Origin of the sequence: Erysipelothrix larvae, assembly GCF_001545095.1 — a bacterium.
Classification (GTDB): Bacteria; Bacillota_I; Bacilli_A; order Erysipelotrichales; family Erysipelotrichaceae; genus Erysipelothrix; species Erysipelothrix larvae.
This window is the reverse complement of sequence record NZ_CP013213.1, coordinates 1,153,431-1,614,803: the sequence shown is the minus strand read 5'-3', so window position 1 is coordinate 1,614,803 and position 461,373 is coordinate 1,153,431. Positions and strand designations below refer to the sequence as shown.

Annotated in this window: 442 protein-coding genes, 1 tRNA gene, 3 pseudogenes, 3 riboswitches and 1 other annotated feature (2 of these 450 running past the window's edge); of the genes and pseudogenes, 362 read left to right on the top strand and 84 right to left on the bottom strand. The window is 37.2% G+C overall.

All coding sequences use genetic code 11. The features are described from left to right. The 7 genes from AOC36_RS07520 to AOC36_RS07490 form a co-directional block, all read left to right on the top strand. Positions 1 to 1,642, top strand: the 3' portion of a protein-coding gene (locus AOC36_RS07520) for an ABC transporter ATP-binding protein (protein ID WP_067632990.1). 224 nt of this gene lie to the left of the window's left edge; 1,642 of the gene's 1,866 nt are visible here — the last part of the coding sequence; its start codon lies off the left edge, out of view; it ends in the stop codon at positions 1,640 to 1,642. Between the two features lie 118 nt (positions 1,643 to 1,760). Beyond that, positions 1,761 to 2,306, top strand: coding sequence for an SOS response-associated peptidase (locus AOC36_RS07515; protein WP_067632989.1), 546 nt, complete (start codon positions 1,761 to 1,763; stop codon positions 2,304 to 2,306). Between the two features lie 12 nt (positions 2,307 to 2,318). Further along, entirely contained in the window at positions 2,319 to 3,338 is a 1,020-nt protein-coding gene (locus tag AOC36_RS07510) for a Gfo/Idh/MocA family oxidoreductase (RefSeq protein ID WP_067632988.1), read from the top strand. Between the two features lie 137 nt (positions 3,339 to 3,475). Next, entirely contained in the window at positions 3,476 to 3,883 is a 408-nt protein-coding gene (locus tag AOC36_RS07505; RefSeq protein ID WP_067632986.1) for an Rrf2 family transcriptional regulator, read from the top strand. 46 nt (positions 3,884 to 3,929) lie between these two features. Beyond that, a complete protein-coding gene (locus AOC36_RS07500; RefSeq protein ID WP_067632984.1) occupies positions 3,930 to 4,487 on the top strand; it encodes an NADPH-dependent FMN reductase in 558 nt (185 codons plus the stop codon). A gap of 285 nt (positions 4,488 to 4,772) precedes the next feature. After that, a complete protein-coding gene (locus AOC36_RS12350; protein ID WP_067632981.1) occupies positions 4,773 to 5,834 on the top strand; it encodes a hypothetical protein in 1,062 nt (353 codons plus the stop codon). 264 nt (positions 5,835 to 6,098) lie between these two features. Next, entirely contained in the window at positions 6,099 to 6,920 is an 822-nt protein-coding gene (locus AOC36_RS07490; RefSeq protein ID WP_067632980.1) for a hypothetical protein, read from the top strand. Positions 6,921 to 7,005: 85 nt separating this feature from the next. On the opposite strand, the gene AOC36_RS07485 is transcribed toward AOC36_RS07490, so the two are convergent. The 5 genes from AOC36_RS07485 to AOC36_RS07465 all read right to left on the bottom strand — a co-directional run bounded on the left by AOC36_RS07485 (position 7,006) and on the right by AOC36_RS07465 (position 10,476). After that, on the bottom strand, positions 7,006 to 7,923 hold the full coding sequence (locus tag AOC36_RS07485) for a hypothetical protein (protein ID WP_067632978.1): 918 nt from the start codon (positions 7,921 to 7,923) through the stop codon (positions 7,006 to 7,008). A gap of 1 nt (position 7,924) precedes the next feature. Then, positions 7,925 to 8,281, bottom strand: a complete 357-nt coding sequence (locus tag AOC36_RS07480) for a DUF2200 domain-containing protein (RefSeq protein WP_067632977.1) — start codon at positions 8,279 to 8,281, stop codon at positions 7,925 to 7,927. 120 nt (positions 8,282 to 8,401) lie between these two features. Further along, entirely contained in the window at positions 8,402 to 9,271 is an 870-nt protein-coding gene (locus tag AOC36_RS07475; RefSeq protein WP_067632975.1) for a DUF4097 family beta strand repeat-containing protein, read from the bottom strand. 1 nt (position 9,272) lies between these two features. Beyond that, positions 9,273 to 10,142 carry a permease prefix domain 1-containing protein gene (locus AOC36_RS07470; RefSeq protein WP_067632973.1) on the bottom strand — a complete coding sequence of 290 codons (870 nt, stop codon included), beginning with the start codon at positions 10,140 to 10,142 and terminating at the stop codon, positions 9,273 to 9,275. Next, the gene (locus AOC36_RS07465; RefSeq protein WP_067632971.1) at positions 10,132 to 10,476 is read right to left on the bottom strand and encodes a PadR family transcriptional regulator; all 345 of its coding nucleotides are present in this window, start codon (positions 10,474 to 10,476) and stop codon (positions 10,132 to 10,134) included. The genes AOC36_RS07470 and AOC36_RS07465 overlap by 11 nt, the downstream gene beginning before the upstream one ends. Before the next feature lie 149 nt (positions 10,477 to 10,625). Next, positions 10,626 to 10,725: riboswitch (purine riboswitch) on the top strand. A gap of 82 nt (positions 10,726 to 10,807) precedes the next feature. On the opposite strand from AOC36_RS07465, the gene ade reads away from it, so the two are divergent. The 6 genes from ade to AOC36_RS07440 all read left to right on the top strand — a co-directional run bounded on the left by ade (position 10,808) and on the right by AOC36_RS07440 (position 15,103). Then, on the top strand, positions 10,808 to 12,544 hold the full coding sequence (gene ade / locus AOC36_RS07460) for an adenine deaminase (protein WP_067632969.1): 1,737 nt from the start codon (positions 10,808 to 10,810) through the stop codon (positions 12,542 to 12,544). 51 nt (positions 12,545 to 12,595) lie between these two features. Beyond that, positions 12,596 to 12,850 (top strand): hypothetical protein, encoded by a 255-nt coding sequence (locus AOC36_RS12345; RefSeq protein WP_198401163.1) that lies wholly within the window; start codon positions 12,596 to 12,598, stop codon positions 12,848 to 12,850. A gap of 22 nt (positions 12,851 to 12,872) precedes the next feature. Beyond that, positions 12,873 to 13,172, top strand: coding sequence for a Type 1 glutamine amidotransferase-like domain-containing protein (locus AOC36_RS07455; protein ID WP_067632967.1), 300 nt, complete (start codon positions 12,873 to 12,875; stop codon positions 13,170 to 13,172). Between the two features lie 182 nt (positions 13,173 to 13,354). Next, positions 13,355 to 14,050 carry a histidine phosphatase family protein gene (locus AOC36_RS07450; protein WP_067632965.1) on the top strand — a complete coding sequence of 232 codons (696 nt, stop codon included), beginning with the start codon at positions 13,355 to 13,357 and terminating at the stop codon, positions 14,048 to 14,050. A 35-nt stretch (positions 14,051 to 14,085) separates the two neighbouring features. Beyond that, positions 14,086 to 14,436 carry a winged helix-turn-helix transcriptional regulator gene (locus AOC36_RS07445; protein WP_067632962.1) on the top strand — a complete coding sequence of 117 codons (351 nt, stop codon included), beginning with the start codon at positions 14,086 to 14,088 and terminating at the stop codon, positions 14,434 to 14,436. A gap of 70 nt (positions 14,437 to 14,506) precedes the next feature. After that, on the top strand, positions 14,507 to 15,103 hold the full coding sequence (locus AOC36_RS07440; RefSeq protein WP_067632960.1) for an NADPH-dependent F420 reductase: 597 nt from the start codon (positions 14,507 to 14,509) through the stop codon (positions 15,101 to 15,103). A 188-nt stretch (positions 15,104 to 15,291) separates the two neighbouring features. Here AOC36_RS07440 and AOC36_RS07435 read toward each other — a convergent pair whose 3' ends face one another. Beyond that, the gene (locus tag AOC36_RS07435; protein ID WP_067632958.1) at positions 15,292 to 15,936 is read right to left on the bottom strand and encodes a TetR/AcrR family transcriptional regulator; all 645 of its coding nucleotides are present in this window, start codon (positions 15,934 to 15,936) and stop codon (positions 15,292 to 15,294) included. 187 nt (positions 15,937 to 16,123) lie between these two features. Further along, positions 16,124 to 16,594 carry an SRPBCC family protein gene (locus AOC36_RS07430; RefSeq protein WP_067632956.1) on the bottom strand — a complete coding sequence of 157 codons (471 nt, stop codon included), beginning with the start codon at positions 16,592 to 16,594 and terminating at the stop codon, positions 16,124 to 16,126. Positions 16,595 to 17,091: 497 nt separating this feature from the next. Between AOC36_RS07430 and AOC36_RS07425 the strand changes: the two genes are divergently transcribed. Next, the gene (locus tag AOC36_RS07425; protein WP_067632954.1) at positions 17,092 to 17,817 is read left to right on the top strand and encodes an EcsC family protein; all 726 of its coding nucleotides are present in this window, start codon (positions 17,092 to 17,094) and stop codon (positions 17,815 to 17,817) included. A gap of 261 nt (positions 17,818 to 18,078) precedes the next feature. Here the strand turns inward: AOC36_RS07425 and AOC36_RS07420 are convergent, their stop codons facing one another. Continuing rightward, the gene (locus tag AOC36_RS07420) at positions 18,079 to 19,671 is read right to left on the bottom strand and encodes a PucR family transcriptional regulator (protein ID WP_067632949.1); all 1,593 of its coding nucleotides are present in this window, start codon (positions 19,669 to 19,671) and stop codon (positions 18,079 to 18,081) included. Positions 19,672 to 20,432: 761 nt separating this feature from the next. On the opposite strand from AOC36_RS07420, the gene AOC36_RS07415 reads away from it, so the two are divergent. From AOC36_RS07415 to AOC36_RS07400, 4 genes are all read left to right on the top strand, one after another. Further along, positions 20,433 to 20,810: a hypothetical protein gene (locus tag AOC36_RS07415; RefSeq protein ID WP_067632948.1), complete on the top strand. Its 378-nt coding sequence runs from the start codon at positions 20,433 to 20,435 to the stop codon at positions 20,808 to 20,810. 68 nt (positions 20,811 to 20,878) lie between these two features. Beyond that, positions 20,879 to 21,283, top strand: a complete 405-nt coding sequence (tnpA, locus tag AOC36_RS07410; protein WP_067632947.1) for an IS200/IS605 family transposase — start codon at positions 20,879 to 20,881, stop codon at positions 21,281 to 21,283. Between the two features lie 3 nt (positions 21,284 to 21,286). Beyond that, a complete protein-coding gene (gene tnpB, locus AOC36_RS07405) occupies positions 21,287 to 22,414 on the top strand; it encodes an IS200/IS605 family element RNA-guided endonuclease TnpB (RefSeq protein ID WP_067632946.1) in 1,128 nt (375 codons plus the stop codon). 210 nt (positions 22,415 to 22,624) lie between these two features. Further along, positions 22,625 to 22,978, top strand: coding sequence for an amino acid kinase family protein (locus AOC36_RS07400; RefSeq protein ID WP_067632944.1), 354 nt, complete (start codon positions 22,625 to 22,627; stop codon positions 22,976 to 22,978). Positions 22,979 to 22,992: 14 nt separating this feature from the next. On the opposite strand, the gene AOC36_RS07395 is transcribed toward AOC36_RS07400, so the two are convergent. Beyond that, positions 22,993 to 23,712, bottom strand: a complete 720-nt coding sequence (locus AOC36_RS07395) for an alpha/beta hydrolase (RefSeq protein WP_067632942.1) — start codon at positions 23,710 to 23,712, stop codon at positions 22,993 to 22,995. Between the two features lie 186 nt (positions 23,713 to 23,898). Here AOC36_RS07395 and AOC36_RS07390 point away from each other — a divergent pair, with 186 nt between their 5' ends. Together AOC36_RS07390 and AOC36_RS07385 are read left to right on the top strand one after the other, a co-directional pair. Continuing rightward, complete coding sequence (locus AOC36_RS07390; RefSeq protein ID WP_067632939.1) at positions 23,899 to 24,369, top strand: VOC family protein; 471 nt, start codon at positions 23,899 to 23,901, stop codon at positions 24,367 to 24,369. A 46-nt stretch (positions 24,370 to 24,415) separates the two neighbouring features. Beyond that, complete coding sequence (locus tag AOC36_RS07385) at positions 24,416 to 25,525, top strand: glycosyltransferase (protein ID WP_067632937.1); 1,110 nt, start codon at positions 24,416 to 24,418, stop codon at positions 25,523 to 25,525. Positions 25,526 to 25,812: 287 nt separating this feature from the next. On the opposite strand, the gene AOC36_RS07380 is transcribed toward AOC36_RS07385, so the two are convergent. Both AOC36_RS07380 and AOC36_RS07375 read right to left on the bottom strand, forming a co-directional pair. Beyond that, a complete protein-coding gene (locus AOC36_RS07380; RefSeq protein WP_067629964.1) occupies positions 25,813 to 27,288 on the bottom strand; it encodes an ISL3 family transposase in 1,476 nt (491 codons plus the stop codon). A 133-nt stretch (positions 27,289 to 27,421) separates the two neighbouring features. Next, complete coding sequence (locus tag AOC36_RS07375; RefSeq protein WP_067629969.1) at positions 27,422 to 27,892, bottom strand: DUF6431 domain-containing protein; 471 nt, start codon at positions 27,890 to 27,892, stop codon at positions 27,422 to 27,424. Between the two features lie 363 nt (positions 27,893 to 28,255). On the opposite strand from AOC36_RS07375, the gene nagE reads away from it, so the two are divergent. Together nagE and AOC36_RS07365 are read left to right on the top strand one after the other, a co-directional pair. After that, on the top strand, positions 28,256 to 29,701 hold the full coding sequence (nagE, locus tag AOC36_RS07370) for an N-acetylglucosamine-specific PTS transporter subunit IIBC (protein ID WP_067632935.1): 1,446 nt from the start codon (positions 28,256 to 28,258) through the stop codon (positions 29,699 to 29,701). A 204-nt stretch (positions 29,702 to 29,905) separates the two neighbouring features. Further along, positions 29,906 to 30,760 (top strand): PRD domain-containing protein, encoded by an 855-nt coding sequence (locus AOC36_RS07365; RefSeq protein ID WP_067632932.1) that lies wholly within the window; start codon positions 29,906 to 29,908, stop codon positions 30,758 to 30,760. A 52-nt stretch (positions 30,761 to 30,812) separates the two neighbouring features. Here AOC36_RS07365 and AOC36_RS07360 read toward each other — a convergent pair whose 3' ends face one another. Further along, complete coding sequence (locus tag AOC36_RS07360) at positions 30,813 to 31,595, bottom strand: SDR family NAD(P)-dependent oxidoreductase (RefSeq protein ID WP_067632931.1); 783 nt, start codon at positions 31,593 to 31,595, stop codon at positions 30,813 to 30,815. A 135-nt stretch (positions 31,596 to 31,730) separates the two neighbouring features. On the opposite strand from AOC36_RS07360, the gene AOC36_RS07355 reads away from it, so the two are divergent. Further along, positions 31,731 to 32,024: a DUF2089 family protein gene (locus AOC36_RS07355; RefSeq protein ID WP_232505356.1), complete on the top strand. Its 294-nt coding sequence runs from the start codon at positions 31,731 to 31,733 to the stop codon at positions 32,022 to 32,024. Beyond that, positions 32,024 to 32,380, top strand: coding sequence for a hypothetical protein (locus tag AOC36_RS07350; RefSeq protein WP_067632928.1), 357 nt, complete (start codon positions 32,024 to 32,026; stop codon positions 32,378 to 32,380). Before AOC36_RS07355 ends, AOC36_RS07350 begins: the two co-directional genes overlap by 1 nt. A gap of 20 nt (positions 32,381 to 32,400) precedes the next feature. On the opposite strand, the gene AOC36_RS07345 is transcribed toward AOC36_RS07350, so the two are convergent. After that, positions 32,401 to 32,853 carry a hypothetical protein gene (locus AOC36_RS07345; protein ID WP_067632926.1) on the bottom strand — a complete coding sequence of 151 codons (453 nt, stop codon included), beginning with the start codon at positions 32,851 to 32,853 and terminating at the stop codon, positions 32,401 to 32,403. 148 nt (positions 32,854 to 33,001) lie between these two features. Here AOC36_RS07345 and AOC36_RS07340 point away from each other — a divergent pair, with 148 nt between their 5' ends. From AOC36_RS07340 to AOC36_RS07330, 3 genes are read left to right on the top strand one after another with little or no spacing between them, the layout of a single operon-like run. Further along, complete coding sequence (locus AOC36_RS07340; RefSeq protein ID WP_067632924.1) at positions 33,002 to 34,180, top strand: SIS domain-containing protein; 1,179 nt, start codon at positions 33,002 to 33,004, stop codon at positions 34,178 to 34,180. Beyond that, entirely contained in the window at positions 34,177 to 34,614 is a 438-nt protein-coding gene (gene agaF, locus AOC36_RS07335) for a PTS galactosamine/N-acetylgalactosamine transporter subunit IIA (RefSeq protein ID WP_067632923.1), read from the top strand. Before AOC36_RS07340 ends, agaF begins: the two co-directional genes overlap by 4 nt. A 9-nt stretch (positions 34,615 to 34,623) precedes the next feature. Then, positions 34,624 to 34,911: a preprotein translocase subunit YajC gene (locus AOC36_RS07330; RefSeq protein ID WP_067632922.1), complete on the top strand. Its 288-nt coding sequence runs from the start codon at positions 34,624 to 34,626 to the stop codon at positions 34,909 to 34,911. 51 nt (positions 34,912 to 34,962) lie between these two features. Here AOC36_RS07330 and AOC36_RS07325 read toward each other — a convergent pair whose 3' ends face one another. Next, on the bottom strand, positions 34,963 to 36,153 hold the full coding sequence (locus AOC36_RS07325) for an AraC family transcriptional regulator (protein WP_067632919.1): 1,191 nt from the start codon (positions 36,151 to 36,153) through the stop codon (positions 34,963 to 34,965). A 192-nt stretch (positions 36,154 to 36,345) separates the two neighbouring features. Here AOC36_RS07325 and agaV point away from each other — a divergent pair, with 192 nt between their 5' ends. From agaV to AOC36_RS07310, 3 genes are read left to right on the top strand one after another with little or no spacing between them, the layout of a single operon-like run. Further along, entirely contained in the window at positions 36,346 to 36,822 is a 477-nt protein-coding gene (agaV, locus tag AOC36_RS07320) for a PTS N-acetylgalactosamine transporter subunit IIB (protein ID WP_067632917.1), read from the top strand. Positions 36,823 to 36,845: 23 nt separating this feature from the next. Further along, positions 36,846 to 37,646 (top strand): PTS mannose/fructose/sorbose/N-acetylgalactosamine transporter subunit IIC, encoded by an 801-nt coding sequence (locus AOC36_RS07315; RefSeq protein ID WP_067632915.1) that lies wholly within the window; start codon positions 36,846 to 36,848, stop codon positions 37,644 to 37,646. After that, on the top strand, positions 37,636 to 38,553 hold the full coding sequence (locus AOC36_RS07310) for a PTS system mannose/fructose/sorbose family transporter subunit IID (RefSeq protein WP_067634594.1): 918 nt from the start codon (positions 37,636 to 37,638) through the stop codon (positions 38,551 to 38,553). The genes AOC36_RS07315 and AOC36_RS07310 overlap by 11 nt, the downstream gene beginning before the upstream one ends. Positions 38,554 to 38,705: 152 nt before the next feature. Here AOC36_RS07310 and AOC36_RS07305 read toward each other — a convergent pair whose 3' ends face one another. Continuing rightward, positions 38,706 to 40,001 carry a class II D-tagatose-bisphosphate aldolase, non-catalytic subunit gene (locus AOC36_RS07305; protein ID WP_067632914.1) on the bottom strand — a complete coding sequence of 432 codons (1,296 nt, stop codon included), beginning with the start codon at positions 39,999 to 40,001 and terminating at the stop codon, positions 38,706 to 38,708. 117 nt (positions 40,002 to 40,118) lie between these two features. Then, a complete protein-coding gene (locus AOC36_RS07300; RefSeq protein WP_067632912.1) occupies positions 40,119 to 40,829 on the bottom strand; it encodes an HAD family hydrolase in 711 nt (236 codons plus the stop codon). 166 nt (positions 40,830 to 40,995) lie between these two features. On the opposite strand from AOC36_RS07300, the gene nagA reads away from it, so the two are divergent. Further along, the gene (gene nagA / locus AOC36_RS07295) at positions 40,996 to 42,153 is read left to right on the top strand and encodes an N-acetylglucosamine-6-phosphate deacetylase (protein ID WP_067632910.1); all 1,158 of its coding nucleotides are present in this window, start codon (positions 40,996 to 40,998) and stop codon (positions 42,151 to 42,153) included. Between the two features lie 114 nt (positions 42,154 to 42,267). Here the strand turns inward: nagA and AOC36_RS07290 are convergent, their stop codons facing one another. The 3 genes from AOC36_RS07290 to AOC36_RS07280 are packed head-to-tail and all read right to left on the bottom strand — an operon-like array spanning position 42,268 to position 44,749. Beyond that, entirely contained in the window at positions 42,268 to 43,179 is a 912-nt protein-coding gene (locus AOC36_RS07290) for a metal ABC transporter substrate-binding protein (protein ID WP_067632908.1), read from the bottom strand. Beyond that, on the bottom strand, positions 43,176 to 44,012 hold the full coding sequence (locus tag AOC36_RS07285) for a metal ABC transporter permease (protein WP_067632907.1): 837 nt from the start codon (positions 44,010 to 44,012) through the stop codon (positions 43,176 to 43,178). The genes AOC36_RS07290 and AOC36_RS07285 overlap by 4 nt, the downstream gene beginning before the upstream one ends. Beyond that, complete coding sequence (locus AOC36_RS07280) at positions 44,009 to 44,749, bottom strand: metal ABC transporter ATP-binding protein (RefSeq protein WP_067632905.1); 741 nt, start codon at positions 44,747 to 44,749, stop codon at positions 44,009 to 44,011. Before AOC36_RS07280 ends, AOC36_RS07285 begins: the two co-directional genes overlap by 4 nt. 132 nt (positions 44,750 to 44,881) lie before the next feature. On the opposite strand from AOC36_RS07280, the gene AOC36_RS07275 reads away from it, so the two are divergent. The 3 genes from AOC36_RS07275 to AOC36_RS07265 all read left to right on the top strand — a co-directional run bounded on the left by AOC36_RS07275 (position 44,882) and on the right by AOC36_RS07265 (position 47,587). Beyond that, entirely contained in the window at positions 44,882 to 45,559 is a 678-nt protein-coding gene (locus AOC36_RS07275; protein WP_067632903.1) for a metal-dependent transcriptional regulator, read from the top strand. Positions 45,560 to 45,739: 180 nt separating this feature from the next. Beyond that, the gene (locus AOC36_RS07270) at positions 45,740 to 46,756 is read left to right on the top strand and encodes an NADH:flavin oxidoreductase/NADH oxidase (protein ID WP_067632902.1); all 1,017 of its coding nucleotides are present in this window, start codon (positions 45,740 to 45,742) and stop codon (positions 46,754 to 46,756) included. A 12-nt stretch (positions 46,757 to 46,768) separates the two neighbouring features. After that, complete coding sequence (locus tag AOC36_RS07265) at positions 46,769 to 47,587, top strand: nucleotidyltransferase domain-containing protein (protein WP_067632900.1); 819 nt, start codon at positions 46,769 to 46,771, stop codon at positions 47,585 to 47,587. A 25-nt stretch (positions 47,588 to 47,612) separates the two neighbouring features. On the opposite strand, the gene AOC36_RS07260 is transcribed toward AOC36_RS07265, so the two are convergent. After that, complete coding sequence (locus AOC36_RS07260; protein WP_067632898.1) at positions 47,613 to 48,605, bottom strand: helix-turn-helix transcriptional regulator; 993 nt, start codon at positions 48,603 to 48,605, stop codon at positions 47,613 to 47,615. 270 nt (positions 48,606 to 48,875) lie between these two features. Between AOC36_RS07260 and AOC36_RS07255 the strand changes: the two genes are divergently transcribed. From AOC36_RS07255 to AOC36_RS07245, 3 genes are all read left to right on the top strand, one after another. Further along, a complete protein-coding gene (locus AOC36_RS07255; RefSeq protein WP_067632894.1) occupies positions 48,876 to 49,997 on the top strand; it encodes a GGDEF domain-containing protein in 1,122 nt (373 codons plus the stop codon). A gap of 85 nt (positions 49,998 to 50,082) precedes the next feature. Next, a complete protein-coding gene (locus AOC36_RS07250) occupies positions 50,083 to 50,907 on the top strand; it encodes a S1C family serine protease (protein ID WP_067632889.1) in 825 nt (274 codons plus the stop codon). A 7-nt stretch (positions 50,908 to 50,914) separates the two neighbouring features. After that, a complete protein-coding gene (locus tag AOC36_RS07245; RefSeq protein ID WP_067632886.1) occupies positions 50,915 to 51,865 on the top strand; it encodes a phosphodiester glycosidase family protein in 951 nt (316 codons plus the stop codon). A 53-nt stretch (positions 51,866 to 51,918) separates the two neighbouring features. On the opposite strand, the gene AOC36_RS07240 is transcribed toward AOC36_RS07245, so the two are convergent. Next, positions 51,919 to 52,743, bottom strand: coding sequence for an undecaprenyl-diphosphate phosphatase (locus AOC36_RS07240; RefSeq protein WP_067632883.1), 825 nt, complete (start codon positions 52,741 to 52,743; stop codon positions 51,919 to 51,921). Between the two features lie 312 nt (positions 52,744 to 53,055). On the opposite strand from AOC36_RS07240, the gene AOC36_RS07235 reads away from it, so the two are divergent. From AOC36_RS07235 to AOC36_RS07205, 7 genes are all read left to right on the top strand, one after another. Beyond that, complete coding sequence (locus AOC36_RS07235; protein ID WP_067632881.1) at positions 53,056 to 53,325, top strand: GNAT family N-acetyltransferase; 270 nt, start codon at positions 53,056 to 53,058, stop codon at positions 53,323 to 53,325. A gap of 137 nt (positions 53,326 to 53,462) precedes the next feature. Further along, entirely contained in the window at positions 53,463 to 54,452 is a 990-nt protein-coding gene (locus AOC36_RS07230; protein ID WP_067632879.1) for a LacI family DNA-binding transcriptional regulator, read from the top strand. 177 nt (positions 54,453 to 54,629) lie between these two features. Next, positions 54,630 to 55,604 carry a galactose ABC transporter substrate-binding protein gene (locus AOC36_RS07225; protein WP_078055111.1) on the top strand — a complete coding sequence of 325 codons (975 nt, stop codon included), beginning with the start codon at positions 54,630 to 54,632 and terminating at the stop codon, positions 55,602 to 55,604. A gap of 64 nt (positions 55,605 to 55,668) precedes the next feature. Then, positions 55,669 to 57,177 carry a sugar ABC transporter ATP-binding protein gene (locus AOC36_RS07220; RefSeq protein WP_067632877.1) on the top strand — a complete coding sequence of 503 codons (1,509 nt, stop codon included), beginning with the start codon at positions 55,669 to 55,671 and terminating at the stop codon, positions 57,175 to 57,177. Between the two features lie 11 nt (positions 57,178 to 57,188). Further along, positions 57,189 to 58,178 (top strand): ABC transporter permease subunit, encoded by a 990-nt coding sequence (locus AOC36_RS07215; RefSeq protein ID WP_067632874.1) that lies wholly within the window; start codon positions 57,189 to 57,191, stop codon positions 58,176 to 58,178. A gap of 30 nt (positions 58,179 to 58,208) precedes the next feature. Then, complete coding sequence (locus AOC36_RS07210; protein ID WP_067632872.1) at positions 58,209 to 59,378, top strand: galactokinase; 1,170 nt, start codon at positions 58,209 to 58,211, stop codon at positions 59,376 to 59,378. Between the two features lie 91 nt (positions 59,379 to 59,469). Continuing rightward, entirely contained in the window at positions 59,470 to 60,894 is a 1,425-nt protein-coding gene (locus tag AOC36_RS07205; protein ID WP_067632870.1) for a sensor domain-containing diguanylate cyclase, read from the top strand. A gap of 183 nt (positions 60,895 to 61,077) precedes the next feature. On the opposite strand, the gene AOC36_RS07200 is transcribed toward AOC36_RS07205, so the two are convergent. After that, positions 61,078 to 62,514, bottom strand: a complete 1,437-nt coding sequence (locus tag AOC36_RS07200) for a glycoside hydrolase family 1 protein (protein WP_067632868.1) — start codon at positions 62,512 to 62,514, stop codon at positions 61,078 to 61,080. Between the two features lie 118 nt (positions 62,515 to 62,632). Between AOC36_RS07200 and AOC36_RS07195 the strand changes: the two genes are divergently transcribed. Next, on the top strand, positions 62,633 to 63,565 hold the full coding sequence (locus AOC36_RS07195; protein WP_067632866.1) for an aminoglycoside phosphotransferase family protein: 933 nt from the start codon (positions 62,633 to 62,635) through the stop codon (positions 63,563 to 63,565). Here the strand turns inward: AOC36_RS07195 and AOC36_RS07190 are convergent. Further along, positions 63,562 to 64,131, bottom strand: coding sequence for a DNA-3-methyladenine glycosylase I (locus tag AOC36_RS07190; RefSeq protein ID WP_067632864.1), 570 nt, complete (start codon positions 64,129 to 64,131; stop codon positions 63,562 to 63,564). The genes AOC36_RS07195 and AOC36_RS07190 overlap by 4 nt on opposite strands. A gap of 146 nt (positions 64,132 to 64,277) precedes the next feature. On the opposite strand from AOC36_RS07190, the gene AOC36_RS07185 reads away from it, so the two are divergent. Continuing rightward, entirely contained in the window at positions 64,278 to 65,024 is a 747-nt protein-coding gene (locus tag AOC36_RS07185; RefSeq protein WP_067634592.1) for a carbohydrate deacetylase, read from the top strand. Positions 65,025 to 65,035: 11 nt separating this feature from the next. Here AOC36_RS07185 and AOC36_RS12210 read toward each other — a convergent pair whose 3' ends face one another. Further along, on the bottom strand, positions 65,036 to 66,229 hold the full coding sequence (locus AOC36_RS12210) for a hypothetical protein (protein ID WP_157777162.1): 1,194 nt from the start codon (positions 66,227 to 66,229) through the stop codon (positions 65,036 to 65,038). A gap of 119 nt (positions 66,230 to 66,348) precedes the next feature. Between AOC36_RS12210 and AOC36_RS07175 the strand changes: the two genes are divergently transcribed. The 4 genes from AOC36_RS07175 (at position 66,349) to AOC36_RS07160 (ending at position 69,998) form a co-directional block, all read left to right on the top strand. Further along, the gene (locus AOC36_RS07175; protein ID WP_067632862.1) at positions 66,349 to 66,684 is read left to right on the top strand and encodes a PadR family transcriptional regulator; all 336 of its coding nucleotides are present in this window, start codon (positions 66,349 to 66,351) and stop codon (positions 66,682 to 66,684) included. Beyond that, positions 66,685 to 67,686, top strand: coding sequence for an HAAS signaling domain-containing protein (locus tag AOC36_RS07170; RefSeq protein WP_067632859.1), 1,002 nt, complete (start codon positions 66,685 to 66,687; stop codon positions 67,684 to 67,686). It abuts the gene before it with no gap. Between the two features lie 253 nt (positions 67,687 to 67,939). Beyond that, positions 67,940 to 68,983 (top strand): AEC family transporter, encoded by a 1,044-nt coding sequence (locus tag AOC36_RS07165; protein ID WP_067632857.1) that lies wholly within the window; start codon positions 67,940 to 67,942, stop codon positions 68,981 to 68,983. Between the two features lie 22 nt (positions 68,984 to 69,005). Then, positions 69,006 to 69,998, top strand: a complete 993-nt coding sequence (locus tag AOC36_RS07160; protein ID WP_067632855.1) for a 2-hydroxyacid dehydrogenase — start codon at positions 69,006 to 69,008, stop codon at positions 69,996 to 69,998. A 181-nt stretch (positions 69,999 to 70,179) separates the two neighbouring features. Here the strand turns inward: AOC36_RS07160 and AOC36_RS07155 are convergent, their stop codons facing one another. Continuing rightward, on the bottom strand, positions 70,180 to 71,655 hold the full coding sequence (locus AOC36_RS07155) for an ISL3 family transposase (protein WP_067629964.1): 1,476 nt from the start codon (positions 71,653 to 71,655) through the stop codon (positions 70,180 to 70,182). Between the two features lie 133 nt (positions 71,656 to 71,788). Further along, entirely contained in the window at positions 71,789 to 72,259 is a 471-nt protein-coding gene (locus tag AOC36_RS07150) for a DUF6431 domain-containing protein (RefSeq protein WP_067629969.1), read from the bottom strand. Between the two features lie 512 nt (positions 72,260 to 72,771). Here AOC36_RS07150 and AOC36_RS07145 point away from each other — a divergent pair. The 3 genes from AOC36_RS07145 (at position 72,772) to AOC36_RS07135 (ending at position 76,375) form a co-directional block, all read left to right on the top strand. Continuing rightward, positions 72,772 to 74,307, top strand: coding sequence for a peptidoglycan DD-metalloendopeptidase family protein (locus AOC36_RS07145; protein WP_157777161.1), 1,536 nt, complete (start codon positions 72,772 to 72,774; stop codon positions 74,305 to 74,307). 146 nt (positions 74,308 to 74,453) lie between these two features. After that, the gene (locus AOC36_RS07140; RefSeq protein WP_067634590.1) at positions 74,454 to 75,485 is read left to right on the top strand and encodes a M42 family metallopeptidase; all 1,032 of its coding nucleotides are present in this window, start codon (positions 74,454 to 74,456) and stop codon (positions 75,483 to 75,485) included. A 101-nt stretch (positions 75,486 to 75,586) separates the two neighbouring features. Further along, a complete protein-coding gene (locus AOC36_RS07135; RefSeq protein WP_157777160.1) occupies positions 75,587 to 76,375 on the top strand; it encodes a CorA family divalent cation transporter in 789 nt (262 codons plus the stop codon). A gap of 18 nt (positions 76,376 to 76,393) precedes the next feature. Here AOC36_RS07135 and AOC36_RS07130 read toward each other — a convergent pair whose 3' ends face one another. Next, positions 76,394 to 77,227, bottom strand: coding sequence for a VOC family protein (locus AOC36_RS07130; protein ID WP_067632850.1), 834 nt, complete (start codon positions 77,225 to 77,227; stop codon positions 76,394 to 76,396). Between the two features lie 269 nt (positions 77,228 to 77,496). Between AOC36_RS07130 and AOC36_RS07125 the strand changes: the two genes are divergently transcribed. The 6 genes from AOC36_RS07125 to AOC36_RS07100 all read left to right on the top strand — a co-directional run bounded on the left by AOC36_RS07125 (position 77,497) and on the right by AOC36_RS07100 (position 86,789). Then, positions 77,497 to 78,837 carry a helix-turn-helix domain-containing protein gene (locus AOC36_RS07125; protein ID WP_067632848.1) on the top strand — a complete coding sequence of 447 codons (1,341 nt, stop codon included), beginning with the start codon at positions 77,497 to 77,499 and terminating at the stop codon, positions 78,835 to 78,837. Between the two features lie 287 nt (positions 78,838 to 79,124). Next, positions 79,125 to 79,628 carry a signal peptidase I gene (locus tag AOC36_RS07120; RefSeq protein WP_067632846.1) on the top strand — a complete coding sequence of 168 codons (504 nt, stop codon included), beginning with the start codon at positions 79,125 to 79,127 and terminating at the stop codon, positions 79,626 to 79,628. 4 nt (positions 79,629 to 79,632) lie between these two features. After that, on the top strand, positions 79,633 to 81,948 hold the full coding sequence (locus AOC36_RS07115; protein WP_067632844.1) for an immunoglobulin-like domain-containing protein: 2,316 nt from the start codon (positions 79,633 to 79,635) through the stop codon (positions 81,946 to 81,948). A gap of 280 nt (positions 81,949 to 82,228) precedes the next feature. Beyond that, positions 82,229 to 83,641, top strand: a complete 1,413-nt coding sequence (locus tag AOC36_RS07110; RefSeq protein ID WP_067632842.1) for a helix-turn-helix domain-containing protein — start codon at positions 82,229 to 82,231, stop codon at positions 83,639 to 83,641. Positions 83,642 to 83,785: 144 nt separating this feature from the next. Continuing rightward, a complete protein-coding gene (locus tag AOC36_RS07105) occupies positions 83,786 to 85,165 on the top strand; it encodes a helix-turn-helix domain-containing protein (protein WP_067632840.1) in 1,380 nt (459 codons plus the stop codon). A 268-nt stretch (positions 85,166 to 85,433) separates the two neighbouring features. Further along, entirely contained in the window at positions 85,434 to 86,789 is a 1,356-nt protein-coding gene (locus AOC36_RS07100) for a helix-turn-helix domain-containing protein (protein WP_067632838.1), read from the top strand. Between the two features lie 11 nt (positions 86,790 to 86,800). Here the strand turns inward: AOC36_RS07100 and AOC36_RS07095 are convergent, their stop codons facing one another. Beyond that, a complete protein-coding gene (locus tag AOC36_RS07095; protein WP_067632836.1) occupies positions 86,801 to 88,579 on the bottom strand; it encodes an ABC transporter ATP-binding protein in 1,779 nt (592 codons plus the stop codon). Further along, positions 88,576 to 90,321: an ABC transporter ATP-binding protein gene (locus AOC36_RS07090; RefSeq protein ID WP_067634588.1), complete on the bottom strand. Its 1,746-nt coding sequence runs from the start codon at positions 90,319 to 90,321 to the stop codon at positions 88,576 to 88,578. The genes AOC36_RS07095 and AOC36_RS07090 overlap by 4 nt, the downstream gene beginning before the upstream one ends. Positions 90,322 to 90,666: 345 nt before the next feature. On the opposite strand from AOC36_RS07090, the gene AOC36_RS07085 reads away from it, so the two are divergent. Genes AOC36_RS07085 through AOC36_RS07060 form a run of 6 tightly spaced genes read left to right on the top strand, consistent with a single transcriptional unit; the run spans position 90,667 to position 95,250 of the window. Then, complete coding sequence (locus AOC36_RS07085; RefSeq protein WP_067632834.1) at positions 90,667 to 91,380, top strand: ABC transporter ATP-binding protein; 714 nt, start codon at positions 90,667 to 90,669, stop codon at positions 91,378 to 91,380. Further along, positions 91,355 to 92,983 (top strand): hypothetical protein, encoded by a 1,629-nt coding sequence (locus AOC36_RS07080; RefSeq protein ID WP_067632831.1) that lies wholly within the window; start codon positions 91,355 to 91,357, stop codon positions 92,981 to 92,983. Before AOC36_RS07085 ends, AOC36_RS07080 begins: the two co-directional genes overlap by 26 nt. 2 nt (positions 92,984 to 92,985) lie before the next feature. Then, positions 92,986 to 93,903: a prolyl aminopeptidase gene (pip, locus tag AOC36_RS07075; protein WP_067632829.1), complete on the top strand. Its 918-nt coding sequence runs from the start codon at positions 92,986 to 92,988 to the stop codon at positions 93,901 to 93,903. A gap of 44 nt (positions 93,904 to 93,947) precedes the next feature. Then, positions 93,948 to 94,529: a DJ-1 family glyoxalase III gene (locus AOC36_RS07070; RefSeq protein ID WP_067632827.1), complete on the top strand. Its 582-nt coding sequence runs from the start codon at positions 93,948 to 93,950 to the stop codon at positions 94,527 to 94,529. Next, positions 94,529 to 94,825 (top strand): MTH1187 family thiamine-binding protein, encoded by a 297-nt coding sequence (locus AOC36_RS07065; RefSeq protein ID WP_067632825.1) that lies wholly within the window; start codon positions 94,529 to 94,531, stop codon positions 94,823 to 94,825. The genes AOC36_RS07070 and AOC36_RS07065 overlap by 1 nt, the downstream gene beginning before the upstream one ends. 17 nt (positions 94,826 to 94,842) lie before the next feature. Continuing rightward, positions 94,843 to 95,250 (top strand): hypothetical protein, encoded by a 408-nt coding sequence (locus AOC36_RS07060; RefSeq protein ID WP_067632824.1) that lies wholly within the window; start codon positions 94,843 to 94,845, stop codon positions 95,248 to 95,250. Positions 95,251 to 95,284: 34 nt separating this feature from the next. Here the strand turns inward: AOC36_RS07060 and AOC36_RS07055 are convergent, their stop codons facing one another. Next, positions 95,285 to 96,655, bottom strand: a complete 1,371-nt coding sequence (locus AOC36_RS07055; RefSeq protein WP_067632821.1) for an MATE family efflux transporter — start codon at positions 96,653 to 96,655, stop codon at positions 95,285 to 95,287. Positions 96,656 to 96,798: 143 nt separating this feature from the next. Further along, on the bottom strand, positions 96,799 to 97,398 hold the full coding sequence (locus tag AOC36_RS07050) for an NAD(P)H-dependent oxidoreductase (RefSeq protein WP_067632819.1): 600 nt from the start codon (positions 97,396 to 97,398) through the stop codon (positions 96,799 to 96,801). A 204-nt stretch (positions 97,399 to 97,602) separates the two neighbouring features. Here AOC36_RS07050 and AOC36_RS07045 point away from each other — a divergent pair, with 204 nt between their 5' ends. The 6 genes from AOC36_RS07045 to AOC36_RS07020 all read left to right on the top strand — a co-directional run bounded on the left by AOC36_RS07045 (position 97,603) and on the right by AOC36_RS07020 (position 103,530). Continuing rightward, positions 97,603 to 98,685 (top strand): DUF871 domain-containing protein, encoded by a 1,083-nt coding sequence (locus tag AOC36_RS07045; protein WP_067632817.1) that lies wholly within the window; start codon positions 97,603 to 97,605, stop codon positions 98,683 to 98,685. Positions 98,686 to 98,779: 94 nt separating this feature from the next. Beyond that, the gene (locus AOC36_RS07040; protein ID WP_067632814.1) at positions 98,780 to 99,511 is read left to right on the top strand and encodes a gamma-glutamyl-gamma-aminobutyrate hydrolase family protein; all 732 of its coding nucleotides are present in this window, start codon (positions 98,780 to 98,782) and stop codon (positions 99,509 to 99,511) included. Beyond that, positions 99,508 to 100,884 carry an APC family permease gene (locus AOC36_RS07035; protein WP_067632812.1) on the top strand — a complete coding sequence of 459 codons (1,377 nt, stop codon included), beginning with the start codon at positions 99,508 to 99,510 and terminating at the stop codon, positions 100,882 to 100,884. The genes AOC36_RS07040 and AOC36_RS07035 overlap by 4 nt, the downstream gene beginning before the upstream one ends. An 80-nt stretch (positions 100,885 to 100,964) precedes the next feature. After that, positions 100,965 to 101,435, top strand: a complete 471-nt coding sequence (locus AOC36_RS07030; protein WP_067632810.1) for a CBS domain-containing protein — start codon at positions 100,965 to 100,967, stop codon at positions 101,433 to 101,435. 312 nt (positions 101,436 to 101,747) lie between these two features. Then, complete coding sequence (locus AOC36_RS07025) at positions 101,748 to 102,119, top strand: YegP family protein (RefSeq protein WP_067632808.1); 372 nt, start codon at positions 101,748 to 101,750, stop codon at positions 102,117 to 102,119. Positions 102,120 to 102,216: 97 nt separating this feature from the next. Further along, on the top strand, positions 102,217 to 103,530 hold the full coding sequence (locus AOC36_RS07020) for a Sapep family Mn(2+)-dependent dipeptidase (RefSeq protein WP_067632805.1): 1,314 nt from the start codon (positions 102,217 to 102,219) through the stop codon (positions 103,528 to 103,530). Positions 103,531 to 103,606: 76 nt separating this feature from the next. On the opposite strand, the gene AOC36_RS07015 is transcribed toward AOC36_RS07020, so the two are convergent. Continuing rightward, on the bottom strand, positions 103,607 to 105,259 hold the full coding sequence (locus AOC36_RS07015; RefSeq protein ID WP_067632803.1) for a MutS-related protein: 1,653 nt from the start codon (positions 105,257 to 105,259) through the stop codon (positions 103,607 to 103,609). A gap of 61 nt (positions 105,260 to 105,320) precedes the next feature. On the opposite strand from AOC36_RS07015, the gene AOC36_RS07010 reads away from it, so the two are divergent. The 14 genes from AOC36_RS07010 (at position 105,321) to atpC (ending at position 117,361) form a co-directional block, all read left to right on the top strand. Continuing rightward, complete coding sequence (locus tag AOC36_RS07010; RefSeq protein WP_067632801.1) at positions 105,321 to 105,830, top strand: GNAT family N-acetyltransferase; 510 nt, start codon at positions 105,321 to 105,323, stop codon at positions 105,828 to 105,830. Next, the gene (locus AOC36_RS07005) at positions 105,827 to 106,636 is read left to right on the top strand and encodes an aldo/keto reductase family protein (protein WP_067632799.1); all 810 of its coding nucleotides are present in this window, start codon (positions 105,827 to 105,829) and stop codon (positions 106,634 to 106,636) included. Before AOC36_RS07010 ends, AOC36_RS07005 begins: the two co-directional genes overlap by 4 nt. Before the next feature lie 16 nt (positions 106,637 to 106,652). Next, a complete protein-coding gene (locus AOC36_RS07000) occupies positions 106,653 to 107,264 on the top strand; it encodes an SIMPL domain-containing protein (RefSeq protein ID WP_067632797.1) in 612 nt (203 codons plus the stop codon). Between the two features lie 226 nt (positions 107,265 to 107,490). Further along, the gene (locus tag AOC36_RS06995) at positions 107,491 to 110,091 is read left to right on the top strand and encodes a calcium-translocating P-type ATPase, PMCA-type (protein ID WP_067632795.1); all 2,601 of its coding nucleotides are present in this window, start codon (positions 107,491 to 107,493) and stop codon (positions 110,089 to 110,091) included. 111 nt (positions 110,092 to 110,202) lie between these two features. Beyond that, complete coding sequence (locus tag AOC36_RS06990) at positions 110,203 to 110,628, top strand: hypothetical protein (protein WP_157777159.1); 426 nt, start codon at positions 110,203 to 110,205, stop codon at positions 110,626 to 110,628. Between the two features lie 411 nt (positions 110,629 to 111,039). After that, on the top strand, positions 111,040 to 111,390 hold the full coding sequence (locus tag AOC36_RS06985; RefSeq protein WP_067632790.1) for a hypothetical protein: 351 nt from the start codon (positions 111,040 to 111,042) through the stop codon (positions 111,388 to 111,390). Then, complete coding sequence (locus AOC36_RS06980) at positions 111,380 to 112,066, top strand: F0F1 ATP synthase subunit A (protein WP_232505355.1); 687 nt, start codon at positions 111,380 to 111,382, stop codon at positions 112,064 to 112,066. Before AOC36_RS06985 ends, AOC36_RS06980 begins: the two co-directional genes overlap by 11 nt. Next, on the top strand, positions 112,059 to 112,298 hold the full coding sequence (atpE, locus tag AOC36_RS06975) for an ATP synthase F0 subunit C (protein ID WP_067632785.1): 240 nt from the start codon (positions 112,059 to 112,061) through the stop codon (positions 112,296 to 112,298). Before AOC36_RS06980 ends, atpE begins: the two co-directional genes overlap by 8 nt. 20 nt (positions 112,299 to 112,318) lie before the next feature. Next, on the top strand, positions 112,319 to 112,828 hold the full coding sequence (locus tag AOC36_RS06970; protein ID WP_067632783.1) for an ATP synthase F0 subunit B: 510 nt from the start codon (positions 112,319 to 112,321) through the stop codon (positions 112,826 to 112,828). Next, positions 112,815 to 113,327, top strand: coding sequence for a F0F1 ATP synthase subunit delta (locus AOC36_RS06965; RefSeq protein WP_067632781.1), 513 nt, complete (start codon positions 112,815 to 112,817; stop codon positions 113,325 to 113,327). The genes AOC36_RS06970 and AOC36_RS06965 overlap by 14 nt, the downstream gene beginning before the upstream one ends. Continuing rightward, positions 113,320 to 114,843, top strand: a complete 1,524-nt coding sequence (atpA, locus tag AOC36_RS06960) for a F0F1 ATP synthase subunit alpha (protein ID WP_067632779.1) — start codon at positions 113,320 to 113,322, stop codon at positions 114,841 to 114,843. Before AOC36_RS06965 ends, atpA begins: the two co-directional genes overlap by 8 nt. Then, the gene (locus tag AOC36_RS06955; RefSeq protein ID WP_067632776.1) at positions 114,833 to 115,585 is read left to right on the top strand and encodes a F0F1 ATP synthase subunit gamma; all 753 of its coding nucleotides are present in this window, start codon (positions 114,833 to 114,835) and stop codon (positions 115,583 to 115,585) included. The genes atpA and AOC36_RS06955 overlap by 11 nt, the downstream gene beginning before the upstream one ends. A gap of 2 nt (positions 115,586 to 115,587) precedes the next feature. Continuing rightward, entirely contained in the window at positions 115,588 to 116,982 is a 1,395-nt protein-coding gene (gene atpD, locus AOC36_RS06950; RefSeq protein ID WP_067632774.1) for a F0F1 ATP synthase subunit beta, read from the top strand. Then, positions 116,975 to 117,361 (top strand): ATP synthase F1 subunit epsilon, encoded by a 387-nt coding sequence (gene atpC, locus AOC36_RS06945; RefSeq protein ID WP_067632772.1) that lies wholly within the window; start codon positions 116,975 to 116,977, stop codon positions 117,359 to 117,361. Before atpD ends, atpC begins: the two co-directional genes overlap by 8 nt. 125 nt (positions 117,362 to 117,486) lie before the next feature. Here atpC and AOC36_RS06940 read toward each other — a convergent pair whose 3' ends face one another. From AOC36_RS06940 to AOC36_RS12670, 3 genes and pseudogenes are all read right to left on the bottom strand, one after another. Next, the gene (locus tag AOC36_RS06940; RefSeq protein ID WP_067632770.1) at positions 117,487 to 117,855 is read right to left on the bottom strand and encodes a hypothetical protein; all 369 of its coding nucleotides are present in this window, start codon (positions 117,853 to 117,855) and stop codon (positions 117,487 to 117,489) included. Continuing rightward, positions 117,836 to 118,051, bottom strand: a complete 216-nt coding sequence (locus AOC36_RS12490; protein WP_067632767.1) for a hypothetical protein — start codon at positions 118,049 to 118,051, stop codon at positions 117,836 to 117,838. The genes AOC36_RS06940 and AOC36_RS12490 overlap by 20 nt, the downstream gene beginning before the upstream one ends. A 57-nt stretch (positions 118,052 to 118,108) precedes the next feature. Next, positions 118,109 to 118,162 (bottom strand): annotated as a pseudogene (locus AOC36_RS12670) (hypothetical protein); the annotation flags it as partial. Between the two features lie 653 nt (positions 118,163 to 118,815). Between AOC36_RS12670 and AOC36_RS06930 the strand changes: the two are divergent. The 9 genes from AOC36_RS06930 (at position 118,816) to AOC36_RS06890 (ending at position 137,331) form a co-directional block, all read left to right on the top strand. Then, positions 118,816 to 121,569, top strand: a complete 2,754-nt coding sequence (locus AOC36_RS06930; RefSeq protein WP_067632766.1) for a hypothetical protein — start codon at positions 118,816 to 118,818, stop codon at positions 121,567 to 121,569. Then, the gene (locus tag AOC36_RS06925; RefSeq protein ID WP_067632763.1) at positions 121,566 to 126,704 is read left to right on the top strand and encodes a DEAD/DEAH box helicase; all 5,139 of its coding nucleotides are present in this window, start codon (positions 121,566 to 121,568) and stop codon (positions 126,702 to 126,704) included. The genes AOC36_RS06930 and AOC36_RS06925 overlap by 4 nt, the downstream gene beginning before the upstream one ends. Further along, entirely contained in the window at positions 126,682 to 128,406 is a 1,725-nt protein-coding gene (locus tag AOC36_RS06920) for a nuclease-related domain-containing DEAD/DEAH box helicase (protein ID WP_067632761.1), read from the top strand. Before AOC36_RS06925 ends, AOC36_RS06920 begins: the two co-directional genes overlap by 23 nt. Positions 128,407 to 129,067: 661 nt before the next feature. Then, on the top strand, positions 129,068 to 130,807 hold the full coding sequence (locus tag AOC36_RS06915; RefSeq protein WP_067632759.1) for a leucine-rich repeat domain-containing protein: 1,740 nt from the start codon (positions 129,068 to 129,070) through the stop codon (positions 130,805 to 130,807). Further along, entirely contained in the window at positions 130,794 to 131,900 is a 1,107-nt protein-coding gene (locus AOC36_RS06910) for an RCC1 domain-containing protein (RefSeq protein WP_067632757.1), read from the top strand. The genes AOC36_RS06915 and AOC36_RS06910 overlap by 14 nt, the downstream gene beginning before the upstream one ends. Next, a complete protein-coding gene (locus tag AOC36_RS06905) occupies positions 131,900 to 133,012 on the top strand; it encodes a hypothetical protein (RefSeq protein WP_067632755.1) in 1,113 nt (370 codons plus the stop codon). Before AOC36_RS06910 ends, AOC36_RS06905 begins: the two co-directional genes overlap by 1 nt. A gap of 21 nt (positions 133,013 to 133,033) precedes the next feature. Next, a complete protein-coding gene (locus AOC36_RS06900; protein ID WP_067632753.1) occupies positions 133,034 to 134,845 on the top strand; it encodes a leucine-rich repeat domain-containing protein in 1,812 nt (603 codons plus the stop codon). Positions 134,846 to 135,163: 318 nt separating this feature from the next. Then, positions 135,164 to 135,472: a hypothetical protein gene (locus AOC36_RS06895; protein ID WP_157777158.1), complete on the top strand. Its 309-nt coding sequence runs from the start codon at positions 135,164 to 135,166 to the stop codon at positions 135,470 to 135,472. A gap of 485 nt (positions 135,473 to 135,957) precedes the next feature. Continuing rightward, positions 135,958 to 137,331, top strand: a complete 1,374-nt coding sequence (locus AOC36_RS06890; protein WP_067632749.1) for an ATP-binding protein — start codon at positions 135,958 to 135,960, stop codon at positions 137,329 to 137,331. A 20-nt stretch (positions 137,332 to 137,351) separates the two neighbouring features. On the opposite strand, the gene AOC36_RS06885 is transcribed toward AOC36_RS06890, so the two are convergent. From AOC36_RS06885 to tpx, 3 genes are all read right to left on the bottom strand, one after another. Then, entirely contained in the window at positions 137,352 to 137,720 is a 369-nt protein-coding gene (locus AOC36_RS06885; RefSeq protein WP_067632748.1) for a hypothetical protein, read from the bottom strand. Then, positions 137,701 to 139,074, bottom strand: a complete 1,374-nt coding sequence (locus AOC36_RS06880; RefSeq protein ID WP_067632746.1) for a Y-family DNA polymerase — start codon at positions 139,072 to 139,074, stop codon at positions 137,701 to 137,703. The genes AOC36_RS06885 and AOC36_RS06880 overlap by 20 nt, the downstream gene beginning before the upstream one ends. Before the next feature lie 257 nt (positions 139,075 to 139,331). After that, positions 139,332 to 139,817: a thiol peroxidase gene (gene tpx, locus AOC36_RS06875; RefSeq protein WP_067632744.1), complete on the bottom strand. Its 486-nt coding sequence runs from the start codon at positions 139,815 to 139,817 to the stop codon at positions 139,332 to 139,334. 122 nt (positions 139,818 to 139,939) lie between these two features. Between tpx and rlmD the strand changes: the two genes are divergently transcribed. The 41 genes from rlmD (at position 139,940) to AOC36_RS06685 (ending at position 181,447) form a co-directional block, all read left to right on the top strand. Continuing rightward, complete coding sequence (rlmD, locus tag AOC36_RS06870; protein WP_067632742.1) at positions 139,940 to 141,313, top strand: 23S rRNA (uracil(1939)-C(5))-methyltransferase RlmD; 1,374 nt, start codon at positions 139,940 to 139,942, stop codon at positions 141,311 to 141,313. 321 nt (positions 141,314 to 141,634) lie between these two features. Further along, positions 141,635 to 141,838, top strand: coding sequence for a helix-turn-helix domain-containing protein (locus tag AOC36_RS06865; protein WP_067632740.1), 204 nt, complete (start codon positions 141,635 to 141,637; stop codon positions 141,836 to 141,838). Between the two features lie 34 nt (positions 141,839 to 141,872). Then, positions 141,873 to 144,248 (top strand): EcoAI/FtnUII family type I restriction enzme subunit R, encoded by a 2,376-nt coding sequence (gene hsdR / locus AOC36_RS06860; protein ID WP_067632738.1) that lies wholly within the window; start codon positions 141,873 to 141,875, stop codon positions 144,246 to 144,248. A 40-nt stretch (positions 144,249 to 144,288) separates the two neighbouring features. Further along, complete coding sequence (locus AOC36_RS06855) at positions 144,289 to 145,740, top strand: class I SAM-dependent DNA methyltransferase (RefSeq protein WP_232505354.1); 1,452 nt, start codon at positions 144,289 to 144,291, stop codon at positions 145,738 to 145,740. Beyond that, on the top strand, positions 145,741 to 147,168 hold the full coding sequence (locus tag AOC36_RS06850; protein WP_067632734.1) for a restriction endonuclease subunit S: 1,428 nt from the start codon (positions 145,741 to 145,743) through the stop codon (positions 147,166 to 147,168). A gap of 25 nt (positions 147,169 to 147,193) precedes the next feature. Next, positions 147,194 to 147,346: a YdbC family protein gene (locus AOC36_RS11965; protein ID WP_078055180.1), complete on the top strand. Its 153-nt coding sequence runs from the start codon at positions 147,194 to 147,196 to the stop codon at positions 147,344 to 147,346. A gap of 211 nt (positions 147,347 to 147,557) precedes the next feature. Further along, complete coding sequence (locus AOC36_RS06845; protein ID WP_067632732.1) at positions 147,558 to 149,015, top strand: HamA C-terminal domain-containing protein; 1,458 nt, start codon at positions 147,558 to 147,560, stop codon at positions 149,013 to 149,015. Positions 149,016 to 149,019: 4 nt separating this feature from the next. Beyond that, positions 149,020 to 151,635, top strand: coding sequence for a DEAD/DEAH box helicase (locus tag AOC36_RS06840; protein WP_067632730.1), 2,616 nt, complete (start codon positions 149,020 to 149,022; stop codon positions 151,633 to 151,635). Between the two features lie 462 nt (positions 151,636 to 152,097). After that, positions 152,098 to 153,462, top strand: coding sequence for a group II intron reverse transcriptase/maturase (gene ltrA / locus AOC36_RS06835; RefSeq protein WP_198401162.1), 1,365 nt, complete (start codon positions 152,098 to 152,100; stop codon positions 153,460 to 153,462). A 208-nt stretch (positions 153,463 to 153,670) separates the two neighbouring features. Then, positions 153,671 to 153,820, top strand: a complete 150-nt coding sequence (locus AOC36_RS12205) for a hypothetical protein (RefSeq protein WP_157777157.1) — start codon at positions 153,671 to 153,673, stop codon at positions 153,818 to 153,820. 302 nt (positions 153,821 to 154,122) lie between these two features. Then, positions 154,123 to 154,671 carry an RNA polymerase sigma factor gene (locus tag AOC36_RS06830; RefSeq protein WP_067632728.1) on the top strand — a complete coding sequence of 183 codons (549 nt, stop codon included), beginning with the start codon at positions 154,123 to 154,125 and terminating at the stop codon, positions 154,669 to 154,671. Between the two features lie 64 nt (positions 154,672 to 154,735). Further along, entirely contained in the window at positions 154,736 to 155,518 is a 783-nt protein-coding gene (locus tag AOC36_RS06825; protein ID WP_067632726.1) for a phage antirepressor KilAC domain-containing protein, read from the top strand. A gap of 1 nt (position 155,519) precedes the next feature. Further along, entirely contained in the window at positions 155,520 to 155,954 is a 435-nt protein-coding gene (locus tag AOC36_RS06820; RefSeq protein ID WP_067632724.1) for a DUF7768 domain-containing protein, read from the top strand. Then, on the top strand, positions 155,951 to 158,308 hold the full coding sequence (locus AOC36_RS06815) for a virulence-associated E family protein (protein ID WP_067632722.1): 2,358 nt from the start codon (positions 155,951 to 155,953) through the stop codon (positions 158,306 to 158,308). Before AOC36_RS06820 ends, AOC36_RS06815 begins: the two co-directional genes overlap by 4 nt. Before the next feature lie 224 nt (positions 158,309 to 158,532). Then, entirely contained in the window at positions 158,533 to 158,814 is a 282-nt protein-coding gene (locus AOC36_RS06810) for a VRR-NUC domain-containing protein (protein ID WP_067632720.1), read from the top strand. Next, complete coding sequence (locus AOC36_RS06805) at positions 158,795 to 160,147, top strand: DEAD/DEAH box helicase (protein WP_067632718.1); 1,353 nt, start codon at positions 158,795 to 158,797, stop codon at positions 160,145 to 160,147. Before AOC36_RS06810 ends, AOC36_RS06805 begins: the two co-directional genes overlap by 20 nt. Then, a complete protein-coding gene (locus tag AOC36_RS06800; RefSeq protein WP_067632716.1) occupies positions 160,144 to 160,368 on the top strand; it encodes a hypothetical protein in 225 nt (74 codons plus the stop codon). The genes AOC36_RS06805 and AOC36_RS06800 overlap by 4 nt, the downstream gene beginning before the upstream one ends. Then, positions 160,365 to 160,817: a DUF1492 domain-containing protein gene (locus tag AOC36_RS06795; protein WP_018659555.1), complete on the top strand. Its 453-nt coding sequence runs from the start codon at positions 160,365 to 160,367 to the stop codon at positions 160,815 to 160,817. Before AOC36_RS06800 ends, AOC36_RS06795 begins: the two co-directional genes overlap by 4 nt. A 94-nt stretch (positions 160,818 to 160,911) precedes the next feature. Beyond that, positions 160,912 to 161,295 (top strand): HNH endonuclease, encoded by a 384-nt coding sequence (locus AOC36_RS12565; RefSeq protein WP_470295747.1) that lies wholly within the window; start codon positions 160,912 to 160,914, stop codon positions 161,293 to 161,295. Positions 161,296 to 161,414: 119 nt separating this feature from the next. Next, positions 161,415 to 161,954 (top strand): P27 family phage terminase small subunit, encoded by a 540-nt coding sequence (locus tag AOC36_RS06790; RefSeq protein ID WP_067632713.1) that lies wholly within the window; start codon positions 161,415 to 161,417, stop codon positions 161,952 to 161,954. Between the two features lies 1 nt (position 161,955). After that, a complete protein-coding gene (gene metK, locus AOC36_RS06785; protein WP_067632711.1) occupies positions 161,956 to 163,119 on the top strand; it encodes a methionine adenosyltransferase in 1,164 nt (387 codons plus the stop codon). Beyond that, positions 163,109 to 164,344 (top strand): site-specific DNA-methyltransferase, encoded by a 1,236-nt coding sequence (locus AOC36_RS06780; RefSeq protein WP_067632710.1) that lies wholly within the window; start codon positions 163,109 to 163,111, stop codon positions 164,342 to 164,344. The genes metK (AOC36_RS06785) and AOC36_RS06780 overlap by 11 nt, the downstream gene beginning before the upstream one ends. Next, positions 164,337 to 166,073, top strand: coding sequence for a DNA cytosine methyltransferase (locus tag AOC36_RS06775; protein WP_067632708.1), 1,737 nt, complete (start codon positions 164,337 to 164,339; stop codon positions 166,071 to 166,073). The genes AOC36_RS06780 and AOC36_RS06775 overlap by 8 nt, the downstream gene beginning before the upstream one ends. A 94-nt stretch (positions 166,074 to 166,167) precedes the next feature. Beyond that, positions 166,168 to 166,860, top strand: coding sequence for a virulence protein (locus tag AOC36_RS06770; protein ID WP_067632706.1), 693 nt, complete (start codon positions 166,168 to 166,170; stop codon positions 166,858 to 166,860). Then, positions 166,844 to 167,074: a DUF4314 domain-containing protein gene (locus AOC36_RS06765; protein WP_067632704.1), complete on the top strand. Its 231-nt coding sequence runs from the start codon at positions 166,844 to 166,846 to the stop codon at positions 167,072 to 167,074. Before AOC36_RS06770 ends, AOC36_RS06765 begins: the two co-directional genes overlap by 17 nt. Then, complete coding sequence (locus AOC36_RS06760; protein ID WP_067632702.1) at positions 167,064 to 167,243, top strand: DUF5049 domain-containing protein; 180 nt, start codon at positions 167,064 to 167,066, stop codon at positions 167,241 to 167,243. Before AOC36_RS06765 ends, AOC36_RS06760 begins: the two co-directional genes overlap by 11 nt. A 100-nt stretch (positions 167,244 to 167,343) precedes the next feature. Then, on the top strand, positions 167,344 to 168,954 hold the full coding sequence (locus AOC36_RS06755) for a terminase TerL endonuclease subunit (RefSeq protein WP_232505353.1): 1,611 nt from the start codon (positions 167,344 to 167,346) through the stop codon (positions 168,952 to 168,954). 120 nt (positions 168,955 to 169,074) lie between these two features. After that, positions 169,075 to 170,292, top strand: a complete 1,218-nt coding sequence (locus AOC36_RS06750; RefSeq protein WP_232505352.1) for a phage portal protein — start codon at positions 169,075 to 169,077, stop codon at positions 170,290 to 170,292. Beyond that, positions 170,228 to 170,959 carry a head maturation protease, ClpP-related gene (locus AOC36_RS06745; protein WP_232505351.1) on the top strand — a complete coding sequence of 244 codons (732 nt, stop codon included), beginning with the start codon at positions 170,228 to 170,230 and terminating at the stop codon, positions 170,957 to 170,959. Before AOC36_RS06750 ends, AOC36_RS06745 begins: the two co-directional genes overlap by 65 nt. Before the next feature lie 16 nt (positions 170,960 to 170,975). Further along, complete coding sequence (locus AOC36_RS06740) at positions 170,976 to 172,172, top strand: phage major capsid protein (protein ID WP_067632697.1); 1,197 nt, start codon at positions 170,976 to 170,978, stop codon at positions 172,170 to 172,172. A 12-nt stretch (positions 172,173 to 172,184) separates the two neighbouring features. Beyond that, positions 172,185 to 172,409: a Head fiber protein gene (locus AOC36_RS06735; protein ID WP_067632694.1), complete on the top strand. Its 225-nt coding sequence runs from the start codon at positions 172,185 to 172,187 to the stop codon at positions 172,407 to 172,409. A gap of 22 nt (positions 172,410 to 172,431) precedes the next feature. Next, positions 172,432 to 172,740, top strand: coding sequence for a head-tail connector protein (locus AOC36_RS06730; RefSeq protein WP_067632692.1), 309 nt, complete (start codon positions 172,432 to 172,434; stop codon positions 172,738 to 172,740). 23 nt (positions 172,741 to 172,763) lie between these two features. Continuing rightward, on the top strand, positions 172,764 to 173,105 hold the full coding sequence (locus AOC36_RS06725; RefSeq protein ID WP_067632690.1) for a head-tail adaptor protein: 342 nt from the start codon (positions 172,764 to 172,766) through the stop codon (positions 173,103 to 173,105). Next, a complete protein-coding gene (locus AOC36_RS06720) occupies positions 173,092 to 173,523 on the top strand; it encodes an HK97-gp10 family putative phage morphogenesis protein (protein WP_067632687.1) in 432 nt (143 codons plus the stop codon). The genes AOC36_RS06725 and AOC36_RS06720 overlap by 14 nt, the downstream gene beginning before the upstream one ends. Continuing rightward, positions 173,520 to 173,864 (top strand): hypothetical protein, encoded by a 345-nt coding sequence (locus tag AOC36_RS06715; protein WP_067632684.1) that lies wholly within the window; start codon positions 173,520 to 173,522, stop codon positions 173,862 to 173,864. Before AOC36_RS06720 ends, AOC36_RS06715 begins: the two co-directional genes overlap by 4 nt. Positions 173,865 to 173,866: 2 nt before the next feature. Beyond that, entirely contained in the window at positions 173,867 to 174,460 is a 594-nt protein-coding gene (locus AOC36_RS06710; protein WP_067632682.1) for a major tail protein, read from the top strand. 3 nt (positions 174,461 to 174,463) lie between these two features. Continuing rightward, positions 174,464 to 174,847, top strand: a complete 384-nt coding sequence (locus tag AOC36_RS12480; RefSeq protein WP_067632680.1) for a hypothetical protein — start codon at positions 174,464 to 174,466, stop codon at positions 174,845 to 174,847. A 205-nt stretch (positions 174,848 to 175,052) separates the two neighbouring features. Next, positions 175,053 to 177,659, top strand: a complete 2,607-nt coding sequence (locus AOC36_RS06700) for a phage tail protein (protein WP_067632677.1) — start codon at positions 175,053 to 175,055, stop codon at positions 177,657 to 177,659. 12 nt (positions 177,660 to 177,671) lie between these two features. Next, positions 177,672 to 178,448: a distal tail protein Dit gene (locus AOC36_RS06695; RefSeq protein WP_067632675.1), complete on the top strand. Its 777-nt coding sequence runs from the start codon at positions 177,672 to 177,674 to the stop codon at positions 178,446 to 178,448. A gap of 4 nt (positions 178,449 to 178,452) precedes the next feature. Beyond that, positions 178,453 to 180,978, top strand: a complete 2,526-nt coding sequence (locus AOC36_RS06690; protein WP_067632673.1) for a phage tail spike protein — start codon at positions 178,453 to 178,455, stop codon at positions 180,976 to 180,978. Positions 180,979 to 181,180: 202 nt separating this feature from the next. Continuing rightward, positions 181,181 to 181,447: a hypothetical protein gene (locus AOC36_RS06685; protein WP_198401161.1), complete on the top strand. Its 267-nt coding sequence runs from the start codon at positions 181,181 to 181,183 to the stop codon at positions 181,445 to 181,447. Positions 181,448 to 181,487: 40 nt separating this feature from the next. On the opposite strand, the gene istB is transcribed toward AOC36_RS06685, so the two are convergent. Beyond that, positions 181,488 to 182,234, bottom strand: coding sequence for an IS21-like element helper ATPase IstB (gene istB / locus AOC36_RS06680; protein WP_067630339.1), 747 nt, complete (start codon positions 182,232 to 182,234; stop codon positions 181,488 to 181,490). An 11-nt stretch (positions 182,235 to 182,245) separates the two neighbouring features. Further along, positions 182,246 to 183,694, bottom strand: a complete 1,449-nt coding sequence (istA, locus tag AOC36_RS06675; protein ID WP_157777120.1) for an IS21 family transposase — start codon at positions 183,692 to 183,694, stop codon at positions 182,246 to 182,248. 192 nt (positions 183,695 to 183,886) lie between these two features. Here istA and AOC36_RS06670 point away from each other — a divergent pair, with 192 nt between their 5' ends. The 27 genes from AOC36_RS06670 (at position 183,887) to AOC36_RS06540 (ending at position 209,199) form a co-directional block, all read left to right on the top strand. Then, the gene (locus AOC36_RS06670) at positions 183,887 to 184,150 is read left to right on the top strand and encodes a hypothetical protein (RefSeq protein ID WP_198401160.1); all 264 of its coding nucleotides are present in this window, start codon (positions 183,887 to 183,889) and stop codon (positions 184,148 to 184,150) included. Further along, complete coding sequence (locus AOC36_RS06665) at positions 184,150 to 186,618, top strand: glycosyl hydrolase family 18 protein (RefSeq protein ID WP_067632671.1); 2,469 nt, start codon at positions 184,150 to 184,152, stop codon at positions 186,616 to 186,618. Before AOC36_RS06670 ends, AOC36_RS06665 begins: the two co-directional genes overlap by 1 nt. A gap of 60 nt (positions 186,619 to 186,678) precedes the next feature. Continuing rightward, positions 186,679 to 187,089 carry a phage holin family protein gene (locus AOC36_RS06660; RefSeq protein ID WP_061106176.1) on the top strand — a complete coding sequence of 137 codons (411 nt, stop codon included), beginning with the start codon at positions 186,679 to 186,681 and terminating at the stop codon, positions 187,087 to 187,089. A gap of 2 nt (positions 187,090 to 187,091) precedes the next feature. Then, positions 187,092 to 188,030, top strand: a complete 939-nt coding sequence (locus AOC36_RS06655; protein WP_067632669.1) for a GH25 family lysozyme — start codon at positions 187,092 to 187,094, stop codon at positions 188,028 to 188,030. Between the two features lie 139 nt (positions 188,031 to 188,169). Beyond that, positions 188,170 to 188,388: a hypothetical protein gene (locus AOC36_RS06650; RefSeq protein ID WP_067632667.1), complete on the top strand. Its 219-nt coding sequence runs from the start codon at positions 188,170 to 188,172 to the stop codon at positions 188,386 to 188,388. A gap of 13 nt (positions 188,389 to 188,401) precedes the next feature. After that, on the top strand, positions 188,402 to 188,680 hold the full coding sequence (locus AOC36_RS06645; RefSeq protein WP_198401159.1) for a hypothetical protein: 279 nt from the start codon (positions 188,402 to 188,404) through the stop codon (positions 188,678 to 188,680). After that, the gene (locus AOC36_RS06640) at positions 188,673 to 189,809 is read left to right on the top strand and encodes a DUF2800 domain-containing protein (RefSeq protein WP_067632663.1); all 1,137 of its coding nucleotides are present in this window, start codon (positions 188,673 to 188,675) and stop codon (positions 189,807 to 189,809) included. The genes AOC36_RS06645 and AOC36_RS06640 overlap by 8 nt, the downstream gene beginning before the upstream one ends. A 5-nt stretch (positions 189,810 to 189,814) precedes the next feature. After that, positions 189,815 to 190,366 (top strand): DUF2815 family protein, encoded by a 552-nt coding sequence (locus AOC36_RS06635; RefSeq protein ID WP_067632661.1) that lies wholly within the window; start codon positions 189,815 to 189,817, stop codon positions 190,364 to 190,366. A 73-nt stretch (positions 190,367 to 190,439) separates the two neighbouring features. Then, on the top strand, positions 190,440 to 192,380 hold the full coding sequence (locus AOC36_RS06630) for a DNA polymerase (protein WP_067632659.1): 1,941 nt from the start codon (positions 190,440 to 190,442) through the stop codon (positions 192,378 to 192,380). A 55-nt stretch (positions 192,381 to 192,435) separates the two neighbouring features. Continuing rightward, entirely contained in the window at positions 192,436 to 192,651 is a 216-nt protein-coding gene (locus tag AOC36_RS06625; RefSeq protein ID WP_067632657.1) for an SHOCT domain-containing protein, read from the top strand. 61 nt (positions 192,652 to 192,712) lie between these two features. Further along, positions 192,713 to 194,275: a recombinase family protein gene (locus AOC36_RS06620; RefSeq protein ID WP_067632655.1), complete on the top strand. Its 1,563-nt coding sequence runs from the start codon at positions 192,713 to 192,715 to the stop codon at positions 194,273 to 194,275. Continuing rightward, a complete protein-coding gene (locus tag AOC36_RS06615) occupies positions 194,276 to 194,692 on the top strand; it encodes a hypothetical protein (protein ID WP_061106162.1) in 417 nt (138 codons plus the stop codon). Between the two features lies 1 nt (position 194,693). After that, a complete protein-coding gene (locus AOC36_RS06610; protein ID WP_470295746.1) occupies positions 194,694 to 196,256 on the top strand; it encodes a recombinase family protein in 1,563 nt (520 codons plus the stop codon). Between the two features lie 142 nt (positions 196,257 to 196,398). Next, entirely contained in the window at positions 196,399 to 196,623 is a 225-nt protein-coding gene (locus AOC36_RS06605) for a helix-turn-helix domain-containing protein (protein ID WP_002303393.1), read from the top strand. A gap of 15 nt (positions 196,624 to 196,638) precedes the next feature. Beyond that, positions 196,639 to 196,878 carry a hypothetical protein gene (locus AOC36_RS06600; RefSeq protein WP_067632653.1) on the top strand — a complete coding sequence of 80 codons (240 nt, stop codon included), beginning with the start codon at positions 196,639 to 196,641 and terminating at the stop codon, positions 196,876 to 196,878. Next, on the top strand, positions 196,879 to 197,628 hold the full coding sequence (locus AOC36_RS06595; protein WP_046388156.1) for a Crp/Fnr family transcriptional regulator: 750 nt from the start codon (positions 196,879 to 196,881) through the stop codon (positions 197,626 to 197,628). A 166-nt stretch (positions 197,629 to 197,794) separates the two neighbouring features. Continuing rightward, positions 197,795 to 198,097, top strand: coding sequence for a hypothetical protein (locus AOC36_RS06590; RefSeq protein ID WP_012658664.1), 303 nt, complete (start codon positions 197,795 to 197,797; stop codon positions 198,095 to 198,097). 51 nt (positions 198,098 to 198,148) lie between these two features. Further along, on the top strand, positions 198,149 to 199,996 hold the full coding sequence (locus AOC36_RS06585) for a heavy metal translocating P-type ATPase (protein ID WP_067632650.1): 1,848 nt from the start codon (positions 198,149 to 198,151) through the stop codon (positions 199,994 to 199,996). A gap of 95 nt (positions 199,997 to 200,091) precedes the next feature. Then, the gene (locus tag AOC36_RS06580; RefSeq protein WP_012658662.1) at positions 200,092 to 200,325 is read left to right on the top strand and encodes a heavy-metal-associated domain-containing protein; all 234 of its coding nucleotides are present in this window, start codon (positions 200,092 to 200,094) and stop codon (positions 200,323 to 200,325) included. Between the two features lie 375 nt (positions 200,326 to 200,700). Then, positions 200,701 to 200,979, top strand: a complete 279-nt coding sequence (locus tag AOC36_RS06575) for a hypothetical protein (RefSeq protein ID WP_067632648.1) — start codon at positions 200,701 to 200,703, stop codon at positions 200,977 to 200,979. Positions 200,980 to 201,381: 402 nt separating this feature from the next. After that, a complete protein-coding gene (locus AOC36_RS06570) occupies positions 201,382 to 201,876 on the top strand; it encodes an AAA family ATPase (RefSeq protein WP_067632647.1) in 495 nt (164 codons plus the stop codon). Positions 201,877 to 202,102: 226 nt separating this feature from the next. Then, positions 202,103 to 203,071: a helix-turn-helix transcriptional regulator gene (locus AOC36_RS06565; RefSeq protein WP_067632645.1), complete on the top strand. Its 969-nt coding sequence runs from the start codon at positions 202,103 to 202,105 to the stop codon at positions 203,069 to 203,071. Positions 203,072 to 204,037: 966 nt separating this feature from the next. Continuing rightward, entirely contained in the window at positions 204,038 to 205,156 is a 1,119-nt protein-coding gene (locus tag AOC36_RS06560) for an NAD(P)-dependent alcohol dehydrogenase (protein WP_067632642.1), read from the top strand. Between the two features lie 30 nt (positions 205,157 to 205,186). Beyond that, positions 205,187 to 206,500: an aldehyde dehydrogenase family protein gene (locus AOC36_RS06555; RefSeq protein WP_067632640.1), complete on the top strand. Its 1,314-nt coding sequence runs from the start codon at positions 205,187 to 205,189 to the stop codon at positions 206,498 to 206,500. Positions 206,501 to 206,525: 25 nt separating this feature from the next. Then, positions 206,526 to 207,431: a phosphate acyltransferase gene (locus AOC36_RS06550; protein ID WP_067632638.1), complete on the top strand. Its 906-nt coding sequence runs from the start codon at positions 206,526 to 206,528 to the stop codon at positions 207,429 to 207,431. After that, entirely contained in the window at positions 207,428 to 208,480 is a 1,053-nt protein-coding gene (buk, locus tag AOC36_RS06545; protein WP_067632636.1) for a butyrate kinase, read from the top strand. The genes AOC36_RS06550 and buk overlap by 4 nt, the downstream gene beginning before the upstream one ends. 17 nt (positions 208,481 to 208,497) lie before the next feature. Further along, positions 208,498 to 209,199 (top strand): DUF554 domain-containing protein, encoded by a 702-nt coding sequence (locus tag AOC36_RS06540; RefSeq protein ID WP_067632634.1) that lies wholly within the window; start codon positions 208,498 to 208,500, stop codon positions 209,197 to 209,199. Here the strand turns inward: AOC36_RS06540 and AOC36_RS06535 are convergent. Continuing rightward, positions 209,152 to 209,979 carry a helix-turn-helix domain-containing protein gene (locus AOC36_RS06535; RefSeq protein ID WP_067632632.1) on the bottom strand — a complete coding sequence of 276 codons (828 nt, stop codon included), beginning with the start codon at positions 209,977 to 209,979 and terminating at the stop codon, positions 209,152 to 209,154. The genes AOC36_RS06540 and AOC36_RS06535 overlap by 48 nt on opposite strands. Before the next feature lie 848 nt (positions 209,980 to 210,827). On the opposite strand from AOC36_RS06535, the gene AOC36_RS06530 reads away from it, so the two are divergent. The 5 genes from AOC36_RS06530 (at position 210,828) to AOC36_RS06510 (ending at position 218,238) form a co-directional block, all read left to right on the top strand. Further along, complete coding sequence (locus tag AOC36_RS06530) at positions 210,828 to 211,406, top strand: restriction endonuclease subunit S (protein ID WP_067632631.1); 579 nt, start codon at positions 210,828 to 210,830, stop codon at positions 211,404 to 211,406. Then, positions 211,399 to 214,470 carry a type I restriction endonuclease subunit R gene (locus AOC36_RS06525; protein ID WP_198401157.1) on the top strand — a complete coding sequence of 1,024 codons (3,072 nt, stop codon included), beginning with the start codon at positions 211,399 to 211,401 and terminating at the stop codon, positions 214,468 to 214,470. The genes AOC36_RS06530 and AOC36_RS06525 overlap by 8 nt, the downstream gene beginning before the upstream one ends. Positions 214,471 to 214,692: 222 nt before the next feature. Then, on the top strand, positions 214,693 to 215,886 hold the full coding sequence (locus AOC36_RS11950; protein WP_078055102.1) for a restriction endonuclease subunit S: 1,194 nt from the start codon (positions 214,693 to 214,695) through the stop codon (positions 215,884 to 215,886). A 21-nt stretch (positions 215,887 to 215,907) separates the two neighbouring features. Continuing rightward, entirely contained in the window at positions 215,908 to 217,530 is a 1,623-nt protein-coding gene (locus AOC36_RS06515) for a type I restriction-modification system subunit M (protein ID WP_067632629.1), read from the top strand. 30 nt (positions 217,531 to 217,560) lie between these two features. Further along, on the top strand, positions 217,561 to 218,238 hold the full coding sequence (locus AOC36_RS06510) for a CBS domain-containing protein (RefSeq protein WP_067632626.1): 678 nt from the start codon (positions 217,561 to 217,563) through the stop codon (positions 218,236 to 218,238). An 895-nt stretch (positions 218,239 to 219,133) separates the two neighbouring features. On the opposite strand, the gene AOC36_RS12665 is transcribed toward AOC36_RS06510, so the two are convergent. Beyond that, positions 219,134 to 219,376, bottom strand: a complete 243-nt coding sequence (locus AOC36_RS12665) for a transposase (protein WP_417935081.1) — start codon at positions 219,374 to 219,376, stop codon at positions 219,134 to 219,136. 547 nt (positions 219,377 to 219,923) lie between these two features. Then, positions 219,924 to 220,160: an IS110 family transposase gene (locus tag AOC36_RS06500; protein ID WP_067632622.1), complete on the bottom strand. Its 237-nt coding sequence runs from the start codon at positions 220,158 to 220,160 to the stop codon at positions 219,924 to 219,926. 348 nt (positions 220,161 to 220,508) lie between these two features. Here AOC36_RS06500 and AOC36_RS06495 point away from each other — a divergent pair, with 348 nt between their 5' ends. Next, positions 220,509 to 221,696 carry a hypothetical protein gene (locus tag AOC36_RS06495; protein ID WP_067632619.1) on the top strand — a complete coding sequence of 396 codons (1,188 nt, stop codon included), beginning with the start codon at positions 220,509 to 220,511 and terminating at the stop codon, positions 221,694 to 221,696. 118 nt (positions 221,697 to 221,814) lie between these two features. On the opposite strand, the gene AOC36_RS06490 is transcribed toward AOC36_RS06495, so the two are convergent. Further along, positions 221,815 to 222,474, bottom strand: coding sequence for an ATP-binding protein (locus tag AOC36_RS06490; RefSeq protein WP_067632617.1), 660 nt, complete (start codon positions 222,472 to 222,474; stop codon positions 221,815 to 221,817). An 11-nt stretch (positions 222,475 to 222,485) separates the two neighbouring features. After that, positions 222,486 to 223,643, bottom strand: a complete 1,158-nt coding sequence (locus tag AOC36_RS06485) for a Mu transposase domain-containing protein (protein WP_067632615.1) — start codon at positions 223,641 to 223,643, stop codon at positions 222,486 to 222,488. A 747-nt stretch (positions 223,644 to 224,390) separates the two neighbouring features. On the opposite strand from AOC36_RS06485, the gene AOC36_RS06480 reads away from it, so the two are divergent. From AOC36_RS06480 to AOC36_RS06440, 9 genes are all read left to right on the top strand, one after another. Continuing rightward, complete coding sequence (locus AOC36_RS06480) at positions 224,391 to 225,836, top strand: hypothetical protein (RefSeq protein WP_067632613.1); 1,446 nt, start codon at positions 224,391 to 224,393, stop codon at positions 225,834 to 225,836. Then, positions 225,833 to 227,422: a hypothetical protein gene (locus tag AOC36_RS06475; RefSeq protein WP_067632611.1), complete on the top strand. Its 1,590-nt coding sequence runs from the start codon at positions 225,833 to 225,835 to the stop codon at positions 227,420 to 227,422. Before AOC36_RS06480 ends, AOC36_RS06475 begins: the two co-directional genes overlap by 4 nt. Further along, positions 227,419 to 228,432 (top strand): hypothetical protein, encoded by a 1,014-nt coding sequence (locus tag AOC36_RS06470; RefSeq protein WP_157777154.1) that lies wholly within the window; start codon positions 227,419 to 227,421, stop codon positions 228,430 to 228,432. The genes AOC36_RS06475 and AOC36_RS06470 overlap by 4 nt, the downstream gene beginning before the upstream one ends. Position 228,433: 1 nt before the next feature. After that, positions 228,434 to 233,653 carry a DEAD/DEAH box helicase gene (locus AOC36_RS06465; protein WP_067632607.1) on the top strand — a complete coding sequence of 1,740 codons (5,220 nt, stop codon included), beginning with the start codon at positions 228,434 to 228,436 and terminating at the stop codon, positions 233,651 to 233,653. 2 nt (positions 233,654 to 233,655) lie between these two features. Beyond that, positions 233,656 to 234,495 (top strand): DNA adenine methylase, encoded by an 840-nt coding sequence (locus AOC36_RS06460; RefSeq protein ID WP_067632605.1) that lies wholly within the window; start codon positions 233,656 to 233,658, stop codon positions 234,493 to 234,495. Positions 234,496 to 235,577: 1,082 nt separating this feature from the next. Next, on the top strand, positions 235,578 to 237,365 hold the full coding sequence (locus AOC36_RS06455) for an SWIM zinc finger family protein (RefSeq protein WP_078055099.1): 1,788 nt from the start codon (positions 235,578 to 235,580) through the stop codon (positions 237,363 to 237,365). Between the two features lie 71 nt (positions 237,366 to 237,436). Then, the gene (locus tag AOC36_RS06450) at positions 237,437 to 237,850 is read left to right on the top strand and encodes a UPF0158 family protein (RefSeq protein ID WP_067632600.1); all 414 of its coding nucleotides are present in this window, start codon (positions 237,437 to 237,439) and stop codon (positions 237,848 to 237,850) included. A 216-nt stretch (positions 237,851 to 238,066) separates the two neighbouring features. After that, positions 238,067 to 238,735, top strand: coding sequence for a DUF5680 domain-containing protein (locus tag AOC36_RS06445; protein WP_067632597.1), 669 nt, complete (start codon positions 238,067 to 238,069; stop codon positions 238,733 to 238,735). Positions 238,736 to 238,907: 172 nt separating this feature from the next. Continuing rightward, complete coding sequence (locus tag AOC36_RS06440) at positions 238,908 to 239,573, top strand: nitroreductase family protein (RefSeq protein WP_067632595.1); 666 nt, start codon at positions 238,908 to 238,910, stop codon at positions 239,571 to 239,573. 80 nt (positions 239,574 to 239,653) lie between these two features. Here AOC36_RS06440 and AOC36_RS06435 read toward each other — a convergent pair whose 3' ends face one another. Next, positions 239,654 to 241,063, bottom strand: a complete 1,410-nt coding sequence (locus tag AOC36_RS06435) for an SEC-C domain-containing protein (protein ID WP_067632593.1) — start codon at positions 241,061 to 241,063, stop codon at positions 239,654 to 239,656. A 427-nt stretch (positions 241,064 to 241,490) separates the two neighbouring features. On the opposite strand from AOC36_RS06435, the gene AOC36_RS06430 reads away from it, so the two are divergent. From AOC36_RS06430 to AOC36_RS06360, 15 genes are all read left to right on the top strand, one after another. Further along, positions 241,491 to 242,756, top strand: a complete 1,266-nt coding sequence (locus AOC36_RS06430; protein ID WP_067632590.1) for a dicarboxylate/amino acid:cation symporter — start codon at positions 241,491 to 241,493, stop codon at positions 242,754 to 242,756. Between the two features lie 391 nt (positions 242,757 to 243,147). Further along, the gene (locus AOC36_RS06425) at positions 243,148 to 244,338 is read left to right on the top strand and encodes an MFS transporter (RefSeq protein ID WP_067632588.1); all 1,191 of its coding nucleotides are present in this window, start codon (positions 243,148 to 243,150) and stop codon (positions 244,336 to 244,338) included. Between the two features lie 26 nt (positions 244,339 to 244,364). Continuing rightward, positions 244,365 to 245,213 carry a DUF3737 family protein gene (locus AOC36_RS06420; protein WP_067632586.1) on the top strand — a complete coding sequence of 283 codons (849 nt, stop codon included), beginning with the start codon at positions 244,365 to 244,367 and terminating at the stop codon, positions 245,211 to 245,213. Beyond that, positions 245,210 to 246,382: a MalY/PatB family protein gene (locus AOC36_RS06415; protein ID WP_067632584.1), complete on the top strand. Its 1,173-nt coding sequence runs from the start codon at positions 245,210 to 245,212 to the stop codon at positions 246,380 to 246,382. The genes AOC36_RS06420 and AOC36_RS06415 overlap by 4 nt, the downstream gene beginning before the upstream one ends. Positions 246,383 to 246,562: 180 nt before the next feature. Next, positions 246,563 to 246,814, top strand: a complete 252-nt coding sequence (locus AOC36_RS12475) for a flavodoxin family protein (RefSeq protein WP_232505350.1) — start codon at positions 246,563 to 246,565, stop codon at positions 246,812 to 246,814. 361 nt (positions 246,815 to 247,175) lie between these two features. Then, positions 247,176 to 248,033: an aldo/keto reductase gene (locus tag AOC36_RS06405; RefSeq protein WP_067632582.1), complete on the top strand. Its 858-nt coding sequence runs from the start codon at positions 247,176 to 247,178 to the stop codon at positions 248,031 to 248,033. 140 nt (positions 248,034 to 248,173) lie between these two features. Next, positions 248,174 to 248,980 (top strand): putative ABC transporter permease, encoded by an 807-nt coding sequence (locus AOC36_RS06400; RefSeq protein ID WP_067632580.1) that lies wholly within the window; start codon positions 248,174 to 248,176, stop codon positions 248,978 to 248,980. A gap of 22 nt (positions 248,981 to 249,002) precedes the next feature. After that, complete coding sequence (locus AOC36_RS06395) at positions 249,003 to 249,962, top strand: macro domain-containing protein (RefSeq protein WP_067632578.1); 960 nt, start codon at positions 249,003 to 249,005, stop codon at positions 249,960 to 249,962. 85 nt (positions 249,963 to 250,047) lie between these two features. Then, positions 250,048 to 250,701 (top strand): vWA domain-containing protein, encoded by a 654-nt coding sequence (locus AOC36_RS06390; RefSeq protein WP_067632576.1) that lies wholly within the window; start codon positions 250,048 to 250,050, stop codon positions 250,699 to 250,701. 283 nt (positions 250,702 to 250,984) lie between these two features. Then, positions 250,985 to 252,448 carry a DEAD/DEAH box helicase gene (locus tag AOC36_RS06385; RefSeq protein ID WP_067632574.1) on the top strand — a complete coding sequence of 488 codons (1,464 nt, stop codon included), beginning with the start codon at positions 250,985 to 250,987 and terminating at the stop codon, positions 252,446 to 252,448. Beyond that, positions 252,426 to 252,617, top strand: a complete 192-nt coding sequence (locus AOC36_RS06380; RefSeq protein WP_067632572.1) for a YwbE family protein — start codon at positions 252,426 to 252,428, stop codon at positions 252,615 to 252,617. The genes AOC36_RS06385 and AOC36_RS06380 overlap by 23 nt, the downstream gene beginning before the upstream one ends. A gap of 175 nt (positions 252,618 to 252,792) precedes the next feature. After that, positions 252,793 to 254,136, top strand: coding sequence for a Sapep family Mn(2+)-dependent dipeptidase (locus AOC36_RS06375; RefSeq protein WP_067632569.1), 1,344 nt, complete (start codon positions 252,793 to 252,795; stop codon positions 254,134 to 254,136). Between the two features lie 15 nt (positions 254,137 to 254,151). After that, on the top strand, positions 254,152 to 255,687 hold the full coding sequence (locus tag AOC36_RS06370) for a YfcC family protein (RefSeq protein WP_067632566.1): 1,536 nt from the start codon (positions 254,152 to 254,154) through the stop codon (positions 255,685 to 255,687). A 343-nt stretch (positions 255,688 to 256,030) separates the two neighbouring features. Next, entirely contained in the window at positions 256,031 to 256,849 is an 819-nt protein-coding gene (locus tag AOC36_RS06365) for a S1 family peptidase (protein ID WP_067632564.1), read from the top strand. A gap of 9 nt (positions 256,850 to 256,858) precedes the next feature. After that, on the top strand, positions 256,859 to 257,374 hold the full coding sequence (locus AOC36_RS06360; RefSeq protein WP_067632562.1) for a GNAT family N-acetyltransferase: 516 nt from the start codon (positions 256,859 to 256,861) through the stop codon (positions 257,372 to 257,374). Between the two features lie 22 nt (positions 257,375 to 257,396). On the opposite strand, the gene AOC36_RS06355 is transcribed toward AOC36_RS06360, so the two are convergent. Continuing rightward, positions 257,397 to 258,266: a Cof-type HAD-IIB family hydrolase gene (locus AOC36_RS06355; RefSeq protein ID WP_067632561.1), complete on the bottom strand. Its 870-nt coding sequence runs from the start codon at positions 258,264 to 258,266 to the stop codon at positions 257,397 to 257,399. Positions 258,267 to 258,380: 114 nt separating this feature from the next. Further along, a complete protein-coding gene (locus AOC36_RS06350) occupies positions 258,381 to 259,241 on the bottom strand; it encodes a MurR/RpiR family transcriptional regulator (RefSeq protein WP_067632560.1) in 861 nt (286 codons plus the stop codon). Between the two features lie 134 nt (positions 259,242 to 259,375). Here AOC36_RS06350 and AOC36_RS06345 point away from each other — a divergent pair, with 134 nt between their 5' ends. The 6 genes from AOC36_RS06345 to AOC36_RS06320 all read left to right on the top strand — a co-directional run bounded on the left by AOC36_RS06345 (position 259,376) and on the right by AOC36_RS06320 (position 264,067). Beyond that, complete coding sequence (locus AOC36_RS06345; RefSeq protein ID WP_067632559.1) at positions 259,376 to 259,879, top strand: NUDIX hydrolase; 504 nt, start codon at positions 259,376 to 259,378, stop codon at positions 259,877 to 259,879. Next, on the top strand, positions 259,876 to 260,301 hold the full coding sequence (locus AOC36_RS06340; protein ID WP_067632558.1) for a GNAT family N-acetyltransferase: 426 nt from the start codon (positions 259,876 to 259,878) through the stop codon (positions 260,299 to 260,301). Before AOC36_RS06345 ends, AOC36_RS06340 begins: the two co-directional genes overlap by 4 nt. 94 nt (positions 260,302 to 260,395) lie before the next feature. Beyond that, the gene (locus AOC36_RS06335) at positions 260,396 to 261,358 is read left to right on the top strand and encodes an NAD(P)/FAD-dependent oxidoreductase (RefSeq protein WP_067632557.1); all 963 of its coding nucleotides are present in this window, start codon (positions 260,396 to 260,398) and stop codon (positions 261,356 to 261,358) included. A gap of 180 nt (positions 261,359 to 261,538) precedes the next feature. Next, positions 261,539 to 262,759 (top strand): MFS transporter, encoded by a 1,221-nt coding sequence (locus AOC36_RS06330; RefSeq protein WP_067632556.1) that lies wholly within the window; start codon positions 261,539 to 261,541, stop codon positions 262,757 to 262,759. A 28-nt stretch (positions 262,760 to 262,787) separates the two neighbouring features. Next, positions 262,788 to 263,711: an aldo/keto reductase gene (locus tag AOC36_RS06325; RefSeq protein ID WP_067632555.1), complete on the top strand. Its 924-nt coding sequence runs from the start codon at positions 262,788 to 262,790 to the stop codon at positions 263,709 to 263,711. Positions 263,712 to 263,719: 8 nt separating this feature from the next. Further along, on the top strand, positions 263,720 to 264,067 hold the full coding sequence (locus AOC36_RS06320) for an iron chaperone (RefSeq protein ID WP_067632554.1): 348 nt from the start codon (positions 263,720 to 263,722) through the stop codon (positions 264,065 to 264,067). Between the two features lie 174 nt (positions 264,068 to 264,241). Here the strand turns inward: AOC36_RS06320 and AOC36_RS06315 are convergent, their stop codons facing one another. Next, positions 264,242 to 264,802, bottom strand: coding sequence for a YdeI/OmpD-associated family protein (locus AOC36_RS06315; RefSeq protein ID WP_067632553.1), 561 nt, complete (start codon positions 264,800 to 264,802; stop codon positions 264,242 to 264,244). A gap of 151 nt (positions 264,803 to 264,953) precedes the next feature. Continuing rightward, positions 264,954 to 267,578, bottom strand: coding sequence for a cation-translocating P-type ATPase (locus AOC36_RS06310; protein ID WP_067632552.1), 2,625 nt, complete (start codon positions 267,576 to 267,578; stop codon positions 264,954 to 264,956). Positions 267,579 to 267,724: 146 nt separating this feature from the next. Here AOC36_RS06310 and AOC36_RS06305 point away from each other — a divergent pair, with 146 nt between their 5' ends. The 12 genes from AOC36_RS06305 (at position 267,725) to AOC36_RS06250 (ending at position 280,295) form a co-directional block, all read left to right on the top strand. Beyond that, entirely contained in the window at positions 267,725 to 268,381 is a 657-nt protein-coding gene (locus tag AOC36_RS06305) for an MBL fold metallo-hydrolase (RefSeq protein WP_067632551.1), read from the top strand. A 114-nt stretch (positions 268,382 to 268,495) separates the two neighbouring features. Continuing rightward, complete coding sequence (locus AOC36_RS06300; RefSeq protein WP_067632550.1) at positions 268,496 to 268,966, top strand: MarR family winged helix-turn-helix transcriptional regulator; 471 nt, start codon at positions 268,496 to 268,498, stop codon at positions 268,964 to 268,966. 2 nt (positions 268,967 to 268,968) lie between these two features. After that, the gene (locus AOC36_RS06295; protein WP_067632548.1) at positions 268,969 to 271,176 is read left to right on the top strand and encodes an ABC transporter ATP-binding protein; all 2,208 of its coding nucleotides are present in this window, start codon (positions 268,969 to 268,971) and stop codon (positions 271,174 to 271,176) included. Further along, on the top strand, positions 271,173 to 273,080 hold the full coding sequence (locus tag AOC36_RS06290) for an ABC transporter ATP-binding protein (RefSeq protein ID WP_067632546.1): 1,908 nt from the start codon (positions 271,173 to 271,175) through the stop codon (positions 273,078 to 273,080). The genes AOC36_RS06295 and AOC36_RS06290 overlap by 4 nt, the downstream gene beginning before the upstream one ends. A gap of 135 nt (positions 273,081 to 273,215) precedes the next feature. After that, on the top strand, positions 273,216 to 274,043 hold the full coding sequence (locus AOC36_RS06285) for an aldo/keto reductase (RefSeq protein ID WP_067632543.1): 828 nt from the start codon (positions 273,216 to 273,218) through the stop codon (positions 274,041 to 274,043). 252 nt (positions 274,044 to 274,295) lie between these two features. Then, entirely contained in the window at positions 274,296 to 274,640 is a 345-nt protein-coding gene (gene arsD / locus AOC36_RS06280) for an arsenite efflux transporter metallochaperone ArsD (RefSeq protein ID WP_067632541.1), read from the top strand. After that, positions 274,640 to 276,409, top strand: coding sequence for an arsenical pump-driving ATPase (gene arsA / locus AOC36_RS06275; RefSeq protein ID WP_067632538.1), 1,770 nt, complete (start codon positions 274,640 to 274,642; stop codon positions 276,407 to 276,409). The genes arsD and arsA overlap by 1 nt, the downstream gene beginning before the upstream one ends. A gap of 1 nt (position 276,410) precedes the next feature. Then, a complete protein-coding gene (locus tag AOC36_RS06270; RefSeq protein WP_067632536.1) occupies positions 276,411 to 276,734 on the top strand; it encodes an ArsR/SmtB family transcription factor in 324 nt (107 codons plus the stop codon). Next, entirely contained in the window at positions 276,734 to 277,159 is a 426-nt protein-coding gene (locus AOC36_RS06265) for an arsenate reductase ArsC (protein ID WP_067632534.1), read from the top strand. Before AOC36_RS06270 ends, AOC36_RS06265 begins: the two co-directional genes overlap by 1 nt. After that, entirely contained in the window at positions 277,159 to 278,217 is a 1,059-nt protein-coding gene (gene arsB / locus AOC36_RS06260) for an ACR3 family arsenite efflux transporter (RefSeq protein WP_067632532.1), read from the top strand. The genes AOC36_RS06265 and arsB overlap by 1 nt, the downstream gene beginning before the upstream one ends. 74 nt (positions 278,218 to 278,291) lie before the next feature. Next, positions 278,292 to 278,534 (top strand) — a binding site (T-box leader). A 35-nt stretch (positions 278,535 to 278,569) separates the two neighbouring features. Then, positions 278,570 to 279,610: a methionine ABC transporter ATP-binding protein gene (locus AOC36_RS06255; protein WP_067632530.1), complete on the top strand. Its 1,041-nt coding sequence runs from the start codon at positions 278,570 to 278,572 to the stop codon at positions 279,608 to 279,610. Next, positions 279,594 to 280,295, top strand: a complete 702-nt coding sequence (locus tag AOC36_RS06250) for a methionine ABC transporter permease (RefSeq protein ID WP_067632528.1) — start codon at positions 279,594 to 279,596, stop codon at positions 280,293 to 280,295. The genes AOC36_RS06255 and AOC36_RS06250 overlap by 17 nt, the downstream gene beginning before the upstream one ends. A gap of 10 nt (positions 280,296 to 280,305) precedes the next feature. On the opposite strand, the gene AOC36_RS06245 is transcribed toward AOC36_RS06250, so the two are convergent. From AOC36_RS06245 to AOC36_RS06225, 5 genes are all read right to left on the bottom strand, one after another. Continuing rightward, positions 280,306 to 280,803, bottom strand: a complete 498-nt coding sequence (locus AOC36_RS06245) for a redoxin domain-containing protein (RefSeq protein WP_067632526.1) — start codon at positions 280,801 to 280,803, stop codon at positions 280,306 to 280,308. After that, entirely contained in the window at positions 280,800 to 281,312 is a 513-nt protein-coding gene (locus tag AOC36_RS06240) for a GNAT family N-acetyltransferase (protein ID WP_067632524.1), read from the bottom strand. Before AOC36_RS06240 ends, AOC36_RS06245 begins: the two co-directional genes overlap by 4 nt. Positions 281,313 to 281,361: 49 nt before the next feature. After that, a complete protein-coding gene (locus AOC36_RS06235; protein WP_067632522.1) occupies positions 281,362 to 281,799 on the bottom strand; it encodes a MarR family winged helix-turn-helix transcriptional regulator in 438 nt (145 codons plus the stop codon). A 5-nt stretch (positions 281,800 to 281,804) separates the two neighbouring features. Further along, positions 281,805 to 282,356, bottom strand: a complete 552-nt coding sequence (locus AOC36_RS06230; RefSeq protein ID WP_067632519.1) for an NADPH-dependent FMN reductase — start codon at positions 282,354 to 282,356, stop codon at positions 281,805 to 281,807. Positions 282,357 to 282,425: 69 nt separating this feature from the next. Continuing rightward, positions 282,426 to 282,875: a GAF domain-containing protein gene (locus AOC36_RS06225; RefSeq protein WP_232505349.1), complete on the bottom strand. Its 450-nt coding sequence runs from the start codon at positions 282,873 to 282,875 to the stop codon at positions 282,426 to 282,428. A gap of 119 nt (positions 282,876 to 282,994) precedes the next feature. On the opposite strand from AOC36_RS06225, the gene AOC36_RS06220 reads away from it, so the two are divergent. The 33 genes from AOC36_RS06220 to AOC36_RS06060 all read left to right on the top strand — a co-directional run bounded on the left by AOC36_RS06220 (position 282,995) and on the right by AOC36_RS06060 (position 301,828). After that, a complete protein-coding gene (locus AOC36_RS06220; protein WP_067632516.1) occupies positions 282,995 to 283,531 on the top strand; it encodes a DUF402 domain-containing protein in 537 nt (178 codons plus the stop codon). A 325-nt stretch (positions 283,532 to 283,856) separates the two neighbouring features. Beyond that, positions 283,857 to 284,168, top strand: coding sequence for a 30S ribosomal protein S10 (gene rpsJ / locus AOC36_RS06215; RefSeq protein ID WP_067632514.1), 312 nt, complete (start codon positions 283,857 to 283,859; stop codon positions 284,166 to 284,168). Positions 284,169 to 284,184: 16 nt separating this feature from the next. After that, on the top strand, positions 284,185 to 284,877 hold the full coding sequence (rplC, locus tag AOC36_RS06210) for a 50S ribosomal protein L3 (RefSeq protein WP_067632512.1): 693 nt from the start codon (positions 284,185 to 284,187) through the stop codon (positions 284,875 to 284,877). Continuing rightward, positions 284,870 to 285,499 carry a 50S ribosomal protein L4 gene (gene rplD / locus AOC36_RS06205; protein WP_067632510.1) on the top strand — a complete coding sequence of 210 codons (630 nt, stop codon included), beginning with the start codon at positions 284,870 to 284,872 and terminating at the stop codon, positions 285,497 to 285,499. The genes rplC and rplD overlap by 8 nt, the downstream gene beginning before the upstream one ends. Beyond that, positions 285,499 to 285,783: a 50S ribosomal protein L23 gene (gene rplW, locus AOC36_RS06200; RefSeq protein ID WP_067632508.1), complete on the top strand. Its 285-nt coding sequence runs from the start codon at positions 285,499 to 285,501 to the stop codon at positions 285,781 to 285,783. The genes rplD and rplW overlap by 1 nt, the downstream gene beginning before the upstream one ends. A gap of 64 nt (positions 285,784 to 285,847) precedes the next feature. Then, positions 285,848 to 286,681: a 50S ribosomal protein L2 gene (gene rplB / locus AOC36_RS06195; protein WP_067632506.1), complete on the top strand. Its 834-nt coding sequence runs from the start codon at positions 285,848 to 285,850 to the stop codon at positions 286,679 to 286,681. A gap of 22 nt (positions 286,682 to 286,703) precedes the next feature. Beyond that, positions 286,704 to 286,982: a 30S ribosomal protein S19 gene (gene rpsS, locus AOC36_RS06190; RefSeq protein WP_067632503.1), complete on the top strand. Its 279-nt coding sequence runs from the start codon at positions 286,704 to 286,706 to the stop codon at positions 286,980 to 286,982. After that, a complete protein-coding gene (gene rplV, locus AOC36_RS06185) occupies positions 286,982 to 287,317 on the top strand; it encodes a 50S ribosomal protein L22 (RefSeq protein ID WP_067632501.1) in 336 nt (111 codons plus the stop codon). The genes rpsS and rplV overlap by 1 nt, the downstream gene beginning before the upstream one ends. A gap of 11 nt (positions 287,318 to 287,328) precedes the next feature. Then, positions 287,329 to 288,111 carry a 30S ribosomal protein S3 gene (gene rpsC, locus AOC36_RS06180; protein ID WP_067632498.1) on the top strand — a complete coding sequence of 261 codons (783 nt, stop codon included), beginning with the start codon at positions 287,329 to 287,331 and terminating at the stop codon, positions 288,109 to 288,111. 2 nt (positions 288,112 to 288,113) lie between these two features. After that, a complete protein-coding gene (gene rplP, locus AOC36_RS06175) occupies positions 288,114 to 288,536 on the top strand; it encodes a 50S ribosomal protein L16 (protein WP_067632496.1) in 423 nt (140 codons plus the stop codon). Continuing rightward, positions 288,533 to 288,733 (top strand): 50S ribosomal protein L29, encoded by a 201-nt coding sequence (rpmC, locus tag AOC36_RS06170; protein ID WP_067632494.1) that lies wholly within the window; start codon positions 288,533 to 288,535, stop codon positions 288,731 to 288,733. Before rplP ends, rpmC begins: the two co-directional genes overlap by 4 nt. 14 nt (positions 288,734 to 288,747) lie before the next feature. Continuing rightward, positions 288,748 to 289,008 (top strand): 30S ribosomal protein S17, encoded by a 261-nt coding sequence (gene rpsQ, locus AOC36_RS06165; protein ID WP_067632491.1) that lies wholly within the window; start codon positions 288,748 to 288,750, stop codon positions 289,006 to 289,008. Between the two features lie 17 nt (positions 289,009 to 289,025). Next, positions 289,026 to 289,397: a 50S ribosomal protein L14 gene (rplN, locus tag AOC36_RS06160; RefSeq protein ID WP_067632489.1), complete on the top strand. Its 372-nt coding sequence runs from the start codon at positions 289,026 to 289,028 to the stop codon at positions 289,395 to 289,397. Between the two features lie 10 nt (positions 289,398 to 289,407). Continuing rightward, positions 289,408 to 289,719 carry a 50S ribosomal protein L24 gene (gene rplX, locus AOC36_RS06155; RefSeq protein WP_067632487.1) on the top strand — a complete coding sequence of 104 codons (312 nt, stop codon included), beginning with the start codon at positions 289,408 to 289,410 and terminating at the stop codon, positions 289,717 to 289,719. A gap of 13 nt (positions 289,720 to 289,732) precedes the next feature. After that, positions 289,733 to 290,287: a 50S ribosomal protein L5 gene (rplE, locus tag AOC36_RS06150; protein ID WP_067632485.1), complete on the top strand. Its 555-nt coding sequence runs from the start codon at positions 289,733 to 289,735 to the stop codon at positions 290,285 to 290,287. Further along, positions 290,280 to 290,549 (top strand): 30S ribosomal protein S14, encoded by a 270-nt coding sequence (gene rpsN / locus AOC36_RS06145; protein WP_067632483.1) that lies wholly within the window; start codon positions 290,280 to 290,282, stop codon positions 290,547 to 290,549. Before rplE ends, rpsN begins: the two co-directional genes overlap by 8 nt. A 23-nt stretch (positions 290,550 to 290,572) precedes the next feature. Further along, positions 290,573 to 290,968 (top strand): 30S ribosomal protein S8, encoded by a 396-nt coding sequence (gene rpsH, locus AOC36_RS06140; protein WP_198401216.1) that lies wholly within the window; start codon positions 290,573 to 290,575, stop codon positions 290,966 to 290,968. 15 nt (positions 290,969 to 290,983) lie between these two features. Continuing rightward, the gene (gene rplF / locus AOC36_RS06135) at positions 290,984 to 291,529 is read left to right on the top strand and encodes a 50S ribosomal protein L6 (RefSeq protein WP_067632479.1); all 546 of its coding nucleotides are present in this window, start codon (positions 290,984 to 290,986) and stop codon (positions 291,527 to 291,529) included. Positions 291,530 to 291,550: 21 nt separating this feature from the next. Then, positions 291,551 to 291,907 (top strand): 50S ribosomal protein L18, encoded by a 357-nt coding sequence (gene rplR, locus AOC36_RS06130; protein WP_067632477.1) that lies wholly within the window; start codon positions 291,551 to 291,553, stop codon positions 291,905 to 291,907. An 11-nt stretch (positions 291,908 to 291,918) separates the two neighbouring features. Beyond that, entirely contained in the window at positions 291,919 to 292,428 is a 510-nt protein-coding gene (rpsE, locus tag AOC36_RS06125; RefSeq protein WP_067632474.1) for a 30S ribosomal protein S5, read from the top strand. Between the two features lie 12 nt (positions 292,429 to 292,440). Next, positions 292,441 to 292,881, top strand: coding sequence for a 50S ribosomal protein L15 (gene rplO, locus AOC36_RS06120; RefSeq protein ID WP_067632472.1), 441 nt, complete (start codon positions 292,441 to 292,443; stop codon positions 292,879 to 292,881). After that, positions 292,881 to 294,173 (top strand): preprotein translocase subunit SecY, encoded by a 1,293-nt coding sequence (gene secY / locus AOC36_RS06115; RefSeq protein WP_067632469.1) that lies wholly within the window; start codon positions 292,881 to 292,883, stop codon positions 294,171 to 294,173. Before rplO ends, secY begins: the two co-directional genes overlap by 1 nt. Positions 294,174 to 294,191: 18 nt before the next feature. Continuing rightward, a complete protein-coding gene (locus AOC36_RS06110; RefSeq protein WP_067632467.1) occupies positions 294,192 to 294,842 on the top strand; it encodes an adenylate kinase in 651 nt (216 codons plus the stop codon). Continuing rightward, on the top strand, positions 294,839 to 295,606 hold the full coding sequence (gene map, locus AOC36_RS06105) for a type I methionyl aminopeptidase (protein WP_067632465.1): 768 nt from the start codon (positions 294,839 to 294,841) through the stop codon (positions 295,604 to 295,606). Before AOC36_RS06110 ends, map begins: the two co-directional genes overlap by 4 nt. After that, positions 295,606 to 295,824, top strand: a complete 219-nt coding sequence (gene infA / locus AOC36_RS06100) for a translation initiation factor IF-1 (RefSeq protein WP_067632462.1) — start codon at positions 295,606 to 295,608, stop codon at positions 295,822 to 295,824. The genes map and infA overlap by 1 nt, the downstream gene beginning before the upstream one ends. A 67-nt stretch (positions 295,825 to 295,891) precedes the next feature. Then, positions 295,892 to 296,257, top strand: coding sequence for a 30S ribosomal protein S13 (gene rpsM / locus AOC36_RS06095; protein WP_067632460.1), 366 nt, complete (start codon positions 295,892 to 295,894; stop codon positions 296,255 to 296,257). An 18-nt stretch (positions 296,258 to 296,275) separates the two neighbouring features. Further along, positions 296,276 to 296,671: a 30S ribosomal protein S11 gene (gene rpsK / locus AOC36_RS06090; RefSeq protein WP_067632458.1), complete on the top strand. Its 396-nt coding sequence runs from the start codon at positions 296,276 to 296,278 to the stop codon at positions 296,669 to 296,671. Positions 296,672 to 296,703: 32 nt separating this feature from the next. Next, a complete protein-coding gene (locus tag AOC36_RS06085) occupies positions 296,704 to 297,663 on the top strand; it encodes a DNA-directed RNA polymerase subunit alpha (protein WP_067632456.1) in 960 nt (319 codons plus the stop codon). 17 nt (positions 297,664 to 297,680) lie between these two features. Continuing rightward, on the top strand, positions 297,681 to 298,043 hold the full coding sequence (gene rplQ / locus AOC36_RS06080) for a 50S ribosomal protein L17 (RefSeq protein WP_067632454.1): 363 nt from the start codon (positions 297,681 to 297,683) through the stop codon (positions 298,041 to 298,043). A 4-nt stretch (positions 298,044 to 298,047) separates the two neighbouring features. Then, complete coding sequence (locus AOC36_RS06075; RefSeq protein WP_067632452.1) at positions 298,048 to 298,626, top strand: O-methyltransferase; 579 nt, start codon at positions 298,048 to 298,050, stop codon at positions 298,624 to 298,626. A gap of 97 nt (positions 298,627 to 298,723) precedes the next feature. Further along, complete coding sequence (locus AOC36_RS06070) at positions 298,724 to 299,899, top strand: PTS transporter subunit EIIC (RefSeq protein WP_067632450.1); 1,176 nt, start codon at positions 298,724 to 298,726, stop codon at positions 299,897 to 299,899. A 129-nt stretch (positions 299,900 to 300,028) separates the two neighbouring features. Next, positions 300,029 to 300,223: a hypothetical protein gene (locus AOC36_RS06065; RefSeq protein ID WP_067632448.1), complete on the top strand. Its 195-nt coding sequence runs from the start codon at positions 300,029 to 300,031 to the stop codon at positions 300,221 to 300,223. Positions 300,224 to 300,484: 261 nt separating this feature from the next. After that, on the top strand, positions 300,485 to 301,828 hold the full coding sequence (locus AOC36_RS06060) for a hemolysin family protein (protein ID WP_067632446.1): 1,344 nt from the start codon (positions 300,485 to 300,487) through the stop codon (positions 301,826 to 301,828). On the opposite strand, the gene AOC36_RS06055 is transcribed toward AOC36_RS06060, so the two are convergent. Continuing rightward, the gene (locus AOC36_RS06055; protein ID WP_067632444.1) at positions 301,825 to 302,247 is read right to left on the bottom strand and encodes an RrF2 family transcriptional regulator; all 423 of its coding nucleotides are present in this window, start codon (positions 302,245 to 302,247) and stop codon (positions 301,825 to 301,827) included. The genes AOC36_RS06060 and AOC36_RS06055 overlap by 4 nt on opposite strands. Positions 302,248 to 302,381: 134 nt before the next feature. On the opposite strand from AOC36_RS06055, the gene cysK reads away from it, so the two are divergent. The 18 genes from cysK (at position 302,382) to AOC36_RS05965 (ending at position 323,697) form a co-directional block, all read left to right on the top strand. Continuing rightward, on the top strand, positions 302,382 to 303,317 hold the full coding sequence (gene cysK, locus AOC36_RS06050) for a cysteine synthase A (protein ID WP_067632442.1): 936 nt from the start codon (positions 302,382 to 302,384) through the stop codon (positions 303,315 to 303,317). A 302-nt stretch (positions 303,318 to 303,619) separates the two neighbouring features. Continuing rightward, a complete protein-coding gene (locus tag AOC36_RS06045; RefSeq protein WP_067632440.1) occupies positions 303,620 to 306,559 on the top strand; it encodes a Cna B-type domain-containing protein in 2,940 nt (979 codons plus the stop codon). A gap of 251 nt (positions 306,560 to 306,810) precedes the next feature. Then, entirely contained in the window at positions 306,811 to 307,434 is a 624-nt protein-coding gene (locus AOC36_RS06040; protein ID WP_067632438.1) for a GntR family transcriptional regulator, read from the top strand. 382 nt (positions 307,435 to 307,816) lie between these two features. After that, positions 307,817 to 310,417 carry an alanine--tRNA ligase gene (gene alaS / locus AOC36_RS06035; RefSeq protein WP_067632437.1) on the top strand — a complete coding sequence of 867 codons (2,601 nt, stop codon included), beginning with the start codon at positions 307,817 to 307,819 and terminating at the stop codon, positions 310,415 to 310,417. A gap of 18 nt (positions 310,418 to 310,435) precedes the next feature. Further along, on the top strand, positions 310,436 to 310,696 hold the full coding sequence (locus AOC36_RS06030) for an IreB family regulatory phosphoprotein (protein ID WP_067632435.1): 261 nt from the start codon (positions 310,436 to 310,438) through the stop codon (positions 310,694 to 310,696). Further along, positions 310,693 to 311,121 carry a Holliday junction resolvase RuvX gene (gene ruvX, locus AOC36_RS06025; RefSeq protein WP_067632432.1) on the top strand — a complete coding sequence of 143 codons (429 nt, stop codon included), beginning with the start codon at positions 310,693 to 310,695 and terminating at the stop codon, positions 311,119 to 311,121. The genes AOC36_RS06030 and ruvX overlap by 4 nt, the downstream gene beginning before the upstream one ends. A gap of 81 nt (positions 311,122 to 311,202) precedes the next feature. After that, positions 311,203 to 311,463: a DUF1292 domain-containing protein gene (locus AOC36_RS06020; RefSeq protein ID WP_067632430.1), complete on the top strand. Its 261-nt coding sequence runs from the start codon at positions 311,203 to 311,205 to the stop codon at positions 311,461 to 311,463. A 95-nt stretch (positions 311,464 to 311,558) separates the two neighbouring features. Beyond that, entirely contained in the window at positions 311,559 to 312,188 is a 630-nt protein-coding gene (gene udk / locus AOC36_RS06015; protein WP_067632428.1) for a uridine kinase, read from the top strand. Between the two features lie 145 nt (positions 312,189 to 312,333). After that, entirely contained in the window at positions 312,334 to 312,804 is a 471-nt protein-coding gene (greA, locus tag AOC36_RS06010) for a transcription elongation factor GreA (protein WP_067632426.1), read from the top strand. A gap of 95 nt (positions 312,805 to 312,899) precedes the next feature. After that, positions 312,900 to 313,370: a ComEA family DNA-binding protein gene (locus AOC36_RS06005; RefSeq protein WP_067632424.1), complete on the top strand. Its 471-nt coding sequence runs from the start codon at positions 312,900 to 312,902 to the stop codon at positions 313,368 to 313,370. Further along, the gene (locus AOC36_RS06000) at positions 313,361 to 315,139 is read left to right on the top strand and encodes a ComEC/Rec2 family competence protein (protein WP_067632422.1); all 1,779 of its coding nucleotides are present in this window, start codon (positions 313,361 to 313,363) and stop codon (positions 315,137 to 315,139) included. The genes AOC36_RS06005 and AOC36_RS06000 overlap by 10 nt, the downstream gene beginning before the upstream one ends. 5 nt (positions 315,140 to 315,144) lie before the next feature. Then, the gene (gene holA / locus AOC36_RS05995; protein WP_067632420.1) at positions 315,145 to 316,092 is read left to right on the top strand and encodes a DNA polymerase III subunit delta; all 948 of its coding nucleotides are present in this window, start codon (positions 315,145 to 315,147) and stop codon (positions 316,090 to 316,092) included. Between the two features lie 142 nt (positions 316,093 to 316,234). After that, the gene (fmt, locus tag AOC36_RS05990) at positions 316,235 to 317,161 is read left to right on the top strand and encodes a methionyl-tRNA formyltransferase (RefSeq protein WP_067632418.1); all 927 of its coding nucleotides are present in this window, start codon (positions 316,235 to 316,237) and stop codon (positions 317,159 to 317,161) included. Then, positions 317,158 to 317,673 carry an ECF transporter S component gene (locus AOC36_RS05985; protein ID WP_067632416.1) on the top strand — a complete coding sequence of 172 codons (516 nt, stop codon included), beginning with the start codon at positions 317,158 to 317,160 and terminating at the stop codon, positions 317,671 to 317,673. The genes fmt and AOC36_RS05985 overlap by 4 nt, the downstream gene beginning before the upstream one ends. Further along, positions 317,670 to 319,472, top strand: a complete 1,803-nt coding sequence (gene lepA / locus AOC36_RS05980) for a translation elongation factor 4 (RefSeq protein ID WP_067632414.1) — start codon at positions 317,670 to 317,672, stop codon at positions 319,470 to 319,472. Before AOC36_RS05985 ends, lepA begins: the two co-directional genes overlap by 4 nt. A gap of 22 nt (positions 319,473 to 319,494) precedes the next feature. After that, positions 319,495 to 319,725 carry a MazG-like family protein gene (locus AOC36_RS05975; protein WP_232505348.1) on the top strand — a complete coding sequence of 77 codons (231 nt, stop codon included), beginning with the start codon at positions 319,495 to 319,497 and terminating at the stop codon, positions 319,723 to 319,725. Next, the gene (hemW, locus tag AOC36_RS05970; protein WP_067632409.1) at positions 319,715 to 320,815 is read left to right on the top strand and encodes a radical SAM family heme chaperone HemW; all 1,101 of its coding nucleotides are present in this window, start codon (positions 319,715 to 319,717) and stop codon (positions 320,813 to 320,815) included. The genes AOC36_RS05975 and hemW overlap by 11 nt, the downstream gene beginning before the upstream one ends. A 272-nt stretch (positions 320,816 to 321,087) precedes the next feature. Next, entirely contained in the window at positions 321,088 to 323,697 is a 2,610-nt protein-coding gene (locus AOC36_RS05965) for a cation-translocating P-type ATPase (RefSeq protein ID WP_067632408.1), read from the top strand. Between the two features lie 92 nt (positions 323,698 to 323,789). Here the strand turns inward: AOC36_RS05965 and AOC36_RS05960 are convergent, their stop codons facing one another. Next, positions 323,790 to 324,635, bottom strand: a complete 846-nt coding sequence (locus AOC36_RS05960) for an NAD(P)-dependent oxidoreductase (protein ID WP_067632406.1) — start codon at positions 324,633 to 324,635, stop codon at positions 323,790 to 323,792. A gap of 184 nt (positions 324,636 to 324,819) precedes the next feature. Here AOC36_RS05960 and AOC36_RS05955 point away from each other — a divergent pair, with 184 nt between their 5' ends. The 3 genes and pseudogenes from AOC36_RS05955 to AOC36_RS12190 all read left to right on the top strand — a co-directional run. Then, positions 324,820 to 325,113, top strand: a complete 294-nt coding sequence (locus tag AOC36_RS05955; RefSeq protein WP_067632404.1) for a hypothetical protein — start codon at positions 324,820 to 324,822, stop codon at positions 325,111 to 325,113. A gap of 92 nt (positions 325,114 to 325,205) precedes the next feature. Next, positions 325,206 to 325,412, top strand: a pseudogene (locus AOC36_RS12195) (helix-turn-helix domain-containing protein); the annotation flags it as partial. A gap of 25 nt (positions 325,413 to 325,437) precedes the next feature. After that, positions 325,438 to 325,530 (top strand): annotated as a pseudogene (locus AOC36_RS12190) (IS3 family transposase); the annotation flags it as partial. Positions 325,531 to 325,793: 263 nt separating this feature from the next. On the opposite strand, the gene AOC36_RS12185 reads toward AOC36_RS12190, so the two are convergent. Beyond that, positions 325,794 to 326,081, bottom strand: a complete 288-nt coding sequence (locus AOC36_RS12185) for a hypothetical protein (RefSeq protein WP_157777153.1) — start codon at positions 326,079 to 326,081, stop codon at positions 325,794 to 325,796. An 860-nt stretch (positions 326,082 to 326,941) separates the two neighbouring features. Here AOC36_RS12185 and rpsO point away from each other — a divergent pair. Both rpsO and pnp read left to right on the top strand, forming a co-directional pair. Further along, complete coding sequence (rpsO, locus tag AOC36_RS05940) at positions 326,942 to 327,208, top strand: 30S ribosomal protein S15 (RefSeq protein WP_067632400.1); 267 nt, start codon at positions 326,942 to 326,944, stop codon at positions 327,206 to 327,208. A gap of 84 nt (positions 327,209 to 327,292) precedes the next feature. Then, positions 327,293 to 329,431: a polyribonucleotide nucleotidyltransferase gene (pnp, locus tag AOC36_RS05935; RefSeq protein ID WP_067632399.1), complete on the top strand. Its 2,139-nt coding sequence runs from the start codon at positions 327,293 to 327,295 to the stop codon at positions 329,429 to 329,431. Positions 329,432 to 329,685: 254 nt separating this feature from the next. Here pnp and AOC36_RS05930 read toward each other — a convergent pair whose 3' ends face one another. From AOC36_RS05930 to AOC36_RS05920, 3 genes are all read right to left on the bottom strand, one after another. Next, a complete protein-coding gene (locus tag AOC36_RS05930) occupies positions 329,686 to 330,087 on the bottom strand; it encodes an HIT family protein (protein ID WP_067632398.1) in 402 nt (133 codons plus the stop codon). Positions 330,088 to 330,170: 83 nt separating this feature from the next. Continuing rightward, positions 330,171 to 331,043 (bottom strand): peptidylprolyl isomerase, encoded by an 873-nt coding sequence (locus tag AOC36_RS05925; protein WP_067632397.1) that lies wholly within the window; start codon positions 331,041 to 331,043, stop codon positions 330,171 to 330,173. Between the two features lies 1 nt (position 331,044). Next, complete coding sequence (locus tag AOC36_RS05920; RefSeq protein WP_067632396.1) at positions 331,045 to 332,019, bottom strand: peptidylprolyl isomerase; 975 nt, start codon at positions 332,017 to 332,019, stop codon at positions 331,045 to 331,047. 187 nt (positions 332,020 to 332,206) lie between these two features. On the opposite strand from AOC36_RS05920, the gene sufC reads away from it, so the two are divergent. From sufC to AOC36_RS12180, 11 genes are all read left to right on the top strand, one after another. Next, a complete protein-coding gene (gene sufC, locus AOC36_RS05915; protein WP_067632395.1) occupies positions 332,207 to 333,025 on the top strand; it encodes a Fe-S cluster assembly ATPase SufC in 819 nt (272 codons plus the stop codon). Then, positions 333,022 to 333,816 (top strand): SufB/SufD family protein, encoded by a 795-nt coding sequence (locus AOC36_RS05910; protein WP_067632394.1) that lies wholly within the window; start codon positions 333,022 to 333,024, stop codon positions 333,814 to 333,816. The genes sufC and AOC36_RS05910 overlap by 4 nt, the downstream gene beginning before the upstream one ends. Further along, complete coding sequence (locus tag AOC36_RS05905; RefSeq protein WP_067632393.1) at positions 333,804 to 335,018, top strand: aminotransferase class V-fold PLP-dependent enzyme; 1,215 nt, start codon at positions 333,804 to 333,806, stop codon at positions 335,016 to 335,018. The genes AOC36_RS05910 and AOC36_RS05905 overlap by 13 nt, the downstream gene beginning before the upstream one ends. A 9-nt stretch (positions 335,019 to 335,027) precedes the next feature. Further along, a complete protein-coding gene (gene sufU, locus AOC36_RS05900; protein ID WP_067632392.1) occupies positions 335,028 to 335,471 on the top strand; it encodes a Fe-S cluster assembly sulfur transfer protein SufU in 444 nt (147 codons plus the stop codon). Continuing rightward, the gene (gene sufB, locus AOC36_RS05895) at positions 335,464 to 336,879 is read left to right on the top strand and encodes a Fe-S cluster assembly protein SufB (protein WP_067632391.1); all 1,416 of its coding nucleotides are present in this window, start codon (positions 335,464 to 335,466) and stop codon (positions 336,877 to 336,879) included. Before sufU ends, sufB begins: the two co-directional genes overlap by 8 nt. Continuing rightward, positions 336,872 to 337,441, top strand: a complete 570-nt coding sequence (locus tag AOC36_RS05890; RefSeq protein ID WP_067632390.1) for a 5-formyltetrahydrofolate cyclo-ligase — start codon at positions 336,872 to 336,874, stop codon at positions 337,439 to 337,441. Before sufB ends, AOC36_RS05890 begins: the two co-directional genes overlap by 8 nt. 242 nt (positions 337,442 to 337,683) lie before the next feature. Then, the gene (locus AOC36_RS05885) at positions 337,684 to 338,931 is read left to right on the top strand and encodes a triphosphoribosyl-dephospho-CoA synthase (protein ID WP_067632389.1); all 1,248 of its coding nucleotides are present in this window, start codon (positions 337,684 to 337,686) and stop codon (positions 338,929 to 338,931) included. 10 nt (positions 338,932 to 338,941) lie between these two features. Next, positions 338,942 to 340,189 (top strand): tyrosine--tRNA ligase, encoded by a 1,248-nt coding sequence (gene tyrS, locus AOC36_RS05880; RefSeq protein ID WP_078055093.1) that lies wholly within the window; start codon positions 338,942 to 338,944, stop codon positions 340,187 to 340,189. A 9-nt stretch (positions 340,190 to 340,198) separates the two neighbouring features. Next, on the top strand, positions 340,199 to 340,774 hold the full coding sequence (locus tag AOC36_RS05875; RefSeq protein WP_067632387.1) for a hypothetical protein: 576 nt from the start codon (positions 340,199 to 340,201) through the stop codon (positions 340,772 to 340,774). A 140-nt stretch (positions 340,775 to 340,914) separates the two neighbouring features. Next, on the top strand, positions 340,915 to 342,666 hold the full coding sequence (locus AOC36_RS05870; RefSeq protein ID WP_157777152.1) for a DUF885 family protein: 1,752 nt from the start codon (positions 340,915 to 340,917) through the stop codon (positions 342,664 to 342,666). Positions 342,667 to 342,673: 7 nt separating this feature from the next. Beyond that, positions 342,674 to 342,838, top strand: coding sequence for a hypothetical protein (locus AOC36_RS12180; RefSeq protein WP_157777151.1), 165 nt, complete (start codon positions 342,674 to 342,676; stop codon positions 342,836 to 342,838). A 104-nt stretch (positions 342,839 to 342,942) separates the two neighbouring features. On the opposite strand, the gene AOC36_RS05865 is transcribed toward AOC36_RS12180, so the two are convergent. The 3 genes from AOC36_RS05865 to AOC36_RS05855 all read right to left on the bottom strand — a co-directional run bounded on the left by AOC36_RS05865 (position 342,943) and on the right by AOC36_RS05855 (position 348,221). Beyond that, the gene (locus AOC36_RS05865) at positions 342,943 to 343,653 is read right to left on the bottom strand and encodes a glucosamine-6-phosphate deaminase (RefSeq protein WP_067632385.1); all 711 of its coding nucleotides are present in this window, start codon (positions 343,651 to 343,653) and stop codon (positions 342,943 to 342,945) included. Positions 343,654 to 344,020: 367 nt separating this feature from the next. After that, the gene (gene pepF / locus AOC36_RS05860; RefSeq protein ID WP_067632384.1) at positions 344,021 to 345,829 is read right to left on the bottom strand and encodes an oligoendopeptidase F; all 1,809 of its coding nucleotides are present in this window, start codon (positions 345,827 to 345,829) and stop codon (positions 344,021 to 344,023) included. 58 nt (positions 345,830 to 345,887) lie between these two features. Beyond that, complete coding sequence (locus AOC36_RS05855; protein ID WP_067632383.1) at positions 345,888 to 348,221, bottom strand: HAD-IC family P-type ATPase; 2,334 nt, start codon at positions 348,219 to 348,221, stop codon at positions 345,888 to 345,890. A gap of 393 nt (positions 348,222 to 348,614) precedes the next feature. Here AOC36_RS05855 and AOC36_RS05850 point away from each other — a divergent pair, with 393 nt between their 5' ends. Further along, the gene (locus tag AOC36_RS05850; RefSeq protein WP_067632382.1) at positions 348,615 to 349,655 is read left to right on the top strand and encodes an NAD(P)/FAD-dependent oxidoreductase; all 1,041 of its coding nucleotides are present in this window, start codon (positions 348,615 to 348,617) and stop codon (positions 349,653 to 349,655) included. Between the two features lie 78 nt (positions 349,656 to 349,733). Then, entirely contained in the window at positions 349,734 to 350,300 is a 567-nt protein-coding gene (locus AOC36_RS05845; RefSeq protein ID WP_067632381.1) for an NAD(P)H-dependent oxidoreductase, read from the top strand. A gap of 84 nt (positions 350,301 to 350,384) precedes the next feature. Here the strand turns inward: AOC36_RS05845 and rpsD are convergent, their stop codons facing one another. Continuing rightward, complete coding sequence (gene rpsD / locus AOC36_RS05840; RefSeq protein WP_067632380.1) at positions 350,385 to 350,987, bottom strand: 30S ribosomal protein S4; 603 nt, start codon at positions 350,985 to 350,987, stop codon at positions 350,385 to 350,387. A 418-nt stretch (positions 350,988 to 351,405) separates the two neighbouring features. Between rpsD and AOC36_RS05835 the strand changes: the two genes are divergently transcribed. The 25 genes from AOC36_RS05835 to AOC36_RS05715 all read left to right on the top strand — a co-directional run bounded on the left by AOC36_RS05835 (position 351,406) and on the right by AOC36_RS05715 (position 382,927). After that, positions 351,406 to 353,148, top strand: a complete 1,743-nt coding sequence (locus AOC36_RS05835; protein ID WP_067632378.1) for a septation ring formation regulator EzrA — start codon at positions 351,406 to 351,408, stop codon at positions 353,146 to 353,148. Beyond that, positions 353,129 to 354,283, top strand: coding sequence for a cysteine desulfurase family protein (locus tag AOC36_RS05830; RefSeq protein ID WP_067632376.1), 1,155 nt, complete (start codon positions 353,129 to 353,131; stop codon positions 354,281 to 354,283). Before AOC36_RS05835 ends, AOC36_RS05830 begins: the two co-directional genes overlap by 20 nt. After that, positions 354,264 to 355,460 carry a tRNA uracil 4-sulfurtransferase ThiI gene (gene thiI, locus AOC36_RS05825; RefSeq protein WP_067632374.1) on the top strand — a complete coding sequence of 399 codons (1,197 nt, stop codon included), beginning with the start codon at positions 354,264 to 354,266 and terminating at the stop codon, positions 355,458 to 355,460. The genes AOC36_RS05830 and thiI overlap by 20 nt, the downstream gene beginning before the upstream one ends. 8 nt (positions 355,461 to 355,468) lie before the next feature. Further along, on the top strand, positions 355,469 to 356,767 hold the full coding sequence (gene ffh, locus AOC36_RS05820) for a signal recognition particle protein (protein ID WP_067632372.1): 1,299 nt from the start codon (positions 355,469 to 355,471) through the stop codon (positions 356,765 to 356,767). 123 nt (positions 356,768 to 356,890) lie between these two features. Further along, positions 356,891 to 357,241, top strand: a complete 351-nt coding sequence (gene rplS, locus AOC36_RS05815) for a 50S ribosomal protein L19 (RefSeq protein ID WP_269465371.1) — start codon at positions 356,891 to 356,893, stop codon at positions 357,239 to 357,241. 42 nt (positions 357,242 to 357,283) lie between these two features. Beyond that, the gene (gene lepB, locus AOC36_RS05810; RefSeq protein ID WP_067632368.1) at positions 357,284 to 357,886 is read left to right on the top strand and encodes a signal peptidase I; all 603 of its coding nucleotides are present in this window, start codon (positions 357,284 to 357,286) and stop codon (positions 357,884 to 357,886) included. A gap of 5 nt (positions 357,887 to 357,891) precedes the next feature. After that, positions 357,892 to 358,719: a ribosome biogenesis GTPase YlqF gene (ylqF, locus tag AOC36_RS05805; protein WP_067632366.1), complete on the top strand. Its 828-nt coding sequence runs from the start codon at positions 357,892 to 357,894 to the stop codon at positions 358,717 to 358,719. Beyond that, positions 358,710 to 359,321, top strand: coding sequence for a ribonuclease HII (locus tag AOC36_RS05800; protein WP_067632364.1), 612 nt, complete (start codon positions 358,710 to 358,712; stop codon positions 359,319 to 359,321). The genes ylqF and AOC36_RS05800 overlap by 10 nt, the downstream gene beginning before the upstream one ends. Positions 359,322 to 359,362: 41 nt before the next feature. Further along, positions 359,363 to 360,082, top strand: coding sequence for a DNA-processing protein DprA (dprA, locus tag AOC36_RS05795; RefSeq protein WP_067632363.1), 720 nt, complete (start codon positions 359,363 to 359,365; stop codon positions 360,080 to 360,082). A 25-nt stretch (positions 360,083 to 360,107) separates the two neighbouring features. Continuing rightward, positions 360,108 to 362,126 carry a type I DNA topoisomerase gene (gene topA, locus AOC36_RS05790; protein ID WP_067632361.1) on the top strand — a complete coding sequence of 673 codons (2,019 nt, stop codon included), beginning with the start codon at positions 360,108 to 360,110 and terminating at the stop codon, positions 362,124 to 362,126. Next, positions 362,110 to 363,396, top strand: coding sequence for a methylenetetrahydrofolate--tRNA-(uracil(54)-C(5))-methyltransferase (FADH(2)-oxidizing) TrmFO (gene trmFO / locus AOC36_RS05785; protein ID WP_067632359.1), 1,287 nt, complete (start codon positions 362,110 to 362,112; stop codon positions 363,394 to 363,396). The genes topA and trmFO overlap by 17 nt, the downstream gene beginning before the upstream one ends. Continuing rightward, positions 363,380 to 364,264: a site-specific tyrosine recombinase/integron integrase gene (xerA, locus tag AOC36_RS05780; protein ID WP_067632357.1), complete on the top strand. Its 885-nt coding sequence runs from the start codon at positions 363,380 to 363,382 to the stop codon at positions 364,262 to 364,264. Before trmFO ends, xerA begins: the two co-directional genes overlap by 17 nt. Before the next feature lie 306 nt (positions 364,265 to 364,570). Then, on the top strand, positions 364,571 to 365,863 hold the full coding sequence (locus tag AOC36_RS05775; RefSeq protein WP_067632355.1) for an ISL3 family transposase: 1,293 nt from the start codon (positions 364,571 to 364,573) through the stop codon (positions 365,861 to 365,863). Between the two features lie 192 nt (positions 365,864 to 366,055). Continuing rightward, positions 366,056 to 366,224: riboswitch (Lysine riboswitch) on the top strand. Positions 366,225 to 366,299: 75 nt separating this feature from the next. Then, the gene (locus AOC36_RS05770) at positions 366,300 to 367,847 is read left to right on the top strand and encodes an ABC transporter substrate-binding protein/permease (RefSeq protein ID WP_067632353.1); all 1,548 of its coding nucleotides are present in this window, start codon (positions 366,300 to 366,302) and stop codon (positions 367,845 to 367,847) included. 17 nt (positions 367,848 to 367,864) lie between these two features. Then, positions 367,865 to 368,605, top strand: a complete 741-nt coding sequence (locus AOC36_RS05765) for an amino acid ABC transporter ATP-binding protein (protein WP_067632351.1) — start codon at positions 367,865 to 367,867, stop codon at positions 368,603 to 368,605. Between the two features lie 3 nt (positions 368,606 to 368,608). Then, on the top strand, positions 368,609 to 369,799 hold the full coding sequence (locus tag AOC36_RS05760) for a M20 metallopeptidase family protein (protein ID WP_067632350.1): 1,191 nt from the start codon (positions 368,609 to 368,611) through the stop codon (positions 369,797 to 369,799). A gap of 170 nt (positions 369,800 to 369,969) precedes the next feature. Beyond that, on the top strand, positions 369,970 to 370,491 hold the full coding sequence (locus tag AOC36_RS05755; RefSeq protein WP_067632348.1) for a YceD family protein: 522 nt from the start codon (positions 369,970 to 369,972) through the stop codon (positions 370,489 to 370,491). Between the two features lie 15 nt (positions 370,492 to 370,506). Then, positions 370,507 to 370,647, top strand: a complete 141-nt coding sequence (rpmF, locus tag AOC36_RS05750) for a 50S ribosomal protein L32 (RefSeq protein WP_067632346.1) — start codon at positions 370,507 to 370,509, stop codon at positions 370,645 to 370,647. 56 nt (positions 370,648 to 370,703) lie between these two features. After that, positions 370,704 to 372,098, top strand: a complete 1,395-nt coding sequence (locus AOC36_RS05745; protein ID WP_067632343.1) for an LCP family protein — start codon at positions 370,704 to 370,706, stop codon at positions 372,096 to 372,098. Position 372,099: 1 nt separating this feature from the next. After that, entirely contained in the window at positions 372,100 to 372,807 is a 708-nt protein-coding gene (locus tag AOC36_RS05740) for a CBS domain-containing protein (protein WP_067632341.1), read from the top strand. A gap of 52 nt (positions 372,808 to 372,859) precedes the next feature. Beyond that, on the top strand, positions 372,860 to 373,741 hold the full coding sequence (gene murB / locus AOC36_RS05735) for a UDP-N-acetylmuramate dehydrogenase (RefSeq protein ID WP_067632339.1): 882 nt from the start codon (positions 372,860 to 372,862) through the stop codon (positions 373,739 to 373,741). Between the two features lie 25 nt (positions 373,742 to 373,766). Next, positions 373,767 to 375,284, top strand: coding sequence for a murein biosynthesis integral membrane protein MurJ (murJ, locus tag AOC36_RS05730; RefSeq protein ID WP_067632337.1), 1,518 nt, complete (start codon positions 373,767 to 373,769; stop codon positions 375,282 to 375,284). 501 nt (positions 375,285 to 375,785) lie between these two features. Beyond that, positions 375,786 to 380,606: an InlB B-repeat-containing protein gene (locus AOC36_RS05725; protein ID WP_067632335.1), complete on the top strand. Its 4,821-nt coding sequence runs from the start codon at positions 375,786 to 375,788 to the stop codon at positions 380,604 to 380,606. 229 nt (positions 380,607 to 380,835) lie between these two features. Further along, entirely contained in the window at positions 380,836 to 382,266 is a 1,431-nt protein-coding gene (locus AOC36_RS05720; RefSeq protein ID WP_067632332.1) for a helix-turn-helix domain-containing protein, read from the top strand. A 94-nt stretch (positions 382,267 to 382,360) separates the two neighbouring features. After that, positions 382,361 to 382,927, top strand: a complete 567-nt coding sequence (locus tag AOC36_RS05715; protein WP_198401210.1) for a DUF4256 domain-containing protein — start codon at positions 382,361 to 382,363, stop codon at positions 382,925 to 382,927. Positions 382,928 to 382,964: 37 nt separating this feature from the next. Here AOC36_RS05715 and AOC36_RS05710 read toward each other — a convergent pair whose 3' ends face one another. Beyond that, on the bottom strand, positions 382,965 to 384,152 hold the full coding sequence (locus AOC36_RS05710) for a CapA family protein (RefSeq protein ID WP_067632328.1): 1,188 nt from the start codon (positions 384,150 to 384,152) through the stop codon (positions 382,965 to 382,967). A gap of 164 nt (positions 384,153 to 384,316) precedes the next feature. On the opposite strand from AOC36_RS05710, the gene rny reads away from it, so the two are divergent. The 5 genes from rny to AOC36_RS05685 all read left to right on the top strand — a co-directional run bounded on the left by rny (position 384,317) and on the right by AOC36_RS05685 (position 391,546). After that, on the top strand, positions 384,317 to 385,873 hold the full coding sequence (rny, locus tag AOC36_RS05705; RefSeq protein WP_067632326.1) for a ribonuclease Y: 1,557 nt from the start codon (positions 384,317 to 384,319) through the stop codon (positions 385,871 to 385,873). After that, on the top strand, positions 385,873 to 386,655 hold the full coding sequence (locus tag AOC36_RS05700) for a TIGR00282 family metallophosphoesterase (protein WP_067632325.1): 783 nt from the start codon (positions 385,873 to 385,875) through the stop codon (positions 386,653 to 386,655). The genes rny and AOC36_RS05700 overlap by 1 nt, the downstream gene beginning before the upstream one ends. 64 nt (positions 386,656 to 386,719) lie before the next feature. After that, entirely contained in the window at positions 386,720 to 388,381 is a 1,662-nt protein-coding gene (locus AOC36_RS05695; RefSeq protein ID WP_067632323.1) for a ribonuclease J, read from the top strand. A gap of 7 nt (positions 388,382 to 388,388) precedes the next feature. Then, positions 388,389 to 390,743, top strand: a complete 2,355-nt coding sequence (locus tag AOC36_RS05690; protein ID WP_067632322.1) for a DNA translocase FtsK — start codon at positions 388,389 to 388,391, stop codon at positions 390,741 to 390,743. 80 nt (positions 390,744 to 390,823) lie between these two features. Next, complete coding sequence (locus AOC36_RS05685; protein ID WP_067632320.1) at positions 390,824 to 391,546, top strand: DUF1361 domain-containing protein; 723 nt, start codon at positions 390,824 to 390,826, stop codon at positions 391,544 to 391,546. A 487-nt stretch (positions 391,547 to 392,033) separates the two neighbouring features. On the opposite strand, the gene AOC36_RS05680 is transcribed toward AOC36_RS05685, so the two are convergent. The 7 genes from AOC36_RS05680 to AOC36_RS05650 all read right to left on the bottom strand — a co-directional run bounded on the left by AOC36_RS05680 (position 392,034) and on the right by AOC36_RS05650 (position 399,427). After that, positions 392,034 to 392,120: transfer RNA gene (locus AOC36_RS05680), tRNA-Leu, on the bottom strand. Positions 392,121 to 392,829: 709 nt separating this feature from the next. Then, positions 392,830 to 394,128 carry an amidohydrolase gene (locus AOC36_RS05675; protein WP_067632318.1) on the bottom strand — a complete coding sequence of 433 codons (1,299 nt, stop codon included), beginning with the start codon at positions 394,126 to 394,128 and terminating at the stop codon, positions 392,830 to 392,832. Beyond that, positions 394,128 to 395,792 carry an adenine deaminase C-terminal domain-containing protein gene (locus AOC36_RS05670; protein ID WP_067632316.1) on the bottom strand — a complete coding sequence of 555 codons (1,665 nt, stop codon included), beginning with the start codon at positions 395,790 to 395,792 and terminating at the stop codon, positions 394,128 to 394,130. Before AOC36_RS05670 ends, AOC36_RS05675 begins: the two co-directional genes overlap by 1 nt. After that, complete coding sequence (locus tag AOC36_RS05665) at positions 395,792 to 396,838, bottom strand: ABC transporter substrate-binding protein (RefSeq protein ID WP_067632314.1); 1,047 nt, start codon at positions 396,836 to 396,838, stop codon at positions 395,792 to 395,794. The genes AOC36_RS05670 and AOC36_RS05665 overlap by 1 nt, the downstream gene beginning before the upstream one ends. Beyond that, positions 396,835 to 397,821: an ABC transporter ATP-binding protein gene (locus AOC36_RS05660; RefSeq protein WP_067632312.1), complete on the bottom strand. Its 987-nt coding sequence runs from the start codon at positions 397,819 to 397,821 to the stop codon at positions 396,835 to 396,837. Before AOC36_RS05660 ends, AOC36_RS05665 begins: the two co-directional genes overlap by 4 nt. After that, positions 397,822 to 398,601: an ABC transporter permease gene (locus tag AOC36_RS05655; RefSeq protein WP_067632310.1), complete on the bottom strand. Its 780-nt coding sequence runs from the start codon at positions 398,599 to 398,601 to the stop codon at positions 397,822 to 397,824. Next, entirely contained in the window at positions 398,594 to 399,427 is an 834-nt protein-coding gene (locus AOC36_RS05650; protein ID WP_067632308.1) for an ABC transporter permease, read from the bottom strand. Before AOC36_RS05650 ends, AOC36_RS05655 begins: the two co-directional genes overlap by 8 nt. A gap of 50 nt (positions 399,428 to 399,477) precedes the next feature. Continuing rightward, positions 399,478 to 399,574: riboswitch (purine riboswitch) on the bottom strand. Positions 399,575 to 399,931: 357 nt separating this feature from the next. Between AOC36_RS05650 and AOC36_RS05645 the strand changes: the two genes are divergently transcribed. The 6 genes from AOC36_RS05645 to AOC36_RS05620 all read left to right on the top strand — a co-directional run bounded on the left by AOC36_RS05645 (position 399,932) and on the right by AOC36_RS05620 (position 405,247). Next, entirely contained in the window at positions 399,932 to 400,645 is a 714-nt protein-coding gene (locus tag AOC36_RS05645) for an MBL fold metallo-hydrolase (protein ID WP_067632306.1), read from the top strand. Between the two features lie 82 nt (positions 400,646 to 400,727). Continuing rightward, positions 400,728 to 401,492, top strand: a complete 765-nt coding sequence (locus AOC36_RS05640; RefSeq protein ID WP_067632304.1) for a MurR/RpiR family transcriptional regulator — start codon at positions 400,728 to 400,730, stop codon at positions 401,490 to 401,492. A gap of 132 nt (positions 401,493 to 401,624) precedes the next feature. Further along, positions 401,625 to 402,494, top strand: a complete 870-nt coding sequence (locus AOC36_RS05635; protein WP_067632302.1) for an alpha/beta hydrolase — start codon at positions 401,625 to 401,627, stop codon at positions 402,492 to 402,494. A gap of 27 nt (positions 402,495 to 402,521) precedes the next feature. After that, positions 402,522 to 403,766, top strand: coding sequence for a PTS sugar transporter subunit IIC (locus AOC36_RS05630; RefSeq protein WP_067632300.1), 1,245 nt, complete (start codon positions 402,522 to 402,524; stop codon positions 403,764 to 403,766). A gap of 29 nt (positions 403,767 to 403,795) precedes the next feature. Further along, entirely contained in the window at positions 403,796 to 404,524 is a 729-nt protein-coding gene (locus tag AOC36_RS05625) for a ChbG/HpnK family deacetylase (protein ID WP_067632299.1), read from the top strand. 42 nt (positions 404,525 to 404,566) lie between these two features. Beyond that, positions 404,567 to 405,247 (top strand): DUF554 domain-containing protein, encoded by a 681-nt coding sequence (locus AOC36_RS05620; RefSeq protein ID WP_067632297.1) that lies wholly within the window; start codon positions 404,567 to 404,569, stop codon positions 405,245 to 405,247. Positions 405,248 to 405,329: 82 nt separating this feature from the next. Here the strand turns inward: AOC36_RS05620 and AOC36_RS05615 are convergent, their stop codons facing one another. Together AOC36_RS05615 and AOC36_RS05610 are read right to left on the bottom strand one after the other, a co-directional pair. Then, the gene (locus AOC36_RS05615; protein ID WP_067632295.1) at positions 405,330 to 406,226 is read right to left on the bottom strand and encodes an RluA family pseudouridine synthase; all 897 of its coding nucleotides are present in this window, start codon (positions 406,224 to 406,226) and stop codon (positions 405,330 to 405,332) included. Continuing rightward, positions 406,223 to 407,047, bottom strand: a complete 825-nt coding sequence (locus tag AOC36_RS05610) for a choline kinase family protein (protein ID WP_067632292.1) — start codon at positions 407,045 to 407,047, stop codon at positions 406,223 to 406,225. The genes AOC36_RS05615 and AOC36_RS05610 overlap by 4 nt, the downstream gene beginning before the upstream one ends. Positions 407,048 to 407,094: 47 nt before the next feature. On the opposite strand from AOC36_RS05610, the gene rdgB reads away from it, so the two are divergent. From rdgB to metK (AOC36_RS05575), 8 genes are all read left to right on the top strand, one after another. Next, positions 407,095 to 407,691: an RdgB/HAM1 family non-canonical purine NTP pyrophosphatase gene (gene rdgB / locus AOC36_RS05605; protein ID WP_067632290.1), complete on the top strand. Its 597-nt coding sequence runs from the start codon at positions 407,095 to 407,097 to the stop codon at positions 407,689 to 407,691. Continuing rightward, the gene (locus tag AOC36_RS05600) at positions 407,681 to 408,373 is read left to right on the top strand and encodes a TIGR01906 family membrane protein (protein ID WP_067632288.1); all 693 of its coding nucleotides are present in this window, start codon (positions 407,681 to 407,683) and stop codon (positions 408,371 to 408,373) included. The genes rdgB and AOC36_RS05600 overlap by 11 nt, the downstream gene beginning before the upstream one ends. Next, positions 408,351 to 408,863 carry a tRNA (cytidine(34)-2'-O)-methyltransferase gene (locus AOC36_RS05595; protein WP_067632286.1) on the top strand — a complete coding sequence of 171 codons (513 nt, stop codon included), beginning with the start codon at positions 408,351 to 408,353 and terminating at the stop codon, positions 408,861 to 408,863. Before AOC36_RS05600 ends, AOC36_RS05595 begins: the two co-directional genes overlap by 23 nt. Further along, the gene (locus AOC36_RS05590) at positions 408,860 to 409,384 is read left to right on the top strand and encodes a hypothetical protein (RefSeq protein WP_067632284.1); all 525 of its coding nucleotides are present in this window, start codon (positions 408,860 to 408,862) and stop codon (positions 409,382 to 409,384) included. The genes AOC36_RS05595 and AOC36_RS05590 overlap by 4 nt, the downstream gene beginning before the upstream one ends. Then, positions 409,381 to 409,518 (top strand): hypothetical protein, encoded by a 138-nt coding sequence (locus AOC36_RS12175; RefSeq protein ID WP_157777150.1) that lies wholly within the window; start codon positions 409,381 to 409,383, stop codon positions 409,516 to 409,518. The genes AOC36_RS05590 and AOC36_RS12175 overlap by 4 nt, the downstream gene beginning before the upstream one ends. A gap of 18 nt (positions 409,519 to 409,536) precedes the next feature. Continuing rightward, the gene (locus AOC36_RS05585; RefSeq protein ID WP_067632282.1) at positions 409,537 to 409,986 is read left to right on the top strand and encodes a Rid family detoxifying hydrolase; all 450 of its coding nucleotides are present in this window, start codon (positions 409,537 to 409,539) and stop codon (positions 409,984 to 409,986) included. Next, complete coding sequence (locus tag AOC36_RS05580) at positions 409,973 to 410,842, top strand: YitT family protein (RefSeq protein WP_067632280.1); 870 nt, start codon at positions 409,973 to 409,975, stop codon at positions 410,840 to 410,842. Before AOC36_RS05585 ends, AOC36_RS05580 begins: the two co-directional genes overlap by 14 nt. A gap of 414 nt (positions 410,843 to 411,256) precedes the next feature. Next, the gene (metK, locus tag AOC36_RS05575; RefSeq protein ID WP_067632278.1) at positions 411,257 to 412,354 is read left to right on the top strand and encodes a methionine adenosyltransferase; all 1,098 of its coding nucleotides are present in this window, start codon (positions 411,257 to 411,259) and stop codon (positions 412,352 to 412,354) included. Here metK (AOC36_RS05575) and AOC36_RS05570 read toward each other — a convergent pair. Next, on the bottom strand, positions 412,341 to 413,405 hold the full coding sequence (locus AOC36_RS05570; RefSeq protein ID WP_067632276.1) for a tRNA(Met) cytidine acetate ligase: 1,065 nt from the start codon (positions 413,403 to 413,405) through the stop codon (positions 412,341 to 412,343). The two genes, metK (AOC36_RS05575) and AOC36_RS05570, sit on opposite strands and share 14 nt — an antisense overlap. A gap of 90 nt (positions 413,406 to 413,495) precedes the next feature. On the opposite strand from AOC36_RS05570, the gene trmB reads away from it, so the two are divergent. From trmB to AOC36_RS05525, 9 genes are all read left to right on the top strand, one after another. Further along, positions 413,496 to 414,134: a tRNA (guanosine(46)-N7)-methyltransferase TrmB gene (trmB, locus tag AOC36_RS05565; RefSeq protein WP_067632274.1), complete on the top strand. Its 639-nt coding sequence runs from the start codon at positions 413,496 to 413,498 to the stop codon at positions 414,132 to 414,134. After that, positions 414,127 to 415,179 carry a M42 family metallopeptidase gene (locus AOC36_RS05560; protein WP_067632272.1) on the top strand — a complete coding sequence of 351 codons (1,053 nt, stop codon included), beginning with the start codon at positions 414,127 to 414,129 and terminating at the stop codon, positions 415,177 to 415,179. The genes trmB and AOC36_RS05560 overlap by 8 nt, the downstream gene beginning before the upstream one ends. Beyond that, entirely contained in the window at positions 415,179 to 415,871 is a 693-nt protein-coding gene (locus AOC36_RS05555) for a hypothetical protein (protein WP_067632270.1), read from the top strand. The genes AOC36_RS05560 and AOC36_RS05555 overlap by 1 nt, the downstream gene beginning before the upstream one ends. 18 nt (positions 415,872 to 415,889) lie before the next feature. After that, the gene (locus AOC36_RS05550; protein WP_067632268.1) at positions 415,890 to 416,543 is read left to right on the top strand and encodes a polyadenylate binding domain-containing protein; all 654 of its coding nucleotides are present in this window, start codon (positions 415,890 to 415,892) and stop codon (positions 416,541 to 416,543) included. Then, on the top strand, positions 416,533 to 417,849 hold the full coding sequence (murC, locus tag AOC36_RS05545) for a UDP-N-acetylmuramate--L-alanine ligase (RefSeq protein WP_232505399.1): 1,317 nt from the start codon (positions 416,533 to 416,535) through the stop codon (positions 417,847 to 417,849). The genes AOC36_RS05550 and murC overlap by 11 nt, the downstream gene beginning before the upstream one ends. A 54-nt stretch (positions 417,850 to 417,903) precedes the next feature. After that, positions 417,904 to 418,329: a DUF948 domain-containing protein gene (locus tag AOC36_RS05540; protein ID WP_067632264.1), complete on the top strand. Its 426-nt coding sequence runs from the start codon at positions 417,904 to 417,906 to the stop codon at positions 418,327 to 418,329. Then, entirely contained in the window at positions 418,322 to 419,026 is a 705-nt protein-coding gene (locus tag AOC36_RS05535) for a hypothetical protein (protein WP_067632262.1), read from the top strand. The genes AOC36_RS05540 and AOC36_RS05535 overlap by 8 nt, the downstream gene beginning before the upstream one ends. Then, the gene (locus tag AOC36_RS05530; protein ID WP_067632260.1) at positions 419,004 to 419,996 is read left to right on the top strand and encodes a LacI family DNA-binding transcriptional regulator; all 993 of its coding nucleotides are present in this window, start codon (positions 419,004 to 419,006) and stop codon (positions 419,994 to 419,996) included. The genes AOC36_RS05535 and AOC36_RS05530 overlap by 23 nt, the downstream gene beginning before the upstream one ends. Before the next feature lie 540 nt (positions 419,997 to 420,536). Further along, complete coding sequence (locus AOC36_RS05525) at positions 420,537 to 421,043, top strand: NUDIX domain-containing protein (protein WP_067632257.1); 507 nt, start codon at positions 420,537 to 420,539, stop codon at positions 421,041 to 421,043. On the opposite strand, the gene mnmM is transcribed toward AOC36_RS05525, so the two are convergent. From mnmM to def, 4 genes are read right to left on the bottom strand one after another with little or no spacing between them, the layout of a single operon-like run. After that, positions 421,012 to 421,545: a tRNA 5-(aminomethyl)-2-thiouridylate-methyltransferase MnmM gene (gene mnmM / locus AOC36_RS05520; protein ID WP_232505398.1), complete on the bottom strand. Its 534-nt coding sequence runs from the start codon at positions 421,543 to 421,545 to the stop codon at positions 421,012 to 421,014. The two genes, AOC36_RS05525 and mnmM, sit on opposite strands and share 32 nt — an antisense overlap. Before the next feature lie 25 nt (positions 421,546 to 421,570). Continuing rightward, positions 421,571 to 422,386: a metallophosphoesterase family protein gene (locus AOC36_RS05515; protein ID WP_067632255.1), complete on the bottom strand. Its 816-nt coding sequence runs from the start codon at positions 422,384 to 422,386 to the stop codon at positions 421,571 to 421,573. Further along, positions 422,364 to 424,121, bottom strand: coding sequence for a ribonuclease J1 (rnjA, locus tag AOC36_RS05510; protein ID WP_078055089.1), 1,758 nt, complete (start codon positions 424,119 to 424,121; stop codon positions 422,364 to 422,366). Before rnjA ends, AOC36_RS05515 begins: the two co-directional genes overlap by 23 nt. A gap of 8 nt (positions 424,122 to 424,129) precedes the next feature. Beyond that, positions 424,130 to 424,684, bottom strand: coding sequence for a peptide deformylase (def, locus tag AOC36_RS05505; protein WP_470295753.1), 555 nt, complete (start codon positions 424,682 to 424,684; stop codon positions 424,130 to 424,132). 163 nt (positions 424,685 to 424,847) lie between these two features. Here def and AOC36_RS05500 point away from each other — a divergent pair, with 163 nt between their 5' ends. The 7 genes from AOC36_RS05500 to AOC36_RS05470 all read left to right on the top strand — a co-directional run bounded on the left by AOC36_RS05500 (position 424,848) and on the right by AOC36_RS05470 (position 433,805). Continuing rightward, positions 424,848 to 426,047: an FtsW/RodA/SpoVE family cell cycle protein gene (locus AOC36_RS05500; RefSeq protein ID WP_067632253.1), complete on the top strand. Its 1,200-nt coding sequence runs from the start codon at positions 424,848 to 424,850 to the stop codon at positions 426,045 to 426,047. Then, positions 426,044 to 426,580 (top strand): 16S rRNA (guanine(966)-N(2))-methyltransferase RsmD, encoded by a 537-nt coding sequence (gene rsmD, locus AOC36_RS05495; protein WP_067632251.1) that lies wholly within the window; start codon positions 426,044 to 426,046, stop codon positions 426,578 to 426,580. The genes AOC36_RS05500 and rsmD overlap by 4 nt, the downstream gene beginning before the upstream one ends. A 96-nt stretch (positions 426,581 to 426,676) precedes the next feature. Continuing rightward, positions 426,677 to 427,705 carry a heat-inducible transcriptional repressor HrcA gene (hrcA, locus tag AOC36_RS05490; RefSeq protein ID WP_067632249.1) on the top strand — a complete coding sequence of 343 codons (1,029 nt, stop codon included), beginning with the start codon at positions 426,677 to 426,679 and terminating at the stop codon, positions 427,703 to 427,705. Further along, the gene (grpE, locus tag AOC36_RS05485; RefSeq protein WP_067632247.1) at positions 427,692 to 428,219 is read left to right on the top strand and encodes a nucleotide exchange factor GrpE; all 528 of its coding nucleotides are present in this window, start codon (positions 427,692 to 427,694) and stop codon (positions 428,217 to 428,219) included. Before hrcA ends, grpE begins: the two co-directional genes overlap by 14 nt. Positions 428,220 to 428,231: 12 nt before the next feature. After that, a complete protein-coding gene (dnaK, locus tag AOC36_RS05480) occupies positions 428,232 to 430,025 on the top strand; it encodes a molecular chaperone DnaK (RefSeq protein WP_067632246.1) in 1,794 nt (597 codons plus the stop codon). Positions 430,026 to 430,050: 25 nt separating this feature from the next. Next, entirely contained in the window at positions 430,051 to 431,166 is a 1,116-nt protein-coding gene (dnaJ, locus tag AOC36_RS05475; protein WP_067632244.1) for a molecular chaperone DnaJ, read from the top strand. Positions 431,167 to 431,249: 83 nt separating this feature from the next. After that, positions 431,250 to 433,805: an ATP-dependent Clp protease ATP-binding subunit gene (locus AOC36_RS05470; RefSeq protein ID WP_067632242.1), complete on the top strand. Its 2,556-nt coding sequence runs from the start codon at positions 431,250 to 431,252 to the stop codon at positions 433,803 to 433,805. A gap of 122 nt (positions 433,806 to 433,927) precedes the next feature. On the opposite strand, the gene AOC36_RS05465 is transcribed toward AOC36_RS05470, so the two are convergent. Both AOC36_RS05465 and AOC36_RS05460 read right to left on the bottom strand, forming a co-directional pair. Next, on the bottom strand, positions 433,928 to 434,506 hold the full coding sequence (locus AOC36_RS05465) for a hypothetical protein (RefSeq protein WP_067632241.1): 579 nt from the start codon (positions 434,504 to 434,506) through the stop codon (positions 433,928 to 433,930). A gap of 10 nt (positions 434,507 to 434,516) precedes the next feature. Next, positions 434,517 to 435,281, bottom strand: coding sequence for a Cof-type HAD-IIB family hydrolase (locus AOC36_RS05460; RefSeq protein ID WP_067632239.1), 765 nt, complete (start codon positions 435,279 to 435,281; stop codon positions 434,517 to 434,519). 45 nt (positions 435,282 to 435,326) lie between these two features. On the opposite strand from AOC36_RS05460, the gene AOC36_RS05455 reads away from it, so the two are divergent. Next, positions 435,327 to 435,986, top strand: coding sequence for a M48 family metallopeptidase (locus AOC36_RS05455; RefSeq protein WP_067632237.1), 660 nt, complete (start codon positions 435,327 to 435,329; stop codon positions 435,984 to 435,986). On the opposite strand, the gene AOC36_RS05450 is transcribed toward AOC36_RS05455, so the two are convergent. Further along, complete coding sequence (locus AOC36_RS05450) at positions 435,940 to 437,562, bottom strand: Rqc2 family fibronectin-binding protein (protein WP_067632235.1); 1,623 nt, start codon at positions 437,560 to 437,562, stop codon at positions 435,940 to 435,942. The genes AOC36_RS05455 and AOC36_RS05450 overlap by 47 nt on opposite strands. 208 nt (positions 437,563 to 437,770) lie before the next feature. Between AOC36_RS05450 and gmk the strand changes: the two genes are divergently transcribed. Genes gmk through AOC36_RS05410 form a run of 8 tightly spaced genes read left to right on the top strand, consistent with a single transcriptional unit; the run spans position 437,771 to position 446,342 of the window. Beyond that, complete coding sequence (gene gmk / locus AOC36_RS05445) at positions 437,771 to 438,343, top strand: guanylate kinase (protein ID WP_067632233.1); 573 nt, start codon at positions 437,771 to 437,773, stop codon at positions 438,341 to 438,343. A 30-nt stretch (positions 438,344 to 438,373) separates the two neighbouring features. Further along, complete coding sequence (gene priA, locus AOC36_RS05440; protein WP_067632231.1) at positions 438,374 to 440,524, top strand: replication restart helicase PriA; 2,151 nt, start codon at positions 438,374 to 438,376, stop codon at positions 440,522 to 440,524. After that, positions 440,521 to 441,738 carry a transcription antitermination factor NusB gene (locus AOC36_RS05435; protein ID WP_067632229.1) on the top strand — a complete coding sequence of 406 codons (1,218 nt, stop codon included), beginning with the start codon at positions 440,521 to 440,523 and terminating at the stop codon, positions 441,736 to 441,738. The genes priA and AOC36_RS05435 overlap by 4 nt, the downstream gene beginning before the upstream one ends. A 24-nt stretch (positions 441,739 to 441,762) precedes the next feature. Continuing rightward, positions 441,763 to 442,494 (top strand): PP2C family protein-serine/threonine phosphatase, encoded by a 732-nt coding sequence (locus tag AOC36_RS05430; RefSeq protein ID WP_067632226.1) that lies wholly within the window; start codon positions 441,763 to 441,765, stop codon positions 442,492 to 442,494. Then, complete coding sequence (gene pknB / locus AOC36_RS05425) at positions 442,487 to 444,223, top strand: Stk1 family PASTA domain-containing Ser/Thr kinase (protein ID WP_067632224.1); 1,737 nt, start codon at positions 442,487 to 442,489, stop codon at positions 444,221 to 444,223. The genes AOC36_RS05430 and pknB overlap by 8 nt, the downstream gene beginning before the upstream one ends. A gap of 21 nt (positions 444,224 to 444,244) precedes the next feature. Further along, positions 444,245 to 445,099 (top strand): ribosome small subunit-dependent GTPase A, encoded by an 855-nt coding sequence (rsgA, locus tag AOC36_RS05420; RefSeq protein ID WP_067632222.1) that lies wholly within the window; start codon positions 444,245 to 444,247, stop codon positions 445,097 to 445,099. After that, a complete protein-coding gene (gene rpe, locus AOC36_RS05415; RefSeq protein ID WP_067632220.1) occupies positions 445,099 to 445,746 on the top strand; it encodes a ribulose-phosphate 3-epimerase in 648 nt (215 codons plus the stop codon). Before rsgA ends, rpe begins: the two co-directional genes overlap by 1 nt. Continuing rightward, entirely contained in the window at positions 445,743 to 446,342 is a 600-nt protein-coding gene (locus AOC36_RS05410; protein ID WP_067632218.1) for a thiamine diphosphokinase, read from the top strand. Before rpe ends, AOC36_RS05410 begins: the two co-directional genes overlap by 4 nt. A 68-nt stretch (positions 446,343 to 446,410) precedes the next feature. Here the strand turns inward: AOC36_RS05410 and rpmB are convergent, their stop codons facing one another. Beyond that, complete coding sequence (gene rpmB, locus AOC36_RS05405) at positions 446,411 to 446,602, bottom strand: 50S ribosomal protein L28 (protein ID WP_067632216.1); 192 nt, start codon at positions 446,600 to 446,602, stop codon at positions 446,411 to 446,413. A 225-nt stretch (positions 446,603 to 446,827) separates the two neighbouring features. Between rpmB and AOC36_RS05400 the strand changes: the two genes are divergently transcribed. The 14 genes from AOC36_RS05400 to AOC36_RS05335 form a co-directional block, all read left to right on the top strand. Then, on the top strand, positions 446,828 to 448,069 hold the full coding sequence (locus AOC36_RS05400; protein ID WP_067632214.1) for a cell division protein FtsA: 1,242 nt from the start codon (positions 446,828 to 446,830) through the stop codon (positions 448,067 to 448,069). Positions 448,070 to 448,083: 14 nt separating this feature from the next. Beyond that, complete coding sequence (gene ftsZ / locus AOC36_RS05395) at positions 448,084 to 449,154, top strand: cell division protein FtsZ (protein WP_067632212.1); 1,071 nt, start codon at positions 448,084 to 448,086, stop codon at positions 449,152 to 449,154. Positions 449,155 to 449,219: 65 nt separating this feature from the next. Continuing rightward, the gene (locus AOC36_RS05390) at positions 449,220 to 450,449 is read left to right on the top strand and encodes an MFS transporter (RefSeq protein WP_067632210.1); all 1,230 of its coding nucleotides are present in this window, start codon (positions 449,220 to 449,222) and stop codon (positions 450,447 to 450,449) included. Between the two features lie 84 nt (positions 450,450 to 450,533). Next, positions 450,534 to 451,502, top strand: coding sequence for a hypothetical protein (locus AOC36_RS05385; RefSeq protein ID WP_067632208.1), 969 nt, complete (start codon positions 450,534 to 450,536; stop codon positions 451,500 to 451,502). A gap of 65 nt (positions 451,503 to 451,567) precedes the next feature. Further along, the gene (locus tag AOC36_RS05380; RefSeq protein ID WP_067632207.1) at positions 451,568 to 452,755 is read left to right on the top strand and encodes a CinA family nicotinamide mononucleotide deamidase-related protein; all 1,188 of its coding nucleotides are present in this window, start codon (positions 451,568 to 451,570) and stop codon (positions 452,753 to 452,755) included. A 32-nt stretch (positions 452,756 to 452,787) separates the two neighbouring features. Beyond that, positions 452,788 to 453,483, top strand: a complete 696-nt coding sequence (radC, locus tag AOC36_RS05375) for a RadC family protein (RefSeq protein WP_067632205.1) — start codon at positions 452,788 to 452,790, stop codon at positions 453,481 to 453,483. 47 nt (positions 453,484 to 453,530) lie between these two features. Continuing rightward, positions 453,531 to 454,370, top strand: a complete 840-nt coding sequence (gene mreC, locus AOC36_RS05370; RefSeq protein ID WP_067632203.1) for a rod shape-determining protein MreC — start codon at positions 453,531 to 453,533, stop codon at positions 454,368 to 454,370. A gap of 14 nt (positions 454,371 to 454,384) precedes the next feature. Next, positions 454,385 to 454,891 carry a hypothetical protein gene (locus tag AOC36_RS05365; protein WP_157777149.1) on the top strand — a complete coding sequence of 169 codons (507 nt, stop codon included), beginning with the start codon at positions 454,385 to 454,387 and terminating at the stop codon, positions 454,889 to 454,891. 30 nt (positions 454,892 to 454,921) lie between these two features. After that, positions 454,922 to 456,004 carry an AI-2E family transporter gene (locus tag AOC36_RS05360; RefSeq protein ID WP_067632199.1) on the top strand — a complete coding sequence of 361 codons (1,083 nt, stop codon included), beginning with the start codon at positions 454,922 to 454,924 and terminating at the stop codon, positions 456,002 to 456,004. 33 nt (positions 456,005 to 456,037) lie between these two features. Further along, positions 456,038 to 457,006: a metal ABC transporter solute-binding protein, Zn/Mn family gene (locus tag AOC36_RS05355; RefSeq protein ID WP_067632197.1), complete on the top strand. Its 969-nt coding sequence runs from the start codon at positions 456,038 to 456,040 to the stop codon at positions 457,004 to 457,006. 57 nt (positions 457,007 to 457,063) lie between these two features. Further along, positions 457,064 to 459,556 (top strand): DNA polymerase I, encoded by a 2,493-nt coding sequence (gene polA, locus AOC36_RS05350; protein ID WP_067632195.1) that lies wholly within the window; start codon positions 457,064 to 457,066, stop codon positions 459,554 to 459,556. A 1-nt stretch (position 459,557) separates the two neighbouring features. After that, positions 459,558 to 460,376: a bifunctional DNA-formamidopyrimidine glycosylase/DNA-(apurinic or apyrimidinic site) lyase gene (mutM, locus tag AOC36_RS05345; RefSeq protein WP_067632193.1), complete on the top strand. Its 819-nt coding sequence runs from the start codon at positions 459,558 to 459,560 to the stop codon at positions 460,374 to 460,376. A 5-nt stretch (positions 460,377 to 460,381) separates the two neighbouring features. Then, complete coding sequence (gene coaE / locus AOC36_RS05340) at positions 460,382 to 460,960, top strand: dephospho-CoA kinase (protein ID WP_157777148.1); 579 nt, start codon at positions 460,382 to 460,384, stop codon at positions 460,958 to 460,960. Further along, positions 460,957 to 461,373: the beginning of a DnaD domain protein gene (locus AOC36_RS05335; RefSeq protein ID WP_067632189.1), read on the top strand. Its footprint extends 756 nt past the window's final position; 417 of the gene's 1,173 nt are visible here — the first part of the coding sequence; it begins with the start codon at positions 460,957 to 460,959; its stop codon lies off the right edge, out of view. The genes coaE and AOC36_RS05335 overlap by 4 nt, the downstream gene beginning before the upstream one ends.

Genomic DNA, 461,373 nt, shown 5'->3' with positions numbered 1-461,373 from the left:
GCAAGTCTTTGCACTGCTATATGTGAGTTTGATTGTCGCAATTACCATTGGTGTATATGGGTTTATTCGTATGGGTGGTAAAATCGAAAACGCCTTTTCTTATGACATTCGTAAACTGGCTTTTGAGAAACTGCAAACCCTGCCATTCTCATACTTTGATAAAACACCATCGGGATGGATTATTGCGCGTATGACCAGTGATATCTCACGCTTGGCAGAAATTGTATCTTGGGGACTTTTGGATATCTTTTATGGCATCATCATGATTACCTTAGTGGGGATTGTGATGTTGAGTATCAACTGGAAATTGGGTCTGATGGCCCTTGCTGTCTTCCCAGTGATGCTTGTAATTGCCCTTTGGTTTCAACGAAAAATCTTAGTGCAATACCGTGATGTTCGAAAGATTAACTCACAAATTACCAGTGGGTTCTCTGAAGGGATATCGGGAGCAAAAACGACCAAAACACTCAGTCTTGAACAAAGTCATGATGAATCTTTTAGAAAACTTACAGGGAACATGCGCACAAAATCTGTGAAAGCTGCCTATTTCAATGCACTCTTTTTCCCAATTATCCTCAGTTTAGGATCCATCAGTACAGCATTACTGCTATGGCAAGGGGGCCAACAAGCCCTTATGAATGCCATTCAATTTGGAACCTTAGTGATGTTCTTACAATACGCACGTCAATTTATGGATCCAGTCTTTATGCTTTCTGGATGGCTTGCGGAAATTCAAATGGCACAAGCCAGTGCAGAACGCGTTATATCCTTATTGAATACTGAAAGCACATTGGTTGATTCAGAAGCAGTCATTGAAAAATATGGAACCCTTCTCAATCCTAAAGAAGAAGCCTATGAACCCATTGTAGGTGATGTTGAGTTTAAAGATGTAACCTTCCACTATAACCCTGATGAGCCGGTCTTAACACACTTTAACCTCAGTGTAAAAGCTGGACAAAGTATTGCCTTAGTAGGTGAAACAGGAAGTGGAAAGAGCACCTTAGTAAACCTTTTATGCCGATTCTATGAACCGGTATCTGGCGAAGTCCTTTTTGATGGTAAAGATTACCGTGAACGTTCCATTGGATGGTTGCATTCAAAGATTGGATATGTGCTTCAAGCACCCCATCTATTCTCTGGAAGTATCTATGAAAACATTCGTTTTGGCCGCCTTGATGCAACGCGTGAAGAAATTATAGACGCTGCGAAAACCGTTCATGCTTATGATTTCATCATGAGTATGGATAAAGGGTTTGACAGTGAAGTTGGTGAAGGTGGCGGCCGCTTATCAACGGGTCAAAAGCAACTCATTTCCTTCGCACGTGCGGTCCTTTCAAATCCATCCATCTTTGTCCTTGATGAAGCAACTTCATCCATTGATACGGAAACAGAAATGATCATTCAAGACGCCATTGAAGGCCTTATGGAAGGGAAGACAAGTTTTATTGTTGCCCATCGATTATCTACGATTGTGAATTGTGATCGCATCTTAGTCATTGATAAAGGACGCATCTTAGAAGATGGATCTCATCAAGAACTGATGAAGCAAAAAGGACGGTATTACTTACTTTACACTAATCAATTCCATGAAAGTGTTGAATTTGCGCAAGACGTAAACGAACCCTTGATTCAAGGAATGTAAAGCACAAACAAACACGTTAGCATCAAATCGCTAAGGTGTTTGTTTTTTATTGGGTGAAGACAAAGAAAAGCGCTGGAATTCATGGTATATTATTAGAGTAGAAACGGTGGTGAATCCTATGTGTGGACGCGTCTTTATCAGTAAAGAAACCGAAGAACGCTTAGAACGATACATGGACCCTTATGAATTTGAAAAAGTGAAGCTGGGAGAAGTCTTCCCAGGGGATACATTAGCAATCCAAACACGAGAAGCACCCCTTGCAATGAAGTGGGGTGTCAAACCCGAATGGTCCAAGTCAATGTTAATCAATGCCCGCATTGAAACAATTGCAGAGAAACCCTTCTTTAAACAAGAGTTTAAAACCAAACGCTGTGTTGTGATGGCTTCTTCGTATTTTGAATGGAAACGCGAAGAATCCATAAATCAAAAGTATCAAATTTCAATAGAAGCACCGCTTATTTATCTTGCAGGAATCCTTAAAGAAGAAAAAGGTGAGCATAAGGTCATTATTCTTACAGAGCCTTGTCAAGATACCCTCGCATGGATGCATGATCGAATGCCCGTTATCTTATCCAATGAGGAAGTGGTTGCTTATCTTAATGGCAAAGATGATATCCTCACCCAACACCGCCATCACACGTTTATCGTAGAAAAAACATCATAAAAGGAGACACGCATGCTAACACTCGCATTTATCGGAAATGGTAAAAGTACCAATCGCTATCATTTACCTTATGTACTGACTCGTAAAGACACGTTGTGTGTAAAGACAATCTATAACCATCAAATTAAGTCTTTTAAGTGGGACAAAATTGAAGGGGTTCATTATACAGATAACCTTGATAATGTACTAAATGATCCTGAAATTGATGCAGTGATTGTCTGCACACGCCATGATTTACACTATGAATATGCGATGAAAGTTTTAGCAAGTAAGAAACACTGCATGGTGGAAAAACCGTTCATGGAAACCCTAGAACAAGCTAAAGAAGCCTTTGAATATGCACATCAACAGGGTGTCATCCTTCAAGCATACCAAAACAGACGCTTTGATAGTGATTTTCTCACCGTACAAAAAGTTATTGAATCAGGTGTCCTTGGCGATGTGTATGAACTGGCGATGCATTTTGACTACTACCGTCCAGAAATCCCAGAAAGTGTCCAGTCATTTGAACCTTCAGGATCAATCTTATACGGTCATGGAAGTCATACTATCGATCAAGTCCTCAGTTATTTTGGTGACCCTCAAACCATTCATTATGATGTGAAGCAACTTCTGGGACCGGGTCGCATGAGTGATTACTTTGACCTTGATCTTAATTATAAAAACCTTAAAGTATCCGTCCGTTCCAGCTACTACCGGGCCAAACAACGCCCAAGCTTCGAAGTTTATGGAACACAAGGTACATTCATCAAAGAAACAAAAGACCGCCAAGAAGAGCACTTAAAACTCTTCTACATGCCTGGTGAAAGCGGATTTGGTGTTGATGATGTCCAACATTATGGAACCTTAACCTATTATGACGAAAACGGCATCTACCATGAAGAAAAGGTGATATCAGAAGTGGGAGATTATGCCTGTGTCTATGATGATTTCAGGGATGCGATTTTATTAAATAAACCACAAACAATTACACCACATCAAACGCTTCTTCAAATGAAAATATTAGAAGAAGGTATGAAAAGGATACAATAACATCAAATGCGTTTAAAAAAGACATACACATGTCTTTTTTATAGCTCGAATCAAACCGTTTATAAAATATTTTATGAGCATTTCATTTGGAAATAAATGCCATTGTAGCTACAATAGTTACATTGAAAGGAATACCTATGAAAAACAATGAACAGTTTGCAGTCGCAATTCATATCTTAACCTACTTATCATTAAGTGATAAAGACTATGTAACATCAGATGAAATTGCGCACAGTGTAAACACAAGCAGTGTTGTTATACGTCGTATTATTGGCCTGCTTAAAAAGAGGGGACTCATTCTAACCAAACAGGGCGTCGGCGGATCAAAACTTGCGAAAGATCCGCAAGACATTTCTTTGTATGATGTTTATTGTGCATTGAATTCGGTTTTAGCCTTTGGATTACACAGCAACATCAATGAAGATTGCGTAATCGCCAATCAAGTGAATGAAGCAATAAAGGGTTCGTTGCAAGATAGTTATGATGCTTTCAATGAAAAATTGGGACAAAAAAGTATCCAAGATATCGTCAATAAAATTAAGTAGATGATACACTGTGATACTTCCATGACATCAGGAGGACGATTGTAGTATGTCAAAAAAATTAAAAGTAGCGGGGATTGCAGGAAGCTTAGGATCAAAAGCGATTTCTAAGAAATTTTTGAAGGAAGTCAAAAAATCATTTGGTGAAGATGTTGAGCTCACAGAAATCTTATACGCAGATATTCCAGTATATAATGCTGACATTGAATATCCAACACCCGCTTCTGTAAAACGTGTTCGTGATGAATTGAAGGAATACGATGCAATTGTAATTGCAATGCCAGAATATAACTTATCAATTCCAGGAAGCCTTAAAAACCTTCTTGATTGGTTATCACGACCAGAACAACCAGGTCAACCAAAACCCGTGCTTGATTATCCAATCTTAGTGTTTAGCTTCAGTGCAGGAATATCAGGGGGTATGGTTCCACAAGAACTTTTACGTTCATTATTAAGTTATTTAGGTGCAAGCGTCATGCCACAACCTCGTGCATCCTTTACCGGTGCATATAATTTACTAGATAAAGACGGAAATCTTGTTTTGGATGACACCAGTAAAGAATTCTTAGATCAAAGCGCAAAAGCATTTGTAGCCTTTGCACAATAACCTTGAAGAGTGAGCAATCACTCTTTTTTTGACTCAATCTAATTTTCAAGCGATGATTGCTTAAAAAGACACCTTGATTAACATAAACAAATCCAACGTCTATGCATTAAACGTATAATTATTTCAAGAACTTAGTGAAATAACATCACTTTAAGTAACTTATATACCAAGTTGCAAAATAGTGTGGAAATAATAGTTATTTTGGTTACCTTAGTGAAGATGATTATCAAATACGCATCACAAATCCCTCTATAATATCATTATAAATTTCTGTGGGAGGAAAATATGGGAAGAAACAAACAAAGATTATGGGGCGTTATTTTTGTGTTCATCTTTATTATGAATTGTATGCCAGTATCCGCAACTTCAGGCAAACTCAAGAGTGCAAGTATTGTATCGTGCAATGGATCAACCTATGGGAACCATGGCGATGGCCATTGGCATTATGCAGTAAAACATGATGCGGGGTGGTATCCAGATGGTGGAAGCTTAGGCTACGATAATCCATGTCAAACACAAAGCCAACCAAGCCAACCAAGTAAACAAGAAAGCACACCACAAAAAAGTACAACAAATACCGTTGACAATCAAGCTGCACAAAAACAAAAAGAAGCAGAACGCCTTGAAGCAGAGCGACTTGAAGCAGAACGCCTTGAAGCAGAGAGACTCGAGGCAGAACGCCTTGAAGCAGAGCGACTCGAAGCAGAACGCCTTGAGGAAGAACGCTTAAAAGCACAACGCATCGAAGAAGAAAAGATTCAAGCACAACTCAATGATGTGTCGTATGACGCAATATATATAGATCAAGTCAGAATCTCAGACGAATCGAACACGCTTTATCTTTTGAATGATCTAAACCTACGTGTTGATACCACTAATAGCAACGCTTCATTTATGTGGGAGTTTGAAAAAGATAAAGCATTGTTTAGTGAGAATGTAATTGTCATCACCATCACCTCGGAGAATAACAAGAAAAAGAAAACAGTGAAAATCCCGTGCTATTTTTTAGGATCACAAGAAGCACTTAATAACACTCCAAACATTGAGTTGAATCAAGAAAAGAATCCATTATCCAAAAATGAAAACAACATATTTGTCGGATATCCTAATGTTAACAGTCTAGAAATTGTCATAAATGGTCATCAAATCAAAACTGAGTCAATTACACTGGTTGATAAAGACAATAAGACATATGTTCGATTTGTTGTGAATGGGAAAGCCTATGATGTACAGTACGAAAAACCAAAAGTTTTAGGCCCTATTATGGGATTCTTAGGTGGAACCGCGGCATTGGGAGCGGGTGGATATTATATGATAAAACGAAAGAAAAAACATACAGCATCATAGATTATAAAAAGATAGGAACCGTGTTTTGATAAAATCACATCCTGTCTTTTTTTGTATTACTCAGTACATCGTTTTGATGTCATAGAACCATCATATAGTTAATGGAGAGTATCACCCTATCTGTTTAGGGCACCAAGACACAAAGGGTTACTTTATTTTTCTTTAGAGGAGAATTAGAGTGATAGTAAAGAAAAAAGTGAGTTGCTATAATGTGTTTGCAATTGAGGAAATGCAATCGCTCAGTTGAAGAAGAGGTGATAAATTATGTTTACAAATGGATTAAAATCAATATTGACAAAAGGAGTAATTGGAGTAGTAGCTGTAGGCGTACTAACATTCTCAGGTATAACATGGGATGGGCAAGAAGGAATCGATGGTGTTCGAGATACCGTAGAAAATCTTGTAAATAAGGTATATGGCTTAAATAATGATCGAAATCAACTCCTAGGACATATTGGACTGCTTAACAGTCAATATGCATCTTTAAATGCACGTTATACAGAGCTCTATGAGTTGAAACTTACTTTACTTGAAGAGAACTCAGAACTCGCAGCACAACTTGAGTTGACAATCGAAGAGTTACGTCGTGATCTTGAGTCTGTTAGGGCAGAACTTGAAATCGCAAACCAACAACTTGAAGCGGCAACTGAAGCAATTGAAGCTGGACAAGTAGAAATTAATCGACTTGAAGGCGAGCTTTCATCCGCAAATCAATCGGTTGACGCGTTGACTCGTGAAGTAGAAGAGCTTCTAAGACGCATTGAAGGCATTACACCAGGTGTTGATATTCCAGGGATTGGAGACTCTGATTCATCCGGTGAGGAGTCAATCTATGAGGCTGCACGTAATGCGCTCTTAGCTGCAAATATCCCAGGAATCACGGACAATGTCCTTGTATATATTGGAAGTGAAACAAGTTATAACATTCGTTTTAGAGTTGTGGATACAACAGGAGACCCCTTGTGGACGGATGACTGGGGAAATATCCAACAAGTCATTGATATCATTCGAACCGTGTATGGTGGGTCCAATGCATGGGCAATGTACCCAGAGAATGGTGCAGCGAGCATCTACGTTCAAAAGTAATTTTGATTATATATGAAGAGGATCACGAAAGGTCCTCTTTTTTAAATGAAAACACCCAATCTAAAGGATCAGATTGGGTGCGTCATTATAGTTTATCAAAGTTTCTTAAAAGACTTATATTTTCAATGCACATGTTCACAGCCCACCAGTTTTTACTGATTGCCCACTGTTCAGGATAGGCATCCCATTGCCAGGGGATATTCCAAGAGCCATCATCCTGTTGTGTATTCAAGATAAACTTACATTCGAAATCGATAATATCTTTGTTTTGAGGATAGAAAATACTATGCGGACACCGAATAAATTGTGATGGTTTTGTGATGTAAGCGACCCCCCATTGCGTTGTATCATGGGTGATGCTTTTTTGAACACTGGATAAAAGAATTGTTTTGAATGCTTCCATATCCACAAGACCAACAGTCTTTGACTCAATTAAGGACTCATAAAGGCGAATATAACACAAAAGGACATGCATTTCAGTTTCTTCATTGTTTTGGAACAGTGATTGTACGACTTCTATTGCGATCTCTTTTGCTTTTTGATAAAGACTGGAGTGTGGGTTAGCATATTTTAGAATAAAACCAACAAGAGCCGCAGTCGGATTTGCTGTATCATTGTTTGATCCATGATGATTATGCCACCATACAGCATGAGGATAGTCGTTATTTGTCTGAACCGTATTTGCCCAATAGTACCCGTCAAAGTCTTGTCCACTATCCAGATACATCAAGATGCCTTGAATGATGGGATGTGACCCATCATCAAAGTTAATTTCTCGAAGAATCTCTGCCGCAAGCCATGTTTGAATCGGTGTCGAATTTGGATTCCGTGAGTCTGGCTCTAAAGCATGCCCAAAACCCCCATCATCGTTTTGATAATGGGATAAGCCTTTGAGTACATGACTCAATGCACCATACTCAAAATGATAACGCCACCGTGCTATATCTAAAGGACGTGCATTACGATATACAAAGTCTTTCGTTTTCTCATAAGGTGTTATCATATTATGAACCTCTAAGGATCTTTTCCATTTTACGCCCTTTCGCAAGTTCATCTACAAGTTTATCCATGTAGCGTAAGTTTTGCATCAGGGGATCACTAATTTCTTCAACCCGAACACCACAGATTACCCCTGTGATCAGGTGCGCATTATCATTGATATGGGGTGCTTCATTAAAGAAGGTTTCAAAATCAACGCCTTCTTCAAGTTGACGATGGAGCGCGTCTTGACTATATCCCGTGAGCCAAGTGATTACTGTATCAAGTTCTTCACGCGTCCTCCCTTTCTTCTCTATTTTGGTAACATAAAGTGGGTAGACTTTATTCACTTCCATTTTATAGACACGTTGGTTGTTTCGCATAATGTGTTCTCCTTTTTGTTGGTTTCATTATAGCATAAGAAAAATTGATGTAGAAGTTTAATACATGGACCAATTTAATAAAAAAAGGTTGATGAAGGGAATCTTCATCAACCTTGAGTCTTAGCGTAATTCAACATCCCCACTGGTTGTCCGAATGCGTAGGTTGAGTGGGTTGTCTTGGGTTTGAGAACCAAAATGGTTTTCAATGTCTCCAGAAAGTGCACTTGCATCAACTCTGATCGGTGTTTGATCACGGTTAAACACAATATCCACATCCCCTGAAAGGGATTCAATGCTTGAGTCTTGTGTCATGGTAAAGCCTTCGATTTCAACATCTCCCGATGTTAATTGAAGATTCACACTTCCAATCAGATTCACAAGGTCAAGATCACCGCTGGTGCTACGAACCTTAAGCGCACCTTCAGTATTATTCATTGAAATATCACCAGATGTCACACTTACATCAATGGCGTTACTTACAAGAGAATTAATGAAGAGGTCTCCAGAAGTTGTATTGAGCGCAGTGTTTGTGGCAGTGAGTGCAGGGATCGTGATGTTACCACTAACGGTTGTAATTGACACCGTATCATACGCTTTGCTTGGAAGGGTAACTTCAAGACGTTGGTTCCAAGATCCCCATGAAAAGCCGATATTTCGTTCGCTGGGTTGTGAAACAGTCAAGATGCCTTGATCGTGTGTAATCGTAACAGGGCTAAAGTCTGTACCCCCATAATGGTTCACGACGATGTCATCGCTTGTTCCTTGAATAAAAGTAATATCAAGAGAATAAGCATTAATCATGATGGATTGAATCTCTGAGGCATCCAGGGATTCGCTGACTAAAAGTGTGGTCTCACGTCTTCCAAAGTTAAAGTTAAAGTTGAAATTAAAGGGGTCAGTATTCTTTACAAACCGAGTTGAAACCAGGCTGAGAATACTTAAGGATAAAAGTGCCATTAGGACGATCAGTAAGGTGTTTATTTTTTTCATATTAGTGTGCCTCCATGTCTAAGACGATTTTAAGAATTTGTACTCCTGCAGCTGCAATTAAGAATACAACCCAAGAAATACTATAGCCCCCTAAATTTGAGAAGAATAAAAGCACAGCAATCGTCCAAATTGTTGACGATGCAAGCTTAAAGACTTCCTTTTGAACTTGTTTTGGTGAAGTTTGTGCTCCTGCTTTTTCAAGGTCACGTACACGGTTGTAATACAGATACAAAGTCAAGAGTTGAGTAACACCGTAAGCTGCGATAAAGATGGTCCACCCAATACCCCATCCTGAAAGGATATTGCTGAAGAATAAGATTGCCGCAATCAGATAAATCAATCCGTTAATGTTTTTGATTTTACGTTTATCACGTGATGTGAAAAGGTGTATGTTATCGAGGTCATCATCCGCTTCGTCGTCTTCAACCTTCGTATCATCCTTTGCACCACCTGCAATAATTAACAGCGCAACACCGATCGCAACCATTCCAAATAAAGCAACAATTCCAAAGACTGCAAGTCGATCACTCATGCTACCCAATACAATGACTGGAATGGGTGAGAGGATAAAAAGAGAAACTGCGATGGCTTGAAACACCTTTGGATACATTTTACGTGTATTGATAATGTTAACTTCAACTTTTTGTTCTACTTTTGGATTATGTGTTTCAACAGCAATCAACTCATCAACATCCCCAATACTTGCGATGACTTTCTTATACGCTTGCTCATTGGACAATCCCTCTTGAATTAAGTCGTTATATTTTTCTGTGAGATTAAGGATGAGTTCTTCTTTTGTTTCTTGTAATGACTCAGTTTGTTTCAATTCCTTAAATAAGTCATTCACATATGCTTTTAGTTTATTTTCCATGATTTCCTCCTAGGTAGATTAATGAATCAATAATCTTTTTTGCTTCTTCCCAATCCTCGTGATTGCGTTCCAATGCTTTTCGTCCCACACTGGTAATCGTATAGTAACGTCGCCGTGCACCTGAATCTTGATCCCCCCAGTAAGACTGTATCAAGCCTTGATCTTCAAGACGTCGAAATGCACTATAGAGCGTTGCTTCTTTCAATTCATAATCTCCAGAAGTCAGTGTTTTCACACTTTTATTAATTTCATACCCATAACTGTCATCTTGCGCAAGATGTGCAAGAATAATTGTTTCGGTATGGCCTCTTAGTAAATCAGATGTTATTGACATAATAGGCTCCTTTTTATTTACCTATACTTTATACCACGGACATACTTCGCCTGTCAAGGTATCTTTAAAATTTAGTTACTTTTAATTTGTAGTTATATATTTCCAAGTATGTTTAGTCTCTTCATTGAAATGATTGATTGGTTTTGTTATAATATGCGAAAGTTTCACGTCGTATAGTCTTGGAAAGACGGTCCAAGCGTTTCTACCCGATTCCAATCTAATCGGACTACGGTGTGAAGTATTAAGGATCCACTTAGTACATCATACTGATGATAACGATGTATAACTTCATAGTAGTGAAAGAACATTCCGGTTCTTATGGAGGAAACCAATGACACACTTGGAGATGATACAAATTAAAGAAGCTGCTGCATTAAGAGCCCCTGTTGATTTATTAATAAAGAATGTAAGGGTCGTCAATACCTTAACCCAAGAAATACATGAAGCAAACCTTGGTATCAAGCATGGTTTAATTGTTAGCTTTGATGCGAAAGAAGGGGACGTGGTTGTTGATGGAAAAGGGCAGTATGTCGCACCACTTTTGATTGATTGTCATATGCATATTGAATCAACCTTGCTAACACCTAAAAAACTCAGCGACTTTTTAAGTGTACGTGGTGTAGGAACTGTTGCAGCAGATCCCCACGAAATTGCGAATGTTGCTGGAACAAAAGGCATCCAATATATCTTGGATTGTGTTGAAGACTTACCCTTAAATATTCGGGTGATGTTACCATCCTGTGTCCCTTCAACACAATTAGAAAACGCAGGTGCACTCTTAAACAGTGGAGACCTTAAACCCTTTTATGATCACCCTCATGTTGGAGGATTGGCAGAGGTCATGGATTACTTCGCAGTTTTAAATGATGATGATATGATTCAAAAGATTAAGGATTGTTTAGACCATGGAAAAGTAGTCGATGGCCATGGATCCATTCTCGATGAGAAAGGCTTTGATGTATTTGCAAGCCTAGGGATTCGAAACGATCACGAAACGGTAGATCAAAAGGGACTCCATGATCGCTTAAGACGGGGAATCTATACCTTTGTTCGTGAAGGAACGGTCACCGAAAACCTCAAAGAACTCCTTCCTGCAATCACCAAAGACAATTATAGACGCGTGTGCTTTTGTACTGATGATAAACACCCCGATCACTTAATGCGAGATGGGGGAATTGATGGGGTTCTTAGAATGGCCATTCGAGAAGGAATGGACCCAGTGATGGCATTAACCATCTGTACCCTTAATGGATATGAAAGCTATGACATTAAAGATGAAGGGGCTGTTGCACCAGGCTTTAAAGCAAACTTCTTCCTTTTTAATGATTTAAACGATATTCAAGCAAACGCCGTATATAAAAATGGAATCCTGATTGCCCTGGATGGTAAACAACTCAGCGAAAGCAAACCCGAAACACCCGTTCCTGATTCAATTCTAAACTCAATCAACATGGCACCATTTACCAAAGAAGACCTACAACTTCACATGGAAGGTCATACACATTTGAACCTTCTCGAAGTCAAAGCAGGGAATGTCATTACAGGACTTGCTGTTGAAGCGGTGGATATTATGGATGATTGTTTTGTTGCAAGTAAACCCAAAGACCATGCAAAACTTGCAGTGATTGAGCGTCACCATGCAACCGGAAATATCGGACTGTGTGGTGTAAAAGGCTTTGGTATGTTAACAGGAGCTATTGCGACCACCGTGGCACATGATAGTCATAACATCCTTGTGATTGGTATGAATGATGACGATATGATGCTTGCTGTTGAAACACTTAAAGACATGAAGGGTGGTTATGTCATTGTGAATCAAGGGGAAGTTATTGCATCCGTAACCCTACCAATTGGTGGATTGATTACCGATGAACCCCTTGAAGCCATTGTTGATAATCTCAACACATTGCATACTAAAGTCCATGCGATCATGAACCATGAAGACTTTAATCCACTGCTCATGCTTTCTTTTGTTGCATTATTGGTAATACCCGATATCAAGCTTTCAGACTTAGGACTGGTAGATGTGTATAAAGGTGAATTCATAAAACAACAAGTCACACTATAGTGGAAATGCTATGATCGTGTTAACATCAAATGGTTTAAGCTCACCCCTACATTGATATGCTGTGTAAAAGACTTTGTAAAAGCTCACAATCTACACTCAGCGCTTATCTGTGTCACCAGTGATCCACACTATAAAAAAGAACATAAACACCTAAATCGACTCATGTCTGAATTGCATGAATGTGGACTCAAAGTTTCATTATTTGACTTTGATACTGACGATTATTCAGTCATTGAAAACGTGGATCTCATCGAATTTATTGGTGGAAATCCATTTTTATCTCTTAGATCGACTTCGAACTTTTAGTGTCAAGCCACTTCTTAGGTCCATGCATCAAAACAATAAAGTAATTATTGGAATCAGTGCTGGAAGCTTTGTACTCCAACAAAACATTGATCTTGTGAATGTTTATACACCACAAATGAACACAGTGGCAATGGATCACTTTGAAGGAATGGGGTTGGTGGATGTTGAAATACTTCCCCATTTTTCAAAATATTGTAATCGCTTTGAAAATTTTGAACAACGCTGTGTTGACTATGAACGGTATAAAAACATTCACGTCATGAGAATTAATGATGGTGAAGGAGTACTGATTCGTGACAATAATATTGGTATCCGTATTTAAGACCCTGGTCACTCAGGGTTTTCTTTTTATGACAAAAGGATTTGTTTTTAAGTATCAAGATGAAATAAAAACCAAAGAAATACTTTAAATAGATAATACTTACTTTTAGTAAGTAACTTTACAAGAAAGTGCGTACTATACAATTTAGTTGGTTATGGTAGGCTTAATAAAGAGGTGAAATAATGAGTGGAAAAATTTATTTAGTGAGACATGGTCAAACAATGTTCAATCAACTTGGAAAGGTACAAGGGTGGGCAGATTCACCACTTACCCAAAGTGGGTTGGACGATGCACAAGCTTGTGGTATTGGACTCAGAGATATCACATTCATGCAGGCTTATTCGAGTGATTTGAAACGTGCTGAAGTGACACGTGATATCATTGTAAAAATGAATGGTAGTAAAAATATTGAGGTTTACGCGGATGAGCGCATCCGAGAAATGTGTTTTGGGGACTTTGAAGGACTCTTGGAGACAACGCGAAAAGAAGGATGTTCAAATGTATTATTGGGACATGTTGATATACCACAAATTCAATCAATGATTCAAAAACGTATCATTGGACCCAAAGATATGTTAAATGCTTCCTGCTCTTTGGATACTTCTGGCTATGCTGAAGACTATGACGCAGTGATGAAACGATCTAAATCTTTCATCGATGAACTAATCGAAATTATAAATACAAAGGGTGGAAATATCCTTGTGGTTACGCACGGTGTTACATTGTCCACCATAATTGATGCATATCCTGGTAAAAAGCTAAACCGTGTAGCGGATCTTAAAAATTGTTGTGTAACTGAAATCGCAGTTGATGAAGGGACTGTAGAAATCACAAACGTTGCATCGATGGAATATGTAAATAATGCGCGTGGTATATAAAGGAAATGTTATACTGTAATAAAGGAGTGAGATCAATGACTATATATGAAAAAGGACCCGTTTGTCCTGTTGCAACAACTGTAAATCTAATTGGAAGTAAGTGGAAGTTACTCATTCTACGTGAATTGTTGACCAAAACAATGCGTTTTAAAGAACTTGAACGTAACATTGAAGGCATCAGTCAAAAGATGTTGACTCAGGATTTAAGAAAACTTGAGCAAGATGGAATCGTGATTCGAACCGTCTATGCAGAAGTGCCACCTCGTGTTGAATATTCATTGAGTGAATTGGGTGAAACACTACGTCCAATTATACATGAATTAAGATCATGGGGACTTGATTATTTGGAGCTTGAGAAGACTCAAAACGTACCAAATAGTAAGTAACATAACAATAAAGTGCCTACTTTACAATCGTTTCTAAGGTATTAAAATGGATGTATAGGAGGACAAAGTTATGAAAAAAATAACAGTGTTAGGTGCTGGTCAAGCAGGCGGCGCATTGATTTTAAACCTAAAAGAAAAAGGTGTTGAAGTCACAGTTGGACTAAGAGAGCCATCAAAGTTTGAAGGAGCAGTTTCAATTAAAGAAGCCATTCAAGCTAATGACGTTGTGGTTCTTGCACTTCCTTATGATGCAGGATATGAAGTCGTTAAGACTTTCAAAGATGCATTAAATGGAAAAACGATTGTAGATATGATGAATCCTTTATTAGCCGATTTAAGCGGGTATAAAACATTTGACCAGAAATCAGGTGCTGAGCATCTTCAAGATATTTCAACCACGTTTAATGTTGTGGAAGCATTCAATCATTGCATCGCACCATCAATCGCACATCCTGATGGAAGTGTTCAATTCATTGTGGGACAAGATAAGGATGCAGTCGATAACATCCGTGATCTTGCAAATAAGCTTGGATTTGAAGCACACAGTATCTACGACTTATCAAAAGCACGTGAAATTGAAGGACTTGCATTCTTCTGGATTTATTTCACAATATTGGTGAAAGAAAATCCATTTATACAATTGAAAATAAAGGAAGACGGGAAATAACCGCCTTCTTTTATTTAAACTGGGTGTGTTCTGTGTATTCCCAAAAATTAACACAGGGAAGCATGACAAGAAAAGCGGCACACTATCAAAGACATAGATATACCGCCCTGTTTCTAAACATAACTAAAGATTCAAGTCACATTTTATACAAATCCAAAAAAAGTTACGATTGAAACATGCGACTAATATTAATTGTGAACCATTCCGCGTATAAATATAATGATGTTCTCACGGTATTCATAAACAAATCCTGGAGAAACAGAAATTATATTTGAATTGTCCTTCACCTCATAATTATGCGAATACGTATTAAAAGTCGTAAACAAAGCAGATCCAAAGTTCAGACAAAAACACAGGATATAGGTACAATCCTTGTCGCTTAGTTTTGGAAAGACACTACAAATCAAAGATTCAAGATCATGAAGGATCTGAAGCATTGCTTCCTTAAATTGCGCAAGCACTTCTTCACTTACTTGATCTTCAAACGCACCAGCAACCAATGTATACCATACTAAAGCATGGTGATGTTTCACAATTGTCTCGCACCACAAGGAGGCGAAAGTTTCAGCGTTTAATATTGTATACTGTTTAAAAATCGCGAACATATCATCATACAGTGATTGAAAGTCCTCAAGAAATATTGTGAGATAGATTTCCTCTTTAGTTTTAAAGTAATTATAAAGATTTATCCGCGAGAAAGAACACTTGTCACTGATCTTCTTAAGGGTGATCGTGCTGAAGTGATTCACTTCTAAAAGCTCGCGTGTCGCACTGGTAATTTCATGGATTCGAATGTCTTTCTGCTTTGCATTTCGTGCTCTTTGAAAATCCATAAATATCACATCCATTCATAATACTATGGTAAATGAAAACGCTTTTGAGTACAAGCAACAAACATTTAACATTTGAGGCTCAAAAGGTTTGATTATGAACAAAGTTGAAAGATAATTAATAAAAATAAGCATCAAAAACAGCTCATAAAGCCGTGAAAACCAGTAATCAAAACTAAATTTCAACAGTTTACGATATGAGTGAATTCAACTGATCTTCCACTTTCACTTTATGGCTATTAAAAAGTTTAGTATCAAAAGAGGCTGATTTCTTTTCCGCAACTGACTTCAACCGAAGCAGTTGTACATGCCATCCCGTAATATCCCGACTCATATTTTCAAAGTCTGTGGGTAAGTTTTCTTCAAATAACACTAAAACACCTTCTGCATCATGTTGAAGTGAAAACGATACCGTTGCACTGTCCCATGTATATGAAATTAAAGACGCGTGTTTGTATTCAATGAGTTGGAAGATATCATCAAATTCTGGTGAAATAAAGTGAACTTCATCGTCATCGTGATGAATCTCAATTTCAGGAAACCAAGTAGCATATCCTTGTGTTGTCGCAACCAAATTCCAAACAGTTTCAATGCTTGCGTTGATACGCAATGTCGCAAGATAAATAATCATATCATCAACTTTTTCTAAATGATAATCCATAATCTTACTCCTCTCATCTTATAGCTCTATCATACCATTTTATGCACTGATTTATGCGCCTTTTACAACATTCATATCGAAATTATTCAAAACTTGAAAAGGGATTTGTTAATCGACACAAATCAAGGATTGAGACCGTTTGATGAGGGTAAAGAAAAAGATCAAATCTCTTGAATAAATCGTATCAGAAAATATGATACAATAAAGCTAAATAAAAAACAGGAGAATGCAAATATGAAGAAACCACTCGGACTCATTATCATGACGATTGCAATCCATATTTCGAACCAATACTTTGGTGAATATGCATTGTATTGAGTGATCGTGGGAATTATCGTTGCATTATTATGTTTTAAAATTGTGATAGACATTAAGAAAGTTAACCGTGAAGGCATCCAATAATTTTTAAAACAGAATCATGTGGATAAAATGTGGTGGACCCTTTCATTAAAAAAGAGGACCACGCAGAAATCAAGGGTACTTAAGGAGTGATAGGTATGAATCAAAACAATGCGTATGAGCGGACAGTGCGTCAAGAAATCTTAGCGTGGCGACAAAAAATCTTAAGAAAACCCAATAGCTTAAGTCAATCCATGGCACATATGCAAGCACGGGTTTATAGTCACATACCAAAAAACGTCCAAGATTTTATGACGAAGTCAATCAAAACCATGACACAGACAATACTGGCTGCTTCAGGGATGATTCAAAAAACTGATAACTACTCAAAGCTATCACTGAGTGAACGTGATTATCTTCTTGAAAAGAAATATCAAACGTATAACAAAGTGGCAATCGCACAAGGCGTAAGTTTTGGACTGGGTGGTATGTTAATGGGGTTGGGAGATTTCCCAGCATTATTAAGCATTAAAGTTAAGTTTCTTTTTGATTGCGCTTCAATCTATGGGTTTGATATCAATGACCCCAAAGAACGACGGTTTATGTTATATGTATTTCAACTTGCATTTTGTAGTGATACGCGAAGACCGGAAGTGTTTTCCATCATCAAGAACTGGGATTTTGATTCGATTCCTGAAATCGATTGGGAGAAATTTCAAGTAGAATACCGCGATACGATCGATATCGCAAAGATGTTGCAATTGCTTCCTGTAGTTGGATCTGTATTTGGGGGAACTGCAAACCATCGGTTATTAAAACACTTAAAGATTACGGCAATGAACAGTTATCGTTTACGTATTATTCGAAGGGATAATTTGAAGTGAGACTTACGCATAGTACTAAAGAATATCAAGCATCAAACAAAAAGGATCAAGTGGTGGTTTTTAAAACCCTACAATTGATCCTTTTTGTTGTTTATGACACGTGTTTAGTGTGACACCTGATTTGGTGACACAGAATAGTGTTGTATGATCAGCATTAACACAGACTGAATCGTAAGCTTCACGAAACAATCTGATGTATATCTTATATTAATCGATTAATCAGTGAAGGGGCGTGTATACAAGAAACAACCCCCCCTTTTTTTAGTTAATGGAATCTTTGAGGTTAAGCACTCTTAATGAATAGGCACATTCAAAGACATCATTCGGGTTATTAAAATCGATTTCAAGGATCTCTTTGACTCTTTCAAGACGATACCGCACAGTTTTTGGGTGTAAGAACAGGTAGTTTGCAGCCTGAACATGGTTTTGATTAAACTGAATAAAAGCATGCAGTGTGTTGTATAGTTCGGGTTTCTCATCACGAAGACGTGTGAATTTTATTGGCACGAAATCATCAATACGATGGAGGGTATTTGTTTCCAAGAAGACCCGTAATATATTCAAATCTTGGTATGCAACAACCTGGTTCGCTTGATCAAACTTTCTCTGAACACTCATCGTATTCAGACATTCTTTGTTGATGCGATACAGTGTTTCTTTTTGATGTGGTTGGCTCACTGCAAGATAAAAGTTAAACGATGACGCGTATTGATCGATAATGTCACGGATGATGTGATCAAGGGTGCTTTTATCAAGCCCATTCTCATTATCATGATTAAATAAGAATGTAATTGCGTAGTTTTTTTCAAAAAAAGCACAATGTGGATACTTTGAGCGGAATCGTTGCGATATTAAGTAAATGATATGGTTTGATAAATCAATTTCTGATTCCTTGGTTTGTTGGAGCGATATCATAAAGCCCTGATAGTATTTCTTGTGATTTAAATTGACCATTGTAAGCATTTCATTTTGTTCAAAAGCATCATAATAGCGCGCATTCAGTAAGTCCATCATAATGTTATTTTTATGAATGAATTGTGTGCGTTGGGATGAATACTTATGAAGCAATGCAGTTTGTAAGAAACTCACAGCACTTTCGATAATCATAAAATCTTCACTGATTAAGGGCTGTTGTGTCTCAAAGATTAAGAGTTTATACGATTTATTTTCCAGATTTGGAATTGATACTGCATACCCTTGGACTTCTGTTTTATCGTTAAGTGTTCCAGTGATTCGATCATAGGTATGGACAACAAATCGATTGTCGATGCCTAAATCTTCTTTTTGTGTTGTGAAATGGACTGTCGGATCTGATGCAACACAGGTATCTTCAGTATCATCCACAAAAGCGACTTTATTGTGAAGCAAAGCTTCAATGCTTTCCAATGCTTCTTCAATAGAAGGTAATTGTAATTCTAAGTTTAAAAAATGTTGGTGTGTTGTATAAAAACGCTGGAGTAGACTCGCATGTTCATCAATAATTGGACCCATGATATCAATCATAAGTTGTTCATAATTCACGGATTCATCTATCGTAATAAGCGGTATGTTTAATTGATTGCAAAAGTATATCATTAAGTCAGGGATCGAAGAGACCATTCGATTCAACTTAAATATTATGGCACTGATTCCAATGCCCATGAGTTTATTGAAGAATTCCTCAAGTTCAACAGAATCCAGTTTACTCAGTGCAAAGTAATTCGTTACAATGACTTCGTATCGCTTTCCCCAGTGTTCAACATCTGGAGATTCTAAGATCATCACAGATCCTACTTTATTAAAAACACCGTTGAATCCAGCAACAAGACGTGCATTAGCCAACGATGGATAATTCAAAATGGTTTTGACATTCATGATATTTATCCCCCCGTGATAAAAATATAGCATAACTTAAGACAATATGCCAACGCTAAATAACCGCATATTTGCTAGACTTTAGGTGTAAGGAGGTATAGATATGATATATATCAAAATTGGAACAACCAAAACCACACATCGATATAGTCATCGATATCGACTTGCACGCATTATTCATTTTCTTAATATCTGAAAGGGTCCCACTGGCTTAACACACCAGTGACACAGGTGATATTAAGAGGGTCTTGATTGAACTAAAAAAGCCTTATTGCGAATCAATCAATCAAACCACACCGATACATGTTAGCTCAACAAATCATAAGTGCTTGATTAACTTGAAACTAACAGTATTCATTTAGATTTGCTTCATGCATATGAAGCACTTAACACTTGTAGGTCAACTCATCCGGCTCTTGTGAAGTAACGCGATATTCCCAAATAATATACACTCGTTTTCACATCAAAGGGAGCTAAAAAAGACAGCAAATATGCTTACTCCTTTGACCTAAATAAAATCGGCTGTAACCTTTGATTGTGGATAAGTTCTGACTTGACGACAGTACAGAGTGGTAAAACTTATACCTCTAGACCTAAATGTTAACAGCATATAAAAAAACCTCGTATAGCGAATAAAGGGCCGGATGTTGACCACATAATCTTATAAAAAATAAGAACACCTATAAATAATCATTCATCATCTATTGGGACGGTTGCCAATAGATTTTATAACGTTTAATGCAGATTCAAAAGGGGGCATCATGAGTATTTTTGTAATTGCTTTAAATCAAAACCTATTCGAAGAAGGTGATAACAAACTTAATCCAAGGATACAAACTTCGGTTTCTAAAATTGTTTCATATATCAACATAGACGATCATGTAATCCTAACCCTGCCACCAACCATCCAGTCAACACAGAACCAACAAGCGATTTCTATTGACAAAAAAGGGCTAAACCTCAAGAAAGCGTTTCAAGAAGCATTTAACAAAAGACAATGTGATTGTACTGTGATTTATGAACCAAATTCATTGGTCATAAATAAGACCGAGACCATTTATCGCGATTTTGATAGTGTACATCGTATTAAATTTAACAGAAATGCCAAGAAGTCTCCGACTTCTATAAGTGGGGGATGAATTGGCTGTCTTTAACCCTTAAATCATGATATAATATAGTCAGTAGAAATGTAAGGGGAGTGCATAATATGCAGGTTTTAGACAATAATGCTCATTCTGTGTTTTTATTGACATATCATATGGTTTTTGTCACAAAATATCGCAGAAAAGTCATCAACGATTCAATTTCGAAACGGGCTCATGAAATCTTTGTTTCTATTGCTCCAAACTACAATATCACCTGTACTGAATGGAATCATGATGTTGACCATGTTCATATTCTATTCAAAGCCCATCCAAATACACCGCTTAGCAAGTTTATCAATGCTTACAAAAGTGCAAGCAGTCGATTGATTAAGAAAGAATTTCCAGAAGTGAAAGCATCCCTTTGGAAAGATGCTTTTTGGTCAAAGAGTTTCTGCTTGATTTCTGTTGGTGGTGCACCTCTAGAAGTGTTGAAACAGTATATTGAGACACAGGGGGAAAAGCGATGAAACGTGCCTACAGGTTTAAAAATTTATCCAAACCAAGAGCAAATCATCTTTTTCGCAAAAACGTTTGGTTGTGTTCGTAAGACGTATAACCTCATGCTTGAAGAGCGGCTTCAAATGAATGAGGATTATCGAAACGGACTTCCAACAAACGGTAAAATTCCAACACCTGCAAAGTATAAGGAAGATTACCCTTATTTGAAGGAAGTAGACAGTCTTGCCTTAGCGAATGCACAATTGAATCTTGACCGAGCATTTAAGAATTGTTATCGAGATCCAAAGGTAGGTGAGCCAAAGTATAAATCAAGAAAAATGGAGCAGTCCTATACCACAAACAATCAAAAAGGAACAATATCCGTTAAAAATCATAAATATCTTAAACTGCCAAAACTTAAGAGTCTTGTGAGAATCAAGATGCATCGTCACCCAAAAGGTGATATTAAATCCGCAACGATATCAAGGAGTACAACAGGAATCTATCACGTTTCACTCTTAGTCGAAGAAACAATCGAGCACCTACCTAAGACGGGGTCTGAGGTTGGGATTGATCTTGGATTGATTGCTTTTGCGGTGCTCTCTGATGGAAGACGTATTCCAAACCCACGGTTTACGAACCAAGAAGCACAAACACTGAAACGAGAACAACGTAAGTTATCAAAACGTAAAAGGGAGGCAAAGAAACGGGGTGTCCCGCTGAGTGAAGCCAAGAATTACCAAAAACAAAAGTTAAAAGTCGCACGAATCCATGAGAAGATCGCAAATCGACGCAATGATTTCTTAAACAAGGTGAGTAAGGAGCTAATCGAGAACCATGATGTGCTCTGTATAGAAACCTTAAAAGTTAAAGAAATGATGAAGACGAAGCGGGTTTCAAAGAGTATTGCAGATGTGTCGTGGTCACAATTTGTGGCAAAGCTCGAATACAAAGCCGATTGGTATGGGAAAAAAGTAATCAAGATTGATTCCTGGTATCCGTCCAGTCAACTGTGTTCTCACTGTGGACATAATGATGGAAAGAAACCACTGGAGATACGTCAATGGGAATGTTCCAACTGCAACATCACACAAGATCGTGATTTGAATGCAAGCATCAATATCCTGAATGAAGGATTAAGACTTTCGCATCAATCCTAAGAATGAAAAACAATAAACCGATGGGACATCGGGGATAGCTTGATAAATAAAAGTGACCGCTGGTCGACAGGAATGTCGATTAAGTTTGCTTTGTTCTCAAGAAGCCCCCACTTCGAGCGTATGCTAAGTGGCGGGTAGTTCACCCAAGAACAGACGCATGAATCGGTAAAACAACATCAATTTTTAAGCCGTGTATATGATGCATGTTGTATGCTTACGTATGAACAACACCATTATTTGCATAATGGGTTATCAACACAAGAAATGTTTCCAAGCCTATTAGCACAAGTGCTTCAAGCAGATGTGCTGCTTATGCTTACTCAAGTGGATGCACTGTTACTCAGTGACCCAAAGGGGAATAGTTATCATGTCAAACATATGCGATCAAATAAAGTGAGAACCCTTTTAGCGAATCATGACATTGAGTCACATGAAATCAGAATCTATTTAAAACAAGCGCTCAGTTTTGTGGAAACCTGTCGACAATCCAGTGCAATTTTGACATCACTGGATGGACTCCATAAACTGCATGAAGGTGCAGGTACCTTAATCACCTTTGGATAAGAAAACCCCAAGGTTTAATTGGGGTGAGTATCTTCTGATATAAATTCAATTATAATATCGGTAGTCATGACTTGTTGTTCAATCGGAGTGATTGTTGGAACGCCATCACCACTTTGAGGGCCATAATTTCCAAACTGAGCATGGTTTCCGCCTTCAATGATGGTTACATTTTCAGACTGTGTGATTTGTGAGGTATCAAGAATCATGTCTTCTGAGCCATAGATAATGAGTGTTCGATCGAGTGGAACATCTCCATAGGTGTATGAACCCAATAGAATAAGTCCATCGATGTTATCGGTATGTGAGGAGAAATAATGACTCGCCATCGCGCCACCCAATGAGTGTCCACCGATATACCAAGTCGTAATTTGTGGATTGCTATCAATGACTTTCGTTGCAGCATTAGAGTTTAAAACTGCTAAGTTAAATGGCATGTTCACAAGGAAGGGTTTAACGCCTTTGTTTCGAACAAGGTTTAATAAGGGTAAATAGGCATCCGACTCAACTTTTCCACCAGGATAAAAGATAAACCCGATCGTACTGGGTGGTGATGTTTCAAGTGATGTAATTGATCCATCACGCGTAATGTATTTACTGTTTGTAACCGATACAATCGCAGAACTATCAACACGATAATAATCTGAAACATACACATAAAACACCGCAATAAAGGTAACGGTGGTCACTGCAAAGATTGATATTAAAATTTTGATTGTTTTATTTTTTGTGCCCATAATAATCCTCTATATAGTATTATACACCAAAACCCATTACTTTTGAATGTGTACTTTTTTTCTTGTAGACTAAGAAATATGGTTTTATTTAAGAAATAATAAGGTCAAAAATACAATTTAAAGCGTTATAACAGCTGTCATGAAGGACGCGTGGTACAATCAAACTAACAATAAAGGAGAATCAAAATGTTAGAAATTGTACCTTGTCTATGGTTTGCGGATAATAACTGTGATGAAGCAATCCATGAGTATGTTAAAATATTTCCAAATTCAAAGATTACACAGATTACCTATTATCCAGATGAAGCGCTAAATGAGCATTTCAAAGGTATGAGCGGTAAGGTTCTTACAGCAGAATTTGAACTCAATAACCAGAAATTTATTGCATTGGATGGAGGACCAACCTTTCGATTCAATGAGGCGATTTCATTTACGATAAATTGTAAAAATCAAGAAGAGATTGATACCTATTGGGACCAATTATCCGATGATCCACAATTTGAACAATGTGGTTGGGTGAAAGATCGATTTGGGCTGTCATGGCAAATTGTGCCAGAAAACTTGAATGCGTTAACGCAAAATGAAGCGCAAATCAAAGCCCTCATGTCAATGACTAAAATTAATATCCATATGCTTGAATCGCTTGCCTCTGATTGAATGAAGCAATTACTTTAAGATACAATATAAAAAAGGGGGAAGAATCATGAGAATTTGCTTGTATACAAATACCATCTATAAAATAGGAGGGGTTGCCCGAGTCACAACTTTTATGGCTAACCATTGGTCGAAAGAACACGATATCACAATCATCTCTACAAATCCTGATTATGAGCCAAAGGATTTAGTTTATACACTCAGTGATCAAATCCATACACTTCACGATCCAGAACTCTTTATCCATGATGAGTCATTTTCATTAGAAAAACATTCAAATAGAAAACTAAAGCAATTTATTGATGCACATGACTTTGATATCATTATTGGAGTAGAAGGGAAGTATGCTATTGCCTTATCTTCAGCACTTACTGAGTTTAAAGGTGTAAAATGTGCATGGATGCATAACTCCTTTGACGCATACTTTAAAACTGAAGGGGAGTATTTGTGGCATTTGGACACTCCATTTATACAGGCAATGGCGATGTATGATTTTGTTGTAGTCTTAACCAACAAAGACAAAGAGAAATTTGATGCGCACTTTAACTTAAACACAACATGCATTGTAAATCCAATTACATTTGATATCATTGAGCCTCAATATAACCCCGATTCAAAACAGTTATTGACTGTGTGTCGCGTTGTTTTTAAACACAAAGGCCTTGATCTTTTCTTGGAAACATTACCCAATGTATTCAACAAGCACCCCGATTGGACCTGGCATCTTGTCGGTGACGGACCTGATTTAGAAGCACTAAAAACACAAGTATCCCTCATGAATCTTGAGAACAATATTGTGATTCATGGTGCGACGGATAATGTCAGACCGTATTATGAAGCCGCATCAATATTTGTCTTACCATCACGTTGGGAAGGGATGCCCATGGTATCATTGGAAGCAATGAGTTTTGCACTTCCCTTAGTGGGTTTTGACATAGACGCACTTAAAGAAGTGCTTGGTGAAGATTTAGAGCAACAGTTACTGGTAAAGAAGTATGATAAACACGCGTTAGCACATCGAATTAATACACTCATAGAAGATAAGGTGTATCGAAGCGAATTGGCAATCCTTGCATCAAAACGTGTTGAACACTTTACATTGGAAACAGTGGCAACCAACTGGGATACACTGTTTTCACGAAACAATTCATCGTCATGAAGTAAAGAAACCCATCGTGAAATATCGTTAGGTATAACATTTTTTCATAGATTGACAGCCCTTTCATGATGTGTTATTCTTCACGTAGATGGGATTGTGACTTATAAAGGCAAGACCTACAAATAGTGGCGGTCTGAAATAACTTGGGGATAATTCAGAAAATGATATAAAATAACTTGGGGAGTAAGTTACCCCAAACAAGTTTGTTAAAGACCAAAGGGAAGCGTAGTCGCACATGACTATAGCTTCCCTCTTTTTGTTATAGTATATCAATAATGAGTCATTTCTTAAGAGAGTCCTTTGTCATAGGTTGTTTTAATTATTGGGTTAATTCGATATGTTGCGTCTTCATTAAGCACATACAACACACGATTCCTAAACCGCTCCCAATTACGATAGCCACTTGCATTGTTTTTTATTTGCTTGATTATGCGATTTCGATTCTCAATCAACGCACTGTTTATGTGTGTTATGGAAACTTCATAATGGGTTTCTCCTGTTTTCTTATTTGTGACCTTTGTGCATTTTTCTACTTTATTGAAAGTTGCGACAATTTCATTTTTCCACTTTCCTAAAGTTCGGCTAAAATCAACGATTGATGCAACTCTACTCTGAGCCATCACTCTGATGAGTGTGTTCAGATTCTCGTGTGCATTCTCAGCTTTTGATTCATTGAAGAATTGATCGAGTAAGAACTTCATGTTATATGCATCTTCAAGGCCATTGCTCGTTTGAAGAATTAGGTCTATTATGTCGTAAAGGTTTAGAAACTTTCCCAATTTCTTATTGCGTTGTTTCGGTACATTTGGATCAAATATATTGTATTTCTTATCTTTAACTGTGGTTGTTGCTTTGGGGTTTTTATAGAGTAACCAGTTGAACTTTTTAAGCAGATAGTATTGCTGGTCACGCTTATAATATTCTTGTCTTTTGACTTTATCTTCTGTTTGCTTCCAGTTCTTAGGAGGTTTTAGTTTCTTCATAGTGTCTACCCTAATAGAGTCGATACGTTTCATTAAATCACTATAAACATGAAAACGATCAACACTGATAAACGCGTTTGGAAGGAATTGTTTTGCGACGACTCTATAGCTATACCACATGTCGATTCCAATACCTAAGACTCCTTTGCGTTCTTCAAGGGGGATTTGGCTAAAATACGCGACTAAGTCTTGTTTCTTACGGGACGGTAATATATCTACGATATTCTTTGTCATTGCATCAATAAGAACGCATACATAATCACTGCGATCACTGTGGTACGCATAACATTCATCAATAAGCAGATAAGCGGGTAGTTTTTGTCTGGAGACAGAAACGTGGGAATCGAAAATAGATGATACTGTAGTGGGAGATAACCGATATCTATTGGCAACTGTGGTAAACGTTTCATGTGGCGATTTAAGATCATTCAGGACATTATATACGGTCAGCTGAGTAATCTTCATATTTCGATACGCAAATGGATTGTGTTCAAAAAAGCATTTATTACACGTTGTGCATTTATAACGTCGTGCACGGTAACGAATGTAACAGGGTATATGTGTTACCAGTGAGTGGAGAAGCTTCTTTTCAGAATAATCTTTGATTGTGGATGTTTTGCTTTCACAAATTGGGCATGTTTGTTCCTCTACCTGAAGCGTAATGTACACATTCAATGCGTCACTTTGACCTTTGATATCAATCTTCTGGACTTGATGGTGTTCTAAGTTAAATAATTCAAGAATTTTTTCGTTACTTAAAAGAGTGGCATTAGCGTTCATAGAAACCCTGCCTCTCTTTGACTATTTTGATAAGGTTTCATTATGTATCTTGCTCCTAAATATAAAAATGATTGTCTGTTATTTAAATAACCATCTTCATTATATTCAATCTGAGGAGTTAAAACTATTTTTCTCATGTTGGTGAAGTAATGGCGGAATGATAGATATTCCGTTTTGTGGATAATATGAAGTAATTCAATCGTTCCAAATAACTTAAATGTCTCACCGATTCATAATCGTTAAAACGTATTTTTATCCGAATATATGTTGATTCATCAATATCAGTTAAAAGCGTGCTATCAAGTTCATGGGTTAATATTATTTCAATTGTGGGTACAGACAGTTGAAAATAGGGAAGTAAGTTACTTGGTATTATTGCATGAGTTCTCTTACATTGATTACAAAAGAAACGTGCGATTTCTACGACAATGGTTAATCGCCCAGTAATTATGGTTTTCGGATAGTATCCATAACGAATCAGTGTATCTGTTTTTGAACAGCACGGACAAGGTATTGTTTTTGGATTAATTGAATTGAGAAATTTGTAATATTCCTTTTGAGAAAACTGTTTATTATTGAATGTGTTTGAGAAAACTGTTATCATATTCTTACTCCTTTATAGGAGGTATTGGATTGGTAGAAACTTAGGTCTGGAAACTTGGGGTTTCTACCATTTTATTAACCTCGTTAAACTAATAATACAAAAAAAATCACTTTAATACAGCACTTAATTGTGCATAAAGTAAAGTGATTTTTTATTCTGCTGGTCTAAGATAATCAGTTTACAACAGAAATCCCCAAACTTCTTTAAAGACAGAGGCTAGAGCAAGATTACCTCACCCCAAGAAATAGTGTTGCGAGTGAAAACCCCAAGTAAAGTTTAATATCCCAAATAGTACAGTGATGCTGTTTTGTTTGTAGAACTTGCCTTTTTTTTCATGCCTATCCAAGAAGAAGGAGGAGACTTATGAAATTTTTACAAAAACTCGGGAAAGCCTTGATGCTTCCCGTATCAGTACTCCCTGCGGCAGCAGTCTTAATGGGAATTGGCTATTGGATTGACCCAGTGGGGTGGGGTGGAGACAGTCAATTGGCTGCATTTCTAATAAAATCAGGAAGTGCAATCATTGACAGTGTTCCCATTATTTTTGCAGTGGGGGTTGCCTATGGATTATCAAAAGATAATGATGGTGCAGCAGCCCTCAGTGGACTGGTTGCCTTTTTGATGGTGACAACCTTGCTCAGCACGGAAGTCGTGTCCATGATTACAGGAACCCCTGTAGATGCAATAAGCGATGGATTTGCGAAAATAAACAATGCATTTATCGGAATTCTATCCGGAGTTATTGGAGCACTTGTTTATAATCGATTCTCACAAACTAAATTACCCGATGCACTTGCTTTTTTCAGTGGTAAACGATCCGCACCAATTGTGACATCCGTTGTGATGATTGTTGTGTCATTTATTCTATTGTATGCGTGGCCAGCAATTTATGATGCATTAGTCGCATTAGGAACATGGATGAGTGGACTGGGTGCTGTAGGGGCAGGACTCTTTGGACTATTCAATCGACTTTTAATTCCAACCGGATTACACCATGCACTCAATGCAGTGTTTTGGCAAGATCTCATTGGTATTAATGATATTGGTAACTTTTGGGGAAATGAAGGCATTAAAGGTGTAACAGGGATGTATCAAGCGGGATTCTTCCCAATTATGATGTTTGGTCTATTAGGTGCTGCGATTGCGATTTACCAATCAGCACGTGAAGAAAACAAGAAACAAATTGGTTCGTTAATGCTTGCAGCCGGCTTTGCTTCATTTTTTACCGGTGTAACAGAACCTCTTGAGTTTTCATTTATGTTTGCTGCACCTTTATTATACCTCTTACATGCACTCTTAACGGGTCTATCATTGTTTGTATCTGCAACGTTTCATTGGACAGCAGGGTTTGGATTCAGTGCCGGATTTATTGACTTTATCTTGAGTCTAAAGGTGCCAATTGCAAATCAACCCTTTATGCTTATGATACAAGGAATTGTGTTCTTTGCACTCTACTATGTCGTGTTTAGATTTGTGATTGTGAAGTTCAATATTATGACTCCAGGTCGTGAAGTGAATGAAGATGATCTGGATGCGATCTTAGATACCCAGTCAAATGGAAAAGACGATTATAAAAAAGTTGCACAAATTATCCTTGATGGATTGGGAGGTCCATCAAACATCACTTCAACAGATTATTGCGCAACACGATTAAGATTGGAAGTAAAAGATCAATCAATTGTGAATGACAAACGGATCAAAGAAGCAGGAATTTCTGGCATCGTGAAGCCAGGAAAAACAAGTGTCCAAGTCATCATCGGACCCTACGTTCAATTTGTTTCAGATGAGTTTATCAAGCTCTTAAAATAAGATAAATGATGGAATAACATGCAAGGGGTCTATCGGATAGATTGCTTGCATGTTGTTTATTTTATACCCATACAAATGCAGTGAATTTGATTATAATAAAAATTTGCATCCTATGAAATCAACGATTTCTACGATATAATAAATTGAATAAGTAAAGCATATAAATCGATTAAAATAGACGTGTATTATTGGGGGAGGGGTTCGATGATAATTCGTAAAATCTTCAACAACAATTGTGTCCAAACTGTGATGGATGGGAAAGAAACCATTGTAACTGGACCTGGTGTTGGCTTTCATATGAAGGCAGGAGAGACAATTGATGCTCAAAAGATTGAGAAGTCATTTGTGATTTTTGATGACAACATGGCTGCATTTGAAAAAATGCTTGAACAGTATCCTGTACTGTATTTTGAAATAACCCGTGATATTGCAGAATACGCCGCAACACAACTTAATGAAACAATCGATGACAAAATTAATATCAGTCTTACCGATCACATTGCCTATGCGATTGAGCGGGTACATCAAGGAATCACAATGCCAAGTATATCAAATGATATGCAGTTATTTTTCCCTGAAGCATATGAAATTGGACTGTGGGCGCTTGATTATATCGAACGAAAAATTGGCATTCGACTTCCAGAAGAAGAGGCAACCTATTTCACAATTCATATCGTAAACGCATCGTCATCCAGCGAGAAATATTATGCGAATAAATCCGTCAAATTTTTAAACGATGTGATGACAATCATCGCTTCAGAGTTAAATGTCACCATTGAAACAAACAGTCTGAGTCATCGACGTTTAATTACCCATTTAAAATATCTTGCCCATAATATTTTTCATAGTAATACACCTCAAACCCTTGAGACAAGCGATAGTTTTATCAAACAAATTCGCGCAAGTATTCTCAAGTTCAATCGATGTGTTGATACAATTGCCAAGTATTGTGAGAAGGAATACAATTATAGTCTCAATGCCGATGAAAAAATGTACCTAACCATTCACCTACATCAAGTCATGAAACTAAAGGGTTCACACGATGAGTCAAAAAAATAAGAATGCTACGATTTCAGATCTAAGAAGTCGTAGCATTCCTTTTTTAAAAATGTTATTTTTGAATGTGAAGAATCACGGTTCTTACAAGTTTTCGCGGTGCAAACTTAGACATACAAATGAGGGTCTTGTTTGCTAATCCAGGTATCTCAATGACCTTACCTTTAAGCATGGATTGATACCCCTTTTTCGCTACAAATTCAGCAGTGGTGTTTTTAAGATTGGTGAAAAGCCCTGAGCGCTGTAAGTTTGCATTTTCCACAAATCCAGTTTTTGTTGGGCCAGGACACAGGGCAGTGACAAAGATTCCTTTTGGTTTCAATTCAACCGATAAACTTTCGCTAAACGATAACACAAAGGCTTTGGTCGCATAATACACAGACATGATGGGTCCTGCTTGAAAGGCCGCTGTTGATGCGACATTCAAGATCCTTCCCGATCCTTTTTGGATCATTGGTTGCACATAATAATGTGTTAAATTCATCAGTGCAAGAATGTTGAGGCGAACCATGTTATTTTGACGCTCTAAACGACTTGCATCAAAAGGGCCAAAATCTCCAAATCCTGCATTATTAATTAAAATATCGATGTGTAACCCTTGGGATGTTGTAAAATCAAAAACACGTTGTGGAGCTGTTTCATCGGACAGGTCAATTTGGAAGGGTGTTACTGTAATATTATAGGTTGATTCAAAGTCTGTTTTGATTTCATTCATTTTATCGATATTACGCGATACAAGCACACAATCAATATGTTTTGATGCACACTGTTTCGCAAGCTCATAGCCAATTCCACTGGTAGCACCTGTAATCAGTGCGCAAGGTCGCTTCGTTGTCATGATTTGATTCCTCCCTGATAATGTATCTCAATTATATCACACATGCAAGCATTCAAGATACCCAGTCTATTTTAACAATATTAAAGATTGACTTTAATAAAGTTAAAGAATATAATGTGAATAGAGGTGATGATTATGGATTATATCCCTGAATGGCTTCAAGAATTAGAATCTGAAGACATTGCATTTATTAAAGTATTTCTGATGGCGTCCGGATCGCTCAAAGATGTCGCAAAGCATTATGATGTTACCTATCCAACAGTACGCTTAAGATTGGATCGTCTCATTGAGAGAATCCAAATTAACGATTCTCAAGAATCAGATGCGTACATTAGACTTGTGAAACGTCTTGCAGTTGAAGACACGCTTGATTATGAGACTGCAAAACAGTTAATTACAGCCTATCGTGGCATAAAAGGAGAAAAATGATGCAAAATGTATGGATATTTGGATTGGTATTTTGGCTTGTAATGTGGCCTTTGACGTTAATTTGTGCCGTGTTGCAATATTTTATTGCAAAAACAGAAGGGAAATACAATGGTATGATCGTACCTGGGTTTATGTTTATCATCCCCATTTTCTTTTCACTCAACATGGTTGCATTTTTAGGAACAGATAGCCCCCCAAACCTTTCGGAAGTTTTTGTCGGACTAATCGTAACGGTTTTGTCGTGTGCAGTAATTCCACTCGCAATGTTTTGGTTTTATCACTTGCTTCATACTCATTATCGAAACAAGAAGTATAAGAAAAGTGATGAAGACCTCATGAAAATTCATGACTTATAAAAATTATCCGTTATTCGATATTATTTGTGCTTTGATGTACTCAACACCTTGATCCCATATACAATACTAATGAATAAAGAACACCCTGCAATTCCAAACAGAATTATAGGGTTTTTTATTGTTGATGTTGAAAGGGTATAAAAGATTAAGGCGCATCCTAAAACTAAATACAGGATCATATTAAAAATCAGAGATGATTGTCCCATTTCTTCTTTTTTTGTTGTTGGCTGTTTAAGTATTTTACATTGCTTTAAAAAATGGGTGCGATAGCGAAACTCACTGATTGCGATAAACAGCACACCGGTACCAATTGATAGTGGGAGTGATACATTAAATTGAAAGAAAAGAATAATCATCGATAATCCAATCACTACCCGTGATCGATACATCTGATACTGTTTCAATTGGTGGTGTTCAATACGGTAGGTTTGCTTCGTGAGGATGTCTGTGAATTCTAAGGTTTCTTTAGGCATGATGCACCTCCATCATTTGTCATTATTAGTATACAACAAAAATAAGGTGTTAATTTGTGATATTCGTTGAATGGTTTATACTTTTAAGTTATACCCTTGTACACACTCACAAGATTCATATAATAAACTTGAAAGAGGTGTTTATACAATGATACTAAATAAATCAAAAGACGATTGGACACACGTTATGGGCATAAATACAGCTCAAGAAATTTCACAACAGCCAGAAACATGGGCAAAGACTGTTGGAATCATAAAGCATCAATATCAAGAAATTCAAGCGTTTATTGAATCAATCACAAAACAAGACCATTACAAAATTATATTTTCAGGTGCTGGGACCAGTGAATTTGTTGGAAATGCACTCGTACCACTATTTCAAAAGGCTGGAAACGATCATTTTGTATCGATAGCCTCTACTGATTTAGTGGCAACTCCAGAATACTATATCCGTGAAAATCAACCAACATTAGTTGTTTCGTTTGGACGTTCAGGCAATTCTCCAGAATCAATTGGTGCAATTGATGTTGCTAATGCAATCAATAAAAACACCAAACATTTGATTATTACGTGTAACAAAGACGGTGCATTAGCGCTGCGTAAAGGGGAACACTATGCATCCATCATATTACCGGATGAAACTAATGATTTATCTTTTGCAATGACAAGTTCATTTACAAATATGTTATTAGCCGCTTATTTGTGTTTTAATTTAGATAAGGGAATTATCAATCAATTTGATATTGCTTCATTACAAGATGCAGCACATCATATATTGAATGATTTCTTTCCAATTGCACAACGTGTTGTCGATACATTTGATTTCAAGCGAATTGTCTACTTAGGCGATGGAAGTCTTAATGGAATAGCCCAAGAGTCTGCACTGAAGATTTTAGAACTCACCGCAGGGGAAGTGGTATCGATGTTTAATTCACCACTTGGATTTAGACATGGGCCAAAAAGTATCTTGAATCAAGAGACACTAACAGTTATTTACCTATCGGATGATCCCTACACTCGTCAATACCAAATTGATATCATCAAAGAAATAAGCAGTCAAAGAGATGGCAATCAATTGATTGCGATTGATTGTAAACAAGACCGTGATATTGAAGTGCTTGTTGATGAATACTTTGCCATTCATGTAGAAGCCACTACTAAAGATTTAATCGGTCTTTGCTACATTATTGTTGCGCAAATGATTGGATTACTCCGTTCTGTTTCTTTAGGGAAATCACCGGATAATCCATGGCCATCCGGAATGGTTAATCGCGTTGTACAAGGGGTAACATTGTATCCATTTGATACAGAAAGGGGAAAAGTATGATTGGAATCATTGTAACAGGACATAATCGATTTGCTGATGGTGTAAGTTCAACGGTAGAAATGATCGCAGGAAAACAAGAACACTATCTGAATGTGAATTTCTTGGATGGATCAAGCCACGAAGCATTGCACACTGCTTTATTTGAGGCAGTAAAGACTGTGAATCAAGGCAAAGGGGTGCTTGTATTCACGGATTTAAAAGGGGGAACACCATTCCAACAAGCAGTGATGATTGCAATGAATGAGCCGAATGTTGAAGTTCTTACTGGAACAAACATCGCCATGCTTCTTGAAGGGACATTGATGCGTGGTGGGTTTGATGACGTAGGTGAACTCGCTAAAAAGCTCGTTGAAACAGGGTTGCAACAAGTGACGCGCTTTGATAAAGAAGACCTCATGAAGCGTGATGTTGAAGAAGATGAGGATGGAATCTAGGAGGATCATATGACACCTTTTCATGTCGTACTATATACAAGTTTAACAGTTATCGCTTTTATCATCATCTTTTTATGTTTTTATTGGTTTCGAACCAAAAGTTTACTTAAAAAATCAAACGAACGTTCAGTATCCTTGAAAAAAGAGTTGAAACCAGGCATGAAGATTTTATGTGCTGGGGGTGTAATTGGCATCTATCAAGGAACCAATAAAGATGGATCAATTGCGAAAGTAAAACTTGCCAATAATCTTGAAATTGAAGTAGCGTTTTACAGTATCGCAAATATTATTGTATAAAACTCGAGTCAACACATACGTGTTGGCTTTTTTATAAAAACAAGTCACGCATTAAGCATCGTGACTTGTTTGATACACAGATTGTGCAAATTCACTGGGTGACAACCCAAATTCTTTTTTAAATTTTCGCGAGAAATAATGGATTGAACTAAATCCAAGGCGCAACGACACTTCCGTAATCGGGACATTTTCTTGTAGGATGATTTGTTGTGCTTTTCGCATTTTCATATCATTGATGTATTGTTTCGGTGGTACGCCCAAATGTTTTTTAAATAATGATTGAAGGGTTGAACGGCTGACTCCAAAATTATCACAAATATCTTCGACCGTAATAGGACTGTAAATTTCTTTTAGAATGTAGTTGGTGATTTCATCCACCATTTCATTTTCAAATTTATTTTGAGCAGGGTTGATATTCGTGATGGTCAATAACTCATGATCAGATTTACTTTGCATCATGAGGATGATTAGTTCTTGAAGGTAGGACATCATTAAATCGCGTGTAAAAGGCAATTCATCCGTCTCAAGTAAATTAGATTGGCGAATGAATTGATTGATGAGTGCGTACATCTGCTGAGTGCATTGAATGACTTGATTTTTAAGCTGATCAAAAAGTCCAATCGGGCCATTCATATCAAACATTATCGTGAAATAGGAACAGGTTTTACTTTCTGCAATGCGTTGCTTATGAAATTGTCCTGGGAGGTAAATCATAAGATCTTGGTTGTTAAGTTTGTACTCAATACCATCAAGTTCAATGATGAGCTCTCCTGTATCAACATAGGTAATCTCCCAATAGTAATGAGACTCCCCATCAAAATGATATTTTTGCCCTTTAACACTGTAATAGTATGAAAATATATCGGAAATATAAAATTGGGGTTGAATGGGTTTATGTTCAATCAAACGCCCCGCTTTTTTGACGATTTCTTGGTATGGAGCATCCGTTTGAACCGACTCTTCAACCAACACACTTTGTGTGAGTGCGATGATTGTGTAAGGGATGTTTGCGTCAAGGATTGCCCTTCGATGGATTACAAATTCATGCAAGGAAGCATCGGGTGTTTCAATTATTAATACAGCAATGCCTTCAATCACTTGAAATGATACTGGATGCGAATTTGACCGTAATGTATCGCTCTGTTTTCCTTCGTAGGCGTTGCGCTTAACACTGAAATCAGATGGTGCATCGGAAACTAAGCCATATTGCAAGAATTGGGGACTTGTCGTTTTTAAGTACATTGTGAATACCTCCAACCAAATTTTAGCATAAAAGCCAAAGTTTTTGTTATTTTCGACAAACGTTTATGCCTCTGTGCTGAAAAGTACAAACGGAAGGTGTATAAGTGCAAATATAAATGCGCTAATAGTTGATAAGATTTATTTGTAAGAGCATTCATTCTCTTATTGGGCTAAGTGAAAGGAGAGATGTTTATGCCAAACATAGTTTTAACACGAATCGATAACCGATTGATTCATGGACAAGTTGCAACGCAATGGTGTTCTGCAATAGGAGCAAACCTCATATTAGTTGCAAATGATGAGGTGTCTACAAACACGATGCGCCAAGGACTTATGGATATGGCCGCACCAAGTTATGCAGGGACGCGTTATTGGTCGCTTCAGAAAACAATCGATACGATTCATAAAGCATCCGACAAGCAAAAAATATTTTTGGTTGTCGAAAATCCACAAGATGTACTGACACTTGTTGAAGGAGGGGTTCCAATCAAGAAATTGAATGTTGGAAACATGCATATGGCAGATGGGAAACGTCAAGTATCTCAAGTTGTCGCAGTTGATGATAATGATGTTGAGGCATTCAAGAAATTACGTGATCTTGGCGTTGAGATTGAAATTCGAAAAGTTCCAACTGAAGGAGCACAAAGTACATCCGGATTATTTGAATAATCAGCAATAAGGAGGAAAGAAACATGAGTTTTAATGTAATGCAATACATCCTGGTGTTTATCGTTACATTTATTGTTGCGATTGACCAATTCAGCTTTCTCCAATCACTTTACCAACCAATCGTAGTTGGTCCAGTTGTTGGAGCAATCTTAGGGGATATGAATACAGGACTTATCGTAGGTGGTACGTATCAATTGATTACAATTGGTAGTATGCCAATCGGTGGAGCACAACCACCAAATGCTGTTATCGGTGGTATTATGGCAACCGTCTTTGCGATTGCACAAAATACTGTACCTGCTGCAGCTGTGGGGATGGCTGTTCCATTTGCGTTATTAGGACAATACGCTGTAACAACAACCTTTACAATTATGTCACCATTAATGTCTAAAGCAGATCAATATGCTGCAAAAGCTGATGTTAAAGGAATTACTAAGATTAACTACATTAGTATGGGAATCTTAGGAACACTCTTTGGTGTTGTTGTTATGGTAGCGATGGCAGCAGGTGTTGCATCGAGTGATGCAATTATTAACTTTGCCGCAAATAATAGCTGGGTAATGGCAGGACTTGCAGTAGCCGGTGTTATGATGCGTTATGTAGGGTTTGCAATTTTAATGAAGATTATGCTTTCTGGAGAACTCTGGGGATTTTACTTCATGGGATTTGCATTTGCTACAATTCTTGGAGCAGTCAAAAGCCTTCAAGGACCAGCATTACTTATTCTTGCAATGATCGGTTTAGCAATCGCTATTTACGATTTCCAAACCAATACACGTATGCGTGATCTAACATCAGGTGGAGGTGACGATGATGGAATCTAATCTATATAAAAATCTAACGCCTGCACAACAGCTGGATAAACGAACACTCAATAAGATGGTGTGGCGTTCATGCTTCTTGCAAGCTTCATTTAACTATGAACGTATGCAAGCAGCTGGATGGTTATACAGCATCTTGCCAGGGCTTGAAAAAATTCATACAGACAAAGATGACTTGGCTGCGTCAATGGGACACAACCTTGAATTCTTTAACACACACCCATTCTTAGTAACTTTTATTATGGGGATCGTATTATCACTTGAACAACAAAAAGCTGATATCCCAACAATCCGTGCGGTACGTGTTGCCGCAATGGGACCACTTGGTGGTATTGGGGATGCATTGTTCTGGTTAACATTAGTACCAATCGCAGCAGGATTTACTGCAAATATGGCGATTAGTGGTAATTGGTTTGCACCGTTCTTATTCTTAATCATCTTTAATGTTGTCCAATTCGTAGTGCGTTATGTACTCATGCATAAATCCTATGAGTTAGGAACACAAGCAATTGATGTCTTCACAAAGAATGCAAAAGAATTCACGCGTGCAGCAAGTATTCTTGGGGTATTCATCGTAGGTGCACTTGTATCAAACTACGGTGGTACAACCTTACGAATTGCGGTTGATTTAGGTGGTGGAGAATATATCATCATTCAAGAAGTATTGGATGGTGTCATTCCTAAATTGATTCCATTAATCTTAACGATGATGATTTATTTCCTTGTTAAGAAACATAACTGGACACCAACTAAGTGTATTGCACTACTTATCGTAATCGGTCTAGTAGGTACCTTCTTTGGTATTTGGGCAGGTGACTCTGGTGTTGTTGACGCTGATGGAAATTCAATTCCTGGCGGATATACTCCAGTTGTTAGATGGTATGAATTACCAACACCACCAGCAGATTAAATATAAATTCCTATAGCTTAGCCAGCAAACAAAGGAGTCAGAGTCTGACTCTTTTGTGCAACTGTCTAGGTAAATAAACATTAAAGTGATCATCAAATCAAACGATTCGTATGATCACTTTTCTTCGTAAAAAAGAACAGGAAATCCTGTTCTTAGAGTTTTGCACTCTGTGTTGCGTATTCATAATCCGCTAAATACAACTTAATGTAATCGGAGATTAAATCATGGGGATGTTTTGTAATAAGCCCATCCTTTACATGACGGTATTGATATGGCAGGTATTGCGATAACAAGGTTTCAGGAATATCAATCGATTCAAGATTGTGAATCAGTGTTTGAATTGCAGTATCCACTTCAGGAACTGGTAAATAGTACCGTGCACGATCTGAATAGCTGTATTTACGTTTGAATGCAAGCTCATGGGTATTTCCATGATAATGCTTTTCCCAATTCTTAGGATTATCAAGCATTGCTTTTTCAAGTACATCTGGGAGGTGTGAAGGGGTACTAAATAGAATCCGTTCAATCTCTGATAATGCAAACAATACTTCACGATAAGCGAAGGTTAAAGCCGGTCCAACTTTCAAGATCGTAATGCCATCTTCAACCATTTCACGTAAAGCAGACGGTGTTTGGTAGTCTGTGGAGTGGCCTTCAAAATTTAATGTTTCAAAGTTTTCTTTAAGTGCTGTAGTGAGTTTCTTAGCATTTTCGCGTTGATAAATAAACAAATCAGAATCGCCAAATTCGACGCCAGGCTGCACAACAATCGCGATCACGTGATTGAAGACTTTCATCATATTTTCTTTCTGATAAACATCTTTGAATACTAAGTAGGTCGTCATAAAATCTTCAACAGTGGTGACTGCAAGCGATTCTTCCGCTTCTTGTGCACCACCTGGAATCGGTACTTCACTGCCAATTATAAATACAGGGAATACTGCGTCTGGGTTGGATTCTTTAAGGGCATTATAGCCACGAAGCGCAGCTTTTGCGAGTTCACAAGAACGCTGTGCAATGATTGTATTTGAGAGGGGTTCTGATGCTGAATCAGATGCAACTTTCATTGATGTATCAAGATGGATTTTTGTATACCCCGCTTTTGCATATTCATAGACAAGTGTCGATGCAAGGGCCATGGCTTCAGCCTCATCTTTATCGGTCCAGGTCAAAGGACCAAGGTGGTCACCCCCTAATACAATCCTCGATGGATCAAAACCAACGTCGTGTGCAATATCGTATACAAATTCACGATAATCTGAAGGTGTCATGTTTGTATAACCCCCAAATTGATTGACTTGATTTGCAGTTGCTTCAACAACAAGAATCGACCCATTTTCTTTCGCGAATTCTAAAGAAGCTTTAATGACAGGACCGCTTGCCGTACATACAGAATAGACACCGACAGGGTGTTTATTCGTTAATTTCAAAAGTATATTTTCACTCATTTATATCACCTCATGTATATTATAGAAAACGCAATCATGAAGGTATTTAGGGAAGGTGGTTACCTGGTTGTACTTTTCGACAAACAGATTAAAAAAAACAGTAATTTGTGCAAGATGCTACTTACTGTTTGCGTTATCTGTAATGATTGGTAGTGTTTTAAGTTCGCTCAGTGACTTGATTTCAATGAATTCAAAATCAACTTCAGGGTGATGTTTGTTAAGTGGATTATACCAAATGGGTGTCCATCCAGCCTGATATGCACCGATGATATCATGTGTAAATGAATCACCAACATAAAGGGAAGGGGATGTATTTTGAATGCGGTCTGTCCATGCATCAAAAATGCGATGGTCGGGTTTGTCAATGCCAAGTTCTCCAGATACAATAATAAGATTGTCATCAGTAAAGTATCGCGTGATATCTAAACATCGCATTGTTTTTCTTTGTTTTTGTGATGTTCCGTTTGTAATAATTCCCGTTTTGAATCCATATTGATCCATCAAGTGGATGATGTCAATTGCTTCATCACTCAAGGCTATGTTTTCTTTGTATGAATCATAGATTGCATGGAAAGTATCGGCTTGTTGGTCATCTAAAACAATCCCATAGCGTTTAAATGCATTTTGAGCACGTAAGCGATGTAAGGTTTCCATGGAGATTTTACCTGTTTGACTATCCGTAAAGAGCTTATTTGCTTCTTCTCTAAATGCGATATAAAAATCATGAACATCTAAAGTATGCTCAGGCATAAACAGGTGCAGTGTTTTCTCAAATACGGGTAAGAGCGAGTACAGTGTGTCATCAAGATCAAAAACAACGTTAATCATACAGTCCTTCTTTCATTAATTCCTCTAGTATTTTTGCATAATTTACCATCAAATGCAAATTGAATTCAAGGATTAAGTTTTGATTGTTGAAAAATGAAATAATTATCTCAATTCATTTTACACAAATGTGTCAGAAAAGCATATAATAGACATAGGAGGAAACGTTATGTTAATTATTAATGGAACAGTTTATTTAGAAAATCGTGTGATTGAAAATGGGTATGTCCGAATTGCCGGCGACAAAATTGTTGGCTTTGGATCCATGGAGTTTTGTGATCTGAATGATGATCAGGTCATTGATGCAAAAGGGAATGCTGTAATTCCTGGATTTATCGATCAACACATTCATGGAGCTTATGGCTCAGATCATATGGATGGAACCCTTGAAGCATTGCATACGATTGTTAATTTTATACCAAAAGAAGGGACAACATCGTATCTACCTACAACGATGACGCAATCTCAAGAAGCCGTTGACATTGCATTAAGTTCAATTGTTGAGTACATGGATCATCACAATAAACCAGGTGAAGCTGAGATGCTAGGAATGCATCTAGAAGGTCCGTTCATCTCCGCAAAACATGTTGGAGCTCAAAATCCAAAATTCATTCAAAAACCAACGCGTGAAAACTTTAATCATTATTGGGAAAAATCGGATGGACGCATTAAATTAATTACCTTTGCACCCGAAGAAGCAGAACCTGGATTTATTGATTATATTACGTCAAAAGGCGTTGTTGCATCTGCAGGACATACAGATTCCTACTATGGACAAATTATGGATGCATGTAAAGAAGGGCTATCAAATCTTACCCATTTCCATAATGCAATGACCCCTCATCATCACCGTAATCCTGGAGCAGTAACTGCTGGATTTGTGAACCCACAATTGAAAGCAGAAATGATTGTGGATGGAATTCACATTCATCCCGATTCAGTGAAAGCTACATTCACCATTAAAGGAGAAGATGGCATCATTGGAATAACCGATGCGATGAGAGCAAAAGGGCTTCCTGATGGAGAATATGATCTTGGTGGACAAATGGTATCGAAGATTGGCAAAGAATGTCGTATCGACACAGGATCACTTGCTGGGTCAGTTGCTGAGATGGACTTTGTGGTTAGAAACCTAAAGAACTTCACAGGTTGTTCAATGCAATCCCTTATTAAAATGTCGTCTACAAACTCTGCGAAACAACTGGGTGTGTTTGGACGCAAGGGAAGCATCGCAGTGGGTAAAGATGCGGATATCGTAATCACTGATGAAGACATCAACATTCAAACAACAATTTGTCGTGGTGTCGTAGCATATACCAAAGACTAAAATGATAAAAGACAAGCAGTTAATTCAAGTGTGCTTGTCTTTTTATGTGCAAATACAAAATGTAAAGGCAGATGGATGTGCGCCATCTGCCTTTTGAGGCAAAACTATTTTAGGCTATTTCGTCAATCCTTCTGCAATATGGTTGATATTCCATTGCATCATTGTAATATATGTATCACCATCATTGCCTTTTGCTGCCAATGAGTCGGTGAAGATCTTCGAATGAATTGGAACACCAGTCTCCGTAGAGATTGTTTCCATTGTTGAAGGATTAATACTTGTTTCCAAGAAAAGTGCTTTCACATCTTTCGTATTGATAATATCAAGGACGCGTTTCATTTGATCCGGTGTTCCTTGGTTATCGGTATTGATTTCCCAAATGTACTGAGCATCAAACCCATATGCTTTTGAGAAGTACTTAAACGCACCTTCACTGGTTACTAAGATACGTTGTTCAACAGGAATTGCATCTACTTTATCCTGAATGTATGTATCAAGGTCTTTCAGTTCCTTGATATAAGCGTCACGATTTGTTTCGTAGAATGCTTTGTTGTCTGGATCTGCAGCGATAATTTTATCTGCAATCAATTCAACATATTTAATCCCGTTTTTAACATTCAACCATGCATGAGGATCAATCTCAGTTTCCTTACCTTTTTCAGCTAAGTGAATTGGTTCAACATTTTCAGTTACCGCAAAGGCAACATCATTTTTATTTGTGGTATCCAAGAGGTTTTGAAACCACCCTTTACCTGTTTCAAGATTGAATCCGTTATAGAAGATTAAATCTGCGTCGGATATATTTTGTGAATCACTTGGAAGTGGTTCATAGGAGTGTGGATCACTCCCAATTGGTACCATACTATTTACAACTGCTTTATCTTTTGTGATGTTCTCAACCATATCCGCAATAATTGAATAGGTTGCCACGATATGAAGTTTTCCATCATCTACTTTGCTTGTTTGGGAATTACACCCGGTCACAAGAAGCAAGGTAGCGATCATAAAAGCGAACATTTTTTTCATGCTGTTTTTCCTCTCTTTATGAAATTGTTCTTGGGTGAAAAAATAAATGAAATCAAAAATACGCCTGAACCGACAAGGACAATCGTGGCACTCGTTGGAAGATTGTATTCAAAGCTTATTAAGGTTCCAACAATGCCTGAGATTGCACCAACAATGGATGCAAGAATCATCATATGATGCAGTTTATTGGTCCAAAGATAAGCACTTGCAGCTGGAATAACCAACATAGCAATAACAAGTACAATTCCGACTTGTGATAAAGACGATACTGTCACAATCGAAAGCATAAGCATCAAGAGGTAGTGGTAAAACGTTGTGTTTAAACCATATGCTTTTGATACAGTAGGATCAAAGGTACTGATTAAGAGTTCCTTGTAGAAAAGGGACACAATCACAATTACCGCAACCATCACCCAAAATGATTGTTTAAGTTGTGGTGCTGAGACCGCTAATATATTTCCAAAGAGGACATGATTTAAATCGATGCCACTTTGTGCACTTGATATCAAGATGATGCCCAGTGCAAAGAATGTACTTAAGATAATACCGATGGAAGTATCGCCTTTTAGTGTACTTTTTTCAGAGATAAACTGAATGAGAACTGCCGCAAGCAATCCAAACAGTGATGCACCAAAGAGCATATTGATTCCAAGCATGTATGAAATTGCCACACCTGGCAATACGGCATGTGATAGGGCGTCACCCATCAACGCCATTTTTCTAAGAATGATAAAGGTTCCAATAATCCCAGAAACAACACCTAAGATAATTGACGCAACGCCTGCATTCAACATAAATGTTGGCATATTCGTCACTTCCGATAACCAACTCATAACACTGCCCCCAATCCCTTAACTTCAATATTTCCCAGTGATTGTCCATAAGCTTTCTTAATGTTTTCTGTAGTGAAGACATCTTGGACATCACCAAAGGCGATTAGTTCTTTATTCAGTATTATCAATTTATCGAAATATGACTCAACTGCATGTAAATCATGATGAACTACAAGAATCGTTTTTCCATCTTTTTCTAAATCCCTGAGTAAATCAATGATGATCTGCTCGCTCACTAAGTCAATCCCTGAAAATGGCTCATCTAGAAAGAATACATCTGGATTTTGTGCTAAAGCACGTGCGATGAAGACTCTTTGAAGTTGGCCCCCAGATAGATTGCTGATTTGCTTATCTCTTAAGTCGGATATTTGCACAAGATCCATTGCTTGTTTCGCAGTGTCTCTTTCTTTTTTACCCGGTCTTTTAAATAAGGGTACATTTGGATAAGTACCTGTGAGTATTGCGTCAAAAACAGTGATAGGGAATGTTAGATCCACATCTGTCTTTTGAGGTACATAAGCAATCTTTCTTAGTTTCTGTTTTATGTCTGTGTTATTGTAGAGGACCGTTCCACTCTTTTTATCAATGACACCCAACATCGATTTCATCAAGGTGCTTTTACCTGCTCCATTCGGACCGATTATACCAATGCTATAACCAAAAGGAATGGAGAGATTGACGCCTTCAATTGCTATTTTGCCGAAGTAATCGACTTCTAAATTCTTAATGTCAATCATAAATATCTCTCCCTTTTCATACATACAATACCACAAATTTATGCGCGTATCAAGAAAAATTTAGACGTGTCTAAAATATTGTTTAAGTCGATGGGATGTGGTAAGATGGAACAAAGAAAGGAGTTGTAATTTATGAAACCGTCTTCAGGAAGAGAAGATTATCTCAAGATAATATTTGAATTTAATGGTTACGATTCCTATGTTTCCAATAAACGCATCGCACAAGAACTCAATGTATCCGCACCGTCTGTTTCAGACATGCTCCACAAACTTGAAAAAGAGGGAATGGTTGATTATGTAGCCTATAAAGGGGCCATGCTGACAAAGAAGGGTCGAGATATTGCAATTGATGTGTTACGTAAACACAGACTTTCAGAAAGTTTCCTTTATAGTGTATTGGGGTATTCTTTGGAGGAAGTAGACCGGGATGCGGAGTTACTTGAACATATTGAAAGTGATAAGTTCTTTGATCGCCTGGAACAATTCCTTGACTATCCTGCAAATTGCCCACATGGTGGTATTATTCCAAATACAACTCACTATCGTGAAACACAAAATAAAACGCTTTTAGATTATGAAGAGCATGCGAGTGTTGTGATTAAACGCATCACAGATAATCAAAATGTCATTCATCATCTTCATGAATCGAATCTAAACATTGGCGATGAAATCACGATTGATAAGTTTGATCAAATCAACGGGATTATATTCTTTCGTAAAGGAAATGAACAAAAGTATATTAACTTTAATCTTGCATTGATGATTTTTGTTGAAGCACATGAAAAAAGCACTATCCAGGGGGGGCAATAGTGCTTTTTTTTCATCGAGTTGGTTTGTACATTTGGGTATGCTCGTTTGACTCATACCATCCTCAACCCTATAATAAGTGATTTTCTAAATAAAAGAAAATCTAATGCTCAAAAAAAGATTTTATACATACAATCTTCACAAATTTCTAGTGTATAATTAGATTATATAAAGGAGCGCTTTATGAAACTATTAGAACCACATACTTTAAAAAATCTAACACTAAAAAATCGTGTTGTAATGGAACCGATGTGCATGTATTCATGCTTCAACCATGATGGATGTGCAACATCCTTTCATCAGGCACATTATACATCACGGGCAATTGGACAAGTTGGACTCATTCTTGTTGAAGCAACGGGTGTTTGCCCTGAAGGAAGAATCACAGATCGCTGCTTAGGCCTGTACAATGATTCGCAAAAAGAAGCCCTTAAAAAGGTAGTGGATGCAGTCCATCAAGAAGGCTCAATGATTGGGATTCAGATTAATCACGCAGGTCGAAAATGCACGGCTGTAGATGGTGTCGATACGATTTATGGTCCCAGTGCGTGTGCGTATGATGCATCAAGTCGCATACCTCATGAACTCACACTCGCTGAAATACAACATGTTTTTCATCAGTTCAAAGAGGCTGCACGACGTGCTGATGAAGCAGGATTTGATGTATTGGAAATACATGGAGCTCACGGCTATCTCATCTCTCAATTTATGAGCCCTTGCTCAAATAAGCGAACGGATGCATACCGTGATGGGAACCTTTTTATCCACGGTGTCATAAAGGCTGTCAAAGAAAGCTGGCCAGAAACAAAACCGTTAATCATACGTGTGAGCGCCACAGATTACGAACCACACGGTTATCAGGTTGAAGATACAATACGGATGCTGAAGCCAAGTCTTGATATGCTTGATGCCATCAATGTCTCTTCAGGAGGGATAACACCGATTCCACCCACTAAAATCTATCCTGGATATCAAATTGGATTTGCGCATCAAATTAAACACGCACTCAATATTCCAGTGATTGGATGTGGATTACTTGGAAGTTCAGAACTTGCATCGTGTTTGATTGAATCCGAAACCGTAGATTTTATTGGACTAGCACGGCCACTACTCAGAAACCCACATTGGGTGATTGAAACTGCAATCAACCGCAACATCAGGGAAAGTGTCCCACCACAATATGAACGCGGATTTAAATAAGGGGGAAAACATATGGATGATATAATGGCGCGTATTGTTGAATCACTGAAGGATATACAAGGAATCGAAGCAATTGTCTTGGGTGGGTCACGTGCCCAAAAGACCCATGATGAGGATTCAGATATTGATATTGGTATTTACTACAATGATACACTCAATATGGATGATCTTAGTCGGATTGTAACTTACCTAGATGATGAACATCGAGATGATTTGCTGGCTAAACCTGGAGTGTGGGGGAAATGGGTGAATGGGGGTGCATGGATGACGATCGACCAGAAACCTGTTGATTTTATTTTGCGTGATATACACCGTGTAAAATACTATCTCAATCAGTGTTCGATGGGACATGTTACCGCTCATTATCAAACCGGACATCCCCATGCCTATTTCAATGTGATGTATGTTGGTGAACTTGCAATTTGTGATGTGCTGTTCTCAAGAGATAATGATTTTTTATCCCTTAAGAAACAAGCAGAAGTTTATCCAGAGGCACTTAAAACAAGCATCATCAATTGGTTTCAATTTGAAGCGCGATTTTCTTTAGATTTAGCGCAAAAAGCGATCATCAAAGAAGATGCTTACTATATAAATGCCCATATTGTTCGTTCAATTTCATCGCTCAATCAAATCGTATTTGCACTCAACAAAACCTATTGCATCAATGAAAAAAATGCAGTGAGTTTGATTGAGACATTACCACTTAAGCCCACAAACTATAAACGAAGCATTCATCTTGCGATTGCAATCAGCGGGGAAAAGCCACAACAAGCATGTGAGCTCCTTGAGAACTTGATTTGTGAGATTGAAGAAACGTATCTTAATCACTAAAAAAAGGAAGCAATTGCTTCCTTTGTTACATAAAGGGGAACAGACCTGATACATCTTCAAGATTTCCGTTACTAATGGATAACTCAATGATTTCTTTGATGACATCACGATCTAGAAACGGCGCAAGCCCAATCAGTTCCTTTGGCTTAAAATCAGGTTCTTTTAGCGCATCCTTAACGATATTGGATAACGTTTCTTCACCGATAAAGGGTGCAAGGGGGACAAGGTCACGCATTGAACTCGATGATGCCTTTTTTAATAACAAATCAAGGTCGTTCTCACTTAAGAAAGGTGCAAGTGCAACACAGTCATTCAAACTAAAGTCTTCTGAATCCACAAGGTCTTCGATAAGTTTAGTTAAGGTTTCTTCGCTTGCAAAAGGTGCTAAGGGAACGATATCTTTAAGCGAGCCTTCAAGCAGTGTGGATTGGATGACTGTATCGAGATCTTCTTCATCCAGAAACGGTGCTAAACCAACCATCGATTTCATCGAAGCAGTGACGGTTTGCTTTTGGTTTTGAATTAATTTAAGAATGGCACTCGAACTGATAAAGGGCGCTAAACCGACGATGCCTTCAAGATCAGTTTCATCATCAAACGCGTCGATCCATGCTTCAATTTGAGATTCTTGAGCAAATGGTGCTAATCCAACCATTGTTTCCAACTTGAAAGCGTGGGTTTTTGCTTTATCAATGATAGAATCAAGCTCTTGAGGTTTTGTCAGGGGAGCAACTACAATAAGCTCCTCTTCTTCCAACGGTTCATTCTGTTCAACCTTCTCAATAATATGTCCTACAGATTTATGTTCAAAGATTGTGTCAATAGAAACTTCAAAGATTCGGGATAGTTCAGAAAGTTTTGAAATATCCGGGCAGGTTAAGCCATTTTCCCAAGAAGAAACTGCTTGATGGCTAACGCCTAATAATTCCGCGAGTTCACCCTGTGTAAGATTTTTTTCTTTCCGACAGCGGGAAATCGATTTTCCAAGTTTAATCGTGCTAAAGTTATATGTTGTCATATGTGACCTCCTATGACACTATTATATGAGCTTCCTATGAATTTATAAAGCAAGTGGTACTTGAATTAGGCCATTCAAGGATGACTTGAATTTAAATTATGACCGATTTATTCAAAATATCTGTGACACTATACCGATAATCACAAGAATATGATGCGATTATTTTGGACATAAATTAAATTTATGCTAGAATATTATAAAACGCGATTTTTCATAAAACATGAGGGGGGTCATGGTGATTTTAATAACAATAAGAGGGAAGAAGAATTAATGGAAAAGCATCATATTGGCAACGTACAGGATCGATACAATGAAATAAACAAAGCAGGATTAAAACTACAATACAACATCGCAGTAATTCTTACTGTTTTTGCATTTATTGCGGAAGTGCTTATCGGTGTCTATGTCATTCAAACACCACTCTTAGAATCTTCATCATTACCGGTATTTTTGATGAAATACATTATTGTCCCAACATTAACAAATTCAGTACTCTTATTTGTAGGACATTATATCATCAATACATCAGAATTGGACGTGTCGAATAAGGCGCTGTCACTCTCACTGATAATTGTTGCAATTAGCTTTGTTTTATTTAGTGCACACAGCGCATTCACCGCAACTTACTATTTCTATATTCATGCAGTGTTTTTGACCGTAATTTATGCAGAACCAAAAATCACAAAAATAACATTCTTTGTTAGCGTAAGCGCGCTTATCTTTTCCGAATTATTCTTGTTTTGGGATGTTGATCGAACCAGTATCTTCCAAGACCCTTCACGGATGGTAAACTTCTTTACTGCTATCGCAATCCTTTTGGCCACAGGAATCATTAGTATTATCGTCGTGAATATTGAAAGACAAAAAAATGACGCCAGTATTGATTTAGAAAACCAACGTTTAATTTTAGAAAGTCGGCTTCAGTTTGATGAAATGACGGGTCTTTACAACAAGCTTGAGCTTCAAAATACATTTGCGAAAATGTCAATTCAAAATGATTTCGACCAAAACATCTTTGTATTTTTAGATATCAACAATTTTAAACATGTGAATGATTATTGCGGTCATCAAGCTGGCGACCAGTGCATTGCAGAACTTTCGACCATTCTTTTAAGTCTGAGTAATGACTTCAAATCCTTCCGATTTGGAGGAGACGAATTTTGCTTATTGTTTCATAACTTTACCATTGACCAAGTGGTATCAAAATGTGAAGCAATCAACGAGACATTTATCAATCTTGTAAAACCCATCGTTGGGAATCTGGATATTAGTATAAGCTTTGGTGTCTCACAATGCAGTCAAAATCAAAGCATTCCAGATTTAATAGATCAAACTGATAAAGCGTTATACGAAGCCAAGAAATATCGTCAAATAGTAAAAGTAGTAACTTAAAGGGAAGATTTCCCTTTTTTTCTTGAGAATTTTAGTTTTATTTTAGGTTGAAGATGTACATTATGGATGTAAGGAGGGTTACTTTATGAAAATAAAAGAAAGTTCCCAAAAAACATTCATTACATTAACAGCACTCGTTGCGGGTTCTTCAGGCTTACTGGGGGGTGTAATCGGCGGTACATTAATATCTAAAAACCAACAAGAAACAACACCAACAACAGCACAAGTATCCCAAACATCCACTACAACATCAGTTGTGAATGAATCACTGGCTGATGTGGTAGCACAGATTTCAAGTTCTGTAGTTGAAATTAATACTGTAATTGAATCTGAGTCACAAGGATCTTTTAGAAGAAGTCAGACGGCTTATGGTGCAGGCAGTGGTGTCATTGTAACAGAGGATGGATACATCGTTACAAATTATCACGTTATTGATAGTGCGACACAAATCAGTGTGCGATTACAAAACGGTGAAGAATATACAGCAAGGTTAATCAATGATGATGAAGAGCAGGATCTTGCACTGTTAAAGATTGACGAAACAAATCTTAACACTGCAACATTCGAAGATTCCGATACATTGCGTGTGGGACAAACAACACTTGCGATTGGGAATCCTCTGGGTACATTGGGCGGTACAGTTACGGAAGGAATTTTAAGTGCAACCGATCGTGAAATTACCATTGATGAAGAAACAATGAACCTTCTTCAAACTTCAGCCGCAATCAACTCAGGAAACTCCGGGGGTGGACTCTTTGATGATGCAGGTCATCTTATCGGGATTGTAAATGCAAAATCATCGGGTTTATCTATTGAAGGATTAGGGTTCGCAATTCCTTCAAATACAGTTCAAGATTTTCTAACACAAAGCATATCAATTAGTACAACTAAATCAAATACAACAGCATAAGGCGGTGATGGATATAAAAAAGCTCATAAAAATTCTATTAACAGGCGTTGGAGTGTTGTCCTTTGCATTTGTAAGTGGTCTGATTGTCTTTTTTAAAACAGATCTATTCGAGAATGAGCGGGCATTATGGGTAGAAACCGCGATGTCCACCTCGAACCATCAATATTTGGCAACATGGTTTTTATCACAAGAAGAAATTGATTCAATCTTAAGCGAACATGAAGTCATAAATGATACAAATTCAAACTCAGAATCAGTTCAAATCAGTGAACCTGTTGAAAACAAAATCACAGAGTATGATATAAGCGGTGATACCTATACAGGAACTGTAGTAACAATATCAGACCCCACATCCGTTTCATTGATGAATACACTTGAAGATGGATCAGGACAAAAACTGTCTGAGGTTGTCAGTAATGAGAATCTTGCGGTGGCCATGAATGCGGGTGGTTTTAGTTTCTCAAGGCGATTAAGTTCCAGTGGTGGCTTAAACTCACTTACCATTATTGATGGTACGGTATTATATGGTGAGTCCGGTGTAACCTACAGCATGATTGGAATGAGTAAAGATGGAAAGCTCATGTTGGGAAACTATACAATTGAGCAAGCACTCGAAGCAGGGATTGATGATGCAATAGAGTTTGGACCGTTCCTTGTTGTGAATGGCGAAAACCAAATTGATAGTGAAGTATCGGGTGGGATTCAGCCTCGAACTGCAATTGGGCAAACAGAAGATGGAACCTTTATCTTTGTGGTTATTGAGGGCCGTACAACCCAAAGTTTGGGTGCAACCTATTATGACTTACAAGAAATTATGAATGACTTTGGAGCAGTCAATGCTGCAAACCTTGATGGTGGTGGGTCAAGCTCGTTGTATTACTATGGAACGCTCATGAACACACTCTCAAACAACTCAGAACGAAGTATTCCTACAGCATTTGTGGTAACAGGTGCGTAAAGCATGCCAAAAGACAAAAAAAATGGGAAATCCCATTTTTTATAATGCAATTATTAGATAACCAACAAGAGAATAACAAGGATCCCTACCACAATACGATACCATCCAAATACTTGGAAGTCGTGTTTCTTAATATAACTCATCAAGAACTTAATCACAACAATGGATACAATAAAGGCAACAAAGGAACCAACAAATAGAAGCATGAGTTCATAACCGGTGAAGTTTAACCCAAAGCTTAAGATTTTTAGGAAACTCAATCCAAACATTACCGGTACTGCTAAGAAGAACGTAAACTCAGCTGCAGCAACCCGTGATACACCAATGATTAAGGCACCAATGATTGTAGCACCAGACCGTGATGTTCCAGGAACAATTGATAATACTTGAAACAATCCAATCATGATTGCGGTTTGATAGGTAATATCACCTAAGGTTGCAATCTTTGGATCGCGTGTTTTATTCCACCGTTCAATCACTATAAATGCAATCCCATAGATAATCAATGCAAGTGCGATAACAAGGGGTGTTTGAAAGTGTGCTTCAATATAATCGTCAAAGAGGATTGTAACAATTGCACCAGGAATACATGCAATCACAACCTTAATCCACATTGTAAAGATGTCCATCTTTAGGGTCGGTTTGCTTTTATCTTTAAACTGAAATGGCCACATCTTATGCCAAAATATAAGAACTACCGCTAAAATTGCACCTAATTGAATCACTACAAAGAACACGTTTTTAAATTCTTGCGACGCATTTAGCTGAAGAAACTCATCGACAAGTAACATGTGTCCGGTACTGCTGATGGGCAACCATTCTGTGATCCCTTCCACAATTCCGAGAAAGATGACCTTTAAAATCTCAATAAAATCCATAAATTACTCCTTTATATTTCATAAAAAAACACTTCCTTTTTGGAAGGTGTCAATGCGATAAGCTTGATAATATGAGACTACAAACACAAAAATACCGTTAAAACCACAAGGGTTTTTACTGATACGCGTGAGGGTATAATGATTCAAAAATATAAAAGGTATCAATCATCACACTGTATCACTCATAATAACCACACCTAAAAGTATACCAAATTTTGAAGGAAATGAACATGCCCACGATTTGATTGCACAAAGATCAACCGATCTTGTGGAGTTTGATATAATAAGTGTAGAGGAAAAAGGAGTATACAAATGAAACTAAAACTAGAAAAAACACGAATTGTACTTTTTGATGATGCACGCGAAATTGGTGAAATCACTTGGATTGAAGGCGAAGGTGTGATTACAATTGATCATACTTTTGTGAATCCAGATTACCGTGGGCAGGGTTTAGCAAAAGATCTTTTAGATGCAAGTGTTGAAATGGCACGTGCAAAAGGACTAAAAATCATACCTCAATGCCCTTATGTCAAAAGAGAATTCGAAAAATCTGATGAATACAAAGATGTGTGGGCGCACTAATAAGGGTTTTTTACCCAGATTTCTTGGATTGAGATATAAGGATTGTGACTTTTTTATCAAATATTAGTAAAAAAGATTTAGTAAAGTTTACTAACTTCTCTTAACATGCTATTATTAGTGTGAAAAGGAGGTAAATTATGGTCAAAATTAAAGATATTGCAAAGCGTGCCAATGTAAGCAGTGCAACCGTTTCTCGAATTTTGCGCAATGATCCTCTTTTAAGTGTACGTGATGAAACTCGCGAAGATGTGAAAAGAATCGCTGATGAGATGGGATACATCAAACGAAACAAGAAACCTGATCAATTATGCGAGATTGGTGTTATGCAATGGATTTCCCGATTTGAAGAAGAAGTAGACCCTTACTATTATGAATTGCGTAAGGCAATTGAATCGGTGTTAACGCGCAAGGGGTATAAAGTTCATTTATACTATAAAGAGGATATGCATTCTGTATTAGAAAATTATAATTTGGGAGGCCTTGCATGTGTGGGTAAGTTCTCAATTAAGCAAGCAGAGATATTAAAGGAACATGTGAAAAGTATTGTGTTTGTTGATTCAAATCCTGATGGCGATCGATTCTGTAGTGTTGTGTTCGATTTTGAGAAAGCAACTGAAAAAGCGCTTGATTATTTACGGTCTTTAGGCCATGCACATATTGGATTTATTGGGGGACGTGAATACATCGGTCCTGATAAGGAAGAATATGTGGATAAGCGTGAAAAAACATTTATTGAATATATGAGTCGTGAACCAGGGGTTAACATGAACCCAGATGATATCTATATCAAAGACTTCACTGCGAAAACAGGGTATCATTCAATGCTTGAAGCACTCCAAAAGGAATCAGTGCCCACTGCTTTTTTCTGCGAAAGTGATACCATTGCGATGGGAGCACTCAGAGCAATCGGAGAACAAAACAAAAACATCTCGATTGTTGGGTTTAATGATATCAAAACAGCCCAATACTTCAACCCACCACTTACAACGATCCGACTTGATATGCGTGCGATGAGTGAAGCTGCAGTAATTTCATTGATGCATTCGATGAATAATCCTGAAACGATCAATTACAAAATAAGTCTTTCAACAAAATTAATTGAAAGAGACAGTGCATTTAAAATATAACGAATAAAGGCTTCTAAAGCCTTTTTTTTCGTTAATAATTCATGTTAAATCGCGACTATATTTAATAATTTTATTAAAGAATGATAAAAAGGTATTGACAGAAGCGCTTACATTTAGTAAATTATGTGTGTAGAATTACTAAATTTTACTAGAACTTAAGAAGTTGGAGGAGAAAAAATGAGAAAGATTTCTAAGATTCTATTTGTTTTTGTTGCTTTAGCAATGCTAACAGCATGTGGCGCTTCAGGAAGCGAATCAAAAACAGTTAAGATTGGGGTTGCAATCTATAAGTATGATGATAACTTCATGACTGTTTATCGTGAACAACTCGCTAAGATCTTCGAAGCAAAAAATACCGATTCAGTAACTTATGAATTAACATTCCAAGATGGTAAAGGGGATCAAGCTGAACAAACTAACCAAATTGATGCATTCATCTCACAAGGTATGGATTTAATCATTGCAAACTTAGTTGACCCAGCATCTGCTGCAACCGTTATTGATAAAGCAAAAGCTGCAGAGATTCCAGTTGTATTTATCAACCGTGAACCAGCTGAAGATGACCTCCTAATTTGGGAAGGCAGAACTGCTTATGTTGGAGCTGACGCACGTCAATCTGGAACATTCCAAGGACAAATCATCTTAGACCTTGAAACAAAAGGCGATATTAATGGTGATGGCGTTGTTTCTTATGTAATGATCGTGGGAGACCCTGCAAACATTGATGCACAATATCGTACAGAATATTCAATCAAAGCATTAACAGACGCTGGTGTTACAGTCGACAAACTACTTGAACAACGTGGTGACTGGGAACAACCTAAAGGGCAAGAAATTGCTGCTGGTGCTTTAGCACAATTTGGTGACAAAGTAGAAGTTATCTTCGCAAATAATGATGCGATGGCACTTGGAGCATTACAAGCAATCGAATCCGCTGGTCGCACAGTTGGTGAAGACATTTACCTAGTAGGTGTTGATGCGCTTGACGAAGTTGTTACTTTAGTTAATGAAGGCCGTATTACTGGTACAGTATTAAATGACGCTGAAGGGCAAGCAACAAAAGCTGTAGATGTAGCATTACGATTACTCGATGGCGAATCTGTAGATACTCACTACTGGGTAGACTATGTGAAAGTTGTTAAAGAACAATAATGAATGAAGTGATCAAGTGTGCTTAAACGCACACTTGATTTATTAAGAATGAGGAGCTTAGTTTATGATTGATATTCAATTAGAAATGATGAACATATCAAAAAGTTTCCCAGGGGTAAAAGCATTAGACAACGTTTCACTCAAAGTTCGTAAAGGAACCGTTCATGCATTAATGGGTGAAAATGGTGCCGGTAAGTCAACATTGATGAAATGCTTATTTGGTATTTATTCAATGGATGCTGGTGAAATAAAGTTTAATGGTGAACCCGTGAGTTTTAAAGATTCAAATGATGCTTTAGAACATGGGATAGCAATGATACATCAAGAATTACAACCGATTACTGAAATGACGATTGCTGAAAATATTTATTTGGGAAATTATCCTTTAAAGAATGTTGGACCGCTAAAGATGGTCGATCATGCAAAAATGAATAAAGATGCGGAAGAAGTCCTTAAAAGCATTGAATTACCACTACCACCAACTACCAAACTTAAGGAACTCTCTGTATCACAAATGCAATCGGTTGAGATTGCCAAAGCAATTTCACATCAAGCCAAAGTTATTATTATGGATGAACCAACTTCATCACTGACGCAATCAGAAGTTGAAGTTCTCTTCACGATTATTAATAAACTGCGTAATGACGGTGTGTCAATCATCTATATTTCTCACAAGATGGATGAAATTTTGAGAATTTCTGATGATATTTCCATCATGCGTGATGGTAAATATGTTGGAACATGGCCTGCAAATGAAATGACAATTGATGCAATTATTGCTCAAATGGTTGGCCGTGAATTAACGGACTTGTTCCCAAGTCGTGATGTCGTACCAAGCGAAGAAGTGAAACTTGAAGTTCAAAATATCACTTCTGTAAACCCCCGTTCCTTTAAGAACATTTCCTTTAATTTAAGAAAAGGAGAAATCTTAGGAATTGGTGGACTGGTAGGGGCACAACGGACTGAAATGGTGGAAGCCTTGTTTGGAATCCGTACAGTAGCCGATGGGTTAATTGTTAAAGATGGTAAAATTCTTAAAATTTCAAGACCACAAGATGCAATTAAAAACAAAATTGCACTCCTTACAGAAGATCGTAGAGCAACCGGAATCTTAGGCGTATTATCAATTACTGATAATGTTGCCATTGCTTCAATTGATCAATATGTCGAAGGATTTAAAATTAATCAAAAGAAAGTCGATAAGATTGTGAATGAAAGCATCGAAAAGCTGAGTATCAAAACACCAAGCAATAGCACAAAGATTATGTCATTGTCAGGGGGAAACCAGCAAAAAGTGTTAATCTCACGATGGCTTGCCAATGATCCAGATGTTCTCATCTTGGATGAGCCAACACGGGGGATTGATGTTGGTGCTAAATATGAAATCTATACGATTATGAACGACCTTGTGGCACAAGGTAAATCAATTATCATGATCAGTTCTGAAATGTCTGAATTATTGGGAATGTCAGATCGTATTATGATTATGTGTGAAGGACGTCAAAGTGGCATTCTTGATAAAGAAGAAGCAACGCAAGAAAAAATCATGACGCTCGCAACTAAATTCATGTAAGGAGAATTGAAATGAATAATTTGAAACAAATGGATTTGAAATCATTCTTATCTAAAAACGCAATAACCATTATTTTATTTGTGATGGTTGCCTTTGTCGCAATCAACGAACCAAACTTTTTATCAATCGCAAACATACGCAGTGTGAGTACAAACGTTGCAGTGCGTTTCATCGTAGCACTTGGTATTAGTGGATGTTTGATTGTTAAAGGGACCGACTTGTCTGCTGGGCGTATTATTGGTTTAGGAGCTGTTGTCGCTGCAAGTTTACTTCAACGCTACGACTATGCTGATAAATTCTTCCCTTGGGCAGGCGATTATAACATCTTCGCAATCCTTCTCTTAATTGTTGTCATTACAACATTACTTGGGATGATCAACGGGATTGTCATTGCTTACTTCAGTGTACCACCATTTATCGCAACCTTAGGGATGCAAGTTATTGTCTATGGGATTAACTTAATCTATTCTAAAGGGCAACCAATTGGTGCTTTAAAACCAGAGTTTTCACGAGTTGCAACAGGAAATCTGTTTGGAATCCCATACCTTGTGATTATCGCAACGGTCATTGGACTCATTGTTTCCTTTGCATACCGTAAAACACGGTATGGTAAATACATGTATGCAATTGGTGGAAACGAAAACGCTGCAGAAGTATCTGGGGTTAATGTTAAACGTTCAAAAATTAAGATTTATGCACTTGCTGGTCTATTCTATGGTATTGCAGGGTTCTTACTTTCTGCGAAATCAGGAGGTGGCTCCATTAGTTATGGTACAGGTTATGAACTTGAAGCGATTGCTGCCGCAACAATCGGTGGTGTTTCCACAACCGGTGGTGTTGGTTCAGTATCGGGTGTCTTAACCGGTGTTCTTGTATTTGAACTTATGAAAACCGCCCTTCAATTTATGGGTATCGATACCGCGATGCAATCTGTAATTCAAGGTGTTATTATTATTGTAGCGGTAGCCGTTGATATTCGTAAGTACATTGCGAAAAAATAAACGCGTAAGAAAGTGAGTTAACAATGATATATGGGATATGAGGGATTAAAACAAGTTTTTCAAGAGATCTATAAATCCCCAGGTGAACGTGTATTCTTTGCGCCTGGACGTATAAACTTAATTGGCGAACATATTGACTATAATGGTGGCAATGTCTTCCCATGTGCAATTGATTTAGGAACATATGCTGTTGTTAAAAAGCGTGAAGACAGAATCGTTCGATTCTATTCAACAAACATGCCTGAGAAAGGGGTCATCGAAATTTCATTGGATGATCTTTCATATAATAAAGAACACGGTTGGACAAATTATCCAAAAGGTGTCTTATATATGCTCGCTCAATCAAACAAAGAAGTACCGTTTGGATTTGACATTGCTTATGAGGGAAACATTCCAAATGGTTCTGGCTTATCCAGCAGTGCATCTATATCAGTGTTAACATGTTGGGTAGTCAATGAACTGTATAATCTTGGTGTACAACCGATTGAATGTGCTCAAATTGTTCAGAAAACTGAAAATGAGTATTTAGGTGTAAGTACAGGGATTATGGATCAATTCGCAATCACGATGGGCAAAGAAAAATATGCTATGCTCTTAGATACTTCAGACTTATCATATCAATATGTGCCGTTTGACTTTGAAGATGCAACTTTGCTTATTATGAATACGTGTAAACGACGCGAATTGATTGAATCAGCGTATAACACACGTCGTGATGAATGTGAACAAGCGCTCAAGATTGTACGTGAAGTCTATGCCGTGGATGCATTGTGTTCGCTTTCATTGGTTCAGCTTGAAGCAATTCAAAATCGATTCGAAGATGAAACGATCTATAAACGAGCACGACATGCAGTATCCGAAAATGAACGTACCCATAAAGCAGTGGATGTTCTCACACTGCACGATGCCAACGCGTTTGGTGAGCTGATGAATCAAAGTCATACCTCACTAAGAGATGACTATGAGGTAACGGGCATTGAGTTGGACACCTTAGTTCAAACTGCACAAAGCATTGAAGGCACTTATGGTGCACGTGTAACGGGTGCAGGCTTTGGGGGATGTTCAATTGCACTTGTGAAGCATGATGCTGTTTCTGAAGTGATTCAAAAGGTACGCAGCGTGTATGTGGATACAATTGGCTATGAACCCGCATTTTATACTGTAACACCATCACGCGGTGTTCACGAAATTATTGAGTAATACAAAGGGATGATAAACAATCCCTTTTTTATAGAATTTTTTTATAGATTTGATATAATACATAAGTAAAACCAGTATGGGGGGTTTTTAAATGATTAACGTGCAGGTTTATGTTGTACTTGTTACCTTATTATTGTTGTTACTGACTTACCAAAGAAATTTACATTTAACACTCAATACGCAAATTGACCGAATCATCTTAGGTTCAATCACGATATGCATCCTTTTTGCAATCTTTAATACCTCGGTTAATTTGTTTTTTTCAGCATATGCATTACTCACCAGTCTCTATATTACAATTCCTTTGTCCAATGTGGTGTTGAATCATGACCATCGAATTCGTCAGAACTATATATATTTGTGGTTCTACATTTTTAGTTTGTACATTCTCATCCCACTTATTGAATTAACACATCTGATCTACTTGAATCTCGCCATTCTTATCGTGTTCTTTGTTTTTGGGGCAATGATGATTTATCGAAAATTCAACCACCACACATCAATCTATTCCATTCTTTTTATAGTACACAGTGTATCCACGCTTCTATTTAACATCAAAGTCCTCTTGTGGGTTATGTTTTGTGAGATGCTTCTTGCGTATGTATTTCATTTCAGTTCATTATTTCGAAAAGAAGGAAAACTCATTTCTTATTTGGAGAAGTACAAAATCAGCATGAATGATCTTGTGTCAGGATTAACCGATAATTCAATTTATTCTTTAATTGTAATGGATAAAGATCTGACAATGGTATATGCGAATCAACTTGTGATGACGATGACAGGATATCATCGCGATGAAATCATTGGCAGTTCTTATAAAATGTTTCGAAGCGAAGATACACCTGGGAAAATCTATGATTCACTGGATGAAGCTTTAAATAAAGGGGTTGAGTGGAAGGGGATTGTAGAAAATCAAAAGAAAGATGGTTCAAAGTATTGGGAAGAATTGTTCATCGCTCCGATTCGTAAAGGAAATAAAACCGTTGGATTTATCTCACTCAAACACGATGAGAGTTATGATTTTACACAACGCGTTCAACTTGAATTCGAAGCGAATTATGATGAATTAACAGGCGTCATGCGCCGTCGAAAATTTATTGAAACAATTTTGGATGATGAAGAATCAGCCAACAAAGATATGAGTCAATATTTAATCATGATTGACCTTGACCGATTCAAAGAAATTAATGATCAATACGGTCATGATGTGGGTGATAAAGTCTTGGTCATCATTGCGCATTTTATCCGTGAAACCTTTGGGCACTTTGGAATTGTTTCGCGATATGGTGGCGACGAGTTTCTCATTTATGTCAAGGGGTTGTCAGAGATGGAAATTCAAGAAAAACTGCAGATGTTGAAGACTGAAATTTCAAATTACACATTTGAAGGGATTTTACCGGCTTTTAATGGTGAAGTCACCTTAAGTTCTGGATATGCTGAAATGATGTATGGGTATGAAGAAACGTTCAAACAAGCAGATCTACGCATGTATCAAAATAAGAATCAAGCGATGTAAAAGGCTATACCAAAAAGCTGTATCTCAAGGTATAGCCTTTAAACCATTTATGATCATCAATCACACATTTTTTAAAACCACCACATCTTACCCTTATCAAGAATAATTGCTGAAGGATGAATCAATCGGGTCTAAAGACATAAAAAAACCTCCAAGTTTTAAATCCTTGGAGGTATCACAATTTTATAGGGATTCACCATTTGTTTTGATGACATTTTTATACCATTCAAAAGAATCTTTACGAAGGCGATCCATCGTTCCATTTCCTTCATCATCAAGGTCAACATAGACAAAACCATAGCGTTTTGACATTTCTCCCGTGGATGCAGATACTAAGTCAATGCATCCCCACGGTGTATAGCCAAAAAGGTCAACACCATCTTCAAGTGCTTCATGCATGGCGATGATATGTTTCTTGAGATAATCAATGCGATAGGTATCATGAATTTTTCCATCTTCAACCTTATCATACGCACCCAAACCATTCTCTACAATAATCAACGGCACTTGATAGCGCTCATACAACTGGTTCAGCGCAAGACGAAGCCCTTGTGGATCAATTTGCCATCCCCAATCACTGGACTCTAAGAATTCATTCTTAACACCACTGATCATATTGCCTTCTGCTTTTTCAGATTCAGGACTGGTTTCATCCACAACGGATGACATGTAGTATGAGAATGAGATAAAATCAACAGGATGTGCTTTGAGAATCGCGAAGTCATCGTGTTCAACGCCTAAATCATCCCAGGTAATGCCATACTTCTTAAAGAACTTGTTGGTAAAGCTTGGATATTCACCCCGAACTTGGACATCTGCACAATAATAGTTGAAGATTTGATTGAATTCATGCAAGGCAATCTGATTGATTGGATTGGCATCGACTGCATAGGATGTCATATAGATAATCATGCATCCCACTTTAATGTCAGGATTGAGCTCATGGGCAATTTTGGTTGCAAGCGCACTAGCAACAAATTGATTATGAAGTCCTTTGAGTGCGACTTTCTTTTCAAATCCCCCATGTTTGTTTGAGATGCCAAGACTGAGTAATGGGAAGAATACACCAACATTGATTTCATTAAATGTCAGCCAATACTTCACTTTATCTTTATAACGTGTGAGCACTGTTTTTGCATATCGTTCAAAATGAGCAATGCAATCACGATTTTGCCATCCACCCATTTTCGCAAGATTTAACGGCATTTCATAGTGTGAAATGGTAATCAGGGGTTCAATACCATAACTTAAACAGGTATCAATGAGTTCATCATAAAACTTCAATCCTTGTTCATTGGGTTGTGTTTCAGTCCCGGTTGGGAAAATGCGTGACCAAGCAATTGAGAATCGATAGACTTTAAATCCCATTTCCGCAAACAATGCAATGTCCTCTTTAAACCGTGTATAGTGATCAATGCCAATGTGATTTGGGTAAACATATCTGTTCTCTAAAATGTCCCAATCAAAATCAGGTTGTGAAGCGATTTGCATCCGTGCTTTGCCACCTGGCATGGCATCCGAAACGGATGGTCCTTTACCATCTGTTAAGTATGCACCTTCCAATTGGTTTGCTGCGGTCGCACCACCCCATAAAAACCCTTCAGGAAAACGTGTATTCATCTAGAAGTACCTCCTCTATTTATATAGTCAAAGTGTATCACACATTCATGAAAACTATTTTCAACTTACGCTTTTATCTGAGATTATTTGATGTATACTATAAATAAAGGAGATTCAAATGTTCTCGTTTCAAATTATCCAAGACATTCCAGTGTGTAAAGACGCTGCGTATCTTGAACTGATTGAGGGTGGCTTTTCACACGATGTCAACGTTTTGGTTTACACCAAACATCATGAATATTTTTTGGTCCGCGTTGGTGATGCTTCCAATCTCAAGGTCTATACTCAAGAATATGAATTTTTAAAGCGCTGTGAAACACTGAACGATGCGTTTCCCAAACCTATAGATTTTGGCGTGCTTGAACAGCATCATCGTGTATACCGTGTTTATACGTGGATGGAAGGTGTTGGCTTAGTGAATGTGCTACCAACTCTGGATAACCATGCACAATATGCGTGTGGTGTAGAAGCTGGACAGTTGCTCAAAGCGATGCATTCAATTAATTGCGATGACACCAATGAGGATTGGGAAACACTGTATAATCACAAAATTGATCAAAAGATACAGGCGTATCATCTGTGTGGCTTGAGATATCCAGATGATGCATCATGTCTTAAAACCATCGAAGCGTACCGCCCTTATCTAAACAAACGGCCAAGTGTTTATCAACACGGTGATTATCATGGTTCAAACATGATCTATAACCCCCACAACAGGGTATCCATTATTGACTTCAACCGGGTGGGAGTAGGTGATCCATGGGAGGAATTCAACCGAATTATTTGGAGTGTTAAGGTCAGTGAACCCTTTGCATGTGGACAAATTCATGGGTATTTCAACCAAGAACCACCCCATGAATTCTTCAAACTTCTCAAGCTCTATTCCTATGTCAATGCGATTGCTTCACTGCCTTGGGCCATTCCATTGGGTCAAGAACAAATTGATATCATGCACGATAATTATCAAATCATGCGCGACTGGTATCGTGATGATTCAGAAATCCCGACGTGGTATCAAACCCATGGATCGATAAAAAAGAAGGATGATTAATCCTTCAAGGTGTATTTAAAGGCACAGGTCTCAACATGGTCATTCACCATTCCCACCGCTTGCATAAACGCGTAGACAATCGTAGAACCAACAAACTTAAACCCAAGTTTTTTTAGCGATTTACTCAGCGCATCCGAAATATCCGTTGTCGCTGGTACATCAGCATGGGTTTTTGGATGATTCATGATGGGAGTACCACCAACAAAACTCCAAAGATAGGTACTGAAAGAGCCATACGCTTCACAGACCTTGAAATAAGCATGGGCATTTGTAATGGCAGCATTAATTTTTAAGCGATTTCGAATAATCCCTTCATTTTGCATGAGCGCTTGTACTTTTTGATCATCGTAAGTAACTAAGATATGCGGATCAAAGTTATCATAGGCTTCACACAAGCTATCCATCCGCTTGATGATGGTTGTCCAACTTAAACCCGCTTGATTGCATTCAAGCATCAACATCTTAAATAATTCCAAATCATCATAAACAGGGACACCCCAATAGGTGTCGTGATAATCTTGTTCCAAAGGGTGTCTATGAGCCCAATCACACCGTACACATTCCATATAAAAACCTCCACAATATCTTTCATTATACACGATTTAGACGAATTCCAATAAAACTGTTGTAAGGGTTTCCTAAATTGATGAGGTATGATAGGATTGAGTGTGTAGAAGGGGCAGTGTTTTACCCAAACACTGTGGTGAAATTGATGAAAAAAGTAATTATTAATTCAGATGATTTTGGATATTCCCGTGGTATTAATTGGGGGATCATGGATGCACATACACAAGGCATCCTTACATCCGCAACATTAATGACCAATATGCCAGGGTTTACCCATGCGGTTGAACTCGCAAAGCAAGCGCCAGAGCTTGGAGTGGGCATTCACATGGTCTTAACCTGTGGAAGACCCTTGCTTAACACTCATAAAACATTGGTTGATGAACACGGTAACTTTAAAAAGCAAGCATGGTTTAAAACAGAACCCTTTGATGAAGAGGAAGTCTATCAAGAATGGGATGCACAGATTCAAAAAGCAATTGATGCAGGCATTACCCCAACTCACCTTGATTCACACCATCACGCACATACGTTTCAAAACAATCCAGAGATTATCGAACGTCTTGGACGTAAGTACAACCTTCCAATTCGGATAAATTATCAGGCATCCCCAGATATGCGTGGGGTTGAACATTTTATTTGGGACTTTGATGAATGCGGTGCGCGTCCTGAATCCGAAGATAAAGCATATCTTGATGCATTGCTACAAGGAATTTTAGACCATGAGACAACTGAAATCATGTGTCATCCAGGATATCTTGATTGTACGATTTATCATGGGTCATCATGGCTTGAAAATCGAATCCATATCCTTGAGTTCATCATTCATTCAGACTTCTCAAAAACACTTAAAAACCATCCAGACATTGAACTGGTAACCTATAAAGAACTTTAGACTGATATTTATCAGTCTTTTAATTTGTTGAGTTTCCATAAGAAAATCGAAGCAACCGACTTATAGGGTTCAAAACGTGCCATATACCGGTCGAATTGCGTTTTAGAAACAGACTCAATCTTTAAAATGCGCGCGACTGACTTACGAAGTGCAATATCATCATAGCTTGTAAGATTCAGTCGATTATAAGTGTGGATGAGAATAATAATTGCACTCCATCGCCCCAGTCCTTTGAGTTTTGTTAATGCTTCAATCGCGTGTTCATCGGATAAAGTGTTTATGTACTCAAAGCTGAATTCCTGTCCTGAAACCTTTTCACATAATGATTTAATGGCACATGCTTTATTATGTGTAAGCCCAAGGTCCATCACCTGTTGTAACGATGCCTGATTCACCGATGCAACATCAGGAAACCGGTGTATAAAACGGGTGAAAATTGCGTGAGCAGAAGCAGCGCTCAACAGTTGGCCAATGATTGTATAGACAAATCCTGTATACGGATCTGGATGTGAAATACGGGTTACATACCCATAAGTATCGTGAATTTCTTTAAACTTCGGTTCACGATTCATGACATCAAGATACACTTTATTGGGTATGCCGACAAGGTCAAATGCATCGATTGGTGTCTTTTGCTTACCATGCTCGACAATACATGCATGAAGTTCTTGATATAATGTGACATCATGTCCAAAAAAATCCATCATCTCCTGTTGAATGACATCATAGTTGTCTGTGTGAAATAGACCCAAAGATTTCAAGATACGTTTTAAATAAGCATCGACCACAAACACAGGGCGGTTAAACGCGTATAACAAAATACAATCGGCTGTTTCTTTTCCAATGCCTTTAATGCTCAGTAACTGGTTACGAATACAAGGTGTATCGATGCCTTCCAGATTCTTAACATCAAAATCATACTGCTGATACCATAAGAGCAAACCGTGTATCGTTGTCGATTTGCGTGTATAAAAGCCAGAAGGACGTATGAATGTTTGAAGCGTCTCAAGGGGAAGATTCAAGATGACTTGACCCTCAAAAGGAACATTAAAGTTCTGGAGGGCTTTTTCTACATTCGTCCAGTTGGTATTTTGGACTAAAACCGCGCCAAGCATCATTTCAATGTCGTTTTCTGCAGGCCACCAATGTAACGGGCCATAATGATGCATGAGATGGTTGAGTGTTGTTTCAAGTGTCGTTTTCATACATCTATCCTATCATATTCAAACCCATAAAAGAACATCTGAATATGTTATAAGATAATCAATGTTATTAAATTGACAATAGTGTATGACATACAGTATACTGTGATTGAGGTGAGAATATGGAATCACAAGAACTTATCCAAAGTATGGTGACGGAATTGCGAAGGGGAACCTTAACCCTTGTGGTACTCAGTCAATGCAACAAACCGCAGTATGGGTATTCACTGCTACAAAGCTTAGAAGAAAAAGGGGTTGTGATTGACGCATCAACTTTGTATCCAATGTTACGCCGCCTTGACAAACAAAACATTTTAAAAAGCGAATGGGACACTCAGGAAACACGACCACGTAAGTATTATGTGTTGAGCGATCTGGGACAGACTGTTTATGAGGGACTAATCAAAGAATGGAAGAAACTAAACAATGAACTAAAGTTTCTAGAAGAGGAAATTTAAATGATGAATCATTATATCGAACGTTATATTGCGGATGTAGTCCGTCGATTACCTGAAAATCAACGCAAGGATGTATCCTTGGAACTTAACTCATTAATTGAAGACATGCTAGAGGAAACGGATGATGTTAAGACGGTATTACAAACACTGGGGAATCCAAAAGATCTGGCATCAAAATATCGTGAAAAACCACGATATTTGATTTCGCCCGATATCTTTGATCAATACATAGATACATTGAAACTTGTTGTGCGAATTGTGTTGATTGTATCCAGTGTCATTGCTGGGATTGTGATTGTGAGTGATGTGATTGGTGCACCCCTTCATACGATGGACACTCAATCACTCATTGTCTTTATAATCACACGCATCTTTGCAAATCTATCCGTGATTATCTCAATGAGTGTAACCGCAATTGTTGGCGTTACGCTTGTATACGCAATCCTTGAAGCGCATGGACCTGACTTAAGCCACAAAGAATGGTCGGTTGATGATTTACCACCATTAGAAAAAGAAAACATGAAGAGGATCTCAAAAGGAGAGGTCATCACAGAGATCGTGATGACACTATTCTTTGTGAGTATCTTGCTTGCGATGGTGTTAAATGATATGAACATTCCACTCATCATCGATGGCACCATTGAAACCTATGTTTTTAACCTCGAGGTACTGCATCAGTATGCATTGCTGATTACCCTTAGTGCATCCTTGGATATCCTGTCTTCAGTGCTAAAGCTTGCTTTTGATCGCTATAATTTTGTTGTTGCCATCTCAACACTGATTTCAAATGCGTTTGCGATGGTTGTTGCAGTGATTGTATTGCTCAATTCGAATTTGATAACCCCTGAGTTTTCACAGTTTTTGAAGACCATCCTTCCAGTTCAAGGCATCTCATTAACCTTCGCGATTATCTTTGCCATCCTATGTGTTATATCAATCTATGATATTGGTTCAACATTTTATTACACCATCAAAAACAATCGATTGACCTCAAAGCGTTAATCAATCTATCAAAAAAACAAGGTTCGCCTTGTTTTTTTATTCCCTAAAGATACCTCAGTATCTTCTTGAAATCACCAAAAATCTTAAACATTATAATATATGTGAAAATTAACACACTAATTTTATTGTTTCACAAAATATGACCGGTTTGTTTTTTGCACTAAAATATTCTTTCTTGAACAGGAAAATATTTTTTAGATTTAATCCTTCATTTTCATTTTGATTTTATAATGAAAGGACACAGGAGGATATTATGGATATTATCAAACAAGTTATCTCAGATAACAATTTTTTAGGCGCGATTTTTTCAACAATCGCCATTATCTTACTCGGGTATTACCTGAGAAAAACGGGGAAGGTTACAGAACAAGGGCCAAAGGCCTTAACCGCAGTATTAATGAATGTTGCCCTACCAGCACTTGCATTCAATGCATTTATGACCAATATTGGTCCTGAAACATTTACGATTGGACTCAACTCATTTATTTTTGGATTTGTAGCATATGTATTGCTGATTGTATTTTCATACATCTATGTGGTGAAATATAAAGGGGATAAACTTGATGCAATGCGTGGTCTCACGATTTTTGGATCCACAACATTCTTTGGGATTCCAATTATTTCAGCGTTCTTAGGGACTGAAGGAACCCTTTATGCAAACCTCTTTAACATTGCATACCGCGTGTTCTTATACTCGTATGGATTCATTCTTTTCTCTGGGTTGAAACTTGAAAAGAAAAACCTCAGTCAAATTATTTTAAATCCAATCATTCTAAGTACTTTCTTAGGATTTATGATTTGGATGTTCCAAGGAAGTTTACCACAAGTTACCATTGGCAGTGGTGATACTGCATGGACTGGTGCAATTTTACGTCTTGATAAGACACTCCCATGGTTTATGAGTGCTGTAAGCTATCTGGGTTCATTATCTTCACCACTAGCATGGCTTGCAATTGGGATGACGTTGGCACAAATCTCACTTGCTGATGCAACAAAAGACATTGATGTTTGGGTTTACTCATTTGTGAAACTTCTCGTCATGCCAGCCTTGATGCTTGTAGTCATGATGGTATTTAAGTCTATGGGATTTTTAGCCCTTGATTATGTTGCGATTACAGGTATTGTTATTATGCTTGCAACACCACCTGCAACCGTAGCGGTTGGGTATGCAATAAATTTTGATAAAGAAGCACTCTTCTCATCAAATGCATCACTCATCTCAACGGTATTATCGATTGTCGCAATTATTTTCTGGTTGTTTGTATTAACCGCACTTCACAGTGCAGGAATTGTATAAAATAAGAAAGGAGAATTTGTTTATGAAACTATTATGTTATGGTGTGAGACGTGTCGAAAGACCGTTCTTTGAAGATTTAAACGCACGCTTCAATTTTGATCTAGTGCTCACAGAATCCATGTTGAATGATGAGACAGTGCATCTTGCGAAAGGATGCGATGCTGTTATGCTTCGTGGTGGATGTCCAGGATCGCGTCAAAACCTTCAGATTTATAAAGATTATGGGGTACAGTATGTGTTGACACGTACTGTGGGTTATAACCATATTGACCTTGATGCTGCAAAAGATTTAGGACTTAAAGTAGCCTATGTACCCTTTTACTCACCCAATGCAATTGCAGAGCTTGCATTAACCTTTGCCATGACCTTATCACGTCATGTTCAATACATGGGGGATAAAGGAAAAGATGGAAACCTTATTATTGACGAGTTTATGTTTAGTAAGGAAGTTCGCAAATCTACCGTTGGAATCATCGGGTTAGGGAAAATTGGCTTCACTGCAGCCCAACTCTTCCATGGAATTGGTGCGAATGTGATTGGCTACGATATTGTAAAGAAGGATTATTTAGGAGATGTATGCACACAAGTTGATTTGGATACACTTCTCAAAGAATCGGATATTATCTCAATGCATATGCCATACTTTAAGGGTTCAAATGATGAATTCTTGAATGCAGAAAAAATTGAGAAAATGAAAGAGGGTGTGATTTTAATTAACACATCCCGCGGTGAGCTTCAAAAAGTTGAAGACATCTTATCTTATGTTGAATCAGGGAAGATTCAAGGCTATGCAACGGATGTTTTAGCAAATGAAACACAGTACTTCAATAAGCTAACACGCCCTGAAGACTTTGATGTGTTGTTGACGCGGATTCAATCGCTCTACCCACGGGTACTTGTTACACCACATATTGGGTCTTATACCGATGAAGCAGTCAGCAATATGGTTGAATACTCATATGAAAACTTACAAGAATTCATCGATACAGGGAAGTCAAAGAACCAACTTGTATAGTGAAATGATGCATAAAATTAAGGCGGTCTGAAATAACTTGGGGATAATTCAGAAAATGATATAAAATAACTTGGGGAGTAAGTTACCCCAAACAAGTTTGTTAAAGACCAAAGGGAAGCGTAGTCGCACATGACTATAGCTTCCCTCTTTTTGTTATAGTATATCAATAATGAGTCATTTCTTAAGAGAGTCCTTTGTCATAGGTTGTTTTAATTATTGGGTTAATTCGATATGTTGCGTCTTCATTAAGCACATACAACACACGATTCCTAAACCGCTCCCAATTACGATAGCCACTTGCATTGTTTTTTATTTGCTTGATTATGCGATTTCGATTCTCAATCAACGCACTGTTTATGTGTGTTATGGAAACTTCATAATGGGTTTCTCCTGTTTTCTTATTTGTGACCTTTGTGCATTTTTCTACTTTATTGAAAGTTGCGACAATTTCATTTTTCCACTTTCCTAAAGTTCGGCTAAAATCAACGATTGATGCAACTCTACTCTGAGCCATCACTCTGATGAGTGTGTTCAGATTCTCGTGTGCATTCTCAGCTTTTGATTCATTGAAGAATTGATCGAGTAAGAACTTCATGTTATATGCATCTTCAAGGCCATTGCTCGTTTGAAGAATTAGGTCTATTATGTCGTAAAGGTTTAGAAACTTTCCCAATTTCTTATTGCGTTGTTTCGGTACATTTGGATCAAATATATTGTATTTCTTATCTTTAACTGTGGTTGTTGCTTTGGGGTTTTTATAGAGTAACCAGTTGAACTTTTTAAGCAGATAGTATTGCTGGTCACGCTTATAATATTCTTGTCTTTTGACTTTATCTTCTGTTTGCTTCCAGTTCTTAGGAGGTTTTAGTTTCTTCATAGTGTCTACCCTAATAGAGTCGATACGTTTCATTAAATCACTATAAACATGAAAACGATCAACACTGATAAACGCGTTTGGAAGGAATTGTTTTGCGACGACTCTATAGCTATACCACATGTCGATTCCAATACCTAAGACTCCTTTGCGTTCTTCAAGGGGGATTTGGCTAAAATACGCGACTAAGTCTTGTTTCTTACGGGACGGTAATATATCTACGATATTCTTTGTCATTGCATCAATAAGAACGCATACATAATCACTGCGATCACTGTGGTACGCATAACATTCATCAATAAGCAGATAAGCGGGTAGTTTTTGTCTGGAGACAGAAACGTGGGAATCGAAAATAGATGATACTGTAGTGGGAGATAACCGATATCTATTGGCAACTGTGGTAAACGTTTCATGTGGCGATTTAAGATCATTCAGGACATTATATACGGTCAGCTGAGTAATCTTCATATTTCGATACGCAAATGGATTGTGTTCAAAAAAGCATTTATTACACGTTGTGCATTTATAACGTCGTGCACGGTAACGAATGTAACAGGGTATATGTGTTACCAGTGAGTGGAGAAGCTTCTTTTCAGAATAATCTTTGATTGTGGATGTTTTGCTTTCACAAATTGGGCATGTTTGTTCCTCTACCTGAAGCGTAATGTACACATTCAATGCGTCACTTTGACCTTTGATATCAATCTTCTGGACTTGATGGTGTTCTAAGTTAAATAATTCAAGAATTTTTTCGTTACTTAAAAGAGTGGCATTAGCGTTCATAGAAACCCTGCCTCTCTTTGACTATTTTGATAAGGTTTCATTATGTATCTTGCTCCTAAATATAAAAATGATTGTCTGTTATTTAAATAACCATCTTCATTATATTCAATCTGAGGAGTTAAAACTATTTTTCTCATGTTGGTGAAGTAATGGCGGAATGATAGATATTCCGTTTTGTGGATAATATGAAGTAATTCAATCGTTCCAAATAACTTAAATGTCTCACCGATTCATAATCGTTAAAACGTATTTTTATCCGAATATATGTTGATTCATCAATATCAGTTAAAAGCGTGCTATCAAGTTCATGGGTTAATATTATTTCAATTGTGGGTACAGACAGTTGAAAATAGGGAAGTAAGTTACTTGGTATTATTGCATGAGTTCTCTTACATTGATTACAAAAGAAACGTGCGATTTCTACGACAATGGTTAATCGCCCAGTAATTATGGTTTTCGGATAGTATCCATAACGAATCAGTGTATCTGTTTTTGAACAGCACGGACAAGGTATTGTTTTTGGATTAATTGAATTGAGAAATTTGTAATATTCCTTTTGAGAAAACTGTTTATTATTGAATGTGTTTGAGAAAACTGTTATCATATTCTTACTCCTTTATAGGAGGTATTGGATTGGTAGAAACTTAGGTCTGGAAACTTGGGGTTTCTACCATTTTATTAACCTCGTTAAACTAATAATACAAAAAAAATCACTTTAATACAGCACTTAATTGTGCATAAAGTAAAGTGATTTTTTATTCTGCTGGTCTAAGATAATCAGTTTACAACAGAAATCCCCAAACTTCTTTAAAGACAGAGGCTAGAGCAAGATTACCTCACCCCAAGAAATAGTGTTGCGAGTGAAAACCCCAAGTAAAGTTTAATATCCAAAATTAAGTCAGCACTGCTGGCTTTTTTTTATCTCACATTTCACATAAAAAACACAATAAAGGTTGAAATACGTAAATTTTCTTCGTGAACACGAAACAAATTTTTCCCTTTACGTTAAATCTGTGTGAAGTTTTGTGGACCTTCACACATAACGTTGACATTCAATATTTAACTATGCGAAACTATACATGCAAAACATTTGCAAAATGATTACCATGAATAGGGGTGATACACATTAAAGAAAAATTAAGCTCAGAAAAAGGCAAACGGATTTTGTTGATGATCGGCATATTAGGGTTTAGTGTAATCCTTGGCGTGATGACTGAGGTCAATAAGCGTGACAAGGACACATTAAATTCAATGTATGGGATTCAACGCAGTTCAGAATCTGTATTTAGTCAAGATGTAATCTCGCAATTATCAAATCCATATGTTGCGACACAGCTTTACCACAAGAATCAACTCGTTGGAATTATTACGGATGAATCTCAAATCAATGCGTATCTAAATGAGATTTATACAGCGGATTTTGAAGCACATTTTCCAAACAGTCAATTGAATTACTCAGATGACATCTATACCGTTGAGCATAAAAGTTATAACGTGTATGAGAACATTGATCAACAAATCGTTGGGTACTTATCTGAAAACAATCTATTATCAATTAAAGCAAACAAGATTGAGTTTTCCAATGGTGCGGTGATTTATTGTAAGAATCTAGAAGATTTTGAAAATGCTCGAAACACCTTTATTTCAGGGTATGTATCGGGTGAGGAATTAAGCATTCTTGCTAGTGGTGAAACGGTTCCAAATCTCAACGACTATGGTACAAAAACCGTCGGATTTGAAGTGTTAGAATCCTTGGTGTTTTCTGAAGGATATGCACCACTTGATGACATCAAAACCAATGAGAAAGAAATTCTTAACTTCTTAAGTTTTGGGTATGATTTTGAATCAAAATCGTATACGGTTGAAGAATTTGATACCATTGAAGGAATCGCATGGCTAAATCAAATGTCATCGCAACAATTACTATCAATTAACTCAGACCAACTAAAGAGCATCAATCAGGTCTTGAAACCAGGAACACAACTCGAAGTTACGCGCATTAATTCGCCACTTACCGTACGTGTTACCCAACAACGTTTAACATCAGAAACACTCTACCCAGAAAGCACACTCTATATTGAAGATCCTTCACTTAGAGAAGGGTTAACCCGTGTTTCTCAAGCGGGTAAATTGGGTTCAGAAGATGTCTTATATGAAGATGTTTATGAAAACGATATTGCGGTAAGTTCAAAACGACTCAGTTCTAAGACGACTGTAGAACCTGTACGTGAAGTCATTTACGTGGGGACTTATGTAGAACCACGCGTCGGAACGGGTAACTTCAGAATGCCAATGATTAACTCAAAAATATCATGTGGTTGGGGATGTTATGCTGGGCATCAAGGGATTGATATTCAATCGCGATCAAACAGAGGGTATGGTCCAATCTATGCTTCAGATCGAGGCGTCGTCGAAACCAATACCTACCAAAGTGGTTATGGATATTATGTGGTCATCAACCACAACAATGGCTATAAGACATTGTATGCCCATCTTGATTCACCGGGATACTTTAGAGTCGGACAAACAGTTCTACAAGGTGAACAAATTGGGTATGTCGGAATGACGGGCATCACAACTGGACCTCACTTGCACTTTGAAATCATTGTGAATGGCGTCAGACGCAATCCATGTGGCTACTTATCATGTTAAAGCATCATTTGATGCTTTTTCTTTACCATTGACATGAAGCCCCTTAAGATTTACTCAAAACCCTAAAAAAAGTGCATTGACATCGTTTGTTTCAAAGTGAGATACTTATAAGGAAGACTTTAGTGGGGAAACAAAAAGGAGCGCGTATGAAAGCATATATCAATGACTTAGTAACACTACTCAATACCAAAAGCCCGACAGGACACTCTGAAGAAGCAATAAGGGCTGTAAAGGCTCGATTTGATGAATTGGGTCTTGTAACCCAACTGACGCATAAAGGAGCACTCATTGCCACACTTGAAGGAGAAAATACCCAAGAAGCGCTGACACTGTCTGCACACATCGATACCCTTGGATGTGTGGTCAAAGAAATCACGTCAGATGGTTATTTAAAACTCTCTCAAATTGGTGGGTATGCATGGACAACCATTGAAGGTGAACATGTTTCTATCGAAACAGTGGATGGTGTCTTTTACAGTGGCCAAATCATTACAAATGTTGCCTCGTCCCATGTGCATGGTTCAAAAACAAACAGCACAGAGCGCAATGAACAATCTTTACGTGTACGTATCGATGAAAAAGTATTTACAAAGCAAGATGTCCTAGACTTAGGGATTGAAGTGGGGGATTTTGTACACCTTGACCCGCGCACCACTGTGACACCTTCAGGATTTATTAAATCCCGCCATTTGGATGATAAAGCCTGCGTGATTGCTTGTTTTGAAATTGCGAAACACTTTACTTCCACTAACACAAAACCAAAACACACAACACATTTCTTTATTTCTAATTATGAAGAAGTGGGTCATGGTGCATCCTCACGAATTCCAAGCGATACCGTTGAACTTTTGGCACTTGACATGTCTGCACCTGGAAGTGGTCAAACAAGTGATGAGTACTCCGTAACAATCTGTGCAAAAGACAGTACAGGTCCTTATGACTACGGCATGAAAAAACGCTTGATTGCTTTATGTAAAGCCCATGATATTCCTTATAAAGTGGATATTTACCCATTCTATGGATCGGATGGATCGGCTGCACAACGGGCTGGACACGATGTTCGCGTTGGACTCATTGGACCAGGTGTTGACGCATCACACAGCTATGAAAGAACCCATACAGAAGCGATTGAAAGTACCATTCGCTTAGGGATCGCTTATTTAGAAACAGGATTCTAATCAAAAAGAACCACAGTGTGGTTCTTTTCATTCAGACGATAAGAACAATTGATGTTTGGGATATAAGTGCTATATAATAGGATAAAGTGATGGTGAAATTTATGAAACAAATTGTATACTCCGATTACAACGATTTAGACTTACCCCTTTATGTTAAGAAATATTTAGGGAATCACAATGCACTCGCAAACATTCGTGATTTGGATGATGAATCCTATATTATTATGAGTTATCCTTTTGATGAAAACAGTGTTCAACCGATATGCATTAAGCAATCTCAAAATGAACTCACGATTTATACCCATGAATCAATCGAGATTGAAAATCTTGAAACACTTAATTTCACAGATCTCGTATTCACGACCTTAGAACACTATGAATCACTGATTCAAAAAATACATCTTGAATCTGAAGCGTTTCAAGAAACAATGGGAAATGGCATTACTAAGATGCAAGTGGACCAATTGATTCTGATGAAACGCCATCTCATTTTGTACCAACAGGCAGTTACTGCGATAAAAGAAGTGGTCGATTATATACAAGACCATAAACCAAAACAACTTTGGTCCCAACCATCACAATGCGATACGGTGAACATCTTAATAGAAATGAAACAGATCGATCAAAACATCTCCATGTTATCAGAGATCATTGACGTAATCCTCGATGTTTCAAACGCATTGTATTCAAATAAGCTAAACATTGTGATGAAACGTTTGGCTGTCATTACCTTGGTCATATCCATTCCAACATTAGTGACGAGTTTTTATGGCATGAATGTTGATTTACCATTTCAAAATCACTCATATGCCCTTATTTTAATTTTTATCATAAGTTTAGGACTCACATCCTTTGCCCTTTATATTATGCAAAAACGCGATTATCTTTAAACCGACAATCGCGTTTTTTTAGTACTGTTTTAGAATCAGTGTGATACCATTTGGATCACGAACTGTGATGCTTTGATCATCAATACGCTTGACACCATCCAGTGTTTCTTCAAGGTGATTGAGGTCATCCACATATAAAGTCATATAATCAAGTCCAGTTACATCATCTGGTAACGTGTCAACAGGGCGTTCCCATGTGTTTGCGCCAATGTGATGGTGATACCCATTCTTTGAGATAAATAAAGCGGTATTTCCCCAAACCGTTTTGATGTCGTAGCCCAAAAGGTTTACATAAAACGCTTCATGTGCTTTTAGGTCCTTGACTTCAAGGTGCATATGTCCCAAGATTGTCCCGTCGGGAAGTCCATCCCATGATTCCACATGAACCATATCAACAAGGCGTTGTAAGTTGACTGGTTGAGTATCCGTTTCAACGGTCCCATCATCGTGGACATTCCAGGTATCCATGGGTCTATCCGCATAAATTTCGATCCCATTCCCATCGGGATCGTGCATGTACAATGCTTGTGAGTATAAGTGATCCCCCGCACCATCAATTTGATAGCCTTCACGGGCAAAATGATACAAAATTTGACCTAAGTCCGCTTCATCAGGAAGCAAAATCGCAATGTGATACAAACCTGTATAGGGTTTGCTGGGGTGATTCCACGAAGCATTTGCACGAAGATGAATGATAGGGGTCTGATTCACACCAAGACTGGCACTGGTTTCTGTTTTTTCAATGAGTGTTAATCCAAGAATTCGCGTATAATAATCAAGTGATCGGTTGAGATCTTGTACTCTTAATCCAACATCGCCTAAGACTGGCATCGTATTCATTAAAGGGTTCATCGTGTGTCCTTCTTTCTTTACACTTACACTTTAGACCATAATAGTTGAATATTCAACTAATATGACTGGGTCAGTGTATTAACTAAATTAAACCCTATAAAAAATGGGCTAAGCATTAGAAGTGTCTAAATTAAAAAAATGAGTGATAATAAAGTTGAAATTCTATATATTATTATGTCAGATTATCTAAAAAAGTATCAAGCAATTTCGACGCTTTTAAGGGATAATAGAATAAGTAAGTTTCTTATTAATGGGGAGAAGGTGATTTTGTGATTATTGAGTATAAAAAGTCTGTGTACCGTCTGATAAAGATCTTAGAGCTATTATTAGACAATGATCGTTCAATTTCAATTCGTGACATTGCAATTATGAATCAATGCACAGAACGTACAGTTTATAACGATATAAATTATTTGGTTGAACACTGGAATCACTTGTTGCATCTTGATATATCACATACGAGTTTGATTTCACAAAACACATCAATTGGAAACATCCAATATGTGACGGAACAAATCTTTGTGAACGAACCCATAACAAGACTTCTAAAGATGGTGATTGAAGTACCTTACAACTCAGTTGAGTTCTATTCATCAGCACTTGAATTAAGCCATCAAGTAACACGTAATCTATTAAACGATTTAAAGCGCAGTCTTGAAAGCCATGGTCTGAGTTTATACATTCGAAGTAAACGTGTCAGCATTACAGGAAATGAGTTTGACATTCGATACTTCTGTGCTGTATTCTATCATCAATTTGAACACAGTTTTAGAATCTATAAACCACATATAGAATATACTGAGGATATTGCGAAGTATACGACGGATTACACGATTATTTCTCGATTTATTGATTATATTGAATACATTTCGGTCCTTCGGTTTAACCAAAATTTCTTTATGGTAAAATCGAAGAAACCACAAACATTACAAGCAGATATTAATGCGATGGTTTCCCAATATATTAAGGTCATTCTTCAGATGGGCAAGCGTTTGGAACCTTACGAAGATATTTTCTTATCGACCTTTTCAATGTTAGGATATCGAATTCCTGTAAATGATACCGATAAGATTATGGCAGTCATTGCTTCAATCTTATATATGGACACTCAGATATTTGAAAAATTTGACACACGAGTTCAAGTTGTTAATCTCTTTGTGAAAAACTACAGTAAAGTTAATCCAGCACGTTATTATGATGCAGAGTACCAGTTTACGCGCATTCTAGAAAACTTCACTGACAACTACTTACAGGTCATTGCTGGGATAATTTACGTATTGGATATGCTGTATCCGATCACCTATGAACCACGTCATTTAAACCTCGTTGTATACAGTGGCACCAGTTTTGAACACGCACAATCACTCAAACGTCAATTGGAAATATACTTTCCACGCCATAGTTTTTATATCTATAATGGTAAAGTGGAATTTAAAATACCCGATAAACAAGAACTTGATGCCTTTTGCAAGACCTTATCATGCAATGGCATTATCACAACCCTCAGTTTTCCCTATCAGCTTGATGTTCCGATGATAACCGTGAGTGATTATTTTGTCGGGACTGATATTGGCCGAATCTTTGACTTTATTAATGCAACTAAACGCTAATTGTGAATCCATCATAATCAGCGTTTTTTTATGCCTTGGTATAAATGAAAACTATGGCCTTCACGATTATGAAAAAAACAAGGTTGTATAAAAAAAGAGTGAAAAATATAATGAAAGTGTAATAGGTGGGGATCTTTATAATACGAAACTTATCCTTCTAAAGCGCGCGATTTGTATGGTAATAATCTCTACTTATCCACAAGTTTTTTAAACTGCGCTTCTTTTATCTTGTGTTTATGTGAGGGGTTTTTATAAAAGTCTTCGATCAAAAAGAAAAAGGTGTAACTATGAACAAGCGAAATGTGATCAGCAATCTACTTTTAATCAGTTCAATCCTCTTTTTAGGATATATTTTGGTTATAACACGAAACAAACCAGATGGCGAGGTGTCTTATCTATTTGGGTATAAACCCTTTATTATCACAACAGGTTCGATGGAACCCACTTACCCTGTAAATACACTGGTAATCGTAAAACAAACATCCCATGAGGAAGTTGCAATCAACGACCCGATTGCATTTTACAGTCCAATCTTTGACAATTTTGTATTTCATCGTGTAATTGACATCACTGACGAAGGATTCATTACAAAAGGGGACTTCAATGAGTTTATAGACAGCGACCTAGTACTTTTTGAACACCTTATTGGAAAGGCTGTCTTTTACACAACGCTGAGTGTTCCAATCATTAACCTGTTATCACAACCCATGGGCTTTCTCTTGGTGGTGTGTGTCCCAATCAGTATCGTATGCATTGGCCTTATTGTTCATAAGCGTAATACAAAGGAGTGATATCATGATGCGAAAAACGCTCTATTCTATCGTTATATTATCAGTCGTTTATTTTCTTGCGTCATTTTTTATAGATGATGTGATGAGCTATTTAAGCGACAAAGAACAAATGCACTTGAACGTTGAAACTTCACACATCGATGTTTCACTTGAGGATTTCCAAATTGGAATTGAAGACAATGGAGTTGTATCGTGGAACTATCAAGAAGGAGATGCATTTGATGTATCACCAATGCAAAATCAAGTTGTTCATATCCGTTTTAATGTAACGAATCAATCGCCTTTTGATGTCAATGTCGATGGGACCTTAACACTTGCACTGGATTCAAAAGAAGCAAAACACGTGTCAAATATCTTCTTTCTATACCCATCAACAATGCCATCATCCGAGATCATCGATCAACTCAATCAAGGCAATGATACCCAGGCACTCCAAGTCGCTGACAATCAACCAACACACTCAGGGGTGCACATTCCGATTGTGAAAGGTGAGACTTTAAGTGCTTCATCGCACCCAGGAAGTTCAAAAACCTACACTTATAAGCTTGTCATGAGCGATGCGTTTCATGATATTCACACGGTTCGAAGTATCGTCTTAAACACTGCCTTAAACGTAGGGATAATTGTCGATGTAAATGGAAAAAATAGTGCGCAAAATTGGAATACTCACCTAACGCAAGGGGGTTCAATTAAACCCAATCCCTATCTCAAACGAAATATTACAATTGAGTTCATTGGAGATAATCCATTATACCTCACCATCGGTGAACCTTATACTGAGTATGGTGCAAAAGTGAGAAACGAATGGTATGAAACAGAAGCTTATCAAGTGTCTGGAATTGTGAATAATCAAAAGATTGGGTGGACTGCTATGAAATATACGCCGACTGACCCAGACTTTCAAACAACCGTAAAACGCATTGTCTATGTGACAGATGGCGAACCTCCAGTCATTCATGCCCCACAAAATCCCGTCGTTCGCTTTGTGAATGAAACCCTTGATTTAAAGGATCTTGTGAGTGTAAGTGATAATAGGGATACTGAAGCGCGTCTGAGACAAAAACTCATGGTTTACACTTCTCTTGGGTATTCACCCAAAAAACCAGGAACGTATAATATATGTTATAACGTAAGCGATGATTCGTTTCTAGATGCACAAGAAGTATGCCTTGATCTAATCTTAGTCGCGTTTAAAGATGTGGCACTCATGGAACATTCATCCCTCGCTTTAACAACTCATGGACAGGTGTATTCATGGGGTAAAAATAACAGTGGTCAGCTGGGACAGGGTTCAAACAGTGAAGATATTCTAAAACCACGTCACATTGAGAGTCTTGGTGATGTTAACATCGTTGACATTGAAGCGGGGAGTAATTATGCCATGGCCCTTTCAGATCAAGGTCAGCTTTATATATGGGGTGCTGATGCCTATGGTGTTCAAGGAAATGACTATTTACACCCAGACAATCTCGCGCCAACACCGATATTAATGGGTGAAACAATTACCCAAATGCATGCAGCACAACACACAGCACTTGCACTTAATGATATGGGAGAGGTTTATGTTTGGGGTCGAGGTGCTTCCTATGCAACGGGAGTTGGGAATACCATGAGCTTATATTCACCAACTAAAATGACATTTCCAAACAATGCAACCATTCAATACATCACTCAAGGATGGGGTTATGGGTTTGCGATTTCTACAGATCAACAACTGTACGCATGGGGAACTGGAGCACAGTGGGCTTTTTTATCCAACCAAACCGTTCAATATTCAAAACCAACCAATATAACATCATCACTTCCTGAAGATATTAATGTACAGGATATCCACATGATTAAAGGAGGAAGCGCACATGTTGCGATCTTGACCAAGCAAGGTGACCTTTATACATGGGGATTGGATGATCAAGGACAATTAGGTAATGGATCGGGTCGAAGTGATATGAATGCACCGTATAAGGTACAAACAACTGTGAATCAAAATGCACAGATTTCATCAATTGTATTAGGGGAATATACCACTGTTGGCTTAACATCCGATAAAACAGCATTTGCATTTGGAAAGAGCACAAACTATCAATTAGGATTTGTATCAAACGTTCATTTCCCTTATTCATTGTGTATACCATCAAATTCAATAGGTGTATGTAGTGCAGATGACATGAGAATCATCGCTGCAGATACCAGTACGAATATAACTGCAATCGTAAGTGAAACTGGAACAATCTATATGACTGGATCAAACATAAATGGTGAACTGGGGCGTGATACAAAAAGTAAGCATGAAACGTGGGGTGAAATCATTATTGTGGAGTAAAAAAAACAACAAAAATTGTCATATTAATAAAATGTTATAAAAAATTGGTGAGTAGACCTAAAAATCATAATAAATGCTAATTTTCAGAACGGTTATAATGGAAATGTAAAGATTTTTTGATAATTTCAATAAGTATTTTCAATGTCCAATAAAAAAATTTATCGATATTGAGGACACTTATAAAATTGAATACACGAATTCAACAATTCACACGCTGCATCTTTTGGTGTAATGATTGTTGAAGATCGATGATACAAAAAATGACTGTGGGTGGAAAAAAATGAAACAATTAATCGAAAGACATATTCAAAGAAAATTGCAATTGATTGATACGGTATACTTTTCAAAAGAAGCACCAAGTATTGGGGAACTTGCGAAATACCTTGATGTATCGGAATCAACGATAAAAAGTGATTTAACACAATTTAACTTATTAGCGGATAATGGTTCCATTATCCGAGTATTTGACCGAGATCGACGGATGGATCTTTATGAATCAATCGTCAATGACTCTTTAATTTCAAAAGTTTTACGCATGCTATTTATGAATCCAGGAAGACAGGCAGAGTATTACAGTGACACACTGTCAATCAGCCGTGCAAACTTCTATAAACAGGTGAACCTTCTAAACAATCGGTTGAAGGTATATGGCGCACGCATTATTGTCAACGATGGGTATCATATTATCGCTGATGACGAACGTGCATTTCGTTTCTTCGTATTTTTTAGCTTTGTTTCTACAAGTACGGAAAACAGTCCAATTATTGTAGAGAATGTTCATTACTTCCAAGATATTTTGAAAAAGAACAATTTGGGAGTCAGTCACTTTAATCGAGTTGACTCATGGGAACGGTCGTATATGGCATCAATTCTCGCAATCTTTATCATCCGACAATCCAATAAGAAGACTGAGATTGAGATTACCCAAGAGCAAATTATGAAAAGTCCAATCAACGTTTCCACACCGGATGTGAATCGAATTCGTACTGTGCTAACCAGTGCCACATACAAAAGCATTCTCGAAGCACTTATTGAATACAAAGAAGTGCTTACTGACGCACCTCAAAGTATCAGTTCTGAACAAATCGTTGAACTTTTAGAACGCTATGAACTTGAAATCCAACAAACCTTTCAAGTTGAAAAACGACAACTCATGATTGATACACTGATCGATATTTTCTCAGTGGTGAAAAACCTCTCGAAATACTATCCATTTGATACAAAGGGAAGTTCGATAACCATGCGTGACTTTATGAATGAGTATCGCATTATCAATGTGGATGTGATCAATCGGTTCAATACATTCTTACAGATTGCAACCGAGGTGATGGGCTTAGATCTGATGCTTTATCAAGAAATGCTCTTTTATTGGATCGTTATAAGCATTGGGGATTATCTATTTGTACCCCGAAAACGAATCTTATTTATCAGCCGATACAATGAGAAACACCTCGATTTTTGCCAACAAGATTTAGAAACCGTGTTGCGTATTATGAAAATTGAACCCGTAATTGATTTAATGCCAATCAAGCGTTTCAATACAGACACTAAAATTGATCGTTATGATTTAATTCTGAGTGATGCAACGCTTAACATTGAAGATGATTCAAATATCATCTATAAACCATTTAGTAATAGTATCCTGATTGTGGAAGGGATTATGAAGTCCATTAACACGAAAGATGATCAATAAGTTTGGGATTGCCACAAAAATATCCCGATCTCGTTTCAAAACCATGAAACAGAGTCGGTTGTTTTAGTGCATTTTAGTCTATATAATTCATTTATTCATTCATAAAATGAATTTATATCATATTTTTTTGATGAGGAACAGACTATGACTTGTTATATTGAGAATCACATTTCTCGAAAACTCAAACTAATTGACACACTTTATTATGCGAAAACAACACCTTCTATTGAAACACTATCGGCGGCAATTAATGTCTCCGAACTTACAGTTCGAAAGTATTTGAAGGATTATAATCTGAACTACCGCCATGAAACATTATCACTTAACCAACGCCAAGCCTGTTATGATACAATTTTATCCGAATCTTTGTTTTACAAGATTCTCTTTTTGTTATTTACAAGTCCTGGCTTATCTGCAAGTGATTACAGTTATCAGCTTGCCATCAGTACCGTAAACTTTTACAAGCAAATTAAGAAACTTAACGAAGAGTTAGGTGTTTATGGCATCAAAACCATCGTTCATGATGGTTATCATCTAGACTGTGAAGATGAAACATTGCTGTATTCAGTGATGTTTTATTATATCGCAAGCTACAACACAGAAAATAAAGCCCTCTTTGAGAAAATCAATCCGCTGTATTCAGTGATAAAGAAAAACGACATTCACGTCGCATTGTTTGAATTTGATAAAGACTGGGAACGTCGCTCGCTTTGTGCTTTCTTATGGATCTGTTTGGTGAGAGAATCACACGGTCTTAATAAGAAGAATACTGCATTAAAAGGTGCTTATGAAACCCATATCTCACTTGAGCTTGAAGATGTTAATGAAATCCTAAAGGTTGTCCCAGATGCACGATTTGAACAGATGCACAGTGCACTCAACCTTATGAAGAAAATGACACAAAAACAACCTGTAAACATCACTTCAATCACAGATACAGTGATTTCATACTATGAACTTAAGACGGGGATTGTAATGCGATCATTCGAATGCGATCCCCTTCAAAGCCTCCAAAACCTGATCCAATATGGACATCAACTGATCGCTATCTTTCCCTTTGATATGAATGGATGTTCATTTGTTCTCAAGGATTTTTACCAAGACTATCAAATGATGAATGCAGAGTTTACTGAACATTTTGAAGCCTTATTGATGATTTGCACGCAAGTCACCTGTATTCCCTTTACCTATTATCGTGAATTACTGTTTTACTGGTTCATAACACAGGGTGGGGAACAAGCACTCCTATCGCACAAGAAAGTGTTGGTTGTGAAGAAATCATCGAGTGATGATGGGAATCTAAACACACAAGAACTCAATCAACTGTTGCGACTCATTAAAATTCAAGGAGTCTTCTCTGAAATTAGTGAGCAAGAGTTTGTAAGTGACACACACTGTGTTGATTATGATCTGATCATTAGCTACGTTGAAATGGAGAAACATCACAAGATTATTCAGAAAACCTCACGCAATGAATCCCATCTTATGAAATCAGTATTTGACTATTTTCAAACCCAATCTTAGGTTCACATGAACGAAATACCCCTTAAATCAAGATAAAAATTAGATGACAAAACCACAGAGAAATGATTTCCGTAGAATTATGAAAAAATTCATACATTTGCATGATATTGTTAAGACCTTAACAAAATTTATGGAATTTGTCCAATATTTCACGATTCATTTCAAATATATGAAACTATTTTAAACATAACAATATAATGTTCACATAGTTTTCAAATATCTTCGTGTGTTGTCATATATAATTTTTTAAGATGAAGGGGTGATTTGTATGCTGTTAAACTACAATAAGAAAGTACAGCGTATTGTACGAATTCTGGAATCAATGATTACAGGGGATGGATGGATTGCGATTAAACAATTATCACACATCAATGATTGCACAGAGCGCACGATTTATAATGATGTGAATTACCTGGTTAAGAACTGGGGTCATATGATTCCACTTGATATTTCACACACACATATAGTTTATCCAAAGTCTGCGATTGGCAACATTCAGTATGTACGTGAACGCATCCTTGCCAATCAAGGGATTACGAAACTGATGAAACTTATTATTGAAAAACCACACAATAGCATTGAGTTTTATGCAGGTCAAATTAATCTTGGCGTTCAATCAACCCGCTATATGCTTTCTGATTTAGAAAAATCATTGAGTCTGTATGATATCGAATTAAATACCAAAACCAAAAAAATATATATTCATGGGGATGAATTAAGAGTACGCTATTTCTGCGCAACTTTTTATTATTTATTCCAACGCTGTTTCAAACTCGAACCCAGTAGTGTTGAACATGGTGTTACGGTAAATTATTATATGAAAAACCACGCTATTTTATCGCGCTATCTTCGGTATATTGAACAAGTTTCGATTTTGCGGTTTAAAAGTGGATTTAAAATGAAATCACAGGTTGTAAAATGGGACCTTGAAAATGATGTCAATGCAACCTTACTCGAGTTTATCGATACTTTAAGTCTTGAAGATGAACGCATTAAGCCCTATGATAAAGAACTTTTCGGTACAATCGAAGCGATGGGTTATGCGATTGAACCTCGAGATACCAATCGAGTCCGTATGATACTTGCAATGATTACGTTTATGTATCACGAAATATACAGTATTAAAGACATCCGAATTAACACCGCTACACTCTTTATCTTGAATTATTCAAAAGTAAACTGTGAACGGTTTAAATCAAATGAAATGCGGCTTCTTAGTGTGCTTTCTAATTTCACAAAAGATGCCCAAGCGGTGATGTCTCCGTTTCTATTTACCTTGGATTCATTGTTTCCATTGGATCATGAGAAATACAGCAGCCGTTATGTGATTTTCAGTGGAACCAGTCATGAACATTCTAAAGCAGTAGCCCGTTACATGGATGACTACTTTCCAAATAATATGTACATTGTCTATGATGGTAAAACGGAACTTCAAATACCCAGAAGTGATGATCTCTACAGTTTCTGTGAGAAACATCGGTGTGTTGGGATCATCTCAACCATTGGATTTCCTTATAAACTGGATATTCCGACCTTAACCGTCAGTGACTATTTTGTAGGCAGTGATATTGGACGCATCTTTGATTTTATCAATGAAACCTGTCATCAAGAAATAACATTTTAAAAAAAGGACTCCTATTGGGAGTCCATGTTTTGTTTTTGGAGCTGATACATATTGTAGTAAATGCCTTTTTGCGAAAGCAAGGATTCATGGGTACCCCGCTCAACAATATGACCTTCTTCTAAAACTAAGATTTGATTGGCATCTTTTATGGTTGACAAACGGTGTGCAATCGCGATGGTTGTACGACCTTTACGAATTCGTTGGAGTCCTTCTTGGATTAAGGATTCGGTTTCAGTATCAATGTTTGCGGTTGCTTCATCAAGAATTAAGATTTTAGGATTGGTGACAATGGTTCGAGCAAAAGCAAGGAGTTGTTTTTGTCCTGTAGAAAAGGATGCACCCCGCTCTGATACTTGATAATCGTAGGTTTCAGGCAATGTTTGAATAAAATCGTCTGCTTGTACAAAACGACACGCATCTTCAACTTGTTGACGCGTAATATTTGGGTTTAGAAGTTTCACATTATCCGCTATCGTACCGTAATAAATAAAAGGGTCTTGTAGAACCAGACTCATTTTTTCACGTAAGTGCGGCATTGGGTAAGAACGAATGGATTGATTGTCGATGAGAACATCCCCTTCAAAGAATTCATAGAAACGCATCATTACGTTGATAATTGAACTCTTTCCACTTCCAGTATGACCCACTAAGGCAACCGTTTCACCTGGGTTGACAGTAAAGGAGATGTTGTTGAGTACATTATGTTTCCCATCATAGGAGAAGGTCACATCACGAAACTCAATCTTAGCATCAGAGATTTCATTGACTGCATTGGCATCTTGTGAAGGTGCCATTTCTTCATGATCTAAGATGGCAAAGACACGCGCTGCAGAGACAATGGCTTGTTGGAAGATGGATAAGCGATCCATGATTTGAAAGAGTGGATCATATAATCGGTATACATAGTCTACGAATACTAAGATAAGCCCTGCAGTTACTGTGTGGGAAAATGATTGAAATCCCATATAAAGTAATACGGTTCCTAAGGTAAGGGCTGTGAGTAAGTGAATGATTGGGTAAAGCAATAATCCATCCAGCTTTAAGGTTTTCATGCGTGCTTGGTAGTACTCATAGTTTGTGTTTGCAAATTCATCGGCAAGTCGTTTTTGTTGGTTGAAGACTTGAATAATTCCCATCCCAGAAATTGACTCTGCTAGTTTTGTATTGAGTGCACTGAGTTTACTGCGTGCTGTTTCATAATTACGGGTACTGTATTTTTGGTATATCATAACCACAATCAGAGCCAGTGGAATAAATGAAACACAGATTAAGGCAAGGGTCACATTCAGATAAAACATCGTAATCACAATTGCGACAATCAAAACTGAACTGCTAAAGGCAACAGAAACAACACTCACAAGCATTTCTTGAATGGCATCTGTATCATTGGTAACACGCGACACAATACTTCCAGCGGGTGTTTTATCAAAATAACGCATGCCTAAGAATTGAAGTTTCTCAAAGAGTTCAAGACGAATCTCTTGAGTCACACGATTCCCTATAGAAAAGAATCGATACGTGTACAGATACCGGAAGATGGATACAACAAGTTGTGATAGAAAGTAGCCACTGATGAGCAAGGCAATTGCTTGGATATCAAGTGGGTTTCTAAGGATTTGAGTATCCACAATCTGTTTAATTAAGATAGGGCCAATTAGATCAGACCCAACTGCGATAAATAAGAAGAAGACTGAAATTATCAGTGTTTTCTTCATGGGTTTTAAATAGGTTAATAAGCGCAACAGTGTTTGCCACTGCTGTTTTCGACTGAGTTTTAAATCTTCTTTCATGATGCATTCTCCTTGCTAAACTCTTGGAGGTTGAATATCTCAGCATACCACCCATGTCGTAACATGAGTTCTTTGTGATTGCCATGTTCAATGACTTGGCCATCTTCAAGAACAATAATATTTTGTGCATGCTGAAGGGCACTGAAACGATGCGCGATAATTACGGTTGTTTTATGTTTGCGCAGTTGTTTTAAGTTTTTAAGAATCCGTTCTTCAGTTTTCGCATCAACTGCAGATAGGGCATCATCCAAGATTAAACACTCTGAATCCATTAAGATGGCACGTGCCATCGCAATGCGTTGTTTTTGACCCCCGGATAAAGAAACACCACGTTCACCAATTAAGGTGTCATAGCCTTTTTCAAAGCCAATGATATCTTTATCAACATCCGCAATCTGTGCTGCCATTCGGACCGCATCAAGATTAGCATCTGGTTTTCCAAATCGAATGTTATCCGCAATTGACATTGAGAATAAGAAAGGATCTTGAGGAACATAACCAAAGGCATTACGATATTGTGTTACATCGTATTGACTGATTTTGATGCCACCAAACTCAATGGTGCCATCAAATTCATCATATTCACGTAATAAGAGTTTGATAATACTGGATTTACCACTGCCTGTCTTCCCAACAATGCCCAATGTTTCGCCTTTATTAAGGGTAAAGGATACGTGTTTGAGGTTTGCGGAATCTTCTTGATCTGGGTATTTGAAGTGATTGACTTCAAAATGAATGTCACCCTGTGGTGCTTGGTTCAGCGCATCTGGATGATTGATGATATCCTCAGGAATATCTAAAAGTTTTGTGATACGCTCATAAGACACCAACCCGCGGTTCATGGTGTTAAACATAAACCCAAGTGCCATCATAGGCCATGTCAGTTGATGAATATAATTCACAAAGGTCACAAAGTTTCCGGTTGTAATATCACCGATATTAATTAAGTAAATCCCCATGATAAAGGATAAGACCAGACATAAGGTGATAATCATGATAATCATGGGGTCAAACATCGCATCATAGCGTGTGACGCGAAGGTTTTTTTCATATACATCTTTAACAATCCCTTTAAAGTTCTCAACTTCATACTCTTCTTGGCCAAAGGTCTTCGTAACTTTCATACCGTTAATGTTTTCTAAGACGCGATTGTTCATATCAGAAAATGCTTCTTGCGCAACATTGAAGGTTTTATGGAGTCGTTTGCTGAGTGCTTGCGAGCACAGAATCAACAAGGGCATGGGTAGAATTGCAACCAAGGTTAATTTCCAATTGATTAAGAAAATCATGGCTAATAATACCGTTACTCCGGATAAGACTGAATCCGCTAATTGAAGCACGCCTTGACCTGCAACCGCTTGAACAGACTTTAAATCATTGGTGGCATGGGCCATTAAATCACCGGTACGGTGTTGTTGGTAAAAGGCTGGGGACATTTTAGTGAAGTGTTTGAATAAGTCGTTTCTTAATTCATTCTCAAGACGAAATGCAGTACCAAAAATAAAAATACGCCACAGATACCGAAGTATATACATCATAACTGCACACAATAAAAAGCCACCAACACCCATCACAAGCGTCTGAGGTGTAAGTGTCTTGTCTTTAATTGAATCAATAATATTTCCCATGATTTTAGCTGGGATTAAATTTAGAATTGAAATTCCTAATAAAGCAAGTATACCGGATATGTATGATTTTTTTTCTTTCTTAAAAAACCAAGATAAATCACTCAAAATCTTCATAAGACATCCTCCATATTCGTTAATTATAAGGATAAATCCTTTGATTATCAATACAGAAACGTGCTTATATGTTTTATTTTTTACTTCTTGATAGATTTCCACACGAAATTCATGATTTATGAATCCATCACCACACAACTTAAGGTTTTATCTCTTATTTAAACTATGGTTTAAGTTTTTTAGTAGAAATATTGTGAAAAATACAAAAAGAATTCATCGGTGTGTTCTGTTTGATTGAGCACGATAAAAAGTGAACTAAATTTTCATGCCAATGAAATTAATGTGTGTGTGAAAAAAATGACACGTATGATACAATGAACTTTATATAGACGAAGAGGGGAAACAATGAAACTAAATGTATATGATTTGCATAAATCATTTGGCACTAAAGTGGTGTTGGATGGCGTAAACGCCAGCTTTGAACAAGGAAAGATTTATGCACTTTTAGGAAGAAATGGCAGTGGAAAGACGACGTTTTTTAACTGTGTCAGTCAAGAAATACCGTTTGATTCTGGAACGATCACTTTAGAACCACATGAAACACTTACACCTCAAGATGTTGGGTATGTTTACGCAACCCCAACTTTACCGGAGTTTTTGACAGGGTATGAGTTTCTTGCGTTTTTTTGTGATATTAATAAAGATAAAGGCTTAGACCGTAAAGACATTAATACATACTTTGACAAGATTCAGTTTGATATTGATGATCGTCATAAGTTAATTAAAGAGTATTCATTGGGTATGCGTAATAAGTTACAGATGATTAGCATCTTAATGTTGAAACCGAAGGTTCTTTTTTTAGATGAACCACTGACATCCTTTGATGTGGTCGCATCAGTTGAAATGAAGAAGCTCCTTGTTTCAATCAAAGAATCATGCATCATGATTCTCGCAACCCATGTCTTGCAAATTGCGAAAGATATCTGTGATGAGGTTGTGATTTTACACCATGGTACAACGAAGATGTTGTCTCATGATGCCATTAGTGATCCTAATTTTGAAGATGAAATTCTTGAAATGTTGAGTGAACCCCATGAAAAGCAAACATCCAATGTCTAAACTCTTAACGTATATTAGCGTCAATGAATTAATTTATTGGGTGGGACGCATTCCAATTCTTAAGAAGTGTGTGAATCAGAATACCTACTCAAATCCAAATGTTAAGTCTTTTTTCATTGTGGTTAACGTTCTATTTATGTGGTTTACAAGGATCTTGTTGAGTGTGATTGGACTGGGTATCTTTTCGTTAATTGGATCCTGGTTTGTAAGTGCTGGCTATTTCTTTCATCCCTTTATTGTGGTGAATTCCTGGACGTCAATCTATACAATCTTGATTTTTACCTATCTTTCACTCACCAGTAGAAAAAGCCTGGTCTTTGAAGACTCAAAGGAGAAATGGCTGCTCATTAAACAATTTCGCGTAAATCCGATGGATGTCTATACCTATACTTTCAAAGAGAATGTGTATTCCTTTGGTGTAGTGGGGCTTGTATTTTGCATTCCAGTGTTTGCGACACATGCGTATCTGTTGGGTGTGTTAGTGTTGATTGCACCGCTTATGAATTTATTGACCTACGAAGGGCTTGCATTGAGAACCTTACGAATCCATCAGAAGAAACGTTCAATTAAACGGGCAATACTCACCTTTTTAGCACTTGTTTTAGTGATTGTATGTTCAATTGCCTTGATTCAAAATACCACACTTCTTATGGTTTTGTGGTCGCTGGTTTTATGTGTGGGTGTTTATAACTTCTATATAGAGTTTATAAAACTGGATGACAACAAACTGAATAAGGCAAATCAGATTGTAAGAGAGTCAATGAATCTAAGCAGCAATGCAGCGCGTGAGCTCGTTGAGCTGAATCTTGAAAGTGCCCGCATTGACGACACCATCGATGTCCAAGGCGATCAAAGCATCGTACAACGGCTTCAAGGGTTTCGCATGATTAATCGCCTGTTTTATAAGCGACACCAACGCATTTGGATGAAATCATTAAAGTTTTCACTCAAGGTTATTGTCATAATTTTAGCGGTAGTGAGTCTGATTATTGCTGCAGGATATATCCTTGATTATGAAGGGATGATGGGCGTTAAACACACAAGTTTCTCAAATCCACTCGCGTTCTTACGGTGGTTTATTATCTTTATGTCATTATCGAATTTTACAGAGTCCATCTGTAAATCATTTTTCTTGAACTGTGATAGTGCTTTATTACACTATGCATTTTATCGACGCAAAGAGATTATCTGGAAGCAATATCTCAGTCGCTTAGGAACCTTGATTGGACTCAACCTGATTCCGGCTTTATTGCTGTGTGCATTACCCTTACTGCTTCTTGCCACAAACCTCATTGATTATTCCTATAGCTTAATGATTCTCATGGTTGGTACACTCCTTTTTAGTGCATTTATCACCGTACTCTATCTCATGCTTTATTATCTGATTCAACCCTATAATCTGGATATGGAAAATAAAAGTCCACTGTATAAAACCATTACTGGTATCTTTGCATTCGGTGTGTTTTATACTTCAGATGCGTTCTTTATAAACATTATGAATTATAGTGGATTGGTGTTTCTTTCTCTAGTTGGGTTTATTATCCTATCGTGTATCACAGTCTACTTATTTGGAGAAAAGACGTTTAAATTAAGGAGGAGCTAATCATGAATGAACCAGTTTATTTAGAAACAGGGGATGGCCATACCCTCGCCGTTTATTGTAGAGGCCAACGCAACAAACCCGCGGTCATTGTATGTCATGGTGGACCAGGTGGGTCCATTAATGACGCAAGTTTTGAGTGTTTTGATTTAGACCAATGGTTTGTGATTGCCTTTGATCAACGCGGATGTGGACGCTCAACGCCCTTTGCATCCTTACACAACAACACAATCTTTCACTCAGTGTCAGACATGGAAATTATTCGTAACCATTTCAACCTGGATTCGTGGGTTGTCTTTGGAGGAAGTTATGGCACAACCTTAGCACTCACCTATGCCATTCATCATAAACACCGTGTGAAAGCACTGGTACTCAGAGGCATCTTCTTAGGGCGTGATGAAGACATTCAGTGGTTGTATCAAGCGGGCTGTTCTTACTTCTTTCCCACTCATTTTGAATCCTTTAAAGCTGTGATTCCCAAAGAAAAGCAGGGGGATTTAGTGAGTGCTTATTATGAGATTTTTAAATCAGCGGATGAGTCGTTAAAACGCCGTGCTGCGAAAGCATGGGCAGATTGGGAAATGTCTGTGGTTCGTTTGATTCCACCCGATGATTTATCAAGCATTGAAATTAAAGATTCCGATATCAGTCTTGCCTTATTAGAATGTCACTATTTTGCGAATCACATGTTTTGGGATGATGACAATTATATATTAAATAATGTTTCAACAATCCAAGACATTGCGACTTATATAGCGCATGGACGCTATGACGTGGATTGTAGACCCAGCGGCGCGTATGAACTCGCTTTACACTTAGACAAGTGCGAACTTGTCTTTACTGAAGCAAGTGGTCATAGTGGGAGTGAACCCAATACACAAGCAGCCTTAACACGGTTTATGAAACACTTAGAAACACAATAAATCGTCTAAATCGTGGTATGATACTATCAAAGGAGGCATGATCTATGCATGAAGTAGTAGTGATGATTGCGCAAGGCTCTGAAGAAATTGAAGCCTTGAGTGTTGTGAATGTGTTACGACGTGGCAATGTTGATGTCGTTTTGATGAGTATCCATGATGATAAACGGATTGTGGGAGCACGTAACATTGTGATTGAAGCAGATGTGACCTTTGATGAAACCCTTATTAGGAATGCAAAAAGCATTGTGTTACCTGGAGGGGTTGAAGGGACTGAACATCTTTTACACTTTGAACCTCTAAGACGTATCTTAAAAGAGATTCAAGAAACACATCTCATTGGTGCCATCTGTGCTGCACCAAGCATTTTAGCGGATGTTGGGATTCTTGACGGGAAACATGCAACCAGTAATCCTGGATACAAAGAGAAGGTCATGGCACATCCTGTCCTTTATTCAGAAGAAACCGTCGTCAAAGATGACAGGATTATCACATCACGTGGTATGGGCACATCCTTACCGTTTGCTTTAGAACTCCTTGAATCACTCATAGGAAAAGACATACGAAAAGAAGTAGAGCAAGGTGTTGTTATGGGGTCCCTTGTTGACTATATCAAGGCGGTTTATTAATGCACCACGTAACCTGTGATTTTACCCTGATACCCATCGGAACAAATTCAACAAGCGTGAGTGAGTATGTGAAAGAAGTGCCCAGAATCTTAAAAACGTTTCCATCATTAACCTATGAGATATCTGGTATGGCAGCATCACTTGAAGGTGACATTGATGAAATATACTCCGCAATTCGAACCATCCAAGAAGCGCTATTTGATAAAGGATTGAGCCGTGTGTATACGGTAATCAAGATTGATGATCGCCGTGATGAAGCACATACGTTAAAATATAAAAAAGAAGCAGTACAGTAACTAAAAAGGGGAGAAGCATGGAAACATATTATCATGAATTGAAACGAATCAGTGGGATTCAACGAATCATCTTAGGATTTATAACAGTAGGCATGATTTATGCCTTGGGAATGGTGGATCTTTATTTCATGACGCAATCTTTATTCCTGGATTGTGTCATGATCGGACTTTTGATTCTCAAAATTGTTCGCAATGAAAAGATCCCTTTGTTAGGATACCTGATGATGTTCAACAAGGAAGTGGATCAAGGGACACGTCTAGACCATGGTTTGTGTTTTTGTTTCATGGGTATCTACGCCATAATTAACGGCTATTATCAATCCTTTGATACACTGTGCACGCTGCCTTTTGCATACCTCTTGGTGTATTATCCAATCTTCTCTGGGATCACAAAATCCGAAGGGAAAACGATGTTTCAAAAATAAAAGAAGTCGTATTCACGACTTCATATCGATTCAATTAGTATGCTGGTGATTCTTCTAAAACTTGAGAGGGCACCAGTTTTTTCTTGCGCACCACTAAGTAACATCCCATATGGGCCAGGGTTGTCAGTACCCAAGATATTGGATATGAGATATACAAGCTTTCCAGTGTTTGTGCTTGTTGGAAGACGGTGAAGATCCAGATGACCCTAAATAAACACGCACCCCCTAAGGATACAAGCATGGGCATAATGGAATAGCCTAATCCACGAATACTTCCGACAAAGACTTCCATAATCCCACAAATAAAGTAGGTGGTTCCAATGATACCCAGTCTCAGTAAGCCATAGCTAATGACTTCGGGGTTTGTGGAATATAACCCGACAAGCGACGATCCAAAGACATAAGCTCCCATTCCAAAGGTGATGCCTGCTAAAGTCACAAGAATTAAACATGATATTAAGATCTTATCAATTCGGTTGTATTTATGCGCTCCCATATTTTGACTGGTAAAGCTCAATGATGCTTGGTAAAAGGAATTCATGACGGTATATACAAATCCTTCAATATTATTTGCGGCAGTGTTTCCAGCCATGACAATCGATCCAAATGAATTAATGGAGGATTGAATGAGGACATTTGAAATGTTGAAAATAATACCTTGAAGCCCTGCTGGAAGGCCAATACGAATCATCATCATAAACTGTTTTTTATGAAATGTTAGTTTTGTGACATCAACGCGCATAAAGTCTACGGAAGTATGGATACTTACAAGAATAAATGCAGCGGATATATATTGTGAGAGCACAGTCGAGATTGCAACTCCCGCAACACTCCATTTAAAGACAATCACAAACAGTAAGTTCACAACAACGTGGACAACACCCGCAACACTTAAGAAGTATAATGGGCGTTTTGTATCTCCCACAGATCGAAATAATGCAGCTCCGAAACTATAAATCATAAACCCAGGCATGCCTAAGAAGTAAAGCTTCATATAAGTAGTGGATAGGTCAATGACATTTGAGGGAGTTCCCATCATTTCAAGTAAGGGCCTTGAGAAAAAGAACCCAATAAAAATCATGATTACCCCACCCCATAGGGCTGTAAATAAGGATGTACTGACTGTTTTATTCGCGTTTTTGTAGTCCTTTGCACCAACATACTGTGCCATCACAACATTGGTTCCTACAGAAACTCCAATAAATAAGTTAACCAGAAGGTTAATTAATGCACTTGTCGATCCAACTGCAGCCAGTGCAGTTTCACCACTGAATCGACCCACAACGATGATATCAACAGCATTGAATAAAAGCTGTAATATCCCAGACAAAGCTAAAGGAATTGCAAATGCAAAAATTCCGCCAAAAAGCGGACCCTTAAGCATGTCTATCTCTCTATTTTTCATAAAACATTGCTCACACTCACTTTCTCACTCACACAGCACAATTTTATCACAAAATGCGTCAATAAATTGCTATAAAAATTTATGATTCGTTAAGAAATTGTAAGGATATTTAGGTGTTAAAGAAAAGAAGTCGACATGACTTCTTAAATTTTTTCGATAACGGTTTGAATTTCATCAAGAACATGGGATAAAGTTTCTCTGTCTTGATAAGGAACACGCCCATACACTAAGTGATCTAATAGTTCAACATTGTTACTATTGAACATCCACCCTGAAGTGACTTCTTTGATGATACGCGTAAGTTCTTTTGACGCTTCTGATTCTTGAGGTTGCCCTGTGCAATGAATAAACAACGCTTTTTTACCAGCAAAGATTTTTTTAGGTTCATCACTTTCAAAACTGTATGCAAAACCATGTTGGAAAACACGTTCAACATATCCTTTGAGAATTGCAGGGAATCCATTCCACCAAACAGGGTAGATATACATCAATATATCACTTTCTTTGATATAATCCATTTCGATTTGAACATCGTGTGGGAACACGTCATTATCACGAACAAACTTTCCATCTACAACATGAATGGCTTCTTCAGCGGATAATACTGGATTGAAATTCATCGCATACAAATCGCGTATGGTTACAGTGTGATTGTTTTTTTCAAGCGTTTCACTGACGCGCTCTAAAATTGCATGACTAAAGCTTTCATTACGTGGGTGTGCATAGACAATTAGTACTTTCATTTTAAGTCCTCCAATGAATTTCATTTTATCACATTGAGTGTAATTATATTGATAAAAATATGTGTGTACTTAAATAAATTTTAGTGGTTTGTCGTGTTTAAAAACAAGATAAAAATTTTTTCAATGGACATCATATTAATCTATTAAACATCCTTTAGGTATGGTAAGATAGAAACGAATACATTACAAAGGAGCGTAAAAGAAATGGGAAAAAAAGGGATTTCAATTTATCCAGATGTTTCAGATTATGAAACAACAAAAGCGTATATTGAGAAGGCAGCACACTATGGATTTACGCGCGTGTTTACCAATCTTCTTGAAACAACCGCTACAAAAGAAGAACTGATGGAAAAGTATGGTCGCTTAAACAGACTTGCTGCATCTTTAGGTATGGATGTTTATTTAGACGTGACACCTGGTGTTATGAAACAATACGGAAAATCGTATACCGATTTATCATTCTTTAAGGAACTAGGTGCAGCTGGTATTCGTTTGGATGAGAGTGGCAGCGCGCATGAAGACGCACTCTTAACAAATAATCCAGATGGTATTAAGATCGAATTCAATGCAAGTACCAATAATCGTCATATGGAAAACGTCTTATCATTTGGTGCTAATGTCAGTAATATGGTAACCTGTCACAACTTCTATCCACAAAAATATACGGGTCTTGGTTTTGATTTGTTTGTGAAAACGTCACAACAAATGAAAGACATGGGGTTAAATGTTGCGGCATTTGTATCCAGTCAAGTGCCAAACTCATTTGGTCCATGGCCTGTGAATGAAGGGCTGTGTACACTGGAAGATCATCGCTTTTTACCACTTGACTTGCAAGCACGTCACCTCTATGCAACAGGCCTTGTAGATGATGTGATCATCGCAAATTGCTACCCAAGCGATGAAGAATTACAAGGATTGGGAACACTTCAAGAAGGCGTTCTTACAATGCGTGTTGATTTTGAAGACGATGTGTTGGATATTGAACGCGAGATTGCATGCGAATTCAACCACTTTGTTCGTGGCGATATGAGTGATTACATGGCACGTAGTACCATGTCACGCATTGTATATAAAGATGCACAGATTCCAGCACATAATACACGTGACCTAAAACGGGGTGATGTGATCATTGTGAATGAGGAATATGGTCGCTATAAAGGTGAGATTCACATTGTACTCAAAGACATGGAAAATGATGGTCGTAAGAATGTCATTGGACGCTTAAATGATGATGAACAAGTTCTCTTACAGTACTTAACATCATGGAAACCATTTAAATTGATTTAGTTAAAGCAAGGGAAACCTTGCTTTTTTATGAAGTAAATGCTGTATTTTTTTTAAGAATGAATGATAGAATAGATATAAACGAAGGGAGAACGTTATGATAAAAGTTGGAATATCTGGAAGCATTACAGTGGAACAAGGGCCAATGTTTGCGGGATATCGACGTGTATACGTCAGTGAAGATTATGTAGGTGCAGTCGTTCAAGCTGGAGGTGTACCATTTGTACTTCCGATTATTGATGACGAAGCTTCGGTTAAAATGCTTGTCGATTCAATTGATGCACTTGTGTTATCAGGGGGGCATGATGTCACACCCCAACTCTATGGTCAACAACCTAAACAAAAATTACAAGAAATTTATCCGCGTCGTGATACCTTTGATCGACGTCTTTTAGAAGCTGCAGAAGCACGCAACATTCCAATCCTTGCAATCTGTCGTGGATTTCAAGTGATGAATGTATATCATGGTGGAACACTCCATCAAGACTTAAGTTATGCAAACGGTGATATCATGAAGCATATGCAAGGGTTTGGACCCGATGTTGTCACCCACGATGTCGATGTTGTGAGTGAGTCCCTTTTGCACAAGATTGTGGATGTCGATTCAATGATGGTTAACTCGTTTCATCATCAAATCGTTGATAAAGTTGCGCCAACACTTAAAGTATCTGCATTGGCACAAGATGGTGTAGTCGAAGCGCTTGAAAATCCAAAGCTTAAGTTTGAACTTGCCGTCCAATTTCATCCTGAGATGTTACATCGCAACAATCACTATGCGAAATGTATTTTTAAAGCATTTATTGATGCTGCGAAAGGAAACGAATCATGAGTCGTAAAAAGTTTGGATTTTGGTCAATTGTCTTATTAACAATCAACTCGATTATCGGAACAGGAATCTTTCTATCACCACAAGGGGTAATTGCTACGGCAGGAACATTAACCCCCTTGATCTATATTGCAGCTGCAATCTTTGCAGGTGTCTTGGCGATGGTGTTTGCCTCTGCAGCAAAATATGTCAATAAAAATGGAGCAGGGTATGCCTATGCGAAAGCAGCATTTGGGAATAATATTGGACTGTATGTCGGTATTACCCGATTTGTTTCCGCAGCCATTGCTTGGGGCGTTATGGGTACAGCGGTTGTGAGAACAACACTGAGCATCTTTGTGGGTGCAAGTAATGTCACAACATCCATGATTACCCTTGGGTTTATTGTTTTAATGAGTGTGTTACTTGTGATTAACTTGTTGGGAAATCATATTGTTCAAATTATGAATAATGTGTCAACAATTGGGAAGATATCCGCCCTTGTGGTAGCCATTAGCGCTGGATTCATCGGTTTCTTATTAACCGGTACCTCACATTTTGGTGAAGTGCGTGATTTAGTACCCGGGAGCACCTCGATGGACTTATCCCTATTTGTTGCTGCAGTGATTGCAGCTTTCTATGCATTTACAGGCTTTGAAAGTGTTGCAAGTGCAACTTCAGAAATGGAAAACCCCGAAGCTAACTTACCCAAAGCAATTCCACTTGCAATGGGCATCATTGCCTTAATTTATATTGGTGTGGTCAGCAGTGCAATGATTGCGAATCCACAAGCAATCTTAAACAGTGAAGAAGTTGTTGTCTTAGCTTCAGCCTTTGATCATCCCTTGATCAAACAAATTATTGTTTATGGGTCACTTGTTTCAATGTTTGGAATTAATATTGCTGCATCGTTTAGTACACCGCGTGTGTTCCAAGCGATGGCACAGGAAAATCAAATACCCCAATCATTAGCGAAGGAAAACAGTAAAGGGATTCCAGTATTGTCCTTTGTTGTTACTGCACTGCTTGCAGTCGTAATTCCGATGGCTTTTCAATATGATATGAAAGGGATTATGGTAATCAGCTCGATTTCACGATTTGTGCAGTTTATTGTCGTACCAATGGGTGTTATTGCCTTTTATTATGGCAAGGCCAAAAATGAGCACGAAGTGTTAAAAACAGCGCGTAAGAACTTTGTGATGGATGTTATTATCCCAATTATTGGGCTTTGCATGGTCGTGTTACTGCTTGTGAAGTTTGATTGGGTAGGCCAATTCTCGATGAAAGATGCGCAAGGGGTTCAAACCCTCAATATGTATGCAATCAGTGCGATGGTTGTCGGATATGTCTTGTTACCATTTGCAGGCATTCTCTATACAAAGACTTTATCGAAATAAAAACTTAATTTATAGTATTTTATGTGATTTGATGTATTATAATTCTAGTGTGATAAACTTGTTATAAGAAGAGGTGGATTATGACAACGTATCAGTTAGACGGTGGAATGAGAAAAGCTTCAAACAAAGCATCAATGAGCATTGTGTTTCTACTAACTCAAAAGAAAATGATTGGGTATCTTGAAGAAGACTTTTCAGTCAGACAATGTCTTGAGAAAATGCGCTATCATGGTTATACAGCGATGCCTGTATTATCTAAAACAGGTGAATATATTGGGACTGTCAACGAAGGTGATTTCCTATGGTGTCTTGTTGATCATGATGATTTCAATCTTCATGATTATGAACAAGTCCAACTTATGGATATCATTCGAACTGATTGGAATCGTCCGATAAAGGTAACAGAGACTGTTGATGATGTGATTATGCGAATGTTTGATCAAAACTTCTTACCTGTCGTCGATGATAGAGACAAGTTTATGGGAATCATAACCCGTAAGTCGGTCTTACAATACATGAGCGAATCATCCCTACATACTGCCAGTGTGTAGATGCATGCAAATTTAAATCTTTATATCTCAATGTTAGAGCGTACCAAAGGGTACGCTTTTTTAAAAAGTACGGACATTAATTCTTTTTGGTTAAAATCGGACCATTTTTTGTGATAGACATTAGAATATACAATCGATACATATTTTAGGTTACTGAATTAATATATTATTGAAATGAAGGCAAAATTAATATTTGTTTTAGTTGAATTGCGATAGATTAAGTTCATTTGAACTGAATAGTTTCTTAGAGTGTGCTATGATTCGAATACAAGGAGTTGTTGGATTATATAACCCACTAAGGAGGCCGATATCATGGGTAAATATATTATAAGAAATACCAACACTGGCGTTAAGTTTGACTTAAAGGCTGTGAATGGTGAAGCAATCGCAACATCTGAAGTATATAGTTCTGAAAGTGCATGTGAACATGGCATTGAGGTGGTAAGAACCATTGCACCTAAAGCTCCGGTTGAGGATCAAACAGCACGAAAAGTGACTACACATACAAATCCAAAATTTGAAGTGTATCTCGATCATGCTGGAGCATTCAGATTCAGATTGAAAGCACGAAATGGTGAAATCATTGTCGCATCAGAAAGCTATACAACCAAAGCATCTGCGTTGAATGGTATTGATAGCATTCGTCGTAACGCAAATTCACCGGTTGTAAAACAAACGGACTAAAAAATTTAGGAAATTATGTGTTTAAGAAAGTCTTGATACAGTTTCGAGACTTTTTTGATACAATAGTAGATATATATATATCAAGGAGGGCTTTCATTTGGAAAACATAAAGATTGAACATGAATTCGATGTTTACTTAGAAAGCTTGGACAGACTTGTTTCATGTCCAAGTGTGATTGACGAAAGTGGCGATAAACCATTTGGCAAGGGGATTAATGATGCACTGGACACAGTCCTAGACATTGCGAAAAGTTGGGGATATCGCACCTTTAAATCTGAAGATGGCATGTATGGTTATGCTGAAGTCGGGGACTCTGACATTATGATGGGGGTTTTAGGACATGTTGATGTCGTCAGTGTTGGTGATGTTTCAAAATGGACTTTCGATCCATTTAAAGTAACCCTGCATGAAGGGATGCTCTATGGACGCGGTGTTCAAGATGATAAGGGACCAGTTCTTGCAAACATGTTTGCATTGAAACTGTTATTGGATGCGGGGAAAACATTAAAGCATACCGTTCGGTTTATCTTTGGAACCGATGAAGAAAGCCAATGGCGTTGTATGGATTCGTATAAGAAACATGAACGATTGCCTGATTATGGGATTACACCGGATGCTGATTTTCCACTGGTTCAAGTAGAAAAAGGCACCGTAAGTTTCCTCATTACAGATCTTTTAAATCGCGGTGAGTTTCTTGAAGGGGGTGTCAGTGGTAATGCAGTACCAAATGCAGCACGCACAAAACATAGCCCAGAACTTATTGATGCACTGAAACAAAAAAATACCCCATTTGAGGTACAAGATGACTATCTAATTGTTCAAGGTGTCGCAGCACATGCATCAACTCCAGAACAAGGGAAGAATGCGATTGTGAAGCTCATTCAAGCAAAAAAAGAAATTGGTGAATTGTCACCACTTGAAGCATTTATTGATGATTTATATTCCTATCCAATCTTTGATCGATTCTATGATAATGTATCAGGATACTTAACACATAATATTGGGATTGTTAGAACAGAAGACACACTCAAATATGCAACGTTGGATATTCGTTATCCCGTGTCATTTGAAAAGTTTGAAATCGTAAGTCTCGTAGAAAAATATGCATCAAAACATAATTTGAAAGTTGAGACAAAAGGTGGATTGCCAAGCATTCAACTGTCAGAAAAATCAGAAGTCTTTAGGAAACTTTATGAAGCATATCAAGAGGTAACCGGGGATCTTAAAACAAAACCACTGAAGATTGGTGGTGCGACCTATGCGCGTGCAATGCCGAATATTGTTGCCTATGGTATGTTACTTCCTGGAGCACCGATGACTATGCACCAAGTGGATGAATCCATTTCAGTAGACGATGTTAAAACAGCCATAAAAATCTATGCTACAGCATTTGATAAACTTGTATTTTAAAAAAACCATACCACCGCATCTTTATGTTTAGATTTGGGGTAGGGTTCAAACGGAGTCATGTACTCCGTTTTTTATTTTATCGCCAAGATTTATGTTGTTTAAACTGATCCACACGTTGGTTGGATGTGTCGACTATTTGAGCATCAAAGTCCATATACGCTAAGAGTTTGATTGCATTGGTTGTTGTTGAAGGGCCTTCATGAAGTTTATAATCAAATGAAATCCCGCCATCGCCAACGGTTTCTCTGAAGTGATAGTTGTCATAAGAACCGTTGAGAATCTGTGTGAGTTCGATATCATGAGTTGCAACACAAACCATAGCATTCGTATCTTTAATCGATTCTAAGATGGAACTTGAAGCAGCGATGCGTTCAATCGTATTGGTACCACGAAGAATTTCATCTACCACCACAATACAGTGATCGTGTGTGTGGATGGCATTCACAATCCGTTTCAAGGATTCAAGCTCAACAATAAAGTAGGATTTACCCGATAGAACATTATCACGAAGCGCCATGGATGTGTAGATATACCCGGGTTTAAAAGCATAGCGTTTGGCACAACAAACGTTCAATGTTTGCCCTAAATGAGCGTTTAAAGCGAGTGCTTTAATAAATGTGGATTTCCCACTTGCATTGGATCCTGTAAAGATCAGCTTATTGTGGGTGGTTGCTGAGTTTGAAACACCGTTTTTATCGCTCAGTAAAGGATTAACCAGCGCATCATACTCAAGGGTATCATTTGATGTAAACGTAGGTTCACAAAAGTAAGGGAGGGTGTGTTTGTAAGATGCTGTAGCAATTGTACCGTCAAATGCACCCAATACTTCAAAAAGATCGAGGATGTTTTGCTTATGTTTTTGAATCAAATTTAATGAAATGCTCATAAATGTAGGCGTAATTAGAAAAGCTGCATCCAGTCCCTTAAACATTATTCCTGACTCGCTGGCCATTGATGTTCCTGTAGAACGTTTGATTGTCTTGGATATTGGGGATAAAACACGAATCAATGCATTAAACTGTTTAAAATAAGGATTGTCATCATTAAATGATGTCGTTTTCTTAAGGTGGGCACAAATCCCAATGGCTGATCCAATAAGTTGAAGGTTTTTTTCATACTTCTGATTTGGATTGAGGGCATAATAGGTATAATTGTTCAATAAAAACGAAAACAGTGCAAGGGGAATTCCAATATCAGGAATAATAAAACATAAGAGGATTGATGTCACAAAGACAATCATCTGTCCCAAGTACAAATAGGATCGTGTAGACCGGATCGAATTGATATGTTCTAAAAACTCATACGTGTTATGACCGGTATGCTTGCCAATATAATTCAATTGCACTTGAACGTTTAATCGATCTTCTTCTGAGGCGTCAAAGTATTTGATGAGTTGGTCAATTTCATGTAAATCATCAGGTATTTGGCGGTGAAGTCGTGCATAAAGCCACTCATCACCCAAAGAGGATTGGGTGCTATTGATGCGCCAGAAGATTTCTTCAAGGTCTAAATCACTCCATGTAATATCGTCGATATCATCCTCACGTTTTAAGTATTGATATGATGCATGAATGCTTTCAATGTCCTCAGCTTTTACATCCATCACTTCCAGTTCACCATACGTGACACGCAAGCGATTTTTAACACGATTCATTTTATACCTACTATAGAGTTTTAAGACATAAAACAAACCGATGATTACGAATAGTCCAAGAATTAAATATTTCATATACCCTCCAAGTCAACATTGACATACAGGAATATGATATAATTTTGAAGAGGTGAATACAATGTTAAAGTATGAGAAATTTACAGAAAAACACATTCCATTGTATTATGAATGGAGAAATGATCCAGAAGTCGCGAAATATGATCAAAGTGGCTTTTTAAGACCGATGTCTTATGAAGAGGTAGAAGTATGGAGCCAGCGGATGATCAGCGGACCAACGTTTATGGTTTATGAAGATGACAAAGCAATTGGAACCTGTGCTTTTATGAATCTTGATGAACGCAATCGTCACGCTGAACTTGCAATCGTGATTGGGGATCGTTCCTATTGGAATAAGGGATATGGAAAACAAATTATGAAACAACTCATGGACTGGGGATTTGAAGGACTAAACCTTGAACGTCTCTATTTGCATGTCTTTGATTTCAACATTCGCGCCATAAAGCTTTATGAATCATTAGGCTTTAGACATGAGGGAACACTGAGAAATATGCTTTATCGAAGCGGAACCTACCATAATGTGTTAGCATATGGGTACTTAAGAAGTGAATATCGGGAGGAACACAAATGAAAAACATAACTTTAAATACTGGAGTTACAATTCCAGTGATTGGTTCAGGAACCAATACATTTGGAAAAGTGGATCGTGATTATATGGGGGCAATTAATGATGATACTTCAGAAATTGAAGCTGCAATCAAAGCAGGATATCGTCATTTTGATACCGCAATCTCATATCGCAACGAATCGGTTGTGGCATTGGGAATTGAACGTAGTGGCTTAAACCGTAGTGAGTTCTTTATTACATCAAAGATTCCGGGTAAAGAAGCATATTATGAAACTCAAGAAGCGGTTCACAAAGGTGTAAAACAGAGTCTAGAAGCATTGAACACTGATTACATTGACCTATACCTGATTCATCATCCATGGGATGATATGGAAGGGATGCTTCAAATGTGGGCTGTTTTAGAAAGTTATGTTGATTTAGGGGTCCTAAAATCAATTGGGGTTTCCAATTTCACGCAAGAACAACTTACAACCCTGATACAACGTGCTCGCATCAAACCGGCCGTAAATCAAATTGAATCCCATCCTGGTAAATGGAATGGTGAACTGACTGCCTTTTGTTTAGAACACGGTATTGGTGTGGAAGCGTGGGGACCTTTATCAAGAACTTCCCAAGAATCAAAAGATGCATTGGAAGCAATCGGACAAAAATACCACAAAACGTGGGCTCAAGTAGCACTAAGGTATCAAATACAACGCGGTGTTATCGTTATTCCAAAGTCACACAACGCGTTGCGGCAAGCACTCAATCTTGAACTCTTCGATTTTGAACTGTCTCCTCAAGAAATGAATGCAATCGCAACATTATAAGTATTGGTGATATTTCATGAATCATAATGTTAATACCTTAACAGTACAAGGGACAGGTACTGTTATGAAGAAACCAAATCGAATTGTTCTGTATACAACGCTAGTCCAACGTGGCATCACATCTTCAGATGCAATGAAAAAATTGGAGCAGAACTATCAAGACTTTGTGAACATCTTTGTACGTCTGGGCTATGATCCAAACGACTTGCTCACATCGTCCATCAATATCAGTCTCATTAATGAAGCGAAGTTTGAACAGAAATCAATTGAGTGTACGCAAGATATTACCTTTGAGACAGACTTACAACTCCACTCAATATCTGAATTACTTGCTGCACTTCATACACACAACAATTTTAATCTTTCAGTTGCATATCGATACAGTGATGAAGATGGTGCACGTCTAGAAGCAATTGAAATGGCAGTAATGGATGCGAAAAGAGTCGCACACGTCATTTCAACCAGTTCTGAAGTAACATTAGGGTCTATTGCACATATTGAATATATCGATGCATCACAAACCCCTTATCACATTAGAGCAATGGGTGTAAACTCAGAGTATTCAACTATTCAAACACGTGATATTACATTCACTCAAACGCTTACAATTACATGGCAGCTGCACTGAATAAGTCGCTGAAATCACATAGGTTTTTCTTTACAAACGTTCATGGATTTGATATGATGTGCTTTGTATAAAGGGAGTAGGAGCCTAGAATGGACGCTGTTTCGTCAACACGACTTAAAATGTCCGGAACACGTATAAATTTCGAGACTTTATTCATGTTTTTTGACTTGGATAGGGTCTCTTTTATTTTACTATCCCATTTGTTTGATAGGAGGAGAATACACAAATGACAGACCAGAAGTGGTATACAAAGTCTTTGGAAGATGTTCGTGATTTTACGAATGTTGAATCAGGACTGACGGATTCTGAAATCAAAGAATCACGCAATAAATATGGTGAGAATAAGCTTGAAGCTGAAGCTGAACGAAGCCAATGGTCACGTTTACTTGACCAATTTAAGGATACAATGATTATTATCCTCTTTATTGCCGCAATTATTAGTTTCTTTTTAGGGGATGAAATTGAATCTATTATTATTTTAGCAATTGTATTTCTTAACGCATACATCGGATTTGTACAAGAAGGTAAAGCAGAACAAGCGCTCAAGGCTTTACAAGAGATGGCAAGTCCTTACTCAAAGGTAATTCGTAATGGTAAGGAAGTATCCATACCATCAAGTGAGGTCGTAGTTGGTGACGTGTTAGTGCTTGAAGCAGGGGATTTAGTATCTGCAGATATTCGACTCATTCAAACCAATAGCTTAAAGATCCAAGAAGCATCCCTTACTGGAGAATCTGTACCCGTTGATAAGGATTCTCATTATGTGGGGAACGATGACGATGTACTGGGTGATCGTAAAAACATGGCATACTCATCTGGTATGGTCACCTATGGCCGTGGTTTAGGTGTAGTAGTGGGTGTTGGAATGGGTACTGAAGTAGGTAAGATTGCGAAGATGCTTCAATCATCAGGCAATGAACAAACACCACTTCAACGTAAACTAGACGAACTTGGAAAACAACTGGGGATTGTTGCTCTGGCTGCCTGTGGACTCATCTTTGTAATGACAATTCTTAAAGATAACTCAGACATTCTTGAAGCATTCATGACTGCAGTTTCCTTGGCAGTTGCGGTAATTCCTGAAGGACTTCCTGCAATCTCAACCATCGTACTTGCGATGGGTGTGAACCGTTTGGTTGAAAAAAATGCAATCATTCGTACACTGCCTTCAGTAGAAACCTTAGGCTCTGCAACGGTAATCTGTTCAGATAAAACCGGAACACTTACACAAAATAAAATGACGGTTGTGGATTTCTGGAATGACAACAATCCAGCAAACAAAGAACAACTTGTTATTGGATCATTATTATGTAATGACTCCCGTTTGATTGATGGCGTTTGGGTTGGAGATCCAACTGAAACAGCACTCTCTGAATGGGCACAAAATGAAGGTCATGACACACAAAAACTGCTTGACGAATATAAACGAATCAATGAAATTCCATTTGACTCGGGTCGTAAACGCATGACAACAGTTCATAACATCGATGGTAAAATCTTTGCCTTCACAAAAGGTGGTGTGGATGAAGTCTTAGCAGTATCCACTCATTATGGTGTGGATGGTACTGCACGTCCACTGACACAAGACGATGTTGCACACATTCAAAAAGCAAATGAAGCAATGGCTGTGAAAGCATTACGTGTCCTTGCATTGTCTGTAAGAGAACTTACCTCAAATCCACATGAAGGGGACATCTCAATTGAGTCAAACCTAACCTTTGTTGGATTAGTGGGTATGATTGACCCACCACGTCCTGAAGTTGTGGATGCGGTTAAAGTCGCAACACGTGCTGGAATCCGTACTGTAATGATTACCGGTGACCACGCAATTACTGCTGAAGCAATTGCACGTGAAATCGGGATGCTTGAAGATCACCGAGTTGTGACAGGTCGTGACCTTGATAACATGAGTGATGATGAACTCTTTGAACAAGTAGAACACATTGGTGTCTATGCACGTGTATCACCTGAAGATAAGATGCGTATTATAAAAGCATGGAAACGTCATGGAGAAATCGTCGCAATGACCGGTGATGGTGTCAATGATGCACCAGCCCTTAAGATGGCAGACATTGGAGCTGCGATGGGTATTGTTGGGACAGAAGTTGCGAAAGGTGCAGCAGATATGATCCTAACTGATGATAACTTCGCAACGGTAGTAACTGCAGTTGAAGAAGGGCGTCGTATTAAAGACAACATCATGAAAGCTGTAAACTACTTACTATCATGTAACGTTGGAGAGCTGATTACACTGCTTGTTGCGGTTGTATTTAATTTGGGTGTTCCTTTGATTCCAATCCATATCTTATGGGTTAACTTAGTAACGGATTCACTTCCTGCACTCGCACTGGGTGTTGACCCTGCAGAAAGTGATATCATGGATCGTAAACCAAATCGTGATGCGGGACTTCTTAATAAGAGTGGCTTGTGGCGAATTGGTTATCAAGGGGTAATGGTTGGATGTCTTACACTGTTTGCATTCCTTTATGGTTCAGGAAAACTATGGAACCCAGAAGGATCTGAACAAATGGGTCAAACCATGGCATTTACAGTTCTTGCATTCTCACAACTTGTGCATGCATATAACATCCACTCACCACGTAAATCTGTATTCAAGACATTCTTCAAGAACAAATGGCTTGTATATGCAACCATCGCAAATGCAATTATGATGCTTGCAGTACTCTTCGTACCATTCTTGAGAGATATCTTCCAATTGATTGAACTTGACCTTCATCACTGGGAAGTTGTAATTGGGCTAGCGCTCTTACCACTACCGATTGTTGAATTGATGAAACTATTTAAGCTTAACGGTAAAGTAGATTAATGATTAATACACTAAAAACATCCTTTATTTGAGGATGTTTTTATGTTAGTTCTGATTAAATCTGATACAATGAATTCAACAGAAAGATAATTTTTAAAGAGGGGAAAAATGATGAATAAATATATACGTGTGGGTTTCTATACGGTTCTCTTTACATGTACTGGTCTTGTGGCACGGTGTGTTATGGGATTTATTTTAAATGAAGCACCTACTTTTCATGTGTGGTTGGAAATCATATTCGGATTGGTTGTTGGGTTAATTATTGTGAAAAATGATAAGGAGAATAAAGGCGGGGAACAAGGGAGTGTGGATTCGAATTCTTCGGAACACCTTCAATCGGTTTACATAAGAAGCACCGTTTTTGCCGTAGGCTTTATGGGGGCTTCGACAGCGATACTCTACTTAACAAACCTACAATCAGTTAAAATTCGAAGCTTATCTACCATTCAAATAGCATTCGTGATTACGTTCATTGTTTTTTGTTGTATTGCCTTTTATCTTGAAAGAAAGACAAAAGAAGAGCAGATCAAACCGTAGAAAGAATATGGAATCAGGATACTTAATTAGTATGGAAATTATTGAGTAGCCTATAATCGTGTATGAGTGAGTGATTGATACATGAGTGATATGTGATGAGATCAATCGAATGTTTGGTGGTTGAATTCATGATTTTCAAAAACTTTTTTTAGTAAATACCTACTTTTTTATGTGATAGTTTAAACCAAGTGTTTACTTGATTTGCGAATAAATGAACCAAAATTTTTGGATGATTTTTTGTTGCTAACTCTAAAATTTATGCCATCTACATTGTAAATCGTACAATTATTTGATATTATTATAGAGTACAAATAGAAAAAAGGTCAGGCATTTATGTTTGAGGTTAGTCTTTTCAGGGCGGAAAAGACACTTCAAGTATAGATGCATTTTTTTTTGCAAAGGTGGTGAATTATGAAAATTAAAAGAACAAATTTAATATTATTACTTGTTGGAATTCCGTTGACTGCATGGCGTTACCAAGTAGCGTTAGGTTGGTTAATTGGACAGTTTGTTATGATACTTATAGAGATGACAAGAACACTGTTTTATGATCAGATTCTAACAAGACCAAACTTCAGAATTAGTCAGTATATTATGTATGTCTTGTTTACGATAATAATTATTGCGGGTCCACTATTGTTTTCATTCTATTTTAGGGGTTTTGTTGAACCATTAGCTATATTTGCTGCCTATTTTTCTAGTAGAATTTTAATGTTCTTAAACAACATATTCTCAAAAGGGAAAGAATATCATGCAAGCTGAAGTTTTCTCGATATTGGTGATTGCAGGTGCAATGATTGTGCTAATTATGCTTTCAAAGAGATCAATAGATATGTATGAAGAAGGCTGTAAACCAAGAGGTCTTGCTTTATACGCGATCATGTATGTTCAAGCTATTATATCAATCACTGAACCTGTGTTAGGAAAAAAAAGAGGTCGTGCATTAGCGGCTTATATCGGATCTGTATTTCTGTTTATCCTATTATCAAATTGGTCAGGACTTGTAGGGTTAAAAAATCCTACTGCTAACTACAGTGTTGCGTTTACATTCGCTTTGTTAACCTGGATAATCATTCAAGTGACAAAGATTCGAGAAAATGGAATTAAGGGATATATTAGTAGTTTCTTTAAACCATTATTCTTCTTTATAATTCCTAACATCTTCTCTACACTTGCACCACTAATTAGTCTGTCATTACGGATGTTTGGTAATATTCTATCCGGAACAATCATTATGACAATGCTCTATTCATTCACTGGTTTATTAAGTGGCATGATACCACTTATTGGTGGCTTTGATTTGATAGGTGTGATTGTTGCCCCATGGCTTCATGTATATTTTGATATATTTTCAGGTTTTTTACAGGCATTTCTATTTGTATCATTAACTACTATTTTTATTGGAATTGAATATAAGGAGGATTTAAACAATGGATAATGTAAGTATTGGAAAAGGATTGGTTGCAATTGCTGCAGCTTTATCAGTTATGACCGGAATATTTTCGACGATAGGTCAAGGGTATGTTGCGGCAAAAGCCGTTGAAGCGGTTGGGAAGAATCCAGAGGCAAATAACGAAATTAGGACCATGTTAATGCTTGGTGCTGGATTGGCAGAGACTGCTGCAATATATGGTATGTTAATCGCATTTCTATTAATTTTTGCTTATTAAAAAAGAAAGGAGTGATTCAGGTGTTTGATATTGCACAGCAACTCTTTCCAAATTTGATGACAATCTTAGTTCAACTTTGTGCAACAGGAGTTATTTATGTTTTATACAAAAAATATTTACATCTGCCTGTCTTAAAAATCATGGATAAAAAAGCTGAATCATTTCAAGCGGAATACCGTGATATCGAGATAATGAAACAAGAACAAGAACAGCTATTTCAACAATTTAACCGTGAAAGAGAACTGCAAAAACAGCAACTTGTCGATCAAAAAGAAAAGCTACTTGAAGAAATTGATGTGTTGCGACAACAAAGGATCCTTGAAATAAAGGAAGAATCGGAACATATTTTAAATCAAGCAGCAATAAGTATCGCTCAAGAACGCAATGAAATGCTAGATGATTTAGAGAAGCATATCATTGAAGTATCAACCATGCTTGTTGAGAAAGTATTAGAAGGATACACATTCAATGAATCGGAAATATTGATTTCTCTAGAAAAGGAACTTGAAAACTACCATGCAAGTTCATGAGATCTACGCACATGCTTTTTACCAGTTAATGGTTGATGACCCGGTTCATTACTATAGGGAGTTTCGAACTATTGCTAGAATTTTACACGCCGTTCCACAAATTACGAGCACCTTGATGTTTAATCCAAATAGAATTGAAGAAATCGCTGATTTGCTCTTCTTTGAAGTTTCTGAAATCGTTAAAAGAATGATATATATTCTTTTAGAGGATGGAATGCTGGATCAAATAGATCAAATCCAACAATCGATGCGAAACCTATTAGTTGATGATGGCTTCTGGATAACATGTATTATTGAAACATCGGAGCCAATGTCTAAGGGATACTACGAGAAAATAAAAACGAAGGTTGATGTTATATATCATGGAGAAATTGAGTATGAAATTCAGGTGAATCCATTCTTGAAGTCTGGGATTAGATTATTTATAAATGACACTGTTCTAGATTTTAGTCTTGGTGGTAGGTTTCAGAAGTTGGTTGAGGAGGTATCTAATGGATAAACGAAGTGAGCAAATTATTGAAACAATTAAAAATCGAGTTGAAGGTTTAAATTGGGAAGTCGAAGATCAAGATATAGGTTTAGTCCATAGCGTAGGGGATGGAATCGCATTTGTTAAAGGACTAAAGGATGTATTATCTGGTGAGTTACTCAAGTTTGATTCAGGTCTCATGGGTTTGGCGATGAACCTAGAAAATGATCAAGTGGGTGTAGTTTTATTAGGAAATGATGCTGAGATACGAGAAAAAGATAAGGTTTACCGAACGAAGCATGTTGTGGACACTCCGGTAGGAGATGCATTAATTGGTCGAGTGGTGAATGCACTGGGTATCGCAATTGATGGTCTAGATGATATTGAAGATAAAGTGTTCAAACCGATAGAAGTACAAGCCCCAAAAGTCATGGCAAGACAAAGTGTCAAAGAACCCTTACTTACGGGCTGGAAGATTATTGATGCAATGATTCCAATCGGAAAAGGTCAACGGGAATTGATTATTGGTGATCGTCAAACTGGCAAGACCAGTATCGCAATGAATGCGATTCTCAATCAAAAAGGGTTGGGGTTGACATGTGTTTATGTAGCAATTGGTCAAAAAGCATCAACGATAGCGCGTGTCGTTGAACAATTTAGAATAAGTGGTGCGCTGGAATACACTACAGTTGTCGCAAGTCCAGCTGATGATATGGCATCATTGCAATATATTGCCCCTTATACAGGATGCACAATCGCAGAACACTGGATGAATCAAGGAAAAGATGTATTAATCGTATATGATGATTTGTCAAAACACGCAGTTGCATATCGCACGATATCTTTACTCTTAAGACGTCCATCGGGGCGTGAAGCATTTCCTGGGGATGTCTTCTACTTACATTCACGATTACTTGAGCGCTCAGCTAAATTGAATGACAAACACGGGGGTGGGTCAATGACCGCGCTGCCAATTATTGAAACACAAGCAGGAGACATTAGTGCATATATACCAACTAATGTAATATCGATTACCGATGGACAATTGTTCCTAAATCTCGATGCGTTCAATTCTGGAATAAGACCAGCCGTAGACAGTGGATTATCAGTTTCTCGTGTTGGATCTGCTGCACAAACACAGGCGATGAAGCATGTTTCATCTTCGTTAAAACTCGAACTTGCAAATTACCAAGACTTATTATCGTTTGCACAGTTTAGTACAGATGTGGATGAAAGTACGCGAAGAGTTCTAGAACATGGTAGTAGACTTACAGAACTTCTTAAACAAGATGTCAATAAACCACTATCACAAGACTTAATAATTTTGAGTTTGTTTATGAATAAGTATGGTTTTCTTGATCGTTTGGAGGTTTTTGAAATATTGCCTTATGAATCTTTCATGCATGATGAAATGAAACGCAAATACGATGACTTGATTCAAGAAATAAAATTGGAGTACCAACTCGGACCATCACTTATTTCGAAAATTACGGATGCAATGGAGGATATTTATACCTTGTATCGAGGGATGTATTATGAAACGTAGTCTTTCAGCAATCTCTAAACGCAAAAAAGCAATAAAGACAACACAAAAAATTACAAATGCTATGAAACTAGTGTCAATTAGCAAACTTCAGCAATACAAGTATACACTTGATCAATTTGAAACGATACACGCAAAATTAACAGCAATCGAGTTTGTAGAAGAAGTCTCTGACAAACCACCGCTTTATATTGCTTTTTATCCCGACTTAGGACTTGTATCGTCTTACAGTCGCAAACTAAATGAAACAATTATTGGTCTTGATGATCCAATGCTGTTAGTTGTTGGGACACAGGAATATAGGTGGTTGACAGAGAATAATTTTAATGTAGTCAACGATATCATTCAAAGTGAAACCCTTGAAATAGAAATTATATTAGAGATGTCCGCATTGTATCAAGAGACTCACAATATTATTGTATTACAACCAAGTTATAGTTTGGATGGTAACGTAATATTTACCAAAATTCACACACACAAAACGATGATTCAACGCTATAATCAAATCTATGAACCAAGTTATGTAGTTGCAAATCATGCATTTCAATCATCATACATTAAGTGTGCTGTGTTAAGAGGATACTATACAAGCAAATCTGTAGAGTATACGATGCGTCGAATTGCAATGGAAAAGGCATGTGATAGCGCTGAAGATATGTTAAGAAATCTTCAACTACAATATAATCGATTACGACAAGAGAAAATTACAGTTGAATTATCTGATTTAATGCCAGAGGAGGGATAACAATGACAAGAGGAAGAATATGTCAAATAATCGGGTCGGTTGTTGATGTCCAATTTAAAGACCGATTTCAATTACCAAAGCTTTATCACGCTCTTTGCGTGGATAATTATGGTGTAATCTTGGAAGTTGCACAACATATAGGTAATGATTGTGTACGGTGCATTGCAATGAACCCGACAGATGGATTAAAGCGTGGTTTGAGTGTTACAGACACAAAGGCACCGATTTCAGTTCCCGTAGGTGATAAAACACTTGGACGTATCTTTAATGTATTAGGAGAAGCAATTGATGATGAACCATGGAATCCAGAAAATGTTGAAAAACACCCGATTCATCGAAGTGCTCCAGAATTCACTGAGCAAAAAGCAACAACATCAATCCTAGAAACAGGTGTTAAAGTTATTGATCTATTATGTCCATATCCTGAAGGCGGTAAAATAGGTTTATTTGGAGGAGCGGGTGTTGGAAAAACTGTGCTGATGCAAGAGTTGATACACAATATTGCAATTGAACATGGTGGTCTTTCAGTAGTAGCAGGTGTTGGTGAGAGAACACGTGAAGGAAATGACCTATATCATGAGATGGCTGCAGCTGATGTTTTAGGTAAAACTGTTTTAGTTTATGGGCAAATGAATGAGCCACCTGGTGCACGAATGCGTGTCGCACTGTCAGCGCTCACCATGGCGGAATACTTCAGAGACCAAAAAAAGCAAGAAGTGCTATTGTTTATTGATAATATTTTTCGATTTACACAAGCAGGATCCGAAGTATCTGCGCTATTAGAAAGAAGACCATCAGCAGTTGGATATCAACCTACCTTAGCAAATGAAATGGGACAACTGCAAGAGCGAATTACTTCAACAAAGTCTGGTTCAATCACATCAGTACAAGCTGTATATGTGCCTGCAGACGATTTAACTGATCCTGCTGCATCCATTGCATTTACCCACCTTGATGCACGGACGGTCCTTGATCGTGGCATTGCAGCGTTAGGAATCTATCCAGCAGTTGACCCACTTGAATCAAGTAGTTCATTACTATCTGCTGATATCGTTGGAAAAGAACATGTGCATGTAGCACAACATGTTAAAAGAATTCTGCAAAAGTACAAAGAGTTGCAAGATATAATCGCGATATTAGGAATGGATGAGCTAAGCGATGAAGACAAGCTTGTTGTAAGTCGCGCACGTAAAATTCGCAATTTCTTATCTCAACCATTCAGTGTTGCTGAAACTTTCTCTGGAATAAAAGGGGTGTATATAAGTAGAGAAGAGACTGTTTATAGTTTCAATGCTATTTTACAAGGGGAAGTCGATCATATTCCTGAAACATACTTTTTATTCAAAGCGGGGATCGATGATGTAATTCGTTCATTTCAAGAGGAATCTAATGTTTAAGCTTGAATTAATCACATTTAGTGGAAAACGAGAAACATTCAGCGCAAAGTCAATTATTTTACCTACTTCTGATGGAAACAGGACAGTGTTAGACAAACATATGGATGTAGTCATTGAGGTTAAATCAGGCAAACTTAAAGTGAGAACAGAAGAAAGTCAGATTGTTTTTTTTGTTTCTGAAGGCATTTTTAACTACAAGGATAGAGCTGGAACACTTCTTGTAGATGCTTTTGAACATGCTGATGATATCGATTTTCAAAGAGCTCATCAAGCGCATATTCGGGCAACAAAACTATTGCAAGAAAGTGAAGATACATTCGAGCTAAAAAAAGCTGAACAGGCACTTAAGCGCGCAGTAGGTAGATTAAATTTGAAATAAAAGTATTTTGTGAGATTCTTGGGGAATGGGCAAATAACTTTCGAAAAAAACACAATTCGTAAAAATGGTTTAGGCTCATACACTACAGTTAATTTGAATAATGGATTGCTGTGTTGTATATTAGGTTACTTGAGAATCTGCACATTTCGAATGAGTTCCCAAGCGAGTTCTTGACCATCAATATACAAGAATTCAGAGTCTGAAAACCCTTCGAATTTTCCAATTACGTTCTCGATAAGATGATCATCATGGTCACGTATGTTCATTTGAATGGATACCTTCTTTGATTTTAAGAAAGCATGTTGAAGCACGTGATCGATTTCTTCACGACTCATCTCAGGAAGTTCATGGACTTCCTTTTTTGCATCTTTCTTGTTTGTGTCAATCACACTCACCAGTTCCGCCAATGCAAATGCAGTACCCCATTTTAAGCCAAAGTGACGATCATGATAGTCATTATAATCCACAAATATTTTAGGGGTTCTTTTTCTCATCTGCGTCTCCTTTCTCATCCAGTCCACTCATACCACCTGCATGACCACCCACCAGTTTACTACGGGCAATGGCACGGCCGCCTCTTAAAAGGCTGCTGGTATACACAAGTTTAGTGAATCCGTATTTACTTCGTATCGTATCCACCACTTCATCAAGGTGATGTTCTTTATCTTTATCCTCAACGAATTCAAACAAGTTCAGCTGCTCTTGAAACGGAGATTCTAACTTTGTACAGGTGATTCCAATATTACGAACGACCTGGACATCATAGTACTTATTGAAAATTGAGAGGCAAGCTTGGTAAATCTTCTTACTGCTGTTTGTTGCCTCAACTTTAACCTGTTTCGCAAACCACCGTTTCCCTTCGTCTTCAACCTCGATTTAATAACTAGTGTTAACAGATATTCTAGACTTGTATTTCATTAGTGATATGTTCACTTCAAAGTAGACACTCGAAATATAAAAACGGGAATTACAAAAAAGATGAGCTTTTCCTATGGGTGGGAAGAATAAATATCTAGGAGAGTTAAAATGAAAGAGCAGTCAAAGAATATTTTTGAAGAAACAAACAGAATTGCTAGATTTTAGTTTGACTTTTTTGTATAGAGTTAAGCATAATATTACAGACTCTAAAGTACTGTATACGCAGTGAATTTTTGTTGGGCAATGAAATAGAAGAACACATTTGTCGTTATTGTCAATAAAACTTTCTCCTCTCGTGTTAGGGAAAACAAAGAATCATCAACTTATCATCCTGGTATAGCCGCAATGCTTACAAGTGATGCGATAGCAACAGGGAGTGGAAAAGTTAAATATAATCTTTGTTTGATCTTTCTATTTAATGTCTTTAAGCTTATAATAATGATAATTAGAAGAATTCATAATTAATCAAATCGGATATTAACAAGACAAAATTGAGAGTTTTATATTGTAAGCGCTTAATACACCTGGGAGGACTTATGTTAAAAATAGAAGAGAGAGATCATTTTGATTCAATAATACAAGATATAAAACGTAAACTTGAGTCAGGTCACAATATTGGTATGGACCTTATTACGTTGATGGATTTCCCAAAAATCGTTCAATATATTCATGAAAGCGCAGAATCTAGCCTTATTTATACATTATCTACTTATGTTGGGGAACATGTTAAAAATGGCGATATTGTACTAATGTCATTGTCGTTAATACAGATGTTAAATTATGATGGTAAATTTTATGATCATGTTCAGGATCAGTATTCAAGACTTTATGATAATTTTTCTGATCAAAAGATTGAGTCATTGATTAGAACGATATTGAAGCAATATAAAACGCAAAAGGAAATAAAAAATACTTCTTTGTATATTGGTGTTGCCCTCTCTCATTCTATTGTTCCCCAAAAATTCTTGATTGATTTTTTTGATTTTATATACGACATTTATGTAACTAACTTTGATTTTGATATACCAAATAATGTGGAAGAAGAATTCAGATTTGTCTATGAAGGAATTCGTGAATCGATGCTATCTGATGGTGATACTGTTTCGATTAGTTTAACCAAGAAAACATATAAGCTAATTGTGTCAACGAAGCGATTAATAAGCAGTGAAAATGGTTTAAATAGTTTAATTGATTTTAGCAAAACTGTCGTTGAGCTCATTGATTCTTATATTTGGAACAAGAGTATTGCAATTTCGATGACCTACTTCAAAGAAGCTTATTTGAATTGGTGTACAAAAATGGATAGAGACAGCATAAGAAGCAATCGGAGAGCACAAAGTTTAGACTTAAGGAATAAGTGGGATTGCAAATTTACTTATGATAATCAAGCGGTATTCTTAGTTCCGCCATTCCATAAAGTGAAAAATACCTATGACTATACACAACTGATGATCAAGGTATATAATGGTGATCATCTTTATTTACAAGATGATCGCTTCGATATTCGTGAGATTATTGGTGGATATCAGTTATATCCTAGTGCAATTCATCTTGATGATCCTTTGGGCGAGATAAGTTATCAACTCGTATGCGGTGAAGAAGTTATTTACGATAGTCTAGACAAATTGAATCGTAAGATTCTCGTGTTTACAGAAGATGGAAAAGAAATTAAGAATCATACTGATTATTCTGGAACTACAATTTTTTGTAGTCGAAAAAATACGAAGCATTCTATGCTAAATTTTAACACTGTAAATCAATATTATAGTTTGGCTGTAAAAACAGTAGAAATTGGTGATTCATTTCTAATTGATGATGAATTTTTTATCTTTCTTTCACACACAGAACCGGGTGTTATCGGAGAATTGTACCAAGATCATTTTTTGGTAAGGCAAGACAATAAAAAGAAAATACCGATTTACAAAAGTATTCGCTATTTTATGTTTGAATCAGAATATGATAAAGATAAATTGATGTTTCAAATTAATAATAAGCATATTCCATTAACAAAGGATATCTGTGAAATTAAGCCGAGTTCTGGGATTAACCGTTATCTCGTTGACCTGAGTAATTTTGGTTCAGATATGTACACTGTGTCACTATTTGAAGTGTTTAACGAAGTGAGAAAAAGAGTAGTTCAAACTCAGTTTGTAATGGATTCTAATCTAGTGGTAGATATTAAGAACGATCATGGAAGTTTAATTCAATTGACCAGCGATATATTGAAGGAACCCCTCATTCAGTATCAAAAGCAACTTGAATTTATTGAAGATATTCTCAGTATCAAATATAAGAATGAGATGTACTATTTCGAAGTCCCACTAGGATTTAATATGTACAGATTGAATGGCAGTGATTGGTGCTCATTTGATGATGAAATCGTGATTGATGAAATTACACAAGGAGGAAAATTAGATATCTTTGGCAATCATTATGATCAATATATGATCCATTCAGATAAAGGGATTGAACTTGATAATCCTAAAGATATGAAGAAAACAACGCCTTATCAAAGTATAGATGTTAGCTTTCTTGTGACATACAGGGCGAATTATGATTTCGTAAAGATACTATTCTTAGTAGATGGAAAAATCGCAAATGTATTGTATTGCTACAACAAGTGTATATTGAAAAGTTCAGATCTTGATCTTGATTTTGACCCAATTAACAATAAACTTAAGGTAACACCAAATTATTATGGTCAAGGACATGTGTTTTTTAATATTAAGAATGAAGAAGGGATCGAGATATTTAGAAGTGAGAAATTATTGAGCGGTGAGTCTCAAACGGTCAGCAATCTCAAGTCTTTTGAAAGCTATACGATTATATTGTTTGAAAGAGAAAAAGGGTTATGGTTTGGAACATCAAGAAATCGAGTGATGTGTGAAATGAAACGCAGATTTTACACTCGTAATGATATAGTTGGTAGGTATTATAAAGTCAAAGAAGTGTATTTTGATCAAGGTACAAGTAACGGATTAGTCAGACGTAAAATGAACATAAATAAGACTTTTATTGAGATAAAGGAGAAAATTAATGATGATTGTTATATCGGGGATTTACTTGTGAAGACAGAATTCAGTGAGTTTAAATTATCGCAAGTAAATCCGGTTAGTATTGAGATATGTAGCGGGATTGAAAACAATTGCGTTGAATTTGCAATCACAAACGAAGGGGATGGTCTTCTATTAGACTTAAAACGTAGAAGGGTCGCAAATACATTGGATGATAACACTTTGAATGACATATTTTCATATATTATTGATTTAGAGAAAGGTGGGAAAATATGAAAGCGCTGAACCCAATAGAAAAATCGTTATATATAGATCATAAATACAAGGAATATCTAAAGTCGTCCTTTAAGTTTGGTAATTCCTCACTGCAGGAATTGTTTAATAGGCAACTTGAGAAGGAAGAACTGTTTAAGGGTCCTTTTGTTAGTTTGGATCTGCCATTTGAGCGAGGAAAGACAATAAATCAACTCATAGCAGAAGGAAAGCTTTGTAAGTCTTTTGGGCAACTTAATAATATTGAAATAGATAGACCACTTTACAAACATCAAGAAGAAGCACTAAACATCATTAGTTCAGGAAATAGTGCTGTTGTAACGACCGGGACTGGATCTGGTAAAACAGAGTGTTTTCTTTATCCAATCTTGAATGAGATTTTGTCGGATTATGAAAATGGAAATAGAGAAATAGGTATCCGATCAATATTCTTATACCCGATGAATGCTTTAGTCAATGATCAAATTGATCGAATTCGGAAAATACTTTCATCATGTCCAAACATAACATATGGCTTTTTTACCGGGGATACACCAGAGGAAACTACCGATCAAGATCGAAAGAAACTTGCAAAAGAAATTGGTGTTGAAATCCCTGTAAATGAGTTGATCTCCAGAACTGAAATTAGGGAAAATCCACCTCATTTGTTGTTTACAAACTACTCAATGCTTGAGTATCTTCTTATACGACCAAATGATTATGCGATTTTTGATCCAAATCGATTAGCAAATTGGAAGTTTGTAGTTCTTGATGAAGCGCATTCTTATAATGGGTCTTTAGGAATTGAGATTTCTTTATTAATGCGAAGGTTGACTGCATACTCTGAAAAGAAACCACGATTCATCTTAACAAGTGCTACACTTGGAACACAAGGAAAAAGTGAAGGAGATATTGTTAACTTTGCGAAGAACTTAACGTCATGTTCTTTTAATACATCAGATATTGTTTTTTCTAAACGAATTAAGTTTGATTCTCATGCGTCCTTATATAAGGTTAAAGGTAGCGACTATTTGGAGTTGAAACAGCGTTTAGCAAGTGATATTCCTCTTGTTGATATTTGTGAGAAATACAAGGAAACACACGCATCAAAAAATGAGGAAATCTTATATGATTTGTTATCAAATGATGAGAATACACATACAATTTATAATTGTCTGAAAGATAAGAGTAAAAATTATGCATCGCTAAAATTCGAGTTAAGAGAGTTGGAAGAGGCTGAGTTGCTCGCCCTCATTGACTTAATAAACGGTGCCAGCAAAAATGGAGTAAATCTCTTTGATCTAAAGTATCATTCCTTTGTTCGTCCTTTATCGGGTGCATTTATAACATTTGGTTCTGACCAGAAACTGAGTCTTACTAAAACAAACGCGATTGATAATAAAAAAACTTTTGAAATTGGTAATTGTCGATACTGTGACTCTACGTACATTGTTGGTAAGATTCAACAAAATCGACTGGATGGCTTAGACTATTTATATCAAAATCAAGAAGTAGATGTTTATGAAAACTATGGTGATAATGAACGTGCAAAAGTAGACTACTTTATGTTAGAAGAGATGGTAAACGAAGATATTGACTCAACCATTGATGAGACTATATTGGAAGAGTATACGCTTTGCAACAAGTGTGGATCAATTCATAGGACGGGCAATCTCAATGCAAAAAAATGTGATTGTGATTCTCTGTGCAAGTTTAGTGTTTATAAAATCAGGAACGATGACAAAAAGGAAGCAAGCAGTTTTAATAATATTAGTCAATGCCTATATTGTGGTCATAAAGGAACTTCGGGAGTCGTAAAGTTACTTAATGTTGGTAAAGATGAAGGTACTGCAATAATTTCACAAATCCTTTATGAGACGCTTGATGGGGATGATGCAAAGCATGAAAAAAGAAGAAAGTTTTCATTAAGAATAAGCACAGAACCCATCAAACAGATACCGGTTGTTAAACCGAAAGTTAAACAGTATTTGGCTTTTTCTGATAGTAGACAACAGGCTAGTTTCTTTGCTGCGTTTGTTGATTCAAATCACACGCGTATGCTGAGAAAACGACTGATTTGGAACATTTTAGAAGAGACGAATTATAAGGAAATGTCGGTAAACCAACTTGTTTCAAAACTGGAAGATAAGATTGAAAGCCAGCGCTTATTCGACAATGACTTATCATCAGAAAAAAATGCATGGGTGAGCTTGTTGATTGATTTGCTAAAAGTCGATGGTGCACATGATGGTGAAGGTCTTGGCTTATACTATTTTGAATTAGACACTTCTAGCATTTTTGACGAGATAGATGATGATATTATTAAAGATGAATTAGGCCAGTACAATATAAATACAAAGAATGAACTTAATACGCTGATACAAGTAGTGGCAACTGTATTTAAGACAACACCAGCGATAAAGTATGTACAGTCAACACTTTCACAAGAAGAAAAGGAAAAATATCTGGAGTATCGACGGTTTAATAATTTTGTGATGCTGAAGGCGCAAAAGAATAAGCTAAATATAAGAAGCTTGCTACCGATCGTAGGCGAAGAGAATAAGATTGTTCGATATGTAAAAAAAGCTTGTAATTGTAATACAGAGGGGGCTGTAAAGATTTTAGATATGGTCTTTAATGTGCTTTCTGTCTCTGATTCGATAGACTCCCAAGATGCCCTTTTTATTAAGCACAATAAAGAAGATGCATATCAGATTGATGCCAGCAAGTTTAAAATAAAAAACTATGTTGAATCACCATTCTACAGGTGCAATAAATGCTCTAAACTAACACCTTTCAATTTAAACAATGCATGTCCTTCTGACAAATGTAAAGGCAAGTTATATAAGATTGACCCAGATGATGCACTTTCAGAAAATTATTACCGAAAAGAGTATAAGAGTAAGAAAATAGAAAGAATGGTAATCCAAGAGCACACCGCACAGCTTGATCGAAAGGTAAGTAAAGAATTTCAAAAGAGATTTGTTGATAAGAAGATAAATATACTTAGCTGTTCAACGACTTTTGAAATGGGAATTGACATTGGTGACTTGGAGACGGTATTTATGCGAAATGTTCCCCCAACGCCTGCCAATTATGTTCAAAGAGCGGGTAGAGCAGGTCGAAGAAGTGATAGTTCTGCATATATTTTAACTTACTGTAGTTCGAGCTCACATGACTATACCTATTTCGCAGCCCCTGAGAAAATGATTTCTGGAGTAATCAACCCACCATATTTTAAGGTAGATAATGAGAAAATAATCAGTCGACATCTCTTAGCATCCTGCCTTGGTTTCTTCTTTAGACAGCATCCTGATTATTTCATATCAACGGATTCCTTTATTTTTAATAATGGATCAGAAGTCTTCATCGATTATTTAAAGAGTGAACCTTCTGATCTCCGAAGATACATTGATGAAAAGGTGGTGCCGGAGACACGATATCGTAATTTCCATAAATTCAAATGGCTGGCTGAAATTGATTATAATGATGAGAAGTTGACTCACTTTATTGATTCAATTAAAGAAATGGCTGTTGAGTTTAAAGACGCAGAGAATGCTTCAAAAGCTGAAAATGATTATGAACAAGCTGATTATTTTAAGGGACAAGAAGAAAAACTACATAATCAGTCCGTGATAGAAATGTTATCGAAGTATTGTGTAATTCCAAAATATGGTTTTCCTGTTGATTTAGTTGATTTACAGATCTTAGAAAATGATGAAAAACGCAAAAATGATATTGACCTTACGCGAGACCTTAAAATCGCAATATCCGAGTATGCACCGGACTCTGAGGTGCTTGTCATGAAAAACAAGTATGTATCGAAATACATTACGTTACCGAAAACAACAGAAATGTTCAAAAACTATTTTGAAACGTGTTCTCAATGTCATAAAATAAATGTTTACACACGAAAGACAGAGAGTATTAAGTGTAAATACTGTGGTGGAGAAATAAGAACAGGAACGCATGAATACTTTATTCAACCCACGCTTGGGTTTAAGGCAAATAAATCAAGTGACAGTCCACATTTGAAACCTAAAAGATCCTATGTGGGCGAAGTTTCTTACCTAGGTGGCGGAATCTTTGACAAAATGAATGAGTACATTGGTACAGCAATAACCGTTCAGACGAGCACAAACGACGAACTGTTAGTTCTGAATCGATCAGGATTTTATATGTGTGATAAATGTGGATATAGTGAGAAAATTACGATAGGTAGTGGCTTACCATTTATCTCAAAGAAACATAAGAATTTCAGAGAATACGATTGTTTTAACGAAAAATTAATACGATTAAGGTTGGGACACAAATTCCAAACCGATGTTGCACGCTTAACAATTCCATCATTACATTCTAATGAGACAGAAAGCAACCATAGAGCGCTTTCGTTCTTATATGCATTTCTAGAAGGAATGAGTTATGCACTTGAAATTGAGCGTAACGATCTTGATGGGGTTCTAGAACTGAATCTAGAACAAAAAAGTTACGATATTATTGTCTTTGATAATGTTCCTGGTGGAGCGGGTCATGTAAAAAGATTGTTAAGCAAAGAGGCAGTGATTAGCTCTTTAAAGGCCGCTTTGGATAAAGTATCGCAACAATGTTGTGATGAAGACACATCGTGTTATAGTTGCTTAAGAAGCTATTATAATCAAACCTACCATTCGAAATTGAAAAGAAAGTTTGCAATTGATTCAATTAATCAATTACTAAATGACGCTGAGTTTAATGTGCAGTTAGTCAATAACGCATTAAGTAAGGAATCTAAAAGAATGACCAACTTAACGTTTGGTTCTGATGGTCGAAATCCAGGTGAAGAGACTGCAGAAGAAATTTGGAATAATATTTATGAAGATTGCTATGATGAGAACGAGTTGAGTATGATCAACCTACTTAAAGAAAATAGCAACATAATTATATCCAGACCGTATTATAGAACAACTTTAATGTGTAGAGAAACGGGTGAAGCCTATTTTTCAAATCTTGCATGGAAAGATGAAAAAGTGCTCTTATTTTTAAATGAAAATGAGGATGAGTATAGAAGAGCATCTGAACAAACGGATTGGAGTTGTTATTGCACAGCAGAAGAATTTGATGTTTTTGAATTCTTAAGTAGAATAGGTGGTTTGACTGATGGCAATCATGTTTCCAAATAAGCCAAAAGAATTTTCGTATTCGAGTAGAGAGGGAATGATGTTTTCTGAGCTTGAGCGCTTATCTGATGATTACTATGTATTTCATTCCTTTTCTATTCTTGAAGTTGTGAATAATACAATACACGAAAGTGAGACAGATTTTGTTATATTTCATCCTAAGAAAGGAATTTTATGCATTGAAGCTAAAGCAGGAAGGGTAGAGTATTCTAAAGGCGAATGGCGGTATGGTAGTGGTAGGCTAATGAGTCACGACGGACCATTTCAACAAGCCAGTAAAAATAAGTGGAAACTACTCGAATTAATGCGAAATAAGAAATACGACCAAATCGTTAATCGATGTAAATTTTTGCATGCAGTTTGGTTTCCAGATGTGCCATTGAGGGCATTTGATACAGTCGCATTACCTTCAGATACTGATAAATCGTTGATGCTGACAAGTGACTCATTTGGTAACATTGAAAAAGATATTAGTAGGATTTATAAAATCAAATTACCGAATGGAAAAGAAACATCCTTAAATGATAAAGAGGCCAAATTAATCATTAATAATATTCTTGCACCAAATTTTAATTTGGTTTCTCTAGCGGGTTTTAAGAAAGAACGGCATCAATTGGTTTTCAAAAGATTGCTCAGGGAACAGGTCGCTCTTTTGAACTATCTCGATGAACAGAGAAGTGCAATAATAAATGGGCTAGCAGGGACTGGAAAGACAATTCTTGCGATTGAAAAGGCGAAAAGACATGCCAGCAAAGGACAACCTGTTTTGTTTTTATGCTACAACCTAAACCTCAAGGAATATTTAAAAGAAATGTACTCAGATCCAAATATTTCATTCTATACTATCGATGGACTAGCGTGTAAGATGTGCAATACAAAGACTCCTGATTATGAGCGATTTAAGACGGTGCTCGAGGATTGTTATTCAAACATGAATTTTCCCTATAGGCATATCGTTATCGATGAAGGCCAAGATTTTGGGAGAGATTCTATTGAGGAAGTCGCAATCATTGATCGTCTGAAAATGAATGTGCTAGAAAGTGATGACGAGGAAGGAACCTTCTATTTATTCTATGATAAAAATCAAATGATTCAGTCTAGTAATGTGCCATCATATATCGAGGATGCTGATTGTAAATTGACTTTGTACAGAAACTGTAGGAACACTGAAAATGTCGCGATTACATCGTTGAGGCTGCTCGGGAGAAAATATAAAATTCAATTGTTTGAAGATTCAATTCAAGGTGATGTTCCGGAAATGTTTTTTTGTAATGCTATAACCGATACGATAGATGCAACCAATGCGGCAATTAAGGACTTATTGGAACAAGACTACACTGATATCGTGATTTTAACGTGTAAAACTGAACAAACGAGTAATTTGAGTGATCATTGTTCAAACGGTGTTTATCATTATAAGAAATTCAAATTTAAGTTCACAACGTGTAGGAAGTTTAAGGGACTTGAAGCGGACGCTATAATACTGGTTGATTTGGACGATTCGATGTTCTCAAATAATAAGGAACAAATTATGTATGTAGGTGCTTCAAGGGCGAGATTTAAGTTAACATGTATCGCAAATATGACTGAAGAATCGTGCAAAGCCTTACTTGAAAGATCCAATGTTAATATTTCTAAAAACATAATGAAATCATTTGCAACCGCTTATAATGCAAAGAATACTATTGTAAGTAAGGTTCAGTAAGCAACTGTTTTCAATTGACAATTGGCCCACTTTTAGATTAACAAATACAACAGTCGGGTGGTAAACGTTTGTGGTACTGTTTCTTTAACAAACATAAATAATGCAATAAATATTCCATATTAGGCTTAGGAAGCAAGAAAACTTTTGTATATACAGAAACCAAATTGATTCTTCAGGATAAAAATTATATGTAATATGACTCATATCGATATTTTGTTGTTTTTAGTATGAGAAGGTTTGTTTACATATTTTTGGATAATACATAAATAATATAAGCAATTAGGTAAATAATGAACGATAAATACATGTGGAATAAATTATATTGACACTATAATCGCTCCATTCGTATATCGTTATTAAGGTGTATATTTTTAGAGTAAAGGACGTGTAAAACCTAGTAAATAATTATTATTTTATGAATCAATGACACCGTTTAGTTATAAAAATAATTAATTGACTTTCGTTAAATTATATGCAAAACTATGATTATGGAATGAACTGTGTTTTGTTTAAAAAGTGTTATTAATTGATGTAATAATTGAATTTGAATGATAATAGAGGGTTTAATAAATACACTGAGTTAAGCGCTTACAAGAGTTGAAAGTTATAGAATTGACACTTTTTTTGCAAGTCATTGCTTCATGAGAAGAGGATGGGAAATATGTCGAAAATTGAGATTACCAGTCATGGGAGTTTTGCGTATAGTTATTATAGAGAGGCCATAAGAATTCAACGTTACGTTGAAGGTAATGATCCAAAAAAAGTAGTAGAAAAAGTTATCGTTCCTGAAGTGATAGATGGATACCCCGTGACACATATATGTAAAAATGCTTTTGAGAATGCTTTAGTTAAGGAGGTTATACTTCCTGATACAGTTACGCACATCGAAAATAAAGCTTTTTATCAGTGTAGTAATTTGGAGCAAATTTATTTATCAGAGAGTCTACTGGAAATTGGTAGTTCTGCATTTGCTGAATCTGGATTAAAGGAGATAGTGGTACCTGGAGGCGTCAGTTCATTATATAGAACTTTTTCGAATTGTCAAAGTCTGGAGTCGGTAATGTTCGAAGATGGCCTCGTACAATTAGGAGTAGAGGTATGTCTTAATTGTGTTAAGTTGCGAGAGGTTATCCTTCCGCAATCACTAGAAACTATTTCGAAACTTGCTTTTTCGAGTTGTGTTTCACTTACTGAAATTATTATACCGGATTCTGTTATTGAAATTGGTAATTCAGTATTTAGAGATTGTAAATCTCTTAAGAATGTCACATTGCCTAACAAACTTGAAGTTATTAGTGATCATTTATTTTATTATTGTGAATCGATCGAGGAAATCAAGATACCAGATAATGTCAAAACAATCAGCGATTATTCATTTGCCCTATGTAGTGCACTGATTCAAATTGAATTAGGGAATCAATTAGAATATATTTGCTTTGCTTCTTTTTATCAATGTTCTTCTCTAAAAGAGATTATAATACCAGATAATGTCCATGAGATTGGATATAGAGCATTTCAAGAATGTAAAAGTCTTCACACTGTAATCCTTCCAACATCACTCTCTCACATTTATCGAAGTGCGTTTATTGGCTGTGAATGTCTCAATTTTATTTCAATTCCAAGTAAGGTAAAAAGCATTGATATTGAAGCATTTGATACCTCGATTCAATTTGGAAATGTTGACCAGATTCTTAACAAGAAAGTAAAGGAGCAGTTGAGTACACCAGTTGAAACCATAGTTGGTAACCAAGTAATAATGACACAGGAAAGGGCACAAGATTTCCGTTCTGAAAAGCATCCCAACGTAACAGCTTTAGTATATAGCGAAAATGTAAAAAAACTAGGTGTGAATTATCAAAACAGCATGGAGGTAAAATGGGTAAAGAAATTAACGCTGGAAAATGAGCAAATTAAGTTTGACATCGAACCATTTGAGCCATATAGAGAATTAGAACTTGTTGTGTTTAAATCCTTCAATGGACTAAAATCTACTTGCTTTGAGAATGCAGTTGATTTCATCGTAGAATGTGATAGCGAAAACATTGATGATCACAAACACAGTTTATCACCGAGAAGTGAGATAAATCTGATTAAAAATCTTTATAATAATGAACAAATAAATATCTTTAGGTCATTATATCAAAAAGAAGGGTTTCGTCAATTTGATGTAAATGAGAAATCGTTTTTCTTGTTAATTGAGGATATAATATTCGGTGATGGAGGTGGCTTCATTGGTTCAATGAGTGAGTTTGGCATGTTGCCCGATGAGCACATAGATTATTTCATTGAATATTCAAAGAATCTCCTGAATCCAAATGCTTTGGTAAGTTTAATGCAACATAAACATAGAAATAAATTGACAGGTATAAATAAAGAGGAGATCAATCATGGAAATGTATAATTCCCTTGAAATGTATTGCTCAGATTATGAAGCGCTTGAGATTGAGCGATTAATTAAACTCGGATTCTTAGGAGAAACGGGAAGGATTGAGAAAATCGGTTTTGACGCATCTAAGTATTCGATTTTCTTACAAAATGCAGGTTACGAAGATTTAAGTTATGTGTTCAGCGATAGCTATATGTATAAACTCTTCCCTTTAGCAGTATTCTTGTTGGAAGTGGATGATTTTTATGCTTCCCCTTACATCTCATCGTATTTATATGGTTTCCCTGCTGAGAAAATAACAGATTCACAGGAAAGTATGCCAAAATATATTCAAAATGCCATTATTGGTGACTTTGACCAAGAATTCGATGAGAAGGACGTAAAGAAAAAATCCTTCGGTGCTGTTCATGAGGTTGTATTACTAAAGAATGGGAAACTTATCGGAAGAGGAAGCAATATTAATGGCCAAATTTACTATTTAGACGAGTTCGAAGACGTAGTAGATATATCGTGTGGACAATTTAATACTGTGGTCCTTCAATCTGATGGGAGTGTCGTTGTCACTGGGAGAGTAGGAACCAACTGGAGAATGCCAGTTTCATTTAATAAACTTTTTGTTCCAAGCCTTTCCAAGAATTTTCTAGCAAGTTATTCTGATAAGAGTCCCTACTTCTACAAAGTAAGGATCGAAATGGATAAGGTTGGTAAAAGGAATAAACCTGCTATATTTACCGAGAATTCAGAGAATATAGGCTATTTTAAGACGACATTCAGAGGATTTAATACACACCTAATGAATATAGTTGATAACTACGATTATTGCATCAATAGACCTAAAAGGCTTAAGAATAAGAAATGGAAGGAAGACTATTTTGCACTTTCTTCTATGTCAAAAGTTTTACCTTTTCTTCTAGACAACAATGTTACAATTATCGAACATGAAACATGGACCGATATAAAGGCAATTTATACAGTAGATGATGGTGTATTGGGGGTAAATTCCAAGGGCGATTTATTTTTTGATGGTACAGCAGTAAATCTTCATAGAGTAAAGGAGATTTTAAAGTCAATTAACACCAATCAATTAGACGTTACAGGAGGGCTATAATGGTAGGGAAGCAATATATATTATCTCTAAAAAATGAATGTGTTTCTGAAAATATAGAGTTTATTAATCATCGAGAGGACCGAGTGTCATCGCGTTTTGCTCCAGGTCCATATCAACTTCAGTTTGACCATGATTTCGTCATTAATATACCAGAGTCAATGTACTATGATAAATCAAAATCTGATGATGGCTCTATAACTTTGGCTTCAACCATTGACGATACTGATAAATCTGCAGATATAATTCATTTTTTGAGTCCAATAGAATATGAAGCGAAGGATAGAGATCAAATTGAGGATGAATTGTATGATCGCCTTGAGTTAGAATCAAAAAGGGGAACAGATGAAGTCATAAAAGTTCGTCAACTCTATGGGGAAATAAAAGTCAGCTTTGTTATCTTAGATGATCATAGTGTTCCATTTGCATTTCATGTCTCTAATAAGCTTTATCAAGGAACTATTGTGCTAAACAGTATCAAGTACAAGGATATCCTTGAAGTAATGGAGCGTTGGATCTCATCCGCATCAATTGTTAAGGAAGAGAATAACGCAATCAACTCATTCACTGCAATCATTAAATCAATGAAGCGTGATAATGATTTTTGCAATCTCGATGATCATTTAAAGATTCCTTTACTAAACGGATTTGATTCTTACAATAACATTGCATTGGAAGATAATCAAAGCAGCAAAACTACGTATCCTTTTGTAATGATTCAATCTGATTTTACTGGCACGCTTTCATCAATCACCCAGCTTAGTAAATTGGTTTGTGTGGTTTTTAATCCCGAATATGTTAGTGACTACATAAGACGAACTCCTTCGTATAAACCTCTTCCATATAAGAACGAGAAATTGATTCGAGATTTCATTATAAGTTTAAGACAATCTTACTATGCCCTTGACGTTATTGTCGTTGAAAACAATGAACTTAAATTTCATATTATGTCTGATTTGAAACGAAAAAGAGGCATAAACATAGTGATTGAATCCAATGACTTTGCATACGTGGTGTTTGTGAATCTTGAGGGAGTGGTTGAAAGAAATGAAATGATATCATTTATAAAAGAATGGTTAATGAGAATTGAAGTAGTTAAGACTCACTACTCATAATTAAAGAAAGGTAAAACTAGAATGTTATTTTGGAAGAAAGATAAGAGCAATGCTAAAGACTTCAATTACGATAATAATGGTAAGATGATTTCTATTCTAGGCTACAAAGGGAGCAAAAAAGATGGGAAATTAGTTATCCCGAGTAAGATTGAAGGATTACCTGTTGAAGAAATTGGAGAAGAAGCTTTCAGAGAAAGTAATTTTAGCGAAATCGTGCTTCCTAGCACACTAAGAATAATACGTCAAAGTGCATTTGAGAGTTGTAGTAAGCTGATTTCAATGATAATTCCAAATTCGGTCAAGCAGATCGACTCTTCCGCATTTTGCTTTTGCAAAAGTTTAGAGTCAATCGTTTTTCCTGATGGATTGCAAGAAATCAGTAGCGATATGTGTAAATTTGACGACGCGTTAAGAAAAGTGATTTTACCTGATAGTATAACTGCAATTCATTGGGGAGCATTTAATTACTGTTTTGATCTTGATGAGGTTAGACTTCCAGTAAATATTCAACATCTTGGAAATGATGCGTTTGACAGTTTTACAGCATTCACGAACTCTAGTGAAATATCGCAGTTGGTTGTTACTAATGGTATTTCGGCATCAATTGTTGGTGCTGAGCATGTGGAAGCTGTTAACAGTATATTTGATAGAATTGATCACTCGTCGTATTCAAGAAATAAAACCATAAAATCAATCGTTATTACTGAGAAGACAAAGTTAGTAGAATATCAAAGTTTTATGCATTGTACTGCATTAGAACGTGTTGAAGTCATGGGTAAACACACAATTCTAAAAGAGAATTGCTTTTCAGAATGTAGAAATCTTGAAACCTTAATACTCGCTTCATTTACTAATATCACTGCAGATACACTAAAAAATTGCAATCCCAATATTATTTTCAAGGACTCTAGACCTCCAAATGAAGTGAGTCGACTTACTGAAAAACAAGAAATAAAATTACTTCGGCACATACTACAACAAAATGCATTGAATGTATTGAGATCCCTTTATCTTGATTATAATTTTAGCAAGCTATCAAAGGATGATCCTGAGCTTGTTAAAGTTATCAAGAAAGCCATCAAAGATAAGAAAATAGAATTCTTAGAGATTATGAATAAAGCAGGATATCTTGACGCACAAGTGATTGATGAGTATTTTGAATATGCAAAATCAGTGAAAGCGACAATCTCAGTCAACTATCTTTCTTCAAATACAGAAGCTGGAAAAGCACATGCTTCAACCAGCAAGAAGCGGTCAGAAAATAAGAGTGACATTGGTAATAATGATCAAAAGGAGACTGAAGCTCCTGAAATTATTGAAGAGGATACACTTGAGGATATTGAAGAGGATACACTTGAGGATATTGAAGAGGATACACTTGAGGATATTGAAGAGGATACACTTGAGGATATTGAAGAGGATACACTTGAGGATATTGAAGAGGATACACTTGAGGATATTGAAGAGGATACACTTGAGGATATTGAAGAGGATACACTTGAGGATATTGAAGAGGATACACTTGAGGATATTGAAGAGGATACACTTGAGGATATTGAAGAGGATACACTTGAGGATATTGAAGAGGATACACTTGAGGATATTGAAGAGGATACACTTGAGGATATTGAAGAGGATACACTTGAAGATATTGAAGAAGATACACTAGAGGATATTGAAGGGGATACACCTAAAGATATTGAAAAGGACTCACTTGAAAGTGGTAGGTCAAAATCAATCGATGAAGTTCAAAATGAAATGATAAACGATTATACGATCGTTAGAAATGTCAAGAAATCACGGGCAGTAAGAAGTTATGGAGTAAAAAAATGAAAGAAAACACCAAATACGTAATTGACCTTTCCCAACAAAAAAGAAGTCTTCAAGCTTACAGATAACTGGAAATATGATGAGTATGATGAATGAATTGATTCTTTTAATGATATTGGTGGAATCATTTCTGAATTGCAGGGAGTTTCAGATGGTGATAAAATACTGTATGTTAACCTTGAGTTTTGTGAAACCGCATACCATGCTATTGTGGCATTTAAAAGATTGGGATGATAATGACGATTTTGATCTTACGATGAATATGCTTGTTTCCTTGATGAACGAGTTTTTGTTGGTAAATCATATCAAGAACTCAAAGATATGGAAAATCATACAGAATATTATCAATATATTCCAGAGTATGCGTCATTTGACGATGATGAGGATCTATGTATGGATTCACAGTTCTCGAGTCTGTATGATGTATACACAGATAAGTTGGATGACTACATCACAATCATCAAAGATTTTGTCGTGAGTTATGCAAAATCGGTAATTGTGAGTGGTCGTGGCACTGAAGTTGAGATTGATGGAGTGAAATACAACGGTATCTTCTATCGTTTGAATAAACACGATGTGAGAACATTGATCGTTAATGAGAATAATGAATTTATAACGCTAGATGAATAAAACAGGTGACATTAGTTTCCTACAGAGAATAGATAATAAAGACTTCGCTCGTTTAGGAAGTCTTTTTTTGGATGATTGGTTTTTATTACACAAAAAAAGAGAAGAAGTCTTTCAAGTATTGGGAAGTTTACTCATTTGATTGGTATACTGACTATGATTTAAAATGTTAATCATTATTTCAATATCAAGAATTAAAGTACTCTGCTTGCATGCTAAGTTCAAAAGTGTTACTCAGTGATACATCATTTACTTGAATGTTCTCGTTTATCGATGAAACGAGTGAACATCCAATTCCTTTATTCCTTGTTAACCTTTGGGGATCATTTTACTTTTGAAACAAGCTATTGTTATTATCTATTATAATCGATGATGTTATTCCATTATAATAAATTGAAAATTGTAAATTATCAATGGTAGTATATGAATTGATATTTATACTACTTTAAAGTATAATAATCTAAAGTAGTATAAATGGAGGTGAGTCCATGTTTTTTGGAAGAGAAAACGAGTTAAAAGCACTCGAAAACATGCATGAACGAAACAATTTTCAAATGGCGGTTGTCTATGGAAGAAGGCGTATTGGGAAAACTGCGCTCATAAGTGAGTTTGTTAGTGATAAAAAATCAATCTATTTTTCTTGTGAAGAAGTAAATGACGCTCTTAATTTAGCTAAATTTTCGCAACAATTAGGTGAATTACTGGGAATAAGTGGGTTTCCACCTGTAGAAAACTGGGAAGTATTGTTTACAATCATTGCGGAGAACTTTGGTCATGAACACTTGGTTGTCGTGATTGATGAATATCCCTACGCTGCAAGCGCAAACCGTTCTTTGAATTCAACACTTCAGCATATCATCGACCATAAATTTAAAAATACAAATCTTTTTTTGATTCTATGTGGCTCTTCAGTAAGCTTTATGGAAAATCAGGTGTTGGGTGAAAAAAGCCCATTATTTGGACGAAGAACAGGACAAATAAAAGTGAATGCTTTGGATTATTATGATGCATCGAAGTTTTATCCAGACGTAAGTTTCGAGGATAAAATTCGCTATTATGCAACAATCGGTGGAACACCTTATTACTTATCAATGATTGATCCAAGCTTAACTTTTGAGGAGAATCTAAAGAATTTGTACTTTGTCATTAATGGTTATCTCTTTAATGAGGGAACACTCTTAATGAAACAGGAATTTAGAGAACCAGCTATATATAATTCTGTGCTACAAGCAATTGCGAGTGGTGCTGTCACATTAAGTGGTATTGCAGGCTTTACGAAACTTGAAACGAGCCTGATTTCAAAGTATCTCCTTACTTTACAAGAATTGAATTACATTGAGCGAATTATTCCATTTGGTTCAAATCCACTCAAAGGAAAGAAAAGCTACTATCACATAACAGAAAACTTTATCGCTTATTGGTATCGCACTATTTTTTCAATAAGAACTGAAATTGAACGTGGTCATGGTGATATTTACTGGCAGCATTCACTGAATAATCTCAGTGAGTTTATTGGGCCGATTTTTGAAGAAATCACGCGTCAATATCTAAGACGTGTTAACGCAAAGAATGGCTTGCCTTTTATTGCGAAAACATTTGGAAAATGGTGGGGGAAAGACAAAAAAGGCGATGTTCAAGAAATTGATATTATTGTTGAGTCCCTCGATGGAAAAAACCTAATAATAGGAGAGTGTAAGTGGACTAATTCATTAAAACTTAGCAAGACTTTACAAACACTGGATAAGCGTGCAACGTTGTTTAGTGATTACACAGTTCAAAAGATGCTCTTTACTAAGAATGCTGTTGAAACAGGAGACATCGATGTCAAGACCATTTCAATTTGTGACTACTTTAACCTTTAAAAATGCTTAAAACATCAATATTAATCCAGTTCTTGAATATGACGAATGAGTTCCCAAGCGAGTTCTTGACCATCAATATACAAGAATTCAGAGTCTGAAAACCCTTCGAATTTTCCAATTACGTTCTCGATAAGATGATCATCATGGTCTCGTATGTTCATTTGAATGGATACCTTTTTTGATTTTAGGAAAGCATGTTGAAGAACGTGATCGATTTCTTCCCGACTCATCTCAGGAAATTCATAGACTTCCTTTTTGGCATCTTTCTTGTTTGTGTCAATCACACTCACCAGTTCTGCTAACGCAAATGCAGTGCCCCATTTTAAGCCAAAGGGACGATCATGATAGTCATTATAATCCACAAAAAATTTAGGGCTTCTTTTTCTCATCTGCGTCTCCTTTCTCATCCAGTCCACTCATACCACCTGCATGACCACCCACCAGTTTACTACGGGCAATGGCACGTCCACCTCTTAATAGGCTACTGGTATACACAAGTTTAGTGAATCCGTATTTACTTCGTATCGTATCCACCACTTCATCAAGGTGATGTTCTTTATCTTTATCCTCAACAGATTCAAACAAGTTCAGCTGCTCTTGAAACGGAGATTCTAACTTTGTACAGTTGATTCCAATATTACGAACGACCTGGACATCATAGTACTTATTGAAAATTGAGAGGCAAGCTTGGTAAATTTTCTTACTGCTGTTTGTTGCCTCAACTTTAACTTGCTTCGCAAACCCCCGTTTCCCTTCGTCATCTAAATAACTCAAGGAATAACCTACCCAAAGGCTGACACTTTTACAGAGCTTATTTTCTTTGCGTAAGCGTGTTGCGACTTGGTCGCTCATTTCACGAATTACAATTTCAATTTCTTCTTTCGTATAATAGTCACGATTGAGGACTTGTGAGTTTCCAATCGATTCTGATTTGGGAGCATAGGGTTCACCTAAGAAGGTACGATCAATGCCCCAAGCATGTGCATAAAGCTGTGCGCCTAAGATTCCCATGCTTTTCTTAATCTTATAATAGTCGGTATGCGCTAATTCATACATCGATGTGATGCCTAAGTTATTGAGGCGTTTTTCAGTACGTCGACCAATCCCCCAACAATCGGTGAGTGATTTAATGTTCCAAATCTTATCGGGCACATCTTCATAACGCCATTCTGCTTTGAAGTCCTTGGTATGTTTGGCTTCATTATCTAAAGCAAGTTTAGCTAAGAGGGGATTATCCCCAATACCCACAGTTGTATAAATACCAGTTTCCTTATAGACCTTAATTTGAATGAGTTTCGCAAGTTCACGTGCATTGTTGCACTTAAAGTATTTTAAGGAACCTGTGACATCTAGGAAGGTCTCATCAACCGAATACACTTCAATGTTTGAGTCATCGACAAAGGTCCGATAGATGTTGTTGATTTGCTTGTTGATTTGCATGTAATAGTTCATGCGAGGCGGTGCAATAATCAAATCTTCAGGATAAGGGAAGGGCAGATCACGGGCTCTACTTACATTAGAGATGTTGTAGGCTTTCTTGGCTGCAGGACTGGATGCAAGGATGAGGCCACTTCCACGTTCGTTTTTATTATCACTGGGATAACTCATCACAACAAGTTTCACAGTCAGTGGATTTAACCCACGAGAAACCGCCTCACACGACGCATAAAAGCTCTTGCAATCGATGCACAAGATATCGCGCGAGGGTTCTTTATCATAATCAAAGACTAACGGTTGTTGCATGCTGTGGTCCTCCCTTCATGTACATCTTATTATAAGTCATTTGGTGTGGAAATTGGATATTATTATTTGGATAATTTTGTGAAAATTGATTGTGATTTCAGGGGGAATACAGTTACGAAAATGAGAAGGTTAATCAAACATCATCAAAACCATTTAACAAAAAAATCTTTGTATACAATGCACCTTGTGTTTTTTAAGGGTAAACCTTCAAGAGAATATAAAAAAGCTTCGATTATGTGTCGAAGCCTTTGTGATACCTATGCTTTACATGCATTAATTGCAGGTTCATAGTTTGGTTCAGTAGCCATTTCAGGAACAATCTCAACATAAGCAAGCTTGCCTTCTTCATCGACGACAAATACCGACCGTGCAAGAACTTCAAACTCAGGAATCCATAAACCATATGCATTGGCAAATGTTTTGTCATCATCATGGAGCATGAGTGCATCAACATTCTTTGTTGCACACCAACTCTTAAGATCATCTTGAGTATTATTTGAAATATTAATGATTTGTGTGTTTTCAAGGGATCCCGCAAGGTTGAAGAAATGAACCGTTTGTAGATCACAAACACGGGTATTAATATCAGGGAATACACTAATCAGTACTTTCTTTCCTAAAAAGTCATCCAATGATACTGTGTTATTGTTTAGGTCTTTTAAAGTAAACTTCGGTGCAACATCACCGACTTTAGGTTGCACACCTTCTACTTGAGTCGGGACACCTTTTCTTGTAATTTCCATTTTAACCATCCTCCTAATCTCATTATAGGTCATTTGGTTCTTTTATTCATTGAATTTGAACTTTAAAATCATAGAGTGTTCGTCATAAAAATGATAAAATGATACCAATGAGGTATTTAACAATGAAACATAAACGTGTGAGTAAAAATGAAATCCATGAAGTAGAGATTCTTGATTTAAGCTATGAAGCGTATGGTGTCGCGAAAATCGATGGTTTTACGGTATTTATCGAAAGTGTTTTACCCGGTGAGGTTGTTAAGGTTCGAATTGAACGTGTAGAGAAACGTTTTGCCTTTGGGAAGGTCTTAGAAGTACTTAAAGCATCCAAAGATAGAGTGGACCTTATTGACCCTTTAGGGACACGTATTGGTACAATGCCCCTTCAACATATGGCTTATGAAGCGCAACTTCAATTTAAACGTAAATTTGTCATCGATTGTTTCTCAAAAGTGATGCAGATTGACCAAGACATTGTGCTTTTTACACTGGGTATGGATCATCCATGGCACTATCGAAATAAAGCACAAATTCCTGTAAGAGAGATACAAGGACACCTTGAAACAGGGTTTTTTAAACGCAATTCACATGACCTTGTACCCATTGAGAACTATCACATCCAGGAACCTGAAATTGATGAAGCAATCCTTTCAATTCGAAACATTTTACGTGACTTAAATATCCGTGCTTATGATGAAGTAAACCACGAAGGCTGCATACGCCATATTATTGTGCGAAGGGGACATATAACAAAAGAGATGATGGTGATTCTTGTAACAAATGGGAAAACACTTCCCTATCGAGAAGCGCTTGTTCAAAGAATCCTAGAAGATTGTCCAAATGTAGTGAGTATTGTACAAAACATCAACGATCAAAAGACAAATGTTATCATGGGCAACACGTCCAATCTTCTATTTGGTGAAGATAAATACTATGATAAATTACTTGATAAAACCTTTGCGATTTCTTCACACTCTTTCTTCCAAGTAAACTCAAAACAAACAGAAGTCTTATATGCTAAAGCGCTTGAGCTTGCGAATATATCACACGATGACATCGTCATTGATGCATATTGTGGTATTGGCACAATTACACTATGTGCCTCTGATTTGGCACACACAGTCTATGGTGTAGAGGTTGTGGAAGATGCTATCACAATGGCGAAATATAATGCATCACTGAATGCAATAACAAACACAGTATTTGAAGCAGGTAAGGCAGAAGTGGTTATGCAGAAATGGGTAAAACAAGGCATCAAACCCGATGTTATTATTGTAGATCCACCACGCAAAGGACTTGCAGAGAGTTTCATTGATGCAAGTATTGCAATGAAGCCAAAACGTCTTATATATGTAAGTTGTAATCCTGTAACCCTTGCAAAAGATGTAAAGAAATATACAGAACAAGGGTATGAATTAATCAGTGTTCAACCTGTGGATATGTTTCCGCATACGACGCACGTTGAGACGGTAGTATTGATGTCAAGGGTGGATAAGTGAGAGTGTTAAAAGATAAGTAAATAAAGGCTTTCCGTGATTTGAGGTCTGGTTCTAAGCCGGAAGGATAATCACGGTTTTTTAATTTGCGGGAACTAATCCAAGAATGGCAGAATGGAAGATTGAGTGGATAGATTGACTTTTGAGCTTGTGAGTTGATAGGATTGCTGGCAAAAACGTGGTGAGTTGATAAAATAGTTATCCTAATCCTAAATGATGCTTATAAAAGGACCTTTCAATAATGTAAGGTTTTCTTTCTATTTCGTTTAGTAATGTGTTATACTATTCTTAACTATATTTTATATCCTTGGAGGTGTGCGATTCATGGTGATTAGCTATGATAATCTTTGGAAACTCTTGATCGACAAGAAGATGAATAAAACTGATTTAAAAGATCAAGCCGGCATTACCTATAATATTATCGCTCGTCTCGGTAAAGGGGAATCGGTAAGCATGGAGAGCCTTTATAAAATCTGTAAAAGCCTCCAGTGTAATATCGGTGACATCATTGAGTTTAAGTTCGATTGACATCGTTTAAATAAAATGAAGGGGGCGAGCGTTCATGGGGAAAAGCCATTTGTCTGAAGAAGATATCAAATTAAGATATATCACACCTGCTATACAGAATGCGGGATGGGATAACAAGCAAATACGGATGGAGTACGCTTTTACAGCAGGGCGTATTATTTTGCGTGGAAATATTACGGCAAGAGGCAGAAAGAAAAGTGCTGACTACCTCCTGTCCTATAAAAACAACTTCCCTCTAGCCATTGTGGAAGCAAAGGACAATACACAGCCTGTAGGTGCTGGACTTCAACAAGCCACTGATTATGCCAAGGCACTGGATGTTCCTTATGTCTATGCTTCAAATGGAGATGGCTTTGTGGAGCAGAACCTCATCACAGGTGAAGTGAAGGAACTGAAATTAGAAGAGTTCCCATCACCAGAAGCGCTGTACCAAAGATACAGAATTGATAAGGGGATTGATGAGGCTGAAGAAAAAGTTATGCTGGAGCCTTATTACTACATACCTAATTATAAAACCCCTCGGTATTATCAACGGGTGGCTATTAATAGAGCGGTAGATGCTGTTGCTAAAGGACAAAATCGTGTCCTTGTAGTTAGTGCCACAGGTACCGGTAAAACTTACATGACCTTCCAGATGATCTATCGTTTATGGAAATCTGGATTAAAGAAGAAGATTCTTTTCTTGGCAGATCGGAATGTGCTGATTGACCAGACCATGACCGGAGACTTTAAACCCTTTAGTGGAAAGATGACCAAGGTGCAGAATAGAAATCTGGATAGTTCCTATGAGATTTATCTGGCACTTTATCAGCAGCTAGTTGGTGATGATGGTGAAGAAGCCTATCGCCAGTTTCAGCCAAATTTCTTTGACCTTATTGTCATTGATGAGTGCCACCGGGGTAGTGCTAAAGAAGAATCAGCATGGCGAAAAGTGTTGGACTACTTTACTGAAGCCACACATATTGGCTGTACAGCTACTCCAATTGAAACAAAGGAAGCCTCTAGCTTCACTTATTTTGGAGAGCCGATATATGAATACTCCTTAAAGCAGGGTATCGATGATGGGTTCCTAGCACCTTATAAAGTGATCCGTATCGGTCTGGATAAAGACCTTGAAGGCTATCGCCCAGAAGCGGGCAAAGTGGATAAGCATGGCTATGAGATAGAAGATCGAGAGTACAACGTCAAAGACTTTGATAGAAATATTGTCATTGACGATAGAACTCGGGTGGTAGCATCTAAAATATCTGAGTTTCTGAAAAAGACTGATCGGTTCAGTAAGACCATTGTTTTTTGTGTGGATATTGAACACGCAGAGAGGATGCGTCAATCACTGATCAATGAAAATAAGGATCTTTATGCCGAAAATGACCGTTATATCATGAGGATTACCGGTGACAATGATATCGGTAAAGCGCAGCTGGAAAATTTCATTGATGAAGAAAGCCCTTATCCGGTGATAGCAGTGACCAGCAAACTCATGACCACAGGTGTGGATGCCAAGATGTGTAAACTCATTGTACTGGAGAACAACATCAACAGCATGACTGAGTTCAAACAGATTATTGGTCGAGGAACACGCCTTCTTGAAGATTACGGCAAGACCTACTTTACCATTATGGACTTTAGAAATGCCAGTAGACTTTTTGCCGATCCTGCCTTTGATGGTAAGCCAGAAGTGGTCATTGACCTTGGGGGTGATGACCCAGTGGATGAGCCTGAAACACCTACAGAGGAAGGTGAAGAAGGTACTGGAGAAGATACAGGTACTGATGGTGTTAAAGAAGATGATGGCGAATATGTAACCGATGATACTCCACCCTTTGATGATGAAGGCGAAGACAAACCAAGAAAATATTATGTCGGCGATGTTCTGGTAAAAGTTCTATCAGAAAGAGTCCAGTATGTAGATAAGGATGGCAAGCTCATTACTGAAAGTCTTATTGACTACACAAAGAAAAACATCCTTGAGCAGTATTCAAGATTGGATGACTTCCTGAGCACCTGGACAGAAGCTGAAAGGAAGCAAGCCATCATTGATGAACTCCAGGATGACGGTGTGCTTCTTGAAGCGGTAAGACAAGAATTGGGAAAAACGGAGCTGGATGACTTTGATCTCATCTGCCACATAGCCTATGATAAGGCACCCCTGACCAAGAAGGAACGGGCAGAGAACGTGAAGAAAAGGCATTACCTTTACAAGTATTCAGATGTAGCCAAAGAGGTTATTGAAGCCCTACTTGACAAGTATGCCAATGATGGCATCAAGGAGATTGAAGATACGAAAGTACTTCAACTGAAAGAGTTCCAGAAAATTGGCAGCCCGATGAAGATTGTCAAAGCCTTTGGTGGTAAGGAAGCTTATTTGAAAGCAGTACAGGAGCTAGAAAACGAAATATATTACGCATAAATAGAGATGGCAGGTAGATAAAATGGCGATTAGTAACTTTGTGAAAAGAATCCAGGATGTCATGCGAAATGACTCGGGCGTTAATGGTGATGCCCAAAGAATTGAGCAGATCGTGTGGATTCTGTTCTTAAAAATATATGATGCAAAAGAAGAAACATGGGAGCTGTTAAATGATAATTACAAGTCTATCCTTCCAGAAGGACTTAAATGGCGTGATTGGGCGGTGGATAGAAAAGATGGAGAAGCACTCACAGGGGATGCCCTCCTGGACTTTGTCAACAATACATTATTTCCAACTTTAAAGAATCTTGAAATTGATGAAAACACACCAATGAGCCAGGTCATTGTTCGCTATGCCTTTGAAGATGCTAACAACTATCAGAAAGATGGTGTGCTTCTAAGGCAAGTGGTCAATATCATTGATGAGATTGACTTTACCGAATACAAGGAGCGCCATGAGTTTGGTGCCATTTATGAGTCTTTCCTAAAAGACCTTCAAAGTGCTGGTAATGCCGGTGAGTTCTACACACCAAGGGCAGTGACAGACTTTATGGTTAAAGTAGTAAAGCCTGTCCTAGGCGATAGAATCGGAGACTTCGCCTGTGGTACCGGTGGCTTCTTGACCTCTGCCCTCAATGAATTAGATAAACAGGTAGGTAACTCATTGGAGAATAGAGAAATCTACAATAAATCCGTTTATGGTATTGAGAAGAAGGCACTTCCTCATATGCTTTGTGTGACCAATATGTTGATTCATGATATCGATGATCCAAATATCCTCCATGGTAATGCACTGGAGATGGACTATAAAGATATGCGGAAGATGGAACCTTTCGATGTGATCTTAATGAATCCTCCTTATGGTGGAAGTGAGAAAGACAGCGTGAAGTCTAACTTCCCAACAGAACTTAGAAGTTCTGAAACAGCAGATTTATTTATGAATGTGATTATGTACAGGCTTAAGAAAAATGGTAGATGTGCTGTAATCATTCCAGACGGGTTCCTTTTTGGTACAGATAACGGAAAGTTTAATATCAAGAAAAAGCTGTTCAGTGAATTTAATCTTCACACAGTTGTAAGAATGCCACACAGCGTTTTTGCGCCTTATACATCTATAAGAACTAATATCCTGTTCTTTGATAATACAGAACCAACCAAGGAAACCTGGTTCTATCGTGTGGATATGCCAGAAGGCTACAAGAATTTCTCCAAAACCAGACCGATGAAGCTGGAACATTTTAACGATGCCCTTAGCTGGTGGGAGAACAGAGAAGAGATCGAAGTGGATGGTTTTCCAAAAGCCAAGAGATACACAATTGATGAAATTGTAGAAAGAAGCTATAATATTGATCTTTGTGGATTCCCTCATGAAGAAGAAGTGATTCTTGAACCTATGGATTTGATTCAAAAATACCAGGAGAAGCGGGCATCTCTTAATGCAGAAATCGATCATGTATTAGAACAGATTACTTCTATGTTTGGAGGTAATTAAATGAATGCACAGGACTTAAAGAACAGTATCCTTCAACTTGCCATACAGGGGAAACTTGTAGAACAGCGGGAAGAAGAAGGTACTGCAGGAGAATTAATTGAGAAGATTCAAGCTGAGAGGAAACAGCTTTTTAAAGAAGGTAAAATTAAAAAGCAGAAAAAACTGCCAGAAATCAAGGAAGATGAGATTCCATTTGATATTCCAGAGAGTTGGGAATGGGTTAGACTAATTGACTTATCACTATTTATAAAAGCTGGCGGGGATAAACCAAAAGATTTTTTGAAAAGCAAAACAGAAACGCATACAGTTCCAGTAATAGCCAATGGTATACAAAATGATGGCATAATAGGATATACGAAAGAAGCTACAATAGAAGAATCGTGTATTACGGTTTCTGGAAGAGGAACAATTGGATTTTCGTGTCTGAGGACTGAACCATTTACACCTGTTGTAAGGTTACTCGTAATAAACATTTCTGATCAATTAGATAATAAGTATGTTCAAAATGTTCTAACAGCATTACTTGAAAAAGGCGTGGGAACAAGTATAAAGCAGTTGACAGTTCCAATGATTGAGCCGAAGCTAATCCCCCTCCCCCCACTAGAAGAACAAAAGCGCATCGTAGCAAAGATCGAAGAGCTAATGCCTTATGTAGAACAATACGATAAAGCCTATACTGAGGTGGAGGAACTGAATAAAAAGTTCCCAGAAGATATGCAAAAATCTATTTTACAATATGCCATCCAAGGCAAGCTGGTAGAGCAGCGAGAAGAAGATGGAACAGCAGAAGACCTTTATAAGCAAATTCAAGAAGAAAAGAAAAAGCTGATTAAGGAAGGGAAGATTAAAAAGACTAAGGTTCTTCCGGAGATCACAGAAGATGAGATTCCATTTGATATTCCGGAGAATTGGAAGTGGGTTAGGTTAGGAGAACTCCTATATAAATTAACTGATGGGACTCATAGTACCCCTAAATACACTGCTACAGGTGTTCCATTTATATCTGTCAAAGACATTAGTAGTGGGAAGATGGATTTTTCTAATACAAAATTTATCTCACAAGAAGAACACGAGTCTCTTTACAAAAGATGTGATCCGGAACGGGATGATATACTTCTAACTAAAGTTGGAACTACTGGAATTCCTGTCATAGTGGATACTGATAAAGAGTTTAGCCTATTCGTTAGCGTTGCACTTCTAAAATTTAATACTGAGTTGATATACAATAAGTATTTCATGTACGTAATTAAAGCACCTGTTGTACAAATTCAAGCCAGAGAAAATACTAGAGGTGTTGGTAATAAGAATTGGGTTATGAGAGATATAGCAAATACTATTCTACCTCTCCCCCCACTTGGAGAACAAAAACGTATTGTGGAGAAGATAGAAGAAATGTTACCACAAACAAAACAGCTTGTGAAGGAGTAAGAATAATTACCTCTAAGACCAATTTATTGAGCTGAATTTAATCAGCTGGAATGACAGGGAACCTAAATATGACATCAGAGATTGGGCACCTGAACAGGAGAAAATGGGCAAAGGTGTAACCTTAAGCGTAGAAGAACTTAAAAAGCTTAAGGAGATACTGAATGAAATGGAACTTTAGAGTTGGAGGAATGGGGAAATAAACTCTTTTAGGGATGTCGTAAAAGCTCTATTTTATAATGAAATATACAAGGAGCTATCATTTTATATAGAAGAGAACCCTTCCAAGCTAGACTGTAGATACTCTGAGTCTAATGATTAAGCATAGTCATGGTGATGGAGTCGATCGATTATATAAAAATTGCTGTAATAGAATAATAGGAGGCATCGCAATGAAACGATTATGTTTTGGTACACTTATGCACATATTGTATCAAGCTCGTAACCAAAAAGTTACGAATGATTTGTTGTGCGATGCCATCTTTTCTTCTTATTCTCAAACAACAAATTCTTTTGATAGTTCCTTGCCTGGACATCTCAAAAGTGGCCGGAATAATGTACCACCAGATGTGATTGCCGCTGCTAGAGATACATCATTTGAAGATGCAGAGAGAGTATTTGAAAATAAAGTAGTAAAATTAATAAAAGATAGTAAGCGTGAATCGGTAGTTCGTGCTATTAAAGAAATTTTGCGTGAGGATTCAAATATTCAAGATCAAACTGTGATTGGATATATTAAGGGCTATGAAAAAAATAACATCATAAATAATTCTACATTTAGCTTATCTGCTCTTTTGGCATCCGTATTTTACTTTGCGATAATTGAAGTTAAAAACCAAGAATGTAAAAAAGCAATAAAAGAAATTGATAAAAGTTATGTAGAGTCTTTTGACCTATCTGATGAGCAGATTTATTTTGAAAGTGCAAAAGCTGAATCTCAAATCCCTTTACATAAGACTTTACATGACCCGACTTTTGAGAGGGTATTTGAAAAAGTGTCCTCTATAAATATATTTGGTTTATCTAATCCATCCAATGTACATATATACGGTGTTGACGCTAATAATTGCAAGTTTAAGTTTAGGGCGCTAAAGGAATATCTTGTGGATAACATAGGAAACTATGTATTTTCTAGAGCGAAAACAAACAGACTTATTACTTCAAAGAAAAGTTATGCTATAGGTTCACAAGCTTTAGTTAAATTTATGCAAGCTTATGGAGCCTCTGCAGAAACGGTCCTAGGAGAAATGCTCCTTTATGTATTTATGGAACAAGAGCTAAATGCACCTAAAATAATGAGCAAAATCGAAATAAATGATCTGGGTAGAAGCATCGAAAGTAAAAGTGATGGGGTTCACCTACTTGCTATAAATGATAATGGCCAGCTATTCCATCAGCTTGTCTTTGGAGCATCAGATGTTCATGGAGATTTAGCCATAGCGATCGACCGTGCATTCGATAAGATTATTGAGATTGAAAGTAACAGTGACACTGAATTAAAGATGGTGGAGAACACCACGCATGGAAGTATCTATGATTCTGATACAACAAATTATATGGTTAATCTTCTGATACCTAATAAAGCTAGTGTAGCAAAACCAGATATGGCCTTTGGTGTTTTCCTTGGTTATACACTTTCGTTAGGCTACACAGAAACTAATAATAACAAGTATCGTATTGCAGTCAAAGAACAGATGAAGAGAGATATTTCTGCTCTAAAGCCGTATATTGAACAGAAAATTTTTGATAACGGTATGAGTGGGTATAATTTTTATTTTTACGTTGTGCCCTTTAATGATGCTCCATTAGAGAAGAGCAGTATCATATCGGAAATGCTTGATGGGAGGTAGGAGGATGCAAACACCAAGAAATCAGACTCTTGCCGAAGCACTGTATAGAGATATTGACAAGAATGATTATTTGAAAGAAATATACGAATCATTGCTTTATGATTATTCAATCAATCTGTTTAAGTTAAGAAAACAGCAAAAAGAAATAAATATAAAAGATGCATTAAGATTTGCAGATTTGTTAGCAAAATCCACCCTTCCAGATAAACGTGATGAACATCGCTTGTGGGGTCAGGAACTCGTGATTTTGTTAAGTATTGTTTATCCAGAGGATTTAGCAGTAAAGTATTACCTCGGTTCTGTTCTTTCGACAGTTGGTAATTATCGTGGCTTGAAATCCACTTATATTGAGGGATTTCAAACTTCTAATGTGTTTGATGGTTTGTATTTTGAGTATGATAAATCTAGGTTACAAATACCAGGTGAAGAGGGCAGTTATTTTTTTCATGATCAGAAAGATGTGTATGATGGATTAAATTACAAGTACTTTAGCTATTCTGGACCTACTTCTATGGGAAAATCATTTGTCGTACAAACATATATTAAACAACAAATAGAAAATGGTTCAACCAAGAATTTCGCTATTCTTGTACCCACTAAAGCTTTGATAAACGAAGTCAGAAGTGAAATAATTGGAAGTCTTCAAGAAAAGCTAAAAGAGACAAATTATCGTGTTGTCAGTGCATCTGGAGATATTGTATTACAACAAGAACACAGCTTCATTTTTGTTATGACTCCTGAACGTCTACTGCATATGATGATAGGCAAGCCACAGATAAAAATAGATTTCCTATTTATAGATGAGGCTCACAAAATATCTGATAGAGGAGGGCGGAGTACATATTACTATAAAGTGATTGCACAGCTATCTAAGATGAAGGAAATGCCAACAGTAATTTTTGCGTCTCCAAATATTCCAAACCCTGAGGTATACCTCAGTTTGATACCAAAAATCAATATAGATGAAGTGAAAAAACTAGCATCAAAATATACACCGGTATGCCAGTTTAAATATTTTCTAGATTTGTGCGAAGGTCAAGCTTATTTTTATAATGATTATTCAAAATCATTATCATCTATAGGAAAAATACCACAAGAAGATGAGCTGAGTGATATTGTTAATCGAGTTGGATCCACACAACAAAACATTATCTATTGTAATTCGAGACAAAAAGTTGTCGATTATGCTGTACAATATGCAAGCAAACTTCCTATTAAAGATGATGAGAAACTTATCTCATTAGCTAATGATATCCGTAATGAAGTCCATAATGATTGTTATCTTGCTGATTTAATACAACGAGGCGTAGCATATCATGTCGGATACCTCCCTACCAACATCCGATTAAGAATAGAGAAGAGTTTTGTTGATGGTATTCTAAGAACAATATTCTGTACTAGCACACTTGTTGAAGGAGTAAATCTACCAGCAGACAATTTATTTATTACAAGCTATAGAAACGGAAATTCTAATATGGATGAGGTGGAATTTAGAAACTTAGTAGGACGTGTTGGGCGCATAAAATATAATTTATATGGAAATGTGTTCTTGATTCGCATGGAGGACAGACTTAAAACTCAGAATTATATTGATTTACTTCAAAACGATGTTCCAAAACAAGAGATTTCCATTAACTTAATAGATAACAAAAAATATTTAAGCTTGGTAGTTGATGATTTAGCTCGTGGTGATATGGAATTGACTAAGGTTCGTGAAGCAGCTACAGAAAAGGACTTTGATGCTCTACGTAAATTTGCAATGATTTTTACCAAAGATATTGCAGAGGATAATATTACACCTATACGAGAAGCTTTTTCATCGCTATTAGATGAAGAAAGTGAATATAAAATAAAAGAAAACTTTCCTGTCGAAAAGACAAGTGACGATATCAATTTTTCATACGACCAAATTATCAATTTAAGAGAGCTTGTTGAAAGTGGACAAGAATATCCAAAATTAACAGGAGAAAATGATGAGGTTGATTTTGAAGAATTAGTCGATTTCCTCATGAAACTTCGAAAGGTTTTCAAATGGGATATTTATGAAAAACGTACGATAGGAAAATCAGGTACCTATAGAGAGGACTCTGTTGTCAGGTGGTATGCAGTTATCCTATTAAGATGGATTAGGGGCAATGGCCTTAGTCAGATTATATACCATGCACTTAAATATAAAGAGAAAAATCCAAATTCAGGTGTATGGGTTGGCAATATGAAAATGGCTGATGTTTATAATAAGAACTCCAAATCCCACAAAAACTATATTATTTCTGAAACACTTGGTGTAATTGAAAATGTCCTTTTATTTAGTATCTCAAATTATTTTAGGAAATTTTCCCTGGAATATAAGGATGTACATCAAGTAGATCATTTCCAAAATGATTGGTATGAATATGTGGAATACGGTACAACAAATCCTTTGACTATTTTTCTTCAACAAAGTGGTTTTTCACGAGAATCTTCAAAATATATAGAAGAACCAACTAATCAGAATAAATATTTAATAGAAGTTGATGGTGAAATACAAATTCACCGTTCGATACTGACATGTGGTAATGTCGGTGTAGAAACTGAAGCACACGATATACAATTTAATATGCCTGAATTATTTATAGATTAGTTCTAAGCATCAATTATGCCTCCTGCAGAAATGCAGGGGGCTATTTTTGTTTGCCCAGCATGGGCAAACTCTTAAGGGTTAAAGTCCCTAACGTGTCCCAGTAACGGAAAACGTATAGCTAAAGACAAGGGTGTCCATCGCGAGGTGGAATCTGAAGGAAGTCTAAGGCAAATCTCTGGTCCGACGAACAGAAATCACATAAAAGGCGACACTTGAGGGTAAGGCTGCAAAAGAAGTTGAAGCCCAATAGTTACTGACATAATCAAGTGGTGTAAATGTGGCGGATAGATAGAGAGGAAGAGTTTGTACCTTAACTGGGGAGGTCTCACGTCTCTGCACCAAACTCTTATAGTGATATAGGACTGGAACGTGAGAAGTCAGCCGAAGCCATAGTAATGAAGACGTCTATCGAAAGGTAGAAGGAGTGAAGGGCTGAACAGTTTTATTGTTAAGAATTCTCAATTGGAAGCAGGCAAAGGACTACTGGCATTGAGCGTAAAAGTAGATACCGACTTCACGAAACAGAAAGGACTAACAGACATGTATACAAAGAACTTGATGAAGGAGGTATTAAGTCACGAAAATATTGAACTGGCAATTGGACAAGTGCGGAGAAATAAAGGAAAACCTGGCGTCGATGGTATGACTGTCGATGAGGTGAAAGCTTATTTTGTACGAAATGGCCTAGAGGTGAGAAAACAAATACTTCAACGACAATACAACCCCCAACCAGTTCTGAGAGTGGAAATACCAAAACCTAATGGCGGTGTACGTTTATTGGGAATACCCACGGTCGTCGACCGTGTAATCCAACAAGCAATATCTCAAGTCATCACGCCTATATTCGACGCTGAGTTTAGCCAATACAGCTATGGTTTTCGCCCTCGTAAACGAGCTGAAATGGCCATTCAGCAGGCGTTAGAATATATGAATGAAGGCTATCAATGGGTAGTGGATATTGATTTGGAGCGATTCTTTGATACCGTTCATCATGACCGCCTTATGAATCTTGTGGCTCGAACAATAGAAGATGGCGACGTCATATCGCTTATCAGAAAATATTTGGTGAGTGGGATTCGTACAGATGAAGGTGATATTGAATCAACGATGGGTACACCTCAAGGTGGGAACTTATCCCCGTTACTCAGTAACATTATGCTCAATGAGCTAGATAAAGAACTCGAGTCACGTCGATTACGTTTTGTAAGATATGCCGATGATTGTATCATACTTGTCAAAAGTGAGATGTCTGCAAGACGAGTCATGCGTAATATTGTGCGATTTATTGAGGATAAGCTAGGGCTAATTGTAAATGCCGAGAAGTCTAAGATTGTAAGACCAAATAATCCCGAGTTTAAGTTTCTAGGCTTCGGATTCTTCTGGGGAAGGAAGGAAAGAAAGTATCTTCCAAAGCCACATGAGATTGCCATCAATAATTTTCGTAAGAAAATCAAGTATCTCACTAAACGTAGTTGGGGAGTGAACACAAAGTACCGTGTTCAGAAAATCAATGAGAATATTCGTGGATGGGTCAATTACTTTAGGATAGCCAGAATGAAAATGGTACTAGATAAAATTGATAGTAATCTACGAGTACGTTTGCGGATGTGCATTTGGAAACTATGGAAAACACCTAAAAACCGACGAAAGCAGTTACGCAAGCTCGGAATGTCGACAAATGAAGCATACAAAAACAGCTATTCTAGCAAATCATATGCCAGAATAGCCTACTCTTGGGTTTTAACCACTACCATAACAAATGAGCGATTAGCAAGATTTGGCTTACTATCCGCAAGTTCATATTATCAGACAAAACATGTCATGTAAAACTGAACCGCCGTATACGGAACCGTACGTACGGTGGTGTGAGAGGTCGGTGAGGGAATTAATCTCTCATCTCCTACTCGATTTGTTCTTTTTTAATTCCCATACTCTTTCCATATTCCATCCCTACTGTATCCATATTTTAAGAATTAATAATCAGTGATAATAGAAGTATCAAAGGATTATCTTTGAAATTCATTAGATGTAGGAGGTGAACATAATACGAAAAAATTCAAAGCAAACATCAAAAAGAGTGGCATCAAAAGCAAGCAAAATTCTTAATGATGGTCGCTACAGCAAGAAAGCAAAGTCGGTTGCTGGCAGTGCTTTAAGTCAAACAAGACCAAGCAAGAAAAAGTAATTTTCAAAACAAATGATATGTAGAGACAGATTTGAATAATCAGCCTACCTATCCTCCCTAAGGGAGAAATCTATCCAGAGCAGTTATCGCTCAACAAAATCAATCTCAAAGTCCTAGTGCGCATACGGACGGCGGGATGCATAAGAGTTCAGAACACAGTGACAAAGACTGTGTTTGGAATGAAGATGCACCCACCGTTATTTCGTGTGCCCTTTTTTAGGACAAGCGGAGTCTGTGGTCATCTTCACTACAGGCTCTTTTTGTATTTCGCCGCCCAATGACTAGGCGGAAAGGAATACTTTATGAAGATTCGAGTTTTATATGAAGACAACATCAAAAATGGTCACAAGAACTACACCACAATTGAAATTCCAGATGGAGATTACAGCGTCATGCTGGATATCGACTATGAGCAACGTCTTGCAGAGGCAAAGCCTGAAAAGAAATCCGAGGTGAAACGCTGCGAGACTCTACAGGAAATGTTCGACCTCATGAACAACAAGGAATACAACCATTGGCGCCGCTATCATAGGCATCTTGGCAAGCCAAAGACTCCTTATCGTAAAGATGATCAGGCTGAAGATGAAACTGATGTCATGGATACTTTCGCTGATAACTCTCAGGAGATAGAACGGAGTCTCCAAGATGAGTACGAATCTGTCTGCCAATGGATACGCACCGCTCTTGGTAAAAAGCAGGACTGGGCAGATATGTTCATTGCAGTACGCATTGACGGTATGTCGATTCGAGAATATGCCAGTTCCATCGGTGTAAGTGAAAACAATATTACTCAGAAATTAAAGCGAGCCACAAAGAAATTACAAGAAGAATATGAAAACCGTCAGATTTGACCTTCTCCCAAGGCTACTAGGTAGGAGGTCAAGACCTCCAAAAAAACACAAGGAGGTAATTCGAATGGAATTACAAGTTTACAAAAATGCAGAGTTCGGCTCTGTACGTACTACAACGATTGGCGGGCAACCATATTTTGTTGGCAAGGATGTAGCAAGCATTCTTGGTTATGCAAATACTCGCAAAGCTTTGATCGACCACATTGATGAAGAGGATAAGGATGACGTAACGATTCGTGACGCCATCGGAAGAAATCAAACGATGATTGCGATAAACGAATCCGGCCTTTATAGCCTCATACTCTCCAGCAAGATGCCAAATGCAAAAAAGTTTAAGCGATGGGTCACCAATGAAGTCCTCCCTGCTATTCGCAAACATGGACTTTATGCAACAGATGATTTAATCGCAAATCCTGACCTTGCCATTGCTGCATTTACTGCACTGAAAGAGGAACGTGAAAAGAACAAGGAATTGATGGCAGCCGTTGCGATTGGTCAGCAGCAAATTGCTGAGATGAAACCCAAGGCTACTTACTATGATGTGGTTCTTAAATGCAGGGATGCAGTCAATATCTCTGTGATTGCCAAAGATTACGGCTGGAGTGCCATGCGCATGAACGAATACCTTCATGAAAAAGGCATTCAGTACAAACAAGGAACTATTTGGCTTCTCTATCAAAAGTATGCTCCAAATGGATATACCAAGACTAACACTCACATTTATGAAGATAGCAAAGGTATCCAACATACGAAAGTGCATACCAAGTGGACACAAAAAGGCAGACTCTTTATCTATGAACAGTTGAAAGCGGATGGTATTTATCCGCAGATTGAGATGGAGGTGTGATATGGGAATCAATATGAAAAATGCAGAAGGGTATCATGACCCAACTCCTCATAAAGCACTTAGTAATATCACCCGTGAGGAAAGGGCAGCAGCAAAAGCTGCCTTTAAGCCTCTTGTCTATATCTGCTCTCCTTTTAGCGGAGATATAGAAATCAATAATAAGCGGACACGGGAGTTCTGCCGTTTTGCTTTCGATAAGGGGAACATCCCGCTTGCTCCTCACCTTATGTTTCCACAGTTCATGGATGATAACAATGAACAGGAACGTGACCTCGCAATTTTTATGGATATTATCCTGATGGGCAAATGCCAAGAGGTCTGGGTTCTAGGTGATGTGATTTCAAGAGGTATGAGTATTGAAATTGAAAAAGCAAAGAAGCGCAGACAGCCGGTTAGATACTTTAATAAAGATTTTGAGGAGGTAGAGTCTCTATGAAGATAGCATACGGCAACAGCCGAATGGATAAGAAATGGAAAAACACAGATATCAGCTGGGAGGACTTTTGCTCCCGGGTTAAGACCACACAGCGTACTACTGAAACCGTGGAAGAATACCGTAAGATGAAAAAGGGCGGACAGGATTCAATCAAAGATGTCGGCGGTTTTGTTGGCGGTCATTTAAAAGACGGCAGACGTAAAAAAGGTAATGTGCTGTCACGCTCCATGCTAACCCTTGATATGGACTATGGTACAAGTAGCATATGGGGTGAAATATGTATATTCTTTCCGTATCAGTGCTGTATCTATTCTACCCATAAGCATACCCCAGAAAATCCAAGGCTTAGACTAATCATTCCTCTCTCGCGTGATGTGGGAGAAGACGAATATGCCGCGGTCAGCCGTATGGTAGCAAAGGAAGTAGGCATCGATCTATTTGATGACACTACCTATGAACCGGAAAGATTGATGTATTGGCCGTCTACTTCAAGAAACGGTGTGTTTGTGTATGAGGAAAAAGATGGTTCTCTCCTTGATCCTGATGAATTTCTAAATAAATACGATGATTGGCGAGACACCAGTACTTGGCCCGTATCCTCTAGGCAGTCAGAAGTACTTGATCGCTCATTAAAAGAACAAGCCGATCCACTTTCAAAAGAGGGAGTTATCGGTACTTTTTGTCGTAGCTACTCAGTAAGCACTGCAATCGATACGTTCTTAAAGGATATATACGAGCCTTCAGTAATGGTTGGTCGCTATGATTATATCCCGGCTGACTCCAGTGCAGGGGTTATCCTCTATGATGATAAGTTTGCCTATTCTCACCACGCAACAGATCCTGCAAGTGGGAGGCTGCTTAATGCTTTTGACCTTGTTCGCATTCACAAGTTTGGTCATTTAGATGATCGAGCGACAGAAAGCACACCTCCAAGTAAACTCCCATCCTTTATCAATATGTGCGAATTTGCCATCCAAGACGATGAAGTAAAAGCACAGTTTATGAAAGAGCGGATGGAACAGGCAACAATCGATTTTACTGAAGATAACTGGCAGACAGCACTTGAGCTGGATAAGCAAGGAAAGATTAAGGACACCTTGGATAATATCGTTCTCATCATCCGTAACGATTCAGAACTAGAATCCATTGCTTTTAATAAGCACCGTGATGGAATCGATGCAAGAGACGGACTGCCTTGGGAACAGATGAAGGGCGGCTGGAATGATTCAGATAATGCAGCCCTTAAAGTTTATCTGTCTAATAAATATGGCATCTACTCCCCAACCAAAACAAAGGACGCAATACTAGCAGTCGCAGCAGAGCGATCCTATCATCCTATAAAAGAATACCTGGATCATCTACCAGAGTGGGATGGAACCGATCGCGTTGAAACCTTGCTGATTGATTATTTTAATGCAACAGATAATTCCTATACTAGAGCCGTTACCAGAAAAATGATGGTGGCAGCAGTCACTAGAATTGTTCATCCTGGTACGAAATTCGACAGCGTTTTAATTCTAAATGGACCACAAGGTATCGGTAAGTCTACCTTCTTTGCAAAACTAGCAGGCGATTGGTTTTCCGATAGTTTAACCCTCACCGATATGAAAGACAAAGCAGGCCCAGAAAAACTCCAAGGCTACTGGATCCTAGAACTGGGTGAACTAGCCGGAATGCGAAAAACTGATGTGGAGGTTGTGAAATCCTTCATCTCAAGGTCAGATGATAAGTATCGTGCAAGCTATGGTGTGAACGTTGAAAGTCACCCTCGTCAATGTATTATTGTCGGTTCTACCAATGCAGAGAGTGGATTTTTGCGAGATATCACTGGTAACCGTAGATTCTGGCCTGTGCGTATTAGTGGTGACGGTAAAAGAAGAGCATGGCAGATGTCCGTATACGATGTAGAGCAGATTTGGGCAGAAACTTTGGTGCTGTATAGCCAAGGTGAAAAGCTCTATTTAGAAGGCAGTGATGTAGAGTTAGCAACGAATGAGCAAGCAGATGCCATGGAAAGTGATGAGCGAGAAGGCCTTGTTCGCACTTACCTCGATACGCTGTTACCCGATGATTGGAATGCCCTGTCCTTATACGAGCGAAGAAATTACCTTAACGGTAGTGAATTTGGTGGGGAATCTCGTGTCGGTACGGTTGAACGTACGCTTGTTTGCAATATGGAAATTTGGTGTGAATGCTTTGGAAGGGATGCCTCCGCCATGAAGCCTGCGGACTCCTATGCCATTGCAGGAATTATGAAAAAGATTAATGGGTGGAACAAGTACCAAGGGAACAAGAATGGAACAAGTAATTTTCCCCTTTACGGTAGGCAACGTTGTTACGAGAAGAATGAGTAAGGTCGTTCCTTGTTCTTTAGTTGTTCCTTATGCTTGTTCTCTTAAAAACCCAGTCATTACCGACATTTTGGCTTTACTGGAATGAGTGGAACAAGAGTTTTACTACTTAGTAATAAATTAATAAATAGTAGTAGTAAAGCATCGTGAGCGTATGTATGCGCGCGTATAGGAAAAAACGTTAAAAGTTGTGCTTGTTGTTCCTGATGAATTGTTGGAGGTCATTTATGCAAGAAAAATATATAGAACAAAAACTGGTAGCGACAGTAAAAAGCATGGGAGGTATTGCCCCGAAATTTGTGAGTCCTGGAATAGATGGAATGCCCGACCGCATCGTGTTACTTCCCATGGGAAGAATCGCCTTTGTCGAATGTAAGGCGACAGGGAAAAAGATGCGTCCTTTACAGAATAAAAGAAAGAAGCAATTAGAGGCATTAGGCTTTTTGGTCTATTGCCTGGATGATATAGAACAGATTGGAGGGATACTTAGTGAAATACAATCCACATGAATACCAAAGCTATGCTACTGAATTCATTTTATCCCATCCCATATCGGCTGTATTTCTTGAAATGGGTTTAGGTAAAAGTGTGATTACCTTATCCGCCATATTTGATCTGTGTTTGGATAGCTTTCTCGTTTGCAAGGTGTTAGTCATTGCTCCTTTAAGAGTAGCAAGAGATACATGGCCTGCTGAAATAAAAAAGTGGGATCACTTAAAAGGACTCTCTTATTCGGTGGCAGTAGGAACAGAAAAAGAAAGAATCGATGCCCTCAAGAAACAATCAACGGTATACATCATCAATCGTGAGAACGTGGATTGGTTGGTTCATAAAAGTGGTATTCCTTTTCATTTTGATATGGTGGTCATTGATGAATTGTCATCCTTTAAGTCCTATGGTGCAAAGCGGTTTAAGAGTCTACTCAAAGTTAGACCCTCTGTAAAAAGAATAGTTGGTCTTACCGGCACTCCCTCCAGTAATGGATTGATGGATTTATGGGCAGAGTTTCGCATTCTTGATTTGGGTCAAAGGCTTGGACGCTACATCAGCCATTATCGAAACACCTATTTTAAGCCAGATAAGAGAAACGCACAGATTATATTTTCTTATAAACCACTGCCAGGTGCAGAAGAGGAAATCTACAAACAAATATCGGACATCACTATTTCTATGAAATCTACCGATTATCTCAAGATGCCTGAATATGTCAGTAATGAAGTGTTTGTCACTTTAAGTGAAAAAGAATGGAAAGTCTATTCAGATTTTAAGGAAGACATGGTTGCTAACTTAGGTGATGAAGAAATTGATGCTGTTAATGCGGCAGTCCTTTCTGGAAAACTGTTACAGATGGCAAATGGTGCAGTATACGATAGCGAAAATAAAGCTCATGTGATTCATGAAAAAAAGCTAGATGCCTTGGAAGATTTAATCGAAGGAGCAAATGGGAAACCGGTCCTTGTTGCTTATTGGTATAAGCATGATTTAGAACGGATTAAAGAGCGATTTCCGGTAAGGCAAATTCAGTCATCAAAGGATATTGAGAATTGGAATGATGGCAAGATACCCATTGCTGTTATTCATCCAGCTAGTGCAGGTCATGGTCTTAATCTTCAAAGCGGAGGTTCAACGCTTATCTGGTTTGGTCTGACCTGGTCACTAGAGCTGTATCAGCAAACCAATGCAAGACTATATAGGCAGGGTCAAAAGAATACAGTTATTGTTCACCACATTATCACCAAAAACACCATCGATGAAGACGTACTGCTTGCACTCACAAAAAAGGAGAAAACTCAAGATGCCTTGATTGATGCGGTAAAGGCGAATTTAGAGGTGATGCGATGACAGAACCTTATCAAGATTTAGCCAATGCCATTATTTTGATGGCTGTTAAGGATTATAGAGATGCCTTAAAGAAACTAAAGAAACGTCCATTTTATGGACCGGCACAAGATATGAAAAACGAGGTGGAGAGGTTCTTCCACTCTGATTGGTATAGAGAACTTACCTCTGTTGATGGGAACGTCCTAATCAAAAAGCTACAAGCGGAGGTGAGCGAACAATGAAAGCAAAAGAATATTTACATCAAGCCTACAGGCTAGATAAACGAATACAATCAAACATTGAGGAAATGGAAAGGCTAAGGGAGTTATCGACCAGTGTTTCCTCCCCTAGCTGGGGCGAGAGAATACAGACACAACGGCATACCGATGCTTTGTTTGTCAGATATCTGGAGCGAATTGAAGAACTTCAAATCAAGATTAATGATGAGGTGGATCACCTTGTAGCACTTAAAGCAGAGATTCGAGATGTGATTAATAAAGTAACGGATATCGATGAACGCATGGTGTTACGTTACCGTTATGTTCACAACTTTACTTGGGAGCAAATTGGTGATGAGCTAAATGCTGATAAGAGTACCATTCGCAGATGGCATGGCAATGCCTTAAATCATGTTGTCGTACCTGAAAATCCAATTGTTATTCAAATGTTGAACAGCAATGAGCACTTTTGAGCAGAGATAAGCACCTCATCTTTATGTTACATTATAATCAGCAAGATAGAATACTTACCAAGCCTTGTGGGATGCGCCCTGCAGGGCTTTTTCTATGCCCAGAAAGCGAGGTGAAACGATGCCAAGAAAACCTAAGCGACCATGTAGCAGTCCAGGATGTCCCAACTTAACCGATGGCCAGTACTGTGAAGACCATCGAGTAGAAGAGCGTAGGCGCTATGACAAATATCAACGGTCAAAGGATGTTAATAAGAAATACGGCAGAGCCTGGAAAAGAATCCGTGACCGCTATGCACGAGAACATCCCCTGTGTGAGATGTGTAAAAAGGACGGACGACTGACTCCCACTGATGAAGTGCATCACATCCTCCCTGTTTCTCAAGGTGGTACACACGATAGAAGTAATCTGATGTCCTTGTGTAAATCCTGTCACAACAAGATTCATTTAGATCTCGGTGATCGACAGATTCGTAGCTGACCCAAGGGGGAGGTCAAATCTCTAGACCTCTTATGGCGGACAACGGCCTGGGGCTTCGCGTGTAAAAATCAGAAATCAAAGGGGGTATTAAAGACTTTTAGGAAAGTGGGGTGAAAAACATGGCGAAAGACGGTACAGCAAGAGGCGGTCAGCGTGTGGGTTCAGGAAGAAAATCAAAGGCTCTAACCGATAAAATTGCTGACGGCAGATTAAATGGTGCCATGATCCTGCCAGAGCCAACGGAAATAGAAGGTGCAGATGTGCCGGCTGTAAAAGATTATTTAAAGGCTACTCAGAAAAATGGCAAAGACCTCTGCGCAGAAGATATTTATATAGAAACCTATAAATGGTTAAAAGATCGTAGCTGCGAAATGTTAGTAAACAACCAGTTAATCGAGCAGTATGCCATGAGCGTTTCTCGTTGGATTCAGTGCGAGGAATGTATTTCAGAATATGGATTTCTTGCAAAGCATCCAACCACTTCCGCTGCCATCGCATCACCTTACGTTGCGATGAGCCGTGAATACATGAAACAGGTCAACCAGTGTTGGTATCAGATTTACCAAATTGTAAAAGAAAACTGCTCTGTGGAGTTCGGTGGCAGAAGTCCACAAGATGATTTGATGGAGCGGTTATTATCTGCTCGGAAAGGAAAATAAAATGAAAAAATATAGAACGTGCGAAAGTGTCTGTAAAGGTCATCCCGATAAATTATGTGACCTTATTTCAGATAGCATTTTAGATGCGTGTTTAAGAAAAGATAAATCCTCTCGTGTTGCTTGCGAGGTGATGGCTACCAAAGGACACATCATTGTTGCCGGTGAGATTACCTGTTCAAAGAGAATTGATATCAGAGGTGTTGTTCGCCGTGTTCTGACGGAGGTGGGCTACAATCCAAGAAAGTTTTTAGTCTTTGTCTACGTACACCAGCAAAGTAAAGATATCGCAGGTGGTGTGGATAGGCCCTTGGAATCTCGTGAGGGTGATACGTCATGGTATTCCATGTTAGGTGCTGGTGACCAAGGCACCGTTTATGGCTATGCCACCAATGAAACTAGTGAGAAACTACCTCTCCCCTTAGTCTTATCCCATGCCATTTGCGAAAAGCTAGATAAGGTGATGAAGAATGGCGTGATTAAAGATATTGGTCCAGATGGTAAGGCTCAAGTCACTGTGGAGTATGAAGATGATAAACCGAAACGAATTAAGACCATCGTTGTTTCTGTTCAACACAGTGCAGATAAAGATTTAGATGTTTTAAGAAATGAAGTCATTGCTCAGGTACTGTGGCCAGTCTTTGAAAAATATCCATTTGACGATGAGACTGAGATCCTTATTAATCCAAGTGGACGATTTGTTGAAGGAGGGCCTGCAGCAGATACTGGTCTTACGGGAAGAAAAATCATGGTTGATACCTATGGCGGACTCGCCGCTCATGGTGGCGGTGCATTTTCGGGTAAAGACCCGACAAAAGTTGACCGCAGTGGTGCCTATATGGCAAGGGCGATTGCGAAGAATATCGTTCGATGTAGCTTTGCTAAGCGATGCCAGGTAGCGATTTCCTATGCCATTGGAAAAGCAGATCCTGTTGCTCTTGAGATTGATACCTTTGGAACAGGTACGGTTGAGGAAAGTATCCTTTGCCGTGCTGTTTTAGATGTATTCAATCTAAGACCTGCAGCCATTATCGAAAAGCTAAAGCTGACGGATGTTATTTATGCAGATACAGCTACTTACGGTCATTTCAGATATGGCTTAAGCACGTGGGAATTTTTAGATTGCTATACAGAACTAAGGGAGGCGGTAAACAAATATGTTGATTGAAAAGAAGAACACAAAAGACCTCATCCCTGCAACATACAATCCTCGTAAAGATTTAAAACCTGGTGATGCAGAATACGATAAATTAAAACGATCCATTGAACAATTTGGTTATGTAGAGCCGGTTATCTGGAATAAGGTGACCGGCCATGTTGTCGGTGGGCATCAAAGACTGAAGGTTCTCATGGATATGGGTATCACAGAAGTCGAGTGTGTCATCATCGAGATGGACGAAGAGAAAGAAAAAGCACTTAACATCGCACTCAATAAAATCAGCGGTGCTTGGGACAAGGATAAACTGGCCCTTTTAATTTCAGATTTACAAGGTGTAGATTTTGATGTTTCCCTAACTGGATTTGACCCTAAAGAACTGGATGACTTATTTAAGGACACATTGAAAGATGGTATCCACGATGATGACTTTGATGTGGAGACAGAACTAAAAAAGCCTGCCATCAGCAAGCTTGGTGACATCTGGACGCTTGGCAGACACAGGCTTATCTGTGGTGACTCCACCAAAGAAGAAACCTATGATGTGCTGATGAATAAAAAGAAGGCAAACTTGTGTGTAACAGATCCTCCCTACAATGTGAATTATGAAGGCACTGCAGGAAAGATTAAAAATGACCATATGGGAAATGATGCCTTCTACCAGTTCCTCTTAGATGCCTTTATCAACATCGAAGAAGTTCTGGCAGACGATGCCTCCATCTATGTATTTCATGCCGACACCGAAGGATTTAATTTTAGAAAAGCTTTCTCGGATGCCGGTTTTTATTTGTCTGGCTGTTGTATCTGGAAAAAGGACTCCCTTGTACTGGGGCGTTCTCCTTATCAATGGCAGCACGAACCTGTGCTGTTTGGCTGGAAAAAGAAAGGCAAGCATCAGTGGTATACGGGCAGGAAAGAAACCACCATCTGGGAATTTGATAAGCCGAAGAGAAATGGAGACCATCCTACGATGAAACCTATCCCTCTGCTCGCCTATCCGGTTTTGAACTCCTCGATGACTAACACCATTGTGCTAGATCCTTTTGGCGGCAGTGGTAGCACCTTAATTGCTTGTGAACAATCAGAGCGTATTTGCTACACTGCAGAATTAGATGAGAAGTTTTGCGATGTCATTATCAAACGCTACATTGAACAGGTCGGAACTTCTACCAATGTCAGCGTCCAAAGGGATGGGCTGAGCTACAACTATGATGAACTGGAGGTTGCTGATGGATAAATTAACCCTTGGCAGTCTTTTTGATGGTTCAGGTGGTTTTCCTTTAGGCGGTTTAATTTCTGGTATTACCCCAGTATGGGCATCGGAGATTGAACCGTTTCCTATTAGGGTGACAACGAAAAGGCTGCCTTTTATAAAACATTACGGCGATATCTCAACCATGGATGGCAGTAAGATAGAACCGGTAGATATTATTACTTTTGGCTCACCTTGTCAGGATTTATCCATAGCAGGTAAGCGTGATGGCTTGGATGGTAAACGTTCAAGTCTTTTTTATGAGGCCATCCGAATTGTAAAAGAAATGAGGTGTGCTACAGATGGCAAAAAACCAAGATATATTGTCTGGGAAAACGTCCCTGGAGCCTTCTCATCAAACAAAGGAGAAGATTTCAGATGTGTCCTTGAAGGCATCTGCCACATCAAGGATGAAACCTTATCAGTTCCTAAGATTGATAAGTGGAAACAGGCAGGAACTATTGTGGGAGACCATTTTTCCCTTGCCTGGCGAGTGCTTGACGCTCAATACTGGGGAGTTCCCCAACGAAGAAAACGAATCTTCCTTGTCGCAGATTTTGCAGGTGGGGGTGCCGGAGAAATACTATTTAAGTCAGAAGGCTTGTCTGGGTATTCTAAGGAGAGCATCCGCTCGTGGCAAGGTGCTACCAGCTATATTGCAGACAGCACTGGAGAGGCAGGCACAATCTGCTTAAATGACCAGGGCGGCAATCGTATGGATGTGACAGAGGATATTACTTGTACCCTACGTGCTAAGTCAAATCATCCACCTTGTGTTATGGATACAGCTGTTTTTGATAATCACGGAAAGGATACTCGTTTTAGTGGGCCGATTGATGTTGCTCCTACGATTTCAGCGACCTATGGAACAGGCGGCAACAACCAACCATTTGTTGTAGAGAATTCTAAGACTTATGATGTGCGATTTACCTCGGAAGGAACTGTAAATGCTCGTTCCAATGTTTACGAGAGTGACACGGCAAGAACGATTGATACGTCAGGTAATGCACCGGACAGCAATCAAGGTGGTATTGCAGTGGTGGAATCTTATGGTTTACAAGGCTCTATGATAGGACGGGTAGATAAGAATGGACCTCAAGGTGCTGGTGTGAATGAAGAGCTTAGCTTTACTCTAAATACCGTAGATAAACACGCTGTGGTCTATGCCATTGATAGAGAGTCATTTAACTGCGGTCAAAACTATGCTAGAAACCTAGGAATTACTGAAGACGGAATTAATTCAACACTGAAGGCACAAGGCCCCAGTGCTGTTGCAACTCCTACCTATTCATCCAGTAAGGCATCGTTTTTTACAGATGCCAAAGAGGAACTGGCCAATACACTAGTTGCTACCGACTACAAAGATCCGCCACTTATCAATGATAATGACGGGATAGATTATACGGTGAGAAGACTAACTCCAACTGAGTGTGCAAGACTGCAAGGTTTTCCAGATTGGTGGTGCAGTGATTTAGGCATAGAGACCCCAACGATGGATGACCTTCGGATTTGGTATGACATTTTTGAAACATTCCGTAAAGCAACGGGAGCTTACACCAAACCTAAGACACTGAAGCAAATCACGAAGTGGCTTAAAAACCCTCATTCAGATTCTGCAGAATATAAGATGTGGGGTAATGGAGTAGCCCTGCCCAATGTATGTTTTGTCCTATCGGGCATTGTTTGGTTTACACAATTAGAGGTGAAATATTAAGTCTCATTTCTACACCTAAAAAGCGAGAAATAGCTTGCTATAGTAGTGTTTTAGAGTGATATATGTACATACCAAAACAAAGGAGGTTTTGTACATGGTCATTAAATATAACGTAACAGGAGCAGACCGAAAAAGGCTAGTTACAACACTGAGCAAAATTACAGGTGTGAAAGCAAAGTATCTAGGAATGCCTAGCATGGCTTATGAGGTGGGGGATTTTATCATCGACAAGAATGGAACACTTGAACAAGGTGGCAAGGCAGATAGCGAAGAAATCGAAAGTGTGGCCGAGCATTTATTAAGTGAGGGCTTTACCCCAATGGAAGAAACTAAGGGCACAGAGGCCGCACAAACGGCGGACAGCGGAATGTTTGGTCTTTGTATCTCCATGCCAAGAAACAGCTTTACTGATACAGCATTAGAAAACGTAAAAGCAATCATTCAGGTAAAAGGCGAACTGATTCGTCATGCTTTGCGGCTAGACGATTTACCGATTAAGATTTCAGAAGAGGAAGTCTCATTTCCTTGGTTTGAAGAAATGCCTTCACCAGAAGAGGTACAAGCGTATACCCACTTTATTTCAGCTCTTTGTGAGATGGCAAGGAATCAAAAACGCATCATGGCAAAAGAAAAGGAAACTCCGAATGAGAAATATGCATTTCGATGCTTTTTACTGCGCCTTGGCTTTATCGGAAAAGAATATAAGGAAGAACGAAAAATACTGCTTAGAAACCTAACAGGTTCATCGGCATTTAAAGGAGGAGCTAAAAATGATGATAATCAGTAAGGAAAGACTACATCATCTTCGTGAAAAGTATCCTGTTGGATGCCGTGTAGAACTTTTAAGGATGGATGACTTTCAAGCACCAGTTATTGGAACAAAAGGAACAGTAATAGGCGTAGATGATATTGGTTCAATCATGGTGTCTTGGGACACGGGGTCTAGTTTATCCGTTGTTTATGGAGAAGACCTTTGCAGGAGGATTGACGATGACAGATAAGATAAAAGAGCAGATTCTTGCCATTCGAGATACAGGCCTTACTAATATGTTTGATGTAAACGCAGTCCAAAGAATCGCAGATGAGATGGAATTTTATGAGCTGGTCATTTTTCTTGAAGAAGAAAAAACCAAGTATGTGAAGTTCATTTTAAACGGTGATGAAGATTAAATCATAAATAATTCAATAGTATAGGGGTTTGAGCGTGCAGACGCTCTTTCTCTCGTCATACAGCTTAAGGCTGTATTTTTTATGCTCATTTTGAAGGGAGGTGACCGCAATTAGAAAGCTCAAGAAATATAAACCGACCCCTTTTATGGCAAAGGACTCTATCTACGATAAAGATGCTGCAGATTATGCGGTCAACTTTATTGAGTGTTTAAGTCATACCAAGGGGAAATGGTCTGGAAAACCATTTGAACTGATTGATTGGCAAGAACAAATTATCAGAGATCTCTTTGGAACACTGAAACCAGATGGTTATCGGCAGTTTAATACAGCCTATATTGAGATTCCTAAGAAAATGGGGAAATCTGAATTAGCGGCAGCTGTCGCATTACTGCTTACTTGTGGTGATGGCGAAGAAAGAGCCGAGGTTTATGGATGCGCTGCAGACAGGCAACAGGCGTCCATTGTTTTTGAGGTGGCTGCTGATATGGTACGTATGAGTCCGGCTCTAAGTAAACGAGTTAAAATCTTATCGGCAACAAAGCGGATCATTTTCCAACCGACTAATAGTTTTTATCAAGTACTTTCAGCAGAGGCTTATTCAAAGCATGGTTTTAATATTCATGGTGTTGTTTTTGATGAGCTGCATACTCAGCCCAATAGAAAACTCTTTGATGTCATGACCAAAGGTTCTGGTGATGCCAGAACGCAGCCTCTATATTTTCTTATCACCACGGCAGGATCTGATACAAAATCAATCTGCTATGAAACCCATCAGAAAGCCAAAGACCTCATGGAGAAAAGAAAGATTGACCCTACTTTTTATCCGGTTATTTATGGAGCAGATGAGTCAGATGATTGGACCGATCCGAAGGTGTGGAAAAAAGCGAATCCAAGCCTTGGCATAACGGTAGGGATTGATAAGGTAAAAGCCGCCTGTGAATCAGCCAAGCAAAACCCTGCAGAAGAGAATGCCTTTAGACAGCTAAGGCTTAATCAGTGGGTCAAACAAGCGGTTCGCTGGATGCCAATGGATAAATGGGATAAATGCGCCTTTGCTGTAAATGAAGAGGATTTACTTGGAAGGGTATGCTATGGCGGACTAGACCTTTCTAGCTCCATTGATATTACTGCCTTTGTATTGGTGTTTCCTCCCCTAGATGAGGATGATAAATACATCATTCTTCCCTACTTTTGGCTGCCAGAAGAAACTCTAAGTGCCAGGGTCAACCGTGACCATGTTCCCTATGATGTCTGGGAAAAGCAGGATCACCTTAAAACAACCGAAGGAAATGTAGTTCATTACGGTTTTATTGAGAAGTTTATTGAAGAACTTGGCGAAAAGTACAATATTCGTGAGATTGCCTTTGACCGTTGGGGAGCCGTACAAATGGTTCAAAACCTAGAAGGCATGGGTTTTACTGTTGTCCCCTTTGGTCAAGGATTTAAGGATATGAGTCCACCGACTAAGGAACTGATGAAACTAACGCTAGAGGAAAAGGTTGCTCATGGTGGGCATCCTGTACTTCGTTGGATGATGGATAACATTTTTGTTCGAACAGACCCGGCAGGCAACATCAAGCCGGACAAGGAAAAATCATCAGAAAAGATTGATGGTGCAGTGGCAACGATTATGGCTCTTGATCGAGCGATTCGTTGTGGCAATGATACGAGTGCTTCGGTTTATGACAACCGAGGCATTCTCTTTATATGAGGGAGGTGATTGGTTTTGGGATTTTTATCATCCATTTTTAAGGCAAGAGATAAGCCTACTGATAGAGCTGTGAGTTCCAACTATACATTTTTAATGGGATCAACCACAGCAGGTAAAACAGTGACCGAACGGTCGGCACTTCAAATGACGGCTGTATACTCTTGTGTTCGAATATTAGCTGAAGCAGTAGCAGGGCTTCCTTTGCACCTTTATCGTTATACAGATGATGGTGGCAAGGAAAAAGCAATTGACCATTCCTTGTATAAACTTTTGCATGATGAACCAAATCCTGAGATGAGTTCCTTTGTGTTTCGAGAAACAATGATGACTCATCTTTTGTTATGGGGGAATTGTTATGCACAGATTATTCGCAATGGAAAAGGTGAAGTTGTAGGACTCTACCCCTTGATGCCAAATCGAATGTCAGTCCATCGAGATGAGAGTGGGCAGCTCTATTACTTATACACCAGAGGTACAGATGATGTGAACAGTACGAAGGGTATGACGGTAAAACTTAGTACCTCAGATGTACTTCATATTCCTGGACTCGGGTTTGATGGGCTTGTTGGCTACTCCCCAATTGCTATGGCTAAAAATGCGATTGGTCTTGCCATTGCAACAGAGGAATATGGAGCTAAGTTCTTTGCTAACGGTGCTGCTCCAAGTGGTGTGCTTGAACATCCAGGAACGATTAAAGAACCTGGGAAAGTCAGAGAGGCTTGGCAGTCACAATTTGGTGGCAGTGCCAATTCCAATAAAATAGCCGTGCTGGAAGAAGGAATGAAATATACACCGATTTCCATTTCACCAGAACAAGCACAATTCCTTGAAACAAGGAAGTTTCAAATCAATGAAATTGCTCGGATTTTTAGAGTCCCTCCTCACATGGTAGGCGACCTTGAGAAGTCGAGCTTTTCTAATATTGAGCAACAATCCCTTGAGTTTGTGAAATACACCTTAGACCCGTGGGTAGTGCGTTGGGAGCAAACCCTAGCCCGCACCCTTTTTACACCGGAAGAAAAGAAAAAATACTTCTTTAGATTCAATGTGGAAGGTCTGCTTAGAGGGGATTATGTTAGTCGCATGAGCGGGTATGCCACAGCAAGGCAGAACGGTTGGATGAGTGCTAATGATATTAGGGAACTTGAAAACCTAGACCGTATCCCTTCAGAGGATGGCGGTGACATGTACCTTGTCAACGGTAATATGCTCCCTCTTACAAAGGCAGGTGCATTCGCAAATACAAACGAGGATGGAAAGGAGGAAGACTTGGATGAAGAACAAGATGTTTTGGCGATGGAAGAACCAAGCAAGCGAACAAGAAGAACGAGTTCTTGAGCTTTATGGAACAATCGCTGAAGAAAGCTGGTTTGATGATGATGTGACCCCGCAGATGTTTAGAAATGAACTCTTTAGCGGAAAAGGACCCATCACTCTATGGATTAACTCACCGGGTGGAGATTGCATTGCTGCAAGTCAGATTTATGCCATGTTGATGGATTACCCAGATGAGGTAACTGTCAAGATTGATGGAATTGCAGCATCAGCCGCTTCTGTCATTGCCATGGCAGGAACAAAGGTGCTGATGGCTCCTACAGCGCTCATGATGATTCATAACCCAGCAACCATCACGATGGGCGATCATGAAGACATGAAACGAGCGATCGAGATGTTAGATGAGGTGAAAGAAAGCATTATTAACGCCTATGAGATTAAGACTGGAGTATCTCGCATCAAACTATCCCATCTCATGGATGCTGAAACCTGGATGAATGCCAACAAAGCGATTGAACTTGGCTTTGCAGACGATGTGCTAAAGGATGAGAAACAATCCGAACACAATTTTTCTGCCTATGCGTTTTCTAGAAAAGCAGTGGCAACTAACCTACTTAACAAAATGGCAGAAAAGAATAAACCAATTCAGGCGGAGGAATCTGCCAAACCCCAAGGGCGCTCAATTGATGAACTCAAGGAGCGACTTTTAATTATCAAAAAATATATGTAAATGGAGGAATTTTACTATGACGATTACAGAAATGCGTAACAAGCGCAAAAAGCTTATTGAAACGATGGACGGGTTCTTGGACACTCATAAAACCAAGAATGGCACATTATCCGCAGAAGATGATGCTACCTATAAAACCATGGAAGATGAAATTTCTGAACTTACCAATGAAATCCATCGCATGGAAAGACGTGAAGCAATCGAGGCTGAACTTGAAAAACCTGTCAGCAAGCCAATCATTGAAAATCCGATGAATGGTCGACTGGATAACAGTGAAAATAAAACTGGCCGAGCAGCTGATTCTTATAAGACTGCTATGCTTTCAGCCCTTCGCTCAAACTTCCGTAATGTATCTAATGTTCTGCAAGAAGGTGTCGATGCAGATGGTGGATACTTGGTTCCAGAAGAGTATGACACGAGGCTGATTGATGGGCTGAAAGACGAAAATATCATCCGTAAGTTAGGCCATACCATTACGACATCTGGTGAGCGAAAAATCAATATAGCGGCCACAAAACCTGCGGCTGCATGGATTGATGAGGGTGAGGCACTGACCTTTAGCGATGCAACCTTCTCTCAAATCAATCTGGATGCCCACAAACTTCATGTAGCCGTAAAGGTTACTGAAGAACTACTTTATGATAATGCCTTCCAACTTGAGAATTACATCATTGAGGAGTTTTATAAGGCTCTGGCTAATGCCGAAGAAGATGCCTTTATTAATGGCAATGGTACAGGAAAACCACTGGGTATTCTAGCTGCAAGTGGTGGAGCTGAAGTCGGTGTGACCACAGCATCTGCAACGGCGATTACTGCTGACGAAGTAATTAACCTAGTGTATTCACTGAAGCGTCCTTACCGTAAAAATGCCGTGTTCATTTTAAATGACCAGACCATTGCAGCCCTTAGAAAACTAAAGGACGGTAACGGTGCCTATATGTGGCAACCGGCCCTTGTTGCAGGTGAACCAGATAAACTACTTGGCTATCCTGTTTATACATCTGCTTATATGCCTACCATTGAGGCAGGTGCTAAGACCATTATCTTTGGCGATTTGTCTTACTACAACATTGGAGATCGTGGTTCTCGTTCCTTTGCAGAACTTCGTGAGCTGTTTGCAGGTAATGGCATGGTCGGTTTTGTTGCTAAAGAACGTGTGGATGGCAAGTTAGTACTACCTGAAGCAATCAAGGTTCTTCAGCAGAAAGCCTAACGGAGGTGCGATATGGATTACAACACAAAAAACTACACCGAACAAGGCGGAGATAAAACCGTCATCGCAGGAACGTTAGAGATTAAGGAGGGAGCAACCGTAACAGGTCTCCCTTCTTCTTTTACTCCTGCAGAAAACCAAGCACCTAGTGTGGCAGAAGATATTACGAGTTTAGTTGCTGATTTTAATGCATTGCTTTCAAAGCTTCAAACAGCAGGACTCATGGAAGCTGATTAAAAAGAGAAAGGATGGTAGCGGTATGACACTGATTCAAAAGGTAAAGGCAAACTTGATTTTAGAGCATGAAGCTGATGACGAACTCTTAGAGATGTTCATCGCCGCTGCTGTCAGTTATGCCGAGAGTTATCAGCATGTACCAGAAAATTTCTATAGCGACAATCCTATGCCACCGACTACAGAGCAAGCCATTATTATGCTTTCCTCTCATTTTTATGAAAGCAGAGATGGTAGTACAGGTGGCTTCTTTGCAGATAATGTGCAGGCGGGTCAGCAGGTTTGGAAAACGGTCAACCTACTATTAAGACTCGATCGGGATTGGAAGGTGTAAACATTGAAAGCGAGGTACTGGTTGTGAGTTTCGGAAAAATGAATGGATTTGCTGATATTAAGGTAGTCACAAAAACAAAAGACAGTGAAGGATTTGCGACAACATCAGAAACCGTGATTGCTTCGATTCGAGTCTACCGGGAAGGGCGTCATGGCAGTGAACGCTGGGCTAACCTAGCTACTTTTTCAGAGGCTACAGATTTATTCAGGTTTCGTGCGATTCCAGGAGTCGAGGTCACGACAGAACATTTTATTGTGTGTGATGGAGAGCGTTTTGATATTACCTCGGTAGAAAACGTAAAAGGTCGAGGTATGTATACAGAAGTTTTGGCAAAGAAGGTGGTGAGCAGTATTGGCAAAAGTTGATATTAAGATGCCCGATGATTTTTTGCTCAAGATTTCAAAGCTTGGATCTGACTTTGACCCTGTTGCCGAAAAGGTGCTAAAAGCAGGTGGCGAAGTCGTTTTCAAACGAACGAAGAGCAATCTTTCTGCTGTAATCGGTAAAGGTACAAAGCATGAATCACGATCAACGGGTGAATTAGAAAAGGCACTCGGTGTCACTTCAGTCAGGCTAGATAGGAACGGAAACCACAATATAAAAATTGGATTTTCTGAACCAAGGCCTGATGGTGAGAGTAACGCAAAAATAGCAAACATCCTTGAGTATGGCAAACACGGTCAACCTGCGAAACCTTTTTTGAAACCAGCTAAAAGTGCATCAAAGTCTGAGTGTATCTCAGTAATGAAAAGCACTTTTGAAGAGGAGGTCAAAAAGATATGAGCATTCTAGCAGACTTACAAGTCGCTTTAGAATCACTGGATGTTCCAATAGAAACAGGCGTGTTCTCGGATACTGCGCCGTCAAAGTACATGGTGATTGTTCCGATGAGCGATAGATTTGACCTTCATTCGGATAATCTACCATGCATCGATGTTCAAGAGGCACGGATTTCAATTTATAGCAAAGGCAGTTATACAGCGTTAAAAAATCAAGTGGTGCAGTTATTGTTGGCTTCCAGTTTCACCATAACCGCACGGAGCTACATCGGCTTTGAAGATGATACGGGCTATTACCACTACAACGTGGATGTAGCCAAACATTATGAAATAGGAGGTAATTAAAAATGGCAACAATTGGTCTGGATAAACTTTATTATGCGACCATCACAGATGATGAAAATGGCGAAGAAATCTATGGCACACCCACTCAGCTGGCAAAAGCAATCTCAGCAGAGTTATCTGTTGAACTGGCAGAGGCAACTCTCTATGCAGATGATGGTGCGGCAGAAATCGTTAAAGAATTTAAAAATGGCACTATCTCTCTTGGAGTGGATGATATTGGCTCGACTACTGCAGCCGCCTTAACCGGAGTCACGGTTGATAAGAACAACGTTGTGGTTTCTAACAGTGAAGATGGCGGGGATCCTGTGGCTGTTGGTTTTAGAGCAAAGAAATCCAATGGCAAGTATAAATACTATTGGCTCTATCGAGTGAAATTCGGTATTCCTGCGACAAACCTAGCAACAAAAGGTGACAGTATTACATTCTCAACACCAACAATTGAAGGTACGGTTCTCCGAAGAAACAAGCCGGATACAAGCGGTAAACATCCGTGGAAAGCGGAAGTGACCGAAGGCGATAAGGATGTACCGGCATCGATTATCAGCAGTTGGTATACAGAAGTCTATGAACCGGATTACACAGTTACGGAGGGCTAAGCGATGGATAACGAACGAACAGCAAGCATTCGTATTGGTGGCGATGAATATGTGCTACTACTTACTACAAAAGCAACAAAGGAAATCGCAGGACGATATGGTGGTCTTGAAAACTTAGGCGATAAGCTAATGAAGTCTGAGAATGTCGAGATGGCACTTTCAGAGATTGTGTGGCTGATTACCTTACTGGCCAATCAAAGTACTCTTGTCTATAACATCAAGCACAAGGATGCTCCGAAGGAATTACTGACAGAAGATGAGGTAGAAATTCTCACAAGCCCGATTGATTTGGCAGAGTACAAAGAGGCAATTATGAATGCCCTTTACAAGGGTGCAAAAAGAAATGTACTCAGTGAGGAAAGCCAAAAAAACGCAGTAGCCCCGTAAGTGACGAAGAGTTATTTACGAGGCTTTTATATTACGGCATCAGCGTATTACATCTGACCATGGATGAATTTTGGCTGATGCCGTTTGGTTTGCTACTAGACTTGTGGGAGTGTCACAAACAGTATCAGGGGCTGGCAAAACCAAAAAGAGAGATATTTATTGATGACATCATCCCTGATGGAATCTGACAAAGGAGGTGGAGAGCATGGCAGATAATTTTGGCTTAAAAATCGGTCTTGAAGGCGAGAAAGAATTTAAAAAGGCATTAACCGATATCAATCGTTCCTTTAAAGTACTTGGCTCTGAAATGAAACTGGTAGCCTCAGAATTTGATAAAAACGATAAGTCTGTCCAGGCACTTTCCGCCAGAAATTCAGTCCTCAATAAAGAGATTGAAACCCAAAAAAGCAAAATTGATACCTTGAGGTCGGCTCTTGAGAATGCAGCTACCTCCTTTGGAGAAACTGATAGAAGAACACAAAACTGGCAGATTCAATTGAACAATGCTGAGGCGGCACTCAACAATATGGAGCGAGAGTTAAGTAGCAATAATGCTGCTCTTGAAGAAGCTAACTCCAATTATGATGATGCTGAAGATGCTCTCGATGACATGAACCGTGAAATGAACGATGTCACCGACAGTGCAGATGATATGGGAAAAGAGATTGATGAGGCGGCTGACTCTGCTGAAAAATCCGAATCTAAGTTTAAAGGTTTAGGTACAACTCTAAAATCTATCGGCATTGCCATGGGAGCAGTTGCTGTTGCAGCAGGTGCGGCGGCTGTCAAACTGGGTAAAGAAGTCATTTCCGCTTATGCAGATTACGAACAATTAGTCGGTGGTGTGGATACGCTTTTTAAAGAAAACTCTCAGCAGTTACAAGACTATGCATCGAATGCCTATAAGACGGCAGGTCTTTCTGCCAATGACTACATGGAAACGGTCACTTCGTTTTCTGCAAGCCTTATTTCTTCTCTTGGAGGAGATACTGAAAAAGCCGTTAAATATGCGGATATGGCAATTACTGATATGTCTGACAATGCCAATAAAATGGGTACAGACATGGAATCCATTCAAAATGCCTATCAGGGTTTTGCTAAACAAAATTACACCATGCTAGACAACCTTAAACTTGGATATGGTGGTACAAAAAGTGAAATGGAGCGACTCCTTGCCGATGCCGAGGCTATCTCTGGCATTGAGTACGATGTTTCTTCTTATGCCGATGTAGTTTCTGCCATCCATGTCATTCAAGAAAGCATGGGCATTGCTGGTACGACTGCTCTTGAGGCAGAGGAGACTATTTCAGGGTCCTTGAATGCTTTTGAATCTGCTTTACAAAATCTTTTAGTTGGTTTTGGAAATGCCGATGCGAATATGGAACAACTCAGTAAAAACATGGTGGATGCCTTTCAGTCGGTGGTAAAAAACATTACTCCAGTGATTGAAAATATCGTAAAGACCCTGCCCATCGCAATTGAAGCATTATTGGATGCGGTTTCTGATTTGTTACCGACACTGCTTGCTACGGTGACAGATTTATTTACTCAGGTACTGAACGCACTGATGAACCTATTACCTACCTTAATACCGGTAGCGGTTGATTCCATCCTTACGATTGTGAATGCCTTGATTGAAAACTTACCACTGCTAGTGGATGCAGCCGTTCAGTTAATAGCAGCTTTAGTGGACGGTCTTGGGCAGGCTCTCCCAGAACTGATTCCTGCGGCAGTTAATGCAATTACTACGATTGTGCAAGGTTTGGTGGATAATTTACCCATGCTTCTCGATGCAGCACTGCAGTTAATACTTGGTTTGGCTCAGGGGCTACTCGAGGCGATCCCGCAACTAATTGAGGCTCTCCCTAAGATTATTTTGGCAATCGTTGATTTTATTATAAGCGCAATTCCTCAGATTATAGATGCAGGTATTCAGCTATTAACATCGTTGGTTACAGCCTTGCCTGAAATTATTACGGCTATTGTAGAGGCGATTCCACAGATAATTGATGGAATATTAAATGGGATTTTAAGTTCGATTCCACAACTCATACAAGCGGGTGTCGACTTACTTGTTGCACTGATTCAAAATCTACCGACCATTATTACCACCATTGTGGTGGCAATCCCTCAAATCATTTCAAGTATCGTAAATGCCTTAATTGGAAACATCGACAAGATCATTATGGCAGGGGTTCAGCTATTTGTAGCACTCATTCAGAATTTACCAACCATTGTGGTAGAGATCGTAAAAGCAGTGCCTCAGATTATTGGCGGCATCGTCAGAGCATTTACAAACTCCATGGGTTCCATCGTGACGGTGGGTGGCAACATTGTAAAAGGGTTATGGCAGGGTATTCAATCCCTTGCTTCTTGGTTATGGAATAAAGTGAGTGGTTGGATTAGTGGCATTTGGACGGGTATCAAGGATTTCTTCGGTATCAAATCACCCTCGAAACAGATGGGGTGGGTTGGTGAAATGCTTGTGAAAGGTCTTGCAGGTTCTATCCAAGATAACGGTGATGAGGCTGTAAAAGCAGCTGAAATGATGAGCGAGGATATCAACGATGTGATGACCAGTCTTGCCAGTGATATGAGTACATCCTTGCCTACAGACTTTTCAGTGGATACTTCTGTAGGCGGCGTGATTTCAAATGCAGCGACCTCTTCCCTAGGTGGTGTCAGTGGGTCGCTAGTTACTATACAGCAGATGATTGTACGAAGTGAAGATGATATCAGAAGGGTATCTCAGGAACTTTATAACTTAATTCAGACAGGCTCTCGTGCTCAGGGTCGGTTTTCTACAACATAAGGAGGTGTGCCGATGGGTTTTTCATATGACGATATTTCTTCAAAAAGCATGGGACTAAAAGCCAGGCTCACTTCCTGGCAGGTCTGTGGAGGAATGCGAAATTTCACCACCAACGTACCTGGAAAGTATGGGGTGACAGACTTTGGAGCTGATTTTGATTACCGAGAAATCAATGTAGCTTGCAATATCTATCCCAAGCATAGCTTTTCTGCTCTGGTGAGTACGCTTGATGAACTTTCAACATGGCTTGATCCCATGCAAGGGTTAAAAGAACTTGTTTTTGATGATGTACCCGACAGGTATTTCATGGCAAGGCTGAATGAAAAAGTGGACTGTGAACGACTCATTCGTTTTGCAGGAAGTTTCAACTTGAAGTTTTTCTGTCCTGACCCTTTTGCTTATGCCATTACGGATGAAAATTATTTAATAGAAAGCGAAGGCGACCACACGGTTACAAGACTGACCGGCAATGTTGATTCCAATCCTATGTATCGCTTGAAGGGAATCATCACATCGGGTGTGAACAATTCTATTTCTGTTACAACCAATGGCTTGGAAATGAAAATAGTGAATGCTGTACTTTTGGCAGAAGAAACCCTTGTCATTGATACAGGTAAGATGACGGCTTATGTGGAAGACGAAAACGGGATAATCTTAAGAAACGCTTTGCCTTACCTAGAGGATATAGATTTTCCAAGTCTTCATGTGGGCACGAATACCCTAGCAATAACAACGAATAATGCTGTGTTTACAGCACTTGAAATAAAGGCTCGCAGTAGATGGAGGTGATCCAGTGGCACTAAAAACAATATTAAATAAGCAGACAGATTTTACGGGAGAGTTCCCAGTCGAATATGCAAAATCTGGACTGTGGCGATTTAATGATGTATCAGTTGATGAATATGGCTATCTTGCAGACTCTTCTGGGTTAGACAGAAAAATAGAGCTTGTCAATTATCTAGGAACAACTGCGAGCCTTCTAAGTGGCCAAAAAGGGAGACAAATCCGAATCAACATCAACAATCCCGCTACAGAAAAAACCTACCTTAAAGTGGCCAATGATGGTACTTTCTTTTCGGAGATGGGAGAGCGAATCCTTGTTGGCGGTTGGATGATACCGACTACTTATTCGGTGGGAAATACCTATTGCCCCGTATTAAATACGCGCTATGGTCCTGGTCAGCCTATCTTTTACCTGTCGCTCTTTGCAGGCAGACCTAGAATCATGCTTTATAACGCTAGTGGTTCTCTCATACTCGACCAAACAACCACACCGCCTTTTTCACTCATCAATGGTGGTGTGTATTTTATTTGCACGGTCATAGAACCAAACAATAAAAATGCATGGATTGTACTGGGAGATAAGACGAGCGGAACAAGCTGGGTGTCACCGACTTATTCCTTTACAGGCACACTAAATCCTTCTTGCACGGCCGACATCATTATGGGCATGCATGCAGATGCCTATTGGTATGCTGGAAGATTTGATGACTGGTTTTTTGATATGGATTCAAGTCTTACAGTGGATGATTTGATTGATTATTTCAATGGGTCTCTTTTGACTAACGGTGGTGATATGGGCGGTGCTGTTGATGCTCTTAGCGTACCGGGAGTGGTGAGCTTAAGGGAAACAGAAGGTGTCTATCCAACGGAAGGAACACTATATACTGCTCCGGCAACGTGCAATCTATCTGGCACAGGTCGGGTCTCCGTTACCAGTGAATATATCTCTGGGGTAACTGCAGTTGGGCCGATAGAAACCTCAACAAGCGATGACCTAGTTCATTGGAGTGATTGGGTAGCCATCGCACTTGATGGAAAACTGGTATCTCCAAATAAGGCATACATTCGTTTTAAGGTCACACTTACTACCACAGATACGAGTAAGACCCCTCGAATTATTGATATCAGGCTATATGACATTCCAAAGTCACCTTATGAGAGGATTGGTTTTTCAAGACCGGTCGTACTGGATTCAAATGGGGCTTGGGAGGCTGTGTTAGAAAATGCTTATAACATTGTGGTAACCAGTGAAATCAATGGCGAGGATACGCTCTCCTTTATGATCCCCTACCGTGATCCCAAGCGGGGATTTATTGATAGCGAAAAGAAAATTCAGATTGTTGATGACATCTATAAAGTAAGGACTTTAACAGATACAAAAGACAGCGAAGGAAATCTAGCGACTGAAGTGTATGCTGAGGCAGAGTTTTATGACCTGACTTTTTCAGTGCGAAAAGAAGAGCATAAATTTGATGCAGAAACTGCTGAAGTCTCTATGGCTTATGCCTTAGAAGGAACGGAATGGAGCGTAGGCACAGTTAATGTACGAACTAAAAGAACCTGGACGAGTACAGAAAAGAATGCACTTTCCATCCTTCGCACGGTTGCTGACTTACACGGTGGAGACCTTGTCTTTGATTGCCCGAATAGACTGGTCCATCTCTTAACGGTCTATGGTACGGATAGTGGTGCATTGTTCGCCTATAAGAAAAATATGAAGAGCATTAAAAGAGTCGTTGATACCAGAAGTCTTGTAACAAGGCTCTATGCCATTGGCAGCGATGGTCTTACCTTTGCAGACATCAATGGAGGAAAGGCGTATGTGGAGGACTATACTTATTCGTCTGATATTCGAATATCAACGCTTGATTGTTCTTCCTTTACCAATCCCTATCAGATGAAAGAATATACCGAGATGAGGCTGGCTCAGTATTCAAAACCCAATATCTCCTATGTTTTAAATGCAATGGATTTATCAGTCTTAACGGGTTATGAGCATGAGGCATGGTCGCTTGGCGATTACGTTCATGTAGAAGATAAGGATTTAGGGCTGTCGGTGACCACTCGTGTCATACGAAGAGAATACAACTTACAAGAACCATGGAATACAGTATTAGAACTATCTACTACCCTTAAAAATCTGGGTAGTTCTGCAAGCCAGTGGGATAACGTGGCAGATTCTCTTGAAGGCACAAGTATGGTGACAAACAATGATATCCGGGAAATGGTGCCTTTTAATCTGTTGCGAAATTCTCGTGCTGATGATGGAATGGCTTACTGGGTTAACTCAGGCTTTGAAGTAGATGGTGATAACGGTGTAAGTGGGTCGACATCCTTTAAGGCAATGGGTATAGCCAATATGACAAAAAGTATGGCTCAGACCATCTATCCAGCTAATCGCTCTAGCTACACGCTCTCGGCACAAATCGCATCTGAAAACCTTGAAAAGCTGAGTAGCAACTCACAGGTTGGCATTGAAGTGGTTATTGAATATGAAGATGGAACGACAGAAGCAAGGTTTATTGATTTGTATTAAGGAGGTGGATTGGTGGCCTATTTTTCAAGAACATCAGAAAAGATACACCCAGAAAGCTACTCTACTAAAGTAAAATCCATTACCGTCCGTGTCTGTGTCACAAATTGCACAGGCACTTTTTATATTACGGATCTCTTTTTACAAGCAGGGTCAGTGGTCACGGGATGGGTAGGTCATCCCTGTGAAATAAGGTGGACGTTAGATGGCTAAGGTTAAATTTATAAGGTTGGCAGAAGTCATAAATAAAAAACAAGATATGCGTGTCATGAGTGTAAGCATAAAACCTACCCTCTATGATTGCACTGGCATGATTTGGTTTACGGACATCCAGTTACAAGAAGGACCTGTTCTAAATGGTTATGCGCCTCATACGGAGAGCAGGTTAGAAAAACTAAAGGAAGATGGCAGTATCAAGAATCCTGTTTGGTTTAACGGTGTGGTCCGTTCAGTGTATTTGTCAACTGAATAATGGTCCAAATCTCAATTGAAAACTGGTCCACTACCGTTTGTCATTCTTTGCTCTTTAGCCAAGCAATTGTTTCTTCAACACGATAACTCTCTCCACTCATATTTAATAGATGTGATTTATAGGTTAAGCGGTCGACTAGAGCAGTTGTTAGAATGGGGTCTTTGAATATTTCTTCCCATCTATCGAACATTAAATTTGTTGTAATAATCATAGAGCCCACTGTTATTCTATTTGAGATTAGATTGAATAGAATTTCACTTCCTTCTTTATCAAATGATACATAGCCGAGTTCATCAAGAATTACTAGATCAAATTTTTCAAACTTCTTTTTGTATTGCGTAATTTGATTTTTTGACATAGCTTCTTTTAACTCTATAATTAGATTAGGAACGCTGATAAATAGCACTTTTTTATTTTCTAGACAAGCTTTGATTCCAAGTGCGGTCGCATAATGTGTTTTTCCCATTCCAGGATTACTCATTAAGATAATGTTTTCTTTATTTTCTATAAAGTTCAATGTTTCCAGTTCTTTAAACTTTCGTTTTAATTCTGAATTAAATTTTACAGTCGTAAAATCCTCCAATGTCTTGTTTTGAGGAAATCGAGCAGCACGAATGCGTTGTTTTATTCCGTTGTCACGACGATTGTTTCGTTCGCAATAAAGCAGTTCGTTAAGAAATTCTTGAAAATCCAATCCTTTGTGTTTCGCTTCCTGTATTGCTGCTTCATAGTGTGTTTTTATGAATGAAAGTTTTAATTCTTTTGACAATTGTTCAATTGTTTCCATTAATTTATCTCCTAGTGCATTAATTGGCTTATTTTCTTAAGTTGTTTACGTGATTGTTCTTGTATGCTGTCATCATACTCAACGGTGTCAATTGTATTTGAAACCAACCGATACTTTAAAGCATCTTTGAGCGTTTTATACGTTTCATTCCTGTTTTCTTGAAGAATTTCTATGAACTCTTTAGTTCTTGTTTTATAATGATTATGGTAGATGTTATAAAGCTCAGGATGTTGTTTTAGGACAAGTGAATTCTTTACAGATCCCGGCTTAGTCATCATTGTATTCAGATAGTGGTCCAACACAAGCTGATATTGATGATGACCATCTATCTTTTTATGTTCGTACACAAATGTGTGATTTGAATAGATGCGTATCGAATTTACGGTGTTTTTGACCGTAACTCTTTTGTGTTGGAGATAGTCTGGGACTGAATAAAAATTATTTTCAACGTGTATACAACCATACTTGTCAACACTATATACTTCGATATCAGCGAATTCATAAGGAATTCTGTAAGGTTGAAGTTCTTTCTTTTCATCTTCGATTGAACTCTTTATATTGATTTCATCAAGAGTCTGTTCAAGATGAACACATGCCTCTTCAAATGTTTCAAACTTATAGTCCTTTGCGAATACACGATTTCGAATTACCTTAACACTGTTTTCTACACTTCCTTTTTCATGACCACTTCGTATATTAGTCAGGTTAATTTCAAAATTATAATAGAGTGCCAGTTTGAGGCAATCATCATTAATTTCTTTTTCATAAGGCGTTATAAAGCGCTTCACGACGTTTCTCATATTGTCATATACAACTTCACCCCAAGAGCCTTTAGAATGCTCAAAGAAGCGAACATGTGCATCTATGAATACTTGTTTGCGTTGGTTTGGATATAAATATGCATACCGATATCCGCTTGCTGGTGATGAGAAAACAGCGAGATAATATGTTCTTGGTTCACCATTAATTAAAAGCTTTACTTCTCCAAAGTCAAACTCTAACCGCTCACCATATCGATAATCTTGTCGAATAAATGTTTCTCGTGAAGCTTGAATTTCATGCACAAAATTTCGTATGGTTGTCTGACCAATATCATGTCCCTCGCTTTTGATAATTTCAAAAATTTGAGTGACTGTTAACTTTTGCTTATGATGTCTTCCTAGTAACATATCTTTATCTTTTTCTGAATCCATAATTTCAATGATGCGTGCTTGAATTTCTTGCGTTAACTTGCGCTTACCTCGTTTGCTTGCATCATAGTGACGGTCCCCAACAATTTGATCAATGACTTCTACTTTTCTTTCGTCTGATAAATCATGATTATCAATCAATTGTATTTGACATTTATTATATTCCTGAAGATACCGTGCGACCGTCTTTCGGTCTATACCCAATTCAAGGGCAATCTTTCTGTTGGACCATCCTTTCTTTTTTAATGTGATAATTGAATATTTGCTCATTTGTGATATCACCTCTTTCACCTCCAAAAGCATTATCACACACTTCTGAAGTTATAAAAATAGTGGACCAGTTTTCAATTGAGAATTGGCCCACTTTTAGATTAACAAATACATTCAGAGGAAACCATTATTTTATTTAATGTTGGTGAAACCTCTGCAGGACTTGATATTCATATCTATCCAAAGCTTTCTATGTCTGCTGGAACAGTGAAACTAAGCCAAGGTATAGGAGGGCAACAGGTCTCCTTCCCTGGAACCATTGGAAAAGATGCTGATTTGGCACTTCTAGCATCTACACGAGAGTGTACCAAAAACGGAGCAAGCGAACCCAAAGAGGGGTTCTATCAATACAGTGCTGCCTGGGACTCAAAGCACAAAGTGACCCTTGAAAAAGGGAAATCTGCAAGGGTGCTGTTTACCATGCAAGAAATGCAAGACGGAGGTGAACCATTCTAATGGAACGACTAAAAGGCAAGAAAATCATGGTGTGGACTTTTATGGGAAATGCACGGATGTATGAAGCTTTAGAGAAATATGGAGACCGGATTGATACCATCGGTCTTTTTTCTTTTAAGGTACGAGCTACGGGTGAAATTGTTGAGAGTGGTGTTACCATCAGTAGTATGCTCCCCTACATCAACCGTTATCGTCACATCAAATGGTTACTTACCATTGCCAATGATGGAGCAAACAGTATTTTCAGAGCATTGAGAGATAACACGAATGGCGCTCAGGAACTGTTTCTATCCGAGCTTATTCGTATTATGAAAAAGTATCCTTGGTGCGATGGTATTGATATTGACCTAGAAAGGGGCGATGACTATTCCACTCATGCTGAGTCAACGACCATGTTTAAAAATATTTACAACACCATCAAAGCCTATGATTCAAGTAAACTGATGAACATTTGCCTTCCAGGTATGACTAGTGTCAATGGCTCTGTAGGTGGTGAGAACTGGTGCGTATATGGTGACCTAGACCCTTATTGCGATACCGCATCAATTATGAGTTATGGTATGGCTTGGTCAGGTTCTGCACCGGGACCTGTATCTCCAAGGAGCTGGCTTGAAGGGATCTATGATTATGCCGTTACAGTGATGAATCCCGATAAGATTTTCTTTGGGATGCCTGCTTACGGCTGGAACTGGCAAATCTATGACACACCAGAAAACCTAGGTAAAGCCTATAGGGGAACGTCTCATACCTACTATGCGGCAAAATACTGGATGACAGGAGTCTATAATTTCACACACGATGCACCTCCTCAACCGTTTATTCCCATCGTGGCTTACTGGGATGATGATAATAAAGTGCCTTGGGCATTGCCGCATGTCTACGATTATATGGAAGGAAGAGATGCCGCTCGCTATAGCTATCCACTCTTATCTGCAAGCTACAATGGCAGACAGTATCTGACGGCCTATGGCAAACAACAAAAGTCAGCCTTTGGAACTGTTTATGTGGATCATGATGCCATGCCGGATAGTTATTCTGGTGTTGTTTCTGTTTCTAATAGCGTCACAACACTGGGGGATGAAGGTGCGGCAACCTATCATTTTACGCTTGCTCAGGCAGGTACTTATGATGTAGCAGTAAAGCTAGGCTTTCCATTTTGGGATAAGAATAATATTCATATCTCCCTTGATGGAAATGAAGTAGATTTTTCTGAAAACAGACTGTGGTGGCCTTATTGGAGAACGACTTTCTGGGCGGTGCTTAAAAAAGGAGTGAGCCTTTCTGCAGGAACACACACCATCACCATTTCGCTTGGGGCAAAGGGTGTACAGTTTTATGGATTTAGAGTCTGTTCTTCATTTTCTGAGGAGCCAACAGTTGGTGAAGCAGAATATACCCTAGCTCCTAGACATTTCAAGGATGTAAATGGTGATATGGTAGGACCTGCAACTGGTTTTAAGTTGACGCTTGAAATGCTTAGAAGAAAAGCAGATTCTGCCCTTGTGTGGTATGAGGATTTTAGAGATGATAACCCTCTCCCCCAAAGCTACTGGACAACATTATCAGGCGAATGGAGTGTTTGGCAAGATACAAGCAGTTCGATGAATAGACCCTATTCCCAACTGGAGGGTAAGGGGCAGTTAGCATGGAACTACAACAGTTTTTCAGATATCCATTTAAGGGCGCAGATTATTTTTCCTGAGACCTTTAGTGGCAAGGCAGGTGTTTTTATTGGAACGATGTATTGTTGCTTTAATTATGATAACCAGCGTATTGAACTGTATGAAGGTTCTACTTTAAAAGGTAGTTATGCCACCAGCTTTTCAAAAACATCGGCCGCAAACATTCGATCGAATCCAAGCTTTTACACTCTAGAAATTCGAAAGCGTGGCAATCAAGTGCGGGTCTATTCCTCTGCATCTAATACACTGCGCTTTACAGCCACTTGCTCGGATGTGACAGGGTATGCAGGTATTCGTTCGGATAATAAAGTCCATTGCCAGTTGCTTCGCTTAGGCGATGCTTGGACCTATGAGCCTTATGAACGCTTTGACGTGCTTATGCCCGATGGAACATTTAAAACTTATGGTCGGCTATCAAGAAGTAACTGTTCTTGGGATGATGAGTTTCAAGTGTTTACTTTAACAGCAGACCTTGAGGAATCAGCCACAAGAAGTGAAAGCATCTCCCTAGATTATGATTTTTTTCATTCAGATATGATGCCGTCCATCCAGTGCGGAAAGGACTACAGTGTCACCATCATTCCAAGGGATATTAACATCTGGATATCTCGTATTTTCTTAGGTGATGGTGACGGATTTTCCATTCTTTATTATCAGGATGTGGATAGCCTGGTGTACTGGGCAAATGAAGCAGCTTATCGGTGGAAACTTCGAGGCATGTGTATGTGGTCACTAGGCCAGGAGGATTTAAGACTCTGGGAGTGGCTACCAAAACAAATAGAGTAATCAAAGGAACATCTGCAAAAGTAGGTGTTCTTTTTATTTCAACAAAAGGAGGAATTTTAAATGAAAGAAATATGGAACTGGATCCAAGTTGTGATAACAGCAATCGGTGGATTCTTCGGATGGTTTTTAGGAGGAGCAGACGGGTTTTTATATGCGCTACTAGTCTTTGTAGTCATCGACTATCTAACAGGTGTCTTATGTGCAATCGCTGATAAGACCCTATCAAGTGAAGTGGGATTTATCGGAATCAGCCGTAAAGTGCTGATTTTTGTTTTAGTGGGTGTAGCTAATATTTTAGATGTTTATGTGATTGGTGATGGGAGCGTACTAAGAACAGCGATTGTTTTCTTCTATCTATCGAATGAGGGGATTTCGCTGTTAGAAAATTCAGCTCACCTTGGACTACCTATCCCAGAAAAACTAAAAGATGTATTAAAACAGCTCCACAACAAGAGCGATAAGGAGGAATAATCATGAAAACTAAAGGAATCGATATCAGCACGTGGCAAAAACCAAGTCAGATAAACTATGACCAACTTGCGAAAGAGGTTGATTTTGTCATTCTACGTGCAGGATACACCGGTCACGGTACAGGAGTGAGTTTACACAAAGATGATGTCTTTGAAAAACACTACAAAGCCTTTCACGAGAGAGGTATTCCTATCGGTGTTTACTGGTACAGCTGTGCCAATACCAAAACCAAAAGCATAGCAGAAGCGAAGAAATGCCTAGAAATTATCAAAGGCAAGACCATCTCTTATCCCGTTTTTATTGATACAGAGGATAATTATCATCAGCGACCAAGTGGCAAGAAAGCCATTACCGATGCGTTGGTAGGATTTTGTGAAACCGTGGAAAAGGCAGGCTATTATGCCGGTATCTATGCATCTAGTTCTTGGTTTCAAGATTTGACAGAACTGGATCGTCTAGCACCTTATGATTTCTGGGTCGCTCAGTGGTCGAGTAAAGAACCGACACTTCGTCATGGTATCTGGCAGTACACAAGCAAAGGTAAATTGAATGGTTATTCAGGCAATTTGGATATGAACTATGCCTACAAGGATTATAAAACGATTATCCAAAGTGCAAGGCTAAATCATCTTGGTAAAGAAGAAAATATACCTGCTCCTACAGAAAAGAAATCGGTCGGGGCACTGGCCAAGGAAGTCATTCAAGGGTTGTGGGGTAATGGCGAAGAACGAAAGAAACGTTTAACGGATGCAGGCTATGATTACGCGGCAGTGCAATCAAAAGTCAATGAAATGCTATCTAGTAAAAAGTCTATTGATGCCATCGCAAAGGAAGTCATTCGTGGCGATTGGGGTAACGGACAAGATCGAAAAAACAAACTTACAAATGCCGGTTATGACTATATTTCAGTACAAAAAAGGGTCAATGAACTCTTGAAATAATAGTAATCCAGAATGCCTATCAAGGAGTATTTCTCTTTGGTAGGCTTTCTTTTTTTCTAAACCGTCAGATTCTATCACCTCCCGAGGCTACTAGGTAGAGGGCAAGAAATAAATCGCCCTTTGGAAAGAGGTGATGGATATGAAACACAATCTCAAAATTAGTGTTTCTAAGAAACCACAGACAGGCGGACTTGTTACCTGCCGTAATTTGTCCGTAAGGGAACGAATTCTTCGCTTTCTTTTAGGGAGTAAACAGCGTGTAACGATTGTGATCCCTGGAGACAGCATCGAGGAACTCTCTATCTGTGAAATGACGAAAGGAGGAACTGACCTTGAGCAAAATAAAGCTACTGCTTGAAGTGGTCAATGATATGCGAAGTCTTGCTGACAGCATACAGGCAGTTTGCGATGCGATGACAGAAGGAGATCCTACTCCAAGTGCAAAAGCTGTAACTGAACAAGAACCAGTAAAAGAGCCAGATATCCCACTGGAAAAAGTGCGTATGGTACTTGCTGAAAAGAGCCAGCTTGGATTTACCACCGAAGTGCGAGGACTCATTCAGAAGTATGGTGCAGACAAGTTAAGTGCTATTGATAAGGCGTATTATGCTGACATCTTGAAAGATGCGGAGGGTCTTGGGAATGGGTAATCATGCAATATTATCTGCATCCTCATCCCACAGGTGGCTTAACTGCCTACCCTCTGCAAGACTTGAACTGGAGTTTGAAGACCAAAGTGGTGAGGCAGCAAAAGAAGGCACAGCGGCTCATGACCTGTGTGAACACAAACTAAAAAAGGCACTTCATATGAGAAGTCAGCGACCTGTCTCTGAGTATAACTCTGATGAGATGGAGGAATGTACAGATGCTTACGTGGACTTTGTTATGGAGCAGGTGGAACTTGCAAGAAAGTCTTGCACAGATCCTATCGTTCTTATTGAACAACGTCTTGACTTCTCTTGTTATGTTCCAGATGGTTTTGGGACAGGAGACTGTGTAATCATTTCAGATGACAGACTTCACATCGTAGACTTTAAATATGGACTGGGTGTGCTAGTTGATGCCGTGGACAATCCACAGATGAAACTGTATGCCCTAGGAGCACTTGGAATCTATGATCACCTGTACGACATCAAAGAAGTGTCCATGACGATCTTTCAGCCTAGAAGAGAGAATGTCAGCACCTGGACAATACCGGTGGAAGAACTAAAAGACTGGGCTGAAGAGGAACTAAAGCCCAGAGCTGTCAAAGCCTTCAACGGTGAGGGTGAATACATCCCCGGTCCATGGTGTACCTTCTGTAAAGCGGCAAACAAATGTAGGGCTAGAGCCGAAGAAAAACTAAAACTTGCTGAGAAAGAATTCAAGATGCCACCTCTTCTGACGGATGCTGAAATAGAAGAAATCTTACTTATTCTTCCCGACCTTACCAAATGGGCAAATGAAATAACTGCCTATGCCACTGATGCAGCAGTCAATCACGGTAAAGAGTGGAATGGTTTTAAAGTTGTGGAAGGTCGCTCGGTTCGTAAGTATAAAGATGAAGAAGCCATCGCAGAAAAAGCTGTAGCAGGTGGATATAAGGATATTTACAGAAAGAGCCTTATTCCGATGACAGAGATGCAAAAACTGATGGGTAAAGCCAAGTTTGAGGAACTCCTCGGTGACTTCATTTACAAACCACCGGGCAAGCCGACTCTTGTTCCCAATTCGGATAAAAGACCGGCGATTAACGTAGTAAATGCTAAAAACGAATTTAACGAAATTATGGAGGATTAAATATTATGGCAAATATGCAAAACAAAACAAAAGTTATCACAGGTGTAAACTCAAGATTTTCTTACTTCCACGGATGGGAGCCTGTATCTATTAATGGTGGTGCAGAAAAGTACAGCGTTTCCGTCCTTATTCCAAAGGATGACAAGGAAACCATTAATGCTATCCATGCAGCAGTTGATGCTGCCATTGAGGAAGGTATCGCAAAGTTTGGTGGTAAGAAACCAAATAAGGCAGCCATTAAACTACCGCTGCGTGATGGTGATGTAGAGCGTGATGATGAGGCTTATAAAGGCCATTACTTCATCAATGCAAATAGCAAGACAGCGCCACAGATTGTAGATAAAAGTGTTAAGCCGATTATGGATCGCAGTGAGGTGTATAGCGGTTGTTATGGCAGGGTTTCTCTTAACTTCTATGCTTTCAACTCAAATGGTAATAAAGGTGTAGCTTGTGGTCTTGGTAACATTCAAAAAATTAGAGACGGAGAACCTCTAGGCGGTAAGACTTCTGCAGTAGATGATTTTACGACTCTTGTCGATGATGACTTCCTTGCCTAATAGAAACAATAAACTTGACGGTGGTGGAGGTCTTCCCTCTGCCACCTTTTTTCATTTAGGAAAGGTGGTAGCTATGAAGAACTTAGAAATTGATATCGAAACCTATTCATCTACCAATCTACAAAAAAGTGGTGTTTATCGTTACGTAGAAGCAGATGATTTTGAGGTGATGCTGTTTGGTTATGCGGTTGACGGTGATGAAGTTAAGGTCATCGATTTGATGAATGGAGAAAAGATTCCAAAAGAAATCCTAGATGCCTTAACCGATGAAACCATTACGAAGTGGGCATTTAATGCTCAGTTTGAGCGAGTATGCCTTTCACGTTATTTGGGCTATCCCACTGGGACTTATCTAAATCCTTCCTCATGGAAATGTTCCATGGTTTGGTCTGCCTATATGGGACTTCCTCTTTCTTTAGAAGGTGTAGGTGCAGTGCTAGGCCTTGAAAAGCAAAAGCTGACGGAGGGTAAAGACCTGATACGATATTTTTGTCTTCCATGTACTCCAACAAAAATAAATGGTGGTAGAACTCGTAATTTGCCAACCGATGAAAGAGATAAATGGCAGCAGTTTAAAGCATATAACAAGCGTGATGTGGAGGCAGAAATCCAGATACAACAAAGATTGATCAAGTTTCCAGTGCCAGAGGACATCTGGGATGAGTATCATCTCGACCAAGAAATTAACGATCGAGGCATAAAGGTGGATATGGATTTTGTTAAGCAGGCCATCGCTATGGATGACATCTCTCATGAAAAACTACTAACCGCCATGCAGCAGATAACACATCTCGAAAACCCAAACTCCGTACAACAGATGAAAGGCTGGCTTTCAGATAACGGTCTAGAGATGGAGACACTCGGGAAAAAGGCTGTCGCTGAGAAACTTGAGGAAACAGATGGTGAACTAAATGAAGTTCTTTCACTTCGTCAGCAACTGGCAAAATCCTCGGTAAAGAAATATACAGCAATGGAAAATGCGGTTTGTGCAGATTCTCGCGCCAGGGGAATGTTTCAGTTTTATGGAGCTAACAGAACCGGTCGCTTTGCCGGTAGGCTTGTGCAATTGCAAAATCTCCCTCAGAACCATATGCCAGATTTAAAAGAGGCGCGAACTATTGTCAGAAATGGTGATGTTGAAACACTAGAACTGCTCTATGAAGATATACCCGATACACTCTCACAACTAATTCGTACAGCCTTTGTACCAAGAGTTGGTCATAAGTTTATTGTGGCTGACTTTTCAGCCATTGAGGCTCGTGTGCTTTCATGGCTTGCAGGTGAGACATGGCGAACGGATGTATTTGCTAGTGGTGGTGATATCTACTGTGCATCTGCCTCACAGATGTTTGGTGTTTCCGTTGAAAAGCATGGTGTGAACGGTCACTTGAGACAGAAGGGTAAAATTGCTGAATTGGCACTTGGCTATGGTGGTTCTGTTGGTGCATTAAAAGCCATGGGCGCATTAGAGATGGGGCTTGAAGAGGAAGAATTAAAACCGCTTGTGAATGCCTGGAGAATGTCTAATCCCAACATCACACAGTTCTGGTGGGATGTAGATCGGGCGGCTAAACAATGCGTAAAGGAAAATAAATCACAAGAAACCCATGGCATCGAGTTTCATTGTCTTAGTGGCATGCTTTTTATCGTTCTTCCCTCCGGCAGAAGGCTTGCCTATGTAAAACCTCGAATTGGTGAGAATCAGTTTGGTGGTGAGTCTGTTACCTATGAAGGAGTAGGTGGAACAAAGAAATGGGAGCGTCTTGAAAGTTACGGTCCTAAGTTTGTAGAGAATATTGTTCAAGCCATCTCCCGTGATATTTTGATGTATTCAATGAAGATGCTTAGTACTTATCCTATTGTGGCTCATGTCCATGATGAAGTAATTATTGAAGCGAATCCTCAAATATCGGTTACTGAAGTATGTAAACAGATGAGTCAAGTGCCACCTTGGGCAAAAGGGCTGCTACTTGATGCCGATGGCTATGAATGTGACTTTTATCAAAAAGATTAATAAAACCATCAGATTTCACCTCCTGCCGTGGCTACTAGGTAGGAGGTGTTTTTCTATGAACATTTATGAAGTAAAAGACGGCTGTCCTTTAAAGGGCAAAACCGAGCAGATGACAGAGGAAGAACTGCAAAAGGAATATGACTTTCACATAGCAGAGAGTATTGTCGCAAACCTATATAAAGAAGGCAAAATCACAGCGGATGAATTACACAAAATATCAGCCTTGAACAGGCAGAAATTTTCTCCCCGTTTAGCCGAGATTATGTTCTAAAAAGCTTGCTATTAATAGCTTTTAGAGTGATGTATGTAATGGGCGAAAGCGAGGTGAGATGATGAAAAAGATAACAAAAATAGATGAACTGCCCCAGGGACAACTACCTAATACGAAACTTAGGGTTGCCGCCTATGCCAGGGTCTCAACCGATAGTGATGAACAGCTTGAAAGCCTTAAAGCACAGCGTGAACACTATGAGCGCTATATTAAGTCTAATCCAGAATGGGTATTTGCTGGTCTTTATTATGACGAAGGGATCTCCGGCACCAAGATGGAGAAACGGACTGAACTGCTCCGTATGATACGAGATTGTAAGCAAGGTCGGATTGATTTTATTATCACCAAATCAATCAGCCGCTTTGCTCGTAATACAGTAGATTGTCTAGAGTTAGTAAGAAAACTGATTGATATCGGTGTTTATATTTATTTTGAAAAAGAGAATCTAAATACGGGTGATATGGAAAGTGAACTGATGCTTTCTATTCTTTCAGGGTTTGCTGCAGAAGAGTCTGCATCTATTTCACAAAACTCAACATGGTCCATTCAAAAGAGATTTCAAAATGGCAGTTATGTTGGTACTCCACCCTACGGCTACACCAATACAGATGGTGAAATGGTAATCGTCCCAGAAGAAGCAGAAATCATCAAACGTATTTTTACTGAGTGCCTTTCAGGGAAAGGTGGAGGTACTATAGCAAGAGGTTTGAACAAAGACAAAATCCCAGCAAGAAGAGGTAATCACTGGAGTGCAGGCACGGTGATAGACATGCTCCGAAACGAAAAATACATGGGAGATGTTTTGTTACAAAAGACCTACACTGATAGTAACTACAACCGCCATTCGAATACAGGTGAAAAAGACCAGTACTATTACAAGGACAATCATGAACCTATTATAAGTAGAGAAGACTTTGCTAAGGCACAAGATCTCATTGATGAAAGAGCCAAGATGAAGTGTAAGGGCGTGAAAAAGAACGTTTATCTTAATCGATATGCTTTAAGTGGCAAGATTGTCTGTGGAGAGTGTGGTCGCAATTTTAGGAGAAAGACAAACTACTCAGCTGGTAGGAGTTACATTGCTTGGAGTTGCATCGGTCATATCGAAGACAAAGAGAGTTGCTCCATGTTGTTCTTGCGAGATGGAGAAATAAAAGCCACATTGACAACCATGATGAATAAGCTTGCTTTCAGTCATAAGCTAATCTTAGAACCGCTATTCAAATCAATTAGCCAAATTGATGAAGAAAGCGACCGTGAAAGAATGGATGCTATTGATAAGCGAATGGAGCAACTCATGGAAGAACGCAACACCCTTATTACACTGATGGCCAAAGGTTTCCTTGAGCCAGCTCTTTTTAATCAGGAACGTAATGTCTTGGATAGTGAGATAAAAAATCTTACAACTGAAAAAACAAACCTGGTAACGAACTCTACGAGTGGGGTTTTACGAGCAAACGATATAAAGGACCTCATTAATTATGTGTCAGCAGATAATTTTAATGGTGACTACACGGAAGAACTATTTGAAGAATTTGTAGAGAACATCATTGTAAATTCCAGGGATGAGCTGACATTCAATTTGAAATGCGGTCTTTCCCTGAAAGAAAAGGTGGTGAGATAAATGGCATATATTCCATATGGATACAAAATTCAAGACGGAGTGGTTACTGTCGATGAAAAGGCAGCAGGTCAAGTAAAGGTATTCTTTGAGAAATACATATCAGGACTATCCCTTACAGTGGCTGGCGAACAGGCAGGTATTGATAAGACACACTCAGTAATGGGACGTATTTTGAAAAACGTCAACTACCTTGGAAATGATACGTATCCAGCAATTATTGATAAAGAGATATTTGATAAAGCTGAAGAAGTTAGAGATAAACGTGCAAAGGATTTAGGACGAGTGGTAGAGCTTGCCGCTTTTACCTCTCCCCCTCCCAAAGAACGATTCAAAATGAAAAAGGCAGATAATAAGATGCCCGTGGATCCTTTTGAACGAGCAGAATACTTATACAGTCTGATAGAAAGCGAGGAATAAAGTGACAGAGAAAAATATAATGGTCATTCCTGCTCGTAAAAGAGTGGGAAGTACAGCCGCAAAAGAAAAGATAAAGAAACTTCGTGTTGCTGCCTATTGCCGTGTTTCTACAGAAACGGAAGAACAAAATTCTAGCTATGAGGTTCAGGTCGCACACTACACGGAGTTTATAAAGAAGAATACTGAATGGGAGTTTGCTGGAATCTTTGCAGATGATGGTATCTCCGGTACGAACACCAAAAAGCGTGACGAATTTAATCGTATGATTGCAGCGTGCATGGACGGAAACATCGACATGGTTATTACAAAATCCATCAGCCGATTTGCACGTAACACCCTAGACTGTCTTCAATACATTAGACAGCTCAAGGATAAGAACATATCCGTCTATTTTGAAAAAGAGAACATTAACACCATGGATGCCAAAGGTGAGGTTTTGCTGACTATTATGGCATCTCTAGCACAACAGGAAAGCCAGAGCCTTTCACAAAACGTTAAACTTGGACTTCAGTACCGATACCAACAAGGAAAGGTACAGGTCAACCATAAACGATTTATGGGCTACACCAAAGATGAAGATGGCAATTTAATCATTGTTCCCGAGGAAGTTGAGATTATCAAACGCATCTACCGAGAGTACCTTGAAGGTCAGAGTCTAGTGCGCATTGGTCGAGGTCTTGAAAAGGATGGTATTTTAACAGCAGCAGGAAAACCAAGATGGCGACCAGAATCCGTTAAGAAGATCCTTCAAAACGAAAAATACATCGGAGACGCCCTTCTGCAAAAGACTGTCACAGTAGATTTTCTTACCAAGAAACGAGTGAAGAACGAAGGTCATCTTCCTCAGTATTATGTTGAAAATAGCCATGAGGCTATCATTCCCAAAGAATTATTCTTACAGGTGCAGGAGGAAATTCATCGAAGAAGCAATATCTACACAGGAGAAGGTAAGAACAAAAGAATTTACAGCAGCAAGTACGCTTTAAGTGCCATTACCTTCTGTGGAGATTGTGGCGATATTTATAGGAGAACCTATTGGAATATTCATGGCAGAAAAGAATTTGTCTGGCGATGTGTGACTAGAATCGAGCAAGGTCCTGAAGTTTGTAAGAACCGAACCGTAAAAGAAGATGAACTCTATGGTGCTGTAATGACCGCAATTAATAAGCTACTTGCTGGTGGCAACAACATGATAAAGACCCTGGAAGAGAACATTCATGCTGTGATTGGTGAAACCACAGAGTATCAAATTTCAGAGATTAACAACTTACTGGAGGAAAAGCAAAAAGAACTTATCAAGCTGGCGAACAAGGGTCAAGACTATGAACACCTAGCAGATGAGATTGATGAGCTGAGAGACAAGCGACAGCTCCTTTTAGTAGAAGATGCCTCCCTCAGTGGCGAGAACGAGCGAATCAATGAGCTGATTGAATTTATCCGCAAGAACAAATTCCGCACCTTAGAATATGATGATAAGCTTGTAAGGAAGATAATCCAGAGCGTTACAGTCTATGAAGACCACTTCGTCATAGCCTTCAAATCTGGCATCGAAATGGAAATATGAAAACCAGAAGTAAATAGCCCATGACTCTACAGTAGAGTTGTGGGTTTTCTTTTGCTTGCTGATTATAATAATATTTTAATAACTATTGTATTTATCAACCAAATGGTTTACAATATTCTTAGCGTAAACTTGGAGGTGCTGTATGACTACGGCAGAAATGATTAAAGAACTGTGTGAGCAAATGAATATAAGCGTTTCTGAACTTGCCAGACGTATCGGCCAGACTCCACAAAATTTCAATAAGAAATTACAACGTGAAACGGTAACCTTGGATGAGTTGAAGGCCATTGCTGATGTGCTAGGTGTCAAGTTTGTGCAGGCATTTATTTTACCAGATGGAGATGAAATAAAAATATCTAACGAATAAAGGAGGCAGTCTAATATGATGATTAGTCCGGAAAGTCACTATGAAGAGTATCTCAAAGGAAAAACAAAAGAAGAAATAATGACCGCCATCCGAGGACTTAAGCAAGAAATAGGTCGTCTAAAAAATTCTATGGAAAGTCTAGGCTATGGCGATAACCCAATTACAATTCCGTATGAATCTACTTGCATTTACTGGATTCATGAATATTTTGAAAAGATAAACAAGTTCACAATAAGGTATGAAAGGGGTATCTAAATGCCAAAAAAGGATTCTATACAAGACAAAAGAAAGAATGGGTGTAATACTTCCTCTCACACTCATCATCGCAGAGATAACTCAGATTCACAGACTTCATGTATCAGTGTTGTTCCAATCTTTAATCATTTAGAAGAAGAACAGATGGATGAAATTATGAAAGTAATGAGGTCAATTTCATATAAAAAGGGTGAAGTGGTTTATCGGGAGGGAGATACATCCAATGCCTTATATGTTGTAAGTAAGGGTAAAATTAGAATCTACCGTTTATCTGAGTCTGGAAAAGAACAATTATTGAGAATTTTAAATCCAGGAGATTTTACTGGAGAACTTGCTTTGTTTCGTGAATCAATCCATGAAGCGTATGCAGAAGCAATGAGTGATACTGATGTGTGTATGATTAGTAAAAATGATTTACAAGAATTTTTATTAAAGTACCCTACGATATCCTTGAAGTTCTTATCAGAGTTTTCTAACCGATTGGAAACATCAGAAAAACAAACAACCAGATTTGCCACAGAGAAGGTGGATTCTAGAATAGCGCTGTTTCTTGCAGAATGCTTGGATGGTGATGAGGGTTCAATGGAAATTGAATTGCCAATGAATAGAAAGGATTTAGCCTCTTACTTAGGAACTACACCTGAAACGATAAGTAGAAAGTTTGCTGATTTTGAAGAGGCAGGTTATATAAAGCAAAAAAGAAACAGAAAGATTGAGATTTTAGATTTAGATGGTTTGTTGCTGATATAGCAGATAATCTTAAAATAAAAAATAGAACAGTTGGCATTAATTTAAAAATACCAACTGTTCTATTTTTCTGCGTAAAAAGAACAAACTTGATGTAGATCAAGTTAATATCTTTTAATCCCTTATATAATGTAATCAACCCAAAGAAAAAAGAAAGAAGGAAAAAAACATGTCAAAAAAATTAGATTTTAATCAAGTTAAGGAAACACATTTAAAAACATTAGCACAGTATGTACCAGTTGTAGCACGAGTTCATGGCGGCAATCATCCAGAATTTCACCAAGTTCGTGAAGTATATGATAAGCTTGCAAAAAAATTAAAAGATACAGGAAGGGGAAAACCTGACTTAGTAGATGAATTTGTAAAGTTACGTAAAATTACAGACAATTATACAGTTCCAGAGGATGTTTGTGAAAGCTATGAAGCAGTATATAACCTGTTGGCAGAATTAGATAAAGCATATGAATCATAAAAGAAACAAGTGATACAATTAATAAAAATCATAATAGGAAGGAGTATGAATATGCAAAAATTAATTTTAGGAAGAAAGAATCATATTACAATAGTAAGTGCAATTTTAATAATAATTGCATATGTTAGTAAATTAGGATTTCAAAACGAACCTATAGCCATATGGTCACTAATAATTGCCTCTGTTTTAGGAGTTATACCGATTGCCATCCAAGCGTATCAAGCACTCAGAGTTAAAGTAGTCAGTATTGATGTGTTAGTGACCATTGCAGTCATTGGCGCGTTTCTAATTAGAAATTATGAGGAGTCAGCAATTGTTACCTTTTTATTTCTATTTGGAGCTTATCTAGAACAAAGAACACTGAATAAAACACGTTCTGCAATAAAAGAATTAACTGAAATGGCGCCTGAAGTTGCTCTAAAGCAACTGAAAAATGGTGAGTTTGAAGAAGTAGAAATAGATGAAGTTGATGTAGGAGATATTTTGCTTGTTAAAACGGGTGCAAAAATCCCAGTTGACGGTACAGTGTTAACAGGAGAAGGGTATATTAATGAAGCAAGTATTACAGGAGAAGCGGTTCCTGTAAGTAAAAAGAAAGATTCGGGGGTATATGCCGGAACAATTTTAGAAAATGGAACTATTCAAATCACTGCTGATCGTGTAGGTGAGGATACTACTTTTGGTAAAATCATTGAGTTGGTTGAAGAAGCACAGGATTCAAAATCAGAAGCAGAACGTTTCATTGATAGATTTTCTAAATACTACACACCAGCTGTTTTAGTTCTCTCTTTTATTGTATGGATATTTTCAAGGGATATTGAACTTGCAATTACAATATTAGTTTTAGGATGTCCAGGAGCATTGGTAATCGGTGTACCAGTTTCAAACGTCGCGGGGATTGGCAATGGAGCACGTCATGGAGTACTTCTAAAAGGTAGCGAGGTTATTAGTGACTTTAGCAGACTAGATACCATGGTATTTGACAAAACAGGTACATTAACAATAGGAAATCCCAAAGTAGCTGATAAAGAAATTTATGCAGATAATGAATATGAAGTATTAGGGTATCTAGCAAGTGTTGAAAAGGAATCAGATCATCCATTAGCAAAAGCAGTTGTAGAATATATTGGAGATATAAAATTATATACAATTGAAAAAACAGATGTTGTAAAAGGTGGAGGAATTGTAGCTCATGTAGAAGGTCATAAAGTTGCAGTCGGTAATGTGGCACTAATGGAGCAAGAAAATATTCTTTTAAGTGAAAAAGCTCGTGCAGATATTGCCAGATTTGAGAAAAATGGAAACTCACTTGTTTTAACATCAGTTGATGGTGAATTAAAAGCATTGATGGGTATTCGTGATCAAATTCGCCCGGGTGTAAAAGATGATCTTAAAAAGTTGAAAAAACTTGGTGTTAAAAATCTAGTAGTTCTTTCTGGTGATAACCAAGGAACAGTTGATTTAGTAGCACGTGAACTAGGACTTACAGAAGCTCATGGACATATGTTGCCAGAAGATAAAGCAACATATATTAAAGAGTTACAAGAAAAAGGTCAAATTGTGGCATTTGTTGGAGATGGAGTAAATGATAGTCCTTCACTAGCTCTAGCACAAATTGGAATTGCTATGGGAAATGGAACAGATGTAGCAATCGAAACTTCAGATGTTGTTTTAATGAATTCAGATTTCAGCCGCTTGCCACATGCATTAGGTTTAACAAAAGCAACCGCTAATAACATGCTTCAAAATATTATTATTGCAGTAGGGGTTGTATTAGTCCTTCTTGCCAGCGTATTCTTTAGTGAATGGATGAACATGTCAATCGGAATGTTAGTACACGAAGCAAGCATATTAGTGGTCATTTTAAATGGCATGAGGTTGCTACGCTACAAACTATGAAAATAAACAACAAATTAAGCTGTTGATGCAAATCAATTTAATGATGATAATAATCGAGTATAATAAAATCGATATAAACTAAAGGAGAGAAGAAAATGCAAAAAGCAACGATTCAATTAGAAACATTAACATGTCCGTCTTGTATGCAAAAAATAGAGAATGGTGTGAAATCTTTGGACGGGGTAAGTAAAGAGAGTTTAAAAGTACTATTTAATTCAAGCAAGGTGAGGGTGGAATTTGACGATGAAAAAGTATCTATAAAAGACATTGAACATGTTATCGACAAATTAGGTTATGAAGTATTAAAATCCCAGGTCAAAAATATTTAAGTAGCGAACCAATTAAGTTTGTATGGGAGATAGTGTTTGGGAAGCAATTTTTCCTAAGAACTGTATTAGAGGAGCTATGTAATAAATCCATACTTTGACTGATATGTTCTCACATACGAAAGCCCTCTGTGGATATGTTTCCACAGAGGGAATTTTCGATAAAAGCATTTGAGCCAATATTTCTTGACAGCTATGAATTCATCTCAAAACATGTGGAGACGGTAGTTTTGTTACAACGAGTGTAAATTTTAAGTAATTCATCATTTTTTAGTATCCATACTGTCACTACATCTAGATAGGTTAAGATGATTTTATAACAAAAAGTAATTATTCAAAGATTCAAATAGAAATAGTACTACGGAAAGTAGACCAACTATGACAAAAAGCAACAGTAAGTATATGTATTCATTCGTTTTGGATTACCTTGTTGGAAATAAAGACCGCATGGACTTTGACTTAGATTTCAACTATTACTTGATTAAACACTTTCCAGCCATGCATAGAAGAAACGAATATGAAGCAGATTGCTTCGCCTATTATCTCGAAGAAGAGGGTTATGATGTCTCAGAAAATCTATCAGACACACAACACAAAGCGCTGATAAAAAAACAATGGAAGCAATTTGTTGAGGAAACAGGCGTAAAAGTAAAGTAACAACCCTTGATCATTAAATAATGTCCATAAAGGATAAGCGTATTTAATACCGATGATATGAGTCGTTATATTTACAAGTATATTTTACGTGAAATGAGAAGCGCAGAAGTTTTAGACGTGAGACCAAAAATTGACGATTAATGTCAAGTTAGCAAGAGATTTCATAGCGCTATAGCATATTGTCTTTGAGCGCCTTTCTTATCAATGTATTGGCTTAAACATAAGTGACAAGAAATCTTCGATTTCTATAAGTGGGGGATGAATTGATTTTTTATGGTTAATATGGCTTCATTTCGTTTAGTTTGCCCATTCAAACCATGATAAGTGTGTTCGTGGCAAGGTTAAACAAGATAGTGAAGACGGTTAGTATCAGAAGTACTGGAACCAAAGGAGATGATGAAGATGAAAACACTTTATATGATTGGTGGCACAATGGGGGTGGGAAAAACAACCATTTGTCAACAACTAAAAAATACATTACCTCAATCTGTTTTTTTAGATGGTGATTGGTGCTGGGATGCGAATCCTTTTTTGATCACTGAAGAAACAAAAGCAATGGTAATCGACAACATTTGTTACTTGCTGAATAATTTTATGAGATGCTCTGCATATGACAATGTTGTTTTCGGTTGGGTGATGCATGAACAGACGATTATTGATTCTGTGATTGAAAGACTTGATCTTCAAGCGTACACTACTAAATGCATATCGCTTGTAGTCAACGAAAGTGAATTAAGAAATAGACTTGCACAAGATATTCAAGCTGGCATTCGTAACGAATCGGTTGTTCAAAGAAGTATTGAAAGACTTCCAATGTATCAAAACCTAAATACAATCAAAATTGACACCAGCAATAAGAGTATCCAAACGATTGTGAAAGAAATCATTGAGTGCTAAACTTATCAATAAATTAACATGATTGAAGAAATAAGTTGCATTTATTTCAAGATAGCAAATGAAGTTTAAATCTATCAGATAAGTAGTAAAATGTTTCATATAAGGACGAATTTGTTAATCAAGACTTAAATCAAAAATATAGAGAGTATAATAACAAGTGAAATCAAGCGCCTTAACATGTGTTCTTTTATAATGGTTCTATAACAGTAGAAAAGAGGTGGATGTGATGTATGAGTGGCACAAGAATATTCAAGTAATCGTTGATGAAATTGACCGTTGCATCAAGCATCAAAATGATGAAGCACTTACTCTAGAACATCTTGCACAAAAGTTATCATATTCAGAATTCTATATTTCAAGAAAGTTTAAAGAAATCTCTGGGATGCAGTTCAGAGATTATCTACGATATAGAAGGCTTGCTTTTGCACTGAAGCAAGTGCGCGATACACAAAGCAGTTTTTTAGAAATTGGGTTGAATCACGGATTTTCTTCACATGAAGCGTTTACGCGTGCATTCAAGGAAACATATGGAATGTCTCCCCGTGAATATCGACAAAACCCAACACCCGTGCACCTTCAATCAATCATAAGACCCTTTGACTGTTATCTTTTAGAAGCAGGAGGAACTGGTATGTTAGGATCAGTTGAGGATATAAAAACTTATTTTGTTAGGATTCCAGCACATAAGTTTTTGCATATTAAGAATTACGAAAGCAGAGGCTATTGGGACTTTTGGCAAAAACAGAGTCTTATTCCCGGTCAGGATTGCGAAACGATTTGCGGAATTCTGGATAGTATTAAGGGGAAATTGGATGATAATGGTGGAAGTGAAATGAATAGCGGTAGTGGACAAATCATGGCTTATATCAATGAACCCACTGGAAGAATTTGTAGTTGGGGTATTCCACTTTCAGAATGTTATGGAGTGCGCTTACCAATTGATTATGATGGTGAAATTCCACCACAGATGCACATGGTTGTTGTACCAGAAGCAGAATATATCGTATTCGAACATGGACCCTTTGATTTTGAAACAGAAAACAGTAGCGTAGAACAATTAATCGAAGAAGCCATGAAAACATTTGATTATTCAGCTACAGGGTACTGCCTTGATACCTCACCCAATCGAATTTTCTATTTCTACCACGATTGTTTACGGTTTTGGAAGTATATAAGACCCGTGCGTAAGGTATAATATAACAACCTAAATAATTTCAATACGACAGTTTGATTTTCATATCACACTGTCGTTTTCTTGTGTGTTATAAATTAATGAGGACGTGAATAAAAATATACGATAATGGTTCTAGTATTAACGATCAAAATGATGTGTTTAACAAGTCTTTGAAACACCTAATAAGGAGTGAGGAATGATGGATTATGAAGGATCGGAAGCGTTATGTGAAAAACAGGTAAAGAGAAATGAAGTGTCTTAAGACTTTTTTATGATTATCCTAAAATCAAAGGAACTTAATTCCAATAACAAACATATATTATATGTTGATTTTATATCAGTGCATTGTTAGATTGAGAAGAGTCTTTGAATATGGAAGTAGGGTGTGGTCACTCATGGATCATGTTTTAGGGCATTTTTTATTCATATATGTCCTGGATCAACCCCAAGGATGATAAAATAAACTGAAATTAGCATTTATAATCGTTATCAATTTCTGATGAAACAAGGGTCAATATCAAACCCTTTATATTCAAAAAACATGTGCGCATACATTGTTTAATAAGTCATGTAATCACATGTTAAGCCTGAAGTTTATTGGGCACTACGACACCATTAAACTATTTAGTTGATACCTTCATGAACAAAGGACTTGATCAAGGTATCTTAATATCCATTGAATAGTAGGAAGCCTTGAGTTAAACGCGGTTAGTCATCACACATGACTGAAACTAAACACGAATGCAAGTATAAAAGCGTGAGTGTTTTTTTATGTCTAGGTGACAAATCAAGAAGAAATATACATGATTTTCGAGCATTTGAAATATACAAAGATTCAATTTGTGATGGGCTATGACATCCATTTTGTCTCTTTTTTTGTGGTTTAAATGCACTAAACATTATTACTAGAGCTAATTTGAGTTCCGTTTTTTACTATCACGCTAAAGGGGCTTGCCGATATACTTAAAGTAAAGGAGGATGCTCAAGATGAAAATAAAAGCAGCCGTTGTTTTAGAAAAGGGAATGGACTATACGATTATGGATGTGAACCTTCAAGAACCTAAAGAAAGTGATGTTCTTGTTAAGGTTGTAGCAGCAGGAATTTGTCGATCTGATTATGGTGAGCGCAATGGGAACTCAATCAGTTTTCCAAATGTTTTAGGGCACGAAGGATCAGGAATTGTTGAACGTGTTGGGCCTTCTGTTAAAAGTGTCAAACCTGGAGATCATGTTATCTTATCCTATGGTTATTGTGAAAAGTGTGAAGGATGTAGTACAGGACATCCATCCTCATGTGATCACTGGATGGGGATAAATAACTCAGGAACCAATGGACGACAAGAGTATGTTCTTACTACACAAGATGATAAACCCATCAATAATTTCTTCAATCAATCATCTTTCGCAACCTATAGTTTAGTCGATGAATCAAACATTGTGAAAGTCGATAAAGATATTGACCTTCGGCTATTGGGACCCCTTGGTTGTGGGTTGGGTACTGGAAGTGGTGCTGTGTTAAGTGTGTTAAAACCGAAAGCAGGCGAGTCAATTGCCGTCTTTGGAACTGGAGCAGTAGGATTTGCGTCACTTATGGCCGCAAAGATTGCAGGGTGTTCAAAGATTATTGCTGTGGACATAAACGATGAACGTCTACTCAAAGCGAAAGAATTAGGTGCAACCTGCACGATAAACAGTAAAGATCCAAATGTGGATGTCGAAGGCTTAATTCGTGAACACACAAATGGAAGTGGTGTGAACTATACCGTTGATACAACAGGGTATCTTCCAATCATGAAAGTAGCGGTTAATGTACTGAAAGCAAGTGGAACCTTTGCACCCCTTGCAGTTACAAAAAACACCTTTGAAATGAATACATTCTTTGATCTTGTATTTGGCAATAAGAAACTTGTGGGATGCCTAATTGGCGATACTATTCCAAAGTTCCACCTCAATAACTTAATTGATTTCTACAAACAAGGGAAATTCCCATTTGATCAATTCATAAAGTTTTATGACTTTGAAGACATATCACAAGCAGAAAAAGACTCTGTTGAGGGTCGTGTTGTGAAATCTGTAGTGGTAATGGATAAAACGTATCAACCATAATAAACCATAAGTGAAAGGAGAACACACAATATGTTTATTGATGACCTCGTTATGAAAGCACGTCGCGCGATGCAAAAAATTGAAAATTACACACAAGAACAAGTTGATGAAATGTTAAAAGCAATGTCTGATATTATTATTGAACATAAAGAATCGTTAGCAATTATGGCAGTAGAAGAAACAGGGCTGGGACGTGTTGATCATAAAATTGGAAAGAATTTCAACATGGCTACAAACATTTATGCTCACCTTAAAGGCAAAAAATCAGTGGGTGTTATTCGAGAACTAAAAGAACAAGGATTAGTTGAGATTGCACAACCCGTCGGAGTCATTGGATCGGTAACACCAACCACCAATCCAGTAATCACCCCAATGGGAAACAGTCTGATGGCACTGAAGGGTCGTAATGCAATCATTGTTTCACCACATCCGCGCTCTTTAAAAACAAGTACCAAGACGATTAATTTATTAAGACAAGCATTAAAAGGGGTTAATGCACCCCAAGACTTGGTTCAAATCATTGACACACCATCTGTTGAAAACTCACAAAAGCTCATGAAAACGGTCGACTTAGTCATCGCAACCGGTGGACCTGGCATGGTTCTTGCAGCATATTCCAGCAGCACACCGGCTTATGGTGTTGGACCGGGTAATGTACAACTTATAATGGATGATGACTTTGACTGTGATGACGCTGCGAATCTGGCAGTGATTGGGCGTGGCTTTGATAATGGTATTGTGTGTGCATGTACACAGGCAATCATTTACCCCAAGGCTAAAGAAACAGCTTTGTTTGAAGCCTTTACAAAACATCATGCACATGTGGTTGAAGATGACAAGACCGTTGAAACCTATCGTCAACTGCTTTTCCCACAAGGAAAAACAAATCCATCCCTGATTGGCGTGAATTCAGATATTATTTCCAATCAAGCAGGTGAACCTATTTCGAATCAAACAGAAATTATTGTTTTGAAATCCAATGCCTATGGTGCCAATGAATTACTTGCGAAAGAAAAGATGTTCCCGGTATTACTTGCAGTGCCTTATGAAACCTTTGATGAAGCGATTGAAATCGCTAAAGCAAATCTATGTGTTGAAGGAAAAGGACACTCAGTAGGGATTCTCACACACAACCCTGATCACGCAGTTGAAGTGGGATTAAAACTTCCTGTATGTCGTGTGGTGGTTAATCAACCAACCATTGATGCAGGTGGAAGTCCTGCAAATGGTCTGAACCCAACTGTATCGTTGGGATGTGGGACATGGGGCAATAACATTATTTCTGAGAACTTAACATATAAACACTTACTCAATATAACACGCGTTTCAACGCCGATTGAGTAATTTAGAAAGGAAGCATATAAAAATCATGCTTACAACATTAAAACAGTTGGAAACACGGTTGGAAAATGCCAAGAAGCGCAATGTTGCAGTTGTGTGCGCGGATGAACAAAGCATCAGCGCAGTCTTAAATCCAGCACTTAAGCCATACATACATCCAGTATTCTTTGGCAATGAAGCACAGATTAAAGATATTCTCACAAAGCAATATGATATACAAGAAGCCTATGACATCGTGCCTTCAAGTGATGATTGTGATAGTGCACAAAAAGCAGTTGCATCCATAAAAAATGGACAATGTGATGTGTTGATGAAAGGCTATCTTCAAACCCGTGATTTCCTTAAAGCAATCATCGATAAAGAACAGGGCATTGTCGGGGATCGATTATTGACCCATATTGCCCTCAATGAAATCCCCACCTATCATAAGGTATTACTGACAACTGATGGGGGGATGGTCGTACACCCTGATTTTAAAATGAAACAAGAAATTGCCCTGAATGTACTTGAAGTCGCCCATCGTCTTGGAATTGAAAAACCAAACATCGCGATATTAAGTGCCGCAGAGCATGTTAATCAAAAGCATAAGGACTCAATTGAAGCACGTCAACTTCAAGAATTCCTGATGACAGACTATACCTTTGCCTGTAATGCAGCTGGACCAATTTCCCTAGATATTGCGCTGAGTTTAGACAGTGCAAAGAAAAAACATTATGAGCATCCAGTTGCGGGTAATGCCGATATTCTCATTGGCTCAGACATCGATATGATGAATGTCTTAGGGAAAAGTATCACTACACTTGCACAAGGATCCATGGCAGGAATTGTATGGGGTGCAAATGTTCCGATTGTCATGACATCACGTGGATCATCATCCCAAGAAAAACTGTATTCCTTAATGCTTGCACTTGCAATTTGTGAGGATGTGCTATGAACATAATCGTCATTAATCCAGGGGCAACCTCGACAAAATTAGCGTATTGGCAAAACGATAAACCGCTTCACACAACGACCATTCAATATACTAATGATGAAGTATGTCAATTTGAAACAATCGCGCAACAATTGGATATGCGATTTCAAGACATAAAACACACCCTTGAATCGTGGGCGATTGACCTTAAGGGTGTGGATGGAATTGCAGCACGGGGTGGGCTATTAAAACCTCTTAAATCAGGAGGATATGAAATCAATGAAACGATGTTGGACGATTTAAAAAATCGTCCTCGCAATCATCACGCTGCAAACCTTGGTGCACCCATGGCGTGGCTTCTTCAAAAAGAAACACACCATGCAAAGGCCTATATCTATGATCCAGTAACAGTTGATGAATTAGAACCCATCAGCCGTATATCAGGACTTTGTGGTATTGAACGTGAAAGTTTAGGACACATGCTTAATACCCGAGCGATAGCGAAACGTGTCGCACAGGATTTAAACCAAGACTTCAACAATTCTACCTATATTGTGGCACATCTTGGGGGTGGTAACACTACCGCTATCTTTGTAAATGGACGCTTAGTTGATTTGCTATCAGATGATGAGGGACCATTCTCAACAGAGCGAACCGGAGCACTTCCTGTAAAGAAAGTGATTCAATGGTGTCAAAATCATTCGTATGAAACGATGATGCGTCTTTATCGCCAACAGGGTGGACTGTATTCATATTTGAAGACGAATGACCTGCGTGAAGTTCAACGTCGTATTGATGAACAAGACAAAGAAGCTCGTCTGATTTTTGAAGCCATGGCTTATCAAATAGCGAAAGGAATTGGACAACTTGCTGTTGTGAATTATGGACAAGTGGACAGAATTGTTTTGACTGGCGGTGTTGCTTATTCAAAACAAATGGTATCACTTATCACAAAACGCGTTGAATTTCTTGCAGAGGTTACAGTTTACCCTGGAGAAATGGAAATGGAAGCATTATACCAAGGGGTTAATCGTATATTAAAAGGCGAAAAAGCACATGAATATATATAATATGAAAGGGGATAAAGATGCCAGTAGGACCACTTATTAACGCAACCGCAACCTTTATTGGTGGATTGGTTGGTGCAAGTTTAGGAAGATTCATTCCTGATATCTTAAAACGAAAACTCCCGTTAACCTTTGGACTTGTGGCATTTAGTTTAGGAATTAAGATGGTTATTGGCATGCATAATAAGACCGGTGTCGTTTTAGCGTTACTCATCGGTGTTATTATCGGTGAAATGCTTCAAATCGAGCGAATCATTAAAAACATCGCTACAAAAGCAAAAAAACCACTTGCACGCATATCAAAAGCAAACTCAAGTGACACAGATGATACGATGAATGAATTAATCACCGTAATTGTCTTATTTTGCGCAAGTGCCTTTGGCATTATTGGCGCGATGAGTGAGAGTATGAGTGGTGATCCTTCAATGTTGGTTCTAAAGTCAATATTAGACGGAGTCACGGCCGCAATCTTTGGCGCAAGTTTGGGAATCATGGTCGCATTTATTGCGATACCACAACTGATTGTCTTGTTATTGATGTTTACAATTGGACGCTTTATCTTGCCACTAACCACGCCCTTACTCATTCAAGATTTTGAGGCATTGGGAGGCATAATTTTAATCGCAACAGGGTTTAACTTGTTACAGATTCGATCGTTTTCAGTATCAAATATGTTACCTGGACTCGTTCTTGTTATGCCGTTGTGTGCGCTTTTGGGATAGAAACAACTGAACATCTGAAGGGGAACGGTTTGCATGTTCCTTAAAGAATTTATTTAAATGGGGATGATCGAAGAATGCAGCATCAAGTGATGTCTCGGTGATCCCTTTTTTATCGTCGATAAGTCCTGATAAGACATTTTGAAAGCGAATGGATTGAATGGTTCGTTTTGGACTGATACCAACCTTCTCACTAAATACTTTTCGAATATATCGGCTACTTATTTCAAGTTCTTGAGCGATGGTATCGATAAATACAGTTTCTTGATTTTCAATGGATCGTGTCACAACATAATCAATAAGAGGATCCACCATCAAATCCAGATGTGAGGCCGTATATGTTTGAAAATACGTAATTTTATCTTGGAAACTTAATGCGTACAGATTATCATAGTTAAATTCATCAAATGCATGCGTGAATTTGGTGAGTCGGGTCACTTTATTTTGATATGTTTTAATAGGATCTATTGTATCGGGTAATATATAATTTGGCGGTATTTTAACCGTGAAGTATGTGTAACCTTTCTGGTAATACACTGTTTTTTGTTTGGGTGTTTTTCCAAAATATATAGCGGTACATCTATGTGGTCCAATCTCAAAGCAAATCGTAGAGAAACCATCCGGAAGGATATCAATAATCACATCCTGTTCATGGTTTGAAAACTCTTCATAATATACCTTCATATTCTCTTGATTATGGTTCCAACAAGACTTAGATAGGTAAAAGTAATGCATCGATGTCACAAGATAGGGTTGCATTGAGAATATGTCGTTTAAAGCCATATGAATTCCCCCTTATATGTTTAGTATAACTTAAGTTATTTAAGAAAATAAGGACAAGAAAATAATTAAATTGTGAAATATTTAATGACAAGAATCATGAAAATTCGTTAAATATCACTGTTTTAATTGATAATCTATGGATTGAATTTTTTAAATTGTATCCGAAAGATGGTAGAGAGTATTTTGCAACATTCTCAATATCTAGTTGATGTTAGTTTAACTTATAACGATAGTCAAAATCTAAAGTTCAATATTTACCGCCGTGAAAATTTCAATATCTACACTTAGATTGAAACATTCTTCTTTAATCTTGCAATTCTTCTATATATCTTTTTCTGTTTGATTTTATAGATAGAGTTTGTGCAATCTTTTGTGATGTTTGGCTAGATATGTTTAATCCAACAATTCTTTTTCAATAAGCACTCCTTGGTTCAGTTTCTAGTTCATTTTTTAAGATATCACTTTTATTTACTTTCTACTAAAGTGTAGATCATCCAAATTTCAATTACATATCTACAGGGATATTGTGCATTCTTAATGGTATATGAGAACTCATGCATACTTCTACAGAAAAGAGCGCCTTATGGAGAAATAGATGTACCTATTCACATTTAGAGGCCAACTAAATTGTATTAAAATCGAAACAAAAATGCGTCATATATGGCTAAATACTTAATTTTAGTACTTGCGTTTTCTGAGAACAAGATCTTATAGGATTAATGACGGCAAATAACGATATTATTAAATATGCGATTATTACAAAAAGTGTTGACAAAATAACTTCGGGACGATATTATTGTAATATCGAAGTATAACAAATAATCGTTTCGCATAGAAGGAGGACGAAGATGATAGAAAATAGAAGGGTGGATGAATATGTTAAATTAACACCAGGAATCAATCAGTCAAGGCGTGAAAAATATGGTTTGAATGAATGCGATGAGTTTTACGATCAAAGCTCTTTTGAATCAGACTTTGAAAATATGACCAAGTCATTATTTAATAATAATGAACAGATCTATGACCCCGCAATATTTGTTAATGAAGGTGATATATTAATTAGCAACTCTATGCAACTTGCCACAGTCGTCTCATCAAACAATGCTGGAAAGGTATTATCACTCAACTTTATAAAAGTGGAATTCGACGATACTTTGCTTGATAAAGGATATTTTATATATATATTTAATGCTTTCAAAGGGTTCCAACGACAAAAAGAGCGGGAATCACAGGGTAGTGGTTCAGTATTAAGGCTAACCCTTACCTCAATTAGCAGGATGATTATTCCTTACCCACCTTTTGATAAGCAAAGGCGAATTGGTGAAAGCTACTTGGAAATGCTTAATATTCAAAAACATTTAAGAAAGTATACAACGCTAATTGAACAATTAACGTTAACAATAATGGAGGACAATCTAAATGATTAACAAAGGGATTAAGAATCAATCAGAGGTTCAATTTGAAAATGAAGTCATTGAGTATTTAACTCAAATTGGCGGTGTAAAGCAATGGGAATATATGCCTTCTATCAAATCAACTGAGCATCTATGGCTTAACTTTAAACACATTCTCGAACAAAACAATCAAGGTCGAATCAATGGTTCCTTATCTGAATCAGAATTCAATCAAGTCAAAAAAATAATTAACGCTATTGATACTCCGTATAAAGCGGGACAATTCTTATATGGAGTGAACGGTGTTTCAGAAATAGAAGTTGATCTAGACGATGGAAGACATGTATTTTTAACTGTTTTTGATCAAGCTCAAGTGGGCGGAGGCTCAACAGTATATCAGGTAGTAAACCAAATCGAAAGAAAACGAATTGTGGATGGAAAAATGAATCGACGTTTTGATGTTACTATGCTGATAAATGGTTTGCCAATAATTCAAATTGAACTCAAGAAAGCGCTTCATTCGGCTACAGAATCCCTAAATCAAATGAAACAATATATTGCTGAAAGACAATTTAGTGATATCTTCTCGACGGTCCAGATTTTGGTTGCGATGACTCCACACGATATCAGATACATGGCAAATACAACACTTGATGGATTTAATCGTGCGTTTGCGTTTAATTGGCAAACAGAAGAAGACGCTAAGCCAGTCCGTTCATGGAGGGAATTCTCAGATAACGTATTGTCCATTCCGATGGCACATGATCTTGCTACACGCTATATGGTGCTAGACGGAACCAAAAATAAAGAGGGGATTAAAGTGATGCGCCCCTATCAAGTTTATGCAACGAGACAAGTTATTGAGAAAGTGAAAGGATTTAACTTTAGCTACGATGAAGGACAATTGGGGTATATATGGCATACGACAGGAAGCGGTAAAACTATAACAAGTTTTAAAACTGCATGGCTTGCAAGCAAAATGCCAAATGTTGATAAGGTTGTATTCCTTGTTGACCGGATTGCACTTACAAACCAAACAGTAGACGCATATCAAGCATATGATCCAATCGCAGGATTTGAAGGTAAAAGTGGTGTGGTAGCGGATACAGCCAATGTATCAGACCTCCACAATAAACTCACAAAAAAGAGCGACAAGAACATCATTGTAACAAGTATTCAAAAAATGTCACGCTACGTCATGCGGGAACACTTTAAGCCACTAAACAAACGCATTCTGTTTATTGTTGATGAGGCACATCGATCAACAGGTGATGGATCAGATAATGAAGGAATGCTAAAGAATATTCGAAGTAAAATACCTAATGCTGCATGGGTAGGATATACAGGGACGCCACGTTTCCCGGAAACAAGAGAAATATTTGGTGATCTTCTTCACGCATATACAATTAAAGAAGCCATTGCAGATCGAAACGTTCTTGGTTTCAATGTTGAATTCAAAGAAACAATTGAAGCCCCGCTCAATCCATCTGCTGATGACATTGATGACACGATAAAAGGAAGCGTTTATGATATTAGTCCTGACCATGTAGACTTGGTGGTCAAAGATATCTTTGACAATTGGAGAAAGCGCTCTAATGATCGGAAGTACAATGCATTATTAACGGTTCACGTGGGTGGTAATCGTCCAAGTACTCCCCGTGCAATGGAATATTTTGATCGAATCGTGGAAGAGAACAAAATACGTCCTGAGAGCGAACGATTGAAGATAGGTATAAGTTTCTCAGTGGATACATCAAACAGTGTTCATCAACTCAAGACAAACACTAACTTACATCGAGCAATAAACTATTATAATAATACTTTTGGAACCGTATTTGATATGACAAGTGTCAAAGCCTACACAGAGGACTTATCCAGACGTCTCAATAAGACATCTGATGACGGTAAGTATCTAGACCTCGCAATTGTAATTGATCAATTGTTGACAGGCTTTGACGCTCCTGAACTCAATACACTATACATTGACCGAACTCTTAAAGGGAGAAATTTGATACAGGCATACTCACGAACAAATCGAGTTCATAATTCAATTGACAAACCATGGGGTAATGTTGTGAATTATCGATGGCCAGTACAAAACGAATACGAAATGAATAAAGCATTTGCAGTATATTCAAATAGAGCCTCAGCTGACGAACAACAATCACTGAGTGAACTAAAATCAAAGAATACAGAAGACAATATTATTTCTAGGCCTTTTAGTGAAGTACAGTCTGAACTTAAGGCAGTGGTGAATAAACTTGCTGAACTTACGAATGATTTTAATAAGCTTCCTCCAAGTGAAAGAGCACAAGATGAAGTATTTGACGCACTCAATGATTATAATCGCTTATTAAGTCAACTTAAGCAGTACTCCGAAGATGACAATAAAGTACCAGTATCTGCATACGACAATCCTGAAGAATTCTACAATAGAATCGGAATTACAGAGGATCAAGAAGTTATACTCACAACAGTATTGGCTAATGAGCTTGTCGAAAGAAGGTCAAAACGTGAGGATATTGATATTTCACAAATAAATCTATCAATGGTACATATTCATGACGTCACAATCAATTATGATTATTTAATAGAGCTAATCGCTAAGATGGCAGATGAAGTAAATGCAAACGATATGTCACAAGCAGCAGAAACACAAAAAGAAATACTTATCGAAATTGCTAAATCAGATAATGACAGTGTCAAATCAAAGTTCAAGCAATTCGTATCAAAGATATTCTCAAAAGAATTTGTGTTTGATAAGTATCCAGCTCCCAGAAGCGTAGATAAAATGGAAAAAGAAATCGATCGCATGTATCGAGATGGAAATATCCTTCTAATCACGAATTTTATCCGACAATGGGGATTGGATAATAGTGTCAAACCTAAAGAGCTTGACAACTTAATAAAAAAACACAGATTTGGGCAAGAAGATATGAATAAACAAGGAGAACTTACAGCAATCATGAATGATGCAAAAGATGTCTATTCATCAATTGCAGAAGCAGACGTTGCATCATTATCATGGGTAAAATATCGCATTGAACTACGAAAAGCATTTTATGAAATGGCAGATGAAATCAAGAAGAACGAGTAACTTATGTTACATATTGTATATTAAGTAAATTATACGCTCAAATCAAACTGTGTAGATGGTATAATTAAAATGTATAGACGATTAATTAACTTAGTTTATCTAGTCAATGAGTTATATATTTATATTCTGTATAGCATTTGGAATTGAATCGAAATAATGAGCAAATATTTCAATTCCTTATTAACTGGTTAATTATTTTAATTTGAAAGGTATGGTGATATCATGGAAAGTTTTGAAAGTAATAATAAAATTCCAAAAGTAAGATTTAAAGGATTTACTGATGATTGGGAACAGGGTAAGTTGGAAGAATTAGCATCATTTACTAAAGGGAATGGTTACTCAAAGGCAGACCTAGTTGATGAAGGATTTCCTATTATTCTTTATGGGCGTTTGTACACGAAGTATGAAACTGTCATTGATACAGTAGATACTTTCATTGCAGATAATAATAACTCAACATTAAGTTTAGGAAACGAGGTAATTGTTCCAGCTTCAGGAGAGTCAGCGGAAGATATAGCAAGAGCTTCATACGTACTAAAGAAGGGGATTACTTTAGGTGGTGATCTAAATGTAATTAGACCAAATTCAATATTAAATCCTATTTTCTTAGCATTAAGTATTTCTAATGGTAGTCAAAAAAAAGAAATGATGAGGCGCGCACAAGGGAAATCAGTTGTACATTTGCACAACTCAGATTTAAAGGAAATTCAGTTAATGTATCCTGGCATAATAGAACAAACCCAAATCGGAAAATTCTTTCACTCTCTCGATTACCTCATCACCCTTCATCAGCGTGAGTTATCAGCAGTTTCTAATTTTAAGAAAACTATGCTTTCGAAAATGTTCCCAAAAGAAGGAATGAAGCAACCTGAAGTTCGATTTGATGGATTTACTGATGATTGGGAACAGTGTAAGCTAAGTGATTTGGCTGAAGTATCAATTGGTGAGTTTGTGATTAAGAGTAAGCAAAACCCAGATAGTCCATATCCGGTATATAACGGTGGTATATCATACACTGGATTCTACGAAGATTACAACAATGAATCAGATAAAATAGTCATTAGCGCTCGTGGAGCTAACGCAGGTTATGTAAATCTTGTTAGAAAAAGATATTGGGCTGGAAATAGTTGTTATTCTGTTGAAATTATGAAGAAATGTGAGATTGATTTAGATTACCTATATCAATTTACTAAACATAAACAGCACTTGTTCACAGATTACCAACAATCAGCAAACATCCCATCAGTTTCTAAAAAAGATGTTGAAGTGTTTAATATCTCTACTACTAGTTTTGCCGAGCAACAACAAATCGGAAGCTTTTTCAAACAACTCGATGACCTTATCACCCTTCATCAGCGTGAGTTAGAACAACTTCAAATAGTGAAAAAAACATTACTTAAATTAATGTTTGTATAAATATAAAGGAGAAAATTGAAAATGAGTAATAATACTACTTCGGTAACAGCTAAATTATGGTCTATGGCAAATAAACTAAGAGGTACCATGGATGCAAGTGAATATAAGAATTATATCTTGCCTTTTATGTTTTATCGATACTTGTCTGAAAATCAGGATAATTATCTGAAACAGAATGCTCTTGAAGATTATTATAGTGTAACAGATGTTGAAGAATTAGAGGATTATCTTGTAGAGGTTAGTAAAGGAATCGGATATGTCATTGAACCTCAATACATTTGGGAGCAAATTGTGTCTAGAATTGATAACCACAAAATCAAAGCAAGTGATTTCCAAGATATGTTTGAATCATTCAGTAAGAATGCAAAGCGAAATGAAATTGCTGAAATTGATTTTGCTAATGTTTTTTCTGATGTGAATCTGGGCGATTCTCGTCTTGGGACTAGCACGAATGAGCGAGCAAAGGCATTAAATGATATCGTTCTTATGATTAATGAGTTTAATTTTAAGGATAGTTCAGGCAAAGACATTCTAGGTGATGTTTACGAATACTTAATTGGACAATTCGCTGCTAATGCAGGGAAAAAAGGTGGGGAGTTTTATACACCTCATGAAGTAAGTCAAGTTTTAGCAAAACTAGTTACCTTGAATGCTACAGAGGATCACGGACAATTTCGCGTTTATGACCCTACTATGGGTTCTGGCTCATTACTGCTAACAGTTCAAAAAGAACTTCCTTATGGTGAACGAGTTGGAAGCGTGGAGTTTTACGGGCAAGAAATCAACACCACAACTTATAACTTAGCACGGATGAACTTAATGATGCATGGTGTTCAATATATGAATATGAAACTCAGAAGGGCTGACACCCTTTCAGAAGATTGGCCATTTGATAAAAATAATGGGATTCAGCTTCCGCTTACATTTGATGCAGTTGTCGCAAATCCACCTTATTCTCAGCAGTGGGATATAAAAGGTACAGATAGAGAAAAAGATGCTCGATTTAAAGAGTTTGGAGTTGCACCAGGTTCAAAGGCGGATTATGCTTTTGTACTACATGGACTCTATCACTTAAGTAGTAAAGGAACGATGGCAATTGTCTTGCCTCATGGTGTATTATTCAGAGGAGCTTCTGAAGGAAGAATACGACAAAATATTATCAGCAATAATCTTCTGGATGCTGTTATTGGTTTACCAGCGAACCTGTTCTATGGAACTAGTATTCCTACATGTGTATTAGTGTTTAAAGGAAGAGGGGCACGGAAAACCACTGATGTTATGTTCATCGATGCATCAAATGAGTTTGAAAAAGGTAAGAATCAAAACAAATTATCATTAGCCAACATTAATAAAATAGTCCAAGCCTATAGTAATAGAGTGGACATTGACAAGTACGCTCACGTTGCTACGTTGGAAGAAATTCAAAGCAATGATTATAATTTAAATATTCCACGATATGTCGATACATTTGAAGAAGAAGAAGTAATCCCGTTGTCGCAAGTTGCTCAAGAGTTAGTTCAAGCAAGAAAAAAGGTTCAAGAGTCATCAATGAATCTATTTAGTATACTACAAGAATTGGAAGGAACCACTGACGAAGCAAAAGAAGAGCTAAACAAGTTAATGAATTTGTTAAGTATTGAATAATTGAAGTTGTCGCGAATAGGAGAGTTTATTATGCAGAACAATACTAATAGGAATGATCAATTTATTATAGGATTTAAAATTCTTGAAGATTATATTAATTCTTTATCGTATAACCATGATAAAAGTCTGAAGGAAAAAATCAATGAAAGTAACGATTTATTTATAAAGAGAAATACTGTAACTTTAAATAAATTAAGGGAGATCAGAAATGCTTTATCACATGGAACGTCTAGTCAATATTTTGAAGTAAGTAAAGAAGCAATTGAAATATTAGAAAATACATTACATATGATACCGGTTGATGTGACAGCATCAAGCATTATGAGCAAACAAATCATTAAGTTTGATATTACTGATGAGATAACAAAACCACTTAGATGTATTAAAGATAAAGGGATAAGTCAGTTTCCTATTTATCGGGATGATGAATTAGTGGGTTTACTAACTGATAACGGAATTAGTAACTGGCTGGCTAATTCTATTGATACAGATATCATTTCAATTCAAGAAACAAGGATAAATGACGTGATAAATAACGATGAAAATAGAAACCACTTTAGATTTGTTAGCAAGCATCAAAATTTTAGCGAAATACATCGTATGTTTAAAGAAATATTAAACTTAAAGGTTTTATTAGTAACAGAGTCCGGATCACAAAATCAGTCGTTGCTTGGAATCATTACGTCTTGGGATATATCAATTTTCTAGATGAATACTAATAGTTTATCGATAATGCAGTAAAAAGTGTTAGAATGTGTAATCGCTAATTGTTTGGATTCAAAAATAAAATAAATCCCAAACGGAATTTTCCAACAGAATTTACTAGATAAACCTTAAAGAAATAAAGGAAAATACTGTCTAGTATTGTAAGAGATTATTGAAGTAGTATTAGCAAGGATAAATGGGAAGTAGGAATGATTTTAATATGTTTTGTTCAAATCTGAGGATCAATAATGAATCTGTATCATCCATCCAGCAAAAAGTTTAAACTGATCGCACAAAGGCTTAATTTGAATTATCTTAATTCTACATCGGACACAATGAACAGATTATATGTTGGTTTTTGTGGACGGGAACAGAGATTCACAAAAGTGATATTGATGTGTTGATATTACTTCCATACGAGACTTATTCTAAGTTTAATAACTACTCAGGAAATGGACAATCTGCATTACTATAAGGGGTAAAACAGTTTTACAGAAAACATATAGCATATCTCATACAAAAGCAGATGGACATGTTATTGGAATCACTTTAATTGATGAAATTCAATTTGAAGTATTACTAGCTTTTATTAATCATGATAATAGTTATGATTATGAAGACATTAATTTGGGAGTTAGTTGGAAAACAAAGTTCCGAAAAAAATGATGCAATTAACTCTTTGACCAATGCGACAAACAAGAACTTAAAGCGTCTTTGTTGAATTACCCTTAGATGGAAAAACAATTGTTAAATTTCAATTAGTGTATGGTAGTTGATACTTATGTTTTCAGATTTTTATCAAATTGAGAGTACAATGCTAAATCAACTTTGTCCGATTATTGAAGCATCAAACATGACTTTTTCTCACGACAATTTATAGAGTACACTAAAAAGTTTATTAGCCACATGATCCAAAGTATTGCGAGAGACTTTCTATGTTCTCACTTCGTTTATAATATGGATTAAAGGCAGATTCAAACTGGCTTACAATAAAAACTGCATTATACAACGCATAGTGAAGATGCTGACTTCCCAGTTCGGATATGCGGCTATTGACCGCTTGATTAGTTTCAGAATGGTAAATGGATGGACCACACCCTACATAAGCTAAGAACTTTGATGCACTGGAGAAACGAGAGATATCCCCTATATCTGATAGAATGGTTAATCACTTTACTGTTACAATGTCTGGGATTGATAAGATAGAAGTTTGTGTTTGAGAGTTCAGGACTTCTATCTTTTTGTTACTTCATCCAACTGTTCCTTGTGAAGTTCAAGTTAATCAATGGATTGTTTGATTTCAAACTTTAGTGACAGTTCATGGATGCCGACTGAAGATGAAGCAGTTTGTATAAGAGACTCCGTTTTCTCTTTCTTAAGTCGGTCACTAGAATCCTGGTGAAGCAGGTTCGTGATCTTTTTCAGGTGAAGTTCAGAGACTTCCTTAGCAGTACAAGCCTGTTGAAAAAAGCTCTTTAGAAGCATTGCTGAAGCATCCGAAAAGAAGTCAATGAATTCAGGTTAGCCAATATCAAAATGACCTCGAACGATAATTTTAAGCTAAGACTGGTTGTGTTTCTGGCGTGTATAGTAGCTGGTCAGATATTTCAGTTCCCGCATGTTTGATAAACATAGAGTTGAAAGAAGTAACCATCACTCACAACAAGATGGTCAGGGAATTGACTTAATCAGGCTTGGTTTTTCGAATTTCCGTTTTTACGGTATGCATCCGTGGTCAAAGGATTGATGAGACCAACAGTATAGTCTTTGCCGACTACGTAACGGATTAGATTGTCACCATAGTGACCAGCTGATTCAAAATCGATGAAATAGTGTTGGATTTTGAAGGGTTTGATGATAACACTTAGTAGGTTGAATCCTTCTCGATTATTCTTGAATTGTGCAGTGTGGAAGTACTTCGCCATAAGAACTCATGAATGAGACGATATGATTACACTAAGGGATATCAATACCAATGAGAATCATAAGAACTACCAACTTTCTGAATGGTTTATGAAATGATTGTTCCAAAAGCAGTCACGTTAGTTACCTAGCTTGCTATAAAGATTCAAAAAATCCATCCTGCTCATTACCATTTGACGTTAAAGATGTGGTTGCAGCGTTTCGTAAGAAGTCATGTCTTAAGGCGATAACTAAATTTACATTTCACATTGTAATCGTGTCTAATTCAGAAAAAAAGTTAATAGAAAGGGATGTGATGATGGGTAAGATTATGAACAACATTATCATACTAGGAAAAATAAGTAATTGTGATGATTGATGATTATGATAAATCCAATTTTAATGGAGATACAATAAGGGAAGATGGGCCAGAAGAGTTGAATATTGAAATATTTTTTGAATTTTTTAAAGAATTATTATCCAATCCAGAGATTATTTATTCAAATACTTTATCTCTTTATTCATGTCTCTTAGATTGTTTAGGTTTAATAACAATTTTGAATTTTTTCAATACAAATGTCAGTAGAAAGAATATAAATGATATTAGGAAATCGAATAATTTGATAATTGAACTATTTTCAATAATTCTTAGTGAATTTAACAAACTAATTTTGCAACCTGGAATAGTGAAAAAAGGAGATTTTTATGGATTAAGTTCAACATACATTTCAATGCTTACCAGATTAAGGAATAATTTGCATCAATTCAGATTCAGCGACTTCAATAAAAAGTTGACAATGATTGATACAGGAATGGGTAGATCCCGAGATATAAAGAATCCTTACATAGATATATGTTTGCACTTTGAAATAATTGACAAGTGTAGATACATGATTGGTACAAACCAATTTGAATATGTACACGAGGAGATTAAAAATGATACTTTCGTAAAATCTATGACTTTACAATTACGATTAATTCAAAATATCTGTTTTGCAAAAACTGATATCTTCAATATAAGGAAAGCTCCTGAGAAACCAAACTATAAGTGGATTCCTTATTCTTATTCGGATATTATAAAATCAAACAAGGATTTGGGAGAGAGAGAAATTGATAGATTAATCATTGCACTCGATGTTACATCTTCAATTTATGAATTCTTTACCTACTTAGTTGATATAGGAGAATACATCAAAGAAGTGCCATATCTAGTATATTTTTATCGAAAAATGATTTCTATCCATCTAGATGAAACTATTGATAACATCCAGGGATTTATCTCTAAGAGTCAGAATAATGAAATGAAGAAAATATTCATTAGTTTAATTTCTGATGTAAAAGAAGAGGACATTCAACAAATAAAAATATTAAGGAATAATTTACACTATCAACATCAGGAACGATTTATTGTTGGAGACATTGATACATCTTATCGTAATCTAAAGCATTTACTCTATATTAATGAATCAATAATGAGAAGAATTGGAGATTGTGTAAATTGTAATCCAACTAAATGGAAAGAGATTGGATATAGATTTTTAAGGTGGGTGCAATCATAATACCAGTGATGAGCAGTATTATTGTTGAAAATAGTGTTGTTTAATTTATTAAGTCTGCTGTATTTGTCAACTGAATAATGGTCCAAATCTCAATTGAAAACTGGTCCACTACCGTTTGTCATTCTTTGCTCTTTAGCCAAGCAATTGTTTCTTCAACACGATAACTCTCTCCACTCATATTTAATAGATGTGATTTATAGGTTAATCGGTCGACTAGAGCAGTTGTTAGAATGGGATCTTTGAATATTTCTTCCCATCTATCGAACATTAAATTTGTTGTAATAATCATAGAACCTACTGCTATTCTATTTGAAATTAGATTGAATAGAATTTCACTTCCTTCTTTATCAAATGACACATAGCCGAGTTCATCAAGAATTACTAGATCAAATTTTTCAAACTTCTTTTTGTATTGCGTAATTTGATTTTTTGACATAGCTTCTTTTAACTCTATAATTAGATTAGGAACGCTGATAAATAGCACTTTTTTATTTTCTATAAAGTTCAATGTTTCCAGTTCTTTAAACTTTCGTTTTAATTCTGAATTAAATTTTACAGTCGTAAAATCCTCCAATGTCTTGTTTTGAGGAAATCGAGCAGCACGAATGCGTTGTTTTATTCCGTTGTCACGACGATTGTTTCGTTCGCAATAAAGCAGTTCGTTAAGAAATTCTTGAAAATCCAATCCTTTGTGTTTCGCTTCCTGTATTGCTGCTTCATAGTGTGTTTTTATGAATGAAAGTTTTAATTCTTTTGACAATTGTTCAACTGTTTCCATTAATTTTTCTCCTAGTGCATTAATTGGCTTATTTTCTTAAGTTGTTTACGTGATTGTTCTTGTATGCTGTCATCATACTCAACGGTGTCAATTGCATTTGAAACCAACCGATACTTTAAAGCATCTTTGAGCGTTTTATACGTTTCATTCCTGTTTTCTTGAAGAATTTCTATGAACTCTTTAGTTCTTGTTTTATAATGATTATGGTAGATGTTATAAAGCTCAGGATGTTGTTTTAGGACAAGTGAATTCTTTACAGATCCCGGCTTAGTCATCATTGTATTCAGATAGTGGTCCAACACAAGCTGATATTGATGGTGACCATCTATCTTTTTATGTTCGTACACAAATGTGTGATTTGAATAGATGCGTATCGAATTTACGGTGTTTTTGACCGTAACTCTTTTGTGTTGGAGATAGTCTGGGACTGAATAAAAATTATTTTCAACGTGTATACAACCATACTTGTCAACACTATATACTTCGATATCAGCGAATTCATAAGGAATTCTGTAAGGTTGAAGTTCTTTCTTTTCATCTTCGATTGAACTCTTTATATTGATTTCATCAAGAGTCTGTTCAAGATGAACACATGCCTCTTCAAATGTTTCAAACTTATAGTCCTTTGCGAATACACGATTTCGAATTACCTTAACACTGTTTTCTACACTTCCTTTTTCATGACCACTTCGTATATTAGTCAGGTTAATTTCAAAATTATAATAGAGTGCCAGTTTGAGGCAATCATCATTAATTTCTTTTTCATAAGGCGTTATAAAGCGCTTCACGACGTTTCTCATATTGTCATATACAACTTCACCCCAAGAGCCTTTAGAATGCTCAAAGAAGCGAACATGTGCATCTATGAATACTTGTTTGCGTTGGTTTGGATATAAATATGCATACCGATATCCACTTGCTGGTGATGAGAAAACAGCGAGATAATATGTTCTTGGTTCACCATTAATTAAAAGCTTTACTTCTCCAAAGTCAAACTCTAACCGCTCACCATATCGATAATCTTGTCGAATAAATGTTTCTCGTGAAGCTTGAATTTCTTGCGTTAACTTGCGCTTACCTCGTTTGCTTGCATCATAGTGACGGTCCCCAACAATTTGATCAATGACTTCTACTTTTCTTTCGTCTGATAAACCATGATTATCAATCAATTGTATTTGACATTTATTATATTCCTGAAGATACCGTGCGACCGTCTTTCGGTCTATACCCAATTCAAGGGCAATCTTTCTGTTAGATCATCCTTTCTTTTTTAATGTGATAATTGAATATTTGCTCATTTGTGATATCACCTCTTTCACCTCCAAAAGCATTATCACACACTTCTGAAGTTATAAAAATAGTGGACCAGTTTTCAATTGAGAATTGGACCACTTTTAGATTATCAAATACAAAAAAAATGTTTCATGGAGATATTGATGGACTTATTCACATCTAGAGGTCACCTCAACTGTATTAAAATCGACACAAAATGCCTCATATATGGCTAATCACTTATTTTCGTTACCAACACTGTCTGAGAGCAAGATTTTAATGCACAATAAATATGATAGAATTGTATATTGGAAGTCGCCTTTAGATTTTGTCTTGAAACTTAATTCTAAAAGAAAAGCTTCCTTTTTTTTTGCCTCATCGTGTTAAACAAAGTATTTTATCCTATGAAATCTACTATAATTTAAGAAATCGCTTTCATAGTGGTGTTGATTTAATCTATGTAATAAAATATAATAGGATTATATTTTATTACAGTGGAAGTTTAAATTATTTATTAATGCCATTTCTTATACTTAGTTTTGATTAAAACTCAAACTATTTATTCTGGCTTGGACAGAATTCAAGTATATATTTCTTTACTTTAACTGAAAAAAATATGTTTATATTAGGAGGTGTTATTCAGAATGCTGAAAGCGTTTGATTCGGTACTTCAGATTTCAGTATTTGCAGATTCTGTGGAAGATAATAGTGATTATGAACCTCTTCGTTATGAGTGCTTACATTGTGGTGAAGAAGTAAAGATTGCGGCTGCGGATAGTAGTAGTATGGTAGCACATTTCCGCCATCGAAATGGTAATAACGACATTGAATGTGAGAAGTATTTAGGCCATTTAGATAATTCTAAATTAGTACATTTATTTCCGAAAAAAAAGAAAATAAAGTGCGATTTTTATTATAATAATTTTAACAAATCTTTTTATTTTGGAGTTACTTTTTCCGATGAAGAAATATCAAAATTTGAGAAAGAACGTTCACACCTTATAATATATAATCACTATAACAAAAGTCAAAAAAAGAAGGTTGCAATTAATCATACATTCTTTTCTCCAAACTCAGTAGCGAAGATAGAAGTTGATTTTTTTTCAAACCAATATGAGCTTTCAAATCCCTACTATAATTACTCGGATGTTAAAAAAATCTTCAATTCAAATAGCAGACCTACGTTTTTTAAGATGTTAGGAGACGAGCCCAAGTATAAGGCGAAACTTGTATTAAGTAAAACTTTGTATACAAATATACCATATTTTATTACTTATCAAGAACTCTACTCTTCACCAATGGACATTAATTATCCACAAGAAATTAAAACACCAATGTTACCAACTTATTTTAGGACGTTGGATAGAAATTTTATAGGTCGGGTTGTTAGGTTTACAAAACGAAGTCAAGAAGTAATGAATCTTATTAGATCTTGGGGATATGAATTAGAAGACTCTGAAACACTAACATTGTTATGGCCTCCTGCAATAAATCAGAATAATAAATACTTAGTTAATACTAATTTTTCATATCTTTACTCATCATTTGACCTAAAGTTTCGACGAAATATAAATATAGATGAAGATAATATTAGAAGGCATGAAAAAGGGATTACTAGAGTATGTTTTGATTCTGATTTGAGAATAAATTCAAAGAATATCGATGTTGTACTAGCTACGCATCAAGATACCTCGACTGATTTTGATCAAATTACATTTTCTAAACACGAAGCATCAATATTTAAGGTTCCTTCTTTTACTGGTTCAGAGTCGTATCATTTATTTAACAGTTCAGGTGTACATAAGTTAAACAGTGGACAGAAAGTTATCTTGACAAAAGGGAGTACGATCAAGTGCTACTCAGGTAATAGATTATGTGGTGTTGTTTACCCAAGACAAAGACTAGTAAATTCAAAAAAACTAATTCTAGCAGATATATTGAAATATTATAAAAGAACAGAATGTATAAGAGATGGTGAGTTTGATGGATTTGAAATTTGTGAAGAAGCAAAAAAATATGTATATGGTTGTTATGAGAAAAAACAGATTAATACCGTTGTAAAGCAATATATATTAGAGGGTAAGTTATGAATTATGTAAGTTTATTGACAGATGAAGAAACAAAATATATTTGGGGTAAAATTCCGAAGCAGGTTCGAATAGACTATTCCAAGAGGAATTCAAAACAATTCTCAAAAATATTTAGAGGGTTTAGACCTGAGTCAATCGATAAGATAAGTCCTGACTTGATTATACGAAACAAGTCAAATTCATTTATAGCTACTTTTATTGACCAAATAATTAGTATATGGATAAATGACATTGAAACTGAATTAACACCTAACACTGAAAAGAGTGAAAAAGAATTTATATCATTTATCCGTGTTTTACCAGAAAGTATCTTTTCGGATAATATTCCCTTGTTTTTCAAATTATATGATAGCAAAACTGAGATAACTAATGATCAAATTGAGTTTATCACTCATGCGATTACAATATCAAAAGGGCATCTTGATGAAATTAAGAAATTACAAAGACTTAATGATTCGAACAGGATTGAGGAAGAAAAACTAAACAAAAAAATTGAAGTGTCATTCAAATCAGAGAAAAATCTTAAAGAAAAGAATAATGAATTATTGATTGAGATTGGGCGAATAGAAAAGGAAAAAAAAGAACTATTAAAACTGGAAGATGAGATAATATTGAAAGAAAAAATTAATGCTGAGCTTAGAGAAAAAACTAATGACCTTGAAAATATAATTTGTCAATATGAGGAAAAGCTAAGACAACTAATTAATGGGACAAGGACACTCAAATATCCAATCGGGTTTGACAAGAATAAAATTCAATTAATAATTAAAAGAAAACAACAAGAATCTAACGTACCATTAGTCCCAGTTGATATGGAAGAGTTTTCTGACTACTTATTGGATAACTTTAGAAATATATTACTATCTGATGATCGAGATCTAGAGCGATTATTGATTCATCATCTTACAAAGATACTGTTTTTGGGAAAACCAATAGTACTGAATCGAGTACCGGGATCATTACTTGTTAAATGTATTTCCAATGCTTTAGTTGGACACCAGGATATTCAGATGTTAAATTATTCGAATGGAATAGGAAGTAATGAAATAGAAACGTTCTTGAATTTGGATGGAAGAATTAAGTGTTTAGTTGATTTCATTGGCAACTATAACGAAACTGAATTATTTTCGATCCTTGAAAACAATAAGAATAAAATAATTTTCTTAATGGTAACATATGATAAGACACTTAATTACGTCCCTTTTGAATTCTTGAATACTGTTGAATATCTAAACGTAAATCGATTTAGTCAATTATCTGCTTGTATTAGTCTAACTGCTAACTCATCTCAGGTTAATGAAGTAGAAAATATATTTAGTCAAGAAAAACAAGAACGTAAAACCACTAAGGTAATCACAGAAATAATCACTGAATTATATAACAATAAAGGATTTGCTATGATTCAATGTAATCATATTAGCAATGAAGAGGATTTATGTGGCAAATTAGCGTTTAGTATATTGCCATATAGTGTGGATGTCGCCAATATTTCTCCTTTTAATGAGTCAGAAAGATTGGTCAAATATGCTGGATTTACCGGAAATTGCTATATAAGGAAACAGCTAATGGAATGGTTTTTATTATGAAAGATATGATTGAGAAAATGGGAATGTCTATGGACATCCCATGCTATAAAAATGAAGGCTATGACTCTTATGTATTTAGAGTAATTTATTCTGCACTAGGTCAATGGTGCTTAACAATTGCAGCTAGTAAAATTAATGAAATGGATGGAGTGACGAAACACCATATTTCGATTGCTTTAAATGAGTTAATAGCAAAGTATATTGATTTGTTCCCAGTATTAGAAAATATTCTTTATTCTGAATCTAGTGTAAAACTATCCTTACACATTCAAACAGTCTATTTAGAAACAGGGTATTTGACGTTAACAAATGCCAATTTGTTACAAGTTTCAAACTTTGGTGATGGATTAATATTTGATAATGATTTTGCAATTATGTTGGGACTTCCAAATATACGGTACGAAATTAGTGGATTAGGTGTGTTAACTACACCAAAATCAATAGTATTACCAGTTGAGACTAAGGACTTTTTAATTAGAGACACACTAAGTCCACAAGAATATTGTTTATGTAATTTCGATTCTAGCGATTTCTCTCTAAAAGAAATTGATATTAACGAGCTTGAGTTCTTCAATCCCCTCTCGAAAAAATCGCCGTCAAGCTCTTGGGAAAAAAGTCCAAACACAGAATTTACTATAGCGCGTAGAATCAAAACACGAACATACTACCGAGTAATTAACCGGAATAATGATTTCTATTTTGCAGAAATGATTGAAGATGAAAGGAATGGATCATTAACAGCGTATGAGTATCGTAGAGACTACTTTGCATTGAAGTCATTATATGATAATCCGTTGAGAGCTAGAGTTAGAAGATTGGATAATAATTATTCTATATTGTCATTTGAGGGTCACTTGCCTAATAGAGAATATTACTTACTTTTACTCCTTGCATGGCCTGCTAGTAACGCATTTGATAAAAGTAGTTTCATCATTATTAATAAAGCATTGCCATTTGTTGGGAGTGTATTAAATGATATAGGAATTGTAATTTATGAAGGAGAAATATAATATGAGTAATTCAGTTGGAGTAAAAGAATATTATGAATCAATTAGGCTTCGTTTGAAAGATTACATTAAATCGGATTATTTGGCAAATAGCGAGACATTATTATTATATGAAGAGGATTTGTTGGGGGAGTTTTGTTCGGAACACACCAGTATATCGCAGGAACCATATATCGAGACATCAGCGTCTTATAAAAAATCATATGATGGAATTCGTTTATCAGCAGCTTTAGATAATAATATTAAGAGTTCACTTGTGAAATTAATTGATGCAAATTTAGGAATTTATGAAAACCCATACGAACACCAAGTTAAGTCTCTGGAATTATTTATGGAAGGAAAAGATTTATTTGTTTCAACAGGAACTGGTTCAGGGAAAACAGAATGTTTTTTATGGCCAATTATTTCAAAAAGCTTTTATGAAGCTAAGAATAAACCACGAAGCTTTGAAAGAAATGCTGTTAGGACTCTAATTATATATCCGATGAATGCTCTAGTTTCTGATCAACTTTCGAGATTTAGAAAAAATATTGGAAGTGAGAAATTTAAAGAAATATTTACCGAGGATACGAAAGCAAAGCGTATTCCTCATTTTGGAATGTACACCGGCAGAACACCATCACCAGGGAAAAAAACACCTCAAAACAGTAAAGAGCTAGCAGAAGTATTTAGGAAAGAGTATTTGTTGGACGATCTTCGTACTTCAGATAGAGAAAAGAAAATCTTGGATATTGAAGGCTTAAAATCTGTTAATAAGTATCCTGCAAGGTATGGTGAAGATGGACTTGAAAAATTCGTCGATAATTTAACTAGAAACATTCATGAGACGGATCCATTTGATGCCGAATTGATTACAAGATTTGAGATGCAAGCTTGTCCGCCAGATATACTCATCACAAACTACTCAATGTTAGAATTTATGCTGATGAGACAGCGCGAGGCAAACATTTGGGATCAAACAAAAGACTGGCTTCATGAATCTACAGATAATAAACTTCTAATTGTATTAGATGAAGCACATATGTACCGAGGATCTTCCGGGGGAGAGATTGCATTGCTACTTGAACGACTCTACTCTCGTTTAGATATTTCATTAAGTCAAGTTCAATATATTTTAACAACTGCAAGTATGCCTAAAGAGGAATTTGAAGCTATCAATGCTTTCTATGAAGGTTTAACTGGTAAACCTGCAAATAATTGTGAATTCTTATATGGCACAAAAAAATCAATTTCAAATAGTTTTGAAATCCAAACAAATGTTGATGCTTTAGTCTCTATTGGATTTAGTCAAGTTCATGGTAATGAAATTAGTGATAGAATTAAATCATTTTCAAAATCAGTTTATAATGAAGAATTGAACGAAGATATGAATCAAGAAGAACTACAAACTTGGCTATATGATAATCTGTATAGATATGAAGCATTTGTGAAACTAAACGAAATATGTCGAGATGGGGCAAAATCCTACAGCACTATTAAACAAGAATTATTTGGGAATCATCCAAATTCAGATAAAGCATTAGACTCTTTACTTGTAGTTGCTTCCTTAGCAACAAAAAATGGAAATGTTCTTTTTCCAGTAAGATTACATATGTTCTTAAGAGGTTTACAAGGTTTGTATGCATGCACTAATCCAAAATGTAAGTATGCAAAGTATTCTTCTGAAGAAAAACTTCCAATAGGAAAAGTAATCGCTATTCCTAAGGAAAAATGTGAATGCAACGGAAAAGTTTATGAAATTCTAAATCATAGAAAATGTGGTGGTTTGTATCTAAGAGTATACATTCAGAAAAATGAAGGGGAGTCATTTTGGTATACATTTCCAAAAAGAGGATTGAGTGGAGATGTACATTCACTAAATGAGATGCTTCTATATATTGTTCCCAAAGGATATCATCGAAGATCAAAAGATAATATTGGAGCACTTGATCCGTATACTGGTAAATTGTATTTATCACCACAGGATGATGATGGGTTACTGACCGTTATTTATACTGATGACTTTGATACGAAATCAAAGTCATATAATTTTAATGTTTGTCCAAAATGCAAGAAACAAATGAGGTTACAAAAACCTTCTGATTTATCTACAAAGGGAAATATCCCGTTCTATAATCTAACTAAAGCGCAGTTTGAATTACAAACTCCAAAATCTAATTTAATTAACCAAGGGAAAAAAGTGCTTCTTTTTTCTGATTCAAGACAAATCGCTGCAAAACTAGCATTAGATTTATCGAAGTCATCAGATGCTGATGCTTTCAGAAAAGCAATATTACTAGCTTCATTAAGAGCAAATACTGCTTCGTACGAATGTTCCCTAGCTGAGTTATATCCAGCTTTCTTAGAAGTGTGCGCAGATAATAAACTTAGTTTTTTTAACGGGTCTAGTAAGTTATTATTTCAAGATCAAAAAAGAAAGTTTTCAAGAAGAAAAGCAAGAATTGAAAACAAAGGTAATGTGTTTAATTTTTTAGATGTTGTATCTGATTTTCAAGAACTTCCTGATCAATACTATGAGCAACTTTTAACGTTCTTTACAGAAAGTCCTCGTTCATTTAAAGATATTGGGCTTGGGTATTTAGCCCCAAAATCAATATTACTAGATGAATGTCTTGAGGAATTGGAAGAGAATGACATTATAATTGATAGTGATTTGTTTTATCAGTTTTTAGTTACTCTATTTTGGGATGTGATGGATGGTGAAGCAGCATTAGGACATACTATTGATGATGATGTGAGACGAGGTCTTCCAGGGAGAAGTATGAATAATGATTTTGGGTTAGATTTTGATTTTATTAAGTCTTTGGACAAAAATCTTGTAGATACATCAAAAAGTCTATTTAATATAAGTGATAACCAAACTCAAGAATTATTGGACATTATTCGGGATTGTTTCTTTGATTCCTCAAAAAAGAGTAAATACTATATTAATTTGCGAAAGGTAAGAATTGAGTTTACTAGTGAAGAATTTCCTTGGTATAAATGTATGCACTGTGGTAAATTATCTCCTTTTAAGTTAGGAGATAAATGTGCTGCTTGTTATCAGTCAGTCGATCTAAAGATTATTGGTAATGATGATTTGACTCGATTTGATTTTTGGCGCAAACCTATTATAAGAGCTCTAGAAACTCAAGAGAAAATTCAGACAATTGAAACAGAGGAACATACTGCACAACTTTCACATAAAGAACCGAGAAGTAATAGTCGAAGCAACACTGAGAAATATGAATTGAAGTTTCAAGATATCACAGCTGGTGAAAATGGGGAAGATTCCATTGATGTATTAAGTTGCACTACAACTATGGAAGTTGGGATCGATATTGGTTCACTTACTGCTGTTGGGTTACGAAATATACCACCGATGAGAGAAAACTATCAACAGAGAGCTGGACGTGCAGGGCGAACTAACTCGGGTATTTCTACGATTGTTACTTTTGCATCTGGTGGAACCCACGATAGTCATTATTTTTCTAATCCTGAGGAAATGATATCTGGTGCCCCACGAAAACCATGGATAGATCGAATGAACCACAAAATTAAACAACGTCATATTAATATGTTAGTGATTAATAGTTTTATGTCGAGTGATGGAATGCGTACAAAGTATGATGGAATAATGGATATAGGAATTATAACTTTTTGTGAGAAATACGGATCATTGTTTATTGAATATGCAAAAGACTTCGAGTTGAAGAATTCTGTGTCTACCGTGAGTACTATTAAGTTATTTAATGAAATCTATGATACAATTATTCTTCATAATCGACGGGAGGAGTTTATGAATAATGATAAAGAAACTAGTGTTTTTGATGTGTTTTATAAAGAAGGATTTATACCATCATATTCGTTCCCAAAGAATGTTGTTAAGTTTTATGTTGAAAAAGATTTGAAGAACTATAAAAGCGCTAACAGAGAAATTCAATATGCTCCTGATCGTGATATTTCTGTTGCTTTAAGCGAATATGCTCCCGGTAGATTTATAACAATTGACAAAAAAATATATAAAAGTGGTGGAATTTATTCCAATCCAAAGCCGAAAGGATATGAAGATAATCAAGCAGAATATTATTTTAACAACAGAGATTACTTCAAAAATATTCTTGTCTGTTCAGAATGCAATTGGTTCGGTTTAGAAAATGAATCATCAAGTCACCCTGTTTGCCCTTATTGTGGATCGGAGTATACAAAAAATAAAATGTTAAGACCATGGGGATTTGCACCCATTAAAGGACAATCTGTAAAGTTTGAAGATGAAGATGAACAATACACGTTTACTGAAGCACCATTTTATTCTTATGTTCCTTCTAATACCAAAATGCAACGGTATAAATCGAGTAACATAAAGTTTTCAAATCTCCCGGATCGTAACGTTTTAACTGTTAATATGGGAAAACAAAAAAATGGATTTAACGTATGTAAGAAATGCGGGGGTGCTGAAGTTTCCAATGATCTTGTTACAAATAAATTCTCTGTAACACAACCTTACCATGGCTATAGCGTTTGTCAACATAACGGTTCAGTGGAAGCGAATATATTTTTAGGGTATGAATTTCTAACTGATATGTTTATGCTCGATATTTCTTATGATACGAAGAAACTTGTTGGAAGTGGTCGTATTGATGAGAAAACAATCCTAAAATCCGCTGCTACTTCATTACATGAGGTTTTAAAAAAATCCATTTCAATAGTTTTAGATATTGACTATAATGAGATTAGTGGTGGTTGGCGTCCTAGAATTGGGAAAGCAGATGATTCATCGCTTGAGTTTTTCTTCTATGACAATTTATCCAGTGGAGCAGGATACTCTACATTGATTGGTTCAATATTAGATCAAGTACTAGATCAGTCAAGGAGAATTTTGACAGAGTGTGAATGTTCTAGAGCATGTAAAAACTGTCTAGATAATTATTGGAACCAAAGAAATCATGACCTGTTTAATAGGGACTTAGCGTTACAGTTACTAGATTATGCTCAGTTTGATGTTTATCCTCAACCATACAGTGAAAGCAAGCAACAAGATTATTTAGAACCGCTACTCAGACTTATCGAAGAAAACTCAAGAATTGCCAAAAAAGAAGTATTGAATAATATCGAAGTTATACCAGCATTATTGAAAAAAAGTGACAATGTTTCCAATATGATATTTTTTAATCCATTAGATTTATCTGATTGGTTGCCAAATTCTTATTTAGAATATTGTAAACTCGTTGAGAAGAGGAAATAATTATGAAACAAACAATTTCTCCACTGAGATATCCAGGAGGTAAATTTAAAATTTACGATAAAGTCAAAAAACTGATTGTCGAAAACGGACTTCAAGACAAAACATATGTAGAGCCTTTCGCTGGTGGATTCGCAATTGGTTTAGCACTACTTGTGGAAGGAGTTGTACAGAATGTAATTCTAAATGATTTTGATTCTCACATCTATAATTTCTGGTATTCCGTAATACATGATACTGAAAACTTTCTAAAACTTTTAGATGAAACGCCAGTGACAATTGAAGAGAGAGAAAGACAGAAATCGATATATATAAGTGAAGATACATCTGTATTAGATGATGGATTTGCTACATTTTATTTAAATAGAGTAAACTATTCGGGTGTTATTTCGGGTGGACCAATGGGGGGGGTTTCCCAAAAAGGTAAGTATAAAGTTGATTGTCGTTATAATAAGGTAAATATAAAAAATAGGATAGAGCTAATTGCTAGCTTTAGTGAAAACATAGAATTGTTTAACAGAGATGCGAGTGATTTGATAATTAATGAACTCCATCAACGAATTGATACTTTGTTTTACAATATTGATCCACCGTATGTTAATAAAGGACATCAATTATATAAAAACTATTTTATGGAAAATGATCATGTGGAATTGAAGGATGTAATTACTCAACATTTAGGAGATGGGCAATGGATAATTACTTATGATGATTGTGAATTAATTAATTTAATTTATAATCGGTTTATAATAATCAAATACAGTATTATGCACACTGCTGGTCGAAGCTCCCTTGGAAAAGAAGTTGTAATTAGTAATAATGCGAACTTCTTGAAGAATTGGTGAATATTTGTCAGCAAAAATTGCTGGGATTGGTCTAAGTTTTTACTTTGCTTGGAAGAAAAAGTTAATGATTGTTTTTGATATAAGCTACAAGCCCTGAAACAAAAATGATTATTGGACATAAAAATATTAAAGAAACAAAAAACAGCCTTTACTTCAACATTACTTATTAGATGATGACATATGAGACTGTTTTTTATTATATATTCAAATAGCTTATCATAACATCACAATCTATTTATGGTTCTAAATCTTTGAACATTATAGAATTAGTTCAGTTAAGTATATCGGAGGTCATGTCGAAGTATAGAATCGTATAATACTTCTGTTCCCTAACTTACATTATAAAAACTGTTCTGTACATTCTAAAGTGAAATATAATGCATATCCAAATATTTTCTCGTATTATGTCTCATTAATTAATTAAAAATCTCAAAGAAATTCCAATATTAAATTTTTCTGAACAATATTATATTTCTTAAGAATAATCTGGAAATCGGTAAAAACATAAGAGCTAATGAATGATCTTCGCAAATCATACATTAGCACTTAATTATTCATGATTAATATTTTAGGTTATTACTAGTATTGTTTTAAAAGTTCTTTGATAATTGTATAGATCGCAAATACAGGCATAAACACAAACCAAAAGAACAACATTACAAGACCATTAGGTTTTTGTCCCTTCATAAATTAGCCCCTTTCATTAAAATACATAATATTAGAAATTCAATACATACTTTAGTGTGTTCATGTATTTGTCAACTGAATAATGGACCAATTCTCAATTGAAAATTGGTCCACTTTTAGATTAACAAATACAGCTCATATGCGTTTGCTTTAAGAAACTGGACACAGTATTGCAAGTATGGTGTTTAATAAGCGGTAAGGGGTAAATTAAAATTCTCAATTTTTAGATTATCCTCCATAAAGAATCTACCCACATAACTAAATTAATTATAAAAAAATTTATAAATATCACAACTAATGGTGACATGGATTGACCACTGTAAACCTTCATCACGTTTTTTTCTGTACTGTAGATAACCATTGAATCATCTTAAACCACGTGTTAAAGTGAGTATATGGAATTAATCATGAGTGATGCGATGCAGATCACAAACCTAATACTTTCAAGCAATCATGATGTTATGAAACAATGCATGCATTATACAATTAAGGCACGATGTGAACTGATACACAAAGGAGGCGGTGTAAGGATGGAATGGAAGAAGTTTTTTAGTAATCGGATCCTCAGTGGAGGGTATGAGTATTACGAAGATGGCATGGTTATGGATTTTGCTGTTCAAGGAAACATCATCACTGCTACAGTTTGTGGGTCCCGTGATTATGATGTTGTGATTGACACATACGATCCACAAAACTATGAAGTATATTGTGACTGTCCCTATGCTACGAATCACGATCTCTGCAAACATATGGCGGCTGTTTTATATCACTATGATGACCATCATAATGCACAAGGTGGTCATCAAAATTCAACACAACACGATCATACACTTAATATCAAGAAAACGCTCGATCATGCAACACACGACGAACTCAGTGCTTTCTTAGAAGAAATTTTTAAAACAAACGAAGGTTTGTATAATCAATTTAAACGCTTTGTTAGGGCTGAAGTGTCTTCTGAGGATGTTTTACGCTACAAAAAAGACATCAAACGAATATTCACAACCTATTCAAGGAATCACGGCTTCATTGATTATAACAATGCATTTTCATTCATCACGGATTTAAGAAACTTCTTGCATGAACAAGTGGAAGTGCTAATCCAACAAGGGCACACCATGGAAGCTTTTGAACTGTCAACCTATCTGTATATCATGCTTGCAAATCAAGACTTTGATGATTCTAATGGTGGTTTTGGTGATATTGAATCAATATGTACATCAATGTGGCTGGAAATTCATAATCAAAGCAGCCTTGAAGACAAACGCATACTGTTTCAATGGTTTATGGAATACAGTCATGGTAAAATGATTGATTATGCAGAAGAATCAATTGAAACCTTCCTCTTAGACAACTTCCATGAACATGAGTTCATTCAACCAAAGCTCAATTACGTACAAAAACAATTAGATTCACTTGAAGGCAATAATTCATGGTTAGAATATTACAATAACGGAAAATACCGATTGCGACATATACAACTCATGAGTGCGAATAATGAATCACCCGAAGTGATGAGACAATACTGCCTTGAGTACATAAACGTTCCAACCATTCGAATCTATTATGTCCAAGAATGTATGAAGGATGAAGCCTATGAAGAAGCAATCCGAGTGCTAAAAGAAGGAAAAATAGTGGACCAAGATCGAAACGGACAGCTCAAACAATACAGTGAACTCCTTCGTCACATCTACAAACACTTAAAACTAGAGGCTGAATATGAAGCAGAACTGTATCAGTGCCTTATAGATTACACGCCTGGAGATTTAAAACTATACAAAGAACTCAAGTCATTATGTACACCTGAAGAATGGGACATAAAACGTGAGATTATCTTTGAATCACTGGGTAAGAGTGATGCTTTGGATGACTTTTATAAAGAAGACAAACTGTATGATCGCCTGCTTGCACGCGTTCAAGATTCAAACATCAATAAACTCCTGATATATGAAGATGTTTTAAAACCCTTATATCCAAAGGAGTGCTTAGAAATGTTTGAAAGAGAGCTGATGATTCTGTCGGTACACGCTACGAATCGACGCTACTATCAAGAACTTGTGGGGCTACTAAGAAGAATGCTAACATATCCAAATGGTCCACATCGAGTCAACATGATTGTAGGGGACTGGCAAGTTCGCTATAAAAACAGACCCGCCATGATGGATGAACTCAGTAAACTCTAAATCCAAACAGTACATGTATCGTACTATACAACACATAATCTCAGTCAAGATGAGTTAACAAAGGAGAAACTGTGGCAATCAAACTTTCAGAACTAATTGATGCAATTGAAGAAATTAATCATGATACGACCATATATTTTGATAAAAAAGAGAATCACTTCATTTTCATTTATTATGATCAAATCAGTCGGGATGAAATTGATGATTTCGAAGCACTACGATCCCATGATGAAGCACGGTTTATCTCACTACCAGATGTCAGAGAAATCAATGATTATCGAATCATGAAACAGTTTTGCTATGAACAACCCGAGCCATTTCGTGATCAATTATTGAGTGCAATTCGCCAAAAAGGTGCCTTCAGGAAGTTTCGAGCACAAACAGATCGTCTCAGACTCACACATCTATGGTATGCATATCGCGATGAGACCTATAAGAATATTGCGATTGAGTGGGCACAAAAAAACAACATCGAAATCGAGTAATCCTAAACAGCCCTTTATATAAGAAGCAATCATGCTCACCATTGACTCAAGGATAAAAGGGTGTATTTTCAAAATCTTAGTGAATACTTAGAGACACAATAAAGCTGTGGTAAAGTGATATGCAACCACAAGGTGCATAAATCAACCACCGCTTTATTTATTTTTACCCCTATTGAGGTGTAAAATCAGGGTATAAACATAAAGGAGCAAACCATCATGATATTTTCAGAAAAACTCACCCTCATTCGTCGAAATAAAGGATATACTCAAGAACGTCTTGCTGATGCATTAAGTGTTTCACGACAAGCAGTTGCGAAATGGGAAAGCGGACAATCCTACCCAGATATCACCAATTTAATCCAACTTAGTGAACTATTCCATGTGAGTGTAGACTATCTTGTAAAAGATGAAACATGTCAGATACACCCGAAAACTGAAGAAATAGCACACGAAGGACTCATTGAATTTCTAGTTGAAGCAAAGAAACACACATATGCAGGGAAAGGTCCAAAATGTGAAAGCATACGATCTGGATCACATGACTATGAGTACAAGAAGCATCCGTTCACTTATATTGATACCTTTTATGGTGGCGAATCATTCTGTGGTGAAGAAGTGGTATGGAACCACGACACCCCAATCTATGCCATGAATTACAGTGGTCGTGTTATCGGTCCTAATTTTAGTGGTGACTTTCTTAAGGCAGCACTCCTTCATTGTACACAAGACATGCCGTATCGCGGCCCTCATTATTATGAAGAAAACGGGTTTATCTATCAATGCAACGTGACTGGCGATATGATGTGGTTTCAAGGATATGAAGACATTTGTTTCAAAGGTCAAAAGATCTATGAATGTTACTTCCATGGTTCAAAAATTGTTTAATAATGAAAATCGTATATAAAAGTTGTCTTGACCAAATGAAATCATACCCCACATAAATTGTGCAATTTAATCAAGCATCCCGTATAAATAGTCTAAGTGTCCATCATAAACTTTTTTGCATTCATACCAACTTTGCGATAAAATTGTATCAGAAAGAAATAAGGAGCAGGGTATGACACTATTTGAAGCAATGAGCACTCGCCACACTGTACGTAAGTACATGGATAAACCACTGACACAAGAACACATTGATGCCATCAATACCCGTACTGAGCATCATAACAAAACGTATAACCTCTCAATGAAACTCTTGACCAATGATACCCGTGCCTTTGGAACCGTGACAAAGTTTCTGATGGCTAAGACGGTAAAAAACACCATTATTTTATCAGGGAAAGACGCATCCAATCTCGATGAAAAACTTGGATACAGTGGTGCAGATATTATCCTCTATGCGCAATCATTAGGGTTGAATACATGGTGGATTGGCGAAACCTTCAACAAGAAGTCAACACCAACCCTAGTAAATGGTGATACGGTTATTGGTGTTATTGCTTTAGGTTATGGCGTGAATCAAGGGGTTCCTCATAAATCAAAACCAACCGAAGCAATCAGTCACTATGAAGGACAACCACCAGCTTGGTTTAATCAAGGCATTGAAGCTGCATTGCTTGCACCAACTGCCCGAAACAAACAAGCATTCTTCATCACAGGAAAAGAAAACAAGGTATCCATAACCTGTGACAATGGGGTATATACCGGAGCAGATTTAGGGATTGTGAAATATCACTTTGAACTGGGTGCAGGTACAACGAATTTTGAGTGGACTGATAAGTAGCAAATAAAGAAAACGAGCAGATCATGAGAACACGTCTCAATGGATCTACTCGTTTTTTTTATTAGATTATCTTAGCTATCCTAGTTCAACTTACCATGACAGTTCTTATACTTTTTACCGCTACCACATGGACAGGGTTTATTACGCGAAGCATTGACAAACTGGTCGTTTTGTATTTCATTAATATCTAAATTAAACGTCATTTTTCCACGTTCATTTGGTGTATGTCCATTGGATGAAAATAGACGGGTGTTATTCATTATATTAATCAGAAGATGATAAAGTTCCAATTCAACTTCATCAGAATCAATGGGGACAATTCTTTCACGAAGATAGTCAATAATATCGCTAAAAGACCAGCCAACTAAGACAGCCTCATGAATTTCTTCAATGCATAAATCATAATAAAATTCATTCTTTTTATTCAAAAGCTTATGTTCCATTAGAAATTTCTTGAACGATTGATATGGAAGCGTGGGTTCTAAATACTCCGCTGACACATACTTCAAGAATTCTTTTTTTGAAGGAACATATCGCGACATACCAAACTGATTTGTTACGATTGTTTTAACCTCCTCATAACTCTCATCATCCTTTGGATCAAATAAATAACTCTGGATGTTTTTTTCGTGAGCGTAAAAAGCTAGGGGACCAGTCGATTCAAACACCGAATTTGCATACTCAACAGTAATGGGCTTTTTCTCATAATGGTTATACAACTCAACAAAGTCTTGAATGCTAATCACACCATATAAATTAGAAGCCGCTGTAGCATATTCAATGATTTTAATTTCAGATTTACGTGCAGGTTTCGATGTCTCAATGTATTGGTAACGCGGCCCTAATTGCTGGGCGGTTTGATATTCTTTTAGGTAATCCATAAAAGAACCTCCAATTTCAACTAAGGTATTACCAAAGATGTGAAAAGACCGTACATGATCAATGACCTGAATTGCTGCAAAAGTAACATTCATGCTCTGTTCTTCAACGACTCCTTCAAGACAGGCAAAAATCCAATCAAAGAAGGGGGTCATTTTGGCACCAACTTGTATGTCCGCAAATGCGTCATCAACAATATCATCAATGATATCAGGGTTATCAATTTCTGATTGTAAACAACATATCTTGACAATATGCTTCAAATTTTGATACGCGTCGCTTTCTTGGTGATACGAAGAACTCGTATACTTTAAGAATTCCTGTTTCTCTGGCAAATAGGGCTTGATTGTAGAACGGTCAGATAAAAAATCATCAATCATTGATTCATCAATCTCGTTAAAAAACCAAGGGACACCCAGCAAATCATGATATAGAATATTAGACTCATCAAAAAACGCCAGATTCTCTAGTATAAACCCTTTAAAATCAGAAATTGTAACCGATGTTTTTTCATAATGATTATAAACATCCACAAATTGTTGGTAAGTCAAAAGACCATACAGATTCACCGCAGCCTTAAGATACATCGTGCAATTTTCCATTGTTTTCATATTCCCTCCGTGATTCAAGAAACCATAGATAAAGTTTTACTTGTTTTCTCATTAGAATCATACCAACTCTGTGCCTGTTTCACAACATCTACCCAGAAAATAAACGATCACAACAGTATCATGAACCATAAGAAATGAAAATGTATCAGTGAGCATCTTCATTGAAAACATTGATGCCTTATGTTAACCTAAGTAAGCATATATGTTTATATGCTTAAGGGAGGACAATCATGAGAATGTTAGATTGTATATGTTATGAAAAGGGGAGAATAAATCAATTATTTTTATCATGTCGATGTTGTGGGTAAAACCATTTATGAATACCATTTTACACATTGACACGACTTGTGTCTTTTTTTTTGACATAGAAAGAGAGAAGATATACAGATAAAGCTATTGAACCTGTATATCAATTAAAAGAAAAATAATGAATTTATCATGGATTGCTTTAGCCGTTGCGCTGGCTATATTTTGGATATTATATCAATTTGAAAAGAAACACGTTAACTTTGGATTAAGAACGATCTTTGCGATGCTATTTGGTTTAATCCTTGGATTTGCATTCCAAGGACATACTGAATATGTTTCAATATTTGGAACCATCTTTACACGCCTTATCAGTGCCATTGTTGTACCACTACTACTATTTAGTATTATTCACAGTATTTCAAAGCTTAATAACCTTGAACGCTTAAAATCATTGGGACTGAGAAGTTTATTTTGGTTACTCCTTAATACATTTCTTGCAAGTACCTTAACCTTAATCATTGCAGGATCTTTAAAGGTTGGATCAGGATTTAATCTGACATTACCAACCGATGCAACTGCAAAAGAAGTACCAACCATCATTGAAACCTTGGTATCCTTCTTCCCATCCAATATCGTTGAACATGCTGCAAGTAATCAAGTGATTCCTATCATCATCTTCGCAATCATGGTTGGAATAGCTTTGGTTCATATCAATACAAAAAACGAAACACAAGGGAAGATACTGATTGATTTTGCGGAAGCAATGAATGCCTTAATCGGACAAATTGTGAAATCAATTATCAAACTCACACCGTATGCGGTTGTGGCATTTATTGCGAATGTTGTGACTAGGGATAGTGCTAAAGATCTCACAACCTTTGTTTCCATTATATTGATTGCATATGGTATCAGTATGATTCAAACCTATCTTGTTCATGGAACACTGGTTTTGCTATTTGGAAAAATGAACCCTATCAAATTCTTCAAAGGAATCTTTGAAGCACAAGTGGTTGCTTTTACATCCCAAAGCAGTATTGGTACAGTACCCGTAACTGTTGAACGCTTGATTCATAAACTCGATGTTAAGGAAGATGTCGCATCTTTTGTATCCGGATTGGGTGCGAATACTGGAATGCCAGGATGTACAGGTATGTGGCCAATGCTCCTAGCAATCTTTAGTATCAACGCGCTTAACATCCCATTTACACCAATACAATATGTACTGCTAATTGTATACTCAATTATCGTATCCTTCGGTACAGCAGGTGTCCCAGGAACTGCTACCATTTCCGCAACAGCAGTCCTTACAGCTGCAGGATTACCCATTGAAATCATCGTCGTTCTTGCACCAATATCAGCCCTCGTTGATATGGCACGCACAGCAACTAATGTTACAGGTGCTGCGACAGCAGCCGTTATTGTAGATGCTCAAATGAGCCACTAAGAAGAGTCCAAAAGACTCTTTTTTTTTAACCAACTGTCAAAGGTAATCAACAACCTTCCATCCTAAATAAAATCCCTTATGTGTCAAAAGCGATCTAAATTGATTGAACACATAAAATGTAAACAATCGCATCACAATGTCATGCTAACCAATTGATCATGATTATTACTCCAAAAACCTATGATAAGAAGAAATGGGTCGATCCATAAAATAATTCATAATTAGCGACGATTATGCGTAAACGATGAAATTAATTTTCAATTGTCTTACTACACCTTGACTTAGAGCGAACTCTATCGTGTAGACTGTGAATCAGTGGAACCCTATTCATAAATTGACGTACCACACTACGCATGTGAAATCAACCATGCACAGTCACTAAGGAGAACCCATGAAGAAAAGCTCAACTACAATACTCATGTTCGCAGTCATGAGTTTTATACTCGCAATGAATGCTTCCGTATTTAATGGAATCATTGACCAAGTTGCTGATTCATTAAATATATCGGTTGCGAATACAGGACTACTCAATACAATGTTTGCATACGGCGGTGCATTTGGAGTGCCTGTATCCCTCATTCTGTTTCACAAAATAGATCGTGTCAAACTACTGAAGGTAATGTTACTCACTACAATCTTACTCACACTTGGACTTGTATTAACTCAAGACTTTACTCAACTTTTAATCATCCGATTTATGTCAGGGGTGAGTGCCAACACATACAACGTCCTTGCAATATCAGTAGTCGTCTCACTTTCAGATAAAAACCGCCAAGGACGAACCATGGCTTTACTAATTGCAGGGAATGCTACTGCACTTGTAATTGGTGTCCCCGCAACCCGTGCGTTATCTTCAATATTAGGATGGCGTGAAATATTCACAATTATGGCAGGAATTATGACGCTGTGTCTTGTATATTTCATCACGTATCTAAAAAGTCAAAATCAAACGCAAGAAGGCATTAAACTTAAAAACGAACTTATCTTAATGAAGGATCGGGAGACACTGACGGTACTTATTTCAACACTTGTTATCTTTGTGGGAATGGGAGCATTGAATACCTTCTTAACGCCTTATCTCATCGATGTTGTACCCAACATTGAAGCATCCATGAGCCTCATTCTCGTTTTGATTGGTGTTGCATGTTTTACGGGTAATTATATTGGGGGTCAAGTATCTGATAAACTCGGCTACAAAAAATCAATGCTAATGGGTGTTTCAATCCAATGCATCAATGTAATTGCGCTCTCATTAATCCAAAACCTAGGATGGCTTAATTTAGTAGGTGTCCTTTTATGGCTCGGTACATCATGGTTTATTGGATTACAAATCAATACCGGAATTGCACAAGCAACGCAAAACAAGTCAAGTTTTATTCTTGCACTTAATGCGTCAATGGTTCAACTTGGTTCAGCATTGGGTGCAAGTTTATCGGTCGGTATTATTACAAACCATGGTATTACCTATATCATTAACATAGTTCTTATCACAATCTTCGCAACGCTGATGCTCATTATCGTTGGACGGAGTAAGTTAATGACGCGCACAAAACCTGAAATCATTTCAGATTTACAAGCATAAATACACAAAATCGCTGGAGGTAAAAGATGGAAACAATCAATCAACAGGTATTTACAGGGGAACGGGCTTTATTCAAAGCACGCAATATCAGCATTTCACAATCAGTATTTGAAGCGGGGGAATCGCCACTAAAAGAAAGTAAAGATATCAAACTTAATCATGATATCTTCAGATGGAAATACCCGCTTTGGTATGCACAAAACATTGAAGCATCCAATCTAACACTCACTGAATCAGCACGCTCTGGGATATGGTATACCCATACCATATCAATCAAGGATAGTATCATCGCAGCACCTAAAACATTCAGACGATCATCACAGATTACCCTTGACAATGTGCAGATTCCTCACGGATTAGAAACACTGTGGCACTGCAAAGATATTGTACTAAACAATGTTAATGCAGTCGGTGATTACTTCGCAATGAACAGCGAAAACATGACGGTACATAACTTCTCAATAAATGGGAACTATAGCTTTGATGGTGCAAAGAATGTCCATATTAAAGACGCCCAGATCATCTCAAAAGATGCATTTTGGAACTGTGAAGATGTGATTGTTGAAGACTCAACCATCATTGGAGAGTACTTAGGTTGGAATTCAAAGAACATAACCTTCAAAAACTGCTTTATCGAAAGTGAACAAGGCTTGTGTTATATGGATAACGTTAAACTCATTGATTGTGTCATAACCCATACTGATTTAGCCTTTGAATACTCACGCGTCGATGCAACGATAAAGAGCACAGTTGACAGTGTTAAAAACCCTCTTTCTGGAATCATCCGATCTTATGGAATTGATACACTCATTACAGATGATGAAACACTGAATCCAAACGATACTGAATACATAACACAAGGAGAAACTATATGAACTTTGACTTTAAAACCCCTGTTAATCGTAAAGGGACTCATTCATATAAATGGGATGTTGAAGACCATGAGCTTCCTATGTGGGTGGCTGATATGGATTTTAAAACTGCACCCGCAATTACACAAGCCATTTTAAACCGTACCCATCAAGACGCGTTTGGGTATAATATTGTGCCCCAATCCTTTTATGACAGTGTTGCTAAGTGGTGGAAGAAACGGCACCATTGGGATATCGATCCCAAGTGGGTTATGTTTTGTAGTGGTGTGGTTCCTGCGATCTCTTCAATTGTACGAAAAATGACACAACCCCAAGAACATGTCATCGTACTCTCACCAGTCTACAATATATTCTACAACTCAATTATCAACAACAATCGCATTGTTGTTGAAAGCAAGCTTAATTATCAAAATGAAACATACTCAATTAACTTTGAAGACTTAGAAGCAAAACTCAGTGATCCAAAGTCTACATTGCTCATCTTTTGCAATCCACACAATCCAATTGGGAAAGTCTGGGATAAAGAGACACTCAAGAAAGTCGGAGATTTATGCATTAAACATAAAGTCCTAATAATCAGCGACGAAATACACTGTGATCTCACACACCCAGAATACACGTATACACCCATGGCATCAATCTCACATGACATTTCACAAAACACCATAACCTGTATTTCACCAACAAAAACATTCAACCTTGCTGGACTTCAAACATCCGCAATTGTGGTCGCAAATGAAACGGTTCGTAAACAGGTTCATCGAGGAATTAATACTGATGAAGTTGCTGAACCCAATACCTTCGCGATTCAAGCCTGTGAGGCAGCGTTTAATCACGGTGAACCATGGTTAAATGAGTTACTAATGATCTTACAAGAAAATCGCGAAACACTCACTCAAGCAATCACAAGCGCATTTAGTGAACTTAAAATCATACAATCAGAAGCGACCTATCTTGCATGGTTGGATTGTTCTAATATCACAGATGACACACAAGCACTGTGCGATTATATTCGAAAAGAAACCGGACTTTACTTATCAGCAGGACACATCTTTGGGGGAAATGGCGACCAATTCATTCGATGGAACTACGCCTGTCCTAAAACGATACTAGAGGATGGTATATCACGGTTTATTAAAGCACTCACACACTATCAAAGTAATCACACCTAAAAAAACAGCCCACTTAGAGCTGTTTTTTATAATCAATCACCAATAAATGCGTGACTTCGAATCGAGTCTAAATGATTTAGTGAATTTAAGTTACTTAGGATGTAGGAGACATCGATATGTGATGAATGACTCATAGCATTTCCAAGTAAATGAAAGAGTGGTCTATGGAAAGGAACTTTTATGAAAACACTATTCATTAATGGCAGTCCCAATAAAAACGGACAAACTTATTATCTCACACACTTATTACTCAAAAATATAGAGTTTGAAACATTGATGTTACCTGATTATCGCATCAGTGTCTATGGACAAACTTTATCCGGTGATCAATTTAGTGATGTATACAACAAAATGAAAGAAGCCGATACAATTGTGATTGGTTCACCAGTATACTGGCACAACATTTGTGGATCAATACGGACGCTATTCTAACGCTTTTATGGACCCGTTCGAAAAGATGCGCTAAAAGGTCGAAAACTTATCTTTGTATTTCAAGGTGAAGCACCTGAGCCGTGGATGCTTGAAGCAGGCGAATATACCATCAAACGCTTCGCACATCTTTATGGTCTTGAATACCTTGGGATGGTTTGTAGTCACAATGATATCCAAGAAATCAAAAAACATGTTTATATAGGGACTCAATCTAATAAGGAACGATGACTCATTGCTGTATTATCACGGTTTGTTTTATAAACAAAGTTTTGATATCACCGTTACTTATAGCGAAAAAAGGATTATAATGATTGTATTGAATTATAGAAAATTCTTGAATCAAGGATACAAGGAGCAATACATGGAAGCAATTATGATGAACAATGGACTTGAAATTCCAGCTTTTGGACTGGGAACATACCGTGTTTCACCAACTGATGTCGAACAAAGTATTGAAGTAGCACTCAACAATGGGTATCGCTTAATTGATACTGCAAACGTCTACTTGAATGAGAAAGCCATTGGTCGAGCACTCAAAAAATCACAAGTACCCCGAAAAGAAATCTTTTTAACTTCTAAAATTTGGCCCGCTGATTTCAACTATGAAAAGGCTAAAATCGCAATAGACAAAACACTTTCTCGATTGGATACAGATTACTTGGATCTTCTCTTATTACACCAAGAAGTAGGGGACATAATGGGTGCGTGGAAAGCCCTTGAAGAAGCTGTAGTTTCTGGCAAAGTTAAATCGATTGGCGTATGCAACTTTGGAGAAGCCAATCTTAAAAAACTTCTTCATGTCGCAACAATCAAACCGGTACTTGTTCAAAACGAATGCCATCCCTATCTACAAGAAACAGAATTCATTAACTTTCTTAAGAAAGAGGGAATCCTTCTTGAAGCATGGTATCCATTAGGAAGTGGCGATAAAAATCTCATCAATGAGCCGATATTTACGAAACTTTCTAAAAAATACAATAAATCGAATGTTCAAATTCTACTTCGCTGGCATTTACAAGCTGATCACATAGTGATTCCAGGGTCAAAAACACCAAGCCATATCATTTCAAACATTGATATTTTTGACTTTGAATTATCACCTGAAGACATGAAAGAAATAGAAAAACTCAATAAGAATAAACGATACTTCAAAATACCACACTTCATAAAAAAGGTGGCTTTCACCTTACCAATTATAAACTTTGATCGTCAAAAATAAAAAACAAGCATGATTAACGGGTCATCTTCAAAATAGGGAATAAGTGTCGTACCTTATTCCTTTTTAATTTTAGGTATGCAACACACTGAAAAATGGTCTATGATATAGTTAGAACAATTAACAAGGTAAAAGGAGTCACTATGAATGGTTATCAATGGATCCTAACATTCACACTCTTCAGTACAATCGGATGGATTGTTGAATCGGTGTGGTGTTGGGCTGGAACAAAAAAAATAGTCAACCGGGGATTTTTATCCGGACCGTGGTGTCCCATCTATGGCTTTGGTTCAGTTATTATCGTGATTATCACAAAACCCTTTATGTCAAACCCGTTTTTAGTGTTTTTAAGTGCAGTAGTATCTACTTCACTTTTAGAATACTTTACAGGATGGCTAATGGAAACCCTGTTTAAAGCACGATGGTGGGATTACTCAAAACGGCCCTTTAATTTAAAGGGGAGAATTTGTTTACGAAACTCATTTCTATTTGGAGTACTTGGACTAGTTGTTGTGTATGCTGTCCATCCCTTTACCAAAGACATCATCCAACTCATGCCACCCATCATACAAAAAACAAGTGCTATAGTCCTTGTCGCGGTATTCATTATGGATACTCTTAATTCACTCAATGCTGCACTTAAAATTGACAAACGCATTGAAACCTATCGTGCAACACTTACCGACCTAGATGAATTACAAGAAGCATATCAATGGTTTGATCGTGATAACATTCGAGACAGTATCGATCGACTCAGGATGATTGCGGAATCAAGTGATGATGAACCGCTTGCAAAAGCCTTTGTGAAACGCATTGATGAACTCAGTAAAAGCAGAACAGTTATCCGTTTATTCACAGCATTTCCAATCCTTGAAAGTAAAAGTTTCTACGAAGGACTCGATAATATTATCGATGATTTATTAAGGCTTCGTAAGAAACGACGAAAATAAAACACGAAAGGAATCCTTAACAATGCCTTTATCATTTCTTAAAACCGATATCACACAGTTAGCCTGTGATGCAATCGTGAATGCAGCTAATACAGACCTACGTATGGGAAGGGGTGTCTGTGGGGCAATCTTTAATAAAGCAGGGGTGAAACAGCTTCAAGAAGCCTGTGATGCACTGGCTCCGATTAAAACAGGCGAAGCAGTAATGACTCCTGGATTCAACCTAAATGCGCGCTGTATTATTCACACTGCAGGTCCCATTTACCAAAACCATCATAAAATAGAAGCTCAAAGATTGCTGGAATTGTGCTATATAAATTCACTCACGTGTGCGCTTGAAGCAGGATGTACTACCATTGCTTTTCCACTCATCTCAAGTGGCATCTATGGGTATCCAAAAGAAGACGCTCTTAAAGTCGCTACCACAACAATCCAAGACTTCCTTTATACACACGAAATGGATGTCATCCTTGTTTTATTTGACAAAGACACACTATTTAATCCCAAGCACAATGACCTTCAAGAATACATTACCACACATTTAATACACACTCAGCATGTGTCTGATTTATTAGAAACTCAAGCATTCATGTCTGAAACGGTTCAACTGAGAAAATCATCACTCAAACAGACAATTCCTCAACTGGATGAATCCTTTTCAGACACACTGATGCGCACCATTGACATGAAAGGATTTGACGATGTAACGGTATATAAGCGTGCGAATATCGATCGAAAGTTATTTTCAAAACTTCGAAAAAACGGATACATGCCAAGTAAACGCACAGCTTGTGCCTTGTGCATCGCATTAGAACTAAACCTTGATGAAACCAATGAACTCTTAGAAAAGGCTGGATACACCTTGTCATCAAGTCTTCTTTTTGATGTCATATTAATGTTCTTTATCAACAACAATAACTACGACATTTATGAAATCAACGAAGCGCTTTTCTCATATGATCAGCAATTACTTGGACGCTAAGATACGATGTCGCTTATGAAGCGACCCCATCTATCATACTTAGGGTTATCCTTAAGGTGTAAACACCATAAGGAGGCTAAAACATATGGAACAAAAACATACAGAACTAGTCTTTATCATTGACAAAAGTGGATCAATGGGAGGATTAGAATCCGATACATTAGGTGGCTATAATGCCATGCTTCATGATCAATTGGAAGGTGAGGGCGAATGCATCCTGACAACCCTTCTTTTCAATCACACGCACGAACTCATCCATGACCGTCAAAACATCAAGACGGTTAAACCACTTACACTTTTTGATTACCAAGTAGGAGGATCTACAGCGCTTATTGATGCTATTGGGTGGTCTATCGATAAAATCATGAATGTCACCAAAAACACAAAAGCTGCGTTTCAAAGTGACAATGTCGTCTTTGTAATCATAACGGATGGTTATGAGAATTCAAGCAGTCAGTATACCTCTGATGACATAAAAAGGCGAATCGAAATACAAAAAAAGGAGTTTGGATGGGAATTTATCTTCTTAGGAGCAAACATTGATGCTGTTCAAACTGCGAAACACTATGGAATACCTGCCAATCGTGCGCAAAATTATAATGTAGATTGTGAAGGGATACAACTCAATTACAAAGCCATCAGTCATGCTCTCAAAACGGTTCGAAGCAAACAGATGATTATGGAAGATTGGAATCAAGTGATTCAAGAAGATTATACGAAACGAAATGCAAAGAGATGATCGCGTAGTGTAGCTTAACACTACGCGATCAAAACATCAGCTTACATCCCATAGATTTTCGCTGTTTCAAGAAACCGCACGGCTCTCTTTTATGAATGTACATCGCGGAAGTCGGTCCCCATTGAGAGATTCTTATTTACTTTTGATGGTTTATAACGTATTATAGCAAAGGTAGATACATTCATTTAAAAAATATAAGGATTAAGTGAATAAGAGTGGCACCACTCTTTTCTTTTGGTTGTGACAATCAAAAGGTTATCACATACAAAAGAGGATATAAAATATGGAATTTTATGATTTGGGTATCATCCCAGAAATAACAGAAGCTTTGGATGAAGAAGGGTATGAAACCCCAACACCCATCCAAGAGAAAACAATACCTGCAGCTTTAGAAGGACGTGATGTCCTAGGCTTAGCACAAACAGGAACCGGTAAAACCTGTGCTTTTGCTGTGCCAACACTTCAACGACTTGCGAAACGATTGCAGCATGGAAAAAACCGTAAAATACGGGCACTTGTACTCACACCAACCCGTGAACTGGGTGTTCAAGTCAACGATAGCTTTAGAGTTTATGGACGCTACTTACCTTTACGATCAACCGTAGTCTTTGGTGGTGTAAATCAAGGTCGGCAAGTTAATGCACTTCGAAGTGGCATTGATATTTTAGTTGCGACACCAGGCCGTCTTATTGACTTAATGAACCAAGGATACATTGATTTATCACACTTAGAAATCTTTATCCTTGATGAAGCAGATCGCATGCTTGATATGGGATTTATTCACGATATTAGAAAAATCTTAAAGAGCCTTCCTGCACAAAAACAAACCCTCTTCTTTTCCGCAACCATGCCTAAAGAAGTAACAGAAATAGTTGATCGTTTGCTTAGCAATCCAGTTCAAGTTTCAGTCGCACCAGTATCATCTACAGTTGATACTGTAAACCAAAGTGTTCAATACGTTGATCAAATTCATAAAATTGACTTACTGGAAAAACTTGCGAAAGAAATACCCCAACCGATGCTTGTCTTTACCCGTACAAAACGCGGTGCAGACCGAGTTACTAAGGATTTATTGAGACGAGGGATCTCAGCACAAGCCATTCATGGCAACAAATCCCAATCCGCACGACAACTTGCACTGGATAACTTCAAAAACTACGATACACAAGTCTTGGTCGCAACCGATATTGCAGCACGGGGAATTGATATTAACGAACTCAACTATGTTGTGAATTTTGACATGCCCGAAGTTCCCGAAACTTATGTACACCGCATTGGACGTACAGGACGTGCTGGGCATTCAGGGAATTCAATCTCTTATGTGAATTATCGCGAAATACCACTTCTTAAGGATATTGAAAAACTCATCAATAAGAACCTAACAGTCTTAGAGAATGAAAAGTATCCAATTGAAGATAAGAGCGAGAAACCAAAACAAAAACAACGGGTGAAAAAAGCACCTGCACAAAAGAAACCAAAACACAATCCACGCTCAAAAGTTTCACAAGAGCACAGTGAAAAGCCAGATCGTCCCCAACGTACTCGTAAGAAAAGTGATTCAAAATCGAAGTGGGAAGCAAAACCACCACGTGATTCAAAATCAAAAACAACCCCTAAAAAGAAATCACGATCCAATGCTGCTTCATCAAAAAACGAGACCTGGAGTAATAAGGGCAAATCCAACAAAAACAAGCAATCAACACATGGAAGAAGAAATCGTAACTATGGATCCAAAAAAGCGAAGTGATATCACCATTGGTCAAAAGGTCAATGTCATCTTAAAACAAGATCAACGCACCCATAAAAAAACAGAAGGGTTTGTATCAAAAATACTGACAAACTCACCAAACCATCCACATGGCATCAAGGTTAGACTTGAAGATGGCCAAGTAGGACGAGTTTGTGATATTTTATAATGTATTAATGACATAAGGCTAAGATTAAAATGATCTTGGCTTTTTTTATCAATTCTATCAAATGAAGAACATTTGATTGCTCTTTGAATGCTTCTTTATACAATATTGAGTTGGTTTGCTCTATAATTAATATATAGGTTTATCATGATAAACTTCAGTAGAAGGAGGAAATAAAATGGCAAATCACAGCATTGATGATTCAGTCTTCAATAAATATCTTGAAGATCTAAAATCGCTTATTTCAATTCCAAGTGTATTGGATGAAAATGACTCAGAACATCTTTTTGGTGAACCGGTTCAACAAGCATTAACTAAAATCCTAGACATATCAAAGGATATGGGGTTTAAAACGTACCGCAATCCACAAGGATATTATGGGTATGCTGAAATAGGCGAAGGCGTAGACCTTTTTGGTGTTTTAGGCCATGTTGATGTAGTACCAGAAGGAAATAGAGATGATTGGGAGGCGGATCCTTTTACACTGACACAAAAAGATGGAATGCTAATTGGACGGGGAGTTTCTGATGATAAAGGCCCATTGCTTGCATCCATGGTTGCACTTAAAATGCTTTTGGATGAGGGATACACCCTTAATCAACGCGTGCGTTTCATTTTTGGAACAGATGAAGAAAACTTATGGCGCTGTGTTAAAGAATATGCAAAACTGGAAGAAATTCCATCCATGGGATTTACACCAGATAGTACTTTCCCACTGATCTACGCTGAAAAAGGTCTTATCGAATTTGAGTTTGAAGACACTCAAAGCGTGGACTTTAAGATTCAAGGGGGTGGGGCACTCAATGCCGTACCTGCTGTCGCAACCCTTCAAGACACAAATCTTGATTTGATTAAAACACAACTTGAAAATCAAAATCGACATTTCAAATATGATGATTCACGCATTACAGTCTACGGAAAAGCGGTGCATGCTAAAGACTCTGATAAAGGGGAAAACGCCATTGTTTATCTTGTACAAGCCCTTGTTGAGGGTGGTGTGAGCACAAATATGCTTCGCTTTATTACAGAAAAACTTTCAAATCCAAATGGACTTAAACTCTTTGGGCCAGTCGAAGATGAAGTATCCGGAAAACTCATGCTCAATGTGGGGAAAATTGAGACAACCGATACAGGGGTTAAAATAGGGATAGACATTCGCTTCCCAGTAACCTATCCCGTTGAAAAAATTCGCGACACACTCAATAAAAGCGCAGCACAATATCAAGTATCCATCAGTGAATACGATTATTTGCGATCAATCTATGTTGATAAAGATACACCACTGATCAAAGCATTGATGCAAGCATACCAAAGCGTGACACAAGATACATTATCCCAACCAATATCAAGCGGAGGTGCAACCTATGCCCGCGCACTGGATAATGTCGTTGCTTTTGGTGCCAAATTACCAAGTGCACAAAGTACTGAACACCAAGTCAATGAACGTGTAAACATTGATGATATGAAAACTGCGATTGAAATCTATAAAGAAGCCTTTAAACTCCTTGTGAGTAAAAACTAGATAAGGACCATAATCATGAAAAAGTTTAAGATGCCGACCTCATACACTGTTGTCTTCTTCGCATTGCTTGTCGCAACAGTATTGAGCTATTTCGTTCCTCAATCTCACTTTGACAGTGAAACTGGGAAGATTATTGTAAATTCTGTCGTTGATGCCAATGGAAATATTCTTGAAGGACAAGGCCTTGTTCAATTTGGACTCTTTGATGTATTGATGTCAATTGTCCATGGATTTGAATCCTCAAGTAATGTTAGTGTTGGGATTTTATGTGCAGGTGGGTTTTTAGCGGTATTAAACCACGTCGAAGCCCTTGAAGCCGCAATTATCAGTCTATTAAACAAGTTTAAAGGGAATGTACTCATTGCCTTAATGATGCTTGTATTTGCTATTTTAGGAACTACTTTTGGTTTTTGGGAAGAAATTACCGCCTTTGCAGTGGTAATCATTCCAATGTTTGTCCTTGCAGGATATGACATTATGACCGGTCTTGCAATCCTATTTATTGGCGCAACAATTGGGAATATGGCAAGTCTTGTAAATCCATTCTCGGTAGGCGCAGCAGTTGCTGCAATTGGAAATCCAGACCTAACGATTGGTTCAGGAATCATTTTAAGAAGCATCATCTTTGTGGTGCTCTATCTTATTGGAACCTTTATGGTCATTCAATATGCATCAAAAGTCAAAGATGATCCAAAGAAATCCATTATTTATGATCTTGAAGATAAAAACAACCTCATGGATGTCGAAGCAACACCCCCTGAATTCACAGGTAAACGCAAAGCCTCCGCATATGTTCTTGTTGCAGTCATTATTCTGATTGTCCTTGGAAACTTCCCATGGGAACGTCTATTAGGTGAAAGCGCAATGAATGCCGTGAATGCACCGATTACCTTCCTTGCAGGAATCCCGGTTCTTGGAGATTTACTTGGTGCCGGACACTTTACACTTCTAGGAGACTGGGGATTCTCAGAATTTGCCTTTACCTTCCTATTAGGTGCTTTTGTCCTTAAGTTCATCAATAAGATTCCAGAACGCGAATTCATGCATGTCTTTATGGATGGTATGAAAGACTTAATGGGTGTGGTTGTGGTACTTGCAATTTCACGGGGTATTGCAACGATGGTCGGGACATCAACACAAGGGATGTCAGTAACCTTTATTTATTGGCTATCCAGTGCGCTTGAAGGCGTTCCACTTTGGGTGTTTGGTATAATGGCGGTTTTAGTCTATGCATTAATAGGTATTTTCCTTCAATCAACCAGTGGTGTTGCAGGCTTATCCATGCCAATTCTTGGAACCGTTGCAGCAGCACTCTTCTTAGGAACAGCAATTGGTGAAGTAGGGGGTCAAATCCTATTGATTTCTGCCTTTGTGGCAGGGGTTAACTTCCTCTCGTCATTTTATCCAGGAGCCGTGATCATGGGGACATTAGATCTCGTAAATGTACCGTATGATCGCTATTTAAAATTCGCGATGAAAACACTGTGCATGCTCCTTTTCGCAGCTGCACTCATCATTGCAATTGCACCATATATTGGAATTGTGAGTTAATCAATATACGACATTAGGGAGATGGTTACCATCTCCCTTTAATTTGGTATACAAGAAACCAATACCCATTTCCTTGAATCACTAAAGTTTATGTGGTCTAATAATCGTAGATTGATCAATTCGTAAGCGCAAAACAAAAAGAAAAAACTATAAATCCTTGCAATAATTTTACAGCTCAACAAAAAAATAGTATTAATTTTAAATAACAATCAAGTATATTTTTATAGTGACGCGCGGAAATAAAAATAATCGTTTGGTACAGATAAAATGTATGAATCTTAAAGGTGTAATACTTAATAAATCAAAGAATATAGTTTAAAATAGATGTGAAGAGGAACCCACTATGAGCAAAAAAAGACGCTGGATATTATCGATAATAGTATTATTTAGTGTTTTTAGTGTGCTATATTTGAAAATTTCAAATGATCAATTTGATATCAATTCTGTGGACCAAACAACAAAACTATCAAACATCCGAATTGTTTCAATGATCACTAAAGGCAACGAAGATTTCAAACATATATCCTATGACTCTGGTTCAAGTGGTTCGATATTCTATAAAACAGGGAACACCTATTATGCTTTGACAGCGTATCACGTTGTCCCTGAAAACAAAAGCAACAGTTACATTGTCCTCACTGAAAATGACAAAAGTATGCGAGAATACATGAATGAAGGTGGCCAATATATGGGAGTTGACCAATACTATGCTCAATTCCCACGACTCAATATCGTAGCGGTCGACAAAGAAAATGATATCGCAATTGTATCCTTTGTCTCTTCACAAGACTTAACTCTTCTTCCTTTTGCATCAGTTGGCCCTCAAAAAGGCGAACGATGTGTTACGATTAGCAACCCAGATGGACGCCATGGTGTTGTTTCTTCGGGAAAAATCACCACGAATAAACCACAACGGATCCATTACTCAAATAGAGAAAAAGATGTCATGGCAATCAAACACTCCGCACATATATCGTATGGAAGCAGTGGAAGTGCATTATTGAATGAAGATTTCGAAATAATCGGTGTTAACATTGGAGGGCAAAAAGCGACGCTTTTCAATTTTGAGCTCTCTTACTTTGATAGAGGGAATGCAGTTCCACTTGAAAAAGTTGTGAATTTAGTCAAGAAATCAGGTATAATTAATGGAGAAAATCATTAAGAGGTATATATGGAACTGATAAACACATTAACACAAAAACTTACCACAAAACGTTTAACACTGTCGGATGTAAATGACGTTCAAGCACTCTGTGTCAGCTGCACTGATTTCAGCATGCTGGTTGATGGCGTAGCACCAAGTGAGGATGCAGGCTTAAAAATTCTAAGTGATTTGCCAAAGGGAAAAAAAGCTGAAGATAAATATGTATTTGGTGTGTATCGCGAGCACGATCTCATTGCAATTATCGACCTGATTAAGGACTATCCAACACAGGATACATGGATGCTGGGGCTCCTCATGATTCATCCTGATGATCGCAAGCAAGGACTTGGACATGCATGTTCTCAATCTGTAGAACGCTATGTTAAAGATCTTGGTGGAACATCTATAAAAATAGGTGTTGTACAAAACAACACCATCGCGAAAGCATTTTGGGAAAAAGCAGGGTATCGTGTAGAGGGAACCTTTACCTATGATACCATTACTGATTCACAGACTGCCTATTCAATGTCTAAAGCAATTTAAAAAGTGGCATGAGCCACTTTTTTTATGCAAATATATCTGGAAACTGTTTGTATAACGACAACGCAATACCATCTTCATCATTGGATAATGTAATCTCATCGGCAATGGCTTTGACTTCATCGACGGCATTTCCCATCGCAACACCAATCCCCGCATACTCTAACATCGATTGATCATTATGACCATCACCAAACGCCATAATATTCGATGCCTCATAACCAAGGGGTTCCATTAGACGTTGAATGGTTGCTGCTTTATCGACACCTTTGTCTGTAAATTCATAATAGAAAGGTGCAGAAAATGCGCTATTTGTTACATCAATAAACGGAGCCATAATGTCTTTGTATGTCTCTTGCAATGTATCTGGATGTGCAGCAATCAATACCTTAAAGATTGGATGCTCTTTGAGCGTGGATAAATCATCTAACTCAGACAATAAGAAGCCACCACCCCGTGATTCATATTGAATCACGTTAAATAACGCGTCTTTAGGAGCAGGGTTAGGGTTAACATAAATCATGCCATTGAATACATCGTTAACATACATGTAGGCATCATGTGCAATCATCGGAATGACATCAAAGGACTGAAGATGTTTACACAAACGCTCATAAACGTCTGGATGAATCGGTTGCTCATAAATCATTTCATGAGACTGACAATCGGTAACACATGCGCCATTGTATGAAATCAAAAAACCATGGTGTTGATCCATATTCAGTGTATGTGCTAAACCTGTCATTCCAGGTGTGGGTCTACCCGAAGCCAAAATGACTTTAACACCCTGTTCTTGAACCTTAATCAAGGCATTTCTTGTTTTATCACTAATTGTTTTAGTGCTGGTCATTAAGGTACCATCAACATCCAGTACAATCGCTTTAATATCTTTCATAAATTTACCTCACTTCATGCATTATATCATGAACTTATCAGAGGAAAAACTCGATATGAAAAAGTTGAAACAAGTTTTTCACAAGACCTCAATTATTATCCCTCAATGATACAATTATTTCAGATCTTTGTTGATTTTCTGATAGTTTGTTTTCTTAAAGGTAAGGTTCTTTTGATAATGAAGGGAAAATATTCCAGAATAAAGCAGATCAAAGATGTAAAGCAAGGAAAACCGAGATGAAAAGGAGGATACTTTATCGTAATGATTCTCAAGTGAAGCAAGATAAATCACTGTATCAGCATAGGCTGTTAATGGATTCTCGTATTTTGATGAGATAAGAATCACAAAAGCACCGTTTTCCTTTAGTAATGCCATGACATCCTTAAGTATTTTACTTCGTCCTTGATAAGACACGACAAGTGCAACGGAGCTTTGAGTGCTATTTGCAGCATGAATCCGCTGTGTAAACTCATCTTCAGGCACTTCAACAAAACCCCCAATCTCTTGCATTTGAAACTTGAAATTACGGGCAAAATAGATATTTGAAGAAGACGTATATATCGTGACTGAAGTAGCTTGATCCATCATTTCAACACAGCGCATGAACGACGCATAATCAAAGTTGAGTCGTGTCTCAGTACCGGTTCTCTTATAAATATCAAGCAAAGTCTCACTCATCTCACGATAACTATCCGTTGGATTAATCGGGTAATCAACATCAATTGGTCTTCCAGGTTCATTCAAATGTTCTTTTTTATAAGAAGCTGCAAAATCAATTTTAAATTGAGTCAGTCCATTATAACCAAGTTTGTCTAATAACCGATACAGGGTTGCAAGGGAAACAAATACTTCTTGTGTAAGTTCACTGGCTCTAAATTCCAAAAAAGTTTCTGGTTGATTGAGCATGTATTCAATTAAGACTTGTTCATTATGTGTGGGTTGATCTAACGTCTTGAGTTTTTGAAGTAGATTCATAAAATACCTCCTGCATGATTTCATTATAAGATGAAATAATTGATGATGGAAGTCTCTTTTCTCCTTAAACCAAACTACAGACTTTTATTAAGATGTGTACTTTGATATGATGTTGTAAGAATGGAGTGAACAGGATGGAACGATGGGACGCTTATTATCGTGATGAGACATTGGCAGGATTTGACTTAGTGCGGGGTGAACCCATACCCAAAGACATGTATCATATCGTATGTGAGGTTTTGATTCAACATGAAGACACAAGCTATTTGCTTATGCAACGCGCATGGGACAAAGAAGGATATCCAGGGTTTTTTGAAGCTTCAGCAGGTGGAAGTGTCCTGAAAGGTGAATCACCCCTTGATGGTGCGAAACGTGAAGTATATGAGGAAACCGGCATCGTGGTTGAGTCACTTACCTGCATCAATAAAGCGATTGAAGAACCCCATATTTTTTATTCCTATGTAGCAATCGTAAATTGCGACAAAACGAGTATTCAATTACAAAGTGGAGAAACCATCGGGTACAAATGGGTTGATCCCCATGCACTGGTTGATTTCTTTCACAGTGATGCCTGTATCAATCACCAACAAAACCGATACCGACGTTATTTAGAATCGGTAGAAAGAAGCTTAACATGATTAAAATCCTAAAGTTTGATCCCAATCAACACAATTATGAACTCGAAGATGGCTTTTTTGATGGATGGCCACATCCACCTTCAAAACAAACGCACCGCCAGATATTAAGTAACAGTACAGTCGCGTTTATTGCGGTTGATGAAAATACACAAAAAATTGTTGGGTTTGTGAATGCAATCAGTGATGGTGTTTTGTCAAGTGCAATTCCATTGCTTGAAGTTTTGAAACCATACCAAAAGCAACAAATCGCCACAAAACTGATGCGAGAAATCATCCAATCACTAAGCCATCTCTATATGATAGATATCAGTTGTGATGAAGCATTACTCTCTTTTTATCAAAAACTAGGATTTCAAGAAAGAAAGAGTGCAATCATACGAAACATTGAACATCAACATGGCGTAAAGGAACACAAAGAATAATTTCACAAAAAAGAATGTTGTTTCTTTGAGCATTGTTGTGTATAATTTCTATCGCATGACTTAAAGTAACAATATAAAGGAAGTGAGCATAAGAATGAATGTTTATGATGTAGTGGTAATTGGGGCAGGCCCTGTCGGACTTTACACCGGATATTATTGTGGTCTAAGAAAGCTTAATACGATTATTTGTGACAGTTTGGATACTGTTGGGGGACAACTCAGTAACCAATATCCTGAAAAAGTAATCTATGATTTACCGGGATTTGAAACCATCACAGCAGGGGAGTTTATCCAGCGCCTTGATGCACAAATCTCAAATGTCGAAGACTATGTATCAAAGAAATTAAACTTTAAAGTTGTTGATTTGATCAATCATGGTGAACACTTTGAAGTGAAAAGTGAAACAGATGCTATTTTCGCAAAATCTGTGATTGTCGCAATGGGAAATGGTTCGTTTGAACCTCGTAAGATGAATCTTTTTGGTGAAGATGATTACAAAAACATTCACTACTATGTAGAGAAGAAAAGTAACTACAAAGATAAAAACGTCGTCGTATTAGGCGGTGGTGATAGTGCCATTGACTGGGCTTTAATGCTTGAAGGGGTTGCGAAATCTGTAACGCTTATTCACCGTAGAAATGAATTCAGAGCCAAAGAAGGTATTGTAGAACGCCTTCAAAAATCAAACGTTAACATTATGACACCATACATTCCATCAGAATTAAATGGAGATCATGACACAGTAACCTCACTATTTGTTTCAGAAGTGAATACGAAAGATATGGTTGAAATTGAAGTGGATGAAATCATCGTAAGTTATGGTTCACTCTCCACAACCAATGCGATTCAATCTTGGGGTCTTGATTTAGAAGGCAAAAAGATCAAGATTAACCAACAATCCACAACGAATATTCCAGGCATCTTTGCTTGTGGTGATATTACATATTATGAAGGACGTGAGGTCCAAATTATCTCAGGTCTATCTGAAGGGATGATGGCATCTGCTGCCGCAAACCTTTATGTCAATGAAGGCAAACGTAATCGGCCAATCCGTTAAGTACAAGTACATCAGTCGATGTGCTTTTTTTTATGTTTGCTTTTGCACATTCTCACCAATCGTATCAAAATATGTTATGATGAACCCATCAAAGGAGATGTTTGTATGACAGCATCAATTCGTTTACGCTAATTTCTTGATTTAACAGGATTAAATTAAGAAAATTAGGAGGACAATATAATGAAATCAAATTGGAAAGCCAATTTTTTTGTGTTGTGGTCAGGACAAGCAGTGTCGATGATTACAAGTGCAATGGTCCAGATGGCTGTTGTATACACAATTACTGAACGTGGCGGAACGTCTCAAGACTTATCACTCGCATTGCTGATAGGCTTTTTGCCATACGCACTTTTCGGACCTTTTATCGGTGTGTTTGTCGATCGTTATGATCGAAAAAAGATCATGATTGCTTCAGATTTACTGATTGCAAGTGCAGGAGTTATGATTCCTTTAAATGGACAGACAAAACCAGTAAGCCTACTTATGATTTATGGTGTGCTATTGGTTCGAAGTATCGGACAAGCATTTTATGCTCCTTCATTAAGTGCCATCACCCCACTCATCATTCCCAAACAACATTTAACGCAATACTCAGGATACAGCCAATCACTGGAATCAATCAGTTATATAATCAGTCCAGTACTGGCTATGATTGTCTACCAATATGGAAGGCTAAATGCGGTAATACTTCTGGATGTGATGGGGGCACTGTTTGCGAGTTTTACAGTGTTTCTGTCCTATATTCCATCGTTAAAACCCACAATTGTGAATGTCAGTTCAACAATGTTAATTGAATTTAAGGAAGGATTCAAAGCATTATTAAAGCACAAGGAACTGGTTACTCTATTGTTATTTGGATCCATGTACATCGTAGTCTTTATGCCCATTAGTGCTTTATTCCCACTGATGAGTACGCAACACTTTTATGGAGGCAATCAAGAAATTACGATTGTTGAAATTGTGTTTGCCTTGGGTATGTTATGTGGTGGGCTTGGACTTAGCAAACTTGGGAATCGAATGAATCGTGCCATGGTACTATGTAGTTCAATTATGATTTGCGGTCTGACTTTATTACTCAGTGGCTTACTTCCAAAACAAGGCTATGCACTGTTTGTTGGACTATGCTTTGTCATGGGATTTTCAATGCCGTTTTATGCTGGATTACACAGTGTGTTTTTTCAAGAAAAATTACCCGCAGAAGTATTAGGTCGAGTATTTAGTCTTGTGGGAGCAATTACAACACTGGCTACACCCCTTGGGTTAGGTATTTCTGCATTGTTTGCTGATGAAGTTGGGATCGGTAAATGGTTTGCATATTCAGGAATCATTGTGATTGGGATTGGAATATGCATGCTAATCAATAAAGATATAAAGAAACTTGATACAAATAATCAAAGTTAGTGTAAAATGAAGATGAAAGGAGGAGGTTATGAAATATATAAAGTTAGGCAATACAGAGATAGAAGTACCTGCAGTAATATTAGGATGTATGAGAATGGGCGACAAACCCTTAGAAGTTGTGAATGAAGTCATTCAAAATGCTTTAGACCATGGCATGAACTTCTTTGATCATGCAGATATTTATGGTGGTGGTAAAGGGGAAGAAGTCTTTGCACAAAGCATCAAAGCCTTAGGTGTATCACGCGATGCGCTATGGATTCAATCCAAAGCTGGCATTCGTCCCGACTTAGGCATGTTTGATTTTTCAAAAGAACATATCCTAAATAGTGTTGACAAATCTTTAGAACGGTTAAACACTGGATACTTAGATTCATTTTTGTTACATCGTCCGGATACATTGATGGATCTTGATGAAGTAGCAGAAGCATTTAACGAACTGTATGCTTCAGGTAAAGTTAAACATTTTGGTGTGAGTAATTTTAACGCCATGCAAATCGAAATGTTGAAAAAAACAGTAACACAACCCTTACTGATGAACCAAGTCCAATTTGGCCTTATGCATACTTCAATGATTGACAGTGGTTTTAATGTCAACAATTATAATGAAGCAGCAGTTGATCGTGATGGAGCAATCCTAGAGTACTCAAGACTTCATGATATAACCCTTCAAGCTTGGTCACCGTTTATTTACGGATACTTTGAAGGCATTTATATCGGCAATGAAAAGTTCCCAGAAGTGAATGCAATTCTTGATGAACTTGCACTAAAATACAATGTCACAAATACCGCAATTGCAACTGCATGGGTATTAAGACACCCTGCAAGCATTCAAATGATAGCAGGAACCATGAACCCACATCGCGTATTAGAAATCGCTGAAGGCGCTAATATAGTGCTTACACGTGAAGAATGGTATAAACTTTATAAAGCAGCTGGTAATATTTTACCTTAAGGAGAAGTATGTCTTATAAATTTTCATCGATTGATGAGTACATCGCGCTAAGCGATGAAGCAGTTCGACCAATCTTACAAGAACTCAGAGCGCAAATCAACAGCGTGAATGCGAACTTTGTAGAACGTATTGGCTACAATATCCCGACATTCGCACTTAAAAAGAATGTCTGTCACTTTGCAGCGTTTAAGAAGCATATTGGATTTTATCCGGGTGCTAAAGTGATGGAAATCTTTAAGGATGAATTGAAGGAATATAAAAGTGCAAAAGGTTCCGTTCAATTTCCACTTGATAAACCACTTCCGTATGACTTAATCAAGGCGATGGTTGAAACGGGTGTAAAACTGAGTGCTTGATCGCTCTTTTAGATTTGATTCTTATTTAACACATTAAAAATACCACTGTAGTGTTTGTAAGCAAAGGGTTGCTTCTCACATTATAGTGGTATTTTTTAAAACGTTGAACCATAAAGAGAAATGTCACATGATTTATCAGTAGGTTAATGTTTGTGTTTTGATTGAGTGTTCGAATTAGTCGTCCAAAAGACGACCATTATCGTTCCACTGCCCATACATTATGTTGTTTCTTGTCTGTTCGATAAAACGATCAAGCCGTTTATTGAAATGAACGGGGTCTTTTCTTACACTTTGAATGGTGTCAAGTCGTACTTTTTGATAAAGAGGATGCATGTTTTGAAAGTTTTCGTAAACAATCGGATCTTCTTTGATTCGCATCAAGATATCTGCATCAATCTTAAAATCAAGTGCTTCAGGTGGCACAATAGATAACCCAAACGCTGTCATCATCCCCATTCTTTGAAGTCTTAGGACGCGCTGAATGTTAAGCTGTGTCCAAGAACTATTTTTTCTTCGTGGTGATAACCGCTGATACGAAACGTCATCAATACGTTTTTTTGTACTATCAATCCATCCAAAACACAACGCTTCTTCAACAACATCCAAATAGTAAAGCGCTCCTGACGTTGGTTTCATACTGGTTCTTACCCAGCATTCTGTTTCTTCTGTATGATAGCTTTCAAACCATAATCGCAAGGAAGCTCTGTCAAGCACATCATCGAGTCTGTTTTTCATATTAACCTCATCTATTGCATCGCAGACTTATTATACACCATATAATTGTTGAGACAAACTACAGGGTTTTTAAAATGGGCATACTGTTAAATAAAAAGCTGTAATCCTTTAAGCAATACACCTTAAATGGATTACAGCATGTTGACTAAACTCAATATCCTAAAAGTTTAAAGATTTCGCCAAATACAAGTTGTACTAGTGAAAGTCCAATCGCAATCATCCAGTGATACATTGAAATTGGGGATAATACGAATACATGTTGTAAGAAGGGTACTGTTGCGACAATTACTGTAATCAACAAGGATGCAAAGGCACTGACTGTAAGCCATGGATTTTCAAAGAGCGATGACTTAAAGAGTGATTGTTTTGTTCTTACATTAAAGATGTTGAGCACCGATGCCCACGATAAGACGATAAACGCCATCGTGATGCCTGTTGCGTAGGTAGCAGGGGTTGTATCTGTTAATTGAACAAATCGTCCAATATAGAAGCCAATCAATGTGATTACGATAAACACAGATGATTTCATCGCAATTTGAATGCCGAGTTTATTTGAGAAGATACTTGCATTTTTAGATAGCGGTTTGCGCTGCATAACATCTTTTTCTGCTTTTTCTTGTGAGATAAAGAATCCTGGGATTCCATCAGAAACTACGTTAATAAAGAGCAGTTGAACGGAGGTAAGTGGGGTTCCCCAACCAATTAAGACCCCAATCAACATGACGATAATTTCCGCAAAGTTTACACTGAGTAAGAAGTGTACGGTCTTACGAATGTTGTCATAAGCAGCACGTCCTTCAGAGATTGCATCAACAATCGTTGCGAAGTTATCATCGGTGATAATCATATCTGAAGCACTTTTTGATACTTCAGTACCCGTAATACCCATTGCAGCACCAACATCTGCTGCTTTTAAGGCAGGTGCATCGTTAACCCCATCACCCGTCATTGCAATCACCATTTCATGAGATTGCCATGCTTGAACAATCCGAATTTTATCTTCAGGACTCACACGCGCATAAACGGAAATGTCTTTAACATTATTGCGTAATTCATCATCGCTCATCTCAAGAAGTTGTGCGCCGGTGATTGCACGCCCACCTTCTTCTAAAATACCGATTTCACGCGCGATTGCTGATGCAGTACCAATATGGTCACCAGTAATCATAACTGTCTTGATCCCTGCTTCTTTAGCATGTGCAACTGCACGAGAGCTTTCAGGACGTGGGGGATCAATCATTCCAATCAATCCAACAAAATTCAAGTCGTTTTCCAAGGTTTCTGCATCAAGATGTTCAGGTAAATGATTCCAAAACCGATAACCCACGGCAATAACACGCAATGCTTGATTTGCAAATGAGTCATGGACTTCATGTGCTTTAGCGGACAAACTTTCAGTAAAGTTTGCTGGAATACGATCAAAGGCACCTTTAGTGATGGATACAAACCCATGCTCAAGTTGATGAACTGTCGTCATCAGTTTGCGGGATGAATCAAAGGGTAATTCATGAATGCGCGGATACATTTCATCAATCGACTCGCGTTCAATGCCTTTATCAAGCATGAGACGAATGATAGATGCTTCAGTTGGATCACCAATTATAATCGGATTGTCATGGCTAAAGTTTACTGTATCAACGCGTGCGTTTGTACATGCAATCAATAACTCCAACATTTCAAGTTCTTTTTTATCAAAGGTATGACTTGCGGAATTTGGTTCAAGCTCAGCATGCCATAACCGTTGAATAAACATTTTATTTTGAGTAAGCGTTCCTGTTTTATCAGAACAAATCACATTGGTGTTTCCAACTGTTTCAACGGCAGGAATACGTCGTACGATTGTATTCTTCTTCACCATATTTTGAACACCATTCGCTAAAATTAGGGTTACAATTACAGGAAGTGTTTCAGGAACTGCCGCAACGGATAGTGAGATAGCAGTCAGGAGCATATCTGCAACAGAATCCCCATGAATCACAGCACCTACAAAGAAGATAATAACACCAGCACCAATTGCAACAAGTGATAGATACTTCGCAAGTGTTTGAAGTCTTTTTTGAAGCGGTGTCAATTGTTTTCCAGTTGTATTCAATAGGTTTGCAATCTTACCCATTTCAGTGTTCATACCCGTTTCAGTAATCACAGCACGACCACGACCACCCGTAACTAAACAGCCTGAATAAACCATGTTGATGCGATCACCAATTGGTGCACTCTCATCAATAATTGCATGTGAGTCTTTTTCTGAAGGAACACTTTCACCAGTTAATGCTGCTTCTTCAACTTGAAGACTGCTGGCCTCAAGTAAACGTGCATCAGCAGGGATGCTGTCTCCAGTATGAAGTTCAATAATATCACCCGGAACAACTTCAGTAGCGTCAAGTGTAATAAATGCACCATTACGAATCACACTTGCTTTATGCGCGTTCATATTCTTTAAAGCTTCAAGCGCTTTTTCAGAACGACTTTCTTGGGTGATTCCTAATACAATATTAATGACGACAATGGATAAGATAACAACAACCTTTGCCCATCCTTCGCCAGTATAGATTGCCATATACCCCGCAATCCCAGCTGCCACCAATAGTATAATTGTAGATATCTCTTTTAAATGGTGTAATATTTTACTAAATAGTGATTCTTTTTTTGCTTCTTCAAATGCATTGGGTCCATATTTTTCATAGCGTATATCAACTTCAGGTCTTGATAAACCATTTTCAGTATCGACGGACAATGCTTTAACAACTTCATCTTTTGTCATATTATGCCAGATCATAAACTGTTCCTCCTTTAATTACGTCAAGTAATTATAACCATTATTTATACCTATAATAAAGTTTATTTGGTGAAATTTCTGTGAAAATGACCTATATTCTGAGAATCAGCAAAAAAATGATAGAATAAAGGTAAAGGAGCACACTCATGAACCATCTTATCTTAACAAACCGCCATCATGTTCTCATGTATGATGATGTCTTTGAAGGCATCTATTTAAATATACATATCATCATCACACCGCCCTATATCTTTGTGATTGATAGTGGACTTGGCGCACAAACAGCACAGGATATAAACCATATTATTCATGAATATGGAAACAATCAACCAATCATCTTAATTAATTCGCACGCACATTGGGATCATGTATGGGGGAATGCATTTATTGATAGTGCGTGGATTGTATCCCATAAACGATGTCTTGAAGTTTTAAAAAGTGATTTGGTCCATGACTATGAAACACATAAAACGTATGCACGGGGTGCAGTCATTCCAAAATACCCAAATCTTACATTTGATCAAACCTTGATTTTTGAAGAGGCAGGTATTGAATTAGGGTTTGCCCCAGGACATACTGACAATGATATTTATGTCTACGATCACTTCGATCATATCTTAAATGTGGGGGATAACATCGGAGATACGGTTGAGGAATGCATTCCCTATTTAGAAACGTCCCAAGAGATTTATGTTCAATCAATCAAACGCTACCAAAGCTATGATGTTAAGTGGGTTGTATCTGGACATAATGAAGTAGTGGATGCATCAATGTTTGATAAAATCCTCGACCAATTAAAGTAAACACTTTCATAAAGAATCGTCTATTTTTTTAAAATATTCGATTCTTTTTAGTTGACATAAAGGGGTATTATAGGCATAATGTATAAGTACTTATATATTAAGGGGTAATAGAAAATGGAGACAAATAAGCGAAATGAATTCTTCACAGCATTAAATCGACTGCGAAAGTTTCCACATCACATGCGCGTTGATGGAACCATGCAATTTACTGAACTGATGATATTAATGAATATTCAACGTGCTGAGGAATTTCCTGAATCAAAGTTTAATGTCAAGAAGATTCAAAAATTTCTCAATATCTCACAATCCGCAGTGTCACAGACCATTGCAAGTCTGGAAGATAAGGGATACATCCGACGCGATATCGATCCAAATGATCGACGAAAATTTGCGTTGACCTTAACACCCTTAGGGAGTGATACCATTCATACAATGAATGCCAGAATGGATGAAATGATGGATGAGATTTTTGAGTCTATTTCTGATGAAGAAATTAAACAATTTAGTGCTTTCACACAAAAACTTGTGGAAGCAGGTCAAAGAGTGATTGATAAAAATAACGCAAAATATGAGAATAAGGAGTAAGTATGTTAAAACTTAAGAAGTATTTAAAACCCTATTTATTGGGGGTATTCTTTGCGATTTTACTATTGTTTGGACAAGCATTTGCGGATTTGAATCTGCCAAACTACATGTCAGACATTGTGAATGTTGGGATCCAACAAAACGGGATTGAATATTCAGCACCAGAAGTGATAAGTGAGAATGGATTTAATCTCATGCTCTCATTTATGACTTCAGATGAAAAAGATATCGTAAAACAACATTATACATTGACCAATGTCAGTGATTATAAAGGGTATACATTGGTTACAAATCTTGAAACAATTTATGTTCGTGGATCTGTGTCACACGATGAGTTGGATACTCTTGATGCAATCTTTGGTCGTGCAACATGGACCATGATTTCATTTTTCCAAGAACAATCTGGTCAATCGGGTGGAAGTATTACATCAATTGATACGGACTCATTAGATATGAATCAGTTGTATCAACTCATTCCAATGGTGAGTCAATTACCTGAGAGCACCATCGTGTCACTGCGTGAATCCAATTCGGTTGATGCGTCAATTATGACACAAAGTGGTATGGTATTGTCGCGTGCATTCTATACTGAGTTAGGGATCAATATTTCGAATCTACAACGTGATTACATCATTAACATCGGAATTAGAATGTTAGGGATTGCCTTTTTAGGGGGTCTTGCAACGGTTCTTGTGAGCTTATTATCTTCACGAATCGCAGCAGGTGTTGCCCGTGATTTGCGTCATGATGTCTTTGAAAAAGTAGAAAGTTTCTCAAATGCAGAATTTGATAACTTCTCAACAGCATCGCTCATTACACGTACAACCAATGACATTACTCAAATTCAAATGCTTATTGGTATGGGAATCAGGATGCTATGTTATGCACCAATTATGGCAATTGGTGGTACGTATATGGCGTTAAGACAATCCACATCAATGGCATGGATTATTGCACTTGCATGTCTAATCTTGATTCTTTTAATTGGTGCAATTATGGTTGTGGTCATGCCTAAATTCAAGAGTATGCAAAAACTCGTGGATAACTTGAATTTAGTGTCTCGTGAGAATTTAAGTGGTTTGATGGTTATTCGGGCCTTTGCAACACAAGACTATGAAAAAGGGCGGTTTGAAGATGCCAATGATATCTTAGCGAAAACAAGTCGCTTTGTGAATCGTGCTATGAATACAATGATGCCTGCAATGAGTTTTGTCATGAATGGTGTGACCTTAATGATCGTTTGGGTTGGTGCGCACCAAATTGCGAACTCTTCCATGCAAGTTGGGGATATGATGGCTTTCATTCAATATGCAATGCAAATTATTATGTCGTTCTTAATGATCACGATGATGTTTGTATTTGTTCCTCGTGCTGCAGTATCAGCGGACCGTATTATGGAAGTACTTGAAACCGAAGTAAGTATTGTTGATCCAAAACAACCACAATCTTATGAAAAAGATGCACAAGGGATTGTTGAGTTTAAACATGTATCCTTTAGATATGGTGATTCTGATGAAGATACATTGCGTGATATTAGCTTTGTTGCAAAACCAGGCGAAACAACCGCAATTATTGGACCAACAGGTTCAGGTAAATCAACAATCGCAAGCTTGTTATTACGCTTTTATGACGTCACAACAGGTGAAATCAACGTTGATAATATCAATGTTAAAGATGTAACCCAACATGATTTGCGTGAAAGAATTGGGTATGTACCGCAAAAAGGTGTCCTCCTATCTGGAACTATTGAATCAAACCTACGCTATGGTGCACCTCAAGCAACTCAAGAAGGTGTACATGCTTCTGCACGCGTTGCTCAAGCAGCAGGGTTTATCTCTGAAAAAGAAGATGGGTATGATTCTTTGATTGCCCAAGGGGGAACAAATGTGTCTGGGGGGCAAAAACAACGCCTCAGTATCGCACGTGCCCTTACAAAAAATCCCGATATCTTTGTGTTTGATGATAGTTTCTCAGCACTTGATTTCAAGACGGATGCAATTCTTAGAAAAGAACTCAAAGAATATACCGGTGATGCAACGATGATTATTGTTGCACAACGTGTTAATACAATTATGAACGCCGATCAAATTATCGTACTTGAAGATGGTGTAATTGTTGGAAAAGGAACCCATAAAGAACTCCTTTCAACCTGTCCTCAATATTATGAAATCGCGTCTTCACAACTATCAGAGGAGGAACTAAACGGATGAGTACAAAAGATACACAAACAATAAAAAATCCTCAACCACGTCGTGGCGGACCGATGGGTGGCGGTCATGGCGGTGGAATGCGTGGCCCGGTTGAAAAGGCAAAAGACTTTAAAGGGTCAATTAAACGTCTGATAAACTATTTAGGAAACTACAAGTATTTAATTATTGTGGTATGGATTTTCGCAATTGCTTCAACCGTATTTACAATCGTTGGTCCTAAAATCTTAGGAAAAGCAACCGATGAACTCTTTACAGGACTCATGGCAAAAGTGACCGGAGCTGGAAACATTGACTTTGGAGCAATTGGATCCATCCTTACCTGGCTTGTTGTTATCTATGGAATTAGTGCCTTGTTGTCCTTTGTTCAAGGCTACATTATGTCTGGCATTACCGCAGATGTTTCAAAACGTTTACGTACTGATATGAATGATAAAATTCACAAATTACCATTAGGGTTCTATGATACCAAAAACCATGGTGAAATATTGAGTCATATTACCAATGATGTGGATACAATTAACCAATCACTCAATCAAGGAATTACCCAAATTATTACATCGATTACATCACTCATCGGGATTTTGATTATGATGTTCTCGATTAGCTGGCAAATGACACTGGTATCACTTGTGACTTTACCACTCTCAGCAGTATCGGTAATGGCAATCGTGAAACGCTCCCAAAACTTCTTTGTTCAACAACAAAAATCATTGGGAACTGTGAATGGTCATATTGAAGAAATGTTCGGAAGTCATGTGATCGTTAAAGCGTTTAATGGTGAAGAAGATTCAATGAATACCTTTACTCAAGCAAACAGTGATCTATACAACTCAGCATGGAAGTCAAACTTCTTAAGTGGATTGATGATGCCGATTGTAAACATTATTGGGAATATCTCATATGTTGCAATCTGTATCCTCGGAGGCTATCTTGCAACCAATGGTTCCATGACTGTGGGTGGTATTCAATCATTCATTCAATACGTGCGTTCATTTAACCAACCAATTTCACAAATCGCAAACATTTCAAATGTACTCCAACAAACCGCTGCTGCTGCAGAACGTGTGTTTGAGTTCTTAGATGTTCCTGAAGAAGTTGAAGATGTCAAAGATGCCATTAAGCTTGATGATGGACTTGCTTATGATCGTAATGATAGTGATCATGATTTGGTAACCTTTGATCACGTATCCTTTGGCTACTCAGAAGATGTTCAAGTCATTCACGACTTTACCGCTCATATTAAACCGGGTCAAAAAGTCGCAATCGTCGGTCCCACAGGCGCAGGTAAAACTACAATTGTTAAACTCTTGATGAGATTCTATGATGTATCAAAAGGTGCAATCTTACTCAATGGTCATGATATTAAAGATTATGTAAAAGATGATCTTAGAACGGTATTTGGCATGGTCCTTCAAGATACATGGTTATATTCAGGATCAATCCTAGAAAACATTCGTTATGGTAAACTTGAAGCAAGTGATGAAGAAGTCTATCAAGCAGCAAAAGCAGCACAAGTAGACCACTTTGTCAGAACCTTGCCACATGGTTATGAATCTTTAATCAATGAAGAAGCAAATAATGTATCACAAGGTCAAAAGCAATTGCTGACAATTGCGCGTGCAATTCTAGCAGATCCAGAAATCCTGATTTTGGATGAAGCAACCTCATCGATTGATACACGTACAGAAATATTGATTCAAAAGGCAATGGACAACTTATCACAAGGAAGAACAAGCTTTGTAATCGCCCATAGACTTTCAACCATCAAGAATGCGGATTTAATCCTTGTAATGGATAAAGGGGATATTGTTGAACAAGGAACCCATGACTCATTACTTGCAAAAGATGGCTTCTATGCAAAACTGTACAACAGCCAATTTGAAGATATGTTAATTGAAGATTAAGCTGAGATTCCTCAGCTTTTCTTTATTTTTATAGGCATAGAAAATGATTAATAAATAAAGTTTTGGATTGTGTTGCATATCCGTTTAAATCTGATATACTCGTTGATATAATTCTTTCACAAAGGGGTGAGTGAGATGACATTTATTTTAAATGATGGAACAGTGTTACCAGATATCGGATTTGGAACGTATGGCTTAAAAGGGGAAATGGGTGTCCATGCAATCGTGAGTGCTTTACAAAACGGATATCGTTTGCTTGATTCCGCATTCAATTATGAAAATGAAGGAACTGTGGGTGAAGCCATTCGTCAAAGCAAAATTAAGCGAGAAGAAATCCTTGTAACATCAAAGTTGCCTGGACGATATCATGCATATGATGCTGCCTTACTAACAATTCAAGAGTCTTTGAGTCGATCAGGACTTGATGCGTTTGACATCTATTTAATTCACTGGCCAAACCCACGAGAAGACAAATACGTCGAAGCGTGGCGTGCTTTAGTTGAAGCAAAACGTAGAGGGTTGGTGAAGAGCATTGGTGTGTCCAACTTCCTGCCTGAACACATTGACAGATTGATTAAAGAAACTGGTGTGACCCCTTCGCTTAATCAAATTGAGTGTCATCCAAGCTTTAATCAAATTATTTCACGAGAATATAACACGTCAAAGGGGATCGTGACACAAGCATGGAGTCCCTTGGGAAGAGATACTGGAATCTTAGAACATCCATTATTCAAAGAACTTCAAATAAAGTATCACAAAACGCCCGCGCAAATTGTATTAAGGTGGGAACTGCATCTTCACGTGCTTCCAATCCCAAAATCCGCAACAGATATTCGACAAAAAGAAAACCTAGATATCTTTGATTTCGAACTAGAAAGCTGTGATATTCAACGCATTAACAATCTTTCAAATGTGTTTGGACGACTCAAAGGTCAAGATCCAGCAATCTACCAAGAATTCTAAGCATATTATTGAATGAAAGTATCAAGAAGTAAGTTTAAATTTAACATTAAGCAGCATGATGGTCTATGGAGTCTCAAGATCATGTGCTGTTTTTTTTTATTGTAGGACGCGGCGTCATACATCTTCAATACCGTATCTTGAAAATTATTAGACACATGTTTTAAAATCTAAAACAAACACATAGATAAATATCTATATTGACAAATATCTATATACAGATGTATCATATCCTTAGTATAAAGGAGAAATTCTATGAAAATTGAAATATTTGATCCAGCAATGTGTTGCTCAACAGGCGTGTGTGGTACCAGTGTAGATAAAGAATTATTGCGTGTCGCAAGTCTTGTAGATAGATTAGAGAAAAGTGGGGTTGATATTCGTCGGTATCAATTAACAAATGAGCCTCAAGAATTTATTGCTAATCAATTGATAAGCGAACTACTCAACAAAGATTCTGAATCGCTACCCATTACATTAGTCAATGGGAAGGTTGTTAAGACTAAAGGGTATTTATCAAATCAAGAGTTTGATCTTTTGTTTAAAGCAAATGATGAAGCGCACCCTACCAAATGCAATTGTAAAAATGGGTGTTGTTGATGGTACAATCACGAACATTTGAGCCGTTTGATTTAGATTCTGTACCCATTACGAAATTTATGTTTTTTACAGGTAAAGGTGGGGTTGGGAAAACATCCGTCGCGTGTGCTACTGCAGTGACACTCGCTGATAAAGGATTTAAAGTGTTACTTATCTCTACAGACCCTGCCAGCAATTTGCAAGATGTATTTGAAATAGAACTAACCAACACACAAACGCGCATAGAGGGTGTTGATAATCTATGGGTGGTTAATTTAAATCCAATTGATGCCGCGCAAGCATATCGGGATTCAGTAATTGAACCCTATATTGGTAAACTCCCAGATAACATATTAACTAATATGAAGGAGCAATTATCGGGATCTTGTACTGTAGAAATTGCAGCATTTAATGAATTTACCAAGTACCTTGTAGATAATGATGGTATTGATACCTATGATTATATAATATTCGATACAGCACCAACAGGGCATACACTGAGAATGCTTCAACTTCCATCTGCTTGGGATCATTTTATATCAGAAAGCACTCATGGCGCATCGTGTTTGGGACAACTGTCTGGATTACAAGATAACAAGCAAAAGTATGCAGATGCTGTTGAGATTTTAGGGGATCGCACGAAAACGACGATCGTCTTAGTGGCTAAAGCAGATTCCAGTCCTTTATTTGAAGCAGAACGCGCCTCAAAAGAACTCATAGACATTGGTATTTCAAATCAAGTGCTTGTGATAAATGGCATGATAACCAAGAGTTCAAATGATGCAATTGAAGAAAGCATGATCCATAAACAACACCTTGCACTGAGTAAATTTCCACAAGGGCTAGAACTGTTAAGAACCTATGAGATCCCATTAAGGTCTTATAATGTTACAGGTATCGAAAGTCTGCGGTATTTGCTTTACAAAGATACCTTGATCGAAACAACTGCAGTACCAACGATAAATAGTAAAGAAATTGATACACTAATTTCTGATTTGATTACCACAAACAAGAAAATAATCTTTACGATGGGAAAAGGTGGCGTTGGTAAAACAACCATGGCATGTGCAATTGCACTTGGCTTAGCAAATAGAGGACAAAGCGTACATCTTACCACAACCGATCCAGCAAATCATCTTAAAGGATTTCTGAAAGAACACCACAATATCACAATGAGTGAAATTGATGAACAGAAAGAATTGTTGAAGTATCAAGAAGAAGTCCTTTCAGTTGCACGGGAAACGATGGATGAAGCAGACTTAGAGTATATTAAAGAAGACCTTCGTTCACCATGTACTCAAGAGATTGCTGTATTTCGTGCCTTTGCAGAAATTGTTGATCGCTCAAGTGATGAAATAATCGTGATTGATACTGCACCAACAGGACACACATTATTGCTGTTGGACTCAACTCAAAGTTATCACAACGAAATTGCGCGCTCTCAAGGGGAAGTCCCTGAATCTGTGAAACGTCTATTACCAAGACTGAGAAATCAAAACGAAACAGAAGTTGTGATTGTATCTTTAGCAGAAGCGACCCCGTATTTCGAAGCGTCACGGTTAATTGAGGACTTACAACGCGCGAATATATTTAGTAAATGGTGGATTGTAAATTCGAGTTTAGTGAATGTTGAGACTTGTTCAAGCATTCTAAAAGCGAAACAAATGAGTGAATATCATTGGATAAGCACGATCAGTGAAAAGACAAAAGGCAACACCATAATTGTTCCTTGGATTGCAGAAGCAATAAATGAGGATTCAATTAAAGCGTTAATGAATGAGAGGATCTAAAATGGACAAAGACCAAAACATATCAAATATAGAAGCGGTAATTTTGTTTAAAGCTATGGCTGATGAAACCCGATTAAAGATTATGGAGATGTTAACACAAGAAGAACTGTGTGCATGTCATATACTTGAGGCGTTTCATATTACACAACCAACATTGTCATACCACATGAAAATATTAGTTGAGAGTGAATTGGTCACAAGTCGAAAAGATGGTAATTGGATTCGCTACCGATTAAATCAAGACAAAGTTGCCAAACTTAATGCACTTACCAAACGTTATATTACGCATGATGATGTATGCATTCGCGAAGGAGGGTGTGATTAATGGACCAAAGTGTCAAACCTAAAGTAGCTTTTATTTGTGTTCACAACTCGTGTCGTTCACAGATTGCAGAAGCGATTGCAACATTAAAATACTCAGATATTATGGAAGCTTACTCCGCGGGAACAGAAAAAAAAGATCAAATCAATCCGGATGCTGTGCGTATTTTTAAGGCACGCTATGATATAGATATGAGCACAACTCAATCCTCTAAAACATTGGATTTGATTCCAACGGTAGATATTGTTGTTACGATGGGATGTAACGTTGATTGCCCTTGGCTTCCTTGTAAGCATCGCGAAGATTGGAACTTAGATGACCCCAGCGGCAAATCTGATGCTGCGTTTGAATATACAATTGATCAAATAGAGCTAAAGATGAAAGATCTAATGCGTCGCCTTAAGGACAAGGAAATTGAGGTGGATTAATGAATAATTCAAACGGAGACTCAGACAATCGTAACATTGGTTTTTTTGAAAAATATCTTACAGTATGGGTTCTTCTTTGCATGGTGACCGGTGTTCTTATCGGAAAATTCTTTCCAATAGTAGCCCAAGAAATCGAGAAAATTCAAATTTATAATACATCAGTTCCGATTGTTATCTTGACTTGGATTATGATTTTCCCCATGATGTTGAAGGTCGATTTTAAATCGATTCTTGCGGTCAAAGAAAACTATAAAGGGATTCTTATTTCAAGCTTTACAAGTTGGGCTATCAAACCATTTCTGATGTTTGGCCTTGCGTCCTTTTTCTTTCTTTTTGTATTTCAAGCGTTTATTCCAAGTGATTTAGGCTACCAGTATATTGCAGGAGCAGTACTACTAGGCGCAGCACCCTGCACCGCAATGGTATTTGTATGGAGCCATCTTACAAAAGGAGACCCAGCCCATACACTTGTTCAAGTTGCGCTTAATGACCTTATGATTATTGTTCTGTTTGTTCCGATTGTATCCTTTCTTCTCAATGCAACCAATATTGTTGTACCTTGGGATGTCTTATTTGGATCAGTAATTGCATTTGTAGTATTCCCACTTACTGGCGGAGCCCTCACACGATATTTCGTTGTGAAGCATAAAGGATTTAAATATTTTACCGATGAATTTATTCCTTTTTTTGAGCCAATCACAACGTTTGGATTACTGGCTACCTTAATCATTATCTTCACATTCCAAGGGAATATAATTATTAATAACCCACTTCATGTAATCCTCATTGCGGTTCCATTAGTGCTTCAAAATATCATTACTGCACTGTTTGCATATGGCAGTTGTAAGATCGCAAAACAACCACACAATGTTGCTGCTCCTGCTGCATTAATTGGTGCATCCGATTTCTTCGAGTTATCAGTTGCTGTTGCAATCACACTCTTCGGCGTGAACTCGCCTGTTGTATTAGTTTGTACAGTAGGTGTTCTGACAGAAGTCCCTGTGATGCTTATGTTAGTGCGGTTTGTGAATAAAACAAAGGGGATGTTCAATTACTAAACTTACTACCCATATGAAGTTATTAAGTCGTGATACCTTGACAAAACACATTTTATCAAACATAATGTACACAGTTAAATGCAATGAAAAGAAGAGTACGCATGTTAAGGGTTTTATAGAGAGTCTTGGTTTTGGTGAAACAAGATAAACACAACATGACGGAAGATGGCCTTGGAGCAGGATTGTTGAGTTTAAGGATTAGACAATCTCGGGTATGCCCGTTATCGCATCTAAAGTAGTCAAATACTTTGTGAGGTATATACTGTGAAGTATGTATAAATTAAGGTGGTAACATGAGAAGCACGCTCATCCTTAGGGAGGCGTGTTTTTATTTTAGAAAGAGGTGTGTGAATTGATAAGACTTGAAAATGTATCAAAACGATTTGAATTAAAAAATACGCAAGTCGATGCAGTGCGTGATGTATCACTCACAATCAATGATGGTGAGATATTTGGTGTGATTGGATACAGTGGGGCTGGTAAAAGTACCCTTGTACGCTGTATTAACTTACTTGAAAGACCGACGAGTGGATGTGTTTATGTCAATGATGTTGATTTAACAAAATTATCAAACAAAGACCTCCGTGCTCAACGTGAAAAAATCGGAATGATTTTCCAACAATTTAACCTGATGACCTCACGAACCGTTCATGACAATGTGGCGTTTCCACTTCATAATAAGATGTCAAAAGAAGCACGTGACTTAAAAGTTAAGGGACTCTTAGATATTGTTGGATTGTCTGATAAAGGGGATGCTTATCCTTCGCAATTATCAGGGGGGCAAAAACAACGGGTAGCAATTGCCCGAGCTTTAGCAAATGATCCGGGTATTTTACTGTGTGATGAAGCTACCAGTGCACTTGATCCTCAAACGACACAATCCATTTTAAAACTGTTGAAAAGACTCAATAAAGAATTGGGAATTACAATTGTTATCATTACACATGAAATGGGCGTAATCAAAGATATTTGTGATCGTGTTGCAGTGATGGAGAATGGCTATGTAAAAGAGCTTGATCGTGTCATTGAAGTCTTTGCCAATCCTAAAGCAGATATTACCAAAGAGTTCATCGCAACAACCAGCAACATGAATCAAATTAAGGAATTACTTGATAGTGATGTTGATATTGTTCATGTAGCGCACGATCAAATGATGCTTCAACTTGATTTCTATGGATCCAATACCAAAGAATCCATCATTGCACATTGCATTCGTGCAATTGATGTTGATGTGAGCATTATTTTTGGAAACGTTGAAGTCATCCAAGACGTTGCCTTGGGATCGCTGGTTGTAGTGGTAACGGGCAATAAAGAAAAACGCATCGAAGTCTTGCGTTATTTAAATGAACAAAATGTGAAAGTGGAGGTGTTGAAAGATGCAAGAAATGATTAATCAATGGTTACCAAATCTCGTGAGATATTGGCCTGAATTCTTAACAAGCATTGTTGAAACACTTCAAATGATGGCGTGGGCAGGTGTGTTTTCGATTTTCTTTGGTCTAATTTTTGGCGTAATTCTTGTGGTAACGCAAAAAGGAAACATCTTAGAACATGTTATGATTTCACAAGTCAATGCATTTATCCATCAGTTCATTGATAAAACAGTGAATATCATGCGCTCCATTCCATTTCTTATTTTGATTGTTGCGATTGGTCCATTTGTGCTCTTTATTGTCGGAACTGCAATTGGCGTTAAAGGTGCAATCCTTCCAATGGTAATTGGGTGTACACCATTTGTGATTCGTCAGGTAGAAATGGCATTATCTACAGTGGATCCAGGGCTTATTGAAGCTGCAGAAGCAATGGGATTGTCACCGTTTAAAATTATTACAAAAGTTTATTTAAAAGAGAGTGTGCCACAACTCATTCGTGCGGTAACCATCACGTTGATTAGTTTGCTTGATTTAACTGCTATGGCAGGAATTATTGGTGGTGGTGGTTTGGGTGCCTTTGTTATCCGTTATGGCCGTGGTCGGTTTTATACTGATATTATTGTTGTTTCGGTCATTGTATTGGTACTGATGGTTATGGTCATCCAAATGATTGGGAATGCTTTATCTCGTAAATTTACACACTAAAGGGCAGTTTTCACTGCCCTTTTATAAACGCATCAAGGAGTTGTACGGAAGGTTCGTGTGTCATTGGATTCACGACTTCACGATAAACCAATTTGTGCTCTTTATTAAAGAGCAACACAGCCCGTGCTGCTTTTTTCAATAAAGGAATATATAAACCTAGTTTTTGAAGATAAATTCCTACAGGATCACTGTAGAAATTAATGTCTTTATTTTGTGCAAGACACCATTTGTTACACGCTTCATAAGAATCGGTAGAAATGTTTAACAGATAGATACCATGCTCCTCACAGTATTTTACCATGTGTTGAGTTTGTAAACTGCACACTTTTGTATTAATACCAGGAAAGGTACTGATTAATATATAAGGTGCATCTAACTGCGTAGTATCCAAAGGTTTATCATCAATCATCAAACTTTGGAGACCCGGAATTTGTGCTCCCATTTCCAAAGGTTCTTTTTGTAGTTTTAACTGAATTTTAAAGATTTCTGTTTTATTTGGTTCTTTCATAATTGTATCGTATAGGTTTCGATCCTAAGACTCCTTCCGTCAATGGTCTTGACGTCTTTCTCTTCATCAGTCAGTGTTCCATTCAAATAGAGTGGAATCTTTTTACTTGCGATATTACGGATATCAACAGGGTAGATTACTTGAGTGTATCCCAATGATTTTGCTTTTTGCGCAACCAATTGCATCGCTTCACGGCCATAATGATGACCATGCTGTGATTTTATCGTCCAAACTCCTAGTTCTGGGGTTTGTGATTCTAGACCATGTAGTCCAGCAAGGCCAATAAACGCGTTTGATTCCCTGAGTGTGATTGCATAAACGAGCTCACGGTTTAGGTGCATATTTTTTAGTGTCGCTTCTACAAAAGCGGATGCCTCTTCCAAAGATCTTGAAGGGGTGGGGAACATGTAGATTGCGATATCATCGCTAAAGTGTTCAAGTACATTTTGTGCATCACCACTGTTAATGGGCCTCAGAATCAAACGATCTGAAATAAGTGGTTTAAACATTTGTATCACTTCCTTTCTTTCATTTTATCACATTTGACATAAAAAAATGCTATTTGGAATCTCCACATAGCATTTTATCTAAATCAATTAATGATTCATGAATAGAATTTAATTTACATGCATAATCATCATGATTTTCAAACGTCATTTCAATTGCAGATGCTTTACACAATGTATCCAAAAGTTCAGGCTGCTCGATAAAGAGTTCAGACTCTCGTTTATCTTGCTTGCAAGCCTTACGGACAATCTTTCCAGAGCTTTCAAGGTTTCTTAGAAGCTTTGAAGCAGCACTTTTCTTGATGCCAAGGCGTTCGCACATTGCATTTTGACTGGTACCAGGATGTGTGAGCACATCAAGAAGAACCAAATACTCTTTGGCTGTATAACCCAGTGCTTTGGATTGTTTTTCAATACGTTGATTCATTTTCCCTGTGATTTCTAGGAGCGCATCAAATATTGTTGTCAGTTCATCTTGATGTGTGTTCATACCTTTTATCCTCGAATTGTTTTAAGTGCTTTAGACCATGCAATCACTTGATCAAACATCTTGTTTGCATTGTCTTTGTGATAATCGTTTGGTTTAAACTCTGACATGTTGACAAAGTCAGCCATAATTGAGAACGTCACCATTGTACGTACTGAAGCAAGTTCTTGTTCAGCATTGATGAGACGCAATGTTTGAATGGATGACAATCCACCAAGTCCACCATAAGCAACATATCCTACAGCTTTATTGTTTAGTTCAGGCTGTAAGTAGTCAAGGGCATTTTTGAATGCACCAGGTAATGCACGGTTGTATTCTGGTGTTACAAATACATAGCCATCAAATGAAGCCATTTTTTCTGACCATGCTTTAATTGCTGCGCCTTGTTCTTGAGTTGGTTGAAGACCAAGCAGGGGAAGATCATAGTCTTTTAGATCGACTAATTCATAAGAAGCTTCTTCAGCTTTTTCAGTTGTTGCATAATTGTAGGTCCAATCACCCACTTGTTTACCATTACGTCCTTCACGTACACTTGCAATTACAATACCAATTTTCAACATAAGTTAAGTCCTCCTGTTATGTTATGACTTAATTATGATATTAATTGGTTGAATATTCAACTAATATGCTCACAGCACAATTGAACTTTTGATTGTTTCAATGAGCAATGTTAATCCATCTACGTCGTCTTGTGAGAAACGATTTTCTATGGGTGCATCAATATCTAACACACCAAACGGTTCACCATCGTTATATATAGGAACGACGAGTTCACTTTTTGATGCACTATCACAGGCAATATGTCCTGGAAATGCATGCACATCATCCACTTTGAGGGTTTGATTGGATTCCAGTGCAGCCATACAAACACCTTTACCATGGGGTAGGCGTGTACAGGCCACTTTTCCTTGAAATGGTCCGAGAACCAAGGCGTTTTCTTTATATATATAGAAACCGACCCAATTTAGGTCCGCCATCATTTCATTGAGTAATGCGGATAGATTTGCCATGTTCGCAATTGCATCAGGTTCTGATTCACATAAGCTTTGAGCTTGTTCAATTAATAATTTATAATCCATTCTTATCATCCTTTTCACTTTGATATAGTGTACCATATATGAGGAATATTTTAGTATCATATTTAATCTTCTACTAACTTTGTGTATTATAGATGGCGTAGATAAGGATGTGTGAGCGTATGAATCCGAAAATTGGTGATGCAGTATATGTGCAAAGCTATAAACATGACGGGTCGCTCCATCGTACATGGTCATGTGCTACAGTCGTTGATGTTAACGATGAAATGATTGTAGCGATTACTTATAAAACTTGGGTTGTTGAAGGTGATGGAAGACGGTGGTTCACACGCGAACCTGCCGTATATTATTTCTATTTGAATCGGTGGTACAATGTGATTGCGATGATTCGAAAGCGTGGAATCTATTATTATTGTAACTTAGCAACGCCAAGCATTTACGATGGGGAAGCAATTAAGAATATTGATTATGACCTGGATGTAAAAGTATTCCCAGATGGAAACTATATTCTACTGGATGAAGATGAATTTATTGATCATCAACGTCAAATGCAATACGATGTGTCAATTATTGATATAGTTGTTGATGAGCAACGTCGACTTGTGAATGAAGTCAAAAGCGGTGTGGGACCCTTTAATTCTTTGAATGTTTATGAGTATTTTGAAAAATTTCTCAATTTAAACTTCGAAGAGTCATAAATGATTTTAAAAGTACAGTACCCACTGTGCTTTTTTTTCTTTGAAACAAGGGGTGTTATCCTTCATTTACGATGAGCAAAAGAATATGAAGATCAGCCTCTCTTTAAATGGAAATGATGCGGTCCAAACAGGCTGTTTATTCCTATGAAAAAAGTTTGAAAAAAGTATTGCAATCTACCACATATCGTGTATAATAATTGAGCTACTGCGAAGAAATGCGAGGTTGCCGGCACACTGAGAGACGTTGTCATGGTCAGTGAGAAGCACGGGGAATTCGCATGGAGCAGGTCCATTTGAATGGACAACGGAATAGGAGGAAATTTCCATGGCAAAGAATTTCATTCGTATACGCTTAAAAGCATACGAACACCGCACTATTGATAGTGCTGCTCAGAAGATTGTTCAAGCGGCAAATGATCATGGTGCAAGCAAAGTTGTTGGTCCAGTTCCACTGCCAACAAAAAAAGAGATTGTTACAATCTTACGTTCACCACATGTTAATAAGGACTCTCGTGAACAATTTGAATCAAGAACGCATAAGCGTTTGATTGAAATTGTTGGTCCAACACCTGAAACAATTGACGCATTAAGTCGTCTTGAGTTACCAAGCGGTGTTGACATCGAGATCAAACTTTAGTAGGAGGAGTTATTAGATGAAAGGTTTATTAGGACGTAAATTAGGGATGACTCAAGTCTTCACGACTGATGGTACTCTAATTCCTGTAAGCGTAGTTGAAGTGTTGCCTAATGTTGTACTTCAAAAGAAGACATTAGAAACAGATAACTACGAAGCAGTTCAATTAGGTGTTGTTGATGTTAAAGAACACCGTGCGAACAAATCTGAGATTGCTCATGCTGCTAAAGCTAACACAGCTCCGAAACATTTTGTTCGTGAAATCGCTGGTAGCGAATTACTAAGCTACGAAGTAGGCGATGAAATCAAAGCTGACTTATTCTCAGCAGGTGAGTTTGTAGATGTTACGGGAACTTCACGTGGTAAAGGTTACCAAGGTGCAATTCGCCGTAATAACCAAGCAATTGGGCCTAAAGCTCACGGTTCAGGGTTCCACCGTGGTGTTGGTTCATTAGCGACTGGCGGACGTAACAATGGTTACATCAATAAAGGTCGTATTATGGCTGGACACGAAGGTGCACGTACCCGTACAAACCAAAATTTAGAAATTATCAAAGTTGATACTGAAAACAACTACATTTTGGTAAAAGGAAACGTTCCAGGACCACGTCGTGGTTATGTAGTAGTTAAGACAACTACAAAACACGTGAAATCAACAAGTCCTGTTGAACTTATTGATTACTCGGCTAAGGAGGATTCTGAAAATGCCTAAAATTGACGTATTAAATCATGAAGGTAAGAATCTTCATTCACTTGAATTAAGTGAAGAAGTATTTGGTATTGAACCAAACAAACAAGCACTCTTTGATGCAATCGTGATGCAACGTGCTTCACAACGCCAAGGAACTCACAAGGTTAAAAACCGTTCAGAGGTTCGTGGTGGTGGTCGTAAGCCATGGCGTCAAAAAGGTACAGGACGTGCTCGTCAAGGTTCGATCCGTTCACCACAATGGCGTGGAGGTGGAATCGTATTTGGTCCTACACCACGTAGCTATGCTTATAGCTTGAACCGCAAAGTTCGTCGCTTAGCATTACGTTCAGCATTATCACAAAAAGTTTTAGATTCACAAATGGTTGTATTAGAAAACCTCTCATTTGAAGAAGTAAAAACAAAGAACTTCGTGAAGTTCATGGAAAATCTAGAGTTCACTCGTAAAACATTATTTGTATTCGACGGACAAGAAGATATCGTGAATGCTTACCTATCAATGCGTAACATTCCAAATGCTGGTTTACTTGATGTTGAAGGTCTGAATGTTTACGATATCGTAAATGCGGATCGCATTGTATTTACTGAAAAAGCAGCAGTTGCAGCTGGAGAGGTATTTGCATAATGAAACGTAACCCTAGAGATATTATCTTACGCCCAATCATTACTGAAAAAACTGTAATGATGCAACAAAATGATAACAAAGTTACATTTGAAGTTGCTAAAGGGACAAACAAAATTGAAATCGCTCAAGCGATTGAAGAAATCTTCAATGTAAAAGTTGAAAAAGTTAACGTTGTAAACGTTGCACCTCGTAAAAAACGCGTTGGAAAATACGAAGGTAAAACACGTGGTGTTCGTAAAGCAATCGTTAAACTTGCAGAAGGATCAAACATTGACGTTCTGTAATTTAGAAATTTATCGGAAGAATTACGCTATTTCCGGACAATTTGCGTAGGGAGGATTATTTTAAATGGCTATTAAAAAGTATAAGCCAATGACTCCTGGACGTCGTGGGATGACTACTCTTGCTAATGAAGAGTTAACAGCATCAAAACCAGAACGTTCATTATTGGTCTCATTGGACAAAACAGGTGGTCGTAATAACTTAGGACGTATAACAACACGTCATAAGGGAGGCGGACACAAACGTAAATATCGTATTATCGATTTCAAACGTAACAAAGATGGAATTCCAGCAACTGTTGCTACTGTGGAATACGATCCAAACCGTTCAGCAAACATTATGTTATTAAACTATGCTGATGGTGAAAAACGATATATCCTAGCTCCTAAAGGACTAAAAGTTGGAGATGTAATCTATTCAGGTGCAGGTTCAGATATTAAAGTAGGAAACTGCTTAGAACTTAAAGACATTCCTGAAGGTACAGTAATCCACAATATCGAGTTAAAACCAGGTAAGGGTGGCCAAATGGCACGTTCTGCTGGTGCATCTGCTCAAGTATTAGGTAAAGAAGGCGAATATGTAACACTTCGTCTGACATCTGGTGAAGTACGTAAAGTATTCGAACATTGCCGTGCAACAATCGGTGAAGTTGGGAATGCTGACCACTCATTAGTAAATATCGGTAAAGCTGGTCGTAATCGTTGGAAAGGTATCCGCCCAACAGTTCGTGGTTCTGCAATGAACCCTGTTGATCACCCTCACGGTGGTGGTGAAGGACGTACACCGATTGGACGTGTTGCACCAATGACTCCATGGGGCAAAAAAGCTCTTGGTGTTAAAACTCGTAAGAATAAAAAAGCTTCGACTAAATTAATTGTACGTCGTCGTAACGCTAAGTAACGAAAGGAAGGAAAAATAAAAAATGGCTCGTAGTTTGAAAAAAGGACCGTTTTGCGATCATCATTTGATGGCTAAAGTTGAAAAGCTCAACGCGTCAGGTAAAAAAGAAGTAATTAAAACATGGTCACGTCGTTCAACCATTTTCCCTCAATTCGTAGAACATACGTTTGCGGTGCACAATGGTAAAGAACACGTTCCAGTGTTCGTAACTGAAGACATGGTTGGACATAAGTTAGGTGAATTTGTTCCAACACGTAAGTATTCAGGACACGCAGAAGATAAGAAGGCAGGTCGTAGATAATGGACGTTAAAGCAATATCAAAAACGCAACGTGTAACTTCACGTAAAGCGCGTCTAGTTCTAGATGAAATCCGCGGCTTAGATGTAGATCACGCTGCTGCAATCTTAAAGTATGTACCTAACAATGCTGCTAAGATTATTGGAAAAACATTGAAATCAGCAGTTGCTAATGCAACAAATAACCATCAGTTAGATGAAGAGAAACTATATATCTCTGCATGCTATGCTGATGAAGGTGTTACGATGAAGCGTTTCCGCCCTCGTGCTAAAGGGTCTGCAGCGCCAATCATGAAGCGTACAAGCCACATTACAATCGTGGTTTCGGAACGCGTATAGGAGGATAGACAATGGGACAAAAAGTTAATCCAGTCGGTTTACGCGTCGGTATAATCCGTGATTGGGAATCACGCTGGTACGCTGAAAAAGAATTCGGAAATCTATTACACGAAGATCATGAAATCCGTGCTTATATTTTCAAGAATTTAAAAGATGCTTATGTATCACGCGTTGAAATCGAACGCTACAAAAACCGTGTTGACATCATTATCCGTACAGCTCGTCCTGGTGTGGTAATCGGTGTTAACGGTTCAAATATCGAAAAAGTTAAAGCAGATCTTTCAAAAATCTCAAAAGGTAATTCTGTACAAATCAAAGTGTTAGAAGTTGCTAACCCTGATTTGGATGCACATTTAGTTGCGCGTAATATCGCTGAGCAACTTGAACAACGTGCTTCATTCAGAACTACACAAAAACGTGCGATTCAACGCACAATGCGTTCTGGAGCTAAAGGAATCAAAACTGCAGTTTCAGGTCGTTTAGGTGGTGCAGATATGGCACGTACTGAAGGATATTCAGAAGGTGTAGTTCCGCTCCATACATTACGTTCAGATATTGATTATGCTCATTATGAAGCTATGACACAATTCGGTATCCTTGGTGTTAAAGTTTGGATCTGTCGTGGAGAAGTATTACCAGGACAAATGGTTCAAGAACCTGAAGCACCTAAGGGTGGTAACGATCGTGGTCAACGCCGTCGCCGTCGTGGTGGCCGTGACAACCAACGTCGTAACCCAAACAACCGTGGTGAACAAAAAGCTTCAAGTGAAAGTTCAGAACAAGGAGGTAACTAATTATGTTGATGCCAAAGCGTACTAAATATAGAAAACCTCATCGTATTTCATACGAAGGTCGTTCTAAAGCAGGTCGTACTGTTGCATTTGGTGAGTATGGTTTAGTTGCTGAAACAGGTAACTATATCACAAACCGTCAAATTGAAGCAGCACGTATCGCGATGACACGTTACATGAAGCGTGGTGGTAAGGTTTGGATTAAAATCTTCCCACACATGGCTATTACAAGAAAACCTCTCGAAGTTCGTATGGGTTCTGGTAAAGGTGCTCCTGAAGGTTGGGTAGCAGTTGTTAAACCAGGTCGTGTCATGTTCGAAGTTGCTGGTGTAAGCGAAGAAGTAGCTCGTGAAGCATTCCGTCTTGCATCAATGAAATTAGCAGTAAAAACACGATTTGTTCGTAAAGGTGAGGAGGAAAAAGTATGACAGTAAAAGAAATTCGTGATATGGATAGCTCAAAGCTACTCTTAGAAATCGATACTCTTAAAGAAGAATTATTTGATCTTCGCTTCAAGCAAGCTATCGGTCAACTTGAAAATCCTGCTCGTCTAAAAGAAATCCGCAAAACTATTGCACGGATTAAGACAGTGATCACTGAGCGTGAGCTTAGTGACAGCAAGTAGGAGGTCACAAAGCGATGGAAAGAAACAAACGCAAAGTTTACCGTGGTACTGTTGTATCTGATGCAATGGATAAAACGGTAGTCGTAGAAGTAAGCACATCAAAACGCCATCCATTATATGGTAAGCGTGTAAATTATTCGAAAAAATACAAAGCTCATGATGAAAACAATGAATACGGTGTTGGTGATACAGTTGAAATTATGGAAACTCGTCCATTATCAGCTACTAAACATTTCCGTGTTATCCGTTTGATTCAAAAAGCTGTTGTACTTTAATTGGAGGTTGTTAGATTATGATTCAAAATGAAACAAGATGTAGAGTCGCTGACAACACTGGTGCAAAGGAAATCTTAGTTATTCGTTTGCTCGGCGGTAGCCGCCGTACTTCATCAAATATCGGTGACATCGTAGTAGGAACTGTTAAACAAGCAATTCCTGGTGGAACTGTTAAAAAAGGTGAAGTAGTAAAAGCAGTTATTGTTCGTAGCGTATATGGTGTTCGTCGTGAGAATGGTTCATACATCAAATTTGATGATAACGCAGTTGTTATCTTGAAGGATGATGAAACATCACCTCGTGGAACACGTATCTTCGGTCCTGTGGCACGTGAACTTCGTGAAAAGAACTTCATGAAGATTGTGTCATTAGCACCTGAAGTATTGTAGGGAGGCTTTCATGAAAATCAAACGCGGAGATAAAGTTCAAGTTATCACAGGTTCTTATAAAGGGACTATCGGCGATGTCATCGAAGTCTTTCCTAAGAAAAACAAGGTTAAAGTTGAAGGCGTAAATATGGTTAAAAAACATATGAAACCAAATCAAATTAACCCTGACGGTGGTATTGTTGAAATGGAAGCATGGATTGATGCTTCTAATGTAATGCTTTATGATTCAAAATCAAAAGCACCTTCACGTGTTCGCATGGGCGAAGACAAAAAAGGTGAAAAAGTACGTGTCTTTGTTAAATCAGGCAAAGAAGTTAAATAAGGAGGTATAGCAGATGAGTTTAAAAGATAAGTATACAACTGAAGTAGTTCCTGCTCTTGTTAAGCAATTTGACTATACTTCAGTAATGCAAGCGCCAAAGCTTGTAAAAATTGTTGTAAACATGGGTGTTGGTGACGCAGTAACTAACGTTAAACACCTTGAAGATGCAGTTGCAGATCTTACCGCAATCGTTGGTCAAAAACCAATTATTACTAAAGCTAAGAAATCTGTAGCGAACTTCAAAATCCGTGAAGGAATGCCAATTGGTGCAAAAGTTACATTACGCGGTGAAAAAATGTATGATTTCTACACTCGTTTAGTAAGCTTAGCACTTCCTCGTGTTCGTGACTTCCGTGGAATCAACTCAGGTTCATTCGATGGTCGTGGAAACTTCACACTTGGTATTAAAGAACAAATCATTTTCCCAGAAATTGATTATGATAAGGTAACTAAAGTTCGTGGTATGGATATCACTATCGTTACTTCAGCTGAAACTGATGCAGAAGGATATGCATTATTATCAAACTTAGGATTCCCATTCAAGAAGGAGGACGGCGCTAATGGCTAAGAAATCAAAGATTGCACGTGAAAAACAACGTCAAGAAGTTGTAGCTCGTTATGCAGACAAACGTGCTGCATTGAAGGCCGCTGGTGACTATGAGGGATTGCAAAAACTTCCTCGTAATGCTTCTCCAACACGTCTTCGTAACCGTGACTCTGTAGATGGACGTCCACGTGGTTACATTAGAAAATACAAAATGTCACGTATTCGCTTCCGTGAGTTGGCTTACAAAGGTCAAATTCCTGGCGTACGTAAGGCAAGCTGGTAGAAGGGAGAACGTTTCAAATGACTATGACAACAGATCCAATTGCGGATTTACTAACTCGTATTCGTAATGCGATTCAAGCAAAACACGAAGTAGTATCAATTCCTGCAAGTAAGGAAAAAGTAGAAATTTCAAGAATCTTGAAAGAAGAAGGGTTCATCCGCGACTACCATGTAGACGGAGACGGACCAACACGTGCTATTACAGTAGTATTGAAATACGGACCAAACGGAGAAAAAGTAATTACTGGACTTCGTCGTATCTCAAAACCTGGTATGCGCGTTTATGCAAAAGTAGATTCAATTCCACGTGTTCTTAATGGACTTGGGATTGCAATCATCTCTACATCAGAAGGTGTAGTAACCGATAAGCAAGCTCGTCAAAAACATGTAGGTGGCGAAGTCTTAGCTTACGTTTGGTAAGAGAGGAGAACCTTAATGTCACGTATCGGAAATAAAACGATTACCATTCCTGCGGGTGTTGAATTCGACGTTAATGCTGGTAATGAGGTGACTGTTAAAGGACCTAAAGGTACTTTATCACGTCAGTTCAGAAGCGAATTAACAATCGAAGTTGACGGTGATACAGTTACTGTAAAACGTCCAGACGATTCAAAACCTATGAAGCAAATTCACGGGACAACACGTTCATTGATTAACAATATGATCGTTGGTGTTACTGAAGGGTTTGTTAAAGAATTAGAATTAGTAGGTATCGGGTATCGTGCAGCTAAAAACGGCGATAAATTAGTAATGAGTGTTGGATATTCACATCCAATCGAATTTGTGATTAGCTCTGATCTAGAAGTAGAAGTCCCAGCAGTTACACAAATCAAAATTTCAGGAATCGACAAACAAGCAGTTGGTGAATTTGCAGCAAATGTTCGTGCGATCCGTAAACCTGAACCATATCTTGGTAAAGGGATTAAATACAAAGGCGAAATTATCCAACGTAAAGAGGGTAAAACAGCCGCTAAGAAATAGTGGGAAAGGAGCTAACATATTATGGCTAAAAAATTATCTAGAGACCAACAACGTGTTCGTCGTCATATTCGTGTCCGCACAAAAGTTTCTGGTACACCAGAGCGCCCACGTCTTAGTGTATATCGCTCAAATGGAAACATTTATGCGCAAATTATCGACGATGTTAACGCAAATACACTTGTTGCCACAAGTTCACTTCAATTAAAACTCGAAAAGGGTGGAAATATTGAAGCTGCAACTAAAGTTGGTAACGAAATTGCTAAATTAGCATTAGACAAAAACATTAAAGTAGTAGTGTTCGATCGTGGAGGTTATATCTACCACGGACGTGTTAAAGCACTAGCAGATGCAGCTCGTGAAGCTGGACTAGAGTTCTAGGGAGGATTAAGATGAGTCGTAGACCAAAAAGAGATCAACGCGAACAAGAGTTCGAAGAACGCGTTGTTGTCATCAACCGTGTTACTAAAGTTGTTAAGGGTGGACGTCGTTTTCGCTTCGCTGCTCTAGTTGTTGTTGGTGACAGAAAAGGACGCGTTGGATTTGGAACAGGAAAAGCAAACGAAGTTCCAGATGCAATTCGTAAAGCAATCGAAAGTGCTAAGAAAAACTTAATCAATGTTAAGTTAATCGAAGGTACTTTACCACACTCAAGTGTGGGAGTATTTGGTGCTGGTGAAGTATTCCTTCGCCCAGCTACAGAAGGTACAGGAGTTATCGCTGGTGGAGCAGTACGTGACGTATTGGAACTTGCTGGTGTAACAGATGTACTTACAAAATGTATCGGATCACGCACACCAATTAACATGGTTCGTGCAACATTTGATGCATTAGAAAACATGCGTACAGTAAATGAAGTTGCTGAACTTCGTGAACTTAAAGTTAAAGAAGTACGTAACTAGGAGGAGACCTTTATGAAATTACATGAATTGCAATATACAGAAGGTGCTCGTCGTCCACGCAAACGCTTAGGACGTGGACATGCTACTGGACAAGGTAAGACATCTGGTAAAGGTCACAAAGGACAAAACGCTCGTAGTGGCGGTGGTGTTGCTTTAGGATTTGAAGGGGGTCAAACACCTCTTTACAAACGAATCCCTAAACGTGGATTTAATAACATCAACCGTGTAAACTATGCGATCGTAAATCTATCAGATCTAAATCGTTACGAAGACGGTTCAGAAGTAACAATCGAAATGCTACTTTCTGATAAAGTTGTTCGTAAAACACTTGATGGTGTTAAAGTTCTTGGTAACGGAGCACTTGAAAAGAAACTCACAGTTAAAGCAAATGCTTTCTCAAAGACAGCAGTTGAAGCTATTGAGAAATTAGGTGGAAAAGTCGAGGTGATCTAATGATACGCTTTATAACTGATTTATTTAAAAATAAAGAAATCAGAAATCGCATCATTTTCACTTTGACAATGCTAGCGGTATTCAGATTAGGAACAGTCATGACTGTTCCTAATGTGGACCGTGTCAAGTTACAAGCTGGTTTAGGTTCTAATTCGATCCTAGATATGATGAGCTTGCTTGGCGGGGGTGCGTTACAAACATTCTCAATCTTCTCTATGGGGGTTGGGCCATACATTAATGCATCTATCATTGTTCAATTATTGTCGATGGATATTATTCCTTACTTGGCAGAACTCGCGAAATCTGGACAAAAGGGTAAAATGCAAATGGATCGTATTACACGATACCTTGCTATTGTATTAGCGTTCGTACAATCAATCACATTGTTGATTGCTTATCAAAACCAATATGGTATCTTAATGGATACTTCAGCACAAAGCTATCTCTTCATGGCAACTGTCATGTCAGCAGGTACAATGTTCCTACTTTGGTTAGGTGATCAAATTACAACAAAAGGTGTTGGTAATGGTATGTCACTAATTATCTTTGCTGGTATTGTTGCTCATATGCCTACGAACTATGCAAATGCATTTACTTCAATGGTTACTGATAACAATTATTCGGCAAGTGGTATTGCCTATTTTGCTTTATTTGTATTATTGAATTTAACGATTATTGTATTAGTTGTATTTATGAACCAAGCAGTTCGTAAAATTACGATTCAGTATTCATCAAGCAGTGGTGCAACACGTGGTAAAAACATGAATCACTTACCACTTAAGATAAACTCTGCAAACGTTATTCCGGTAATTTTTGCAAGTGCAATTCTTCAAGCCCCACTTGTTATTATGAGTTGGATTAATCAAGATTTTTGGCTTTATAAGTTTATGAATCAGTATCTTGCATTGAGTACACCTGGTGGGCTGATTGCTTATATTGTATTGATCATTTTCTTCACCTTCTTCTACACTCACCTAACGGTTGACCCTGAGAAGATTGCAGAAAACTTTGGTAAGAATAATTCCTATATTCCAGGTGTAAGACCTGGTAAGGATACAAAGCGATACATTACAACAGTATTGAACCGAATCACTGTATTTGGAGCAATCTTCATTGCATTTATCGCATTACTACCGTACTTGCTACCGATTATTACAAACGGTGCAATTCCTCATGCAACAGCTCCTGGTGGAACTGGGATCATCATTGTTGTTGGGGTAGCACTTGAGACTGTTAAAGAACTTCAAGGTCGCTTGGCACAAAGAACCTATTCTGGTTTCTTCAAGCACTAAAGTTAGTTAGGAGTAAGCATGAATTATTTAATTATGGGACCTGCTGGAAGCGGCAAGGGGACAATGTCAAAAGAGATTGTCAATAAATTAAACATTGCTTACATCTCAACTGGGGATATGTTTCGAGAAGCTCTCTCGAAACAAACTCCTGTTGGTATGGAAGCTAAAGAATACATGGACCAAGGAAAACTTGTTCCAGATGATGTCACAAACCGTATGGTTAAAGAACGCATCTCACAAGGTGATTGCTTAAATGGTTATCTACTCGATGGATTCCCACGTAGTATCGCTCAAGTAGAAGCATTTGATGTGATGTCAAAGGAAATCAATCGTCCGATTGATTTAGTATTAAATCTAGATGTAAATCATGATGAACTTGTAAAACGAATTACAGGACGTCGTCTGTGTCCAACATGTGGAGCAATCTATCATATTGATACACGTAAACCTAAAGTTGAAGGAATCTGTGATCTTGATCAAACACCTTTAATTCAAAGAGACGATGATACTGAAGAAAAATTCGAAGTGCGTCATCAAGCATACTTAGAAACAACACTCCCTGTGATTGAATTTTACAGGAGCAAAGGATTGGTTCGAGATATTAACGCTGATCAACCAATTGAATTAGTTTTAGAAGACATTTTTAAAGTGTTGGAGGCAAGTAAATGATTACTACCAAGTCAGAAAGAGAATTAGAGTTGATGCGTCGTGCGGGTGAGATTGTATTCTTAACACATGAAGCGGTTAAAAAAGAAATTAAGCCTGGTGTTTCAACAAAGCATTTAAATGATGTGGCTCATGCGTTTATTTTGAGTCAAGATGCTACTCCGTCTTTTCTTGGTTATAATGGATTTCCTGCTTCGATTTGTGCATCAGTCAATGAAGTCTTGGTGCATGGTATTCCAAGTGAAAAAGTCATTCTGAAAGAAGGCGACATTGTCTCGATTGATATAGGCGCAATTTACAAAGGTTACCACGGAGATTCCGCATGGACTTATCCAGTTGGTGAAATTAGTGAAGAAGCGAAACTACTATTAGAAGTGACAGAAAAATCATTATTTGCAGGACTTGAGAAAGCGAAAGCTGGAAATCGTCTTGGAGATATTGGGGTTGCTGTTAGTGATGCTGTAAAACCTTATGGATTTGGTGTGCCGATTGAGTACACTGGTCATGGTATTGGAACTTCAATGCATGAAGATCCAGCAGTACCAAATTATGGCATTGCAGGAAAAGGTGTATTGTTACGAAAAAACATGACATTAGCAATTGAACCAATGGTTCAGTTGGGAACACATCGTACAGAGGTAATGGATGATGAATGGACTGTAAAGTCAAAGGATCGTTCATTAACAGCACATTTCGAACATACTGTATTAATTAAAGATGATGGTTATGAAATATTAACGCGTTCAAAGGAGGCATTTACACACTGATGAGTAAACAGGACGTTATTGAACTGGATGGTGTAATCGTAGATACACTTCCAAGTGCACAATTCAAGGTGAAACTTGAGAATGGTCACGAAATAATTGCTCACGTATCTGGTAAAATCCGTATGCATTACATTCGCATTTTACCGGGAGACAGAGTGACTGTAGAGTTATCACCCTACGATTTATCACGTGGGCGTATAACATTTAGACATAAATAGTTTCGATTATGTCGAAATTATGATATTATTAATGATGGATTATTTGAAATAGGAGGAAGTCTTATAAATGGCTCGTATTGCTGGTATTGATATCCCACGTAATAAGCGTGTAGTTATATCACTAACATATATTTATGGAATTGGTTTGCCAACATCACAAAAGATTTTAGCAGCTGCTGAGATTGATGAGAGCATCCGTGTAAAAGATCTTACAGAAGATCAAATGAATGCGATTCGTCGTGAAGTTGAAAAACACCGTGTCGAAGGGGATCTTCGTCGTGAAGTTAACTTAAACATCAAACGTTTAATGGAAATTGGTAGCTACCGTGGTATGCGTCATCGTCGTGGTCTTCCTGTACGTGGTCAACGTACTAAGACAAACGCTCGTACACGTAAAGGACCACGTCGTACAGTAGCTAACAAGAAGAAGTAGTAGGAGGATAAAAGCGTAATGGCAAAAGCAAAAAGAACCACAACGCGTAAACGTCGTGCTCGTAAGAATATAGCACGCGGTATCGCTCATATCCATTCGACATTTAACAACACTATTGTAACAATCTCGGATGAACAAGGAAATGTAATTTCTTGGTCAAGTGCAGGAGCTCTTGGATTCAAGGGTTCACGTAAATCTACACCATTTGCAGCTCAAATGGCTTCAGAAGCTGCAGCACGCGGTGCTGTAGACAATGGAATGAAATCAGTTGAAGTTAGTGTTAAAGGGCCTGGACCAGGTCGTGAAGCTGCAGTACGTTCATTGCAAACAGCTGGACTTGAAATCAGCGTAATCAATGATGTGACACCTGTGCCACATAATGGTTGCCGTCCACCAAAACGTCCACGTGGATAAAAAAACAACACTGATTAAGGAGGTAAGACCAGATGAACAAGTTTGAACGCGCACAATTTGTTGTAAGTGAATTTGATGAAACGACTCATTACGGAAAATTCGTGATTGAGCCTCTTGAACGTGGATTTGGTACAACAATTGGAAATGCATTGCGTCGGGTTATGCTCTCCTCACTGCCAGGTGCAGCTGTATATTCATTGAAAATAGACGGTGTCTATCATGAATTTACTTCAATTCCTGGAGTTGGAGAAGATGTGACAGGAATCGTATTGAATATAAAAGATTTGGTTCTTGATATTGCAGATTCAGAAGTTTACACCTTAAGAGTTTCTCAAAAGGGTCCAAAAGTTGTGACTGCAGCGGATATTGAATGTCCAACAAATGTTGAGATTCTAAATAAAGATCATATCATCGCAACCCTTGCTGAAGGTGCTGTTTTAGATATGGAAATGAAAGCACGTAACGGTCGTGGCTATGTTAGTTCAGATGACAACAAGCAAATGTTCCAAAGTGCTTCACAAGGGATTGGTACTATCTATACCGACTCAATTTACACACCAATCGAACGCGTTAAATATGAAGTTGAACCAACACGTGTGGGACAAGATTCTAAGTTTGACCGTTTAGTCATGGAAATTTGGACAAATGGTTCGATTCAACCTCAACAAGCACTTTCATTAGGATCAAAAATCTTAATGGATCACCTTGAGCAAATCGTTGCAATCAAGGATGCTGTATATGAACAAGAATCACTTATTAAGCCTGATGTATCAGGACAAGAAAATCCAATGGCAACAATGATGATTGAGGACTTGGACCTTTCAGTTCGTTCTTACAACTGTCTGAAGCGTGCAGGTATCCAAACTGTTGAAGAATTAACATTGAAATCCGAGGATGAAATGATGAGAATCCGTAACCTCGGTAAGAAATCACTTAAAGAAGTTAAAGATAAACTCCATGAGCTTAGCCTTGGCTTCAAATCATATGAGTAATTAGGAGGAAATTTGGGATGAAAAACCGTAAACTTGGGCGGGATTCAGCACACCGTAAAGCACTGTTACGTAATATGGCAACAAGCTTAATCGTACACGGTCGCATTGAAACAACAGAAAAGAAAGCATACGAACTCCGTTCATATGCTGACAAACTTGTAACACTTGCTAAACGCGGTGACTTACATGCACGTCGTCAAGCGGCTGCTATTGTCTTCAACGTTGTTGCTGATGAAAAAACTGGTCAAACAGCACTTCAAAAGCTTTTTGATGAAGTTGGACCACGCTATGCAGATCGTAACGGTGGTTACACACGTGTAATCAAAGCTGAAAAGCGCCGTGGTGATGCTGCAGACATGGCATACATCGAATTCGTTTAAGATTATGTTTCGTGAAATAGAAAGCTATGCTTTAGAACATAATGTTCCCATCATGTCTTCTGAAAGTATTGATTTCATTTCCACAATCTTAGCTGATACACATAGCCGTTCTTTACTTGAGGTAGGAACGGCTATTGCTTATTCTACGCTCAATTTTGCACATCGTATTGATGGTTTACTCATTGATACGATTGAACGTGATGACGTGCGTTATGAAGAAGCGATAAAGAACGTTAAGAAATTCAGTTGTGGCTCACGAATTCATACAATTCACCATGATGCTTTAAAATATAGAAACATAAAACATTACGACGCGATTCTTTTAGATGCTGCAAAAGCACAAAATGAAGCCATGTTTAAACTCTATTTTGCCTTTGTAGATAAAGTCATGATCATCGATAACATTGATTTCCATGGATTTACAGGGCATTCTCAAGAGATTCGCAGTCGAAACTTAAGACAAATGATTCAACGCATCGAATCATTCTTAACATACATCAACTCACGCTCAGATTTAAGTGTAGAACGCTATGATATCGGAGATGGGTTAATGGTGATTAAGCGAAAATCAACCCAAGGCTAGATGCAATTGCACTAGTCTTTTTTATAGTTATAAGCTTTCTTGTAAAGGGTGCATAGACAGTGTATAATTGATTTGAAAACGAGGGAAAAATAAGTTTATGAGTAAAATTCTTGAGAAAATTCAAAACAACGCATTTCTAGGAATGGCACAGAAAGTCGTTGGAACAATGGACCCGATTTACGTCCTTTTGTCGATCATTTTAATATGTGCCAGTCTCTTTAGTGGAGGCAATCCTTGGTCCAATCAAACAATGTCTTTAATTGTTATCGGTGCACTTCCAATTTTTTGTAGTATCTGTGTCTTTGTTATATCACTATCGGTTGGAAAGATGAAAGCAGGGGATGATATCTCATCTCAATCGTTATCCATCGCTTTAGCAACTCTGTGTGCGACATCACCCTTATTACTTTCCAGTACACATGCTCCCTATGCACTGTTACCTGCATTTTTATGTGCACTGTTGATTAAATTTGTATTCTTATTAAGTCGTGATATCAAACTTAAAGGAACAAAGATTCCTGGTGCAGTATTGAGCACCTTAAGTGGACTCATTCCACTTGTGTTTTTAGCACTTTTCAGTGTCAGTATGTTTTCACTTGTTGCACGGTATGCTCAACAAATTGTCAGTCTAACCCATCAGTTATTCTCAATCATTGGAAGTTATCCTGTAATGTTGTTATCAGTACTTTGCATTTGTTTAATTTGGACTTCTGGATATCACGGTGCAAACATCGTGAATCGAGTTATGAGAGTGTTTTGGGTGCCGATGACGCTCATTAACATCGTATCCTTTACATCGACTGGCAAGCCTGTATATATCGGTACAGAAGGGCTTATTACAACCTTTGTTTGGATTGGTGGATCGGGTGGAACCTTAGGGTTATCGATCATGCTTAAACTCTTTACAAAAAGTGATTATATGCAATCAATTGCAAACGAATCATTAGTTCCAGGTCTCTTTAACATCAACGAGCCAGTCATCTTTGGAGTGCCTATTGTAGAGAATAAACGCTATTATATTCCATTCTTCCTTGCCCCAATCCTTATGGTTACACTTTCATACTTTGCAATTCAATTAGGCTATGTTCGTTTTCCAGCCTATACAATTACGTGGATTATGCCAGGACCACTTGCAGCACTTTTTGGAACATTTTTTGATTGGAGTGCTATGCTATTGGCCTTTGTGAATATTTTTGTTTCAGGGCTTGTTTATTTGCCGTTCATCTTAAAACATGATAAAGAATTACGCACCAATAATCGCGTTCTTAACTAAAGTAAACCATCATTTAAATTAATCGTTATAAACAATGTTTTTTAGATGAATGTTCTGTGAAGTCTTGCTTATTTTACTATGATTTATAGGGGGATTATGGTAGACTAAAAGTAGAAAGAGAGGATAATTATGAAAAGAATACTTCCTTTAGCAGTTATTGCAGCATTAGCTGGTGGTGCAGCATACTACTTAAAACGTAATCAAGTGAAGGTTGAAGAAACACTTAAAGCTCTCGATGATATTAGTGATACTGCAGAAACTACTGTGAATGAATTTGCGAGTGAACTCAATGGTGAATCAGGACTAAACGATATCGTAGAATAACAAGCCGTGTGCTTGTTTTCTTATACCTTTAAATTTGTTATATATGCAATCATTAGAGATAAAACGACGATAAATGTTGACATTTCGCTTTGGAATGTCTATTATACTTGTATATATTGGAGGAATGATTGTGACTGACAGTGACCTGGACAGATGTCCAAATGTAAGTTTAAATTCAGATGTTATTGGAAATATAATCAATTTGAATTCATGTGAATCTAACGTTCGCACTTTTTTAGTTTATAGGGGAGGAACTAAATAATGGGGAACTATATTACACAGATATTAATTCTACTTGTTCTTATTTTGATGAATGCTTTTTTCGCTGGAAGTGAAATTGCGTTTATATCATTGAACTCTGTGAAACTAAAAGCAATGAGTGAAGAGGGACATCGTAAAGCAAAAATTGTTATGGCTTTAAAAGAAGTTCCTACACGCTTTTTATCTACCATTCAAATTGGTGTTTCGCTTGCAAGTATGTTATCAGGGGCCTTTGCTGCTGATACCTTTGCAGATTATCTAGCAAACTGGATTGTATCCCTAACTGGGGGAGGCATCTCATTTGGTGTAATGCGTCCGATTGCGGTTGTCTTAATTACCCTTATTACTGCATATCTAATGCTTGTTCTTGGAGAGCTTGTTCCAAAGCGTATTGCGATGGTATCTCCTGAGAAGTTCGCGTTCTTTGTATGCTACCCTGTTTATTTTATATCGAAAGTATTTGTGCCTTTAATCCATTTACTTTCCATTTCCACTAACCTTGTGCTTAGATTGTTGGGAATCGATCCAGCGTCGCATGAAGAAGAAGTCACCGAAGAAGAAATTCGGATTATGGTGGAAGCAGGGGAAATTAATGTGAATGAAAAAGAAATGATACAAAATGTATTTGATTTTGATAATCACGATGTTTCAGATATTATGACTCACCGAACCGATATGATTGCACTTGATATTGAATCAGATTTTGATGAAATTATGGATCTTGTGTATGAAGAACGATTTACCCGTTATCCTGTCTATGAAGATAATGTCGATAACGTTGTAGGGATCCTACACGTGCGAGACTTATTGAAATTTATCCGCAAAGATGGAGATCCAACTCACTTCAACATTAAAGAATGGTTGCGTGAGCCTTACTTTGTTCCGGAATCAAAACAAACGGATGAGTTATTTACAGAACTAAAAGCCAACAAGACGCATATCGCAATTGTCATTGATGAATATGGTGGAACCGCTGGTATTGTTACTTTAGAAGATTTAATTGAAGAAGTAATGGGGAACATCATGGACGAGTATGATATTGAAGAAGATGTAGAAATCGTTGAACTTGGACCTGATGAATACCAAGTCGAAGGGTATTGTGATATTGAAGAACTCGAGAAGATCTTGGATATTGACTTACCTGTAGATGATTATGACACTGTAAGTGGTTTTGTAATTGGTGAACTTGGACGGATTCCGACTGATGACGATATTATGAATCCAGAATCTGATGTTCTCTTTGAGGATTATCGATTCTCAATTATGGGTGTCGACGAAAAAGTTGTATCGAAGGTACTGGTAAAAAAAGAGGCACCTCTTGAAGAAGTGCCTGATGAAGATTAGATGTAATACATCGGTTCATTCGAATTATAGTTTTTAACTTTTTCTGCAATGTCCTTAATGAGTATGCCTTTGAGTAATTCACTCAAATGTGCATCAACAATTGAATAGAAATTCTCACACAAGACTTGATTGATGGTATTATCATCCGTTGAGGCTTGTGTTTTTTTCAGCATTTCTGGTTCTAAAATATTAATGATATCAAACATACTGTATTCACTGCTTTTCATATAGTAGCCCCCATTTGGACCCTTAATTGCCTCAACAATACCAGCACTTCGTAAACTTGAGAATACTTGTTCCATATAAATTTTGGAAATATTTAGATGATTTGCAATTGAAATCAATGACGTGGTTTCATTTTGAACGTGTAAATAGACCAATGCAGCAATACCATAACGTGATTTAGCGGATAATTTCATAATTAATGGATCTCCTTTATATTAGTTTAAAACGAATTAATAACATTGTCAATACGTATGAATTTATGCATTTATCTTGAAAGTCACTCAAAACGAGCTTATAATACAAGATGAAGACGTATTGGAGGATATTTATGTCAAAGATTTATAAAGGAATTCACGAATTAATTGGAAAGACACCGCTTCTTTCTTTATCACGTATTCAAGAAGAATTTGGATTAGAAGCTGAGATTGTTGGAAAACTAGAAGCCTTTAATCCAGGTGGAAGTGTTAAAGATCGAATCGCATTTGCAATGCTTACTGATGCTAAAAATCGTGGTATCATTAACGAAGACACTGTGATTGTTGAGCCAACAAGTGGAAATACAGGAATTGGACTTGCATCATTAGGTGCAGCACTGGGGTATAAAGTTATCTTGACAATGCCTGAAACTATGAGCGTTGAACGTCGTAAACTCTTAAGTGCTTATGGTGCTCAACTTGTATTAACTGAAGGTGCGAAAGGGATGAAGGGTGCCATTGCGAAAGCTGAAGAAATTGCAGCAACATTTGAAAATGCATTTATCCCATCACAATTTGATAATCAAGCAAACCCAACCATTCACTACTATACAACAGGACCTGAAATCTATGAAGATACTGAAGGTGAAGTTGATATCTTAGTATCAGGAGTTGGTACAGGAGGTACGCTAACGGGTTCAGGAAAATATCTTAAAGAAAAACTTCCAAATATTAAACTCATTGCTGTTGAACCAACTGATTCACCTGTATTATCAGGGGGTCAACCAGGACCTCATAAAATCCAAGGAATCGGTGCTGGCTTTGTGCCATCAGTTCTTGATGTAGAGCTCATTGATGAAGTAATTCGCGTCAGCAATGAAGATGCATTTAAAACAGGGCGTCTGATTGCGCGCAAACAAGGATACCTTGTGGGCATCTCATCAGGTGCTGCAGTATTTGCTGCAATTGAACTTGCAAAACGTCCTGAGAATAAAGGAAAACGCATCGTTGTAATTCTTCCAGATACTGGAGAACGTTACTTATCGACACCGCTTTTTGAAGAAGAATAATAGTAAATTAAGACTCGTTATATGCGAGTCTTTTTTAACACATCCTGAACTAGTCAAAATGTATCACTCAAGTTATCATACAAATCTAGAGCTTAATCAAAGAAATATAATCAAGCGGAATGCGTTGATACCTCATCCGATTTATGGCCTTTTTAAAATATAAAGATAATTTATTTAATAGGTAGATTATTACTCAAAAAGTGTATAAATCTATTTGATGATTTGCTATCACTTATTTTTATATATTATTGTTATCAGGTGAATAAATTTATTTATATTTGCACATAAAATGGAGGGAAGAAATGAAGAAAAAGATATTATTGATTTTAGCAACGATGTGTATATGTATATCATCACAAGCTATTTTTGCGCAAGAACCAGACCAATGTACTGATATTACACAACATGTAACGTTGCATAACGCAAAACTCATGGTTCATGATGGAAGTGATTGGGTTGAACTTCATGATGGACAAACATTACAGTACGGTCAACAAGTCAACGCACAAATTGAATGGGAAATAAAAGCCTCCGAAATGGATTATGTTCAAAATAACAGTTGTTTTACGATAGAACTTCCTACACAAAACGTGAGTTTTAATTCAGTTAACTGGCAACCACTCATCTCAACTTCAACAGCAGAAGTTCTTGGTGAATATAAGATCACAGCAGAGAAAAAAGTGGTTGTTGTATTAAATGATACAGCTGCAAACAGCGCATCATTAAAAGATGGTTACTTTAATTTTATTGGAACTACAAACAAGTCGGGGGATGATCAAACGTTTACGTTTCATGACCAAGTATATAACATAAATGTAGAACCACGCCCTGATTCTAACTACGCAGAGTACAAACCAACAACCAACAATGCCAAATATGCAACGCATTTCCAAGGGACTAACGACTATCGATGGCTTGTACGCGTTAATATGATAAACGGAAAAAAAGCATTTGAGAAGCAAACCGGTGCATCAAGCGAAGACTACACCCAACTGACTCATGTTCTTTTTGAAGACACACTTGATCCATCCATGGTATTGGATCCAACCTCTTTCGCAATCCATGTTCCACTTTACCTATCTGATACAGAAGGAAAAATGACAGGATATTATGTATCAGAAAACATCATATCTCAGTTTTTAAAAGTCGTTCAAAATGAAGGTGAATCCTACAATGATTTTGTATTGCGTATTAAGGCTACAAATCAACCAACGTACGGATTGTATGATAATGGCATTACGATTTCAATTGTGATTTACTTTGGTGATATTCCAAATACTACACTTAAAAATCCTTCTTCAGAAGAACAAACGCGTAAAAACATTAAGTATAACAGTTTACTCACAGATGGTAACCAACTGGACTATACAATTACTGGAAATGAAGGATATGCAAAAATGTTCCATGTTGTCTACCATACAACAATCATCGGAGAAAGTGGTGATTATAAAAATGTAGCGACAATCTCTTCAGATCAAATCAATAGTGAAGAAGCAAGTCGAGTGATCTCATTTGAAAAGGTAACTGCAGGTGTTAGACCGATACCACCTCAAATGCTACGAATTATTAAAGCTGATGATGCAGGAGCATTATTGGAAAATATTGAATTCAGTTTACTCAAGGAGAATGAAAGTGGATTATATGTGTTTTACGAAACATTAGTTACAGATAATGTAGGTGAAGCGCTTAGTACGAAGCTTTTACCTGGAAAGTATAAACTGATCGAAGTTTCAAAATTAGAAGGTTATGGGGATCCAATATTCAGTCCTTCAGACGAATTTGTAATAACTGATACCGATACTCAAGGGATTCAAGTTAACATTACGAATCCAGTTCTTCGGTCTATTTCAGGAACAAAAACATGGGATGATAATCAAAATCAAGAAGGATTCAGACCTAATACACTAAAACTTGAGTTGTATGCAAATAATGTTCTTATAAGTAATATCCAACCAATTTGGAATTACAGTAATAAGGATGTATGGGAATATACATTTGAAAACTTACCAAAATATCAAAATGGCGTAGAAATCAAATACGATGTCGTTGAAGATACTGTGAATGGTTACACTTCAAGTAAAAAAGACTTTGACTTTATCAACTCACGTAAAGTTGAATACATCGACATTTCAGGAACTAAAACATGGGATGATAATCAAAATCAAGAAGGATTCAGACCTAATACACTAAAACTTGAGTTGTATGCAAATAATGTTCTTATAAGTAATATCCAACCAATTTGGAATTACAGTAATAAGGATGTATGGGAATATACATTTGAAAACTTACCAAAATATCAAAATGGCGTAGAAATCAAATACGATGTCGTTGAAGATACTGTGAATGGTTACACTTCAAGTAAAAAAGACTTTGACTTTATCAACTCACGAAAAGTTGAATACATCAACATTTCAGGAACAAAAACATGGGATGATAATCAAAATCAAGAAGGGTTCAGACCTAATACACTAAAACTTGAGTTGTATGCAAATAATGTTCTTATAAGTAATATCCAACCAATTTGGAATTACAGTAATAAGGATGTATGGGAATATACATTTAAAAACTTACCAAAATATCAAAATGGCGTAGAAATCAAATACGATGTCGTTGAAGAAACTGTGAATGGTTACACTTCAAGTAAAAAAGACTTTGACTTTATCAACTCACGTAAAGTTGAATACATCAACATTTCAGGAACTAAAACATGGGATGATAATCACAACATTGAAAATAAAAGACCAGATTCGATCACATTATATCTGTATGCTGACACACTTCTTTTGGATATGATTAAACCAGTATGGACTAGTAAAACAGGGGATGTATGGAGTTATACATTTGAAAACTTACCAAAATATATAAATGGAAAAGAAATCATTTACACAGTTGAAGAAGAAAGTGTAAGTGGGTACACTTCAACACAAACAGGAACGGATATTGTTAATACTTTAATACCAGTACAAAAACCAGAAGAACCTGTAAAACCAGAAGAACCTGTAAAACCAGAAGAACCTGTAAAACCAGAGGAGCCTGTAAAACCAGAAGAACCTGTAAAACCAGAAGAACCTGTAAAACCAGAAGAACCCGTTAAACCAGAGGAACCAGCAAAACCAGAATCACCATCAATACCAAATACAGGTGTTGCATCTTCTTATGGCGACTTCATGCTTATATTGATTGGGATGGTTCTCATCACTGATTCGCATTTTATTAATAATAAACGTAGATACATTAAGTAATCACCTACAATAATCCTAAATTGTTCAGGGATGTGGTAACTCAAATCCTATTAAATGCAAAATATCCACCTAAAATCATGTTGTTATCATGGTGATAGGTGGATAAGTTGTGATATTATATATGCATATAGAAAAGAAATGATGAAAAAATAATGATTAAGTAAGAAATATTTAAAATTTCTATAAATTACGCAAAACTATTTTTTCAAACAAAATCATTTATGATATTATACGTATAATTGAGGTGCTGTATGAGAAAAGTTAAACGTTCAATTTACCAAAAAATTGCAGTTGATCTAGCATCACGTATTGCAAGCAACGATATCAAAGTAGGTATGAAACTTTCAGGACGCTCAACGTTGAGCAGTGAATATGGTGTTTCGCCTGAAACGATTCGACGTGCTACAAACCTTTTACATGAACAAGGTGTTGTGGAAATAAAAAATAACATGGGAGTGATTGTTAAAGATAAACACAAAGCCGTGCAATATTTAGAGAGTATGGAGTCTGCTCATGATGTAACCGAGCTTAGACATCAACTATCAGAATTGATGCAACAACGTCAAAAGTTGGATCGAGAGATTGATCGCGTAATCAATCAGTTGGTAGACCTAACCGGACGCTTTTCAAGTACCGATCCACTCAAACGTTTTGAACTTGTATTGGCACCAGAATCACAGCTTGTAGGAAAAACGATTAAAGGGTCACAGTTCTTCCAACAAACAGGGATGACAATTGTGGCCTTAAATAAGAATGGTAATATGATTCTCTCACCAGGCCCAAATGCGCTCTTTGAAGCAGGGGATACAATTGTTGTAATGGGTAGTGTGCGAAATATGAATGATCTTGAAACATGGATCAAAGAGAAAAACTAAAACAAAATGATATGATACTTAAAGAAGTCTTGAGAAAGACTTCTTTATACACTAATGAAACTTAATGGTTTCATCCAGCACAAGTCTATGATTCATTAAATGCAATCACTTTGGTGCTAGTCAAACAGATTCGTTTATGGTAAAATTGATTTACATGTCGTAAAGAAAGCCATACAAGCTGTTAAGGATAGATTCAAAGAGAGGGTCAGATTGGTGAAATGACCTACTATCTGCAGTGCGTGCTCCTTTCTTAGATGGGTAAAACCCGTGACTTCGCGTTAAGAAGAAAAAGTGCATACATTTCGTATGAATCAGGATGGTACCGCGTGAAAACGTTCCTGAGATGTGAAATGTTTTTTTTATTTTCAAAAGGAGAGTTAAAATGAAACAGTTAACCAGCAGCCAAGTAAGAACCATGTTCTTAGACTATTTTAAGTCAAAAAATCATATGATTGAACCTGGAGCATCATTAGTTCCAATCAACGATGACACATTATTATGGATTAATTCAGGAGTAGCCGCGCTCAAAAAGTATTTTGATGGACGGGTTAAACCGATGAATCCTCGAATTGCGAATGTTCAAAAATCAATTCGTACCAATGATATTGATAATGTTGGTTACACTGCACGTCACCATACATTCTTTGAGATGTTGGGTAATTTTTCAATTGGAGACTATTTTAAAGAAGATGCAATTCAGTTTGGCTATGAATTTTTATTTTCACCCAATTGGATTGGACTTGATGCACAGCATATGTACGTGAGTGTTCATACTGAAGATCATGAAGCATATCGCATTTGGACTGAAGTGATTGGTATTGATCCAAAGCGTATACTGAAGACCGATGATAACTTCTGGCAAATTGGAGACGGACCTTGTGGGCCAAATAGTGAGATCTTTTACGATCGTGGACCAAAATATGACCCTGAAAACTTAGGAGAACGGTTGTTCTTTGAAGAACTTGAAAATGATCGCTATATCGAAGTATGGAATATTGTATTCTCTCAATACGATGGAAAAGAAGGGGTCGATTTCCATGAATTTAAAGAACTTCCACAAAAGAATATTGATACGGGAATGGGTTTTGAACGCTTAGTAAGTATTGTGCAAGGCGGTGAAACAAACTTTGATACTGATTTATTCTTACCAATTATCACAGAAACTGAAACCTTTACTCAAATTAAATATCACGAAAAAGAAATGGCATTTCGCGTAATTGCGGATCATATTCGGACCCTTGTATTTGCCCTCAATGATGGCGCTTTATTCTCAAATGAAGGGCGTGGTTACGTATTGCGCCGATTGCTGCGCCGTGCTGCTCGGTATGGACGTGTGCTCGATATCAATGAACCATTTCTCTATAAACTTGTTGATTCTGTGATTGAAGTGATGCATGATTTTTATACTGATTTAGATAATCGTCCCGAAGATATCAAGAAATTGATATTAAATGAAGAAAAGCGATTTATTAAAACACTTCAAGAAGGGGAGAAACTTCTGTTAAGCGCAATTGAAAGCCAAGAAGGCGTTGTATTGCCAGGTGATGTTGCGTTTAAACTCTATGATACATATGGATTCCCAATTGAATTGACACAAGAAATGGCTCAAGAGCGTGGTGTTAGCGTAGATCTTGAAGGGTTTGATCAAGCTTTAGAAGCACAAAAAGAACGTGCACGTGGAAGCCGTCAAAAAATAGAATCCATGGGATCACAACAAGAAGATATCCTCAATTTTAAAGTCCCAAGTCAATTCCTTTACGATACATTTGAAGTAGAGGCAACCATCACGGGTCTATTTGTTGAAGGGCATGCAGTGGAAACACTTCATGATAAAGGCCTTGTTGCACTTGATCAAACACCATTCTATGCAGAAAGTGGCGGACAAGTAAGCGATATTGGCTCGATATCAGGTGGTCACATAGTCGGGGTATCAAAAGCAAATGCAGGCCAACACCTACATCATGTAGAAGTGAGTGAACCTTTGCATCTTGGTGATACAGTTCATGTTTGTGTGGATACAAACCGTCGCATTTTAATTCGTAAGAATCACTCATGTGTCCATCTTTTACACTCAGCACTTCATGAGTTTGTGGGGGAACACGTGAATCAAGCGGGTTCGTATGTTGATGACCAATACTTCCGTTTTGACTTTACTCATTTTGAACGATTAACACCTCAGACACTGAAAAACATTGAGCGAAGAGTCAATGAATGGATTGCGCAATCGTTGCCAATTCACACTGATATCATGAATGTTGAAGAAGCAAAAGCTTCGGGTGCCATTGCATTATTTGGTGATACGTATGGCGATGTAGTACGTGTTGTTTCTATGGGTGATGTATCCAAAGAATTATGTGGGGGTACCCATGCACTCAGTACTGGTGAAATTGGGGTATTCAAACTTGTATCAGAAGAAAGTGTTGGATCAGGGGTACGTCGTATCGTTGGGAAGACAAGTCTTGGAGCTTATGAGACCTTTAAGAAGGCAGAACAAGAGATTGAGTTAATTCGTGAAGACCTAAAACTCGTTTCCCAAAAATCGATCATTGAACGCATCGAGGAAATGCGCATAGAAAAACAATCACTTCAAGAAAAATATGACCTATTATTAAAAGATGCTCTGCATGCTAAAATCCAAACATGGCTTAATGATGTCAATGTTTCAAAAGAAGGATTGAATGTATTGTGGGTTCAAGAATATAATGCGGATAAAGAATTAATGAATGAGATTGTAGACAAACTTAGAGATCATGTTGACCTTTTATTTGCAGTAAATGTGAATGAACCCAATGTTTCATTTATGGTCAGTGTATCACCAAAAGGAATCGAATCTGGCTATAAAGCAGGGGACCTTGCAAAAGAACTTGCACAAGCTACTGGAGGTAATGGTGGCGGTAGACCAAACTTCGCTCAATCTGGTGGTAAAAATGTAAGTAACTTAAACGCTGCACAATCTCAAATTTATGGTAAAATAGGTATATAAATTTAAAGGAGAGATAATATGAGCGAAAAGCATTTAACAGAGACAAGTGTTTACGATTCATCAGAAATCAGAGAAGCACGTATTCGAGACATTCTCGAACGTGTTGATGGTGCACTAAAAGATCGTGGGTATAATTCTGTGAATCAGATTTCAGGATATTTAATTTCCAATGACCCAGCATATATTTCATCGCATAAAAATGCTCGAGTACTGATTCAAGAAGTTGAGCGTTTTGAGTTAATTGAAGAATTAGTGCGCTTTTACCTAGGTTCTAAATGAGCATCTATAAAAGCATCGGCCTTGATTTAGGCTCAAAAACATGTGGGGTTGCTGTATCTGATGGATTAGGCATGTATGCCCATCCGCTTGTAACATTACGGTTTGATGGAAATTTAGAGGATCTCAAAGATATGATTCAGCCCATCCTTAAAGAACATAATGTAAATACAATTGCTTTGGGGTACCCGAAAATGATGAACAATGATATCGGGGAACGCGCTTTGATTTCTGAAGAATTTAAAGCACTTTTGGAGACATGGTTTAATATTAAAGTCGTGCTGATTGATGAACGACTAACCAGTGTTTTATCAGAGCGTCAACTTATTGCACAAGATGTATCAAGAAAAAAGAGAAAGAAAGTTGTCGATCAAGCGGCTGCTGTACAAATACTACAGTCACTTTTAGACCGACAACGGTTTTTCTAGCCAGATAATCTGGCTTTTTTCTTAGAGTAATATGAAATCTTTATGGTATAATATCTAAGAACATTTAAGGAGGTCAATGTCATGGATGAAACTACAATGATTGTCATTGATAATGAAGGTAATGAAGTAACAATGGAAATTCTCTTTACATTTAAAGATGATAACTACGGGAAAGAATATGTACTCTATATTAATCCTGAAGATGAAGATGGTGAAGTATATGTATCTTCATATACTGAAGAAGGTGAACTTCTCGATATCACAGACGAACAAGAATGGGATATGATCGAAGAAGTGTTTAATGCTTTTATCTTAAAGCATGATGAAGACCTCGTTCATTAATTTTATCTATCATATTATGTTGATTGTTTTTGGGATGCTTAAACAAGATAGTAATATGAAATAAACCATACGACTAACGGAGGAAATATTCTAATATGGAACCAGTACTAATTGGGATTGCAGGCGGTAGTGCATCGGGTAAATCGTCGATTGCAAGAATCTTGAAGGAACATTACAAAGAAACACAATCGGTTTACATCCTGAAAATGGATGACTACTACAAGGATCAATCAAACATTCCGCTTGAAGAGCGTTATGACACAAACTATGACCATCCTTTTGCATTTGATACAGATTTGCTGCTATCAGACATCCAACAACTAAAAAATGGAAAAAGTATTCAAAAACCTGTGTATGATTTTATTAATCATACACGCAGTACATACACTGAAACTGTCGAGTGCAGTGATGTTATCGTTATTGAAGGATTGCTTCTTCTTGAAGATGAACGTGTACGTGACTTACTTGATATTCGAGTATTTGTCGATGCACCAGCAGACGTGCGCTTCATTCGTCGCTTGATTCGTGATGTAAAAAAACGTGGACGCAGTATGGACCATGTAATCGAACAATACCTGACAACCGTACGTATTATGCATGATCAATTCATCGAACCATCAAAACGTTATGCAGACATCATCATTCCTGAAGGTGCACATAATAAAGTTGCGATAGATTTGTTGACAACAAAAATCGGAAGTATCATTAGTAGAGGCAATAATTAAAGGACAAAAGTCCTTTTTTTAATCAAGACGCGTTATCCTTTATTACATAAAACAACGATTCAAAGGAGTGTGTAGGCAAAACTTGATAAAAAAGTAGTATCATCAATTCGGGTGTGGTATAATGTCTTCTGTTAGGAGTGATCGTATGAGTGAAAAAATTCCTGTAACACAGGCTGGTTTAGATGAATTAAACCGCGAATTACGTCAATTAATTGAAGTAGAACGTGCTGAAGTCATTGAGGACTTAAAAGCCGCTCGCGCTCAAGGTGACTTGTCAGAAAATGCTGATTATGATGCAGCACGGGATCGTCAAGCGAGAGTAGAAGCTCGTATACGTGAGTTAGAGAATACACTATCACGTGTTGAGTTAATCGGTGACACCAATGGCAAAAAATTCAAAACTGTGAGTTTGGGTGCCAATGTAACAATTTTAGATATTGATATGGGCGAAGAAATGACCTTTACAATTGTTGGTTCTGTTGAAGCAGATCCAGATAATGGTCGTTTGTCTAATGTCTCACCATTAGCGCAAGCAATTATGGATTCTAAAGTTGGTGATGAAGTGCTAGTACAAGTCGCAAAACCATATTCTGTTAAAATTCTAAAAGTTACATAAACAAAGACCTATCATCATGCGATAGGTTTTTTTATCAATGCAAAAATGGTTAGGAAAATCCTTCGTCAATTCTTATTTAAGAATGGTGATAATGTATGAAAACGAAGAATATCCTATCTATCGCAATTGCAATCCTCCTCATTAGTGTGTTTCGCCCAATTTTATATACACCCTTTACATATGAAGCATCAAATATAAACATAACGGTTGTATATCATAATGAAACCTATCATCTAGAACTGTTACCCTACAGTTCTTTATCTGCGCTAAAAGATCACATTGAGCTTCATGATGATGTAGATTATGCAAAACTAAATCTCAATCAAAAGGTAAAAGATGGGGATATCATTACCATACCTTTGTTATCCGATACACCATGTGTATCCATTAACACTGGGACACATGAAGAACTCATGACACTTCCTGGAGTTGGTGAAGCCATTGCGAATCGGATTATTGATCATCGCAATGAATACGGGTCCTTTCAAACACTGGAATCCATAATGGAAGTAAAGGGAATTAAAAATCGTTTGTTTGAACGCATGGAACTCATGATATGTTTATAGTATTAACCCTAATCTTTATGGGGTTTATGAATCATGTGTTTGTTCAATGCGCATTTTTGTGCCTCGTGTCGATTGTTATTGCATTAAAATATACACCAAATGATGCACTCAAACTGCTTGCTTTAGGATGCTTTTTTATGCTGTCACTCAACCTTAACTTACCAAGTTTTCAAACTCACTATCGTGTGATTGAAAAAAGGGATACTTGGTATGTACTCAGAAACGGTGTGAATAAATATTATAGTAGTGGTGATGGTAATTTAGAATTTGATGCAGTTTATCAATTTGAAGGGGATATAATCCCCCTTGAGTCAAAGAACCACTTTCAAAGCATCAACCGTTACCAAGGGACATTAAACGGTGAATTCACAAAGCAAGTGAAAAAACCACGCCCGATCCATCGATTTCTACAATCAGCCTACAAGGACTATCCCATCCTCTTGGATTTTATTTACAAAGACTCACAACATATTTTTGTTTCTTTAGCACTTCATTTCTATGCCATCGAACAACTCTTAATATGGTCAACACGACGTGTTCTCACCAAAGAAAAACGCAATGCACTTTATCGGATAATCATTGGATTGTATGGTTATGCATTTGGGTTTAGTCTGAACTGTGTTCGACATCTGATGCGGGGTGTTGATTTAAAACCCGAGACAAAGATGCTGATTCTGTTATTTATGTTTCCCTATGCACAGTTTCACTTAGGATTTATTATTGCGTATTTTCCGACACTAATCCAAGAAATCTCAGGACCAATCCCCAAAAAATCTTTTGAAGTTGCACGTTTATTTCTAATCCATACACTTAGTGGGTCTGTACATATTCTTCAAATGGTTTTGTTTAAGGTATGGGTTATCCTTTTTGCAGGGGTATATCTGTTCATGATATTAAGAATGAATACACTGGCGACCACCTTGCTATTAGGGTATGATGATTTTTTGAGTGTTACCAACCGATTCGAATTAAGGGGCAAGATTCCACTATTAGTATTTGGCATGTGCTTAGTGTGGAAATCAAACCCTAAACACTATTGCATTGCATATCTCAGTGTTGTTGTATTTATGATGTATTTTCCATTTCCACGGGTCATGATTGTGGATGTTGGGCAAGGGGATGCAATCATCATCACAACCGCGTTTAATGCGCATGTAACTGTGATCGATACAGGACGAGCCTTTGCCTTGTCAAACCTTGAAAGAGCCCTCACATCGCTGTCGATTCGTTCCATCGACCAACTCATTATTACGCATGATGATTTGGACCATAATGAGAATCAAGATTATTTAATGGATGTATATGACGTCAAATCATTAATCACACAAAAGCAATCAACGGTACACTTTTTATATGAGCTGTTGGGAGATGTAACGTATGAAGAATCCAATGAAAATAGCCTTATTTTCATACTTCAAACAAAACGCTTATCCTTTTTGTTTACAGGGGATGCATACATCAAACAAGAGTTAGATCTATTAAAACACTACCCAAATCTGCAGGTGGATGTCCTAAAACTTGGACATCATGGATCAAAAACAAGCACTTCCGAATTGCTTGTCAGTACACTCAGACCAACCTATGCAATTGCCAGCAGCAATCCAACAATTTACAATCATCCCCATCCAGATGTGATGCAATTATTACACCAATACCGAATTTCACTTCTAAAAACGAGTGATTATGGACATATTACGTTTATTATGTCACCACTTTTTGATTTTGTTGTGTCACAACGTGGACACTTTGGTATAATAGATACTAGGTGATAATTGTGGCTCATGTTTTATATGGCACTGACCGGTATCTTATTTTAGAAAAAGCAAACCAATTATTTGAAACTTATTCAAAAAAACATACCGAAGTAGAGAAATGGATTTTCCAAACAAACGATCAAGGATTTGATCAAAATCAAGTACAAGAAGCAATCGAAACGATTTCTCTTTTTGGTCTGCCAAAGTGGATTTTCTTATTTATTGAGAACGAAAAAGACCTTAACAAGGTTGATGAATCCGCGCTAGAAGAATGGTTTTCTCATACCTCAAACACTCTTGAGCTCGTCTTAGCACTCCCTAAGAAACCTTTGGCTAAAAGCCCGTTAAGAAAAACATTGACACATTACGCCAAGGAAATCACCATTACAGTCGGTGGAAAAGATGCAATCTCAGTGAAGGATCGTGTGAATGCTGCTTTAAAAGCACAGACACTTCATATTGATCCAGATGCAAAGCAACTTCTCATCGATCGAATTGGAAGTAATAGTGCTCGTGTTCAAAGTGAAATCGATAAACTTGTGTTGTTGAATCGAAGGATAACCCTTGATGATGTAACCCAACTCATATCGTACGACTTAGAAAACGACATCTTTGCATTAAGTAATGCTCTTTTACAAAAAGATCATAGTGAAGTTTTTAGAATCTACCAACAACTCTTGAAGCAAAAAAATGATCCCTTGAGTCTTGCGCCATTAATTGCAGCGTCATTAAGAGGAATCTATCAAGTATCCACGCTACAAAGTTTAAATTATCAAGCAGATGAGATTCGTAATCTACTAAACATGTCTGAAGGTCAGTATTGGAACATCACGCGTAAACGTTATCGTTCAAATCAATCAATTTTGGATATCTTGAATCAATTATCTACCTTTGATCAAGAATCTAAAAAAGGACTAAAAGACCGCTTTGTAGGTTTTGAAATGCTTCTTTTATCCATTATGATGTAAAGTCCAGGGTCTTGGGCTTTTTTCATAGCAAAAGGTCTGATGCGTGTTATTTAAACATCGTAGGATTGTGAATATATTTTAATGAGTCAAATGTGGTCTGAAAGGTCACATCATGATATAATAAACCACAGGAAGTGATAGTATGAGAATTGTATTTATGGGAACAACACTGTTTTCATGTGTTGTATTAGAAACGTTATTAAGTGAAGGATATGATGTTGTTGGTGTTGTGACACAACCAGATCGTCCAGTTGGAAGAAAAAAGATCCTAACTGCACCACCTGTTAAGATGCTTGCATTGGAAAATGACATCCCTGTAATTCAACCTGAAAAAATTAAACGTGCGGTAGATGATGTGCTAGCATTTAATGCAGATTGCATTGTGACCTGTGCTTATGGTCAAATTGTCCCTGAGGCAATTCTTTATGCACCACCGTATCGTTGTTTAAACGTGCATGCATCACTGTTACCAAAATATCATGGGGGTGCTCCCATCCATTGGTCAATCATTCGTGGTGAGAAAGAAACTGGCGTGACATTGATGTTTATGGATAAAGGGATGGACAGTGGCGATATGCTTGCAAAACAAAGCGTCACGATTAATGAAGAAGATACCTTTGGTGATGTTGAAGCGAAACTTATGGAAGTCTCAAAGACTTTGATTAAAGAAGATCTCAAAGCGTACTTTGATGGTAAATTGACACCAATCAAACAAAAAGATGAAGACGTCACCTTTGCGTATGCCATCCAAAGAAATGATGAATTTGTATCATTTAGAAAGCCAGGACATGATGTATACAATCATATACGCGGTTTAATTCCATGGCCGACAGCATATGGAATCCTAGATGGTGTATCTATTAAGTTTCATGCTGTTCAATTTGAAAGTAAAGACCATCAATTTCAACGAGGAGAAATTGTTGATGTTTCAGATAAAGGGGTCGATGTTGCAGTCGAAGGTGGAATCATTCACCTTACCAGTATCCAAATATCTGGGAAACCACGACAATCCAATCGAGACATTTTAAATGGGTTTGGTAAACGATGGAAGGGGCGACGTTTTGAATGAAAAAAAACTACGAAATAAAACGAACACAAACAATCGTATATATTGCACTTATGACAGCACTTGTCACCAGTGTCACTATCTTTACAGCAGTTGCATTTCCTAATGGAGGTTATTTCAATTTAGGAGATGTTGTGATTGCGATCCTTGCGACAATTGCACCAGTTAGACAAGTCTTAGTTGCAGCAGCACTGGGAAGTGCGCTTGCAGATTTATTGACAGGTTATGCCCACTATATGCTCTTCACTGCTTTTATAAAAGGAAGTGAAGTACTCGTAATTTATATATTTAGAAAGTTATTGAAAACCAAATTATATCCAATTCCGTTTTTACTCTCAGCAATGCTGATGCTTGTAGGATATGGAATCGTGGATAGCTTTATTCTCGGAGATTATGCCTTCTTTGCGTCCATTGCAGCAAACCTTACCCAAGGAATCGTTGCATTTGTGGTCCCTACAGCGGTATACCCATGGATACGTAAGACGGATTTCAGTATTAAGGGAATGGTATCATGAATCAAAAAAACATACGAAATTTTTCGATTATTGCCCATATTGATCATGGGAAATCAACACTTGCTGATCGTATTTTAGAAATGACAGATACGGTCAGTGATCGTGATATGAAATCACAAGTACTCGATCAACTTGATTTAGAACGTGAACGGGGTATCACAATTAAACTTAACGCAGTACAACTTGAATACAATCATACGGATGGTGAAACCTATACATTCCATCTGATTGACACACCCGGTCACGTCGACTTTACATATGAAGTGTCTCGCTCACTTGCTGCGTGTGAAGGGGCTATTTTAGTTGTTGATGCGACTCAAGGAATTCAAGCACAAACTCTTGCGAATGCGTATCTTGCGATTGATAATGATCTGGATATTATGGTCGTGATTAATAAGGTCGACTTACCATCCGCTGACCCAGAACGCGTAAAACAAGAAATTGAAGATGTATTAGGTATTGATGCCTCTGATGCACCGCTTATTAGTGCAAAAACTGGACTCAATGTGGATCAAGTGCTCAAAGGGATTGTTGAAAAACTCCCTGCACCCAAAGGAAACAGAGAAGCACCGCTTAAAGCATTAATTTTTGACTCAATCTACGACTCATATCGTGGTGTTATCGCTTATGTGTGTATCAAAGATGGATCAGTTAAAAAAGGAGATACCATTCAGTTTATGGCGAATGGTGTTGAAGTTGAAGTTACTGAACTTGGAATTCGAACACCATTTGAAATCAAAAAACAAGAATTGGTAACAGGTGAAGTTGGTTGGATTGCAGGCAGTATTAAATCTATCCATGATGTTGGTGTAGGGGATACCATTACCCTTGCAAACCGCCCAGCAGATGCACCCCTACCTGGATATCGTAAACTCAACCCAATGGTATTTTGTGGATTATACCCAATCGATAACAAACGCTATACGGATTTACGGGATGCCTTAGAAAAAATGGCGTTGAATGACTCATCACTTGTGTTTGAACCTGAAACATCCAAAGCCTTAGGGTTTGGATTTCGATGTGGGTTCTTAGGACTCCTTCATATGGATGTAATTCAAGAACGTTTAGAACGTGAATACCAACTCGAACTCATTGCGACAGCACCATCGGTTGTATTCCATGTTTACCTTACCAATGGTGAAATGGTAACTGTTGACAACCCAAGTAATATGCCTGTTGTAAACTATATTGATCGAATTGAAGAACCCTATGTAGAAGCTAATATTTTAGTGCCCAGTGAGTATGTTGGTGCAGTAATGGAACTGTGTCAAAACAAACGGGGTGTTTATCATGATATGCAAATGATTGATGCGGTACGTTACAATATTGTATACCACATGCCACTTGTTGAAATTGTCTATGATTTCTTTGATAAGTTAAAATCATCGACCAAAGGGTATGCATCCTTTGATTATGAACTCATTGGATATCGTCCATCAAAACTTGTGAAGATGGATATCATGTTAAATGGTGAAATTGTCGATGCCTTATCCGTTATTGTACACCGTGATTTTGCGTATAATCGCGGTAAAGTCATCACAGATAAACTCAAAGAGTTAATCCCAAGACAACAATTTGAAGTGCCTGTTCAAGCTGCAATCAACAGTAAAGTTATCGCACGTTCAACGATTAAAGCAGTACGTAAAAACGTAATTGCGAAGTGTTATGGTGGCGATATCTCTCGTAAGAAGAAACTGTTAGAGAAGCAAAAAGAAGGAAAGAAACGGATGAAACAGGTCGGAAGTGTGGAAATTCCACAAGAAGCCTTCATGTCCGTCTTATCGATGAAAGATGACTGAGATATTTGAAATTATTGATGCCATGCGAAAACAATTTGGTTGGGATCAAAGCGATACCAAAGAAACCATGTCACACTTTTTATTAGATGAAGCCAAAGAACTGGTCGAAAGTCTTAATGAACCTGAAGAAGCTTTCAAAAAAGAGCTCGCCGATGTCTTAATGTATGCATTCGCGATCTGTATGGACGAAGGGTATGATGTTAAGACCCTGATTGAAGATAAAGCAAACGAGGTAAAACAACGTGAGTACTAAAGCAGTTTACATTCACATTCCATTTTGTGATCATATCTGTGGATATTGCGACTTTACTCGATTTAATTATGCGCGTCCCATATCGGACGCGTTTATGCTACGTTTAATATCACAAATTAATACACTTCCTAAAGACCTAACAACGATTTATGTTGGGGGTGGTACGCCTACATCGCTTGAAGATGATCAACTTGAAGGGTTGTTGCAAGCACTGATAGAACATAAAGCGGAGCAATGTGAATTTACTTTTGAGGGTAATCCAGAAAACTTAACAAGAAATAAGGTAGAAATGCTCGTCAAGTACGGTGTGAATCGCATGAGTCTGGGGGTTCAAACAACCAATGATGATTTATTAGAAAAAATCGGAAGACATCATCGATTCTATGATGTCGGTAAAGGGGTCACTTTATTGCGAGAATGTGGTATTGAGAATGTTTCCTTGGATTTAATGTATGGACTGCCTGGGCAATCCCTTGAGATGTTTGAAAAAGCGATGCACGATGTGGTCTTACTGAAACCCAATCATGTTTCAATCTATGCTTTAACGGTTGAACCAAATTCATTATTTGGCCGTAAAGGCATTCAACCTGTTTCCGAAGATGTTGAAACCGAGATGTTCTTACGATGCATTGAAATCATGACGCAATATGGATATGAACACTATGAAATATCAAACTTTGCACTTCCTGGATCACGCAGTCAGCACAACCAAGTTTATTGGCGTTATGAAGACTTTTATGCTTTCGGACCTGGATCCAGTTTAAAACTGAATCACACACGAAAAACCTGGACCAAAAAACTAGGACAATACCTTAAGGAAGATGGGTATGATGAAATCATTGAATTAACCCTTGAAGATGAAATGTTTGAATTTATCATGATGGGATTAAGAATTCGTGAAGGCATCACATTCAAACGGTTTAAGACACGATTTGGGGTAGATATGCGCGACGTATTTAGTGAAGCAATTCAAACAGGCGTTGATCATCAGTTATTAGAACTTCACGATGACCATATCCAAGCAACCTTTGAAGGGTTTGTCATGCTTGATGATGTCTTGTTACCATTTATGGATATTTTGCCATACTAACAAGATGTGTTGATGGTGTATATCCATCAAATGAGATAAATTGAACATAAAATTGAATTCATATATAATTTCACATCAATTTCTTTGACATTAACAGATTTTATTGATATTCTATTTTCTAATAAAGGGAGTAGAGCCCCAAGATTGGGTCCATGTTTCGTCAGTTCGACAATATTTGTCCGGAACACGGTATAATTTCGAGACTTTATTTATGTTTTCTTCACAAAACTAAAGTAAAGTCTTTTGTTTTGTACTTATATAGGAGGGTCATTATGACTGAAAATAAATGGTACTCACAAACACGTGAGGAAGTCCAAGCAGCGCTAAAGGTAACGATGAAAGGTTTGTCACAATCTGAAATTGAGCAATCCCGGTCTGCATATGGTTCCAATCAACTCGAAACAACGAAAGAAAAAAGTACAATATCGCGTCTTATATCACAATTTAAAGATCCATTAATTTTAATTCTATTGGGTGCATCAATTTTAAGTATGTTTTTAGGGGATGTAATTGAAGCATATATTATTTTGTCCATTGTATTTTTAAATGCCATCATCGGATTTATTCAAGAAGGGAAAGCAGAACAATCCTTAAAGGCTTTGCAGGAAATGTCGAGTCCATTTACGAAAGTTATTCGTAATGGGAAGGAAGTGTCCATCGCTTCACGCGACGTTGTAGTTGGAGATATCTGTGTTTTAGAAGCAGGGGATTTAGTATCCGCAGATATTCGACTCATTCAGACAAACAGCCTTCAAGTCCAAGAGGCATCACTTACAGGTGAATCAATCCCTGTTGATAAGGATGCTACTTATGTCGGAGATGACAAGGATGCATTGGGTGATCGTAAAAACATGGCATACTCATCTGGTATGGTCACCTATGGCCGTGGCTTAGGTGTAGTAGTGGGTGTTGGAATGGGTACTGAAGTGGGTAAGATTGCGAAGATGCTTCAATCATCTGGTGATGAACAAACACCACTTCAACGTAAGCTGGATCAATTAGGAAAACAATTAGGCTTACTCGCACTCGCAGCCTGTGTGCTAATTTTCGTCATCACTTTACTTAAGGAAAAAACAGATATCTTGGACGCATTCATGACTGCAGTTTCATTGGCAGTTGCGGTAATTCCTGAAGGACTTCCTGCAATCTCAACCATCGTACTTGCGATGGGTGTGAACCGTTTGGTTGAAAAAAATGCAATCATTCGTACACTGCCTTCAGTAGAAACCTTAGGCTCTGCAACGGTAATCTGTTCAGATAAAACCGGAACACTTACACAAAATAAAATGACGGTTGTGGATTTCTGGAATGACAACAATCCAGCAAACAGAGAACAACTTGTTATTGGATCATTATTATGTAATGACTCCCGTTTGATTGATGGCGTTTGGGTTGGAGACCCAACTGAAACAGCACTCTCTGAATGGGCGCAAAATGAAGGTCATGACACACAAAAACTTCTTGACGAATATAAACGAATCAATGAAATTCCATTTGACTCGGGTCGTAAACGCATGACAACAGTTCATAACATCGATGGTAAAATCTTTGCCTTCACAAAAGGTGGTGTGGATGAAGTCTTAGCAGTATCCACCCATTATGGTGTTGATGGTACTGCACGTCCACTGACACAAGACGATGTTGCACACATTCAACAAGCAAATGAAGCAATGGCTGTGAAAGCATTGCGTGTCCTTGCATTATCTGTAAGAGAACTTACCTCAAATCCACATGAAGGGGACATCTCAATTGAGTCAAACCTAACCTTTGTTGGATTAGTGGGTATGATTGACCCACCACGTCCTGAAGTTGTGGATGCGGTTAAAGTCGCAACACGTGCTGGAATCCGTACTGTAATGATAACCGGTGACCACGCACTTACTGCTGAAGCAATTGCTCGTGAAATTGGGATGATTGATGATCACAAAGTAATCACTGGCGTTGAACTTGAACAAATGAGTGATGACAAACTCTTTGAACAAGTAGAACACATTGGTGTCTATGCACGTGTATCACCTGAAGATAAGATGCGTATTATAAAAGCCTGGAAACGTCATGGAGAAATCGTCGCAATGACCGGTGATGGTGTTAATGATGCACCAGCCCTTAAGATGGCAGACATTGGAGCTGCGATGGGTATTGTTGGGACAGAAGTTGCGAAAGGTGCAGCAGATATGATCCTAACTGATGATAACTTCGCAACGGTAGTAACTGCAGTTGAAGAAGGGCGTCGTATTAAAGACAACATCATGAAAGCTGTAAACTACTTACTATCATGTAACGTTGGTGAACTGTTCGCAATCTTAATTGCGACCTTGTTTGGAATTGGAAGACCGCTCTTAACAATACATATTCTGTGTGTTAACTTAATAACGGATTCACTTCCTGCACTCGCACTGGGTGTTGAACCTGCAGAAAGTGATATTATGGACCGTAAGCCTTCAAAAGATATGAGTTTATTGACTTTTGAAAGTGGATGGCGCATTATTTATCAAGGAATCTTCATCAGTATTATTACACTATGTGCTTACACGTATGGAACGGGTGTCTTCATTAACCAAAATGGTTCACCTGAATTGGGTCAAACGATGGCCTTTAGTGTCCTTGCATTATCACAACTTGTGCACTCATTTAACATTCACGCTCCAAGCCAATCGGTATTTAAAACATTCTTTAAAAACAAATGGTTAATCTATGCAGTCATAATTAATGCAATGATGGTTATGGCAGCACTCTTAATTCCATTTGCACGCGAAATCTTACACCTTACAACGATGAATACAACACAATGGGGTATTGTAATCGTACTCGCATTAGGTCCAATCCCTTTTGTGGAGCTCATGAAACTTTTAGGCTTAAACAATCGTAGTAAAACACATTAATTAATAACTAAGATGCTATCAAGTCAATGATACCATCTTTTTTTTTATTGTAATGTTTGCACAGAAAAAAAAGGTGCAGATGCACCTTAGATTTATTTTGAGTTGTAGTGATGGATGATACATTGCGTTCCATCATTTTCATAACCCAAATCAACCAGTGATTGATAGATTTGAGTGACTTGTTGAAGAACGGGTAAGGATAATAAACCTTTTTCCTCTGAGGCTAATTTTAAGTCCTTTAGGAAGTGTTTTGTGAAGAAACCAGGGTTCATATCATCCGTAATCATTTTAGGGCCATTATTTGCTGCTTGCCATGAGCTTGCGGAACCACCTGTTATTACCGCCAACATTGCGTGCGGATCAAGTCCATGATGGATTGCATACGTTAATGCTTCAGCACAACCTGCGATTGCTCCCGCGATTGCTGTTTGGTTTGCAAGTTTCGCATGTTGACCACTACCACCAGGTCCCATGTAGGTAATGGTTGTTCCCATTTTTTCTAACAATGGTTTAATTGTTTCGTAGGACTCAACACTACCACCGACCATAATGGATAAGGTTGCATTAATTGCACCCACATCACCACCGGTTACTGGAGCATCCACACAGTGGATCCCCAATGAATGTCCCTTTTCATAAAGTGATTTCGCAAGTGAAGGTGAAGACGTCGTCATATCAACGTATATTGTACCCGGTTTACAGGTTCTAAATACAGTGTTTGCGACATTTTCAACGTCATTTGGGTATCCTACAATTGAAAAGACAACATCAGCATCCTTAACGGCATCTTCAATTGTTTCAAATGCCTTTACTTCAGGTTCAAGTGCTTGTGCTTTTGAGAAGGTTCGATTTTGTACAACAACATCATAGCCACCACGTGATAAGTTTAATGCCATCGGTGCTCCCATAACACCAGTTCCAATCCATGCTATTTTCATAAGTTTTACCTCGCTTCTAATGGTGATATTATACCATCAATTATCACTTCGTGTTAACTTGGCGAATACTTTCCAATCAGAAATTATTAAAAAATGTTTTAATCAAATTGACAAAAAAGTCCCTGTAGAATAGAATGAGCTATATAAATAGAACAATAAGCAATCAAAAAAAAGCGGAGGACCTATGTCATTATTAATAGAAGCGTTAATTGAGGTTATTGGTAGTGATTTAATTGAATCGATTTATAATAAAACACACAATACAAATGAAAAGCGTTGGGTCCGAGTATGCGCTGCGCTAACACTGTTTTTATGCATTGCTCTTGTTTTTGGCGCAGTTATATCTTTAAGCATCATTGTGATCATTAATGGTGAACCTATGGGGTATGCCATTATCGGAATCATGATAATTTTTGGATTTCTCATACTTAAAAAAATATCAAAAGATATCAAACAAAAGCAAAACGACAAGACTTGATTGAGTGAACTGACCTAGTTCTGTGGCACCTAATAAAAAAAAGAATACTTCTATCGATTTATTGTAAAATGAAAAGATGGAGGTATTTTTTAATGAAGAATACGTTTTATACAAGAGAAGTTAAGTTAAAAGCAGTTGAAATGAGACTCTCTGGCATTCCTGTCAAAGAGATTATGAAAGCACTAAATATCAAAAGTGAGTCACAAGTATATACATGGTATTACTGGCATCGAGATGGAGAATTTCATCGTTTCAATCAACCAATCGGAAAGCAGTACACTTATGGTCATGGACCTGATGAAGTACAAAATACAAGTGATAAGGATTAATTTTTATAATAACAAAAGAATTAAGAGAAAATTAAAAGGACTGACTCCTGTGCAATACAGAAATCAATCCTTGATAATTACAACGTAATTAAAGTGTCCAACTTTATGGGTTCACTTCATTTCTCAGTACTTTTTATTAATCTTTACCAGGTGCATTGTACATTAAACGACCATAGACTATTCCAAGAATATCTTCCTGTAAATGAACCATGACCATTAATTGCACACCAAATCCCCATTCCGATTACATAGACCGCTGCAAGAACTAACAAAACTGCACATTAAACTAGGGACCATCCTTCTAATTTAGATAATTCTAATTCTAATTTTGGTCGGTAATAAGCAATTACACTATTCACCATTTCTAATCCCCCTTTCTTTCAAATAACTTATGATTGTTATTAGTATAAATACTAATAGTATTGACACCAAAAACATCGGACTAACTGAGACCGAAACGGATGCTGAATCTATATCTACTATTGGATTTACACTAAAACCCATAAAGTTAAATGATTTATTTTGAAATAAATATACAAAAGATAAGAAGATTATTGATATAGGATAAATAACAAATGCTATAATTGAACTTTGAGTAAACACTCTTCCTACATGTTTTTTTGATAGTTTATTGTTCATAATTCCCCTCCCTAAAACTTCTATATTTTTTTTTACTTTTTTATCTATATTATTGCAATACATTTTCCATGTTTTAAAATCTGGAGAAAACGGGAATATTGAAAGTATATTCACTAACCAGGATATCGATATAAAAATATATATAATTTTTGTAAGCGTAAAAAACTTTAAACCATAACTAATGATCCCTAAAATTAAGAATCCGACTACTGTACATATGATTGGTGGTAATAGACAAATCACAAAAGCTTGTTTCTTTGTGATTTGTCTATTCTTCATCAAATCTAAAAGAATAAAAATTTTAAAATTCTCAATAACTAATGTGCCCTTAACTTTTTTTATTATCTTTCTAAATAAATATAAATATAAAGTTTCATGTAACACCATTGAAGATATTACATTTATTATTAACAAAACTACTATCATTACAAACGTTATACTTTTTGTTGTTATAAATAAAAAAATAGCTAAGCGTTGTTTTTCTTTTGATGTGTGACTCAGATTCAATAAATGGCCAAAAACAGTTGAATTCTTGAAACAAGAAGCTCATGAACAGTATGGAAAACTTTATATCTTAGTGAATAATGTACCCATTAATGATGAAACTTAAGTTAAACTTGCTTCAATGCAAGATCTGATGTCATTCATTCAATAAATTGCAACTATATCATGATAATAAAACGCTTCAAGAAGCATGGTGATATGAGAAAGATGATAAGCGAAAAAAACGTTTTTTTAAGGTCTTACCTTGCTATCGATTGACAGATGTGATATTATACTAATGCTTTGTGACTGGGTTTATGGATTCCTCAATCTTTATACTCGGTTATTAAGGACTATAGAAAGGTGAGGAAACTACAATGTTAACAAAACAAGAAAAAGCTGCAATCATTAAGGATTACCAACGTGATGCAAACGATACAGGTTCTGTTGAAGTTCAAGTTGCTGTTTTAACAGCTGAAATCAATCGCTTGACTGAACACATGAAAGAACACAAGAAAGATTTCCACTCAAACCGTGGACTTCTTAAAAAAGTTGGTCGTCGTCGTAGCCTATTAACATATCTACGTAATGAAGATATTAACCGTTACCGCGAACTAATTACTCGTTTAGGATTAAGAAAATAGTGAAAGGGAGCTTAGCTCCTTTTTTTATGTATGATTGTAAACAGAATTATGATAGAATATAAAGGATAGTATAGAGGTGAAAACATGTCAAAGAAAGTGTTTACTTTAGATTTTTGCGGAAATACACTAACTGTTGAAACAGGCGAAATTGCAAAGCAAGCCGGTGGATCAGTTTTAGTACGCTATGAAGACACAACAGTGCTCTCAGCAGCAACCGCAAGTAAAAAAGCAAAAGATATTGATTTCTTTCCGTTAACTGTAACGTTTGAAGAGAAATTATATTCAGTAGGTAAAATCCCTGGAGGATTTTTAAGAAGAGAAGGAAGACCAAGCGAGCATGCAACATTAACATCACGCTTGATTGACCGTACCATTAGACCCCTGTTTGCAGAAGGGTTTAGAAATGAAGTGCAAGTTGTAAATACAGTATTATCTGTAGATCGTGACTACTCTCCAGATATGGCAGGTATGTTTGGTGCTTCACTCGCACTGTGTGTATCTGATATTCCATTCAATGGACCAATTGCAGGTGTAACTGTAGGAATGATTGATGATGAATTTGTAATCAATCCAAGTGCCGATGAACTTGAAAAATCAAGAATGCATTTAGTTGTAGCCGGTACAAAAGATGCCATCAACATGGTTGAAGCGGGTGCTGATGAAGTTTCAGAGGAACAATTCCTTGAAGCAATGATGTTTGGTCATGAGTTTATCAAGAAGCTTTGTGACTTCCAAATTGAAATCGCAAAAGAATGTGGTAAAGAGAAGATGCAAATCGATCTTTATGAAGTTCCAACAGAAATCAAAGAAGAAGTTGAAGCACTTGTTGGTAAAGATCTACGCGCAGCGGTATCCATTGAAGGCAAACTTGAACGTTATAATACAATTGACGAGTATGAAGATAAAGCACAAGAACACTTTGCTGCTAAAGAATATGAGTCAGATAAACTTAAAGATAAGACCTTAAAATATGTACGCGAAGTAACGCATGGTATTGTTGCAGATGAAGTACGTCGTTTAATCTCTATAGATAAGATTCGTCCAGATGGTCGTAAGATTGATGAAATCCGTCCACTTGACGCTCAAATTGATTTGCTTAAACGTGTTCATGGTAGTGCACTGTTTACACGTGGTGAAACACAAGTATTATCTATTTGTACTTTAGGTGCTATGGGTGATACTCAAATTATTGATGACTTAACTGAAGTTGAATCAAAACGCTTCATGCATCATTATAATTTCCCACCTTATTCAGTTGGTGAAACAGGCCGTATGGGAGCTCCTGGACGTCGTGAAATTGGACATGGAGCTTTAGGTGAAAGAGCACTTAGCTATGTACTTCCAACTGTCGAAGAATTCCCTTATGCAATTCGTCTTGTTGCTGAAGTTCTTGAATCTAATGGTTCATCTTCACAAGCAAGTATCTGTGCTGGATCAATGGCATTGATGGCAGCTGGGGTTCCAATTAAAGCTCCAGTGAGTGGGATTGCAATGGGTCTTGTAACTTATGATGATCACTATACAGTATTGTCTGATATCCAAGGGATGGAAGATCACTTTGGTGATATGGACTTTAAAGTTGCGGGAACCGATAACGGAATCACTGCACTTCAAATGGACATTAAAATTGAAGGGCTCACTCGTGAAATCTTAAAAGAAGCACTTGAACAAGCGCATAAAGCACGCAAGGAAATTATGGATGTTCTCGTTGCTTGTATTCCTGCACCACGTCCAAACGTGGGTGAGTATGCACCTAAGATTGCACAACTTAAGATTGAAGTTGATAAAATTCGTGATGTTATTGGTACAGGCGGTAAGATTATTAACCAAATCATTGAACAATGTGAAGATGTTAAGATTGACATTGAAGATGATGGACGTGTTGTAATTTATCACACAAGCCAAGCAATGATTGATCGTGCAAAAGCAATGATTGAAAACATCGTACGTGAAGCTAAAGTTGGAGAAATCTATGATGCTAAAGTTGTCCGTGTTGAGAAGTTTGGCGCATTTGTTGAACTGTTCAAAGGAACCGATGCTTTACTTCATATCTCAAAATACAGCCATGAGCGTATTGAAAAGATCGAAGATGTGCTTAAACTTGGTGACATTGTGAAGGTTAAAGTAACTGAAATTGATGATAAGGGACGTGTGAATGTATCGCGTAAAGCCTTATTACCAAAACCAGAAGCTAAACCTAAGACTGAAACAAAAGAATCCTAAAATATGAGGTTGCATTCGTGCAACCTTTTATAATATTTGAGACCATGGGCATATGCTCAAAACGATTGGAATTTTGTCTGTAGTAGTTAGATTGGATATTAACTCACAAATAAAAGATTACTACTTAAGATAGATCAGATAGGGGAGTTAAAGTCAAATAGCGTTTTAAAAAAAGCACCTCGAATTGTTAAGGATAACATTCAGGGTGCTTTAAATTTTGTTTGTAAATTAGGTGATATTGAGACAGTTTATACTTACCCAAGATGATCTTTAAGAAATGTAAAGGTCTCTTCTATCGTGTCACTATTACTGGATACTAAAAACTTCAACTCATCTTCAGTATAACGAGGGATTACATGAACGTGGTAGTGCGGAACAGTTTGCCCTGACACAGGGTTTGCATTCGTTAATATATTCACTCCAGAAGCCTTTAAAACATCGCTTAGTTTAAGTGCAAGTCGTTGTGCGATGATATTAACATATGCGATTGTATCTTCATCTGCAGTTAGCACAGATTCTGTGATTACTTTTGGTACAACCAGTGTGTGACCTTTGGTGTTTTGGCCGATATCTAAAAATGCAATGACCTTATCATCTTCATAAATAATATAAGCGGGAGTTTCTCGGTTAATAATACGGTTAAATAGTGTGCTCATCGATTCATCTCCTTTTGTATGATTATATCATGAAATAAAACCAATGCGTGTAAGCCATGTAAAAAAAGACTGCATAAGCAGTCTTAGTTAGCAAGTGCATCTGGATAATCTGCGATGATTGCATCGTAGAGGTCTTTATCAAAAACCTTGAATCCATTGTCTCGTAATAATTTTGAAATGTATTTTGTTTGGAATGTTGAGTCCGTTGCGAATGAAGCAATAATTTCATCCTTGATTGCAGCAGTATCTACTTCAATTACATTAATAATGTATTGTGACGTTGAGTTATTCGGAATATCAATTGCTTCGCTGATTCCATTTTCTTTAGCACTGATAATGTATGAAAGTGCTGTTGTGTCAATTACAGATGTTGATGAATCTTTGTGGTAGATTGTTGCAGTACCAGTATACGATGAATTATCTAATACGAATTCTTTCGCAACATCAGCCCATGAAGTTCCTTCGTCAAGTGCTTTTAAAGCAGTAGCAGCATCTTCTTTAGATACTTCAAGAACCGCAGCTTTACGAACATAAAGGTCTTTTACCATGTTATCAAAATCTTCAGTCATCACATTTGTGAGGGCTTTGTTTAATTGAAGTGATGGTGCAATTACATTTTCAGCATATTCTTCATCAGATTCGAATCCATAGTAATTCAGGATTGTTTCCCATAGTGTACCATAGCCTTCTTTAGTTTCTTCAAGTTGTTTTTGAACTGCTTCTTTAAATGCATCATCATTTGGTACGAGTTTATCAAGTACCACTTGTTGTGCATGTGATAAGATGACTGCACCCGCATCGTTAAATGTCATGACATTAAATAAATCTTGTTCTGTAACCGTTGATCCTTCAATAGTAAAGAGTTTTTCACTACGCGGTGAGGTAATGCGTGCATCCGAGCCACATCCAACTAAAACAAGTGTCGCAACACACAATACTAATAATCGTTTAAACATATTATTCTCCCTCACTTTCTAGACCAAGGTATTTTTGAATGCGTGATTTAACAGTTTCATCATGCCATTCAATGGTCAAGGTTTCTGCTTTGTCCCAAAGTGCCTGAGCAGCTTCAGTACTGTATGATTGAATAAGTGATGAGAAATAATCACTGTTGTCTAATAAAGTTTTAAAGTCAGTTGAAACGACATAAATGAGATGACGACCATAAGTTGTTTGTACCCAACCGGATACTTCACCTTCATTGAGTTCTAACATAGCATCTAAGAATTCAGTTACAAGTGAACTGTTTTTGTCAACAACACCAATGCTACCAGATTGAGCTGCTGAAGATGTATCGTCTGATTTATCTAGGGCTACTTCACCAAAGTCTTTTCCTTCGGCCAGTAACTTATCGACTTCATCCATCTTCGCTTGTTCTTCTTCAGTAGGATTTGCTGGATCGGTCATTTTTATCAAAATATGACTTACAAGACGGGGTTTGTTTGTTTCAAATGATTCTTTGAAGATTGAATCAAAGTTTGCGACAAAGTAATCTTTAATAATTATGTCTTGTTTTGCTGCATCTTCGAAGTAGGTTGCAAGGTCATCAAGTCCTGCATATCCTTGAGAGATGAGCCATTGGTCTAAACTGTCAAGACCAGCTTGACCATTTGAAGCGGATATTTGTTGAATGTATGATTCTGCTTGTTTCTTAGCATCTGCAGCAATTTCATCTGTAGTTTCTAAAGATGAAAGCATTTGACGCTTAAAGAGTCTAAAGAGTTCAGCATCACCACGTGATTCATCAAGCATATCGAAGTACTCATCCGCAAATATATCTGTTCCAGCGATTTCAAACACAACTTGTTTTCCATCCACTGTCTTTCCTTTAAATACTGATTGAATTTGTGTAACTCCGTATGAGCCGATAACTACGACTAATGCAACTGCTACGAGAACAACAAACCAATTCTTTTTAATATTTTCGAGCATATGAACCTCCTTAAGGCTTATATATTATAGTGTATTTATAGGCTTAATGCAATGTTTTACGTGATGATGGTGTGTGAAATAAAAATAAAATAAATTTACCAATTGTGAGAAAGTAAACATCTGCATCTGACATTAAAATAAGAACCTGTGTTATAATAAATTGGATTAGAAAGGGTGTGATTCGTGCGTGAGTAAATTAGTGATTAAAGATTTGCACGTATCAATTGACGATAAAGAGATTCTAAAGGGGGTTTCATTAGAAATCAATGATGGGGAAATCCATGCGATTATGGGACCAAATGGTAATGGGAAATCAACATTACTGTCCACAATTATGGGACATCCTCGCTACAGTGTTACTCAAGGGGAAGTAACTTATGATGGGGTGAATGTTTTAGAACTTGAAGTTGATGAACGCAGTAAATTAGGACTTTTTTTAGGAATGCAATATCCACAAGAAGTAACAGGCGTTACCAATGCTGATTTTCTTAAATCCGCAATCAATGCCCGTAGAGAAACACCTGTGGGCCTTTTTGAGTTTGTAAAGTCCATGGAGTCATCCATTGAAAAACTGAGAATGAAATCAGATTTAGCCCATCGTTTTTTAAATGAAGGATTTAGCGGTGGTGAAAAGAAACGAAATGAGATTCTTCAACTCTTAATGTTACAACCTTCAATAGCAATGCTTGATGAGATTGATTCAGGGTTAGATATCGATGCCTTACACATTGTTGCTGATGTATTAAAAGAAGAACAAGCAAAACGACACATGGGATTGATTGTTGTATCCCATTATGAACGGTTTTTTGAATTCATTCGTCCTACACATACCCATATTATGATGGATGGTAAGATTGTATTGAGTTCAGATGAAACGCTGGTAACTAAGATTGACCAAGAAGGCTATGATTGGATTGACGCAAAACGTGCTGATGAAGTTGTTCAGACGCGTCCTACAATCGGTGATGCATGTGCAATTCGAGAAAAAGTGGGTGAATCTGAGTGAAACCATATGTGTTTAAGAGTGGATCACACAGACATGAAATTACCGTTAATGATACAACAAAAGCTGAAATAACCCTCGAAGCCAATTCAAAAGGTACTTTGATTCTGTTTGTGAAAGGGGATGGCCAATTGGACATTGTTCTGAATGCAAAAGAACATACAGACTGGACCTATCTTTGGGTTAATCAAAGCGATGGATCATTAACAGTTAAAGAAGCGGTAAACCTATTTGAAGGATCCCATGTAAAAGCAAATTATGCTGAACTAACAATGGGGAATCATTCAAAAGAAACGACGGCGCATTTTGTTGGACGGCATGCAACCTTTGACTTTAGAAGTGCAACCATCTCCTTTGATGCGATTAAATGGGTTGTGAAAGCGGACCACCAAGCGCAATTTACCGAAGCAAACTTGAATTCATATGGGATCGTATTAGAAAATGGTGCCTTAGAATTTGAAGTGATTGGGTATATTGCAAATGGAAACAATGGGTCTAAAACACATCAAATAACGCGCGTGCTCAACTTAGGAGACAAACTTAAGACTGTCGTGTATCCAAAACTACTCATTGAAGAAAATGATGTAGAAGCTTCTCATGCTGCGTCTGTGGGACAACCGGATGAGGATCAAATTTATTACATGCAATCACGAGGAATCAAACGCCCCGATGCATTAAAACTTATCGTTTTGGGATACTTAATTCCAATTGCTTATGAAGTAGAAGACGATGATATTCGTGAATATTTAATCCAAGAAATCGAACAGAAAGTAGATCAAGAATGGACGATTTAAGACAAAAGTTTCCGCTTTTAGTAAACCATCCTGAACTGATATATTTTGATAATGCTGCAACAACTTTAAAACCACAACCTGTTATCGATGCAGTCATGAACTACTATGTAAACCTCAGTTCCAATATCCATCGTGGGGATTATAAAACGGCTGTTGAAGCAACAAGACATTATGATGCTGTTCGTCAAAAAGTTGCGGATTTAATTCATTGTGATCCAGATTGCGTTGTCTATACAACGGGTACCAGTGAGAGTTTAAACCTTATCGCTCAAGGATATGGTATGACACACCTTGTTAAGGACGATGTCATTTTAATAAGCGAAGTTGAACATGCCTCAAATGTATTGCCATGGTTTAATGTAGCGAAGAAATGTGAGTGCACCATTGCATATGTTCCACTCAATGATGATCTGAGCTTTGATTTGGATGCTTTAGATCAAATCATGCAAACAAAACCTGTAAAAATCGTATCACTCGCGCATATATCCAATGTATTGGGATATGTGAATGACATTGACGAAATTGCTCGAATTGTCCATCGTAATCATGGAATTCTTGTGATAGATGGGGCACAATCAGTGGGCCATATACCGGTCGATGTCACAAAAAGTGATGTAGATTTTTTGGTGTTCTCATCGCATAAAATGACAGGACCAACAGGTGTTGGTATCTTGTATGGAAAAAAACACTTACTTGATGCGACAGAACCCTTATTCTATGGGGGCGATAGTAACGCACGCTATTATAAAGATGGATCGTATACTGTAAAAGATGTTCCGTTGAAATTTGAGACAGGAACGCCAAATATTGAAGGAATCATTGGATTTGGAGAAGCCGTATCGTTTATCCAATCTTTGGACCTAGAAGTACTGATGAAACATGTTATAGAGATGCAACACTATATTATGGATGAATTGAGTAAAATGGATCATGTTACTGTATATAACCCTATATCAAACACAGGGATTGTAATGTTTAATATTGAAGGAATATTTCCACAAGATGTCGCAGCTTATCTAGGGCATCACAATATCTGTGTGCGTGCTGGAAGTCATTGCAGTAAACTTACCTGCGGAATATTTGAAACAGACAGCAGTGTTCGAGCATCTTTGTATTTTTATAATACAATGGATGAAGCGCGAAAGTTTCTTGAAGTCATTCAATCGATTTCCCTTGAAGCTGTTGTTTCACTTTATGTTTAAGGAGATTTTATGAGTCTATTAAAAGATCCTCAATTTGCACGGCAAATTATCATGGATCATTATGAAAACCCACACAATAAACATCATGGTGATTCGGATTATGCATATAAGCATATGGAAAGTGAATCATGCATCGACGATATCATTGTGTATGTCAAAATTGAGAACAATCGGGTAATCGATGTTTGTTTTGAAGGTCATGCGTGTACGATCGCAACCAGTGCAGCGTCGATTATGACTGATTTAATTAAGGGCAAAGAAAAAGAAGATGCTTTAAAAATTATGCATGAATACATGAAAATGATGCAACTTGAACCCTATGATGAAGGCCTTCTTGACGAAGCAATTGTGTTTAGAAATGTTGGAAGACAATCAAATCGTATTGGATGTGCAACATTAGGATGGCGTGCTGTTGGGCAAATATTAAGTGAGGATGGTGATCACAATGGTTGAGGATATGTCAAAAGACATCGAACGATTACCCAGTGAAGATTATAAATATGGTTTTCATGATGATATTGAGGCAATTGTAGAATTTGATAAAGGTCTGAGTGAAAAGGTAGTACGCGAAATATCACGGATTAAAAATGAACCAGAATGGATGTTGGATATTCGACTAAAAGCTTACCAAGCGTTTATGGAGAAACCAATGCCATCATGGGGCAGTAATTTGGATGATATTAATTTTGATGAGTACACCTATTATTTACGTGCATCTGAACGTGCTGAAACACAATGGGAAGATGTCCCTGAGACCATTCGAAATACCTTTCAAAAACTTGGAATTCCTGAAGCAGAAGCAAAATTCTTATCCGGTGTTGCAACTCAATATGATTCAGAAGTTGTGTATCACAGCATGCTAAAAGAAGTAGAATCAAAAGGTGTGTTGTTTTTTGACATGGATACTGGACTTCGTGAACATCCTGAAATTGTAAAGAAGTACTTTGGGACACTTGTACCATATAATGACAACAAATTTGCAGCACTCAACACCGCTGTTTGGTCTGGTGGTTCTTTTATCTATGTACCAAAAGGTGTAAAACTTGATAAACCACTGCAATCTTATTTTAGAATTAATGGCGAATCAATGGGTCAATTTGAGCGTACCTTAATCATCGTTGATGAGGGTGCGGATGTTCACTATGTAGAAGGATGTACTGCCCCAATCTATACAAAACATGCAATGCATGCAGCGGTTGTTGAAATCTTTGTTCATGACCATGCTAAATGTCGCTATACCACAATTCAAAATTGGTCTAATAATGTCTTTAACTTAGTCACAAAACGTTCGAAAGTACAAGCACATGGGATTATGGAATGGATTGATGGGAATATAGGTGCTTATACAACTATGAAATATCCATCGTGTATTTTAGCGGGTGAATACGCAAAAGGTATGACAATATCAATTGCAGTTGCTGGCAAAGGACAAATCCAAGATGCCGGAGCAAAAATGATCCACCAAGCACCGTATACACAAAGCACGATTATTTCTAAATCAGTATCACGTAATGGAGGTGTTGTTAATTATCGTGGAATTGTCAGTCACAATAAAGATGCCCATTATGCAAAAACAAAAGTTGAATGCGATACGTTAATTTTGGATAACATATCTGCAAGTGATACGATGCCTGTTAATCGCGTCGAAAACAAAACATCAATTGTTGAACATGAAGCCTGTGTTTCAAAAATTTCAGAAGATGAATTGTTTTATTTGATGAGTCGTGGGTTGTCTGAAGAACAAGCATCAGAAACCATTATTATGGGATTTTTAGAACCATTCACCCGAGAGTTACCTATGGAATATGCAGTCGAATTAAATCAACTCATGAAGCTTGAGATGGAGGGCTCTGTTGGATAAAAAAACTTTACGAAAGCAAATGATTGCGAAACGTGATTCCGTATCCTTAGAACAACGATTGGGACTTGATGCAATCATTACTGATATCATCACAGAACAAATGGGAAGTGTTGATTGTGTTGGGACCTATGCATCGATAAAAGGGGAAGTGGACACGTATTTCATGATTCAAAATTGGTTGATGAGTGGTGTTCGAGTGTGTCTTCCGCGTATCGAAGGAAAAATCATGAACTTCTATGAAATCAAACATCTTAAAGATCTAAAAGCTGGTACGATGGGTATCTTAGAGCCGATAGATGGTTGCGAATATGTTGATCCTTCACAGATCCAACAACTCTATATTCCGATGGTCGGTTTTAATGATGCGCTTTATCGATTAGGGCATGGTGCTGGATTTTATGATAAGTATTTAGTAAACTACAATCATGTGAAAATCGGGCTTGCCTATTCATATCAAAAAGTCACTCAGTCGTTTCAAGAAAATCACGATATACCCGTAGATTTAATCATCACAAATGAAGGAATTCTTTATCACACTATTTCACATAATTCGACCATTTAGGTTTCACACATACTTGGTATTATATGAGCGTGAACTAAGTGCAAGTTTACAAAGTATTTCTTCTCCAAAGAAATTTTAGAAAGAAAGTCGTCTTTCTTAAGTATAATGAAAAAATGAGACTTCGGTCTCTTTTTTTGTTTCTCTCCCTTTAACTTCATATTGTTTTATTATATAGAGTTTGTTAAGTTTAACGATATTCTCGTGAAATTTGTGGTAAAATAAACTTACGAAAGAGGATGATTATGAAAATTGTACCATTAACTTCAGATTCATTTGAGGAATTAAGAAAAGAGCGGCGAGAAATCGTAAAATCCATGGTTGAAGACAAACATGGCTCACTGCTTGTTTTGTCAGGTGCATTTGCCGGCTCTGATCGACAAAATCATAATGTTTCATATGCTGTGTTCACAGTATTTTTTGAGTTATGGGATCGTTATACCTTTGAATCCTGGTCCTATACCTTTGATGCTGATGGTCTTATCTTTTATGTACGACTTGAAGAAGACGCTGAATCCGTTCGCAACACAATGGTTCACTATGAAGATAATCACCCAATTGGGTTTGCGATTCATGCTGAAGTTTATGATTATACCGGTGAAGTGACCCGTGAAGCAGTGGGTGCTAATGAACGCCTTGATTTTTATTATAAAATGCCGATAGATGAACTTTTAAACAACACATTTACAGAAAAGAAATATGAAGATACTTATATTAAGAATGTAGAAAACCAAGTTGTATCCGGAGATAAGCACACTGTGCTTTCTAATATCTTGGTTTATGGCTTTGTAAGTGTCTTTACAAAACCAATGGGGTTTGGTATGTATGGCCCCAATTATCGTGGCAGTAATACACAAATGAACTTCGAAAAATTTGTGCATTGGTTGCGTACTTATAAAGATGAAATGAAACGTGCCTTTAACATTAACATAAAAAATGCTGAAGAAGTGCGTCGCTTCCAACAAGAAGTAGAAATGAAAATTAAAGCCGCAGTTTTAAACCAACAGTCTTATCAATACCCGGTCTACATGACAAGTGTTGTACTCTTGTCGTTTATCCATGCACGAGGGTATCAAGATATGCAAAGTGAAATTAAACGTGTGAGTGATTCACTGTATGGAAGTGTCCGATCACTGGATGAGCATAAACGTTATGATATTGCGCGAACGGGTATGAAAGAAGTATTTTCGTTATATGTACCATTTTACCAACGCAATAAATCAATTATGTCAACACTACTCTATATTATGAGTCGCTATGATGATCAAGCAGTATTAAGACACAATGGTGAACAAAACTTGTTAAAGGTTCAGTTTTTAGCAAAAAACTTAATCATGAAGGAAGATAAATGGATTGAAATGGATCGTTTCTGTACATCCAATTATATCTATCCCCATGATTCTACGGTCTTACTTGCCGTAACTGTAATGTTGGATATTATCCAACGCTATTATTTAAAGATTCGTATTTTATTTGAACGATCAATAAGTTAGGAGCCCAATGATGAATTTTTTTGAAGAATTAGAATGGCGCGGTCTTGTAAAAGATGTAGCGCATAAAGAGGAATTTTTAAAACGACTAAACAAACCAATCACATTATACTGTGGATTTGACCCAACAGCAGAATCCTTGCATATTGGACACCTCCAACAATTAATCTTACTCAAACGATTCCAATTGAATGGACACCATCCAATTGCACTCGTTGGTGGGGGAACTGGAATGATTGGAGATCCACGTCCGACCACAGAACGTAAGATGCTCAGCGCAGAAGACTTAATGCATAATGTACAATGCATTGGATCTCAAATTGATGCAATTCTTGCCAGTGATGATAACCCCGTAACATTGGTGAATAACTATGATTGGTTAAAATCGATGAACATTATCGATTTTTTACGCGATTATGGTAAATTCTTCTCAGTCAGTACGATGATTGCGAAAGACACGATTGCAAAACGACTTGAAACCGGTATTTCATTTACTGAGTTTAGTTATACAATTTTACAAGCAGTAGACTATTTACACCTTTTAGAAAACTATGATGTACGGCTCCAATTTGGTGGGTCAGATCAATGGGGGAATTTAGTAAGTGGTTTGGAATTGATTCGTAAAGTAAAAGGCATTGAAGAAGAAGCTTTTGCAATGACATCACCACTCATCACTAAATCCGATGGTACGAAGTTTGGTAAGAGCGAGGGTCAAAATGTTTGGCTGAATGCTGATTACACCAGTCCTTACGAGTTCTATCAATACCTTATCAATGTAAGTGATGATGACGTGATTAATTTCATGAAGCGTCTTTCACTCAAACCAGTGTCTGAAATTCAAGAAATTGAAGCTGCGTTTGTGAAAGCGCCGCATGAGCGTTTAGCTCAAAAGGAATTAGCAACAGAACTTACACGGATTGTGCATGGGCAAGAAGGACTAGATAACGCCCTCAAGATGACAAAAGCATTTTTCTCAGGGGATTTAAGTGAACTTTCCGCACAACAAGTGAAAGCATTATTCCACCATCAAACACCATACACGCTTGATAAAGATAGCGCGCTTCTTGATGTATTGGTAAATGCACAGTTTGTACCAAGTAAACGTGAAGCACGTCAGCTCATCACAAGCAATGCAATTCGAGTAAATGGCGAGGTTGTAAATGACTTGGAATATGTATTATCTAAAGAACAGGCGATTGATGGTGAAATATCAGTAATCCGTCGTGGTAAGAAAACATATCATGTTGTAATACATGGTTAGGAGCTTATTATGCGTAAATTAAAGATACTATGTTTGTTGGTGTGTGTCTTAGCACTTACGGCTTGTGACAACTCTAAAAGCGCCGCTTACCAAGAACAACTCAATCTATATGAAACTTATTATCGTGCCTTGTTAAACGAAGATCGCTTTCAAACATCGTCTCGATTCTATTCAATTACAACTGAAATTGCGCCTTCTGATGAAGGATATCAATATGTTGTGACCATCGATGATGCGAAAATCGCAATGTATGACGTTCAGATTATGGTCGTTGAAAATGAAGAACCATTTAATCTAGACGTGATGAAACCAAGCGCAGGAATTTTTGATGGTGATTATATTTTCATTCCAAATCAAGCCCGTGAAGATCATGGATTCAAAAAAGGAATTGTCGTTGGACGTCTTGATTTGCAAGAAGATAACGTGACCATTCGCGTCCTTGTTGCTTGGAAAAACTATACGAAGCTTGAATCATTTAAAGAAGTGTTTGAGTTCGAACTAAAATATGAAAAACCAGTTGAAGAACCTGAAGAGGATCCTGGGGATAATCCAGTGGATGATACAGCCCAAAACGAAACACCATAATTTGAAAAAATGCTTATTAGTACACTCGTCAACCTTTTCGTAAGAGGTTGACTTTTTTTGACACAATCTTCAGATTCATCTCACGGCTTTATTTATTTTTGAAATTAAGGTAAAATGAATAAATGAAAGGACAAAATCAAATGAAAAAAATACTGGTAACGTTATTATCAATACTCTTTGTAGTAAGCGGATGTAAAAGTAACGAGGTCATTACTTATGAGGGGACATTTGATGAATATGTGAATACCCTGTACGCAGAAATTATAGGGTCAACAGATATAGGTATTAATTTGTCATTTAATGATCCTGAAGCATTTGGGATTGTGCCAGAACCTTATAGTTTAGGATTTTCAACACAAGAAGACTATGATGAGTCATCGAAACAACTTGATACAATGATTAAGACATTAAGATCTTTTACGGATGATTCACTTACACAGCAACAAATTATCGATCGCGATGCGATTATTGAGTATTTATCAGCATATCTTGGTTCTGAAAAGTTTTATGAGTATGAAGAAGGGGATGCTCTCAGTTCTTCTCGGTCATATATTATGTCACTTCCAAGTTATTTGGATATGTATGTTTTTAACTCAGAACGTGACATCGAGTATTACTTTAACTTCGTGAACACCCTGGAAGAGAACCTACTTAAATTCGTTGAACTCGAAAAAACACGTCAAAGTAAAAATATGGGGTTGAGTCAAAAAGAACTAGACAGTATCGTCAAGGCTGCCGATAGTACAGCAACTGCAGCAGCTCAAGAAGACTATTTCTTAAACCGTGCTTTTGAACGTCAAATGGCATCTATATCGTTTATTGATCAACAGGCTAAGGATGACTATATTTTAAAACATCAAGAAGCCATGAAATCATCATTTAGTAAAGCGTATGCTTCCTTAGCGTCTTCAATTCGTGAGATTGAAGGGGGCGAGCTTAGGGGTCTTGCGAATAAAGAAAACGGTAAAGCTTATTATGAGTATCTGTTTAAGAAAAACACAGGGTCTTCGTATTCGGTCGATCAAGTGTCAAAACAACTTAAATCTCGTAAGAAAGACTTAATGTACTCAGTGGTGAAATACTTCCAAACTAATTATGATGAAACGCTCGAAGAATCGGTTCAAAATGGGAATGTATTTGATGGCCTATTTAGTGATGAGAAAAGTGTACTCACTACAATGATTGAGAAAATGGGTGAAGATTTTCCGATGATTAATGTACCCAATTATAGCATTAACTTTGTTGATGAATCCTTAGAAGACAGTGCATCACCTGCGTTTTATTTCACACCCAAAGTGGATGCAACCGATGATAACGTACAAGCGATTTATGTGAATGGGAACTTTTCAAATGATAAAGTAACAACATACATTCATGAGGGAATCTTTGGACATATGTATCAGTTTAATTACTTTAAACAATCCGGTGAGAACCAAATTCGAAGTTTCTTAAGTTCTTCTGCGAATGCTGAAGGATGGGCAAATTACACTGAAAATTATGCGACAAAGTATGTTTTAGGGGATGATTTGGGTTTGTTCTTCCAAAATTACAATGAACTCCTGAGTAATCTATACGTTCAATTGGATATTGGAATTAATTATGAAGGCTGGAGTCAACAAGAGACCCTTAATTTCTTAGTTGATGAGGGATGGTACAGTGAAACGACTTCGGTTAATCAAATTGAGGAGTTATACCTAGCATTTGTTGAGAACCCTTGCGTTTACCCGATGTACTATGTGTCAAGTATGTATATCAGAATTCTCAGCGAAAAAGCTGAAAAGGCATGGGGTGCGGATTATTCAGATTATGCATTTCATGAAGCGTTACTCAAACAAGGATCAACCTCGTTTGATATGCTTGAAAAAGCATTAGATTTAAATATTATGAAGTAGGAGACTTATGACAGATTTACAAGTTTATGGCAGTATTGCACTTGCGTTAGTTGTGTTGTTGGCAGTAAAAAGAAAGATTAAGAAAATGGTATTTAGAACAATTTTGATTGCATTGATTGTTGGTGCAGGGGTTTACCTTTATCTTAATGGAATGCCTCAATTTAACCTGTAACAATATTTAATACGCAAATAAAAAATAAGAAAAGGTTATCCGTCATTTTAAGACCGATAACCTTTGTTGTATAAGAAAAGCCTGAACTTCAGGCTTTTTCATTCTTATTGAGTCAGAGCAGAAGCAGCTTTTTCATCAACAATCACAATGACATCACTGTGATCTTTTAGTGCAGAAGCTGGTAAGTCCGTTGTCTTATCTTCTTCGAATAAACGACGAATCGCATCGGCCTTTTGTTCTCCGTAAGCAAATAGAAGTACTTTTTTAGCGCTCAAGATATCTTTAATACCCATTGAATAAGCAAAAGTAGGGACTTCATCGATTGAATCAAAGAAACGTGCATTTGCTTCAATTGTTTCTTCTTTAAGTTCTACTTTACGGGTGATTGAATCAAAAGATGATCCCGGTTCATTAAACCCAATATGTCCATTGCCACCAATCCCTAAGATTTGAATATCAATCGGATGTGCTGCAATGATTGCTTCATACTCATCAGATACCGCTTGTTCATTGTCATTTGAACCATCCGGTACATAGGTTGCCTTAAAAGGCTTATATTGGAACAAGTTTTGTTCCATGAAATAGCGATAACTTTGTGGGTGATCGCCTGTTAATCCAACATACTCATCAAGATTTACAGATGTCACGGTGCTAAAATCTAAATCACTTTCAACCATACGTTTGTAGAGTGTTAATGGTGTACTACCAGTAGCTAAACCCATTGTATGTAATGTGTTTGATTTATAAGCATCTTCGATAATCTCAAAACCTTTTTGAGCTCCCTCGATGTTGTCTTTTACAATAATCAGTTTCATGAATTCCCTCCTTGCATAAAACTACACCTTTATTATACATGACACAGTGTTAAAAACAAGAACACAGAAGCAATTGGGAGGAAATAAAGAAGGGGATATTTTTCGTGAAGAACTAACTTATTTTGAATTGGTTTAAAATATCGCTTGTGATTTGCACTGTATGGGTTTTCTTAATGAATCTGTGGTGAGTATCTAAAATATCTCAATGTTTTGAGTCGGTTACATCATAAAGATCATTTGGTAAACAAGTCGATCACATATAAAAAGTGGAAATGCATAAAGATACACTTCCACTTTTGTGTTAAAAATCATCAATCGGTCTTTTGATTGGTGTAAAATAGGTCCGAATTGAGCTTTCTTTTGATGACTATGCGTTCTCAAGTTCATCGGTCAATGCGATGATTTCATCAATAATTGATCCGATATAATCGATGGTTTGCATGAGTGGTTGTTCGGTTGTTAAGTCAACATCCACCATTTTTGCCAAGTCAATTGGATTTTTTGTGCCACCTGCTTTTAGCAAGTCTTTCCATTTTTCAATTGGAAGTTCGTCATTTGCAATCTTACGGTTTGCACAAGTTGCTAGGGTAAGTCCTGCAGAATATGTATAAGGATAGAGTCCCATGTAATAGTGTGGTTGACGCATCCAGGTTAATTCAGAATTCTCGCTGATTTCAACATCATTACCCCAGAATGTTTCAAGCACTTGGCGTTTGATTGCATTGAGTGAATGAGCGTTGATTGGTTCATTATTATCAGCACGCAAATAAACTTCACGTTGATATGCAGCTTCAAGCAAGTGGGTTACAAAGTTGTGGTAATATGTACGCGCAATAATTGTTGAAAGAACCCAACGTTTCATGCGCTTGTCTTCAACAGTGTTCATCAAGTAGTCGACCATCATTAATTCATTCATCGTTGATGGTGCTTCAATGATATAAAGTGATGGGCGTGTATTAATGATTGTTTGCGCTTCCCCTGATAAGTAGAAATGCCCAGCATGACCCAGTTCATGTGCCAATACAAACACTTCATTCATCTTCTCAGTCCAGCTGATGAGAACATAAGGATGAACACCATAAGGTGTTGAACAAAATGCTCCAGTTGATTTTCCTTTGTTTTGTGGGAAGTCAATCCAACGTTCATCAAAAGCACGTTTCACAATCTCAAGATAATCATCACCAAAACGAGCAAGTGCACCATTTAGATATTTCTTTGATTCTTCGATTGTAATAGATGGTTCAAATTCAGGGTCTACAACGAGTTTTAAGTCCTTGTAGGTCATTGTATCAAGATTATGTACACGTTTTAAGAGTTTTGCATATTTACGCATATGAGGCGCTAAATGGGTCATAATGAGATCGATTTGTCGATCATACATGTCACGAGTGACTTCTTGGTCAAAAAGAAGGGAATCAATGGTGTTGTCAAAATTTGATAATTGACCCAATGCTTTTTCTGTTAAGACATGTGTTGAGTACACAGATGCTACAGTGTTTTGATGTTTCGCAAGTGTGCTATAGAACGAATCAAATGCAGCGTGACGCACATTCATATCGTTATCAGTTTCCCATTCATCTTCAAATAAGCCATAGGAGTTTGGATAGGTTTTTCCATTTGCTTCAAAGGTTCCAAAATCCATGTCAACTAATTTATTCATTTGATAGGAGTCGTAAGGTCCATCAAACGTGTTTTTTAGAACGGATAATGCGTTCACAACATCTTCAGATGGTGTATTTGCTTTGTTCTTTAAGATTAAGCCAAGATATCGTGCATAGTGAGGATCTTGTGCGATAACCTCGTTTAATACTGATTCATCGAGCTTGCGCAATTCATCTTCAACAAAATTCAACTTAGGGAAGATGCTGCTGACCTTCATCATGGTAGCGCTGCTTCGATTCTGATTTACAGGATCAGTTGAATCTTCTGAACTTTTAAGCGATGCATAAGTAAAGATATGATCCATTTGCTTTTGAATCGCCTCGTAATCTTTGAGACAATTATAAATCGCGTCATAGTTCTTTAATGTCCCTTGATATGTTGATTTAAGTGTGTCCACTGCATCAATCAGTGCTGGGATTGCAGCTTCAAAATCTGCTTCAGTTTTAAATATTGCTGTAAGATCCCATGTAATGTTTTGATCTACTTGAGATCGATGGTAGATTGTTTTTGTCATTTTATCTTTTCTCCTTTAGTTCATTATACGCTTAAATATTAAAAAAAACACCACCAATTTAATATGGTGATGCTTGATTTTTACTGTGTTTTGTTATCCACGAATCAATGAAGCCATGAAATAGGTAGATGATGATTAAGGAAACGGCACAGGCTAGAAGTGTAATTGTAATCTCATGCAGTGTTAAATACTCCAACTCAAGCCAGTTCCAAAAGAGTAAAACGCCAAGTACAAACCCAACGAAATTTACGATTAACACCCCGATACGATAGAGATTGAGTGGCTTATAAATCCGATAGATCAATTGAAGTGAGATGAATGCATTAATGAAAAACATGATTGTTTCGATTGATGCACTGGATATTCCAAGCGCTTGATGCCCAATATTCATGCCAATCCATAAGATGATAATTGCAATACCATTAGGAATCGCAAAGCGTGCTACGTGTTGTAGAATGGTATCTTTAGGTTTCTCTATGTTCATTTCAAATAAGAGCATAAAAGATGGGAATCCATCAACAAACATATTGGTTAGTGTGATTTGGAATGGAATGAATGGAAAGGGAACATTTAAGATGACTGCGATAATTGATAAGAAGATGGTGATAATGGTTCTTAGATAATACATCGATGCAGATCGTGTAATACTATTGATTACTTGCCGTCCTTCTTTAAATACATCCACAAGTGTCGAAAGTTTTCCATCCATTATTACCACTTGTGAAATATGGAGTGCTGCATCACTGCCTTCACCCATCGCGATTGAACAATCCGACTTGCGAAGGGCAAGTACATCGTTAATCCCATCACCCGTCATGGCAACTTTTAATTGATTTTCTTTGAGAATTTCAATAAACTTAAGCTTTTGATCCGGTGTCGCACGACCGATAATGTTGTAATTTAATATTGCATCTTCATGATCTTTATCTGTAATGAGTTGTGTTGCATCAATTGCTTTATCTTGAACATGCGCACCCGCCTGTTTCGCAATTGAATACACTGTTTCAGGATTATCCCCTGAGATAACCTTAACCGTAACATCATTCTCATGAAAGAAGTTAAGTGCATCTGGTGCATCCGTTCGAATCGGATCTTTTAGTGCAATGGTAGCCATAAGACTTAATGGCGCATGACCAATGTCTGTTTCTTTTTCTACCAGAATGCTTGCTTTCGCAACCGCGATAATGCGCGCACCTTCAAAGCGTAACGCATGCATGTGTTCCGATAAATGCATGTTTGGCATGATTACTTCAGGTGCTCCAATTACGATGGCTCCATGACCTTCAAAGTTCATGGCACTCCATTTACGAAGGGAAGAGAAGGGAACGGAACTGTTAACAGGATAACTTTGTCCATCTTCATCATATTTTCGTGAAAGAGCGCTAAAGGTTGCATTGTTATCAGATGAATTCTTAATAAATGATTGCATATAATCAGAAAAGTTTGGGTCGATGATTTCAGTGTCGATGACCTGCATGTCACCATAGGTGATCGTACCTGTTTTATCAAGGCACAAAACATCTACTTGAGACAAGGTTTCAATTGCATATAAATCTTGAATCAAGGTCTTATTTGATCCAAGGTGGAGCACTGAATTCATTAAATTCACCGTTGTCAGTAATACGAGTCCTTGGGGTAACATTCCTAAAAGCGCTGTAGATGTATTCACAATCACACTGCTGAGTCCTTGATCTCTTACAAACAAGCCTTGATAGAGCAACAACGCACCCAGTGGTACAATAAATATTGATGTTAAGCGTGTAACTTTTCGAAACGTCATAATTAGTTCTGATGCAATGACCCGCTTTTCTTTAGCTTGTGAAGTAATCTTGTAAGCATAATTATCTTGACCAACCCGGATTACTTGCGCATAACAGACCCCACTTACAATAAAAGAACCCGACAACAATGCATCACCTTGTCCTTTATCAACCGGCTCAGCTTCACCAGTGAGTAGAGATTCGTTAACTTCCACGTAGCCTTCTAATATTCGTGCATCAGCAGGAATTTGATGCCCTGGTTCAAATTGAATGACATCACCTAAGACAATTGACTCATTGTCAATATGCTGCTTTTCACCTTCGCGAATAACCAGTGCTTTAGGTGATACAATAATATTTAATTTGTTTATGAGGTTTTTAGACCGTATTTCTTGAACTGAAAATATCACAATATTTGATAACATGACGCCAACAAAAAAGAGTGAAGTATATGCCTGAACATACAAAAGGGCTGCACCTATGATAAGATTATAGAGGTTAAACAATGTAAACACATGACTTGATATAATCTCAAGATTACTTCGAGATTCAAGTTCAGGCATTTTATTAGTTTTCCCAAGTGATGTAAGTCTTTGAACTTCTTGATTACTTAATCCGCTAATTAATTTCATAATATACTCCAACCATACCTTATTAATGATAGTTTATTTAGTGAGAAAAGACAAGACTAAACTACTGTACTAATTCAAATAATACAGTATTACGGTCAGATTCACACAATTTAATCAACGCAACCGTGATTTAATCAGCAAAATATTCGCATTATGTCACTATTTTTAAAACTACCCTGTTTTTTTATATAGCATATATTTCTATGTGCTAATTCAAACAAATTATTGCTTGATGGATTTATTTTATCAAGTTATTGATTAAGGTGAAAGACAAAAAGGTTTAAGATTTTGTTAAGATTAAATACAAAAAATCGGGTGGTTTACAAATCATTTAAAGATGTTAGTGCGTTTTTAAATACTCAATAAAGTAAACAAAAAACAAAGGGGAGTGTCATGAAAATTGGAATCATTGGATATGGAATAGTTGGTGCAATTTTAGGATATTATCTTTCAAAAGATTCAGAGCATGAAGTTCATGTTTATGACATCGATACGTATCAAGGGACCAAAAATGCTGTGGGAATCATTTGTCCTTGGGTAAGTCAAAGACGGAATAAAACGTGGTATCATATCGCAAAAGAAGGCGTAAAATGTTTGCATGAACTCTCCTGTGATATGAATGATTCTTCCTTTATGATCCAAAATGGTGTTTTGTTATTCCATGAAAATTTGGATCGTTTCTACACTATTGCACTGGATCACGCTAAAGAAGAGCCAATCATGGGAATACCACAGATACTAAATCAAAAAGCAATGACATCGTTATTACCACCTTATATAAAAATCCCAAATCAAGCGCTTTTTATTCCAGGTGGGTTTCAAATCGAAGGCGCAACGTTATTAGAACGATTGAAACAAAAAAGTCAGATTCAATTTCACCAACAATGGGCTCATTTAACAGGCGATTGTGGCATTAATGGCACTGATTTTGATACCATCTGTGTTTGTGCTGGAGGATTTACCTCGGATCTTCTGGATTCATTTGATATCGATTCAACCATGCAAAAAGGAATGATGTTGACGTTGAATGACACATATCAAACACTTCCCAATCAACCCGTCATCATGCCACAAGGAGAAATTGACATTCTGAGTCGAAACCAAGTCATTGCAATAGGTGCCTCCCATCAAGATGTTTTTGATTCTTTTGATGTTGAAACAGATGTCATCGAAAAGCTCTTATTGCAAACAAAAACGACTATACCATCAATCAAAATGGACGCTATTGATTCGGTGATGGTTGGTGTTCGTAGTGTTTCAAAAGACAAAACTCCCTATATCACACAGCTCAATAAAAACGTGTTTGTGATTGCAGGTCTTGGATCTTCAGGCCTCACAACCGGTCCGTACCTTGCATATAAACTTTCACAATTTATCTTAAAACAAGATTCAGACCCATCCATTTTTGATGCAAGACGAGTTGGAGAAAAATAAGTGATCCGCTATAAAAAAATTTAATGCAACATTCCTTTCGATGCTTTATAATATAAAGTGCATGTTGGAAGGATTAACATGAAGACATTAGTAGTATATACCCATCCGTGGGAAGAAAGTTTTAACCATTTTGTATTAGAAACTACAGTTTCTAAACTTGAAGCAAAAGGGTATAGTGTGGATGTGATTGACTTGCATAAGGACGGGTTCAATCCAGCTTTTACACAAGATGATTTGAGATTGTTTGGAAAAGGTGAGTATCACGACGAACTTGCAGCAAATTACATTAAACGCGTTAAAGAAGCCGATGAAATCATCTTTGTATTTCCAATTTGGTGGTATGGTATGCCAGCAATGCTGAAAGGTTTTTTTGACAAAGTGATGTTGAAAGGTCAAGCATATGGGGAAGTGAATCACAAACTTACAGGATTACTCAATATTCAAAAAGGTGCAGTATTCACAACCGCAAGTGTGACTGAAGAAATCTTAAAATATGTAGGAGACCCAATTGGTCAAACAACAATTAATGGTATCTTTGCGATGATTGGAATCCACAATGTAACCTGGATTCACTGTGCTACAGTACATTTAGAAGCATCCCGTCTTGAGTATTTATCAAAGATTGAAGCATTTATTGGACAATAAAGTAAAAAAACTCGAAATCATTTCGAGTTTTTCTTTTCTAACACCATCAAAAAAAGATGGTTTCCCATCTTCTTTATGAACCGATTAACGGTTGTAGAATTCAACGATAAGCGCTTCGTTAATTTCTTGGTTTAATTCGCTACGTTCTGGTAAACGAGTGAATGTACCTTTCATTGTGTTTTCATCAAAAGTTACGTAATCTACGCGGCCAACATTTGCAGCCAATGCATCTTTAACACTTTCCAAGTTACGTGATTTTTCACGTAATTCAATTGTTTGACCCGGTGTTACTCTGTATGAAGGAATATCAACTTTCTTTCCATCAACTAAGATATGACCGTGGTTAACTAATTGACGCGCACCACGACGTGTGCGTGCTAAGTTCATTCTGTAAACAACATTATCTAGACGAGATTCTAGTAAGTTGAAGAAGTTGTGACCAGTCACACCATCCATTTTTGTTGCACGTAGGTATGTGTTGTAGAATTGTTTTTCAGAAACACCATACATAAAACGTACACGTTGTTTTTCACGTAATTGTAAACCGTAGTTTGATAATTTTGCACGACGTGCTTTACCGTGTTGCCCTGGGGCATAGTCGCGACGGCGTAGTTCTTCACCAGTTTCTAAAACTGAGAAGCTAAGACGACGAGATTTCTTCCATACTGGACCTTTAATTCTTGCCATTTAAAATGACCTCCTCTTGTTCGTCGATACAAGCATTGGTTGTAAATTACTCGATGTTGAGTTTGAATATGTCCGTTTCCCACTTACAGCTTGGGTACTTTGGATCCCTGCCGCGGTTCAAACTATGGCAACCAGCTTTACATGCTGCATGTAAATGACGCTCTAATATATTACGCTATCTGTGTCGTTTCGTCAATGATTTAGACGAATTAATCCATATATTGATAAGAATAAACCCAGTGTTCTAAAAATTGAAGAAAAGCACTCACATAATTTCACTTATTGGGATGAAATAAACACATTCCACAATTTTTACTGCGTTATCGAATTTATGTAATAATTTTCAAATTTTATGTGTTCGCAAAAGCATGACATGACATAGTCTCTATGATACAATATCCAAGACGAGGTGATTGGGATGTTAAAAGCAAGTGATATAGTTAATTTTATTCAGAAACCTATTTTTTGGATGAGTCTGTTGAGTGTTATCGCCATCTTAGCATTTGTTGTGGGAAGACGTGCTTATAAGAAAAAACAATTGAAACGACAATTTGAACGAATCGAAGTGATGTATAATGAATTGATTAGTATTCCACTTTCGTTCAAAATTAATAAATCGAATAGTCTAATAAAAATTAATAAAGAACTCGAAAAAGAAGTAACAGAGATTAAAGCCGAGTATGATACAGTCAATTCCTATCATAATGATATTATTGCATTGATGGGAGAGGTTGAGGATTTGATTCAATTTGGAAAACTATCCATAGCAAGTAAGTCAATTGTTGATTTACAAGATATGCTTGGCGAAAGTTTGACATCAACCCATGATTTAGATCACCGCTTGAATTCTGTTTTAGAACAAGAAACACAACAACGTGTTGAAATCACAACACAGAAAGATCGATTTAGAAAAATAAAGGCTCAATTAATGAGCAACGAGTCCATGTATGCAGATAGTTTTGGCATTTTGGAATCACAAACCCGTGATATTGAGCAACTCTTTTCTACCTTTGAAGAATGGATGTTTGCCTCTGATTTTGAGAAAGCTAAAGAGTTGAACATTCAGATTTCAAAAGAAATCGATGATTATGAATACCGCATCAATACAATTCCTAAATTATATGAAAAAGCGAAAGGAATCATTCCGCATCTTTTGGACTCAGTGTCATCAGTGTTTCAAAATGCGCGATCCTTTGGCGTCTATTTGAGTCATTTGGAAGTTCCTAAGAATATTGGGTTTGTTTCAGAGTCTTTAAAAGAAGACTTAGTGCGCATTAACTATGGTGATATTGAACGTGCAGATGAAAATTTGGATGAATTGATTACACGTCTTGAACAAATTACAGAACACATTCAAAAAGAAGCGAAGTCTCATGAAGAAATGGTTGTGACCTCGCGCCAAATTTATGAAGTGATTGATGAACTTATTGAAGCAATCGGACATTTAGATAAACAACGTGGACTTATTGCATCACGATTTGATATTAAAGATTTTGAATCACGCTTGGATTCATGTGAAACCCGCATTGGTGAACTTAACGAAAAACGTAACCATGTGGTGCGTATGATTGATGAAGAAAAAATACCTGCAACTTCGATTGTCATTGCAATCCGAGAAATAACCCAAGATTGTCAAATTCTTGCAGCTGATTTTGATGTGTTAAGTAAAGAGGTGTCGCAAGCTAATGCAGATGAACTCAGAGCACGTCAACAACTCATGAAGTTGTATCTCATTATTAATGATGTCCAAGTCCGAATTAAACGCAGAAGTTTTCCAGAAATTTCTGAAGAATATGAACAAGATGTACGGCATGCAAAACAATATGCACGTCAAGTTAATGATTTACTCGACCAAGAAGTCTTGGATGTTGGACGCTTAAATGCGACAGTAGCAGAAGCCATTGACTTTACCTACAAACTTCACAACAATGTAAACAATCTTGTGGGTGTGGTTGATATGTGCGAAAATGCGATTGTATATGCAAACCGATATCGAGCGTATATTGCGGAAATTGATACGGAGTTAACCCGTGCAGAAATTGCATTTAACAATGGGGAATATACACAAAGTTTGAAAACTATTATTCAAACAATTGATAAATATCGCCCGGACGGTTCTTATGAGGAGTTGATTCAAAAGAATGCCCAAAGTGCAAAATAAGAGTGTCTATTTGGATTTCGCAAGCACTACCCGTGTTTTTGATGAAATCCTCGATGATGCCATCACATTAAATAAGAAGTTTTACGCAAACGCTGACTCATTGCATGATATGGGTCAGCGTGTTTCTGCGCTTATTGATACAACACGAAAAACACTCGCAAAACGATTTGGTGTGTTACCTCAAGAAATTATCTTTACATCAGGGGGAAGTGAGTCAAACAGTACCTTTATTAAAGGGGTTTGCTTTGCGAATATGCACAAGGGGAAGCATATTATCACAACCCAAGTTGAACACAGTTCCGTCATTGAATCATGCAGACAACTCCACGATGTCTTTGGCTTCGATGTGACATACTTACCCGTTACATCTCAAGGTGTCGTTGATCTAAATGTCTTGAAACAAGCACTGCGTGAAGACACTATTTTGGTCAGCATCATGGCCATTAACAATGAACTGGGGAGCATTAATCCCATTGAAGAGATTGTGAGAGTTGTAAAGAAACACTCACATGCATATGTGCATATTGACGCAGTCCAAGCTTTGTGTAAATATGATTTTTCATTAAAACAAGTGGATGGTGTATCGTTTAGTGCGCATAAGATTCATGGCTTTAAAGGAAGCGGACTGCTCATAAAAAAAGCACATGTACCCATGATTCCACTGATTAGTGGAGGACAACAAGAACAGGGGCTTCGAGGTGGGACTTTAGACTCAGTATCGGATATACTGTGGGCGAAAACGATTCGACTTGAAGAAGCGTTGCATCACCAAAAACATGCACATATTGTCATGTTGAATCACATGTTACGTGAAGCATTTGAGGATTTGGATGATGTGATTATCAATTCACCACACGATGCTAGTCCATATATAATCAATATGTCCATTAAGAATGTGGGGTCTGAAATTATGATGAACGCACTCAATCGTGAAGGTTATATGGTTTCAGCGCGATCAACCTGTCATTCAGAATCAGACAAACCATCTGAAGTGTTACTTGCAATTGGACTAAATCCTGCCATGGCACTAAATACGATTCGTATCAGTATTGGCTATGATACGCAACAAGAAGATATTGAAGCAGTCATTCGAATTATTAAGGAGACAAAAGAATATGTACAACAAACAGTATGAGTTTATCGTATGTCGCTATGGTGAACTCTCAACAAAAGGGAAGAACCGTAAAGACTTTACCCGTCAGTTAATCAAGAATATCAAAGCACAGTGTGAACAATTTGAAAATCTCGAGTACAGACCAACCTTTGATCGTTTATATATTACATTAAATGGTGAAGATGGCGAGGCGGTATCAAAAGAACTTAGTAAGGTGTTTGGTCTTTCATCCTTCTCTTTAGCAGTAAAAGTTGAGAAAGACTTGGATGCAATCGCAGATGCAGCATATGAATGTGTCAAAGATGAGACTGATAAAACGTTTAAAATTATTGCTCGTAGAAATGATAAATCATTCCCACATGTTTCCGATGAAATTAACCGCTATGTTGCAGGGAAAATACTTCGAGAAACGGAATTAAAAGTAAATGTAAGAAAACCTGATATTCCGGTGCTCATTGAAGTTAGAAAAGACTTTGCTTACATAATGACTTCAAAAATCGAAGGTGCTAAGGGACATCCTGTAGGAATTCAAGGCAAGGTAATGGTTATGTTATCGGGTGGAATTGATTCACCTGTAGCAGGATATTTAATGATGAAGCGTGGTGTTGAAATTGAATGCATTCACTTTGCTTCACCCCCATATACATCGATGGAAGCACAAAATAAAGTATTAGAACTTGCACAAAAACTTACGGACTTCCAACATACAATTCGCGTGCATATCGTACCATTTACACAAATGCAACTTGCGATATATAAGGCAGTTCCAGAAAGTTATGCAATTACGATGATGCGTCGTATGATGCTTCGAATTGGTGAAGCTTATGCCTTAAAACGCCGTTGTTTAGCACTGGCGAATGGTGAAAATTTGGGACAAGTTGCATCGCAAACACTTCATAGTATGAACGCAATTACATCCGTTGCGAATATGCCTATCTTGAGACCTTTACTCACTTATGATAAACTTGAGATTATTGATATTGCACAAAAGATTGATACGTATGAAACATCAATTCTACCGTTTGAAGATTGTTGTACAATTTTCACACCTAAAAACCCAACAACACGACCACGTCTTGAAAAGGTTGATTTTTATGAGTCTAAGCTCGATCCAGAACTCATAACAAATGCAATTGAAGGGATCGAAACGATAACACTTAAACATACCGTTGCACATGAAGAAACGGCATTTCTATAGGAGGATTTATGGCATTTGATAATTTAACAAACCGTCTGAATGACACATTCAGAAAGTTAAGCGGGAAAGCAAATCTAACAGACAAAAACATTTCAGACGCACTTGCTGAAATTCGGATTGCTTTATTAGAAGCAGACGTTAATCTAAGTGTGATTAATGCACTTTTAGATCATACTAAAACAGAAGTGATGGGAATGGATGTTACACGGGGTGTTGATCCTTCACAAATGTTTGTGAAAGTTGTGAATGACAAACTTGTTGAAATACTTGGAAGTGAAGAAGCGGGATTAAACTTCACACGCAAACCAGGTGTAATGATGCTAGTTGGTTTACAAGGGTCAGGGAAAACAACATCAGCAGCAAAAATTGCACGACAACTCAAAGAAAAAGAAGATAAAAAAGTATTGCTGGTTGCTGCAGATAGACAACGTCCTGCAGCGATTGAACAACTTCAAATTTTAGGACAACAAATTGGAGTGGATGTCTTCACAACCGATTCTAAGGATCCTGTAGAAGTTGTTAAAGAAGCACTCAAAATATCCAATAACTATGATGTAATTTTGATTGATACCGCTGGGCGTCTTCAAATTGATAACGATTTGATGCAACAACTCATCGAGATCCAAAAATTAGCGCAACCTGAAGAGATTTTACTCAGTGTTGATGCCATGAGTGGTCAAGATGTCATTCACGTCGCACAAGGGTTTAAAGATGCAGTTGCATTAACTGGGCTTGTCGCAACGAAATTTGATGGCGATGCACGAGGTGGATCTATTTTATCCGTGCGCTATTTAACCGGTGTTCCTGTGAAATATGTCGGGGTTGGTGAAACGCTTGAAGATCTTGATATATTCTATCCAGATCGAATTGCATCACGAATTTTAGGAATGGGAGATGTGATATCTCTCGTTGAAAAAGCCCAAGAAAAAATGGATATGGAAGCTGCAGAAGCCTCTGCACAACGTATGATGGAAGGGAAGTTCACCCTTGATGATATGTTGATTCAATTGAAACAAGTGTCAAAAATGGGACCATTATCGGGACTCTTAAAAATGATGCCAGGTCAAATTGGTCAAATGGCAAGCCAAGTTAATGATCAAGATGCTGCCGGAAATATGAAACGTACTGAAGCAATTATTCAAAGTATGACAAAAAAAGAACGTGCGAATCCAAACATCATTCGTGCATCGCATAAAAAACGTATTGCTAATGGTTCAGGCACAACAACAACAGAAGTGAACCGACTCTTAAGCCAATTTGAGAAAATGCAAAAGCAAATGAAAATGCTTTCGCGCTTTATGGGTTAATCTTTAGTAAAAATGCTTGCTAAAATGTCAAATCTATGATAAATTTAATTAGCACTTGTGCACTCTTGTTCCGCTAAGCATGACTTATGAACAGGTTTTATTGAAAAGAAAAGTGAGGAAATAGTGATGTTAGATTTAGTTCAAAATATAACAAAATCTCAACTTAGAACTGATATTCCTGATCTTCGTCCTGGACAAACAGTTGTTGTCAACGTTCGTATTCAAGAAGGTGACAAATCTCGTGTCCAAGCGTTTGAAGGTGTCGTTATCAGTCGTCAAGGGAGTGGAATTGCAGAAAACTTCACAGTACGTAAAGTTTCATCTGGAATCGGAGTGGAAAGAACTTTCCCAATCCATTCACCAATTATTGAGAGCGTTAAAGTATTACGTACTGGTAAAGTACGTCGCGCTAAGTTATACTACTTACGTAACCGTTCTGGTAAGTCAGCACGTCTTAAAGAAGTTCGTAAATAAAACCGTGTACGCACGGTTTTTTTTAAAATATTGGAGGATCCTATGGAAGTAAAAGATGATGCGTTTTTAAAATCTCTCAAAGAGTTTATTATATTATTCCTAAAATACATTGTAATTCTCTTTGTTATCACGACCTTTATCACACGTGTCGTGAGAGTTGAAGGTACTTCAATGTATCCTACATTAAAAGATGGTGAGATGGGTCTATCCAATATTATCAGTGTGAAACTGGGGAATATTGATCGATTTGATTTAGTGATTGTCTATATGGAAGATCAAAACAAACACATTGTGAAACGGGTAATTGGAATGCCTGGGGAAACTGTTAGCTACCAAGATGACCAACTCTACATCAATGGAGAACCGGTCGATGAACCATTTTTAGACACAGATTATGTTCGAAATTATCGACAAGACCCAACCAGTGCTGAAGATATGGAAGAACTTGATATGTATGGTAAAGTTACATTTACAGAAAATCTAGCTGAAATAAAGCTGGGTGATCATGAATATTTTTTAATGGGTGATAATAGACCGTATTCCTCAGATTCAAGACGCTATGGTCCGTTTCAAAAATCAGATATTAAAAGTAAGAATGTATTTGTAATTTTTCCTTTTAACGCAATTCGTTACGAAGGGAAGTGAGTTTAGTGAGTGTTGCACAATGGTTTCCTGGTCACATGGCCAAAGCAATTCGCCTGATTGAAGACAATTTAAAGGCTGTTGATTTTGTCATCGAATGTCGAGACGCGCGTGCTCCAATTTCTACACGAAATCCTTTGCTAGCGAAAACGTTTCAAAATAAGAAACGCTTAATTCTCCTCACAAAAAAAGACCTTGCCTCATTAGAACGTACGTCTCAAATCATGAAGACGCTTGAAGATGAAGGACATGTAGTTTTACTTGTGGATGTACATAAAGACAATATCAAGCGTCTTGTACTTGAAAAAACTGCAGAAATTATGAAAGAAAAACACGATCGTGATAAGCGTCGTGGCATACGCTCACGTGCATCACGGGCAATGATTGTAGGTGTTCCAAATGTAGGGAAATCGACCGTCATTAACCGGCTTGCATCACGTAAAGCAGTACGTGCTGAAAACCGTCCAGGCGTGACACAATCGTTAACATTAGTTAAAGTCTCAGAAGCACTTGAAATTGTGGACACACCGGGGTTATTGTGGCCTAAGTTTGAAACAGAATCCATGGGGATTATCAATGCACTCGTGGGTTCAATTAAAGAAACGGGATTTTCACTTGAAGTGATTTCTGACACAGCACGCGATTATTTAATTGAACACAATCCAAACAGCCTACAAACGCGCTATTCAATTACAACCTTTGACTCATTTTATGAATCTGTAGGAAAATCAATGGGATGGCTTGTCTCAGGTGGTGAGGTCGATGATGTCTTTGTTCGTCGTATGTTTCTAAAAGATGTTCAAAACGGAACACTTGGGATGATAACATGGGATTAATTCACGAGTTTGAAAAACCATTATGGGACATTGGAAAAACTGTTGTTGGTATTGATGAAGCAGGACGTGGCCCAATGGCAGGACCTTGTATTTGTTGTGGTGTTGTTTTTCCAATGGGTTTTGATGATGAACGCATTAATGATTCAAAGAAACTCACAGAAAAGAAACGTGAAGCATTAGTCGAACTGATTAAGTCAAATTGCTTATGGTATCATATCGAAGTCGTTGATGTAGAAACAATTGATACACAAAATATATATATTGCGACGCAACAAGCAATGTATAAAATTGCATGTCTTGCACCCTGTGACACGGTGCTTACGGATGCCATGCCTCTAGAAGGTACAAACAAACACGTCATTGATATTATTAAGGGGGATCAAAAATCAATTTCGATTGCAGCAGCAAGCATCCTTGCGAAAACCTATCGAGATCAGTTAATGGTTGAATATGCCTCAATATATCCAATGTATGGCTTTGAAAAGCACAAAGGATATGGTACAAAAGCCCACAAGGAAGCAATCTTAAAATATGGTCGATCACCCATCCATAGAAAAACCTTTAAGTTCAAAGAAGAAATTCAAATATCCCTGGATATTTAGGATTTCTTTTTCATTATGTGTACTTAATATTGAGGTGTTCTATGAGAAATTATATAAAAAATGTTGCAATTCATGCAAAAGGTAATTATGATTTACTAGCACGGCTTCTCTATGAAAAGGCGTGTGTCCCTGAATATACGTGTAATGATCGATACATCTGCTATGGTGAAAAAATGTATCCAAGTTGTCTTTATGAGTTGAAGAAACCACCGTTTGTGTTATTCTATGAAGGGGATATTTCGCTTTTAGACAAATCCATGGTGGGGATTGTCGGAAGTCGCTTACCCAATGACTATGGAATTTCAATGACAAAAAAATTAGTTGGACATTTGAAGTGTCATCATGTTATTGTATCGGGTGTAGCAAAAGGAATTGATACGATTGCCCATGAAACGGCAATGTCTCATAATACAATTGGTGTATTAGGATGTGGGTTGGATATTGTCTACCCACCACAAAATCATACACTGATACAAAGCATTAAAAAACATCAATTATTATTGAGTGAGTACCCGCAAGGTACCCAACCAAAAAAACACCATTTTCCATTTAGAAATCGCATTATCGCTGCATTGTCATCGGATATTTATGTCATGGCAGCAAATGTAAGAAGTGGCACAATGACAACAGTCAATGAAGCATTGGCGTTGAATCGCAATGTAATATGTTTACCATACCAATTCGATGATCCATATGGCAAAGGGTGTAATCAATTAATAGAAGAAGGGGCAGAAATATTGACACCGTCCCATTTCTTATAAGAAACTAGTATGAGGAGTTGATTAAATGAAAAGTTTAGTAATCGTGGAGTCACCATCAAAATCGAAAACGATTGAAAAATATCTTGGGAAAGATTTTGAGGTAGTATCTTCAAAAGGTCATATTCGTGACCTCGCAACACGTGGTAAAGGTGGTTTAGGGGTTGATGTCGATAATGACTTTGATCCAACCTATGTTATCAGTAAAGATAAAAAAGATGTTGTGAAGGAATTAAAGAAAAAAGCTGAAAAAGTTGATGCTGTCTATCTTGCAACCGACCCGGATCGTGAAGGGGAAGCAATATCATGGCATCTTGCTGATGAGTTAGGGCTTGATTTAAACAGCAAGAATCGTGTGGTGTTCAACGAAATCACAAAAGAAGCGGTTTTAAATGCATTTAATCAACCACGGACCATTGATATGGATCTTGTGAAATCACAAGAAACACGCCGTATCTTAGACCGTATCATCGGGTTTAAATTATCAAAATTACTGCAATCAAAAATTAAGTCAAAAAGTGCAGGTCGTGTTCAATCGGTCGCACTGAAACTCATTGTAGATCGCGAAAAAGAAATCCTTGCATTTATTCCTGAAGAATACTGGACTGTTGAAGGTATTTTCATGAATCAAGGCATTGAGATTGTTACAAAAGCGGATAAATACAAGGGTAAAAAACTGGAAATGAAAAATGAAGCGGATGCTCAAAAAGTCCTTGATAATACAACAGGACCTTTTGATATTTCGAAACTTATACGTAAAGATCGTAAGAAACAACCTAAAATGCCATTTATCACATCGACATTGCAACAAGAAGCATCAACACGATTGAATTTCAATTCTAAAAAGACAATGCGTGTTGCGCAAAAACTGTATGAAGGTGTTGATTTGGGTGGCGAAACACAAGGTCTCATTACATACATGAGAACGGACTCAACGCGTTTAAGCCATGTGTTTGTTGATGCTGTGAAACCCTATATTCAAGAAACATTTGGAAAAGAGTATGTTGGTGCATACCGCTCTGGCAAGAAAAATGACAATGCTCAAGATGCCCACGAAGCAATACGACCAACAAGCATTCATCATACGCCAGAATCCGTGAAACAATATCTATCAAATGATGAATATAAACTATATCGTTTTATTTACTACCGCACCTTGGCATCCTTAATGTCATCTGCAGTATACGATAGTATCAGTGTAACCTTTACACAAAATGATTATGATTTTAACGGTACTGGACAAACTCTAAAATTTGATGGGTATTTGAAAGTATATGATTATGAAAACTCAACGGATAAACTCATTGGTGATTTGGATGAAACAAAACAATACTCAGCAGATAAGATTATCCCTGAACAACACTTTACACAACCCCCAGCACGTTATACTGAAGCACGCTTAATTAAAGAACTTGAAGAATTAGGCATTGGTCGACCAAGTACGTATGCGATGATCATGGATACAATTGTGAAACGTGCTTATGTTACCTTTGAAGCGCAAAGTGAAACAAGTCGTACTAAAGTATTTAAACCAACAGATCAAGGGTCACTCACCAACGATAAGCTTCAAGATCATTTCTCATCGATTATAAATCCTAACTATACATCTAACATGGAAAGTGATTTAGACAAGATTGCGGAAGGGGATGAAAACAACATTCATACTCTGAGATCATTTGTTGATAAGTTTTATCCATTGCTTGATGAAGCAAATGAAAAAATGGAAAAGATTGAAGCAGAAAAAGTGGGTGAGCTCTGTCCTGAGTGTGGCGGCGAACTGGTATATCGTAACGGTCGATATGGCAAGTTTATTGCATGTTCAAACTACCCTGAATGTAAGTATATTCGACCTCTTGCAGGGAAAGAACGTCCTAAACCCGAAGAAACAGGTGAAATGTGTCCTGAGTGTGGGTCACCACTTGTAAAACGTAAGAGTCGTTTTGGAACCTTCTTTGTAGGGTGTTCAGCATATCCAAAATGTAAATATATCCAACCAAAAGAAAAGAAAGAAAGTAAGAAGGAGTCGAGTGATGAGCAAGAAAGTTAGAGTTGTCGGCGCAGGTCTTGCGGGCAGTGAGGCAGTCTATCAACTTGCAAAACGTGGCTATGATGTTGAACTGTATGAAATGCGTCCGGTTAAAATGACACCAGCGCATGTTACCTCAAACTTTGCTGAGCTTGTCTGCTCTAATTCATTTCGATCAGACGCTTTAAATAATGCAGTAGGACTCATTAAAGAAGAAATGCGTCTTTTAGATTCACTGATCATGCGTGAAGCAGATAAAGCAGCACTCCCAGCAGGAAGTGCTTTAGCTGTTGATCGTGTTGGATTCAGTGAAGCGGTAGAAGCCTGTATTCGAGCATTTCCAAATGTCACAATTCATCATGAAGAATGGACTGGGCTAGATGACACTCCCACATTGATTGCTACAGGTCCTCTAACTTCTGATGCATTGTCAAATGAAATTCAAACATTAATTGGAGATGCATCGTTGTACTTTTATGATGCAATTGCGCCAATCGTAAGTGTTGACTCGGTTAACTTTGACATTGCATATCGTAAATCCCGATACGATAAAGGGGATGGGGCTGATTACATTAACTGTCCTATGACAAAAGAAGAATTTGAACGGTTCTTTTTCGCCATCATGGCTTCAGAAGAAGCGCCAATGCGCACATTTGAAGATGTCAAAGTATTTGAAGGGTGTATGCCAGTTGAAGAGATGGCAAAACGTGGGATAAAGACGATGCTTTTTGGACCCCTTAAACCAGTTGGACTTGAAAGACCAGATGGAACGCGTCCATATGCGGTTGTGCAATTGAGACAAGATGACAAAGCAGGAACCCTGTATAATCTTGTAGGCTTTCAAACTCGCCTAAAATGGGGTGACCAAAAGAAAGTGATTCAACTCATTCCAGGACTGGAAAACGCGGAAATCGTGCGTTATGGCGTGATGCATCGCAATACGTTTTTAAAGTCCCCAGGAATTTTGAATCAACATTATCAAATGATTCAAAAACCAAATCTATTCTTTGCAGGACAAATGACAGGTGTTGAAGGCTATGTAGAATCCGCAGGAAGCGGGCTTGTTGCAGCGTTAAATATGATTGAATATTTAGAAAACAGACCACTGATTGATTGGTCTGGCGAAACGATGCTAGGAGCTATGGCACATTATATATCAGGTGCTAATGCAAAACGCTTCCAACCTATGAATGCTAATTTTGGTTTGATTCAAAACCGATTGGATGATCGTGAGCAAATGGCGAATCGTAGCATTGCTTGGATCCAAGCATTTAATGAACGAAACACTTAATACTTTTTTAAATTATATCTACATTACCCACACCCAGTCCGAAGAAACCAAAAGTAGTTATCGACGTGATATCCTACAATTCATTGATTATATCGAAGATGAAGATCTCATGAACTTACCCCATGACATTGGGTATAGTTATTTAAATGCGTTGTATGAATTTGGACTCGAACCATCAAGCATTGCTCGAAAAATATCCTGTCTACGGTCTTATATGAAATTTCTTCAAGCCAACTATGGTGCGCTCACGAATCCTTTTGATAGTATACGGATTCGAAGGGGAAGACGTAAACTGCCTTCGTTTCTTTCACGAAATGATTTAGAGAATCTCTTTAGTTCATGTGAACAAGATGTCTTAGGACTCAGAAACCGCGCGTTATTTGAATTGATGTATGCGTGTGGATTGCGTGTCAGTGAAGCGTGTAATTTGATCCTATCCGATATCAATACCAACGATCACTCTTTAATTGTTCGTGGTAAAGGGAATAAAGAACGGGTTTTGTTTTATTATGAATCCTATGCAAAAGTCTTTGATGCGTATTTAAAACAATCACGTGTCCAACTTGTTGATGACACATCAAATCAATCTGTGTTTTTAAATAACAAAGGAAACCCATTAACCCCCCGTGGCGTTCAGTATCTTTTAAAAAAACAATCAGAAATTGCTGGATTGAGAGAATCAGTACATCCACACATGTTAAGACATTCTTTTGCAACACATATGCTGGATAATGGTGCAGGGTTACGTATTGTACAATCACTATTAGGTCATGAGTCAATTAGTACTACTCAGATTTATACGCATGTGAGTATTGATACGATTAAACGTTATTACAATAAAGCGATGGAAAATGTGGACCTCACATAATTTAACATGGTCTAAGCTTAATTATTACACATTTGTAGTGTATTCTATTAATCGTAAGAGATATCTCTTACACTGTATGATAACCTCTTCTCCTATATATTCATATCCCCTTGTGAATGTGTTGTTATACAGATATTCTTTCCCCTTATAAATTAGAAAAAGCCGCATAATTGGCTTTTTCTGGTTCTTGAAATTCTGGTGTTGGTGAGAAATCATCAACATCTTTTTTAATGTTAATCAGACAATAGAAAAAGACATAGATTTACCTTATACTTAAGTTACTACACACAAGAAAGGAACAAATCTATGTCCATCTCTAATTGTATACGTTCGCTCTTAAATATTAAAGACCCAAACATCATTTTTTCAGATAATTGTGTTTCTCAAGAAACAGTTAAGGGTAAAACCACTCATATATGCAAAGCAATACTGTCTGTAAACACGCCTCCTCATTGTGTACACTGTGGGTGTATCAATGAGAATCACTCAATTTATAAAAATGGGACAAAGACTGTTTCTATTAAACTACCAAATGCATCAAATATTTCGACAATTCTAAGATTAAAGAAACCTCGGTTTTGTTGTAAGAAATGCAATAAAGGTACAATCGCTGAAACTACATGTGTAAAACCAAATCATTCAATATCAACAAATACTTTTCATGCAGCGATACTTGAATCGAAGTCCAAACGTTCTGTAAAAGATATTGCAAAGAGTCTAAACATCTCTCACACAACAGTCAATAATTGGCTAAAAAGCATTAATGAAGATTTTGTTGTCTCTCGATTGTCCCTTCCTGAACACCTTGCATTTGATGAGTTTAGATCCGTCAAATCTGTAAAAGGTAAAATGTCATTCATTTATATGGATGCAGACTCTGGGAACGTGCTCGACATCGTGCAAAACAGGCAGTTAGGCCATTTAAAGAGCTATTTCAACACATATCCAAAGGAAGTCCGTGATAAAGTTAAAACCATTACTATTGATATGTATGAGCCGTATATTCAACTTATCAAATCATGTTTCCATAATGCTGAAATCATTACGGATCGTTTCCATATCGTTCAACACTTGAATCGCGCACTCAATTCGACACGTGTATCGGTCATGAATGATACACCAGACTCAAAGACAAAACTGAAGAACTATTGGAAGCTTATATTAAAAGACAATCTCAAGCTTGATAGTAATGACTGCCATCACTATCGATGTTATAAACACTTGATGAGTGAATCAATGATCGTCGATGATTTATTGAGAGTTGACAAGACATTTGAGGAAACATATTGGGTGCATCAACGCTTAACTCAAGCAATCCGAAATAAAAATATGACTTCACTTTTAGAAATCCTGAATGACCCTCCAAAGAACATCTCAATCCAGATGAAAAAAGCAATTAAGACGCTAAAAAAATATGAGACATCAGTCTCAAATGCAATAAAGTATCCTCACTCTAACGGTCGTATAGAAGGAACCAATAATTTAATCAAAGTAATTAAACGGATTGCCTTCGGTTATCGAAGCTTTGAAAATTTTAGAACAAGAGTACTCTTAATTTGTAATACTATGGTAAGATTAGAAATGAAAAGTACTCACTAGAAATCATAGTGAGTACTGTAACTTAAGATTCTATGGATTGAACTCCACCAACACCAAATTTTAAAGAACCCTTTTTCTTTTTTTTAGACTATCAAACGCAAAATAACTGTCAAAATGAAACTTTGCATATATTTTCTGAAAATTTTTGAAAATGACTTGACATTATTTTTCGAAGTGGTATAGTACTTGTAAATTGAATATAGAGGTAGCGGTGCATCAGAGTATGAAATCGAGCAGGTATGCGAAGACGTTTTTGAAAGGTAATCACCGCCGAATAGTGTAAATAGACATATTTATGCTATGGGGATAGTAGAGAAAATCACTATCACTCAATCCGGGATGGATTGGCGCTATTAGTAGACATTAAACTTTAGCGCATCCGCTAAAGTTTTTTTATTGCCTTGATGATTCAATGAGTAAAGAAAAGGGGACTTTTATGAGAAAGTTATTGCTTATAATCGGCGCAATGCTGATTTTGATCACAGGATGCTCAAGCGTTGATGATGGAGATAAAGATACCTTCGTTGTCGGGATGGAGTGTGGATATGCGCCATACAATTGGACAGAATCAAGTGCAACAGAAACAAATGTTGAAATTGATGGGGGTCAATTTTGTGAAGGATATGATGTACAGATATCACGCAGACTTGCAGATATAATGGGGAAAGAGCTTGTTATTAAAAAGCTTTCATGGGAAGGGTTGATTCTTTCACTCCAAACAGGACAGATTGATGCAATTATTGCAGGTATGTCACCAACTACTGAACGTAAAAAAGAAATCTCATTCTCAAATCCTTACTATACTGAAGATGTTGGATTTGGTGTCGTGGTTTCCGCTGCGAGTCCACTTGCAAATTCGACTTCCATCGACGGATTTGAAAATGCACGTATTGCTGCACAAATTGGAACCTTCCACGTTGATTTACTGGATCAACTTACAGGAATTCAAAAGGTAGAAAACCTCAAAGACTTTGCGACAATGACTGTCACACTTCAATCGGGTGAATTGGATGGATTTGTTTCGGATAGTATTACTGGAAACCAAATCGCGCAATCAAACAGTGACTTGAAATTCATCTTACTCGATGGTGATGAAGGATTTACAATTGAAGATTATATGGTATCAGTATCCGTAGGGATTGCGAAAGAAAACACAGAATTATTAGCGGATGTGAACGCAGCACTTGCACAAATTCCAGTTGAAGATCAAATCGCCTTGATGCAACAAGCGAATAATCAACAATTTGCAACAGAAGGAAATTTCTTTGAAGTTGTGATGTCAATCTTACAAAACAATAAAGAAAGCTTTGTTCGTGGGACTTTAATTACACTGTTCATTTCATTATCAGCAACAGCAATAGGGTTCTTAATCGCCTTGTTTGTTGCCATTACACGAAATACAAAAGTTACCAATGCAATTGCGAATGTTTATATTACCATTTTCCGTGGTACGCCAATGATGGTTCAAGCAATGGTTATTTACTTTGGTGCTTCATTCTTCTTCAGTGGATTTAGATGGTCAAGTTTACCATTTGGAAACATTGTTGCCGGGATTATTGTTGTAAGTATTAATACAGGAGCATATTTATCTGAAACAATTCGTTCAGGAATTCAAGCCATTGATAGCGGTCAATTTGAAGCAGCGAAAAGTCTTGGGTTCACACGTTGGCAAACCATGACAAAAATTATCTTGCCACAAGCAATTAAAAATGTTATTCCTGCATTAGGCAATGAGCTTATTGTAAATGTCAAAGATACATCTGTGTTGAATGTTATTGCGGTAACTGAACTCTTCTTTGTATCCAATGGGATCGCTTCTACAACTTATAAAATGTTCCAAACGTTTACAATTACAAGTATCATTTATTTAGTGCTTACAACCATTCTTACGATCCTACTAAGATTTGTAGAACTTCGTATGGATAAGACAAAAACAAAAGCAAGTAGTTATCCAACATCGACATCATCGAGTGTTCATTATTAAGAAGGGTGGTATAAACAATGGAAAGAGAAGTAATTGTTAGAATTGAAAACTTATACAAAGCATTTGGACAACAAGAAGTACTAAAAGGCATCAACCTAGACATTCATCACGGTGAAGTCGTTTCAATTATCGGTGCCTCAGGGTCTGGGAAAAGTACATTATTACGATGCCTCAATGATCTTGAAACATATGAACAAGGTGAGATTTATTACAAAGGGACACCAATCCATGATTTACCAGGTCAAGACTTGCATACGAATATTGGAATTGTGTTTCAAAACTTTAACCTCTTCAACAATCTATCAGTCTTAGAAAACTGTGTATTACCACAAACACTGGTGTTAAAAAGAAGCCCAGAGGAAGCACAAAAAATTGCGATTGATTTATTGACGAAAGTGGGGATGGAACCTTTTGCAAATAAAAACTCCACACAGTTATCTGGGGGGCAAAAGCAACGTGTAGCGATTGCGCGTGCCCTTGCAATGAATCCACAAGTCTTGTTATTTGATGAACCAACCAGTTCGCTTGATCCAGAAATGGTAGGCGAAGTGCTTGCGGTTATGAAAGCATTAACCAAAGAAAACTTTACAATGATTGTCGTAACACACGAAATGGCATTTGCACGTGATGTATCCGATACTGTTGTATTTATGAATGATGGGGTAGTTTTAGAAAAAGGAACACCACAAGAGATTTTTGAAAATCCACAAGAGGAACGTACCAAAGCGTTCCTGGGACGGTACTTAGGGGAGGATTAATAAATGCATGATAACATTAGAGCATTAGCAAAACAGTATTTACCAGACATTCAAAGGGTGCGGCGTGATTTACACGCCCACCCTGAACTTGCGCATCAGGAGTTTGAAACTCAAGCAAAGATAATTGCAGAACTTCAACGCTTAGGTGTAGCGTATTCGATCAAAGCTGAAACAGGCATTCTTGCTGAAATTCATGGTTCAAAGCCAGGAAAAACAGTATTACTACGTGGCGATATGGATGCTTTACCGATACTTGAAACTGCCGATGTTGATTATAAATCGACCGTGGATGGCGTTATGCATGCGTGTGGTCATGATGGTCATACAGCAGGTCTTTTAGGAGCAGTGTATATTTTAAATGAAATGAAAGAACACTTGTGTGGAACGGTGAAGTTTATGTTCCAACCTGCAGAGGAAACGGACGGGGGAGCCCAACCGATGATCGATGAAGGGATTATGGAGAATCCAAAAGTTGATGCAGCCTTTGGACTTCATTTAGGCGGTCATTTACAACATGGGTTGATTCAAGTGAAACACGGCGCAATGTATGGTGCCCCTGATGAATTCGAACTCGAAATTATTGGGCGAGGCGGCCATGCTGCTTCACCAGAACAAACCATTGATCCAATTAGTGTTGCAATTCAAATCATTCAAAACGCACAATTCATGCTTACACGTCGTTTAGACCCCGTTAAACCAACACTGATATCGTTTACGACAATTCATGCAGGTGAGGGGCTAAATGTCATACCAGAACGCTGTAAAGTTGGTGGAACGATTCGTACGCTCTATCCCGACTCTCGTGAACAAGTCCAAGCCTACTTAGAACAAATTATTCAACATGTATGTGAGATGAATGGCGCACAGTATAATTTCAATTTCTTACCATCATATCCACCACTCATTAACGATGATGCGATGACTGATTTTGCACAACGAACGTTGACATCGTTTTTTGGTGAAAAGCGGGTTTCTGAACAAGAGTTTCCAACATTGGGAGCGGAAGACTTTGCATTTGTGTGTCAAGCAGTTCCTGCATCTTACTTTATTGTTGGGATATGGGAAGATGGCAAACCGGAACCGATTCACCATCATCCACAGTTTCAATGGAATGATGAAATCTTAGAAACATGCAGTAGTGCATTGGCACTGCTCGCTTATGAATTCTTAAGTGAAGCATCAGGTAGAAACTGAAGAATACAGATTAATAATTTGTGTTTAATTATTACTTAAAAGTTAGAAATAATTCATGATGGGTAAACTTGAAAATTATGTTTACCCATTTGTTTCATAAAGTGCATAAATGATTTGACTTTTAGAAATCATTTCTCTATAATTAAATAGCAAAATGTGAAGGTGATATTATGGAATTTAGAGTTAAAGATCTTGAAAGAAATTCTTCATCACGGATTGATATAAGTGGTTTGGTGGATTCGTTTCAAGAGATGGTTCCGAATAATCGTTTTACTGATTTGCGTGATGTTTATGTGGAAGGTACAGGTTTTTTCAACAGTGAGAACGATGAGTTCTTTGTCAATTGTACAATTGAAGCAACTGTTGAGATTCCATGTGCAATTTCTTTGAAGCCTGTAGAGATTGAAATAGAGGCAACGCTTTCGGAAATCTTTCTCTTCGGAATAGAGGTTCGTGACGAAGAAGACGATGACAATCCTGTGATTGTTGTTGACACGGATGTTCTTGATCTCGATCCTTATATTTGGGATGCGATTTTAGTTGAGATACCTCTCAAGGTTGTACACCCTGATTTAAAGGAATATCCATCAGGTAATGGATGGGTTGTTCTTAAGGAAGAAGATTATCTAGAACAAAAGAGTAAGGAAATTGATCCACGACTTGCGAAGCTTAAAGATTTTAAATTTGATTGATGGAGGTGAAAGCACATGGCAGTAGCACAAAGACGTACGTCTAAAAGCCGTAAAGCAAAACGACGCACACATTACAAATTACCTAAAGTTACTTTGGTAAAAGATAAAGTAACAGGTGAATACAAATTACCACACCGCGTTGATCGCGAAAATTAATCTTGGAAAACCAAGATTTTTTTATGTGATTTTATGGGATAAAATGGGATAGGAGTGTGGATGTTATTAAGAAAAAATGGTTACAATGGGTTATCTTAGGATGTGCATTCACACTCCTTTGTATCGCGCTTTATAACAACATCTATTTTAATTGGCGTTATCGTTTAATTACTTTTTTTGCAGCGTTAGCGCTTTTGATGTTTGTGTTACTGGTGACCAAACGATTTGCACTTCGAACATTGGGTGCACTGATGATGGTTGTCGTCGCTTGTTTCCTTTTTTATACACAATATATGCTTGGGACTATTATGAATCCAATTCATTCTGAAAAGGTATCTTATCAATTGTTTACACTAAGAGAAGTGGCCTTTATTGAAGGTGATTTTGTTTATGGTGAAATAGGGCAAGCACAAACGCGTGATGAATATATTATTGAAGCATATCAAAAAAATGATATTGTGAATCCCTCGATTAATTATTATCAAACCGTATCCAGTCTTGTATTGGCATTGTATGATCGCGACGTAAACTCGATTTGGGTAGACAGTCGTTTTATGAATGAAGTGACTGCATTGTTCCCAGACTTTAGTACCCGTACGATTGTATCCGGAAGTTTTGAAAAACTTATTGAACGTGAAGATACCACCGTTGAAGTGGACGTATTAAAAGACCCATACGTTGTTTATGTCAGTGGGATTGATGTTTACGGAAGTACAAACACACGCTCTCGCAGTGATTTGAATTTACTGTTAATTATTAATCCAAACACAAATAAAGTCCTCAGTGTTTCGATTCCAAGAGATACCTACATTGAGTTGTCATGTCGTAATCAAGCCAAAGACAAATTAACACATGCAGGCTTATATGGAGTCGATTGCTCAATAGGGTCTATTGAAGGGCTTCTTAATATTCAGATTAATTATTATTTAAGAGTCAATTTCACATCGCTCCAAACCGTTGTAGACGGCTTAGGTGGCGTTGAAGTGAATAGTAAGTATGCTTTTACTACCGACTCTGGTTTTACCTATGGTGAAGGCTTAAACGCCGTTGATGGCGAATCTGCGGTTGCATTTGCGCGTGAACGCACTCATATTCCTTATGGTGATGTTTCGCGTGGTGCAAATCATCAAGCATTGTTAGAGGCAATCTTTAGAAAACTGATTGATCCAAGCAAAATCTCAACACTCCCAACTTATTTATCGAATTTCCTAAATGTTCTGGATACAGATTTTGGTTACGATAGTTTCTCACGATTGATATCCCATCAAATAGACAATGATGAAACATGGTCATTTGAGTCAATTACCTTATCAGGAAAAGGGGATATGCAGTATACTTATAGTCAAGGTGATACCTATAAATATTATGTTTATTGGGCAGATGAGGACAGTGTAAGAAATATTTCACAGCGAATCTCTGAAGTATTACTTGGACAAGATAGTGGAGAATAGTATGGAAGATAATGCAACACGCTTTTTGAATAGCTTTGTGAGAATTGAAATGGAACTCAAACGACAGATGCACACATCCAATGAACGATTTTCCGTTTTGTTGCAACAAGCATCAAAAATTAATCCATATATCAAAGAAAAACGTGTGTTTCTAGAAGAAATGGCACAATTGAGAAATGCAATTGTGCACAGCAGAGTAGGTCAACAAGATGAGGTTATTGCTCAACCGCACATGGATATTGTTGAAAAAATTGAGGCAATTGAAGCAATGATTGTTTCGCCACCTCGGCTTGCGAATTTAAAAAATAAAAAAGTAATTACAATTCAAATAGATGGAACGTTGAAAGAGGTAGCATCAATTCAAAATAAAACAGGGTATTCAGTAATCCCAGTGTATGATAATCATCGCTATGTTGGATGCATTCATGCACGATTATTCAATGAACTTGTTAATCACGCAAAGGGTATTCTTGATACAAATCAACTCACCGTTCGTGATTTATTGCGTTATCAAAACAAGGATGAACGAATTGTTTTTATGAGTTCAAGCAACACCTACTATGATGTTCTTGAGATATATGATAAACTTTATCAGTCTGGAAAAGCATTGATTGCGATTATTGTTACTGAAACAGGTTTTCAAAATGAAAAACCTGTGTCGATTTTGACCCAGGCTGACCTTCCACAAATTTTTGTGGAACTTGAATAAAACTTGAGAAACGTGTAATATAGTCTCAGGTTAAGTGTACAAAGGAGTTATTATGGCTGATTATTTTATTCTTAATGAAACATCGATGAAACGCTACAACACATTGCGACTTGATGTAAAAGCAAACTGTGTTGTTTTACCACACTCTGTTGAAGGATTTGTTGATGCATTAAGAGATTTTAAAGGAAAAAAAATTGTGTTGATTGGAAATGGTTCAAATACTTTTTTCTCTCAAGACTACTATGATGAAAACACTGTATTTATCATTACAATATTACTGAATGATATTTCAATTGAAAATGGAGAATTTGTGATGGAAGCGGGAACTCGCCTTCATCGTATGGCATGGTTTGCGTGTGAGCAGTCCATGGGAGAATTGTCATTTTGTGAAGATATCCCAGGAACCATTGGTGGTGCATTGTATATGAATGCAGGTCAATGGCAATATGCTATTGGTCAATACGTAAATTGGATTGAAGTGTACAACACTGAAACAGATTGTGTTGAGACGATTATCCCTGATGATGAGTTCTTTGCATATCGTTATTCAAAATTAAACGATATGCCGGTTTATGTTTTACGATGCGGTATAAAAGCTATTGAAGGTGATTATAACCAAATCTTAGATCAAATGTTGGAATATCGTCATGAACGTTATATTAAGCAACCTCGTAATTTTGCAAACGCAGGTTCTGTGTTTAAACGCCCTAAAGATAAAGACGGGAATTGGTTATTTGTTTGGAAACTCTTTGATGGTGTAAATCTTAGAGGGTTTAAGGTGGGGGATGCAATGGTTTCTGAAAAGCATCCTGGATTTATTGTTAATACTGGAAACGCATCAGTTAATGATATGAAACAAGTCATTGATGAATGTATTACTCGAGTTAAAAATCAATATGATGTTGATTTAGAGCTTGAGTGGCGTGTCGTTTAGGCGTTAACTAGAAGAGGTTATATAAATGAAGAAAACAACAATTATTGTAATGATAGTTACAATCATCGCCAAAATATTTGGTTTTCTAAGAGATACACTGATTACCACTATGTTTGGAGTAGGGTCGGTAAGTGATGCATTTACATTTGCATACTCATTACCTTCTATGGTGTTTACGGTAATTACCGCGACACTTGTTACTGGATTCATACCGATGTATTCACGTGTATTAAGGGAAGGGAAAGAACGCGCAAATACCTTTGCAAACAACGTTTTTAATATCTTAAATCTTTTAGCGTTTGTAGTCGGAATCTTATTCTTACTAGCACCAGAGTTCTTAGTTTCAGTAGCTGCGACTGGTTTTAGAAATAATCCAGAAACATTAGCACTTGCAACTACCTTTGTTCGATTGATGTCATTTAGTATTGTAGGGATGGCAATTGCACAGATTGGTACAGGATACCTCAATGTCCACCAAAGCTTTATAATCCCGAACCTAATTGCAATACCTGGAAATATTATTATTCTAATTTGTACAGTTCTTGCAGCACGTACAGGTCAAACATGGATTTTAGGTGTTGGTGCTTTATCAAGTTACATTTTCCAAGGACTTATTATCTTTATGCAAATGCGTAAGGTTGGATTTAAATATAAACCATTTATTGATTTTAATGATGAACATTTAAAAACAATGGTTACCTTATCAATTCCACTCTTAATCAGTGCATTAATATCAACAGGGAATGATATGTTCACACGTTCTTATGCAACCTCAATTTATGATGAAGGTGCATTTACATATATTACCTATGCAAGTCGCTTACAATCATTTGTGTTGGGTCTTTTTGTAAATGGTATCTTATCCGTTGCCTATCCAACAATTACAACTGCTGTCGTTGAAAAGAAACAGGATCGACTCATTCATTCAATTAATGATGCAATTTTAATGCTCTCACTCTTTGTTTTTCCAGCAATGGTCGGAATGCTATTGATGAGTGAAGACATTGTTCGCTTTGTATATGCAACCAATGATATGTTCACGGATCAAAATGTCCAAATGCTCGCAACCATTCTTATTGGATATGTTGTGGGTATATTCTTTGTGGCCATTAGAGACTTATTCTCCCGCATCCATTATGCATTTCAAGATATGAAAAAACCACTCATTGGTTCTGTAATTTATATTGTATTTAATATCACAGGATGTATTATACTTGGTAGCATTTTTGGATTAAGTGGATTAGCATTGGCAACATCGATTGCTTCGTTTATATCGATGCTCTTCCTCATTTGGAACGCAAAAACAAATTTAGGAATTCTTAATCTAAAACCAATACGCAGTGATTTCTCAAAAATTCTTATTGCATCTGGATTAATGGGAGTTACAGTATACTTTGTAAATCCACTGCTTCAATCACAGATAGGAAGTCAACGTATTGCGGTATTAGGCTCAATTATTGCTGCAGTCGTTGTATATCTTGTAGCTGTGTTAGCATTAAGAGTACAAGTTGTATGGCAAATCTTAAAGCGAAAGAGCTCTTAAGATAACCGTATTATAGAACTGAAAATCCAATGATTTATATTTGAGTAAGTTTTATAAATCATATTGCCGACATATTTAACATCAAAAAGACACGAAAACGTGTCTTTTTTTTTATTAGGTTATCATCCTGTTCAAGTATGAAGGAGTGTTCAATTTATTCCCAGTTCATCGCACATTAATTACTAAAATGAGAAAGCAAAAAGGGTCTAACAAGTCAAGTTAACTAATAAGATACATTTATTTTATATATTATTATAATCTATAACCAAATATTGTATTAATAATCTGTGATTTTATTAACGAAGTCATAGATTTTTTTAATAAAAAATTCAATTTAACCCTAAAAACTTCATAATAAATACCGTTTATAAATAGACCTATAATGAATTTATAGTAGGAGCTGTGGGATATTAGTGGGTTAATTTCTATATAGGGGAAGTATATAGCGATGATTATTCTTGTATAATACACACTTTCTACTCCATAAGAGGAGGGCTATTTATGAAGAAAAAGATTTTAAATGTCTTACTGACGTTTGTAATTCTTTTTAGTAGTACATTCGCTACGAACATTTCCGCAAGTGATGGTACTGATTACTCTAAAGTTGTTAATATAACCAATTGGAAGTTAATTAACACTGACGAAGCGGAAATTGATAGTGATAAAACACCAATAAAATCTGAAGAAACAATTGGATTAACATTTAGTTTTGAACTGGATGTTTATGAAAGCACACTAAAAGAAGGAGACTACTTTAGCGTGCAATTGCCAGAAATTGATGAACTAACAATCAATAACACTGACTTCACTCATTTTGGTAGTGAAGGTGATGTTCAAGGGTTATGGCGCATTTACAATGGTAAACTTGAAGTAGAATTCTCTGATTCAGTAGAAGGTACATCTTATGTATCAACTTCCTTAACTACTAAAGCAAATGTATTCTCTACAACGGTGAGTCAAAGTATTACTAAAGATATAGAAATCGGTGGTATATTACGTTCTATTTCATTTGATGCGACTTCTGAGGAACCAACTGCACGTGCACCTAAACCTGAAGCAGCTACTGTGACATACCAGTCTGGGAAAGAAGGGACGTTTAGTACGACTCATATCAGTACCACTATAGGCGCACCAACACCTGAATATACAGGTTCATTCGATTGCAAAGATGGATATGAATTCTTACGATGGGATCCTGAAGTTAAACCTACAGTTGATGCAAAGAAAGTAACCTATACAGCAATTTGGGTTAAGAAAGCTACAAACGTTACAGTAACTTATTCTGCAGGATTGAAAGGTAAATTTGATCCACAAGTTACAGTTGTAAATAAAGGATCAGATACTCCTGCATTTGAAGGTGATTTGTTAAATTGTGAACCAGGTTATATCTTTGATTCATGGTCACCAATCGTGTCAGCAAAAGCAGATGAGAATGTTGAGTATGTTGCGAATTGGAAAGTAATCCCTTATACAATTACTTATGTGAATCCATTTGGATCAAATGTAAATAATCCAAGTTCATATACTGTAGAATCAGAGATTTTGAGTTTTAATGAACCAACACGCAATGGATATAACTTCTTGGGTTGGTATAACGGAGAAGAAAAAGTTGAGAGCATTCCTAATGGATCAACTGGGAATCTTACACTTGAAGCAAAATGGGAATTAAAACGATATACGATAACTTATCAACTTAACGGTGGAACAAACCATCCTGAAAATCCAAGTTACTATACTCAAGAAGATGGTACCATTCAATTAAAGGATCCAACACGTGAAGGATATGAATTCTTAGGTTGGTACAATGGACGTGACTTGGTAACATCAATTAATTCTAGATTAAAACAAGACATTATCTTAAAGGCACAATGGAGACTTGATAAATACACCATTACATATGAACTTGATGGCGGAACAAATCACAAAGATAATCCAACAAAATATACCTTTGAGTCAAATACAATTCGACTACATGAAGCAACACGTAAGGGTTACACATTCTTAGGTTGGTATAATGGTGAGGATAAAGTTGTGAGCATTCCTAAAGGATCAACAGGTCATCTTACACTTGTTGCGAAATGGCAAGCAAATCCTTACACCATTACCTATAAACTAGGTGGTGGAACAAATCATAAAGATAATCCAACGAGCTATACGATTGAATCCGATACAATCATCCTTCAAGCACCTACACGTAAAGGCTATGACTTTGAAGGTTGGTTCAATGGTAAAGATCGAGTTTATTCCATCCGTAAAGGTTCAACTGGAAATCTAGAGCTTTTTGCGAAATGGAGTCTTTCAAAATACACCATCACATATGTACTTGATGGTGGAACCAATCACAAAAATAATCCAACAAGTTATACCATGGAGTCAAATACAATTAAACTTCAAAATCCAACACGTCTTGGTTATGATTTTGTAGGTTGGTACAATGAGGATAATCAAAAAGTTGATACCATCCGTAAAGGTTCAACTGGACATATTACACTCGTTGCGAAATGGAAAGTAATTCCTTACAAGATTACGTATGTGAATCCTTATGGATCAAAAGTTCAAAATCCTACAACATACACCGTCGAAACTACTATTAAGAGTTTCAATAATCCAACACGTAAGGGTTACACATTCTTAGGTTGGTATAATGGTGAGGACAGAGTTGTGAGCATTCCTAAAGGAACAACAGGTCATCTTACACTTGTTGCGAAATGGGAAGCAAATCCTTACACCATTACTTATAAACTAGGTGGTGGAACAAATCACCAAGACAATCCAACAAGCTATACGATTGAGTCAAATACAATTATTCTTCAAGCACCTACACGTAAAGGCTATGATTTTGTAGGTTGGTACAATGAGCAAAATCAAAAAGTTGATACCATCCGTAAAGGTTCAACTGGAAATATAACACTTGTTGCGAAATGGAAAGTAATTCCTTACAAGATTACGTATGTGAATCCTTATGGATCAAAAGTTCAAAATCCTACAACATACACCGTCGAAACTACTATTAAGAGTTTCAATAATCCAACACGTAAAGGTTACACATTCTTAGGTTGGTATAATGGTGAGGACAGAGTTGTGAGCATTCCTAAAGGAACAACAGGTCATCTTACACTTGTTGCGAAATGGGAAGCAAATCCTTACACCATTACTTATAAACTAGGTGGTGGAACAAATCATAAAGATAATCCAACGAGTTATACGATTGAATCCGATACAATCATCCTTCAAGCACCTACACGTAAAGGCTATGACTTTGAAGGTTGGTTCAATGGTAAAGATCGAGTTTATTCCATCCGTAAAGGTTCAACTGGAAATGTAGAGCTTTTTGCAAAATGGAGTCTTTCAAAATACACCATCACATATGTACTTGATGGTGGAACCAATCACAAAAATAATCCAACAAGTTATACCATGGAGTCAAATACAATTAAACTTCAAAATCCAACGCGTCTTGGTTATGATTTTGTAGGTTGGTACAATGGGGATAATCAAAAAGTTGATACCATCCGTAAAGGTTCAACTGGACATATTACACTCGTTGCGAAATGGAAAGTAATTCCTTACAAAATTACATATGTGAATCCTTATGGATCAAAAGTTAAAAATCCTTCGACTTATACCATTGAAACCGGTGTGGACAGTTTTAACAATCCAACACGTAAAGGTTATGATTTTGAAGGTTGGTATAATGGCGAAAATAGAGTTGTGAACATTCCTAAAGGAACAACAGGTCATCTTACACTTGTTGCGAAATGGAGTCTTACAAAATACACCATCACATATGTACTTGGTGGCGGTACGAATCACCAAGACAATCCAACAAGCTATACGATTGAGTCAAATACAATTAGACTTCAAAATCCAACACGTAAAGGCTATGATTTTGCAGGTTGGTTCAATGGAAAAGATCGAGTTGATACCATCCGCAAAGGCTCAACAGGAAATATTGAACTTGTTGCGAAATGGGTAGCGACTAGATACCAAATTACCTATGTAAATCCAGATGGATCAAAAGTTGACAATCCTAAATTCTATACCATTGAAACAGGTGTGAAACACTTCAACAATCCAACACGTAAGGGTTATACATTCTTAGGTTGGTATGATGGCGAAAATAAAGTTGTGAGCATTCCTAAAGGATCAACAGGTCATCTTACACTTGTTGCGAAATGGCAAGCAAATGTTTATCCAATCAAATATGTCCTAAATGGCGGTAGAAATTCAACCGACAATCCAAAAGACTATACCTATAGTATTGGCGTTGATTCCTTTGCTGATCCTGTTAGAAAAGGGTACACTTTTGTTAAATGGGTTGATGAAAAAGGTCGAACAGTCACTGAGATTAGTTCAAAATCAATGGGACCTGTAACATTAAAAGCAGTTTGGAAAGTTAATGAATATTCGATTGAATATGTTCTTGATGGTGGTGTGAATGCACCGTCAAATCCAACACACTACGTTTATGGTAAGGGTGTTAAATCATTTGAAAATCCGACCAAAGATGGATTCAAATTCATCGGATGGGTTGATGAGAATTTAAACCCAGTATCTCAAATCAGTAAGAAACAAATGGGTGATGTGACACTCTATGCTGTATTTGAAGCTGAAGTTTATTCAATCAACTACGAACTTAATGGCGGAGTAAATGATGCATCGAATCCTTCCGAGTATACCTATGGTATTGGCGTAGATTCATTTGTTGCACCAACTCGCGATGGCTATACATTCATGGGTTGGCTCGATGTAGAAAATAATTCAATTGAATCAATTTCAAAAGAACAAATGGGTGATGTAACATTAGTTGCAACTTGGCTTAAAGTAGGAAAACCTGTTGTTGTTGTTTACGAAGATGAGAATGGCGTTGAACTTAATGAATCAGTAGTCTTCAATGGTCATGTTGGAGATGCATATGAAAGTGCAGCACTTGAAATTGTAGGGTACACATTGAGTCGAGTAGATGGCAATGTGAAAGGCGAAATATCTGATGAAGATCAAATCGTTCGCTATGTATACACTAAAAATGATGAAGGTAAACCAGTTGGACCTCAAACTCCAGACACTGGCAAACCTACAACACCAGACACTGACAAACCTACAACACCTGACAAAGATGTGACACCAAAACCTGATAATGGTAAAACACCTTCTACAGACACTTCAAAAGTATCCAATCCAAGTGATACAAGTAAAACTCCTACAAACACTGGTAAATTACCAGCAACTGGATTAAGTACAAATTTTGCACCTGCATTATCTGTATTATTTGGACTTGTATTACTTCTTGTAAACAAAGGGTACCGCAAGAAAGAAAACTAAAATGATTAGAGCAGAATTTCTCTGCTCTTTTCGTATTATTTGCGTCAAGTTACGTTCCAATATTTGTATAAAAAAATTTCATCTCCTTGAAAAATGGTTTTGAATTCTAGATATATAATATTTATATATAGAATCCTCAATGATTTACCCATTTAATCAGTTAGATGTCTTAAGTTTAATATAAAAAAATTATTAAAGTATAAACAACCTAACTTAGAAAGGAGACGCCATGAATATCCCCCTAGAATTTCATATTAAGCGAAAGCTGAAGATGTTGAACACACTCTATTATTCTCAAGATCCATTTACGTTGTCAGACCTGGCGAAGAAACTGGACACATCAGAATCAACATTAAAAAACGACTTGCAAAAATGTAACCTAATTGGTGAAGATGGATGCATCGTAACAAATATTGATAAAGATACACGCATGTCGCTTCACAACACCATCATGACGGATTCGTTATTTGGTAAGGTGTTTCGATTGCTCTTAATGAATAATGGAAAACAAGCACATTACTACAGCAGTCAACTTTCAATGAGCCGTGCTAACTTCTACAAACAGGTGATTCTATTGAATAATGCATTATGTCGCTACGGAGGTAAAATCGCTGTGAATGATGGTTACCATATATTCGCAACACATGAAATGCGTTTTCGTATCTTTGTTTTCTTTTATCTTGTGGCAACGCATACTGAGAGTAGTGATGAATTAATTTCATTATACAGTCCAATTTCACGAATACTCAATAAAAACCAATTGCATTTTGCGCATGTTGAAGATACTGAATTGTGGGAAGATACGTATCAGTGTGCACTGTTTTCCATTTTTGTTATTCGCCAATCAGATCCGGTTACAAAGTGTGAAGTGCTTGATTATGAAGCCCAATCCAAGAAAGTAAAACTTACAAAAGGGGATTTAAGCTTGCTTCAATCTGAGTTACCAAATGTTACAAAACAAACAGTAATTGAAGCGCTTATTCAATATCGTGACATGATTGAAAGTTCAAAATCGCTTGTTTCTAAGAAAAAGATGAAAGAAATTCTTGACCAGTATGAGACACAGTGTTCGCTTTGTTTTAAAGAGTCATTATCTGCACAACAACTTGATACATTACGACAAATTATGTCTATAGGTGTATACCTATATGAATTGTTTCCGTTTAATATCAGTGGTCTTTCACTCACAATTTCAGATTTCTTTAGAGAGTTTACAATGATTAATGACGAACTCATTCAAAATTTTGATCACTTTTTATCAATAGCATCTAAAAATCTGAACGTAGATCTATCGTTGTATCGTAATTTATTGTTTTACTGGGTAGTCATTAATGTGGGTGATTTTCTATTCATTCCAAAAAAGAAGATCTTATTTTTGAGTCGTTATTACAACCAACACCTTCAGTTTACAAATGATAAACTGGTTGAGTTATTGCGAATTATGAAAATTGATCCAGAAATTGTAATTGCACATGAGAATGATTATAAGCATGAACTCAGAAAAAATAAGTATGATCTCATTATGAGTGATACCATGATCGATAACGACCCGAAAATTATTCATTTCCCGTTTAGTAATGGTGTTTTGGTGGTTGCTTCGTTGTTTAATCAATTGAGTGAAATTAAAAATAATGAGCTGTGCAAAGAGATCTTTGATTAAAAATATATATATTTAGTGCAGTTTTTGGTTATATAAGTTGTAAATGGGCATCATATTCCTTAAGATTTAATTGAAGAATAAAGGGAGAATGACTATGTCACAAAAACATTTGAGTGCCTTAGAAAAAGAAACACTCATAGTTACACTTAAAACTAGATTTAATGCCCATAAGGAAAGACACCCATCACTTACGTGGAATGAAGTTGAAACAGTCTTAAATACTCATGAAACTGTTTTATACACCTTAAGTCAAATGGAACTGACACAGGGTGAACCAGATGTTGTTCAATGTGATGAATCACAAGATATAGTATTTATGGATTGTTCAGAAGAATCACCAAAGGGAAGAAGAAACGTTTGTTATGATGAGCTGGCGAGACTCACACGAAAGAAGTTTCCACCTGAAACCGATGCACTCACGATTGCTAAAGCGATGGGAGCTAAACTACTTGATGAAAAAGATTACCGGAAGCTTCAAGAAGTAGGGCAGTTTGATAAGAAAACATCGTCGTGGATTTTAACACCACTTCCCATTCGAGACCTAGGTGGAGCGTTGTTTTGTGATTTTAGATATAATACTGTCTTTGTATACCATAATGGTGCGGATTCTTATTATAGTTCACGTGGATTTAGAGTAAAAATTGTAATTAAACGGTCATAGAATATGAAAAGAAGCAGAAATTTCTGCTTCTTTTTCGTTAAGAACCACTGACACGGTCCATGATAATTTGTTGTGTTTTTCGTATACGAGTGTCTAAATCACTTGTGATGTGATCAAATTTGCTAGAGTCTGCAATATAGTCTTCAGTTGGGATTACTTCATAATAACGATTTCCATTAATTTCGTAACGATTCACCCATGTTGGAATGTATGTTTTGTTATCAATTGTGACTTTACCGGATTGGTGGTCTTTTGTGATTGTAAATCCAGCGACAAGCCCGCGTTCTGTTTCGTATGCATCAGTAACTTCAGGCTCGCTTTTGAGCGATTCATAGCGTTGGTTGGATACAAAGTTTCCTAATGAATAGATCACATAAGTATTATCAATCATTTCAGTTTCTTGTACGACGTGTGGGTGTCCGCCAATAACAACATCAACACCCCATTCAGCGAGTTTCTGTGCCAATGCTTTTTGGTTTGAATTTGCATTGATTTGATATTCAACACCCCAGTGCATGATTACTAAGGTTGCATCATTTTTTGCTTTACTTTCTGCAATCTGTGATTTCATAAGACCTTCATCAATGACCGATAATAAAGTAGTCATTTCTTCATGAGTCAAGTTAGCTTCAAAACCATTGTAACCAAAGCTATAAGATAGAATTCCAATCTTAATTTCATTGATTTCTAAGTCAAGACGTTTGTCTTCGCCAGCAAGATTTGTTCCAACAGTTTTAAGTCCTTCAGCACGAATGTGTTCCAGCGTTGTTTTCACGCCTTCTAAACGAGAATCCATGCTGTGGTTGTTGTTGGTGTTTAATACATCAATACCTGCGTTTTTGATAGCTGTAATCGCTTCTTTAGGTGTGTTGAGCAATGGATATCCTTGATATTGCATGTTTGGGTTTGTTGTAGTCTCATAATTTCCTATTACAAGGTCTGAAGCATCAAAATACGATGTCATATGCTTGAAATTTAAAGAGAATGCATCAACAGAAGGATCTCCTAGAAATGACTGATGATATAATAAATCACCCAGTGTTAATACATCCACACTTGTAACTTTATCAACAGGATCTGGTGTTGGTTCAGGTGTTGGATCAGGTGTCGGTTTAACAATATCAGGTTGTTTGTTTTTATTTAATGCAATGTAAGTAAGGCTACCACCAAATACAACAATCAAAATTGCAAGTATCGGTAACAACCATCGGTTGCGTTGTTTCATGTTTTCCTCCTGTAATTCAAATTTAACGATACCATACTTAAAATCAATAATCAAACAAGATTTTAAATCACACAATATAACACTTTCAACTTGTGAAAACAGCGAAAATAAAGTATTATATATGTATTAGGAAACTAATGATAAAAAAATTTAGGAGAGAAAATATGCCAAAAGAATTATTGATTGGCATCTTATCCGCATTGATAGTATTAGTCGTTACAATCGTAATTACAATTGTAATGGATAGACTTGGATTAAATCGTGCACGTATGGAAGCACGTAACCTAATGAACGAAGCACAGACAAAAGCTGATAACCATGTTCGCCAAGCTACTTTAGAAGCGAAGACACAGGCTTATGAGATTAAACTGAATGCAGAAAAAGAACTTAAAGTTCAACGAAAAGAACTACAAGATTTTGAAAATAAACTTGGGAGACGTGAAGATAACCTGAGTTTTAAAGATGCAAATCTAGTTGAAAAAGAAAAAGAAATTAGTAAAAAACAACGTGAATTAGAGTCCAAGAAAGCTTCATTGGATAAGATGGAGAGTGTACTTCAAGAAAGAATTGATGTACAACTTGCAGAATTAGAACGCGTATCAAATATGTCAGTAGACGCTGCAAAAGCAGAATTGTTTGATGTCGTAGAAAAGCAAATGGAAAATGAAACATTAGCTTATATTAAAGAACAAGAAGAACAAGCGCACTTACGTGCAGAAGAAATATCTCGTAATATTATTTCGCTTGCGATTTCTCGTTACTCACAAGATGAAGTAGTCCATAATACATCATCCGTGATTTCGTTACCAAATGAAGAAATGAAGGGTCGGATCATTGGTCGTGAAGGCCGAAATATTCGTGCCTTTGAACAAGCCACAGGTGTTGATTTAATTATTGATGATACTCCTGAAGTAATTACTGTATCCTGTTTTGATCCAATTCGTCGTGAGATTGCGAAGCTTTCACTTGAAACATTAGTTCAAGATGGAAGAATTCAACCCGGACGTATTGAAGAAGTTGTTGAAAAAGTTCGTAAAGACCTAAATCAAGTAATTCTAAAAACAGGACAAGACACACTCTTTGAATTAGGAATTGGTAAAGTTGATAAAGAATTAGTTGCCGTATTAGGGCGATTGAAATACCGTTATTCGTATGGTCAAAATGCGCTTTCGCATTCAGTTGAAGTTGCCCACCTTGCGGGGATGATGGCAGCTGAGCTTGGGTTAAGCCAAAAGCTTGCGAAACGAGCAGGACTTTTCCATGATATTGGTAAAGGACTTGACTTTGAAATGGAAGGAAGCCATGTCGAACTTGGTGTTCGTCTTGCGAAAAAATGTAAAGAACACCCTGTGGTTATCAATGCGATTGCATCACACCACGGTGATACAGAAGCAACTAGCGCAATTTCTGTGCTTGTAGCTGCTGCGGATGCACTAAGTGCTGCAAGACCTGGTGCACGATTTGAATCCTTTGAAAACTATATTCAACGTCTTGAAGATCTTGAAGCAATCGCAAGCACCAAAGAAGGTGTTCAACGCGTATTCGCAATTTCAGCTGGACGTGAACTTCGTGTTATGGTTGTTCCAAACGAAGTCGATGATTTACAAACAACAAAACTTGCACGAGAAATTCGTGAAGAAATCGAAGAACAATTGACATACCCAGGTCAAATCAAAGTTACTGTGATTCGTGAATTACGAGCACAGGAACTCGCAAAATAATGAATATTCTCTTTATAGGGGACATAGTAGGAGCAAGTGGTCGGCGTATTGTAGCTGACCATTTGTCTTGCTTAAAAAGCAAGTACAGCATTGATTTCACAATATGCAATGGTGAAAATGCTGCACATGGCAAAGGAATCACGCGAAAAATATACAATCAATTCAAAAATCTGGGTATTGATTGTATTACACTAGGAAATCACGCCTTTGCAAAACGCGAAATTTATGATTTTTATGCAGACACAGAAGATTTACTCATTCCAGCAAATATTGAACCTTTAGATTTTGGTAAATACTATAAAGTTTATAAGGTGAAGGATATGACACTTTGTGTTGTTAATTTGTATGGAGAGGCGTTTATGAATCGGGTAGGGGATGCACCATACCCCTATATGGAACATGTATTGGAAAAGGTTCAAGCTGATTATTATTTTGTTGATTATCACGCTGAGTCAACCAGTGAGAAGCAATTTATGGCGACCTTATACAAAGATAAAATTGGGTGCCTTGTTGGGACACATACGCATGTTCAAACCAATGATGCACGAATGATTGGCAGTACAGCCTATATAACAGATGTTGGAATGTGTGGTGCTGTGGATTCAATTATCGGACGCGATTTTGATGAGCTGTATCAATCGATGGTATTGGGTGAAAAAACATACTTTAAAGTAGCCGAAGGACAATCGATGATCAATGCAATTGTGGTTAGTGTTGATGATGTCACGAAAAAATCAGTGAAAATCGAAACAATTTCATTTGTTGAAGCGCCAAGTGTGTGAGATTCGAACTTTTTCGTGTATAATAGATATAAATGAAAGTAAAAATATAATTTAAGGAGTTTCTATGGATAAAATTCGTTTTTTTACACTAGGTGGTAATGATGAAGATGGAAAGAATATATCCGTTTTGGAATTAAATGACGATATCTACGTAATTGATGCAGGTGTTCGTTATCCAGAAGGTGAGTTTTTAGGCGTCGAGTATATCATTCCAGATTTTTCATACCTTGTTGCACGCAAAGATCGTGTAAAAGGTGTTTTTCTGACGCATGCGCACGACGATGTAATGGGTGCAATTACTTTTCTATTAAAAGAAGTTAAAGCACCGGTTTATACTACAGCATTTACTGCGCTTGTACTGGAAGATAAACTTAAAGAAGAAAAAATTAAAAATATTAAAATTAATCGGATTAAACGCAATGCCCATTTTAAGGTTGATGGACGAAAGGTGTTTGCTTTTGGGTTAACACACTCCATTCAAGATACCATTGGTTTTGCTTTTGATACTGATCAAGGCTATGTGATTCATACTGCTGAGTATGTATTTGATTTTGATGTACGCTATAAATCATTTGGAAGTGATGTCTCCGTTTTAGCTGAATTAGGCAAAAAAGGTGTATTCATGATGACTGTGGAATCCGTTGGTGCTAAACGTCCAGGATTTACATCTCCAAGTCACCGTATATCCGATCGTATTGAACGCGTATTTGAAGACACTAATGACCGAATCATCATTTCATTGTATGATCAAAATATTTACCGTCTGATTGAAGTTATTGAAATGGCGAACCGTTTTAATCGAAAAATCTACTTCTATAATGAGAATCAGCGGAAACTAATGCGTCATCTTGAAAAGTTGCGCTATTATAACATGCCTGCTGGACTTGAACTTTCTGATCGTCAATTTTCAAATGACATGGAAAATGTTCTTGTCATTGTATCAGATGTTGGACCAAATGTGTTTAGAACCCTAAATAGCATTGCAATCGGTGGAGACAAACGAATCACACTTCGCGAATCAGATACCGTAATTATTGGTTCACCAATTGTACCAGGTACTGAAGTTGAAGCAGGGGCAATGGAAAATGAACTCTTTAAAGAAGGCGTGAACATTCATTCACTAAATTATAAAGAAGTGTACTCAATGCATGCATCAGAAGAAGATATTAAGATGATGTTATACCTTTTAAAACCAAAATTTGTTGTGCCGGTTAAAGGTGAATTCCAAAACCTTGTTGCGAATGCAAACATCGCACTTGACTTAGGAATCCAAGCAAAAAATATTGTTGTACTTGATAATGGTCAAGTTGTGACATTTGAAAATGGTGAACTTGCTGGTATGCAAGAACTCATTAAACTTGAAGAAGTTCTGATTGATGGCAATGACCATTTAGATTCGGGTGGACTTGTCTTACGTGATCGTAAAACACTGGCTACTGATGGCGCAATCATTGTGGGTATGGTTATTGATCATAAAACCAAAGAGATTCTTGGAGGACCAGACGTTCAATCACGCGGTGTTATCTATTTAAAAGATGCAGATAATATTGTGAAAGAAGTTGGCGCAATCCTTGAACGTACGATTGAACAATTTGTAAAAGATAACAAATACGATAACATGAGTGCTCGTAATGAAGCACGTGATCAAATTTCACGATTTATGTATAAAGAAACTGGAAAACGTCCGATGATTCTTCCAGTAATTATCGAGATTAATACTCAGTAGAGGGACTATGGCAAAATCTAAATCAAAATCAAAAAAGCAACAACAACAAGACCTTTTACGATTCGTCTATGGACTAATCGTAATTTTACTTGCGGTTGTTGGGATGTTTGAGTTAGGTTGGCTTGGCACAATTTTATTTGGGTCGTTTAGAGTCCTATTTGGTCAATACCCTCAAGTGCTCTTTGGTATCATTATTGCTTTAACTGGTGCACTAATGATCAGCCCTAAATTTGTGAAGAAACAACCTAAACGATATATTATAGCTCTGTGCTTATCAACCGTTGCATTTTTGATGATATTAGGGTTTCCCCAAGATCAAGACTTAGTAGGGCAACAGGCCTTCAATAGCTTTTTTAATTCAATTCGTGATGTTTATTCTCAAAGAAGCGCTTATGCTTATGGTGGTATTATAGGATCGGTGCTGTATTCAATTTCAAGCTTTTTGATTGCTCGTGAAGGAACGATTGTTTTCGTTGTTTTATTAATCCTTGTCATTATTGCCTTAATCTTTACACCACGTAAAATCATGCAATCAATTTCAACTGGATCAAAGCATCTTGTTAAGGGTGCTAAGGGTGTTTCAAAAGTTGCTAAGAAAATGGTTCCCGTTAAAGATGACAATCCAGACTCACAAGATGATGAATATGATCCTTTGGATGATTTAGTTCAAGATCATCAATCTGAAAGTCTGATTAAAAAGATGAATCCAAGCCATGATTCTAAAAACGCATCATTATTTATCGATTATGATGAGAAGCCTGGAAAACAAATGGAACTTGAACTTGAAGATGAATCGCAACTTGCGCAAGATCAAACTGAAATGTTTGATGTGCAACGTCATTTGAATGCTTCAAATACACAAGCATCTACCATTACACAACCAATTACACCACCACAAAACTTACCGAATACTTATGAAAACTATCGACTTCCACCTAAGGCACTGCTTGAAAGATCTACTGGATCACGATCAAATTCGAATCAAGGATCTGCTAAAGAAAAAGGAAGACGACTTATTGAAGTGTTAAAACAATTTGGAATTGATGCAGAATTAATCAATATCCATATTGGCCCTGCGGTAACAAAGTTTGAAGTGAAACCTGATTCAAATGTGAAAATCAGTAGAATATCATCCATACAAGACAATATCATGATGGAACTTGCTGTAAAATCATTGCGTATTGAAGCACCAATTCCGGGTAAATCTGCAGTTGGTATTGAAATACCCAATATTGAGATGGTGCCAGTACGTATGAAAGATATTGTATTACAAAGCACCAACTTTTATGAATCGGATAATGTTTGGGTTGCTTTAGGAAAGAACTTGTTAGGGGAACCTGTTTCAGTTGCCTTAAATAAAATGCCACACTTATTGGTTGCAGGTGCAACTGGTAGTGGTAAATCAGTGTGTATGAATTCAATTATTACATCAATATTATTAACGAAAAAGCCGGATGAATTGAAATTATTATTAATTGATCCAAAGAAAGTGGAATTTACCGCGTATGCGAATATTCCACATCTCATGGCTCCTGTAATTTCAGATCCGATGCAAGCAACATCAGCATTGAAGTTGGTTGTTGAAGAGATGGATCGTCGTTACGACACATTCTCAAAATCCGGTGTACGTAATATCACAAGTTTTAATGAAAAAGTCAAAACACATCATGAAAATTCAGACATGAAACCCATGCCTTGGATTGTTGTAATCATTGATGAGCTTGCTGATTTGATGGCTGTTGCGGGTAAAGATGTTGAAGTTTCAATTCAACGGATAACCCAACTTGCTCGAGCAGCAGGGATTCATTTAATCGTCGCAACACAAAGACCATCCGTTGATGTCGTAACAGGAATTATTAAAGCCAACATTCCATCACGCATCGCATTTGCTGTATCCAGTGCAGTTGATTCACGTACCATTTTAGATACAACAGGTGCAGAAAAACTCCTTGGATATGGTGATATGCTTTACATCCCGATGGGAGAGCCCAATCCAACACGTGTTCAAGGGGTCTACGTATCTGATGAAGAGGTAAACTCAATTGCTTCGTATGCAAGTAAGCAAGCAGCACCCCAATATAGTGATTCCTTTATCTCACTTGACACAGGCGGGGGTTCTAGCGGCTTTGTAGCGACGCAAGATGACCCACTCTATGAGGAAGCTATCTTATTTGTAATTAAGCAACAAAAGGCTTCTACGTCGTTTCTACAACGGCAATATCGTATTGGATACAATCGAGCAGCCAGTTTGATTGATGCAATGGAACAAGAAGGTATTATTGGGCCACCACAAGGTAGTAAACCACGTGAAGTTAGATATCGCACAATCGAGGAATACGAAGAAGCAAATCAAAGTTCATAACAAAGAGAAGCGTGGTGACTTCAAAATCACACATGCTTCTCTTTTTTAAATAAACCGTGTTCTTAAAGAAAGGAGATACTATGGATATTCAATCATTATTTCTTGCAGTACTATTAATTAATGTATTTGCATACATCACCATTCGATTCAGACCAAAGATTTATCATGTATCACTGTATAGACCAATGGTATGGAACTTTAAGTTATCCCTCTTACCATTTGTGATTCTCATCGCATTTCTTGGTTTGTTTTTTGTAATGCTTTATTTCTATTCAGTGTTCTCAATACGCTACTTTAATTACATAGCTTATGGTGTATTCTTCGTTGGACTTTTTATTTGGCTTCTTATTTTACCTAACTCAGGTTATTTAATTACTGAACTGAACTTAAATCACCGTGAACAAGACGAACATGAAGTCCCTATTTGGTATGACATAGTATCGATTTTATCGTTTGCATTATCAGGTATCTTTAATACTCTTACAAACATCGTTCTTGTACAGCTTACTATTATTGTTGCAATTGACCCCGAAGTAATTACAAAACAGGGGATGCTTAAACTTATTGGGACTGCTGTTATTATCAATCTCTTTGTTGCAATCGGGGTTTACATGGGACGGTATATTCGATTTAACTCATGGGATATTCTACACCCCATTCAATTCACAAAACGCTTATGGAAACATTTTAAACAAAAAGGCGTCTTGAAGGATTTTGTATTGTTTGTCCTTTTCCACACAGCTTTCTTCACCATCATGTATTTTGTATTAGGATTGCATACAACCTTTACACGACTAATGTAGTGTATACTATGCATAGTTTGATCTATGATAAAACAATTATCCATGCTTCAAAGATTCATGGATTGACACAATAAGATTCCTGCGTGATGTTTCTTGAGTTATCTTAAACGACTTAAGTGCATATGTGCCATCTTGAAAGTATATCCTGTTTTCTTTGCTCGATCATCGTGAGATACCTTATGTTCAAGTCTTAGGTTTATGGTGGGATCATAGGGTTTTATAGCGCAATCTCTGTTCAATAAAGATTTGGTTGAGGGGTCTGTTAATTCTGCAAATTCTGATGACATAAAAAATCAAACGGAGATCTAAATTTTCATCAATTAAACAAAGAAAACATAAACTGCTATTCGATCTGAAAGATATTCATACATCAGAAATAATTGAATTTAAAAATGAGAATTAGATTGTAAATGAAAAGGTTTTTATACCATCACGCTCTGTTAAAGCATAAAAAAACCACTGAAGAGTGGAATTGTGAATATATATATGGTGCCCAAGGACGGACTCGAACCGTCATGAGTTTTACCTCGCTGGATTTTGAGTCCAGTGCGTCTACCGATTTCACCACTTGGGCATTGCTATAATATAATAGCTCATTACTGTGATTATTTCAAGTAGAAAATAGAAAATAACCACAAAAAATAACGATGAATCAACACAAGCTGATTCTTATGACACACTACATAATACAACTATTTGAAAAGGGATACGCTTTGGTTTTTAATCAATGATTGATTCGTGTGATGAAAACGGAAAGCGTGAAAACTGTGTGAAATTATGAACAATATTGTAAACGTTTTCAAGTTGTTGTATAATCATTTTGTTATTGCCATATGAAGACACTTTATAAGTGTTCTCGATATTATATATCCATTGAGATTTCTGTAGGTAGGTGCCAAATACCTGAGAGTAGCTCTTGATGATATGTAATATTCTCCTTGATAAAACACTCGATAATTGAGTGTTTTTTTCAACCCATTTTGTATCGTATACGACAAACTTTTACTTCTAAGATGCACACGTACAAAATGATTCATGAACATTAACATTGATTTTTTGATTTAAGATCATGGATTGGTGAAAGCCAATCTTTAGAAGGTTTAGATACGGATTTTAGCAATTTCAATAACACAAAAAAGAAACACATATAAAACTGAACTCAATCCAAATCGTTAGTTCAATCATTCTTTTGAGACGTGTAATGGGTTTATTTGTCAATTGCACTCATCACGATGATAAGAAGTGTTCAATATACGTAAAGAAAAAGCACAGATTAGTGTGCTTTAAATGTTCTTTGTATGGGATGCAATCTGTTCGAGTACAGGCATGATTCTCTTTTTTATCGCATTAAGGTCATAATTAACAAGTTTATGATTACTGACTTGTATTACACCATTTACAATCACTGTATGGACGTTTTGAGGTTGGAATTGATAGACAAGTGTTGCTTCAACATCATGGATTGGAAACATATTTGATTGTGTCGTATCAACAAATAAAAGGTCCGCTTTTTTATTAATTTCAAGTGATCCAACTAAATGATCGATGCCCAAAAGTTGAGCACTATTTATTGTCGCCATTTTTAATAGTTCTTTACTGGATAATAGAGCACGATCATGATTATTTGTTTTTTGAGCATACCCTGTAAGACGCATGGTACTCATAAGATCCAGTGTATTGCCACTAATCGGACCATCTGTACCAAGACCAACACATATACCGTGCTCAATCATTGATTTAACATCAACGATCCCTTTGCCTGCTTTCATATTAGCTGCAGGGCAACTTACGACACTCGTGTTTGTTTGCGCGAGTAATTTAATGTCTTTGTTATTTGTATGAATCACATGAACTGCGATAAAGTTATCATCAAGCATGTTTATTGAATTTAAATATTCAATGGGTGACATAGGGAGAAATGCGCGCATTTCATAATCCATTTCTGAGACATGCATCATAACTTTTGTATCTGTTTGTTTTGATAAATCATGGATTTTAATTAGGATTTCCTCACTAAGGGTTGTTGTACCGTGAGGCGCAATCATCGGTGTAATTAATGGATGTTGACGCCACTTACGAATGAGTGCTTTTGTCTGATTGAGGGCAGCCTCTTGTGTTTGATAATCAATTTGAGAATCCTTAACAATAGTCTGTCCCACAAATGCACGGACACCCACTTCATCTAAAACTTCACACACTGAATTTGAATAGTAATACATATCACACAGTGTCGTCGTACCGTTTAATAAGGATTCAAGCGCTCCATAAAGTGATGCGTCACGAACTGTTTGCTCACTCATATATTTCTGTTCCATCGGGAATAGGAACAATCGAAGACGATCGGGCATATCATCTTTGAGTGATCGAAGGGGAATTAATCCCAAATGGGTGTGTGCATTGATCAGCCCAGGCATAACAATCGTATTATTCATGTCATGAACCGTTTCATCGACGATGGGAACCCATTGATCCATGGGTCCCATTTCGATAATTTGGTCAGAATTAATTCGAATATATCCGTGCTTAATAATGGTATCAAACCGATCCAATGTCACAATCGTTGTATTTATAAAGGTTTTCATTATACACTCCAATCTAGAATTTCTTGGGTTGTCGTGTTTACATATCCTTTATCGCTAATTTTAATTTCTGGTGATACAAGCAAGGATAGAACACAGAAACTCATGATTTCATTATGACTGATATATCCTGATTTTGCCATCATATCTCGAATTTTTTCGATTTTAGTTGCGAGTACATCCATTGGTTCTAATGATACAATCCCGCCATAACTTAAAGGAGCGAAGACTGATTCATCGTTGATGCAAATGATTCCACCTTGATTCACAATGATAGTATTTACGGCGTCTACAATTTTTTGAATATCATTGCCCATAACGAGGATGTTGTGATGATCATGTGCCCACGATGTTGCCAGAGCACAAGGTTTATCAAAGCCATTTTCAACAAATCCAAATTTGAGTGGTGCATTGTGTCCATAGCGTTCAATGACACATATAAGGTTCAATCCACACTCTTTCCATGATAATAAACCGTCTTTTACTGGGACTTGAATATGCTTTTCTTGTGTAAAGGTAGATCCCATTTCACGAGACATGATACGCACTGTCTCAACTGCTTTAGATGATGTAACAACAAAATCTTCGTAAGATAGGGGAGCGCGTTTGATTGAATTTAATGAAGCTTCATGAAACGAGGGTATCGGATCTTTGGAAAGTTGATTGACTGATTTCCCAGATTTAAGGACATCATAAATTTCAAAGTGTTCGAGTGACTCCAGTATCACAGCGTCTGCTATTTTCCCTGGAGCAATCATACCACGATCAAAGCGTTGGATGCGTTGTGCTGGTGTGTGGGTTGCAATGTATATCGCATCCACAGGTTTCATACCATATGAAATGCATTTTTTTATCAGATGATTAAGGTGACCTTTATTAAGAAGGTCATCAGGCATGACATCATCTGTGACAAGCGAAACAAAATTGAATAAATCATAGTCAATGATGGTCTCAACCAATGCACGATTCAATGATTTTTCTTGAAGCTGAATAATTAAACCATTGCGTGTTTTCTCTAACAGTGATTGTGGGGTTTGTTGTGTATGATCTGAACCAATCCCTTGCATAATGAATTTTGATAGACCCAGTCCTGAAATGCGTGGAATATGTCCTTCAATTGGATGATTCGGTTTTACCTCTTTAAAGGTAGATACAATACGTTTCGTAAGTGTATCTTCATCGGAAGTAAGATCTTTAAAATTCATGATTTCACCTAAAGCTATCACTTTAGGATGCAATGCAAGTTTTGATACAATTGTTTCATCTACATAACCACCGGTTGTTTCCAGTGACGGATTTGTGGAAGGAACTGAAGAGGGGATGGCATAAAACACATCCAGTCGTTGCGTCTGGTTCATGTATTCGACTAAACCATCATAGCCAAAAACATTACCCACTTCATGAGCATCTGCGAGAATTGTTGTCGTTCCTAAAGGTAACACAGTGTTAGAGAACTCTTGTGGCGTCGTCATGGAACTTTCGATGTGCATGTGGGAATCGATAAGACCTGGTATCATATAACGACCCTGTCCATCTACAAGAGCATCATAGGGAATGATGTCATTCCCTATGTAATAAAATATAGTGTCTTTAATATATACATCAAGCAGTTCAAACTGCCGTTGCGATGTATTAAAAACGTTAATGTTGGTAAAACGTGTAATCATTATTGGTTCATAATACGGTTATATTGGTCAATCCATTCGGACATTAATGGATTAATAAAGCTGTAATCGAGTGCCTTTGCACGATTTGCAATGTCACCATATGTTTTGTTTTGGGCATCTTCATCAGACAATTCAACGTTTGAATTTACCGGTGCTTCGTTTAAGGTTTGTGCTGAAGCATTTTGAAGTTGTTGTTGAACACTGAGTCTGAAGTTAATAAACTCATACGCTAAATCTTTATTCTTTGAGTTCACGTTGATATCAACAGTGTTGAAATTTGCATAAGTTCCAGAAGCAGGAACGATGTACTTAACTGTGTCTAAAGCATTCTTTATAACTGGGAATCCAAAATCACCGACAATTGCGACATCAATTTCACCATTTGCAAACATCATTGCAAGGTCACTTGATTTTGAATATGTTTTCAATACGTTCGGTTTTAGTGCTTCTAATGCGCTAAAAGCAGCAGCACCGTTATCACTCTTAATATCCACGCCTTTCACATCACTAGCCATCACGATTGTAGCTGGACCAAATGTTGTAGAGATGTCAGGAATAGAGATGCGGCCTTTTAGTGAAGGGTCCCATAAATCTGACCACTCTTTGATGTCAATTGATACAGTTTCAGGGTTGTAAATAATTCCAATACTATTGATTGTATAAGCAGGTCCAAAACCAGTTTCTGTAAGTGATTTTGCGCTTGGAATTAAATCTTGAGCATTTGGTATTTTACTGTAGTCAAGTTTTTCAAACAATCCAGCTTCATAACCATCTGCTGCTGCTTTTTGCGATAAATCAATAATATCAACTGTCGAATTTGAATCATTTGCGAGCTTTGTATAGCGTTCAGATGTAGTCCCTGTATCTAATACAATTTTTACATTGAATGCCTCTTCAAAAGGCCCATACACATCTTCCATTAAGACGTCTTCGCTTAAACCCCATGTTGAGATAACAAGTTCTCGCGTTTCTGAATCTTTATTTCCAGTACTACATCCGCTTAAAAGCACTAAAGAAGCGATAAGTCCTAATCCTAATTTTTTCATTTTTCCTCCTGTACATAGCATATTTTATGCTCTGGTAAATCAATAAGTATTGAGCTTGCTTCCTCAATACGTTGAGTGTGGATGCATTTAAGCATTCCAAGTTCAGTATTTAAAACAAGTTGATAACGATTCCCTAAGTATTCATGACTCATCACTTCAGCTTTTAGCCAACCTGTTTGAGTGACTTTAATATCATCGGGGCGAATACATGCTAGGGTATTGGGGTGGTTTTGTGTATCATATGGCAATTTCATGGGATCAATGAAATTTTCAAAACCCACAAATCGAGCAACATATTCCGTTTTAGGTTGTGCATAGATAGTTTCAGGACAATCGAGTTGTTCAATAATCCCATCTTTCATAACTGCAACTCGATCGCTAATCGCAAAGCATTCCTCTTGATCATGAGTTACGAATATTGTCGTGATATTGAGTTCACGTTGAATTCGTTTAATTTCATTACGCATCTGAATACGTAGCTGTGCATCAAGATTACTCAAAGGCTCATCCAACAATAAGAGTTTGGGTTCAATCACTAAAGCTCTGGCAAGTGCAACACGTTGACGTTGCCCACCTGAAAGTTGTTGAGGCACACGGTTCTCATATCCAGTTAGATTACAGATTTCAAGCATCCGGGATACCTTCTCCAGAATGGTTTTCTTGTCCATTTTTCGAAGTTTAAGTCCAAATGCAACATTGTCAAAAACATTAAGGTGGGGGAACAATGCGTAACTTTGAAATACAATACCAAAATCTCGATCATGAATATGTTTGCGTGTGTAATCGTCACCATCAAGTATAAAACTGCCATCTACAACATCTAGAAATCCAGCAATTGTGCGTAAGGTTGTAGATTTGCCACAACCCGAAGGGCCTAAAAGTGATAAGAGTTCTCCTTCATGGATGTCAAGATTTAATGACTTTAAGATTAAATCCTTCTTGTTGTAACTGACACTGATATTTTTTAATTGACCTTTTATCATCTAACGCACCTCCGATAAGCCGATTGTTTTTTCAATAAGTAACATCATCACAAAGGTAATCACCATTAGAATTACCGATAAAGCACTTACTGTAGGGTTGAAGTTATACTCCAAATGATTCATTAATGCAGCAGGTAATGTATTTACGCCCGGTCCCTTTAAGAATAAAGATACGGGTAAGTTATTAAATGAATTGATAAATGACATAATGAGTGCTGCAAAGATAGATCCTTTTAGATTGGGAATCACCACCCGGATGAACGTTTCTACTGGTTTACATCCTAAACTGCGTGCTGCTTCTTCAATGCTTGGATCAAGTTCACGCATGCTTGCTGCAAGTATGCGTATGGTATAGGGCAAAACAATCATGAGATGGCCTAAGATCAACGATGTCCATACAGTTAATCTAAAGGTGAGGGTTAATGTTTTAAATAGTGCAAACCCCATCACAATGCCAGGTACTAAGTTTGGTGATAGAAAGAATGACAAGAGGCGCTGACTCATCTTAGAGTTATTTTTAGTGAGGGCATAACTTGTTGGTAAGCCAATCATCAAACCAATCATCGATGCGATGACTGCAAGGCGAACACTAGTCCATAAACTTGTCATCAAGCTTCGGGTATTTAGTACATCTCCAAACCATTTAAAAGTAAATCCTTGAATTGGAAACTGAATAACAGCAGCTTCTCCAAATGCTGTAGTTGCAATCATAATTAAAGGAAGTCCAATAAATAAAAGAGTGATGAGTGCGATACTGTTTATTCCTACGTTTTTACGCATGTTCATAACCTCGCTTATCAAGCCGTTTGCTGAGTCGATTCATACCTTTCATTACTGTTAATGATAAGACAATCATGATGAGTGAAATCATCCCGGCATTCGTCCAATTGGATAATTGGTTCGCTTGTTGGTATAACAAAGTAGCGAGCATCATATTTTGATTACCCCCTAATAATGAAGGGGTTGTATACGCGCTCAATGTTCCAGTAAATACAAGAACACTACCAACTAAGATGCCTGAGAAACATAATGGAATAATCACTTTAAAGAAGACTTGATATGGTTTTGCACCTAAACTCAAGGTCGCATTCACAAGATCGCTGTCAATGTTCTCCATTACCGATGTTAACGTTGTAATCATAAGTGGTAAAAACAGATAGACAGAACCAACCACAATTGCAAGCTCAGTATACATCAGAGAAAGGGGTTCTTCGATCAGAGATAAACTCATTAAGAATTTATTGATTAATCCATTTCTTCCTAAAACATTCATCCACGCGAATCCACGCACTACAGCGTTTGTAAGAAGGGGAAACATGACAAGCGCCTGAAGTAAACTTTTTACCGATTTCTTTTGGATTGAAATGAAATAGGCAGTAGGTATTCCAAATAATGCACAGATAAGCGTTGTGATCACAGAGAGCTTGAGTGTTCTCCATAAAATTCCTTGGTAAAATGGATCACTCAAAAACGTAATATAATGAGTGAGTGATAATCCTCCTTCTGTGAAAGAAGGGATTACAATCATTACAATGGGTACAATTAGTACAACTGTAACCAAAATAAAGCATGGTAATACAAGAGTTGTATAGATGCTTTTCTTCATTCTTTCCTCCTAAATCTAAATAAAAAAGCTTTCAATCAAATGAAAGAAAGCCAAAAAGAACTTTCTATCATAGTCTGGAATTTACGGTTCCAGGTAGAAACACATTCCCAATTGAATGCATATATGATAAAAATCAATAATCTATTAATCGTAAAATTAATATCCAAATGACACATTTACCCATAGTAGCGGATAATTTGTCAAATCGATATTGGTTCGGTTACATCACGTTTCGCCCCTAGACGTCGTGTAACTGTTCAATTATATAAGCTGACTCCCTTTTTTACAATCCTAAATTACCTAGAATTCCTATAAAATTTTTCCATAATTCGATAATTTAGGTAATCCTGTTATTATTCACAAAATAAATCACGAAACCCATCATGACGATGAAATAATCCCACTAATTTTCTTGTGAAATTCACATCAAAAATGAATGATTTCTCATTTCTTTGACAATACGAGTCGCTACCCGTAGAATAGGATGTAAGGAGGCGGGGAATTATGAGAGTTTTGAAAAAATCATCATTTTATCAGATTACGTTTATGAACCATCTTTTTCCAATTAATTGTTATGTATATGAAGAAGAAGATAGCTTAACACTGATTGATATTGGGACAAAAAGATTTACCAAGCATGTTTTGTCACTCAGTAAAAATTTGAACAAACCGGTAACTCGACTTGTGTTAACACATCCTCATCGTGATCATGTGGCTGGGTTGGATTATTTTTGTTCATCAAATCAAAACCCAATCGATACATTCATAACCAAACGCGATAATTATCTTCTAGAGGGGTGCTTTGATTTACTTGATAATGAAACAGGCCCAAAGATAAAAGGAAGCAGTGTAAAAACCAGTCATAAACCCAATCATTTTGTAAGTGAGGGTGATAAAATCGGTTCACTCGAAGTAATTATGACACCGGGTCATACTCCCGGTTCGTTGTCGTTATTAGATCGATCAAATAAAGTACTTATTGTCGGTGATTTGGTACAAGTTCAAGGCGGATTGTCTGTTGCTGGAGATACACGTTGGCTTTTCCCGTTTGTTACGATGGGAACCTGGTCATTATCAAAATGTATTGAAACTGTAGAAAAAATACTAAACTATGACTTTGACTATTTATGCTGTGGTCATGGAGATGTACTTGAAAATCCAAAACCACAACTTGAAAGGGTATTAGTACGTGCAAAAAGTAAAGTACGTGAAGTATAAAAACAATAGAACTTCAGTTTTCGTGATTGTGATTTATAGTCTTAAACGCTATAATAATAGCTAAAGAACAAAAGGAGCCATCATGACATTTATCTCCAACATTGAAAATAAAAAAAGTAGTTTTACTAAAAATGAAATGAAAGCTTGTGAACGAATCCTAGATAATCTAATGCGCGTTCAAAGACTCTCTCTTACAAAAATGTCTGAAGAGATTAATGTTTCTAAAACTACAATTTTACGTTTTTGCCAGAAAATTGGTTACAGTGGGTATACTGAGTTTCGTTTTGAGTGCATCAAATATGTAAACTCACTAAAGAATATTGAAGAAAAGAATGATGAAAAAAATCGTCTCATCACAAACGTAAGTCAGCGATATATTGACACGATTAGCCAGTTTCATATGTGGCTTGATGATAACGACATGAGACAAATTGTCGAGTTTATAAAAAGTGCGCGGATTATACGTTGTATTGGGGAAATCAACTCATCTGTTACTTGTTATCAGTTACGCTATGCTCTTGCAATGTATGGCTATAATGTTGATGTCTTAACAGCTGCTTCTGAAGTAGTTTCAATTGATTTGTCTACAAATGATTCCGATGTTATTTTACTAATCTCTGCAAATGCAAACCCTGAATCAAACATTATAAAAGAAACAATGCGTCTTGCTGAAGGGTGTAAAACCCCAATAATACTCATTACAATGAATTCACAAACGAGTATCAAACAAAAAGTAGATTTAGCGATCACCTTACCATCCGTCGCATCTGGAAATGAAAGTTCACTTTTGGAAAACGTTCCAATTTATTCTGTGTTTGTACAAGTATTGCTGTCATATTTAAGCTAATAAATAGGCTTATTATTCATATTAAACGTGATAATAAGCTTTTATTTTAATGAACAATGGAATGAATTCCGTTTTTATTGTTGACAATTGGAATATGTTCCGTTACAATCAGTTTATAAAGGAGGAGCAAAAATGGGGAAATTAGATCGTTTAGATGTAAACGCATACACCGGAAAGTTTGATGTCCAATACAGTACGGCATCACCAACCTGTCTTCTTGATATTTACCTACCACAATCACATGATAAACCATATCCTGTTATTGTATCGATTCATGGTGGCGCATTTAAAAAATGTGACAAGCGAGACAAAGAGATGATAGAACCGATGCTACTTGGATTAGATCTTGGATATGCAGTAGTTGGTGTGAATTATCGGCTAAGTGGTGAAGCCCAATTTCCAGAACCGCTTAAAGATATAAAACAGGCATTACGTTTTATTCATGACAATGCACATAATTATAACTTTGACCCGACTAATATTGTAGTTTGGGGTGGTTCAGCAGGAGGCTATTTCTCATTAATGAGTGGATGCATAACTGATGATCCATATTTTGATGAATCGTTTTCTTCAAGTACACGACCATCAATATCGGGGATTGTATCATGGTTTCCACCAATTTCATTTGAGTTAATGGATCACGATCTGAAAGAGTTAGGACTCTTAGAAAAAAGTCCGGACCATAGTGCTGATAATTCACCAGAATCTTTGTTTCTTGGCGAGCCAGTTCTTAAAAGTACTGATAAATTAGCAAGATCAAATCCTATAAATTATATCAACGAATCATTACCACCAATGTTAATCCAACACGGATCAGTAGATCGTGTTGTTCCATACAAGCAGTCCGAGCGATTTGTAAAAGCAACAGATACGTTTGGATTTGCCCAAGGACATATTACATATCAGGTACTTGAAAACGCAAATCATGGAGATATAGCCTTTGAACAGCCTGATAATTTAGAAGTGGTTTATGATTTTATTGCACGCTGTTTTAACCGTTAATGTATAAAAAAGGAGAAGCATACCATAATGGAAAAAATAACACAAATGTTAGAAAATACTTTATTACCTATTTCTGAGAAAATAGCAGGTAATAAAAGTTTACAAGCAGTCTCACGGGGATTTATGAGAATACTGCCTGTTACAATGATTGGATCAATGTTTTACCTGATTGCAAACTTTCCAATTCCTGCATGGACAAATTGGTTAGCAAGTTCAGGGTTAGCTGCTTATGTTTTAATTGCTTATAATGTGTCAATTGGACTTCTTGCTTTGTACACAGTATTCTCAATTGCATATGCTTATAGTGAAGATTCAGGAGAAGGGTTTTCAATTGCTGTAATCGCATTGATTTCGTTTTTAGTCATTACACCATTTGTCACAAGTGAAGAAGGAATTATGAGCTATCAATTTGACTGGCTTTCATCTAAAGGAATCTTTGTGGCTTTAATCACTGCAATTATTGTTGCAAAAATATCAGTGTTTATTATAAAAAACGGCTGGACCATTAAGATGCCAGAAGGCGTTCCGCCTTTTGTAACTCAATCATTTACATCGCTTGTACCAGGCTTTGTATCTGTAGTGCTATTTACAGCTATTACTTATATTTTTAGCTTAACATCGTATGGAAATGTGCATGAGTTTGTATTTCAAATGCTACAAACACCATTGTATGCATTAGGAGGATCACTATGGGGTTATTTAATTGCAACAGTGTTGATTCAATTACTATGGTGGTTTGGAATCCATGGATTTAATGTTGTTATGTCAGTTATGATGCCGATATTCTTAGGAATTGATATGGCTCGTTTAGCTGGTGAAACCACCAATCCTATTGGTATGTCTCTTATGACTGTTGTTGGTCAATCGACATTGGCTTGTTGTATTGTAATGATATTCTTCTGCAAATCAAAGCAATTAAAACAAATCGGGAAAATCGCAACCCCAGCAGCACTATTCAACATTGGTGAACCCATTGTATTTGGAGTACCAAATGTATTGAATCCATATATGTTTATCCCAACTGTAATTCTAGTTCCTGTAGTAACAAACTTATTCTTCTATTTTGGATTTGTAAGTGGTATTGTTACACCATTATCTGGTGCTCAAGTATCAATGCAGGTTCCTGTAATTTTATATGGACTTGTTCAAGGAAATTGGATGGTAGCTATATGGCAAGCGCTTGCGATTCCACTAGCAGTATGTATGTTCTTACCATTCTACAAAATGTATGATAAAACATTACTTGCAAAAGAGAGCAATGATCAAGAATAAATTGATGCCTTTTAGAATGGATGTGTTGTATGCAAAAAAAAATGATTATAAATTCCGATGATTTCGGACTCACAGAAGGGATTAATGAAGCCATATTGAGTTCGTTTCAAAATAATTCAATATCGTCATGCAGTTTGATGGTTAATGTTGATAAAACACAGCATGCAGTATCACTGATGAATCAATTTGGATTAAATGAAGTAGGGGTTCACATCAACGTTACCCTGGGAACCCCAATTTCACCCATTGAGAAAATCCCTTCACTTGTTGACGAAAATGGTATATTCCATTCTTCTAAATGGTGGCTTAATCATACAGTAAATGAACACGAGTTAATTACTGAGTTTGTAGCACAAATTGAACAATTCAAACACTTAACTAAGATGGATCCGGTACATATCAATTATCATCATATGATTGATTTCTATGGTATATATCCTATGCTGTATGAGAAAATCCTATCATATAACAAACCAATGCGGTGTGAATGCTTTAAACAAAACTATCCATTTAAACCGGTGAAAAGTCTTAAAAATTATCTTGAGATTGATCACTATGACTTTTTGTCAATGTTAACAGATGATATTATTGAATTGCCATGTCATATTGGTTATGTTGATGAAGCACTTGAAGCATTAACTAGTTTAACAGATCAACGTGTTGTTGATTATGAAGTGGTAAACAGTAGTGCGTTTAAAGAAGCATATCACCAAGCGGGGTATGACCTTGGAAAATGGGATGATGTAATCTTTGATTAGGCGAACATTTGATGTTCGCTTTATCACGTTTAAGGAGAAATTATGGGAATTATTGTTAACAGCTTATCGGTGCTAATCGGTGGCTTATGTGGTGCACGTTTTAAAGACGGTATCAGTCGTAAACTTAAAGATAGTTTGCCGGTTGTATTCGGCTTATGTTCAATTGTAATGGGCGTTACAAAAGTAATCCTCATGGATAATCTCACAGTTGTTGTTTTATCCATTATTACTGGATATATTATTGGTGAAATGTTACGCCTTGGCGCATTAATTAATGCATTGTGCTCAAAGCTTGCGAAACGTTTTAATTTAAAATCAAAGGTTGGAATGGAGCTGCTAACCGTTGGTTTTGTAACTTTTTGCTTTAGTGGCACAGGATTTTTAGGAGCGTTTTTGGAAGGGTTGACTGGTGACTCCACTATTCTATTATCAAAATCAATTTTAGATTTTTTTACCGCAATTATCTTTGCTTCAATTGCAGGATATGCGATTGGTTTTATCAGTGTCTTCCAAATAATTATTCTAACACTCATTAAAGTGTTATCACTTACCATTGAACCCGCTTTACAAGGGGTTGTCATGAGTAATTTTGTGGCAGTAGGTGGTGTTTTTACAATTGCGATTGGCTTTAAAATGATGAAATTGATTGATTTGGATATTGCGAATTTCTTACCAGCGATGCTACTTGTCATTATCATATCAAACGTATTGCTGATCATATAGAAAAAGAAAACTGAACAGAACCAACGGTTTGATTGTGTCACATTTAATTGAGTGTGAAATAACAATCATTGTTGAATCGTGTTCAGTTTTTTGATGGTTGATCTATGATGTCTAGAGCGTATTGAAGTGTATTTTTTGTAGATATTGAAAACTCAAGCGGTTTTTTTGAAATAGGATGTATGAAAGCAATCTTATAAGCACATAAGGCTTGTCCACTTGCTTGTTTGTCGGGGCCATAAACTTTATCACCAACAAGTGGATGATTGATAAATGATGCATGTACGCGAATTTGATGGGTTCTTCCTGTTTCTAATATACATTCTAATACACAGTATGTCGGATGATTTTCAATAAGCTTAAAATGTGTGAGTGCATGTTTTGATTGAAGTCCGTGAATTGCCATTTTTGTTGGATCTATGGGATTGACACCAATGGGTTCATTAACGTCAGTTTCATCAAATGATGCTTGGTTATGACACACTGCAATGTAGTGGCGATTCAACGTCTTATCGAGCAATTGTGATGCGAGTGCATTATGTGTAATTGAATCTTTTGCGATAACTAAAAGTCCTTCAGTGTCTTTGTCGATACGATGGACAATACCTGGTGTATGGTATAACCCTTGTTGATTGAAATGGTAGACTAAACCATTGAGTAATGTTAACGTAGGTACGCCTTTAGCAGGATGAACCATCAAGCCACGTGGTTTATTTACAACGAGTAAATGATGATCCTCATAAATTATATCTAAATCCATCGAGACTGATTTAATGCGTGTTTCCTTAGGGATATAGTCATGGATTGTAATGATATCACCCAATTTAACTTTAGACTTTGGTTTTGTTGGTTTATCATTCAGTAAAATTAAATGTGATTGAATCATTTCTGTGATCTTTGATCGTGATAAAGGGGAGTGCTCAGTACAAAATGCATCAAGGCGCATGCCGTCAAATGCGCGAGTTACATGATAGTTATTCATAAAGTGCGATCTCTTTCAACAGCTTCTAATAGACGTTTGTACTTTAAGTCTCGAATTGTCAAGAAAATATCGTTGTCATCTTTCTCACACATCATCATGGCCCATGTGCACCACAGGATATGGTGAACGATTTCAAAATGATTAAGTTTGTGTCGAAGTTCAAGTGAAATGGGTTCGTCAAAATAAGTCTCATAAATAAGGTTACGAAGAGAAGGATCTTGAATATCGTTTTCGGTAATAAATGACATAATATCAAAAAGTGGATCGTTGTCCATTGCATATTCAAAGTCAATGAGATAATCCTTTGTATCTGTAAATAAAAAGTTGCCTTCAACACAATCATTATGACAAAGGGTTAAGTTTTCTTGTTTAAGGGTGTCAACATAGGTATCATACATTGAAAGATCATACATAGGATGTGTACATTGGCTTTTATAGAGGTTAATCATATCTCGGATTTGGAAAGTTTTCCCACTTTGTTTATTGAGCGAATGGAGTTTCTTAATCAACAAAGTGGCCCGCTTTGTGAAATTTTCTCGAAAAGTTTGGGCATTTGGTATATAAGTACTGCACTTAACGCCCGTTTGTTTGTTATAATAGACCAGTGGGGTATCAAGATCTAGAGGTTGAATAAGGCTAAGTACTTTTTCTTCGTGCGCGTAATCGAATAGTGATGCGTTGTCTGGTTTAGGTACCCTTAAAACAACTGTCTTATCCTGAAGGCACACTTTATAGTTATTGTTTGTGAGTCCTGTAGGGATTAATGTTACAGTTGTTGGATATTCATCAAATATTTCATGGATTAATTCTTTTATTTTCATAGAGTTAGTATATCATGAAGTATGGATGATTTGTAGGAGGGAAACGCATGAAGATTGTCGTTGCGAGTCACAATAAAGGTAAAATTAAAGAATTTAATGAAATTTTAGGACATTATGGTTATGAAGTATTAGGCGTTGATTATGTCGGAATTGATCTTGAACATTTTGAAGAAACCGGAACAACATTTGAAGAAAATGCTTATTTAAAAGCAAAGTATGTATTCGATCTGTGTCACATCCCAACCATCGCCGATGACTCCGGACTTGTACTTAATGCTTTTCCAGATATATTAGGTGTCTATTCAGCCCGTTTTATGGGAGAAGATACACCCTATGATATTAAAAACAATCGAATCTTAGAACTCTACCAGACGCAATCGGATCGTTCAAGTATGTTTGTAAGTGCAATTTCATATGTAACAGATGAAACACACAAAATATTTATCGGTGAAGTAAAGGGCCAAATTGCCCATTCAATCGTTGGTGATGGTGGATTTGGTTATGATCCAATTTTTATTCCAAATGGTTTTGAGTGTACCTATGCACAACTTGATTCAGATATTAAAAATCAAATATCTCACCGTGGAATTGCCTTAAGAAAGTTTGTTGAATATATTAAGGAACAGACTCCTAATGAGAAATAAAGTATATGTTAGCGGGATTGTTGCGCTTATCTTTTCTTTGTTACTTACAGTAATATCAATAACAGCATTTAACCTCGTTTTTTTCACAAAAATGTATCATCAATTAAATACCGCGGAAACAATGCGTATGTCTGAAGAAGATCTCGATAAAGCAACCGCAGTTTTACTTGAGTATATTAAGGGAACGCGTGATTCAATTGACCTTGTGGTGAATGTAAATGGATACGACGTTGAAATGTTTAATGCCCGTGAAAAAGCACATATGGTTGATGTGAGAGATTTATACCAAAATGCGATGATGGTTCGTACAGGTCTTGCTTTATATGCCGCAATTTTAGCGCTCATTGCAATGGGGCTAAACCACTATAATGATCTTGCTCAAAATAGGAAAAACCTTCAAAATGCTTTGATTATCAGTGGCATGATAATTGGCGGCATTGCCTTTTATGCTTTCATTGATTTCAATGCATTTTGGACTCAATTTCATGAAGTCTTTTTCTCAAATGACTTATGGCTTTTAGACCCGCGTACTGACCGCATGATACAAATGTTCCCAGAACCATTCTTTAGTGCAATGGTTCAACGAATTGTGATCGCATTTATATCACTGTTTGCAGTAATAATGGGTGTATACGCTTATTTAGATTGGAGGGTAAAACATGATTCACATCGTACTTTATAATCCTGAGATTCCTCAAAACACAGGCAATATTATGCGCACATGTGTCGCAACTGAAGCACATTTACATCTGATTGAACCTTTAGGGTTTAAATTTGATGAAAAAAGAGTGCGTCGATCGGTAATGGACTATTTCGATTACCTTCACTACACAATTCATCCAAGTTTTGAAGAATTTATGACCACAGTATCAGGTCAGGTTTACTTTTTAACGCGCTATGGTCACAAACCACACTCAGAGTTTAACTTTAAAGATACCGATGAAGATATTTATTTAGTGTTTGGTGCTGAAAGCACAGGGATTCCTTTAAATATTTTAAAAGAACATCTGGATCATTGTTTTAGAGTACCTATGGCAAAAGAAGCACGCAGTCTCAATCTTTCAAATACTGTAGCAATTTGTGTGTATGAGGTCTTACGACAACAAGGGTATCCACATTTAAGTGTTGAGGAGGTCCAAAAAGGAGCAAACTTTTTGGATGATTCACAATGACAAAAAGTGATAAATTCCTAGTGTTAGCACAGGCCTTGTTCTTATGCATCATGCTTGTATTTTGGGTTCATTTTGCATATCTAGGTGTCTTATTAACCAATGTAATTCAAGTGTCACAAGCCTCAACATTATTGTCTTCTCAAGATTTATTCGTTGTTCGAATTGTTAATGTAGTATTAGCACAACATCGATCTGTGTTTGAATTCATATTAAATATTTCTTCAACAATCCCTTTGGGTTATTGTGCATTTGGGATGCTTGCAATGCTTCATCCAAATAAGAAATGGCAATTACAAAATAGAGTCCATTGTATTGTAGGTATCGGCGCTCAAAGTATCTTTCTTCTTGGGTTGGCTTATATGATGAATAACTTTTCGACTTTAGGTCGGGCAATATCGATTGTACACACAATTGGCTGGATCACCTGCATCGCGGGGCTTGTAATTAGTGCAGGTTGTGTTTATACTTTAGTGAGATTAATGTTTGATTATCAATCAAACAACAGTGAGGTGCCATTATGATTGAAAATTTCAATGATATGATAAGTTTTATTGCGATTGTCTCAGTCGTAATTGGAAGTATATTTATTGCGTTTAAGATTGATAAAATGTTCCGTAAAACAAAAGATGATGAATATTATCAAGATTTGCTATAGATGAAAGAGGAAAAATGTATGAAACGTTCAATAAAACCAAACAATGGCCTAGAGTCTATCGGACCTTATTCACCTGGATTACAAGTCGGTCCACTTGTCTTTGTATCAGGGCAATTACCTGTAGACCCTAAAACAAACAAACTTGTTGAAGGGGATATTCGTAAACAAGCCGCTCAAGTATTTGAAAATATGGAAGATGTTTTAAAAGCTTCCAATATGTCACTGCGACAAGTTGTGAAAACCACCGTTTTATTACAAGATATGAATGATTTTAGTCAAGTAAATCAAGTCTATGCTATTTATTTCTCACCACCATATCCAGCACGTGTTTGTTATGAGGTCAGTGCATTGCCTATGGGTGCATCAATTGAAGTTGAATGTATTGCGTATGATACAACTGATCAAGATCTTCAACTTGATATTGATGAGGATGATTGTGGTGGAGATTGCGGTGATGACGAAGCATAAGTTAATCCCATCAATCTCAAGTACAAATATTGTTGGTATCGTCCTTTCGTCTTTGATGTCTTCATTTGCGATTGTTAATTTTGTGCGTCCAGCACATTTAGTACCAGCAGGTGTAACCGGACTTTCGATGCTTGTTCAACGTGAAGTGCTTGAATTGCTGAATGTAAATCTATCATTTGGTGTAATTTACTTATTTATCAATGTTTCAATACTCTTGTTTGTATTTAAACATTTGGGTAAACAATTTGTAATATTATCCCTGTTGCATGTTGTACTTACCAGTTTTTTCTCGGATATTTTACCTGTCTATCAACTTGCCCACGAACCCGTATTGCTTGCAATATTTGGTGGGGTAGTGAATGGTCTTGCAATCAGTGTTGCATTAAAAGTTGGCGGAAGTACAGGAGGCACTGATTTTATCGCAATATTCTTCTCGACCGTTAAGAATCGTCCAATGTGGGATAAAATCATGATTTTTAATATGAGCATGCTCATTTATAATGGCTGGCGTAGTAATTGGGAATTATCACTCTATTCCATTATCTATCAATTTATTTCTACTGAGATTCTCACAAAGAATCATGACCGTTACAAGCTCTCAAGCTTACATATTATAACCGATCAGCCTGAAGTTGTATCTCAAGCAATCTTGTCGATTGTGCGCCATGGGATTACCGAATTTCAAGGGAAGGGCGTCTATTCACAAAAAGACAAAACGATGCTCTATATGGTTGTGAATTCATTTGAAATTCGTCCCGTTGTGAAAGCAATCAAAGATGCAGATGCCAAAGCATTTATCGAGATTGCCTCTGTGGATCGCATTGAAGGAAACTATCGTCAGAAGCCACTTGATTAGTGGTTTTTTTATGGGTTTGAAGGGGATAAGTAATCTGAGTTACACATGTGATGTTGACTTGTACATCAAAGGATTAAAAGATGACACGCATTGTTTTTTGAAGGCAAACTATACTTAACAGTTAAATGCATCAAGCTTTTTTCTCTATTTATACTCAAAGCAAACGTGCATTCAAACCCAAACCAAAAGTTATTTTATTATCAAGTATTTTTAGATATTGCATAATAGTATAGGGTTTGCTATAATCTAGGAGCTATTATCAAGAGTTGAGGTAGAGAGTTAGCTCAGTAACCTCATACCAACCTGCTGAAGCAAGGTGGTACTGCTAACGACGATGAGTGCTTTTAAATACAGTAATTTAAGCCAGGTCGTTGTTTGCGTCTGGTTTTTTAGCATCTAGAGGAGGAAATATTAATGAAAGACGTGTTTTTTACATCAGAAAGTGTTACCGATGGACATCCTGATAAGATGTGTGACCAAATTGCAGATGCAATCCTGGACGAAGCGCTCAGACAAGATCCAAATTCAAAAATGGCTGTAGAAGCTACGATTAAAGATGATTTTATTTTTGTATACGGTGAAGCAAATACTCAAGCAAATATTGACTATGTTAATATTGCAAAACAAGTCGTTGCAGATATTGGATATACAGAAGACTTTGATGTCTTTACAAAAGTTCAAAAACAATCTCCACAAATAAATTCTGCAGTAACAACAACGGAACATGTAGGGGCTGGGGACCAAGGAATCATGTTTGGCTATGCAACAAATGAAACAGAATCATATATGCCACTATCCATTGACCTTGCTCATAAACTATCAAAACGCTTAAGTGATTTGAAAAGAGAAATATCATGGTTAAAACCGGATGGTAAGACACAAGTCACGGTGGCATATAAAGATGGGAAACCTCATTATGTTCATACAGTGCTTGTGAGCGCATCCCATGATGAAAACATCTCACAAGAACAAATTCATGACACAATATTAAATGAAGTGATTAAACCTGTGATTGATTCGAAATGGCTTCGTGACGATACCAAAATTATTATCAATCCAAGTGGTGCGTTCAGTATCGCAGGACCCTTTAGTGATAGTGGAACAACCGGCCGTAAAATTGTTGTGGATACTTATGGTGGTGTTGCGCGTAATGGAGGCGGATGCTTCAGTTCAAAAGATCCATCAAAAGTTGACCGTACTGCTGCATATTTTGCACGCTATGTTGCGAAAAACATCGTTGCAGCTGGGTTATGTGATCGCTTAGAAATTCAATTAAGCTATGCAATTGGATTAACTGATCCATTGTCCATTCATATTGAAACATATGGTACAGAAAAAAGACCTCAGGATGAGATCTTAGAAATTATCAAGAATAACTTTGACTTTAAGGTAGGGTCAATGATCCAAACTTTGGATTTATTACGTCCAATCTACCGTGAATCCGCGAACTTTGGTCACTTTGGTCGTGATGGTTTCCCATGGGAATCCATCATCGCCCTTAAGGGACTATAATCGGACCCTCTTTCTCTTTTTGAGAAAGGGAAGTTAAGCGGTCTTTATACGGAAGTGCATACAACAAAGATGCGCGTTCTTCAAAGTCTTTATATTGTGTTTCTTTAAACAATGTCGCAAACTTGGCATTGTTTTTTTGTGTTTTTAAGTAATTTCGTCCAACACCATTCATCCCAAGAACACGCAGTGTTGTTTGGGGTGGCATGTGTTGGGGAGTATGAAGATAGATATGCATCAGGGACCGACGAATCCGACTTGCTGTATACCGTTTGGAGATACATGCTTCTAAGAAGTCCTCATACTTATCATGAAGAAGCGCTTCTTTATACAGTTTGTTTTCAAGCCCTTCACGCATTAAAAAACGAGAATTCAACGTTTTGTTTTCTTTAATAATTTCATACTGGATAAATGGATAGTAATCTTCGATTGAATAGAGTGCGTTGACATCAAGACTCATGGGGGTTGTGTGTATGATGTCTTGATAGTTTAATACAGCTTTTCGAATTGCACTCGCTGAAACAATCGAATCATTGATCTCTTCACTATGATACTGATTGGTTCGAAGAATGCGGTGGGTAGTGATGTGATGTTTCTGTGCAGCTTGTTCATAATATGCTCCTAGGATATTATTAGGTGCTTTATGATCACTGTTTTTTGCTTTGGCATAACTAAACCCTTGATCAATCAAATCAGCGTTGAAATCAGTCAATTGCGGTATTTCAAGAGTTTCACTTCCATAAACTAAATCTGTAACACCTGCAAGAGCAAGCATGTCGACAGCATGTGTTGCGAATTGTTGTGCACTTTGAAGTACAATATGTGTTGGGAGTTCTAAAACTAAATCCACCCCATGATTTAATGCAGCACGTGTGCGTTCCCATTTATCGATAATTGCGGGTTCACCCCGTTGTACAAAGTTTGATGACATAATCGCAATTAAAACATCACATTGCGTAAGATTTCGTGTCTTTTCAATGTGATAGATGTGTCCATTGTGGAATGGGTTATATTCAACGACGATTCCTGCTATTTTAAGTTTATGTGAGTTCATAGGCACATTGTAACATATTTTTGTGAAAGATGATGAAAGATGAAAAAAATCATGAAAACATGGTACAATATTAACCGAAGGAAGGTTTCAATGAGATTAAGAAAAAAGAAATGGAGCAATGACGTATATGAAGATTATCAGGACGTTATTGTCGATGAATTTGAACACATAAAAGGAAATTGGAAAGAAACAATGCGTGTCGATCGCCTCAGACTTGAAATCGGCTCAGGAAAAGGTGATTATTGGCACCACTGTGCAGATGTATACCAACCCGATGGTATTATAGGTATGGAACGTGATTTTACTGCAGGTGCAATTGCGCTAAAAAAACTTGAAACATATGGTAAAGATCGCAAACGATTCATCCATAATGATGCTAAGTCATTAATTGAAATGTTTGGTGAAGGGGAAATTGATGTGATTCACTTAAACTTCAGTGATCCATGGCCAAAAACGCGTCATGAAAAACGTCGCTTAACCCATCCCTCAAAATTGGAGTTATATAAAACTGTGTTATCTCAAAATGGAGAGATTTGGATGAAGACAGACAATGTTGGTCTATTTAATTATTCAGTTGTAACGGTAACACAAAATGGATTTGATTTAATCGAGTTGGATGTTGATTTTAGAAGTCAGGAAAAAGAAGATCCAACATCAGAATATGAACGAAAATTTATGGAAAAAGGACAACCGATTTTCCGAGCTATTTGGAGGAAGAAAGATGCTTGATAAACAACAATTAGAATGGTTTGAAACCTGTACTCAAATTGATGGCGTAAGTGGTCATGAACGCAGTGTAGCGCATTATCTTAAAAATGAATATGAAAAAATGGGGTTTGATGTGATCACAGACCAATTAGGAAGTATTGTCTGTCACAAACCTTCATCAAAAGAAAACGCGCCTAAAGTCATGATTTTAGGACATATGGATGAAGTTGGATTTTTAGTAAAAGATATCACAGATACCGGCGTATTAAAACTACACCCAGTAGGTGGATGGTTCTCACAAACACTACTTGCACATCGCATTCGTGTTACGACACGTCATGGTAAAGTATATCAAGGTGCAATCGGAAGTATACCTCCACATATGTTAACACCAGAAAAACGCAATAAACCAATGCAAATTGAAGACATGATTGCGGATGTAGGTGCTGTATCTAAAGAAGAAATTAAAGCGTGGGGAATTCAAATTGGTGACATGGTCGTATTAGAAGGATCCTTTACCCAACTTGCTGATGGAGATCGTTATCTCTCAAAAGCTTTTGATAATCGTTACGGCTGTGTTATGGGACTTGACTTGATGCGCGACCTTAAAGATAAAGATCTTCCATTTGATCTATATGTTGGTGCCAGTGTACAAGAAGAAGTGGGTCTTCGTGGAGCTCAAACGATTACACAATTAATTCAACCCGATTATGCAATTGTATTGGATTGCTCACCCGCTAATGATGCCGTTGATACAACATCATTGGGTAAATTGGGAGCAGGAATCTTAGTTCGCATGATTGATGGTAATTTTATTGCGAATAAAGACTTAATTTATGAACTTGTAGACACCTGTGTGAAACACGATATTAAACATCAATATTATGTATCTGCAGGTGGTACCGATGCAGGTATCGTCCACAAATCAAATGGGGGTGTGCCAACAGTAACCTGTTGTATTGTTGCACGAAACATTCATACTTCAAGTAGTATCATGGACTCCAATGATTATCAAAGTGCTAAAAAAGCAATCTCATTGATGTTATTGGAAAGGAATTGGGAATAATGAAGAAGGTTTTAATTACTGTACTTCTTGCGATGGTCATCCTTTTAACTGGATGTCAAGTGCAATCAATAGAATCAGTAATACAATCCACGCTTTCTTCACCGCTTCCATCAACCACGAATCATAGTAAACCAATGTTTCGGTACTATGTTCCGTCAACGGTTGGCGTTAAGTCGTCAAGTCAAAACAGTACACTTCTTAATATTAATGGTTACGATGTTTTGATGAATTTAAGTATTTCACAAATCATATCAAGCGAATATTATGAAGCAGATGACGCAATACCAGCGTTAAATTTAGAAAACTTTGAAGTCATGTTTCAATACACTGGAGCTTATTATGATGCCCAATCAGTATCACGTAATTTCCATGTTGACATTATTCGATTAAGAGATAATACCGTCTCGATTATCCTGAATAATCAGCTGGTCGATATTATCGCAGTTGTCTCCGACACTTCATTAAACTTGACCCTTGAACATATGATTACAATTATGCGTTCGGTGGATGTTGATAATGATTTAGTTGTTGCGACTTATTCGACGAAAGAAATCATTGACCGTGATGCAATTTTCTCGGAGTTCTTTGAACAAGTACCACCAGAAAATGGTTCACTACAAGACATGTATGATCGCTTGAATCCAGATCGAAATCAAGATACAGATGATTCAAATGACCAAAGAGCAGACTAAAGAAAGAAGGAAACTAACATGTTACGTAAACTTACATCTTTATTATTTAGAGAAGAAGAAATAGTTATAGAGGAAGAAGATCTTGAAATTGAACCGGTCAATATACCACCCATTAAACCCATTCAATCTTCATCACCACAACCTTCAACGACAACACAACAAACAGTTCATCGACCACAAACTCAAGCACAACCGGTATCTAAACCTGTTATGAATCAAGAAATGACCCAAAGGGATGTTAGTGCTACACCAACACCCCAAGTACAGGCTCGAAAATCATTCAGGATTGATTTAGATAATGCTGCCCAAAATCAACCGGTTCAATCAGTTCAAGAAACACCACGTGAAGTGCGTCGTGACACATCGAAACCGTATGTTGCTCATGAAATCTTAAGTCCAATTCATGGTGGTTCGCAGCTTCAAAATGAACCATTAAGCAAACCAAAACAAACGCCAGTTAAAAAGCGCACCCCATTAACAGAAGTTATCAGTCCTATGTATGGTAAAGTTGAAGAACCTGAGTCACAAGGCAGTGGTCCAGTTGACTTATCGATTTTAGAACTAGATGTCGAGTCAATGATTACACCTGATTATGACAAAACTTCAAAAACTGATGAAGTTCAAACTACTCTTTTTGATTACTTAGAAGGAGATGACTCGAGTGAATCATAAAGATATATATTTTATTGGAATTAAGGGCACAGGGATGTCTGCATTAGCCTTAATCTGTAAAGACTTAGGGTATAACGTATCTGGATCAGACTTAGACAAGCATTTTTTCACAGAAACACGCCTTATTGAAGCGAACATTCCCATCTATTCATTCAATCCAAGTAACATTCGCGATCATACAATTGTGATTGTCGGAAATGCATTTGATGATACGTTTGAAGAAGTGGTTGCTGCTTCAAATAATAAGACAGTTACAGTGTATCGTTACCATCAATTCTTAGGGCACCTGATGGGTCAATATCGTACGATTTCCGTGAGTGGAACGCATGGTAAAACGACAACGACAACTTTACTGAAAGATATGCTTTCAGAATATAAGAATACTGGATATCTCATTGGTGATGGTAGTGGGCTTGTAGAAAACGATGATTATTATTTTGCAGTAGAGGCGTGTGAGTTTAGACGTCATTTTTTAGCATACCATCCTGATATTGCGGTTATGACAAACTTTGAATTGGATCACGTCGATTATTTTAAAGATGAAGCCGATTACCTTAGTGCCTACAATGAATTTTCAAAAAATGTTAAAGAAGTAGTGATTGCATGGGGTGATGACCCACACTTTGCACGTTTAAATCTTGCGCCAACAACGTTAACCTATGGTTTTTCGACTAAGAATGACTTTCAAGCAATTAATATCGACCGCAGCGAGACACATTCATATTTTGATGTGATTGCCCATGGACAATTCATTAAACGCTTTGATTTACCACTTGTTGGTGATCATATGATATTAAATGCATTATCTGTAATTGCAGTTGGACTATATGAAGAAATCCCGGTTGATTTAATTGAAAGAGGTCTTCAAAACTTTAGTGGTGCAAAACGCCGTTACAGCATTGAAACAGTCGGTGAGTCCATTCTAATCGATGACTATGCTCACCATCCAACAGAAATAAAAGTAACATTAGAAGCAACACGCATACGCTATCCAAATAAAAAAATTGTTGCAATATTTAAACCGCATAGAGTAGGGCGAATCTATCATTTTATCAATGAATTTATCACGTCATTATCAATTGCAGATGAAGTTGCAATTTGTCCCTTCACCAGCATTGATGATGCTCAAGATGGGATTGATATTGATGCAACGTTCCTTCAATCACGAATTGAGGGCGCTTTTATGGTCGATGAAGATGAGCAAAGCGTTCAAGCACTTTTAGCTTTTGAACCCGCCGTTTATGTATTTATGAGCGATAAAGACGTTTATAATTTGAAAAATTTACTGAAAGACCATTTACAATGATTGAAAACAGTTTCATTAATGTGTATAATATTTATTAAAAGAGGTGATAATTAAATGGATGCACTTTTAGAGTCATTACACGATGTTTCATTATTACTATTGCCATTTGTTGGCTTGATATGCCTAATCTTTCTAGCAATTCTTATTTATCGTTTGATGGTTATGGTTAAACCATTGCCACAAACAGTTGAACGTATGAATAAGACAATTGATAACTTAGATAAAACCGTTGATACTGCCAATGAACTTATTGACAAGCTTAACGAGCCGATGGATGCAATTGTGGGTGTCGCTCAAACCGTAGACAAAGTTAATTCTGCTGCGAACGGTGTTGTAGCTAGTGTTGCAACATATGCAATCAAGAATTCAGACTCTCTTGTTAACTGGGGGAAAGATATCTTCGCTTCAAATAAGAAACATTCAGATAAGGAATCAGATGATCAAGAGGTCAAAGAGGAGGATTTTGGTGTTTATGAGTAAATATGATGCATATTTAACAGAAGTAGTATACGAAATTGATGATTTAATTTATGACTTTTATCGACAAAGTAATGATTTGATTTCAAAGAAAAAGAATCAAGATCGACTTATCGATTTTAGAGATAAAACCATTTCAACATTAAACGATATGAACGTTCGTTCCCTAGAAATCATTTCACAATTTAAAGACCATGCAATGGTTGAAGATCGTGTAGATGTTCTTGTAGAGAAAAATCGTTCAATATTAGAATCTGCACTTACAGTGATTGATTCGGATAAATCTGTGGGGTCATCTGTGAAAGATGTCTATCAAAATGTTTATGAAGGTGCGCGCAAAGTCGTTGACAAAGTAAACACTCCTGAAACTGTAGACAAAATTAAAGATGTTGCACAAGATGGGTATGAAAAGGTGAAGGAAACGATTCATACTGTATCTGAAGATCCACGATTTATTGAAGGTGTGCAAAAAACAAAAGACGTTGCGAAGGATATCGTAACTATCGGTGGGGATGCCCTTAAAGTTAGTTCTTTGAAACTAAAAGAATGGTTAGATTCTCGCTCTGATACAAGCAAACAAACACCAGATGTTGATGATTTGTTTGGTGATTATCCAGATTTTGAAGAAGAAGTAAATGATAATGAAGAAACAGAACCTGAAGACAGAGGAGAGAATAATGAAAAGAGTGACGATCTATGATGTAGCAAAAGAGGCTGGTGTATCTCTTGCTACAGTATCACGCGTAATTAATGGTTTAGAAATTGTTCGTGACGAAACACGTATTAAGGTAGAAGAAGCAATCAGCAAACTGGGTTACAAACCAAATGCGATTGCTCAAGGATTAGCATTACAAAAATCCACAACAATTGCACTCGTAGTTCCAGAAGCAAGTTTTGGTTACACGGGTCAAATTATCAATGGATTGATTGATGTTGCGAAAATCTACAAGTACAATATTATGTTACATACAATGTCTGAGGGGATTGTAGATATTGACGATATCATCGACGGTATTATTAAATCACGTGTTGATGGTGTTATTATTTATAATGATCAACTTTTAGAAAATGAACTTGCTGAATTAAGTAAATATCAGTTCCCAATCGTATTAATTGGTAACCGTATGTCTGATGGAAATATATCGTCAGTATTTGTGGATATTGAAAAAGCAGTTTATGAGCTTGCATTAAAGAAAATGAAAGCAAATCCTGATTGTAAAGTTGGTGTAATCCAAGATAGAAAAAATGAATTCACAACTCAGGAAATGATTCGTGGGTTAAAACGTGCGTATGAAGAACTGGGTTTTGAAGGGGATGGCTATATTGAAATTCCTGGAGAATACCGTCGTTCTTATGATTACTTTAAAGACACAATTCAAACATTACCGTATAACTTCTTAACTGCAAACCGAGACTCACAAGCAATTTCTGCACTCAATGCAGCAAACGAATGCAATGTGAGCATCCCTGATGAATTGGAAGTTGTATGTCTCATTGATTCTAAATACAACAACATGGTGCGTCCGCGTCTTTCAAGCTTTGCAATTCCATCATATGACCTTGGAGCAGTTGCAATGCGTGTTTTAACTAAGATGCTCAATGATGATGAGATTGATGATCGTGAAATTGAATTAAGCTATCTCTTTACACCACGTCAAACAACGAAATAATGAACTTCTAAAGGTGCACTTTTTGCATCTTTTTTATTTTAGAGAGAGAATGCATAGAATATTTAAGTTCTTTTGCGTGAATCGTTATAGATATTATAGATACCAATGCATAATTCAATATTTTTTATTCAGATATTTAAAGTTATATATGAAGACTTATTATCGTTTATCACTTTCATATTACGAAAGTAGAAAGTGCTGGATAAATGATATAATAGTTGATTAAGCCGTTAAATTTTGTTCAACAAACGTCTATATAAGCAAATTATAACGGGATATTTTGGAAGAATGAGCAGTTTTATGATTATTTTTTCAAATATAGAAACTAATATGAGTACTTTGGTGATTCATGAAACAAATAATAAATCAAATTCATCAAAAATTGTTGATGTTTTTGCTTAAGTTTCTTGACAATTTTATAGGCATAAACTATAATTATATTTGGTCAGCGATGATCGAATGTGGGTCACCAAATGTTCTTTACCCCCCACCCAAGACAATATGGTGATCCGCTTTTTTTTATACTTTGGAGGTACGATTATGTTATTCAAAGAATTAGAAGATAAATACTTTAAAAATGAAGGATTTTCATCAATTAGACGAACTGTTAGAGGTTTGGTTAAAGATGCTGATGGAAATTTTGTTATGTTAAAAATTGAAGGGGAAGATTTTTTTGGAATCCGAAACCACTATGAAACACCTGGAGGCGGCGTAGAAGTCGGTGAGGGATATGAAAAAGCCCTTCTGCGTGAAATGGAAGAAGAGCTGGGTGTGCTTTGTGAGATTGAATCGTTTTTAGGGATGGTAGTGGGTCATTACAATCTTCTGAATCGAATCAATGTCGAACGGTATTATGTTTGTCGTATCGTAGGTGAGACTTCATCCAACCAAACTGACGTTGAGAAAGTTCTAATCAAAGGTATTGAACATAAACCATTGAACGAATGGCTCGAAATCCTAAAGACTGGGGATTCTTCAGTCGACAAGTTGGTACATGATCGCGATTACCAAGCATTTAAGTATTACGCAGATCAATGCAATATGTAATTGGGCTCAAAGGCTTATCATACGTAAATTGGGTTATTGGTTTGTTCAGGGAATGGATGAAGTTTTGAACAGCGTGTGTTTCTTCACTGCCACCATCATGTCTCGGATAACAGGTAATTACCAGAAAGGATGTTACCACTGATACTAAGGCGTGTAATGATTGCAATGTTGTTTCTTTAGTAGTGATGATCGATTTGTCACCACCTGGTAAATATCCTAAGTTATAAATTGCCCCATCAATGGGACCAAATTCATGAAAATCAAGCGTACTGTGATCTTTAAGTATAGTGGTTATATTCTTAAAGTCTCGGGTACGTTTTTTTGTGTTTTCAATGGCTTGTGCTTGGATATCAATTGCATATACATGATAACAATGTTGAGCCAGAAATAATGTATCATGTCCGTTTCCGCATGTCATATCGATTACAACGCTTTTCGTCGGATCTAAGCGCTTTTCAATCCATTGATGAGTCTTTGTTAGGTTTGTGATTCTTTGTGTCATATAAGCCTCCTAAAACGCCCCAGATTTACTCTGAGGCGTTAAGTGTAATAAATAAGATGTTAGGGTCTGCGAATAATCGCACAACTGGTTCAGGTGTCGCAATACCATTTGACAGAAGCAAACGTGTATTGCCAATCGTTACATCTGAATCAGTATAGGTATCTTTAAAGAAAAGCGATCCGATTAATGGAAGGTTTACTTTGCCACCCAATGTTTCACCAGCTACTGATACCTTTAGATTTTTATCACTAATTAACTGCACAAGATTCGGATTATTCATGAAGGTCATAGTAAAGCTTGAATCATCCAGTGTTTCAAGAACATCATTAACTTTTTGCTCGGTATTCGTTTCATCTAAAAAGAGAAATTGAATGTTTGAATCAGTAAAGTTATGAAGGTTTACCGTTCTGTTTTGAGTCAATCTAAAATCACTTTGATCAAGTACTTTCGTTACACTTTCATAATTAAACGTATCATACTGTCCGAATATTGCATACTTACCAAGTGGAGCATTAATATTGGATAGCGCTGTTGTGATTTCATTGATTGATGCCTCGTCATTGGTGTTTAACAGGTTTCCTAGAAATACAACAACATCTGGACTTCGCATATTCATCATATCTACCGCTTTATTCAGTTTATCAATATCACCATAAACATCGGAGAACACCGCAATAGTAACGGTGTCAAAATCCTTAGGAATGGATGCATCGCGCACTGAATAATTGGTTGCATGAAGACGAGAAGGGGCAAAATGTGTAATTTCAAAGTATACGAGAACACCAATTGCAATGACACAAACCACGATAAATAGTTTCTTAAGATTCAGAAGCTTTCGCATTTTTAGCGTGGTGTCCTTTGTGACTTGGTTCTTTTTGATACGATTGCATTGCTGCTCTTTGGTTTAAGATTACTGGAATAACCAGTGGATTACGTTGTGTATGTTTGAATAAAAACGGCTCTAAAGATGAACGAATTGTATTCTTAATTTCACCGAATGTAGTTTTTTGTGCCATCTTTTTCTTCAATGCTTCATAAACAACTTGTTCTGCTTCTTTAAGTAAGGTTTGATTTTCTTTAATGAATACAAATCCACGCGAAACAATGCTTGGTTTGCATAATATCTTGTTGTATCGAGAATCAATCGTTACCACAACAGAAACTAGACCGTTGTCCGCTAAGATTTTACGATCTTTAATGACTGCAGTCGATAAACCACTTGAATCATTGCCATCAACATAAATATCATCGGCAGGAATTCGGATATCTGACATAAAGACTTCGTGATCACGCAATACAACAACATCGCCATTTGCGCAAATAAAGATATTTTCTTTTGGTACACCCGTCTCAATTGCAGTTCGTTCATGCGTTTTTAACATTTTATACTCACCATGCATTGGCATGAAGTATTTTGGTTGAATCAGTTGAAGCATTAGTTTTTGTTCTTCTCGAGAAGCATGTCCAGTTGTATGAAGTGAGTTCAAAGGCGAATTAGTAAGCACATTTGCTCCAGCTCGCGTCAATTGATTTACGACATTTGATACACTTTTTGCGTTTCCAGGAATAGGGCTGGATGAGAAGATTACAGTATCTCCAGGCATAATGCGAATTTGGCGGTGAGTTCCATTTGCAATACGACTTAATGCAGCAAGCGGTTCACCTTGTGATCCAGTACATAAGATACATACTTTGCTTGCAGGTAAACGATTTAATTCATTTGCATTTACGAAGTGTTTATCTTTTGCTGAAATATGACCAAGTTTACGCGCAATTGTCACAACGTTTTCCATGGAACGACCAAATACAGCAACTTTTCGATCAGAAGCAATCGCTGCATCAATGATTTGGCTTACACGATACATATTCGATGCAAATGTCGCAATAATGATACGTCCTTCTGTTTTTCTAAAAATGTCCATAATGGATTTCGCAACATCTTTTTCACTAATTGAAAAACCAGCGACTTGAGCATTTGTTGAATCACTTAAGAGTAAGTCAATTCCTATTTCCCCCATGTAAGACATGATTTGATAGTCGGAACTTGCACCAACTGGTGTTAAATCAAATTTAAAGTCTCCAGTTGAAACAATACGACCATTTGATGTATTGAGTAAAACACCTAATGAATCGGGAATAGAGTGGATTACATTAAAGAATCCAACGTTGAAATGTTTCGTTGTAACTTTTGATTTTGAATCAATTTCTACAATTTTCGTTCTGTTTTTTAAGCGACGTTCTTCTAATTTACGGTTAATGAGTGCTTTCGCAAAGCGTGTTGCGTATATCACAGGGATATTAACACGTTGTAATAAGAATGGAATACCCCCGATATGGTCTTCGTGACCGTGGGTGATAATCAATGCTTTAATTTTCTTTTGGTTGCGTACGAGGTATGAATAATCTGGGATAACATAGTCAACCCCAAGTAAGTTTTCTTCAGGAAACATAACTCCCGCATCGATGATTACAATTTCATCATCTTGTTCGAATACATACATATTCTTTCCAACTTCGCCCAATCCACCTAATGCGAAAATGAGTGTATCAGATTTCTTTATTTTTGTTTGATCCATAATTGCTCCTATTCTATTATCTTGAGATTTGAATCATCCCAAGGATTTTCTGTATTAATGGTATCGTAGAAAAGTACACCGTGTAGGTGGTCAATTTCATGTTGAAATACAATTGATGCATAATTTGATAATTGTATTACGATTTCTTTGTCTAAGAGTGCGTCATAAGCCTTAACTTTGACGCGCAAATGGCGTGGTACAAACCCCGCATGTTCTTCACGAATTGATAAGCATCCTTCACCTAAAGAAAGGGCACATTTTTTTTCTGAGTGTGAGATGATTCTTGGATTAACAAGCGCATACTCACTGACGATTTCTTCGTCATCATCATTATAATCAACAAGTCGAATCGCGGACATTTGCTTTGATACACCAATTTGTGGTGCAGCGATTCCAACAGCAGGTTGTAAGTTATTTGCCTCAGCTAAGGCTTCATCTTGCGAATCTCTTACATATTGTAACATCGTCATTAATGTTTCTCTATCCTCATCACTAAGAGGAAGTGGCACAGGTTTTGCCTGTGCACGCAAAACAGGATTTGGATCCTGTATAATTGTATCCATATTTATCTTCATATTCATTTTATGTTCTACTCCAAATTTGTCTAGTATATTATACGCTAAATCAAAGAAAAATTATAGCTATCTTTTGTATATAATACTAAAATATTTAAATAATTTAAAGTCTAACGATTTCAAAATGATGAGAATATGGTAATATAATACCATGAAACTAAGAAAAATTTCTCTTGCAATGCCGAAAGGTTACTCAAAATGGATTCATGCGTCAGTGATTTTATTGACGCTTTTTGGTTTATTTATGATTATATCGGCAACTGCAACAAAAGATGCTACAAGTTCAACTGCTTTATTAGTGGTAATTGCAAAGGAACTGTTTTTTATCACAGTTTCTTATTACATGATGGTATTACTGGCCCGAAGTTATAAACAAAAGACTTTCGAAAAGTATTATTGGCTTTTTTTATTGGTATTATTTATCCTTTTGATATCAACGATGGCTTTTGCTCCAGCACCAGGAAGTGATACCCGAGCATGGATTCGATTTTTTGGAATTACGATTCAACCTTCAGAGTTTGCGAAAATTGGCGTTATTCTCATTATGGCAAGAACTACTGGTGGGATAAAAAATAAAAACAAAACCGCATCGGATATTTTAACACATCCTATTATAATTGTTTCTATTATTGTAGGTATCGTAGTAATCGCACAAAAAGACTTCGGAAGTGGGTTAATTATATTAGGAATTGCTGTGTTTTGCTCCTTAGTCTCGTCACATGGGAGTCTGTACAAAACCCAAATTGTATTATTTGCATTAGCATTATTAGTTTTAATCCTGATGTTTTTATCCGTTACCGAATTAGGTATGGAAGTGATGAAGTTTGTTCATATCAGTGATTATATGATAAATCGATTTAAAACAAGTTTTGACCCTTTTGCAGATCGCTATGGACCTGGAATGCAAATATTTAACGGACTTGCTGCCTTTGTACAAGGGGGATGGTTTGGTGTTGGGTATGGAAAAGGATTCTTAAAATACAGCTATATCTTTGCAGTAGAAACCGATTCAATTCTTGCTTCAGTAGTTGAAGAGCTTGGTGTCATCTTTGGATTTTTACCAATATTCATTGGTTATGTGGTAATTGTGTTTGAGCTCATGAAAAATGCATTATTTATTAAAAATGAAAAAGACCGCATCATCTTAGTAGGTACAATTGCCTATATATTCTTCCATTTCTTCTTGAATGTTGGAGGCGTCACTGCACTCATTCCATTAACGGGGGTACCGTTGCTTTTTATCTCAGCAGGGGGATCTAGCCGTCTTGCAATTATGATGGCGATTGGATTATGTCAAAATGTAATTGCTAGAAATGCAGAATCGACAAAGATTCAAAATAGTAAATCATGAGAATCATTGCAGGAACCTATGGCTCACGAAAACTCTTCACATTGCCTGGAGATAACACTAGACCCAGCTCTGATCGTCTAAAAACAGCGCTTTTCAGCAAGATTGGTCCTTACTTTGATGGGGGAACCGGTTTGGATGTGTTTGCAGGCAGTGGTGCTGTTGGGCTTGAAGGGTTAAGTCGAGGGTTAGATTTTGTGACCTTTATTGAAAAAGAAAAATCCGCAGTGGGGATCATCAAAAAAAATATCCAGGCATTGGGAGTGACAGCCCAAACAAACGTTCTATCTGGTGATGCACGGGTTGTTACGCAAAAGATGTCTCAGCAATTTGATTTTATTTTTATGGATCCACCATATGCGTATGAAAATACGCTTGAAATCGCCCAAAACTTAGAAAAATGTGTTAAAATAGGTGGGATCATGATTATTGAAACGGATAAGAAACATAGTTTACCCGATACAATTGGATCCTTAATTAAAACAGATCAACGCGATTATGGCGTTGCACGATTACATACATATGAAATGCGATAAGCATTTCTTTTTCTTTTTAGCACTCAAATGTTGACAGTGCTAATTATTTTGATTATAATTATCACGTAGCATATAAGAGTGCTAGGAGGCGATGTGATGCTAACTCCAAGAAAAGTTGAAATCTTTAAAGCGATTGTCAAAGAGTTCATTACAACAGCTGAACCCGTTGGCTCTAAATTGTTGATTGAAAAGTACCAAATGCCGTATTCTTCAGCTACGATTCGTAATGAGATGCAAGACCTTGAAAAACTTGGGTTATTGGAAAAAACTCATACATCAAGTGGACGAGTCCCATCAAGCAAGGGATATCGTTTTTATGTAGAACATTATATGGAAGAGCAAGCGAATGTTGGAATTGAACATGCGATTACACGTATTTTTCAAGATCGTAAAGTTGGTCTTGAAGAGGCGATTAAGCAAAGTGTTAATATCCTAACTCAAATGACAAACCTCACATCAATGGTGTTAGGTCCCAGCTCAAATCAAGAGCGTCTAGAGAATGTTCAGCTGATTCCTGTCAACGATCGAAGTGCAATTGCGATTTTTGAAACTGAAAATGGACATGTAGAACATCGAATCTTCAATTTTGAATATTCTGTTAATGTGGATGAAATGCAAGCTTGTACAACAATTTTAAATGACAGACTTGTAGGAACGCCTTTATCAGAAGTAGTTGAGAAGATGGAAAGCCTGAAGCCTCTTCTATCACAGCGTTTAACGCAATATGAAATGCTGTTTGAAGCGTTTGTTGGAGCGTTTATGAAATTTGCTCAAGAAGAAGTTTATGCTTCAGGGCAATCCAACATGCTATATCAACCCGAGTTCTCTGATATTCATAAATTACGTGAATTAATGGAAATGTTGGAAAACTCACAGATGTGGAAAGAGTTGTCAATGTCACACGACAATCTGCGCCTTCGTAAAGGTGATCACAGTGAACTCGTTTGGATTGATGATATGGCTGTTGTTTCAGGATCTTTTGTCCTTGATGATGACCAAGAACACACACTGATGGTTGTCGGTCCAAGTAGAATGGAATATGGACGTGTTGTTTCGCTCGTTGAGTTTGTAACAACAATGATAGAAAAAGTCTATGGGAAAGGTGGCAATGATGAGCAAGAATAAGAAAAAAGCTGAAGAAAAAGAGCTCAAAAAGAATGATGAAGCAACGCTTGATCCAATTGTTGAAGCTTTAATGAAAGAAAATGAAGAATTAAAAACAGCATTAGAAGTAAGTAAAAATGATTACCTAAAAGTATTTGCAGATGCAGATAACATGAAAAAACGGTTAGAACGTGACTATGATTTATCCATGAAATATCGCGTTCAAACATTTGCACATTCGATTTTACCAGCGATTGATAATCTTGAAAGAGCCTTGAATCAAGAGGTGGTTGAAGGGCAATCATATCGTGATGGTGTGAAGATGATCTATGATCAAATTCTTGAAGCACTAAAACAAGAGGGTGTTGTGCAAATTGATGCATTAAACAAACCCTTTGACCCAAACATTCATCAAGCACTGGTTGCTGAAGCAGTAGAAGGGGTAGAACCCAATACAGTGGTTGAAGAATTTCAACGTGGGTATATGATTAAAGATAGAGTATTACGCGCTAGTTTAGTTAAGGTAAGCGAATAGGAGGAACTAACAATGAGCAAAATTATAGGAATTGACTTAGGTACTACCAACTCATGTGTAGCAATCATGGAAGGTGGCGAATCAAAAGTCATCACAAACCCTGAAGGAAATCGTACAACACCTTCAGTTGTAAGTTTTAAAAATGGTGAGAGAATCGTAGGGGACGCTGCAAAACGTCAAGTCGTTACTAACCCTAACTCAGCAGTATCGGTTAAACGTTTAATGGGTACCGATAAAAAGATTGAACTTGAAGGAAAAAATTATACACCTCAAGAAGTTTCCGCAATGATCTTAGGATATATTAAATCCTATGCAGAAGACTATCTTGGTGAAAAAGTAACACGTGCGGTTATTACTGTTCCTGCTTACTTTAACGATGCACAACGTCAAGCAACTAAAGATGCAGGTAAAATCGCAGGTCTTGATGTAGAACGTATCATTAACGAACCTACTGCAGCAGCATTAGCATTTGGTATCGACAAAACAGACACAGAACAAAAAGTCTTAGTATTTGACCTTGGAGGAGGAACCTTCGACGTTTCAATTCTTGAACTTGCGGATGGTACATTCGAAGTATTATCGACAGCTGGTGATAATGAATTGGGTGGTGATGACTTTGACCACATCGTTGTTGATTACCTTGTTGATGTTTTCAAAAAAGAAAATGGCATTGACTTAAAAGCAGATAAAATGGCAATGCAACGTTTAAAAGAAGCTGCTGAAAAAGCGAAAAAAGACTTATCAGGAATGGTAAACACTCAAATTAGCTTACCATTTATCTCAGCAGGTCCTTCAGGTCCATTACACTTAGAAACAACACTTACACGTGCTAAGTTTGACGAAATGACAAAACAACTTGTAGAACGTACTTTAGGACCAGTTCGTCAATCACTTAAAGATGCTGGGCTAACACGCAATGATATTCACCAAGTATTATTAGTAGGTGGTTCAACACGTATTCCTGCGGTTGTAGAAGCAGTGAAAAAAGAATTAGGTAAAGACCCTAACAAATCTGTAAACCCTGATGAAGTTGTTGCAATGGGTGCTGCAATTCAAGGTGGTGTTATTGCAGGTGATGTTAAGGATGTATTGTTACTTGATGTTACACCATTATCACTTGGTATTGAAACAATGGGTGGTGTTATGACCGTCTTAATTGACCGCAATACAACAATCCCAACATCAAAATCACAAATCTTCTCAACAGCTGCTGATAGCCAACCAGCTGTAGACATTAACGTATTACAAGGTGAACGTCCGATGGCTAAAGACAACAAACAATTGGGTCTTTTCAAATTAGATGGAATTGCACCCGCACCACGTGGTGTTCCTCAAATCGAAGTAACCTTTGATATTGACGTAAATGGTATTGTTAACGTATCAGCACTTGATAAGGGAACAAACAAAAAACAATCCATCACGATTTCTAACAGTTCAGGATTAAGCCAAGACGAAATTGATCGCATGGTTCGTGAAGCTCAAGAACATGCTGATGAAGATGCTAAGCTTAAAGAAACAGCTGAAGTACGTAACCGTGCTGAACAATTCATTCATCAAATTGATGACACATTGAAAAATGAAGAAGCAAATGTTCCGGAAGATCAAAAAGCTGAAGTACAAAAATTACGTGATGAACTTCAAGAAGCACTTGATAACAACGATACCGACAGCTTGAAGACAAAACTTGATGCACTTGAACAAGCAGCTCAAGCAATGGGTCAAGCAATGTATCAAAATGCTGAACAAAGTAATGAATCAAATCCAGCTGATGATGTTGTTGATGCTGAATTTGAAGAAAAGAATTAGTCGATAGGACTTGCGGAGGTGACTTATGGCTCAAAAGAAAGATTATTATGAGATACTCGGTGTCAACAAGTCCGCAAGTGATGCGGAAATAAAAAAAGCATATCGTAAACTCGCAAAACAATATCACCCTGATGTTAACAAATCAGAGGATGCTTCTGAGAAGTTTAAAGAAGTTCAAGAAGCATATGATATCTTAAGTGATTCAACCAAACGTGCGCAATATGACCAATACGGTCATGCTGCTTTCGATCAATCCGGTGGATTTGGTGGAGGAGCAGGCTTTGATATGGGCGATATATTCAGCCAATTCTTCGGAGGAGGATTTGGTGGTGGATTTGGAGGCGGTTCAAGACGAACCGCTTCTGGTCCGCGTCAAGGGGATAATCGCTTCATGACCATGCGTATTGACTTCATGGAAGCTGTCTTTGGTGTTGACAAGACCGTTAAAATGACTGTTGATGAAACCTGTACTGTTTGTCATGGTTCAGGAGCTCATTCACGTGAAGATATAAAAACATGTTCACGCTGTGGTGGTTCAGGTCATGTAACAACACAACAACGGACACCATTTGGTGTTTTTGAATCAACAGGTGTCTGTCCAGATTGTAGTGGGACGGGTAAAACAATCGCTCGTAAATGTGAAAACTGTCATGGACATGGCTATGTTTCAAAACGTGTTGACGTTGAAATTCATGTGCCAGCCGGCATTGTTTCAGGACAACAACTTCGTGTAAGTGGTAAGGGTGAACGCGGTGCAAATGGCGGTCCAAATGGCGACTTATATGTTGAAATCGTTGTAAATCCACACAAACACTTCGTTCGTGAAGGCAACAACATTAATGTGAGCATTCCTATTTCTGCAGTCGATGCAATCTTAGGAACACAAGTTGATGTTCCTACAGTACATGGTGATGTGTCTCTCACAATTCCAGCAGGAACCCAACCAAACACACGCTTTAGATTACGTGGTAAGGGAGTAAAAGACTTGCGCTCTGATAACTATGGTGATCAATATGTGGAAGTTAAGGTTGAAGTACCTAAGAAACTGAATCGTGAAGAGAAGAGTTTATTTGAAAAAATCAAACAAGCAGAAGGAAAAAATGATTCTGTATTTGAACGATTTAAAAAGAATTTTAAGTGACATTCACGTGTCACTTTCTTTAGAGCATGAGTTAGCACTCAATCGTTTAGAGTGCTATAATAGAGACAGATGGAGGTGAACATATGGACTCAAATAAAATGACAGAAAAAGCACAAGCGATCTTGCAAGAAGCAGCACAATTGGCAATGTCATACAATCATACACTTGTAAACAATGCACATATTATGAAAGCATTGTTACTAGACACAGACACACAATCAATTCTGAAGCAAACATCACTCAATTCCGATGAAATCTTGGAGAGTGTGAATCAAAGCTTAAATCAAAGTGCAAGCGGCGGATCAGGACAACTTCAATTTTCTAATGAAAGTGGTCAACTGCTTACGAATGCACAGCGCTGGGCAGAGAAAAAAGGTGATACCTATGTGTCTGTTTTTGCACTGCTTCACGCAGCCTTTGATACAAAAGCATCATACATACCAAAAGGAAGTTTAAAAGAAGTCGATGCAGCCATTGATGCATTTAGAGGTGGTAAAACAATTCAATCACCAACTGGCGAAAATCAATTGAACGCACTATTAAAGTATGGACGTGATCTTGTTCAAGATGTACGCGATAATAAGGTTGATCCAATCATCGGTCGTGACGATGAAATTCGACGAGTTATCGAGATCTTATCTCGAAAAACAAAGAATAATCCGGTGCTTATTGGTGAACCCGGTGTTGGGAAAACCGCAATAGTTGAAGGGTTAGCATGGCGGATTATGCGCGGTGATGTGCCTTTTAGCATTAAAGAGAAACGTTTGATTGAATTGGATATGGGTTCTTTGATTGCCGGTGCAAAATACCGGGGTGAATTTGAAGAACGACTCAAAGCAGTATTAAATGAAGTGAAAGAAGCCCAAGGACAAATTATTCTCTTTATCGATGAGCTTCACAATCTTGTTGGTGCAGGTAAAACTGAAGGCTCAATGGATGCTGCAAATCTCTTAAAACCCATGTTAGCACGTGGTGAGCTTCATCTGATTGGGGCAACAACCTTCAATGAATACCGTCAACATATTGAGAAAGATGCAGCACTTGAGCGTCGTTTCCAACGTGTTTTAGTATCAGAACCAACAGTAGATGATACAGTGTCCATTCTACGTGGACTCAAAGATCGCTTTGAATCACATCATGGTGTTAAAATTTTGGATGAGGCAATTGTTGCTGCAGCAACCTTGTCCAACCGTTACATTACGGATCGATTCTTACCTGATAAAGCAATCGATCTAATCGATGAAGCCTGTGCATCCATTCGAGTAGAAATGGAATCTATGCCACAAGAATTGGATGAATTAATGCGTAAGATTCGTCAACTTGAAATTGAGGAGAAAGCACTCCAAAAAGAAACGGATTCAAAAGCACTTGATCGCTTGGAAGAAATCGTTGACGAACTTCAAAATCTTAAAGAACGCTATGATGTTTTATATGGCCAATGGGAAAAGGAAAAAGCAGACCTTGACGAAGTCAAACATGCAAAAGAACGACTTGAAAAAGCTCGGCGTGATTTTGAACGTGCTCAAAATGAAGCGCGTTATGAAGATGCAGCGCGACTTCAATACGAAACCATTCCACATCTTGAGAAAATTATTGCAGAAGAAAACCAAGAACAAGGTCATGATGGTATGATTCAAGAAATTGTAACGGAAGACTTAATTGCAGAGATTGTATCCAAATGGACACATATCGATGTACGCCGTCTTGTTGATTCACAACGAAACAAACTCATCCATTTAAAGAGTATTCTAGGCCAACAAGTAAAAGGTCAAGATGAAGCATTACAACGTGTCACAGATACAATCCTAAGAGCCAAAGCACAGATTCAAGATGAAAACAGACCTTTAGGTTCATTTATGTTCTTAGGACCAACAGGTGTTGGTAAGACAGAAGTCGCACGTGTACTTGCTGAACAACTTTTTGACGATCGAAATAACATCGTACGACTTGATATGAGCGAATACATGGAAAAACACAATGTATCGCGACTCATTGGCGCGCCTCCTGGTTATGTAGGGTATGAACAAGGCGGACAGCTTACTGAAGCTGTACGACGCCATCCATACAGCATTGTCTTGCTTGATGAAATTGAAAAAGCACATCCTGATGTCTTCAATGTGCTCTTACAAATTCTTGATGATGGACGAATTACGGATTCTAAAGGGGTCACGGTTGATTTCAAAAATACTATCATCATCATGACTTCAAACTTAGGAAGTCAACATGTCTTTGATTATGATGAGAGTAAACGATATGATAAGATCATGGATACAGTGAAATCAAGCTTTAAACCTGAATTCATCAATCGTGTCGATGAAATTATCGTCTTTAATGCACTGACACCCCATGCACTTGTTGAAATTGCACGCAAATTCATTAACGAGCTGGGTGCTCGACTTCAAAAACGAAACCTCATTTTAGATGTGAGTGATGAAGCAGTTCAGAAAATCGCACACGATGGTGGGGATGTGACCTATGGTGCACGTCCAATGAAACGCTATATTCAAAATGAAATTGAAAACAAGATTGCTTATGAACTAATTGCGAAGGATACTGAAGACAATTCAACAATCTTTGTGGATGCGAATTCAGAAGGATTTACAATCAATATCGTAGACCCATCAATTCGCTTAAACTAAAAACTCGTTTCAACGAGTTTTTTTATAATATGATATCAAATCCAAGCATTTATGGATCAATAAAATCAAAAAAGAACTGCATACAACTGCAGTTCTTATCGCGTTATGATTACGTCCTTTATTTACGCTGTTTCTTTTTTCTTTTCCTTGATTAATTTAGATATCTTAAAGATGTCTTTAAGCTCAAATGCTAAGAGTAGGGCAGTCAAGAAGATGGAAACAGATGAGCTGACAAGATTCAACATATCTTGATCTCCTTGAGTGTAAGAAACAATCACAAAATTCACAATCAAGATTAAAATAATAAGTCCCATTAATGCTCGAATTAGACGTTCCTGACGTTTCATTTTTAAAACCGTTAAACTCACTGTATACGCATAATCATCTGGTTTTAATTTAATAACCCTTAGGGTTGGAAAGAAAAATTTATTAAAGTAAATATAGATTGCACTATAAAGCACAAGTCCAAGTATCACAGCTGGGATTAAATATTTCCCAAATAACCCAAAAATAAGCGCTATTGGTAACAACGCAAATACAATACGAGTATCATAGAATAGCACACGTCCTATGTTATCTTGACTTAAAACATATGCTTGGTCAGTATAGTTTATTGGATAAACGACACGGCGTTTTGAATCCCTGAATATATTTGCTTTTTCTTCGTTTTTTCTTTGTTTGTCTAGTTGTTTTGCATCCATAATGTTCCCCTTATAAAAGTCCTAGCATTTTTAGACCATTTAGTATTCCATGGTCTCCGACATCACTTGTGATATATTGCGCTACTTCTTTGACATGATCTCGTGCATTTCCCATTGCGACAGAGATTGGTGCATTTTTTAAGAAATCAATATCATTTTCGCCATCACCAAACCCAGCATAGTGCGTAATGTTTAGATAAGAATTTAAAACATTACAACCTCTATGTTTACCTGAATCTTTTGGAATGATTTCAACATTCCCCAACACATCAAACATTGTATCCGCTTGTGTATCAAAATCAGGGATAATCTCAAAATTTAGATCGTCATAATCATAGCTCATAATATTGTATATTTTATGATTATCATAGTCTAAAATATCAATGTTTGAATAAGAACTAAAGAAGGATAACGCCTTTTTAAGTTTGTCATGCGGTTCTTTTGAAAAGTATATATTTTCACCCTCCAAAAACAGAGGTGCATGTGATGCTTGGATAAGGCGTGACACAAAGTCTGGCTCAAATGGTTTCTCGTAAATTAAATTTAAGTTATGATCATATACCGCACATCCATTTGATAAAACATATCCATCCCATGATACGAGATCTTTCACGATATCAATTGCGGTAATGTTTCTTCCAGTACATAAGGCAAGTTTATATCCTTGTTGTTTTAATTCATTTAAAGCTTCAACAGTTGTGTGTGGAATGACGTTATTTTTGTTGTCAAGCAACGTTCCATCCACATCAAAATAGAGCATTTCTAAGTCTTTCATTTAATCACCACGTGTATTATATCACATCTATGCTATAATCTATGCATGAACTATAAATTGAAGCAAAGTAATCGTAAAACAATCGCTATAAAAGTCGTGGATGGAAGTGTATTTGTCTATGCACCTTTTGGTGTCGATAAACACATTATAGAAGGGTTTGTAAAGGAAAAAACTCCGTGGATTTTAGAAAAACTCGCACTGTATCGAAAACTAGGGTTTGATGTTTTTGAAGATGATATCGCGTATGTATTTGGAAGTAAGTTACAGGTCGAAAGAATTATTGGGACACAATATCGATGTGAAATCTCATCACAAGCATTAATAATCACGCATCCTAAGCGTGCATCACAAGGCCGTGTGAACCAATTTGTTGAAGACAAACTGAAAGAAAAACTGGATGAAATTATCCAGTCTAGTTTAAACGATTATTGTGGACAGTTAGGACTCAAGGTTCCACCCTATATTATTCGTAAATACAAGCGATTATATGGCAGGTGTTCAAGCAAAGGATCTTTAGGATTTAATACCTATCTATTTCATGAGTCTTTGGAGTTCATTCAGTATGTTGTACTTCATGAATGTGCACATATGATTGAATTCAATCACAGTAAACAGTTTTATGCAATTATTGAATCAATAATGCCAAATTACAAACACATCATTGCGCAACAAAAGCGTGAACGAGCTGAGCATCCGGATCAATAAAGATGCTGTTATGCGTGCTCATTGATACAAATCCAGGTGGCTTTCCAGGCACCTTTTTTAAATACTTAGCTTGGGTATAATGAACTTCGACACTGCTCCCATAGCGTCCTTTAGAATAATAGGCAGCAAGGTGAGCACACAGGCGAATTTTATCTTCGTTAAGCGAAGGGGATTTGATCATTACATGGGCCCCGTGTGTATGCGCAGCATGAAACCACATATCTTCTTTTCGTGCGAGTTTGAACGTGATTAATTCATTTTGAATGTTATTTTTGCCGACATAAATTACAGTTTCTTCATCGTATTGAATGACAATATAGTTTGGTTTCTTTGATTTTTTTGTCTGACGACTCTTTTGCACCTTAAACCTAAATCCATGGTTTGATAGTTCCTCTTGAATTTCTTTGGCATCTTCAACTGAAGCTTGTTCAATTTGTGTTAAGACACTTTCAAGATATTCAATGCGATCTTCGGTTAATTCAATTTGTTCAAGAATATAAGACAATGAGGTTTTTGCTTTACGATAGCGTATGAAATACCGTTTTGCATTATCTTTCCCATTTCTTTTTTGATCCAAAGGAATTGTGACATCATTGCCTTCAAAGTCTTGTAAGATAACTTCGCTTTTCCCACTGGGTGCATCTGCATAATAGGCATACAATAAATCACCATACAGCCGTAGATGTTCACTTTCAGTCGCATTCTCATAATCTAAATAAAGATGCGGTAGCTTTTGTTTGCTTCGTTTTAATTCACGACGCACCGACTTTAACAAATCCCCCGTATGGGCTTTGATTCGCTCTTGCTCTTGAAGGTCATGATAATAATGATCCAATCCCTCCATAAGTTCAAAGGCCTCAAAAGGAGTGTTGAGGTGAGTGAGTTGGATGCAATGGAAATCTTTACCATGAATATAAAGTGACGTGGTATTCGAAATCTCATCTACAATCGAGTCAATTGATTGTGATTTAAGACGGTATAAAATCTCATTTTCAAGAAGGGGTGATATGCCATCAAATTGCTTTGTGAGTGACTCATTATAATCAAAACCGTGAACGATTTCATTAAAGGGCTTACGATTGAAATCTGTAGGAACGGTATAGTCACTACCAGGTACAATGGATCGCCCACTGTTTTCAAATGATCCCAAACGCTTTTGTGAATCGATAACACGATCGTCTTCATCCACTAAGATTAAGTTGGCATATTTCCCCATCAATTCGATGACAAGACGATATGTTCGTATAACACCCATATCATCTCGATGATCAATGGTTAACTCAAAAACACGATCATAACCCACTTGATGAATCGTTTGAATAATGCCACCGTCAAGATACTTTCTAAAAAGTGATAAAAGGTGTGTTAATTCAACGGATTGTGATAATTTGAGATTTGTAAATTGAATACGACTAAAAACAGGATGCGTTGATATAAAAAGGGCATACTTTTTCTTAGCAAAACAATGAAACACAAACTCATGGGATGATGGTTGTGTTATCCGATTAATGCGCATGGGAACAGCATCTTGCATTTGTTCAATAATTCTGTGAAGTAATACTCCATCTAGTGGCATAAAATCCCTCCATAACTGTCTGTTATTATATCACAAATCAATGAAGGACTTACCACTTGTTTTCACGGTGATTTTGCATCTTAGTGGTGGAAATCGGGGGTTTCACATGAAAATTTTCAAGGATTTGTCAAAACTATTTGATTTAATCGCAAAAAACCCTTATGATAATTGATAATCCATGATTTTTGATAGTAAGGGATGGTTGAATATGAAACGTGGTTTGTTAATTATATTTTCCGGTCCAAGTGGTGTTGGAAAAGGAACAGTACGGGAACTGTTCATTCATCGTGAAGAATTGAATCTTGCATTCTCAATTTCGATGACGACACGAACCAAACGACCTGGTGAAATTGATGGAAAAGATTACTATTTTGTAGACAGAGCTCGCTTTGAAGAAGCAATTCAAAATGATGAGCTTCTTGAGTATGCAGAATTTGTTGGAAACTATTACGGTACACCACTTCAAGAAGTGGATCGCTTACGTGATATGGGTAAGAATGTTATCCTTGAGATAGAAGTTCAAGGAGCACTTCAAGTAATTGATAAGGTTCCAGATGCATTAAGCATTTTCTTGGTTCCACCATCGCTTGAAGAATTGAAACGTAGAATTGAAAATAGAAGAACTGAAGATCCTGAAATCATTGATCAACGGTTATCTAAGGCAAGTAAAGAAATGGATTTAATGAATCAATATCGCTATGTTGTATGTAATGATGATCCTCAATTTGCTGCAGAAATGGTTTCACTTATTATACGTAGAAATATTGAAGCAACTCTGTAATAGAGTTGTTTTTCGTAGGAGGGATGATTTGTGAAGGTATGTGATGTCTTTATTGAACAAACTTTTTTAAATAATGAAACATTAACCTATGCGCTAAATTCGATGAGCGCATGCGAAGGTGGACGTGTTTTTGTGAAACTTCAAGGACGCCGTCTTGTTGGTATGGTCCACAAAATATATGAACTTGACCCAACAACTGTCCGATATAAAATTCAACCAATTGAAGCCGTCATTGATGACAAACCCTTGCTCACACCTGAACTTTTAGCGTGTGCCAAATGGATGTCTTATCAAACAATATCACCTTATATTTCTTGCATTCAGACAATGCTTCCCAACGCCTTAAAACCAAAAAGTTCCGCTAAGCGCATTAAAATGATTCCAATTGTTCGCATTATATCGTCCAATTATGCGTCACTTACCCCAAAGCAACGCGCACTTATTGATGCGTTTGAAGGCAGTGATGTAATGCGTGTGAGTGATGCACGAAAAATTTATCCAGGGTACCTGAAACTTGTTGAAAAGGGGATATTAGCACGTGATGAAATCGAGAGTTTCTATGTAGACAAACCCATCGAAAAAGTAATGCCACGTTATGATTTATCCTTGGCACAACGTGAAGTGCTTCAAAAGATTCAATTAAATGAAGCACGCACCTATGTCTTGCATGGTATTACAGGAAGTGGAAAAACGGAAGTTTATTTGAACTTAGCTCAACAGGTTTTAGATCATGGGCAACAGGTGTTATTTTTAGTGCCTGAAATATCCTTGACACCTCAGATGATTGAACGTGTTTCCAGTCGCTTTGGCCAAGATGTCGCAATCTATCATTCTGCACTCAACGATCAAGAAAAATATGAACAGTATAAACGAGTGTTAAAGGGTGAAGTGAAACTCGTAGTTGGAACACGCTCAGCTTCATTTCTCCCGTTTTCAAATCTGGGTGCTTTAATAATGGATGAAGAACATGACGAGTCTTATAAGCAAAGCAATACACCGTATTATCATACACGCGATGTTTTACAATGGCGCTCAGACTACCACACATGTCCGTTGATACTAGGCAGTGCATCCCCAGCACTCGAATCCTATGCACGTGCTTTAAAAGGCGTTTACACCTTATTAGAACTACCCAGTCGAATCAACGATTCATTACCTGAAGTAGAGATTGTCGATACACAAGAAGCATTGCATCATAAAGAAAACGCAAATCTAACACAAAGGCTTCAAGATTTAATCAAAGAAACCCTTGATCGTAATGAACAAGTCATTTTATTGTTGAATCGAAGGGGTTATTTAACGTGGGTTAAAGATGTCGATACAGATGCAATTTTGACCTGTCCGCATTGTGATGTATCCTTGAATTATCATGCGCGTGATAAATCACTGAGATGTCATGTATGTGGGTATCAAACCCAAGCATTTCCTAAAAACAATGATGGAACTCCAGTAAATCTGATTGGTGGTGGAGTGGGAACACAGCGGCTTGAACACTGGCTTCATCAGCTTTTCCCAAATGCGACCATCATGCGCATGGACCGTGATACAACCCGCATCAAAAATGCACATGAAAATATCCTAAGTGACTTTAATCAGCAAAAAATTGATATCTTAATTGGGACTCAAATGATTGCGAAAGGGCTTGATAATCCCCATGTAACACTCGTAGGTATTATTAATATTGATGCGTCGTTGGCACGCAATGATTACCGTTCCGTTGAAACTACTTTTGACTTAATTCTGCAAGCAGCAGGGAGAAGTGGGCGAGGCGATAAAAAAGGAAGGGTTGTAATTCAAACGTTTAACCCAAATCACTATGCTGTCGTTTATGGATCAAAACATCAGTATAAAGCATTTTTTAAACAAGAAATGACCTTTAGAGCGCAAGCAAAATATCCACCATATCGCTATTTAATTGCGGTATACTTTAAAGATAAAAACCAAAATAAGGTCTTAGGTGCAGCTCATACATTTGTATCTTGCATGCCGGCCTTTGATGGAACCATAATTGGTCCCTATGATTGTGGTAAAATGAATGATACCTTTGAATATCGCATCATTCTTAAAGGAAAGAACCTTGATCTTATGATAAAATATGTTCAGAGTGCTTTAGAAAGCTATCGAAAAATTGAGAAAGTTGGGGTGAGTGTTGACGTTAATCCGTTAACGTTAATGGCATGAGAAGAAAGATAAGTTACAGTGTATTACATGATGTATTAGTTAAAGGAAAGCATGCGCACCTTGTTTTAAAAGCGTTTAAACTCGATGCACAGGATCAAGCATTTGTTTCTGCGCTTGTTTATACAGCACTACAGCATAAAATGTATTTAGAATATCAATTCGATGATTTTATTGATAACAAAACACCTGATTCAGTACGTATTGTACTCCTAATTGCGGCATGTCAGTATTATAAGATGCGTGATATACCAGAGTATGCAATCGTAAATGAATCCGTAAATTTAATGAAGGCAGTTGGTCAAAAGCGTTATAGTGGTCTTGTGAATGCAGTATTAAAGAAGATGATTCAACGTAAAGAGCGTGCAATTGATGGCGATGCCTTAGATGTTGCATCAATTCAATACAGTATGCCACTTTGGATTTTAAAATTATTGAAAGGGCAATATTCGGAAAGCTTCGCGCTTGAATATGCACAATATTGTCAATCCATTAAACCAACTTATGGGTGGATGAATCAACTCGTTGACCATCACATCACAGAAGAAATGCTCTTTTTGGATGTCGATAAAAAGATTGTGAAACCTGAAGTATTTCAATCGGATTACTTAGAACACGGTGTGTTAGTGATTCAAGATATAAACAGTCAAGATGTAGTGAATTCTTTTGATATCGTTGAAGGGATGGATGTGTTGGATTGCTGTTGTGCACCAGGAACTAAAACACTAAGACTTGCAAATCGACTGAAGAACACGGGGTCCATCATTGGTGTGGATCTTCATGAGAGTCGCGTTTTAAAAACACAAGACCTTATGGAACGAACTGGAGTAACAAATACACGCATTATTCAAGGGGATGCAGCGACAATAGCCTTCGAATCTTTGTTTGATATTGTACTTGTTGATGCGCCATGTTCAGGACTTGGTGTATTGTCACATAAACATGATTTACGTTATCACATCAAACCATCAGACCTTGACGAATTACAATCAATACAATATGATATTTTACAAAACACATCAAAAGTTGTGAAGCCTGGTGGATTGCTTGTTTATGCAACATGCACCTTAAATCGAAAAGAAAACGAAAAACAAATCCAACGATTTATTGAGGCATATCCAGAGTTTGAATGTGTTTATGAAAAAACCTATAATCCAATGGATACATTGGGAGATGGATTTTATGTCGCACATTGTCGTAAAAGCATGGTAAAATAACCATAAAGAAGCGAGGTTTTTTAGGTGAATTATATTAGTCGAAGTGAGATCGGACTCGTCCGCAAAACAAATCAAGATCGTGTACTCGTTGTCCAAAAAGACAATGTTTTTCTTGGCGTTGTGTGTGATGGGATTGGGGGAGCAAACGGTGGAGATTATGCGAGTCAAAAATCAATTGAACTCTTTTCTGAATCATTCAAGAAAAGCGCAGGTACATTTGAGTCCATCGATACAATCATTCAATGGTTCAAAACCACTTTGAATGATATCAATAAAACTTTATATAAAGAATCTCGCAAAAATATGAAATTATTAGGCATGGGAACAACAGCAGCTGTAATTGTTGTTTTCAATAATCGTGCCATTGGATTTAATGTTGGTGATTCGCGAATTTATGATTACCGTCGCAATCGGTTGTCCGTATTATCGCATGATCAAACATATGCTTATATGATGTATCTCAACAACCAGATATCCATTGAAGATGTTGCAGTGCATCCAAAACGCAATGTTTTGATGAATGCAGTTGGTGTAAATGAAACAATTACTTTTGAAACAATTCGGATTCCGGATGGATGGAATCGACTTTTGGTCTGTTCCGACGGGCTGTATGGTTATGTCCCACATGATCACATCGAGTCTCAAATGGATCAACCACTTGAACACGCGAAAAAGCAATTGATGGATATGGCTTACAAGGCAGGGGGTTTTGATAACATATCGTACATCATTCTTGAAGGAGAAACCAATGTCTAAAATTATTAATGAACGCTACGAGGTCTTACAAAGCATCGGTACCGGTGGTATGGCAGATGTATTTCTATGTTTCGACCTTGTATTAAAACGAGATGTCGCTTTAAAACGACTTCGTGGTGATTTGTCCGATGACCCTGTCGCACTGTTGCGCTTTCAACGTGAAGCCAATGCTGCAAGTGGTTTACACCATCCAAATATTGTTGAAGTATATGATGTAGGGGATGACCAAGGTCAACCTTATATTGTTATGGAATTTGTAAAAGGTATTACTGCTAAAGAACTTGTTCACCGTCGTGGTGCTCTTGAAAAATATGAAGCACTCTCAATCATGAAACAACTTGTAAGTGCAGTTAAATGTGCGCATGAAGCTGGGATTGTTCACCGTGACATCAAACCGCAAAACATTTTAGTCAAAGATGATGGCACTGTTAAAATTGCTGACTTTGGGATTGCACTTGCCAATGATGCCCTTCAATTAACAAAAGTTGATTCTGTCATGGGTTCGGTGCACTATTTGGCACCAGAGTGTGTGCGTGGAGATGGTGCAACGATTCAATCTGATATTTATGCAATGGGAATTGTGTTTTTCGAATTAATTACAGGTGCTTTACCATATCGTGGTGAAACATCCGTAGAAGTTGCCATGAAGCATTTAAAAGATCCAATGCCATCAGTCTTGAAGTACAACTCCGAAATTCCTCATTCATTCGCAAATATTATTACTAAAGCATGTCAAAAAAATAAAATATATCGTTACCGATTGGCACAAGATATGTTTGAAGATTTAAGCACATCTCTTGATCCCCAACGGATTCATGAAGCATTGTGGTTGCCAAATATTATTGATGATGAAGAAACAAAGATGATTACAGCCTTAAATGGAATTGATGATGAAGATATTGATGACGATGTCATTAAGGAACCTTGGTCAAGGAAAAAGAAAATTCAAGTGAGTATTGCAACTGTGCTAATCGCAGCAATTGTTGTTACTCTTGGCATTATCTTTTGGCCAAAACCACCCGCTCCATATTATCTTGAAGATTTAGTTGGTGTCCATATTGACGATGCACGGGCTCAACTTGCAGAACATAATATTTACATCAATGACTCATTATCGTATGATTATTCTGAAGAGTTTGATAAAGGATATATTATAGCAACACGTCCAGTTTCAGGGACACAAATAGAACCTGGATCTCAAATACGGGTAACAGTGTCACAAGGCAGGTTATTTGAAATTCCTGATTTTGCAGGGAAAACACGGGCACAGGTGCAAGAAATTCTTGCAAACTATCCTAATATTACAATTCAAACACGTACTGTTTCGGATTCCACAGTAGAACCTGGGATTATCGTAGGTCAAGAGGGATTAAGTGTAGGACAAATGATTAATCCAAGTCAGAAGTATATTCTAACCCTACTCATTAGTTCAGAACCTGAGATTATCATGCAGGATTTCCGTGGCAAACCAATTGAAGAAGCACAAAAAACATTAGAGGATTTAGGGATTGTTGTTAAGTTAAACCGTCTTTCAATGGCTGGTATGAGTGAAGAACGGGTCAACAGCTTACAATTTGGTGTTGTTATAGACCAAAACCCATTTGCTGGAAGTTATTATGTTCAACTTGAAAACTCATCCGTGACATTGTCATTCTATGATGTGGCAGATAAGCCTACCTTTAATACGAATTCCAATGACAATTCAGATGATACCGATAATACGAATTAACCTGTATGAAAGAGAGAGACGATGGAGAAGGCACGCATAGTTAAGATTGTTTCAAATCGCTATACCGTTGAACTGAATGGTTCAATGTTTGTTGCAGTTGCAATGGGGAAGTTACGGCTTCGTGAAAAACCAGTAGTAGGGGATTTTGTTGAGATTGAAATGCTTGATGAAAAATGGGTGATTCAAAAAGTCTTACCACGAAGAAACGCACTGATACGTCCTCTGGTTGCGAATGTTGACCAAGCGTTAATCGTTATGTCAGCAAAAAACCCAGACTTTTCCTATACACTCGTCGATCGATTGCTGTTTTTAGTATGTACTGAAGCCATCGATCCTGTTATTATCATTACAAAAAAAGATTTAATCGATGAACAAACACTCGCAACGATTATCGATGAATATAAATCAAGTGGCTATGATATCTATGCTGTCAGCAAGTATGATGATCAATTAGGCATTGAATCTGTGTTCAAAGATAAGATTTCTGTATTAGCTGGGCAAAGTGGTGTTGGAAAATCAAGTATTCTTAATAAGCTGGATGCATCACTTTCAATTGATACCCAAGAGATATCAAAAGCTCTTGGACGGGGTAAACATACAACGCGTCACAATCAACTCTTTGAGATTCTTGGTGGATGGATTGCAGATACACCGGGCTTTTCTTCATTAGACTTTGCGCATGTTGATGCGCTATATTTGGCACAGAACATTAAAGATTTTAAACCTTATTTTGAATCGTGTCGATTTAGAAATTGCATGCATGTCAATGAACCAGGTTGTGCTGTTAAGACTCATGTAGAGACAGGGGATATATCGAAAATTCGATATAAAAATTATTGTGAGTGTCTCGCGTTGATTGAGGAGGATTCTCGTTAATGGAGAAGATAGTTGCGCCATCAATATTGGCGATAGATTTTAAGCAATTGCCATTACAGATTAAACGGGCTGAAATATCAGCTGAATGGTTTCATTATGATGTAATGGATGGGGTTTTTGTGAATAATATCAGCTTTGGACCCGATATCTTAAAGCAAATCAATGCCCTAACCGATCGTTTTATGGATATTCATCTTATGATTGAAAATCCCGTGAAATACTTTGATGCATTTATTGATGCAGGTGCTGATTCAATTACCTTTCATGTTGAAACAATGATTGATGTTGAAACAGGAATCCATGCCATTGAGAAATTGCATGAAAAAGGGGTTAAGGCAGGGATTACATTAAGACCCAGTACACCTCTAGATGCAATTTACCCTTATTTAAAATATGTGGATCTTGTTTTGGTGATGAGTGTTGAACCTGGGTTTGGTGGCCAAGCTTTCATTCCTTCGATGCTTGAGCGGATTGAGAAAATCGATGAAATGCGCTCTATGAATAACTATCACTATTTAATTTCAGTAGACGGTGGCATTAATCAAGAGACAGGTCATAAAGCCCGCAATAAAGGTGCTGATGTCCTTGTTGCCGGAAGTTATGTCTTTAGTGGTGATATTGAGAAGGCTGTAGCTTCCTTATTATGAACTCTGTAAATATAATTCTTCGTGACTTTGATGGTGTCTTGGTAGGAGAAGACACCATCGGAGTCGATCGTGGTGCGTGGATTTGTGTGAAACAAAGTATACCCATGATCTGTGCTTGTGGTGATTTTGATTCAGTCACTCAAACTCAACATGAACACATCAAGATGCTTACTAAAACATATCAATTACCTAAGATAAAAGATATTACAGATTTTGAATATGCTTTATCTTTATGTAAAAACTATGATCATATTTATGTTTATGGTGCATTTGGTGGAAGAATTGATCATTTATTAGTTAATATTGAACTCTTAAAACGTGATGCACGCATACACTTTGTATCTGACTCACAAGAAGCATATACATTAGGTGTTGGAAGACATACAATAGCCAAAGATACAAAATATGTGTCGTTTATTGCCATTGAAGACTCAGTAATTAGTTTGGATGGGTTTAAGTATCCATTACAAAAACGCAGCATTACACCACGGGATTTATATTTGACTTCAAATGAGGTAATACATAACGATCATGTAATAACAATCCACAAAGGTCGTGTATGTGTACTGTGCATATACCATGAAACAACAAAGTAAACTTGTTGTTTTTTTATTATTTGGGTATAAAAAAAACGGCATAGCCGTTTGATTTTCATTAATTTCGCTTAACGCGCTTCTTTAGCCTTCAATGACTTCAATGCACGGGCGGAAATACGGACACGTGTTGGTTTTCCATCCACCATAATTGTCGCTTTTTGAAGATTAACATTCCATTTACGACGTGTTGCACGTAGTGAATGTGATCGCTTGTTACCTGATAGAGTTTTTTTACCAGTTACGTAGCACTCTCTTGGCATACCGTAACCCCCTTTCTTTATTGATTTCGCTAGTAAACTATACCATAACCACCTAGGGATTTCAAGCTTAAGATTTCTTTTTTACCAAGAAAGTCAACGTTTTCATAAATGAAGTCAAAAACTCACGACTATAATACGCTTATAACACTATTTTTACGGGGTTTGCACTTTATATTTAATGTTGCTTGTGATAATATTGATATAAGCGCAAGGGAGGTTCGCAATTTGGAAAAGAGAATTATAGCTGCTTTAGAAATAGCGGATCGAGAAGTGCGTTTATTAGTAGGTCAGTTTTATAATGGTCGCATAAACATTCTGAAAGTTGAGCACGTCGATCATGACGGTTATATTGATGGGCGTCTCGTTCGTGGACATCGCATTGTTGAAGCAATCGAAAAAGCGGTTCAAAATGCATCAGCTAATCTGAATGCACACATATCGAAAGTCATTGTTTCAGTATATGGGTTAGACAATGAAATTACAAGTAAACGCATTTCCTTACCTGTAGTAGGAAGAATTTCTGAGTATGATTTAAAACGTGCTCTAAAAGAAGTCTATACCTATCCTGCACCAGAAAACATGGTGTGTGTCAATGCCTTGTTTACACGTTTTTATGTTAATGGTGTTCCAACTCGTAAAATCCCTGTTAATGAACGCAATGAGAATGTACAAGTAGACTATCAAGCTTACTATTGTAATCAAGATGCATTGTTTGAAATCATACGATGCGTTGAGAATGCAGGGCTTGAAGTAATTGATGTTGTATTAAGTGATATTGGTTTTGCTTCAGAAGCGTTATTATTTGAAGCCTCAGTAGATCATCCGGTCGTGGGTGTAACCTTCGAAATGATGTCTACACAATTATCATTATATTACCAAGGTCAACTTGCTTCTACAATGCATTTGAATTATGGATTCGAGATTTTTTTAAAGAAATTAATGGAGACTTACAAGTTGTCCAGAGATGTAGTAGAACGATTGCTTTTTTATGATGTGGACGTGAGTGATGTCAGTCCCAATGATGATCCAATCTTTATTTGGTCAACAAAATCAAACTCGCATCATTTATCAGCAAAAGACTTATTAAATTGTATCGGAAATGATATCATTAAAATGCTTGATGATATTCACGATACATGCGAACCGATTTATCAACTCGGAAACGTAGAATATGTATTTACAGGTGTAGCAAGTCGTGTTGATGGACTTGTCGAAACAATGCATGCCATTAGTGATGCAGATGCACGTGTTTATCGCAGTTCTACATTTGGTGTTAAAGATCCACGATACACTTCATTGATTGGTTCTTTTTATTATTATAAAGACACTGAATTCTATCGTGGAAGCAGTCAATCAAGTATCGACGAAGAAATATTTGTCAAAGATGTAATCGGAACGGATAAACATCATAGTCATGAAAATGAAAATACAGTAACCAAACGCTTAAGAACGTTATTTATGGATTAACTATGGAGGGCAATATGAATATAAGAGCTAATCAAGTCGCGCGTATTAAAGTAGTCGGAGTAGGGGGCGCAGGATGTAATGCTGTCAACCGTATGGTTGATGAAGGTCTACAAGGTGTAGATTTTTATGTAGCAAATACGGATTTACAAGTGTTACAAACATCACCTGTGCAAAATAAACTAGCACTTGGTCCAGATATTACAGGTGGACTTGGCGCTGGGGCAATGCCTGAGATTGGGCGTAAAGCTGCAATTGAAAGCGAATCAGAAATCAGAGAAGCAGTTAAAGATGCTGATATGGTTTTTGTTACAACCGGTCTTGGTGGTGGTACTGGAACTGGTGCTGCACCACTTGTTGCGAAAATTGCTCAAGAGGAAGGTGCACTAGTTGTCGGGATTGTCACAAAACCTTTTACCTTTGAAGGACCTAAACGTAGTAAAAATGCGATTGCTGGCCTTGAAGAACTAAAATCCTTCGTGGATTCATTAATCATTGTAAGTAATAATCAATTACTTCAAGTAATTGGTAATATTCCATTCCAAGAAGCGTTTAAAGAAGCTGATAACGTATTGCGTCAAGGTGTACAAACAATTACAGACTTAATTGCTGTACCCGCATTGATCAACTTAGACTTCGCTGATGTACGTTCTGTAATGCAAGGTCAAGGAACTGCATTAATCGGTATCGGTATGTCACAAGGCGAAAACAAAGCGATTGAAGCAGCTCAAAAGGCTGTCACATCTCCATTACTTGAAGCACAAATCAAAGGGGCTCGTAATGCGATTATTAATGTCACAGGTGGTGAAGCGATTTCGATTCAAGATGCAAGTGAAGCAGTTGAATACATTCGTCAAGCTGCTGGAAATGACATCGACTTAATCTTCGGTGTAGCAATCAATGAAAACATTGGAGATGCAATTATTGTAACAGTTATTGCGACAGGCTTTGATATGCCTGACGAACCAGACTTTGAGACCATGCGACGAGATGCTCGCACTTCATACACAAGTTCACATACAAGTGAGCCTGTATCTCAAAAGACTGAAGTGAACAGCGCAATTCCTGATTTTTTCAAACGTAAATAACGAAATTAAAAAAAGTCATAGTTATTATGGCTTTTTAGCATAAGAAGGGAATCAGTAAAAGAAACATGAAATTCACAAAAGAAGAACGTTCTTGGATCTTATACGATGTCGCTAACTCTGCATTTATCTTAATTGTAACTGCAACAGTTCCGATTTTCTTTAGATCTTTAGCCGAAGCACAAGGTGTTTCAAGTGCAGATGTATCTGCATTGTGGGGAACAGCAACATCTGTAGCACTCCTGATATTGGCACTCTTATCACCAGTCTTGGGAGCACTTGCAGATTATCAAGGATATAAGAAAAAGCTCTTTGTTTTATTCCTTACAATTGCAATCCTAGGGGGAATTGGATTTTCGATCACTACTGAATGGCAAGCATTTCTCTTTGCGTTTATCCTAGCGCGTATTGGGTATGCTGCATGTAATGTCTTTTATGATGGAATGTTAGTTGATGTCACACCCAATGAAAATATGGACCGCGTTTCATCCTACGGGTATGCTTTTGGATACATCGGTAGTACTATCCCATTTATTATTGGTCTTGTTCTCATTTTATTCCATGATACTTTTGGGCTTGAAATGCAATTCGCAACTCAACTCTCATTTATTATTACCATGGTTTGGTGGGTTGTTTTATCATTGCCACTTCTTAAAAATGTAAAACAAAATTACTATGTTGAACGTCATGAAAAGAATCTTGTGAAGTCATCGTTTAAACGTGTATTCAAAACGCTAAAAACGATGAAACAACAACCAAAACTCTTTACATATATGATTGCATATTTCTTCTTTATTGATGGAGTATATACGATTATTTCGATGGCCACTACCTTTGGTGGTGAAGTTGGAATTGATAGTAATGCCATGTTGTTAGCACTTCTTTTAACACAATTTATTGCATTCCCATTTGCAATCCTTGCTTCCTATATGGCTAAGAAATTTGAAGTGCTTAGCCTTCTAAAATTCTACATCATCATTTACAGTGGTGTCGCTGTGTTTGGATTCTTCTTAGCTCATGAATGGCAATTTTGGACACTCGCAATTGTTATTGGTACTGTGCAAGGTGGCGTACAATCGCTGTCTCGTTCTTACTTTGGACAATTAATTCCTAAATCAAATGCAAATGAATATTTTGGATTCTTTGATATTTTTGGCAAGTTTGCTGATTTTATGGGTCCGCTACTCATCGCGCTATCTGGAAGCCTATTAGGAAATTCACGCTATGGCATCTTAATGTTGGTCGTATTATTTGCAATTGGATATGCATTACTTACTAAAGTACAAAAGTATGATTAAATTAACTTGAATCTTGATTTTTCTCAAGATTCTTTTTATTTTAAGCCTACATTTAAGCTCTATAATTAAGGGAGTGTGGTTCATATGGATACAATCAAATGGTTATTAGATGGTGACATCGTAATTCAAACATTAACAAGACAATACCTCCTTGATGAAACAATGCATCATCGAAATGGTGGCTTGATTCAACGATATCTGGAGTGTTATGATCCTGAGCGTTGTATGTGGAGAAACAGTGTCTATTCAAAGAAGTGGGTGAGTAGTACCTATACACTTCTAGAACTCAAGTATATGGAAATATATCCCTTGCATCCAACTTACCAAGCTGCAACACAGATTGTGCTTGATGAATTGTGGCAAAACAAAGGATACATCTCAAAAACAAAACAACAAGATATGTGTATGGCAGCAATGGTATTGAGTTTAGTCTGCTATGGTCAGTTTAAAAACGAGAAAATATATGAGATTGTTGATTATATTTTAGAGTACCAAATGGGGGATGGGGGATGGAACTGTGCCTACAATTCAGTACACAATCAATCCTGTGTCGGATCATTTCATTCAACAATCTCTGTTTTAGAAGCGTTATTTGATTACGAATCAAACGGTTATACATACCGGCTGAATGAGGTAAAAAAACAAACTCAACAAGCTCAAGAATACCTCTTGAAACGCCACCTATTCAAATCGTTAAGAACAGGTGATGTTGTCCACCCCGATATGATTCAGTTTCATTATCCATGTCGGTGGAAGTATGATTGTTTCCGTGCATTAGAGTATTTTTGTAAAATACACTATCCTTATGATTCAAGAATGAATGATACACTGACCCTTGTAAATGAATCCCTTGAAAAGGGGTGGATTAACCGTGGGAAAAAATATCCAGGAAAGATACACTTCAGCTTGGAAACCGGTCAAAAAGGGGCTTTTAATACATTTCGTGGTCTTTTCATCCTTAAACACTATGATTCTCAAGCGTTTCAAAGATTTATAAGCGCGTATCACTGTGATGAAATATCAGAAGAATCTTCTGTTAGACTTCATGTGTAAGGTGTTGTCTATGCTATAATTTAGGTGTTGAAGATTATCAATGTATTTAGATGAAGGTGAATAATATGAAAGTAGAAATTGTGTGTGTAGGAACCGAACTATTATTAGGCGATATTATTAATACAAATGCACCCTATTTAGCAAAAGAATGTGCTGATTTGGGCTTAGATTGTTATTATCAAACGGTTATTGGTGATAATCATGATCGTTTATTAAATCAAGTGAAGCAAAGCATTAATCGTTCAGATATCGTAATTTTTACAGGCGGATTGGGTCCAACCTATGATGATATCACGAAAGAAACAGTCGCAGAAGCTCTTGGTGAAACGCTTGTTTTTGATGAAAAGGCGTATGAACTCATCGAAACTTATTTTAATAAACGGGGTCGTCAAATTGCAGCAAGCAATCGAAAACAGGCCTATACCTTTAAAAACAGTCATACCATTTACAATGATGTGGGAACCGCACCCGCACATGTAGTGAAACGTGAAAAAATCACGGTAGTCTTATTACCAGGACCGCCCTATGAAATGAAATATAACTTTGAACATAAAGTAAAACCAATATTAAGGGCTGATGTTGATGAAACGATTGTTTCTAAAAGTCTCTATCTCATCAATATTGGCGAGTCTGATTTAGAAACACTCATCTATGATCAAATGAAATCAATGGTTAACCCTACCATTGCACCCTATGCAATGGATGATGGTGTTAAATTAAGAGTTACTGCAAAAGCAAAAACCAAAAAAGATGCCTATCAGATGATTGAACCGGTTGTTGCATCATTAACACAGCAACTCCATGCGTACATCTATTCAATCGACGAAGAAAAAATAGAAAATGTGGTAGCAAACCGATTAAATACGCATGGATGCATTATTGGAATGATCGATAATATTACAGACGGTTCAGTGATTACACGGCTAAAAGATGGAAAATGTATATTCAGTGCTTCACTGATTAACAAAGACACATCAATCTATACTTCTGAAGAAGACGTGAATGCAGCGAGCATCCGCTTTAAAGAAGATTATATGAACAATCATGAATGTGACGTATTGGTAATGTTATCACATTGTAGCATCAACGATGCAAATATAGCTGTTTCAGTATCCTATAAAGAACACCACATGATTCAATACCTCTCAATTAATGTTCGTGAGAAACAGGGACGTGATATATTTAGAAAACGCGTTGGTTCACAATCGTTTAAAGTTCTCCTTGATTTTTTAAATCAATTTTTGGAATTATAATCATAATTGCCTATTTATGAATAGGTGATAGTATGAAAATAGAAGAAATTCCTGTAACATTAAGACCCCGAGAGAAAGCATTAGCAAATGGTATTTCGTCGCTCTCAGATCGAGAACTCTTAGCCTTATATGTTCGAAACGGTTCAAAAAAGGGATCGGCACTTGATTTAGCAGATCAGATACTCAATTTATCGGGTGGACTTCCAGGACTGCGTTATGTAACGCGCAGTGAATTGGTTAAATTACATGGTGTTCAAAATGTTAAGGCAACTGAGATATTAGCGCTCATCGAAATATCAAAACGTTTAAATGAACCCTTAAGTCATGAAAAAAACATCCTCAATAATCCATTAAAGATTGTCCAATGGGTTAATGGGTTGATTGGCTATGAGAAACAAGAAATCTTTATGATCCTTTGCTTGGATGTTCACATGAATGTGATTGAAGCCATTGAATTATTTAAGGGGACCTTGAATATGAGTCAAGTGCATCCGCGTGATATCTTTAGAGAAGCAATTGAACGCAATACATATCAAATCGTATTAGTTCACAACCACCCAAGTGGAAGTCTCGATTTTAGTCACTCCGATTTAGAAGTAACCAAGGCATTGGTACAATCTGGGAAAATGATTGGTATATCAATTGTCGATCATATTCTTGTTGCAAGCGGTTCATATGCTTCTTTGCGTGAACTAAGAAGTGAAATTTTTCAAAACGATGCGGGTTAGTGTTTGTTTCTATCCGCATTTCTTGTATAATGTTAAGAGGTGATGACATGAAAGAAAAGAAAACATTCCGCCGATTACTCGTAGGAATCCTGGCACTGGTGCTCGTATCATTATTAGGACTGGGTGCTATTAAGCGAATTAGTTTTGTCGATTCCGCAGATCGCGGTTTTTTCTCATTCTTTTCGATGGTTCGTTATGCTGCAATTGATTATCCAATAAATACAGTATCCAATTTCACAAAGGATGTCGCGAATTTTTGGGATTCAAGATATGAAATTGATCGGCTCAAGGAGCAATTAAGCTCTGTTTCGGTTGATGCAAGTAGGGTATACGAACTTGAACAAGAAGTTGAAAAATTAAAAGCTTTAAATCAATTAGATAGTTTATATTCAGAATTTTCACTCATCTCAGGTAGAACCGTTAACCGAGCATGGGATTCGTGGAACCAAGTAATTACAATTAATGTTGGTTCTAATCAAGGTGTTGAATTGAATGATGCAGTGGTCGCTGCAAATGGTTTAATTGGTCGTGTTATTGATGTAAAAGAAAATTCAGCAACCGTAAGTTTACTTACAGCAAACTCTCAAACAAGCCAAGTTTCAGTTAAAATCATCGTCAACAGCTCCATATCAATTCAAGGTATTTTAAGAAGCTATGATGCTGAAAATCGTGTGTTTGAGGTTCAATTACTTGACTCAAGCGCAACCATCCAACAAGGGATGCAAGTCTTTACCTCCGGTTTAGGTGGTGTTTACCCAACAGGTCTAGTTGTTGGTGTTGTTGATAGTGTAAAACCTGTTGCTGACAGTGTTGGGATTGTTGTTTATATTAAATCCAGTGTAAATTTTAATGAAATTGATTATATTAAGGTTGTGAATCGTCCATGAGAAATGTCCGGAAAATGGAATATGGTTTTCTATTCACCTGTATTTTATGTGACTTAGTTGTTCAATCATTGTGGACTCAATTATCTGCACCGATTGAATTTGTGTCCCAAATGAGTTTCATGGGGTTAATTCTTTCGATACGTAATGACGAGGTTAAAGAGTATGGTTTACGCTTTTTAGTATTATGTCTGATTATGAATTTATTTCATTATGATTCTTATCCAGTGTATCTATTGAGCTTTGGAATTAGTGTAGTTATTGTAAAATATTGGTATCGACATATTGGATCATCTTTTATTGAATGGCTCGTTATCATGACACTCGCTTTGTTTATCAGGGAATTTGTTATGTACCTCGGACTCGTGATGTTTCACAACTATGTTGGATCGTTTATGTTCTTTATGGCAAAACGCGGTGTGTGGGTGATTTTAATTAATTTATTATTGTTTAAATTTGTGATGAACATTCGAAGTTTTTTCCACGGACTGCTTATAAAGCGTACGCGTAGAGATTTCCAATGATTGTGTTATGATTAAAAGGTGAGGTGGATTATGAAAATCGCGAGAAAAGCGCAAGCATATATTGAAGAAAATATTGGGTTTCAAACTTTAATAACGGTCTTGCTTATTTTGCTTGTAGTTTATTTGTTAATGCTGACTTCTGCCTGGTGGCTTGAAGCCTTTAAATTAATTCGACAAATCCTTTTCCCATTTATCATTGGATTTGGTTTTGCTTACTTAGTTTATCCGATTACACGATATCTTGAGAAATTCAAAATACCCCGAGCAATCAGTGTATTAGTAGTCATGGCAGCTGTAATTGGTCTAATAGCCTTGTTATTTTCTGCAGTCATTCCTAACTTAATTGATGATTTTGCACTCTTTGGTCAAACAATCGTTGACAGCGTTCAACAACTTTATAACATGTATATTGAATCCAGTGATAATCCATCAGACATAATCATGAGCATTTACTCAGAAATGTTGAATGTGATGACTAACATCACAAAAGAAATTCCAGCTTATGTTACAACTTTTGTTACGAGTGCACTGTCCATTCTTACAACGATCTTATTTTCGTTTATTATTGGAATCTATTTCATTTTTGATTATGAACGATTTACAAGAGCCATCGGCACATTGGCACGTAAAGTAAACCTTAACACCTATAAATCTTTGAAATCAGTCGATCAGGCTGTGAAAAGCTATGTTCGTACTGAAATCGTTATTATGTTAATCGCTTTTGTCGAATATACACTTGTTTACTTTTTAGTGGGACATAACTATGCGTTAATATTGGGAGTGTTAACGGCACTTTCCATGATGGTACCGTATATTGGGCCGACGATTGTTCACTCAATTGGGATTTTAACCAGTCTCACTTTGGGTTTATCACGTGCCGTAATTTTAACACTCTTACTTGTCGTACTCTCACAAGTTGACGGATATGTTGTTGCGCCTATGGTTTTCAATAAACGTGACAAACTAGAACCACTTTGGTCGTTGTTTTCATTCTTTGCATGCTCGACTTTATTTGGTTTTGTGGGTATTTTGATATCCATGCCACTGTATTTTTCTGTAAACTCAATCCTAAAGTTAAGAGCAAATAACTGGAATGATGAGTCACAAAACTAAGGAGTATGATATAATGCTTAAGAGAGGTTTGTTATGAAAAGAATATGTCAAAAACTCATTGTGTTTAGCGTGTTAGTCGTGGTGTTATCAGGCTGTGTCCAAGATCGCTTAAATGTCGTTGTAACCAGCTATCCATTAGAGTATCTTGTTGAACGCATTGCAGGGGATCGTGTGAATGTTTCACGACTCCAACAAGGCACAGTTGCCCAACGGGCAACGATTGTAGATTCCTATGAATCTGTCATTAATAATGCGGATGTAATCTTCTATATTAATGAATTACAACCTTATTTTGAGTTATATGATTCAGAACTTAGAAACGCAAGTGCACAGCGTGTTGACTTATCAGTCTATTCAACACTTTATGCATTTCAGCGCTATCAAAACGTACGTGTAAGTGGTCAAATTCAAACATTTGAAAGTGCTTATTATGATTCTGAATTATTGAATTATATTGATATGTACGAATATGATCCGATTCTTTGGATTGACCCAATTGCAATGACCTCAATGGGTCGCTCTGTATTAAATTGGCTTGTTGAGAATTACCCAGATGAAGCTGAAACATTTCAAGAAAACTTTGAATCCCTCGAGGTTGATTTAGTTCGCCTTTATGCTGAGTATCAAAAGCTTCGTGATGTAACAAATCAATTAGCATTTGTTTCATTAACACCAAGTTTTGGAAATTGGCAAAAGAGTTATGGTATTAACGTTTATCCAATCGTATTGTCTAAGTACGGTGCATTACCAGATGAACAACTCATGAATGTATATCGTGAACGCATTCAGGATGATGGTGTAAAATATATTGCTTTTGAAGGCAACATGCCAGAGGATTATAATCGTTTATTTAATCAGGTGAAGACTGAACTTCAATTAACACAGATTAATTTAAGTAATTTATTTGCGCTTAGTGAAGATGACATTAATGAAAACAATGATTATCTTTCAATTATGTATCGCAATTTAGATACATTGTTAGCGTTAAGTGAATCAGAGTAACATGGTCAAAAACCCTTAAGCGTGACGTTTGAGGGTTTTATTATAAAAGGAGACATTATGCGAGAAATATTATTAATTGATGGAAATTCAATGTTATTTAGAGCTTATTATGGGACATTAAACAGGGGAAAGATGGCATCGAGTTCCGGCGTTGTAACTAATGCAGTGTATGGTTTCTCAGTGATGTTAAACCGTGCGATTGATCTATTAAAACCTACCCATGTCCTCGTAGCATTTGATACCGGCCAGAAAACATTCAGACACAAACGGTTTGATATGTACAAAGGCACGCGTAAAGAAGTCGATGAAGATTTAGTGTCTCAATTTGCACTAGTTCGTGAATTTTTAGATGCTTTACCGATTCTTCGATATGAAATGGATGGCTATGAAGCAGATGATATTATTGGGACACTTGCGAAACGCTATACTGAAGATCATGTCACCATTTTAACAAGTGATAAGGATTTACTCCAAATTGTTGATAACCATGTCGATGTTTTATTAATGAAAAAAGGGTTAACCGAACTTGAAAAAATGACGCCCGAAACACTTCATGAAACCATGGGATTAAGACCTTCACAAATTATTGATTTAAAAGCAATGATGGGGGACGCTTCTGATAATATCCCTGGGATTCCATCCGTAGGAGAGAAAACCGCCCTTAAGTTGCTCAAAGAATACGATACCCTTGATGGTGTCTATCAAAACCAAGATTTACTTAGAGGAAAACTCGGGGAAAAAGTCCGCGAGTACAAAGAACAAGCGTACCTTTCGTACGATCTCGCTACTATATATTGTGAAGTACCAGTTGAAATTGAAGAGCATGATTTTGTGTTTGAAACTGATTCGTTAAGTACTAATTCATTCTACCGCAAATATGATATGAACTCATTGGTCAAAGAAACCGTTGTCGTTGATCAACAGCAATTAAATTTTGATCATGTCGATATCCAAAGCATTCTTCAAAACAAACGCGTCAGTGTGGTCGTGGATACCGATGATAATGACACAGTCATCGGTGCCTCTCTATCAGATGGTGTAGGGGCTGTGTATGTTAATCAAGATAACCTTCAGCCGCTTTTAGAAGCATTGGTTTCAAACCAACGACAATTTATCTTTGTAAATGCAAAAGCAATGTATCGGTACATGCTTGAGCAAAAACTACCCATTCATCAAAGCATGTTTGATGATGTCCTTCTTTTGGCCTTCATTGTAGATGGTTCAATTACAACGTTTGATAAACTTAAAGATTCATACAATATGTGGAACGAAAACCTCGATAGTCAATCACAAAAACTCAATGATGCGAATAAGATTCACGAAGTTTATGACAATCTTTACCGCCGCGCAGATGTGATGAATGTTTACTCTGTATACGAAACAATTGAAAAGCCATTAATATCAGTATTAGCAAAATGTGAATTCAACGGATTCACTGTAGATCAACGTATTTTAGACACAATTGCGACTCAAACCGAAGTCATATTAAATGATTTGAGTGAGAAAATATTTGCCCATGCCCATAAGGAATTCAATATTAATTCACCAAAACAATTAGCAACCGTTCTTTTTGATGATTTAGGATTAAAATCAGGAAAGAAACGTTCAACTGCTGTTGATGTTTTAGAAAAACTTGCAAGTGAACATGAAATTGTTCAGCTAATTCTAGTATATCGTAAATATCAAAAACTGTATTCAACGTATGCAGTGGGTTTAGTCAAACACATAAGAGACGACCAAAAAATTCATACGACACTCAATCAACACCTCACACAAACAGGAAGACTCTCATCGTCAAATCCAAACCTTCAAAACATTTCGGTACGTGATGAGGAAGGGAAGATGATTCGGGGTGCATTTGTAGCATCTAAAGACTGTACCTTACTTAAAATTGATTACTCTCAAATTGAACTTCGTGTCTTGGCCTTTTTAGCAAACGAAACAAAAATGATTGAAGTCTTTAAACAAGGAAGAGACATTCATGAAGAAACTGCACGTGAAATATTCAACGTTGACACACCTACCTCACTTCAACGTCGTGAAGCGAAATCTGTAAACTTTGGAATTGTATATGGCATGAGCGAGTATGGTCTATCGCAACAACTCGACATCTCTTTTGAAGATGCACGGGATTACCTTGCGAAACACCAACAAATCTATCCAAGAATTCACGAATATATGGCTGAAACAATTCAGTATTGTGAAGAACATGGATTCGTTGAAACATTCTTTAAGCGCCGTCGTTATATTTCAGAGATTAAAGATAAAAACTATGCCAGCCGTGAATTTGGGAAACGAGCTGCGATGAATGCGCCAGTTCAAGGAACCGCTGCAGACATCATTAAGATGGCAATGATCAAAGTGGATACACTTTTGGATTCCTATAAATCACGATTAATCCTACAAGTGCACGATGAATTAATTTTTGATGTTGAAAATGACGAATTGGATGCACTGATGCCGCAGTTAATCGAAATTATGGAAACCATTGTATCATGGCCAGTCGCACTCAAGGTTTCTGCTTCAACTGGAAAGACATGGAAGGAATAATATGCCAGAATTACCTGAGGTCGAAACTGTTGTTCGAACACTGGAAAAATCACTGATGAATGAAACCATTGAGTCCTTGGATTTACGTGTACCCAGCCTTGTAGAAGGAGCAAGTCTTCCTTTGAGTGCGTGCATTTTTAAAACGTTTCGATTGTTTAGTCGTAGAGGTAAATACTTAATCTTCGGATTTGATGATGCATCCTTTCTAGTTGTACACTTACGTATGGAAGGAAAGTTTCATCTCTATAAAAAAGGGTGTGAACCAGCCCCTACAAAACATACACACCTAATATTTAAAACACACCACTACGTGGTTCATTATCTTGATACGCGTAAATTCTCACGATTTGCGCTTACCAATGACTTGGATGCTTATTTAGAATCGAAGCATTTAGGTCTTGAACCCTTCGATGAACAATTAACCAGCTCATACTTGCTGAAGAGATATGCACATCGAACACGATGCATTAAAACAATCCTGTTAGACCAGTCGATTATCGCTGGGATTGGTAATATCTATGCTGACGAGATTCTTTTTGCATGTAAAATCAACCCTCAACGACAAGCATGTTCACTTTCTAAGAGAGAATGTGATAAAATTATTCTAAACACACGTGCTGTGTTGCATAATGCCATTTTACAAGGTGGTACAACCATTCGCTCCTATACATCGTCCTTAGATGTGAGTGGTCGCTTTCAAATTAGTTTGAATGCCTATGGTCGAAAAGGGAAACCGTGTCATCGATGTCAAACTGAAATGGTAGGAAGGAAAATAGATGGACGCTCCACTGTCTGGTGTCCGAAGTGTCAAAAGGTGTAATGATGATGAAAATAGCAATCACAGGAACCATTGGGTCGGGTAAATCAAGTGTTTCTTGTATCCTTAAATCTTTAAATTATCCAGTGTATGATGCAGATTTAATTGCACATGATTTATATAAGCCAGGCGAACCCATATATGACTATCTTATTTCACGCTATGGCGGTGAACTCCTCAATGACGATGCGACAATAAATCGTAAAATATTGGCCCATCATCTCTTTTTAGCGGATGAGAACATTATGGAGTTAGAGGATAAAATATTTCCAGAAGTTATGGATAAAATCAATCACATTTATGAATCAGATCCACAAGATCTTGTTTTCTTCGAAGTTTCAATGCTTTTTGAAGCACAACTTGAGGGTCAATTTGATGAAGTCTGGGTTGTCAATACAACAGATGCGATTCGTTACCAACGCTTATTGAGTCGTGGTTTAACACACCATGACATAAAAAAACGTGAGCAGCGTCAGATTCCAACCAGTACCAAATTGAAACTCGCTGATCGCATCCTTGACAATAATGCAACACAAGACGCTCTTAAAGCACTGATTATAGAAACGTTAGAAAGGATGAGCGCATGAAAAAAGTTCAATATCAATGCAATTGTGAACACGAAATTAACAATGATCAATTATCTGCACTCATTCGTTTATATCAACCCGTATTCGCGTTTCCTGCATTATCACTTTATCTCACTTTGTATGAGCTAGGGCGTAAACACACTAATTTGTCGGTTGAAGAATTATGTGGAATCGTTCAAATTAACAGTGAAACCCTTATCCAACAAAGACAAGAACTTGAACGTTTTATGTTAGTGAGAACCTTCGATGGTGATGATGGTGTGACCCTCATCGTAATAAAACCACTGACCATGGCTCAATTTATTAAACATCCAATGTTTGGTAGACTCTATGCGCTTGTTAGAGGGAGTGATGCTTACAAACAAATTTCGATGGAATGTTTAAATGGTAAAGTTAAAATTGATGGAAATGAA

Bases quoted from the DNA above. Each gene is read 5' to 3' on its own strand.
- AOC36_RS06250 (WP_067632528.1), top strand. From the start codon at position 279,594: ATGCAAGAAATGATTAATCAATGGTTACCAAATCTCGTGAGATATTGG.
- AOC36_RS05830 (WP_067632376.1), top strand. From the start codon at position 353,129: ATGCCCAAAGTGCAAAATAAGAGTGTCTATTTGGATTTCGCAAGCACT.
- ade (WP_067632969.1), top strand. From the start codon at position 10,808: ATGACACACTTGGAGATGATACAAATTAAAGAAGCTGCTGCATTAAGA.
- AOC36_RS06350 (WP_067632560.1), bottom strand. From the start codon at position 259,241: ATGAATCTACTTCAAAAACTCAAGACGTTAGATCAACCCACACATAAT.
- AOC36_RS06880 (WP_067632746.1), bottom strand. From the start codon at position 139,074: ATGCAACAACCGTTAGTCTTTGATTATGATAAAGAACCCTCGCGCGAT.
- rpmF (WP_067632346.1), top strand. From the start codon at position 370,507: ATGGCAGTAGCACAAAGACGTACGTCTAAAAGCCGTAAAGCAAAACGA.
- AOC36_RS12565 (WP_470295747.1), top strand. From the start codon at position 160,912: ATGCCCAGAAAGCGAGGTGAAACGATGCCAAGAAAACCTAAGCGACCA.
- nagE (WP_067632935.1), top strand. From the start codon at position 28,256: ATGAAATTTTTACAAAAACTCGGGAAAGCCTTGATGCTTCCCGTATCA.
- AOC36_RS07110 (WP_067632842.1), top strand. From the start codon at position 82,229: ATGAAACAATTAATCGAAAGACATATTCAAAGAAAATTGCAATTGATT.
- AOC36_RS06225 (WP_232505349.1), bottom strand. From the start codon at position 282,875: ATGGATTATAAATTATTAATTGAACAAGCTCAAAGCTTATGTGAATCA.
- AOC36_RS06595 (WP_046388156.1), top strand. From the start codon at position 196,879: ATGCCAAAAAAGGATTCTATACAAGACAAAAGAAAGAATGGGTGTAAT.
- AOC36_RS06795 (WP_018659555.1), top strand. From the start codon at position 160,365: ATGAAAGCAAAAGAATATTTACATCAAGCCTACAGGCTAGATAAACGA.
- AOC36_RS06940 (WP_067632770.1), bottom strand. From the start codon at position 117,855: ATGAGAAAAAGAACCCCTAAAATATTTGTGGATTATAATGACTATCAT.
- AOC36_RS05540 (WP_067632264.1), top strand. From the start codon at position 417,904: ATGGATGCACTTTTAGAGTCATTACACGATGTTTCATTATTACTATTG.
- AOC36_RS07005 (WP_067632799.1), top strand. From the start codon at position 105,827: ATGAAAAACATAACTTTAAATACTGGAGTTACAATTCCAGTGATTGGT.
- AOC36_RS06735 (WP_067632694.1), top strand. From the start codon at position 172,185: ATGGATTACAACACAAAAAACTACACCGAACAAGGCGGAGATAAAACC.
- AOC36_RS06000 (WP_067632422.1), top strand. From the start codon at position 313,361: ATGTTTATAGTATTAACCCTAATCTTTATGGGGTTTATGAATCATGTG.
- AOC36_RS06055 (WP_067632444.1), bottom strand. From the start codon at position 302,247: ATGAAATTATCCGCTAAATCACGTTATGGTATTGCTGCATTGGTCTAT.
- udk (WP_067632428.1), top strand. From the start codon at position 311,559: ATGGAACCAGTACTAATTGGGATTGCAGGCGGTAGTGCATCGGGTAAA.
- AOC36_RS06925 (WP_067632763.1), top strand. From the start codon at position 121,566: ATGAAAGCGCTGAACCCAATAGAAAAATCGTTATATATAGATCATAAA.
- rpsQ (WP_067632491.1), top strand. From the start codon at position 288,748: ATGGAAAGAAACAAACGCAAAGTTTACCGTGGTACTGTTGTATCTGAT.
- AOC36_RS07025 (WP_067632808.1), top strand. From the start codon at position 101,748: ATGGGTAAATATATTATAAGAAATACCAACACTGGCGTTAAGTTTGAC.
- alaS (WP_067632437.1), top strand. From the start codon at position 307,817: ATGAAACAGTTAACCAGCAGCCAAGTAAGAACCATGTTCTTAGACTAT.
- AOC36_RS05920 (WP_067632396.1), bottom strand. From the start codon at position 332,019: ATGCTCGAAAATATTAAAAAGAATTGGTTTGTTGTTCTCGTAGCAGTT.
- AOC36_RS06645 (WP_198401159.1), top strand. From the start codon at position 188,402: ATGCGAAGTCTTGCTGACAGCATACAGGCAGTTTGCGATGCGATGACA.
- AOC36_RS05635 (WP_067632302.1), top strand. From the start codon at position 401,625: ATGGGGAAATTAGATCGTTTAGATGTAAACGCATACACCGGAAAGTTT.
- AOC36_RS06790 (WP_067632713.1), top strand. From the start codon at position 161,415: ATGGCGAAAGACGGTACAGCAAGAGGCGGTCAGCGTGTGGGTTCAGGA.
- AOC36_RS07190 (WP_067632864.1), bottom strand. From the start codon at position 64,131: ATGGAATGTGTACGGTGTGATTGGGCTCATAGACACCCTTTGGAACAA.
- AOC36_RS05530 (WP_067632260.1), top strand. From the start codon at position 419,004: ATGAAAAGAGTGACGATCTATGATGTAGCAAAAGAGGCTGGTGTATCT.
- rpsS (WP_067632503.1), top strand. From the start codon at position 286,704: ATGGCTCGTAGTTTGAAAAAAGGACCGTTTTGCGATCATCATTTGATG.
- AOC36_RS05630 (WP_067632300.1), top strand. From the start codon at position 402,522: ATGGAAAAAATAACACAAATGTTAGAAAATACTTTATTACCTATTTCT.
- AOC36_RS06305 (WP_067632551.1), top strand. From the start codon at position 267,725: ATGAACCATCTTATCTTAACAAACCGCCATCATGTTCTCATGTATGAT.
- rpmB (WP_067632216.1), bottom strand. From the start codon at position 446,602: ATGCCAAGAGAGTGCTACGTAACTGGTAAAAAAACTCTATCAGGTAAC.
- AOC36_RS06710 (WP_067632682.1), top strand. From the start codon at position 173,867: ATGGCAACAATTGGTCTGGATAAACTTTATTATGCGACCATCACAGAT.
- AOC36_RS06360 (WP_067632562.1), top strand. From the start codon at position 256,859: ATGGAACTGATAAACACATTAACACAAAAACTTACCACAAAACGTTTA.
- AOC36_RS12480 (WP_067632680.1), top strand. From the start codon at position 174,464: ATGGATAACGAACGAACAGCAAGCATTCGTATTGGTGGCGATGAATAT.
- AOC36_RS07390 (WP_067632939.1), top strand. From the start codon at position 23,899: ATGTTAGAAATTGTACCTTGTCTATGGTTTGCGGATAATAACTGTGAT.
- rplQ (WP_067632454.1), top strand. From the start codon at position 297,681: ATGAAAAACCGTAAACTTGGGCGGGATTCAGCACACCGTAAAGCACTG.
- ruvX (WP_067632432.1), top strand. From the start codon at position 310,693: ATGAGCATCTATAAAAGCATCGGCCTTGATTTAGGCTCAAAAACATGT.
- AOC36_RS06820 (WP_067632724.1), top strand. From the start codon at position 155,520: ATGGGAATCAATATGAAAAATGCAGAAGGGTATCATGACCCAACTCCT.
- AOC36_RS07380 (WP_067629964.1), bottom strand. From the start codon at position 27,288: ATGAACGCTAATGCCACTCTTTTAAGTAACGAAAAAATTCTTGAATTA.
- AOC36_RS07070 (WP_067632827.1), top strand. From the start codon at position 93,948: ATGCATGAAGTAGTAGTGATGATTGCGCAAGGCTCTGAAGAAATTGAA.
- agaV (WP_067632917.1), top strand. From the start codon at position 36,346: ATGCCAAACATAGTTTTAACACGAATCGATAACCGATTGATTCATGGA.
- AOC36_RS05670 (WP_067632316.1), bottom strand. From the start codon at position 395,792: ATGATTACACGTTTTACCAACATTAACGTTTTTAATACATCGCAACGG.
- AOC36_RS07310 (WP_067634594.1), top strand. From the start codon at position 37,636: ATGGAATCTAATCTATATAAAAATCTAACGCCTGCACAACAGCTGGAT.
- AOC36_RS07415 (WP_067632948.1), top strand. From the start codon at position 20,433: ATGAGTATTTTTGTAATTGCTTTAAATCAAAACCTATTCGAAGAAGGT.
- AOC36_RS06575 (WP_067632648.1), top strand. From the start codon at position 200,701: ATGACAAAAAGCAACAGTAAGTATATGTATTCATTCGTTTTGGATTAC.
- AOC36_RS06245 (WP_067632526.1), bottom strand. From the start codon at position 280,803: ATGAAAGAACCAAATAAAACAGAAATCTTTAAAATTCAGTTAAAACTA.
- rplC (WP_067632512.1), top strand. From the start codon at position 284,185: ATGAAAGGTTTATTAGGACGTAAATTAGGGATGACTCAAGTCTTCACG.
- AOC36_RS06590 (WP_012658664.1), top strand. From the start codon at position 197,795: ATGTCAAAAAAATTAGATTTTAATCAAGTTAAGGAAACACATTTAAAA.
- rplW (WP_067632508.1), top strand. From the start codon at position 285,499: ATGAAACGTAACCCTAGAGATATTATCTTACGCCCAATCATTACTGAA.
- AOC36_RS05685 (WP_067632320.1), top strand. From the start codon at position 390,824: ATGGATATTCAATCATTATTTCTTGCAGTACTATTAATTAATGTATTT.
- AOC36_RS07350 (WP_067632928.1), top strand. From the start codon at position 32,024: ATGCAAAATGTATGGATATTTGGATTGGTATTTTGGCTTGTAATGTGG.
- AOC36_RS07055 (WP_067632821.1), bottom strand. From the start codon at position 96,655: ATGAAAAATAGAGAGATAGACATGCTTAAGGGTCCGCTTTTTGGCGGA.
- AOC36_RS06900 (WP_067632753.1), top strand. From the start codon at position 133,034: ATGTTATTTTGGAAGAAAGATAAGAGCAATGCTAAAGACTTCAATTAC.
- AOC36_RS07045 (WP_067632817.1), top strand. From the start codon at position 97,603: ATGGGAAAAAAAGGGATTTCAATTTATCCAGATGTTTCAGATTATGAA.
- AOC36_RS07240 (WP_067632883.1), bottom strand. From the start codon at position 52,743: ATGGATTTTATTGAGATTTTAAAGGTCATCTTTCTCGGAATTGTGGAA.
- AOC36_RS06345 (WP_067632559.1), top strand. From the start codon at position 259,376: ATGGAACGATGGGACGCTTATTATCGTGATGAGACATTGGCAGGATTT.
- AOC36_RS06840 (WP_067632730.1), top strand. From the start codon at position 149,020: ATGCAAACACCAAGAAATCAGACTCTTGCCGAAGCACTGTATAGAGAT.
- AOC36_RS06355 (WP_067632561.1), bottom strand. From the start codon at position 258,266: ATGAAAGATATTAAAGCGATTGTACTGGATGTTGATGGTACCTTAATG.
- AOC36_RS06995 (WP_067632795.1), top strand. From the start codon at position 107,491: ATGACAGACCAGAAGTGGTATACAAAGTCTTTGGAAGATGTTCGTGAT.
- AOC36_RS06930 (WP_067632766.1), top strand. From the start codon at position 118,816: ATGTTAAAAATAGAAGAGAGAGATCATTTTGATTCAATAATACAAGAT.
- AOC36_RS05675 (WP_067632318.1), bottom strand. From the start codon at position 394,128: ATGAAAACCTTTATAAATACAACGATTGTGACATTGGATCGGTTTGAT.
- AOC36_RS05695 (WP_067632323.1), top strand. From the start codon at position 386,720: ATGGATAAAATTCGTTTTTTTACACTAGGTGGTAATGATGAAGATGGA.
- AOC36_RS06395 (WP_067632578.1), top strand. From the start codon at position 249,003: ATGCCTTTATCATTTCTTAAAACCGATATCACACAGTTAGCCTGTGAT.
- AOC36_RS07140 (WP_067634590.1), top strand. From the start codon at position 74,454: ATGAAAGCATATATCAATGACTTAGTAACACTACTCAATACCAAAAGC.
- AOC36_RS06240 (WP_067632524.1), bottom strand. From the start codon at position 281,312: ATGTTTAAACCACTTATTTCAGATCGTTTGATTCTGAGGCCCATTAAC.
- AOC36_RS07475 (WP_067632975.1), bottom strand. From the start codon at position 9,271: ATGAAAAAAATAAACACCTTACTGATCGTCCTAATGGCACTTTTATCC.
- AOC36_RS05965 (WP_067632408.1), top strand. From the start codon at position 321,088: ATGACTGAAAATAAATGGTACTCACAAACACGTGAGGAAGTCCAAGCA.
- AOC36_RS05380 (WP_067632207.1), top strand. From the start codon at position 451,568: ATGAAAGTAGAAATTGTGTGTGTAGGAACCGAACTATTATTAGGCGAT.
- AOC36_RS06780 (WP_067632710.1), top strand. From the start codon at position 163,109: ATGTTGATTGAAAAGAAGAACACAAAAGACCTCATCCCTGCAACATAC.
- AOC36_RS05800 (WP_067632364.1), top strand. From the start codon at position 358,710: ATGGGATTAATTCACGAGTTTGAAAAACCATTATGGGACATTGGAAAA.
- AOC36_RS05645 (WP_067632306.1), top strand. From the start codon at position 399,932: ATGAGAGTTTTGAAAAAATCATCATTTTATCAGATTACGTTTATGAAC.
- AOC36_RS06540 (WP_067632634.1), top strand. From the start codon at position 208,498: ATGCCAGTAGGACCACTTATTAACGCAACCGCAACCTTTATTGGTGGA.
- AOC36_RS06005 (WP_067632424.1), top strand. From the start codon at position 312,900: ATGAAAACGAAGAATATCCTATCTATCGCAATTGCAATCCTCCTCATT.
- AOC36_RS06415 (WP_067632584.1), top strand. From the start codon at position 245,210: ATGAACTTTGACTTTAAAACCCCTGTTAATCGTAAAGGGACTCATTCA.
- xerA (WP_067632357.1), top strand. From the start codon at position 363,380: ATGAACGAAACACTTAATACTTTTTTAAATTATATCTACATTACCCAC.
- sufU (WP_067632392.1), top strand. From the start codon at position 335,028: ATGAGTCTATTAAAAGATCCTCAATTTGCACGGCAAATTATCATGGAT.
- AOC36_RS06045 (WP_067632440.1), top strand. From the start codon at position 303,620: ATGAAGAAAAAGATATTATTGATTTTAGCAACGATGTGTATATGTATA.
- murJ (WP_067632337.1), top strand. From the start codon at position 373,767: ATGAAGAAAACAACAATTATTGTAATGATAGTTACAATCATCGCCAAA.
- AOC36_RS06745 (WP_232505351.1), top strand. From the start codon at position 170,228: ATGAAGAACAAGATGTTTTGGCGATGGAAGAACCAAGCAAGCGAACAA.
- AOC36_RS06380 (WP_067632572.1), top strand. From the start codon at position 252,426: ATGGATCCAAAAAAGCGAAGTGATATCACCATTGGTCAAAAGGTCAAT.
- AOC36_RS07250 (WP_067632889.1), top strand. From the start codon at position 50,083: ATGAAAATAAAAGAAAGTTCCCAAAAAACATTCATTACATTAACAGCA.
- AOC36_RS05555 (WP_067632270.1), top strand. From the start codon at position 415,179: ATGAAGAAGGTTTTAATTACTGTACTTCTTGCGATGGTCATCCTTTTA.
- rnjA (WP_078055089.1), bottom strand. From the start codon at position 424,121: ATGGATCAAACAAAAATAAAGAAATCTGATACACTCATTTTCGCATTA.
- AOC36_RS06980 (WP_232505355.1), top strand. From the start codon at position 111,380: ATGCAAGCTGAAGTTTTCTCGATATTGGTGATTGCAGGTGCAATGATT.
- AOC36_RS06490 (WP_067632617.1), bottom strand. From the start codon at position 222,474: ATGGAAACAGTTGAACAATTGTCAAAAGAATTAAAACTTTCATTCATA.
- AOC36_RS06775 (WP_067632708.1), top strand. From the start codon at position 164,337: ATGGATAAATTAACCCTTGGCAGTCTTTTTGATGGTTCAGGTGGTTTT.
- AOC36_RS07185 (WP_067634592.1), top strand. From the start codon at position 64,278: ATGAAAAAAGTAATTATTAATTCAGATGATTTTGGATATTCCCGTGGT.
- AOC36_RS05905 (WP_067632393.1), top strand. From the start codon at position 333,804: ATGGACGATTTAAGACAAAAGTTTCCGCTTTTAGTAAACCATCCTGAA.
- AOC36_RS06585 (WP_067632650.1), top strand. From the start codon at position 198,149: ATGCAAAAATTAATTTTAGGAAGAAAGAATCATATTACAATAGTAAGT.
- AOC36_RS06850 (WP_067632734.1), top strand. From the start codon at position 145,741: ATGAATGCACAGGACTTAAAGAACAGTATCCTTCAACTTGCCATACAG.
- rpmC (WP_067632494.1), top strand. From the start codon at position 288,533: ATGACAGTAAAAGAAATTCGTGATATGGATAGCTCAAAGCTACTCTTA.
- AOC36_RS07160 (WP_067632855.1), top strand. From the start codon at position 69,006: ATGAAACTATTATGTTATGGTGTGAGACGTGTCGAAAGACCGTTCTTT.
- def (WP_470295753.1), bottom strand. From the start codon at position 424,684: ATGGATACAATTATACAGGATCCAAATCCTGTTTTGCGTGCACAGGCA.
- AOC36_RS06310 (WP_067632552.1), bottom strand. From the start codon at position 267,578: ATGATCTGGCATAATATGACAAAAGATGAAGTTGTTAAAGCATTGTCC.
- AOC36_RS06565 (WP_067632645.1), top strand. From the start codon at position 202,103: ATGTATGAGTGGCACAAGAATATTCAAGTAATCGTTGATGAAATTGAC.
- AOC36_RS06845 (WP_067632732.1), top strand. From the start codon at position 147,558: ATGAAACGATTATGTTTTGGTACACTTATGCACATATTGTATCAAGCT.
- AOC36_RS06425 (WP_067632588.1), top strand. From the start codon at position 243,148: ATGAAGAAAAGCTCAACTACAATACTCATGTTCGCAGTCATGAGTTTT.
- dnaJ (WP_067632244.1), top strand. From the start codon at position 430,051: ATGGCTCAAAAGAAAGATTATTATGAGATACTCGGTGTCAACAAGTCC.
- AOC36_RS05855 (WP_067632383.1), bottom strand. From the start codon at position 348,221: ATGAAATTAATTAGCGGATTAAGTAATCAAGAAGTTCAAAGACTTACA.
- AOC36_RS07215 (WP_067632874.1), top strand. From the start codon at position 57,189: ATGAATAATTTGAAACAAATGGATTTGAAATCATTCTTATCTAAAAAC.
- AOC36_RS06320 (WP_067632554.1), top strand. From the start codon at position 263,720: ATGTCTTATAAATTTTCATCGATTGATGAGTACATCGCGCTAAGCGAT.
- AOC36_RS07060 (WP_067632824.1), top strand. From the start codon at position 94,843: ATGGAAACATATTATCATGAATTGAAACGAATCAGTGGGATTCAACGA.
- pnp (WP_067632399.1), top strand. From the start codon at position 327,293: ATGTCAAAGAAAGTGTTTACTTTAGATTTTTGCGGAAATACACTAACT.
- rpsN (WP_067632483.1), top strand. From the start codon at position 290,280: ATGGCTAAGAAATCAAAGATTGCACGTGAAAAACAACGTCAAGAAGTT.
- AOC36_RS06330 (WP_067632556.1), top strand. From the start codon at position 261,539: ATGAAATCAAATTGGAAAGCCAATTTTTTTGTGTTGTGGTCAGGACAA.
- AOC36_RS05465 (WP_067632241.1), bottom strand. From the start codon at position 434,506: ATGGATGCAAAACAACTAGACAAACAAAGAAAAAACGAAGAAAAAGCA.
- AOC36_RS06440 (WP_067632595.1), top strand. From the start codon at position 238,908: ATGACACTATTTGAAGCAATGAGCACTCGCCACACTGTACGTAAGTAC.
- AOC36_RS07210 (WP_067632872.1), top strand. From the start codon at position 58,209: ATGGGATATGAGGGATTAAAACAAGTTTTTCAAGAGATCTATAAATCC.
- AOC36_RS06430 (WP_067632590.1), top strand. From the start codon at position 241,491: ATGAATTTATCATGGATTGCTTTAGCCGTTGCGCTGGCTATATTTTGG.
- AOC36_RS05715 (WP_198401210.1), top strand. From the start codon at position 382,361: ATGTCACAAAAACATTTGAGTGCCTTAGAAAAAGAAACACTCATAGTT.
- AOC36_RS05845 (WP_067632381.1), top strand. From the start codon at position 349,734: ATGAAGACATTAGTAGTATATACCCATCCGTGGGAAGAAAGTTTTAAC.
- AOC36_RS06920 (WP_067632761.1), top strand. From the start codon at position 126,682: ATGGCAATCATGTTTCCAAATAAGCCAAAAGAATTTTCGTATTCGAGT.
- AOC36_RS05355 (WP_067632197.1), top strand. From the start codon at position 456,038: ATGAAAAGAATATGTCAAAAACTCATTGTGTTTAGCGTGTTAGTCGTG.
- sufB (WP_067632391.1), top strand. From the start codon at position 335,464: ATGGTTGAGGATATGTCAAAAGACATCGAACGATTACCCAGTGAAGAT.
- AOC36_RS07360 (WP_067632931.1), bottom strand. From the start codon at position 31,595: ATGACAACGAAGCGACCTTGCGCACTGATTACAGGTGCTACCAGTGGA.
- AOC36_RS06695 (WP_067632675.1), top strand. From the start codon at position 177,672: ATGGGTTTTTCATATGACGATATTTCTTCAAAAAGCATGGGACTAAAA.
- atpA (WP_067632779.1), top strand. From the start codon at position 113,320: ATGGATAAACGAAGTGAGCAAATTATTGAAACAATTAAAAATCGAGTT.
- AOC36_RS05720 (WP_067632332.1), top strand. From the start codon at position 380,836: ATGAATATCCCCCTAGAATTTCATATTAAGCGAAAGCTGAAGATGTTG.
- AOC36_RS06990 (WP_157777159.1), top strand. From the start codon at position 110,203: ATGAATAAATATATACGTGTGGGTTTCTATACGGTTCTCTTTACATGT.
- AOC36_RS06525 (WP_198401157.1), top strand. From the start codon at position 211,399: ATGATTAACAAAGGGATTAAGAATCAATCAGAGGTTCAATTTGAAAAT.
- AOC36_RS07260 (WP_067632898.1), bottom strand. From the start codon at position 48,605: ATGACAACATATAACTTTAGCACGATTAAACTTGGAAAATCGATTTCC.
- AOC36_RS06220 (WP_067632516.1), top strand. From the start codon at position 282,995: ATGAATCCGAAAATTGGTGATGCAGTATATGTGCAAAGCTATAAACAT.
- AOC36_RS06400 (WP_067632580.1), top strand. From the start codon at position 248,174: ATGAATGGTTATCAATGGATCCTAACATTCACACTCTTCAGTACAATC.
- AOC36_RS07395 (WP_067632942.1), bottom strand. From the start codon at position 23,712: ATGGGCACAAAAAATAAAACAATCAAAATTTTAATATCAATCTTTGCA.
- AOC36_RS07455 (WP_067632967.1), top strand. From the start codon at position 12,873: ATGCATCAAAACAATAAAGTAATTATTGGAATCAGTGCTGGAAGCTTT.
- AOC36_RS05700 (WP_067632325.1), top strand. From the start codon at position 385,873: ATGAATATTCTCTTTATAGGGGACATAGTAGGAGCAAGTGGTCGGCGT.
- AOC36_RS07515 (WP_067632989.1), top strand. From the start codon at position 1,761: ATGTGTGGACGCGTCTTTATCAGTAAAGAAACCGAAGAACGCTTAGAA.
- AOC36_RS06300 (WP_067632550.1), top strand. From the start codon at position 268,496: ATGGAGACAAATAAGCGAAATGAATTCTTCACAGCATTAAATCGACTG.
- AOC36_RS07465 (WP_067632971.1), bottom strand. From the start codon at position 10,476: ATGTCAATAACATCTGATTTACTAAGAGGCCATACCGAAACAATTATT.
- AOC36_RS07080 (WP_067632831.1), top strand. From the start codon at position 91,355: ATGAAAAGCAAACATCCAATGTCTAAACTCTTAACGTATATTAGCGTC.
- AOC36_RS06235 (WP_067632522.1), bottom strand. From the start codon at position 281,799: ATGAACACACATCAAGATGAACTGACAACAATATTTGATGCGCTCCTA.
- AOC36_RS07290 (WP_067632908.1), bottom strand. From the start codon at position 43,179: ATGAAAAAAATGTTCGCTTTTATGATCGCTACCTTGCTTCTTGTGACC.
- AOC36_RS07500 (WP_067632984.1), top strand. From the start codon at position 3,930: ATGTCAAAAAAATTAAAAGTAGCGGGGATTGCAGGAAGCTTAGGATCA.
- AOC36_RS07130 (WP_067632850.1), bottom strand. From the start codon at position 77,227: ATGAACCCTTTAATGAATACGATGCCAGTCTTAGGCGATGTTGGATTA.
- AOC36_RS12210 (WP_157777162.1), bottom strand. From the start codon at position 66,229: ATGAAAACGACACTTGAAACAACACTCAACCATCTCATGCATCATTAT.
- AOC36_RS05455 (WP_067632237.1), top strand. From the start codon at position 435,327: ATGAACTATAAATTGAAGCAAAGTAATCGTAAAACAATCGCTATAAAA.
- AOC36_RS07275 (WP_067632903.1), top strand. From the start codon at position 44,882: ATGAAACCGTCTTCAGGAAGAGAAGATTATCTCAAGATAATATTTGAA.
- tyrS (WP_078055093.1), top strand. From the start codon at position 338,942: ATGAATTTTTTTGAAGAATTAGAATGGCGCGGTCTTGTAAAAGATGTA.
- istA (WP_157777120.1), bottom strand. From the start codon at position 183,694: ATGAGCAAATATTCAATTATCACATTAAAAAAGAAAGGATGGTCCAAC.
- AOC36_RS07095 (WP_067632836.1), bottom strand. From the start codon at position 88,579: ATGAAAGAAGATTTAAAACTCAGTCGAAAACAGCAGTGGCAAACACTG.
- istB (WP_067630339.1), bottom strand. From the start codon at position 182,234: ATGGAAACAATTGAACAATTGTCAAAAGAATTAAAACTTTCATTCATA.
- AOC36_RS06385 (WP_067632574.1), top strand. From the start codon at position 250,985: ATGGAATTTTATGATTTGGGTATCATCCCAGAAATAACAGAAGCTTTG.
- rlmD (WP_067632742.1), top strand. From the start codon at position 139,940: ATGAAACATAAACGTGTGAGTAAAAATGAAATCCATGAAGTAGAGATT.
- pip (WP_067632829.1), top strand. From the start codon at position 92,986: ATGAATGAACCAGTTTATTTAGAAACAGGGGATGGCCATACCCTCGCC.
- greA (WP_067632426.1), top strand. From the start codon at position 312,334: ATGAGTGAAAAAATTCCTGTAACACAGGCTGGTTTAGATGAATTAAAC.
- AOC36_RS05500 (WP_067632253.1), top strand. From the start codon at position 424,848: ATGAAACTAAGAAAAATTTCTCTTGCAATGCCGAAAGGTTACTCAAAA.
- AOC36_RS07040 (WP_067632814.1), top strand. From the start codon at position 98,780: ATGATAAAAGTTGGAATATCTGGAAGCATTACAGTGGAACAAGGGCCA.
- AOC36_RS07445 (WP_067632962.1), top strand. From the start codon at position 14,086: ATGACTATATATGAAAAAGGACCCGTTTGTCCTGTTGCAACAACTGTA.
- rplE (WP_067632485.1), top strand. From the start codon at position 289,733: ATGAGTTTAAAAGATAAGTATACAACTGAAGTAGTTCCTGCTCTTGTT.
- AOC36_RS06230 (WP_067632519.1), bottom strand. From the start codon at position 282,356: ATGTTGAAAATTGGTATTGTAATTGCAAGTGTACGTGAAGGACGTAAT.
- rpsO (WP_067632400.1), top strand. From the start codon at position 326,942: ATGTTAACAAAACAAGAAAAAGCTGCAATCATTAAGGATTACCAACGT.
- AOC36_RS07195 (WP_067632866.1), top strand. From the start codon at position 62,633: ATGTTCTCGTTTCAAATTATCCAAGACATTCCAGTGTGTAAAGACGCT.
- AOC36_RS07345 (WP_067632926.1), bottom strand. From the start codon at position 32,853: ATGCCTAAAGAAACCTTAGAATTCACAGACATCCTCACGAAGCAAACC.
- AOC36_RS07325 (WP_067632919.1), bottom strand. From the start codon at position 36,153: ATGTACTTAAAAACGACAAGTCCCCAATTCTTGCAATATGGCTTAGTT.
- AOC36_RS06445 (WP_067632597.1), top strand. From the start codon at position 238,067: ATGATATTTTCAGAAAAACTCACCCTCATTCGTCGAAATAAAGGATAT.
- mutM (WP_067632193.1), top strand. From the start codon at position 459,558: ATGCCAGAATTACCTGAGGTCGAAACTGTTGTTCGAACACTGGAAAAA.
- map (WP_067632465.1), top strand. From the start codon at position 294,839: ATGATTACTACCAAGTCAGAAAGAGAATTAGAGTTGATGCGTCGTGCG.
- AOC36_RS05775 (WP_067632355.1), top strand. From the start codon at position 364,571: ATGTCCATCTCTAATTGTATACGTTCGCTCTTAAATATTAAAGACCCA.
- rplO (WP_067632472.1), top strand. From the start codon at position 292,441: ATGAAATTACATGAATTGCAATATACAGAAGGTGCTCGTCGTCCACGC.
- AOC36_RS06535 (WP_067632632.1), bottom strand. From the start codon at position 209,979: ATGGCTTTAAACGACATATTCTCAATGCAACCCTATCTTGTGACATCG.
- AOC36_RS07440 (WP_067632960.1), top strand. From the start codon at position 14,507: ATGAAAAAAATAACAGTGTTAGGTGCTGGTCAAGCAGGCGGCGCATTG.
- AOC36_RS07245 (WP_067632886.1), top strand. From the start codon at position 50,915: ATGGATATAAAAAAGCTCATAAAAATTCTATTAACAGGCGTTGGAGTG.
- AOC36_RS05930 (WP_067632398.1), bottom strand. From the start codon at position 330,087: ATGAGCACACTATTTAACCGTATTATTAACCGAGAAACTCCCGCTTAT.
- trmFO (WP_067632359.1), top strand. From the start codon at position 362,110: ATGAGCAAGAAAGTTAGAGTTGTCGGCGCAGGTCTTGCGGGCAGTGAG.
- AOC36_RS06295 (WP_067632548.1), top strand. From the start codon at position 268,969: ATGTTAAAACTTAAGAAGTATTTAAAACCCTATTTATTGGGGGTATTC.
- AOC36_RS06895 (WP_157777158.1), top strand. From the start codon at position 135,164: ATGGAAAATCATACAGAATATTATCAATATATTCCAGAGTATGCGTCA.
- rpsH (WP_198401216.1), top strand. From the start codon at position 290,573: ATGACAACAGATCCAATTGCGGATTTACTAACTCGTATTCGTAATGCG.
- AOC36_RS05550 (WP_067632268.1), top strand. From the start codon at position 415,890: ATGTTACGTAAACTTACATCTTTATTATTTAGAGAAGAAGAAATAGTT.
- AOC36_RS06065 (WP_067632448.1), top strand. From the start codon at position 300,029: ATGAAAAGAATACTTCCTTTAGCAGTTATTGCAGCATTAGCTGGTGGT.
- AOC36_RS07000 (WP_067632797.1), top strand. From the start codon at position 106,653: ATGAATCATAATGTTAATACCTTAACAGTACAAGGGACAGGTACTGTT.
- AOC36_RS06085 (WP_067632456.1), top strand. From the start codon at position 296,704: ATGAACAAGTTTGAACGCGCACAATTTGTTGTAAGTGAATTTGATGAA.
- AOC36_RS06265 (WP_067632534.1), top strand. From the start codon at position 276,734: ATGGACCAAAGTGTCAAACCTAAAGTAGCTTTTATTTGTGTTCACAAC.
- rplX (WP_067632487.1), top strand. From the start codon at position 289,408: ATGAAAATCAAACGCGGAGATAAAGTTCAAGTTATCACAGGTTCTTAT.
- AOC36_RS05515 (WP_067632255.1), bottom strand. From the start codon at position 422,386: ATGCGAAAGCTTCTGAATCTTAAGAAACTATTTATCGTGGTTTGTGTC.
- AOC36_RS07490 (WP_067632980.1), top strand. From the start codon at position 6,099: ATGTTTACAAATGGATTAAAATCAATATTGACAAAAGGAGTAATTGGA.
- lepA (WP_067632414.1), top strand. From the start codon at position 317,670: ATGAATCAAAAAAACATACGAAATTTTTCGATTATTGCCCATATTGAT.
- ftsZ (WP_067632212.1), top strand. From the start codon at position 448,084: ATGAATATAAGAGCTAATCAAGTCGCGCGTATTAAAGTAGTCGGAGTA.
- AOC36_RS06110 (WP_067632467.1), top strand. From the start codon at position 294,192: ATGAATTATTTAATTATGGGACCTGCTGGAAGCGGCAAGGGGACAATG.
- murB (WP_067632339.1), top strand. From the start codon at position 372,860: ATGGCTGATTATTTTATTCTTAATGAAACATCGATGAAACGCTACAAC.
- AOC36_RS06655 (WP_067632669.1), top strand. From the start codon at position 187,092: ATGAAAACTAAAGGAATCGATATCAGCACGTGGCAAAAACCAAGTCAG.
- AOC36_RS05390 (WP_067632210.1), top strand. From the start codon at position 449,220: ATGAAATTCACAAAAGAAGAACGTTCTTGGATCTTATACGATGTCGCT.
- AOC36_RS07505 (WP_067632986.1), top strand. From the start codon at position 3,476: ATGAAAAACAATGAACAGTTTGCAGTCGCAATTCATATCTTAACCTAC.
- AOC36_RS05470 (WP_067632242.1), top strand. From the start codon at position 431,250: ATGGACTCAAATAAAATGACAGAAAAAGCACAAGCGATCTTGCAAGAA.
- AOC36_RS06650 (WP_067632667.1), top strand. From the start codon at position 188,170: ATGAAACACAATCTCAAAATTAGTGTTTCTAAGAAACCACAGACAGGC.
- AOC36_RS06435 (WP_067632593.1), bottom strand. From the start codon at position 241,063: ATGAAAACAATGGAAAATTGCACGATGTATCTTAAGGCTGCGGTGAAT.
- AOC36_RS07280 (WP_067632905.1), bottom strand. From the start codon at position 44,749: ATGATTGACATTAAGAATTTAGAAGTCGATTACTTCGGCAAAATAGCA.
- rplP (WP_067632496.1), top strand. From the start codon at position 288,114: ATGTTGATGCCAAAGCGTACTAAATATAGAAAACCTCATCGTATTTCA.
- AOC36_RS06020 (WP_067632430.1), top strand. From the start codon at position 311,203: ATGGATGAAACTACAATGATTGTCATTGATAATGAAGGTAATGAAGTA.
- AOC36_RS05760 (WP_067632350.1), top strand. From the start codon at position 368,609: ATGCATGATAACATTAGAGCATTAGCAAAACAGTATTTACCAGACATT.
- pknB (WP_067632224.1), top strand. From the start codon at position 442,487: ATGTCTAAAATTATTAATGAACGCTACGAGGTCTTACAAAGCATCGGT.
- AOC36_RS05725 (WP_067632335.1), top strand. From the start codon at position 375,786: ATGAAGAAAAAGATTTTAAATGTCTTACTGACGTTTGTAATTCTTTTT.
- AOC36_RS07050 (WP_067632819.1), bottom strand. From the start codon at position 97,398: ATGAAAGTACTAATTGTCTATGCACACCCACGTAATGAAAGCTTTAGT.
- nagA (WP_067632910.1), top strand. From the start codon at position 40,996: ATGTTAATTATTAATGGAACAGTTTATTTAGAAAATCGTGTGATTGAA.
- AOC36_RS06635 (WP_067632661.1), top strand. From the start codon at position 189,815: ATGGCAAATATGCAAAACAAAACAAAAGTTATCACAGGTGTAAACTCA.
- atpC (WP_067632772.1), top strand. From the start codon at position 116,975: ATGTTTAAGCTTGAATTAATCACATTTAGTGGAAAACGAGAAACATTC.
- hsdR (WP_067632738.1), top strand. From the start codon at position 141,873: ATGGGGAAAAGCCATTTGTCTGAAGAAGATATCAAATTAAGATATATC.
- AOC36_RS06500 (WP_067632622.1), bottom strand. From the start codon at position 220,160: ATGGCGAAGTACTTCCACACTGCACAATTCAAGAATAATCGAGAAGGA.
- AOC36_RS06530 (WP_067632631.1), top strand. From the start codon at position 210,828: ATGATAGAAAATAGAAGGGTGGATGAATATGTTAAATTAACACCAGGA.
- AOC36_RS07065 (WP_067632825.1), top strand. From the start codon at position 94,529: ATGCACCACGTAACCTGTGATTTTACCCTGATACCCATCGGAACAAAT.
- AOC36_RS06405 (WP_067632582.1), top strand. From the start codon at position 247,176: ATGGAAGCAATTATGATGAACAATGGACTTGAAATTCCAGCTTTTGGA.
- AOC36_RS06730 (WP_067632692.1), top strand. From the start codon at position 172,432: ATGACACTGATTCAAAAGGTAAAGGCAAACTTGATTTTAGAGCATGAA.
- AOC36_RS07030 (WP_067632810.1), top strand. From the start codon at position 100,965: ATGACAACGTATCAGTTAGACGGTGGAATGAGAAAAGCTTCAAACAAA.
- rsmD (WP_067632251.1), top strand. From the start codon at position 426,044: ATGAGAATCATTGCAGGAACCTATGGCTCACGAAAACTCTTCACATTG.
- rpsD (WP_067632380.1), bottom strand. From the start codon at position 350,987: ATGGCAAGAATTAAAGGTCCAGTATGGAAGAAATCTCGTCGTCTTAGC.
- rdgB (WP_067632290.1), top strand. From the start codon at position 407,095: ATGAAGATTGTCGTTGCGAGTCACAATAAAGGTAAAATTAAAGAATTT.
- AOC36_RS06665 (WP_067632671.1), top strand. From the start codon at position 184,150: ATGGAACGACTAAAAGGCAAGAAAATCATGGTGTGGACTTTTATGGGA.
- AOC36_RS05765 (WP_067632351.1), top strand. From the start codon at position 367,865: ATGGAAAGAGAAGTAATTGTTAGAATTGAAAACTTATACAAAGCATTT.
- secY (WP_067632469.1), top strand. From the start codon at position 292,881: ATGATACGCTTTATAACTGATTTATTTAAAAATAAAGAAATCAGAAAT.
- polA (WP_067632195.1), top strand. From the start codon at position 457,064: ATGCGAGAAATATTATTAATTGATGGAAATTCAATGTTATTTAGAGCT.
- AOC36_RS05690 (WP_067632322.1), top strand. From the start codon at position 388,389: ATGGCAAAATCTAAATCAAAATCAAAAAAGCAACAACAACAAGACCTT.
- metK (WP_067632711.1), top strand. From the start codon at position 161,956: ATGAAAAAATATAGAACGTGCGAAAGTGTCTGTAAAGGTCATCCCGAT.
- AOC36_RS07470 (WP_067632973.1), bottom strand. From the start codon at position 10,142: ATGGAAAATAAACTAAAAGCATATGTGAATGACTTATTTAAGGAATTG.
- AOC36_RS05755 (WP_067632348.1), top strand. From the start codon at position 369,970: ATGGAATTTAGAGTTAAAGATCTTGAAAGAAATTCTTCATCACGGATT.
- arsB (WP_067632532.1), top strand. From the start codon at position 277,159: ATGAATAATTCAAACGGAGACTCAGACAATCGTAACATTGGTTTTTTT.
- AOC36_RS06455 (WP_078055099.1), top strand. From the start codon at position 235,578: ATGGAATTAATCATGAGTGATGCGATGCAGATCACAAACCTAATACTT.
- AOC36_RS07425 (WP_067632954.1), top strand. From the start codon at position 17,092: ATGAATCAAAACAATGCGTATGAGCGGACAGTGCGTCAAGAAATCTTA.
- AOC36_RS05385 (WP_067632208.1), top strand. From the start codon at position 450,534: ATGGATACAATCAAATGGTTATTAGATGGTGACATCGTAATTCAAACA.
- AOC36_RS06335 (WP_067632557.1), top strand. From the start codon at position 260,396: ATGAATGTTTATGATGTAGTGGTAATTGGGGCAGGCCCTGTCGGACTT.
- AOC36_RS07150 (WP_067629969.1), bottom strand. From the start codon at position 72,259: ATGATAACAGTTTTCTCAAACACATTCAATAATAAACAGTTTTCTCAA.
- rplN (WP_067632489.1), top strand. From the start codon at position 289,026: ATGATTCAAAATGAAACAAGATGTAGAGTCGCTGACAACACTGGTGCA.
- AOC36_RS06830 (WP_067632728.1), top strand. From the start codon at position 154,123: ATGAAGATTCGAGTTTTATATGAAGACAACATCAAAAATGGTCACAAG.
- AOC36_RS06070 (WP_067632450.1), top strand. From the start codon at position 298,724: ATGAGTAAAATTCTTGAGAAAATTCAAAACAACGCATTTCTAGGAATG.
- AOC36_RS07330 (WP_067632922.1), top strand. From the start codon at position 34,624: ATGACACCTTTTCATGTCGTACTATATACAAGTTTAACAGTTATCGCT.
- AOC36_RS07230 (WP_067632879.1), top strand. From the start codon at position 53,463: ATGGTCAAAATTAAAGATATTGCAAAGCGTGCCAATGTAAGCAGTGCA.
- tpx (WP_067632744.1), bottom strand. From the start codon at position 139,817: ATGGAAATTACAAGAAAAGGTGTCCCGACTCAAGTAGAAGGTGTGCAA.
- lepB (WP_067632368.1), top strand. From the start codon at position 357,284: ATGGAAGTAAAAGATGATGCGTTTTTAAAATCTCTCAAAGAGTTTATT.
- AOC36_RS05660 (WP_067632312.1), bottom strand. From the start codon at position 397,821: ATGATAAAAGGTCAATTAAAAAATATCAGTGTCAGTTACAACAAGAAG.
- AOC36_RS06885 (WP_067632748.1), bottom strand. From the start codon at position 137,720: ATGAGAAAAAGAAGCCCTAAATTTTTTGTGGATTATAATGACTATCAT.
- AOC36_RS05975 (WP_232505348.1), top strand. From the start codon at position 319,495: ATGCGAAAACAATTTGGTTGGGATCAAAGCGATACCAAAGAAACCATG.
- AOC36_RS06285 (WP_067632543.1), top strand. From the start codon at position 273,216: ATGACATTTATTTTAAATGATGGAACAGTGTTACCAGATATCGGATTT.
- AOC36_RS06510 (WP_067632626.1), top strand. From the start codon at position 217,561: ATGCAGAACAATACTAATAGGAATGATCAATTTATTATAGGATTTAAA.
- AOC36_RS07265 (WP_067632900.1), top strand. From the start codon at position 46,769: ATGGATGATATAATGGCGCGTATTGTTGAATCACTGAAGGATATACAA.
- AOC36_RS05570 (WP_067632276.1), bottom strand. From the start codon at position 413,405: ATGAACTCACATAAACTTAAAATAGCAGGAATCGTCGTTGAATATAAC.
- AOC36_RS07205 (WP_067632870.1), top strand. From the start codon at position 59,470: ATGATTAACGTGCAGGTTTATGTTGTACTTGTTACCTTATTATTGTTG.
- AOC36_RS06470 (WP_157777154.1), top strand. From the start codon at position 227,419: ATGAAAGATATGATTGAGAAAATGGGAATGTCTATGGACATCCCATGC.
- AOC36_RS06420 (WP_067632586.1), top strand. From the start codon at position 244,365: ATGGAAACAATCAATCAACAGGTATTTACAGGGGAACGGGCTTTATTC.
- rplF (WP_067632479.1), top strand. From the start codon at position 290,984: ATGTCACGTATCGGAAATAAAACGATTACCATTCCTGCGGGTGTTGAA.
- rplR (WP_067632477.1), top strand. From the start codon at position 291,551: ATGGCTAAAAAATTATCTAGAGACCAACAACGTGTTCGTCGTCATATT.
- rny (WP_067632326.1), top strand. From the start codon at position 384,317: ATGCCAAAAGAATTATTGATTGGCATCTTATCCGCATTGATAGTATTA.
- atpE (WP_067632785.1), top strand. From the start codon at position 112,059: ATGGATAATGTAAGTATTGGAAAAGGATTGGTTGCAATTGCTGCAGCT.
- AOC36_RS06670 (WP_198401160.1), top strand. From the start codon at position 183,887: ATGTCTGCTGGAACAGTGAAACTAAGCCAAGGTATAGGAGGGCAACAG.
- AOC36_RS05620 (WP_067632297.1), top strand. From the start codon at position 404,567: ATGGGAATTATTGTTAACAGCTTATCGGTGCTAATCGGTGGCTTATGT.
- AOC36_RS07365 (WP_067632932.1), top strand. From the start codon at position 29,906: ATGATAATTCGTAAAATCTTCAACAACAATTGTGTCCAAACTGTGATG.
- AOC36_RS06770 (WP_067632706.1), top strand. From the start codon at position 166,168: ATGGTCATTAAATATAACGTAACAGGAGCAGACCGAAAAAGGCTAGTT.
- pepF (WP_067632384.1), bottom strand. From the start codon at position 345,829: ATGACAAAAACAATCTACCATCGATCTCAAGTAGATCAAAACATTACA.
- AOC36_RS05885 (WP_067632389.1), top strand. From the start codon at position 337,684: ATGAAAATTGTACCATTAACTTCAGATTCATTTGAGGAATTAAGAAAA.
- AOC36_RS05655 (WP_067632310.1), bottom strand. From the start codon at position 398,601: ATGCGTAAAAACGTAGGAATAAACAGTATCGCACTCATCACTCTTTTA.
- AOC36_RS07285 (WP_067632907.1), bottom strand. From the start codon at position 44,012: ATGAGTTGGTTATCGGAAGTGACGAATATGCCAACATTTATGTTGAAT.
- AOC36_RS05590 (WP_067632284.1), top strand. From the start codon at position 408,860: ATGACAAAAAGTGATAAATTCCTAGTGTTAGCACAGGCCTTGTTCTTA.
- mnmM (WP_232505398.1), bottom strand. From the start codon at position 421,545: ATGACACAAAGAATCACAAACCTAACAAAGACTCATCAATGGATTGAA.
- AOC36_RS05615 (WP_067632295.1), bottom strand. From the start codon at position 406,226: ATGAATAACTATCATGTAACTCGCGCATTTGACGGCATGCGCCTTGAT.
- AOC36_RS06815 (WP_067632722.1), top strand. From the start codon at position 155,951: ATGAAGATAGCATACGGCAACAGCCGAATGGATAAGAAATGGAAAAAC.
- AOC36_RS05985 (WP_067632416.1), top strand. From the start codon at position 317,158: ATGAAAAAAAACTACGAAATAAAACGAACACAAACAATCGTATATATT.
- AOC36_RS07105 (WP_067632840.1), top strand. From the start codon at position 83,786: ATGACTTGTTATATTGAGAATCACATTTCTCGAAAACTCAAACTAATT.
- AOC36_RS06040 (WP_067632438.1), top strand. From the start codon at position 306,811: ATGAGAAAAGTTAAACGTTCAATTTACCAAAAAATTGCAGTTGATCTA.
- AOC36_RS06865 (WP_067632740.1), top strand. From the start codon at position 141,635: ATGGTGATTAGCTATGATAATCTTTGGAAACTCTTGATCGACAAGAAG.
- AOC36_RS07100 (WP_067632838.1), top strand. From the start codon at position 85,434: ATGCTGTTAAACTACAATAAGAAAGTACAGCGTATTGTACGAATTCTG.
- AOC36_RS06340 (WP_067632558.1), top strand. From the start codon at position 259,876: ATGATTAAAATCCTAAAGTTTGATCCCAATCAACACAATTATGAACTC.
- AOC36_RS06955 (WP_067632776.1), top strand. From the start codon at position 114,833: ATGAAACGTAGTCTTTCAGCAATCTCTAAACGCAAAAAAGCAATAAAG.
- AOC36_RS07435 (WP_067632958.1), bottom strand. From the start codon at position 15,936: ATGGATTTTCAAAGAGCACGAAATGCAAAGCAGAAAGACATTCGAATC.
- arsA (WP_067632538.1), top strand. From the start codon at position 274,640: ATGGTACAATCACGAACATTTGAGCCGTTTGATTTAGATTCTGTACCC.
- AOC36_RS07270 (WP_067632902.1), top strand. From the start codon at position 45,740: ATGAAACTATTAGAACCACATACTTTAAAAAATCTAACACTAAAAAAT.
- AOC36_RS12175 (WP_157777150.1), top strand. From the start codon at position 409,381: ATGATTGAAAATTTCAATGATATGATAAGTTTTATTGCGATTGTCTCA.
- AOC36_RS07300 (WP_067632912.1), bottom strand. From the start codon at position 40,829: ATGATTAACGTTGTTTTTGATCTTGATGACACACTGTACTCGCTCTTA.
- AOC36_RS05460 (WP_067632239.1), bottom strand. From the start codon at position 435,281: ATGAAAGACTTAGAAATGCTCTATTTTGATGTGGATGGAACGTTGCTT.
- AOC36_RS06825 (WP_067632726.1), top strand. From the start codon at position 154,736: ATGGAATTACAAGTTTACAAAAATGCAGAGTTCGGCTCTGTACGTACT.
- coaE (WP_157777148.1), top strand. From the start codon at position 460,382: ATGAAAATAGCAATCACAGGAACCATTGGGTCGGGTAAATCAAGTGTT.
- AOC36_RS05740 (WP_067632341.1), top strand. From the start codon at position 372,100: ATGGAAGATAATGCAACACGCTTTTTGAATAGCTTTGTGAGAATTGAA.
- AOC36_RS12475 (WP_232505350.1), top strand. From the start codon at position 246,563: ATGAAAACACTATTCATTAATGGCAGTCCCAATAAAAACGGACAAACT.
- AOC36_RS07090 (WP_067634588.1), bottom strand. From the start codon at position 90,321: ATGAAGATTTTGAGTGATTTATCTTGGTTTTTTAAGAAAGAAAAAAAA.
- AOC36_RS06460 (WP_067632605.1), top strand. From the start codon at position 233,656: ATGAAACAAACAATTTCTCCACTGAGATATCCAGGAGGTAAATTTAAA.
- AOC36_RS07355 (WP_232505356.1), top strand. From the start codon at position 31,731: ATGGATTATATCCCTGAATGGCTTCAAGAATTAGAATCTGAAGACATT.
- rpsM (WP_067632460.1), top strand. From the start codon at position 295,892: ATGGCTCGTATTGCTGGTATTGATATCCCACGTAATAAGCGTGTAGTT.
- AOC36_RS07400 (WP_067632944.1), top strand. From the start codon at position 22,625: ATGCTTACGTATGAACAACACCATTATTTGCATAATGGGTTATCAACA.
- arsD (WP_067632541.1), top strand. From the start codon at position 274,296: ATGAAAATTGAAATATTTGATCCAGCAATGTGTTGCTCAACAGGCGTG.
- AOC36_RS06700 (WP_067632677.1), top strand. From the start codon at position 175,053: ATGGCAGATAATTTTGGCTTAAAAATCGGTCTTGAAGGCGAGAAAGAA.
- AOC36_RS07510 (WP_067632988.1), top strand. From the start codon at position 2,319: ATGCTAACACTCGCATTTATCGGAAATGGTAAAAGTACCAATCGCTAT.
- cysK (WP_067632442.1), top strand. From the start codon at position 302,382: ATGTCAAAGATTTATAAAGGAATTCACGAATTAATTGGAAAGACACCG.
- AOC36_RS06060 (WP_067632446.1), top strand. From the start codon at position 300,485: ATGGGGAACTATATTACACAGATATTAATTCTACTTGTTCTTATTTTG.
- AOC36_RS06605 (WP_002303393.1), top strand. From the start codon at position 196,399: ATGACTACGGCAGAAATGATTAAAGAACTGTGTGAGCAAATGAATATA.
- AOC36_RS06600 (WP_067632653.1), top strand. From the start codon at position 196,639: ATGATGATTAGTCCGGAAAGTCACTATGAAGAGTATCTCAAAGGAAAA.
- dnaK (WP_067632246.1), top strand. From the start codon at position 428,232: ATGAGCAAAATTATAGGAATTGACTTAGGTACTACCAACTCATGTGTA.
- AOC36_RS06465 (WP_067632607.1), top strand. From the start codon at position 228,434: ATGAGTAATTCAGTTGGAGTAAAAGAATATTATGAATCAATTAGGCTT.
- AOC36_RS05925 (WP_067632397.1), bottom strand. From the start codon at position 331,043: ATGTTTAAACGATTATTAGTATTGTGTGTTGCGACACTTGTTTTAGTT.
- AOC36_RS05595 (WP_067632286.1), top strand. From the start codon at position 408,351: ATGATTCACATCGTACTTTATAATCCTGAGATTCCTCAAAACACAGGC.
- AOC36_RS05960 (WP_067632406.1), bottom strand. From the start codon at position 324,635: ATGAAAATAGCATGGATTGGAACTGGTGTTATGGGAGCACCGATGGCA.
- AOC36_RS06965 (WP_067632781.1), top strand. From the start codon at position 112,815: ATGCAAGTTCATGAGATCTACGCACATGCTTTTTACCAGTTAATGGTT.
- rpe (WP_067632220.1), top strand. From the start codon at position 445,099: ATGGAGAAGATAGTTGCGCCATCAATATTGGCGATAGATTTTAAGCAA.
- AOC36_RS11950 (WP_078055102.1), top strand. From the start codon at position 214,693: ATGGAAAGTTTTGAAAGTAATAATAAAATTCCAAAAGTAAGATTTAAA.
- AOC36_RS06570 (WP_067632647.1), top strand. From the start codon at position 201,382: ATGAAAACACTTTATATGATTGGTGGCACAATGGGGGTGGGAAAAACA.
- AOC36_RS07385 (WP_067632937.1), top strand. From the start codon at position 24,416: ATGAGAATTTGCTTGTATACAAATACCATCTATAAAATAGGAGGGGTT.
- AOC36_RS05560 (WP_067632272.1), top strand. From the start codon at position 414,127: ATGCTTGATAAACAACAATTAGAATGGTTTGAAACCTGTACTCAAATT.
- AOC36_RS05535 (WP_067632262.1), top strand. From the start codon at position 418,322: ATGAGTAAATATGATGCATATTTAACAGAAGTAGTATACGAAATTGAT.
- AOC36_RS07035 (WP_067632812.1), top strand. From the start codon at position 99,508: ATGAGTCGTAAAAAGTTTGGATTTTGGTCAATTGTCTTATTAACAATC.
- AOC36_RS06810 (WP_067632720.1), top strand. From the start codon at position 158,533: ATGCAAGAAAAATATATAGAACAAAAACTGGTAGCGACAGTAAAAAGC.
- AOC36_RS05955 (WP_067632404.1), top strand. From the start codon at position 324,820: ATGTCATTATTAATAGAAGCGTTAATTGAGGTTATTGGTAGTGATTTA.
- buk (WP_067632636.1), top strand. From the start codon at position 207,428: ATGAACATAATCGTCATTAATCCAGGGGCAACCTCGACAAAATTAGCG.
- AOC36_RS07155 (WP_067629964.1), bottom strand. From the start codon at position 71,655: ATGAACGCTAATGCCACTCTTTTAAGTAACGAAAAAATTCTTGAATTA.
- AOC36_RS07420 (WP_067632949.1), bottom strand. From the start codon at position 19,671: ATGAATGTCAAAACCATTTTGAATTATCCATCGTTGGCTAATGCACGT.
- AOC36_RS06800 (WP_067632716.1), top strand. From the start codon at position 160,144: ATGACAGAACCTTATCAAGATTTAGCCAATGCCATTATTTTGATGGCT.
- AOC36_RS12180 (WP_157777151.1), top strand. From the start codon at position 342,674: ATGACAGATTTACAAGTTTATGGCAGTATTGCACTTGCGTTAGTTGTG.
- AOC36_RS06660 (WP_061106176.1), top strand. From the start codon at position 186,679: ATGAAAGAAATATGGAACTGGATCCAAGTTGTGATAACAGCAATCGGT.
- AOC36_RS06715 (WP_067632684.1), top strand. From the start codon at position 173,520: ATGAGCATTCTAGCAGACTTACAAGTCGCTTTAGAATCACTGGATGTT.
- rplD (WP_067632510.1), top strand. From the start codon at position 284,870: ATGCCTAAAATTGACGTATTAAATCATGAAGGTAAGAATCTTCATTCA.
- AOC36_RS07120 (WP_067632846.1), top strand. From the start codon at position 79,125: ATGAACAAGCGAAATGTGATCAGCAATCTACTTTTAATCAGTTCAATC.
- AOC36_RS05580 (WP_067632280.1), top strand. From the start codon at position 409,973: ATGACGAAGCATAAGTTAATCCCATCAATCTCAAGTACAAATATTGTT.
- agaF (WP_067632923.1), top strand. From the start codon at position 34,177: ATGATTGGAATCATTGTAACAGGACATAATCGATTTGCTGATGGTGTA.
- AOC36_RS05625 (WP_067632299.1), top strand. From the start codon at position 403,796: ATGCAAAAAAAAATGATTATAAATTCCGATGATTTCGGACTCACAGAA.
- AOC36_RS07170 (WP_067632859.1), top strand. From the start codon at position 66,685: ATGATGAATCATTATATCGAACGTTATATTGCGGATGTAGTCCGTCGA.
- AOC36_RS05850 (WP_067632382.1), top strand. From the start codon at position 348,615: ATGAAAATTGGAATCATTGGATATGGAATAGTTGGTGCAATTTTAGGA.
- AOC36_RS07450 (WP_067632965.1), top strand. From the start codon at position 13,355: ATGAGTGGAAAAATTTATTTAGTGAGACATGGTCAAACAATGTTCAAT.
- rpsC (WP_067632498.1), top strand. From the start codon at position 287,329: ATGGGACAAAAAGTTAATCCAGTCGGTTTACGCGTCGGTATAATCCGT.
- AOC36_RS07315 (WP_067632915.1), top strand. From the start codon at position 36,846: ATGAGTTTTAATGTAATGCAATACATCCTGGTGTTTATCGTTACATTT.
- AOC36_RS06625 (WP_067632657.1), top strand. From the start codon at position 192,436: ATGAACATTTATGAAGTAAAAGACGGCTGTCCTTTAAAGGGCAAAACC.
- AOC36_RS05710 (WP_067632328.1), bottom strand. From the start codon at position 384,152: ATGAAACAACGCAACCGATGGTTGTTACCGATACTTGCAATTTTGATT.
- topA (WP_067632361.1), top strand. From the start codon at position 360,108: ATGAAAAGTTTAGTAATCGTGGAGTCACCATCAAAATCGAAAACGATT.
- gmk (WP_067632233.1), top strand. From the start codon at position 437,771: ATGAAACGTGGTTTGTTAATTATATTTTCCGGTCCAAGTGGTGTTGGA.
- AOC36_RS07255 (WP_067632894.1), top strand. From the start codon at position 48,876: ATGGAAAAGCATCATATTGGCAACGTACAGGATCGATACAATGAAATA.
- AOC36_RS07115 (WP_067632844.1), top strand. From the start codon at position 79,633: ATGATGCGAAAAACGCTCTATTCTATCGTTATATTATCAGTCGTTTAT.
- AOC36_RS05600 (WP_067632288.1), top strand. From the start codon at position 407,681: ATGAGAAATAAAGTATATGTTAGCGGGATTGTTGCGCTTATCTTTTCT.
- AOC36_RS07200 (WP_067632868.1), bottom strand. From the start codon at position 62,514: ATGAATACACGTTTTCCTGAAGGGTTTTTATGGGGTGGTGCGACCGCA.
- atpD (WP_067632774.1), top strand. From the start codon at position 115,588: ATGACAAGAGGAAGAATATGTCAAATAATCGGGTCGGTTGTTGATGTC.
- AOC36_RS06290 (WP_067632546.1), top strand. From the start codon at position 271,173: ATGAGTACAAAAGATACACAAACAATAAAAAATCCTCAACCACGTCGT.
- AOC36_RS05525 (WP_067632257.1), top strand. From the start codon at position 420,537: ATGTTATTCAAAGAATTAGAAGATAAATACTTTAAAAATGAAGGATTT.
- AOC36_RS06685 (WP_198401161.1), top strand. From the start codon at position 181,181: ATGGCTAAGGTTAAATTTATAAGGTTGGCAGAAGTCATAAATAAAAAA.
- AOC36_RS06560 (WP_067632642.1), top strand. From the start codon at position 204,038: ATGAAAATAAAAGCAGCCGTTGTTTTAGAAAAGGGAATGGACTATACG.
- hrcA (WP_067632249.1), top strand. From the start codon at position 426,677: ATGCTAACTCCAAGAAAAGTTGAAATCTTTAAAGCGATTGTCAAAGAG.
- AOC36_RS05875 (WP_067632387.1), top strand. From the start codon at position 340,199: ATGCGTAAATTAAAGATACTATGTTTGTTGGTGTGTGTCTTAGCACTT.
- AOC36_RS06910 (WP_067632757.1), top strand. From the start codon at position 130,794: ATGGAAATGTATAATTCCCTTGAAATGTATTGCTCAGATTATGAAGCG.
- thiI (WP_067632374.1), top strand. From the start codon at position 354,264: ATGTACAACAAACAGTATGAGTTTATCGTATGTCGCTATGGTGAACTC.
- AOC36_RS06325 (WP_067632555.1), top strand. From the start codon at position 262,788: ATGAAATATATAAAGTTAGGCAATACAGAGATAGAAGTACCTGCAGTA.
- AOC36_RS05665 (WP_067632314.1), bottom strand. From the start codon at position 396,838: ATGAAAAAATTAGGATTAGGACTTATCGCTTCTTTAGTGCTTTTAAGC.
- AOC36_RS06905 (WP_067632755.1), top strand. From the start codon at position 131,900: ATGGTAGGGAAGCAATATATATTATCTCTAAAAAATGAATGTGTTTCT.
- AOC36_RS05610 (WP_067632292.1), bottom strand. From the start codon at position 407,047: ATGAAAATAAAAGAATTAATCCATGAAATATTTGATGAATATCCAACA.
- AOC36_RS06985 (WP_067632790.1), top strand. From the start codon at position 111,040: ATGAAAATTAAAAGAACAAATTTAATATTATTACTTGTTGGAATTCCG.
- AOC36_RS06315 (WP_067632553.1), bottom strand. From the start codon at position 264,802: ATGAAAAACAGACTCGATGATGTGCTTGACAGAGCTTCCTTGCGATTA.
- AOC36_RS06615 (WP_061106162.1), top strand. From the start codon at position 194,276: ATGGCATATATTCCATATGGATACAAAATTCAAGACGGAGTGGTTACT.
- fmt (WP_067632418.1), top strand. From the start codon at position 316,235: ATGAGAATTGTATTTATGGGAACAACACTGTTTTCATGTGTTGTATTA.
- AOC36_RS07015 (WP_067632803.1), bottom strand. From the start codon at position 105,259: ATGAAATATTTAATTCTTGGACTATTCGTAATCATCGGTTTGTTTTAT.
- rplB (WP_067632506.1), top strand. From the start codon at position 285,848: ATGGCTATTAAAAAGTATAAGCCAATGACTCCTGGACGTCGTGGGATG.
- rsgA (WP_067632222.1), top strand. From the start codon at position 444,245: ATGGAGAAGGCACGCATAGTTAAGATTGTTTCAAATCGCTATACCGTT.
- AOC36_RS06270 (WP_067632536.1), top strand. From the start codon at position 276,411: ATGGACAAAGACCAAAACATATCAAATATAGAAGCGGTAATTTTGTTT.
- AOC36_RS05410 (WP_067632218.1), top strand. From the start codon at position 445,743: ATGAACTCTGTAAATATAATTCTTCGTGACTTTGATGGTGTCTTGGTA.
- AOC36_RS12185 (WP_157777153.1), bottom strand. From the start codon at position 326,081: ATGAACAATAAACTATCAAAAAAACATGTAGGAAGAGTGTTTACTCAA.
- AOC36_RS06580 (WP_012658662.1), top strand. From the start codon at position 200,092: ATGCAAAAAGCAACGATTCAATTAGAAACATTAACATGTCCGTCTTGT.
- AOC36_RS06365 (WP_067632564.1), top strand. From the start codon at position 256,031: ATGAGCAAAAAAAGACGCTGGATATTATCGATAATAGTATTATTTAGT.
- mreC (WP_067632203.1), top strand. From the start codon at position 453,531: ATGAAAGAAAAGAAAACATTCCGCCGATTACTCGTAGGAATCCTGGCA.
- AOC36_RS05865 (WP_067632385.1), bottom strand. From the start codon at position 343,653: ATGAAACTGATTATTGTAAAAGACAACATCGAGGGAGCTCAAAAAGGT.
- AOC36_RS05640 (WP_067632304.1), top strand. From the start codon at position 400,728: ATGACATTTATCTCCAACATTGAAAATAAAAAAAGTAGTTTTACTAAA.
- AOC36_RS06370 (WP_067632566.1), top strand. From the start codon at position 254,152: ATGAAAAAGTTTAAGATGCCGACCTCATACACTGTTGTCTTCTTCGCA.
- tnpA (WP_067632947.1), top strand. From the start codon at position 20,879: ATGCAGGTTTTAGACAATAATGCTCATTCTGTGTTTTTATTGACATAT.
- AOC36_RS05435 (WP_067632229.1), top strand. From the start codon at position 440,521: ATGAGAAGAAAGATAAGTTACAGTGTATTACATGATGTATTAGTTAAA.
- AOC36_RS07225 (WP_078055111.1), top strand. From the start codon at position 54,630: ATGAGAAAGATTTCTAAGATTCTATTTGTTTTTGTTGCTTTAGCAATG.
- AOC36_RS07175 (WP_067632862.1), top strand. From the start codon at position 66,349: ATGGAATCACAAGAACTTATCCAAAGTATGGTGACGGAATTGCGAAGG.
- AOC36_RS06515 (WP_067632629.1), top strand. From the start codon at position 215,908: ATGAGTAATAATACTACTTCGGTAACAGCTAAATTATGGTCTATGGCA.
- AOC36_RS06390 (WP_067632576.1), top strand. From the start codon at position 250,048: ATGGAACAAAAACATACAGAACTAGTCTTTATCATTGACAAAAGTGGA.
- trmB (WP_067632274.1), top strand. From the start codon at position 413,496: ATGAGATTAAGAAAAAAGAAATGGAGCAATGACGTATATGAAGATTAT.
- AOC36_RS06495 (WP_067632619.1), top strand. From the start codon at position 220,509: ATGATTGATGATTATGATAAATCCAATTTTAATGGAGATACAATAAGG.
- AOC36_RS07305 (WP_067632914.1), bottom strand. From the start codon at position 40,001: ATGAGTGAAAATATACTTTTGAAATTAACGAATAAACACCCTGTCGGT.
- AOC36_RS05835 (WP_067632378.1), top strand. From the start codon at position 351,406: ATGTTAAAAGCAAGTGATATAGTTAATTTTATTCAGAAACCTATTTTT.
- AOC36_RS07165 (WP_067632857.1), top strand. From the start codon at position 67,940: ATGGATATTATCAAACAAGTTATCTCAGATAACAATTTTTTAGGCGCG.
- AOC36_RS05365 (WP_157777149.1), top strand. From the start codon at position 454,385: ATGGAATATGGTTTTCTATTCACCTGTATTTTATGTGACTTAGTTGTT.
- AOC36_RS06075 (WP_067632452.1), top strand. From the start codon at position 298,048: ATGTTTCGTGAAATAGAAAGCTATGCTTTAGAACATAATGTTCCCATC.
- AOC36_RS07085 (WP_067632834.1), top strand. From the start codon at position 90,667: ATGAAACTAAATGTATATGATTTGCATAAATCATTTGGCACTAAAGTG.
- AOC36_RS05585 (WP_067632282.1), top strand. From the start codon at position 409,537: ATGAAACGTTCAATAAAACCAAACAATGGCCTAGAGTCTATCGGACCT.
- AOC36_RS05360 (WP_067632199.1), top strand. From the start codon at position 454,922: ATGAAAATCGCGAGAAAAGCGCAAGCATATATTGAAGAAAATATTGGG.
- rpsK (WP_067632458.1), top strand. From the start codon at position 296,276: ATGGCAAAAGCAAAAAGAACCACAACGCGTAAACGTCGTGCTCGTAAG.
- AOC36_RS06475 (WP_067632611.1), top strand. From the start codon at position 225,833: ATGAATTATGTAAGTTTATTGACAGATGAAGAAACAAAATATATTTGG.
- AOC36_RS06630 (WP_067632659.1), top strand. From the start codon at position 190,440: ATGAAGAACTTAGAAATTGATATCGAAACCTATTCATCTACCAATCTA.
- AOC36_RS06890 (WP_067632749.1), top strand. From the start codon at position 135,958: ATGTTTTTTGGAAGAGAAAACGAGTTAAAAGCACTCGAAAACATGCAT.
- rplV (WP_067632501.1), top strand. From the start codon at position 286,982: ATGGACGTTAAAGCAATATCAAAAACGCAACGTGTAACTTCACGTAAA.
- AOC36_RS07235 (WP_067632881.1), top strand. From the start codon at position 53,056: ATGAAACTAAAACTAGAAAAAACACGAATTGTACTTTTTGATGATGCA.
- AOC36_RS06375 (WP_067632569.1), top strand. From the start codon at position 252,793: ATGGCAAATCACAGCATTGATGATTCAGTCTTCAATAAATATCTTGAA.
- AOC36_RS07480 (WP_067632977.1), bottom strand. From the start codon at position 8,281: ATGCGAAACAACCAACGTGTCTATAAAATGGAAGTGAATAAAGTCTAC.
- AOC36_RS07375 (WP_067629969.1), bottom strand. From the start codon at position 27,892: ATGATAACAGTTTTCTCAAACACATTCAATAATAAACAGTTTTCTCAA.
- AOC36_RS07340 (WP_067632924.1), top strand. From the start codon at position 33,002: ATGATACTAAATAAATCAAAAGACGATTGGACACACGTTATGGGCATA.
- AOC36_RS05770 (WP_067632353.1), top strand. From the start codon at position 366,300: ATGAGAAAGTTATTGCTTATAATCGGCGCAATGCTGATTTTGATCACA.
- AOC36_RS07485 (WP_067632978.1), bottom strand. From the start codon at position 7,923: ATGATAACACCTTATGAGAAAACGAAAGACTTTGTATATCGTAATGCA.
- AOC36_RS06915 (WP_067632759.1), top strand. From the start codon at position 129,068: ATGTCGAAAATTGAGATTACCAGTCATGGGAGTTTTGCGTATAGTTAT.
- AOC36_RS06640 (WP_067632663.1), top strand. From the start codon at position 188,673: ATGGGTAATCATGCAATATTATCTGCATCCTCATCCCACAGGTGGCTT.
- dprA (WP_067632363.1), top strand. From the start codon at position 359,363: ATGAGAAATTATATAAAAAATGTTGCAATTCATGCAAAAGGTAATTAT.
- AOC36_RS06555 (WP_067632640.1), top strand. From the start codon at position 205,187: ATGTTTATTGATGACCTCGTTATGAAAGCACGTCGCGCGATGCAAAAA.
- AOC36_RS06760 (WP_067632702.1), top strand. From the start codon at position 167,064: ATGACAGATAAGATAAAAGAGCAGATTCTTGCCATTCGAGATACAGGC.
- AOC36_RS07135 (WP_157777160.1), top strand. From the start codon at position 75,587: ATGAAACAAATTGTATACTCCGATTACAACGATTTAGACTTACCCCTT.
- ffh (WP_067632372.1), top strand. From the start codon at position 355,469: ATGGCATTTGATAATTTAACAAACCGTCTGAATGACACATTCAGAAAG.
- AOC36_RS07220 (WP_067632877.1), top strand. From the start codon at position 55,669: ATGATTGATATTCAATTAGAAATGATGAACATATCAAAAAGTTTCCCA.
- AOC36_RS05650 (WP_067632308.1), bottom strand. From the start codon at position 399,427: ATGAAGAAAAGCATCTATACAACTCTTGTATTACCATGCTTTATTTTG.
- AOC36_RS06765 (WP_067632704.1), top strand. From the start codon at position 166,844: ATGATGATAATCAGTAAGGAAAGACTACATCATCTTCGTGAAAAGTAT.
- AOC36_RS06030 (WP_067632435.1), top strand. From the start codon at position 310,436: ATGAGCGAAAAGCATTTAACAGAGACAAGTGTTTACGATTCATCAGAA.
- AOC36_RS06620 (WP_067632655.1), top strand. From the start codon at position 192,713: ATGAAAAAGATAACAAAAATAGATGAACTGCCCCAGGGACAACTACCT.
- AOC36_RS06740 (WP_067632697.1), top strand. From the start codon at position 170,976: ATGACGATTACAGAAATGCGTAACAAGCGCAAAAAGCTTATTGAAACG.
- metK (WP_067632278.1), top strand. From the start codon at position 411,257: ATGAAAGACGTGTTTTTTACATCAGAAAGTGTTACCGATGGACATCCT.
- AOC36_RS07010 (WP_067632801.1), top strand. From the start codon at position 105,321: ATGTTAAAGTATGAGAAATTTACAGAAAAACACATTCCATTGTATTAT.
- AOC36_RS06550 (WP_067632638.1), top strand. From the start codon at position 206,526: ATGCTTACAACATTAAAACAGTTGGAAACACGGTTGGAAAATGCCAAG.
- rpsE (WP_067632474.1), top strand. From the start codon at position 291,919: ATGAGTCGTAGACCAAAAAGAGATCAACGCGAACAAGAGTTCGAAGAA.
- grpE (WP_067632247.1), top strand. From the start codon at position 427,692: ATGAGCAAGAATAAGAAAAAAGCTGAAGAAAAAGAGCTCAAAAAGAAT.
- AOC36_RS05450 (WP_067632235.1), bottom strand. From the start codon at position 437,562: ATGCCACTAGATGGAGTATTACTTCACAGAATTATTGAACAAATGCAA.
- rpsJ (WP_067632514.1), top strand. From the start codon at position 283,857: ATGGCAAAGAATTTCATTCGTATACGCTTAAAAGCATACGAACACCGC.
- AOC36_RS05870 (WP_157777152.1), top strand. From the start codon at position 340,915: ATGAAAAAAATACTGGTAACGTTATTATCAATACTCTTTGTAGTAAGC.
- AOC36_RS12350 (WP_067632981.1), top strand. From the start codon at position 4,773: ATGGGAAGAAACAAACAAAGATTATGGGGCGTTATTTTTGTGTTCATC.
- infA (WP_067632462.1), top strand. From the start codon at position 295,606: ATGAGTAAACAGGACGTTATTGAACTGGATGGTGTAATCGTAGATACA.
- AOC36_RS07430 (WP_067632956.1), bottom strand. From the start codon at position 16,594: ATGGATTATCATTTAGAAAAAGTTGATGATATGATTATTTATCTTGCG.
- radC (WP_067632205.1), top strand. From the start codon at position 452,788: ATGAAAATAGAAGAAATTCCTGTAACATTAAGACCCCGAGAGAAAGCA.
- AOC36_RS06480 (WP_067632613.1), top strand. From the start codon at position 224,391: ATGCTGAAAGCGTTTGATTCGGTACTTCAGATTTCAGTATTTGCAGAT.